Raw genomic sequence first — 461,373 nt, forward strand, 5'->3', positions numbered from 1 at the left:
CATCGTCTTCTCCAAGGCGTACTGAGTCCCAGTCACGTCAGGGCCGGCGGTGGGGCACGACACCGCCCGCCGTCGGCTCGAACTGGAAGGCGCCCCCGCGGCGCGCCTGGTGGCACCGGACACGAGCAGGGCGACACCCACCGGCTCCTCTGCTGACGGGAATCGAAGGACTGTGTCTCGCCCACGATGTCAGGAGCCGTGAGCCATGCGCCTGTTCACCGCCGTCACCCTGGGGCCCGCCATCGAAGCGCGCACCACCGAGGAGTTGCACCGCCTGCGCCCCCTGGCCCCCCAGGCCCGCTGGGTAAAGATGGAGGGCCTCCACCTCACGCTCGTGTTCCTGGGCGACGTGGATGACGCACGCCTGCCCGCCATCCACGACGCCCTGGCGCCGATCGGAGCTCGGCATTCCCCCTTCGTGCTGTCTGTCGTCGGTGGCGGCGCTTTTGGCGCGCCCGCCCACCCACGCGTGCTCTGGGCGGATGTGTGCGGCGCCACGGACGCGCTGAAGGCCTTGCAAGCGGATACCGCCCAGGCGCTCCAGCCGCTTGGCTTCGAGTCCGAGCATCGCGAGTACACCGCGCACCTCACGCTGGCCCGCGCGAAGCACCCGCGCGGAGACGCCGCCCTCCTCGCATGCGTCCAGGCGCTGAAGGACACGTCACTGGGCGAAGGGCGTGTGGACCAACTGGTGCTCTTCGAGAGCAAGGGCGGCCATTACCTGCCCCGAGTGGAGGTGCCCCTCACCCGCACGCTGGGGTAGCGGCACCCTCGTGACGGCTGGCATCCAGGCTGCACTCTCCGCACTCCGGAAGCAGCCAGGCACCTGAAAGGACTCGTCAATGCGGTGGATGGTCATGCTGATGGTGTGGTTCGGCGCCCACGACGCGGTCGCGGCGCCACATGAGGGCCTGGAGGCCAGGTTGCAGACGGGAGACATCGTCCTGCACACCTCGCGCTCCTCGCAGTCACAGGCCATCCAGAAGGCCACGCAGAGCCCCCTGTCCCATGTGGGCCTCGTGGAGGTGACCGAACAGGGCGCGTGGGTCGTGGAGGCCGTGCAGCCGGTGCAGCGAATCCCGTTCTCGAAGTGGAAGGCCCGGGGCGTGAAGGGCGGCATCCTCGTCCTACGCCCTCATGAACTGAGCGAGGCGCAGCGCCAGCAGGCGGTGACGGCGGCCAAGGCGCACCTGGGCAAGCCGTATGACTGGCACTTCGGCTGGGGGGACGACGCGATGTACTGCTCGGAGCTGGTGCGCAAGGCCTACGCCCAGGGGGCGGGCTTGGAATATGGGAAAATGGAGCGGCTGGACTCACTCCGCGTGAAGGGCCTGGAGCAGCAGCTCCGCGAACGTTACGGGAAGCGGGTTCCCCTGGATTTGGAGCTGGTGACGCCCGCTAGCATCGCCGCGGATGTACGCCTGGAAGTGGTCCACTCCGACTTCCCGTCCGTAAGGTAGGTGCGGGCTCGCGAGGATGCAGCGGCGGGGCACGGACGCGATAGAGTGTCCGCATGCGACGCGTTCTGGTGCTCCTCCCTCTCCTCGCGCTGGCCAACTGTAAGAAGGACGAAAGCCCTGGCGCTGCCAAAGTCACGGTGGACTACTCGGGCTTTCTGCCCGGCTGCGTTCAGGTGAACGCACGCGACGAGGGCAGCGGCAAGGAGCTCTCCACCACCGTTGCCGGCAAGGGCGAGCCCACCGGAGGCTCGCTGACGGTCGCGGTGATTGCGCCCAGCGGCTGGGGCTCGACCATCCAGGTGGAGGCGCGCGCCTTCGAGCAGACCTGCGAGGCCGCGAGCCCCGTGGTGACGCGGTCCACGTCCGTGACGCTGACGCCAGGAACCCCCGTCCCGGTGGCCCTGTCCCTCCAGGCGACGGATGGGGACGGCGACGGTTACGTCTCCGTGCTCACGGGCGGCACGGACTGCCATGACAACAACCCGAACATCCACCCGGGCGCGACGGAGCTCTGCAACAACGTCGACGACAACTGCAACGGGCAGTCGGACACGGTGGAGCTGCGCCTGGGCCAGAGCTGCACGGAGGGCGAAGGCTGTGAGGGCGTCCGTGCGTGCGGTGGGAACGGCGAGGTCATCTGCAACATGCCGCTGGCCGCGTATGCCTACCCTGACGTGGACCAGGATGGACACGGCGACCGGAACGCCGCTCCCGTCGCCTTCTGTGCCGGAATCCCGCAGGGCTATGTCACGGGTCCCGCGGACGACTGCAACGACAACAACGCCAGCATCCGGCCAGGAGCGACGGAGCTCTGCAACGGCGTCGACGACAACTGCAACGACCAGATTGACGAGACGTTCACCGACCTCGGCACGGCGTGCACCGCGACCGCCCAGTGCCCCGGCGTCTACGTCTGCGACGCCTCGGGCATCGCCACCACCTGCCAGCCCACGGCGACGCCCAACGACTGGTTCCTGGACGGTGACGGAGACACCTTTGGTGATGGCACGGCCGTGACGTCCTGCGTCTCGCCTGGCGCGGGCTACGTCGAGGCTGGTGGTGACTGCAACGACGGCAACCCGTTCACCTACCCTGGCGCGCCGGAGTTGTGCGACGGCCTGGACAACAACTGCGACGGGAATGTCGAAGGCCCCGAGGTCTGCCCGAGCGGCGGTGCCAACTGGGCGGCCCGGACCGTGGGTGCAACCAATCAGGAGTGGCGCTCCATCTTCACGGAGGTCTCAGGTGATGTGACTGTCGTGGGCAATCAGGGAGGCGTCGCGATTCTCACGCCGGGCTCGACCACATTCCAGACCAACGCGACCAACTGCGGCGACAACAACAGGGGCTGGAACGCCGTCTGGACGGACATGGCCAACCAGGGCCGCCTCTACCTCGGCTCGTCGGGAGGTAGCCTCACCTTCCTGGACAGGAGTCAGAATGCCTGCACCCAGACGCATGACATGACCCGATGGATCCGAGGGCTCGTCGGCTTCCGCCGCGAAGGGACCCTTGAGATTCATGGGGTCACTGAGAACTCCGGCTCAGCGAACCAAGGCCTGACTTTCACGTGGACCGGAGAAGCCGGGGCGAATGAGCTGAAATTCGGAACCACCACTGTCGGGCCGCTGCACGACGTCCACGGACGTTCCCGGTCATTGCTGTTCGCGGTGGGCGGCTTCGATGGAGGGTCCAGCAGACCTCGAATCTACCGTTTCAACACCAACACCAGTCAGTGGCAGTCGGAGAGCGTGGAGACCGCAATCTCAGGCCTGGGCCGACTTCGCGGCGTCTGGGTGGTGAACGACAAGGTCGCCTTCGCCGTCGGTGACCATACGGGCGGGAAGAACACGGTCCTCCAGTGGGACGGCAGCAACTGGAGCAGGCTGTCCTTCCCCGACACTCACAAGGAAGAACTGACTTCCGTCGTCGCCTTCGGTTCGAAGTCCGTCTACGTCACCGCGTTCAACGGCCGCATCTACCGGTACGACGGCACGGGGTGGCAGATTGTCTTCGAGAACACGAGCCTGCGCTTCAACGACATCGCTGGCACCAGTCCCGCGGACCTCTGGGTCGCAGGCAACGCGGGTCAGATTCTCCACTGGCCCCAGTAAACCGGCTCACCTCACCCGCCGCGCCACCACGAAGCGGCGGGTGAACGGGAACGGCGTCCCATACGGCTGCCCGGGATAGGACTCGCGCAGCAACGGGCGCAGCGTCTCCACGAAGGCGCGCGCCTCCTCCTCCCCGAGCGCCGCGAGCACGGGCCGCAGCGTCGTCCCCAGCAGCCACTCCAGCACCGCGTCCTCGCCCGGGAGCACGTGCAGGTACGTTGTCTCCCAGGCCTCCACCGTCAGCCCCAGGCCGAACAGCCAGGACGCATACACAGGCAGGGACTCCACCGGCCTGCGCCGCACGGGCGCCAGGACAGAAGCGAAGCGCGGCAAGGCCCGCACCTCGTCGACACGCCGGTGCGAAGGCGCATCGAAGTTGGCCGGCACCTGGAAGGCCAGCACCCCGCCGGGCGCCAGCTTCGCCACCAACCGCCCGAGCAACAGCTCGTGGTCCGGCAGCCAATGCAGCGCCGCATTGGACACGAGCACGTCCAGCGGCGCGGGAGGCTCCCAGTCCGCGAGGTCCGCTACCTCGAAGCGCACCGAACCCACGGACGCACCGCGACGGGCCGCCTCAATCATCTCCGAGGACGCATCCACGCCGGACACCTGGGCGGACGGCCAGCGCTCGGCCAACACGCGCGTGAGGTCCCCGGTGCCACACCCCAGGTCCGCGACCTGGGAGGGCGACGCCGCGTCCACCCGCGACAGCAAATCGAAGAAGGGACGCTTTCGCTCGTCGCGAAAGCGTGAGTACTGCGCCGGGTCCCACATGGCGGCCTCCTGTCACGGGAGAACCTAACGCCCAGGGTCCTTCAGCGCGGTATCGCGGGACACGCTCCCCAGGAAGGAAGCGTGTCCCAGGGACAACGCTCTACTTGGCGCGGCGGCGACGGGCGCCCGCGTCCGGCGCGCTCCCGGCGTCCTCGCCACCCTCCACGGCGGCCCCGGTGCCGTCGGCCGCACCGGCCGTCCCGGCGTCCGTGCCCGCGTCGGCCTCCGGGAGCTCAATCTTCGGCGGCGGGTTCACCAGCGTGAGCGAGGTGAGAAACTCGTCCGCGCCCGGCGCGCCGATGCCCGCGTTGTAGACGGTGATGAGGTTGTACACGCGCGGCCCCACCAGGAAGCTGCGGCCCTTCACCTCGCCGCTGGGCGACGCCAGCATGTAGGCCTTGCCCGGGTAGCCATCCAGGGTGATGTCCTCGGAGCTCTTCAGCTCGCCACCCACCTGCCCGGCGATGCCCTGGATGCCGCCGTTGATGAGCGCCTCGGCGGGCACCGTGGCGACGAACGCCTCCGGGTAGTCCACCGCGTTGACGATGTAGCTGACACCGCCCTCATTGGCCGCGTACGTGACGAGCGTGGCCTTGTCCGTCCGCTTCGGCAGGGCGGCCTCGCTGCGCTGTGCCTGCGGCGGGGGCCCCGGCAGCTTCACGGTGAAGCCCTCGGGGGCATCCATGACGTTGAACGCGACGGCGGGGGTCTCCTCTCCACCCTCGTTGGCGACCTCCTCGATGGTCGAGGTGGCTTCCCGGTTATCGGGCTTCTGCTGACCGGCGCACGCGGCGGCAATCAGCGACAGGGTGGCGAGGCTGGCGACAAGGCGGGACAACGGGGACATGGGCACACTTCCTGAGTGTGGTTGAACGCAGCGCGTCGAAGGACGCTAGACGAACTTCCTGGTTGCTGACTACCCGACTTTGGGAGGGGAGCCATTTTCATTGCGCGCCGGACTCTACCGGAGCGTCGGCGAGAGGACGTAGCACCCGCCACTACTCGCCGAGATACGCACGCCGGACCTCCGCGCTCTCCAGGAGCGCCTTGCCCGGCCCCGCCATCACGACCTCGCCCGTCTCCAACACATAGCCGTAGTGCGCGGCGTTGAGCGCCAGATGGGCGTTCTGCTCCACCAACAGCACGCTCACGCCCGTGGCATTCACCTCGCGCAGGGTGCGGAAGATGGCCTCCGTCACCTGCGGCGCCAGCCCCAGCGAAGGCTCATCCAACAGCAGAAGCTGCGGCTTGCTCAACAGCGCGCGCGCAATGGCCAGCATCTGCTGCTCGCCGCCCGACAGCGTCCCCGCCATCTGCTTGCGGCGCTCCTTGAGCACCGGGAAGAGCGTGAAGCTCTTCTCCAGGTCCTGCTGGATGCCGGAGGTGTCCGTGCGCAGGTACGCGCCCAGCTCCAGGTTCTCCTGGACGGACATGTTGGGGAACACGCCCCGGCCTTCCGGCGCGTGCGCCATGCCGCGCGGCACCAGCTGGTGCGCCTTCATGTTCGTGGTGTCGTGCCCGTTGAACTGGATGCGTCCGGCGCTGGGCTTGAGCATGCCGCTCACCGCGCGCAGGGTGCTCGTCTTGCCCGCACCGTTGGCGCCGATGAGGGCCACCACCTCGCCCTTGCCCACCGTCAGTGACACACCCTTGAGCGCCTGGATGGCGCCGTAGTGCACCTTGATGCCGTCCACCGACAGCAGCGGCGGGAAGGCCTGGCGCTCCCCCAGCGTCTTCACCTGCGCGTCGCTCACGCCGCCCCTCCATGGCTCTCCAGATAGCTGTCACCCAGGTACGCCTCGATGACCTTCCGGTCGCTGCGCACCTGCGCCGGCGCGCCCCGGGCAATCGTCTCGCCGTGGTCCAGCACCGTGATGGATTCGCAGATGCCCATGACCAGCTTCATGTCGTGCTCGATGACGAGCACCCCCAGCTTGAAGTCGTCCCGAAGCTTGCGGATGAGCACCATCAGGTCCGCCTTCTCACGGGTGTTCATGCCCGCCGCGGGCTCGTCCAGCAGCAGCACCTTGGGCTGCGTGCCCAGCGCGCGCGCGATTTCCAGCCGGCGCTGCTCGCCGTAAGGCAGGTTGCGAGCCTCCTCGTCGCGGCGGTGCGACAGGCCCATGACCTCCAGCAGGTGCTCCGCCTGCTGCGTCAACTCCCGCTCCTCCTGCTGGAAGCGAGGCGTCAGCAGCAGCGCGCGCCACCAGTCGCGGTAGTTGATGAAGGCGCCCTTCACCTTCGCGCCCAGCCCCACGCCTTCGGGGTGCAGCGAGCCCTGCGCCCGGCACGCCACCTTCACATTGTCCAACGCGGTGAGCGCGCGGAACAGGCGGATGTTCTGGAAGGTGCGCGCCAGCCCCAGGTGGTTGATTTGATGCGGCAGCCACCCGTTCACCCGCTGCCCGCCCACGCGGACCTCGCCCTGGGTGGGCTGGTACACGCCGGTCAGCACGTTGAACGCCGTGGATTTACCGGCGCCGTTGGGGCCGATGAGCCCCTGCAGGTCACCCTGCCGCACGGAGAGGTTGAAGTCCGTCAGCGCCTTGAGGCCGCCGAACTGGATGCTCACCCCATCCGCCTGGAGCAACGGCGCTCCGGCCTCCGCCTTCGTCTCCTGCACGGCCGCGCTCACGCCAGCCCCCTGCGCTTGCGCGGAATCCACCGCGGCAGCACATCCCAGATTTCCTTCGTCCCGAACAGGCCCTGGGGCCGCGCCAGCATCAGCACCACCAGCAGCAGGCCGTACACGGGCATGCGAATCTGGTCCACCTTCTGCGCCAGGCTGCCTTCGGCCCCCAGCAGGGTGAACAGCGAGCGCATGCCTTCGGGCAGCAGCGTGAGGAACGTGGCCGCGATGATGGCGCCCGTCGTGGAGCCCAGGCCGCCCAGCACCACCATGACGACGATTTCCATCGACTTCACGAAGGTGAAGGAGCCGGGGTTGATGATGGGCACGAAGTGCGCGAACAGCGCGCCGGCGATGCCGGCGAAGAACGACGAGATGACGAAGGCGCGGACCTTGTAGCCCGTGGTGTCCACGCCCATGGCCTCGGCGGCCACCTCGTCCTCGCGGATGGCCCACAGGCTGCGGCCGTGGCTGGAGCCGGTGATGCGCCGGGCCACCAGCACCGTGAGGAACACGAAGAAGTACACCATGGCCGGCGAGGACGTCTGGGGGATTCCGGAAAGGCCCAGCGCCCGGCCGAACGCGTCCGTGTTCTGCACCACCACGCGGATGATTTCGCCGAAGCCCAGCGTGACGATGGCCAGGTAGTCCCCGCGCAGCCGCAGCGAGGGCAGGCCCACCAGGAAGCCGCACAGCGCCGCCGCCAGGCCGCCCACCAGCAGCGACACGACGAAGAACACCTGGTCGCTGACCGCCACCGGCAGGAAGGAGAGCGCCACGTCCTTGAGGTTCAGCGACAGGACGCCGGAGATGTAGGCCCCCACCGCCATGAAGCCCGCATGGCCGATGGAGAACTGCCCCGTCATCCCGTTCACGATGTTGAGGCTGACCGCGAGGATGATGTTCACCCCCACCACCGACAGCAGGTAGGAGGCGAAGGGCGCATCGCTCATCAGCCACTGGAACAGCGCCAGCACCGGCAGCGCCAGCAGCACGGGCAGCAGGCCGCGCAGCGACGCGGGGACGGAGGAGCGGGCCTGGGGGACGGGAATCGCGGGAGTCTCCATCAGACCTTCTCCGCGGCGACGCGGCCGAAGAGGCCGCCCGGCTTCACCAGCAGCACCAGGATGAGGAAGCCGAAGGCCACCGCGTCACGCCAGGTGCTGGCCGCGTAGCCCACCACGAACTCCTCCACCAGGCCCAACACCAGGCCGCCCACCACGGCGCCCTGCACGTGGCCGATGCCACCAATCACCGCCGCCACGAAGGCCTTGAGGCCCACGTACAGGCCCATCAGCGGGCTCACCGACGTGTCCTTGATGGCGTAGAGCAGGCCGGCGCCCGCCGCCAGCGCGCTGCTCAGCATGAACGTCAGCGCGATGACGCGGTCGGTGGGGATGCCCATCAGCGCCGCCACGCGGTGGTCCCAGGACACCGCGCGCATGGCCTGGCCGAAGCGCGTGCGGAACACCAGGTACTGCAGGCCCACCATCAGCGCCACGGCGATGCCGAAGCTGATGACCTGCCAGTTCCACACCACCACGTCCCGGTCGCCAATGACGAGCCACTCCACCGGCTCGATGACCTCCGGGAAGGCCCGCGGCGCCGCGCCCGGCAGGAAGCCGATGTCCAACTGGAAGCCGTAGGACAGCGCGAAGGAGATGCCGATGGCGGTGATGAGCGCGGTGAGGCGCGGCTTCTCCCGCAGGGGGCGGTACGCGAAGCGCTCGATGAAGAACCCGAGCAGCGCGCAACCCAGCATGGCCACCGCGAACACGACGGCCACGCCCAGCAGGGAGCTGCGCATGTCGCGCCCGAGCGCGAACGCGGTGGCGTAGCCCATGTAGACGCCGACCATCATGACGTCGCCGTGGGCGAAGTTGATGAGCTTCAGGACGCCGTACACCATCGTGTAGCCAAGCGCGACGAGCGCGTAGATGGTGCCGGCGGCCAGGCCGTTGATGAGGTGCTGGAGGAGCTGCGCCATTAGGGATTGATGGTCGTGACGTACTGCGTCTTGCCATCCTCGACCTTGAGGACGACGGCGGACTTCACGGCGTTGCGCTGGGCATCCAGTGTCACCGTGCCCGCCACGCCCGGGAAGTCCTTCGTCTGGGCAATGGCGTCACGCACGGAGGGGCCGCTCAGGTCCTTGGCGCGCTCCAGGGCGCCCACCGCCACGCGGGCGGAATCGTAGCCCAGCGCGGCCAGGGCGTCCGGCACCGCGCCGTACGCGGCCTTGTAGTCCGCGATGAACTTCTGCACGCGCGGATCCGGATTGTCCGGCGAGTAGTGGTTGGAGAAGTAGCTGCCCTCGATGGCGCTGCCGCCCAGCTCGAAGAGCTTCTCGGAGTCCCAGCCGTCGCCGCCCATCAGCGGAACCTTCAGGCCCACCTCGCGCGCCTGGCGGGCGATGATGCCCACCTCGCTGTAGTAGCCCGGCACGTAGATGCCTTCCGGCTGCGACTTGCGGATGGCGGTGAGCTGGGCGCGGTAATCCGTGTCGCCCTGGCTGTAGCTCTCCACGGCCGTTACCTTGCCGCCCATCTCCGTGAACTTGCGCCTGAAGACGTCCGCCAGGCCAATGGAGTATGCGCTCTTGTTGTCCTGGAGCACCGCCACCGTGTTCAGCTTCAGGTTCTCCCGCGCGAACTTCGCCATCACGAAGCCCTGGAACGGGTCGATGAAGCAGACGCGGAAGATGTAGTCACCCTTCTCGGTGACGGTGGGGTTGGTGGAGGACGGCGTAATCATCGGCACGCCTGCCGCCTGCGCCTTCTCCGCCATGGCCAGCGAGTTGGACGACGCCACGTCACCGAGGATGAGCGCGACCTTGTCCTGCGTAATCAGGCGCGTGGCGGCCTGGGCGGCCTCCTCGGGCTTGCTCTGGTTGTCGTAGACGCGGATGGACAGCTTCTTGCCCTTCACCCCGCCCGCGGCGTTGGCCTCCTTGAGGGCCAGCTCGATGCCGTTGCGCGTGGAGATGCCGAAGGTGGCCTGGCCACCGGTGAGCGAGCCCACCTGGCCCAGCAGGATGGTGTTCGCGTCCGCCGGAGCGCCCCCGGGCGCCGCCCCCTGCCCCTGCGCGGCCTGAGTACCTCCTTCACCCGAAGGAGCAGGCTGCGTCTTCTTCTCGCAAGCGGCCACCATGACGGCGAGCGCGGCGAGGAGCATCGGGGCAAGTCGTCGCATGCGGGGCTTCCCTTCTCGGAAACTGACACGGCAAAGCCCTGGTTTTCTAGGGGACACCTCTCCATGGGTCAAGCGTGCAGCCGTCCCGAGCCCCCGTCACACACCCCCTGTGCGGCGCGTCAGTCAGGAGTGCAGCCCGTCCAACGGGCCGTCGTGGAGCACCTCACCCCGCTCCTCCACCTCCGCCGTCTCTTTCCGAACGGTGGCGTGAACCTGCCGGAGCACCTCGTCGGTGTACCGGGAAACCGCAACCTCCTGCCAGACATGCACGGACCTGGTGACCTCCACCCGCTCCTCGCGCAGGGGGATGATGAAGGTGCCCGCCTCGAAGGGTACCAGCCCCTCCAGCACCGGCCGGGCGGACGCCACGGCCTCTGGCGCCGGCGGGCCCTCGGCGTCCACGGCCTGTTCGGACACCCGCTCCACCACCAACTCCTCGCGGCGCACGGGCACGGAGAAGTGCCGCACCTCGGTCCGCACCACCTTGTGGATGCGCACCTGTCCCGCCTCCCGCACCACCACGTGAGGATGGGCCTCCTCGCAGGCCAGGGGCACCACGAGCTCGCCGGGCGTCGCGAACTCGGCGGAGAGCACGGATTCGGGGTGACCTGACCGCGCCTGCGCCGGGCCTTCCTGCGCCAATGACACCTCGTCCCGCGTCAGCCCCAGGTGCACGTCTTCTCCGCGCACGTCCACCACGTCGCCGTAGCGCGCGGTGAAGGACTTCAGCCGCAGCAGCCCTCCTTCGATGGCGAAGGTCTCCCCGCCACAGCCCACCACGGTGCCCAACCGGGTCCCATCCGCCGTGAAGACCCGCATCCCTTCCCGTACGTCCGTGCGCATCGGAGGACTCCTCTCGTGTGGTGTGTGTGGTTCGCGGCTCACGCCTGCGTGGGCAACCCGGGCTCGTTCCAGGGATGCTCCCGGCCATTCGGCCCGCGCCGGAGCACCCGCTCCAGGGGCGTGCTGGGGCGCTCCGGGTCCGGGGCCGTCTCCAGCGCCGCGGGCTTGCAGACAGCGGGCGGCGGGGCGGGCACCAGGGCCAGGACCGGAGGCGGCCGGAGCCGATGGCGCGCGAGCCGGCCCGCCACCAGGGCGCCCAACATCCCGGAGGCGCAGGCCACGCCCACCACGGGGCCTCGCAGGTCCGGGCGGAGCAGCCGGTGGATGCCACGCACCACCAGGTGCGCCCCCACGCCCGCGGCCGCGCCGCCCACCCACGAATCACTCCAGCGCCACGGCTCCCAGGTTCCCTGCCTGCTCCTCATGACGGTCTCCCGTTGGGTGCTCACGGCACGCGGCCCGGACGCACCTCGCTTGAAGATGGGGTGGGCCGCCGCACCCTGAGAAGCCCCGGACCACGGCCGCCGGCGCGGTGTCGCCAGGGCAGGCGAAAGGACAGGCGGGCGTTCGGGCGGGCAGGCACGGTGCCAAGCCAACTGGCACTGTGTCCTCGGCCCCTGTCACCGGGACCGAGCGCTCACACCTTCCATGATGACCGGGGTGGAAACCCCAGGGCCTCGCGCTCGCACGCGGGGCCTCCACCAGCGCCGGGGTCCAAGGTGTGGCCAGCAGGTCCACCCGCCCCGGTCACGAGGAGCCAGCCATGTACCAACGCAGCGACGTCAACGAAGGGATGGTCGTCCGCAGCATCGACGGCGAAAAGCTCGGCAAGGTCTTCGCCGTCGGCGACGGCGAATTCCACATCGAGAAGGGCCTCTTCTTCCCGAAGGACTACCTGGTCCGGTACTCGGAAATCAGTCGCATCGACGGCTCGGAAATCATCCTCAGCCACGGCAAGGAGATGCTGAGCCGGCTGACGGAGGAGGACCGCACGGGCACCATCGCCGGCACGGGTGGCGGCGCGGGCGTGGGTCCGGGCGCGGTGGGACTGGGCGCCGACCGGACCGCGGCCCGCGCCAACACGGGCATGGACGCCACCACGGACACCGCGGGCCTGAGAGCCACGGACACCGCGGTGGGCGCGCGGGGCATCCACGGCCGAGAGGAGGACATCACCATCCCCCTGCACAGGGAGGAGGTGGACGTACTCAAGCGGGACGTCCAGGCCGGTGAGGTCCGTGTCCACAAGGACGTGGTGGAGGAGGACCGGGAGATGGACGTGCCGGTGCGCCGCGAGCGCGTCCGCGTGGAGCGCCGGGACGTGAGCCCGGGACGCCCGGCGATGAATGCCTCGTTCCAGGAGGAGACCGTCGTCGTCCCGCTGCGCGCCGAGGAAGTCGAAGTCCAGAAGCGCACCGTCGTCGACGAGGAGGTCGTCATCCACAAGGACGAGGTGGATGAGGAGCGCCACATCTCCGAGCACGTACGCCGGGAAGAGGTGGACGTCCGCACCGAGGGCAGCGACGAGCGGGCTCGTACGCTGAACGCGCCCTCCGACGACCCGCTCAAGCGTGGGTACTGAGCGCGCCCCCGGCCCCTCTCTCCTCCCGGGAGGGGCCGGGTCTCCCTCCCCGCTTCGTCAGGGTGAGGACTTCCGGAGCCGCGGTCGCATGATGGGCGTTTCGTCCCGGGACAGCCCTCCCGCGGAGGCAGGCCTGGAGGGCGGGCGGTCCAACTGCATGAACTCGCGATGCCGGTCGGGGAAGTGCTTCGCCATGAGCCGCACCAGCTCCGAGTCGTTCGCCGGACGGCAGGCATCCGCCAGCCGGTCCGCCATCTCCCGCGCGCTGCCGAAGCGCGCCTCGGGGCGCTTGGCCAGTGCAGTCTCCAGCACGTCCCAGAGCGCCCGGGGGATGCGCGAAGGCCGCGGCGGAAGGGCCTCGTCGCAGATGGCGTGCATGGTGGCCAGCTCGTCGGGCTTCTCGAAGGCCCGCGCGCCGATGAGCGCCTGGTAGAGAACGAGCCCCATGGCGAACAGGTCGCTTCGCGCATCCAGCTTCATGCCGCGCGCCTGCTCGGGGGACATGTACAGCGGCTTGCCCTTCACGATGCCCGGCAGCGTCACCGTGCGCTGGGCGCGGGCCTTGGCCACGCCGAAGTCCAGCACCTTCACCCGCCCGTCGAACCCCACCATGAGGTTGTGCGGGGACAAATCCCGGTGCACCAGCTCGAGCGGCGCGCCGTCCTCGCCTTGCAGCACGTGCGCCGCATGCAGCCCCGCCAGGCCCTGGCACACCACGGCCACCGCATGCGCCGTCTCCAGCGGGCCCTTGGCCGAGCGGAGGAGCCGCGCCAGGTCCACGCCGCGCACCAGCTCCATGGCGATGTAGTACGCGCCCTCCGCCTCGCCGAAGTCGTAGAAGTGCACCAGGTTGGGGTGGGAGAGCCGCAGGCCGATGCGGGCCTCGTCCAGGAACTGCTGGACGATGGAAGGGTCCGAGGACAGGTGCGGGAGGATGCGCTTGAGGGCCACCAGCCGGCCCAGGCCCTCCGGGCCTCGGGTCCGCGCCACCAGCACCTGCGCCATGCCCCCGGTGCCCAGCGGTGTGACCACCTCATAGCGGCCAATGTGGCCCCGTGAGGCCGGAGGCGGCTCCGCGGTGAGCGCGTCCAGCCGCTCCAGCGCGCCCTTGCCGTCTGTCAGCGCGAGGAAGCCCAGCACGGCGGTGTCGAGCTGTTCGCCAATGGCTTCCACCAGCTTCATCACCAGCCCGCCGCCGCCGTCGAAGGCGCCCTCCACCACCAACCCCAGGCCCCCCAGCTCCAGGCTGCCCAGGGCCAGCCGCGTGCAGAAGAGCGTCCGGCCCCCATCCAGCTTGCGGACACCTCGCCAGTGCGCCGCCTCCAGGACGTCCACCCCGGGCTCGCCCAGCACCCGCGTCAGCACCGGGCCTCGCGTCCCTCGCAGGGACACGAAGCCCGCGCGCGCATGCACCAGCCGGGCACACTGCGTGAGAAACACGTCGAGCCCGGAGTCCAGGTCCAAGCCCCGCTCCAGGCAGTCCTCCAGGATGACGTCGGCCATCCGATGCACGGAGACCAGACCCCGGAGAAAAACGACCTCTTCCTCTAAAGAGGGAAAATCCACGGGCCCATTCAACACCCGGGACGTCCTTTTCAGGAAACCCGAAGCCGCCGGGACGACTACACGCGCTCCCGGTCCTTCAGCGGCGCCACGGCCGGAAGGTGCTCGGGCGCGCCGGAGCGGAGCGACCGGGGCAGGTGGTCATCCATCAGCCCGTGCACCTCCAGAACACGCTCCAGGTGCGCCACGCGCTCACGGAGCAGCCGCACCTCCACGCCGCCGTGCTGGGATTCCTTCAAACGGATGAAGGCCTCCACCAAGGGCTTGAGGGAGAAGCGAAGCGTGAGCCCGAAGAGGGGCACCCCCACCACCATGGCGGTGATGAGGAACATGACGATGCCTTCGGTGACGTCCATTGATGCGCTCCAGGGGGACTGACTGCGCGGCAGGCAGTCTACGCTGGAGCGCGGAGGCGATTGCGAGCCTTCAGCTCGCCTGGCCCGTGTAGATGGCGTCCGCGATGCGGTAGGCGCTGCCTTCCAGGCGCTGGAAGGATTCCTTGAGCACCGCCACGTCGGAGGTGTTGAGCACCTCCTTGAGGCGCGCCAGGTCCGCCTTGATTTCCTCGCGGTCCTTCTCCGACAGGAGGCTGGCGTACTCCTCCAGGCTCTTCTCCGTCGTGTAGATGAGGCCGTCGGCGTTGTTGCGCAGCTCCGCCAGCTCCTTCTTCTTCTTGTCGTCGGAGGCGTGCGACTGGGCGTCGGAAATCATCGCCTGGATTTCCGCCTCGGACAGGCCGGAGTTGCTCACCACGCGCACCTGCTGGACCTTGCCGGTGCCCAGGTCCTTGGCGCTGACGTGGACGATGCCGTTGGCGTCGATGTCGAACGACACCTCGATTTGCGGCACGCCGCGCGGCGCCGGGGGGATGCCCACCAGTTCGAAGCGCGCCAGCGTCTTGTTGTCCGCCGCCATCTCACGCTCGCCCTGGAGCACGTGCACGCTCACCAGCGGCTGGTTGTCCACGGCGGTGGAGAACACCTGGCTCTTCTTGCAGGGGATGGTGGTGTTCTTGTCGATGATCTTCGTGAACACCCCGCCCGCCGTCTCGACACCGAGCGACAGCGGCGTCACGTCCAGCAGGAGGACGTCCTTCACCTCGCCCTTGAGCACGCCGCCCTGGATGGCCGCGCCCACGGCGACGACCTCGTCCGGGTTGATGCCCTTGTGCGGCTCCCTGCCGAAGAACTCCTTCACCTTCGCCTGCACGCGCGGCATGCGCGTCATGCCGCCCACCAGCAGCACCTGATTGATTTGCTGCGCGGGAATGCCCGCGTCCTTCAGGGCAATCCGGCACGGGTCGATGGTGCGGTCGATGAGGTCCGTCACCAGCGCCTCGAAGGTGGCGCGGTCCACCGTCTCGGTCAGGTGCTTGGGACCGGAGGCATCGGCGGTGATGAACGGCAGGTTCACCTCCGTCTCCGGTGCGCTGGACAGCTCGTGCTTGGCGCGCTCGGCGGCTTCCTTCAGGCGCTGCAGCGCCATGCGGTCCTTGCGCAGGTCCAGCCCGTTGTTGGATTCCGCGAAGCGCTTGGCCAGGTAGTCGATGAGGCGCTGGTCGAAGTCCTCGCCGCCCAGGAACGTGTCGCCGTTGGTGCTCTTCACTTCGAACACGCCGGCGTTCAGCTCCAGGATGGAGATATCGAAGGTGCCGCCGCCCAGGTCGTAGACGGCGATGCGCTCGGTGCCACCGTCCTGCACCTTGTCCAGGCCGTAGGCCAGGGCCGCGGCGGTGGGCTCGTTGATGATGCGCAGGACATTGAGCCCGGCGATGCGGCCGGCGTCCTTGGTGGCCTGACGCTGGCTGTCGTTGAAGTAGGCGGGGACGGTGATGACCGCCTCGGAGACCTGCTCACCGAGGTAGTCCTCTGCCGTCTGCTTCATCTTCATCAGGACGATGGCGGAGACCTCCGGCGGGCTGTAGCCCTTGCCGCGAATCTCCACCCACGCGTCGCCGTTGGGGCTGGAAGCCACCTTGAAGGGCGACACGCCAATGGCCTTCTTGCCTTCGGGCGAGTCGAACTTGCGGCCGATGAGCCGCTTCGCCGCGAAGACGGTGTTCTCCGGGTTGGTGATGGCCTGCCGCTTGGCAATCTGCCCTACCAGGCGCTCGCCGGAGTCAGTGAAGCCCACCATGGAAGGCGTGGTCCGGCTGCCTTCGCTGTTGGGGATGACCACCGGCTCGCCGCCCTCCATGACGGCGACGCACGAGTTGGTCGTCCCAAGGTCGATTCCTATCACCTTGCCCATGTTGGTTACTGACTCCCCCCGGAAGAGTTCTCGGACTGCGCGGGCGCGGCGGGCGCCTCGATGTCGGTGGCGGGTTCGGCGACGGCCGGCGGCTCGGCGGCGGCGACCGGTTCAGCCGGCGCACGCGCGACGACGACCATGGCCGGACGCACCAGCCGTTCATTGAGGTAGAAGCCGCGCACGACTTCGTAGGCGACGTGGCCGGCGGGGACGTCCGTCGTCTCCACCTGCTGGATGGCCTCGTGGATGCGCGGGTCGAACAGCTGACCCTTGGCGCTGAAGCCCTTCACGCCGTGGCGGCCCAGCGCGTCCTCGAAGGACTTGCGCGTCATGGCCACGCCCTTCTCGAAGCTGTCCAGGTCCGGCGACTTGGTCGCGGCGTCGAGCGCGCGGTCCAGGTTGTCCATCACGGGGAGCAGGTCCTTGAGCAGCTTCTCCGAGCCGAAGCGCTGGACCTCCTCCTTCTCCTTCTGCGCGCGCTTGCGGTAGTTCTCCAGGTCCGCGGCGTGACGCACGGTGCGCTCCTGCGCCTCCTTCGCACGCTCGTGGGCCTCGCGCAGGCGCTCCATCGTCTCGCGCCCCTTGGCCTGGCTGAACTCGAGCTGGGCCTTGAGGGACTCCACCTCCTGGCGGAGCGCCGCCACGTCCTCGGACGGGGGCGCCTCGGCGTCAGACGGCGGAGAACTGGTGTCGGCGGGGGACGCGGACGCTTCGGCCTCCACCGGGATGGACGGGCCTGAAGCCTCCACCTCGATGACGGTCACCTCGTCCTCTTCGTCCATATGACGCTCGACGCTGCGAACCGCCGCGTCGATGACGTCCTGCCCGATTTCTGTCTGGATTCTGCTCTTGTCGTTCGAGCCGGCCACGGCGCGCACTATCTCACGCGCCGCGGGACCTTCCAAATGGCGAGAAGGACAAAGGAAACCGGCCTGCCCCCGGGCAAGCGGGCTTCACGCCCAGCGGAACTTCACGCTCCGGCGGTGGTCTTGGCGGCGGGCTTCTTGGGCCGGCCAATCGTCTTCTTGGAACCCGAAACAGCCTTCTTCGCCGTCTTGGTGGCGGCTCCCTTGGCTGCAGGCTTCTTGCGGCCAATGGACTTTCCCCCGGCCTTCTTCGCGGCGGGGCGGGAGGCGCTGGCCTTGGGAGCCTTGGCCTCGGCTGCGGGCTCGGCTGGCGCCTTGGCGGGGCGCGAGTGGGGGGCCTGCTCGCCGCCCTCCTCGTTCGTGAAGGCGCGCTCGACGGCGCCCTCGACCTGACGCACAGCGACTTCAATCTTCTCCGCCGCCACCTTGCTGGTGCTGGCGGCCCAGGTGCGCAGCTGCTCCAGGCCTTCCTTCACCTTGGCCTGGTTCTGAGGGTCCTTCACTTCCTTGAGGAGGCGCTCAGCCTCGCCGCGCAGGTCATCGGTGGTGCGCTTGAGCTCGTCACCGGTGCGCTTGAGGAAGTCCATCAGCTGCTTGTCCCACTTGTTGGCCATGTGCTGTCTCCTCCATGGGGCAGTCATCCCCCCCGAAAAACCATTCCACTCCACGGCTGCCCGGAGCGCAAAACCTTCCAGCGCTTGCTTGAAACACGAACGATGTCGGCGGCCATTGCCTTTCGCGCCACGCGCCTCGTGCATGCGAGCGTCCGTCGAGGCTAGAGTGGGCGCGTCGCAGGCCCCACTCCTCGAGGCCCGCGCTGGAGCCCGCCGACATGCCGTTTTTCCGAATGGCGGGGATGCTCGCCGTCCTCACCCTGCTGTGCTCCTGCTCCGAGGGACGTGGAACCTCGGGAGCGCCCCGTCTGCCCGCGGTCGAGCTGTCTCCGACGACGGTGGGCCTTGCCTACGAAGCCATGTTCACCGCGTCCGGGGGCGAGCCGCCCCTGCGATACACGGTGTCACCGCCGCCGCCGGGCTTCTCCTTTTTTACGGGAGAGGGGCGGCTGCTGGGCCCGGGCAGCGAGGCAGGTGACTTCTCCATCACCGTGACGGTGCGGGACGCGGACGGCCTGGAGAACGTGCGGACGTATGCGCTGAAAATCTATCCACGCCCGGAGGTCACCAGCGACGGGCTCCCCGCCGCCACGGAGGGGGGCAGCTACGAGCACGTCCTGGTCGCCACCGGTGGGCGACCTCCCCTTCAGTGGGAGTTGGTGGGGGGCTCGCTGCCCACGGGCATCGCGTTGAGCCCCGAGGGATTGCTGACGGGGCAGGCCCAGGGACAGGGGACCTATCCCATCACCCTGCGGGTCCATGACGCCCACGGCGCCGAAGCCGAGGTCCAGCTGGGGCTGGAAGTGGTGGGTCCCGGGCAGACGCCGGATGGGGGCGCGCCGGATGGGAGCTTCCCGCTGTCGGTGGGGAACTGGAACATCGAGTGGTTCGGGGACCCGGTCTATGGGCCCAACGACGAGCCGTTGCAGTTGGCCAATGCCCAGGCCGTCATCGCCGACGCGGGCGTGGACTTCTGGGGACTGGCGGAGATTGTCAGCACGGCGCAGTTCAACGAGCTGAAGGCGCGCCTGCCGGGCTACGACGGATTCCTGGCGGATGACGGCTCGCGGGTGTCGGCGGGGACGAGCTACTACTCGGCCAACGAGCAGAAGGTGGGCGTGCTGTTCAAGTCGGACGTGGTGCAGGTGCTGCGGGCGGAGGTCGTGCTGTTGAACCACGACTACGACTTCGGCGGGCGCCCTCCGCTGCGCGTGGACCTGCGCATCCAGCGCGGTGGCGCCAGCGTGGACGTGACGGCGTTGGTCATCCACATGAAGGCGCTCGCCGGTCCCGACGACTACGCGCGGCGCCTGTCGGCCTCCGGGTGGCTCAAGGACTACATGGACCTCCGCCTGCCCACGCAACGGGCCATGGTGGTGGGTGACTGGAATGACGACGTGGATGTGTCCATGACGACCAATCCCAGCACCGGGCTGAAATATGAATCGCCGTACCGCAACTTCGTGAACGACTCGGCCGACTACAGGTTCACCACCCAGGCACTGTCCGAGGCAGGCATTGGCAGCACGGTGAGCCGCAGCACGTTCATTGACCATCAGCTCGTCACCAACGAGCTGTGGGCCAGCTACGTCCCCAATTCGACCCAGGTGCTGCGGCCGAGCATCACGGGCTACCGGGACAACACGTCCGACCACTACCCCATCATCAGCCGCTTCAACTTCGGCAATGCGGGAGGCGGTGGAACGGGGACGGGCGGGACGCAGTACAAGGTGTTCATCAACGAGTACCTGCCGCAGTCGCATAACAAACCGGGCACCACGACGCCGGATTATGACCAGCAGTTCGTCGAGCTGGTGAACACGGGAACCACGGCAGTGGACCTGGGCGGCTGGAAGATTCACGACGCCAGCTCCTACGCGGGCGAAGACGACACGCGGCACGTATTCCCGGCGGGGACGATGATTCAGCCGGGCAAGTCGTACGTCGTGTACTCGGGCCCGACGGCGGTGCCCGCAGGCGTGACGAACGCCACGGCGGCCTCGGGAGGCGGGCTGTACTTCAACCGGGGCGTCAACACGGGCAGCAGCGGCGACACCGTGTTCCTGGTGCGGCAGGACAACACCGTGCAGGACAGCGCGGGTTATCAGGACACGACGGTGGGCATCTCCTACAACCGGAGCCCGGACGGGAGTTCCACGGGAACTTGGGTGCCGCATACGCAGCTGTCAGCCGGTGTTGAGGCTTCGCCGGGGCGGCGGGTGAACGGCACGGCGTTTTGACGGGACATTCTCCAGACTGCTCCTGACAATCCTCAACGCCCCACAACGCGCGCCGCTACCACTCTGAGCAGGCTCCCCCCGGGTTAAACCATCCCCCTGTGCAAAGGGGGTGCACCGACCTCGCGAGGGTGAAAGCGACGAACCGGCTGCGCGCAAGCCAAGGGTCGGGCAAGCCCAAACCATGCACGTGTCCAGGCACACTCCGCCACTCGCCAAAGCCAACCCCTGGATTGGTGAGGCAGCGTAAGTTCCAGATAGGAAGACGGTGAGCCCAAGGTGCCAGTGTTCCGGCCTGCCAACTGGGAACTGCTCAGTCTTCAAGGCCCCATTTACCCAGCCCAGCAGAAACAAGCCGGGCACGAACGGCGGCCACTGCATCAGGATCCAGGCCAACGTCGGCACCTGCCGCATAGACATCATTCAGGACGACGCCACGATCGTGCCCCGTGAGTAGACTCACGACTTCCACAAGGTTCTCATCGGCCATATGCGGATACAGCACTGCCAGAAGCGGCAGGTAGTCGGCCTCAGGTATCCCCTCCGGAAATGCGCTGAGGATGAGGCTCGCGGTACTCTCGAGATGGGATGGAATGTCCACGGCGTACGGGGTCCTTGCAGTGAAAGACTCATTGTGGCGTGAATGAGGTTGGGCCTGCCAACCGCCGTCTGGATAAACGACTCCGCGCGGCGCTCCTCCGTACAGAAGGTTGCGCAGTAAACTCACGGCCTTACTCGCGTTGACAGGTTCCTCCCCCGGAATCCGCCAGTACAGTCGGAGCGTCTATTCCTGGCGCGACCGCGCCTTGACTGCTTCTGGACGTGACTGCTTGGATGAATGGATGAACGCTCCACAAGGCGGAAGGGGCAGCCAGAGGTCCGCCGGGCCCGGTCCGGAGCTCATTCTGGGGAACCGCATCGGCTGGACAACCGGCGTGGATGCCGAGGGGCGGCTTCTCGTCGACTTCGAGGGGAGCCCCACCGGCCCGCTCCCCGCGCAGACGACCATTGCCCTGACGCCCGACCTCATCCAGGAGGCCGTGAGCACGCGTCAGCGCGTGGTGCTCATCTTCGAGAACGGCAATCCAGGCCTGCCCGTCATCATGGGATTCATCCAGCCTGCCGTCCCTACCCCGCTCCTGAGTGCCGTCCTCGCGGAGTCCTCGCGGGAGGCCGGTGAGCCGATGGACGTTTCGGTGGATGGCGCGAGTGTCACCATCGAAGGCCAGGACGAAGTCGTCCTGAAGTGTGGCAAGGCCAGCATCACCTTGCGACGCAATGGCAAGATCATCTTGAAGGGCACATATGTGGAAAGCCATGCGACCGGGACCAACCGCATCAAGGGAGGCTCGGTCCAGGTGAACTGAATGCCTCCTCCGCGTCTTATGATGGATGTCTACGAAGAGCACCTCGGCGAGGCGGCTTTTCTTTGGAGCCGGTGGGAGCAGAGCCTGTCCTCGCCCGCCGTTGACCTGACGATCGCAGAGGCGATTGAGGAGCGACTCCTGGCCCACCTGGACGGGCTGACCCTGGGAGGCCCCGAGGTCGCCGAGCGGTTGCTCATCCCCATGCTTGAGCAGGGAGCCCCGACAGAAGTGTCCTCGGCCGCGTTCGCCCTGCTCGCCAACGGTAGGGAGGGGGCGAAGCACGTGCTGGAGCGACTGGAGGCGACTGAAGGCCCAGCCCTCACCGGAATCCAGCGGGCCTTGGAACTCGACGACTCGCTCGACCCCGCGGCGCTCCTCCCGATACTGGGGGCCTCCCGCGTGGATACCCAGGCGGCGGTGCTCGAAGCGCTGGTGTTCCGAAGGGCCGTGCCTCCCTCCGCCCTGGCGAGGTTCCTCTCCCACGACGACCCGAGGCTCCAGAGCGCCGCCCTGCTCGGCCTGGATGGACGTCCCGAGGAGCCCGCCAGGAAGGCACTGCTGGCCGCGCTCGACTCACCCGAGGTGCGCGTGCGGACCGCAGCGCTCGTCTCGGGACTCGTAGCCGGCCTTCGGAGTGCCTGGGAGAAATGCCAGAAGTGGGCCGCGGAGCCCTCGGCGGCCGGCGCCCAGGCGCGGGTGCTCCTCGCGCTCGGGGGCGGCGAGCGGGACCTCACCCGGCTTGTGGAACTGCTGGATGTCCCGGACCTGCGAGCCTCCACCTTGTGGGCGCTCGGCTTCAGCGGCCAAGTCGCGGCGGCGGACGCCTGTCTCGCGTGGATGGGGGATGACCGGCGGACAGCCGCGCTCGCCGGGGAGGCGTTCTGCGCCATCACCGGGCTGCAACTCGAGGGCCCATACGCAGCGCCCCTTGAAGAACTCGCCGAGGAGCCCCTTGCCCTGGAGGAGGAGGATCTCGACGCCGACCTCGTCCCCCGTCCGGAGGATGCACTGCCCCTCCCCGCCCCCGGCGCGGTCGCCGCGTGGTGGAAGCAGGAGCGAGGACGCCTGGCCCCGGGAAGCCGGCTCACGCGAGGCCGCCCCTTCAGTGTCCAGTCACTATTCGAAGCGCTCCGCCAGGAGCCGATGCGCCGGCGGGAAGTCCTGGCGCTGGAGCTCGCCCTTCGCAGCCGGGGGCAGCTTCGACTCGAAGCTCGGGCGCTGACCCGCCGGCAGGCGGCCTCGTTTGACAGGGCGCTCGCGGCGCCTGCGTCTATCTCCTCCCGCCGCTTCGACGCGCTGATGCTGCAGAGCTGAGCGCGCCGCCTACTTCTTTGGCTGGATATCCACCTGGACCTGGGCCTGTGACATCAGGAGGAACTTCAGGTCGCTCAGAGAGGCCTCCACGGTGCTCCTTCCCGGCCGAAGTGCCTGATACGTGAAGGCCGTGGCGGATTGCTTCATCAAGCCCAACTCCTCCGGCTTGGCTTGGAACTCGACGCGCAACTGCTGTGACGGCTGGGACAGCTTGGGGTGGGCCTGGACCACCACCTCCTCATCCACGTGGGGCATGCTCTTCGACACCGTCACCTTGTCGATGCGCGGCAGACTCTGAGACACGCTCTTCTTGACGTGCCGCTCCATGAAGCCTTGGAGAGACCGAGCCATGGGCTCCACCGAGATGCCGCTGGTATCCCGCAGCTCCACGAACACGTTGTGGAAGACCCAGAACACCGTCTGCAGCGGCGTGCCGGGCATCTGGACGGAGAGCTGCCCCAGCCAGGCCGGTCCCCGGACATAGGGAATCTTCGCCATGGAGGTGGTGGACACGCCCGACAGGAAGCGCTCCCGCGCGACTTGAGCGCCGCTGCTGGAGACGTGGACCTTGAGGATGAAGGTAGCCGTGCCCCGGCGGAAGCTCCACTTGCGCATGACCAGGCCGCCGGCCAGGCCATAAACATCCTCCGAGAACGCTTCCCAGCCCGCCTCCTGAGTGGGGAGGAACTCCTTCACGCCGTCCCAGTCAGCCACCACGCCCACGTCCGGGTCCGGGCTGAAGACGACCTGTTCGTAACCGATCCGGTCCTTGAACTCCTTCAACTTCTGCGGATTGACCAGCAACATGGGTTCTCCCCAGGCAGTCGAGCCGAAAGCCCAGCACAGCAGGATGATGATGCTCAGGGCCGGGCGAATCACACGAGACTCGTCACGGGCGGAAACACGGCGATGTCGCTGGCCATCCCGGGCCGCTCTCCAATCATGGGATAGAGGGCCGGGTCTGGGTCGATGCTGCTGTCGATGTACTCCTGGAGCGTCTCCGTCCCGACTTGCGGCCCTGCGCACGCGTCCAGGATCTTGCTGTTCATGCCGACGAACGCGTGGTTCCCGAAGGACGTCCGCTTGGGGTCCCGTGGCAAGACGACCTTGTCGCTGCCGTTGCTCCTGTAGAACGGGTTGTTGCAGGCACCCACGCCCACCAGGTTCGTCGTATGGATGAACCCGAAGGGGTTCAGGAACAGCCACTGCGAGTTCACGCCGAGGGCCGCGGCAAAAACCTGCACGGCGGACGCCTGGTCATAGCAGCAGCACTCGGGGTCCTCGCCCTTCATGTAGTCATTGAGCTGGAACTCCCGTGCGTTCGGGTCTCCATAGTGAGGCGCGCCCTGCAACGTGTCGTACTCGAGCCCGTGGCCCGTGTGGCAGTAGCGGGCGATCTTCTCGCAGACTTCCTTGGGAGTCTTCAGCCCCACCACGCCAATCCTGTTGCACAGAAAGCGCAGGGCCTCGGCCCAGACGTGGGACGTGAATGGGATGATGGGGACCGCGGGGATGAAGAAGACCTCCACGTCGGTCCCGCCTAGGACGATGCAGCCCCCCGGCTCCGCGAAGGAGACCTCCCATGCGATGCTGCTGCGGTACCAGGAAATCTTCTCGGGCAGCTTCTTCAGTTGGGCCGTGACGGTGTGTTCCCCAGCCCCCAAAGGGATCTTCGCGGTGATTTCCAGGTCGCCTAGACGGCCGAGCAGGTCTCCTTCGCCGCTGACGTTCTCCGCCTCGAGGACATGGATCTTGACCTCGACGTCCTTGACGGAGCCAGCGGCTCCTTCAATGAGCATGGCAGCCGCCTTCTTGGAGTACCCCGCCTCCTGCGGGAGGCCCATCTTCCGTGCGTCGGTCCAGACGTCATTGACGTCCTCGCCCTTCTTCCAGTGAGGCGCGGAGATCAGCGCCTTGCCACGGCTGACCTTGATAGGGCCCTTGAAGCCCACCTCCAGGATTTCAGCTCGGAGTTTCCACTCCTTCAGCTCCGCAGAGGCTGCCACCGGGACATTGACGGGCTCGCCGAATTCCATGGCCACTCACCTTGCGCTTCCCAAACACAGCCTACAGGCCACCGCTGTCACCTCGGCGGGTGGGGCTCATCCCATGATGTTCTTCTTGTTGTGGAAGAGCGGGTCGCCCAGCCGGCACACGTTCTTGCCTTCGAACTTCACGTCGAAGGAGTACATCATGAACTCAGCAGGCCCCTTGGTGGAGCCGCTCACAACGCCTCCGCCGGCCGTACCTGCCTCGTCGCCCGCCGTCTGCTTGTACTGGGCGCCCTTGACCATGGGCATCTTGCCGTTGATGGTCACCGACGTGGGGCCCTTCGAGGCGTCCGAGGACATGCCCGTGTTTGGGTAGGGAATCGGGACGGGCCCTCCAGGCGAGGGCGTCTTGCAGACGTCGGGGAACACGATGCTCTGTCCGCCGCTGTCCTCGCTGGCGATGCCACGGCCGTTGGCGAATACCTTCGCGCTCATCGCGCCTCCTGACGGCGGACTGCATCCACCAACACGGCCCCCCGTGCCTCGCGGTCCGACGAACACCATACCAGACCGGGTCCCCTCCGATATCCCCGCAGGAGGCCGATGGCCATGAGCGACACCAGCATCGGTCCGAGCGCGGCGCCCGGGTCTCCCATGCAATCGACGGGGTGCTCGAAGCGGAAGCCCTCCTCGAAGTAGCGCGAGTGCCGAAGGTAGGACACCCCCCACTCCTTGGACCAGAAGCTCTCGCCGTTCAGGCCGGCGTAGACACACCGGACCCGGGGCACCTGTCCGGCCAGCGAGAAGAAGAGCTCGCGAAAGGCGCCCGACAGGCCCTCGCCGAGATAGGGCTCTGCGGCATAGAGGTGTCCCTTCTCGACACCGGTGCCCACCCCCAGGACGCTGGCCATGGGCGTCAGCCCCAGCCGAGCCCCGCGCCCAGGCCGGCCCAACAACATGAAGCTGGCGCCCTCGCCGGGCACGAAGCCATCCGAGAGCCCGTGGACCCGGAGGCGCTTCTCGTCCCACAGGGCATCCAGAAGTGGGAGGTCACAGTAGGTATCCACGCCTCCCACCAGGACCTGCTCCAGGGAGGTGGACCCCAGCCGCTTCAGCGCCTCGGCGAGCGCCAGCAAGCCTCCGGCCCGGCCCTGGGGGAACAGCTTGCTGGCTCGGACATCCAGCTCCACACCGGACTGATGCGCCAACTGCGCAAGGAACTCCGGGCCCACGCCGACGCCGTCCTCCGGGAGGGCCAACAGGAGGGCGGGCTTCGAAGTGCCCTGGGCCGCCTCCCGCAGCGAGGAGGAGGCCAGCCGCAGCATGCGCGCGTAGCGGGCCGAGGGGACCTTCAGCGTGGCCGGGGGAAGGTTCAGCTCGGGCAGGAACTCCTCATCGAGGAAGCCCGCCAGGATGGGCTCGGAGTGCCGGTCGACGAAGGAGGTCTCCCGCACCCGCACGATTCCGGCCCGGAGGGCGGCGGCCGCCGCCGGTGCGCTCAGCCCCACCGGCGTCACCATGCCCAACCCGAGAATCTCCGCAGTCGGTATTCGCATGGGTCCCCGGACTACGCAGCGCCCTTCAAAGACTTCAATTGGATGTGAGCTACGCTCACCTTCAGCGCCTGCTTGTCGCAGGGCACGGCGCCGCGCCAAAGCATGCAGAGCCGCCGGTCTCCCGGCTCAAGTTGCACCGTCTCCAGTTGCATGGGCGACGCATGGCGCTTGTGCGATATGGCCACCGTGACAGCGAACTCACAGATGGGCAGTTCGAAGCGCAGCGCTCCCTCGGGCGAGACGTTCACCAACTCCACCAACTCTCCGCCCTTCAAGTGTCCCGAGGCGCGCAGTCCCTCGGACGCAGTCTGGAAGAACTCACGCTTGAAGTCCGGGGGCAGGTACGGAGCCCGGGTCGTCTGCCAGGCATCGTCGTAGGTCCCCGCGAGCGCCAGCCGTGGAGCCCACGAGGGGGGCACGTGCCCCACGCCCCAGGGTCTGGGCTGGCTGGACGGACCTTGGATGAGGTGGACGGGGTCCTCCAGGTTGGGCAGCTTCGTGCCAAGCATCTCCCATTGGCTTCGCTTGCCTTTAAAGCCGGTGCCCACGGGGTTGCGAGGCTCGGCGAAGACTTGAGGGGGAGAGCCTTCCACCCTGTGGGTCCCCCCAAAGGCCCGTTCGTAGACCAGCGGCAGCGTCACGAAGGGGGCCGGTGCGGAGATCCGCGGGCCCACCACGCCCCGGGCCCACTGGCGGTCTCCGAAGACCTGGAGCACCTTGTGAAGCACGCCCACCCGCACGGAGATGGGACACGAGTCCACCGGACGTCCCCGAGGCGCGTGCGCTTCGCCGATGAGGACAACGTCCGTATGCGGCTTCAGGAGGTGGACCTCGCTCGCATACTTCAGACTCGACTGTCCGGGCTCGCTCCAGTACTCGTCCGCCACCACCAGGGGGCGCTGCTTGGCGGCGACCCGAAGCGCCCCGCCATGGAGGTCGAATGCTGCTTTGACCATGACGTACGCCGTGTCAATTCCCCGCTCGTCGGGAAGAATCGCGAGGTTCGCAATGAATGGCGTGTCGTTCTGAAGCTGGAGCATGGCAGTGCCGACAGGGTACCAAAGCTTAGCGAATTGCCTTACCGCGGCCCAGCCCTACACCTCATGGCGAACCACCGGGTGCCCGACGCAGGTACGCCAGCGGACACCCGGCCCAAGATTCCGCTGGGGCAGGCCATTTCCTACGCGCTCAAGCAGTGGGAGTCCCTCACCCGCTTCGTCTCGGACGAGCGCCTGCCCTTGGACAACAATCGCTCCGAGGCGGAGCCGAGAAAGACAGCCCTGGGAAAGAAGAACTTTCTCTTCGTCGGCCACGAGGCCGCGGGCGAAAATCTCGCCCTCGCTGGCCTCTACGCCCTGGTGGCCACCTGCGATGCCAACCACGTCAACTCAGTGGAGTACCTCGCCGACGTCCTGCTGCGGCGTGCAAACGCACCCCAACCCGCGCATCGGCGATGCTGCTGCCCCACGAGTGGACGCATCGGAATACAACCGACCCGCCCAACTCACGCCTCCATCCCAGCCTCTGAACAGCACTCTCGTCGCGGCACGCGCCGAACACGGTCCTCGGCCGCCTGCAACCCCTCACGCCACGCCATTGGCCGGACAGTTACCCGCCTCCAGCTCCGCTCCGCGCGAGGGAATAGTGGCCCCGCCAATGCTCAGCAAGCAGGCACTCTGCAGGTAAGTCCCCCCTCCTCATAGAAAGCCTGGACAATGGCCTGCCACTCTCCCCAGAAGGGACGTCCACCGATCATTTCCGATACTGAACAGATTCTCCCGCTCTCGTCAACCGAGCCCTGAGGTAGCAAGCAACTGGGATGTTTCCTTCAAAATCCAAACCCAGAAGCAGCATACCAAACAGCATCTACCAATTGATATACTGGGAGGCATGTACAAATCGACCCACCTATTACTACCCGGTCAGATGAATCGGGCGCGGTCGCCCCGTGTTGACGGAGCATGACGCCTGCCCAGTTACGCAAGCTTGACCGGGAGCTGAGCGAGTTCCTGGACTCGATGACGGAGGGAATGGGCCGGACCGAGAGACGTCGCGCGCTCGGCGGCTACCTCACCGGACTGCTGCTCGACGGAGAACGCAAGAGCATCGAGCCCATGGCGGCCCGGCTCGTCGGAGCGCCCGAGCAGACAGAAGCCATGCGTCAGCGGCTTCAGCAGTGCGTGTCCGGCGCGGCTTGGGACGACTCCGAAATGCGACGACGCCTGGCGCGGAAATTCGAGCGCGAGCTGCCGGGCCTGGAGGCCCTCGTCATTGACGACACGGGCTTCCCAAAGAAGGGCGTGCATTCGGTGGGGGTGGCGCGCCAGTACTCGGGCACCCTGGGGCGGACGGAGAACTGCCAGGTGGCTGTCAGCCTGCATGTTGCTGGAGAGAAGGGCAGCGGCTGCATCGCCATGCAGCTGTACCTACCTGAGGAGTGGACGCGCAGCAGGAAGCGCTGCAAGGCCGCGGGTGTCCCGTCTGGAGTGAAGTTTCAGAAGAAGTGGCGGATAGCGCTGAGCCAGCTGGATGACGCCCTGGCGTGGGGCGTGCGCCGGCACCTCGTCCTGGCCGATGCCGGGTACGGCGACGCGCGAGAGTTCCGCGACGGCGTGCGCGAGCGGGGGCTGCATTACCTGATGGGCGTGCAGGGCTCGCACAAGGTGTGGCCGCCCGGCGCCAAGCCGCGCAAGCCCGAGAGGGAGCCGGGCCAGAACGGGCGCCCGCGCACGCGCTACGTGGCCGAGGGCGTGCAGCCCTGGGCCATCGAGGAGTTGGCGCGTCAACTTCCCAAGGAGGAATTCCAGACAGTCTCTTGGCGTGAGGGCAGTCGGGGCGAGCAGTCCTCCCGCTTCGCCGCCGTGCGCGTGCGGACGGCGGAGCGGCACGTCCAGCGAGCTGCGCCGAGTGAAGAGGTGTGGCTGCTCATCGAGTGGCCCCAGGAGGAGAAGGCGCCGTCGAAGTACTCGCTCTGCTCGCTGCCCGCGAACACGCCGCTCAAGGAGTTGGTGCGCTTGTCCAAGCTGCGCTGGAGAGTGGAGCGCGACTACCAGGAACTCAAAGGCGAGGTGGGGCTTGACCACTTCGAGGGGCGAGGGTGGCGAGGCTTCCACCACCACGCCACCCTCTGCATGGTCGCCCACGGATTTCTCGCGCTCCGCCGAGCGCTTTTCCCCCCGGAGGAGAACACGCTGGACGCTGCCCGAGGTGCGCCGCCGCCTTCAGTACCTGCTGCTGCGCCGCATCGGCCACTGCCCCCTCTGCCTGCGCCATATCAGCGCCCGCGCACCTCCTCGGGGGCCGTCACGCATGTGACCGGGTAGTACTATGGCTGCGTACTCTTGGGGACACCCAAGTCTCTGGAACAGAGCGACTAAGGACATCATTCCTTCAGTTCCGAGAACGAGCAGCGCAACTGGCAAATGAAATCCATCGACACCTGCCAACATTTACGGTGCACGACGTTACCCATCTTGACGCACTATGGGAAGTTGCCGACCTAATCACTGGTGAATCATATGCGCTAAATCCCGCCGAAACCTACGTACTGGGCGGAGCCTTTCTTTTACATGACACTGGGATGTCTGTCGCAGCCTATCCCAAGGGACTCGAAAGCATTAAACTCGACCCCAACTGGGGCGACTGTATTTCCGTGCAACTGAAGGAGCGAATTAAGCGCCCCCCAAGCCCCGAGGAAATAGCATGCGCACCCAAAGACATAGAGGATGCCGCAGTAAGAGAGTTACTGCGCCTAAGGCACGCAGCACAGGCTGAACGCCTCGCAACAACACACTGGACTTCAAGCAACGGCCAGTCATTCCACTTAATCAACGATGACGAAATTCGCACTGTCTATGGCCGGCTCATTGGCAGGATTGCACACAGCCACTGGTGGCCTATCGACAGACTGCGCGCTGAGTTTGCTCGCCCGATTGGAGCGCCGACGTGGGCGCCGCGTGACTGGACTGTCGATCCATTGAAAGTTGCCTGCGTTCTTCGGTGCTCCGATGCCGCCCATGTTGACGACCGCAGAAGTCCACGCTTCCTGGCCGCTCTCCGCCAAATAAAAGGGATTGCAGAAAACCACTGGGCATTTCAATCGCGACTTCTTCGTCCCAACATTGACAGCGACAGACTTGTCTTCACATGTTCATCCCCATTCCCTCCCAATGAGGCGGATGCATGGTGGACCTGCCTAGACACGATTCGCATGATTGACGATGAACTTCGCCACACAGATGCACTTCTTGCAGACACCGGCCGCCCGCGGCTCCAAGCAAAGGCCGTTGCAGGTGCGGATGACCCATCTCGGCTTCGCCAGTTAATCCCAACTGAGGATTGGGACCCTGTCGAAACACGAGTCCGCATCACAGATGTTCCATCCATCGTCGAGCGCCTTGGCGGCCGAGAACTCTATGGAAACGCCCCTGCCGTGCCTCTTCGCGAGTTGCTACAAAATGCAATCGATGCAGTCAGGGCACGCCGCATTATTGAGAATCGCGATAAAGCGTGGGGTTCGGTATCAGTCCGCCTGGGACAGGATGAGCATGGGAACTGGATAGAAGTCGAAGACAGTGGAATTGGCATGTCCAAAGCCGTTCTCACAGGGCCGTTACTTGACTTTGGAGTCTCCTACTGGCGCTCGGCACTAGTGCAGGAGGAAAACCCTGGGCTACTTGCTCGGGGATTTGAGCCCGCAGGAAAATTCGGCATCGGCTTCTTCTCCACATTCATGTGGGGTGAACGAGTCCGCGTAACAACTCGTAGAGCCGAGGATGCTCGAAACGACACGCGAGTCCTAGAGTTTCGAACAGGCCTCAGCGCACGTCCGACACTACGGAATGCAGCCAGAGAGGATCAACTGATAGATGGAGGAACACGAATTCGCGTTTGGCTTAAGGATGACCCGCATGAGCCAGGCGGCCTACTCCATTCAATGGATGAGCAAGACGAAAGCATCAGTCTCCGCCAACTCACCACAAGCCTGTGTCCCGCCTCCGAAGTTGACTTATTCATCTACCAGGACGACAGGCGCGAAATGGCAGTAGAAGCCCATGACTGGAAAGAACTCGACGGATTAGCGCTCCTGAGCCGAATGCGGGCAAGAACACACAAGCGCCACTCCAAAGCCTATAGCGACACCTACAGCACATCCTCGCTCCATGTTGCGAATATTACCTCCGGCGACAAAGGACAGTTACTCGGGCGCGCATGCCTTGCCCCTGCATTAAACATACCATTAAAGCGAAGGGATTACAGCGAAAGCATCCAACCCGCCGCTGCAATCGTCGGCCCTGGAGGCATCAGGAGCGGCGGGGTGCACGGGTTGATTGGCATCCTGAGAGGCGAGCCTAGCAGCGCAAGTCGTCATCAGGCCATCCCCATCCTCAAGGGAGAGGCTTTGAGGGCCTGGGTCTCACGACAAGTTGAATTGAATTCTTCCACATGGCCCAAGGATGACATAGCTAGCCTAGTGCAACTGGCAAGAGGACTGGGCGGAGATGTTGGGATGCTCCCTATTGCCCTGCACGCCTCGGGAGAAAAGACCTTGTCAGACATTTCAAATCTCGCAACCCGCCATGACGAACTCTTCCTCATATCGGAAGGAGGTCTATCCAGCGCGGAGCGCAGGGCGGAGTCAAAAATCGCACTCAATGACAACGTATTAGTCGTCTCAATGGGCCATCCCGGCTTCCTTTGGCCCGATAGGCCGTGGCTGAGCCATAGGATCTTTGTGAATTGGCCTCCTGCCGACGATTTTCCAAGCAGGGGTGGCGAGATGAGTCGGGACGTACTGCATAACATGTGGTTCCATAGTCGCACCGTCATGGGACTGGCTATTGAGGCGATTGCCCAGGCATGGGGGGCTGGACTGGAAGAGGTTTACGCCGCAGCCGATTTTGACGACGACAAGACAAGCGTAATCAAAGTCATTGGCACGACAAAAGGCGTTCCTTGGGAAGATGACTGCACGCTCATCTCAAACCCAATCAAAAAGCATCAATCAAACGACCCATGAACTCATTGACCTATACTCAGCGTCGACGTCCGGGCACACTAATCCTAACAATTGTAGGTCGGGAGAAGCCGCAACCCCCTCCCTGTTGAAAAAACAAGAAGGGAGGAACGAGGCTTCCCATGTCGTCAATCAACGACGCAGAGACGGGGGCGCAAGCGGTGGGGTTGGTCAGCCAGTTCGGGACGGAAATGGAAGGAAGTGGAGGCTTGGCTGCAGCCTCACTTCCGCCGGCGCGAGGCGCATGCGGCCACCGTGGAGTACGTGAAGGCCCTGCTGGAGCGTGCACAGCGGAAGAATGCGTGGGGCCTTTCGGAGGACGTGGGGCACGCCGCCCTGTATGCCTTCCAGCCAGGAGATGACACCCGTGCCCCAGCCCTTCGCCGGCGCGGGCTGCTGGTAGATATGCAGGGTGTTCCCGTAGCTGTTCGCGATGGCGCTCCCTAGCCCCCTCGTCGTTCCCGAATCAAGACGCCAGTCGTAGCTCCGTGGGCGGCAGATGGCGACTGCACGCTGATGGAAGTAGTCCTCCAGGGTGTCGACACCGGTGAACGCGTTTCCCCGCACTTCGATGAGGACGATGCCTGGAGCCACTTCGGTGTCGCGGTAGCCGCCACGGAACCCCATACGCTGGTATGGCGTGAAGCACCCGACAACCAGTCCAGCAACCAATACAGCTCCCACAGTCCTCTTCATGTTCAGCATGGGCAACCAGCCTCATGTACGGCTGCGGAGGGCGTCAAACACGACAGCCTACCTCTCCAGGGTGAGGGCAGGGCCCCCGCACGATAGGTGATCGGAATCGTTAGTGATGGCGGGAGCAGGCGTGGGCATAGGGAGTCAGTGGGGTTGGTTGCTCCCTTGCCATGACCAAGACTGTTGAGACGGCCTCGTGCGATGGAATGTCCCTGCTGCTCTTTGCGCGCTTTGCAGCGGTGGAGGATCCGCGGCGGCATGCGCACAAAGTGGTCTTCCCGCTCGAACTGCTGCTGCTCATCGTCTTTGGAGCGGCGTTGAGTGACATGCCCGGCTGGCAGGGGACAGCTGACTTTGCGCGGCTGAAGGAGGGATGGCTGCGCAAGCTGTGTCCCTGGGAAGGCGATGGGACGCCGTCGGCCGACACCCTGGAGCGTGTCATGGGGATGCTGGACGCAGAGCTCTTCGCAGAGGGCTTCTCGGCCTGGATGAGGGATGTGGCGGCACGGCGTGCCCTGCCCGCAGAGGAGGTGCAGCAGGTGGCAGTGGATGGCAAGAGCATGCAAGGGGCACGTACGACGGGATCGCCAAGCGTGCCCATGCACCTGGTGCACACGTTTCTGGCGGAGGGGCGCGACAGCCTCTTGGTGGGACTTGCGCCCGCACCAGGCGGCGCCTCAGGCGAGGCCGCAGTGGCAGTGGACTTGCTGAGGCTGCTGGAGCTGACCGACACCGTGGTAACAGGCGACGCAAACCTCCTGACGGGCGCGCTGGCCGACACCATCGTGGAGGCCGGGGGGCTATGTCCTGGCCCTCAAGAGCAACCGTGGGTCCACGCACGCGGCGGAGTGCGAGACGCTGTGCACCGCGGGCAAAAAGGACGTGGTGGACGAGGCGAAGGCCGAGTCTTTGTGCGACTCACGCACTGACAGTGGAGAGGAGACAGGCCATGGCCGGGAAGAACGGCGGCGCGGCTGGGCGTTTGACATGAAGCACTTCCCTCGCGTGCAGCGCTACCTGCCGCACGCCAGGAGTGTGTTCGCGCTCGTGCGGCAGCGTACTGTCATTGCCTCACGCGGCACGGAGATAAGCTGCGAACTGCATTTCTTCCTCAGCACCCTCAAGCCCACCGCCGCTGAAACCATGGCCACCTTGGTGCGTGCGCACTGGGAGGTGGAAAACGGCCTGCACCAGCGTCTGGACGTCGTGCTGCACGAGGACGCCACGCGCATCCACAATGGCCCGGGCGCCCAGAACCTCGCAATGGTGCGCCGAGCCGCTCTGGCCGCATTGATGGCCGACACCTCCTTAAAGGCCAGTATGCCAAGACGCGTTCGTCAGGTCGGCCACGACGACGCCTACCGCCCCCACCTCCTCACCCTCGTTATTTCATAGGCCTATCGTGCTGGGGCCCTGAGGGCGAGGGACAGCGTGTCGAGTACGTCAGCAGCGGATTCTTGCTCGCGTCGACCGTACGCGCATCTCGTCAGCGACCTGACCAGATGCGATACACACCGCCCGAACGAAGGAGCCCGCCCCATGTCGAAGACGCACACGCTGTACCGCCCAGTCGGCCTCAAGGAGGCGGAGCTCATCCTCGACAGTGGCTGCTCGGCGTTCCCGCCCCGACTCCCAGACCAGCCCATCTTCTACCCAGTGATGAACGCCGAGTACGCACGGCAGATTGCCCGGGACTGGAACACGCCGGACGCGGGCTCCGGGCACGCAGGCTTCGTCACGGCCTTCGACGTGGGGACGGACTACGTCTCACGCTTCCCCGTGCGGACCGCGGGCAACAGCCTCCATCAGGAGCTGTGGGTTCCCGCTGAGGAGCTGGCCACCTTCAATCAGAACATCCACGGTCCCGTGCGCTTCACGGAGGCATGGTACGGCACCGGCTACCTCGGTCCGGACACCACACTCGGTCCTCTTGAGCGCCAGCTCCTGGCCCTGTTCGAGCAGAGCAGCGACGCCCTGCCATTGATTCAAGCCAACACCGCCGTCTGTCTCTTCAGCTCCGCCTGGTGGTCCTCCACCCCGGCGTCAGCCCAGGGACTAAACCCATCCGACCATCTTCGGCTGCTCGACCGCCTCCGCCACGCATGGGTAACCCTGCACCCCACATGGTCCCTCCCGTCCCGGGCGGGATTCGCCAAACGGGCACACAATGAAAATGCGCCCCATGCGTTATTAGGCGCGACCCATTTTGCGACCCCGTTCCGTATCCCATTTTGAAGGGATGACGGACGGCCGGGCATTGGGCTCGAGCCGGCTCGCGACGAGGGACGGAGCTACCGTGCTGCCTGGAAACGACCGGTCCGTCTTGGAGGCTTTCCGCCGGGGGGAGACGTCCGTCCTCACGCAGGTGTACCGGACCTATTCGAGAGAGGTGCTCCGCTACCTCTCTCGAAAGTTCGCGGTGGGCACGGACGGGGGGACGCGGACCGCCGCGTTGTCCGCGCTGGATTTGGACGCCGCCCATCAAGAGACGTTCGTCCGGGCCTTCCGGCCCAACATGCGGCAGGCCTACGACGGGGTTCGCCCCTACCTGGGCTTCCTCCTCACGGTGGCGCGCTCAACAGCCATCGACTTGATGCGCGCGTCGGGACGCGTGTCCCGCGAGGCCGTCCCCATGGACGACGCGCCCGAGCTGACGCACCTGCCCACCGAGGGCCGGACGCCAGAAGAAGAGGCCCTCAGCACCGAAGTGCGCGACCTGGTCCGCGCCTTCCTCGACACACTCACGGACGAAGGCCGCGCCCTGGCGCAGCTGCGTTTCGTGGAAGGACTTTCGCAGGAATCCGCCGCCCAGCAACTCCAGCTCACCCGAGGCGAAGTCCGGGTGCGCGAGCGGCGGATGCGGACGCAGTTCACCGAGCATTTGAAGGACTCGGGCTGGCTGGACGCATCGGCCGAGCCCGGGCGGATGGAGCTGGGAGTCCTCCTGGCCTCGCTCGCCCTGTGCGCAATAGGGAGCATGCCCTCATGAGGTGGTACGAGAGACATATCGACGCCAGCCTGACCCGGTGGTCGCTGGGAGACCTGTCCTCCCACCAGTCCGCTCGCCTGCTGCGCCACGCACACGCCTGCCAGCGCTGCGGCACCCGCTACGAGCGCTGGGCCCAGGCCCACCGCGCCCTGGAGGGCAATGACATCCACGCCCCCTCCTCCGTGGAGCTCCAAGCATTGTCACTCGGAGGACTGGAGGCCGCCCTCGCCGCGGCCGCGCCGGAACAGGCTCCGTCCCGGTGGCCCTCCCTGGCCCTGCTCGGCGGCGCGCTGGCCGCTGTCTTCCTCGCGGTGGTGCTTGTCCCCACCGCCACGACGACGCCCGGCGAGTTCGTCGCCCGCGGCGAAGGCACCGCGCCGCCCGGCGTCGCCCTGCGAATCTTCTGCGCCACCCCGGGCCAGGCCCTGCGCGAGCTGCACGCCGGAGGTGCCTGCCGCGCCGGTGCCATGCTGGCCTTCGCCGCCGGTGGACATGCGCCTTTCACTCACGTCGCGGTCCAGGTCCGCGGCGCCAAGAAAGCGGAGGTGACGGCCGGTCCCTTCGCCCTGTCCGGAGGCTTGGGCAAGGAAGCCCCCCTCGAGCTGACCGTGCCCATGCCGGAGACGGCGGGCACCGTCGAAGTCGTCGCCGTCTTCGCAGGCAGCCCGGCCGAGTCCCTGGCGACCCTGCGCGGTGAACAGACAGAGGGCACGGTGGTGCTCAAGCAGTCAGTGAGGGTAGAGGAAGCTCCATGAAAAAACTGGGAGTGCTCCTCGGCGCCGCGGCACTGCTGCTGGCCCGTGGTGCCTCGGCCGAAGCCGTGGTTCGCCGCGCCCTGGTCATTGCCCATAACGGGAGCGACGACCCGTCGCTCCCGTCGCTGCGTTTCGCGGACGATGACGGCGTGCTGTGGGCGGAGACGCTTCAACGCCTGGGCGTGGAGACAACGCTGCTGGTGGACCCGGACGAGGCGACCCGCGCCACGGCCCGGCCGGTGCTCGCGGGCGCCCGGCCCCCAACGCCAGACGAGGTGAAGCGCGAGGTCGCCCGTCTGCGCGCGGCCAACCTGGTGGACCACGAATTGGGACGCCAGACAGACGTGCTGCTCGTCTACGTCGGCCACGGCAACACGGACGAAGCCGGACGCGCGTACTTCACCCTCGCGAGTGGACGTCTGGATAAAGCAAGCCTTTACGCGGACGTGGTGGACCCGCTCGGCGCCAGCTACGTCCACCTCATCGTGGACGCGTGCCGCGCGTCAGGTGTCGTGGGCAGCCGGGGCGGTCAGACAGACGCGGCGGTGCTCGCGGAGCTGCGCGGCATGCTGGCCCGCGAGCAGCTCGCCACCCGGCCCACCGTGGGCGCCGTGTTCGCGGAGAGCGAGGACGGCGAGACGCACGAGTGGTCCCGCATCCGCGCCGGCGTCTTCAGCCACGTGGCACGCTCTGGCCTCATGGGCGCCGCGGACATCAACGGCGACGGCAAGGTGGAGTACAGCGAGCTGGGCGCCTTCGTCACCGCGTCGCTCCAGGGCGTGAAGGGCCTTCCCTCGCGCCTGTCCCTCCACGCCTTCGCCCCCACCCGCGAGCCCCGGCGTCCGCTGGTGGGCCCCGCGCCGAAGGGCCCCAGCCTTCCGCTGCCCTCCGGGCTCGAGCACTCGCGCATCTCCGTCGAGGACTCGGACGGACGGAGGCTGGCCGACGTGCGCCGCTCCAAGGAACAGTACGTGCTGCTGCGCCTGCCCGAGCGCGACGTGTATTGGATTCGCACGCCCACGCAGGAGGCCCGCATCACCCTGGCCGAGCTGTCCACCAGCGGCATCATCGACCTGGGCGACCGAGAGCTCCAGGAGCGTGGCCCCGCCGAGGAGGCCCTGCGCAAGGGCTTGTTCGCGGTGCCGCTCGACAAGGACTTCTACGAGCGCTACGTCGCGGCCTCTGGGCTCGCGCCCGTGGGCCTGTCCCAGGCGTTTCCTCCGAGCGCGGGCGGCGCCTTTCCGCGATTCATGGCGCGACAGTCCGACGCCACGGTGGGCTGGGACCTGGGCTGGACGGGACAGCAGGCACCGCTCGGCTTGAGCACGCTGGCCACCGGCCCCACCGTGACGTGGCGGCGCGAGGCCCCCCTGCCTTCGCTCTACTACGGCGCGCGCGCCACCTATGGCCTGACGCCCCTGGCCACCGACGACATCCGCACCCACCGGGGTGCGCTGCTGGGGCTCCTGGGCGCACAGGCACCGGGATACCTGCGCGTGCCGCTGTTCCTGGAGGCGGGAGCGGGCTGGGGCTTTCTGGGAATCACTCGCGGACAGGTGCGCATGGGCGACCCCACCGTGCTCTCCACGTACACCGCCGCGGGGGTGACGGGAGCGCTGGCGGGCGTGCGGCTGCGTCTGGCGGCCACGCTCACCTACGACCGCGTCACCCTGGACCAGCGCAATTACTGGGACCGCGCGTTCGGCTTCGAGCTGGCGCTGCGACGCTGAGGGACCTGCTCATGAAACGCACGTGGATAGCGATGCTCGTGCTCGTCACGGGGTGTGACGGCATCGAGTTGGAGCGGCTCGTCCGGCAGCACCCGCCACTCACCCGGCTGGTGCCCGAGCCCGCGGGCGCCAACTGCGTCCACGGTGGCCATTTCGTCCGCACGGGCCTGGACCTGAACGACAACGGCGTGCTCGACGACGGCGAAGTGACCGTCACCCAGTACGCGTGTGTCACCTCCATCCCCGGCGTGCTGATGCGCGTGCAGGACGAACCCCCAGGTGAGAAATGCACCGAGGGCGGCAGGGTGTACCGCGCGGGCCAGGACTCGAATGGCAATGACGAGTTGGAGGACAGCGAGGTCACTCGCGAGGTCTACGGCTGCGCCAGCTCGGAGGCCGTGGTCACCCGCGTGCGGGCCCGGGAGCCGTTCGTCTTCCCCTGCGGCGAGCATGGCGCCGTAGTCGAGGCCGGGCAGGACCAGGACGGCAACGGCGTGTTGGACGACTCGGAGGTCCGGGCGACATCCAACCTCTGCGTGCTTCCCTCCGAGGTCCGGCTGCGCCAGTCTCCGGCTCCGGCTGGCGCCGCGTGCCCCACGCCCAGCACCCAGGTGGACGTGGGCACCGACGCGGACGCGGACGGCCTGTTCGAGGACGAAGAGGTGATGTCGTCCATGTTCGTGTGCCAGCCCCTGCACACGCTGGATGGCACCTACCGCGTGCGCAACGCGGTGGACCTCGTGGCGCTGGAGGGCATCTCCCGCGTCCGCGGCAGCCTCTACTTCGACTCCGGGTCCGTCACGGAGGCCCGCCTCCCCGACTTGATGATGGTCGAAGGCACACTGGAGCTCATCGACACGTCGCTCGAACACGTGGAGATGCCCTCGCTGCGCCTCGTGGGAGGCCCGCTCCTTGTCGCCAGGAACTCCGCGCTGACCACGCTGACCCTGGGCAACGGCAGCCGCTCCCTGCTCTGGGTCTGGGGAGATTTCAGCCTGGTGTCCAATCCCTTGCTTCGCACGCTCGCGGGGGTGACCGGGGCCCAACCCAGCAGCAACATCCTCTTGAGAGACAACGCTGCCCTGGAAGAGGGTTACTTCACGTACGTCTCCGCACACTCCGGCAACATCACCCTGGAAGGCAACGCGAAGCTCTCCACCCTTCCCTTCCGGAACCTCGAATGGGTGGGCGGCTCCCTGAGCATCATCGGGAACGCTTCGCTGAGCAACCTGAGCGGAACGGTGTTGCAAAAGGTCGTGGGAGACCTGGTCATCGAGGACAACCCAATCCTGACCGCGTTGTCTGGCATGCCCGTGCTGACATCCATTGGCGGTGGCCTCCGCGTACGGGACAACGCCAATCTGCGCTCGGTCCAAGGCATGGACGAACTCACCCAGGTGGGCACGCTCGAATTCGAGCGCAACCCGGCGCTGGAAGCCGCGGGGGATTTCCCCAAGCTGGCGCGCGTCACCTCCGGCATGCGGTTCAATGCCAACGCCGTGTTGAAGGACCTGTGGGGGCTCCAGAACGTGCAGCACAGCGGTTTCCTGTTCATCGGCAACAACCCACAACTCTCCCGGCTGATGGGGTTCGACCGGCTGCTCTCGCTGAAGGTGCTGACCTTGGAGAACAACGCGAGCCTCACCGACCTGTCGGACCTCGCCCTCCTCCAATCGGTGGAGGAACTGTATGTGCTCTCCAATGAGAACCTGCTGCGCCTGGACCTGAATGCCCTGGAGAGCGTCACCAGCATCTTCACCGTCACGGAGAACCCCCGGCTCCCCACCTGCCTGGCCGTGTCGCTCGCCACACGGGTCAACATGGGCGGCGCGCCGGAGATTCGCGGCAACGACAGCTCAACCCCCTGCGATTGAAGGCCTCCCGGCGGCAGCCCCCGTCACGAGGAAGAGAGAAGCACCCATGCGATGGACCTGGATGGCGGTGGTGCTGCTGGCGGCGGGCTGTGACGGCATCGACCTGCGCAAGCTCGTCACGCAGCACGAGGCACGCACGCGGGTGGACACGGAGCCGGCTGGCGGCCACTGTCCGCTCGGCGGCCGGGCCTTTCTCGCGGGACTGGACCTGAACGACAACGGGGTGCTCGACGACACCGAAGTGACGAGCACCGAGTACGTCTGCACCACGCCCACGCCCGGGGTGCTGGTCCACATGCAGGACGTGCCCCCTGGCGAGCAGTGCCCTCACGGGGGCCACGTGTCGCAGGCGGGCCAGGATGTGAACAGCAACGACATCCTGGAGGACGGCGAGATCACCCGTGAGGTGTACGGCTGCGCCGAACCGGCCTCCGGCAGCTTGCTTCACCGCGCCCGGCATCAGCCTCCGGTGGACCATGTCCCCCCGTGGCTCTGCGGCTGGGGCCGCACGTGGGTGGAGGCCGGTCCTGACGCGAACGGGAATGGTCTGCTGGACGACGACGAGGTCCGCGCCATGGAGAGCGTCTGTGTGGACCCGACGCTGCTCATGTTCGTTCAGGTGCCCGAGCGCGCCGGTACGACGTGCCCTCACGGTGGCACCGGCATCCAGATAGGTGTGGATTCGAATGACGATGGCGTGCTCACGGGCCCCGAGGTTCACAAGACCGCCTTCGTTTGCGAGGCCTTGCACACCATCCACGGCCACTACACCGTGCGGACGCCCGCGGACCTCGCGGCGCTCCAGCGCATCTCCCGCATCCAGGGCTCGCTCCTGATTGACGACACGTCCCTCACCGAGCTGCGCCTGCCGGGCCTGTCGGTGGTGGACCACACCGTGCGCCTCTGGAACAACCAACTGCTGACCGAGGTGGAGCTGCCAGGTCTGCGCTTCGTGGGCGACGACGTCGATGTGACGGCCAATCCAGTGCTGAACGTGCTGCAGGTGGGCGGCGCCGATGTTCATCGGCTGTTCGTGGGACGGAGGGTCCTCGTGAGCAACAATGACCAACTCCGCAGCATGAAGGGACTCCTGAGCGTGTCGCCCCGGGTGGACCTGATACTGATGGACAACGCGGCCCTGACGTTCAATCCCTCCGAGGAGACGCCGCTCGTCAGCGTCGACAACCTCATGGGCTCGCTCACCGTCTCCGGAAACGACTCACTGCGAGCGCTTCCCTTCTCGAATCTCGTCCACGTCGGCGGAGGCGTCGACATCATGGGAAACAACGCCCTGGTGTCCCTGGAAGGCCTCAACCCCTGGACCATCGGCGGCGCGCTCGACATCAGCGACAACGCATCCCTACGGAGAATCTCCGGCCTCACGAAGGTGCGTCAACTGACCACGCTGACCGTGAAGGGGAACCCCGCGTTGACGAACCTGACGGACCTGAGCGCCCTGGGTACGCTCCAGTCCTTGCGCGTAGTGGGCAACGCGAGCCTCACCCGGCTGGGCCTGACCGGGCTGCACCAGGTCGACCAGGCCTTTGACGTCACGGACAACCTCGAACTCCCGTCATGCCTCGCGACGTCGCTCGCGGCGGCCGTGTACACGGGCGCCGCCGGGGAGCTCCACATCAGCGGCAACGACGACACCGCCACCTGCGGTGAGTGACGCTCCGAAAGGGTCTTCGAGATGCGATGGATGTGGACGTGGGCGATGGTCCTGGTCGCCGGGTGTGACGGCATCGACCTGCGCCGGCTCGTCGAGCAGCACGAGGCGCGCACCCGGGTGGCCAACGAGCCCTCCGGCCCCAACTGCGAGCGCGGAGGGAAGGCCGTCCTCTCGGGACTGGACCTTGACGATGACGGCGTGCTCGACGACGACGAGGTGACGGGCACCGAGTACATCTGCGTCACGCCCTCGCCGGGCATCTTGGTGCGCACACGACAGCTTCCACCCGGCGAGCCCTGTGCGCTGGGTGGACAGCTCACGCGGGCGGGGATGGACCTGGATGCAGACGGCATCCTTTCGGATGACGAGGTGACTCGCGAGGTCCACGGCTGCATGGAGTCGGCGCCGGTCCTCGCCCGCGTCAGGCCGTTGATGACCCACCCCATGGTCTGCCGGTACGACAACGCGCTCTTGGAGGCCGGCGTGGACCTCAATGAGAACGGCGTGCTCGATGAGCATGAGCTCCGGGCGGCCGCCCGCTTCTGCGCGGACCCCGCCGTGACGCTGCTGCGCCAGCGGCCAGAGCCCGAGGGCCCGAACTGCACCACCGGAGGCGCCTTGGTGGAGGCGGGCGTGGACACCAACCAGAACACGGTGCTCGACGACGCCGAAGTCCTCGCGGGCAGCTACGTGTGCCAGCTGTCGGCGACCCATGACGGGACGTACGCGGTGGAGAACGCGGCCGACCTGGAGGCGTTGAAGTCCTTCTCCATCATTCGCGGTGAGCTCGCCATCGAGCACACGGACGTCACGACGGTGGTGCTGCCCGGCCTCGTGTCGGTGGAAGGTCCGCTGTCCATCCACGACAACCCGGCGCTGACGCGGGTGGAGCTGTCTGGGCTTCGCTACGTGGGGGGAACGTTGAGCATCCGCGGCAGCAACCCGCTCAACGAGGTGCGCGTCGGACCGCAGACGCCGGAGGCGCTTCCAGCCGTTCGCGTCGACAGCCTGACGCTCTACACGCTCCCCGCCTTGTCCTCCCTGAGCGGCGTGGCCGCCGTGGCGCCCTACTTCGACCTCACCGTGTGGAACACCGGCGTGCTGTGGAGCCCCGACACGTTCCCCCACGTCCAGGTGCTGGCGGGCACGCTCACCGTCCACAAGAACGCCGCGCTGGAGAAGCTGCCGGTGTCCCGTCTGAAGGAGGTGGGAGGGAGCGTCACGATTTCGGACAACCCGATGCTTCAGTCCCTGGAGGGGCTGGGACCTTTGACGAGAGTCGGCGGTGTGCTCGACCTCTCCAGCAACAACGCCCTCACGCACCTCACCGGGCTGGAACACCTGACGGTGGTGAAGGACCGCATCATCGTGATGAACAACGCCCGGCTCCTGGACCTCCGCTTCGATGCCCTCTCCGAGACAGGCGCGCTCGCCGTGGCGGGCAACGCGCTGCTGGAGCAGGTGGGCCCGATGCCATCACTGCTCCGGGTGCAGGGGGACGTCATCCTGGCGGAGAACCCACGGCTGCTGCGCGCGACGGACCTGCCGGAGCTCCAGAGCATGGGAGGCGCCCTGTTCGTCACCCGCAACCCACTGCTGACCGACCTGTCTGGCTTCCAGCAGGTGACGTGGATGGACGGGCTGTACGTCACGGGCAACGACGCGCTGGAGGACCTGGGGACCCTGGGCTCGCTCCACACCGTGGGCACCTTGGAGCTGCGGAAGAATCCGGCGATGACGGCGCTGAACCTGGACGCACTCGCGCGCGTGCGCGACGCGTTCATCGTCACGGAAAATCCCCGGCTCCCCTCGTGCCGGGCCACGATGCTCGCGGACGACGTGTACACCGGGCCGCCGGAGGAGCGCCTCATCGGGAACAACGACAGCGTCACGCCTTGCCACCTCTAGGCTGGCTGGAAGCGCGCATCCCGGGACGGTGCTTGCCCGTGCGGGAAGCGCGGTCCTACAGTGCCGGCCTCCACCAAGGCCGCCATGACGATCCCGAGTCCACCGGCGTCGAGGGAATCCGCTTCACCGGCGCTCGCCCCGACTCCGCCCGCCCCTTCCGTTGCGCCTTCTCCTTCACCCGCGAGCCGATGGGCGCCCTGGGGCGCCGCGCTGGGGGGATTGGCGTGGTTCCTCTGGCTCGGCGGTGGCCGGGCGATTCCGCCCACGCGCATCGACTGGATGATACGCGAGGACTGGGCGGCCTCCGGCTTCGGCTGGCTGTTCTACCGCAACGCCCCATGGGGCCTGCCGCTCACGAGCTCGCCCAACCAGCTCCATCCGCATGGCACCTCCGTGGCGCTCACGGACGGCAATCCCCTGCTGGCGGTGCTGTTCAAGCCCTTCAACGCGCTGCTGCCCGCTGACTTCCAGTACCACGGCCTCTGGCTGGCGCTGGGTTTCGCGCTCATGGGCTGGTTCGGCGCGAAGCTGGTGTCCGTCGTTTCGTCCCGCCCCACGCACCAGTTGCTGGGCGGTCTGCTCCTAGCCCTGGCTCCACCCATGGCGGCGCGGCTGGGGCATCTGACGCTGTGCTCGCACTGGCTGCTGGTGGCCATGATGTGGCTGCACCTGCGCGACACACCGGACGCCCACGCGGCGAAGCGGAGCCTCCTGTGGGCCGCCGCGTTGAACGCCGTGGGCGCGGGCACACATCCGTACCTGGTGGCCATGCTCGCGCCGCTGGCCATGGCGCTGACCGTTCGACTCGCCCTGGGCCGCGTCATCAGCTGGGGGCGCGCGCTGCTGGCCTCGGTGGGCATCGTCGTGCTGGACGTGCTCATCTTCGCCCTCTTCGGCTACTTCGTCGGCAGCAACCTGGGCGCGGAGGGCTTCGGCCAGTTCTCCGCCGACCTGACCACGCTGTTCAATCCCACGGACTGGTCGCGGCTGCTGCCCTCGCTGCCCGTGGCGCGGCGGCAGGGCGAAGGCTTCGGCTATGTGGGCGCGGGGGCGCTGCTGCTCGTGGTGCTCTCCGTCGTGGGCGCGGCGCTTCGCTTCCGTTCCCTGCGGGACCTGCCCTGGCGGCGGGGACTGCCCTTCGCGGTGGCGGTGCTGCTGCTGGCCGTCTACGCGCTGTCGTCCCGGGTGACGTGGACGGGCCGGCTGGTGGTGGACCTGGGCGGGCTGTACGAGCCCTTCTCGCGGCTGACGTCCGCGTTCCGCGCGTCCGGGCGCTTCATCTGGCCGCTGTGCTACGCGGTGATGGGCGGCGCCCTCCTCCTGTGGCTGCGGCAGTGGCGCGAGCGGGCGTGGGTGGGGACGGCGGTGCTCGCGCTGGTGGTCGCCGTGCAGGCCTACGACGTGCGCCAGGACAAGAGCGAGCTGCGCCGACGACCGGAAGGCTTCCGTCGGCTCCAGGCCCCGGAGTGGGCGGAGCTGAAGGGCCACTACCAACACCTGGCCCTCTTCCCGCCGCAGGTGCAGTGGGTGTGCCCCTACAACGAGCCGCTGGTCAACGCGACGGGGTACATGGCCTACCGGCTGGGCCTCACCTTCAACAGCGGCTACGTCACCCGGACCCCACCGTCGATTGCGGAGGAGTGCAACGCCACCATGCGCCCTGGCGGCGTGGACGGGGACACGGTGTACGTCGTGGTGCGTCAGCAGGTGGGCGCCTTCCTCCGAGCAGGCGCGCGCTGCGGGATGCTGGAGGGGTTGCCGGTGTGCGTGGCCGGGCAGCGGAACGACGCCTTTGCTCAGGCATTGACGCGGCAACCCTTGCGATAGCGCGGGGCCCCGCCGAATCCGATGGACTCTCTGGCGGGGACAGGCAGCATCCCGGCGTATGGGAAGTGACGACATCGTCGCGGCGTTGCGCCAGGTTCCGCTGTTCGCCCAGCTCACCGGAGAACAGCTCCGCTGGATGGCGGACCATGGCCGTCAACTCCACTTCCCCGCTGGCACTCGTATCGCAGAGCAAGGCGCCGCCGCGGATGGCCTGTCCGTCATCATGGAGGGCCACACGCAGTGGAGCCGCCGCACCGGCACGGAGAGCGTGCCCACGTTCACGCTGGAGGCCGGCGACCTCTTCGGCGAGCTCATCCTCTTCCTGAACGCGCCCTACCCCCACAGCGGCGACGCGGTGACGGACGTGCGCCTGTTCCGGATGGAGCCGGCCACCTTCTGGGAGCTGCTGCGGCTGGCGCCCGGACTCAGCCGGGGGCTGATGGAGCTGGCCTCGCAGCGCTCCCAGCAGCAGGCGCAAGACGTCCGTCCCCAGGTGGAGCTGCTCCCCGTGGGACGCATGGCGGCCGAACTGGGCGCCGAACTGGGCAGCCCCGCCGCGGCGGCCCGGCGGAGCGCGGCGCGGCTGGGCGAGCTGATGGCCACGGTGTCCGCGCGCGCCATGGCCCTGGGCGACCACGGCTTGTCCCTGCCCCAGCGCAGCGTCCTGCTGGCGCTGCCTCGGGAAGCGGCGGAACGCGGGCGGTCCTCTCCGCCGCTGGAGCCCCTGGCCCGCGCCGAGCGCGAGGAAGCGCTGGGCTCCTGGTTGGAGGCGCGCGGCGTGGCGGATGCGTGGGAAGCGGCGCCCGCGTTGGTGGCCTCCGGCCTGGACGTCTCGTGGCTGGAGTCAGTGGCGACGCGCGTGGGCGGGGCGCTGCTGGGCGACGTGCTCGCGTGGCTGGTGGTGGCGGTGAGCTGTGACGTGCTCATGGCGGAGGTGGCGCGAGGAACGGCGCGCGTGTCCGCACTGGTCGAAGGCGTGAAGGCCTATGCCTTCATGGACCCGGTGCCGCGTGAGGACGTGGAGGTCCACGAAGGCCTGGAGCGCGCGCTGGCGGTGCTGGGCCACCGGCTGCGCGGAGAACACCTCACGGTGGAGCGCGAGTATGACCCGCGCCTGCCCCGGCTGAAGGCGGAAGGCGTCGCGCTCGACGAGCTGTGGACACAGCTGGTGCTCAACGCGCTGGAAGCCCTGGGCGAGCGCGGAGGCCGCGTGCGGCTGCGCACCTGGAAGGATGCCGCGCACGTGGTGGTGGAAGTCTCCGACGACGGGCCGGGCATTCCCAAGGACTTGCTGCCCCGCATCTTCGAGCCCTTCTTCAGCACGAAGCCCCATGCGGCGGGCATGGGCCTGGACGTCTGCCGGCGCATCGTCGAGCGCCATGGTGGCGACCTGTGCGTGCGCGCCGAACAGGGCGGCACCCGCATCCAGGTGCGATTGCCGGCGTAGCCACCGCGGTCAGGGCGCCCGCGCCCGGGACTTCATCGCCCCCTGACGAAGCTGTCCGCGAAGCCCTCGGAGATGGAGTCCGCAGCGCTCAGTCCTTCGAGCCGAGCGCCGCCACCGCCGCGGCCATCACCTGCTTCACGGGGACGCCCGCGGCCTCCGCCACCTGGCGGCAGTCCTCGAACTCCGGGTGGGCGTTGAGCACCGCGCCCTGGCGCAGCCCGCGCTTCACGCGGACCTTGCCCCACGGCGTCTCCACCTCCACCCAGTCACGCTCCAGCGCCTGACGCTCCACGCGGTGGTAGCGCACGCCCAGCGTGGTGGACTCGCGCAGCACCACGTCCACGATGGCTTCGCGCGCACCGCCCTCCACCAGCGCGCTCAGCAGGTGCCCCGGCCGGCTCTTCTTCATCACCACCGGCGTCACCCACGCGTCCAGCGCGCCCACCGCGAGCAACCGCTCCAGCAGGTGCCCCAGCAGCTGCGGCGTGGCGTCATCCAGGTTGGCCTCCACCACCCAGAGCCCTTCATTGCCGGCCTGCTCCAGCCGGCCCAGCGACGCGCGCAGCACGTTGGGCCGGTCCTTGAAGTCCTTCGTTCCGACGCCGTAGCCCACCTTCTCCACGATGAAGTCCGGCGGATGGCCGATGTGCGCCAGCACCTTGAGCAGCGCCGCGCCCGTGGGCGTCGTCAGCTCACCCACGCCTTCGAAGCGCACGGGCACGTCACGCAGCAACTCCAGCGTCGCGGGGACGGGAATGGGCATGGCGCCATGGGCCACGCGGATGGTGCCGCTGCCCAACGGCGGCGGCGCCGCATGAACCTCCGGGTTGCCCAGCAGCTCCAGCACCACCGCCGCGCCACAGATGTCGACGATGGAGTCCACCGCGCCCACTTCATGGAAGTGGATGTCGTCGATGGACACGCCGTGGACCTTCGCCTCCGCCTCGCCGATGGCGCGGAACACCGCCAGCGCCCGCTCCTTCGCGCGCGGGGGCAGCGTGTCCGCATCCTCGATGAGGCGCCGGATGTCCGCGTAGGCGCGGTGCGGATGGGCCTCGCGCTCATCCAGCACGACGTCCAGGTGCGTGCCGCTGATGGCGTGGCGCACCGCGCGGCTCACCGCCAGCTTCCATCCCGGGACGCGCAGGCCCGACAGCGCGCGCTCCAGCTCGGCCGGAGCAATGCCCAGGTCCAGGCCCGCCGCCAGGAACATGTCCCCGGCGATGCCACCCACCGGCTCCAGGTAGAGGATGCGTCGCATGGTGCTCACCTGCGTCCCTTCGTGCGGGAGATGAGGGCGGCGTAGAAGCCACCGCCGAAGCCGTTGTCGATGTTCACCGTGGCCACGTTGGAGGCACATGAGTTCACCATGGCCAGCAGCGCGGACACGCCCTTGAAGTTGGCGCCGTAGCCCACCGACGTGGGCACCGCGACCACGGGAATGCCCACCAGTCCGCCCAGCGCGCTGGCCAACGCGCCCTCCATGCCCGCCACCACCACGGCGGCGTGGCACTCCTGGATTTCCTCGCGGCGCCGCAGCAGCCGGTGGATGCCCGCCACGCCCACGTCGTAGACGCGCCGCACCTCCGCGCCCATGGCCTCGGCCGTCGTAGCCGCCTCTTCCGCCACGGGGATGTCGCTGGTGCCCGCCGTCACCACGGCCACGCGGCCCGCGCGCACCTTGCCCTGCTTGAGATGGAAGATGCGAGCCACCGGGTGGTACTGGCCCTTGGGGAAGCGCGCCACCAGCGCCTCCGCCTTGTCCGGCTGGAGCCGCGTCACCAGGACCGTCTGCTTGCGCTCCACCAACGCCCCGACGATGCCCAGCAGCTGCTCCACCGTCTTGGGCTCACCCAGCACCACCTCCGGGAAGCCGAAGCGCAGGTTGCGGTGCGTGTCGAGCGTCGCGTACCCCAGCTCCGCGAAGGGCAGGTCCTTCAACTTGCCCACCGCGTCGTCCACGGAGACGCGGCCGGACTTCACGCTGCCCAGGAGCTGTTTCAGCGCCTTCTCATCCATGGGCGCCCGTGTAGCTCGAAACGGGCTACACGCCCAGCCGCGCCAACAGGTCGCGGATGCTGTCCCGCGCCAGCACCAACAGCAGCTGTCCACCCACCGGCGGCGCCGCGGTCGCGAGGAAGCGGGCCTCCAGCACCACCACGCTGCTGGCGTCGCCCTCCACCTGCCCCACCGCGTCGGACACCACGTCCTGCGCGCGGCCTCGCCGCACCGTGGGCACCGTGGGCACCAACTTCCAGCCCGTCAGCCGGCCCATGGCGGACAGGCAGGCGCTGGCGACGATGTTCGCCGTCTCCGCCACCACGCTGTCCCGTTCGGACTGATGAATCGCGGGCTGTCCCTCCAGGAGCAGCGCTTCCAGCGCGGCGCCGTCCTGCTGGGGCAGCACCAGCAACAGGGCACCCCGCAGCCCGCCCTGGATGCCGAGCCACCCCGACACCACCGGCGCGGCTCCGCCCAGAAGCTCGGCGGCGTCGGAGGGGCCTGTCAGCAGCACGCGGGGGATGGAGAGGTCCACCTTGCGTCCCCCCATCAACCGGGAGAGCGCATTGGCCGCGTGGCCACAACCAATGTTGGCCACCTCGCGCAGGGCGTCGAGTTGCGCGTCGCTGTGCAGGGGCTGGCTCACGCGGACAGTAACCTCGGCACGTCCAGGATGAACACTGGACGCCCACTTCCCAGAATGGTGACGCCGGACAGGCCGGGCAGCAAGTCCAGGGGCCGCGACAGCGGCTTGAGCACCACTTCCTCCTGTCCCAACAGGCGGTCCACCGCCAGGGCCACCCGGCCGGAATCCCCGTCCATCACCACGAAAGGCCGGGTTCCCAGCCTTCGCGGGGCAGGAACACCCACCAGCGCGTCCAACGAGTGGACCGGCAGCAGCGAATTACCATGGGGCAGCAGGGCCGTCTCACGGCTGCGGCTCAGAGACTCCCCGTCCGCCTCCGTCGCACCCACCACCTTGGCGATGGGCAGGCCGAAGACCTCCTCGCCCACCTCCACCAGCAGCAGGTGCACCACCGCGACCGTCAGTGGAAGGCGCAGGGTGAAGCGGGTGCCCCGGCCTCGCTCGCTGTCGATTTCGAGCGTGCCGCCGACGTTCTCCACCACGCGCTTCACCGCGTCCATGCCCACGCCGCGGCCGGAGATGTCGGTGATGTCCTTGGCGGTGGAGACGCCCGGAAGGCACGACAGCATGAAGGCCTCGCGGTCCGTCATGCGCGCCGCGGCCTCCGCCGAGAGCAGGCCCCGCGACACGGCCGCGTTCTTCAGCTTCGCGGGGTCCATGCCGCGGCCGTCGTCCTCCAGCTCGATGATGACGCGGTCCCTGGCGCGCTTCACCGCCACCAGCACCCGGCCCCGTGGGCCCTTCTTCGCGGCGGCGCGCTCCTCGGGCGCCTCCAGGCCGTGGTCGATGCAGTTGCGCAGCAGGTGGAGCAGCGGGTCCGACAGCTCCTCGAGGATGGCCCGGTCGAGTTCGATTTCCGCGCCGGTGATGACCAGGTCGACCTCGCGCTCCTTGCGGCGGGCGATGTCTCGCGCCGCCCGGGGCAGCCGGTCGGTGATGAGGGACAGCGGCGTCATGCGCGCCGTCATCACCTTGTCGTGCAGGTCCTTCACCAACGTGTGCAGCCGGTAGACGCCCTCTTCCAGCGCGGGGCGCGTGTTCTCCGGCAGCACCTTGCCCACCTCGCGCAGGCGGGCCGTGGCGAGCATCAGCTCACCCACGGTGTCGAGGAAGTAGTCGAGGAGCTCCGTGCGCACGCGCACCGTGCGCGACGCCGTGTCCGCGGGCGCGCGGGCGCCGTCGGGGACAGGCACCAGGGTGGGCTGCACCACGGGCGCGGCCACCGCGGGCTTCACCGAGATGACCTCCACCTCGGCCACGTTCTTCAGCGCCGCGTGGATGCCCGCTTCGCCCGCCGGGGTCTCCAGCTCCAGTTGGATGTTGCCGTCTGGAATGCGGCCGGCTTTCAGCTCCTCCAGCGCGGGCCGGAGGTCCACCAGCGTGCCCAGGTTGGTGAGGCGCTTGTGGACGAGGAAGGCGCGCACGCCGGGCACCTGACAGGTGGGCGCGATACGCAGCCGCACCGCCCAGCGCTGGGCCAGCGTGTCCGGGAGCGGCGCGCTGGCCGCGGCCTTCAGGGAGTTGGCCAGGTCGGGCGTTGGGGCCGCGGTTCCGGCGTCGGCGACGGGCGCGTCCGAGGCCCGGCGCGCGGACAGCGGGACCACCACGCCTCCGGTGGCTCCGTTCGGGGCCAATGGGGCGCTGGTGCCGTGCGCTCCATTCGGCGCGCTGGAGGTGGCGGAGGTACCGGGCCCGCCGTTCATCAGATTGGGACTGGCCGGGCCGGAGGTCCCCACCGAGCCGGTCCCCGCACCGTCAACACCGGTGCCGCTGGCTACGTCTGGGCTGGCACTGCCACCCGCGCCTCCGTCGACGCTGCTCCGGGTACCGCTGCCAGCAGCTCCGCCACCGTGCGTCGAGCCAGGGCTGGCCCCGACGCCTGTGGGGCCCGAGCCACTTCCTGCTGCGCCGCTCGTGCCGCCACCGGTGCTTGAGCCGCCAGCGCCTCCTGCACTGCCCGAGCCTCCGCCAGCTCCGCCCGCCGGGCCCGAGCCATCCGAGCCAGGCCCCGAGCCTCCGCCGGGGCCATCCGAGCCCGTGCCATCCGAGCCGCCGCCCTCCGGCTTCAGCGCTGTCACCTTCGCGACGCGCGTGGCGGCCGGGGCGTGGCCCGTCATGGTGGTGACACGCTGGCTGAGCTGCGTCAGGAGCGCCGCGGAATCATCCGGCTGCTTGCCCTCCGCCACCGCGCGCACCTGCGCGAGCATGGTGTCGGCGGCGGTAAGCAACAGGTCCACCAGGTCGCGGTCCAGGCGGCCGCGGTCCTGACGGACGGCGTCCACGAGGTCCTCCACGCGGTGCGCCACGATGGCGATGGGCTCGAAGCCCATGGACGACGCCATGCCCTTGACCGAGTGGGCATGGCGGAACATCGAATCCACCGCGCTGGACGAGCCCTCGCGCTCGAGCTCCACGAGGTCACGCCCGAGCGCCTCCAGGTGGTCGGTCGCCTCGGAGATGAAGAGCCCGAGGTAGCGGGACATGTCCATCGTCATGGACCCGGCCTCGTGTCAGGAAAGGTGGACAGCCCGCGCCAGGGCGCAGCCGCTCACGTCTCGCCCAGGACCTTCTTCACCACGGCCAGCACGTCCTCGGCCCGGAACGGCTTGACGATGAAGTCCGAGGCGCCCGCCTCGATGGCCTCCATCACCAGGCTCTCCTGCCCGAGCGCGGAGCACATGATGACCACCGCGCTGCTGTCTGCCTTGATGATCTCTCGCGTGGCCTCGATGCCGCTCTTGAAGGGCATGACGATGTCCATCGTCGTGAGGTCGGGCTTGAGCTCCTTGTACTTCTCCACGGCCTCCAGGCCGTTGGCCGCCTCACCGACGACCTCGAACCCCCCAGACGCAAAGATGTCCTTGATCATGTTGCGCATGAAGATGGCATCGTCGACGACCAGGACCCGCTTAGCCATGTGAAGAACTCCGCCTCCGAATCACCTAGAGGAGCGCGGACACTAGCATCCGCGCTTTCCAGGGGGCTACTCACTTGGAATGGGTGAACAAGGCAACCACCGCGGCGTCCAACCCTTCTGGGTCCAGGACCGTCACTCCCAGGCCACCCAGCCTGGCGACGCCCCGGATGGCAGGCGTCATCTTTCCTGGCGCCGTGCTCACCCGCTCCACCGCTTCGATGCCGTCTACGTCTGTTACCAACAGTCCCAGGTCTCTCCGCCCACGGTCCAGTAGAACCACCCGTCCGGGCGGGGTAGGACCCTCGGGAAGACTCAGAAGCTGCCGCAGCTCTACCACTGTCACGACCCTGCCGCGCAGATTCATTACGCCTGTAATGGCCAATGGCGCACGCGGCACGCGGGTGAAGCGCTCGGGAGGCACGACGACCTCCCGGACCGCCGAGAGCGGCAGTCCGTAACGCTCCTTCTCCACCCGGAAGATGACGTGCCGCACAGGAGTAACGTTCTATCCGCTCTGGAATGACCGGCCCGACTCGCTACCGCTTCGACCGGGACGAACCCGCCGCGCCCCGCTTCGCCGTGGACGTCTGCTTCGCGCCGGCCCGCACGGCGGAACCTTCGCGCGCCGAGGCCCGCTTCGCCACGGATTTCTTCCCACCCGCCGCCGCCTTGCCCGGTGCGGGCTTCTTTCCGGCAACCGCCGGCTTCACCGCCACGGCCCGCTTCGCCGCCGCGGGCTTCTTGGCACGCGCCGAGGACTTCGCCTTCGGAGCCTGCGCCGCGCCCGGAGCCATCAGCGCCTTGAGCACCTTCTGCGGCGCCACGGCGCGGAAGCTCTCGTGAATCCACTGGGCCAGCAGCCCGATGGGGACCTCGCTGCCCGGCTTGAAGCGGGAGGACACCCAGCCGCTCTTGCCCAGGCCGTAGCCGGTGGGCGCGGTGAAGGGCAGCGTGAGCGCGGCCTCGTTGGACTCCGGGAGCTTGGTGGTGACACCCAGCCCGTCGTTGTCCAGCACGAGGATGGCGAACATCTTCCCCTTCACCTTGGCCGTGCGGTGGCCCCAGGGGAACTCCTCGGTGACCTCGGGGAGCGCGAGCATCACCTCGCGCAGATGGTCCTCCGCGGCCTTCAGCTTCGCGTCGACGTTGTCCGAGGGCGTCTGGCTCATGAGCCCAGGCGGAAGCTGCGCACGACGCTCTGCAGCTCGACGGAGAGGTTGGTCAGCTCACTGGCCAGCGACGTCATGCGGGACACGGCGGCGGTCTGCTCCTGGATGACGGCCTGGATGGCCTCGGTGGAAGACGCGTTGTTGCGCGCCACCAGCTTGATCTCCTCGATGGCCTTCACCATCTCCTCGCTGCCCTTGAGCTGCTCGCGGGCGCTATCGGAGATGAGGTGCACCTTCTCGGAGCCCTTGCGGATGGTGTCGGTGATGGCGCCCATGGAGCGCACGATGTTGGTCAGGTCCTCGCGGCCCTCGGCCAGCTCCGCGATGCCTTCCTTCATGGCGCTCACGACGGAGGTGGACTGCCCGGAGATGTCGCGCGCCAGCTTGGAGATCTGCTCGGCGGAGCGGCCCGCGCTCTCGGCCAGCTTGCGCACTTCATCGGCCACCACCGCGAAGCCGCGGCCGTACTCACCCGCGCGCGCCGCCTCGATGGTCGCGTTGAGCGCCAGCAGGTTCGTCTGCTGCGCCACCTGCGTAATCGCGTCGACGATCTTCGAGATTTCCTGCGTCTTCTCGCCGAAGGCGAACACCTGCTGGCTGGCGGACTCGATGCGGTTGAAGACCTTCTTCACCTTGTCGCCGGCCAGCCGCGCCGCCTTGGAGCCGTCCTCGGCCGCGCTGCTCGTCTCCGCCGTCGTCCGCGCCGCGTCCTCGGCGCTGGCCGTGGTGCGCTGGATGCTACCGGCCATCTCGGTGATGACCTTGGACGCCTTGGACACCAGCTGCGACTGGGACTCAGCGCCGCCAGCAATCTTCTCCATCGACGAGCCCACCTCCTCGGTGGAGCCGTTGACGTTCTCCGCCGAGCGCTGGAGGTCGATGGCCGTGTCGGCCACGCTCTTGGCCGTCTCTTGAATCTTGCCCACCAGCTCGCGCAGGTTCTCCTGCATGCGGGTGATGGCGCCCGTCAGCTCGTCAATCTCGTCGCGCTTGCTGCCGCCCTCGGCGGCCACCGGCTTGGACAGGTCGCCCTGCGAGATTTCGTACGCGGAGCGGCTGAGCACCTTCACGCGGGTGACGCGCGCGAGCCACGAAGGCAGCAGCGCGGCGGCGGCCCCGGTGATGATGATGGCGACGCCAATGCGCACGGCGTCCTTCCCCCCGGCGCTGAGTGAAGGGAAGACGAAGCTGATGAGGCCGTCCGACGCGTACATCCATCCCGTCAGCGCCAGCCCCATCAAGACGTAGCCGTTGAGAATCTTCCGGTGAAGGGAGACCTCGCGGGTCGCGCGAGGTCCGTCCACGGCGCGCAGCAGTCGCTGCAGGGGCTCGCGGCGGGGAGTGTGTCCGGGGACTGTGTCGTCGCGGAGGGGACGGCGCACGGGTTGCTTTCGGGGGATGAGAAGCGTCTCGGGTTTAGCCTTGCTGCTCCGCAGGGTCAATCCATCGCCCGAGGTCGGAAGTGATCGAACCCCTCTGGCGGTGGGAGAACGCGGCCTGTCCTGTCCCGGCCCACCCACCCGCGCCCCTCTGTGAAGTGGCCGATGCGGGTGATGGCGTGCCCTCCTGTAGCGCACGCGCGCTCGAATGCCCGGCTGCGTCCCGGGGGAACGGCCAGCAGCAACTCATAGTCCTCGCCCCCCGCCAGCGCGCCTTCGGGCCCCAGGGCCTTGCGCACCGCCGCCGACAGCGGCAGCCGCTCCACCTCCAGCTCCGCGCGCACGCCCGAGGCGGTGCAGAGATGACCCAGGTCCTGTGCAAGTCCGTCGGAAACATCCAGCGCGGCGGATGCATGGCGCGCGGCGAGCAGGCCCAGCGCCACGCGAGGCTCGGGGCGGCGCTGACGGCGCACGGCGGCGCCCCGGCGCAGCCCCGCACGAAGGTGCTCCAGGCCCAGGCGCGCATCGCCCAGCGTGCCGGAGACATAGAGGAGGTCCCCGGGCCGGGCCCCCGCGCGGGTGAGGGGCGCGCGTGACAGCTCGCCCGCGGCGGTGATGGTGACGGACAGCTCACGCGCGGAGGTGAAGTTGCCACCCACCAGCGCAATCCGGTGCGCGGCGGCCAGCGCGGCCATGCCTCGCGCCAGCCCCGTGAGCTCCCGCAAGGGATAGTCCTTCGGCAGCGCGAGCGCGCAGACGAACCAGCGCGGCGTGGCCCCCATGGACGCCAGGTCCGACAGGTTCACCGCCAGCGCCTTGTGGCCGATGTCCGCGGGGGAGAACGCGGCGCGCGTGAAGTGCACGTCCTCCACCACCGCGTCCGTGGTGACGCACTGCGCGCCACGTGAGGGGGGCAGCACCGCGCAGTCGTCCCCGGGCCCCACGGGCACACGCGCGGCCGGGAAGTGCGCGAGGAACCGGCGGATGAAATCGAACTCACCAGACATGGACGCACACGTAAGACCAGACGGCGTGTCAGGGCAATGACACTTTTTGGCACTTTGGGCAGACGCATCATTCCCCACCAATCAAAGACAACATAAAAATCGGGTCTTCCATCTCCTGGGGGGATTTCATGTCGAAGATTGGCGAGCGGCTGCCTTTCGTTTCTACGTCCAAAACCCAGACGAGCCCCACGGGCAAGAAGGACGTCAGCACCCAGCAGTGGGTGGACCTGCTCGGCTCCGTGCTTCCCACGCAGAGCGTGACGAAGGCGGCCCCCGCGAGCACCTTCGCCGCCCAGGCCCCGGGGACTTCGGGTACCCCGCAGCCTCCTTTCGGCAAGGAGATTCTCCCCTCCGCCCTGGGCCCGCTCAGGGATGAGCGCCTGGCGGCCTGCGTTGACATGGCTTTCCGAGAGGTCTTCAAAGGCGACCGCTGGCCGAGCGGTCCCGAGCGCTCCAAGTGGTTGGACTTCGCGCGGGAGCTCCGCAACAAGAACCCCGAAATCACCGCCGAGGAGGTCCGCTACGCCATCCAAGACAAGCTGCGCTTGGAGCGGGACGGGCTGGACGCCCATTCGCCGGCGAACACCGACAGGTTCATCTCCGAGGCCCTCGCGTGGGTCAGCCAGTGCTACGACGACAAGGCGCCCCCTCCCACGGAGGCGGACATGCAACACTGGCGCGCCTTCGCCGCCGACCTGATGAGCAAGAATCCGAAGACGACGCCGGAGGAGCTCAAGTACGCCATCATCGACGCCGTCCGGGCGAAGGTCCTGGGGACAGACGCGGTGACGCCGGAGAACATCGACAAGTTCATCCAGGACGCCGTCAAGTGGGTCACCCAGTGCTACGAGGACAAGGAGCGCGAGGCCACGCCCGCGGAGCTGAAGGAGTGGCGCGCCTTCGCCCAGGAGCAGTTGAAGAAGGACCCGGAAATCTCGCCCGAGCACCTCAAGTACGCCATCACCGACGCCATGCGCGCGAAGATGACGGGGACCGGTGAGGCGACGCCGCTGAACATCGACAAGTTCATCGAGGACGGCGTCAAGTGGGTCACCCAGTGCTACGAGGGCCAGGAGCGCAAACCCACCGCCGAGGAGCTGGCGCACTGGCGCGACTTCGCCCGGAAGCACCAGAAGGAGAACCCGGACATCACGCCCGAGGCGCTCAAGTTCGCCATCCAGGACGCCATCCGCGTGAAGGCGACGGGCATGGACAGCACGGGCAGCACCCACATCGACAAGTTCATCCAGGACGCCGTCAAGTGGGTGGCCTTCTGCTACGAGGGGCAGGAGCGCGACGCCACGCCTGAGGAGATGCGGCGCTGGCGCGCCTTCGCCAACGAGAAGAAGAAGGAGAACAAGGACATCTCCCCGGAGGAGCTCAAGTACGCTATCCAGGACGCGATGCGCAGCGAGAAGATGGGGACGGACGCTCCCGCCAGCAATCGCATCGAAGACCACATCCGGGCGGCCTACGGCTGGCTCATGCACATCAACGGTGCCGGGCCCTCTCAGCCGTCGAGCGAGCCGACTCCCAACGAGCTGCACGAATGGAAGAAGTTCGCCGAGAAGAAGTTGAAGGAGACGCCTGAGATGACGAGCGAGGAGCTCCGGTACTACATCCTGGACAGCCTCCGCACCGCCATTGCCAACAGTTGACGGCGACGCCCCCGCGCTCGCCGTCAGAGCGAGCGCAGGAAGGCCACCAGCGCCTCGCGCTCCGCCTTGTTCAAGGACTTGAAGCGCTCACGGGCACGGGCGCCTTCGCCGCCGTGCCAGAGGATGGCCTCCTCGAAGCTGCGCGCGCGGCCGTCATGGAGCATCCGCACCTGACGGTTCACCGTCTCCAGCAGGCCCAGGCCCCACAACGGCGGCGTCCTCCACTCGGTGCCGCTCGCCTCACCATCAGGGCGGCCGTCCGCCAGCTCCGGTCCCATGTCATGCAGCAGCAGGTCCGTGTACGGACGGATGCGTTGGTGAGACAGCTCCGGGACGTCCTCGACGGTGCCCGTGGTGAACTCCCGCTGGTGGCACGCCGCGCATCCCACCTGCTGGAAGAGGCCCTGTCCCTTCATCACGGCGGGCTCCAACACGTCGCGCCGCGCGGGCACGCCGATGAGCCGCAGGTACAGCGCCGTCCGCTCCAGGATGTGGCGCGACAACGCGGGCCCCTTGGCGGCCACCCGCGACAGGCAGCCTTCCTGCTTCGCCGTGCAGTTGCTCTCCGGGTAGAGCGGTGACGTCAGCCCCAGGTCCTCGGAGAAGGCGCTGGCGACCTGTTGCTCCAGCGTGGGCTGGTTGGCCTTCCATCCGAAGCGGCCCAGCTCCGCCCTGCCGGAGTGGACACTGACCACCCGGTTCGGACGGCCGGAGATGCCATCCCCATCACGGTCTTCCGTATCCGCAAGGGCGAGGATGGCTTCATCCGGAATGGCCGCCAGCAGCCCCAACCCGAAGAGCTGGGAGGGGATGCGCGGCGAGAGCATCACCTCGGGAGCCAGCTTCCCATAGCCCAGTTGGGTGATGCGGTAGCGCGGCTGGCGCAGCGTGTACGGCGTCCCGTCCGCGTACTTCCCCTTCACGTCCGTATAGGTGACCTGAACCGTGCCCTCGGCGGGGACGCCCGCGGTGCCACGGTCATTGAGCTGCACGCCGTAGACGGGCTCGTGGTGCCCCGCGGGCGCATCCTTCGCGGGCACGCTCAGCCGGACGAGCAGCGGCGCCTCCGGGCCCACGTCGGGCAGCGGGCGGCCCCGCCCGTCCTTGAAGTGACACGCACCACACCCGGCGGCGTTCGTCAGCGGGCCCGCCAGCCCTTCTTCATGGGCGGCCCAGTCCCGCATGAACAGCAGCTTGCCTTCGCGCATCTGGAACCAGCGCGTGGGCGCCAGGTTCCCCAGCGCTCGGCCAAAGGCATTGTGCGAGGCGTCGAACACCGTGGTGCCGCCCCCCGCCAGGACCGCGTCGTCCGGGCGCCCGGGCACCTCCAAGGCGGCCACGCCTGGCGCCGTTGCGTCCTCCTGTCTGGGAGCTCCCGCCGTGAGCAGCAGGGCCGTCAACCACCACGATGCCTTCATGGGACGCTCTTCGGAGAGGGGGCTTGGAACTGGAATGACAACAGCCCGGAGCGGGCTTCCCCCTACGCCCGCTCCAGGCCGGAACGACACGGCGACTACTTGCCGGCGGGGATGATGGACTCGCCGGTGATGACCGTCGAACGCGCGGTGGTCTGCACGTCGATGCGGTTGAAGTTGAGGTACGGGTAGTTGGACGGGCCCGTGATCTCCTCCTGCATCACGATCTGGTCGGCCCGAACCGTCTGGCCATTCGGCAGCCGGACCCCCGGCTCCGCGACGGTGTGCTGCCACAAGCAGGCGCTGTGGAGCTGAGCGTTAGCGAAGCCCACGGTCATGCGGCACACCGTGTTGCAGTAGTTGCAGTTGGAGTACCCGTTCGCGTAGCAGGACGCCTCACACTGGGCATACGTCTGGTTGCGCGGGCGGCAGTTCGGCGTCCAGCCCGGGTTGGGGACCATGATGCCCACGGCGCCCGTGTCACCGCTGCGGATGCCACCCACGGCGGCCTGGAGCCGGCCGTTGTAGTACGCGAGCACGGAGTAGGTGGTCGCCTCACCAGAGCCGGTGAACGTCGCGGAGTACGAGGTGGACTCCCGCGACGCGTTGACGGAGGAGGTGCTGACCGGCACCTCCTCGGCGTAGGCGGTGAAGAAGTTGCGCTGCGCGCCGTCCGACACGGTCTCCGCCGTCCAGGCCGCCGCGGGCGGCATGTAGATGGCGACGCCGTTCTTGACGGACGGCTCCTTCTCCTGGCTGTCGATGCGAACGCCCTTCTCCGAGCCGCTCACCTTGGCCGCGCCAAGGCCACAGTGCTGGAGCCCCTGGAACTCCACGCAGTCGTCGGCGGCGTGAGCCTGGCTGAGCGGAAGTGCGAGCGAGAAGACGGCGGCCCAGAGGGCAGTTCCAACGCGACGAGACGAACGCATGAAAAACTCCTGATGACCCAGGGGGTATCCCTGAAATCAGGAAATGCCGATTCAAGCTTCATGCCATGTTTACCGCACTCTCAGAACGCACCGGGCTGTGACAGGAATCACCACAGCCCAGGCGAGTCATGTGACTGCCTTTGCTACAAGAACAGACCCGGGTCGAACTCGTCCACGTTGACAGGGAGCATGCGCGGCAGGGGCCGGTTGAACACCTTGGCGTTCAACTCCAAATCCAGAATCTTGAGCCCGGAGGGGACGAGCTCCCGGAAGCGCTGACTGACGTATTCACGCAGGCCGAGCACGGCCACCTGGCGCTTCTCCTCCAGCATGGGCTTGAGCGCGTCCGCGAAGTCCGCGCCGTCATGGCTGGCGAGCACCACCGCCGCGCCAGGGCGCTGGGTGCGGATGTTCTCCAGCAGCTTCAGGATGCCCAGGTCCACCACCTTCTGGTCGGGGCGGCCGTAGAGCAGGGCCACATCGCAGCCGGCGGACTTGAGCGCGCGCACGAAGCCAATCATGACGTCCGGCAGCTGCTCTCCGCGGGCGTTGAGCACCACCACGCAGCGCACGGGCGCCGGGAAGTTCGTCTCACAGAAGGACACGAGCCGGTCGAACTGGACGCGGTCCTGGGACTCGGGCTTGCGTCCCACCACGTTGGACACAGCCCAGTCGATGTTCTCTGCGTCGATGAGTACGTAGGAGGCTGCGGGGGGGCGTCCGGAGAGCATGCGCGCGAGGATACGCGGGAGCCCTTCCGGCCGGGGAACTCAGTTCAGTCCCCCGGTGCGTCAGGTCGCATCAGAAGCGGTCGTGTCCGCTGGGCGACGGCGTGGGCGCCAGCGCGGAGAAGCCGCCGTGCTCCGACAGCGGCGGCTGGAGCGGCAGCACCACGGTGAAGCGAGAGCCCCGGCCGAACTCGCTCTCCACGGACACGCGGCCGCCGTGGCCTTCCACCAGGCTCTTCACGATGGCCAGTCCCAGCCCCGCGCCGCCGTGCTCGCGCGTGGAGCTGCCGTCCACCTGGTAGAAGCTCTGGAAGATGTTCTCGAACTGGTCCTCGCGGATGCCCATGCCGGTGTCTTCCACGCTCAAGCGGTAGCCCGGCGCGGCCAGCTCATTCTGCGCGGTGGCCTCCGACAACACCACCGACACCCGGCCCCCGGACGAGGTGAACTTCACCGCGTTGGCGAGCAGGTTCACCACCACCTGGCGCAGCTTGTCCGCGTCCGCGGCCAGGCGCGGCTGGGGCAGCGGCGGCAAGCGCACCTCCAGCTCCACGCCCTTGCGCTGCGCCTGGGGCGCCACGCTGGACACCGCCGTCTGGATGACGCTGCCCAGGTCCACCGGGCCCATCACCAGGCGCAGCCGTCCGGCTTCAATCTGGCTCAGGTCCAGGATGGAGGAGATGAGGTTGAGCAGCGACTCGCCCTTCTCCACGATGGTGCGCACGTAGAGCAGCTGCTCCGGGTTGAGCGCGCCGGCCAGGCCCTCAGCCAGCATCTCCGAGTAGCCGATGATGGAAGCCAGCGGCGTGCGCAGCTCGTGGCTCACCGTGCCCAGGAAGGTGGACTTCAGCCGGTCCAGTTCCTTCAGGCGGGTGTTGGCCTGCGCCAGCCGGGCGTTGTTGGCCTCCAAATCCCGGTGCGTCTCCAGCATCGCCTCGATGTGGAGCTGCGTCGCCAGGAAGGCGCGCTGCCCGCTGGCCACCAGCGCGGCCAGCACCTGCCCGAAGTGCACCAGCACCTGCGCCGCGGTGCGCTCGGGCACGCGCCGCACGCGGCCCACCAGTTCGTGCGCGCGTGACAGGTCCACCCCGGAGATGTCCGTCAGCGACGGCGGGAAGTCCGCCAGCTCCTCCGGCGTGAAGGGGCCCAGGATGACGCGGCCCAGCTTGTCGCCATCCCAGCGCACCGGCATCACCAGGTAGCGCAGGCCGGTGAAGCACGGCAGCGCGATGATGTCCGCCGCCTCCGCGCCATCACCACGCGCGGGCCGGGCGCCCTGCACCGGGGCCACCGGTCCGTCCTTCACGCGGGCCACCGTGGCGGTGCAGCGCGAGCGGCCCTCTGGGAAGCCGAACACGTACGAGCAGAAGTCGCCGTGGCCCACCTTCACGTCGGCCAGCTTGCCGCCCGCCGTGTCCATCACCTTGATGCCCACGCGGTACAGCTCGCTGAAGCTCCGCACCACCTCCACGAAGGAGGGCAGGTCCAGCATGTCCGCCAGCGACAGCCTCCGCTGGAGCACTGACTCACGGCGCGAGGCGCCCACGCCGTCCGACGCCCCGTTGCCCGACGCGCCGTTCATCGCCCGTCTCCGCTGCGCGATTCATCCGCCGCGCGCCCGTACATGGAGGCCAACGCCGTGCCCGTGAGGTCCATGCGCCGGAAGATCTGCCCCAGGAACTCCGCCTCCGTCAGGCCCAGGTTGCGCGCCAGATGGGCGCGCATGTCGAGCCGCCGGTAGGCTGCCTGCGCCACCGCGTGGAAGGTCTCCAGCACGCCTTCGCCCCGCAGCGCCACCGCGCCCACCACCGCCTCGCCGCCACGCCGGCGCGACTCCTCGATTTCGGCGTCCGTCCGCGCGTCCGGCAGGTCCTTCTTGTTGAACTGGATGACCACCGGGACCTGGCTGGGGTCCAGGTTGTTCTCCTTCATGTTCTCCTGGAGGTTGCGCCAGTAGGCGTTGTTGTCCGCCGTGGCGCCGCGCCGGCTGTCCGCGATGAAGACCACCGCGTCCGCGCCCTGCAGGACGATGCGCCGGGTGGCGTTGTGGATGACCTGGCCTGGCACGGTGAAGAGCTTCACCTTCACCTTGAAGCCGGAGGACGTGGAGAAGAAGACGGGCAGCAGGTCGAAGAAGAGCGTGCGGTCGTCGTGGGTCTCCACGGTCAGCAACCGCCCTCGTACCTCCGGGGACGCTTTCGCGTGGAGATGACGCAGATTGGTCGTCTTCCCGCTGAGGCCGGGCCCGTAGTAGACGATCTTGAGCGTCAGCTCTCGCTGGGCGTGGTTGAGTTGCAAGGTGGGGCTCTGGCTGACGGTCGAGCGGAGGAGTTTGACGCCTTCGCGCCTGACTGCGGGTTTTTATAGTGGGAAGCGGCTCGGCACGGAAGGCCGGCAGGGTGCCAGGCGTGGAAGCGATGCTCATTCTCGGAATGGGCTGAACGCATGGCCGGTTCGACGAAATCCGGCTCCTCACCAAGGAGAGGAGGGCCTCTCCTCACTTCATGGGACAATGTGCGCGGAATCACTGCGTGCACCGGTGCCGCCGGAGCGGTTAGGATCGCAACTCGACGGAGGAGCAAGGCGATGACGATGAAGCAGGTGGACGCAGGCGTGGAGGTGGCCCCAGCACCGGTCCTGGATGTGGCTGGCCTCCCCAACGACCTGATGGCGGCGGTGAAGTTCGGCCTGCCCACCGACGAAGACATGACGGCGGTGGCGGACCTGCGCGCCAGCTCCGAGCCCTGGAAGACCCGGGGTGAGACGCTGGAGGAGAGCCTCAAGGCCCTGACGCAGCTCAAGCCCTTCATCCATGTGGCGAAGCTGCAAAGCCAGCTTGTCGGCTATGTCACGGTGGAGCGGGACGGCCCGGTTCCGGGCGCGGCGTACCTGCGCAACATCGTGGTGAAGCCCGAGCTGCGCCGCAAGGGCCTGGGCAACATCCTGCTGGAGCAGGCGCTCAAGGCGGCCCGGGACATGTACCGGAAGACCATCGCCCTGCGGGTGGACCCGTCCAACTCGCCCGCGGTGAGCTTCTACCGCAAGGAAGGCTTCACCACGGTGGCCACGGTGGTCTCCAAGAAGTCCGGGAAGCTTCGCCTCCTGATGTCCCGCGAGCTCTAGGCCGCAGGACGTATTGCGTCCGGGCGGGAGGCCCTCCTCCCGTCCGCTGCTCCGAGCGGGCCCCTGGTGGGTCCCGGAGCGCCCTCCCCCGCCTTCCAGGTGACAGTCTCCGTCAGGCACGGACGATTTCCATCTGTCCGGAAGCAGGCGGGCAGTCCTGGGACAAGGGGTGGCCGAATTCCGCGCGATGTCGTCTATCCTGCGGTTCCCCCGCGCCCGCGCGCCGTCGCGGCTGAGCCGACATCCCGCATGAAATCGCTCGCAGAACTGTTGCGGCACCTGTCGCGTCCGGGTGTCACCGAGTTGACCCTGGCCACCGGACGTCCACCGATGATCCGCGGCGCCAATGGCTATGAGCCGGTGGACCCCACCGCCGCCACGGCCGAGGACATCACTCGCGCCCTGCAGGCCATGGTGGGCGTGGCCCGGGCCTCCACCGTCACGGAGACGCCGGTCCAGTGGTCTGTCAATGCCACCGGCCTGGGCTCGCTGTCCATCGCCGCCATGCGGCGAGGGGACCTCATCCACCTGCGCCTCAGCCGGGCCGCCGACGCGGGGGCCGCCGCCCAGGCCGCCGCCGCCACCGCGCGTCCCGCGGCACCTGCTCCAACGCAGCCCGAGCCCGCCGCGCGTCCCGCCGCTCCAGCGCCCGTGCAGGCCGCGGCACCGCCCTACCGGACGCCCGAGTCCGCCCCTGCTCCGGCATACCGCACGCCCGAGCCCGCCGTGGCCCAGGCAGCCCGTGCGCCCGAGCCCGCGGCGGCCCGTCCCATGGCCGCGCCGGCCCGGACCTTCACGGGCGCGGGGCGCGAGTTGGCCGTGCTGCTGGAGGAAGGCCGCCGGGGCCTGGCCAGCGACGTGCACATCATCGCGGAGCGCCCGCCCCTCTTCCGCTTCGCGGGCGAGCTGGCGGCGCAGGGCCCGGTGCTGGACGCGACGACGGTGGAGAAGCTGCTGCTGCCGGTGGTGCCGGAGCGGCTGCGGCCGGTGCTGGAGCGCGAGGGCAGTTGTGACTTCTCCCTGGAGACGCCGGAGATGGGGCGCTTCCGGGTCAACGTCAGCCGGCAGCGCACCGGCCTCAAGGGCACCTTCCGCCTGATTGCGCGGGAAGTGCCCACGCTGGAGTCGCTGGGCCTGCCCGCGGACATCGCCAAGGCCACGCACCACCACCAGGGCCTCATCGTCATCACCGGCCCGTCCGGCCACGGAAAGACGAGCACGCTGGCGGCGCTCGTGGACCTCATCAACCGCGAGACGTCCCACCACGTGCTCACCGTGGAGGACCCGGTGGAGTTCGTCCACCCGCGCAAGCGCGCGCTCATCAGCCAGCGCGAGGTGGGCTCGCACACCAAGACGTTCGCCAGCGCGCTCAAGGGCAGCCTGCGTGAAGACCCGGACGTCATCGTGGTGGGCGAGCTGCGCGACACGGAGACGGTGCGCATGGCGCTGTCCGCCGCCGAAACAGGCCACCTGCTCATCAGCACCATGAACACGCCGAGCGCGGCGAAGACCATCGACCGGCTCATCGACCTCTTCCCGCCGGGTGACCAGCAGCAGGTGCGCCTGTCGCTGTCCAGCGGCCTGCGGCTCATCGTCAGCCAGCGGCTGATGGCGGGCGCGGACGGCAAGGGGCTGGTGGCCGCGGCGGAGGTGCTGCCGGGCTCGGTGTCGTTGGGCAACCTCATCCGCGACAACAAGACGTTCCAGATTCCGTCGCTCCAGCAGCGCGGCAAGAGCCTGGGCATCATCCGCTTCGAGGACTCGCTGGCGGACCTGGTGCGCGCTGGGAAGGTGAAGCTGGACGTCGCCAAAGGCTTCGCGGACAACCCGGACGAGCTGGAGGCGGTGGTGACGGGCAAGCGGTCCGGCGCCACCGTGGCCGCGCCGGAGACGCAGCAGGAGAGCGCGAGGCTGCTCAGCAAGATGGGCTCGCTGATGGGAAGGAAGGGCGCCTGAGATGACAACGCCCCGTCTGGCTGTCCTGTTCGATGCGCTGCTGGAGCAGAAGGGCAGCGACCTGCACCTGGGCATCGGCTACCCGCCCATGGGCCGCATCCGCGGCGAGCTGGTGCCGCTGCGCGAGCAGCCCCTCACCGCGCCGGAGATGCAGGTGCTGCTCTTCGAAATCTGCTCACCGGAGCAGCAGCGGCAGATTGTCGAGGACCTGGACCTGGACTTCGCCTACAGCTACGGGACGAAGGCCCGCTTCCGCGCCAACTACTTCAACAAGATGACGGGCCTGGCGGCCGTCTTCCGCACCATTCCCAGCAAGGTGCTGTCGCTGGAGGACCTGAAGACGCCGGAGGTGGTGCGCAAGCTGTCGGAGCGCCGCAGCGGGCTGGTGCTCGTCACCGGCCCCACGGGCAGCGGCAAGTCCACCACGCTGGCCGCGATGATCAACTACATCAACAAGACGCGGCCCGCGCACGTGCTCACCATCGAGGACCCGGTGGAGTTCGTGCACGAGTCCATGCGGGCGCAGGTGACGCACCGGGAAGTGGGCCCGCATGCGTCCAGCTTCGCCACCGCCATCCGTTCCGCGGGCCGCGAGGACCCCAACGTCATCCTCATTGGCGAGCTTCGCACCAACGAGACGATGAAGCTGGCGCTCCAGCTGGCGAGCTTCGGCGTGTTGGTGTTCGCCACGGTGCACACCAACAGCGCGCCGGCCACCATCGACCGCATCATCAACGCCTTCCCCGCGGACGAGCAGCAGCAGGTGCGCGGCATGCTGGCGGAGAGCCTGGCGGGCATCGTCGCGCAGCAGCTCATCAAGACGGCGGACGGCAAGGGCCGCGTGGCCGCGCTGGAAATCCTGGTGGGCGGGCCCGCCATCGCCTCCATGATTCGCGAGGGCAAGGTGTTCCAGATTGCCTCGAAGATGCAGGCGGGCCAGGGCCAGGGCATGCAGACGCTGGACATGCACCTGGAGCGGCTGGTGAAGGACGACGTGATTACGCCCGAGGCCGCGCTGGAGAAGGCCCAGGACAAGGAGAACCTGGCCAAGGTCATCTCCCGCCTCAAGCCGAACTGGCAGGTGCCGGAGTCCCTGAAGTCACTGGGCTAGCGCGCCACGGGCATTTCGAAGGACAGGAGCACAGACATGAAGAAGCCAGCGGTAGGGAGCGTGGGTTGGATGGACCTCACGGTGAAGGACGCCGTGGCGGTGAGGGACTTCTACAAGGACGTGGCGGGCTGGTCCGCCACCGGCCTGGACATGGGCGGCTACGAGGACTTCGTCATGATGCCCCCGGGCGGCGGCGAGACGCCCGTCGGCGGCATCTGCCACGCGCGCGGGCCGAATGAGGACCAGCCCACCGGCTGGATCCTCTACATCATCGTGGCGAACCTGGAGCACAGCCTGGAGCGCGTCACCGCGATGGGCGGCCGCGTGCGCGGGAAGATTCGTGGCGCCGGCCCCTCGGGCCGCTTCTGCCTCATCGAGGACCCGTCCGGCACGGTGTCCGCGCTCTTCGAGCAGGCAGGCGACTGACGGCTCGCACGCGCCTGGCGTTCCTTCCGGGTGTCGGACCTGGGTGGTAGACCCAGGTCCGACATGGATGAGGCGCGGGGAGGACAGGACAGGAAGAAGGAGCGCGGGCCCAAGCGGCCCCGGAAGGTGTCCCCCACCTATCTGGAGAACGCGGCGCTGCACTACCTGAAGCGTTACGCGGCGACGAAGAGCCAGCTGCAGCGCGTGCTCCTGCGCCGGGTGGACCGCTCCATCAAGTTCCATGGCGGTGAGCGCGGCGAAGCGCTGGCCTGGGTGGAGGCGCTGGTCGCGAAGCTGGTCCGCAATGGCCTGCTCAACGACGAGGCCTATGCCCAGATGAAGGCGCACTCCCTGCGCGCCTCGGGCCGCAGCACGCGGGTGATTGCCCAGAAGCTGCGCCTCAAGGGCGTCCCCGCGGAAGTCGTGGCGAAGAAGGTCGCCGACGCCACCCACGAGGTGTCCGAGGAAGATGCCGCGCGAATCTGGGCGCGGAAGAAGCGGCTGGGGCCCTTCCGCACGCAGCCCGGCACCCGGGAGGAGAATCGGAAGCGGGACCTGGCCGCGCTGGCCCGGGCGGGCTTCTCCTTCGGCATCGCGAAGAAGGTCATCGACTCCAGCCCGGCCTGAGCCGGTCCGGTGAAACAGCGGCGGCCCGCCCACTCGGAGCGGACCACCGCGCAAGCACGCTCAGTTGTCGGTGGCGTCTTCGATCTTGTCCCCGGCGTCCTCGGCCGTGTCCTGAATCTTGTCGCCCGCCTCATCCGCGGCGTCCTCGGTCTTCTCCACGGCGCGCTCGGCGTCGTTCTCCGCGCTCTCCCGCGTGTTGCGGTGACAGCCCGTGCCCACCACCAGAACGCCCAACGCCGCGGCCATCAGCATGTTCTTCAGCATTCGTTCATCCCTCCAGAAAGTGCGGCGGAAGATAGTCACGGCCGCCTGGACGCCAAGGAGGGGCTGAACACAATGTCAGAACACGCACATGAAGTCCGGCCCGCAGGTGCCCTGCAAGCCCTCGCAGAGGCAGTTCCAGTCCCCGCCACAGCGCATGGCCGGGCACACCTCGCCAGGCCCGCCGCCTCCAGGCCCGCCGCCTCCGGAGCCCCCACCGTCATCGTACTGGCAATAGAAGTCCACGCAGACCGCGCTCACAGCCTCGGGGCAGGCGACCTCGCAATGCCAGTCATCACCGCACTTGGCGACGGGACAGAAGAGGAGGCTCTCCGTGCGGGGCTCGCGCGAGACGAGCTCCTCGGAGGGCGGAGCAGCGACGGCGACGGTGGCGGACAGGCCCAGCAGGACGGCGACGGCCCAGGACGACTGCGCTGGCTTCGAAGGCATGGACAGGCTTCCTCTCGGGTGGCTGCGCAGGTCCACCACCGGGCGGAACCCCACACAGAGGGTGCGAGTCTACCACTCCCACAGCCACACCGCGTCAGAGGACGCCGCGCCCGCTACCGGGCGCGATAGGCCTTCATGCGCGCGTCGCTCGACTCGCGGCGCCGCAGGGCATCCATCCCCGTCGGGAGCTGCACCGGGGCGTCCGCCCACTCCGACAGGCGCCCGAGCAGGAAGCTCCGCTGCGGCTCCGGCAGCGCGCTCAGCGTGCCGAAGAAGCCAATGCTGTCATCGGCGATGACGCGGTACGCGTCGTTGCTCGTCGTGGTGCTGAAGGCACTGGCGGACCAGGGGCTCAGGTCTCCATAGACGAGCAGCACCCGCTTGGCCTCGAAGCGGGTCCACGCCTCCAGCAGGCCACCGGACCAGGGCTCGTACTGCTTGCGCACGCCCGTGGGCGGGAAGCGCGTGGGGATGTGCTCACCCGCGTAACGCAGCAGCGGCCGCAGGTGCACCTCCGGGTAACCCGGGCCGCCCAGCTGCGTGGCGCCCTGGTAGTAGAGCGGCGCCGACTCCTCCAGCGCCTGGTCGGAGAAGGTGAACTCCAGCGTGGAGACGTAGCTGAAGAAGGCGAAGAGCTCGTCCGCGCTCGCCTCCGGCGAGGGCAGCGCGTCACACGTCCCCGCCATGCCGTAGTACTGCCAGAAGATGAAGGGCACCTCGATGACGGCGAACTCGAAGGCGCGGTCCTTCCCCAGCGTGTTGAAGGTGAAGCCCTGGGCGTCGTAGCCATCCATGAAGGGCAGCAGCTCGTCGCGGCGGGTCAGCGCGGCGTACTGGAGGGACGCGAGCTGCTGGCGGCAGGCCGCGTCGCCCACCTTGGTGAGGATGAAGCGCCCGTGTCGCGTGTCATGGAGGCCCCGGTTGTGCTGCGCCGAATAGGTCACCGTGGCGTGGACGTCGTTCGGGAAATAGAAGCGGTGGGCCAGCGCGGCGGTGCCCCCCTTGAAGACGCCGGTGGACAGCCAGCGCCCGCCGTACAGCGGCTTGAAGGCCTCGACGAGCCGGTGGGCATCCGCCGCCGCCTGCCACATCGTCAGCTTCCGCCAGTCCATGTCGGCCGGCTTGGACGCGCCGTAGAAGCGGTGCTCCACGGTGAGCTGGTTGCCCTGGAGCAGGTCCGTGGGCTCGGCGGGGATGGGCTCCTCGAAGATGGCGGTGCCTTCCGTGTCCAGCACCATGGGCGCCGTCTCCGAGCGGTGCATCAGCGTCACCCGCTGCGGGAAGCGCGTGCCCCAGGGGCGCAGGTGGTCCACGGGCTGCTCGTAGTCCATCGTGAAGAAGCGGAAGCCGTTGACCTCGACATCGGTCAGCACCGTGAGGCCGGCGATGGACTCCAGCCGGGTGCGGATGTCCGCGCTCGACAGGTCCACGGAGACGGGCGCGGGCGCGGTCCCTTGCTCCAGCGACTCCAAGCCCTCCGTCGTCGAGCCGCCACAACCGAGCAGCCATGCGCCGAGCAGGCCGCCCACCGCGAACCCCGCCCAGTTCCGCTTCAGCCCGCTTCGCATGGTGTCGTCCCTCAGGTGTCCGTTGAAGCCCTCGAAGATAGCAGGCCAGGGCCCACACCACACATGAAGCGATTGGGCACAGCATGCCTACATATCGGTCCCGCACAACGAGCGGTAAGGCAGACTATTTCCAGGAACGGCATACAGCGCCGTGACTCAGGGTCCGGGCTGCCCCTATTCGAGCAGGCCCTCGCGCACCAGCGTGAAGACCGCCTGCCCACACAGGCCCTGCACATCCGCCGTGGCACGCGCCACCCGAACGACATAGCGCACACCGTCCAGGGTCAGCCGGGCCGGCTGTCCTACCTCGGCGGTCACCGTGGTCCCCGGGCCTTGCGAACGACTCGCGTGAGTCACGCGGAGTTGGACGTCCAGCGCATGCGTCCCATCCGCCAGCGTGCAGCCCGCGTCCTCCCAGCGGAAGTTCAGCTCCGGAACGAGCCCAGGAGGAAGCAGCACGTCACCCGCGATGGTGGTGGGAGCATTCGGCACCGTGAGCAGCAGCAGCTGGCCATCCGCGTCCCGCAGGGTGTCCCCCGACAGCAGCACGGGAAGCTCACCATCCTCCTTCGTCGGACAGGACGCGGGCTCGCGATGGCTGGTCCACTGAACGACCTGCCCTGTCAGGTCCGACAGCACGTCCGGCACCTGGAGGCTGTAGCTCACCCCGCCGCGCACCGGCCCCGCCTCGTACTCCAGCACCGAGGCCCACCGGTCCTGGTGCCGGTACGCGCCACGCAACTGCCGGGCGACGGTGAAGCGGCGCTCCAGCCGCGTGTCCGTGCGCTGCTGCACCGCGTCCTCGGGCTCTTCCTTGAACGCCACGTCCACCTGGGCCGCGCGCCAGACTGGGACACACGGGCTCTCGCGTTGGAGCGAGGCCAAGGCGCGCCCGGCGTCGGGGACTGGCTCGGAGCACTTCATCTGGCAGCCCATCAGGCCGGCCAGGAGGAGCCCCGCGGCCCCATGCGCCCATCTCGCCGGGGCGCGACAACGTCCCGGACGAGGTCGCAGACTCAAGGGCACTCAGCGTACAGCGTCGTGCCGTCGGTCGACACGTAGAAGTCCTGTCCCTCCACCTGTCCCCGCGCCCGCAGCCGCTCCCGCGTGCGCTCCACCGTCAGACGCCGCGCCGCGACGGGTGGCTCCGCATGGGGCACGCGCGGCTGGAACCGCACCGGCCCACCCTTGTCGTCCGGGGCGTACCTCGTCAGCAGCGCACGGCGGGTGCCGTCGTCCGCGTCGCCGTCGTCCAGGAAGTCCAGCTCCACGGCGCCCCACTCATTCACATCGCAGTCGCACGAGCCGCACCCAGGGAAGCCGCATCCCAGGAAGCCGCTCCGGCAGGAGACACACTTGCTCTTGGGGGACGCGCTACACGCCGCGCACGCATTGCCTCCAAACGAGTACGTGTGCGAGCCCGGCGAGCCCACGCCGAGCATCTGGTAGCGGTAGTTCATCACGCTGGCGTGCACCACGCTGGTCTGCCCCGGCACGTCGTTGCCGTTGTGGTCCAGCGCCAGGTTGTGGCCCAGCTCGTGGATGAAGGTGCCACGCTGTTCCTGGATGCTCGGGCTACTCCAGCAGCCCAGGCTGATGATGAGGTCATTGCCCAGCACCTCCGCCTTGCCGGATGAACACGACGTGCTGCTGCCCTGCCGGTAGGCCCACACCGCGTAGTGGAAGTAGGGCCGCCGCTCCGGGTTCCCGGTGGAGAACCCGCCCTGCTTCAGCGAATAGAAGTCCACGCCGCCGCTGCACGCGCCGAAGCACACCACTTCATGCCAGGGCAGCGCGCTGTCGATGAAGGCATGCAGCCGCGCGCCCGCGTCCCGCGCGAACACCGCCGCCGCGTCCGCCACCAGCCCGGCATAGGGCTTTCGCGTGAGATAGGGATTGGTGGGGTGCTCCATCCAATCCACCTCCACGTAGAGGTCCTTCACCGTGGGGCTGCCCCACTCGGAGAAGGAGAAGCCGTCATTGCCGAACAGCTCCAGCGTGTCCGGTATCCCATCCCCATCCGAGTCCTTCGAGTCCGGGTTCATACCCACTAGCGGCTCCAGGGCATTGGAGATGCCGTCCTCGTCCTCGTCGTTGTCGCTGAAGATGGTGGACCACAGCGCGTCATCGTGGACGAAGCTGGCCGTGCCCGTGCTTCCGGGAAAGCGGCCCACCACCACGCGCTGGGCGCCCGCGTTCTGTGTGCTCGCCGCGACGACCAGCGGGTAGGAGCGAGGCCCGCTGTCATCGTCGTGTTGCAGGTACTCCGCGTTGGAGCGCAGCAGGAAGACCAAGTGGTCCCCCGCGCCCGGCGTCGTGGACGTGGCCCGGAAGGTGTCCTTCACGTTCCAGGCGAAGCTGAGCGGCACGCCGCCGAAGGGCTGGTTGCTCAGGAGGAGCTCTCCGTTGCGATACAGGCTGGCCGTCCCGCCGCGTCCTTCCGCATAGGCGCGCACCCAGACGCGGTAGAGCCCGGAGTCCGGCGCGGTGAACGTCACGCAGGAACGCGCCGCGCCCGCGCAGTCGTCGCCCATGGCCACCTGGCTCCAGCCGCCCCGGTCCCGGAGCACGTGAAGGACGGTGTCCGGCGCGGTGCCCGTCAAATCCCGCGTCTCGAAGGTGTACGTCTGCCCCGCGTCCAGCCACGTGCTCAACCAGATGAAGCTGCCCCAGTCACGCGAGGCCACGTAGTGCGGCCCGGCCAGCACCAACGCGGGCGCCAGCAACACCAGCATGAGGAGACTCCTCGGAAGCGTCGTCATCGCGTCTCCTCCGCGTGGAAGAACGCTTCCTTGAAGGCGTCGTGCTGACGCGACTTTTCCTCTGGCGGAAGCGACCGCCACTTCACCTGCTCCACGGTCAGCGCCTGTTGGTAGCGCGCATCCACTTCTCGCGCGCGGAGGTCCTCGGCCGAGGGCTCCGGCGGCGTGGCCAGCTTCGCCACCAGGTTCAGCGCCGCCAGATAGCGCCGCTCCTTCACCACGCGCGCTTCGGGCGTGGCGTCCATGAAGGCGCGCTCAGTGCGCGTCACCAGCACCGCGAGGTCGTCCACAGGCTCCTCTTGGAGCAAGGCCAGTTCGTCAGGTGTCAGCGGAACCAGCGCGCGCGCCGCGAACCGCTCCCATTCCGGCGTTTCGTCGCGAAGGCTCGCCACCTGTACCGCGCGGCCGGTGTCATCCTTCGCGGGCTCGACGTGGAAGCGCGGCCCGGCGGCGACCTTGGGTGGCGATGCGGGAGTCCGGGCGACTTCGGGCGGTGTTCCTTCCTTGCCGAGCGCCCACTGGGGAACCAGCCACGAAGCACCTGCTCCGACCAGCATGATGCCCAGCACTACCGCTGCGACTTCCCCTCGTGCGCGCATGCGTCGTCCCCCACTCGCTGGCGCGCAGCTCTAGCGCCATTTGCATGGGACGGCAAACCCACCCCGCAGCAGTCTGTGCAGGGGCATCCACGCCACACGGAAGTGTCATGACATGGACGCCGGACGGGTGGGCGCTACGCCTGAGGAATGGGGCGACCCGGGCCGTGGAACACCACGACGGGCGCGGGCAACGTGAGCGATTCGTCCTCTGGCGTCGTGCCCGTGGCGCCCTTCGCGAGTGGATGCCCACCGGCGAGCACCTCACGCATACGTGTCACCAGCCACTGCGCTCCACGAAGCGCGTCACGCACCAGCAGCAGCGGCGCGTCGCGTGACAGCAGCGCGGGGGAGGTCGCCTTGCTCGTTGAATCGGGCTGTCCCACGCCCAGCTCGTAGACCATCTTTCCTCCGAGCGTCGCCGTGCAGAGCGCCAGCCCACAGGCGCCCAGCGCCAGCGCCACGGTGGCCGCGGTGGGCTCGCGCCGCAGCCGCCACACCGTCACCCCCAAGGCACCGAGCAGCACGGTGGCATTGCCCACGCCATGCAGGAACGTCATGTCCCGGGCACGCGGCGTCTCCAGCCGGACCTCCTGGCTGGCCGCCAGTCCCGACACGCCCGCGAGCAGGCCGCCAATGGAGCCTGCCACCCAGATGCGGCGTGCCACCCGGGCCCAGGCGCCGTCGCCTGTCGTCACCGAGATGAGGTCCGCAACCGCCGCCGTGGGCAGCAGGGCCAGTGGCATGTGCACCAGTGCCGGGTGCAGCTCGTACAACAGCATCTCCTTCTTCATCGCGCGGCCTCCTGCCCTCGTCCTCCAAGGGTAGGCACCCCGAGGACCCATGGCAGGGACGGCCGCCTGCCCGCCCTCCCAGGGCAGGGAAGCGTTCAGCAGGCGATTTCGAGCGAGAGGGCGAGCTCGGGCTGGGTGAGCACCTCGCAGCCGTCGGGGGTCACCAGGATGGTGTGCTCGAACTGCGCGGACAGGCTGCCGTCCTCCGTCACCACCGTCCAACCGTCGGCCAGGATGCGGATGTCCGGCCGGCCCAGGTTCACCATGGGCTCCACGGTGAGGACCATGCCCGAGCGCAGCTTGATGCCCGAGCCTCGCTTGCCGGTATGGGGGACGGTGGGCGGCCCATGCATCTGGTGGCCGATGCCATGCCCGCCGAACTCCTCCACCACGCTGCAGCCCTCCTTCTTCGCCAGCTCCTCGATGGCCGCGCCGATGTCTCCCAGCCGCGCGCCATGGCGGACGACGGCGATGCCCGCGTCACGGCAGCGGCGCGCGACGTCCACGATGCGACGGGCGTCTTCGGACACCTCCCCGATGAGGAAGGTCGCGGAGGTGTCTCCGTGGAAGCCGTCCAGGCACGTCGTCACGTCCACGTTGATGATGTCCCCGCGGACCAACTGCTCGCCTGCGTTCGGGACGCCGTGACAGACGATGTGGTTGCGGCTGGTACAGACGGTGGCCGGGTAGCCCTTGAACCCCAGCTGACTGGGCTTGCCACCCCGGCGCGCCGTGTCCTCGCGAACCCACTGGTCGATGTCCGCCGTGGTGACACCAGGTGTCAGCTTCGAGGCAACGAAAGCCAGCGTACCGGCGGCTGCCTGACTCGCTCGGCGCAGACGTTCGACGTCCGTGCCCTTGAACAAAGGAATGCTCATGGCCGCCAAGGTGAGGGGCCGGGGTGCCTAGCGTCCAATGCTGTTTCGGTATGGCCAATAGCGCTAGAGTGGCGGACGTGAGCCTCACGCACATCCAGTCCTTCGTCGCCGTTGCCGAGGAATGCAACGTGGGCCGGGCCGCGCGCCGCCTGCACCTGACGCAGCCGCCGCTCAGCCGTCACATCCAGGCGCTCGAGGACGAACTCGGAGCACGACTCTTCGAGCGGACCCGGGGTGGCATGCGCCTGCTCCCCGCGGGCGAAGCCTTCCTGCAGCACGCGCGTCGCATCCTGGCGGAGGTGGACGCCGCCATGCTCACCGTGCGGGACGTGGCGGGCAGCCGCGCCGGCGGATGACGCAGCCAGGTCCGATGCGAGCCTCGGCCTCTTGAGTCCAGGGCGTGCGTTCAACATCGGACGGGCAGGTGCCTCCTTCGGCGGCGGCATGCGCCCGACGACCTGGGACCGGGTTGTCGGGCTGCTAGAGCGAGCATCGATGCCCGACCTCCTCGTGACTCATCGGAGTCCTCACGTGCGTCCTATCCGGGTGCTCGCGCCCCTGCTCTGGGTCCTCGCCTCCTCCACCGTGATGGCGGCGCCGACTCCTGAGGACCAGGAGGTTCCCGACACGAACGGGCGGCCGCCGGCAGATGCACCCACGCGGGAGCGGACGGAGGCAGAGGACGCTGACGCTGGGCGGACCGTCGTCACGGGCTCGCGGCGTCCCCGACCTGCGAGGGACGTGCCCGCCACCACCACGGTCCTCCCCCGCCCGGAAATCGACCGGAGCCCCACGCTGACGCAGGACTCACTGGTCCGCACCGTTCCCTCCGCCGCCACCTTCCGCCGCACGCCCAGCCTCGTCTCCGACCCGACGGCGCAGGGACTCAACCTGCGCGGGCTCGCGCCTTCGGGCGTGGCGCGCAGCCTCGTGCTGCTCGACGGCATTCCTGTCAACGACCCGTTCGGTGGCTGGATTTTCTGGCGCTCGCTGCCACGGCTCGGACTCGAGCGCATCGAGGTCGTCCCCAGCGGAGGCTCCGCCCTCTACGGCAGTGGCGCGCTCGGCGGTGTCGTGCAGCTCGTGTCACGCGACATCACCGGAACGCAGTTCGACGCGGATGCCACCTATGGCAACGCGCATACGGGCATGCTCGCGGCACGCGGGGCGGAGGTGTGGGGCCCCGTCCGCGCCTCGCTGGAGGCAGAGCTGCTCGACAGCGACGGCTACTCCATCGTCAGTGCCGCCCAGCGCGGCGCCATTGACGCGGACACGCCCAGCAGCCATGCCGTCCTCAACGGGCGCGTCGAAGCGGATGCCACCGATGCGCTCACCCTCTCCGCTCGCGCCGGTCTCTTCCGCGAGAACCAGAACGGCGGCACCCAGCTCACCACCGCGCGCGTGGAGCTGGCGCACTTCGGCGCGGGCGCACGGCTGCGCACCGCGCACGGCGGCACCTTCACGCTGGACCTCTTCGGCCGCGTGCAGCGCTTCGAACAGGACCGCGCGCGCATCACCCAGGACCGCTCTTCCGAGGCACTGGCCGCCAGTCAGGACGTACCGGCCAACGACCAGGGCGCGTCCCTCGTCTGGACCGGCCCGTCCTGGACAGCCCTGGGCACGCACGTCCTCACCGCCGGCCTGGATGCGCGCCGCATGGCGGGCACGTCCTGGGAGCAGCTCTTCCCTCCCGCGCCCTCGGAGACCTCCCTCCGCCTGCGCGACACCGGAGGCACCCAGCTGTCCGGCGGTGTCTTCATCGAGGACCTCTACACGCCTTCGCCCGCCGTTGAGCTCAGCGCCGCGCTCCGGATGGACGTGTGGCGCAACCAGGACGGTGAGCAGCGCCTGGAGCGCGCCAACGGCGCGGTGGACACGACAAGCTTCGACGACCGCACCGAGCAGCAGCTCAGCCCACGGTTGGGCTTGCGAGTGCGTCCGCTGGAGGGGCTCACCCTGCGCGCCTCCGCCTATCGTGCGTTCCGCGCCCCCACGCTCAACGAGCTGTACCGCCCCTTCCAGGTGGGCACCCTCCTCACCGCCGCCAACGCCAACCTGGGCGCGGAGCGGCTGTGGGGCGCCGAGGCCGGCGTGGAGGCCGAGTCCTCCTCGCTGGGCCTCACCACGCGCGTGACGGGCTTCTGGAACGTGCTCGACGACCCCATCACCAACGTCACGCTGGAGCAGCCGCTTCCGGATGGCTCCACGCGCCAGCGGGAGAATCTGGGACAGGCGCGGGTGCGCGGCGTGGAGGCGAGCGTGGACTGGAAGCTGGCACGTCAGTGGACGGCGCTGCTCGCGTACACCTTCGTGGACCCCGTCGTGACGCGCTCGCCGGGACAACCCGGGCTGGTGGGCAAGCAACTCGCGCAGGACCCCCGACACCGGGGCACCGCCATCGTCACCTTCCACGACCCCGACATCGTGACGGCCACGGTGCAGCTTCGCGTGACGGGCGCTCAGTTCGAGGACGACCTCAACGAGCGCCCCATGGGCGGCTACGCCGTGGTGGACGTGTCCGCCAGCCGCCACCTCTTCTGGAAGTTGCACGTCTTCGGCGCGGTGGAGAACCTCTTCGACCGCGAGTACCTCGCGGGCCGCGCCGGGGTGGACACGTTGGGTCCACCCCTGCTGGCGCGCATCGGCCTGCGGCTGCGCGACGCGCCCTGATGCTCAGCGGAGGGTGCGCACCGGCCGCACCGGGCCGTTGAACCAGCGGCTCAGCGACACCACGTCCTCCATGCGGCGCGCGGGCGGGAGGCTGTCGAGGAAGACGCGGCCATATGCCTTCGTCACGATGCGCCGGTCCAGCATCGCCACGATGCCCCGGTCCGACTGCGTGCGGATGAGCCGGCCGAAGCCCTGCCGTAGCGCCAGCGCCGCGTGCGGGAGCTGATACAACTCGAAGGGCTCCTCGCCCCGCTGCTGGAGCTGTTTGATGCGCGCGGCCACCAGCGGGTCTCCCGGCGACGCGAAGGGCAGCCGGTCGATGATGACCAGGCTCAGCGCGTCACCCGGCACGTCGACGCCCTCCCAGAAGCTGTGCGCCGCGAAGAGGACGCTCGGCGTCTCGCGGAAGGCCTCCAGCAGCTGCTGCTTGGGGCGCTCGCCTTGCAGCAGCGACTGATAGGGCAACCGGGGCGCCACCAGCTCATAGGCCCGCACCATGTTGCGCAGGGACGTGAAGAGCACGAAGGCGCGCCCACCCGTCACCTCGCAGAGCCGTTCAATCTCCTCCGCCGCCTCCTCGATGAACCCCGGGGCGGCCGGGTCCGGCAGGTGCGTAGGCAGGTACAGCGCCGCCTGTGACGGGTAGTCAAAGGGACTGGGCACCGCCAGCGTCCGCACGCGCGTCACCGGCTGGCCGTCCTCGCCGTACAGGCCCATGCGGTTGGCGAAGAAGTCGAAGCGGCTGTCGGCCGCCAGCGTCGCGGACGTGTACACCACCGTGTCCAACGCGCCGTACATCCGCTCGCGCAGCTCCTTCGCCACGTCGATGGGGCTGGCGCGCAGGAAGAGGCCCTTGCCCCGCTGCTCCGCCCAGTAGACGTGGTCCGAGGACTCGGCCTTCTCCAGGAAGGAGAGCTGCTCCTCCATCTCGTCCGAGCGGCGGGTGATGGCCGCCAGCTCCGGCTCGCGCTCGCCCACCGTGAAGGCGGACAACGCGGCCAGCGCGTCCCGCACGCCCTCCAGCGGCGTGGACAGCTTCGCCATGACCTCCGCGCGCAGCGCCACGGAGGCCTCGTGGCCGGACAGCCCCAGCGCCCGGGGCGCCTGCGCGAAGAGCGCATCCGCCCCCGCGCGCAACCGGGCCGCCAGCGCGCGCAGCATGGCGTGGCGGGCGTCGTCCTCCTTCAGCGACGCCACCGCGTCCCGCGCCAGCTCCTCCAGCCGGTAGTTGGACACGCTGCAACCGAAGTGGCCGCTGGCCGCGTCTTCCAGCGCATGGGCCTCGTCGAAGATGACGGCCTCGTACCAGGGCAGCACGCCCTCGGTGCGCTTGCCGGAGCTGCGCAGCGCCAGGTCCGCGAAGAAGAGGTGGTGGTTGACCACCAGCAGGTCCGCCTGCTCCGCGCGCTTGCGCATGCGCGTGACGAAGCACGTCTCGTACTGCGGGCACTTGGTGCCCACGCACGTCTCGGACGTGGTGGACAGGCGCGACCAGGCGCTGAAGGACTCGGGCAGGTCCAGCTCGCTGCGGTCGCCGGTGTCCGTCTCCTCCGCCCACGCCTTCAGCTTGGGCCAGTAGCGCGACTCCTCGCGCGAGCCGAACTGCGGCTCCTTGGAGAAGGCGTCATAGCGGTGCAGGCAGAGGTAGTTGCTGCGGCCCTTGAGGTACGCGGCCTCGAAGCGCAGGCCCATCTTCTCCCGCATCAGCGGCAGGTCCTTGAAGAAGATCTGGTCCTGCAAGGTCTTGGTGGCCGTGGACACGACCACCCGGCGTCCCGACAGCAGCGCGGGCACCAGGTAGGCGAGCGTCTTGCCCGTGCCGGTTCCCGCCTCGGCCAGCAGGTAGCTGTGCTCGGCGAAGGCCCGCTCCACGGCGCGCGCCATCTGAAGCTGCTCCGGGCGGTGCTCGTACGCGGGCAGCGCGACCTCGAGCGCGCCTCCCGGACCGAGCAGGCTATCGACGGACGGAGGGGTGGAGACGGAGAGCGACATCGGCACCGAGGGGGAGACGGGAAGCGGCCGGACAAAATAGCAGCGACCGCCGTTTCAAGCGCGTTTCCGGCCGCGGCCGCGCCGCCTGGCCCGGGTGGCTGCCTGCTCCTCCGTCAGCGAGCCGCACCGCCCTCGGCGGCACGGCGCCCGGACAGCCCGGCGCTCAGTACCCCGCGCTCAGCGTGCGCAGGTGCTGGAAGACGAGCACGGCCAGCACCAGCACCACGATGAAACCCACGCCCACCGCCACCGTCTTCAGGCGCCGGAAGACGCTGGGGGTTCCGGCGGGCTCCACCGATGACGGCACCACCAGGGTGGCCCTGCGCACCACCTCATCACGGCCCCGCCGGGCGACGGCATCGTCGGACGCACGCGCCAGGCGGATCCGGTACAGCCGCCCCGCCATGGCCAGCTCGCCCCGCCCCACCGCCAGCGTCATCAGCCGGTCATGGGCGTCCCAATCCTCCCAGCGCGCCGCCAGCTTGCGCCACGCGTCCGCCAGCACGTCCGAGAGGGGATGCTCCTCGGGCTGGTAGTTGACGTAGACGAGCCCGCACTGCGGGCAGGACAGGGCCTCCTCGCGCCGAGGCGCCACGCACTTGGGACAGACGCCAGGGGGCGGCTCGAAGAGCGCGTCGTCCGTCAGCGGCACCGACTCCGAACGCACCACCCGCAGGGCCGGCGTCACTGGCGCGGAAGCGCTCCAGCTGTCGGAGGGCGGCTCCACCGGCACCGGCGCCGACCCCGCGGCGGGAGCAGCCCGCACCTCCGTTCGCGGCGCGGTGGTGGCCGGCGGACCCACGCGGCTGTCCACGCCGCAGCGGCCACACGTCACCACGAGTCCCCCGGCTTCCGTCCGGTAGGTCTCCAGCGGCACGAGCCGCTCGCACGCGTCACACTGGAACTTCATGTCATCACCTGGCGCAGGGGAATGGGCATGGCGCAGCCGATGAGTGCCAGCAGGCACAGCGCGCAAATCCACTTCCGCAGTGGACTGAGCGGTGCCTGGGGTTCCACCACCTCGGGATGGCCGAAGCCTACCAGCTTGCTCGTCACCAGCAGCCATAAGCCCCAGGACGCGGTGACGAAAAGGGTGAGGACCAACAGCACCAACGCCACCGCGCGGCCCACCCAGTGCGCGCGCCGGCCCCACAGCGCATAGGCCAGGTGCCCGCCATCGAGCTGCCCCACGGGCATCAGGTTCAGCAGCGTGACGAGCAGCCCGAACCAGCCGGCGATGACCACCGGATGGACCAACACGTCCTTGCCCTCCGGGAGCGGTCCCAGGGCCAGGCGCGTCAGGCCTTGCATCAACAGGCTGTCACCGAAGAGCGTCTGCACGCCGTTGAAGGGCGTCTCCGGCGCGGGCGGCGCGTTGGTGACGCGGTCCATCACCCAGGTGAAGACGTCCCGGCCAATGGCCCACAGCGAGCCGTCCCCCGGGAAGGTGGTGGACGGGATGTCCGGCGCATCCACCACGGAGGAGTGAGCCAGCCCCCAGAAGAGGATGGGCAGGGCCACCACCAACCCCGCGAGCGGTCCCGCCGCGCCAATGTCCACCAGGGCGTTGCGGTTCGGGATGCGGTCGCGAATGCGGATGACGGCGCCCAGCGTGCCCACGCCGAGCACCGGCAGCGGGATGAAATAAGGCAGGGATGTTTCAACCCGGTGACAGCGCGCCAACACGTAGTGCCCCATCTCATGGGTCCCCAGGATGGCCAGCAGCGACAGGCTGAAGGCCAGCGCGCGGAAGGCCGCTTCGGGGGACACCTCTCCCAGTGAGTAGGGCCGCTGGAAATGGAAGTAGAGCAGGTACGAGGTGAAGGTGGTTCCTACCGTCAGCACCAGGAGCAACAGGTGCACCCAGTAACGCGGCGCGGGGCGGGCAGCGGAGACGGTATCCATGAAGGGAGCCTCGAGGTTGGCTAGCAAGGGGAGATGTGCATTGCAACGCGCAGCCGCCCAACCGGACCGATACCGAGTGTCCCGGACGGACCTTGACATGGAGTCGACATCTGCTACGACCCCGCCCGCTTGAAGGTTTCAAGACAACGGCCGGTTGCCCTCCAAGGCGTCCGGCCACCACACAAGCATCCAATTCAAGAGGGGAAAGATCATGAAGAAGCTCGTCCTGTCCGCCGTTGTCGCCAGCAGCATGGTTGCCTGCACCAGCGTTGAGAGCGCCGTTGTCTCCGGCACGGAGATCGCCTCCAACGGTGAGGCCGTCGCCGTTGTTCAGGCCAACGCCCTGGGCCTGACCGCCATCTTCCACATCGTCGACATCGTGCAGAGCGACCTCGACACCGTCATCAACAAGCTGCTCATCGCCGAGGCCAAGGCCATGGGCGCCTCCAAGGTGGAGCTGCTGACCGCGGGCACCACGGCCCGTCACGGCATCTACGCCCTGACCGGCACCATCATCGGCGTGACCAGCTCCAGCGCCGTGGGCGTGGCGGTCAAGTAGTCCACACCGCGCAAGCCGCGCGGTTCATGCGGAAGGCCCCCTGGCGACAGGCGGGCCTTCTTGCTTTTGTGCCCTCCCATGCGTGAACGCCTCCTCCTGTTGTGTGCCCTGACGGCCCTCACCGGCTGCCCCAAGAAGGGCGGCGATGACACGGCCACGCTGCTGCCCGAAGTCAAAGCCGGGCTCGCCGCCCGCGAAGCGAAGCTGAAGAGCTACCGCATCGCCGGCACCGTGCAGGACGCGGGGCTGGAGCCGGTGACGTTCACCTTCGAATACCGCGCGCCGCAGCGCCTGCGTGGCACGCTGGGCCCGCCCGCCTCGCGCACCTTCGCGTGGGACGGCGCGCACTTCTTCCAGCAGCTCGACGGGGAGAAGCGCTTCAGCACCTTCACCTCGGAGCTGCCGCCCGCGAAGCTCGCCGGCTTCCTGTCGGAGACGTTCCACCCCTTCATGCCGGAAGGCTTCCGGACGCCGCTCTTGCTGAGCCACGCGACGGTCCGCCGCGCCACGCACCCGCTGGCGCCGCAGGCGGTGGAACTGGTGCAGAAGCTGGAGGGCGACGCCGCGGGACTGGAGATGGTCTACGTGCTGCGCTGGCCCCAGCTGGACTTCCTGGGCCGGCGCACCGTCTCACCGGACGGCGCCGCGGCCGAGGAGCGCGTGGAGGAGGAGCACTGCGACGCGGCCTTGTCGCTGTGCGTGCCCAAGCGCCTTGGCCGGTGGCAGGGAGGCAAGCGCGTGGGCGAGACGGTGCTCACGCGCGTGGAGCTGAACGCGGCCCTGCCCAACGACGGCTTCACCCTCACCGCCCCCGAAGGCTACGACGTACAGACGCGGACACTGGTGGAGTCCACCCCCGCCACCCAGCCCACGGACGGTTGACCGCCAACCCCGGCATCCCCACCTTCGGGGCCGAGGGACAAGGCACATGGTGGAAAACGTCATCTTCGACGTGGATGGAACCCTGGTGGATTCGGTGGACGAGCACGCCGAGGCATGGCGGCGCGCCTTCCTTCACTTCGGCCGGGACATCCCGTTCGCGCACGTGCGCAGCCAGATTGGCAAGGGCGCCGACCAGCTCATCCCCGTCTTCTTCAACGACGAGGAAGTGGAGCGCTTCGGCAAGGAGTTGGACGAATACCGCGGCAAGCTGTTCCTGGACGAGTTCCTTCCGAAGGTGCGTCCCTTCCCCCGGGTACGGGAGCTCTTCCAGCGGCTGCGCGCGGGCGGCATCCGCATCGTGCTGGCCTCCAGCGCGAAAGAGCAGGAGCTGAAGCACTACGTGAAGCTGTGCGGCATCGAAGGCCTGTTCGAGGCGAAGACGAGCACGGACGAGGTGGACAAGAGCAAGCCCCACCCGGACATCTTCGAGGCCGCCCTGGCGCGGCTGGGCAAGCCTTCTCCGGACGTGACGGTCGTCGTGGGCGACACGCCCTATGACGCGCTCGCCGCCAACAAGTTGAGCCTGCCCTCCGTGGGCGTGCTCGCTGGCGGCTTTCCTCCGGATGACCTGCGCGCCGCGGGCTGCCGCACGCTGGTGAAGGACCCGGCGGCGCTGCTCGCGCGCTACGAGGCGTCCCGGCGCGAATGGCCCTGGAACGAGTCCGACACCAGCCAGGTGGCCAAGGACGACGAGCGGCGCTGAAGCCGCGCCCCCGCCCTTCCCCACCCCACGAGAGGGATGGGGAAGCGGCGGCGTGCTAGCTGCGGGTGCGGCTGCGCGAGCCGCGGCTGCTGGTTCCGCGACGCGTCCCGCTCCGGGACTTGGATGCAGGCCGCTTCGCGGTGGTGGTGCGACGGGCGGTGGCGCGCCGGGCCGCGGTGCCCTTGGCGGCGGTGGACTTGGAACCCGAACGCGTCGCTCGAGCAGTGGGCTTGCGCGTGCGGCCCGTGGCGGCGGTGGCGCGGCGACGGGTGCCGGCGCGCTTCGCGGCGGTGGCCTTGCCTCCCTTGCGGCCCGCCTTGCGCGCGTTCTTCCGCGCCAGGGGACGGCTGCGCGCGACCTTGGCCTTGCTGCCCGAGCCGCCCTTCTTCATCCCGCCGCCCGTGAGCTTGTTCACGGTGGCCCAGGCCCGGGACTCGGCCGTCTCGTCGGAGGCGCCGCGCTTCTCGTAGCCCTCTTCGATGTGCTCAGCCATCCGCTTCTGCTTCGCCGTGTACTTCGCCTTGCTTCCTCGTGCCATGCGACTTGCTCTCCAGGCCTGACTGACACCTGCATGGGGCCAGCTCCAGCGCAGAGGTGGGCAGTCACCCACTCATCCGGAAGCGCGCAGCCGGATGGACCTGTTCACCCGGCGACGCACGCATGCATGCCCACGTGGCACCCGACATCGGGAATGCACCGGAGCACGGGGCGACTCGCGGCGAGGGTGCGCGCACGACACCGCCTCGCATCCCGCTGGCCGGACGGACCGTGCGTGCACAGATTGGCGGGCGACACGAAAGAGGAGGCACCCTGGAACCCGCCCTCATCAAGCCCCCATGCAGGCCCGTCCTGGATGACGGCCCCGCGGTGTTGGTGGTGAACACGCGCTCGCGTTCAGGGCGTGAGGCCTTCCAGGCCGCCAGGGAAACGCTCGTGGCGCGGGGCGTCTCCATCGTCGAATGCCACGCGCTGTCCCGAGCGGTTCGGCTGGACGCGGTGGTGGAGCGGATGGTGGCACGGGGCACCCGCCGCCTCATCGTGGGAGGAGGCGACGGCACCCTGAGCCGCGCGGTGGTCCGGCTGCTGGGCCGCGACGTGACGCTGGGCGTCCTCCCGCTGGGCACTGGCAACGACTTCGCGCGCTCGCTGGGAATCCCGCCCGACATCGAGGCCGCCTGTGACGTCATCGCCCAGGGCTACACGGCCCGCGTGGACGTGGGCCTGGCCAATGGGCGCCCCTTCCTCAACGCGGCCAGCCTGGGACTGGCCACCGGCATCGCCAAGCGGCTGACGAAGCGGCTGAAGCAGCGCGCGGGCAAGCTGGCCTACCCCGTGGCGGCCGCGGCGGAGATGAAGGACCTGCGCCCCTTCCACATCCGGCTGAAGGCGGATGACCAGGAGCTGGCGCTGGACGTGCTGCAGTTGGTGGTGGGCAACGGCCTGTACCACGGCGCCGGAAACATGGTGGCGCCCGATGCCCGGCTGGATGACCGGCGGCTGGACATCTACGCCATCGCCGCGCCCTCCGCCGCGTCGGGGAACGAAGGCACCGGCCTGGGGCAGCTCCAGGACATCGCCACGCTGATGCGCGTGGCCCTGTCGCTGCGCTCGGGCGAGCACGTGGAACACCCCGCCGTCACCGCCCTCCGCGCCGCGCGGCTCTACGTGGAGGCCGACCCCGTCCAGGAGGTGAACGCGGACGGCGAGCTCGTGGGCAAGACGCCCATGCGCTTCGAGGTGGCCCCCGCGGCCCTGCGCGTCTACGCGCCCGCGCCCTCCTGAAGTTTCGGTTCACTGCGAGGCTGGCCTACACTGTGCAGGCAGCCGCGACGGCGACGGCCGGACGCGGGGGAGGCCGAGCCCGTGCGCCATCGAATCCCCTTCTTGATTGCCTTGTGCCTGGCCATCGCGGCCGTGCTGCTGCTGTGGTTCCGCATGCCCGTCCCCGCGGCCCCCGCCGACGCGCGCCCGGAGGCCGCGGCGTTGACCGCGCCAGCGCCCGTCACCAGCGGCGCCCAGTCCCGCGCCAGCACGCCGCCCACCCCGCCGCTGGAGACCGCCCCCAACGCCGAGCTGGGCGCCTTCGTGGTGCGCGTGGTGGACGCCCAGGGCCCCGTGACGGGCGCGCGCGTGCGGGCCTACCTGCGGGTGGGCGCGGACGGCACCGGGGCCACGCCGTGGCGCCGCGCGGGTGACGGCACCACGGCGGACGGCGGCGTGCTCCGCCTGCCCGCGGCCCCCGGCGACTACCTGCTGTCCGCGCATGCGCCAGGCCACGGCCCCGTGCGGCTGGAGGCCACGCGGCCGCTCGGCGAGGCGGAGACGGCCGTCGAGCTGCGCCTGCCCGACGGCGTGACGCTGAGTGGGCGCACCGTGGCGGAAGGGCGCGAGGAACCGGTGCCGCTCGCCTCACTGAGGCTGCGGCCCTACCCCGGGACGCCCACGGCCTGGGCGGCCCCCACCGGCTTGCCGGAAGAAGCGGCGGAGACGACGAGTGACGCCCAGGGCCGCTTCGCCTTCACGCAGCTGGCGGCCGGACGCTACGAGCTCACCGCCGAGGCGCCGGGCTTCAGCCGCCGCACCTTGCGCCTGCTCCAGGTGCCGCAGGCCGGTGAAGTCGTCGTGGGGCTCTGGGGCGCGAGCACCCTGGAGGGCTTCGTCGTCGACGCGAAGGGCCAGCCCGTCGCGGACGCGGAGGTGATGGCGACGGGAGGCACCGCGCCGGTGCGCGTCACCACCGGGGAAGGTGGCGGCTTCGCGCTGGAGGTCAACGCGGGGACGTGGGTCGTGTCCGCGCGCCGAGGGGACCAGCTGGGCCGCGTGCCGGGGCCGCTGTCCGTCGCGCCGGGCGAGACGCTGCGCGGGCTCGTGGTGACGCTGGGCGCGGCCAGTGGCCTGACGGGCACGGTGTCCACGGTGGAGGGCGCGCCGGTGCGCGGGGCCATCCTGGTGGCGTCTCCCGCGGGCGGCCAGGGCGAGCTGGGCCGGGCGGCGTCCGAGGACGATGGCGGGTGGCGGATGGACGTCCCTCCCGGCGAATACGACGTGACGGTGCGCGCGGCGGGGATGACGGGCCGCGTGTTCGAAGCCGTGGTGGTGAACCCGGGCGGCCACACGCCCCTGGACGTGCGGCTGGAGCCCGCGACGGCGGCGCTGGAAGGCCTGGTGGTGGACGCGGAGGGACGGCCGCTGGAAGGCGCGCAGGTGCGTGCCGAACCGGAGTCCTTCTCTGGCGTGGCGCACACGGCGCTCACCGACGCCGAGGGCACCTGGAAGCTGGAGGGACTGGAAACGGGGCCCACCTCCGTGCGCGCGCGGCGCGAGGGCTCGCAGCGGTGGACGTCCCGCATGGAGACGCTGAAGGCGGGAGTCGTCACCCGCGTGGACTTCACCCTGGCGGACTCCGGCTCCGTGTGGGGGCAGGTGACGCGCGCGTCGGGCGGGCCGCTGACCGAGCCCGCGCTGGTCCACGCAGTGCCTCGGGGCGGCTCGGGCACGGCCTCCACGGAGACGGATGCACAGGGCCAGTTCCAGCTGGAATTGCCCGCGGGCGTCTACCAACTGGTCGCGCTGCTCCACCAGACGCCCGCCATCTACTTCCACATGGAGAGCGACCCGTTCGTGACGGTGCCTTCAGGCGGCGCCGTGCGGCAGGACCTGCTGTTGAAGGAGGACTCCGTGTTGTCCGGCGTCGTGCTGGAGCCCTCCGGGGTGCCCAGCCCGCTGGCCATCGTGGCCGCCATCCAGGGCGGGGACTTCCCCATGACGCGCAAGGAGCGCGCGGACGAGTCGGGCCAGTTCGCCATGCCGCCGCGCCCCCAGGGCGCCCAGCCCCTGGAGCTGGTGGCCCACAACGCGGGGCGCGTGGGGCGGCTGCCCGCCGCGCATGAGGACCAGGCGCCGCTCACGGTGCGGCTGGAGCCCGCGGCCACCCTGCGCGGGCGCGTGGTGGCGGGCAGCGGCGCGGCTCCGGATGGCTTCGTCCTGGAGCTGCTCGAGGCCAACGGTGAGGCCCTACCCTGGGCCGGCGCCTGGCCCACCACGCGGCGCTTCGCTGGCAGCACCTTCGTGCTTCCAGACGCGCCCGCCCAGCCGCTGAAGGTGACGGTGCGCACCGAGGACGGCCGCACGGGCGAAGCCCAGGTGACGCTGCGGCCCGGGGGCACCTCGGACGTGGAGGTGCCGCTCACCGGCGGCGTGGCGTCCATCTCCGGGCGCGCGGTGTGGAGCAAGGGGGGCGGCCCTGCGTCAGGGGTGGCGGTGTTCCTCGACAAGGCCGTGGGTGGGCGCCCGGATGCCTTCACCGGGCAGGACGGACGCTTCCGCCTGAGCGACGTGCGCCCGGGCATCCACACCGTGCGGCTGCTGCCGCCGGAGGGCCGCGTGGAGACGCGCACCGTGAAGGTGGCGGAGGCGGAGGCCACCGACGTGGGTGACGTCACGGTGTCCCCGCGCCGGGCCACGCCGGGCACGCTGGGCGCGGGCTTCAGCGAGGACCGGGGCCACGTCGCCTTCGCGTGGCTGACGCCGGACGGGCCCGCAGCGCGCGCGGGCGTCAACGTGGGGGACCGGCTGGTGGCGGTGGATGGCCAGGTGGTGCGCGACAGCACGGAGGCGGAGTCCCGCACCCGGGGTGCGCCCGGCACGCCCGTGCGGCTCCACGTCCGGCGCGCGAATGGTGAGCAGGAGGTGCTCGTCACCCGCGCGGAGTGAGGCCCGCTACACCTTCTCCAGCACGCGCGACAGCACCTGCGCGGTGAAGTTCACCAGCGGAATCACGCGCCGGTAGTCCATGCGCGTGGGGCCGATGACGCCCACCGTGCCCAGCACCTGCTCCTGGTTGCCGTAGGGGCTGGCGATGACGGTGACGTCGCCGGCCGCGGAGAAGTCGCTCTCCGCGCCGATGAAAATCTGCATCTCGTTGGCCACCTGCACCCGGTCCAGCAGCGACAGCAGCTTGTGCTTCTCATCCAAGGCCCTGAAGAGCGCGCGCATGCGCTCCACGTCCGCGAACTCCGGCTGCTCGAAGAAGGAACCCGTGCCCTGGATGAGCACCCGCTCCGTGGACGCCAGGTCCGTGGCCGCCGCGCCCAGCTTCAGCGCCTTGGCCGTCAGCGCGTTGTAGAGCGCCTGCTCCTGGTCCATCTCCGCGCGGATGCGCTCGCGCGCCGACTCCAGCGGCACCTCCCGCAGCAGCTCCGACAGGTAGTTGCTCGCCTTGAGCAGTTCGTCAGAGGTGATGGGGAACTCCACGGTAATCGCCTTGTTGTGCACCTGGCCGCTCTGCCCCACCAGGATGGCGAGCACCCGGTCCTCGCGCAGCCGGACGAACTCGATGCGCCGGAACACCGCCGACTCCGGCCGCGGCGCCACCACCACGCCCGCGTGGCGCGTCAGCGAATGGAGGATGCGGCTGGCCTCGCCCAGCATCTCCGCCAGGTCGGCCTCGTGCGCGAGCCCCGCGTGGATGAGCTCCCTGTCACGCGGCGTCGGGTCCTTCAGCTTCACCAGCGTGTCCACGTAGAAGCGGTAGCCCTGGTCGGTGGGAACACGCCCGGCGGAGGTGTGGGGCTTCTCCAAGAAGCCCAGCTCCTCCAGGTCCGCCAGCACGTTGCGCATGGTGGCGGAGGACACCTCGAACCCCGACCTGCGGGTGAGCTGCTGACTGCCAACCGGCCCGCCCGTGGAGATGTACTCCTGGACGACCGCCCGGAGGACTTCCTTCTCACGTTCACCCAGCTCTTCGGACATCCCTGGCGCTCACTCCGGAGCCACCGGTGCGGCGGCATCTCCGCCCTGGCTCCATGGGAAAGTCTAAGGAAGCGGCCCCGGGCATTCAATCCGGGAGCCGCCCTGTCCCTACGGGCAACCCGGCGCGACATTCCCGACGCGAACATTCCAGCCAGCCGGACGGCCGCCCCGACGCACGAGCGCGCTGCCCGTCACTGTACTTCCCCGGAAAGGGCCCGGCTGTGACGTGTGGCAATGCCCACATGGCCGGCGAAATTCGCCGGCGATACAAGCCGCGCCGTGCCCGCCTCGCGTGCCGCGTCCCTCCCCGTCTCACAGCCAGCCCCCGTCAGCCTGCCCTCTGGAGACGTCCTTCCCGGAGGCGCCCAGCGCGGGTGGCTCATCGCCAGCCTCCTGTCTCTATACGTTATTTGGGGCTCCACCTATCTGGCCATCCGGTGGGCGCTGGAAGGCGGCATGCCGCCGTTCCAGATGTCAGGAGTGCGCTTCGTGCTCGCCGGCGCCCCGCTCTTCGCGGTGCTGTGGCTGCGCGGGGCGCCCGTGCCCACGGCCCGTCAGTGGGGCGCCAGCGCGCTGGTGGGCCTGTTGCTGCTGGGCGTGGGCAACGGGGGGCTCGTCTTCGCGCAGCAGTCGGTGCCGTCGGGCGTGGCCGCGCTGGTGGTGGGCAGCCTGCCCTTGTGGACAGCGCTCTTCGGGGGACTCTTCGGCCAGTGGCCGGGGCGCGCGGAGCGCTGGGGACTGGCCGTCGGTTTCGGCGGCATCGTCCTGCTCAACCTGGGTAGCGACATGGGCGGCGGCCTGCTGCCGACGCTGGCGTTGCTGGTGTCGCCCATGAGCTGGGCGCTGGGCTCGGTGTGGAGCCGCCGGCTGCCCATGCCGCAGGGACTGATGTCCACCGCGGCGCAGATGCTGTGCGGTGGCGTCATCATGCTGGGATTCGGCCTGCTGATTGGGGAGCGCCCCACGGCCATGCCCACGCCCAAGGCGGTGCTCGCGTTCTTCTACCTCGTCATCTTCGGCTCGCTGGTGGGCTACAGCGCCTATGGCTACCTGCTGCGCAACGCGCGCCCGTCGCTGGCCACCAGCTACGCCTACGTCAACCCGGTGCTGGCGGTGTTCCTGGGCGGCCTCCTGGCGGGCGAGACGATGACGCCCACGGCCTGGCTGGCCATGGGCGCCATCCTGGGCGCGGTCGTGTTGCTGACGCGCAAGAAGTGACGCTCAGTTGACGAGCAGCACCTTGCCCACGCCGCTCTGCTCCGCCAGCTTCTGCGCTTCCTTCACCTGCTCCAGCGGGAAGCGCTTGCTGACGGGGATGACCAGGTCGCCCTTGGCGACGGCCTGCCCCAGTTGCGTCAGGCGGCGCGAGTCCGGGTGCGTGAAGATGGCGCGCACGGTGATTTGCCGCCCCTTGGCCTCGGGAGGCTCACCCAGGACGCTGCCGAGGGTGCCGCCGGGCTTCACCTTCTCCAGCACGCTGGCCACCACCTTGCCGCCCACGGTGTCCGCCACCGCGTCCAGCATGGGCAGCTTCGCGAACTCGTCCGCGACGTCGAGCGCGAAGACGCCGTCCACGCCCAGCTTCTGCGCCTCCGCCTTCTGGTTGGCGCGCACGCCGGCCAGCACCTTCGCGCCCCGGGCTTTCGCCGCGAAGACGGCGGCGCGGCCCACCGCCCCCAGCGCGCCGATGACGAGCACCGTGTCCCCCTTCTTGGGGTTCACCGCCTCTTCCATCAGTTGCACACCAGTGAGCGTGACCAGAGGGAGCGCGGCGGCGTCCTTCAGGTCCATGGACTCAGGGACCTTCGCCCAGGACTCCACGGGCGCGACGACCTTCTCCGCGTAGCCCGCGTTCACCACACCCATGACGCGGTCGCCTGGCTTGAAGTCGTTGACGCCCGGGCCCACCTCCATGACCTCACCGGCCACGTCCCGCCCGAGGATGGTGGGGAACTGCACGGGCATCATCGCCTTCATGTCCCCGCGGCGAATCTTCCAGTCCACGGGGTTGATGCCCGCGGCGGTGACGCGGACCTTCACCTCGCCCGGCCCCACCTTCGGCTCGGGCATGTCTTGAATGGCGAGCGCATCCACGTCTCCATAGGACTTGAGCACCACGGCTTTCATGCGGGCCTCCCAACGCGAAAGAGCTGACGTCGCGCGAAGGGTAATCACTCATGGAGGCCGCCCACTGCGGCGCCTGCCCGTCCCTACCTCCCCCTTGCTGGAAGGGCGGCCGGCGGGTCCGGGGCAGGCGAGCTTCAGGATGGAAAATCGAGCATTGGTTCGGACGGTAGATGCTCAACGAACCACTGTAAGACACCGCTATCACCGGCTGGCCCGCCACATCCAACGCCAGGGTCGAATACGTCTGGTGGCCTGACCTCGAGGCCAGGTCCGTCGACAGCGCTCCCCGAGCGTACCAGGAGACGTAGGTACCCTGCGTCGAGTCACCACCGATGAACGTCACCAGCGCGCGTCCCTCGGCATCCACCGCGACTGACGGGCAACGGCGTCCTTGCCTCTGGAACGAATGCTCCGCGGACGTCACGACACGGCGGTCCCAGGCCGCACCAGACCATTGAGCGACCACCACCTTCTGATGGTAGGCACGGGCATCCAGCTCCGCCCAGACCGCCACGGGCCGTCCATCGGGCGTCGTGGCCAGCGCGGGTTCGGAGACCTGATGATTCAAGGCATCCAGGCCTTCGTGGATGAGCCGGCCTCCCACCGCCACCCAGCCGGAGCCGTTCCAGTGTCGGACGTACAGTCCCGCTCCGACTTCCGAGGACTCTGCTTCCGCCCAAGCAAGGAAGACGCCCCCCGAACCATCCACACTCAACGCAGGAGCCTCTGTCGACACGGTGGCTTCCGGGCCCATCCCCACCCGCTGCACCGCTCCCAATGGCCGCCACTGGTCGGCTTCCCAACGCTGCACGCGAATGCCGTCAGCGGCGCTCCAAGCCACGACCGGACGACCTTCGCTGTCCACGACGAGGCTGGCGCCAGACAACTCCGCCGCTTCAGGCGCGTTCAGGCGTCCCCCCAGGGGCTGCCAGGTGGGTGGCACCCACTGGAAGACGTGGAGCGCCGGACTGGCATGCGCGGATTCGTGGTGCTGGAACGCAATCACGGGGTGGCCATCCGAGCCCAACGCGAGCAGGGGGTCAGAGACACCTGCCGCCTCGGACGCGCCCGGCACGACGACCGGCTCCCCGACCTGCTGCCAATGGCGTTGCTGCTGGCGTCCCACGACGATGTGCGTCCCAAGCCTGGCCCCATCGTGCTGCCCCTGGCCGGAGACGTCGGCCAGCGCGAGTACCGCATCCCCGTCCGGCCCCACGGCCAACGCCGGCCGGCCTACGACCGAGAGTGGCGTGTATCCCAACCCTGGAGACCAGGTCGACAGGTACATGGGGTCTCTCATGAAAAGGGGGACGCTCCAGGTCCAGGAGTAACGCGGCCCCTTTTCCGGGTTGAATTGCGCGGGGTTCCCAGCCAGGTCCGTGATGTTTCCCAGGGGCAGCGAAGCCGAGCCCTCCGCTGGCAGCAGGTCGGGAACGCCGATTGGCGCGAACACGAGCAAGCCACTGTGGGCCAAGGACATGCGGGGCGTCAGTTCCCGGTCATTGACCCGGACGCTGGCCGTCACATCTTCGTCGCGGGCGAACCGGACGGGCTCCGAGAACTTCACCTGCAGGGTCGATGCATGACTGGGGAACAAATCCGTCGACTGGGGAGATGCCTCCACCACGACGGGCCCCGTGCGGTCCACCGACACGGGGTGCTTCGGGCTCATGAGGGTGTGGCCCTTCCATTGGGTTCGAGCCTGGAGTTGATAGATGCCCTCGGGTTTGTCCGTCGTGTCCCACGTGAATTCGAAAGGCGGCAGCAGGGTGGCCAGCAGTGCGCCATCCAGGAAGAGCTCCACCGTTTCGGGTTGCCCCCCTTGCATCTGCACCGTCACGAGGAGGCTTCCGTTGACGTGCTCCATTCCCCGCGCGTTGTTGATCTCCAGCCGCATGGAATCACCAGGGGAGTGATTCGGTGGAGTCCCGTCGGAAAGGTCACCACAGCCGAGCAGGGACAGCGTGGCGATGAGGAGGGAGGAACGCGCGGAGGGCAAGGAGAGAGAGCGAGGCATCAGGGCTCCAAGGCATGCGGTGTCGTGCGCCCTTTGGACACGCGAGCCTGGACGCATGGGAACCTGGAGCTTCAGAAGTTCCATCCCAGCCCGACACCAGCGCTCGCGAGCGGCGTCAGCTCCGCTCCCTGGGGCAGCGGCATCACGGCCCCACCCACCGAGCCGGTGACGACCAGGGACATTCGTTCGACGCCAATCCACACCGAAGCGCTCACGCCACCGTACGGCGCCGTCCCCGACCTGGATGCACCCGACTCATCCTGCAGGACGAAGAGAGCGCCCAGCTCCGGGCCGAGCACCAAAGCACCCCACCGGCCATGGAACCTGCGCCCCGTGCCCAGCCGCAGTGACCACTCCGTCTGACGGAGACCTCGGCTCATCACGGACGTGCTGGCGCGTCCGGCGGCCGTGCCCCACACCACGTCGAGAAGGCCCGGGCGGAGGGGCGCGTTGAACAAGGCCTGGAGCTGCCCCCCCATGCCCGGACCGAAGTGGCTGGCCGTCCGCGTCGCGAAGGAGCCACCCAGGTGCACCGCGCCTCGCCATCCGCTGGAGCCCTTTTCCTTCATGACGACCAGCGCCCCCTTGCGGAGCAGCGGCTCATCCACCAGCACATGCCCCTTCTCCGGCACCGCGACGCGCAGCTCCAGCCACGAGGCGTCCCGCCGCGAGCGCAGGCGGTAGCTCCCCGGCGGCAGGGCCAGCATCACCGGGCCACTCCCCTTGGAGAAGACGCCCATCACCACGCCGTCCTGCTCCGAGGCCACCACCCACTCGCCCGGCTCGGGCACGGTGATGAGCAAGCGGCTGGGCGCGAGCACGGGTTCGGTGAGCACCAGCTCGCCCTGCCCCTTCAAGTCGAAGTGGAAGTTCGGGTGCTGGGTGCCCGCGCGGGTCAGCAGCGTGGACTCCACCGTCCTCCCGTACGCGTAGGCATAGGACTCCTGGAGCGTGACACGCCCATCCCGGTTGAGGTCACCCGCGCCCCGAAGTCCCGCCAGCAGGTGGTGCGTGAAGAAGGAGCCCTGAAGGTCGTCGGCCTCCTGCGAGGCCTCGTCCGCGCTCGATGACGTGACGATGACGCGCCCCTTGATGGCGGGCGCGGACCACTGCACCAACCGCTCCTCCACCGGCTCCAGTCCCTTGATGCGGGTGGCCGCGCCGGAGCGGCACGAGTCGATGAACATCACCGCCACGCTCACCGGTGATGCTTCCATGAACGCCACCAGGTCCTTCACGGGCAAGCGCGTTCCGGAGAGGTGCAGCGCCTCGCCATCCGCGTGGCTCGACACGTAGACGAGCAACTGGTCGCCCGGCGTGGCATCGCGCGCCATGCGTTCGCGCAGCGTCCCCAGGGCCGCCTTCACACGGTTCGCATCCGCGCCCAGGACGACCTGGGCATCCTCCGGGTGGAGCCCGCCCGCGTCTCGGAACAGGGTGAACATGCGGCGCGCGTCCGCATCGGCGAAGCGCAGGGGCTCGTCCGAGGCCAACCCCCGGTTGGCGCCGATGAGGAGCGCATAGCGCCTGGGGGGCGGTGCTTCTCCGGCGGGAGCCTGGGACAGCAGCGCGGCGGTCAGCAGCGAGAGCAGCATCATGGGCTGGCGTTCACGGGGACGGCGAGACGGTAGTGGTGTGCCGCGCCTTCCAATGGCGCGGGGGGCTGGCAGTCCAAGGACTGCTTCCGCGCCGCGCAGGCGGCGGCGCGAATCGCCAGGGCCGCCCGGCCCGGTTCGGCCGGCAGCGGGGCATCCGAGAAGAAGGCATCCAGCACGAAGTCTCCGGGCGTGACGATGAAGGTCGGCGGCATCACCAGCGCGGCCGGGTCTCCCGACTGCATGCCCCGCGAGGGCCATAGGAGCGACACCTTGCCCGCCGCATCCGTGGCGAACACCAACGCATACCGGTAGGGCGCCGTCTTCAGCGAGAGCGTCACCACGTCTCCGGGCGACAGCGGCGCATCCACGGCGCCGTCCGCCTGCCTCACCACCGAGACGAAAGGACCGCCCTTGACGCGGACGCCTTCCGGCGGCTCCCGCAGCACCACCACCGACGCCAGCCCCAAGGCCAGGGCCAGTGGAACCGCCCACCGCCACGTCCCGAGGAACCCACGCGCAGGTGCGGCACGCTGTGCCAGCACCCGCGTCCGCGTCCACGCGAACTCAGGCGCCTCACGCGCCGCGCCCGCCGCCTCGCGCAGCCGCGCCAGCCGTGCCTGGCACTGCTCGCACGCGGCGAGATGCGGCGGCGGAGCCGCGTCGCCCACGACCAGCTCATCCAGCGCGAGCCTCGACAGGTGCCCGCTCATGGTCGAGGCTCCAGCGCGAGCTCCCGCGCGCGAGCCCGAACCTTCTCCAGTTCGCGCCCCACCGTCTTGCGCGACAGGCCCACCACCTCCACGATTTCCTCCTGGGTGAGCGCGTCCACGAAGTGGAGCGTCGCAATCTGGAGGGCCCGGTCATCCAGCTCGCGAGCCAGCACCCGCAGCAGGTTGCGCGCCTCCACTTCCTGCGGGTCCGCGCCCGCCTCCTCCGCTTCGGAGGGTGCCTGGGCGGGGACGTCCTTCAACGCCCGGCTCCGCAGCATGTTGAGGCAAACATGGGTGGTGACCCGGAAGATGTAGGTCATGGGGCGTGCCTCCGCGCGAAACGCCCCACCCGCCTGGAGGAGCCGGCAGAAGACCTCCTGCACGGCGTCCCAGGCATCCGAATCGCGGCCAAGCAGGGTCCTTGCCCTCCCGTGGACGGTGGGCGCGTACTTTTCATAGAGGTCGGCGAGCTCCGAGGCGCCTAGTCCCCGGGCCATTTTCTCTCCACGCTCCATTGGACACGCGACCGTGCCAGCGTGGGAACATCCCCCTAGAAAAAACGCGGCCGTCCCCTTCGTCTGGAAGCGCGGGTGGCGCCCACCAAGCTCCGCGGCCATTCGCCGGTGCTTCAGCCCTTCTCCACTCACGCTCCGCAGGAAATCGCCGTGTCCCAAGCCTTGTTCGAAGCCATTGCCCGCGGCGATACCGCCGCGGTCCGCACCCTCGCCGCCACCGCGGGCCCCGCCCTCCGCGACGAATTCGGACGTCCACCGCTCAGCGCGGCGGCCTCGCGTGCGGGCACCGCGGATGTGGAAGTCCTCCGGGCCCTGCTGGACGCGGGCGCCGACGTGAACGCGGTGCAAGGCGAGGACAGCGACGAGGAGACAGGTTGGACGGCGCTGCACCAGGTCTGCCTCCAGGGCACGTTTCCGAACGCCATCCATGCGGCGCGACTGCTGCTGGAGCGCGGTGCCACGCCGAATGGCAACACGAAGGATGGCGGGTTCTCCCCGCTCTTCTTCGCACTGAAGACGCACCACCTGGGCATCGCGGAAGCGCTGCTGAAGGCGGGGGCCGACGCCAACGCCCCGTTCAAGACGGGCAGGCCCTTGCACTCGCTCGTCCACTTCTATCGTGAGCGCAAGACGGGGAACCATCAGCCGGGCGAGGCCGAAGCGATGGCGACCGACGCCGTGACGCTGCTGCTCGCGCACGGCGCCGACGCGGCGGCTCGCGACGAGCAAGGTGAGTCCGCGCTGGCGAAGGCACTTCTCCACAAGTTGCCAGCGGAGTTCGTCCTGGCGCTGATCGCCGCGGGGGCGCCGCTGGACGAGCGCGTCGACCTGGGCAAGAAGCCGGCGACGCTCCTCGTCTCGCCCGCGGCCATGGCGATTGGCCTGGGCCAGCCCGTGGAGGTGCTCGTGGCCATGCTGAAGCGAGGCATCGACACGACGCAGCCCACGGAGCCCGACGCGCAGAACCTGCTGCACTACGCCGCGATGAAGCGCAACGACGCGGTGCAGAGCATCCTCCAGCTTCGGCCCGAGCAGGACGTCAACCCACGGGACGACAGCGGCGCCACGGCGCTGTTCCTCGCCGCCTGGAGGGGACTGAGCGCGAGCGTCTCCGCGCTGCTTGAGCGGGGAGCGAACCCAGACCTGGCGGACGAGGGCGGCAACACGCCGCTGCACACCGCGGCACGCAACGGGCATGGCGAGGTCATCGAGCTGCTGCTGGCGGCAGGGGCCGATGCGCGGCTGCGCAACGCGGCCGGAGAGAGCGCGGCGGACCGCGCCCGCCAGCAAGGACACACCCAGTTGGCGGAGCGGCTGAGCTGAAGCTCGCGCCTCCAGCCGAGCCCTGAGCGCGAAAGGCGCCGGCATCCCGCCACCGGCGTCCACCCACTGGACGGACGCCGGGACTTCGCCAGGGACGCGCTCAGTTCGTGGAGCGCGTCGCCGCTTCCGTGGGCACGGCGACGGAAGGCGCCTCCGTCTCGCGCGGCAGCCAGACGTGAAACGTAGAACCTCCGCCCGCCACGCCCGGGGACTCCACCCAGATGCGGCCGCCGTGCTGCTCCACGATGCCCTGGCTGATGGTGAGCCCCAGGCCCAGACCGCCGTACTTGCTGCCGTGCGCGCGGCCGAAGCGCTCGAAGATGAGCGCCTGCTTCTCCTTGGGGATGCCCACGCCGGTGTCCGTCACCGACAGGTGGACGCCCTCGTCGCGCTCACCCTGCACCCGCACCCACACGGGCCCGCCCTCCGGCGAGTAGCGCAGCGCATTGGACAGAAGGTTCGTGAGCACCTGGTCCAGCCGGCCCCGGTCCCACGTCCCCTCGAGCTGTTCCGACGCCTCGACGTGGATTTCATGGCCTTGCGACAGCACCGCCATGCGGTCCCGCGTCTCGTGCACCAGATGGCTCAGGTCGAACCGCTCCAGCTCCAGCGACAGGCGCCCCGCCTGGAGCCGGCTGATGTCCAGCAGGTCCTCCACCAGCTTGGCCATCCGGTCGATTTGCCGGTTGATGATTTTGAGCGACTTGCCCGGCCCGGCCTCCGTCTCACCACCCAGCTTCAGCAGCGCCAGGTGCGCGTGGCCCTTGGCCGCGGCCAGCGGCGTGCGCAGCTCGTGGCTGGCCGCCGCGAGGAAGGAGTCCTTCGCCTCGCTGGCCAGCCGCAGCGCCGTCTCCGCCCGCTGCCGCTCGGTGATGTCGCGCGCCACGGAGATGAAGCGCCCGGGGCCGCCGTCCGCCGCCACGTACTGGAGCACCACCTCCACCGGCACCTCCGAGCCATCCCGCCGGCGGTGGCTGGTGGAGTACGTCTGGCTGGGCAACGTGCCACTCACCAGCGGCGCCAGCAGCTTGCGGAAGCCGGCCTCGTCGAAGGCGCTCTCCACCTCCAGCACCGACAGGCCCACCAGCTCATCGGCGCTGGCGGCCAGTTGCTTGGCCGCGCCCGCGTTGGCGTAGGTGAGCGTCAGCGAGTCCGGGGAGAACATGAGGACGCAGTCCAGCGTCGCGTCCAGCGTCGCCTTGAAGCGCCCCAGCGCCTCCTCCGCCCGGCGCTTGTCGTCAATGTCCGTGGCCACGGCAATCCAGCCGGCCAGCAGGCCATTCTCGTCCCGCTCCGGCACCGCGCGCGCCAGGTGCCAGCGGTACACGCCGTCGAAGCGGCGCAGGCGGAACTCGCGCTCCACGCGCTGTCCCATGCGGATGGCCTGCCCCCACGCGGCGCGCATGGCCTCGCGGTCCGCCGGATGGACGAACTCCAGGAAGGTGTTGAGTGAAAGCGGCTGGTCCGCCTGGATGCCGGTGTAGTCCCGCGCGGCGCGGTTGGCGTAGGTGAAGCTGCCGTCCGAGCGCGCCGCCCACATCACCTCCGGTAAGGACTCCGTGAGCCGCAGGTGACGCAGCTCGCTCTGCCGCTCCAGCGCCTCGCGCTCGCGCTGCCGGAGGAGCACCGCCTGCCGCTGAATCTGCTGCTCCTTGAGGAACAGGTCCACGAAGACGCTGACCTTGGAGCGGAGGATTTCCGGGTCGAAGGGCTTGAGCAGGTAGTCCACCGCGCCGTGCGCGTAGCCCTTGAAGACGTGGGCCGCGTCGCGGCTGAGCGCGGTGAGGAAGATGATGGGGATGGTGCGCGTGCGCTCGCGCTGCTTGATGAGCGTGGCCGTCTGGAAGCCGTCCAGCCCCGGCATCTGCACGTCCATCAGGATGACGGCGAAGTCGCGCTGAAGCAGGAACTTGAGGGCCTCCTCACCGCTGGTGGCCTTCACCAACTCCTGCCCGAGCGGTTCGAGAATGGCCTCGAGCGCGAGCAGGTTGGACGGATGGTCGTCCACCATCAGGATGCTCGCTCGGGGCTGGGAAGGCCCTTCCTGGTTGCGGTCCGCGGAGATGTGTTCGCTAGGCGTCATTGAAGTCGGCGGATGAATCTGCCCCGGTCCCACCTGTTCTCAAGGTGGAAGAGGCTAGGCGTCCCCTCGACCGGACCCAAGCCCGGAAGAGAGGCGCCGTACGGTAACCATCACTCAGCGAATCAAGCCGTCACCCACAGACGGATGAGCTCCAGAAGCTTGTCGGTGTCCACCGGCTTGGGCAGGTAGTCGCTTGCGCCGGCCGCCATGCACTTCTCCCGGTCGTCCTTCAGCGCCTTGGCCGTCACCGCGATGATGGGGAGGCTGGAGTACTTGAGGTCCTTGCGGATGGCCCGCATGGTCTCATAGCCGTCCATCTCCGGCATCATCACGTCCATGAGGACGATGTCGACGTCGCGGTGCTGTTCGAGCATCTCGATGGCCGCGCGCCCGTTCTCCGCGAACACCACCTGCATGCCGTGGTTCTCCAGCACGCTGGTGAGCGCGAAGATGTTGCGCATGTCGTCATCCACCACCAGGACCTTCTTGGCGGACAGCTCCGTGTCCTTCTCGTTGCGCTGAGCCAGGGCGGCGCGGGCGCGAGGCGGCAGGTTCTGGTCCAACCGGTGGAGAAACAGCGCCGTGTCGCTGAGCAGTTGCTCCGGACTCTTCGTCCCGCTCTTGAGGATGACACTGCCGGTGTAGCGGCGCAGCCGGGCTTCGTCCTTGGGCGTCAGCTCCTTGCCGGTGTAGATGACGATGGGCAAGTCACGGAAGCGGTTCTGCGTCTTGACCTCCTCCACCAGCCGGATGCCGTCGGTGTCGGGCAGCATCAGGTCGATGACGACGCAGTCGAACTCGCCCGTCTCCAGGTTCTGGAGCACCTCCTCGCCGGTGGCCACGGCCGTCACCTCGACATCGCCGCCTTCGCTGAGCAGCTTCACCAGGCTGTCGCGCTGGACGTCGTCGTCCTCCACCAGCAGCAGCCGGCGCTCCTTGCGCTCCAGGAAGCTGGCCAGCTGGTTGAACACCCGCTCCAGGCCCTCCTTGCTGACGGGCTTGGTGAGATAACCGAAGGCGCCCTGCGAGTTGCCCTGGTTCTTGTCCATGACGCTGATGACGTGAACGGGGATGTGGCGCGTGCGCGGGTTGCGCTTGAGCCGGTCCAGCACGCTCCAGCCGTCCACCACAGGGAGCTGGATGTCCAGGGTGATGGCGTGCGGCTGGAACTCGTTGGCCATGGACAGGCCGGTGTCGCCGCGCGTGGCGACCAGGGCCTTGAAGCCCTTCTCCCGCGCCATCTGCACCATGATGCGGGCGAACTTCACGTCGTCCTCGATGAGCAGCAGGACGCGGTCCCCTTCGCGGATGTGGTCGCGGTCATCCTCCACGGCGACGGGCGTCAGCAGCGACTCGATGGGCGGCGGCAGCGCCGCGTCCAGCACGTGGCCACTGTCCGCCACCGGCGGCGCGGGAGGCGTCTCCGCGCGCGGCAACTCCGGCGTCGGAGGCGGCGGAAGCCGGGGCGGGGTCTCGAACGAGGACGGCATGGACGGCAGGCCGTCCTCCTCCGGACTGATGTACTCGGGCGGCAGGTAGAGGGTGAAGGTGCTGCCGCGGCCGGGCTCGCTGGTCACCTGGATTTCGCCGCCCAACAGCTTGGCGATTTCGCGGCTGATGGACAGGCCCAGGCCCGTGCCGCCGTACTTGCGCGCGGTGGAGCCGTCCGCCTGCTGGAACGCCTCGAAGATGAGGCGCTGCTTGTCCCGCGCGATGCCGATGCCCGTGTCCGTCACCGCGAAGCCGAGCACGTACCGCGAGCGCCGCAGAATCTCGTGGTCGAAGTGCGTGCCCGGCTCGGCCAGCTTCACCTTCAGCTGGACGCTGCCCTCGTCGGTGAACTTGAAGGCGTTGGACAGCAGGTTCTTCAGCACCTGCTGGAGCCGCTGCGGGTCGGTGCGGATGTGGCGCGGCGCGCCGGGCCCCACCTCCACGGTGAAGGACAGGCCCTTCTGCTCCGCGACAGGGAGGAAGCTGCGCTCGATGAACTGGTTGAGCTCGGTGAGGACGATGTCCCGCGGCTCCACCTGCATCTTCCCGGCCTCCACCTTGGACAGGTCGAGGATTTCGTTGATGAGGCTGAGCAGGTCTCCGCCGGAGGCGTAGATGGTGTTCGCGTACTCCACCTGCTTGGTGCTGAGGTTGCCGTCCTTGTTGTCCGACAGCAGCTTGGCCAGGATGAGCAGCGAGTTGAGCGGCGTGCGCAGTTCGTGGCTCATGTTGGCCAGGAACTCGCTCTTGTACTTGGAGATGACGGTGAGCTGTTCGGCCTTCTCCTCCAGGCTGACGCGGGCGCGCTCCACCTCGTTGTTCTTCTCCTCGACGCGGCGGTTCTGCTCCTCCAGCAGCGTCGCCTTCTCCTCCAGCTCGATGTTGCTGCGCTTGAGGGCATCCTGCTGCTGCGTCAGCTCCTTGGACTGGCTTTGGAGCTCCTGCGTCAGGTCCTGCGACTGGAGCAGCAGCTGCTCCGTGCGCATGTTGGCGATGATCATGTTCAGCACCACGCCAATGGTCTCCGTGAGCTGATCCAGGAAGATTTGGTGGATGGCGCTGAACGCGTGGAAGGAGGCCAGCTCGATGACGGCCTTCACCTCGCCCTCGAAGAGGACGGGCAGGACGATGATGTTGAGCGGCGCGGCCTCGCCCAGCCCGGAGGAGATGGTGATGTAGTCCTCCGGCACATGGGTGAGCAGGATGGTCTTCCGCTCCAGGGCGCACTGGCCGACCAGGCCCTCACCGAAGCGGAACCGGTTGGCGATGTGCTTGCGCTCCCGGTACGCGTAGGTGCTGGTGAGCTTGAGCAGCGGCGTGCCGGCCTCGGCGCCGTCCACCAGGAAGAAGGCGCCGTGGTGCGCGGAGACCAGCGGCGTCAGCTCGCTCATGATGAGGCGGCTGACGGCGTCCAGGCTCTTCTGGCCCTGCATCATGCCGCTGAACTTCGCCAGGTTCGTCTTGAGCCAGTCCTGCTCCTGGTTCTTCTGCGTCGTCTCACGCAGGTTGACGATCATCTGGTTGATGTTGTCCTTCAGCGCGGCGACCTCGCCCTCGGCCACGACGGTGATGCTGCGCGTGAGGTCACCCTTCGTCACCGCGGTGGCCACGTCGGAGATGGCGCGCAGCTGGCTCGTCAACGTGCCAGCCAACTGGTTCACGTTGTCGGTCAGCTGCCGCCACGTGCCGCGCGCCCCCGGCACGCGGGCCTGGCCGCCCAGCTTTCCTTCGATACCCACCTCGCGGGCCACCGTCGTCACCTGGTCGGCGAAGGTGCCCAGCGTGTCCGTCATGTTGTTGATGGTCTCCGCCAGCGCGGCGACCTCGCCCTTCGCCTCCACGGCCAGCTTCTGCGTCAGGTCGCCGTTGGCGACGGCCGTCACGACCTTGACGATGCCGCGCACCTGCGTGGTGAGGTTGGAGGCCATGAAGTTCACGTTGTCCGTGAGGTCCTTCCACGTCCCCGCCACACCGGGCACGCGGGCCTGGCCGCCCAGCTTCCCTTCGACGCCCACCTCGCGGGCCACCGTGGACACCTGCTCGGCGAAGGTGCCCAGCGTGTCCGTCATGTTGTTGATGGTCTCCGCCAGCGCGGCGACCTCGCCCTTCGCCTCCACGACCAGCTTCTGCTTCAAGTCACCGTTGGCGACGGCCGTCACGACCTTGACGATGCCGCGCACCTGCGTGGTGAGGTTGCGGGCCATGAAGTTCACGTTGTCCGTGAGGTCCTTCCACACGCCGGACACGCCGCGCACCTCGGCCTGACCGCCCAGCTTGCCCTCGGTGCCGACCTCGCGAGCGACGCGCGTCACCTCCGCGGAGAAGCTGTTGAGCTGGTCCACCATGATGTTGATGGTGTCCTTCAGCTCCAGGATTTCGCCCTTGGCGTCGACGGTAATCTTCTTGGACAAATCACCATTGGCCACCGCCGTGGTCACCAGCGCGATGTTGCGCACCTGCGCGGTGAGGTTGGAGGCCATGCTGTTCACGTTGTCCGTGAGGTCCTTCCACGTGCCGGCGACGCCGGGCACCGCGGCCTGACCGCCCAGCTTGCCGTCCGTCCCCACTTCCTTCGCGACGCGCGTCACCTCGGCGGCGAAGGCGCGCAGCTGGTCCACCATGGTGTTGATGGTGCTCTTGAGCTCCAGGATTTCGCCCCGGGCCTCCACGGAGATTTTCTGCGACAGGTCGCCGTTGGCCACCGCCGTGGTCACCTTGGCGATGTTTCGCACCTGGTCCGTGAGGTTGCCGGCCAGGACGTTCACGTTGTCCGTGAGGTCCTTCCAGGTGCCGGCGACGCCGGGCACCGCGGCCTGACCACCCAGCTTGCCCTCGGTGCCGACTTCCTTCGCGACGCGTGTCACCTCGGAGGCGAAGGCACGGAGCTGGTCCACCATCGTGTTGATGGTGTTCTTCAGCTCCAGCACCTCGCCCTTCACGGAGACGGTGATTTTCTGTGACAGGTCGCCGTTGGCCACCGCCGTGGTCACCTTGGCGATGTTTCGCACCTGGTCCGTGAGGTTGCCGGCCAGGACGTTCACGTTGTCCGTGAGGTCCTTCCACACGCCGGACAGGTCCTTCACGTCGGCCTGACCGCCCAGCTTGCCCTCGGTGCCGACTTCCTTCGCGACGCGCGTCACCTCCGCGGCGAAGGCGCGCAGCTGGTCCACCATGGTGTTGATGGTGCTCTTGAGCTCCAGCACCTCGCCCTTGGCGTCGACCGTGATTTTCTTGGACAGGTCACCATTGGCGACCGCCGTGGTGACTTCGGCGATGTTGCGCACCTGCGCCGTGAGGTTGTTGGCGAGCAGGTTCACGTTGTTGGTGAGGTCCTTCCACGTGCCCGCCACGCCCGGCACCTCCGCCTGGGCGCCCAGCTTTCCTTCCACGCCCACCGTGCGCGCCACGTCCGTCACCTGCTGCGCGAAGATGGACAGCGTCTGCGTCATCGCGTTGATGGTGTCCGCGAGCGCGGCAATCTCGCCCTTGGCATCCATCGTCAGCTTCTGGTTCAGGTCGCCGTTGGCCACCGCCGTCACCACGCGCACGATGCCGCGCACCTGCGTGGTGAGGTTGACGGCCATGAAGTTCACGTTGTCCGTGAGGTCCTTCCACACGCCGGACACGCCGCGCACTTCGGCTTGACCACCCAGCTTCCCTTCGGTGCCGACTTCCTTCGCGACGCGCGTCACCTCGGCGGCGAAGCTGTTGAGCTGGTCCACCATGGTGTTGATGGTGCTCTTGAGCTCCAGCACCTCGCCCTTGGCGTCGACGGTAATCTTGCGAGACAGGTCACCCTTGGCGACAGCCGTGGTGACTTCGGCGATGTTGCGGACCTGGTCGGTGAGGTTGTTGGCGAGCAGGTTCACGTTGTTGGTGAGGTCCTTCCACGTGCCCGCCACGCCCGGCACCACCGCCTGAGCGCCCAGCTTGCCTTCCACGCCCACCGTGCGCGCCACGTCCGTCACCTGCTGCGCGAAGATGGACAGCGTCTGCGTCATCGCGTTGATGGTGTCGGCCAGCTCGGCCACCTCGCCCTTGGCCTCCATCTTCAGGCGCTGGGTGAGGTCACCGTTGGCCACCGCCGTCACCACCTTGGCGATGCCGCGCACCTGGGTGGTGAGGTTCACGGCCATGACGTTCACGTTGTCCGTGAGGTCCTTCCAGGTGCCGGACACACCGCGCACCTCGGCCTGGCCCCCCAGCTTGCCGTGGGTGCCGACCTCGCGCGCCACGCGCGTCACTTCCGAGGCGAAGCTGTTGAGCTGATCCACCATCGTGTTGATGGTGTTCTTCAACTCCAGGATTTCGCCGCGCGCATCGACGGTAATCTTCTTGGACAGGTCGCCATTGGCCACCGACGTCGTCACCAGCGCGATGTTGCGCACCTGCGTGGTGAGGTTGGAGGCCATGTAGTTCACGTTGTCCGTGAGGTCCTTCCACACGCCGCCCACGCCCTTCACGTCGGCCTGGCCGCCCAGCTTGCCGTCGGTGCCCACCTCGCGGGCCACGCGCGTCACCTCGGAGGCGAAGGCGCGGAGCTGGTCCACCATGGTGTTGATGGTGTCCTTGAGTTCCAGCACCTCGCCGCGCACGTCGACGGTGATTTTCTTGGACAGGTCGCCCTTGGCGACGGCCGTCGTCACCTCGCCGATGTTGCGCACCTGGGCCGTGAGGTTGCTGGCCATCAGGTTCACGTTGTCCGTGAGGTCCTTCCACGTCCCGGCGGCGCCGGGCACCTGGGCCTGGGCGCCCAGCTTGCCTTCCACGCCCACCGTGCGCGCGACGCTGGTCACCTGCTGCGCGAACACGTTGAGGGTGTCCGTCATCGCGTTGAGCGTGGCGCCCAGCGCGGCAATCTCACCCTGCGACGGCACCATCAGCTTCTGGGTGAGGTCGCCGTTGGCGACGGCCGTCACCACCTTCACGATGCCTCGCACCTGCGTGGTGAGGTTGGAGGCCATGAAGTTCACGTTGTCCGTGAGGTCCTTCCAGGTGCCGGACACGCCGGGCACCGCGGCCTGACCGCCCAGCTTCCCTTCGGTGCCGACTTCACGCGCCACGCGCGTCACTTCGGAGGCGAAGCCGTTGAGCTGGTCCACCATGGTGTTGATGGTGCTCTTGAGCTCGAAGACCTCGCCGCGCGCGTCCACGGTGATTTTCTTGGACAGGTCGCCGTTGGCCACCGCAGTGGACACCTCGGCGATGTTTCGCACCTGGGCCGTGAGGTTGTTGGCCATCAGGTTCACGTTGTCCGTGAGGTCCTTCCACACGCCGGACACGCCGCGCACTTCGGCCTGACCGCCCAGCTTGCCGTCGCTGCCCACCTCGCGCGCCACGCGCGTCACCTCGGCGGCGAACGAGTTGAGCTGGTCCAGCATCGCGTTGACGGTGGTGCCGATGCGGAGGAACTCGCCCTTGACGGGCTGGCCATCAATCTCCAGCGCCATTTTCTGGGTGAGGTCGCCCTGCGCCACGGCCACCAGCACGCGCGCCACCTCCGTGGTGGGCTGCACCAGGTCGCCGATGAGCGAGTTGATGGAGTTGATGCTGTGGGCCCAGTCGCCGCGCACGTCGCCCAGCGACACGCGCTCGCCCATGCGGCCCTCGCGGCCGACCACGCGCTCCACGCGGACCACTTCCTGCGTCAGGGTGGCGTTGAGCGACACCACGGCGTTGAAGGCGCTGGCGATCTCCTCCATCACCGGGTCGGCGCCGCCGCCAGGGAGCCGCACGGAGAAGTCCCCCCCGTGCACCGAACGAAGCGCGGCGAGCAGGGGCTGCAGCGGATGGCCGCCGCGCCCCTGGCCACGCGGAGTGGACGCGCGAGCGCCACGGCCCCGGCCGTTGCGGCGGGCGGGCTTCGGTGCCGCCACTTCGAGGTCCGCTGGCGAGGTGGTGCGGGTTCGTCCTCGGTCACCGCGCAAGCGGTTGACCGCGGGGCGCTCGGAGGGGGCCACCTCGCGGGTGGGCGCCTCCGGGCGGGAAGTGCCGTTCCCCGAAGGCTTGCGTGCGGAGGCACGCTTACGGCCGTTGGAAGAAGACTGGGGAACCTTGGTGTCGTCCACGCGAGAAACCTCTGATCGGGATGAACGCTGCTGGCTGCGCTGAGCGGCGCCCGGGCTGGGGCGAATCTCCAGGGAGTTCGCGGGCTTGTCGATTCAATGCAGGCCCCGCGGAACGCTGAACGTTCACCAATGAACGCAGTGGTTCAGAGGCCCGGACCGCCCGTGAAAGACACCCGGCGCCGCACCTCCTACCAACATCTCAGGGGGCAGGGGCCGTGCACGGAAATCCGTCGCAGCCGTGCACATAGAGGGGCCGTCCGAGGAGCCTCCGAGCGGGCTCCCCTGGCGGGCGCTGCACCGGCTCGTACCGGGTGGTCCGGAGATCCATCGCGAAAGCCTGCTCGTCCCCCTGAGCGCAAGCGATCAGGACGCGCTCGGGGCGCTCGAGCCACCACAAACCCGCTACTTCACACGGCAACTCCACGGGGAGTGGCGTGAGGGTTCGTGCTTCGTAGAAGCGGAGCGAGGCCTCGTCGAGCACGGCGGCGAAGGTGCCCTCCGCTCCCACGGACAGCCGTGCTTCCGCCCCGGATACCGGCACCTGTCCCAGCACCGCTCCGTCAGGCGCCACCGAGACGAGCTGCCCCTCCGCATCGAGCGCCAGCACCCCGCCCCCGTGGCTGACGAGCGATACTGGGGAGAAGTCGCCCATGCGCATGGGCTCGGCCCCGTCGTCGCGCCAGAGCTGTCCGGCCTGCGACCACCAGAGGCGATTCTCCCGGTCGAAGGTGACGGCGCGTACGCCCGCCAGGGGGAACCGCTGGGAGCCCTCCGGCAGGGTGCAGACCGCCATGGCCTGGGCGCCGTAGACGGCGGCGCGCGAGGCATCCGGCGAGACGGCCCAGCCCAACAGGGGGCGTTGCAGGAGACGGGCGAGACAGTGGTTCAGCGCGCCGAAGTGCGGATCCGAGGTGGGCGCGGAGATGAGGTAGGGCAGGCTGGTGGTGGCGACGTAGACGAGCAACCCGAGCGCGGCGGCGGTGGCCACGGTGAGCGGCCATGGGCCGGCTCGGCGCAGGCGAGCCTCCTTCGCGGAAGCGCGCGCCGCCTTGCCTCCTGTCACCGGACTCTCGCGTCCACTCACGGCGGCTCCTCGCGGCGGCGTTCCTGACCTTGCCGGGGGTTGTGTCAACAGCGGCCCGGCGCCACGTCCCAGTTCGTTTCCCCACGACAGCACAGAACGGGGCCGAAGGGTGGCCGTGCCATGCTGTTCTGGAGGGGAGACAACGCCCGCATGGTGGGGGAGAAGGCACTGCGAATCGTGGGAGTCGCCCTGGCAGCGTTGCTGACGGCCGGCGCCGCGGAGAATCCACGGAGTGCCATTCTGGGCACGGTCATCGATGCCCAGTCACGGCAGCCCGTCGCGGAGGTCGTCGTGACGGCGAGCCTGTCCGCACAGGGCGGTGAGCGCATCGCTGTGACCCAGTCCGACGGAAGGTATCGGATTCCCGACCTGCCCCCGGGCGACTACACACTCCGCTTCGAGCGCGAGCTGTTCGAGCCCTACTCCCTCCCCCTCTCCGTCAGTGAAAGGCGCGCCTTACGCATCAACGTCGAGCTCCAGCCGACGGAGCCAGGAGAGGCCGTTGGATTGTTCTGCGGAGGCCCGACTGTCGACACGGGCAGCTCGACACTTCGGTTCATCCAGTGGCGAGAAGACGTCTCGCGCGTTCCGGTCAGCCGCCCAACGAAGTGGGCTGGCGCCATGCGCACCTCGGACAGCCTCGCGGAGTGGGTGCCCGGCACGGTGGACAGCGTGGACGGACGGTCCTTCAGCGGTGCCACTCCCTTTGAAAACGAATACCTGCTGGATGGGCTTTCGACTCGCGATCCGACCACGGGCCGCAACCTGCTCCCGCTGAGCCAGGAACTGGTCAGCGACATCAGCGTGCTCACCGGCGGATACATGCCGGAGTACGGACGTACCACGGGCGGTATCATCGACCTGAAGCCAGTGGTCATCTCCAATGAGCTGCATGGTGAGGTCTTCGCGAACTGGGCACCGGGCGCGATGGAAGGAGCATCGAGCCCCGCGACAGGCCCCCGCCCCGCCGTCTCCTCGAACGGCGCGCTCCGTCACCTGGGGGACTTCGGCGGGACACTGGGCGGTCGCTGCGCAAGGACCAGCTCTGGTTCTTCGCGGGCATCGTCCCCGCGCTCAGCCGTGTCGAACAGGATGCCGGTTTCATGGACCAGCGCAACCTCCAAGCACTGGCCAGGCTGACGTATGCCATCAACCACAGACATTGGACGTCGCTGACGGTCGTCACCGCGCCCGCGTTGATGCGGGGGATGGATGGCGCGCAGGCTCCGTGGGAGGTGGACAGCGACACGGTCATGACCGTGCTCGCCTACAACGCCATGGTCCTCGACGGACGCGTCACGCTCGATGCCAAGGCGAGCTGGCTGGGCCACGATGTCACCCGGCTCTCGCCTGTTGGCCCTGCGGGCGTCGACACGGACCGATTCCAGGCGAAGACGCAGGCCTCCTATTCGCTGAAGGGCCTGGGACACCATGTGCTGGCAACAGGCCTGGAGCTCGAACACGTGGTCCAAGGCCCATCGCAGGCCGCCGGCATCACCAGCAGCCTCTTGAGCGGGTTCGTGCAAGACCGATGGACCTTGAACGACCGGCTCACGCTGAATGGAGGCCTTCGCTACGACGCGCAGTTCCTCGATGCGGACGAGCGTGGAAACATGACGCATCACCAGCTCTCACCGCGAGTCGGGCTCGTCTTCGACCCCGGTGGGAACGGCCGGATGAAGCTGTTCGCGCACGCCGCGAAGTATCAGGGGATGGTCCCCCCTGGGGTTGCTCACGCCGAACGTGCGCATCGCTTCGCGGCTCGCGCCGACGTCGTCTTCCGAATTCGTCGCGGGCGCTGAGCATGAGCTCTCCCTGTTCGCGAAGGCAGGTGTGACCTATACGCGCCGCCGCCTAGATGATGCGCTCGCGACCATTGCGGAGGACGGTGCGGGCGGGTTCCTCATCGTCAATCCCGGCGCGGGCCCTGCGGCCAGCTTGCCGAAGGCAACGCGCACCTACGACGCCGTCTCGGTGGAGTTGGGCCGCAGCTTCTGGGACGGCTGGCAGGCCCAGCTCCGTTACACATGGTCTCGGCTTCAATGGAACTACACAGGTCCCTTCGGCGCCGAAGGTGGACGGCCGCTGTCACAATCGCGGTTGCTCGGAGCGGACCGGCCCCATGTCTTCAAGGCCTTTGCATCCAAGGAGTTCACGCTCACGCGGAAGCTCACGCTCAACGCGGGCCTCGCATACCTGGGCGCGGCTGGAACACCGCGCGAAGCGGACAGCACGCGGACGCCCTGGGTCCACACCATCGATGCTCAGCTGAGCGCTCGCTACGGTACTGCCGACCAGCACTTGGTGACGCTGAGCATCGACGCGTTCAATGTGCTCAATGCCCAAGCTGTCCTCCGTGAGGAGACGTTGCTGCCCTTGCAGTACCAGGCGCCACGGCAACTCCGCCTCGGGGTTCGCTACGCCTTCTGAGGCAGACCGCCTCCGGCCGGGGGGGCCGGCTGCTGTTCGGAAATGTCGGGACATTTGGCGCCGGCGAAAACCCCCGACAGTTCCGAACAACAAGCTCTGGAGTCGCTCCCAGCACCCGGGAACGGTCAGCGCTCTACGCGCTGCTGATACAGCAGACCAGGAGGCTGCTCATGCAACAGGGCCATGCCTATGAACGTTTTCGATGTTCCCGGGCCGTCATGCCCCAGGGCGGGAGCGTCCTAGAGGGTGGGCTCTTCAGTGGCTTCCTGACGCCAACGCTCCCTACATGCGGCCATCCTCCTGGCTGTTCGCCTGTTCCCGCGCTTGCCGCCTCGCCCCCGGACCACACCTTTTCAAGGAAAAGGGAAAGGAACCGACCATGCGACGCGCCATCACCCATGCCGCCCTGACCTTCAGCCTCCTCACGTCGTCGGCCGGGCTCGCCCAGTCAACAGGCGGTGGCTCGGCCGGAGGCACGGCGTCTGGCGGAACGCCGGGCGTCGTCCAGCCACAGGGCGCCTATGAACCAGGCAACCTTTCGCCTCCGCCGCAACTGGCTCCCGGCGACTCGGGAAGAAACTCGATGGACACGATTGAGACCAACACCGGCGCGGAGCCCGTTGCCGCGCCACCGGCGGGCGCGACACGCGGGTCCACCCCACAACCGGGTATTGGCGGCAGCGGACAACCTGACACATCCGCGAACGCCGCCGACGGCACCTGGGGAACTGGAATGTACGTTCCTTCCACGAGCACGACCGGCACAGGTGGGTCGGGCATGAGTGGCACCGGTGGAACGGGCACGACCAGCGGAAGCACGAACACGGCAGGCGCGAACTCCGGCGTTAGCGGTACGGCGACCGGCGGCAGCGGCGTGTCGACAGGCTCCAGCTCCGATGTCGGCGGTACGGCGACCGGCGGCAGCGGCGTGTCGACAGGCTCCAGCTCCGATGTCGGCGGTACGGCGACCGGCGGCAGCGGCATGACGACCGGCTCCGCGACGGGTGGCGCTGCCGGCAGCAACACGATGGGACCCCAGCCCTCTGCGACGGGCCCGGGCAGTTCGACAGGTGGCAGTGAAACACCGGCTGGCGCGACCACGGGCGGCGCGGTCAGCGACGGCGCAGCGGAGACTCAGGCAGCCAGCGGCGCGCGGCCCGAGAACCTCGAGCAAGAGGTCGCGCGGCTTCGCGACCAGGTCCAGCGGCTCGAAGCCGAGGTGAACACCTTGCGGCGCGAGGGCACGGGGACGGGCGGCTCGGGGACGCAGGCCACGGCGTCTGACGCGGACACGGGGACCACGGTGCTGGCCAGCGTCGTCATGCAAGGGCGGGTGGCCTCCGTCGGAAAGGACCGCGTCGTGGTCCGCGACGCGGAGTCCGGAGAAGCCTTCAACCTGTTCGTGACCAACACCACCCGCATCAGCGCCAACGGCAAGCGCGTCTCACCGCAGCAACTCTCCGAGGGCACGCCCGTGCAGGCCGCCTTCAACTACATCGCGGATGGTGACACCTACGCCACGCAGATTCGGGCCTATCCCAGCCGCAGGCGCTGAAGCCCCGCCCCTTCACCTGGGGACGAGCTCAACCACCCTGCCCTTCCTGGACGAAGCGCTCGATGCGGGCGATGGCCAGCGTCATCTTCTGTCGCGCGGAGCTGTTCGCCGAATGCACCTGGACCCGTGGCGGCACGAAGCCACGGGTCGCCACGGCCTCTTCCAGCCACAGCAAGACGTCATATCCGGTGCCATGCGCGTCGTCGCCCAAGTCGTGGTCCAGGCTCAGCTCCGTCACCTGCCCGGACTTCAGCAGCGAAATCGCTTCTTCGGGCCACCACACACGCACCCAGCCGTCGGGAGTGGCCCGTTCGTCATCCAGATAGACCTTCATGGCATCCACGCCTCGCGTTCGGTGACACAGCGCCCCAGGGACGCGACTGGAGCGCCGTGACTGAATCCAACGACGACGAAGCAGGCTGCCTCACCACGGCTACGCCTGCCCCTCCAGACTGGCCATTGCCTTGCCGATGTAAGCGAAGAGCGCGGGGTCCAACCCGTGCTTCGCCGCGACCTCGGGCTCCTGCTGATGCGTCGCATTCAGCGCCCCTTCGATGCCAGGGTCGCCTCCCGTGAACGCCTTCAGCAGCTCCCGCCAGCGCATGGCCAGCGAGCGCACCGGCTCGCTCGTGGGGTCCGTGCCCTGGTCCATCTCCGCGCGGACGCGGGCGATGAGCTGGGGCCACTCGGCCTCGACCTGGCGGATGGCCTCCTCGCCCAGGGCCTCGCGGTGGGCCTTCAACTGCTGGAGTTGCTCCGGCGTGTAGTGCTTCTCGAACATGCTTCACACCTCATCCCGCCACGGCAGTGTGGCGTGATGAGATGGGTACGGCCTCACGCGGCGTGAGGCTCAAGCGGATTCAACGCTCGTCATCCGCAGCGCCGCCCGCGAGCTTCCGCAGCTTCGCGGCGAACGGGCTCTCCTCCCCAGCCCGCAGCGTCCCACCCGCCATCCGCTGCCGCCGCGCCAGCGCGAGGCCGCCCTCCGCGGGCCCTTCCAGCGCCTCCTTCTCGAAGCGGTCCTGCCCACCGAGCGTGCGCCCCACGGGGCGCGAAGCAATGACACGGCGGTTCGTATCCACGGACATGAAGGCCCCTTTCGAAGCAGCGGCCCGATGCTACTCCACCTCCGCACCGCTCGCAGCCCCGCACCCGTCTGGCGAAGCCGAGCCCCACGTCCCCTCCGGGTCCTCCAGCGCGGCGCCGATGTCGCGCAAGACACGCGCGGCGTCCTCCATGCCGATGAGCCGGGCGTCCCAGGTGCAAGTGAGCGTCATCACCTGCCCAGGCACCAGCGCGCCCGCATCCACCACGGGCTCCGTCCGCACCGCGCCCGGCGCCAGCAGGAGGGGCACGCGCGTGTACGGCACCAGGGCCACATAGCCCCGCTCCAGCCCCAACGAGCCCAGACTCGTCACCGCCACCGAGCCGAACGGGTCCCACGGCATGCCCACCCAGCGCAGGTCCACGTTCAACGTGAACCAGACGAAGGACAACATCCGCAGCGCCAATCCCATCAGGAAGCCAGGGATGAGCGAGGAGCGCCGCTTGCCACGTTCGATGACGGCATCCCGGCGCGCTCGGACCGCTGCGATGCGCGAGGCCATCGTCTCCGCGAACGCACCCAGTGACAGCGAGTCCGCGCGATGCACCGTGGCCGTCGTCAGGTCCGCGCGCCCCGTCTCCGCGGGCTGCACCACCAACACGCAGACGCCGACCTCCTTGCGCCGCCAGGGGCGATTCCAGCGCATCAGGACATTCGCTTCGGGATGGCGGCGCAGCGCATCCGCGGCGGCCTTGGCCACCAGGTGCGTCACCGTGAGGCGCTGTCCCGTCCGGGCGCGGAAGGCTTCAAGGAAGGCCACCGCTCGCTCCATGCGCACCTCTACCGCCGCATAGGCGCTGGGGTCTCCCGGCGAACGCCATGTCCCCAGGGCGAGCTTGCGGAAGGCACCGGCCGGCGGTGCGGGCTGTAGGTCGAGGTGCACGGGCAGCGTCCGCCTTCGCACGGAGCCCGGTCCCCTGCAACTGTGGGCCCTGTGCGGAGCCCTGCGCCTGGCCCGCCGCCCTGTTAGACAGGGGCTTCCCTCCCCCGAGGCCCCGACATGACGCCCATCGCCCTGGCCCTGTCTCTCGCCCTCCAAGCCTCGCCAGCCCCCCAGAACATGTCCCAGACCCCCGCGCCCACCGCCGATGACTTGCAGACGTCCACCCGCGCCTGGCACGAGCAGCGCATCCAGCGACTCCAGGCGGAGGACGGCTGGCTCACCCTCGTGGGCCTCTTCTGGCTCAAGGAAGGCGAGCAGACAGCGGGCTCCGCTCCCGAGAGCGACCTGGACTTCCCCGCGGGCACGCCCGCGAAGCTGGGCACCTTCACGCGGCAGGGCAACACCGCGCGCTTCCAGCCCGCGCCCGGCGTCACCTTCACCCGCGACGGCCAGCCCTTCACGGGCGGCGCGCTCCAGTCGGACGAGAAGGGCACGCCGGACGTGCTCAAGCTCGGCAACGTCAGCTTCCAGCTCATCCTCCGAGGCGACAAGCTGGGCGTCCGTGTGAGGGACTCCGGCGCGGCGGCGCGCAAGCAGTTCCAGGGCATCCCCACGTACCCGGCGAGCAACGACTGGCGCATCGAGGCGCGCTTCGAGCCCGCGCAGATGCCTCGGATGCTGCAGGTCCCCAACGTGCTGGGAACCATCGACGAGATGAAGGCCCCCGGCACGCTCGTGTTCACCGTGGCGGGCAAGGAGCACCGGCTGACGCCCGTGGAGGACGGCTCGGGCAAGCTCTTCATCATCTTCGCGGATGAGACCAACCGCGACGCGACCTACGGCGCGGGCCGCTTCCTCTCCGCGGACATGCCCACCGACGGGCGCGTCGTGCTCGACTTCAACCGGGCCTACAATCCGCCCTGCGCATTCACCAAGTTCGCCACCTGCCCGCTGCCTCCGCGCGGCAACCGGCTCGCCACGCGCGTGGAGGCCGGCGAGAAACGCTACGCGGACCACTGACGCCGGGCCTGCCTCCAGGTCTCAAGCAAGCAGCCCGGCACGCGCGTCCGTCCCTGGACGCTCCGTGCCCGGGAGGCTGGCGCATCCACGCGCTCGCGGACATTAATCCACTCATGCGCGCCTCTTTGACGCTCCTCCCCGCTCTCGTGGTGCTCGCCCTGTCCGCCTCCGCCTGCCGCAAGAGCCAAGCGCAAGGCACCGCGTCTCCCCAGGACTGCATCCTCGTAAAGAAAGGCTGGGGTGCCGACGGCACCGTGCCCTTCAATGTCGAGGTGGTGGCGCGGGGCCTGGAGACGCCGTGGGGCATCGCGTGGCTCCCCGGAGGCGACGCGCTCGTCACCGAGCGCCCGGGCCGCATCCGCCTGCTCAAGGACGGCGTCCTCCAGCCGCGGCCCGTGGCGACAGTGCCCGTCGCGGACGCCGCGGAGGGCGGCCTGCTCGGCATCGCGACCCACCCGGACTTCGCGAACAACCGCCAGTTCTACATCTACGTCACCACGGACGCGGGCGGCACCGAGGAGAACCGCATCGAGCGGTGGACGCTGTCGGAGGACCACACCACGGCGACACACGAGCGCGTCATCTTCGGCGGCATCGCCTCCGCCAAGTATCACGACGGTGGGCGCCTGCGCTTCGGCTCGGATGGCATGTTGTACGCGGGCACCGGTGACGCGAGAGACCCGGACCGCTCGCAGAACGCGAACGACCCGGCCGGAAAGCTGCTGCGCCTCACGCCGGAGGGAGCGGTGCCCCAGGACAATCCCATCCCTGGCTCGCCCGCGTTCCTCACCGGCATCCGCAACCTCCAGGCCTTCGACTGGCGCGACGCCTCCACGCTGTACATCGCGGACCACGGCCCCAGCGGCGAGACGCTGCGCCGGGGACACGACGAGGTCAGCGTCGCCCGCCGCGGTGACAACCTGGGATGGCCCGGCATCTACTCGTGCGAGACGCGCGAGGGGCAAATCACACCGTCCATCACCTACAAGGACGCCATGCCCCCAGGCGGCGCCGCCATCTACACCGGAACGGCCATCCCCGAATGGAAGGGCTCGCTGCTCATCGGCACGCTGGGCTCACGCCACCTCCAGCGCGTGGAGTTCGCGCCGGATTCGAGCCGCGTGACCAGGCACGAAGTGTACCTGCGCAACACCCACGGCCGGCTGCGCGAGGTCATCATGGGGCCGGATGGCCACCTCTACGTCACCACCAGCAACTGCGACGGACGCGGTGACTGCGGCCCGGACAAGGACGTCATCCTCCGCCTGAAGCGCTGAGCACGGGCCTTCAGCGCTCCAGCCTTGTCCAAGGACGCTGGAGCGCGCGCCGTCAGAGCATCATCCCACCCGAGGCCTCGATGCGCTGGCCCGTCACCCACGCGCTCTCCGGCGACAGCAGCATGGCGACCGCATCCCCGATGTCGTCGGGCTGACCCACACGGCCGAGCGCAACCTGGGCGGCCAGGGTCTTGTTCAGCTCCGGGTTGTCACGGACGACGCCGCCCCCGAAGTCCGTCGCGGTCGCGCCCGGCGCGAGCACGTTGACGGTAATCCTCCGGGGTCCCAGCTCCTTCGCGAGGTACCGGGTGAGCGCCTCCACGCCCGCCTTCATGGTCGCGTAGGCGGCGTGGCCAGGGGAGGTGAAGCGCGCGAGCCCGGTGGAGATGTTCAGGATGCGCCCACCATCCGCCAGCACCGGCAACAGCCGCTGCGTGAGGAAGAACGTCCCCTTGAGGTGGACGTTCATCAGCGCGTCGAACTGGGCCTCGGTCGTCTCCGCGAAGCTGACGTTGATGCCCATGCCCGCGTTGTTCACCAGGAAGTCCAGCCGCTCGCGCCCGAAGTGACGGCCCAGCTCCGTCCGCACCGCTTCCACGAAGGCGCCGAAGCCCCGCGTGTCCCCCACATCGAGCGGGAGCGCCACCGCCTTGCCGCCTGCTGCTTCAATCTGCTTCACGACCGCCGCCGCTTCGTCCGCGCCGGTGCGGTACGTCAGGATGATGCCGGTGCCCCGGGCCGCCAGCTTGAGCGCCATGTTCCGCCCCAGTCCACGGCTGCCCCCCGTGATGAGAGCCACGGGCATGTTCTTCGAGGTGCTCATGTCCAATCCTTTCAGGTGACGCGGCGGTGCGCCGCACCTGTCCATGAATAGTGAGCCATGAGCGGATTGAGAAAGAGGCTGCGCTCCGACACACTGTTTCGATTGGAGAAACAATGAGCCTGGACCTCGATTCGCTGAAGATATTCGTGAAGGTGGCCGAGCTCGGCAACTTCACGCGCGCGGGTGAGCAACTAGGCATGCCCAAGGCGCGGGTGTCCCTGCGGCTGAAGGCGCTCGAAGCGGAGCTCGGCTGCCAGCTCTTCCAGCGCTCGACGCGCGTCGTGCGGCTCACGCCGGATGGAGAGGAATTGCTGCCCCGGGCGCGGCGGCTGGTGCAGGAGGCGGATGAGCTCGGCACGCTGTTCCAGGCGGCCAGGGGCTTGCGCGGGCGCGTGCGCATCGACCTGCCCGTCAACGTCGCGCGCGAACTCATCCTCCCGCGCCTGCCGGAGCTGCTCGCGCGGCATCCCCACCTGGAGGTCCTCATCAACACGACGGACCGGCGCACCGAGCCCTTCCGGGAGGGCTTCGACTGCGTGCTGCGCGTGGGCGCACAGAGGGACTCGGAGCTGGTGGGGCGCAAGCTCGGCGTCCTGCGGATGATGAACTACGCCAGCCCCGCGTACCTGAAGAAGTACGGCACGCCGCGCAAGCTGGAGGACCTGGACCGGCACCTCGTCGTCCACTACTCCCCGGGGCTCGGCGCGGAAACGCCCTCGTTCGAGTACCCGCACGAAGGCGGCTACCGCGAGTGGCCGATGCGCAGCATGGTGACGGTCAGCAGCGTCGACGCCTACGTCGCGGCGTGCCGGGCGGGGCTCGGCATCATCCAGATTCCAAGACGCAGGTCGCGTCTCGATGTGGGCGAAGGCGAGCTCGTCGAGGTGCTGCCGGAGCTCACCTGCATGCCCATGCCCGTTTCGCTCCTGCACACCTACGGCAGGAGCCTGCCGCGCCGGGTGCGCGTGGTGATGAACTGGCTCACCGAGCAGCTCACGAACTACTTCGAGCCGCACGAGGAGGGCTGACGCCCTCCCGCCGGTGCGTCAGGCGCCGAGCTGCTTCAGCAGCTGCTCGGCCTGCGCGCGCACTTCCTCGGCGCCCAGCGCCAGCGCCTGCTTCGCATGGCGCGCCGAGAGTTCCTTGTCAGAGGGGAAGGTGCCCAGGGCCAGGTTGAGGTGCGTGCCCGCGTCGTTCGGGTGCGCGCCCAACACGGGCGCCAGCAGTGCCGCGACCCGCGAGTGCTCGTTATCCTGCATCAGCACCACCGCGAGGTCGTTGGTGGGACCGGGGTCCGTCGGAACCGTGGCCACGGCCGCCTCCAGCAGCTTCACTGCCTCGGCGCGCTCGCCCAGGGCGAGGTGCATCTGCGCCAGCGCGTGCTGGGCCTGCCAGCTTCCGGGCGCCTGCCGCAGCACCTCCGCGAAAACATCCCTGGCCTCGGCGAAGGAGCCAGCGCTCATCGTCGCCAGGCCGTACAGGTAGAGATAGGTGATGCTGGAAGGGTCCAGTTTGCGCAGCTCCTGAGCCACGCGCCTGGCGCCATCCGAGCTGCCTGCGGACAGGTACAGCTTGAAGAGGTCCTCCAGCACCGCACGCTGAAGCCCACCCCGGGCCTTCTCCAGCGCCTGCGTGGCGGCCTGGATGGCCAGACCCAACTGGCCGCAAGCGGCATGAGCCCGCGACAGCATCAGCAGCGGCATGGCCTCCTGAGGCGCGCCCTCGGCGGCCCGCAGGAAGTGAGACACCGCGCCATCCGGCTCGTTCTGCTGAAGGCGGATGCGTCCCAGCTCGAAATGGACGTGGGTGCTGCCAGGTGAAATCTGGAGCACGGACTCGAAAGCGGCGCGCGCTCCCGCCAGATCCCCGCGCTCGAACAGCAGCGAGCCCAGGTTGAAGCGCTCGAAGTAGCCCGCGGTAGGCGCGGCGGCCAGCGCCTTGAGGGACTCCAGCGCTTCCGGATTGCCCGCCTGGGCGCGCAGCATGGCGAGGTGCGCCTGCCCCTCCGTGTGGTCCGGCTTCGCCTTCAGCAGGCGGAGCACGGCGGCTTCCGCATCCGCCGCCGCGCCGGTGCTCAGGTGCACTCGAACCAGGCCCAGGAGGCAATCCACGTCGTTGGGATCAATGGAGAGCCCCTTCTGGAAGCTCTTCACCGCGTCCTGGGTCTGTCCCGTTTGGAGGAAACGACCCCCTTCCTGAGCATGCGTCGAAGCCATGCATCAGGGTCTACCACGGGGTGCCGAGTCCGGGCAGTTCACGGAGCCACTTGCCCGTGCGGTCTCGCCTGCGGAACCGAGCGCCCGCCCATACTCGCAGCGGCATCCGCCTTCGCCTCGAAGTGCGAGGGCTCGGTCTGCCACCCCGGCGGGAGGTATTGAAGACCCACCCTCCTTCGAGAACAACGGGCGCCTCAGGTGGGCATCGGCTGGCCCAGGCCCTTGCGCAGCGCCTCGTCGATGAGGCCCTGCACCTTCGTCTCCGCCTCCTTCACGCGAGACTGGTGCTGCTCGCTCAACTTGGACTGCTCCAGGTGCAGGGCGTGCTGCTTCTCACTGAGCTGGTGCTGCTCCTTGCTCAGGATGGACTGCTTCTCGGCCAGTCCCGCCATCTTCGTCTCCAGGGCCTTCATCTCCTCTTCCAGCTCGCGGTCCTGCTTCTTCAGCTCGGAGCGGCGGCGCTCGCGCTCGGCTTCGGGCAGGGCGTCCAGGCGCGATTCCTCCAGATGAAGCCCGGACTGCTTGTAGGCCAGGTCACCCAGCTTGCGTCCCAGCCCGCCCTGCTCGTGGCCCAGGGTGGCCTGCTTCTGGCCGAGCACCGCCTGCTGCTGGCCCAGGGCGCCCTGCTTCTCTCCCAGCGCGCTCTGCGCCTTGCCCAGCTCGCGGGTAGTGGAGAGCGCCTCGCGAACGGACTTCAGCGTGGCCGCGTCGCGGATGATGAACGCCTCGCCCTTGCGGCGGACGAAGAGAATCTCTTTGTCCTTCTGCTTGAAGGTGCGCGCCAGCTCCAGGTCGACCGAGCTGCCGTTCATCATTGCCATGCCGTCCGCGAGCAGCACGTAGCCGCTGTCCGGGTCGCCAGGGGGTGGCGGCGTGGGTGGAGACGGAGGCGTGGGTGGAGACGGAGGCGTCGGCGGAACGGCGGCGATGTGCGGCGAGCCCCCCACGATGCGCCGCGGTGTGACGACAGCAAGGCGCGGAGCAGAAGGTGCCTGCGGCGTTCTGGGAACGGACGGCGACAGAGCGACAATGGGCGGCGCGGGCGGCAACGAAGCGGAGCCGGGCGACGCGGGCGGAGCGCTCTTGGCAGCGGTGGCTCCGGATTGCGTGCTCGGTGCCGGCGTGCTCTTGGCGGTGGCGGCTCCGGATTGCGTGCTCGGTGCCGGCGTGTCCATAGCGACGGTGGACGCAGGCTTCGGCGACGCGGTGCCGCTCTGTCCTGACGCCGCCGACTCGGGCGCCAGGCGAGGTGCACCACCCGCTTCGCGTGCAACGACCTGGAAGGGCACCAGCGCAGCGACGCCCATGGCGGAGAGCGCCACCCTCAACAGGCGCCGGATTCGAGGGGGAACGGCATCGACATGCTCCAGCATGCTCAACCTCCTGTGCAACGCATCAACGTGAGATGAAGCCCCCAGCGCAGCGGCCGTGCCGGGAGTTCTGGCGATTCCAAAGGCGAGAATCAGTTCGCCATAGTCCGCGAGTTCCGCATCCGTGAGCCGGATGGCCTCGGCGTCACACGCCTCCTCACGGGCCAGCGCGTACTCGCGAGCCGCTCGCCGCGCGAGCGGATGGAAGAAGAAGAGCGACTCCGCCAGCGCGGGCACCCAGCCGAGCCACAGGTCACCGCGCCGCAGGTGCGCCAGCTCATGTGCCAGCGCCATGCGCAGAGCCGCCACGGGCAACCGTCGCACCGCCTTCTCGGGCAGCACCACGACTGGAGACAGCAGCCCCGTGGCCAGCGGGCTGGCCACCGATTCGGAGACCAGGAGTCTCGGTACGCGCCGCAGTCCCGCGGCAGCGGACAGCTCCCGCACCTCCGCCTCCAATCCAGGGTGAACCAACGGGCGTGCGGACTGGCGCAGGCGACGCACCGCAAGCCCGCCCTTCACATGGCCATGCACCTGCCACAGCACGCCGGCCCCCCACACCGCCAGAAGCAGCCCCACGATGGCGCGGCCCCACGGGAAGGGGGCACCAGGCGAGGCCACCGCGCCCGCATCAACAGCACCGGCTGGAAGCTCTGGCATGGCGCCACGCCGCGCAGCCTCCACCTCAAACGCCGCGAAGGCCGTGCGCTCCCACGATGAGCCATCCATCGACGAAGAAAGCACCGAACCGTGCATGGCCGATTCATCCACGGTCACGGACACCGCGGAGTCCACGCCCTCCCCTGGAGTCCGTAGCCGCTGAGCGTCCACCGCCACGGGCTTCGATACACGCGACACCGTCTCCCGCGCGGAAGCCCCGCTCCACCAGGACTCCACCCGTGCCACGCCAGCAGCCACCTGCGCGGGCAGCACCGGCAACGCGAGGGAAGGCAACCACCCCAGCGCCACCACGAACTTCAGCGCAACCAACCACCAGAGCCCCGCTCGCAGCGACGCCGGCAGCTTCGGCCACGCCCTCGCCACCGCCCACACCAGCACGGCGCAAAGCGCCCCCTGCCACGACGCCCGCCACAGACCCGACGACGCCCACGCCCCTACGTGCGACAGCCAGTCCGTGCCCATATCGCTATCCCTTCCGCTTCTTCGAGCGCAGCCGCGCCACGACGTCCTGGAGCTGCGCCAGGTCCTCGTCGGACACGTCCTCGGCCTCGGACAGGTACGCGGCGAACGGCGACAGCGAGCCCGATAGCGAGCGCTGCACGAAGTCCCCCACCACGTCCCGCAGCAGCTCCGACGCCGGCACGGGTGAGGCGTACTGGAACACGCCCTCCACCTTGCGCCGCGTCAGGTAGCCCTTGAGCCGCAGCCGCTCCATGACGGTGAGGATGGTGGAGCGCGCCAGCCCCTGCGCCTCGCCGAAGCGCTCGGCCACTTCGCCCACCGTCGCCGGGCCGTGTTCGGCCACGTACCGCAGCACCAACAGCTCCTGCTCTCCCACCGGCTTCTTCATGGACCATCCCGTGACGACAACTGTAGTCACGAAGAAGGTACGACTGACTACAGCCGTAGTCAAGCCGGGCAAAAAGACAGCGGCGGCAGGGCCCTGAAGGCCCGTCCGCCGCTCGAGTCACTGCCGTTCAGCGCTGGAAGTCCACGCCGACGCCGGCGCCCGCGGTGACACCTCGCACGAGCGTGCCGTCCGGCTGTGGGAAATGAACGGTTCCGCCGGAGCCCCAGGCATAGAAGTGGTTGAGGATGCGCTGGCGCAGCTCCACTCCCGCCGAGTAACGCGGCCGGTCTCCCAGGCCCGTCAGCACCACGCGCGCCAGCGCCCGCGTCCTGCCGCCCGGCAATTCGAAGCCAGCGGACACATCCGTGTCCGTCCTGCCAAAGCCGAAGTACTGCGCCGCCACGCTGCCCAGCAGGAGCAGCTCGTTGGGGTTCCCCTTCGCGACACTCAGCTCCGCGTAGCCAGCGAAGCCCGACGGAAGCACCTCGTCCGCGATGGGCGTCTCCGACAGACCGACGCCGGAGAAGCGACCCAGCTCGTAGTCGGGACCGAACATGCCGAAGCGGAAGCGGCCCCCCTGCTTGCGGCCCTGGACCGTCACGCTCACCTGCGTGCCACTGGCCATCTGACCTTCCAAGGCCACGCCCAACAATCCGCCGAAGGTCGGCGTGTAGGCCTTCGTGAAGCGCGCGCCGCCGCCCAGCAGGGCCCACGCGCGCAGGCGCTCACCCTTGTACAGGGCAATGTCTCCGCCCACCGACGCCAGGGTGAGGTCGGGCGAAGTACCGCCCGCGCGGCCCGCGTCATGTGCCGCGGACAGCCGGATGAGGTAGCGGTCGAAACGATTGGCGTCGTCACTGGCCATGCGGCCGATGTCCAGCAGCGCCTCGCCCGCGAAGATGCGCGCGGCGAGCACGTCACTGGCCAGAATCTCCGCGCGGACCGCGCCCTTCACGAAGGTGAGCGAGCCACCCGCGGGGTGATAGTCCGGCGCCAGCGTGTTGCTGTAGCGGCCCACCAGATAGCCGCGGCCCAGTGTCTCTTCGGAGAAAGGCTCGACGCGGAGGAAGAAGGGGCGACCCTCCTGGCCGATGCGCAGCATGCGCACCACCTGCCCGAGGTCACTCAGCTCATCCCAGTCCTCACGTCGCAGGCCGCCGCTGTAGTCCTCCGTGGTCGTGGGCGCTTCGTCCACCACCCGCAACCGCAGGTTCGCCCCCAGCCGCAGCACGAAGGTCTCCCCGTGCGTCAACCCCAGCGAGGGGTAGATGCGCGCGAAGAAGTCCTGCCCCCCGCCGCGAGGCCCTGAGGGAAGGCTCAGACCACCGACCTCCAACTGGCCGCTGAAGCCGAAACCCACGCCGCCCGTGCGGGTACTGCCCGGAGGCGCGGGCTCATCCAGACGCGCGGCGGAGACAGGGGCACCTTCCCCCCGCGATGTCGAGGGGACCTCCTCCGAAGTCACCTCCTCCACGGTAGAGCTGCCGTCGTACTGCGTGGACACCAGGGCGAGAAGAGCGAAGAGGGGGGCGCCAGTCATCGTCCCTCGACTCTACCTGTCCATGGCTCGAGACGAAGCAGGTGACTGCATCCGCGTGTGGGTGCCACTGCGGACCGTCGGCACACGCGCCCCCGCCTGGCGTCAGCGGGCGACGCGCGACCTTCACGCCGCGTCAACGGCTGCCGTCGACTTCAACCTCGTCGGCTTCCACTTCCCGCGTCTCTACATCGCTGGCGTCGAGCTCCTCGACCTCGGACTTGCCGTCCACCGGCTCGCGCTGGATGTTGCCGGAGCCGCCCACGCCATCCTTGCGGGCCTCTTCACTCTGCTGACCGCCCAGGAGCGGGCCATCCTGTACGTCGTACTTCTCGCCCTCCTGCGTCGTCACCGAGGTGCCCGCGCCCATGCCGGGGCCACTGCCACCGGTGGCCTCACCATCGTAGACGGTGGGCGCGTCCTGCCTGTCCCGGCGCTCGTTTTTCGTCACGTCCGCGGCCTCACCGGCGCTGCGGTCATCCCATTCAGGAGACGTGTCCACGGACTCGGGCGCCGTCGTCTCCGTGCCCGAACCACCGATGGCGCTGTCATCCGCGCGCGTGTTCGCCGAGTTGCTCGAACAACCCCAGAAGGCCAGCGCCGCCGCTGCGGCCATGAGAGGAAGCTTCATGGTGAATCCCCCTTGCGTGAGAGAAGTTGTGCTCTCGACAAGGTGGCGCCCCGCGCGGCAGGGACAACCCGCCGGCCGTGCCCGTGCTCCCGGGCCCGTCCCAAGGCAGGCGGGCGGGCAGGGCCTTGGCGGCCTCCCGCCTCCGCGCGCGGCTACCCCTCGTCCTGCGCACAGGGAAGGATGGCGCGGTGCTGGCGCTCGGTGCCCGTGCCCACCAGCCAGCGCGACAGCAGGCGGACACCGGAGGCGAACAGCCCGTCCTCGGCGCGGTGGAGCGCCTCGAAGAGGGACTCGTCCAGCACCGACTCCTCGGGGTCGATGATGAGCTCCTCCGGCTCCAGCGACTTGAGCAGCGGGCTCTGGTCGAACACCGTCGACATCGGGTGGACGCGCAAGCGCTGCAGCCCCATGACGGCCACGTCGTCCAGCCAATCCACCAGTGCGCTGTCCGCGGCCGCCAGCAGGCGCAGGGCCGCCATGCCCGCAAGCCCCGCGTGCTCGGCCATCAGCGACACCCGGATGCGGCGGATGGCGCGCATCGTCGCGTCATTGGGCGCCTCCGCCTCCCAGCTCAGGTTCAGCTCCGAATCCAACCCGAGGCTGCGGTTGGTGGTGTTCGCCGAGCCCAGCGTGAGGAAGCGGTCATCCACCACCATCACCTTCGAGTGGATGTACGTGTAGATGTCCGTGCCGGTGCGCACGTCGTGCCCCGCGGAGCAGTACACGCCAAAAGCATGTCCCGTCTCGTGCGCCACGCGCTCCAGCGCGCGCAGCAACCGCACCTGGGCAATGCCCATGGCCAGCTGTTCGCGCAGCGCCTCCGGCTGCCGCGGCAGCACCAGGACAACCTGCAGCCGTCCCCGCCAGGGGGACCGCATGCGCTTCACCAGCGCCTGGAAGATGGCCCGCGAGGAGAAGTACTGGTTTTCGATGTAGATGAAGCGCTCGGCCGAAGCGATGGCGTCCAGATACAGCACGGCCACCTCCTGCACCGCGGGCTGCGGCGGGAGGAGCGTCTTGCCGAAGGTGCGGCTGATGGCCACCGGCCCCGGCGGTGCCGGCAGGCTCGGCGTGAAGTCCACGTCATCCCGAGACACCCTGGGCAGCCGCAGCTCACCGCCGCCCGAGTGCGCCCAGCGCGCCTCGAACAACTCCGCCAGGCGGTCCACCACCGGCCCCGTCAGCACGGACTGCACGTCATGGTAGGGGCCGTGCGGATCCCTCCCACTGTCACAGCGCAGCTCCGAGTGCACCGGGTGCTCCCGGTCATCCCACCGGCAATCACAGACATCCATGCCGCCGGTGAAGGCCACCGCGCCGTCGATGACGACCAGCTTCTGGTGATGCGCGCCATACAACGGACTGGAGGCGTCGAAGCGGAAGCACACCTGCCCGTTCGCCGTCCAATTGAAGATGAGCCGCTGCATCCACTCGCGCTCCATGGCGAGCAGCAGGCTGAAGTCCCACGCCAGCACATAGACGCGCAGCTCCGGATTGGCCCGGCACAGCTCGTCCAGCATCGGCAGCAGCCGTGACTCGCCGCGCGCCTCGCGAAGGTCCTCGCCTCGCAGCAGCGCCACATCGCTGTCGAACTGCCAGCCGGTAATCGCGATGTAACGACGGGCCTTCTGCGCGGCCCGGTACAGCTCCCGGTAGTAGTCGCGCGCGTCCACCAGCACGCCCGCGTCGCTCGCCTCCTCCACCGTCCAACAATTCCGTCCGGGACTGATGATGCGTCTCACAGGTGCGTCCCTTCCCGTCCCCGCCTCGGCCTCCCTCACCTGGCGCCACCGCCAGGTCCTCCTGCACCGCACACGCCCCGGATTGGCGTGTGTCAGCCGACGAAGACGATGTGCTTGCCCGTGGCGACCGTCATGTCCTTGGAAGACATCACCTGCGCCACCTTCTTCACCTCGCCGCCCACCGTGTCGAAGGCCGCCGCGATGAGGTCACCCAGCGTCACCTGCACCTGGCGGGCGCTCCGGCCAGCCCCCTTCACCGCGCTCGCCGTCGACACCTTCATCTCCTGGGCCTTACGACGGATGACCTGTCCACGCTTCTGAGTCTTCGCCATGATTTCGTCTCCAAGGGTGAAGGGGTTTGCTTGTGCTGCTCCCTTCAGCAACCAGCGTGCCGACCGCCAACCCCGCGATTTTCCGAAGGCCGGCTGCTTGCCCCCCCGCCCCGGGGACCGGACTTCTGACTTTTTTTCAGCCCTGTCCCGGCAGGCTTCCGACGGAAGTTCTTCCATGGGGCCTGAAGGCGGCGTCCGGCCGCTGGGGCACTCCGCCGGGGCAGGTTGCCCCGCTGGGGCATCCCGCCCCACGCGGCCCCCGGATGCTCGCTCCCGCGCGCCGCGTGGCCTCACGCCCACTCACAGCGAAGCCCAGGTCGCCTCCTGTCATACCGACCGCGCGGGTCGTTATTGCGCCACGGGGAATCCCATATCGAATCTTCCGGAAAATTACAGACATGTAAGTCTATTTGAAAATATAGGAAAAAGCCGCTTCAATACGTGTCACTCCTCACGAGGGCGTTACCCGTATGGAATTGAAGACTCCCATCAGCGCCACCGCACCGACCCTTCAGCCCATGTCGTTCCAGGGCATCGAAGTCATCGGCCAGTCGATTCTCGCCATCGTCAACGGAATGGAGCTCGCCCAGTCACGCGCGTTGCGCATCCTGGGGGAGAACGGCATCGCGCCGCTGAAGGCGGATGCCTGGTACCCCATGCCCGCCCTGCTGAAGTCGTTCCAGCTGGTGTTTGACAAGATTGGCCCCAGCACGGTGAGGACCATTGGCCGGAAGATTCCGGACAGCGCGCACTTCCCGCCGGACATCGACACGCTGGAGAAGGGGCTGCGCGCGGTGGACATGGCGTACCGGATGAACCACCGCGGCAAGGGCACCATCGGCGGCTACCGCTTCGAGCCAGTGGACCGGCGAAACGCTCGCATGGTGTGTGACAACCCCTATCCATGTGACTTGGACCTGGGGCTCATCGAAGCCATTGGCGACCGGTTCCGTCCCAAGGATTCGCTTTGGGTGCGTATTGAACATGAGGCCAAGAGTTGCCGGCGGCGCGGCGACAGCGCCTGCACGTACAGCATCAATTGGTAGCGGAGTCCCGCCAGCGGGCCGGGGGCGGCGCATCACCAGACACCCCAGGGAGGTCCATCATGAAGGAAGTGCTCCAACACATCGCTGTGCGCGAGGCGCGCTTCGCAGCGCACCCCTTCTTCTCCGACATGCGGATGGACCGCCCCATCGAACAGGTGATGGCCTTCGCCCCGCGCCTGACCTTCTGGGTGATGACGTTCCAGGACGTGCTGCGCCTCAATGCGCACTTCATCCAGGACGCGCACCTCAAGGCGCTGGCCACGCGCCACCATGCCGAGGAAGGCGGGCATGACCAGTGGTTCGAGGACGACATCTCCGCGCTCACGGGCGGCTCGCTGAGCATCGGCACCATGTACGGCCGCGCGCACGTGAAGACGCGTGACGCGGCCTACGCCATCATCAGCGAGGTGTACCGCCCCGTGGATGACCGGCTGCGCATCGTCCTGCTGTGGGCACTGGAGTCCACCAGCCATGTCTTCTTCAGCCGCACCGCCATCATCAGCGCGGCGCAGGGCGCGGACGACCGGCTGAAGTACTTCTCCGACCACCACATGCAGGCCGAAGCGCAGCACGCCATGTTCGAACAGGAGCTGGCGGCGGAGCTGGAGGCCATGCGGCTGTCCCCGGAGGTGCGCGCGGACGCCCTGGCCATGGTGGACCGCATCTACGCGGCGTTCGACACCATGTTCGACGGGCTGCGCGTCCACCTGGAGCGGGAGCACGCCGAGGCCCCCGCACCGGGCCTCCAGGCGCACACCGCCACCGAGGAAGTCCTCCCCCTGGAGATGGAAGAGGACCTGGAAATCATCGTCCTGGAGGCGGACGGGGAAGCCCGCGCTGCCTGAGGCGGCGCTGGGGGAGCTACCGCGAGGGAGGGGAGAGCACGAGGATGAGCTCCCCGCCCACGTACTTGCCGGCCTTCTGGTAGACGGCGCCCTGGCGGCCCAGCTCCACGTCCAGCGTGGGCTGACGGGGAATGGCCACGCGCACCGTGGCCGTGCCGTCCTTGATGCCCTGCAACTGCAGCGTCGCGTTGGCGCCGTTGGGCAGCTTCACCTCGGAGGCGCTCTTCGCGCTCACCGTCAGCACCTCATTCGAGAGGCGCTTGAACGAGGTGAAGCTGAAGTTCTGCTTCTGGAACTGCTCCTTCATCTTCTCCAGTTCGGGCGGGTCGACCTCGGTGCCCTTCTTCGAGGCGAGCACCACTTCGACCTGGACCTGGACTTTCGCGTCTTGTGCACTGGCGGCCATGGGCAGCAGCAGGCCCAGCCCCAGCAGCGCCCACAGCATCCGGCCCGACGACTCGTGTCTTCTCACAAGGAACCTCCCGACGGCCTGGGGGCGTCGGGGGCCGGGCGCGCGGGGCCGTTGCGCCCGCTTGCGTCTGGTTGACCGACACCAGTCTGGTCCTTCCGCTCACCCTTCTCCGCGCCGGGAGACAGGACGTCCGAGTCCTCGTCCACCAGCCAGATGATGGTGCCCCCATTGTCCGTCTCCATCACCACCGGCGCCACCTCGGCGTTGCGGTAGGGCTGGATGGACTTCACCGTCATGCGCTCGGAGGCGTACCCCACCGGCGCCCGGTCGCTCGTCAGCAGGGGTACCCCCACCAGTAGCAGCACGGCCGCGGTGGCCAGCGACGAAATCATGGCGGTGCGCTGGTAGAGGAACATTTCGGACACTGCCAGCTTCAGCCGCTCCATGAGGGGCGGCTTGTCCGGCGTCACCCGCGCCATGACGCGCTGGGTGAAGTCCTTGAAGTCCACGTCGTCCAGGGCCATGTCCAGGCCCACCCGCAGCAGACCGGATTCCGCGCGAAGGTCCGCCGCCCGCCCGGTGCAGTCCCGGCAGGCCGCCAGGTGCCGCTCCACGTTGACGCGCTCGCCGGAGCTCAGCTCTCCGTCGACGTACGGGGACAGCATGGGTACGAAACGCTCACACGCGGGATTACCGGCCATTGGTTCCACCTGCTTGCTGGAAGGGGCTGCGAAAATTGGGACGGGCAGGTCCCTCAGATATTCGAGGCCCGCTCACTCACTGCCCACACCGCTCTTCGCTTCGTCCAACTCCAGGTATTCACTGAGGATTTTCTGGACCTTGGCCCGGGCATGGAAAAGCCGGCTCATCACCGTGCCCTTGGGGATGTCCAGGGTGCGGGCGAGGTCGTCGTAGGACATGCCCTCGATTTCCCGCAGCAGGAGGATGGCCCGGTGCTTCTCCGGCACCGTGGACAGGGCCTCCTGGATCTTCTCCGCCAGTTCGCGGCGCAGGGCGCTCTTCTGGGGATTGGTGCCCAGCCGGCTGCCCAGGGCGCCGATGCGGGCCTCGGACAGGTCCACGGCCTGGCTCTCGTCGAACTCCACGACCTCGCCGCCCCCGCCACGCTTGCGGATGACGTCGATGCAGATGTTGACGGTGATGCGGTAGAGCCAGGTGTAGAAGGACGAGTCGCCCTTGAAGTGGTCCAGGTACTTGTAGACCTTGACGAACGCCTCCTGGGAGACGTCCATCGCTTCCTCCTTGTCCTTCAGCATGCCCAACGCAACGGCGTACACCTTGCGCTGGTAACGCTCGACGAGGAGCTTGAAAGCGCGCTGGTCGCCGGTCCGGACGCGCTTGACGAGAGTGAGGTCGTCGGTTGCCAAGTGGGTGCGGCAACCTAGCACAAGCGGACACAATCCAAGGAGATTCGCGCTGGCGAAGGCGCCGCCGCCGGGCCGACGGGCCTAGAGGCTGACGAGCGCCGCCACGACCAGCGCGATGGCCAGCAGCACCAGCAGTGCGCCGAACGTCACCCGGTCCCACTGCCCCTCCGCCACCGCCCCGTCGTCCGGCCCCGCGCGGAAGCGGTGCAGCACGTTCCACAGCATCCGCGCGCCCAGGCGGCGGTTCGTTCCGCGTCGGCGCCGGGCGTCCCCGTCTTGCGGCTCGTCCTCCGATGAAGAGGCCTCGTCGCGCGGACGCAGCGCGGGCATGACCGGGCCGTGAAAGGCCGTGGCCGCGCGGGCACCGGCCGCCTGGACAAGCGGCTGCTCGGCTGGCCGGGCCGCGGCCTCCTCGGAGTGGCGCACTTCGGGAGGCGGCTCCAGCCGCACCTCGGCGGCCCGCATCCGGGCTTCGGCGGGGGTGCGGGCTTCCATCACCCACAGGCCCCGCGTCACGCCGTCCTCGCCGGTGTGAGCGTCCCGCAGCTCGGCGAAGCCCTGTCCCTCCAGCGCCTCGCGGAAGGCCTCGCCCGCCTCCGGCTCCGGCGGGTGCCGCGCCGCCGCCGTGGCGTAGGCCGTGTAGAACGCCCACAGCCGCGTGGCCCGCTCCGAGCCCGACACCTGCGGAGGCGACAGATGCGAGGCCAACAGCGCCGCGTCCGCCCCGAAGCGCTGCCCCAATGCCTCCTGCCCCGGCGTGTCCTCCAGGCCCGGTGGCACCAGCTCCGCCACCGACTTCACCGGCGCGCGCTCCTGGCCGCCCATGGGTGGGTGCAGGGACGGCGGCAATCGCGGGCGGAAGTTGTCCCCCGGCCGGGGCGGCTGCGCCGGCGGACCCCAGTCCTGGGGCTGAGGCCCCTGCGCGCCCGGACCTTCGGGGCGTCTGGCGCCACCACCGCCCCCCAGCGAGCGGAGGGCGCGGTCAATCACGTTGGGGATGCGGAAGGAGGACATGGGCAATGCCTCACGCTGGCTTGGGGGGCCCGGCTTCCTGATTTTCGGCGGACGGAAGCGCCGGGTTGCGCGGCGGACTACTCGCCCTCGCGCTCCACCTCGATGGGCGTCGTCATTCCGTTGGCATCCAGACGAACGCGGTAGAGGGAGTTCAGCCCGTCGCCGTCGAAGTCACCCCGCGCGATGCAGGACACCTCCGGCTCGCCCACGGGGCTCTCCTGCACCACCACCTGGTACTGGAATTGGACCTTTCCGTCGGGCTCGAAACCAATCCGGTGAAAGGCTTCGTCCTTGGGGAAGGGCACGGCCCTGCCGCCGCGCGGGACCTCCTTCGGCGTGGGGCCCGCGGAGACGTAGACGCCGTGCTCGTCACGGTAGGCCTGGACGGCGTCACACAGCGCGAGCACGTTGACGCGGGCCTCGGCGTCGCTGGGGGGCACCGCCTGTGTGGCGGGGCGCCTTTCCGAACACTGCGTCACCAGCAAGTGGCCCGCGGTCACCGCGAGCACGACGACGACGAGGATGGGGTGGGCCCGCCTCCTCCGGACCGGCGCATTCCAGTCCGACTCATTCCAAGCCATCTCAGCCTCCGCTCGCCCAGTCGCGTGGCTGGCGCAGCACCTCCACCAACCGAGCCTCCGGCGTGCCGGGCTCGGGGTGGTGGTCGTAGCGCCAACGGACCTGAGGCGGCAGGGACATGAGGATGGACTCGATGCGCCCGCGCGTCTCCAGTCCGAAGACGGTGCCCCGGTCATAGACGAGGTTGAACTCCACGTAGCGCCCGCGCCGCACCTCCTGCCAGAAGCGCTGCCCCTCCGTCACCGGCGTGTCCTTGCGCCGCTCGGCGATGGGCAGGTACGCGTCCAGGAAGGCCCGGCCGCAGTCCTGGATGAAGGCGAACTCCTTCTCCAGCTCCCCGCCCATGTTCTCGAAGAAGATGCCGCCCACCCCGCGCGTCTCCTCGCGGTGGCGCAGGTAGAAGTACTTGTCGCAGGCGCTCTTGAAGCGCGGGTAGTAGCCCGCGTCGTGCTTGTCACAGGCCGCCTGGTGCACGCGGTGGAAGTGCGCCGCGTCCTCTTCATAGAGGTAGTAGGGCGTCAGGTCCGCGCCGCCGCCGAACCACGCCTTCCCGCCCTGATGGATGAAGCGGTAGTTGGCGTGCACGGTGGGCACATGCGGGTTGCGCGGGTGCAGCACCAGGGAGATGCCACCCGCCCAGAAGTGGCGGCCCTCGCCCTGGAGCTTCTGCGCGAACTGTTCCTCCAGTTCGCCGTACACCACGGACGTGTTGACGCCGGCCTTCTCCAGCACGGCGCCGTCCTCCAGCACCCGGCTGCGTCCACCGCCGCCGCCCGGCCGGGTCCAGGAGTCCTCGCGGAAACGCGCCGAGCCGTCCAGCCGCTCCAGGCCGCCGCAGATGTCGTCCTGCAGCGACCGGATGAAGCCCGTCATCCGCTCCTTGAGGCTCTCCACGTCCACCGTCGTCATTCGCTCTCCCGAAGGCTCGGCGCGCGGGGCGCCCGCGTCAGGCCTACACCAACTTCCCGGCCCCGGGGAGAACTCCCGCGCACTACTGCTGCATCGAGTATTCGTCCGGGGCCTCGAAGTCCACGGGCGGGACGGCCGGCGCCATCTGCCCCGCCGCGTCGAAGGCCTGGATGCGGGCCCGGTAGCTGCGGCCGTCCTCCATGGCGAAGGTGCCGCTGCAGGCCTCATGGCCGATGAAGGCGGTGTTGTTGCTCACCGGCACCACGTACTGCTGCACGCTGGGGCCAGGACGGCGCGGCTCCAGCTTCACCACCAGGTACGCCGGGCTGTCCTCCTTCAGCGACAGGTTGAGCCGCACGAAGCGGGCGGTGCCCTGCGCGGTGCGGCGAAGGAAGCCCTCGGAGACGGCGGGCCGCTTGAGCCAGCGCGGAGCCTGCTTGTCCGGCCCCTTGCCCGTGCGCCACTCGGGCAGCATGGTGCCCCGGCCGTTGAGGAGCGCCACGTTGGGCAGCACCTCATCCACGCGCAGCGTGTAGCGCTTGTCCTCCTCCATGGCCCCGGCCGGCTTGAGGATGACGGTGACGCGGCCCAGGCTGCTCTCCCAGCCGCGCTGCACGGCCACCTCGACGACGTGGCTGTCCGACACCAGCCGCAGCTTCTTCCCCACCAGCGCGGCCACCTGGGGGCGCGCCGTCCCGACGCCCTCCAGCAGGAAGCGGGAGTTGGTGGGGATGATGGAGCCCGGTGTGGGGAAGAGCTGCACGCCATCCCCCAGGCACTGAGCCGCGGCGGAAGAGGCGTAGAGCGATACGAGCAAGGGGACCAGGAATCTCAGCACCATGACCCCGAGTCTGCGCGCCACCGGGCCCGAAGGCCAGCGAAGCGCCCGTGGAAACACGCGACGTGCGGGTTCCTCCGGCGAAAACGGCGCTCAGTGCATGCCGCCGTCTTCCTCTGGAATCGCGATGGGGCCGAACTTCGCCTCGTAGCGCTGGATGTTGTCCTGCATCGCCGCCACCAGGCGCTTCATGTGCTTGGGGTTGGTGATGATGCGCGAACGCACCCGGGCCTTGGGCTGTTGGGGCTGGACGTAGATGAAGTCCAGGGTGAACTCGGTGTCGGAGTGGTTCACCAGGGCCATGTTGACGTACTGACCATTGGCCACGTCATCGTCCATCTGAATCTGCAACTGCATGTCCGGGGGCTTCGGAGTGTCCGCCATGAGGCAGGGGGCATAGCGCCTGCGCTCGCGCGTGGCCAGTGTCACGGCGTGAGCCCGCTCCCAGAAGCCACCCCCATGGACCCACGAAAGACGGCGCCCTTCGAGCTGGGCCGGGGCGACGAGGTGTGCCTGCTCCTGCACGGCTTCACGGGGAGCCCCTGGGACGTACGACCCCTGGGCGAGGCCCTGGCGGCCCGCGGACTGCGCGTGGTGGCGCCGCGCCTGCCCGGCCATGGCACCACCCCACGGGCCCTGCTCGACGTCACCTGGCGTGACTGGCTGGCCGCGGCGGAGCACGCCCTGCACGCGCTCCGGGGCCACCGGAGTGTGTTCGTTGCGGGCCTGTCCATGGGCGCGCTGCTGGCGCTCGAGCTGGCCGCGCGGCATCCGGAGGAGATACGCGCGCTGACGCTGATGGCGCCCGCCGTGCGCTTCCGGGGGCCGCGCATGTTCCTGGTCCGGCAACTGGCGCGCACGCCCGTCCTGGAGTGGACGCGTCCGTGGGTGGCGAAGACGGGCACCGACATCTCGGACCCGGAGGCGCTGGCGGAAGCGCCCGTGCTGCCCGCCTTTCCCGTGGCCCGGCTGCGTGACTTGTGCGCGTTGCAGGCGCTGGCCATCCGGGACGCGGCCCGCGTGCGCTGCCCCACCCTGGTGGCGGTGGCGGAGCAGGACCACGTCGTGGACCCGGAGGGCGGGCGGTGGCTCGCACGGCGCCTCACCGCGGCGCCGTCGGTGCGCGTCCTGTCGCTGCGGCAGGGGTATCACGTCATTCCACGGGACACGGCGGGGCCCTTGCTGGCGGCGGAGGTCGGAGACTTCCTGGCGCAGCAGCGGCGCGCCTCGTGGTGGGAGTCCGCGTCGCCCGCCGCTGGCGCCTGAGTGGGGTGCGGGCATGCGCTGAAGGTCGAGCGACGGACAGGGCATCCGTGTATGGAGAAGCCCCCATGTCCCCGCCCGACTCTCCTCCCCTGGTCGAACTGCGCGACGTCACGAAGGCCTATGCCGAAGGCGACACCACGCGCGAGGTGCTCTCCGGCGTGCGGCTTTCCTTGCGTCGAGGCGAATTCGTGGTGCTGCTGGGACGCAGCGGCTCGGGCAAGTCCACGCTGCTCAACCTCATCAGTGGCATCGACCTGGCCAGTCAGGGCGAGGTCCGCGTGGATGGCCGCGACCTGGGACGGATGAACGAGCGCGAGCGCACGCTGCTGCGGCGCGAGCGCATCGGCTTCATCTTCCAGGCCTTCAACCTGCTCCCCACGCTGACAGTGGAGGAGAACGTGCGGCTGCCGCTGGAGCTCAACGGCCATGGCGGCGCGGAGGCCAGTGCGCGGGCGCGGGCGTTGCTCGAGCAGGTGGGGCTCGGAACCCGCGCCAACAGCTTTCCCGACCGGCTGTCCGGCGGCGAGCAGCAGCGCGTCGCGGTGGCCCGCGCGCTGGCGCATGAGCCACCGCTGCTGCTGGCGGACGAGCCCACCGGCAACCTCGACGAGGCCACGGGACGGCAGGTGTTGGACCTGCTGGAGGCGCTCACCCAGAAGGGCAACACCTGCGCGCTCGTCGTCACCCACGAGCCCGGCCTGGTGGCCCGCGCTCACCGCGTCCTGACGATGGAGGGCGGCCGGCTGGTGGAGGTGGAGCACACGCCCATCCGCGCGATGAAGGAGGCGCTGTGAAGGGGCTGCTGGTCCGCTCCAGCCTGCGCCACCTGGGTCGCCACCCGTGGCTGACGGCCCTGTCGCTCTTGGGCATCGCGCTGGGCGTGGCGGTGGTGGTGTCCATCGACCTGGCCAGCGGCAGCGCCCTGCGCGCCTTCGAGCGCTCCACCGACGCGGTGGCCGGACGCGCCACGCACCAACTCGTGGGCGGCTCCACGGGCGTGCCGGAGGCGGTGTACCAGGCGCTGCGCGTGCGCCCCGGCGCCCCCGTGGCCGCGCCCGTGGTGGAGGGCTACGTCCAGGCGGCGGTGGGCGACAAGCGCACGCTCACCGTGCTGGGCGTGGACCCCTTCGCGGAAGGGCCGTTCCGCGACTACGCCCGGGGCGAGGCGGTGGGGAACGTGAGAGCGCTGCTCACCGAGCCGGGCGCTGTGATGCTGAGCGCCCGCGCCGCGCGGGCCCTGGGCCTGTCCACCGGCGACACGCTGCCGGTGCGCCTGGAGGGGCTGGAGAAGCCGCTGCGCGTGGTGGGCCTGCTGGAGCCCGCGGACGAGGACACCGCGCGGGCCCTGGAGGCGCTGGTGCTCACCGACGTGTCCACCGCGCAGGAGCTGCTGGGGCACACCGGCCGGCTGACGCGCGTGGACCTGCGGCTGACCGGCGGCGACGCGCAGGAACAAGCCGTGGCGGCCACGCTGCCGCAGGGCCTGGAGCTGGTGCGCGCCGCCGCGCGGGCGGGCACGGTGGAGCAGATGACGCGGGCCTTCCGCACCAACCTCACCGCGCTGTCGCTGCTGGCGCTCGTGGTGGGGATGTTCCTCATCTACAACACGATGACGTTCTCCGTGGTGCAGCGGCGCGGGCTGCTGGGCCGCCTGCGCGCGGTGGGCATCACCCGCCGCGAGCTCTTCGCGCTGGTGCTGGGCGAAGCGGCCGTGCTGGGCGCGGTGGGGACGGTGGCGGGGCTGCTCCTGGGCGTGTTGCTGGCGCGAGGGCTGGTGGAGCTCGTCACCCAGACGCTCAATGATTTGTATTTCGTGGTGAGCGTGCGGCGGCTGACGCTGGAGCCCTTCACCCTGTTCAAGGGGCTTGCGCTGGGGCTGGGCGCCACGCTGCTGGCGGCGCTGGTGCCCGCGTGGGAGGCCGCGCGTTCGCCGCCGGTGACGACGATGCGCAGGTCCACGCTGGAGGACGTGTCGCGCGGACGGGCGCCCCGGCTGGCGCTGCTGGGGCTCGGGGTACTGGCCGCGGGCACCGTGCTGCTGCGGTGGCCGACCCAAGCACTGCTGCCCGCTTACGGAGGGCTCTTCTCGGTGCTGCTGGGCGCGGCGCTGCTGGTGCCCTGGGCCACGCAGACGGTGTCCTCGCTGGCGGCACGTCCGCTGGGCATGGCCTTTGGGCTGCTGGGCCGCATGGCCGCGCGTGGCGTGCACACCAGCCTCAGCCGCACGGCCGTGGCCCTGGCGGCGCTGATGGTGGCGGTGGCCACCACGGTGGGCGTGGGCCTCATGGTGTCCAGCTTCCGGGGCACGGTGGTGTCGTGGCTGGACACGTCGCTCCAGGCGGACGTGTTCATCTCGCCGCCCTCGCTCGTGGCGCGGCGCGGAGGCGCGACGCTGCTCCCCAGACTGGCGGAGACGCTGCGGGACACGCAGGGCGTCGCGGGCAGCAGCACCCTGCGCGTGGCGAATGTGCGCGTGGACGGCGTGCCCACGGACCTGATGGCCGTCGACTTCTCACGCACGCCGGTGCGGCCCTACACCTTCAAGCAGGGCGACGCGGAGACAGCGTGGCGAGAGCTGGAGTCCTCGTCCGACACGATTCTCGTCTCGGAGCCCTTCGGCTTCCACCGCGACGTGGGCCTGGGGGACACCGTGCGACTGGCCACGGACAAGGGTCCCCGCGACTTCCGCGTGGTGGGCGTGTACTTCGACTACGGCTCCGACGTGGGCACGCTGCTGCTGCCACGCACCACCTACGAGCACTGGTTCGACGACCGGGGCATCAGCGGCGTGGCGCTGTACGCGGCGCCCGGCCAGGACGTGGACGCGCTGGTGGCCTCGGTGCGCGAACGCGCCGGAGACACCCAGGCGCTGCTGGTGCGCGCCAACCGCTCGCTGCGGCAGGCGTCCCTGGACGTCTTCGACCGCACCTTCACGATTACGCAGGTGCTGCGGCTGCTCGCCATCGGCGTGGCCTTCGTGGGCGTGCTGAGCGCGCTGATGGCGCTGCAACTGGAGCGGGCGCGAGAGTTCGCCGTGCTGCGCGCCACCGGCCTGACGCCGGAGCAACTCTGGGGACTGGTGTCGCTACAGACAGGGTTGCTGGGGCTGCTGGCGGGACTGTTCTCCGTGCCGTTGGGCGTGGGGCTGGCCTACGTGCTGGTGCACGTCATCAATCAGCGTTCCTTCGGCTGGACGCTGCAACTGGCCCTGACGCCCCAGACGCTGGTGCAGGCCGTGGTGCTGGCGCTGGTGGCGTCGGCGCTGGCGGGCCTCTACCCCGCCTGGAAGATGGCGCGCGCCAATCCCGCGCTGGCGCTGCGGGAGGAGTGACACATGAGCAACGGCCGGGGACTCGTCGTGGGAACGGCGGTGGTGCTGGTGGGACTGGCGGCGGCGGTGGTGGCCATCACGCGCGAGCAACCACTGCCCGCGCTGCGCCAGGGCGGCACGCTGACCGTGGCCAGCGCCATGAGCGGCAGCACGGAGGGCTACGCGCGCGCGGTGGAGCCCCGGGACTTCCACTTCCCCGAGGACCACGGCCCGCATCCGGAGTACCGCACGGAGTGGTGGTACTGGACGGGCAACCTGGAGACCGAGGACGGGCGCGCCTTCGGCTACCAGTTCACCCTGTTCCGCAACGCGCTGGCTCCCGAGGCCGCGCCGCGTGACTCCGCCTGGGGCGCGAGCCAGGTCTACATGGGGCATTTCACGGTGACGGACGTGGCCAGTGGCGGCTTCCACGCTGCGGAGCGTTTCAGCCGCGTGGCGCTGGGACTGTCCGGCGCCACCTCGCAACCCTTCAAGGTGTGGCTGGAGGACTGGGAGGCGGCCAGCGCGGGCCCGTCCACCTGGCCCATGCGGCTGCGCGCGCAGACGGACGCGGTGACGCTGGAGCTGCTCCTGGAGCCGGGCAAACCACCGGTGCTCCAGGGCGACCGGGGCCTGAGCCAGAAGAGCGCGGAGCGCGGCAACGCGTCCTACTACTACTCCATGACGCGCATGCCCTCGCGCGGCACGGTGCGGGTGGACGGGCGCACGTACGCGGTGAAGGGCCACAGCTGGCTGGACCGCGAGTGGAGCACCAGCGCGCTCGGCGCGGACCAGGTGGGCTGGGATTGGTTCTCGCTCCAGCTCTCCGACGGCAGCGAGCTGATGTACTACCAGCTCCGTCACCGGGACGGCTCGCCGGACGCGTTCAGCTCCGGCCTGTGGGTGCCCCCCGAAGGCACGGGTGAAGCGGTGCGCGTCAGCCGCGACGACATGAAGCTCACGGTGCTGGACACCTGGAAGAGCCCACGCAGTGGCGGCGAGTACCCGTCACGCTGGCGCATGCAGGCGGATTCGCTGGGCCTGGACCTCACCGTGACACCGCGCCTGGCGGACCAGGAGCTCCCCGTCAGCGTGCTGTACTGGGAAGGCACGGTGGGCCTGGAGGGGACGCGCGCGGGCCAGCCCGTCACGGGGCGCGGGTATGTGGAGCTGACGGGCTACGCGGACACGCAGGGGCCTCGGCGCAGGGAGTCCCAGGCGCGCGGCACGCCGGATGCGGAAACCACGCGGAACATCCGGTAGCCCATCCTCGCCTCCAACCCGGGGGCACCCCGTTCGCCAACTCCAGACAGCCGGAATCGCCGAACGGCCAGGGCAAACGCTTTGCCGCCTGCCTGGATTGCCCGGGCGTCCGCTCCAGTGGCACGAAGCAGGTGTCAGGGGCCTTCACCGGCGCGGGCCCGGTGAGAACGGGAGCGGACCATGCAACGGATGCGAGCAAGCTTTCTGATTCGGGGCGTGGACGGCAGGCTGCGACACGGCAAGGCGCTCTTCTCGGGCCTGGCGTATTCCTTGAGGCACGACGGCACGCTGGATTCGCTGATGACGGCCTCGGAAGGTGTCCTCACCGGCCCTTCCACCGACTGGCTCCCGTTGCCGGAAGGCGGGCTGCGCGTGAACAGCGCGCTGCTGGAGATGCCCGAGGACTACGGCCCTCGCCTCTTCCAGGGCCGGCCCTTCACGGGCGTCGCCTATGCCTTCACGCGCAACGGCTACTGCACCTCCGAGGTGGAATACGCGGGGGGCTTCGCCACCGAGGTGTCCGAGCGGCGCTGGTACGTGTCGGGACAACCCAAGATGCACGTGGACGGCGGCGAGTACACGTCCTGGTTCCCCGACGGACGCATCCAGCGCCGGGGCTTGAAGGGTGAGCTCGTCTACGGCCTCAACACGCGGGACGACGGCCACCTGCGGGAGCTGGTGCTGCGGGACGCGCGCTTCCTGGACATGGAGATACTGAGCGCGCTGACGCCGACGGAGGAGTTCCAGATGCTCGGCGGCGCGGTCGACACGGCGATGCTGCACACGCTGCGGGAACAGACGGACATCGGCGCCGTCCCAAGACTCCGGCTGGTGCAGACCCGCGTGGGCGCGGAGGGCGTCGAAATCCTGGCCGCCTTCAAGAACCTGCGGGAGGTCTGGTTCGACGGCAACCCGGGCCTGGGGCTCCAGGAGGCCCGGAAGCTCGAGCGGCTGCGGCCCGGCTGCGTGGCACACCACGTGGACCCCGACGCGCTCCCGCCCATCCGCAGGCCTCGCGCCCTGTCCTCCTCGGCCAACGGACACACGGCACGTCCCCGAGGGTGAGGCGTCCGGGTTCCCCGTGAGGACAGCGCGGAGCCCTACCGCTTCCTCGGCCTTTCCCTCCCCCCACCCCACGGCCCGCCATTCAACCCCTGGCATCCTGCTTGCCTCTGGAGTCAGGACGCGAAGTGACGCGTCCAAAGACAGACTCCGGAGGCGGACCCAGGTATGAGCGGACTTAGACAGGGCAGTTGGTGGGCGGGCATGCTCGGGCTGGCGTTGCTGCTGAGCTGTCATGGCGGCGAACAGCTCCAGTCGCCGCCGTCCACAGACGATGGGATTGGCGGCGGGAACGGAACACCCCCACCCGAGCAGCCGGGAGATCCACCTCCGGGCGAAGGCGAGGAGCCGCCGCCCGTGGGTGAAGAGGTTCCAGACTCGGGGACGCCCGTGGACCCACCACCGGTGGAGCCCGACGCGGGCACGAACGGTCCCGTGGGCGGCGGCGAACCCATTCCTCCGGACAGCGCGAACTGGCGCTTCTGGAGCACCGCCGAGGGTGGCCCTCGCGAGGTGCTGGGCGTCACCCAGGACGAGGGAGGCAACATCTGGGTCGCGGGCGGCGAGGACGGCCTGTGCCTCCTGCGTCCGGGAGCCACCGCCCTGCGCTGCTACACCCTGGCGGACGGCCTGAAGCCCTGGGCGCCGTGGAAGGGCAAGGACCCGGCGCCCGAAGCGCGCTACCTCAAGGTCCTCTCGGTGACGGGTGGCCCCGCGGGCACTGTCTTCGTCGGCTACGAGGGCCGGCCCAACTGCGAGAGCGAGTTCTACAAGGCACCCGGCGTGTTCGAGGACCCCGCCATCTTCAAGAGCGGTGATGCGGACCGCGTGGAGCTCCAGGCGGACGGAACGCTCCGCGTGGTGCACTACGACCTCCACTCGCCCGCGCACTCGGTGCCCGGCTATGGCCACCGCGAGAAGCTCTGCTCGGTGAACCGCATCGTCTGGGACAAGGCACGCAACAGCCTGTGGTTCGCGTCCAACCATGGCCTGGCGTGGGGCGAGCCCGATTACCAGGGCGGCGAGGCGTGCGCCAACGCCGAGGTCGTCGCCGCCAACGCGTGGGTCTACACGGGGGGCGAGAATCGCCAGCGCTGCAAGTTCGGCGTCATGGAACACGTCCATCCCGCCATCGCGATGGGCGACGGCACCAGCGAGGAAAGCCGGCTCGCCGGAGACGTCTGGGGCGTGGCGGTGCGGCCCGACGGCGACGTCTGGCTGGGCACGCACATCCGGACCACGCGGTTCAAAATCATGACCAACGCCGTGGGCCACGAAGGCACCGGCGCCCCATGGAACTTCGAGGCGGCGCGCAAGCAGAGCGAGGAGAAGAAGCACCGCGCCAACCGCATCGACCTGTGGCCGGACGCCGTGGCCGAGCCCCAGTTCCCCACCCACGCCCAGCGCAAGGACGACCTGGTGAGCGACCTGGCGCTGATGCCGGACGGCACCGTCTGGGTGTCCAGCTTCGCGTGGGGCCTGGCGAAGCTGAGCGACGCCGGGCTGGTGACGGGCTATCTGCTGGAGGGCGACGGCGACCGCAACGTCTCCTCGCTGGAGCTGGACCCGCGCGACGGCAGCCTCTGGATTGGCCACCGCTGGGGCAAGGGCCTGAGGCGCATGCACCGCGAGGGGGAGTTCGTCAGCCACAACCCGGCGCTCGGAGGGCTGTCCGCCCTGCCCGTCTGGGACATCCAGATGGTGGGCAGCGGTGACGCGCGCAAGGTGCTGGTGGCCTTCAGCGCGCAGCGGGATGCAACGGGCACCATCGTCCGCCCCGGTGCCATTGGCATCTACAGCGGGAAGTAGGCAAACCGCCTGGCTGCCTCCCGTGCCTGCCAGGGGCGCGGGAGGCACTTCCTTCGGCCAGGGCTGCCCCGGGCGAAGGGAAGCGTCAACTTGAGAGCACTCCGCGCCCGCGGGGCGTCTCCGCCCTGGCGGGGGCTTTCAACGCATTGACGGACAGAGGAGCCACCATGTCGCTACTGGACAACATCTTGGGGAATCGTCGCAGCTCGGGCTTCGGTGGATGGAACCGTGGCCGGAGCAGGTACGGACGCCGCGGCTACGGCGGTTACGGCCGCGGCCGGGCGGCCTCAAGCGGCGCGTTCGGAAGCTCACTGGGCCGCATCGCCCTCGGCGGGCTGGCCGCGTTCGGCCTCCGGAAGGTGCTCGGAAACCGGCGCCCCTACGGCTACTAGCCGCGCCGCCGGGCAGGAAGCTCGCCTGCCCGGCCCCTCGACTGGAGTAGGGTCCCTCCCCGCTGGCATCCACCATAGGGAGGGCACACCCCATGCCGAAGGCGAAGTACGTCCTGGCCCTGGACCAGGGCACCACTGGAACGCACGTCTCCATCCTCGACACGAAGCTGCAGGTGGTCGGCCGCTCCTACAAGGAGTTCACCCAGCACTTTCCCAAGCCGTCCTGGGTGGAGCACGACCTGGACGAAATCTGGGCCAGCAGTGAATGGTGTATCGCCCGGGCGCTGAAGGACGCGGGCCTTCGCGGCAAGGACATCGCCGCCATCGGCATCACCAACCAGCGCGAGACGACGGGCCTTTGGATGCGCGGCAGCGGACAGCCGCTGTCCCACGCCATTGTCTGGCAGGACCGCCGCACCGCCGAGCAGTGCCGCCGGCTCAAGGAGCAGGGCGTGGAGCCGCGCGTGCGCGAGGTGACGGGGCTGGTGGTGGACCCGTACTTCTCCGGCACCAAGCTCACGTGGATGTTCGACCACCTGAAGGGCGCGCGCGCGAAGGCGGAGAAGGGCGACGTGTGCTTCGGCACCATCGACACCTGGCTCGTCTACAAGCTCACCGGCGGCGCGGCGCACGTCACCGACGTGTCCAACGCCAGCCGCACGCTACTGATGGATTTGACGACGCTCCAGTGGAGCGACGAGATGCGCGCGATGCTGTCCGTCCCGGCCGCGTGCCTGCCGCAGATTCGCGGCTCCGCGGAGGTGTACGGCACCACGCGCGGCATGCGCAGCCTGCCGGACGGTATCCCCGTGGCGGGCATGGCGGGTGACCAGCAGTCCGCGCTCTTCGGCCAAGCGTGCTTCGAGCCCGGCGAATCCAAGTGCACCTATGGCACCGGCGCCTTCCTGCTGATGAACACCGGCTCGGAGCCGGTGCGCTCGTCGGCGGGCCTGCTCACCACCGTGGCGTGGCGGCTGGGCGGAACGGGCACCACCACGTACGCGCTGGAGGGCAGCAGCTTCATCGCCGGCGCGGCGGTGCAGTGGATGCGCGACGGGCTCAAGGTCATCAAGCGCGCGCCGGACATCGAGGCGCTGGCCGCCAGCGTGAAGGACTCCGGAGACGTCGTCTTCGTCCCGGCGCTGGCGGGCCTCGGCGCGCCGCACTGGCGTCCTGAAGCACGCGGCCTCTTCGCCGGCATCGACCGCTCCACCACCGTGGCCCACATGGCGCGCGCGGTGCTGGAGGGCATCGCGCTGCAGATTCATGACCTGGCGGAGGCCATGCGCCGCGACAGCGGGCGCGACATCCCCGTGTTCAAGGCGGACGGCGGCGCGGCGGCCAACAACCTCCTCATGCAGTTCCAGGCGGACGTGCTGGGCGTGCCGCTGGTGCGCCCGCGCAACCTGGAGACGACGAGCCTGGGCGCGGCCTTCCTGGGCGGCCTGGGCGCCGGCATCTGGGACAGCCCAGAGGCCATCCGCCGCGCGTGGAAGGCGGAGAAGACGTTCAAGCCGAAGATGAAGGCGGATGCCCGCGAGCGGCACCTGGCCAAGTGGAAGCGGGCCGTGGAGCGCGCGTGAGGCGGGCACCCAACGCCCTTCGGTTGCTGACGGCGCTGCTCGCGTTGGGCACGGGGGTGGGGTGCCCCATGGGCCCCTGTGAGCCGCACCCGCCATCTCCCCTCTTCGACGGCGCCATGGTCGGCGTGGGCCAGCCGCAGGAGCTCGTCGTCGACGCCGTCATCAACAGATGCGCCGAGGGAGACGAGCGGCCCCAGTCCGTCACCGTGGAGGTGAGGGACCCGCAGAACCGCCTGGTCCCCGCCACCGCGGAGCTGCGGCCCATGGGTGGGTCCGCCCTCGTGCGGTTCACGCCGGAGCAGACGGGGCGCCACCACCTCGTCGTCTCCTTCGCTCCGGTGGGCAGCGTCCGTCAGTCCTCCCTCTACGTGGTGGAGGACCACGGCGATGCGGCGCTCCAGGCGGACTTCTCCACCGTGGTGGAGTGCCTCGGCGTGGACCGGACGTCGGCGGGAACGTGGCTGTGCGGCAGCCGGGCGCTGCGCACACCGGACCAGGAACCCCAGCCCTTGGGCGACTACTTCGCCCCCGCCGTCGTGGCCGACGACGTGGTGTGGCTGACGGAAGCCGCGCAGGTGCGCCGCTATGTCGACACCGGAAGCGGGCCCCTGGAAGCCTCCGCCACGGCACCCTTCCCCGCCCTGGGCGCCCCCGCCGATGCGCCGCCCCATGCGCGGCTCGCCACCCCAAGCGAATTGCTGCTGCTAGATGAGACGCATCTGCACCGCTACGTCTTCTCGGAGGGAGAGGGGCTGCGCGCCATGGGCTCCGCCCCCGTTCCCCCGTCGCGGCTGGCCACGTTCAGCGATGGGATACCCTCGCTGCTGATGCGCGCGGGCGAGCGGCTGCTGGTGGTGCGCATCGCCGAGGCACCGCCTCCCGCCGGAATGGCCATCGAGGCCTGCCCCTACCAGCTCGACGCCGCGGGCGCGCCGGAAGCCGTCCCCGACGAGCCCTGCCACAGCGTCCCGGGACTGCCCACGGGCCACGAGGAGGGCGTGCTATGGGCGCGCGCCGCCTCCGGCACGGAGAACCTGACGCTGCTCCGGTACTCGGCGGCGAGCGGCCGCCTGGTCCTGGAAGGCGTCCTGGAGATGAGCACATCCTTCCAGGCGCAGGGCGCCAGTCGGCTGCGGACGACGGGCTTCGGAGTCCCCGTGATTTCCGCGGCCATGAGCTCCTCGGGTTCCTACGCCGTGCCCCGTTGGCGCGCGGAGACGGGCACCATCGTCCTGGAGCTGCTGCCATCCCTTGACGCGCGCCAGCCTCCCTTCGTCAGTGGGCGCTACTTCTACCTGGAGCACTGGAACATTCTGTACGGCGTGAAAGTGTACGCGCGGCCGTCCACCCCGTGACGATGGACGGCGGGTGTCTTCCCTCAAGCCCGGGAGCGGGTAGAAAGGCGGCCATGGCTTCCAAACCCACGCTGCTCGCTCCCGAGGCGCTCCAGTCCTTCCTCTCGCAGCACACCGAGTGGAAGCACGAGGGCGGGATGATTCGCCGCACCTTCGAGGCCCCCACCTTCCTCGCCGGCATCGCCTTCGTGGAGCAGGTGGCGCAGGCGGCGGAGAAGGCGGACCACCACCCGGACATCGACATCCGCTGGCGCAAGGTGACGCTGGCGCTCGTCACCCACGACGCCGGAGGCCTCACCGCCCGCGACACCGCGCTGGCCACCGAGGCGGACCGTCTCTTCACGGAGGCCACGCGCGCGCAGTGAGTCCTTCCAGGTTGGCGGCGCGTCCGACGGGACGCGGTGGCGGGGGGTGGAAAGCGTTCGGGTGCGCGCTGGTGCTGGGCGCCACGTCGGCGGCATGGGCGCAGGAGACGCCCCCGCCGCTGGAGCCTCGCCCGGAGCGGCTGTACCTCAACCCCGGCGCGCTGCTGGGCTCCGCCCGCATGGTGGCGATGGGCGGCGCGTACGTGGGCATCGCCGAGGGCGCCGCGGGGCTGCCCAGCAACCTGGCCTCGCTGGCGCACCGGGGTCCGGCCTTGGAGAAGGACTGGGATTTGGGCGTCACCCTGTCCTGGTTGGATTTGCCCTTCACCGGCTCGCGCAAGCGGGACGTGGACAACGACGGACAGCCCGACGAGTCCCACGACAGCCGGCAGCTGCTGGGCGGCCTGCTGCTCCAGTACAAGCGCTTCGGCATCGGCTTCGCGATGCGCAACAGCGTGGTGTCCTACTGCGCCACGGCCGCATGCGCGGGGCCGGGTGAGCGCATCCGCGTGTCGCTCACGCAGTCGGTGCTGGCGGGGGCCATGTCCTTTGGCCAGGACGACTTCATCCTCGCGCTGGGCATCTACGCGGCGCAGGCCTCCTTCCGGCTGGACTCCGGAGGAACGGACCTGCGCTACGGGGACACCGGCGTGGCGGTGGACATCCTGTACCGGCCGCATGGGCGCTCCTGGCGCATGGGCGTGACGGTGCGGCCAGAAGTGGTGGGAGACTGGCGGCGCGAGGCGAACCAGGCCCCGGAGTTGGCGGGGCGCACCCTCTTCGGCGCGGTGGTGTCCCCCGCCGTGCTGTCGGTGGGCGCCAGCTGGCGGCTGGGCGAAGGCGCGGAGCGCTACAACCGGCTGTCCCCCGCGGCGCGGCGACAGCTCCTCGTGGAGGGAGACGCGTTGCCGGTGCCGGAAGCCGAGCCCCTGGACGCGCCCGCCGGGCGCTGGCTCATCAGCGCCCAGGTGGACCTCATCTCCAGCGTGGACAACGCGGTGCCCGCGCGCACCTTCGCGTCCACGGCGGACGAGGCCACGGTGGGCAAGGGCACCTCCTTCGCGCCGCGCATCGGCGTGGAGCATGACACGGTGCCGGGCATGATTCGGCTGCGGGCCGGCGCGTACGCGGAGCCGTCTCCGTTCGACAAGCGGCCCGCGCGCCCCCACGTCACCGGCGGCTTCGAGGTGTTCGTCTTCCGCTACTGGGAGGACTGGTCCGTGACGGCCTCCTTCGACCTGGCGCGCCGCTACACCAACGTGGGTCTGTCCGTGGGCTTCTGGCGCTGAGGCACCCCAGGCGCCACGGCCGTGGCACCCCAGACCCCTGATGGGGAAACAGGGGTGCCACCTTCGGGGTGACATTTCCCACTGTCAGCGAGGCCGCCGCGCGCATCCGGGCGGCCGGGCAGGCAGACGCCCCAGTGGGTGTTGCTGACACAGACACGCATGCCGACCCTCCCCTGGGCGGAGCGGGGGGACTGCATGCATCCAGGGTGGCGATGGGTCCGGACCGTCGTGAGTGCGGCGGTTCTGGGTGGGGCGGGGATGTTGTTGGGCTGTGGTGGAAGCACGAGCGAGCCTCCCGGCGAGGAGGACTGTACGGAGGGCCCCGTGGGAGACTGCGTCGCGCCTCCCGAGGAGGCCCCTAATCCGGAGATTCCTCCGGAAGAGAGGCCGCCCGGCGTGCCACCGCCACCACCTCGTCCACCCCCGCCACCGGCGGGGCCGGGCAGCACGCTGTGGCTGCAGCGCGAAGGCACGCCCCAGGACGACCTGGCGCTGGGCGCGGCGGTGGACGCCAGCGGCGACGTCCTCACGCTGTCGCTTCACGACATCGATGACCTGGACAGCCTTCAGCCCACGGATAACCGGGCGAAGCTGGTGCTGACGCGGCGCGCGCCCACGGGCGAGACGCGCTGGCAGAAGGCCTTCGACATAAGAGCCCCGGAGGCGCCACTGGCGGTGCGCGCGTTCGTCCGGGGCCGCATCGCCGCGGACCCGGCGGGCGGCATCGTCATCGCCGGCACCACGGAAGGCGTCCTGGACCTCCTCAGCCACAAACTGGGGGACGGCACCTTCGTGGTCCGGATGGACGCGGACGGCAACGTCCTGTGGACGAACACGCCCCCGGGTACCGGGCTCGCGGTGGCGGACCTGGCGGTGGACGCCCAGGGACGGACGCTGGTGGCCTTCAACGCGCCGGGCGGTTCGGACTTCGGCAACGGCGTCACCGGCGCTGGCGCGGTGGTGGTGACGTACTCGCGCGAAGGTCTGGCCGAATCCGCCCTGTCCGTGGGCCAGCCCCAGGGGGGCGGGCGCGTGGCGCTCACGACGCTGGCGGTGGATGGCGCCGGGCGCATGGCGGTGGGCGGCCAATATGACGGCACGGTGCGCTTCGGCAGCCAGCAGGTGAGCGCCGCCGAGGGCGGCAGTCCCTTCGTCGCGTTCTACCGGCAGGGTGGGTTGACCTGGACCAAGGCCTTGAGTCACGCGAGCGGCACCATGCGCGACGTGGCGCTGGACGGCGAGGGCACCGTGGTGGCCGCGGGCCCCTTCCTGGGCACCGTGCGCTGGGGCGACATGCAGGTGCCGGGGCATGCGTTCCGGGAAACCTCCTTCGTCGTCTCCGCCAAGGCGGACGGACAGGAGACATGGGCCAAGGGTCTGGGAGACGGGCTCCAGGTGGACGCGCTCGCGCTGGCGCCCTCCGGAGAACTGATGGTGGCGGGCTTCACCTTCAACCGCATCGAGGACGGCGTGGCGGGCAAGGACGGCATGGGCTCGGCGCAGCCCGTGGCCCTGCGCTACGACGCGGCGGGCACGTCGCTCCTCACGACGATGTTCCTGTCGGATCCGCCCCAGCCGAGAGGCGAGCTGTATGGCCTGGAAGCCATTCCCTCCATGGGCGTGCTGCCCGACGGGGATGTCTTCCTCTTCGGCCACACGGACCGCGAGACTGACTTCGGCACCGGACGCCAGAGCTTCGCGCGCGGCGATGTCTTCCTGCTGCGGCTGAAGCGCTGAGCGGCGCCTGAAAACACCAAGGGCCATGGGAGTCCAGCCCCCATGGCCCTGAAGTGCGTGTCCGCGTCATTGCCTCAGCGGCGCGTGGTGCGCCGGGCCGGCGACTTCCGGGCGCCACCGCGCGTGGTGGTCCGCTTCGTCGCGGTGCCGCGCGTTCCCGTCTTGCGCGCGGTGCGCCCCGCCGTCCCCGTCTTCCGCGTGGTGGCCTTGCGCGCGCCGCGGCCGGTGGCACGGGTGGCGGACTTGCGCGTGGCGGACTTGCGGGTGGCCGTCTTCCCGCGTGCCGCCGTCTTCTTCGCGCGCGGAGCACGCTTGGTGGTGGCCTTGCGCGCGGACTTCCGCGTGCTGCCCGTACGTGAAGCGCTCTTGCGCTTCGTGGTGGTGCGGCGCCGCGGCGTGGGCGAAAGGCCCGCCTCCGCCGGGGAGGGAGAGACATCGTCGGTCAGTTGCGGATTGACGGACTCGTTCGTCATTCAGTCGGCTCCGGTTGGGGAAGACTGCAGGCGATGCATGAACAGGGTACGCCCATGCACGCCAGGACGTGTGCGGTGAAGGCACGCAGATGAACGACAGCGGACGAATGACGTGCACCGCGCGGGGTCCTCATGCCCTGGAGGGCATGTCCCGCGACGAATCCCCGTCAGCTCGCGCCCGTGAGGAAGGCCGCGAGCTTCTCGTACGCGTCCGCGAGCGGCGGGATGGGCGCGCTCTCGTTGGCTTGATGCGCCTGGGCCGTCTCACCGGGCCCGAAGTTGATGGCGTCCACGCCCCACTCGCCAAAGCGCGCCACGTCCGTCCAGGCCTGCTTGGAGGCCGCGGGCAGGCCGGTGAGGGCCATCAACTTCTGGAACAGCGGGTTGCCCGCCACCACCGGGCCGCTGGGCGACGCATCGGTGAACTCCACCTCGGCCCGCCCGGCGACGAGCGCGTGCACGTCCGCCTTCGCCTGTTCGATGCTCTTGCCCGGCGCGAAGCGGTAGTTGAGGTTCAGCTCGAAGGCTTCAGGGATGACGTTGCGCGCGCGGCCGCCCTTGGCGAGCGTGGCGTTGATGACCTCGTAGAACGGGAAGCCGGCGACGTTGACCTCCACGCGCTGACGCCCGAGCAACTCCGCGAGGAACGGCCCCGCCTTGTGGATGGCGTTCTCCCCCTGCCACGGCCGAGCGGAGTGCGCGCTGCGCCCGGTGAAGCGCACGGTGACCTGCATGGAGCCGACGCAGCCCACCTGCACCACGCTGTCGGTGGGCTCCATGGCGATGCCGAACCGCACCTTCGCCAGGTCCGGCCGCTTCTCGTACAGCGGGATGAGGCCGCTTTCGGCGTAGGCCCCCTCCTCGCGCTCGTAGAAGAGGAAGGCCAGATTCACGGGCAGCGTGTCGCGGCGCAAATCCTCCGCGAGCGCCATCATCACCGCCAGCCCGCCCTTCATGTCCGAGGCGCCCAGCCCGAAGACGCGCTCGCCCTCGATGCGCGCCTCCCGGCCCGCGTCGCTGGGGTGCGCGGGCACCGTGTCCAGGTGACCGATGAGGGCCACCGTGGGGCGCGCATCCTCCAGCTTGCCGAGCAGCAGCGTGTGGCCGACCCGGAACACCTCCTCCCGAGGGAAGTGCCGGAGCGCCCAACGCTCCACATGGTCGGCGATGGGCCCTTCCTGGGTGATGGGACTGGGGATGCGGCACAGCTCGAGCGTGGTACGAGCCAGCCGCGTGGCGAGGTCGATGGAAGCCATACGCCTTCCACCATAGCGCCGGGCGTCAGCCGTCCGCGAACGCTTCCTCGAAGCTCGTCACGCCCTCCAGGACGGCGGCACACAGACACGCCGGCCCCTCCGTCAGCGCCGTGAAGCCATGCGCGCTGCCGTCCGTCTTCTCCAGCTCCTCGCCGGGCCAGACCTCGTGCCCTTCGTCCTCGCGGAAGCCGCCCTCCAGCACCAGGTTCCACTCGCGGCCGTGGTGTGTGTGCCGGGGGTAGCGCACCCCCGGGTGGAGCCGGAGGATGGCGGCCATCGTCCCTTCGCGCGCGGGGCCCGTCTCCACCGGCATCAGCTCCGAGCCCTCCACCGGTCCGGGCATCCACGCCGCCGGGTCGCTCACGGCGTCCAGCAACGCCAGCGCTCGCTCGCGCGACAGGTCGAAGAAGCCCGCCACCCGGTCCGCGAAGCGGGCAAGCCGCCCCGGACCCCCCATCTGGTCCATCAACCGCGCCAGCACCTCGGGCGGCGGCACCACCAGCGACGCCAGCGCCGCGTGCGTGGACACCAGCCGGTCCGCCACCTCGCGGCACCTCGCGCACTCCGCGAGGTGCTGCTCGACGGACGCCCGGGCTGGGGCCTCCAGCATCCCCAGTGCCCATTCGGGCAGGATGTCGTCCAGATGGTGCGCCATCGTCACGTTCCGTGCCGTCACACGCCTTCTACGGCGCGCGCGGGCTGCTGGATTTCAGCCATTACACCGCCACCGCGAAGTCGCGCAGCGCCGCATTGAGGCTGGTCTTCTGGTCGGTGGACTTCGTCCGCTGACCGATGATGAGCGCGCACGGCACCATGTACTTGCCGGCCGGGAACTGCTTCTCCCGCATGCCGGGAATCACCACGCTGCGCGCGGGGATGCGGCCCTTGAAGACACGCTCCTCGGGGCCGGTGACGTCGATGATTTGAGTGGACGCGGTGAGCACCACGTTGGCGCCCAGCACCGCCTCCTCCTCCACCACCACGCCCTCCACGACGATGGAGCGGCTGCCCAGGAAGGCACCGTCCTCGATGATGACCGGCGACGCGGAAGGCGGCTCCAGCACCCCGCCCAGCCCCACGCCGCCGGACAGGTGGACGTGCTTGCCCACCTGGGCGCAGCTGCCCACCGTGGCCCACGTGTCCACCATGGTGCCCGCGCCCACGCGCGCGCCGATGTTCACATAGCCCGGCATCACCACCGCGCCCTTCTCCACGAAGGCGCCGTAGCGCACCGTGCCCGGAGGCACCACGCGCACGCCCGCCGCCTCCAGGCCCTTCTTCAGCGGCACCTTGTCGTAGAACTCGAAGGGGCCCACCTCCATCACCTTCATCTCCGACACCGCGAAGAACAGGAGGATGGCCTCCTTCACCCAGGCGTTCACCTTCCAGCCGTCCACGCCCTTCTCCGCCACGCGGAGCTCACCCGAGTCCAGCCGCGCCAGCGTCTCGCGCACGGCGGCCACGTGGGCCGCGTCCTTCAACAACGTCCGATCCGCGAACGCGGCGGACACCCTCTGGGACAGCTCTTCGATGGGGGCCATGGCGCCTCCTTGAAGCACAAAACCCCGCGCCGCGCCGCACCTGGTTGAAGGGCTCAGACGGGAGTGGACGCCTCGTCCAGTTCCGCCAGCGGCAGGGTCTGCGTGGGAATCTCCGCGTGTGCGCCCTTGTCGGCCGCCACCACCCGGCCCGGCATCTGCCCCTCCAGGAACACCGAGTCCCGGGAGACATGCCTCACGCGGGCCAGCGAGAACTCCGTCCACCGTCGGCTGAAGGGCCAGCGCCGCGCATAGAGGTGTTCCCGGCCGATGAGGGCCACGTAGCCCAGCATCGCCCCGCTTTCGTCCCGAACCCGCAGTCCACTGGTGAGGGAGCGCCGCTCGTAGGGCGACGCGACTATCGGCCACGCCATGGGTGTCACCTCCTGTGCCCCAAAGCTGGGTGCCCCACGCCATGTCCGGGAGCGGTCCACCGGGGTCTGATTCCCGCCCGGCTGCCCGGCCGCCTGCCGCGCGGAGCACTCGAATTTTCCTAGGTTTCTTGGATTTTCAGCAACCTGCTGGGAGAACTCCTTCTGCGTCAGCCCGCTCGCCATGAGATGCCCCTGGTAAGCCCCCAGGGATACCTTGTTCCCGAGCTTCTCGACCTCGGCGCGAGTCATTGCAGGATGCAGTCGCACAAAGACAGACTTCTCATCCGCCGCTAGGCGGCGTGACCCAAAGAAGAGCAGCAACGCCCAGGACTCTCGTGGCACAGCGCCGTGCAGACATTGAAGCCCCCTGCTCGACCATGGCGAACCTCGTCCGCGCGACGTGGGCGCGTCGTAAGGCCGGCCCGCACCTCACTCGCACCCAGCATCGCACGAAGCGACAGTGGCAGCCTGCACGCTACCGCCCCAGCACCTTCGCCACCGCGTCCACCACCTCGTGGTCCGTGGGGAATGCGAGCGACGCCTTCCGGATGACGACCTTGCCATCCACGGCGACCTCGTAGCTGCCCGAAGGGCCCGGCAACAACTCCGCCTCTACATCCAACTCATCCTTCAATGCGACCGCCGCACGGGCGGCCCGAGGCCTGTAGCCTCAAGCGGTACAGTAGGTAATCGTCACCTTCGGGTCGGCCATGGCCATCCTCCTCACATGAGCGGGGCACACGGGATGCGCGCCCCATGAGCCAGACTTAGTGCGCGCCGCCACCACACGTCACCCTGCCTGCTCACTTGGCCCCTCTTACCAAGGGTTCTCCGCACACCCGGTAACGGACGAAGGGACCATTCCGCCCTCGCACCTGCACGGCTAGGGTCGCCGCGCCATGACGGACTTTCGAGCGCGAATCGCCGCCGCCTACGACGCTGACGCATTCCGCCGGGAATCCCACCGGTTGATGGACACGCTCTCCGACTACCTCGCGCGCACCACCCGCGCCGAAGGGCCCGTGCTCCCCTGGGCCGCCCCCGCGGTGAACGTGGACCGCTTCGCCGCGGCCTTCCCCGAGGCCCCCACGGGCGACTTCGCCGACCTCATCACCCGCGTGCTCTCCGGCTCCAACCACCTGCACCACCCGCGCTACGTGGGCCACCAGGTCACGGCCCCCGTGCCACTGGCCGCCCTGTGCGACGCGGTGTCCTCCCTGCTCAACAACGGCATGGCCGTGTACGAGATGGGCCCCGTCTCCACCGCCATGGAGCGCAACGTCCTGCGCTGGATGGCCGCGCGGCTCGGCCTGCCGGAGACAACGGACGGCGTGCTCACCTCCGGCGGTTCCCTGGGCAACCTCACCGCGCTGCTCGCCGCCCGGCAAGCCAAGGCCGGCTACGACGCGTGGAACGGCGGCGCCCACGCCGGCCCACCCCTCACCGTGCTGGCCGCCCAGACGACGCACTACAGCCTCGCCCGCGCCACCCGCATCATGGGCTTTGGCGAAGGCGGCGTGACGCCCGTCCCCGTGGACGAACACTTCCGCCTGCGCCCCGAGGCACTCGACGCCGCGCTCGAGTCCGCCACGCGCGCTGGACGCAAGCCCATCGCCGTGGTGGCCAGCGCGGGCTCCACCGCCACCGGCGCCTTCGACCCGCTGGAGCCCGTGGCCGACTTCTGCGAGCGCCACGGCCTGTGGTTCCACGTCGACGGCGCACATGGCGCCTCCGCCGTGCTCAGCCCCGCCCACCGACACCTCGTGCGCGGCATTGACCGCGCGGACTCCGTCATCTGGGACGCCCACAAGGGCCTGCTCATGCCCGCGCTGGTGACAGCCGTCCTCTTCCGCGACGGCGCCCGCTCCTTCGAGTCCTTCTCCCAGGAGGCCAGCTACATCTTCCACGGCGACGCGGAGCTCCCCTGGAGCGACGTGGCCCTGCGCACCCTGGAGTGCACCAAGGAGATGATGGCTCTCAAGGTGTACGCCTGCCTCGCGGTGCTGGGCACCCGGCTCTTCTCCGACGCGGTGACGGAGTCCTACGAGCAGGCCCGCCGCTTCGCCCAGCGCCTCTCCGCCGCCAGCGACTTCGAGGTCGCCGTGCCGCCCGAGTGCAACATCCTCTGCTTCCGCCACACCCCCGCGCACGTCCCCGCCGAGCAGTGGGACACCCTCCAGACGAAGCTGCGCGAGCGACTGGTGACTCGCGGGGATTTCTACCTGGTGCAGACGAAGCTGCCCCAGGGTGTCCATCTCCGCGTCACCCTCATCAACCCGCTCACCACCGATGCGGACCTGGACGCCCTCATGGACGCGCTCCGGGCCGCGGCGCTCCGCTGATCGCCGCGCCCGACCCGGCCCACACCTTCCGTGCCAGAAGATCGCTCCATGACGCAAAATGCGGTACAGCCGCAAAACGCCATGCTCGTCTCACTCGTCATCCCCGTCTACAACGAGATTCCCACCCTCGCCGAACTGCTGCGCCGCTGCGTCGCCGTCGACTTCCCGAAGGAGCTCGTCCTCATCGACGACTGCTCCAAGGACGGCAGCCGCGAACTCCTGCGCCAGCTTCAGGAGCAGGGTGTGGGCTTGTTGGGCGGTACGCCGCGCAACCGCAACGAGGTGCGCGTGCTCTTCCAGGAGAAGAACCAGGGAAAGGGCGCGGCGCTGCGGCGTGGCTTCACCGAAGCCACGGGCGACATCATCATCGTCCAAGACGCGGACCTGGAATACGACCCGCGCGACATCCCCAACGTCATCCAGCCCATCATCGACGGGGATGCGGACGTCGTCTTCGGCAGCCGCTTCACCGGCACGCCCCGGCGCGTCCTCTATTACTGGCACACCGTGCTGAACAACGTGCTCACCACGCTGTCCAACATGACCAGCGGCCTGAACCTCACCGACATGGAGACCTGCTACAAGGCCTTCCGCGCCGAGGTGCTGCGCTCCGTGCAGGTGGAGGAGGACCGCTTCGGCTTCGAGCCGGAAATCACCGCCAAGGTGGCCCGCGGCCGCTGGCGCGTCTTCGAGGTGCCCATCAGCTACCACGGGCGCACCTACGAAGAGGGCAAGAAGATTGGCTGGAAGGACGGCGTGCGCGCCCTCTACGCCATCGCCAAGTACAGCGTGAAGCGGTAGGCGCCGGGGGCGGAACGAATCCCGCCCCCAACCCCGTGTCCCTTACACCTGGGCGCCCGTCGGCTCAGGAGCCGAGGCGGGCGCCGGTGAACCGGTGAGCAGGCTCTTGGCCGCCTCCACCGCGTCGTGCGTGCCCGTCAGCGCCAGCACGTCACCGGGCTGCAGCACCTCCTGCGCGGACGGCACGGACACACTCGAGTCCCCGCGCCGGATGGCCAGCACCGTGGCCCCCGTGAGGCCGCGGAGGTTCACCTCGGCCAGCGTCTTCCCCGCCGCGGGACTGGAGACCTCCAGCCGCACGGGCACGGGCTCACCCAGACCCGGGAGCACCTTGGAGACGTGGTCCAGCGCGTGCTCATCCGCGCCCGGCTCCCGCGAGTGGGACTGCGCCGCCAGCGCCTCCACGATGACCTGCGCGCCCGCGCGGACGTGGCCGTGCAGGTTGGTGGCGCCCCGCCAGAACGTCACGCCCAGCGCGCCAATCAGGGCCAGCACGACGAGGGGGCCCATGGCGCCCCGGAGGAAGGGCTGCGTAATCGCCACCACCGGCACGCTCACCAGCAGGATGATGCCCAGTTGCAGCGTCACCAGCAGCACGCGCCGGGGCGCCGCCGCCAGGTCCACCCGCCCGTCCTTCCGCCCGGGCAGCGCCGCCTCTGCCAGCTCCTCGCCCAACCGGCGCGCCACCTGCACCACGCCCACCAGGAACGGGATGGAGAGCAGCACCGCGCCACCCAGGATGATGTAGCGGGACAGGTTCTCATCGATGCCCAACCGCTGCTCGATGAAGGAGCCCAGCTTGCCCGCCGTCAACGACGTGCCAATCACCAGGACAATCAGCAACACGGCGTCCAGCACCATCAACCGCGCCAGCCGCCGCACCGAGGCCCCAAACGTCTGGCGCCGGGGCGCGTCGCGCAGCCGCTCAACCCAGGTGCCGTACAACGTCACGAACGTCTGCAGCGGCTTGGGCAGCTTGCGGTCCACATAGCTGGCCACCGGCCCCGACACGCGAATCAGCAGGGGCGTCGTGAGCGTCGTAATCGCGGAGACGGCCACCGCCACCGGGTAGATGAAGTTGCCCGTGGCCTTCAGCGTCAGGCCCAGGCCCGCGATGATGAAGGAGAACTCACCAATCTGCGCCAGGCTCATGCCCGCCTGCACGGAGGTCCGGGTGCTGTGCCCCGTGAGGAACGCGCCCAGCGTCACGCTGAAGAGCTTGCCCACGATGACCACGACCGTGAGCACCAGGATGGCGGCCCAGTGCTCCGCGATGAGCGCCGGGTTGATGAGCATGCCCACGGACACGAAGAAGATGGCCGCGAAGATGTCCTTCACCGGCTGCACCAGGTGCTCCACCACCTTCTCCTCGCCGGACTCCGCCACCAGCGAGCCCGCCAGAAAGGCCCCCAGCGCCACCGAATACCCGAAGGCCTGCGCCAGCAGCGCCACCGCGAAGCAGATGCCCACGCTGGCCACCAGGGTCGTCTCCGGCTTGTTGAGCTTCACCACGTAGCGCACCGCGCGGGGGATGGTGAACAGCCCCACCACCACCAGCCCGACGAGGAACGCCACCAGGCGGCCCGTGGTCAACGACAGCTCACCCAGCGACAGGCCGGTGCCAGAGGACACGGCCGTCAGCGTCGCCATCAGGAGGACGGCGATGAGGTCCTCGACGATGAGGACGCCCACCACCAGCTCCCTCAGCCGGCCCCGGATGTTCTGCTCGTCGAAGGCCTTGGCGATGATGGTGGTGCTGGACACGGCGATGAGCGCGCCAGTGAAGAGGCTCTCCAGGGTGGTCCACCCGAAGGCGCGCCCCACCACGAAGCCCAGCCAAATCATGATGCTGCACTGGATGACGGCGGTGACTCCCGCCGTGGGCCCCACCGCGAACAGCTTGCGGAGGCTGAACTCCAACCCCAGTGAGAACATCAGGAGGATGACGCCCAGCTCCGAGAGCGTCGTCACCACCTCCGGGTTGGCGACGAGCGGAATCGGCAGGTACGGGCCGACGACGAGGCCGGCCAGGATGTAGCCCAGCACCACGGGCTGGCGAAGCTTCTGGAAGAGGACCGTCGTCACTGCCGCGACGCACAGGACGACGGCAATGGCTTGGAGGACCTCGTGGGCTCCATGCATCGGTACACCTCGAAAAAATAACCCAGCGGAAGATTGAGATTCGGACTGGTCCGGCGGCGTGCGGCGGACCGCGCATCATGCGGGAGGAAACGAAAGGCAGGCGCGTTGCCCGCCAGCCCGATTCCGAGCGCCGTCTTCAGCCGCGCGCGGGAGGCCCGCGCAACGACTGGGTGACGAGCGTCGGCCGGTCACCGGCGTTGCCTCCTCGCACCATCAGGGCCGCGGAGCGCAGCAGCCGGACGGTGTCGGTGGCAACGGCCCGCCGCCGTTCTCGAGCCTGACGGTGGGCTTCATGGAAGCCCGGCTGGAAGGACTCTCGTTCCCGGCCCAGGGTCGGTTTCGTCTTCGCCCCGGCCGGAGCGCTCATCACCGCGGCCCAGGTGTCGCTCCCCACCCCGGCCAGGCGCCCACAGCGCAACTGGCGGGTGCGCTTGCCCACGAAGGCCGCGCCGCCCCGGTCCACCCGCGCGCCGTTTCCCTCGGAGGGCCCGTACACGGCGTGGACCTCGGCGGCCACCACCCGTTCCAACGCGTTGATCCACGGCACGGACGCAAGCGCCGTGCCCAGGGCAATGGCCAGCAACATCCCGTGCGCGCGTCGCCCGGGTGGGGATAGCGGAGCTGTCGGGCCGGCGGAGCACATCCGCTTCTCCTGTATTACGCGGGTGCCACCCAGTAAAGCGCTCCCCCGCGGCGGGAAAACGCCAATTCAGCGCTCGGCGGCCAGGTTTCTGCCGCGCCGACGAAACTCTTCCGCCTCATTTCCTGAGAATCCCCGCAGCCCTCACACAGTACCCGCTCTTTCTAAAGGGCAGGAGCCGTCCATGCCTGCTTTCAAGACTCGACACTGCTGAGGGCCTCGGCTGGCCCGCCACAAGGCCACAGCCGGCACCACACCCCTGAAGCGCGCACGTGCCGCGTCCCGCCCCCGCGAGACGACCCACGCCGTGACAGCCTGGAGAAGGAAGCCCCCATGGGAATCGGAAAACTGATTGGCGGAGCGGCGGACGCGGCGAAGCGGGCCGCCGAGGCCGCGGCGAAGCGGGCGGCGGAAGCGGCCCGGCGCGCGGCGGAGGCGGCGGCGCGCAAGGCCGCGGAAGCCGCGGAGCAGGCGGCGGCCAAGGCGCAGGAGGCCAAGGAGAAGATCTCCAACGTGGCCCAAGAGCGGACCCGGGACATCTTCGAGGGCGCCAAGGACAAGGCCGGTGACGCCGTGGGCGGCGTGGCCAACGCCACCAAGAACGCCGTGGGCGGCGTGGCCAACGTCACGCAGAACGTCGTCGAGGGTGCCAAGGACAAGGCCGGTGACGCCGTGGGCGGGGTGGCCAACGCCACCAAGAACGTCGTCGAAGGAACCAAGGACCGGGTGCAGGACGCGGCGGGCAACGTGCGCAACGCCGCCGGTGACGTGTTCGAGGCGGGCCGCACCGCGACCCAGCGCACGCTGAGCGCCACCGGCGTCGCGGCCACCGTCACCGCGAATGGCCTGGGCAATGTCCTCCAGGGGGCGGCGGAGCGGGCGGGCCCGGTGCTCGACAAGGCGACCGACATCGCCGCGGACGGCCTGGACCTGGCGGGCCGGGCCATCCAGGACGCGCCCACGCTCAACCCCCTGCAGGGTATCGGCAACGACATCATCGGCGGGGCGCTCCAGGGCGCGGCCGACGTGGTGCGCGACCCGGTGGACACGGCCCGGGCCATTGGCGACGCCGTCAACCTCAACCGGCAGGTGGACCAGCTCAAGCCGGGTGAGAGCACCTCCATCAGCCTCTACGCCGAGGCCAACGGCGCCACGCTGGCCGGCAAGGTGAAGGGCACCCTGGGCGTCAGCCGCAGTGAGGAGGAAGGCGGCGGCTACACCGTGTCCGTCACCGGCGAGGTGGGCGCGGGCGTCGCGGCCAAGCTGGGCGCCAAGGGCGCGGCGGACGTGGGCGCCGAGGCCTTCGGCACCGCCGGGGCCACGGTGGAGTTCCAGTTCGACACGGCCGAGGAGGCCAAGAACGCCACCCGCATCATCGCGGCCTCCACCGCCACCGCGGGCGCCGCCGCGAGCAACCCCGTGCTGGGCGCCGGCGTGAATCAGGTCCTTGGGGATCCCCTGTCGGACCTGGCGGGCCTGACGAAGAACATGAGCGCCGTGGAATTCAAGCTGGGCGCCGAGGCCAGCGTCAACGCCGAGCTGGGCATGAAGGGCCTGCCGGAGGCCATCAGCGCGGGCGCCGGCGCGGGTGCCGGAATCAACCAGAGCACCACGGCCCGCATCGAGATGGAGGGCGGCAAGCCCCAGAAGCTGACCCTCAAGCAGAGCCTCGAAATCAACGGCAACGCCAGCGCGTCCGCGGGCGTGGGCATCCCCACGGGCGGCGGGGACTCCGTGTCCCTGCCCACCAACGCGTCCGCGGGTGTGTCCGGTTCGCTTGGGGTGGAGCTGGAGCAGAGCGTGGAGCTGCCCGAGGGCTTCAACCCGACCGACTTCATCAAGGACCCGAAGGGCACCGCTCGCGAGATTGGCGCCAGCGTGCGTGACACCCATGAGGCCAAGCTGACGCTGACCGACTCGCGGCAGGCCAACGCGTCCGCGCTGGGCCTGGGCGGCGCGACGGGCCGCGAGGTGAAGGCGGAGCTCAGCGGCAACATCAACGACATCGCCACCAGCGGCGCCTTCGGCAGCATCGCCCGGGGCGACGTGGGCCAGGCGCTGGACCAGCTCAAGGACAAGGTCGAAATCAAGGCCACCATCCAGGACAAGCACAAGGTCACCGGCGACTTTGGCGTGGGCATCCACGCGGGCGTGGGCGGCGGCGAGGTGGGCATTTCCACCGAGCGCACCTACGTGGGCGAGGAGCAGGACCTCAACGCGGCCCAGCTCGCCGAGCTGTACCTCACGCAGCGCTGGTCGGCCGGCATCCCCGGCTGAGCCAGCGCCGCCGGGGGCCCGCCCGCCCTGGGCGGGCTCCTGGGCGTGTGGGCCCGTGTCGTCGGGCCCGACTCCCGCACAACGGGGACAGGCACACCGTCCGCCATGGCACAGCCGAGGCAGGCGGCCAGCACCGACCCCAGGGGGCGGGAGTGCCCCTTCTGCGGGGCGGACTTAGCTTTCCGAGGTGCTTTCAAGATTCCTCGTCTACGGGTGTGTGGGTTGGGTGCTCGAGGTGATGTTCACCGGCACGGGGGCCGCGCTGAAGAAGGACCGGAACGCCACGGCGCGCACGTACCTCTGGATGCATCCCATCTACGGAGGCACGGCCCTGGCGCTGGAGGAGGTCTCCGCCCGGCTCAAGCCCCTGCCCCGGCCGCTGCGGGCGCTGGCCTACACGGGGCTCATCTTCGGCGCGGAGTACGGCACGGGCTGGCTGCTCAAGCGCCTGCTCGGACGCTGCCCGTGGGACTACGCGCCGCACAAGTGGAGCGTGCACGGCCTCATCCGGCTGGATTACGCCCCAGCCTGGTACCTTACCGCCCTGTTGTTCGAGCCCGTGCGTGACACGCTGCTCCACGTCACCAGCGCGGCCCTGCGCCAGACGCCCGAGTACCGCGACGCCGAGGCCCAGGGGACGCTGCCGCCCACGGCGCTCCCCGAAGAGAAGCCGCTGGAGGCGGGGGTGGTGGCGGCGCGCCTCGAGTCGGTGCAGGCCGAGCCCACGCCTATTCCCTGAAAGCCGGGAGCGCGCCTGCGTCCGCTGGCCGACTGCCCCCCAGGCGGATGTGAAGGCCGCTACCGGCTTTTCTTCCTCCGTGCTGCGTCGCGTAGTACCTTGGCCCGCGTCTGCCCCCGCTATGACGGGGAAATTCCGACGACCCCCCGAAAGTTCCCGCCCCCGTATGTTTGACTGGCTTCACACCCTCTTCTCGCGTGACCTCGCCATCGACCTCGGCACGGCGAACACGCTCATCTACATCCGAGGCCAGGGCATCGTCTCCAACGAGCCCTCGGTGGTGGCCGTCCAGCATGACTCGCGCGGGGGCAAGAAGGTCCTCGCGGTGGGCAAGGAAGCCAAGGAAATGCTCGGGCGCACCCCGGGCAACATCGTTGCCATCCGTCCGATGAAGGATGGCGTCATCGCGGACTTCGAAATCACGGCCGCGATGCTGCGCTACTTCATCCAGAGCGCGCACAACCGCAAGACGCTCGTCAACCCGCGCATCATCATCGGCATCCCCTCCGGCATCACCGAGGTGGAGCGCCGCGCGGTGCGCGAGGCGGCGGCCAACGCGGGCGCCCGCGAGGTCTACCTCATCGAGCAGCCCATGGCGGCGGCCATTGGCGCGGGCCTTCCGGTGACCGAGCCCAGCGGCAACATGATTGTGGACATCGGCGGTGGCACGTCCGACGTCGCGGTCATCAGCCTCGCCGGCATCGTGTTCGCCAAGAGCGTGCGCATCGGCGGCGACAAGCTGGACGAGGCCATCATCCAGTACGTCAAGCGCAAGTACAACCTGCTCATCGGTGAGCGCACGGCGGAGCTCATCAAGATGGGCATCGGCACCGCGTACCCGACGGACGAGGTCATGACCATGGAGATCAAGGGTCGCGACTTGGTGGCCGGCGTGCCGCGCACGCTGACGGTGTCCAGCGACGAAGTGCGTGACGCGCTGGCGGAGCCCGTCAACGGCATCGTCGAGGCGGTGAAGCTGACGCTGGAGCGCACTCCGCCCGAGCTCGCTGGCGACATCGCCGACCGCGGCATCGTCCTGGCCGGTGGCGGCGCGCTGCTGAAGAACCTGGACACGCTGCTGCGCGAGGAGACGGGCCTGCCCGTGTTCCTCGCCGAGGACCCGCTCTCCGCCGTCGTGATTGGCGCGGGCAAGGCGTTGGAGTCGCTCGACATCCTCCGGCAGGTCTGCCAGCCGGGCTGAGCCTCCGGGCTTCGGCTCCACGGCGCCACCTCTCACGAGGTTGGCGCCGTTTCGCTTTCAGGGGCCGTGTTTGACAGGCACGCGCGCGGTGGACTGTGGTGCCGCCATGAGAACGTCCACCGTGCGTCCCAGGCTGTCCGCGTTCACCGCCGCCGCCCTGCTGGTGGCCTCTCCCGCCCTCGCGGACTGGTCGGCGGACGTCTCCACGAAGATGACGCTGGAGGCCGGCAAGAAGCCGCCTCCGGACATCCAGGGCAAGGTGTACGGGCGCAAGGGACTGCTGCGCATGGACGCGGAGCTGCCCGACGCGTCCGGCGGCAGCATGTCCATCCTGTTCGACTTCGAGAAGCGCACGGGCACCACGCTGATGCATCCGCACAAGGTGGCCACCGAGCGGAGCCTGGATGACCTTCCGGTGAAGCTGCCCGCGTCGTGCACCAGCAAGACGCAGAGCTACGACGCCTGCTTCAAGGAGCAGGGCTACAAGCAGGTGGGCTCGGAGAAGGTGAACGGCCACCCCTCCGCCGTGTACGAGGGCACCATTCCGGGCGCGACGGGCGTGCCGACGCACCAGAAAATCTGGCGGCCCACGGACCTGCCCGAAGTCCCGTACATGCGTGCACGCACCACGAGCCCCTCGGGACAGGTGCTGGTCCGCCAGCGCATGGGCCAGCAAGGCTTCCATGTTCCGCAGGGCACCACCCCGCCAGCGCCGTGACGTGCGCGTGGCTCAGGGACGGCGGTGCTTCGCATAGAGGCCGTCCCGCCACTCGAGCAGGTCCGGGAAGCGGGAGGCGAGCGCCGCGTCGCTCCACACCGCTCGCGTGCCGGGGCCCAGGGGAAGGTAGCCGTCGTCCGCCGCCCTCACGAACTGGAGCATCAGCGCGGCCGTGATGTCCGCGTAGCTGAAACGCGACAGCAGGTAGTCCCGGCCGCTCAGGGCTTCACGCAGGCGCTCCAGCGTGGGGATGACCTTCTCATGAACGGCGGCGGCGATGTCCGCGGGCGCCTGGTGCTTGCGGGCCACGAAGCGCGCGCCCAGCCTCGCGGACGGCGCCAGGACAGTCCGGAGCCCCATGGGCAGGAAGGCGGGGAGGCTCTCCACCTGGGCCTGACGATTCTCTAGCAACGCCGCCACCACCTTGGCGCGCGCCGCGGAGAGCACCTGCTCGCTGTCGTCCTCCCAGCGCTGAATCACCGGGAGGTCCGCGGCGGGGAAGAGTGGCTCCCCCTGCCCCAGCTCCTCCGCGCGCCGCGCGATGACGAACGAGCCGGGAAAGGCCTCGCCCTCGTCGATGAGCAATGGCACGGCGGGCCTCACACCACGCGGCGTGCGCCAGCGCAGCAGCGGCTCACCGATGAGCGGCAGGTGTTCGCGGTAGCGATAGGCGACGCGGTGGTGGTCCAACGCCCAACGGGTCTTCTCCGTCCAGGGCGAGTAACTGAGTCCGTAGAGTGTGCGCATGCCGCCTGGGACAGTACGCCCGGGCGCCTGCGCCACTCCAGACCCGCTGACGATTCAAACCCTTACAGCGCCACCCGCGCCCATCGTTATGTCTTCCGCCAACGCATGCCGTGGTCCTTCACCCTCGCACGCGTCTGTCTTTCCTCCTGGAGCACCACCACCGGGGCCCCTGAGCGCGTCGTGGCGCACGCCTCGGCGCGGGTCCAGGTCAAGCCGTGATGACCAGTTTGCCAAACGGCCCGCGGTCCAGATGTTCGAGCGCCGTGGGCAGCGCATCGAGCGAATAGACAGTGTCGACCACGGGCTTCAATGCCAGCCGGTCCACCGCGCGCACCAGGTTCTCCAGCCCGCGCCGGTGTCCGACGAAGATGCCCTGGATGACGCCGGAGCTCAGGAACAAGGGCTGCACCGGGAAGCGGCTCTCGAAGCCCTCGAACACGCCGATGAGCGAGACGCGCCCATCCGACGCGAGCGCCTTCACCGACCGGCCCAGGTTGTCCCCACCCACCAACTCCAGGATGTGGTCGGCCCCCGCGCCTCGCGTCAATTCAAGCACCGCCGTGTGCCACTCCGGGGTGTGACGACGATGGATGCCGTGCGCGGCGCCCAGGGCCTTCACGCGGGCCAGCTTGTCCTCGTCCCCCGAAAGCACGATGACCTCCGCGCCCATGGCGGCGGCAAGCTGCACCGCGAACAGGGACACACCTCCCGTGCCCTGCGTCACCACCGTGTGCCCCGGACGCAGCCCGCCCAGCTCCACCAGGGACGTCCACGCGGTGAGGCCGGCGCACGGCAACGTGCTCGCCTGCACGTCATCCAGTGTCGCGGGAGACGCCACCAGCCACTGCTCCGGCATGACGACGTACTCCGCCAGAACGCCCGGCGCGTTTCCGCCCAGGCTGCGCACCGTCCCACGCGGCACGGCCCCCTCCACCCAGTCCGTCTGGAAGTTGGCGATGACGCGCGCCCCTTCCTTGAAGCGCTGCACGCCCGCGCCCGCCGCGACCACCACGCCCGCCATGTCCGACGCCGGCGTGAAGGGCTGGTGCGCCGTCAGGTAGCCGCCCCCGTCGAGCATCAGCTTCTCGCGGTAGTTGAGGGAGACCGCCGACACGCGAATCAACACCTCACCGGCACCCGGAGAGGGAATCGCCACCTCCGCCAGTTCCAGGTGCGCCCGTCCCGCCTGCGTCGCCTGCCAACGCTTCATCGTTGCGCCCATCGTCCGCTCCGCGTCCTGCATGAAAGTGATGCGGGAGCTATACGGACGAAGCAGCGTCGCCAGTGGCGACACTTTGTCGAGTCACTGGAGACGCGCGGGCACCAATGGGAGCAGCGTCATGATGGACCGCCTTGGAGGCGTCTTCGCCTTCGTCCAGGCCGTGGAAGCAGGGAGCTTCGCGCTCGCCGCGGAGCGCATGGGGCTCTCACGCTCGGCCGTGGGGAAGAGCATCGCGCGGCTGGAGGAGCGTCTGGAGACCCGGCTGTTCCAGCGCACCACGCGCCGGCAGAGCCTCACCGAGGACGGCCAGGCCTTCTACGAGCGCTGCGTGCGCGCATTGGCGGAGCTCGAGGCGGCGGAGACGGCGCTGGACTCAGGACGGCGCGCGCCCACGGGCCGCCTGCGCGTCAGCGCGCCTGTGATGTTTGGCCGGCACTGCGCCGCGCCGCTGCTGCGCGAGCTGGTCCTCCAGCATCCGGGACTGGAGCTGGAAATCGCCTTCAGCGACCGGATGGTCGACCTCGTCGAGGAAGGCTACGACGTGGCCCTCCGCGTCGCGCCGCTGGCGGACCACGCGGGACTGACGGCGCGCCGGCTGGGCGTCCAGACGATGTCCGTCTGCGGCGCGCCCGGCTACCTGAAGCGCCACGGCCGCCCGAAGACGCTTGAAGACCTGGGCCAGCACGACGCGGTCGTCTATGGCCGCAACGGCGTCAACAAGCCCTGGCGATTCCCGGACGAACAAGGCGGCGAGCAGCGCATCACCGTCCAGGCGCGCCTGCGCTTCGACGACGTGGAGACCATCATGGACGCCGCGGTGCAGGGGGCCGGGCTGGCGTGGCTCCCTCGCTGGCTCATCGCGGAGCACCTGCGCGGCGGCAGGCTCGTCGAGGTGCTGGAGACGCAGCGCCCCTATGGCAACGAAATCTACGCGGTGTGGCCTCAGAGCAAGCACGTGACATCGAAGGTACGCGCGGCCATCGACCTCCTCGTCGCGCGCATTCCCGAGCGACTGAAGGACACCCACTCCCGCTGAGCCGCACGGCAGTCGAAGCACCGAGCCGGACAATCGGTGCCGGTGGAGTAGCCAGGACGCGTCCGGGCAACACCTTATCCGAGAGGCATCACCCACCTGCACGGGTGGAACACACCTAGCCAAGGATACGAGCCATGGAACGAGCGGACGCGGACCGAACCAGAGGAGGGCTCGCCAAGGCGATGGCCGTCCTGGCCATCATCGGCGCCATCAACTGGGGCCTGATTGGCTTCTTCAATTGGAACCTCGTGAACGCGCTGTTCGGCGGCGATACACGGACAGCGATGAGCGCGCTCAGCCGTCTCATCTACTCCGTCGTGGGTCTGTCGGGCATCGCGCTGGCACTCACCTTCCCGTGGAAGAAGAGCCTGGGAGCCACCACAACGCCGAGAACAGACGTGGGGTTTCACCGCAGAACCGAAGTGCGTCCATGACTCCGGCGGGCCCGCTGTTCTCACGGGCCCCTGAGTCCACCTCGGGTGATACGTTCGGCATTCCGCAACACTGCGGTTCCGCCTCGGCCCGCCCATTCCGGGCCGGGGCCGCCGCGCGAGGAAGCTGTCGCCATGGCGTCTGGTCCTTCGCGGACCACACCATCGGACGGATTCACGACGGACAGTGGTACACGCTTACCAGCGGGCCCCCGCTCTCCCTAATCGCCTGGACACATCCATCAGAGGAGCGCTTGCGACCCGGAGGCATTTGGCGCAGGAAGGCCCCTGCCCGTGATTGTCCGTCCTCGCCTCAGCTCGCTTCGGCTCCTCTTCGTCGTGCGCGGGACCATCCTCCCGCGCGTCCTGCCCCACGTTCTGGGCATCGCGGCGCTCTCCGCGCTCGTCGTCTGGGCGTACCGGCAAGGCTATCTGAATCTGCAGATTTCCTCACCGGCGCCGCTGTCCCTGCTGGGCATCGCCCTCTCCATCTTCCTCGGGTTCCGGAACAACGCCTGCTACGACCGATGGTGGGAGGCCCGGAAGCACTGGGGCGCGCTCATCATCGAGCTGCGCTCGTTCTCCCATGAGGCCATCGCGCTCCTGGGGGACGACGGCAGCGGAGCGCAGCAGGCGGTGCGCAGGCTGGTGAGGCGGAACATCGCCTTCGCCCACGCGCTGGCCGCGCACCTGCGCGGTCACGACGCCCAGGAGGACATCAGCCGCCTGCTGCCGGACCCTGAGGCCTCGCGCGTCCTGGACAGCCCGAACCGCCCCAACGCCCTGCTTCGGGAGCACGACCGGGAACTGGCCACGCTCCTCCGGGAGAAGCAGCTGACCGACATCACCTGGAGCGAGCTGCGGACGCGCGTGCATGGCTTGATGAACGTGCTCGCCGCCTGCGAGCGCATCCGCTTCACGCCCCTGCCCTTCACGTACACGGTGCTGCTGCACCGCACGGCCTACCTGTTCTGTCTGCTGCTGCCCTTTGGCCTGGCGGAGGCGCTGGGCTGGTTCACGCCCGTGCTCGCCGCCATGATTGCCTACACCTTCTTCGGGCTCGACCGGCTGAGCGACGAATTGGAGGAGCCCTTTGGCAAGGAGCCCAATGACCTCTCCTTGCTGGCGATGGCGCGCACCGTGGAGATGAACCTGATGGAGGCGTTGGGCGAGCCGCAGCCCGAGCCGCTGAAGCCGCGCGACTTCATCCTCCCCTGACCGGCCCGCGTCACGCTTCCATCACGTCGGCTCCGTAGGGTGGCTTCCGCAGTCCCCGCCCCACCCTCGGAGAAGACCCCGTGCGTGTCATCGCTTCGCTAGCAGCCCTTCCTCGATTGCTCGCTCTGACATTGTGCCTGTTCGGCGCCCAGGCCCTGGCGAGCTACGCATCGGTGCCGGACGGCACTGTCCTCCTCAGCTCCGACAACACCAACCGCTACCTGGTGGCGGGCGGCGCGAGGTTCTTCATCCCCTCCACGCAGTGGAGCCTGTATTCCGGCGCCAACCTGGTGGTGATGTCCCAGTCCGCCATTGATGCCATCACCCAGATTCCCCAGGACGGCACGCTGCTTCGCGAGCATGGCTACGCGGCCATCTACGTCGTCGTAGGAGGTACGATCTGGTGGATTCCCTCCCCCACGGAGCTGGACCACTGGGATGACTGGAAGACCATCAACAACGTCCCGCGCCAGTGGGAGACGGCCTTCCAGGACTACAGCGTCCAGGTGCTGGTGCGCGAGCGCACGGGGACCCAGGTCTATGTCTGGATTGCGGGAGCGAAGTTCGCCATCACCAATGCATCGGACCTCGCCTACTACGGCGGCGAGCCCAACGTGAAGACGGTTCCCCTGGGCACACTGGCCAGCTACACCAGCGAGCCCTTCTGCGGAGTGTCTCTGCGCGAGCGGTCGAGCAGCACCGTGTATTACCTCGGGTACCACGCGTATGCCCCCACCACCCTGAGGAAGTACGCCGCGCTGTGGGCCGCCGATGGCGTGGTCCCAGACGGCGCACTCGCCTCATTCCCGGTGACCACGGGCGAGCCGGCCTGCATCTGGTAGCGCGGTGAGCCCGGGAGGAGGGCGAGCCCTCCGTCCTCCTCCCCTGTCAGGCAGGGACTTGCAAGACGGCCAACACGTTGCCTGAAGGGTCCTTGAACCAGGCAATGGGCGGCCCCCTGTCACCACGGACGATGCCCTTCGCATCCGCGTCGAAGCCGTCGTACCGCTCGAAACGCACGCCGCGTTGGGACAGCGCGTCCACCGCCTTGTCGATGTCATCCACGGGGAAGTTGAGAATCGTGAACGACGCAGGGGTGTGGTTGTCCTTGGGATAGACGAGGATGTCCCTGCCGCCCGCGATGTGCAGCGTCAACATGCCGTCCGACTCGGACGTCTTCAGGCCCAGCGTCTCGCCGTAGAACTTCCGGGCCGCCGCCACGTCGCGCACCGAGAAGCCGCTGAACGCCTTCGTGTCTCCAAACATGCCTGACTCCATGGCTGGATGGCCGCCGTACCCGGCTCTCCTTCAGGTGGACATGGACCGCGCCCGACGCAATGACGGGCCCGCGGGGAATAATCCATCACATCGGATGGAACTGCTCGATGGTGATTTCCTCCACCAGGGCATCCTGGGGGGCGCCGAAGCTGGTGAGCGTGGTGTACCAGTGTGTCGTCGTGCCATCCCGGGTGAACGTCAACGGAACCAGCACCGAGCCGGCGTTGGCGGGCCGCAGCGCGGTCAACGCCTCGACACCTGGCTGCGCCAGGACACGGTCCAGGACCGATGCCACGGGTGAGCGGGGGCCCCGCATGCGAGCGCCCTCCCGCAGCCGGTGGAGCAGATACCCGGCAATCTCCTCCCAGTTGCCAATGGCCGAGCGCACGGGTCCGGGCACGAAGACGAGGTCCATCAGGTTGACCTGTCCCAGCGCCTCGCGCGTCTGCCCCATCATCGCGAGCGCGCCCGAATTCGCGTCGAGCACCGTCGAGCTCGAATCCACCACGATGGCGGGATACGGCTCATGCGACGCGAGGATGAGTCCCGCGGCCCGCCGGACCTCCGCCAGCTCCGGGCTGTGCCAGCCGCGCTCGCCGAACTGAGGCGCGAACCCCGCCGCCACCAGCAGGGCGTTGCGGTCCCTCAGCCCCAGCCCCAGGGCCTCCGCCAGCCGCAGCACCAGGTCCTGACTGGCCCCGGAGCGGCCCGACTCCAGGAACGAAAGGTGGCGCGCCGATACCTGCGCATCCAGCGACAGCGCCAGCTGGCTCTTGCCGCGCAGCGTTCTCCATTCCTTGAGCAGGGGTCCAATCATCGCCGTGTCCCTTTCCGAGCCCAGACTGCCCCAGGCCGTGACGCGGGACGATGACCTTCGAGGTAATTGAGAACATTCCCTGCCAGGAACACTGTGCTCCCGTTCCCAGCCACACGGAGAGCCCAGATGATGACCCACTTGCTGCGCAACCCCCGCTTCGTCTACCGCTTCGACGCCGCCGCCTCGCTCCTCATGGGCGTGGCCTTGTTGCTCCTTGCCCCCAACCTCACCCAGCTCGCGGGCTGGACCCTGCCGTCCAGCTTCCTGTTCGGCGTGGGCCTCTTCCTGCTGCCGTGGTCGGCCTTCAACCTCTGGGTCGGGCTCAAGCAGCCCGTCCTGGGAGCAGCCCTGGTGCATGTCCTGGTGGACGCCGCCTGGGTGGTGGGCAGTGTGCTGCTCGTCGTCATGCATGCCCAGGAGCTCACGCCCCTGGGGACCGCGCTGCTCGCCGGGCAGGCCTTCGCCGTGGTGGGCGTGCTGACCCTCAAGGCCATGGGACTCACGTCGCTTCGCGCGGCGGCGTGAGCACCGCGGCGGAGCGTCAGCCCGTGATGACCTTGAGGGCGGGCTTCCCGTCCTCCTGTGTGGCGGCGTCTGGAGACGGTGGCTCGTCACGCACCGTCTTGGACAACTCCAGGCTCCGGGTCATCAGCGCCTTCAACGCCCAGACCTGGGGCACCGATTCGATGAAGACACGGCTGGTGCCCAATCCCGCGGGCGCCGCCTCCACCTCGAAGCCCGCGGCAATGGCGCGGGCCTCGTCCACCGGCACCCAGGTGACGATGCTCTTGCGCTTGCCATTGCCGAAGAACCGGGCGAACCACTTCGTGGGCCGCTTGAAGGACACGTTGAAGTAGGACGCCGTGTCCCGGTAGAGGATGTCCTCGGCGACGTGGCCGTTCTTGACGCAGATGTCCCGCACCACGCCGAAGAACTCCAGCTCCGTCTCGGTGGTCTCCACGGCGGCGCGGCTCTTCTCGTCAGGCGCGGCTCGGCCATCCGCCTCGAAGGGCTTGGCCGAATCCGGCTTCACCACGTTGGCGCCCTCCTGCGCCGCCGCGGGCTCCGCGCCCTCGTTGAGCCGCTGGATTCGCTCCTTGAGCTTGTTCAGGAAGTCGTCGCCCATGACCCGCAGCAGCGTCGGCTCGATGGCTTCCTTCGCGACGTCCGCGAGCCGCTCCATCACCGCGGTGGTCCGCTTGCCCTTGTAGATGTCCTCCGTGAGCCACTTGAGGAAGGCCTCGTGCTCACCGGGCGCTTTCAGGGCGGACGCGAGCTTGTCGATCATCCCCTGCCGGTAGCGGCTGTTCTCCGCGTCCGTAATCAGCGTCGTCGCGTTGAAGGCTTCACGGCTGAACTTGGACAGGAACTTGGCCACCTTCACCCAGTCCGACTTCGTGTCCTCCAGGGAGAACGTGAAGAAGGGCTCCGGGTCCATGACGTTGGGGTTCTCCAGGTCCCCGAAGAAGAGGTAGTGGCACCCGTCGGTGATGATGCCGAAGTGGAGCTCCGGCAACTGCGCCAGGTAGCGCGCCAGTTGCTGCGCGCGGGACTTGAGGTCGGTGCCCAAGGGCTTGGTTTCGATGACGATGAGCGGCTTGGTGCCCGTCTGGTCGAAGATGGCGAAGTCCATGCGGTCCGGCAGTTTCTTGCCGTCTCCCTGGACGAAGTCCGCTGTGTATTCCAGGCGGACCTCCCGAGGAACGCTCGGGTCGTAGCCGAGGCTCCGGATGAACGGGACGACCAGCGCGATCTTCGCGGTCTCCTCGTTGGAGATGAACGCCTTGTTGTCCTGATAGCGTTTGACCAACTCCAGCAGATGGTTCGCGTCCATGGCACGTCCCCCTGCCCGGGCATGCGAGGCGTCCGGGCGCGAAGGTGATTTCAAGGCGCGGGGGCCTTGGCGGCCATCCCCCCCAGGGGTGAGACCCGCCCTCTTGACGCCGCGACCACATCGAGGAACGCGCGCACGGCTGGCCGCCTTGGCATACCCGCAGAGACGCGCCGTGCGCATCCTCCATCCATGGACGTCGGGGTGACCGCCGCGCTGAACGTGCGGCACGGAGTCGAGTTCGCGGTCCAGCACCTCGTCGTGCTCATGGGGTTCGTCCTCGGGCTCGCCGTCGACGAGAGCGCCGTGAAGCACGCCATGCGGCTGCCTGCCTACGCGCGAGGCCTTCCCCTCATCCTGTTGGGAGTCCCGCTGCTCGCCCTGCTCGTGGTGAACCTCCTGCCCCTGCCTCCCATCGCCGCCGGCATCCTCCTGTTGATGGCCGTCAGCCCTGGTGTGCCCAACGTTGCCGTCGCGGCCTACCGGCAGCGTGGCGACTTGAGCCTCACGGTGGCGCTGTCCCTCACCCTGTCCCTTGCGGCCATCGTGTGCCTGCCGCTCTCCCTGCGGCTGCTCAGCGAGTTCTTCCCCGCCGTGTTCAAAGCCCCAACCACCGTCCAGCTCCTCAAGCGGGTCATGCTGCCCTTCCTCGTGCCGCTCGCGGTGGGCTGGGCACTGCGCGCCTGGCGGCCAATGCTGGCCAGGCGACTGCTGCGTCCCATGCTGTGGCTCTTCAAGGCCGTGTTCGTCGTCGCCATCCTTCTCCTGTTGTTCATCAGCGGCCCGAGGCTGCGCGACGTGGGCGGATGGATGGTGCTGGGCATGCTGGTGATGACCCTGGGCTCCGCGCTACTGGGCCACGTGGCGGGAGGGCCCCGGCCTGAAGACAGGACCGCGCTCGCGCTCGCGGCTGTCTTCGGCAATCCCTCCATCGCGCTCGCCGTCGCGACGGCCAGCTACCAGGACTTGAGGCTGGCGCCCTTCCTGGCCGTCTATCTGCTGCTGCGCACGCTGGCGCTGCTCCCCTACCTGCTCCGGAACAAGCACCACCTCCGGCACGGAGTGCCCCACCCCGGCCGGACCTAACAGCCCTGGAGCGTCGCCCGCTTCGAGGCGGCCAGCAGCAGCCGCTGCTCCGCGGCCGCAATCACCCGCTGCGTCGCGAGCACCGCCGCCGGGTCCACGGAGATGGACGTAATCCCCGCGCGTACCAGGTGCTCCGCGAAGTCCGGCCGGTTCGACGGCGCCTGTCCACACAGGGAGGACGTCAGGCCCGCTTCCTCGCACCCGCGAATGATGTCGCCAATGGCGGCGAGCACCGCGGCGTCCGCTTCGTCGAACAGCTCGGCGCACGACTCGGAATCCCGGTCCACGCCCAGCATGAGCTGCGTCAAATCATTCGAGCCGATGGACACGCCATCAATCCCACACTTCGCATAATCGTGGAGGCGGTAGACGATGGAAGGCACCTCCGCCATCACCCACTTCCTCAAGCCCCGCTGCCGCCCCAGCGGGCTGCGGGCGATGAGCTCCAGACACGCCTCCAGCTCCCAGAGCGTGCGCACGAAGGGCAGCATCACCTGGAGATTGGGCGTCTGCTCGCGGACCCGCGCGAGCACTTCCAGCTCCAGGTTGAACACGTCGGGCTCGCGCAGGTACCGGTAGGCGCCCCGGAAGCCAATCATCGGGTTGGACTCCTCGGGCTCGAACTCAACGCCGCCTTCCAGTCCGCGGAACTCGTTCGTCCGGAAGTCCGTCGTCCGGTACACCACGGGGCGCGGATGGAAGGCCCGCGTCGTCTGGAGCAGGGCCGCCGACATGCGCTCCACGAACTCGCCGCTCCGGCCCTCCGCGATCAGCTTGCGTGGATGCACACCGCCCAGGGCCTCCGTGAGCATGAACTCGGCGCGCAGCAGGCCCACACCATCCACCGGAAGCGCCGCGGCCTCGCGAGCCTGCGCGGGCAGGGCCAGGTTGACGTAGAGGCGCGTGGCCAGCACCGGGGCCGTTCCGACCGTGGATGCGGTGGCAGTCGCCTCCACCGCCCGTGGACGTGGCGCCTCCTGTCCCTCGCGGACTTCTCCTGTCGAGCCATCCACCGTCACCGCCTCGCCGTCTCGCAGCGTGCGCGTGGCGGTGCGTGTGCCCACCACGCAGGGTTTGCGCAGCTCCCGGCTGACGATGGCGGCGTGGCACGTCATGCCGCCCCGGTCCGTGACAATGGCGGCGGCCCGCCGCATGGTGGGGACCCAGTCCGGCGACGTCATCTCCGCCACCAGCACCTCGCCCGGCTGGAGCTGCCGTCCCTCCGCCGGTGACGCCAGCACCCGCACGCGGCCGGCCGCCACACCGGGCGACGCACCCAGTCCCCGCACCAGCGCCTTGCCCGCGTGGCCTTCCTCCGACGGTGGCGCGGCGGGCTTTCCCAACGTGGTAATTGGACGCGTCTGCACCAGGAACAACCGGCCGCGCTCCTCCGCCCACTCGATGTCCTGCGGCGCACCGTAGTGCTGCTCCACCCGCATTCCCAACCGCGCCAGCTCCAGCACCGCCACGTCGCTCAGCACGCGCTCGTGGGCCTGTTCCGGACTCAGTGTCTCGCGCAGCGTGTGTCCTTCGGCATCGCGCACCAGGCGGACATTCTTGTCGCCCACCCGGACCTCGCGCACGCGAGGCTCCTTCTTGGTGACGCAATACGTATCCGGCTCCACCTGCCCGCCCACCACGACCTCACCCAGCCCCCAGGCGGCCTCGATGACGATGCGGCCGGTGTCTCCCGTAGAGGGGTCCGCGGTGAACATGACGCCCGCGCGAGCCGCATCCACCATGGCCTGCACCACCACGGCGATGGCGGGTTCCTCGGTGAGCCCTTCCGCCTTGCGGTAGGCCACCACGCGCTCGCCGTAGGCCGAAGCCCAGCATGCCCGCAGCGCGTCCATCAGGGCGTCCTCGCCAATCACATGGGTGAAGGATTCGTGCATGCCCGCGAAGGACGTCGCCACCGAATCCTCGGAGGTCGCCGAGGAGCGCACCGCCACGGCCCGGTCCGCGCCCAGTTGCTGATACGCCTCCAGGATGGCGGCGCGCAGCCGCGCTGGGACGGGCACGCTCCGCACGTGCTCACGGAGCTGCTGCGTGACCTGGGTCAGTGACGAAGGGTCATCCGGGTCCACCTGCGCCCAGAGGCGGCTCAGCCGGGCACGTACCGGCTCCATGGCCTCCTGGAAGGCGGCGGCGGTGATGACGAAGCCCGGCGGAACAGGCAGCCCCGCCCGCGTCATCTCGCCCAGGTTCGCGCCCTTGCCCCCCGCCAGCGCGACGTCCTCGCGGGACAGCTCGCTGAACCAGAGCAGACGAGGCGCGGCGGCCACCTCCGGATGCTCGGCTTGCCGTGGCTTCTCCGTGTCCGGTGAGACGTTCATGGTACCGCCCCCTGAAGCAAACGCCTGACTGCGCGGACGCTGCGCACCGGCGCTCGCGCACGAGGTCCTCATCCCCGCGTGAAGCGGGCGCGACTCACGAGGACGATGCGGCCGGTACGAGGTGATGACATCCATCCGGGCCCGGAGCGCGCGGGCCCGAGCCGCCGTTACAGTCACATGCGCCCGAGCATGCGCTCGGCATGAACCCCACCGCCGCATCTCCACGCCCGCGCGGATGACGCCTTCCGGCACCGTGCCGAGACTTCACGAGTGGACACCCACGAACCACCGGGGGAGAGCATGCGAGCCAATGTCTTTCAGGCTGTGAACCGCTTCGGCATCGAAGAGGTGGAGCGTCCCCGCGCGGGAGCCGGCGAGGCGGTCATCCGGATGACGATGACCACTGTCTGCGGCACGGACCTGCACATCGTCCGTGGCGAGTACCCGGTGCGCCTGGGGCTCGTCATCGGTCACGAGCCCGTGGGTGTCATCGAGGAGCTTGGTCCCGGCGTGACGGACTACCACCCGGGGCAGCGCGTCCTCGTGGGCGCCATCACCCCGTGTGGCCAATGCAGGGCCTGCCTGTCCGGTCACCTCTCGCAGTGCGGCCACGGCGCGGGCTGGGAGGCCCTGGGAGGCTGGCGCATGGGCAACACCCAGGATGGCGCCCAGGCCGAGTACATCCGCATTCCCTCCGCGCAGGCCAACCTCGCGCCCATCCCAGATGGGCTCACGGACGAACAGGTCATCCTCCTGTCGGACATCGCCTCCACGGGCTTCAGCGGCGCGGAGGCAGGCGGCGTGCGCATCGGCGATGCCGTGGTCGTCTTCGCGCAGGGGCCCATCGGCCTGTGCGCCTCCATTGGTGCGCGGTTGATGGGCGCCTCGCTCGTGGTCGGCGTGGACGGCGATGAGGCGCGGCTGAAGATGGCGCGGAGGATGGGCGTGGACGTGGTGCTCGACCACCGTCAGCAGGACGTCGTGGCCGAAGTGAAACGGCTCACGGGCGGCGGCGCCGACGTGGCCATCGAGGCGTTGGGCACCCAGCAGACTTTCGAGAGCGCGCTGCGCTGCCTGCGGCCCGCGGGCACGCTGTCCAGCCTGGGTGTGTACTCGGGCAAGCTCCAGTTGCCCTACGACGCGTTCTCCGCCGGCCTGGGGGACTACCGCATCGTCACCACCCTGTGCCCGGGAGGCAAGGAGCGCATGCGCCGCCTCATGGACCTGGTGCACCACAAGCGCGTCGACCTGTCGCCGCTCATCACTCATCGCTTCAAGCTCGCGGACATCCAGGAGGCCTACGCCCTCTTCGGCGAGCGCCGCGACGGCGTCTTCAAGGTGGCCATCCAACCGTGAGCCCCGCCCCACCCCGTGGGGCAGCCGCTCGAAGGCGAATCCTACAGACGTGGTGAGTCTCACGCGGGCTGCGCTGGAAGCCGGCGAGGAGGAAGTGCTCGCCGATGACGTGAGCCGTATGGCCAAACAAGGCTTGTCCTCCGGTGGCTATCCTGGTGCGCTGAGCGCGTGAGGTGACGTCCCATGGGTGACGCAGCCAGCAGCGACGCAACCCCAGTGCAGGATGCAGCGCCCGGGTCCACACCTTCCACGCTCCCCGGGCGCGCATCCCTTCAAGACGCGATGCTGCGGGGCCCGCTCCTGAAGCCCCTGCTCCAGCTCGCCGTGCCCACCACGCTGGTCCTGATTGCCCAGTCGTTGGTGGGCGTGGCGGAGAACTGGTACGCGAGCTTCCTGGGCACGGAGGCGCTGGCGGGCGTCTCCCTCGTCTTTCCCGTCGTGATGTTGATGACGATGATGTCCAACGGAGGCATTGGCAGCGGCGTGGCCTCCGCGGTGGCGCGAGCCCTGGGCGCGAACCGGCGGGACGATGCGAATGCCCTGGTCTGGCATGCCGTGGTGCTGGCGTTGGCGATTGGCCTTGTCTTCAGCGTCCTCGCCTGGATGACCGGCCCCGCGCTGTACACGGCGCTGGGTGGACGGGCGGGCGCGTTGGACGCCGCGCTCCAGTATTCGAACTACGTGTTCGCCGGCTCGATTCCCTTCTGGCTGGTGAACCTGCTCGCGGCGGCGCTGCGCGGCGCGGGCGAAGTGCGCGTCCCGGCGCTGGTGACGCTGGTGGGCGCCGCCGTCTTCCTCGTCGTGACGCCAGGGGTCATCTTCGGCTTCGGCCCGGTGCCCGCCCTGGGGCTGGCGGGCGCTGGGCTCGCGATGACGTTGTTCTACGTGGGCGCGGCGCTCTGGCTGCTGCGATACATGGCGTCCGGACGCGCGGCGGTCCGCCTCACGAAGGGGCCGCTGGAGCCACGACTCCTCCGCGACATCCTGCGCGTGGGCCTGCTGACGGCGTTGAGTTCGCTTCAGCCCAACCTGATGGTGATGGTCATCACCGGCGCCGTGGGCCTGTTCGGCGTGGAGGCGCTGGCCGGCTACGGTATGGCGTCACGCCTGGACTACCTCATCATCCCGATTCTCTTCGGCTTGGGCACTGCCGTGCTGACGCTGGTGGGCACCAACGTGGGTGCGGGACAGCACGAGCGCGCCCAGCGCATCGCCTGGTTGGGCGGCGGGCTGGGCTTCGTGGCCGCGGGAGTCATTGGACTGGCCGCGGCGCTGGCGCCCGAAGTCTGGCTCCATGCCTTCAGCCGCGAGCCAGCTGTCGTGGCGCCGGGCCTGGACTACCTGCGCATCGTGGCGCCGTTCTACGGACTGCTGGGCCTGGGCTTCGTGCTCGCGTTCGCCGCACAGGGCGCGGGCCGCGTGCTGTGGCCCTTCCTGGCGGGCACCTCGCGCCTGGTCATCAGCGCGGGCGTCGGGTGGTTCGTCGCCGCGCGGCTCGATGCGGGGCTCCCCGCGTTGTTCGCCATGGTGGCCGCCGGACTGGTGGCCTACGCCGGCGTCACCGTCGTCGCGGTGCTCGCAGGCGCCATCTTCCGACGAGAGACGGCGCCGCGCGGCACCTGAGCGGAGCCGTCCAGCCCGCGCCCGCCTCCCCACCTCGAATTCCGGACTTGACCGCCGGCCCGAACTGAAGGTATTGAAATTGATACTGATTATCAACTTCATCTCCATTTCAGGCACCGGGAGATGGTCGGAGGAACACGTGGCACGCGACTTGGGACCGCGGGGAAAGATGTGTCGTCGGCTGGGGATTCCACTTTCGCGCATCACCGCGAAGGACCCGGACAAGGACCCGGTGCTGCGCCGGCCCTATCCCCCTGGCCAGCACGGTGCCACCGCGCGAACCAGCGTGAGCGACTTCGCGCGCCGTCTGCGGGAGAAGCAGAAGCTGAAGCTGTACTACGGCCTGATGGAGAAGCAGTGCCGCGCGGCCTTCCAGGAAGCGCGCCAGGCGCCGGGCAACACCGGCACGGTGCTGCTGCAGCTGCTGGAGAGCCGGTTGGACGCACTGGTGCTTCGCGCCGGTCTGGCCACCAGCATCCGCCAGGCCCGGCAGTTCGTGCGCCACGGCTACCTTCATGTGGACGGCAAGCGGGCGGACATCCCGAGCTTCCGCGTCAAGCCTGGCAGCGAAGTCCGCTTCCACGCGGCGAACCTGAAGCTCGCCGTGGTGCAGGAGTCCTTCAGCCGGATGAAGTCGCGGTCCGTGCCCGCCTACGTCCAGGTGCTGGGTGAGGGCGAAGGGCTGCGCTACGTGCGCCTGCCGGAGCGGGAGGAAATCCCCGTGGACGTGAACGAGCCCTTCATCGTGGAGTACTACGCGCAGCGGAGCTGAGCCGTTCTCCGCGACTTTCTGTCCGGGCATGTGGCTCGGACAGACAGGTTGGCGGGGGGCGTGCTACGGCGCGGCGGTGACGGCGAAGAAGTCGCGCATCCGCGTCACGACCTCCGCCCGGTTCGTCAGCCAGATGTAGTGCCCCGCGCCTTCCAGTTGCAGGTGTCTCCAGCCAGGATGACGCCGCAGCGCGGCCTCCAGGTCCGTCTCATGCTGCTGGATGTCGGGCAGGAAGCCGCGGGCCTTCTCCCGGAACTCCAGCGGCAGCGACTCGGCGGCCACCAGGGCTTCTACCCAACCCGTGAAGCCCTGCCCATCCGACAGGGACAACACGGGCCCCTGCACGCGCCCGAGGTCCATGATGGCCGCGCCCCGGACGGATTGCTCCGTGGCACCAGGATGGCGGCGCTCGCGCAGGTAGGCCCCTGTCGCGGCGTCGAACGCATACGCCTGTTCGACTTCGTGCGCGGGAAGCCCTCCGCCCAAATCTTGCGCCAGCCGCTCCGCCACCGCCTGCCGTGAAGGAAGGCCGTCGAGCACGGAGAACGGCAGCGGCGGCAACGGCTCGCCCTCCAGGAACGCGGCAATCTCGCCCCGGCTGTCGGTGGCGTCCAGGTAGACGAGTGCCTCCACGCGCTCGGGGTGGTGGAGCGCCAGCCACGTCAGCTCGTCCCCCGCCAGGGAGTGGCCCGCGAACGACGCCTTCGACAGCCCCAGCTTGTCCAGCGCCCCCAGGACGTCCGTGGCCAGCGTGGCGGTGTCATAGCCGGTGTCGGGCCAATCCGAGGCGCCGTAGCCACGGCGGGTGAGCGCATAGACGTGGTGCGTGTCCCGGAACTCGAGCGCCAGCTCGTCGAAGATGTGGGCCGTGCTGCCCATGCCCGCGAGGAACATGAGCGCCGGGCCCTGGCCGCCATAGTCGAGCACCTCCAGCTCGACGCCCCGGACGGCCTCCACACGCGTCACCTGGTGCGGGGACGGCGTGTCGTCGGGCCCAGGGGCCAACGGAGAGGCATCACAACCAGCCCACAAGAAAAGCGCGGCACCCACGAGGTTCGTTCGCATGCGATTGGGAATACTGGCGAGCGCCTTCGCCAGGCACCAGCGCACGCCGGGGCTGCCTCCCCCCCTTGCCCGCATGGGGCGGGTGATGGTGCCGCCATGCCTCCCGGCCCTGCGGGGATGAGTCCCCCTCAATGTGCGGAGCCAGGTCCACGCACTTAAAACATAGATATACGAGTATTCCAAGATTTCAGCACTTGCACTACCATTGCTCCAGCCAACGGATCTCACTCACAGCCACCATTGGATTTTTCATGCATATTCATGACCGCATCAAAAAGGCACTCTTCGCGCTCGCAATGATTGCCGGGTGTGGCAGTCCCGAAGCCGTGGACCCTTCCGGCGACGCCACCGCGACGGCGCCGCTCCTCACGAGCAGCAAGCTGACCCTCACCGCGTCCATGGTGCAGCCCGACGGCGTTCGTCCCGTCGCGGGTCCGTACCAGAACCTCTTCGATGAGCAGGCACTCATTGGAGACCCTCGCGCGGGAACGGGCGCCGCGCCCGTCACGACCTGGGGTGACGTCATCTTCGACCATTCCGCGTACCCCATGGGTCTCATCATCGACCTGGGCGCGCTGTATGACATCACGGAGATTGGCGTCTTCGACACCTTCGACAGCGGCAGCGTCTCCTTCGCGGCCGGCGAGCCGGGTGCCTGGACGCCAGTGACGAACATCACCCTGACCCGGTGGCAAGAGTGGTGGGTCGTGCCCGTCACCCAGCGCACGCGGTACATCCACCTTTCGAGGACCCGCTATGCGGGCATGAACGAAGTCGTCATCTACGGCGCCCCCGTGACGGGCGAGCCGCCCGCCAACCTTCCGCCCACGGTCTCCGCCGGAGCGGACCAGACGGTGATGCTGCCCACGAATGCCACGACCCTCACGGGCACCGCGACGGACAGCGACGGAACAGTCGTGGCGCGGCAGTGGACCCAGGTGTCCGGTCCCAATACCGCGACCCTGACGGGCGCCACGACGCTCTCCGCGACGGCGTCCGGGCTGGTGCAGGGGCTCTACGAGTTCGAGCTGACGGTGACGGACGACGACGGCGCTACCGCCAGCGACAGAATGAAGGTCCAGGTGACACCCGCGCCCACGGGCCGTGGCACCACGCAGGAGGTCTACAAGTCACCCTCGACGCCGGGCGGTTACGGCTATGTCGTGTACCTGCCTCCCGGTTACGAAGAAGGCTCGAACTGGCCCGTCGTCTTCTTCCTCCACGGGATGGGCGAGCAGGGAGATGGAGGCGTCAACCAGCTCAAGAAGGTTCGTGCGCACGGGCCTCAGGCGTACATCGATCAGGAGGGGAAGGACTATCCCTTCATCCTGGTCTCTCCGCAGACGAGCACGTCGGGATTCTGGAGCGCCTACGAAGCCCAATACAACCTGGACCCCTTCTTCGAGCACATCCTGGCGACGTTCAAGACAGACAGGAAGCGCGTCTACCTGACGGGCCTCAGCATGGGCGGCGCGGGGACGTTCAACTACGCATCGCTCTTCCCCTCGAAGCTCGCCGCCGCCATCCCCATCTGCAACGGAGGCTACGGTTCGAGCGCCGCGGATGCCCTGAAGATGGTCCAAGCGAACCTCCCCATCTGGGGCTCACACGGCCTGCTCGACAACGACATCTTCTACACCGCGACCGCCGCCTGGTTCACGCTCCTGGGACACGCCATGGGCGGCACGGGTGGCGTCATGGATACCTATCCATCCCCGGCTCGTACAGCGACGGCGTTCTTCCGGCCCGGGAGCGGGCAGTGGGAATGGATTGATGGGCAGACGAACACCGACACCACGGGCGCCGGGCCGGTGAAGCCCGTGCTCTTCACCCTCTTCCACGATGGCAATCACTACATCTGGGACCGGGTCTACAAAGAGCCCAAGGTGTTCGCCTGGATGCTGGCCCAGCAGCGCCCCTGACGGGCGCACCGCCACGGGCTTCAGCGCGGCCCGCGCTGCGTAGGAGGCTCCTCGCGAGCGTCGTACGCGGCGCGGGCCTGCTGCACCGCAGCCCGGCGGTGCAGGGCCCAGGTCGCCAGCATGTCGATGGGCTCCATCAGTTCCTGGCCCAGCGCCGTCAACGCGTAGTCCACGCGCGGCGGCACGGTCGGCGTGACGGTGCGCGACACGAAGCCGTCACGCTCGAGTCCTCGCAGACTTGTCCCGCACGCGGAACAGCACCTCTCAGACTTCCTTGCAGACACCTGGCGGGAGCCGGGCCAGGAGCACGTCACGCGCATCCCTGGGCGACTGAGACCGGCGCGCGTAGGCAATGCCGCCCACGAGCGCCACCAGAGCCAATCCGAACCAAGGCAACCGGACGAAGAACGAAAACGAAGGACGCCCGCCCGCCACCTCACAGTGGGGGACGAGCGAGTCGGTCGCCACCAGCCAGGACATGACGAACGCCATGGGGCCCATGAAGGCAGCCGCCATCACGGCCCACGCAACGGCATCCAACACCCGCCGGAGACGGCCAACGCCGGGTGCAGGCGCCACCCGCAAGACATCTCCAGGCTGACGTGGGCCCCACAGCAACCAGCACCACACGCCCAGCCCAGCGGACATCGCCAGCGCGAGCACCCACCACAGGTTGGACTCCCACCAGAGGAATGGGGACGGCTCGTCATAGAAGTTCATCCACACCCCTCCACTAGGCGCCTGGCGCTTCCGCCCCGAAGCCTACATCAAAGCCGTGGGTCCACCGGCTCGCTCTCCAGGGCGAGGACACCAAAGACACACTCGTGCACGCGGCGCAGGGGTTCGCCTCGCGCGAACCGTTCCAGTCCTTCGACTCCGAGCGCGAACTCACGCAGCGCCAGGGAGCGCTTCGTGGACAGGCCACGCTGACGCAGCCGCTCCAGGTTCGCGGGCGCGGTGTACTCCGGACCGTAGATGATGCGCAGGTACTCCGGCCCTCGTGACTTGATGGCCGGCTGGAGCAGCCCCTTGCGCCCACGCACCGCGAAGTCGAGCGGCTTGACCACCATGCCCTCCCCTCCTCGCGCCGTGAGTTCCTCCCACCAGCGCACGCCCTCCGCCACCGCGGCTTCATCCTCCAGTTCCACCACGCGGAACGGTGTCGCCACCAGCAACGTCGCATCCGCCTGGCACACCCGGGCGAGCGTCTCCATGTGCCACACATGGTCCTTGTCCATGTGCGCCACCCCTTCCGTCGCCAGCAGATGGAAGGGCGCGAACCGCACGTCCTCCAGCGAATGCACGGGCCAGCAGTAGCGCCGGTATGCCGCCACGTACCGCTCCACGCTGCGTGCCTTCTCGCCGAAGCGTGTGGCCAACTCCCCTGCTTCCAGCCCGCGCCCCACCGCCTGCTCCAGCACCGACACCACGTCTGTGAGCGCCGCGCATGAAGCCGCTCCTACCGACGCGTATTGGTCTCGCAGCAACTCCTGGGCCTTGAAGGACCAGGGCATCAGCTCCCCATCGAGGCACGCCCAGTCCGTCTGGTGCGCCTCCCAGAAACCCGACGCGGTGAGCGCCGCTCGCACCCGCGCGAGGAACGCCGCTTCGAGCCCTGTGTCCAAGAAGAAGCGGCGACCCGTGCACGTGTAGCAGACGCCCAGCTCGCCCGTCGTGACGCCGAAGCGCCGGAGGGCGGCCGCCTCGTCGCGGGCGACCACGACCACCGCGCGCGAGCCCATGTGCTTCTCCTCGCACACGACCTTCGCCACCCCTTCCTTGCCGTAGTAGGCGAACGCCTCCGCCGGGTGCTCGAGATAGCCCTGGGCCTTGCTCGTCTCCGAGGGCGACATCGTCGGAGGCAGGTAGATGAGCCACTTCGGGTCGATGGCGAACCGGCTCATCGCTTCCAGCGCCGCCGTGGCGTTCTCCTCGCGCACCGTCACGTTCTGGCTCAGCCGCGTCGTCACCACGCGCTTGCCCCGCACGTCGTCGATATCCAGCAGGTCGTCATGAACCTGCTGCGCGCTCAGCCCGCCCCCTGGCGTGACAGCACCGCCCAGCGGCCGGATGGACTCCGCGTAGGCCCGCGCCGCGGGCACCGAGACGAGCTCCCGCTCCGGATAACGCAGCGCCGTCAGCTTGCCGCCATACACGCAGCCCGTGTCCACGCAGAGCGTGTTGTTGAGCCAGTCCGCCTCCAGTTCCTCCCGGCACCCGTGGATGTCGCCGATGATGTCGAAGGGGCCGTGCTCGTGCTTGCGGTTGTTCCACAGCGGCTGCCGCACGAACTCGATTGCCTCCAGCACCTCCGGCTTCAGCACGTGGAATTCGCGCGCGAGCTCCACCAGGGGCCTGCGCGCCTCCGGCTGCACGCTGGTCGCGTCGATGACGGTGAGAAGAGTTTCCGCAGGAAGGGCTCGCCACCGCGACAGGGAGTGGGCTTGCACTTCCGGGCCATGCCGGCGTCGGACACCGGCACGGCCCCGGCCGTTCAGTCCATCAACTGCCGCGACAAGTAGACGTGGTGCAGTGCCCACCGGCGCGCGTTGAGCAGCGGGTCCGCGTCGTTGGAGTGCCCGCCGTCGGTGTTCTCGTAATACAGGTACGGCAGCCCCATGGCCTCCAGGCGCGCCGCGAACTTCCGCGCGTGGCCCGGGTGGACGCGGTCATCCTTCGTGTTCGTGGTGATGTACGGCGCGGGGTAGCGCACGCCCTCGCGGAGGTTCTGGTAGGCGGAGTACTTCGAGATGAACGCCGCGTCCCCGGGCACCTCCGGGTTGCCGTACTCCCCCACCCACGACGCGCCCGCTGGCAGCATGTGGTAGCGCATCATGTCGATGAGCGGGCTTTCGATGACGGCCGCGTTGAACAGGTCCGGGCGTTGCGTCATCGCCACGCTGGTGAGGACACCGCCGTTGGAGCGGCCGTAGATGCCCAGGTGGCGCGGGGAGCTGACCTTCCTCCGCACCAGGTCTTCCATCACCGCCGCGAAGTCGTCGAACGCGCGCTGGCGGTGCTCCCGCAGGGCCGCCTGGTGCCAGCGCGGACCGAACTCGCCTCCGCCCCGGATGTTGGCGACGACGTAGGCCCCGCCGCGCTCCATCCACAACTTGCCCTCCTCCGGCAGGTAGACGGGCGGCTTGGACACCTGGAAGCCGCCATAGCCATACACCAGCGTCGGCAGAGTGCCGTCGAGCTTCCGCGCCTTCGGCCGCACCAGGAAGTACGGAATCCGGGTGCCGTCCTTCGACTTCGTCCAGTACTGGTCCACCTGGAGCTTCGAGGCATCGAAGCGCGCGGGCAGCGACTTCACCTTCTTCACCGTGCCCGCCTTCGCGTCCGCCAGCCACAGCGACGTCGGCGCGAGGAAGCCCTGGGACTTCACGAAGAAGCGGTCATGCGATGACGACGTCGCGGTGATGGCGACCGAGGCGTTCTTCGGCAGGGCCAGCCGTTTGCGGCTCCAACGGTTCTTCACCGGCGTGTAGACATCCAGCGCGCCCTTCACGTCCTCATAGAGGTTCACCAGCACCTGGCCCCGCGTCGCCGCCACCGATTCGATGGCTTGACGCGCTCCCGGCTGGAAGAGCAGCGCGGGCTTCGCCTTCGCCGGGTCCGTCTTCAGCGCGGCCAGCGGGTACGCCAGCAGCGCGCCCTGCTTGAAGCGGCCCCAGTCCTCTTCAATCGTGAAGACGACCTGCCCGTCCACGAAGGCCTGGAGGGAGGATTTCCGGGGGAACGGGAGCCGCACGGGCGCCGCGCCTCCCAGCAGGTAGTACTCCGACTCGAAGAAGGTCACCGCGCGGTTGACCAGCACCGCCTGCAGCGCGCCGTCCGCGTCCCGCAACAGGAAGGGAGACGCGGAGACGTCGGTGCGCTCACCCCGGAAGGCCTCCTGCGCCTCCGTCAGCGGCGTGCCGCGCTTCCAGCGTTTGAGCACGAAGGGATAGCCCGACTCCGTGAGCGTGTCCCCGCCCCAGTCGCGCCCCACCAGCAGCGTGTCCGAGTCCAGCCAGGACGCGGACAGCTTGCCCTCCGGGACCTGGAATCCTCCTTCCACGAAGTGCTTCGCGGCGGCGTCGAACTCGCGCAGCTCGACGGCGTCCTTGCCTCCGTTGGACAGGGAGACGAGGCAGCGCTGGTCCGCGGGAGGCAGGCAGTTGCTGCCCTTCCAAATCCAGTTGGCCTTCTCGGCCTTCGCCAGCGCGTCCACGTCCAGCACCGTCTCCCACGGTGTCTGGGCGCTCGCGTAGCCGTCCAGCGAGGTGTGCCGCCAGATGCCTCGGGGGTTGACGCGGTCCTGCCAGAAGTTGTCCACACCGCCGGCCCGGAAGCCGGGCGAGGGAATGCGGTCGGTGGAGGTGAGCAGTTCGAGCGCCTGGGCGTGGAAGGTCTCGAAGCGCGAGTCCTTCTCCAACACCGCGAGCGTCCGCGCGTTCTGCGCGCGAACCCATTCGAGTGCCTTCTCGCCCTGGACCTCCTCGAGCCACAGGAAGGGGTCCTGGGGTGGGGCCTCGGCCGTCGCCACGGAGGAGGTCAACAGCCCGGTCAGCAACGACGCCACGTACGCCCTTCTCATGTCCTCATCTCCCGATGCCCGAGGTGGCCCCCCAACAGACCGCGCCGCCTCCCATTCCCCCGACCATGACGCCTGTGCCACGGCGGCCGTGCTGGCGGGGCCGCGAGCGTCCGTCGTGCGTGCATCGCATCGGGGCTGGCGGTGATGGCCTGCAAGGGAGTATGGGTCCCGCCACGTACGTCCCCGGAGCGGCCGGCTCCGCGCGTGGTGACCTCAGGAGTGGAAGCAGGTGGTGACGACAGGACCCAGCGACAAGGGGGAGCGGCTCTGGCCCTGGGTGGGCGCGGCGCTCGGAGTGCGGTGGTTCCTCGCGGCGGGAGGAGGCCCCACGCTGCCGCTCTTCCAGCGCCTGGGCGACCGCGTCACCTGCGGCGTGGTGGATGGCTTCACCGTGTGCGTGCCCGCCCGGGACAGCGACTTCCGCGAGGCGTTGAAGCGTGCGCCTCCAGCTCCCATCCCCCAGGAACCACCCGCCTCCGCGGGCCCGCCTCACTGAGTCCAACGCCCATGAGCTTCCAGCCCCCCGTCACCCCCGCGTCCGAAGTTCCCATGGCCCTCAACGGGCGTGGCTACGCCGTGCTCACCCGCGACGGACTCTGCGAGCTCGCGGGCATCGACTCCCCCGCGCTGGACGCGCTGCGGCCGTCCTGGAACGAGCTGCCGCAGGACGGCTTCCTCCGGGATGGTGGCCGCTACCGCTCACGGCGGCACTCCTGCTTCATCGTGGACGGCGACTCGGTGACACAGGTGCCTCACCGCGCGCACTGGCAGCCGGTGGAATACAACGCGCTTCACGGCGGGCTGGAGCGCTGGTTCGAGCCCGTGCAGCCCGACATCGTTTCCCAGCCGGTGTGGGCCGGGCTGATTCGAGGCCTCGCCGCGTGCTGCTCCCAGCTCAAGGGCGAGCGCCCCTGGCACGTCGAGGCCCACCAGTTCCGCATCGACACCACCGACGGTATCGGCCGGCCCACACCCGAGGGCGCGCACCGGGACGGCGTGGACTTCGTGGCTGTACTGCTCGTGGGCCGCGAGGGCATCAAGGGCGGTGAGACGCGCGTCTTCGAGGCCCACGGTCCCAATGGCCTGCGCTTCACGCTGACGGAGCCCTGGTCCGCGCTGCTGCTGGACGATGCGCGCGTGATTCACGAGAGCACGCCCATCCAGCCGGTGGAAGGCACCGGCCACCGGGACACGCTGGTGCTCACGTTCCGGGCCGAGGGGTTCCAGGGCCCCGGGTAGTGCCGGGGGCGCCTCTGCCCGATCCAGGACACTTGCAGCTCCGGTCCGCGTGCGTGCCTGACACACGCGCGCGGACGAGCGGGCTGGGGCGGCGTGGTGAACTGGTCGCGCACCTTCTCCCGACAGGTGTTGACGCTGCTGCCACGCCCGGAGCGCGGGGCCGGTGAGACGTTGACGGAGCTGGAGCTGGTGCCGCCGGCATCGCCCCTGCCGCGCACGGCGCCTGCTGCTGGCCATGACACGGGCCTACCTGGTGCTCCTGCCCCTGGGCGTGGTGGAGGACCTGGGCTGGCTCACCCCCCTGGTCACCGCCGTCATCGCGTTCCTCTTCATCGGGCTGGACGCCGCGGGCCGGGACATCGAAACGTCCTTCGAGGATGACGTCAGCGACACGCCCATGACGGCGCTCTGCCGGACCATTGAAATCAACCTGCGGCAGATGCTGGGAGAAACGGAGCTCCCCCCTCCCGTTCAGCCTCGAGATGGGCTTCTCTACTGAGGTTGTGACGACCACTGGCCGCATCCCGCTGTTCGAGAACGTGCGAGGCCTCCTCATCACCCTGGTGGTGATGGGGCATGCGCTCGAGCCTTTGCTCGGCCGAGAGCCGCTCGCGAAGGCGCTCTACTCCGGCCTGTACCTGTTCCACATCCCCGCCTTCGCGTTCCTCTCCGGGCACCTGTCCCGCGCGGACAGCGGGCCCCGCGCGCTGGGCGCCATCGCCTGGGGGCAGCTCGCGCCGCTGGCCGTGTTCCAGGTGCTGTACGTCGCCTTCGACGCGTGGGTGCTCGGCCGGGGCTGGAGTTCGCACTGGCTGGTGCAGCCGTACTGGCTGCTGTGGTTCCTGCTGAGCCTCGGGTGCTGGCGGCTGATGCTGCCCCTGCTCCTCCGCCTGCCCAGGCCGCTGATGTGGGCCGTGGCGCTGGCGCTCGTCGCGGGCCTGCTCCCCTGGGTGGGCTACCTGTTCGGCCTGTCGCGGACGTTCGTGTTCCTGCCCTGCTTCGTCGCCGGTTACCTGACGCGAAGGGAGTGGCTGCTGGCCCCTCGATACACCCGGGGCTGGCGCTTCGTGCTCGCGGCGTCCCTGGCCGTGGGCCTGGGCGCCTGCGTCGGAGCGGTGGCCATGGGCTTGCTGCCTGCGCCCGCGCCGCAGTGGCTCTACGGGAGCAGCGGCTACGGGGTGCTCGGTGCCACGGCGCTCACGGGCATGGCAGCACGCGCCGCGCTCTTCTGCGGTGCACTGGCGCTGACATGGGCACTCTTCACGCTCAGCCCGCGACAGGAGAGCGCGCTCACGAGGCTGGGTGGACGGAGTCTGGCGCCCTTCCTCCTGCACGGCTTCGTCGTGCGAGCCGCCGAGCACGTGGGCGCGTACGCGTTCCTCCAGGGGCCCGTGGGCGTCGCCCTCGCGCTGGGAGCGGGGGCGCTGCTCACGGTGCTGCTGAGCCACCCTCACGTGGTCCAGGCCACGCGCCCGCTGTGGGAGCCTCGGTGGCTCTTCCAGCGGACACGTGACGCCGTGCCGGGCCTGGGGCGCTGAGCGGGCCTACTTCTTCCGTACTCCAGCTTCACGCCCTTCCGCTTGGCGTAGATGTACGCCTCCATGGCGCGCATCCGTGGGTCACCGTCCGCCAGCGGCCTGCCGCGCGCCGGGTTCTCGATGCACCAGTTGATCATGTCGCGCAGCAGCGCCACGCGGCCCAGCTGCACCTGGTACTTCGGATACGTCTCCGGGTGCGTGTTGGACGCGTCCGGGTGGCACATGTCACAGGAGATGCCCAGTCACCAGGAAGCGGCCCAGCTCGGAGAAGCGCGTCTCCAGCGCCAGCTCGTCAATCTGAACAGCGGCGACACCACGTTGCCCGCGTGGCAACTGTTGCAGCGGGCCTTGCCGTTGAAGAGCGCCCAGCCCCGGCGCTCCGCGGCGGTGAGCGCCTTCGCGTCGCCGGTGATGAAGCGGTCGAACCGGGCGTTGCCGGAGTACAGCGTGCGCTCGAAAGCGGCGATGGCCGTCGCCAGGTCGTCGAAGTTCACCTCGTGGCCGAAGACCTTCTGGAAATCCCTCACGTACTCCGGAATGGCCTTCACCTTGGCCACCACCGCCGCCTCGTCGGGCATGCCCATCTCCCGCGGGTTGAGGATGGGCAGCTTCGTCTGGTCCTCCAGCGTGGACGCGCGGCCGTCCCAGAACTGGGAGGCGCTGAAGAGCGCGTTGAGGATGGTGGGGCTGTTGCGCGTTACCTTCTGACCCTTCACGCCCTCCGACACCGGCTTCGCGTCCGTGAAGCCGAAGCGGGCATCGTGGCAGGTGGCGCAGGACACGGTGTCGTCCACCGACAGGCGCTGGTCGTTGAAGAGCTTCTCACCCAGCAGCACCCGCTCCGGCGTGGGCGCGAGGCTGGCTGGGATGGACAGCTTCCACAGCGCCGCGGACACGCCCGGTGGCAGGTCGGCGGGCGGAGGCGCCGCTTCCTTCGCGGCGGTCTGGGCTTGCCCGGCTTGGGCGAACAGCAGGACGGCGAGCGACAGTGCAACGCCAGACGGCGGGCGCATGATCTCCCCTCCCCACCAACCACGTTGCACGCCGCGAGGCATCGAGACGCCGGGCCGGGGTCAGTTCTTTCCCGAAACCACCACTATTCCCGCGCCGCGGTCCAGGTTGTGTTCGCCCTTGCGTGGGCTGCCGAACATCCCGGGCGCGTGCATCTTTCGCGAAAGGAGGGCGTCATGTGGGACCCAGGAGAGCTGCGCGAGGGCATGGCCGTGAGGGACGAGCACGGGCGGAGGCTCGGCACGGTGGTGCATATCGGAGACACGCACTTCGAGCTGGAGCAGGGCTGGCCGCCCAGCCGCGACTTCATGGTGAGCTTCCACCTGGTGGCGCGGGTGGACCATGGTGAGGTGTTCCTCCACCCCGGCCATGGCGCCACCGTCCCCACGGAGGACGAGATGCCCGACAGCGGCGCGTACATCTGACGGCTAGCGTCCGGGCAGGCGCAGGTCGCGGGAGCTGAAGAGCAACCCGGACGCCGTCGCTGGCGCGAGCACGGCCAGGGCGATGATGGCCCCGTCCAGCGGGCTCCGGGCGAGCGGCACGTTGTAGGTGACGGCCTGGACGAACGTCAGACACGCGTCCGCCGCCGTCAGCCCGCCCAGCACCGTGGCCAGGGAGTCCCGCCAACGCCGCACCAACGAGAAGAGCCCCACCGTCAGGCCCACGTCAAACACCACCCACGCCCACTGCACCTGGACGGACGGGAACCAGCGCGCCGTGGAGGGCAGCGCCAGCAGCGCGGTCCACGGAACGAGCAGCACGGCGAGCGCGTGCACCAGCAGGCGCGGACGCCGCAGCAGCGTGGCGATGCCGAAGCGCAACAGGCCGCCCTGAGCGAAGGCCCGCAGCGCGTCGTACACCGCCGCCAGCCCGCCCCGGGGCTCGGGATAGGACAGATGGATGGGCACCCAGGCGTCGGGGCGGAACTTCCCCTTGAAGGCGCGCAGGCCCTCGAAATCGAAGAGCGGCCGGCCGCACGCCCGCGCCAGTCGCAGCCATGGCCGCACGGGCCCCGCGAGCGGCGCCAGTCCCAGCGTCACGTAGCGCCGCCCGGTGGCGGCCGCCGCGCGCATGGCCGCGTCCACCAGCGCCTCCGCGGTGCCATTGGGCGCCTCCGGGTCCCGGAGCAGGTCCTGGAGGAACCAGCCTTCGCGGGCATACACGGGCGACACCGACAGGAAGCCCACCACCTCGCCCTCCACCTCCGCGACGAAGGCATGCCGCTCGCTCGCGAAGGCGTGGGGACGAAGCTGGACCAGGAAGCCCATGGGGGCCATGCGACGGGACGCCAGCCAGCGCGCCTTCAACAGCTCCACCGCTCGCCGCGTGGGGTGCAGCGGGTCCCCCAGCTCCGTGACGGGCACCTCGCGGACCTTCACGCCTCGCGCGCGAGCGCGGCGAAGCTGCTCACGCAGGCTGCGGCTGCCCCGCACCACGTCGTCCCAGTGGGCCGGGTCCCAGACGGGCTGCTCGCCGATGGGCAGCGACGCCATGGGGGCCAGCTCCATGAAGCGCGGCTCGGTGGCGAAGAAGCACACGCGCCGGTCCACTGCTCGCGCGGCCACGCGGAAGCCCTCCGCCACCGAAGCCAGCCGCTCCGGCGCGGCGATGGGCGCCCCGGCCGCCACCCAGGCACCGCCCGTGTCCACGTACGCCACGCACGCGTCGCCCGCCGGGTCGAACCAGTACCGGAAGCCGGGCTGCAGCACCTGGAACGAGGTGGCGTTCCAACCGTACCGGCGCAGCAGCGCCAGCACCTGCTCGCGTGGCTCCGGGCAAGCCGGGGCCTTCTCTTGAGAACGTCCTTCCACGCGCGGCAGAAGGTATGTGCCCCGCCCCGTGGACGGCAAACGAGAACACCGCCGCGCGACTGGGTCATCGTCAGCAACACGGTGGCCCGCTCCGGCCTCGCCCTGCCCCAGCTCACCCAGCCCTTCCCCAGGCTGGGCGGCGCGCTGGAGGCCGGCGGCCTGTAGCCAGCAGCGGGCGCGGGTGGGAAGCTTGTGCCGGACCGGCGCACCGTGACCTTCGCCTACTACGACACCCTCACCCCCGCCCAGCAGCGCGTCTACCGGATGAGTGACTCGGTGAGCGCGCTCCGGCTCCGCGAGCCGCGGACGCTGGAGCCCCTGGTGGCCGCGCTGCGCGAAGCCCTGGCCACGGGCCGGCAACCGGAGACCGAGCACGCCACCGCCCGGCTGAGCGACGCCCTCTGCGAGCGGCTGGACCTGTTCGCGCCGCGGGTGGAGGTGCTGGAGGTCCGCCCCTCCTCCACCACCGGCGAGCTGCACGGCATGTACACCCTGGAGCGGGGCCGTCGCCCTCGCATCCAGCTGTGGATGCGGACCGCGAAGCACGCGCGGGTGGTGGCCTTCCGCACCTACCTGCGCACCCTGCTGCACGAGCTGTGTCACCACCTGGACTTTCTTCTGCTGGAGCTGCCCGCTTCCTTCCACACGGAAGGCTTCTTCCAGCGGGAATCCAGCCTCTTCCACCAGCTGGTGCCCCGCCCGGCCCGGCCACGGCGTTCCGGGGCCAGGAAGGGTGTGACGGCGGACACCCCTGACATAAGTCCAGGCAGGCGGCGGCGCGGAGGCTAGATTCCGCGTCCCTATGGCGCATCCGACCGAAGACAAGAACTTCCGCCTGCCGACCTCCATCCGTCCCCGCCGCTACGCGGCCACGCTGACCCTGGACCTGGACGCGAAGTCCTTCTCCGGCCAGCAGACCATCGACCTGGACGTGGCGGCGCCGTCGAACGAAATCATCCTGCACGGCATCGCCCTGGAGCTGAGCGACGTGACGTTCCGCGCCGGTGGCCAGCAGCGCAAGCCGGCCTCCATCCAGCCCGCGCAGGCGAGCGAGACGGTGGTGCTCCGCTTCGATGAAGCGCTGCCCACGGGCGCCGCGTCGCTGGACGTCGCGTGGACGGGGCGCTTCACGGAAGGGCTGCGCGGCCTGTACCAGGCGGGCAAGGTGGCGGCCACCCAGTTCGAGGCCGCCGACGCGCGCCGACTCTTCCCCTGCTTCGACGAGCCCGCCTTCAAGGCGCGCTGGGCCCTCACCGTCCGCGTGCCGCAGGGGCTCACCGTGCTGGGCAACGGCCCGGTGGTGAAGGACACGCAGGAGGGCAACCTGCGCGCGGTGACGTTCCAGGAGACGGAGGTGCTCAGCAGCTACCTCATCGCCCTGGTGGTGGGCCCGCTGGTGGGCACGGACGCGCAGGACGTGCAGGGCGTGCCGGTGCGGACCTGGGCGCTGCCGGAGAAGGCGCACCTGACGCGCTTCGGCCAGGACGTGGCGCTGGCGGTGCTGCCCAGGCTCCAGGACTACTTCGGGCTGCCGTATGCCTTCACCAAGGTGGACCAGGTGGGCATCCCCGACTTCGAGGCCGGCGCCATGGAGAACGCCGGCCTGATTACCTACCGCGAGGTGGCGCTGCTGCTGGACCCGGCCACCGCGCCGCTGTCGGTGAAGAAGCGCGTGGCGGAGGTGGTGACGCACGAGCTGGCACACCAGTGGTTCGGCAACTGGGTCACCATGGTGTGGTGGGACGACCTGTGGCTCAACGAGGCGTTCGCCACGTGGATGGCCTTCAAGATTGTCGACCAGTGGCGCCCCGAGTGGCGCATGTGGCTGGACTTCGACGCGCACCGCGCCAGCGCGCTGCACCTGGACGCGCTCAAGTCCACGCACCCCATCCACGGCGAGGTGCGCAACGCGGGCGAGGCCGGTGAGAGCTTCGACGCGATTACGTACGAGAAGGGCGGCGCGGTGCTGCGGATGATTGAGGGCTTCCTCGGGGAAGACGCCTTCCGCGAGGGCATCCGCCAGTACATGCGCAAGCACGCGCGCGCCAACGCGGTGAAGGAAGACTTGTGGAACGCGCTGGGCGACGCCGCGGAGCAGCCGGTGGAGGAGCTGGCCACCGCGTGGGTGGGCCAGAGCGGCTTCCCGTTGGTGACGGCGACGCTGGACGGGCGCGGACTGTCGCTGTCGCAGCGGCGCTTCTACAGCGAGCCCGGTGTGCAGAGCAGTGAGGTGTGGCCGGTGCCGGTGGTGCTGCGCTACGAGGACAGCACCGGCGTGCGCGAGCAGCGCGTGCTGCTGCGGGACGCCCAGGCCACGGTGAAGCTGGAGGGCGAAGGCGCAGTGAAGTGGCTGACGGCCAACGCGGGCTCCACCGGCTTCTACCGGGTGGCCTACGACAAGCCGGGCCTGGAGAAGCTGGCGACGAACCTGAAGTCGCTGGCCCCCTCCGAGCGCACCGCCCTGCTGGCGGACCAGTGGGCGCTGGTGCGCGCGGGCCAAGCGTCGGTGGCGGACCTGCTGGACCTGGTGGGCCGCTTCGGTGACGAGGAGGACGACTCCGTCCTGGACGAGCTGGTGGGCCGGCTGGCCTACATTGAAGGCCGGCTGACGGACGGCGAGGACCAGGTCCGCTTCCGAGCGTGGGTGGAGAAGCTGCTGGGGCCCGGGCTGAAGAAGCTGGGTTGGCAGTCCGCGCCGAACGAGGCGGACCCGGTGAAGCTGCGGCGCGCGTCGCTGGTGCGCGCGGTGGGTGGCCTGGCGCGCAGCCAGGACGCGCTCACCGAGGCCCGACCCCGCGTGGAGCGCATGCTCCTGGGACAGCGGGACGCGCTGGAGCCCAACCTGCTGGACGCCGCAGTGGGCATGGTGGCGCGCGCGGGCGACGCGGCGCTCTTCGACACCTTCCTCCAGAAGATTCCGTCCGAGCCCGACCCGGCCACGCAGCGCCGCTACCTCATGGCGCTCACCGCCTTCGAGGCCCCGGAGCTCACCGAGCGCGCGCGCGGGCTGCTCTACACGGACACGGTGAAGACGCAGGACGTGGCCAGCTTCGTGGCGGGGCTGCTGGGCAACCGCGTCGGTCGCGACGCGTGGTGGGCGCAGATGCGCACGCAATGGAAGGACGTGGTGGCCCGCACCGGCGGCGCCCCCATGCTGCTGCGCCGCATCGTCGAGGCCATGGGCATGCTGCGCACGCGCGAGCACCTGGAGCAGATGCAGGCCCTGCTCAAGGCCCAGCCCATCCCCGAGGCGCAGCAGGCCACGGCGCAGACGCTGGAGCGGCTGTCCCAGGATGTGGCGCTGCGTGAGCGCTGCATGCCCGAGGTCTCCGCGTGGCTGAAGCGCCAGCCGTGAAGACGACGCTGACAGAAGCGAGCCTCTCGGGTGTGCGGGAGGCCCTGCGGCAGGCCAACGCGGGATTCGAGCGCGCCTACCCGGGGGACTCGACCCAACGGCAGCCGGTGCACGTGGTGTACGGCGGCGCGCACCTCTTCCGGGCGGAGACGGCCCGGAAGCTGGGCGGCATCGCGCTGAACACGCTCAAGTCGTACGCACCGGATGCGCCCGTGCTGGCCCACGGGCTGGGACTGCCCCAGCGCGGCCGTTTCGCCCAGCGCGTCTACGCGCGCGTGGTGGCCAAGCTGGAGCGCGAGCCGGTGGAGGACCTGCGCATCGACTTCGAGGACGGCTACGGGCACCGCTCCGACGCGGAGGAGGACGGGCACGCCGTGTCCGCCGCGGAGGAGATGGCGCGCGGGCTGGCCCAGGAGCTGCTGCCGCCCTTCATCGGCATCCGGGTGAAGTCCTTCACCGAGGAGCTGTTCGACCGCGCCACGCGCACGTTGGATTTGTTCCTCACCACGCTGCTGGAGCGCTCGGGTGGGAAGCTGCCGCCCGGCTTCGTCGTCACGCTGCCCAAGGTGTCGCTGCCGGAGCAGGTGGCGGCGCTCGCTCGCGTCCTGGAGGTGCTGGAGACGCGGCACGGGCTGCAGGTGGGCACGGTGGGCATCGAGCTGATGGTGGAGACACCCCAGGCGCTCTTCGACCCGCAGGGCCGGCTGCACCTGCCCACGCTGGTGGCCGCGAGCGCGGGCCGCTGCACCAGCGTCCACCTGGGCGTGTACGACTACACCGCCGCGCTGGGCGTCAGCGCGCATGCACAGACGATGCTGCACCCCGCCTGCGACTTCCTGCGGGATTTGGTGCAGGTGTCGCTGGCGGGCACGGGCATCCGGCTGGCGGATGGCGCCACCAACGTCATGCCGGTGCCACCGCACCGGGCGAAGGAGGACGAGCCGCTGCTGCCCACCGAGCGCCGGGAGAACATGGAGGCGGTTCACCGGGTCTGGCAGTTGTCGTACCGGCACATCCGGCACTCGCTGGAGCGGGGCTGGTACCAGGGGTGGGACTTGCACCCGGGCCAGCTCCCCGTGCGCTACGCGGCGGTGTATGCATTTTTCCTGGAGGGGCTGGACGCGGCCTCGCGCAGGCTCAGGGCCTTCATGGAGAAGGCCGCGCAGGCCACGCTGGTGGGAGACGTCTTCGACGACGCGGCCACCGGGCAGGGCCTGCTCAACTTCTTCCTGCGGGGCCTGAGCTGCGGCGCGCTCACCCAGGACGAGGTGCTGGCCGCGGGCCTCACGCTGGAGGAGCTGCGCAGCCGCTCCTTCCGCGACATCGTCGCGTCACGCCGCGCCCGGGCCACTTCCGGCTAGGCCGCGGCTCCAGGCTTCGTCATGCGACGTCTCGCGCTCCTGCTGTGTTTCTCCTCCGCCTGTGCCGGGCCGTCCGTGACGACGGTCCGGCCGGAACCCTCCGTGCCGCAAACGCCCGCCGCGCCAGCAAGGCCCCCACCCCCGCCGACCGGCCCTTTCGCGCGCGAGTTGGCTCCGCTGCCCAAGCAGCGCGTGACGTCCACGGAGGGCATCTTCACGGCCGAGGTCGAAGCCGTGGCGGCGCCCAAGCTGACGCGGCACGAAGGCTCCACGCGCCTGGAGATTCCCCTGGGCACGGAGGCGCCGCTGAGCTGCTTCGTGTACGAGCGCCCCATCGACGCGGCGGGCGCGGTGCTCGCGGTGGCGAAGGCGGTGCAGGGCCACAAGGGCGTCACCGTGCGGAGCCTGACTCCCACGGACGTCTCCGTCGTCGCGGGTGCGCCGGTCATGTTCGTGGACGTGGACTATGAAGTGGCCACGTCCGGCGACAGTGTGGGCGCGGGCAGGCTGAAGCTGATGGTGAGCGCGAGCCCCGAGCTGCCCCTGCTCTGCGCGCATGACGAGCCCGGCTACGCGCGCACCTTCCAGCGCATCACGACGGGCATGGCCTCCACGCTCCAGGTGCCGGGCCATCCTCGGGCGCCCGCGCCCATGGCGGAACTTCGGGTGCTGAAGCTGGATGGCCGGCTCGCGGGCTTCAACTGGCGCACCGGGCGGAGCTTGGACGGTGGCGCGCAGCGCACGGAAGCCTCCTCGAGCTTGCTGCTACCAGGGGCCTCGAATGGCCCACGCGCGGAGGACCGCACCGTCACCACCATCACGGATGACGCGGGCGAACTATTGGAGCAGCGCCACGCCCATGCCGAGAACGGAAGCCTCACGCTCCAGGTGACGCTCCGGCGGGAGCGGCAGCCCAAGCCCCCTCCAAGCGCGACGCCCACCAGGGTGTATCGCTATGAGGGACGGCAGGGCACCCGGCCGCTGAAGGGAACGTTCACGTCGAAGCGAGGACTCGCCACCCAGGCGATGGTCCGCATGGGCGTGCGCGAAGGGCTGCTCACGGGCGAAGCGTCCGAAGTGTCCTTCGACGTCTACCGTCCGGCGGAGCTGCTCTCCGGGCCCACGGAGGTCGTGCTGCGCCGGGCGCCCTCCGCCGGGCCACGAGCCCTGACCGTCACCATGGGTGCAACCAGCGAGGAGGCACGGGCCAACGCGAGCGGCGCATTCGAGTGGACCGAGCGCATCCTCCCGGAGGGCCGCCTCACGTCCGAACTCGTCCACACCGTCCCACCGCCCTGAAGCAAACGCCTGGACGCTTCAGGCGCGGCGCGCAGCACAACCGAGCGAAGAAGGACTCCCGCGTCACTTCATCCACGCCAAGCCACCGCGAGCAGCAGCGCGTTGGAGGAAACGGCGCGTGTCCTCCAAGCGCACCGCAGGCGGGGCGGACACCTCACCAGAGCATGTCCTGGTCCTCGGTGACGCCGGGGACGTTGGACAACTCCAGCGTGCGGCTCCCCACGCGCACCGTGCCGTTGAAGAAGCCCACCGGCTGCGCGAAGTGGCTCACGACGAGGCGCACGTTCCGGTCCTCGCGGTGCACATGAAGGGGCTGGAAGCGCAGGTCCACCGCGCCATCCACCGTCGCCAGCCGCCACGGCGCCATCAGGTCCTTCGCGTCGTATTCGAAGCGGGCGCGCGCCAGCGGGTACAGCTTGTCCCCCAGCCACAGCGCGTTCTCGTTGGCGTCCGCGTTGCCCTCGTTGAAGCCCTCCACGAGGTTGATGCCCACCGGCGTGCCGTCCGCCAGCCGCCCCGCCGCGAAGGCCCAGCGCCACGCAGTGTGCCGCGCCAGGTAGCCCTGCGTGTAGTCCATGCCGCCCACGCCTCCGTCCAACCGGAAGCGCTTCCCGCCCGCCTCCAGGCTGCCGAAGGTGAGCAGGCCGTTGCTCTTCATGGTGACGTTCACCAGCCCGTCACCCTCCACCGGCGCCACCACCGTGAGCGCGGGAGGGCCGCCGGCCACCATCAAGTCGCCCTCCCACTGGAAGGACTGGAGGCTTCCGGTGCGCAGCCGGCTGACGTCCACCGCCACCCGGTAGCGCTCGTCGTCCTCGCCGCGCTGCACCGACAGCCGTCCGCCCAGCGTGCGGAAGGAGGCCTTGAGGCCCTGACCGGGCTTGTCGCCCAGCTCCACCATGGGGCCGGGCGTGCCCAGGAAGCTCACGTCACACAGCGGCTTGCGCTCGCGCAAGTCCAGGGCCACCGCGAAGGCGCTCGACGTGTAGCCCAGGTCCACCACCGCGCAGAGCGCGGCGACCTCGGGCGTGGCCGCGAAGGTGTAGTGCCAACGCTTGCGCTTCAGCAGACGCGTGGTGCGGCCCGGGGCCCACTGCCCTTGCAGGCGCGGCAGGTCCACTTCGGGCAGCTCACCCTGGTAGGTACCGAATCGGGGCTCCCCCCCGGAGGTGGCCACGGACACTGGCGCGGGAGGGAACAAGGCATCTTGCTCTGGCTTCATCTGGCCCCATTGGAAGGCAAAGGCGCGTGGCTGTCATGTCAGGCCGCCGCCCAAGCGCCACCCGCCGACAGTGACACCTGAGAGGTTGTGCGGAGCGTAACGCAACAGCGGCGCGCTGGGGACCCTCTCGTCAGCCCCGGCCGAAGACGATGCGCTCCTGGGTCAACAAACGAGCGGTGACCGCCAGCGACAACACCGTGAGCAGGATGCTGGACGCGCCAGCGATGAGGAACGGCAGCGCGCCCATCGGCTCACCGCGCATCACCTCGCCCGCGAGCACCTCCTGGCCCAGCACCGGCACCGCGAACATCCACATCTTCGGCTGGAGCGGCGACAGGGCCAGCACCATGCCCGGCAGCATGGGCACCACCATCAGGAGGGACAGGTACGTCTGCGCTTCCTTGAAGGAGCGTGCATAGGTGGACACCCACACCTGCACGGCGGAGGCGGCCAGGGCCAGCGGCAGCACGGCGGCGGCCATGCCCAGGGCGGCGGGCGCGTCGAAGCGGGCCTTCACCCCCAGGTCCTCCAAGGGCACGCGCCGCACCACCAGCATGTAGGCCACCAGCGTAATCAGCACCGCCGCGACGGCCATGACCACGGTGGCCAGCCACTTGCCCGTCACCACCGCGCTCCGGGGTGCCGGGTTGAGCAGCAGGGGCTCCAGCGAGCCGCGCTCGCGCTCACCCGCCATGGCGTCGCTGGCCACCTGCATGCCGCCCGCGAAGGCGGCGATGACCAGGAAGAGCGGCACCATGTTGAGCAGCCCCGCCGCGGTACGCTCCGGCGTGGACAGGTCCGCCTCCTGCACCCGCACGGGAATGGCCAGGTCCGGCGAGACGCCACGCGCATAGAGGCGCTGGTTGCCCAGCATCTGGGCATACGCCTCCAGCAGCCCCCGCGCGCGCAGCACCGACTGGCGCGCGGACTGGCGCGAGCTGTCCACCACGAGCTGCACCTCGGCGGTGCGCCCGGCGGAGTACGATTCGGCGTAGTCGTCCGGCACCACCAGCACCGCGTCCAGCGAGCCCGCCCGGATGCGCGACTCGTAGTCCTCCGGCGCCTCTTCCAGCTGCGCGCCGTAGCGCTCCAGAAAGGCCATCAGGCTGGGGGCGTGCTCCCGCCCCACCACCGGCAACGCCAGCGGCCGGTCCTGCCGGTACCAGGAGGCCAGCAGGTTGAACATCACCATGAACACGACGGGGCCAATCAGCGGCCACATCAACGCGGTGAGCACCGAGCGCCTGTCGCGCAGGTGGTCCTTCAGCTCCTTGCGGAAGACGGCGAAGGACAGCCCGCTCATTGCATCAACCCCTGGTCCGTGCCGATGGTGGCCACGAAGGCCTCCTCCAGGCTGTCCTTGCCGGTGCTCGCGCGCAGCGCATCCGGCGTCCCGTCCGCCACCACCCGCCCGTGCGCCACCACCACGATGCGGTCACACAGCGCGGCCACTTCCTGCATCACGTGGCTGGAGAACACCACGCACCGGCCTTCATCCTTCAGCCGCCGCAGCAGCGTGCGCACCGAGCGCGTGCTCATGACGTCCAGCCCGTTGGTGGGCTCGTCCAAGAGCACGTTGCGAGGCCCGTGCACCAGCGCCCGCGCCATGGCCACCTTCACGCGCTGGCCCTGGCTGAAGCCCTCCGTGCGACGGTCCGCGATGTCCCGCATGTCCAACAGGTCCAGCAGTTCGTCCACGCGCTTGTCCAGCGTGGCGCCAGACAGGCCGTGCAGCTCGCCGTAGTAGCGCGCGTGCTCGCGGGCGGTGAGGCGCGGATAGAGGCCACGCGCGTCCGGCAGCACGCCCAGCGCCCGCCGGGCATCCTGCGGCCGCTGCACCACGTCCACGCCGTCCACCAGCGCGGTGCCGCGATCCGGCCGCACCAGCGTGTAGAGCATGCGCATGGTCGTCGTCTTGCCAGCGCCGTTGGGGCCCAGCAGGCCGGTGATGACGCCGTCCTCCGCCGTGAAGGACACGTCCTCCACCGCCGTCACCTTCTTGCCAAAGCGCTTGTGCAGGTTCCTGGCTTCAATCATGGCGCGCGCGTCCTCACGGCACCGGGCCGGCGAAGGAGGTGAAGAAGGGGGGACGGGTGAGCTTGGCGCCGCACGCGGACGACAGCCCCTCCACGCTCCCTTGGGTCAGCAGGTCCACCATCAGCGTGCGCGCGCAGTCCGCGCCCATCGTGTTGTGGCCCACGCCGGGCACCACCACGTGCAAGCTGTTGGAGAGCGTGCGCTTCGCCTCCTCGGCCCACCCGGGCGGCGTCACCGGGTCCAGTTCGCCCGACAAGAGCAGCGTGGGCACCGACGACACCACCGGCTCGCGGTAGCCTTGGGGCAGGCTCCCACGCGGCCAGTCCGCGCAGACGGAGAGCACTTCCCGGCCCATGGTCGGACCGAACCAGGTGCCCTGCGACTCGCGCACCAACGCCGCCTCGTCGTAGAAGGGCGCGTCCTCCGCGCACACGACGGCGAAGTAGAGGCCATGGCTCACCGTGCGTCCCAGGTTCTCCGTCAGGCCCACGCTGAGCGCGACGAAAGGGGACCAGTCTCCCTGCGTGGCCCGGTCCAGCATCAACGGCACCAGGGAGGACATCTCCGGGCTGTAGAGCTGCGCGAAAAGCTGCGCCAGGAAGGCGCGACGCGACAGGACGACCTCCTCCAACACACCGGTGCGCGGGTGCGCCACCTGGGTGCGCGCGGGCGTGGTCTCCAGCGTCGTCAGCAACGCCTCCGTCCTGGACCGCAGGTTCGGATACGCCTGGGTACACGCCGCGTCCGCCTCGCAGTTCGCCAGCAGCCGGTTCAGCGCCTGCTGCGCGTCGCGGGGCGCGAACAGCGGCAGGTACAACCCCATGGGCGCCACGCCGTCCAGGATGGCGGTCCGCACGCGCTCCGGGTGCTGCCGCATGTACACGAGCGCCGCGCGCGTGCCGTAGGACACGCCCCAGAGGTTGAGCTTCTCGTAGCCCAGCGCCTCGCGGACCTCGTCCAGGTCATCCATGGCGACGGGCGTGGTGTAGTGGCGCACGTCCGCGTCCCAGCCCTCGCGGCACTTGCGCACCTCCTCCGCCGCCTTGCCTTCCTCGAGCCTCGAGGACAGACCGTCCTCCGGCGAGTCCGTCTTGCAGTTCAGCGGATTCGAGTCCCCCGTGCCCCGCTGGTCCACCAGCACGATGTCGCGCTTGCGGCGGATGCGCTCCACCGCCATCAACACCTGCGTCGAGCGCGACGCTGACTGGCCCGGTCCACCCGCCAGCAGCACCAGCGGGTCCGGCTGCGGCTGCGCCGCCAGCGCCGGCACCACCACCACGCGAAGGGGAATCTTGCGGCCCGTGCGAGCGGCCCGGTCCTCGAAGACCTCGTAGGTCCCACACTGGGCCTGCGTGGCCAGCCCCTCCAGGCGGCAGGGCTTCAACGACAGCGTTCGCCGCTCCGCGGGGTCCTGGTTGCTCTTGGAACAGGACACCGATGCCGCAGCCAGTAGCCCCAGGGCCAGCAAGGCGCGCCAGGGCGGAAGATGGGAGGAGATGTGTGCACGGACCCCGGGCAAGGGTGCCTCCATCTGGGTACGGGAGGCACCTCACATACCACCTCTACGGCATTGCATTGAATCCCGCGCGGAGCAGGTGCGTCCGGTGATACGCCCATGCCCACCATGAAACGTGCCCTTCTCCTCCTGGCCGTCCTTGGACTCACCACGCTCAGTGGCTGCGCCGCCTTGCAGAAGATGCTGAAGGGGGCTTTCAAGAAGCCCACCCTCTCCTTCAAGACGGCCCGGCTCGCGGATGCGTCCTTGTCCGACGCCACCATCAACCTGGTCTACGAGCTGAACAACCCCAACGGCTTCGGGTTGAACCTGGCCGAGGTGGACTACGCCTTCTTCGTGGAGGGCAAGCAGGTGGTGGCCGGCAAGCCACGCTCGGGGCTGGCGCTCAAGGCCAACGGCAAGAGCGAGCTCGTCTTCCCCGCCAACGTGAAGTTCGCGGACATCGTCCCCGTGCTGGAGACCTTCCTCAAGCAGGACAAGGCCGCCTTCAAGGCCCAGGGCACGCTGGGCGTGAAGACGCCCATCGGCGTGCTGAGCTTCCCGCTGGCGAAGGAGGGCACCTTCGAGGTCCCCAAGATTCCGCAGGTGTCCTTCCAGGCGCCGCGCATCAAGGACATCACCCTGTCCGGCGCCACCGTGGAATTCCCGTTGTCCATCACCAACCGCAACAGCTTCCCGCTACCGGTGGCCGGCATCACCGGCGCGCTGAAGGTGGCGGGCGCGGATGTGGGCACGCTGTCCACCGGAAACCTGGGCAAGCTGGACGGCAGCGGGACGAAGCAGGTCACCCTGCCCCTCACCATCAACTTCGCTCGCGCGGCGAACGCGGCCTTGGCCCTGCGCTCGGGCGGAAATGCGCAGGTTCGCCTGGACGGCAAGCTCACCTCGGAATCCCAGAGCGTTCCCCTGAGTCTCAATCAGCTCGTCAATTTCGTTAAGTGACGCCTGCCTGCACTGCGGGCAGGGGAACTGAACACAGGGTTGTCCCAGGGCGCCTCAGACGTTACGGTGGGGCGTCCTTGCCGCTTTTCCAAGGTCGAGACACACATGCGCCGCATCCTCTTCAAGTCGAAAATCCACCGCGCGACCGTCACCCAGGCTGACCTGGATTACGAAGGGTCCGTCACCATCGACCGCGACCTGCTTCGCGCCGCCGACATCGTGGAGAACGAAAAGGTCGCGGTCTGGAACATCACCCAGGGCACGCGCCTGGAGACCTACGCGCTGGAAGGCGAGGCCGGCAGCGGCGTCATCTGCATCAACGGCGCGGCGGCGCACCTGAACAAGCCGGGCGACCTGGTCATCCTGGCCACCTTCGCGGAAGTGGAGGAGGCCGAGGTGGCGAACTGGAAGCCCACCGTGGTGTTCGTGGACAAGGACAACCGCGTGGTGCCCGGGCAGACGAAGGAGATTCCGGGCCCGCAGCGCCGGTCGGCCTGACGTCTCGCGCCGCGGTGTCCCGCTGGCTGCTTTGCCCCATCGAACGCCTTTTGCCATGCTCCACCCATTCTTAAAGGGTGGGGTCATGGGCCCCGGAGGAGTCGATACGATGAGGCGGTCGTGGGTGAGCGCTGGCGCGCTCTCGCTGGTGCTGACAGGTTGTACGGGCACGGGGGCCTTCCGTCCGGATCCGAACAACGACGACCCGCTCTACGGGGTCATCCCTGTCGTGAAGGCGCCGCCGCAGAGCCGGTGCGAAGCGCTGGGCGCGTCCTCCGCGCGGGGCTCGTGTGATGACGCCCTCTACCTGGCCACCGAGTACACCCGCCGGCTTTCGGTGGGTGATGAGATCTGCCTCGAAGGTGGCTACGGCGAAGACCCGGGCTCGGCGTGCAGGGCGCGCGCGGCCATCATCGACACCTCTCCCAACCAGGTGAAGCTGGAGGTGCGCGGTCCGAAGCCGGACTCGCGCTGGTTCAACGTGGAGATGCGGCACGCCTGGTACGAAGAAGGCGCGCTGGTGGACCTCTACCTGTCCGAGCGGGGTTATTGAGGGATGGGTATCTACGACAGCGTGGCCGAGCGGCTGGCCTTCATGAAGAAGATGACTCCGGCGGAGCTGAAGAAGCTCGGCTCGGCGCGGCTGTCGGACATCGTCCTGCAGGAGGTGGCGCGCTCGCGTGTGCGCATCACCACCCTGGAGAAGCGCTACCCGCAGGCGTCGCCGCGGGAGCTGGCCCAGCGCATCGTGGACGAGAAGAAGAACCTCGCCAGCATGGTGGGTGGGGTGAGCGGGGTGTTCGGGCTGGTGGCGTTGCCGGCGGACCTGCTCTTCATGGCGTACCTGCAAATCATCCTGCTCACGGACGTGGCCACCCTCTACAAGGTGAACCTCAAGACGGAGCGGGCGCGCGGGGAGATGCTGGATTTGTTCGGCTACGCCAACGGCCTGGGCCCGCTGCCCCGCGCCGGTCCCAAGGTGCTGGGGAAGCTGGCCGCCATGCTGCTGGAGAAGGGCGGCATGCAGACGCTGGGGCGGGCCATGCCGCTGGTGGCCGCGCCCGTCACCGCCTACTTCAACAACCAGCACATCCAGATGGTGGGAGAGCAGGCCGTGCGCTTCTACGAGGGCTTCGACAAGGCTCACGCCAAGGCGAAGGCCCAGCGCAAGAAGGCCAGCGGCGCCTGACGGACCGCGCCCCGCACATTTCTTTCGGTGGGTCCGATATGCCTTCCGCGCCGGACCGTTGATCGCCCAGGCGGGGCCTTTGCCCCCTTGGAAGACGGGCGTTCATCGGGACTCCTCGGCCGGAGGGACGATGACGCCCGAGAGACGGAGGCGACCAGGATGTCCGAGCTCTCGGCGGAAGTGCGGGTGCAGGTGGCGCGGTTGAGGAATCTGCTCATCGACGTAGCGCGCTGCGGTGCGTTGGGCAGTCCCCTGGGTGCCCTACCCCATACCGAGCTGGACCCGATGGAGGTCCAGGCCATCTGGTGGCTGAAGGCGGAGAGCCTCCTTCCCGTCAACATCCTCGCGGAGCGGCTGGGCGGCATTGCTCCGCCCCGGCTGAGCCGGCTGCTGGACCGGTTGGAGGCCGCGCAGCTCGTCCAACGCGAGCGCTCCGTGCGGTATGACCGGCGGCGCGTGCGGGTGAGGCTCACGGAGCAGGGCCGCGCCCTGGCGGAGCAGGCGGACTCGGTGGTTCAGGAGCGCATGGCCCGGCTGCTGATGCCGCTGGAGGGGGAACAGCGCAGCGCGCTGATGGACCTGCTGGAGGGGTGGGTGGAAGCCCTGGGCGGCAAGAACCGCGCGCCGGAGTTGGCCGCCGCCGAGGAGGGCGAGACGGATGCCCCCACGGCCGATGAGCTGGAGCCCGCCGCGGCGCCCAGGCGTACTCGCGAGGAGATGATGGCCATCATCGCCAACGCGGCCTGACGTGTGCGGCCCAGGCCCTGCTCGTGGCTATCGCCGCGAGCGGGGTCTCCCCTAAAGATGGACGCGAACCTCGCCCCTTCGCCGACAGGCCTCGGCGACTTCCCCTGTCCAGGGCGCGTATCCCTCCGCCTCCACCTCCAGGTGAAGGCCGAACGGCCTCACGCGCCCCAACCGCCAACGTCCCTGCGCATCCGTGAGTCCCCACGTGGGAGGGAGTGAGCCCACGTCACTGGAGGCGGTGACTCGCGCGCCGAACACCGGCTTGCGCCCATCCGTGACGAGCACCTCGCAATCGTTCCCCTCCATGTCCACCCTGAAGGTGACGGTGCCGTCCACCCTGTCCTCGCCCACGTCCGCGGCGGTGCTGCTGTAGACCTCCAGAACAGAGAAGGACACCAGCACTCGATAGCGCCCCGGCTCCAGAATGGACACGGCCATCCCATCCTCTTCCTGGATGTATGCGCCGGCGGAGGCCAGCTCCCACTGCTTCTCGTGGCGCCACCGCTGGAGGATGAACACGGGATAGGGCTTCTGGGTCCGCGCTTCTATCTGTGCCCGCATGGCGGCATCCATGCGCAGCACGAGCCAGCGGTAGGCCTTCACGCGCCACGTCACCTCGGCATCACTCACACCCGGCTCGGGCCTGAAATCGAAAGACTGCTCCGTCGCGGCCACCGGACGCCTGGAAACCGGCGACGCCACCTCGACGCGGAAGCGGGACGGCTCCCAGGACGGCAGCCCCGACACGACAAAACGCCCATCCGGCGCGAGCGGAATCTCCACGTCCTCTGGACCCAACAACCTCGCGCCTTCCGGTGGACGGAACGTTCCTTCCAGCTCCACCTTCCCCCGCAGCGTCACCGTGTCACCCACGCCCTCGGGAAAGAGCGAGCCCACGTCCAACACCACCGACTCCAAACGTCCCTCGCGCAGAGGCACCTCCACCCACCGGCTTTCCCGCCCCGCCGCGCTCCGGAGCACCAGCCTCACCGAGGGGTCCGTGGGCAATGGCAGCAACTCCAGCGACTTCCCCACGAGAAGCGGAAGCGCCACTCCGTCCGAGAGCGCGGAAGCGATGTCCGGCGCGACATGCCGAATCACGGGCAACAGTTCGCTCGCGCGCTCAGCGTCGCGAGCGTCCCGGGATACGCCACGCACCACACGAAGTGAGAACGGGCCATGCTCGGGTCGCACTCCCGCGAGCCGCACCCGCACACCGGTAGGCGCCCGGGCAGACAGCACGGCCTCCACGACACCGGTGGAGGCCCCCTCCTCGGGCACCACGTCGCTCAGCCAGAACGTTCCATCCGCTGTCCAGGCCACCACCCGGTAGAGCGGTGCCAATGGCACGAGCACCGGTCCCAACGTCCCCCCCGTCGCGGACGGCGTCACCTCCACGGGCCGCCACTCCGACACATTGGCCAGGTCCTCCAGCCGCCCAGGCCCGGCGCCCGCGCGCCCCTCGCGCTTCGACACTTCCCACATGTGCCGGTCCGCGTCGGAGATGGAGGCCACGCCCACGCGGGCCTCTCCCTGGAAGGGCACATCCCCTTGCAGCACCACGCGCAGACGCAGTCCCTCTGGGGGCGAGGGCTCCGGCGCCACGGGTGGCGGCGGATTCACGGGCGTCGCGGCTGCCACGCGCTCAGCGGGTGCGCGGGGAGGCGCCACCGGCGCGGCGACGTCCGCGGGCCACAGCCACCACATCGCGAGCGCGGCCAACACCAGCGCGGCGCCCCCCACACCCCATGCGCGATGCTTCAAGGGTCTCAGTCCGTATCGCTGGTGGAATACAGCGTCAGGTAGATGGGCGCGTGGTCCGACAGGCGGGTGACGAAGTCCCGCGTGTCCCCGATGTAGTCGCGCCCCGCCGCGGAGAACTCCGTCACGTATTCGGGCTGCATCCAGAAGTGGTCATAGGCATTCACGTAGCCACCACTGAGGTTGATGGTGGTAGCCACGTTCAGCTGGCAGGTCACCGTGGGAGACAGCGCCACCAGGTTCGCCCAGGACGCCGTCGTGCATGCCATGTTGTGGTCCCCCACCAGGATGACGTCCTGGTCGGTGCGGCTGGCGTCCTGCACCGACTTGAACACCGCGCCGATCTGCTTCACCTCGGCGTCGCGGTCGGCGGGGTTGCCCCAGACGGTGTGCCAGTTGATGAACGTGTAGTCCGCGCCCGTGGGCGTGTGCCGCACGCGGACGATTTGCGGCTCGCGCTCGAACGTGTCGCCGGTGTCGTCGTACACACTGGATGACAGCAGTGACACCGTGTCCTCCCGGTACAGCACCGCGTAGATTTCCTTGTACGATGAGCGCCCGATGAGCGGCGTCTGCGCATAGCGCCACTTCACGCCGGAGACCGCGTTGAGCTCCGCCACGATGGCCGGAACCACGCTGGTATTCATCACCTCTTGCAGGAACACCAGGTCACAGCCGTTGTTGGAATTGCTGTTCGCGCCGTACTGCCGCCAGATCTGCTCCGCGTCCTCGCGGTACGTCTGCTCCGCGGTCCACCCCTCGTGACGCAGGTTCCAGCTGACGGCGCGCAGATATGAGCCCGCCTGGGCCCACGTGGGAACAGCCAAGACGACCAGCACCACCACGCGCAGCAAGAAGGACGGAAATCCCATGGAGTGACCTCGGCGTGAGAGGGGCGGCCATGCGGGGCGGCCGCACGCGCGGACCGAGCGCGTGCAACGGTCCTAGTGGATGAGGTTCGTGACCGGCAACCAACTTTCCTGAAACACAAGAAATACAGGGTCTTCTGAGACCCACCCGCGGCGCGCTTCGTCCTCCGCGCACGTCCCCACGCCACCGCTCCGCCCGTTAAATGCAACTTGATTGCATGTGACTCAAGATGGCAGATTGTCGCGAGCGTTCCTGGAATGGGGATCTGGCGGGGACGGCAGAGCTCTGTCCTTCCGCGAAGGAGGGCGCGTCATCGTGAGCCGACTCATCTGGAGTATGGGATTCGCGGGACTGGCGCTGGCCTGCGCCGTCGCGGCCTGGCTTCACCGGCCGGTGGAGCTTCCGTCCCAGGCCGCGGAGCCCGAGGCTTCCACCCCGCTCGCCCAGGCCCCCACAGCGCGGCCGCGCTCCGTCGCGCGCGTCACCTTTCCGGACAGCGACTCATTCCAGGAGTCCTTCCGCCGCACCGCCGACCTGCGGCTCGGCAAGGGCACCACGCACATGCAGCTGCCCCCCGAGCGCCGGGCCTCGGGCGAGGTCGTGGCCGCGTGGCTCGTCCTGCGTCCCGCCACGCCCTGACCACACACCTCTGTCACCCCGCAGTACCCCTCCAAGGAGCAACCACCATGAAGCTGGAGTTCCCCTTCAAGCAGTCCCTGCTCGCCACCAGCGTGGCCGTCCTGCTCGCCGGCTGCGGCACCCCCGTCGAGGAGGAGTCCCCCATGGCTCCCGAGGCCGCCGCGCTGGAGAGCAGCGAGGACGCCCTGCTCAGCATGCTCCCCGCCTGCGAGGAGCCCGAGGAGTTGGAGCACGTCGTGGAGCACGCGTGCTACCACGCCGAATACGGCCCCTTCGAGCCCGTCACCGCCGCCGCCCTGGGCGCGCCCGTCCTGGTGGATGTCAGCCAGGCCCACACCGCCTACCAGGTCACCCTGCCGAAGCGCTCGCCGTTCAACTACGCCGGACGCGTCTCGTTCCTCCCGGACGAGTCGGGTGAGTTCGCCTTCATCCTGTCGCGCAACCGGGGGCTGCGCATCTTCGAGGCCGCCACCGGCACCGAGGTGGCGCGCGAGTGCCGCTACACCGTCCCCACCGACGTCTGCTCCAGCCTGAAGGCGGCCACCGTCGCGGACCTCGAAGCCAACACCGAGTACCACCTGGAGTTCCGCTCCATCCTCCCCTCCAACGCCGCCTTCACCCTCATCATCGAGGAGGCGGGTCACCACCACTGATCTGACAGGCGAAGCGTCCTCGGGGCCCACGGCGGGAGCTTCCTCCTCCTCCCCCGCCGTGGGCCTTCGCATTTTCGCACCTGGAAACCAATTGCACCTTGATTACATTTGAACCCAAGAAGCATATAGGAAGCACCTCATGCGCCCGACCCTCCGAGTCCTCTTCCTGGCCGCGTGTGCCGCGGCGGCCGTCGCCTGTGGTGGTGGTGACGAAGACCCCACCCCCGTCGAGCCCGGCGGCCCCTGCGAGCCCAACGGCCACATCCACCGGGAGCCCACGGGCGACTGGTGCCACTGCAACAAGGGTTACGTGGCCGCCGATGATGGCCTGGCCTGCGTGCCGGACCCGAACCACGTCCCAGGCGACGGCTTCGACTTCGGTGACGAAGGCGAGCACGCCTGCTGGCACGTGACGAACGGTCCCTTCGTCACCGTCAACGCCACCACCGCCCGTCATCCCCGCGTGGACGACTTCCACACCTACTACACGGTGAAGCTCCTCCCGGAGAACGGCCAGTACGTGGGGACGTTCAGCTACAAGGCCTTCGCCACCGGCAACTTCGTCGTCTACCTGAGCAGCCCGGACGTGCCCGTTACCCTCACCGAGACGGCCATCAGCACCACCGTGCCCCAGGCCGGCGCCCAGGCCACCGGAGACTTCTGCGACGGGTTGAAGCACATGGTCGGCTACGAACTGACGGACCGTGTCCAGTACACGCTCCAGCTCGGCCCCACGTCGCTGCCCGAGCTCCACATGGTCATCGAGCACGTGCAGTAGCGCATCCGAGACGAACCGACCTTTCGCATTACTGCAACACAGATACTATTAAGTCATGAGTGGCAACTACCGGCGCTCGCGGCTTGCGGAGCCCGGCTCACGAAAGGAAGCCTCATCATGAAGTTGACCCAGCGGACCCTTTTCAGTGCATTCCTCGGCCTGTCGCTGGCCGCCTGCGGCCCCATGGACGATGCGGGGCAGGACTTCACGTCGGAGCAGGAGCAACCCCTGGAGGCCACCTGCACCAGCGTGGACAACACGGCCATGACGACGCACGCGTGCGCCCACGCGTCCAACCCTGGCGACAACGTGAACGTGAATGGCGTCACCGGGGCGCCCGACATCAGCACTCAGCACAAGCACTACACCGTGACGCTGTCCGGCAGCGGCACGGGCAAGGTGACGTACATCCCCGTGGCCAGGGCCTCGGCGGGCTCCACCGTGGAGTCCGTCGCGTTCTACGCCACGCAGAACGTCACCATCACCGCCGTGGACAAGAGCGTCACGCCCAACGTCACGCTGACCGCGCTGGTCAGCACCAACGGCATCACCGAGGGCACCTGCACGCTGCACCACGCCCGGGTATTCGACCTCACGGTCGGCCACACCTACGAGCTGAACATCACCGCGCCCACCACCTCGGTCGGCATGGTGCCCGAGTACCTGTATGACAACCGCGGCCGCTACTACCGGGACGCGGACGGAGATGGCTACGGCGCCAACAGCCCGCTCTACCGCTTCGCCTGTGAGGCGCCCACGGGCTACGTCACCCAGCGCTTCGACTGCGACGACACCAACCCCACCATCTTCAACTGTTAGCCCGTCACCCACGGGGTGACCTGGGCATCACCGCAGCCCCTCCACCGGGGCGCCCCGCTCACCTCGGGGGGCGCTCCGGCCCTTCTCCCCGCCTCCCACCAAGGCCCCCCGATGCGAACCGCCGCCACCACCACTCTGCTCGCCACGTGCGCCCTGCTGGCCCTGGCCGGCTGTGACAATGACGCCCCCGTCCCCCCGTCGCCGTCGCCCGACGCGGGCACCCGGCCGGATGCGGGAACCGAACCGGATGCGGGCACGCAGCCCGACGCGGGTTCGGTCCAGGGCCCCGCGGTCATCGGTTCCACTCCCTCGGAGGGCGCAACGAACGTCCTGCCCGTGGAGCTGTTCAAGGTGGACGCGACGACCACCGGGGTGCGCAAGCTCGTCACGCTCACCTTCGACACGCCCATGGGCACCACGGCGGCGGAGGTCACGCTCGTCGACCGGACGACTCCGGCCAATCCCGCTCGCACGCTGACGGGCACCTGGTCCGAGGACGGCCTGACGCTGTCGGTCGCCATCCCCCGGCCCGAATCCGACCTGCCGCCGCTCGAGGAGGAGACGGCGTACACCCTGGAGCTCGGCGCGCTGCGCGGCGCGGAGGGCCACGCGGTGGACACGTCGCATGCGGGACTCGGTGATGGACGGCTGGACTTCACCACCGGCCGGCGCGACGGCACCACCGAACACGCCTGCGCCCACGCACTGCTGGAGCGCCCGGCGTCCGTCACCGCGAGCGCCTCCCCCACCATCTACCCCGCGACGGATACCTCCCACGAGTTCTACGCCCTGACGCTCCCCACCAGCGGCACGTCCTTCCTGGGCTACACGGAAGTCGTTTCGGGAGAGAGCCGGGACGAGCCCGTCATCCTGTACCTCAACCACCCCATCCCGGTGGCGGTGCACGACACGACGGAAGGCGAGGACGCCGTCGCCTCCGCGCTGGAGCCCGCCCGGCCCGTCTGTCTGCCCGCCATCACCCACACGCTGAAGTTCACCGCCCCCGGCGGCGACCGCTTCCTCCGGCTCACCTTCGGTCCGACGGAGCAGGAGACGTTCACCTTCGTCTTCGAACGCTACTGAGTCAGGCCTCGGTGGCGGGGTGCAGTTCCGCGCCCCGTCCCGCGCGCAGCAGGTGCAGCGCGAGCCCCACGCCCATGACACTCACCGCTGCCACGTAGTGCGCGGGGGCCAGGGGCGACACCTTCATCATCAAGGTGACGACCAGGGGGGTGAGTCCACCGAAGACGGCGTAGGCCATGTTGTACGAGAAGGAGAGCCCCGAGAAGCGCACCGGAGCGGGGAAGGCGCGCACGATGGCGGTGGGGACCACCCCCACCACGCCGACACAGAAGCCCGCCAGCGCCGACAGCGGCACCAGCGCAGCCGGTGACGCCGCCGCGCCCAGGTACAGCGCATACGCCGCCGCGAGCATCAGCACGCAGCCCAGCCCCAGTGACGGGCCCACGCCCATCCGGTCCGCGAGCAGGCCATACGCCACGCAGCCGAACGTGAGGCTCAGCGTCGCCACACTGCTGGCCACCAACGCGTGCGTGGCGGTGATTGAGTGCAGGGTCTGCATCAACGTGGGCGTCATCAGGATGACCACCACGATGCCGGCGGTGAGCACCCAGGTGAGCAGCATGGACATCACCACGGTGCCGCCGTGGCCTCGCAGCACGGCCTTGAGCGGCAGCTCCCGCACCAGCGCCTTGCGCCGCCGCAGCTCCTCGAAGACGGGCGTCTCCGCCAGCCAGCGGCGCAGGAACACTGCAAGGAAGCCGAACACGCCGCCGATGACGAAGGGCGCTCGCCAGCCGTAGGCATTCACCTGCTCGGGGCCCAGCAGCGAATTCACCGCCGTGGCCACCAGCGAGCCCAGCAGGATTCCGAACGTGAGGCCCGCGGTGAGCGTGCCACACGCCAGCCCCACCCTGCGCGAGGGCACGTGTTCCGACACGAAGACCCAGGCCCCCGGGACTTCGCCGCCCACCGCCGCGCCCTGCACCCCGCGCAGCAGGAGCAGCGCCAGGGGCGCCACGTAGCCCGCGGTCTCATAGGTGGGCAGCAGACCAATCAACAGCGTGGGCACCGACATCATGAACACGCTCAACGTGAACATGCGCTTGCGGCCCGCCCGGTCCCCGAAGTGGGCCATGACGATGCCGCCCAGCGGGCGCGCCAGGTAGCCCGCGGCGAACAGTCCGAAGGCCTGCAGCTGTCGCAGCCACTCCGGCGTATCAGGCGGGAAGAAGAGCTCGCCGATGACCTTGGTGAAGAAGACGAAGATGATGAAGTCGTAGAACTCCAGCGCGCCCCCCAGCGCCGCCAGCGTGAGCGTCCGGGCGTCTTCACGGGTCAACGGCCGCTGCGGAAGGTCCTGCGAGGCTGGGAGTGAGGACATGGCGGGTCGGCGTTCGATGAAACCATGGACCGCGCCGCCGCGCTCACTCCGCCCGCTTGCGGCGGCGTGACACGATGCGGCTCAAAGCCACCTCGGTGATGCCCAGGTAGGCCGCGACGTCCCGCTGAGGGACACGCCCGTGCAGGTGGGAATGTTCCTGCCAGAAGCGCTCCAGGCGCTCCTCCGCGGACAGGTCGAGGAACTCCTGCTCGCGGCGCTCCTTCAGGATGTAGTGCCGCTCTGCCACCCGCCGGGCAAGCTGGGCCCAGCAGGGATGGCCGGCCTCCAGCGCTTGGAGGTCCTGCGCCTGGAATGCCAGCACGCGGCCCGGCTCCAGCGCCTCGATGGCCGTCATGGAGGGTTGGCCCTGCAACATCTCCGCGTAGGCGCCAATGAACTCACCCTCGGCTCGGAAGGCCTTGATGGACTCCTCGCCCCGAGCGGAGACGCGCACCGCGCGGAAGACGCCCTGGAGCACCAGCCCGAAGCGGTCCGCGGAATCGCCCGGCCGCAGGAAGAGCGCCCGCTTGTCCAGCGATTGCTCCCGCGCCAGCGCTTCCGCCTTCAGCCATTCGCTGGCGGGAAGCGGCGCGAGCGCGGCGATGTGCTCGAAGAACTTCGGGTATCTCAAGCGGAAGGCACCTGGGCTTAACCCAGGTTAAGGCGGCCTTCCTCCGGGCGCCATACACCGGCGGCATGAGCATCAACGTCTACGCCGTGGCCACGCCCTTCGTCATCGTCCTGGCGCTGGGGGAATTCGCCTACTGCGTCATCCGGCGCAACGGGTACTACGCCTTCCAGGACTCCATCGCGAGCATGGGCACCGCGGTGCTCAACCAGTGCGTCAACGTAGCGGTGGCGCTGCTGGTGCTCCCGCTCTTCATCCAGCTGGGACAGTTCGCGCCCTGGCAGCTGGGTGCGTCATCGCCGCTGGAGCTGGTGGCCCTCTTCCTGGGCGTGGACTTCCTCTTCTACTGGTTCCATCGCTTTGGCCACCGCACCAACATCGGCTGGGCCGCCCATTCGCCGCACCACTCCACCGAGGAACTCAACTACGCGGTGGCCCTGCGCGCGAGCGTGACGCAGCGCCTCTTCTCGTTCCTCTTCTACTGGCCGTTGGTGCTGGTGGGCTTCCCGCCCGAGGCCGTGCTGGCCATGGTGGCCTTCCACCTGGTGCTCCAGTTCATCCCCCACACGCGCGTCATCCCGAAGATGCCCCGGTGGATTGAGTCCTGGCTCAACACGCCGTCACACCACCGCGTCCACCACGCGCGCAACGACCTCTACATCGACAAGAACTACGCGGGCTTCCTCATCATCTGGGACAAGCTGTTCGGCACCTTCGAGGAGGAGAAGGAGGCGTGCTCCTACGGCCTCACCTCCCCGCCCAACACCTGGGACCCCACCGTCATCAACTTCCAGGCGTGGGGGAAGCTGGTCAGCGACGCGGTGGCCACCAAGAGCCACTGGGACCGGCTGCGCATCTGGGTGATGCCCACCGGCTGGCGGCCCGCGGACCTGCCGCCGCGCCCGTCCTTGGGCTGGCAGAAGGACGGCGTGGAGCTGAAGTTCCAATCCACCGAGCTGCCCGGCGTCCGGGGCTACCTCGTGTTCCAGTTGCTGGCGGCGATGCCCTTCATGCTGCTGGTGAGCCACCACGCCTCGCCGCTGTCCGGCTGGCAGAAGCTGGTGCTCAGCCTGCTCTTCTGGGCCATGGCCACCGCGTGGAGCGGGATGCTGGAGTCACGGCGCTGGAGCCTGCCGCTGGAGCTGGGGCGGGTGCTCGCCATGGGGGCGGCGGTGACGTGGTGGCTGGTGCAAGCCTCCGCGCCGCAGAGCTGGACCGCGCTGTGCGCGGCGTGGATGGGCGTGTCGCTCGTCTGGCTGGTGGTGGTGCGCGGCGCAGGTCAGGGCGCCACGCCCGTGCCGCAGGGCTCGCGCTGAACGCGCGTCAGGCGGGCTCCCACGTCCCGGCGAAGGCCGTGTAGCGGCGCACGTTGAGCGTCAGCGCCCGGTACACCTGCGTGTCGGGCGTCAGGTCCACCACCTCGCCGCCCGCGGGCACCGTCACGCGTTCGAAGTGCGCGCCCTGGAACCAGCGGTGGGGCTGCACCTCCACGACGAAGCGGCCGCCGTCGTCGAGCTCCACCGCGATGGGCACGAAGTCCACGCGCTGCAGCTCGACGGGCGGCGGGAAGTCCAGGGCCACCCGGAACGGGACGTGCGTCTCCTGCCGGGACGCGGTTCCTTCCAGAATCATCGACCGGCCTCCCAGCGCCGCCCCCTCCGCGCCCAGGGCTCGGGACGGCGGCTGGAGCAGCAGCGAGAAGGAGCGCGCCAGCCCGGCGATGCCCGGCGAGCGCCCCAACTCCCGCACTTCGCCCGCCTCCTCCAGCAGGTCGAACACCACCTCGCGGTCCCACTCGCCCAGCACCGTGCCGCCGGAGAAGAAGTGCCCGTCGTGGGCGTGCGCGGTGGGCAGCAACCACTGTCCCAGCCGTTGCAGGACGCGCGGCGCCGAGGCCGTGGGCTCCATCGGCGAGGCATTCTCGAAGATGTAGATGGGGCCCAGCACCATCACCCCGGACGACAGGCGGATGCGCCAACCCGTGTCGGTGGAGAACTCGCCGAGCGACTCCTCCCCGGGCGCCTTCGCGGTGCGCAGGCCCATGCGGAACGTGACGCCGCGGCCTCCCGTGCCGGAGAGGCCACACGCGGACGCGCTTCCCACGAGCGCGGTGCCCAACATCCACGTGAAGGCGCGGCGGGTGGTGTGCAGCGGGGACGTCATGGCGAGACCTCCTGAAGGTCCAGGTGCAGGGTGAGCGTGCCCATGAAAGTGCGGGACGCGCCCGCGGTGAAGTGACGGGTGGCCATCAGCGATGGGGGCGCATCCGGACCGCGGAAGTTGGACACGTAGTTGAACTCCGACTCGCGCCAGCGCGTGTCGAGCAGGTTCTCCACCGACAGGCCCACCTCCACCGCCTTCCACCGGGCCCGCGTGCCCACGTCGAACAGGAAGATGGGCGCGCTGTAGCGATCCAACGGCAGTGGCCGGGGGCCGATGGCGCTGTGTCCCAGGGCCACGTTCCAGTCCACCTGCTGACCCGCGACTCGGGTGGTGCCTCGCAGCGACGCATCCACGCGGCCCAGCAGCTCCGGGATGTAGGGCATCACCGTCCCGTCCCACAGCTTCCATGCCGAGGCCCCGGGCACCGGCAGCGTGGCGCGCGCCCAGGCCAGCGAGGCCTGGATGTCCACCCTGTCCTGCAACGTCCCGCGCGCGCTGACGAAGGCGCCCAACCGCTGCGAGGCGCCCACGGGCTGGTTGCGGCCCACCGTCTCGTCGAACACGAAGTCCTGCGACACGCGCGTGGCGAAGAAGGCGCCGCGTGCCTCCAGCGCCAGCGGCCCGTCCAGCCGCCAGCCCAGTCCGGTCTCGCCCGAGGCCACGCGGGCGTAGGGCGCCAGCTCCGCGTCGGACAGCGCGGCGGCGTCGCTGGAGCGCGCGCCCAGGCCCGCGCTGGTGAGCCAGGTGAGCCGGGGCGTCAGACGAATCTCGGCGGAGGCGCGCGGGCTGGCGAAGAAGCCGTAGGCCTCCAGGGACTCGTCGGGGAGGCGGGGACCATCGCGGTCCTCGGTGGGCCGGTTGTGGTCGTCCACGCCGAAGAGGAAGGTGTCCAGGCGCATGCCGCCGCGCAGGGTGAGCCACGACAAGGGGGCGACTCGCAACGAGGCGTAGGCTCCCAGGTTCGTGGTGCGGACCTGGTTGTCGAAGACGGTGGCGTAGGGCACGCCGCCGCTGGCCCTCAGCCGGCGCGAGCGCGTGCGCACGTCGTCGTAGCGGGCCACGTAGCCGAGCTCCAGCGGCTGCGGCTGTCCCAGCAGCGTGAGCCCCGGCGTGTAGCGGCCTCGCAGGCCCATGGTGGAGCCGCGGTAGTACCCTTCCGTGTTGTCACCGCGCTGGCGCTCTCCGTCCGGCGGGGTGGTGTCCAGCAGGAAGCCCGTGAAGTTGTCGCGGATGCGCGTCTGCCTCAGGATGACGTAGCCCTGCTGGACGAAGCGCCCGCCGCGCTTCAGCCGCGACTGGAGTTCAGCGGAGAGGATGTGGCGCTGTCCCGCGCCGCCCTGGTTGGGGTCGTAGGAGCAGAAGAACTGCGAGTCCGAATCTGGAGCGCATGGCATCCGGGAGTCCACCACGTCCGTCTCCCGCACCACGCCCGGCGATGCGAAGCGCGAGCCATAGCTGGTGCCGAACAGGCGCAGCCGTGACTCGTCGCCGACGCGTAGCTCCACCTGCGCCATGATGCCCGCGTTGGCGTAGGAGCGGTTGGGGCCGAAGCCGTGTCCCTGACGCAGCAGCAGTCCCACGAAGGTGGCTTCACTGGCCTCCGGCGGCCCCCAGAGCAGGGACAGCCGCCGCGCGGCGTAACTGCCCGTGGAGAGGGACGCGGTCAGGCCACGCCGCGCCAGCCCGAGCTGGTACTCCACCGTGCCCGCCACGCCGAAGTCGCCTTGGACTGGGTCATAGGGCCCTTCGGTGACGCGCAGGGACTCCACCAACTCCGGGATGATGAAGTACGTGTCCGCGTAGCCGTGGCCGTGCGCGTGGGACACCTCGTTGAGGGGAACGCCGTTGAGCCGCAACTCCACGTCCTTGCCCTCTCCCGCGTCGAAGCCTCGGATGTAGATGCTCTCCGCGTGGCCCTCGCCGCCGTGGTTGGCCAGCATGACGCCGGGCGCCAGCAACATCAGGTCAGACGCGGAGCGGCGCGGCACGTCCGCGAGCTGTCCCACCGGAATGTGGAAGTCGCCCACGGCGACCGGCGGCGGTGCCTGGGAGGCGCCACGGACCGTGGTGGAGAAGGATGGTGGCTGCGGCGCCACGGGCTCGATGTGGTGGCCATGTACCGGCGGCTCGAAGGTGACGGGCACATCCACCCGCACGTCGATGGCCTCCTCGCCACGCCGTGCCGGCTGGAACCGCCAGCGCAGCGCGGCACCCATCGCGGCGCGATCAAACGCCACGCCCGCGGACTGCCGCACCTCCACCTGGGACACCTCGCCCGCGCGGTCGATGGTGAGCCGCAACAGGACGGTGGCGGGCACCTCGGGCGGAGGCACCTCCGTGGGCAGCACGGGCCCAGGCGCATCCAGCGGAACGGGTGGAGTCACAGGCAACTCGCCCGTGGCGCTCAGCACGCAGAGCACCAGAGTCGGAATCCACACGGGTGATGACCTCACTAGGTTCCGGAGCGACCCGCCCTGGAGCGGAATTCATGCATCCGGGTTGCATCCACACCCCAGATACACCACACCCAGATTGACTCGCAACCATGTTGCAATTAACTATTTATTGCATGAACGCGAAGCGGCGGCAGTCCCGGAAGTGGTGGTGCGCGGCCCTGGGGGTGTGGGGCCTGGCGGGCACGGCCTGTGACAACGTGGCCACGGGCGACGTCCAGGTCACGATGAGTGGGGGTGACGGCACGCAGCGTGGACTCCCGGACACGCTCTTCCAGGATGGCTGGTCCATCCAGTTCACCCGCTACCTGGTGTCGCTAGGCGACGTCACCCTCACCTCCGCTTCTGGCGAAACCCACAGCAGCAGCCGCCACGTGCTGGTGGACGTGCAGAAGGGCGACCTCCCCCTGGTGGATTTGACGGGGGTTCCGGCGGGCCGCTGGGACGTGGGCTTCCGGGTGAGCCCGCCCGAAGCGCGCACCGAGCTGGCGGACGGGCAGGTCTCCGCGGAGGACCTCGCGATGATGCGCGAGCGCGGCTTCAGCTACTTCGTGGAAGGCCACGCGACGAAGCAGAACGAGCCCGTGCTGCGCTTCCGAATGGGCTTCCCTGTCAACGCGCTGATGAACAACTGCATCAACGGCGCGGACGGAACGCAGGGCATCATCGTCCCCGAGGGCTCCGTGGCCCGGCCCGAGGTCACCATCCACGCCGAGCACATGTTCTACGACCGGCTGGGCACGCACCGGGGCGTGCAGCTGCGCTTCGAGGCCATCGCCGCCACCGCGGGCGAGGACAACGTCATCACCCCCGGGGGGCTCGCCACGCAGGAGCTCACCGACCTCCGGGGCCGCGACGGCAACGAGCTGCGCGACGCCCAGGGCCAGCCCGTCATCTACCAGCCTGGCGCGTTCGACGTGCGCACGCTCCAGGAGTTCATCACCCAGAGCGTGGTGGACCAGGCCCACCTCAACGGCGGCGGCGTCTGCACCGTGGTGAAGTGACGGCGCGTCACGCCGTCATGGGCGAGGGGGAAGCCCCCGCGTCGCTCGCACCGCCGGCGGGCAACCGCGCGTCCGCCCGCCGGGGCAGGCAGAGCCGGAAGGTGGTGCCCTCGTCTTCCGAGGAACGGACCGTCAGCCGCCCCCGGTGCGCCTCCACGACGGCCCGGGCGATGTAGAGCCCCAGGCCCAGGCTGGTGCGGGCCGGCTCCCGCGAGTCCGCGCCCCGTTGGAAGGGCTCGAACAGGTGCGGCAGCAGCGAGCGAGGAATGGGCGCGCCCTCGTTGTGGACCTCCAGGAAGACGGCGTCCGGCTTCTCCCAGGTGGAGAGGCGGACGGCGGACGGCTCCGGGCTGTACTTCAAGGCGTTGTCCAGCAGGTTGGCCACCACCTGCCCCATGCGCTCCAGGTCCCAGACGCCGTGCAGGCTGTCGCGTGAGAAGTCGCACCGGATGATGCGGCCCGGCCGGGACACCTGCAGCTCGTCCGCCACCTCGCGGCACAGCTCGTTGAGGTCGCCCGCCCGAGGTATGACGGGGATGCCGCCCCCCAGCCGCGAGCGGGTGAAGTCCGTGAGCAGGTCCACGATGTGCTGGATGCGCTCGCCGCTGCGCGCCACCCGCTCGAACGCCTTCTGCTGCGCCGGCTCCAACGCGCCACTGGCGAGCTGACTCTTCGCCGTCGTCAGCACGACGGAGAGGGGCGTGCGGATGTCGTGACCGACGATGCCCATGAGCTGCTGCTCCAGCTCGGAGGCCCGCTGCGCCGCTTCCTCGGACCGGCGCCGCTCGGCGAGTTCCACCGCCTGCCGCTTCACCTGCTCGCCGCGAAGGTGCAGCGCCACGAAGACCCGCACCTTGGCGCGCAGGATGTCCGGGTCCACGGGCTTGAGCAGGTAGTCCACCGCGCCCTGGGCATAGCCCCGGGTGACGAAGGCCGCGTCGCGGCTCTGCGCGGTGATGAAGAGGATGGGCAGGTAGCGCGTCCGCTCGCGCGCCCGGATGAGGTGCGCCGTCTCAAACCCATTCAGCCCCGTCATCTGCACGTCCATGAGGATGCAGGCGAACTCTCCGCGCAGCAGCTCGCGAAGCGCCTCCTCGCCGGACCGGGCCAGCACCAGCTCCTGACCGAGCGGCTCCAGGATGGCTTCCAGGGCCAGCAGGTTGGCGGGCGTGTCGTCTACCAGGAGGACGCGCGCGCGCGGCGTGTCCTCACCCGGTGGGTCTCGAATAACGGAATGCGGCATCGAATCCAGGTGTGCGGTGGGAATACGCGGACTCGCTGGCCGACCCATCCGGGCCTGACCGATGCGAGCCACGCTCCGACAACACACCCCGGGGCCCTCACGTTCCAGCACCCCAGGTACACGGGCCCTGAAACGCAGCGGGTGGCCGGCGGCGGACATGCCACCGGCCCCCCACCCGGTACCTGGCGGCAGCCGTCAGGCCTGCGGCGGCTCACCGCGCTTGGCGATGACTTCCTTGCGGACCTGCTCCATGTCCAGGGCCTTCACCTGCTTGAGCAGGTCCTCCAGCGCGGCGGCCGGCAGCGCCCCCGGCTGCTCGAACAGGAGAATCCCGTCACGAAACACCATGAGCGTGGGGATGGAGCGAATCTCGAACGCCCCGGACAGCTCCTGCTGGGCATCCGTATCAATCTTCCCGAAGACAATGTCCGGATGTTTGTTCGAGGTCTGCTCGAAGATGGGTGCGAAGGCACGGCAGGGGCCGCACCACGACGCCCACCAGTCCAGGATGACGATGCCCTCTTTGGACACCGTCTCCTTGAAGTTGTCCTTGGTGATTTCGACCGCCGCCATCAGGTCCTCGCTTTCAACGGACGTCCAGGAGCTCCACCTCGAAAAGCAGGGTGGAGTTGGGGGGAATAACGGGCGGGAACCCTCGCGCGCCATATCCCATCTCCGGCGGGATGGTGAGCTTGCGCACGCCGCCCACCTTCATGCCGGCCACGCCCTTGTCCCAACCCTCGATGACCTGCCCGGCGCCCAGGCGGAACGTGAAGCCCTGGCCCCGGTCCCGGCTGCTATCGAACTTGGAGCCGCTGGTCAGCGTCCCCACGTAGTGCACGGTGACGGACTTGCCGGCCGTCGCCTCCGTGCCGGTGCCCACCTTCACGTCTTCCACATTCAAACCCATCCAACGCTCCTCTGACCGCGTGAAAGGACGGCACCTTAGCGCGACCTCGGCGCCCGTGCCCCCCTGGAAAACACAGCGGCGCGGGCCCGTTGGCTACCGGGCACCGCGCCACCGATTCCTGCTCAAACCACCTGGGGCTTCGTCCTCGCGTCAGAAGGTACCGCCGACGCTGACCGTGCCCTGGTAGCTGCCGCCTCCCTCGAAGTCACCGCCGCCGCGATCGATGCCCGGGGCGAAGTCCTTGTCGAAGAGGAAGTTGTAGTTGGCGCGCGCGTCCACGACGAAGTGGCCGACGTGGCCTCGCAGACCCAAGCCCGCGGGCACGTTGCCCACGGTGTCATCGCGGTACCCCAGGGACTCACCGCCCCGGAAGTTGTAGTCGTTGATACCGATGCCGCCCAGCAGGTACGGCTGCCACGCCGTGGGCGCGATGCCCAGCGTCAGGACGGCCTGACCACCGTTACGCACGAGGTCCGGTCCGCTCGCGCCCGTCTCCGCGTGGCGGATGTTGTTCAGCGCGCCCGTGTAGCCCAGCTCGAGGCCCAGCACCTTGGACGGCTTGATGGCGGCACGCACGCCCGCGGTGGCACCGGGGCTGAGCTGCGGAGCCAGCGCGCCGGTGTAGCCCTCCACACCACCGCCCAGCATCACCGAGAGGCCTTTCATCTTGTTCTTTTCCTCGCGCTTCTCCGCCTTCATCGGCTCGGCGCGCTCGGCCGACGGCTGGAAGTTGGAGGGAGGCGGCGTCGTGGCGATGCCGCTACCGCCCGTGGCGGACTCCGGAGGCGGGTACGCGGACTCCGGCTCCGGGTAGACAGGCTCCGAGGAAGGCTGCCCGCTGCCGCCCGTGCCCAACGGCGGCGCCGGCGGCACCACGAGCTGCTCGCTGTCATGCGTGCCCTGGGGCGCGGCGGGAGGCGGCGTCATGGCCCCCTGGCCGCTGCCGCCCGTGCCCTGCTGGCCCACCGGCTCGCAGCGGACGGGCACGTTCATGTAGACCTCGCCCTGCGCGTTCGAGGGCTGCTGGCCGCTGCCGCCGATGCCCATGCTGTCCTGCGACTGCTGACCGGAGACGTCGGGAACAGGCTCCGTCTCCAGGATGATGGTGTCGTCCTCCTGCAGCAGGTCATCACCGCCCAGGTCTTCCTGCTGTGCCTGGGCAACCATCGCGCCCTGCTGGCTCTGGCTGGTGCTGGCCTGCGGTGGCGGGCAGTCGCCGTCATCGGCAACAGCAACGCCTCCGTACATGAGCGCCGCAACGGCGCCCGCCAGAATCTTCGCTTTCATCCATGCCTCCGTCGTCGAGTGGCAGACATGAAGGTTGTTTCCCGCGCGACGTCCGGCAAGGCGCGGCGACGGCACTCACACCTGGGGGTAATTGCCCGGGGAGCAGGCCACCGGGCGTGGAGGACTGCCCACACCTGCGCGATGCGGGCAGCGGATGGCAGCGTGCTACCCCTGCCGCATCCACTCCGTGCCGGTGACGACGGGCAGTTGCAACGCGCGCTCCCGGTCCAGGTCCAGGTTGCCGATGTGGAGCGACAGCGGTGACTGCACCCACTTGTAGATGGACTGCTGGAAGAGGCGGACGAACTTCTCCACGTAGCCGCTCAGCCGGGATGACGGCACCTCCGGGAACATGGCGGTGAGCGCCTGGAGGATTTCGGCGGGCGTCAGCTTCTCACTGCCGTACAGGTAGAAGCAGGCGTCGAGGATGGGGAAGGGCATCAACTCCTCTTCGCCCACCTGGTCATGCGCCAGCTCCGGCCCCGCGGGCTTGGCGAGCACCTTGCGAATGCCCTCGTAGCCCGTGGTGTCCTGGAGGTAGTCGAGCAGGTACATCACCACCGTCTTCGGGACGTTGGCGATGACGGCCAGCGCGCCCATGAGGTCACCCCCGATGGTGGTGTAGCCCACGGACTTCTCGCTCATGTTGCCCGTCTGCAGGAAGAGTCCGCCGCAGGAGTTGCTCCAGTTCCACATGCGCTGGGCGCGCAGGCGGGCCTGGATGTTCTGCTCGGTAATCGGCGTGACGTCCTTGCCGCCCAGCATCGTCTTCGCGACGGCGCGCTCGCGCTCGAAGGCCTCGTCGATGGACACCACCTGGAAGGCCACGCCCAGCTCGCGCGCAATCGTCTCCGCCGCGTCGCGCGTGGCGTCGCTGGAGTAACGGCTGGGCATGTAGAACGCCTGGATGAGCGAGCCGGGGTTCTCCGGCCGCGCGCGCTTCGCGTACCGGTGCGCGATGAGCAGCGTCAGCAGCGAGTCCCGTCCGCCCGACAGCGCGATGCCCAGCACCTTGAAGGCGCGCGTCTTCTCGAAGTAGTCGCCCACGCCCAGGGAGAGCGCGTCCAGGATGTCCTCGCACAGCGCATCCCGCGCGGTGCGGCGCGTGTCCGGGGACGGCAGGAAGAAGCTGCGGTGGGGAGGCACCGGGTACGTCAGCGCGTCGCGCTTCGTGTGCACCACCTGGGTGCAGTCCAGCACCGGCACCGCCTGGCCGCCTTGCGCCAGCCATGACTCGCGGTCCACGCGCCAGGTGGTGGCCTCGGCGCGCAGGCGCAGGGTGCGGTCCAGGTCCACCACCGCCGCCGCGTAGCCTTCCTGGAAGCGCGGCGTCTCCATGACGTGGCGGCCGTTCTGGTTGAGGAAGCCGCCGCCGTCGAAGATGAGGCCGTCGTTGCTGCCCACCGCGTTGCTGTAGGCAATGGTGCACTGATGGTCCGCCGCGCGCGTGGCGATGAGCTCGCGCCGCGTCTCCACGAAGCCCAGCCGGAAGGGCGACGCGGACAGGTTCACCACCAGCTCCGCGCCGGAGTACGTGCGCCGCCGCATGGGGCCGTCCGCGCTCCAGATGTCCTCACACACCTCCGGGGACACCACGCCGAAGTCGAAGCGGAACAGGTAGTCCCCCAACGGCACGCCCCGGTGGACCTCCGCCATGCCCGGCTGACCGCGGCCGAAGGTGCGCGCCTCGTAGAAGACGCTGTAGGTGGGCAGCTTCTCCTTGGGGACCAGGCCCAGGATGCGGCCACCGGCCACCACCGCCGCGCAGTTGAGGCGCAGGCCCTGGTGGGCCACGCCCACGCCCACCACGAAGACGGTGGGCAAGGGCGCCGTCTCACGCGCGAAGCGCTCCAGCTCCGGCCACTGGCGGTCCATGAAGCCCTGCCACTGCACCATGTCCTCGGCCGGGTAGCCGGCGATGAGCTGCTCCTGGAAGACGCCCAGCGTGACGCCCTCCGCCGCCATCTTCCCCGCCAACGCCAGCGCCTTGTCCGTGTTCCGGGTGAAGGACCCCACGGTGGTGTTCACACTGGCAAGCCCGAGCTTCACGAGCCGCATGGTTGCTCCCGTCCCTTTCGATGACGCGTCTGGCGCGCAGCAATGCGCGGCCCGCCGGACAAGGCAAGCGCAACCCGCTCAGTTCAAGGGGCCGGTGGGCCGCAGGGGCTGGAGCCTGCCGATGAGCGCCCCCACGTCCTCCAGCACGCCTTCCAGGCGCTTGCGCACGTCCAGCTCCGCCAGCAGCTCCTGCCGCCGCTCCGGCTCCGGGATGACGGCGGAGGCCACCACGTCCGCGAGCATGCCCCCCTGGGCCCGCGCGGCCACCGGCAGCAGGTTCTCCGCGAAGGACGGCGGGACGCGGCCGGCCAGCTCGAAGACGGCCTGCCGCAGCTGCTCCTCCTCAGGGCCCTCGTAGGGCACGTCCGGCAGCACCTCCGCGAGCACCTCCCGGTAGGCCTTCTCCGTCGTCAGCTCGGACGTCATGCGGATGCGGCTCACGCCCTGGAGGAGGATGTTGTAGCGCCCCTCCTCCACCTGTTCGTCCCAGACGATGACGCCCGCGCACATCATGGGCAGCATGGGCGGACGGCCCCCATAGTTGCCTTCCCAACCGGGCTCGAGCTGGGACAGCGCCAGGACGCGGTCGCCCGCGAGCGCGTCCCGGACAAGGGCCCGGTAGCGCGGCTCGAAGATGTGCAGCGGAATGACGGTGTGCGGGAACAGCACCGCCGACGGGAGGGGGAAGACCTTCAGCGCGCTGGCGGCACGCTCGATGCGTTCTTGAGCGGTCATGGGGGGCACCTTGCAGTGATAAGCCCGGCTCCCCCCAGCCGCATTCCTAACGAGCCCGGGAATGATACGCCCGGTCCCACCGCAAATGGGGCACGTGCGCTTCCAACCACTGGAGGGCCACATGCGAGGCCTCGTTCTCCACGGCCCCCTGCCGGATGGACGCGGCGGACAAAGCGAGGACATGCCCCGCCCCCGCGATGTCCTCCGCGTGACAGCCCTGCGCGCGCAGCCGCCAGGCCAGACTCCCAAGCGGCGGCGTGGTGCCGTGGCGCCAGAAGTGCAACTCCAGGTCACACAGCAGCGCTTCCGTCTCACTCCGGGCACGCGCGGCGGAAGAAGCGAGGGACCCCTCCAAACCGTCCTCTTCGAACTGGAGCGCGTGCTGGACCGCGTGCGTGCACGCGACCACCTGACGCCACAAGTCCCACCCGGCCCGGGGCACGCCCACCTCGAAAGGCAGGTGGAGACAATGCCCCGGGGCCACGCCAGCGCGAGGAAAGAGCCGCGCGGGGCTCGCGTGACTGCACACCGCGTCCGTGGGGAAGCACCGCTGCATGTGCCGCCAGAACACCTGGACTTCCTCGGGCTGGATGTCCCCCTGGCGGAACCAGGCTCCCACCCGGGGCAGCGACTGGAACAACCCCTTGAATGAATCCATTGATTTAATCATTTGATTAAAATGGTCGCGGCGTCAAGGGCGGGGGCATAGGATGGCGCGGGTGCTGCGAACCCATCCGGTGGACGTCCTCTTCGCGGGCCTGTCCCGCCGCGCCCGGCTCTTCTCCCAGGGCTGGGGTGATGAGCAGTTCCTCGAAGAGGTCGCGGCGGCCGCGCCGTTCCAGCAGCGGCCTCCGCCCATCGCGCCCGAGTGGAGCGCGCCCCGGCTCCAGCGCGGTCTCCAGGTCCGGGATGGCACCTTCCCGTCTCCGCTGGCCCGGCTCGACGCAGCAGCGCGCACGGCCCATGTCCGGTGGCTGAGCGCGGGGCAAGGGCCCTCACGCGGCGCCTGCGTCGTGCTCGCTGCGTCCCGTGAGGAGGGCTTCTCCCTGCGAGAGCGCATGTACGCGCCGCTCGCGCGGGAAGGCATCGACCTATTCCTGCTGGAGAACCCCTATTACGGCCTGCGCCGCCCCGTGGGGCAGAAGGGCGGCGCGCTGCGCACCGTCAGCGACCACGTCTTGATGAACCTGGGCATGGTCGACGAGGCCCGCGCGCTGCTCGCGTGGCTGCGGAGCGAGGGCCATGCGCGTCTGGGCGTGGCGGGCTACAGCATGGGCGGCTACATGGCGGCACTGACGGCGGCTGTCGTCCCGGAGCCGCTCGCCGTGGCGGCGCTCGCGGCTGGAGCGTCTCCTGTTCCCGTCTTCACGCAGGGGCTGCTGTCCTGGTCCATTGCCTTTGCATTGCTGGATGGCCCCCGGCGCGACGCGGAGCAGGCCCGGAGTCGGCTGGGACGGATTTTCGACCTGGCGAACCTCACGCGCTTCCCGCCTCCGCGGCAGCCCGAAGCGGCCGTGCTGGTGGCCTGCCGACGTGACGGGTTCGTGCCCGGTGATGAAACGCTCGCGCTGCACGCGCACTGGCCCCGAAGCGAGCTGCGCTGGGTGGACGCCGGGCACGTCACCGCGCTCTTCACGGAGCGGGCCGCGCTGTGCGCCGCCATCCGGGACGCGCTATCGCGGGTGGGTGCCACGACGTGAGCACGCGGCCCGGAGCGCGCGCATGCCTCAGTGCCGCACGCCGCCAACGGCCGCCACGGGCGACGCCTCATCCACGCGCGGCTCCGGCCCCATTGCGTCCACTGCCGCCAGGGCCGTGGCCACCGTGCCCATGAGCAGGTCCGGCCGCACGGGCTTCTCCAAGACGCGGGTGGGCACGGTGTCGATGAACGCGCGGGACTCCGGCGTATAGGCACCGCCGGAGATGAACACCACCCGCGCGGCCTGGTCCGGCGCGTGGGCGCACAGGTGCTGGTAGACGGCGGCGCCGTCCGTCTCCGGCATCTGCAAGTCACACAGGATGACGTCGAAGCGGTGGCCCGCGTCCACCAGCGCCAGCGCCTCGCTGCCCCGCGTGGTGGTGACGACGTCGTGGAAGGGCTCCAGCAGCAGCCGCATGGACTGCGCGAGGCGCGGCTCATCATCCACCACCAGCACCCGGCCCCGCCGGGCCGCGGACGGCGGAGGCAGACTGACGCGTGGCAACGGCCGCGGCGGCGTGGACGCCTGCAGGCGCGCGGGCGGCAACAGCACGCTGAAGACGGAGCCCCGGCCCGGCTCGCTGCGGACCTCCAGCTCGCCCCCGTGCGCGCGGACAATCTGCTGGCAGATGGCGAGCCCCAGCCCCGTGCCCTCGCCGCTGGACTTGGTCGTGTAGAAGGCCTCGAAGATGCGCGGCAGCACGTGCGCGGGAATCCCCGCGCCGCTGTCCACCACGTCCACGCGGGCCCGGCCGGAGGCATCCGTGCTGGTGCGCACGCGCACCTCGTTCATGGACGGGTTGCCCTCCGGGATGGCCTGCATCGCGTTCACCAGCAGGTTGAGCAGCACCTGCCCCAAACGGGCCTCGCTGCCCGACACGCGCGGCACCGGACCGAACTCCTCCACCAACCGGGCGCGGTGGCGGAGCGCGTGGCTGATGATGCGCACCGCGGGCGGCACCAGCGCGTTGAGGTCCACCAGCCCCGGGTCCTGGTTCCCCTGGCGGCTGAACACCTGGAGGTCCCGGACGATGAGGCGGATGCGCTCGGCGCCTTCCAACGCGCCCCGCACGTTGGCCATCGCGTCGCGCATGCCCGACATGCCGCCCTGGCTCAATCCGCGCTCGGCGGCCTCCAGGTTCAGCACCAGGTAGGCCAGCGGGTTGTTGATTTCGTGCCCCACCCCGGCCGCGAGCGTCCCCACCGCGGCCACACGTTCGGCCGCCACCAGGCGGGCCTGGAGCTCCTTGGTCGCGGAGATGTCGCGGTGGGTGGCCACGAAGTGGGTGATGTCCTCGCCCGTGGCGCGCACCGGGGACAGCAGCACCTCGCTCCACACGAGGTCGCCCTGCTTGTGCGCCAGCTTCACCTCCGCGAACACCGGCTCGCCCGCGAGCAGTGACTGCCGCGTGCGCTGACGGAACTCCGGCTCCTGCGCGCCGTAGAGCGAGCACGGGTCCTGGCCCACCAGTTCCTCCAGCCGGTATCCCAGGAGCGAGCACAGGGCCTGGTTGGCGAACACGGTGCGCAGCGCGCCTCCCGCGAGGACCTCCGCGATGAGGACGCCTTCGTGCACGCTCCGCACGGTGGTGCCCAGCAGTTGGAGCTGGCCGATGGCGCGCTGACGCTCGGTGCTCGCCGCCGCCAGCAGCAACCCGGTGACGGCATTGGCGGCGATGAAGAGCTGCAGCACCAGCAGGTCCTGCGGTAGGTCATCGGTGGCGAAGGGCCCGTGCCCGCGCGCGGTGCCCACGATGGAAGCGGCGGCGATGCACAGCGTGGCTGCCGCCACGCCCCGGGGACCGAAGCGAAGCGCGGCCCAGGCGGACATGGGGAAGAGGAGGAAGGCGGCCGCGTGCGCCGCGCTGTGCGGCAGCTCCGGCACGAAGAAGATAACGCCTCCCAGCACCGTGGTGAGCCCCGCGAGCACCAGCGCCTCGCCGCCTCGTCGCGGCCAGGACCACCGCTTGAACAGCATCAGCGCTGGAGCCACTACCAGCACGCCCATCAAGTCCCCCACCCACCACACGCGCAGGCCCGCGGCCAGGGACGTCCACGGAAGCCGCCCGCCCAGCACGAGGCTCGCCGCGCCCACCAGGGCACTCACACCCAGGCACAGCGCGCCCGCTCCCGCGCACAGCGCGACGACGTCGCGGATCCGCTCCAGCCCCCTGTCGAACCCCACCCGCCGCAGCAGGCCCACGCCGAACACCGCCGCCAGCGTGTTGCCCACGCCCACGCCGAGCGAGGCCACGGCAGGCACATCCGCCAGGACCGACATGACCGACGCGCCCACGAAGACACCGGGCCAGCGTGACACCCCCAGCACCACCAGCGCCGCCAGTGACACTCCCGCCGGAGGCCAGGCCGGACTGATGTTGCTCACGGTGGCCACCTGCTGCCCCAGGCCTCCCGCGAGGAGATACACGACGACCAGGCCCAGCATCTCCATCAGATGCCGGCCGTTGACTCCACCTGCACTGGCTCGGAGCAGCCCGAAGATGACCCATCCCCCCGACACCCGCCCGCCGACCCGGCAGGTATCCATGAAGGCCATGCTAGCCGGGGCACCGCCGGTATTGCACCTGCCCCCAGGTTGACTGGAAGGCAACCGTCCAGGAGCCGATAGGCGAAGTGCAATGGCTTCGGAACTCGCCCGTAGGGGAAGACAAGGAGGTCACCCGAACCATGTCGCGTCCCGCAATCGCAGCCCTGCTGTCGTTTCTCATCCCTGGCGTGGGGCAGATCTACAACGGGGACCTGCTCCGGGGCCTGTTCTGGCTCATCATCACCCCAGGCTTCTGGATTGGCACGGGTGGGTGCCTGGGCTGGGTGTGCCACATCGTCGCCGCTGTCACCGCCCACAACCGGGCGGAGGACAAGGACAAGTACAGAGTCACGGTCGTGTGATGCGGCCATGTGGCCCCACCGCTGACACGCGGGCGGAGCACACGGCTCTCCCGCGTGTCAGGTAACCGACACGCCCAGGCCCAGGGCGCGCTCCGCCAACCAGAGGCACGCCAGCAGCGCGATGGCCACCGAGCCGCCCACGACGACCGCGCGGCGGTAGAGCGGCGCCTGTCGCAAGACGAAGGCCAGGGGCAGCAACGCGGCCACGAAGGCCACCTGTCCCAGCTCCACGCCCAGGTTGAAGCCCAGCAGCGCCAGCGCGAGGCTTCCCGCGGACAGCCCCATTCCCGCCAGGACCGACGCGAAGCCGAAGCCGTGCAGCAGCCCCAGCACGAAGGCCACCGTCCAGCGAGTCCCCCACCCCAACGGGCGGACATTGTCGAGCGCCGCCACCAGGATGCCCAGCGCGATGGCGACCGACACGAAGCGCGGCGGCAGGGATGCCCAGCCCAGCGTGGCGGCCACCAACGTCAACGCGTGCGCCACGGTGAAGGCGGACACCACCTTCACCACATCCCATAACGCCGTGCCGAAATCCGAGACGGCCACCCACCGCCCGTCCGCGTCACGGCGCAGGACGGAGGGCAGCAGCAGCGCGAAGAGAAAGAGCAGGTGGTCGGCCCGAGTCACGACGTGCAGCACCCCCTCCACCGTCATGCGCTCCGCGGTGCGCCAGGGAGACTCGTCCCGCACGCGCACCCGCGCGAAGTGCTGGGACGCGGAGAAGATAAGCGGCTCGCGCGCGCCCACGCGCACGATGCCCCGGTGAAGCGGGTCGCTGTCGAACAGCAGCGTGTAGTCCACGTCCAGCCGCGCGGCGGAGCCGGTGCAGCGCGCGTCGAAGTCCAGCACCGCATAGGCCCCGTCCGAGTGCCGCCTGATGTGCAGCCCGCCCTGGGAAACGAGCGCACAGGGCGCACCTTCCGCCCCGAGCACCAGCCGGCCGAGCACATAGCGCCGGATGTCGGCCTCGCGCGCCAGCACCTCGCCCCAGGTGATGGCGCCGTCTCCGCTCGCGTCCAACCCGAGGACGTCGTCCAGGTCCTGGAGCGACACGTCCCACCGGCCGGAGATGCCTTGGCCGTCCGCCTCGGTCAGTCGCAGGTAGCTGTCGCTCGGCTTTTGCGCCTGGGCGGACAGGGAGGCCAGCAGGAGCGACAGCAGGGCAACGCGGCTCATGGCAGCAGACTCCGCACGCGCTCGGCCAGGAAGACGAGCCCCGGGTCCTCGCAGCCCGACGCTTGAAGGAAGTCCAGCGCGGGCCGGGCCGCCTCCGGTCTGCCCGCCGCCAGCGCGGCTTCGATCAACAGCCGCACGTCCCATGGCTCACGCTGTGACGCCCACACGGCCTGCGCCAGCCGGAGCGCCTTCTCCGGCGCCTTCTCCACCTGGAGCGCGAAGCGGGCCTCCTCGCGCGCGAGGAGGCTGTCCCCCCGCAGGCGGCTCTCCTCGAAGCGGCGGGACAAGGCGTGGGTGACGTCGGGCGCGCGAGACGACCCGAGCGCGTTCTCCGCCAACACGTGGCGCAGGAGCAACCGGTCGTCCTGCGTGTGGTCCATCACCACGACGGCCGCCTCACGCGCTCGGCCCGCGTCCAGCAGCAGGTCCGCGTAGGCCGCGCGTGCGGCGTAGTCCTTCGAATCCAGCGAGAGCGCCCGGAGGAAGTAACGCTCCGCCAGACCGGCATCCCCCGCCAGCGCGGCGGCCTCCGCCAGCGTGGCCAGTGCGCGCGTGCGCGTCTCCTGACCGTGCCCGCTGTGCCGCAGCGCCTCCGACAGGAGCGCGTGCGCCTTGCGCGAATGCCCCGCGAGGCTTCGCACCCGGGCCTCGCACACCGCGACCGTCAACGAAGCGGTCAACGCGGTGAGCCTCGCGCAGCTGCGGGCCGCCTCGGCATGCTCGCCTCGAATCCCCAACACCTCCGCGCGCAGCAACCAGGCGTCGACGTTGCCGGGGTCCTCCTTCACCACCGCGTCCAGGTCCTCCAAGGCCGCCGGAAAGTCGCGCCGCGCGTGGTGGAAGGTGGCGCGTACCAGCCGCACGCCAGGCGGCGGCGTGGCCAGGTCCCACCACGGACGCAGCGCCGCCTGTGCGCGGCCCAGGTAGCGAGGCTCTCCCAACACGCGGCTCGCCTCGATTTCCAACCGCGCCAGGCGCAGCGCCATGTCCAACTGTCCGGCGTGCCCGGCCAGGGCCTTGCGAAGCGCGGCACGCTCGCGGGCGCGCGCATCCACACCGACGGCCGGCACGCGCGCCAACACCTCCTCGGTGTCCGGGGGAATGAAGGGCTCTCGCTCCCCGAAGGAAGGCGAGCGCCCACAACCGAGTACCCACGCCGTGGTCAGGACCACGGCGCGTCTCACTGCGGAGGAGCGGCGGCACATCGGAGCTCGCATGGGCTCCGCACTGTACGCAGCCGTTTTTCGAATGGCGGCCGCATGGGGACATGGGTCGCCGGAGCAACACACCGCTCAGGGTCGCCGCCCTCTACTCAACAGCGAAGCGGGACTGGAGTGCGCCCGCCGGCGTCAGTCCCCGGTGACGGCGATGCGCTCCCAGCCAGGGAGATAGTTCGTCACCAGCCCGTGCGCGTCGACGTCCACCTCGGCGACGAAGCGGCCATCGTTGCTCTCGTACCGGTAACGCGTCGGGGTGAGCCGCGTGTAGCGCTGGGGCAGCACCTCCAGCGCAAGGTTGGGGATGCGAATCCACGCGGTACGCACGTCCGCCGCCTGTCCCACGCCCAACCCAAGTCGGCGGATGGGCAGGGTGTTGGTCGACGGCGTGCACGCCACGTCGATGTCCGAGCAGCCTCGGAGGTGGACCAGCTCCTCTTCGCCCTTCCACCAGCGTCGCTCCGCGTCCGCGCGGAGCTGGAGCCGTGCCTCGCCCTCCCCGCTCCGGCGCAGGACGTGGACCTCCTGGGTCTCCCACGCCGCGTTGGTGGTGATGGTGTACTCCACGAAGTGCGGCAGCCCGTTGTCCACGAGCACCACCGAGCCCGCGAGCACCCACCCATCCGGGCGCTCTCGCAGCTCGAAGTACTCACTGCCGGGAGACAGCAACCGCCGCCAGACGAGCGCACGGGGCCTGCGATGCGAGGCATCAACGTTCATGGGTCTTCCTCCTGTTCAAGGCCTCGCATCCCGCAGCGCCGCCAGCAACTCCGCCGCGGTGGCGGCCACCACGCGCGCGCCGTGGGCCTTCAGCTCGTGCACCTCGCGGAAGCCCCAGGCCACGCCCACGCCGTACATCCCCGCCGCGCGCGCCGTGTCCATGTCGATGGACGTGTCCCCCACGAAGCCGCAGGCCGCGGGCGGTACGCCCAGCTCCGAGGCCAACGCCAGCGCCGCCGTCGGGTCCGGCTTGCGCGGCAGCTCTGGCCGCTCACCGTACACGGCGGCGAAGGAGACCCGTGGCAGCAGGCGTGCGACCAGGCGCTTCACGAAGTCGTCTGACTTGTTGCTGAGCACCGCCAGCTTCGTGCCCTGCGCGGCCAGCGCGGTCAGCATCTCCGGGATGCCCGGGTAGTGCGCGGTCCGGTCGAAGAGGTGGTCGTCGTAGTAGGCCTTGTAGGTGGCCAACACCGGCTCGATGAGCGCGTCCTGCCCCGAAGGCACCGCCCGGCGAATCAACTCCCGGACACCGCTGCCCACGAAGCGCAGGTAGGCGGACTCCGGATGGGTGGGCAGGCCGTGGTGGGCCAGCGCGTGGTTCGTCGCATCGGCGATGTCCCCCAGCGAGTCCACCAGGGTCCCATCCAGGTCGAAGATGACGGCACGAAGCAGCATGAAGACGAGTCCTTCTTCAAAAACGAAAACGCCCTGGCCACGAGGACCAGGGCGTCGCGGGGCCCAAAGGCCCAATCACCTGGAAGCTACGGGGTGGCCTTGGCGCTGGCGTCCTTCTCCGCGTCGCCACCGCCCGCCGTAATCACCGCGAAGTTGATGTTGTTGTAGCCCGCCGTGGCGCAGCTGAACATCACCCGCTTGATGATGGAGTACTCCACGTCCTTGTGGGCCTGGATGTTGATGTCGCCCTTGAAGGTGTTGGCCGTGTCCTGCGCCATGGAGTGGAGGTCCTCGTACTGCTTCTTCATGTCGCGGAGCTTCTCTTCCAAGGACGGGATGTTGAGGTACTCGTCCTTGGTGAAGTCCTCCACGCGGCCAATGATGGTGCCGGAGACGCTGATCTGTTCACCGGAGACCATCACCACCGGGTGCATCTCCACTTCCTGGACGTTGACCGCCTCGGGAAGCTCGATGTCCTTGGTCATGTTCAGCACCTCGCCCGTCGCGGAGAAGTTCGCGATGAGGAAGAGCACGATGATGATGAACATGTCGACCAGCGGGGTGATGAGAAGGTCGGAGTAACCGCTCTTCTTCGCGGCCGCGCCGTGCCCGAACACCTTGGAGTGCTGGAGCCGCTTGCCGTATCGCTTGCCTGGAACCTGAATGGCCATGACGTGTCGTGAGCTCCGTGAGCGGCTAGCCCATCGCCGCGGACACCGACACCTGGGGCAGCCCAGAGCCGATGCACTCGTCGATGATACGGACCAGGTCCTCGTAGCGGACCTTGTCTTCAGGTTGCAGGGTGATGGCGGACTGGTCCGGCAGCTGCGCCTTCAGTTCCTTGAAGCGCGCCACCAGCTTGGACAGGTCCGTCTTGCCCTTCGCATCCTTGGTGAGGGGAATCGGCTCGAAGGCGCTCTGGTCCGCGGTCAGCCGCAGCTCCGTGGGCGTGATGAGCAGGTTGAGCTGGACCGTCTTGGTCTGCTCTTCCTGCTGCTGCTCCTCCTCCGTGGAGGGGCCACCCGCCTGCGAAACCTGGAGCCGGCCAATCTGGGTCCAGACCGCCGTCATGATGAGGAAGCTGATGGTCACCGCCATCAGGTCGATGAAAGCCGTGAGGTTGATAGAGGTGTCGAGCGACTTTTTGCCGCCTTTGCCTCCACCTGTGTCCATTCCGCCGGCCATGGCGTTCTTCTCCTTCGGCCGCGCTCAGTGAGCGCCGGTGAGACTGATGGGAGCGCGCCGCGCGTCCCCACACCCGTGGGGACAGGCCAGCGCGCCCGGACTCCGGGTTCCCGAAGGACTTCCTACTCCTCGTCGCGAGCCGACGTGGGGACGTTCAGGTTCTTGAACTTGTCCTTGTTGGCCACGATGAGGTTGAGGACGGAGACGCTGGTCTCGTTGATGTCGTTGATGAGGCTCTGCGTGCGGCCCGTCAGCACGGAGAAGGAGATCAGCGCCGGGATGGCCGTGAGCAGACCGAAGCCGGTGCAGTTCATGGCTTCAGAAATACCGTTGGCGAGAATCGTCGCCTTGTCGGCCGGGTTCACGTTGGCCACGGCCTCGAAGCAGGCGATGAGACCGGACACCGTTCCGAGCAGACCGGCGAGCATCGCCGCGTTGCCGAGCATGGCGAGGTAACCGGTGCGGGCCTCGATCTTCGGCGTCTCGCGGAGGCTGGCCTCGTCGAGCGCGGCCTGGACCTCGTCGTTGCCCTTCGGAACGTTCATCAGGCCGGCCTTGATGACGTTCGTCAGCGGCGTGGACTTCTGGCCAGCCACGTAGTTGATGGCCTTGTCCAGGTCACCGGCGTAGATGTGCTTCTTCAGGCCACGAAGGAAGGCCTCCTTGTTGATGGAGGCCTTGCCGAAAAGGATGATGCTTCGCTCGACCATGATGGCGAGTGCCACGATGAGGCAGGCGGCAATGGGGTACATACCCCACTGGCCGGCCTCCCAGCGCATGGCGACTTCTTCGAAGAAGCCCCGCTGAGGGCCGCCGACATTCGCCAGCACGGTCAGGTTCGTCACAGACGCCAGGTTCATCGAGTGTTGCCTCCACAGGCAGCTTGGCCCGCTCTAGCGGACCTTCCAGACCTGACGTCCCCCCGAGCGGACGGTCCACCCGGTTGGGCGGCAGGAATGGATGTTGAAAACGGTGTGCCGACTTTAGGAATGGGCGTCTGGGGTGTCAAGGCAGGGGCAGTGGCGTTAAGTGCTGAAATCTCACAGGAATTTTGCGCTGAGCCCCCTCTTGCCAGGCCGTCCTCCAAGCAGCATTGCGGGCATTTTCGGGGGTATTCCCAAGTGCCTCCGGATGTGACACCGCGCTCGCTTCCTGGGTTTCGTCGCGCGTGTTAAGGCCGGATTCATGGCGAGGAAGCGCATTGGCGAGCTCCTGTTGGAGCAGCGGGCGATCAGCGTCGCCCAGCTCGAGGCGGGGCTCGCGGCTCACCGGAAATCAGGACAACGACTGGGGGCCACCCTCATCGCGCAGGGTGCGATCACGGAGGCCACGCTCGCGGACGCGCTGAGCCAGGCCCTGGGGCTGCCGCGAGTGGACCTCGCGGCCACCACGCCAGAGTGGGCGGCGGTGCACATGCTGCGCGCGCGCTTCTGCGAACAGCACGACTTGTTCCCCATCGCACTGGAGAGCACGGGCGGGCGCAAGCAGCTCGTGGTGGCGATGAGTGATCCGCTCAACGTGACGGCGGTGGAGGAGATTGAGTTCACCACCGGCCTCAAGGTCAGCCCGCGCGTGGCGCCGCTGTCCACCGTGCGCAGCGCCATCCTCCGCTACTACCACAAGGTGCCGGTGGCCTCGCCCTCCGCCAGCCGCCCCGCGCCCGCGAGGCCCGCCGCGAAGCCGGTGAAGGCCGCGCCGCCAGTGACACGCCCCACGGCGCCGCCGCCCGAAGAGGATGACGAGGAGGTCATCATCGGCGAGGAGCTGCCGCCCGGCGAGGCGACGCAGCGCACGTCCCTGGCGGAGCTGATTCGCGCCCGCGAGGAGCAGAGCAAGCAGAAGCGCGGACAGGGCGGCGCCGCGAAGCCCAAGGCCGCCGTGGCGAACGCGGGCGGCGTGCTGGACGATCTGGACTACCTCTTCGGACAGGCGCGGGAAGACACTGATCGCGTCGAGGAGCTGGAGCGGAAGTTCTGGGCGCTGATGCGCATCATGGCGCGCAAGGGCCTGCTCACGAACGAGGAGTTCACCCGCGAGCTGGACGACGAGGACAAGGCCAGCGGCGAGTCGTGACGATGCGCCGGGGCCAGAAGGAATCGGCTCGTGGCGGTGACGTGGTGGAGCGCCGGGAGCCGGCCGCCGCTACATAGGAACGGAGGCGCTCACGTGCGCGTGTGGCACAGGACGTCTCCGCGGGGCGCCCGCCAGCATGCCCGGCGAGCCCAGGCCCGGTGACACCGCCACGGAAACCACCTCGGGGCCTCGCGCGTACACACAGAAGCACCCGCACTCGCGGGAACTTCCGGAGCTCGCGTCCATGCCCACCGCCTCCACATCCTCGTCCCTGGCCCGCCGGCTCATTCCGCTGGCCCTTGCGGCGCTCGCCGTGCTGTCCGCGTGCACCGAGGCCCGCGGGGCCGCGCCCACCGCGCCAGGCCCCACCATCCAGGACACCCGCCGCTACGAGAAGCCCTCGGACGCCGAGCTGCGGCGCACTTTGTCCCCGCTGGCCTACGCGGTGACGCAGCAGGGAGCCACGGAGCCCGCCTTCCGTAATCCCCTGTGGAACCACCACGAAGAGGGCCTCTACGTCGACGTGGTGAGCGGCGAGCCCCTCTTCTCCTCGCGCGACAAGTTCGACTCCGGCACCGGCTGGCCCAGCTTCACTCGCCCGGTGGACAGCGCTCGCGTCGTCGAGAAGCGGGACAGCACGCAGGGCATGGAGCGCGTGGAGGTGCGCTCGAAGGCCGCGGGCTCACACCTGGGCCACGTCTTCGGGGACGGGCCCCCGCCCGCGAAAACACGCTACTGCATCAACTCCGCGGCCCTGCGCTTCGTCGCGGTGAATGACCTGGCGAAGGAGGGTTATGGAGCCTGGCTGCCACTCTTCGGCCGCCCCGTTCCGGCCGCCGGCACGAAGCGCCAGGACGCCTCGCCCTTCACGGAGACGGCGCTGCTGGCGGGCGGGTGCTTCTGGGGCATGGAGGACCTGCTGCGCAAGATTCCCGGCGTCGTCCAGACGGAGGTGGGCTACACGGGCGGCTCCAGCGCCTTCCGCAATCCCACGTATCGCGACGTGAGCTCGGGCAAGACGGGCCACGCTGAATCCGTGCGCGTCGTGTTCGACCCCACCCGGCTGACGTACGAGACGCTGCTGGAGCAGTGGTTCTTCCGCATGCACGACCCGACGACGCTCAACCGTCAGGGCAATGACGTGGGCACGCAGTATCGCTCCGCCATCTTCTACCTGTCCGACGCCCAGAAGCGCGTCGCCGAGGAAGTGAAGGCGCGGGTGGATGCCTCCAAGAAGTGGCCCCGACCCGTCATCACGCAGATTGTGCCCGCGGGCGCCTTCACCCCCGCCGAGGACTACCACCAGGACTACCTGGTGAAGAACCCGGGCGGCTACACCTGCCACTACATGCGGGACTGAGCGCGGGCTCAGCCCTGCTGGAGCGGCAGGCGCACGATGAAGGTGGTGCCCTCGCCCATGGTGCTCTCCACCGTCAGCCGGCCACCGTGGTTCTCCACGATGCCCTGGCAGATGGAGAGCCCCAGGCCGGTGCCCCTCCCTTCCGGCTTGGTGGTGAAGAAGGGCTCGAAGATGCGCTGCAGGTGCTTGGACTCAATCCCCGTGCCCGTGTCGCGCACCTTCACCACCGCGTCCTGCCCGTCACGGCCCGTGGCCAGGATGACGGAGCCTCCCGGCGGCATCGCGTGGCACGCGTTGGTGATGAGGTTGACGAACACCTGCACCAGGTTGGCGCGCACGGCGGACAGGGGTGGCAGTTCGCTGTACTCGCGATGGATGCTGACGCGCGCCTGGGCCACCACGTGCTCACAGAAGCCCACCGCCATGTCCACGACGGCGTTGAGCTGCACCCGCTCCGGCCGGTCCTGCGCCGGGCGCGCGTAGCTGACCAAGTCTCGCGTGAAGCGGAGGATGCGGTGGCTGCTCTCCAGGATTTTGCGCAGCTTCTCCTGGTCCGCCGGGTTGGCCCCCGGCGTCATCCGCGAGCGCTGGAGCAGCGCGTCCGCGTACGTGGCCACCGCCGTCATCGGGTTGTTGATTTCGTGCACCACGCTGGCGGCGAGCTGACCGATGGAGGCCAGCTTCTCCGCGTGGATGATGCGCTTCTCCAGCTCCTTCACCACCGTGATGTCCTGACCGATGGCGATGACGCCTTCCACTTCCCCGTGCTGGGAAAGCTTGGAGGAGGTCGCGAAGGAGACGCGCACCTCCGCTCCGCTGCTCGTCATCAGCCGTGTCTCGAAGCTGTTCACCGGCTCGCCGCGAATCGCCGCGGCGATGAGCTGGTTGAGCCGCAGGTGCTCGCTCTCCGGGATGAGCGAGAAGAAGTCGCGGCCCAGCACCTCTTCCTTGCCGAAGCCGGTGAGCGCGCTCAGCGCCTGGTTGAAGACGACGACCTGCTTGTCCCGGTTCGCCACCAGGATGAGGGCGTTGGCCTTCTCCAGCAGGTCCTCCAGGTACTTGCGGACGAACGTCAGCTCATCGATGAGCTTCGCGTTCTTCACCGCCACCGCCACCTGGTTGGCGAGCTGGAGCAACACGCGCTCGTCATGCGGAACGTCGGAGACGAAGTCCGCCGGGTACTCCATGTTGATGGCGCCGAAGAGCTGCCCGCTGGCCACCAGCGGCGCGCTCACGCCATGGGTGCTGTCCTGGAACAGCAGCGGGACTTCGCCCAGCACCACCACGCGGTCCACGGGCAGGGACGCGCGGTCCAGGCTCGTCTTCTCCACCGCGCGCTCCATCAGCACCAACGGCTCGTGCGCGCCTTCCTTCAGCCGCCCCTCCGCGTAGAGCGACGTGAGGCCGCCCGTCCGCGAGTCGGTGATGCGGATGCAGAACGAACGCCCGGGGAACAGCTCCTTCACGCCGCGCGCCACCGCGGCGACCAGCTCCTCCTCGCCGCCGGCCTCGGCCACGCTGCGGCCCAGGTCCAGCAGCACGCCTTCGGTGCGCGCCTGCTCCAGAAGGGCCCGCTCCGCCACCACCAGCCGGTTGCGAGACAGCTCCGGCTCGTTGCGCGCGCGGACGGCCACCACGTCGCCCCGGCGGGACAGCGTCAGCACCACGCCGGGCAGGTCGGGCAAGAGCTCCACGTCGCAGCTGGCGCCATCCGCCGGCACGCTGGCGCCGGACAGGGTGCGCGCCACTTCCTCCACGGACGCGTGCTGGTCGGCGCAGAAGCGGCGGAAGGCGTCGTTGACGGCGACCAGGCGCAGGGCCGGGTCGCACATGGCCGCGGGGGCGTCGAGCGCCTCGAACAGGGCCTGGAAGGACTCGGGGGCAGGGCCGCCGGCGATGCGCACGGCTCGGGTCTCAGTCTTCATGGGAGGTGGCCTTGTCCAGGTCGAGAATCTGTTGCGCCCCCATGTAGGACTTCGTCTCGTAGCGGGTGATCTTCCCAATCTTCCGGACGATTTCCGCCATGCGCTCCGCCTCGCGGTAGATGATGTCCACCGGCTTCCAGGCGAAGTCGTCTTCCTTCAGCTTCCGCTTCAGCAGCTCGGCGTAGCCCATCACCGAGGTGAGCGGCTGGTTCAGCTCGTGCGCGGCGGTGCCAGCGAGCGCGACGATGACCGCGCTCTTCTCGCTCTCCTCCAGCCGCGTCTCCACGTCGGACAGCTTGCGCTCCAGCTGCATGCGCGCGCGCATGTCCGTGAAGATGCCCACGCTGAACACCTCACGCCCCCCTTCGTAGACGATGGAGGCCGTCAGGTTCACCGGCACCCGCTCACCGGAGCGGTGCACCAGCTCCTCCCGGATGAGGGACAGCCGGCCCTTGCCGCCGTGCTCGGGCGCCCGAATCATGGCCATCACCCGCTTCGCCACGCCCGGCGGATAGAGCTGGTGCACGGAGAGGCCGCCGCCCAGGGCCTCCTGCGCGGTGTAGCCGCACAGCGCCTCCGCGCCCTTGTTGAAGAGGATGATGCGCCCCTTCAGGTCGGCCGCGATGATGGCGTCCACCGACGAGTCGATGAGCCGCTCCAGGAAGTCCTTCGTCTGGAGCAGCTCGTCCTCCAGCCTTCGCGCGTCCGTGACGTCGCGGAAGGAGAGGATGGTGGCCGCCTCCTCGTCACGCAGCGGCGCCGCGGACATGGACAGCGTCAGGCGGCGCCCCGTGCGGGTGCACACCTGCACGTCCGCGCCGGAGCGGGCCTCGCCGCGCGCGGCGGTGGTCACCAGCTCCATCAGCACGTTCTCATCCACCGGCTGAGTCACCTGGTGCAGGTGGCGGCCCCGCGCGTCGGGGGCGTCCACGTCCAGCATGGCCGCGCCGGACGGATTCAGCGACAGCACGCAGGCCTTGTCGTCGAGGATGGCCACGCCTTCACTGACGTGCGCGAAAAAGAGCTGGTACGGCTTGAACGAGGCCGCCTGCTCCTCCGCGGCCAGGCGGGCCGTCTTCTCCGCCTCCGTCTGCCCGCGCACGGACTGGAGCACGGACGCGTTGCGCAGGGCCACCGCGGTGGCGTGCGCCACGGTGGTGAGGAAGTCGATTTCCCGAGGCGTGAAGGTGCGCCGCCGTCCCGCCGCGCGCAGCAGCAGCACGCCGCGCACCTGCCCGCGGATGGGCAGCGGCAGCGCGGCGATGGCGTGGATGCCCCGGGCGGCCACCGCGCGCCGCTCCACGTCCCCCAGCAACGGGTGGGTGGAGGCCTCCTGCATCACCACCGGCTTGCCCGTTCGCATCACCTCGCGAATCTCGGGGTAGCGCGACAGGTCGATGCGCAGGTCCTTGAGCGTGGGGTCATCGCTGGCGGCGACGATGATGCCCTCATCCGCGCTGCGCCCCAGCATCACCAGCGTGGCGCGCGCGATGTCCAGCTTCTCCGCCAGCCGCCGGGTGACGCCGTGCAGCAGCACCTCCACGTCGGACGTCTCCGCGTAGTCCGCCGTGAGCTCCAGGAGGAGTGCCAGGTCCTCCTGGCTGCGCGCCTGTTCCTCGCGCTCCAAGTGGCGCTCGGCGGCGCACTGGAGCCGCCAGGCCAGCTCGTGCATGGCCACCGGCGCGGTGAGGACGTCCGCCGGCTTGAGGGACTGCGCCGCGGCGAAGTGGCTTTCGCCCGGTGCCACCAGCACCACCAACGTGAGGTGGGCGGCGAGGGCGGCGTCCAGCAGGGCCTGCCCCGCGGAGAGCCCTCCCGGCGCGGTGAGGTCCACCAGCGCCAGGGAGGCCTCTTCGAGACCGCCCACCACGCGTAAACCCGCACGCGCGGCGGCCGCGGCCAGCAGCTCCCGCGCGGGTGAGTCCGAGGGCACCAGGGAGATGCCTGATACGAATTCCAGCGAGGACGGCACGTGGAGAGTGGGGTCCAGGGCAGAAGGGGCCCCCACTCTACACGCCCTGACGGCTCAGGGGCAGTCCGACTCGAAAGCGCCCTGGTCCGGGCCTGGCCCGCACCAGGTCAACCCCAGCGACAGCCCCGCGTTGAGGGCGGGCGAACCCGACCCCAGGCGGAAGTCCCCGGTGTCGATGTTGACGAAGCCAGGGGCCTTCTCCTGGGAGCGGCCGTCCAGCCCGCTCTGCGAGCGCCACTGCGAGAAGCCCATGTCCACGCCGTTCAGCCGGAAGAGGGCCGAGCCCGAATTGCGGAAGTAGAGGTTGGCGTCCACCACCGCCCCCGAGCGCCCGGGGCCGCCGCGCACCGCCACCCCACAGCCGGAGAAGACGTTGTTGCGCACATCCAGGCTGGCGCTGGCCCCGGTGTCGCCATGACCGAAGGTGAGGCACGGCCCGGGCATGTTCCAGACGGTGTTGTGGTGAACCTTCACGTTCGACGTCGTGTCCACGCGGATGCCGCTGCCCTCCTCACCGCCGCCCAGGCCGTCCCGCACCAGGTTGCGGCGGATGACGATGTTGGTGGGCGGCGAGCCCTGGCGCACCCCGCCGATGCTGATGGCGCGGCCGTTGTTGTAGAAGACGTTGTCCTCCAGGGTGACGTCCTTCGCGGACAGGTGCACCACCACGCCCTCGCCGCGCGAGGTGGATGACGTCTTGTGGCCCCAGATGATGTTGCCGCGCAGCGTGACGCGGGTGCACGTCTTCACGTCGACGCCATTCTCCCGGTTCTCGTGCAGCTCGTTGTCCTCCACCAGGAGGTTGTCGAAGGGCGTGCCGGAGATGGTGGCGCCGCCCTCGGGGCCGATGCACTGCACCGCGTCCCCGGAGTTGTGGTGGATGTCGTTGCCACGCACCACCACGTTGCGCGCCGTCGTCTGGACGATGACGCCGTGGCTGTCATCTCCGTTGCGGTTGAAGTGGGAGATGGTGTTGCCCTCGATGAGGACATCACTGGCCTTCTCACACACGTTGACGCCCGCGCCCGCGGTGCCGTTCTTCAGCGTGGAGCCGCGCAGCACGCCGTGGTGGGAACCCACGCCGCGGAACAGCACCGCGAAGGAGGCATTGCCCGCCGCGTCGATGGTGAGCCCCTCGATGCTCCAGTACGCACCGCGCACGTCCACCATGGCGGAGCCACTGCCGGACGGCTTCAGCACCGGCTTCGCGCCCGGCGCGGCCCGCAGCGTGAGCAGGTTGGACGCCGAGCCGCCCTTCTCCTCCAGCTTGAGGCGCTCGGCGTAGGTGCCCGTCTTCAGGTAGATGGCCTCGCCCGGCCGCACCAACTCCAGCGCGCGCGTCACCGTTCGCAGCGGCGCCGTCTCCGTGGCGGAAGCACTGTCACTGCCGTTGGGCGCCACCCAGAGGATGCGCGAGTACTGGGGCACGGGCTCGGGTTCAGGCGGAGGCTCCGGTTCTGGCTGTGGTTGGGGCTGGGGCTCTGGCTGAGGGGTCGGATCCGGGATGTCGACGATGACGGGTGGAGGCTCCGACGTTCCAGGGTTCGTCGTGTCGTCGTCATCGTTGGTGGGAGGTGTGCCGGGAACGGACGGGTTGCCCGTCGACGGCGTCTCGCTGGAGCCCGGAGGTGAGCCACTTTCCTGGGTGAGCTCCCCCTTCCCATTGCAGGCCAACAAGGACAGCAGGGCAGCGGAGCAGAGGGCCGTGGACCACGGCGAGCGGTTGCGCATCCTGGCGGACTCCTGGTGTGGGTCGCGGCGCGGGAGGCGCTCGCGAGGACGGCCGCCAATTCCGAGCCCCGCGCTGTTCATTCCCTCCGAGCGCGGCAACCCCTGCCTGCCGGGACGTAGAGGGAGGAGACAGGAAACGTGGTTTCGCGGGGTTGGGACGGATGCTCCGCTTCACCGACAGGTGGGCCTTCACGGGGAGCTGAAGTGTGATGTGTGCAACGCGCGCGGGAATATTCCCGGGGATTTTTCACACAGAGCGAAGGGCCGAGCCGGGCGTCCCCGGGCGCGTGGGCGCGCGGCGGGGCGAGACATGCCGGTGTTTCAGGGAGGCAGGGCGTACCTTGACGTCGGGAGGAACGCGCGGGATATGAGCCGCCTTCCACCCGCTGTCAGGAGACACCTTGGACATCTTCAAGGAATTCACCTTCGAGGCCGCGCACCGGCTTCCCAACGTGCCGCCTGGGCACAAGTGCAGCCGGCTTCACGGCCACAGCTACCGGGTGGAAGTCCACGTGCGTGGCCCGGCGGGCGAGCAGTCCGGGTGGGTGATAGACTTCACCGACATCAAGGATGCCTTCGAGCCCCTGCGGCTGAAGCTGGACCACTACTACCTCAATGAGGTGGAAGGTCTGGAGAACCCCACCAGCGAGAACCTGTCGCGGTGGATCTGGAAGCGCCTGCGTCCGGGCCTGCCCCTGCTCAGCCGGGTGGTGGTGCGTGAGACGTGCACCAGTGGCTGCATCTATCAAGGCGAAGACGACTGAGCCGGACCCTCGCGGGGCTGGCTCCACGAGGGGACTGCCATGAACGTTCTGATTACCGGGGCCACCGCAGGATTCGGTTTGGCCATTGCTCGCCGCTTCATCCAGGACGGCGCGCGCGTCATCGCCTCCGGGCGGCGCACCGAGCGGCTGGAGGCCCTGCGCGCGGAGCTGGGCGAGCGGGTGCTCCCCCTGACGCTCGACATCACGGACCGTGAGGCCGTGGAGCGGGCCATCCGCTCGCTGCCGGCGGAGTTCGCCGAGGTGGACGTGCTGGTCAACAACGCGGGCCTGGCGCTGGGGTTGGACCTGGCGCAGTCGGCGCGCGTGGAGGACTGGGACACGATGGTGGACACCAACGTGAAGGGCCTCCTGTACTGCACGCACGCGGTGCTGCCCGGCATGGTGGCGCGCAACCGGGGCCACGTCGTCAACATGGGCTCTGTGGCGGCGGAGTGGCCCTACCCGGGCGGCAACGTGTACGGCGCCACCAAGGCCTTCGTGCACCAGTTCAGCCTCAACCTCCGCGCGGACCTGCACGGCACCGCCGTTCGCGTGACGGACATCGAGCCCGGCCTGGTGGGCGGCACGGAGTTCTCCAACGTCCGCTTCAAGGGCGACGACACACGCGCCGCGTCCATCTACGCCAACACCCAGGCGCTGACGCCCGAGGACATCGCGGACGCGGTGCACTGGGTGGCCACGCGGCCCGCGCACGTGAACATCAACGTCATGTCGCTGATGCCGGTGTCACAGTCCTTCGGACCCCTGCCGGTGAAGCGGCAGGGCTGAATCGAATCCAGGGTGCGCCTTGGGATAACCTGTCCCCATGAGTCATCCGGAACGACCGCCGCCGTCCCAGGGGCTCCTCGCCCGCGGACTGAAGCTGCTGGGCCATCTCACGCACCCTGACACGCGCACCGGCAAGGTCTTCACCCGCGCCGAGCAGGGCCTCACCCGCGCGGCCGCCAAGGTCACCGAGAGCCCCGCGTACCTGCGCGTGAGTGGCTCCCTCATGCGCCAGGGCTTCAACGCCCGCATCCGCCGCAATGGCCTGGTGGAAGGCGCGCTGCGCACCCTGCGCCTGCCCACCACCTCGGAGGTGGAGAACCTGCGCGACCAGCTCCGCCGGATGAATGACCAGGTGGAGGCGCTCGGCACCCAGTTGGAATTGGTGGTGGACCTGCTCCACCGGCAGGAAGGCGCGGAGCCCGAGCCTGAGTCCCCCGAGCCCACGCCCAAGGAGCGCGCGCCCTCCAAGCGCCGCCGCTGACATGACCGCGTCCACGCCCCAGCGTCTTCGCTCCTTCGTCACCGGCCAGGTCGAGCTGACCCGCGCCGTCGCGCACGCGCTCAAGTCGCAGCCCTTCAATCCGTACCCGTACCTCAAGCCCTTCATCGAAAGGGCCTCGGGCGTGCGCGAGCCGCCCATCAGCGCCACGCCGCACACGGTCGTGTACACGCGCGGCAGCATGCGGCTGCTGCGCTACGCGGCCCCGCGCCGGCGCCACCGCACACCCATCCTCTTCGTCTATTCGCTCATCAACCGCTGGTACATCCTCGACTTCCTGCCAGGGCGCAGCCTCATCGAGCACCTCACTCGCGAGGGCTATGACGTCTACGCCATCGACTGGGGTGTGCCAGGACAGGACGAGGAGCGGCTCACGTGGGATGACCTGCTCGGCGGACTCATCCAGACGGCGGTGCGGTGGACGCTGCGCGTGAGCAAGAGCCGGGACCTGACGCTCTACGGCTACTGCATGGGCGGCACCATGGCCCTGGCGTACACGTCCCTGTATCCCGAGGGCGTCCGCAACCTGGTGGCCCAGGCCACGCCGGTGGACTTCAGCAAGGGCGGCCTCTACACGCTGTGGACGTCCGCCAACCACTTCGACGTGGACTCACTGGTGGATGCCTACGGCAACGTGCCCACGCCGGTGCTGGAGAGCGGCTTCCTCATGGCCGCGCCGGTGCAGCGCCTCACCCGCTGGCTGGAGGTGTGCCGCCGCATCGACGACCCGGAGTTCGTCACCACGTTCCTCGCCATGGAGCGCTGGGGCGCGGACCCCGTGCCCTTCCCGGGCGAGGTGTACCGGCAGTACATCAAGGACTGCTACCAGCAGAACCTCTTCCCCCAGGGCCTCATGGAAGTGGGCGGCGAGCGCGTGGACCTGCGCCGCATCGAGTGCGCCATCCTCAACGTCATCGCCGAGCACGACACCATCGCGCTGCCGGCGATGAGCGAGCCGCTGCCCTCCCTGGTCAGCTCGAAGGACTGTGAGACGCGGCGCTACCCCGTGGGCCACATCGGCCTGTCCGCCTCCAGCAAGGGCGCGACGAAGGTGTGGCCCTCTATTTCCGCGTGGATTGGCGCGCGCTCGAAGCCGATGGAGCCATGAACGTCTCGTCCGACACTGAAGCCATGGGCGTGCAGGTCCGCGAAGGCACCGTCCACCTGCGGGATGGCCGGCGGCTCGCGTACGTCGAGTCTGGAGACTTGAGCGGCCTGCCCGTCTTCTTCATCCACGGCAATCCGGGCTCGCGCCACATGCGCCATCCGGATGACCGGCTCACCCACGCGTTGGGCGTGCGACTCATCACTCCGGACCGGCCGGGCTATGGCCTGTCGGACTACCAGCCCGGGCGCACGCTGCTCGACTTCCCCGATGACCTGGAGCAGTTGGCCAACACGCTGAGGATTGGCCGCTTCGCCCTCTTCGGCGTGTCAGCCGGTGGCCCCTATGTCGCCGCGTCCGCGTGGAAGCTGGGTGAGCGCATCACCCGCGCGGCGCTCGTCTCCGGCGCGGCGCCCCTGGCCCGGCCGGGCGCCATGGCGGGGGTGAACCGGGACTACCGCAACGCGTACACCATGGCCGCGTGGCCGGAGTGGCTGCTGCATCCATTGATGGCCATGCATGACCGGCAGGTGCGCGCCAATCCCGCGCGAGCGCTGGCGGGGCTGCGCTCCCAGGCGTCGGCGGATGACCGCGCGGTGCTCGCGGACCCGCGCATCGCCGCGCAGGTGCAGGGCTGGCGGTACGAGGCCACGCGCAAGGGCGTGGCGGGCATGCGGCGCGAGGCCCACATCCTCGCGCAGCCGTGGAACGTCCCCCTGGAGGAGATTCGGACGGAGGTGGACCTCTGGTACTGGGAGGGAGACAGCATCGTCCCGACGCAGATGGGACGGTACCTGGCGAACCGGATTCCGCGCGCGGTGCCCCGCTTCTTTCCTGGCGGCGGGCACTTCTCCATCTTCTCCCACTGGACGGACATCCTCACGCCGCTGGTGCAGCGGGGAAGCTGAGCCGCTGAGCCTCGCGCGCTCAGGCGGCGCGGGGCTGCTCTTCCGGGGTGACGGGCGGCGCGGGCGGGGCGATGGGTTCGCCATTCTCCCCTAGCACCACGGGGGCGATGCCCAGCTTGCGCTCGACGAAGGCGTGGCCCAGGTAGATGAAGGGCGTCAGGCCCACCGTGACCAGCAACTTCACCACGTAGGACGTGTAGATGATGTCGAGGATGGCGGAGTTGGGCAGCACCCCCGTCCACGCCACGTACTGCACCACCACCGTGTCGATGAGCTGCGACACCAGCGTGGAGCCCGTCGCCCGCACCCACAAGAGCCGGTTGCGCGTCAGTCGCTTGAGCCCGTTGAAGATGGCGATGTCGCAGAACTGGCCCGCCAGGTACGCAATCATCGACGCGACGAGGAAGCGCTGTGAGCCGGCGAAGACGTTGTTGAACGAGCCCTCCACCGCGCCCGTGAAGTCCGGCGCACGCGTCAGCGGCGCCCACGGCACCTGCACGGCAATGGCAATCACCACGAACGCGAAGATGGCCATGAAGAAGCCCACCCACGTCACGAAGCGGGCCGCCTTCTTCCCGTAGAACTCGTTGAGGATGTCCGTGAGGAGGAACGTCACCGGGAAGGGCAGCATGCCGATGGACATCACCGCCACCACCGGCCCCACCTTCGCCTCGAACAGCTTCACGCTGATGATGTCGCCCACCACCAGCGAGGTGACGAACACCCCCACCAACACCACGAAGAGCTGAAACCGTCTGTCGAGGAGCATCCCGTCGTTCTTCTGAGCCGAGGCCACGTCATACCGCGCTCACTCCCGCAGCAGTAGCCCTCCATCCAGCACCAGCTCGGAACCGGAAATCCACGACGCGCCCAGCAGGTAGCGCACCGCCTCGGCTACGTCCTCGGGGCGCCCCAGCCGTCCGAGCGGATGCAGCGCCCGCAAGCCCGCAAGCTGGGCATCCTGCCGCCGCGTGTACTCGGGCTCGGACAGCGGCCCCTCGCCGGGAGCCAGGCGCACCTCGCGCACCATGTCCGTCTCCACCACGCCCGGCAGCACCGCGCTGGCACGCACGCCTCGCGCCGCACCCGCCAACGCCAGCACCTTCATCACCTGAAGGAGTCCCGCCTTCGCCGCGCTGTACACCGCGCTGGTGACGACGGGCCTCGTGGCCAGCGTGGACGCGATGAACACCTGCGCCCCACCCGGCTCCAGCACCTCCAGTGCCTGCTCGCCCAGCCGCAGCGGCGCGATGAGGTTGACCTCGAGCTGCGCGCGCAGCGCGTCCTCGCCGATGTGGCCCGGCGGCTGGTGCACCACCTGCCCCGCGCTGTGGACGAAGCCGTCCAGCCCTCCCAGCAACCCGGCGGCACGGCGAAGCAGACCCTCGCGGGCTTCCAGCGAGGCCAGGTCACACGGCAGCGCGAAGGCCTGTCCCGGCCATGCTGTCGTCAGCGACTCCAGCACCTCCGCGCGCCGGCCCACCACCACCACCTGCCCCCCCGCGCGCAGCAGGGCCTCCGCCACCGCGCGGCCAATACCCGTCCCACCGCCAGTGACGAGCACCTTGCGCGTGCCCACCTCACGCATGGAAGGCGCTCCTTGAAGACACGGCCCCGCTCACGGTTGGTGCTCCGCGGGAGAGCCCGGCGCCGCGGGCTCATCCAGCGGGTAATAGGAGTGGCCGGTGACGGGCAGCAGACCCTCCGGCGGCGGCTCGGTCTCCACCTCGTCCGACGAGATGAAGCCCGGCCTGTCCACACAGAGCACCGTCTGCTCCGTGGATGAAGGGTTGTCGTAGCGGTGCAGGAAGCCGCGCGGCCAGTGGAAGGCCATGCCCCGGGCCACCGGCTTGAACTGCAGCAGCAGCCCCGAGCCCAGCACCAGCTCGCTCTCCTCCATCTGCTGGTGCACGTGCGTGGGGATGCAGCCTCCCGGCTTCACCCGCAGCCGGTAGACGCCATAGCCCGCGCCCTCGTGGATGATGTCCACGCGGCCAAAGCCCTTCTCCTCCCGGCCGTACACCATCTCCGCGGCCGTCCGGTGAATCTGGAGCGACGGCACCGCCAACCCGCCCAGCGCCAGCGGCTTCGTCACCCGCACCGTGGCAGAATGGACCTGCGCGCGCGGGACGTCGTCGGTGGGCGGCGCCAGCACGTAGCGGCACACCGTCTCGACGGCGGACTCCAGCAGTTCGAAGCGGCAGGCCTCCAGCAGGAAGCGCAGCTCCCCCGCGAGCCGGCCGTAGTTCACCGTGTGCGCCAGCCTGCCTCCCACCGCGGCGGCGCGAGTGTCCAGGAACAGGGCCACGTCCAGTCGCAGCGGCTGGGCCGCGATGCGCTCCCTGTTGAAGATGCCCACGATGCAGTCCACCGTGAGGCCCCGCAGCTCGATGACGTCCAGCGGGCGGCCGTCCGGCGTCGTGACGACGGGGGGATGGAATGCGTGTTCGGCGCTCATAGCTGTGCGCTCCTGCCGCCATCGACGGCGATGACCTGCCCGGTGATGTACGGCGCCTCGCGGGCGAGGAAGACGACGGTGCGGGCGATGTCCTCGACGTTGCCCTCGCGCCCCATGGGGATGCGGCGCAGCACCGCGTCGCGGGCCTCGGCGTCGAAGTCCTCGGGGAAGGCCACCGTGCCGGGCGACACGGCGTTGACCCGGATGTGCGGGGCCAGCTCCACCGCCAGCGCGCGGGTGAGCATGATGAGGCCCGCCTTGCTCACCGAATAGTGCGCGTAGTGGCTCACCGGCCGCTCCCCACCGACGTCGGTGAGGTGCACCACCAACGGGTCCTTGCCGGCGCGCAACGCGGGGAGCAGGGCCTGGGTGAGGAAGAAGGGCGCGTCCAGGTTCACCGCCATCATGGTGCGGTACTGGTCGCGGGAGATGGCGGCGAAGTCGGTGCGCTCGAAGAGGCCCGCGTTGTGGACCACCACGTCCAGCGCGGGCCACGCCTCACGCACTTGCGCGGCCAGGGAGTCCACTGCCTCCGGGCGGCTCAGGTCGGCGGCGTGCAGGGTGACGCGACGGCCGAGGCCTCGGAGTTCGTCCGCCAGTGCTTCCAGCGGCTCAAGGGAGCGGTTCGCATGGAGCGCCAGGTCATAACCCGCGCGCCCAAGCGCCCGAGCCACCGCGCTGCCAATGCGGATGCCAGCCCCGGTGATGAATGCGGTCGCCATGCGGCGCATTCAGTAACAGGCCCGGCGGGGAAAGGCACTGCGGACCTGCTGCCACGAGGCGCGCCGGGCTACCCCCGTATCCCGGCGCGCCCGCGGCGCGGTCCCCCGTGATTCGAATCGTCTAGCGGCGGCCGGCGCTGGCCATGTGCACCCGGCCCGGAGCGTAGGTCACCCACACCCACTCCTGGACCGGCTCGTAGCGGGCCGGCACCCAGCGCTGCTCGTAGAAGCCCCCGGTGCACCGGGTCACCCGCGAGCGGCGGTTGTTCCGCTCGCGGCACACCTCGGGGACCCACACTTGCTCGTAGCGGCCCTGCACCCAGCGGTTCACCGTCTGCAGTTCGTAGCGGCCGCGAGCGTGCGGCGGCGGCAGCGGCGCGGGTCCCGGGTGGCGGCGAGCGTCCACGTGGACACCGAAGTTGCCGCCGCGGCCGTCATGCCGGTGCTGCTGGGAGAACCGCGACTTCTCGTTGTCGTCCTTCGCATGCGCGGCCGTGGAGCCGAGGAACATCATTCCGAAAGCCAGCACCGCGAAACCCGTCTTGAGCGCCATTGTCGTCCTCCTCCATCGTCCTGCTTGAACCTTCTGACGGGGCACCCCACGGAACATTCAATGCCCAATACCGGCCGCATTTTCAGAGGGAGGGGCCGGTGTGGGTGCGATACACCCCGAGACACCATGTTCCACCGCAAGGGCCCCACCCTCCGGGAGCTGGCCGCGCAGGCCCTCACGTCCGTCGAGCACGGCTACGACCTGCTCGCGCCCAAGTTCGAGTACACGCCCTTTCGCACGCCAGACGCGGTGCTCGAGGCCGCCATTGCCCAGTTGGGCGCGCCCGGAAGCGTGAGCAGCGCGCTGGACGTGTGCTGCGGCACTGGCGCGGCCATGCGCTTCCTACGCCCGCTCGCGCGGGAGCGCGTGGTGGGCTTCGACCTCAGCCAGGGCATGCTCGACGAGGCCCGCCAGCAGCTCGCGCAGGCGCCGGGCGCCGCGGCGTTGGAGTTCAGCCAGGGCGATGCGCTGGCGCTTCCCTTCGACGGCGCGTTCGACGTCGTCACCAGCTTCGGCGCCTTCGGTCACATCCTCGAAGAGGACGAGCCGAAGCTCGTGCGTGGCGTCGCCCGCGCGCTGCGTCCCGGAGGCCGCTTCCTCTTCGTCACCGCGCACCCGCCGTCGAAGCTCCGTCCGGGCTACTGGATGGCCAAGGGCTTCAACGCCGCCATGCGCGCGCGCAACGCGTTGTGGAAGCCGCCCTTCGTCATGTACTACCTGACGTTCCTGGTGCCCCGCGCCCGCGCGCTGCTCGAAGCGGAGGGCTTCACCGTCGAGGTGCGCGACGGCCTGATGCCGGAGCCCTTCTCGGTGCTGAGCACCGTCATCGCCACCAGGCGCTGAGCCCGGCTCAGGACGCGGCGTAGTCCACGGCCGTCACCGTGAATTCCACGGGGCCGCGGGGGCGCTCCACCACCACGGACTCGCCCACCTCCTTGCCCAGCAGGGCCCGGGCCAGGGGCGACTCCACGCTCAGCCGCCCCGCCTTCACGTCGGACTCGTCCGGCCCGACGATGCGGTAGCGCACCGGGCCGCCGTCCTCGTCCTCCAGTTCCACCCAGGCGCCGAAGAAGACGCGGCCGGCCTGCGAGGCGTCGGGCTCCACCACCCGCACCTCCTCGAGTACCGCCGCCAGCTCCTGCGCGCGCCGCTCGCGCTCCTTGCGGCGCACGCCCGCCTCCAGCTCCGTGAACTCACCCGCCTTGGGGTCCGGCCCCTGCGCCGCCGCCAGTTCCTCCTGGAGCGCCCGGTAGCCCTCCGGGGTGATGTAGCGCTTCTCCCCGGAGGACGCGCGTGGACGGACGGGCATCACGCTGTCGTCGCCCGAGTCCTCCTTCGTGAATGCCTTCGACATGCCGGTCCTCTGTCGCCAAGCGGGCACGGCGGCGGGTTCGCTCGCGCGTTCGCGGAATCGGCCGTTAAGCTGCGCCCCCTTCCACGACCTAGCAAGGGTGAAGCCATGACAGGACAGACGCAGCTCATCGGCAAGCAGGGCCAGGCACTGGCGGGCTATCTGAGTGAATCCCCGAAGGGCGACGCGCCCGGAGCGGTGGTGCTCATCCACGAGTACTGGGGCCTCAACGGCCACACGCGCGACGTGGCGGACCGGCTGGCGCGTGAAGGCTTCACCGTCTTCGCGGTGGACCTCTACGAAGGTCGCGTGACGAAGGACGCCAACGAGGCGAACGCGATGCTGAAGTCCCTGGACTGGGGCAAGGCCACGGCGGACCTGCGCGCCGCGGTGGAGGCGCTGCGCGCGCGAAAGCCCGGCACCAAGGTGGCCATCATGGGCTTCTGCATGGGCGGCGCGTTGACGTTGCTGGCCGCCGCGAATGAGCCGGGGCTCGACGCCGCCGTGCCCTTCTACGGCATTCCGCCGGAGGAGGCCGCCGACGTGTCGCGCATCCGCGCGCCCGTGCTTGGGCACTACGCGACGAATGACGAATGGTGCTCGCCCGCGCGGGTGGACGTGCTGGAGCAGAAGCTGAAGAGCGGCGGCGTCTCCACGGAGATTCACCGCTACGACGCACAGCACGCCTTCTTCAATGACACGCGTCCGGAGGTCTACTCACCGGACAACGCCGCGAAGGCGTGGCAGCGCACCGTGGACTTCCTCCACGCGAAGCTCGGCTGAGCCTCGCGCGGAAGAGAGAACGGACTCAGTTGCTGGTTTCAGGCGCCGCGGCGGGAGCCTCCGTCGCCGGCGTCTCCGGCACGGCGGGAGCCTCGGGGGTCGCGGGGGCAGCAGGGGCCTCCGCAGCCTCGGGCGCGGCGGCATCCGTCGCGGGCACCACCTGCAGGCGGTAGCTCCGAACGCCCTTGGGCAGCACGACCTCCACCAGCGGGTTCTCCTTCAGCAGCGCCGGCGTCACGTCGAAGGACACCCGGCCATCCTCGTCCGTGATGTAGGACTCGCGCGAACGGGAGTCCTCGCCCCAGAGCACCTTGGCGCCCTTCACGGGCTGGTTGGTGTCCGAGTCCAGGACGATGAGGTCCACCAGGGTGCCGGCCGTCACCGAGGAGCCCGCGGGCTGGACGACGTCGCGATAGAACGGACGCTGCGCGACGCAGGCGGCCAGCAGGGAGGAAGAGGCAAGGGCAAGGGTCAGCAGTTTGCGGCGAAAGCTCATGGAAAATTCCGTACGGGCAGGGATGGGGGTGCTGCCGGGCGCGGCAGCATAGCCGGAGGCCACCGTCCGCCAAGTCCGGCGCGCATCTTCGGGCGCCCCGACTCCGGTATCCAGGGACTCCGCGAGTATTCCGGAGGGGGAATTCCAGCGCCCGGCAGGTGGCCCGCCCCTCGATGCGGCCAGCGGCCCTTCCGCACACCCGCTGGCGTCACAAACTCATGACCATCAAGCACACGTTGATTTGCCCCCGAGGGAGGTAGCCAGACATGCCCGAGCGCATCCTGACGCAGGACCCGGAGAAGGCCCTCGCCGGTCCCAAGCCGCGCTACGAGTACGTCCGCCGGGAGATTCCCGCGGACCTGACCTTCAAGCCAGACACCATCAATCCGGTCCACAACCGGTTCATCGTGAGCACGCTGGTGATGGCGTTCACCAGCCTGGCCCTGTTCTTCCTGCCCATGTTCAACGGGCTCCTGGCCGGCACCTTCGGCGGATTCCACGCGCGAAGGATGCCGCGCGCGCTCGGCGCGGCCGCCCTCTCCTCCGTCGCGGTGCCCGCCGCCCTCGCCTTCTTCCTCTTCATCGGTTCGGCGACCCAGGGTCACATCTTCTACGGCCTGGGCTTCTGGGGGTACACGGCGCTCTACGTCATCGGACTCTTCATCGGCGCGGTGACGGGGGCCATCAGCCACCCGTTCTGGACGAGCTACAGAATCGGCGAGCCCGCCTCCGTCAGCGCACCTCGAACCCGAGTGCCAGACGCCGCTCCGCCGAGCCGGCCAACCACGTAGAAGGCGACAGGGCTTCCCAGTGGGGCGTGGGCGAAATCGCCCCCTCCCACCGGACCTGCGCGCGGGGCGTGAGGAGCACGCCGAAGGGCCCCACGCGCCCCAGCCACATCTCCACTTGAAGCGCCGCGCCCGCCTCGTGGGTGAAGTGAGTGTCCCCCACCCGCCAGGTGGGCGCGTAGGCCGCCTCCAGCCGCACCGCGTTGGCGCCCGAGCCGAACAGCCCCATCCGGTGAGTCAGTGACAGGCGAGGTCCCGCGGCCGGCGTCAGCACATCCCGGTTCCAGTGCACCGCGGCCAGGCCGCCCACGCCCACCGTGGTGAAGCGCGAGAAGCGCGCGTCCTCGTCCAGCACCACCAACGCCTCCGCCTGCACCGACGCGCGATAGCGCAGCAGGCGCGCGTCGCTCGACGCCACGCGGGCCTCGGCACCCCAGCCGAGCGAATCCCAGAAGGAGTCACGGAATTGGGGAAGCTCGCGCAGCAGCGTGCGGTAGCCCAACAGCGTCAGGTCCGAGGCCACCACCTTGGGCAGCCCCCAGCGCGGTAGGAGAAACAGCTCGCCATCGAGCACCCGCAGCTCACTGCTCGGCTGGAAGCCGTGGAGTCGCGCATCGCCCAGCGCCTCGGCCATGCCCGCGGTGCGTAGCCCCACCAGGGGCCGGGCCGCTGCCCCTTCGGGAAAGTCCACGCCCAGGGCCACCATCACGCGCCCCGCTCCGGACTCCCGCAGCGCGCCTTCCGCCCAGGCCGTCTCCGCCGCCACCTTGTGGCGCCGGTCTGCGTGCAGGAAGGCCACCGGGTCCACGGTCGCCAGCAAGCTGTCATTGAGCGTGCCCTGCACGTCGGTGGCACGGTGGAAGGTGGCCTCGGTTCGCTCGGCCCACACCAGCGTCCGCAGCTCCTCGGGTGTGGGTGGACGGCGCTCCGCGGAGGCCAGCGCGTCCTTCAGCAGGGTGGCGCGGTCCAACACCGCGAGCCTCCGCTGAAGCGCGTCCTCGGTCTCGAAGACGCGCTGGCGCTCGGCCGTGCCGGCCCGGGCCGAGCCCGCCACCGACACATTTACCGCGAGCATCCGCTCGCGCTCGATTCGCAGGCGCTCGCCGTCGGCACGGTCCACCGCGGCGCGCTCCACCCGCACCGCGTGCGCCACGTAGGCATGCAAGTGCGCGCGGACCGTGTCGCGGGACGCCGTCTTCGCCGAGTGCATCAGCGCGGCCACCACCCCGGGCAGGTCATCATAGGCCTGGGCGCGGACCTGCGGCTCCGGCGACTCCAACCGGGCATGCACACCCCGGAGACGCGCGAGTTCATCTGCGCCGACATGTCCGGCCAGCGCGTCCAGTGCCTCCTTCTTTGCCGAGTGCGCACGCACCGCGCGATCCCCAGTGGACTCGAACGCATCCGGGATGTGCTCCAGGAGGGAGGACATCTCGCCCCCTGGCTCCTCCACCTGCACCCGGGCCAGGGTGTCCAGCGTGGCGGTGGGCAGGACCCAGAGCGTGCCGGGAGGACGCAGCTCCCGCCCACCCTCCAGCGCGCCGTTGAGCAGGAAGACGAGCGCGCTCGCGCAGTTGTCCGTGAAGAAGTAGTAGCCCATGTACCCACGGCGCTCGAGCTCCCACACCCGCTCCAGCATCCGCGCATCCTCGCCGGGCCTCAGGCGCAGGCGGAAGCGGCGGATGGAGCGCTGCTCCAGCTCCAGCGCCTCGTGGGACAAGTCGCCCATTGTCCCCGTGAGGAAGACGGTGTCGTAGGCCCCCGTCATTCCCTTCACCACGTAGCCCAGGCCCTTGGACTCCATGCCTGTCAGCGCCACCAGTTGCACCACCCGCTCGAAGGCGGGCCCTCGTGGCACCTCGCCCTCGTGCCACACCGGGCGCAGAAGCAGGTGTCCGAAGAGGGACTCCGGCTGACGGCCAGTGGAGGCCACCAGCAGCACCTCGAAGTGCGACAGGGACTCCAACTCCGCCCAGGCTTCGAAGGCGGGGCAGTCACCGCGCGGCGGCAGCGTGCCCAAGCCCGACGCTTCCAACTGCTCCGTCAGCGCACGGGCCTTGGAGAACTCCTGACAGCGGACGTGGTCATCCACCGGCAGCGCGTCCGCGCGCAGGGACTCCACGGGCACGAGCAGTTCCTCGGCGAACGTCACCCAATCCAACGAGGCGCTGCGCTGGCCCATGGCGCGGCTGAAGGCTCCGGCGTAGCGAAGGCGGACCTCCTCCTTCCACACCAGGGGCCGCTCGAAGGGCTTCATCCAGCCCGACAGCCGGCGCCAGGCCGGGGTGCCGCTCCAGCCTTTCGCGTCATCCCAGCGCTGCATCACCGCGTGCACCACCGCGCGCCGGCGCCACAGCCGCTCTGACTCCGCGTCCGTCAGCCGAGACAGGCGCAACGTGGCACGGCGCTCGTCCGATGGGGCGTACTGGTAGAGGTGGAACCGCGCGCGGCCCTCCGTCCAGTCGGGACGCGCAGGGGAGCCATCGCCCACGCCCAGCGGCGCGGCCTCCGCGTGCAGCACCAACTCCAGAGGACCTCCGGGTGGACGCCGCATCGCCGGAGGCAGGGCCTCCAGTCCCGCCTCCACCTCTGTCACCAGGTCCGCGTTGGCTGCTGCGGCGCCCCGTAGCACCACGCCCGCCTGCTCAAGCGCGTGGACGCGCAAGGCCAGGGCATCTTCGGCGTGCACCGGCAGCGCGAAGACGAGCGCGAGCAGCCGCAGCCAGCGCATCAGTGCGCCACCGTCGCGGTGCCCTCCTGGGCCGGTGCCGCGAGGAACGCGCGGCGATCTTCCTCCAGCTGCGGCTCGGCCCGCGCCAGCTCTCCCACCCGCTCCAGCCACGCGAGCGCGCGGTCCGGCGTGAGGGTGCTCGCCTCGGCCATCTCGAGCAGCTCCTTCCGGTTCGCGCGCAGCACGCGCCCGAAGAGGCCCAGGTGCTCACGCCGGATGCGCGCCGCCGCCGCCAGGTCCTCCACCGTCGGCCCCGCTCCCAGGGCGAGGTCCTCACGAAGCTGGTGCGTGCGCGCCCGCAGGTACACCTGGGCCGCGCGGCCCGCCTCTTTCGGAGACACCCCTCGGCGCCGCTCCGCCGCGGCATACGCCTGCCAGATGATGATGCCGAGCCCCACCACCAGCGCGGCCACCGTCACCGAGGACGCCACGTCGTTGTTGTTCGACTGGCTGCTGTTGTTGCTGCGGGAGCGCGACGCCTCACCGTCCGCCTTCTCCGTTCCCGCGGAGCCCTCACTCGCGCCGCCTTCCTCACTGGAGCCACTCGACTCCGACCGGCTGGAGCCCTCTTCACCAGAGCCGCTCGACTCCGACTGACTGGAGCCCCCCTTACTGGAACCGCTCGACTCGGAGTGGCTCGTGCCCTCTTCACCAGAGCCGCTCGACTCCGACCGGCTGGAGCCCTCTCCACTGGAACCGCTCGACTCCGACTGGCTGGAGTCGCCCGAGCCCTCCGACGATGCACCTGAGTCCGACTGGCTCGACTCACCCGAGCCTTCGGACGAAGCAGCGGAATCGGACCCTTCGGATGAAGCAGCGGAGTCGGAGCCCTCGGACGACGCGGCCGAGTCGGAGCCCTCTGAAGCGCTCATGCCGCCTCCGGGCCCCAACGCCGCGGGCGCCCTGCAACCGGAGACCGTCATCACCACTGCCATGCACAACGCGCGCTTCACGGACTTCTTCGTCTTCATCGAACGCATTTCCAGGTGTCCATCCGTTCTTCACGTGGGCCGGCCGTCGCACGGTGGAACAATCCATTGGCAGCCTAGCCAGCAGCGTGCCGAGCGGAAGGATGTTGCGATTTCACGCCTTTACGCACGACACCACGCGGCATGCCGCGAAGCCCACGAACCGAAGGTGCGTTACGCGCTACGCGCTCGGTGAGCACCTTTCCCAGGAACAGCCACGGAGTAAGCCATGACCCTGGGACTCGCGATTCTCGGACTCTTCACGGCGCTGCTATCCATGGCGGCCATCTTCCCCGTCCAGGAGCCAAAGTGGTTCGGCTTTGGCGTCATGGCGGCCGCCTTCTGCGCCCTGGGCGGTGCTTTCAGTCCGCCCCACCTGCGCACGGCCATGCCCTGGGGCGTGGGCACGGCGCTCGCCATCTGGGCCCTGGTGGGCCTGGGCACGGGCGCCATCAGCGCCTGGCTGGGCTGGGCTGCACTGGCCCTGGGCATGGCCTACCTGGGCCTGGGCATGCTTCATTTCCTGCGCAGGGTGGTGCCCCCCGGGCGCCTGCCTCGCTTCCTGCATGTCCCATGAGGTCTGGTGGGCCCACAAAGGCAGCCATCCTCGCGGGTTGGAGTGCGGACGCCAGGCGTGCGGGAAAGGAGCGGCGCACCGGGCACCCGAAACCGAGCGCCCGGCGCGCGCTCACAGTTCACCGCGGCGGCCCTCCCCCCCGGGGGCCAACATGAGAGTGTTCCGCCACTGCCCCGTGTCCGGCTATCGGGGAAATCCCTGGGTCATTAAAAACCCAGAACGTTTGAAAGCCAAGAAGCCCCTGTGGGGACAATTCTAAACGTTCAAGACGCGAGTGAAGGAGGGTCAGGGACTGGGCGCAAACCCTGACGGGCGTATACTTCCAAAACCGTGATTCGTTTGAATTCCGAGGAGCAAGGCCTGCTGACGGACCTTGAGGCAATGCTCGTGGAGGCCGAGCCCGGGACAGAATCCCTGCCCCCGGTGCTAGGCGCTTTACGAGAGGCTTTGCGGGCCGAACGTGCCGTCGCCTATGGCGTGGACGTAGGTCCCGAGCGCTACCACGCGAGCTACTCCTATTGCGCGGGCTTCCCACTCCCCGCCGCGACAGTGCATGCGGCCATTGAGAGCCAGGTGTCTGCCTGGGGAGACCCATGGGGTTGGTTCAATCCCGCCCGGCCCGAGCCCGCGCAGCGCAACCGCGCGCTGCATTTCCGCTCGCTGACGGAAACCGAGTCAGCCCGCCAACTGCCGCTGCATGACTTGTCGGCCAGCGAGGTGGGGCGCCGGCTGGGCATGAGCGAGGAATCGCTGGAGAGCACCCGGGAGCGCATCAGCGCCCGCTCCGCGGCGATGTTCCGGCAGCTCGGCGTGGAGAACATGCAATGGCTGCGCACGCTCGTCTGTGATGGGCCGGTGCTCCTGGGCTGGGTGGGCCTGGCCCGCGCCGAGCCCTTCACCGAGCGCGAGCAGCGCCTGCTCCAGGCCCTGACGCCCGCGCTCCAGCGGCGGCTGACCATGGAGACGCGGCTGCGCGAGTCGGGCCTGATGTCCACGGCGCTGCAGGTCGCCATGGAAGCGCTGGGGCGCGCCGCCTGGATTGTCAGCTCCAGTGGCCGCGTGGTGCACGCCAACAACGCCGGGCGCGCGCGGCTGGAACGGCATGACCCGGAGCTGATGGAGTCCCTGCGCCGGGGCGCCCAGGGCATTCCCTGCTCCGGCCCGCTGACCATGACGCCGCTGCTCACCACCGGCCTGCCACCGCACTACCTGGCCATCGACACCGGCACCGCGTCCAGCGCCGCCGCGCGCGTGCAGGCGCTGTCGGCACGCTGGTCGCTCACCGCTCGCGAGTCCGAGGTGCTGACACACATCATCCAGGGCGAGACGAACAAGTCCATCGCCGGCCGGCTGGGCTGCGCCGAGCGCACGGTGGAAGTCCACGTCACGCATCTGCTAAGCAAGGCACGGGTGGAAAGCCGCTCGGCGCTCATCGCCCGGTTCTTCCAGAGCTCGTGAGCAAGACGTCATCCATCCAGGCCACGCTCGCGCGGGCCGCCGAGGCCGCGGCGGAGGCACCGCGCTCCGTCCCAGCGGAGGACCATGTCTGGCGGCGGCGGCTCGTCATGGGGGACCCTCAGGCCGACCTGGACCAGGTCCTGGCCATCCTGGCGAACCACGGACTGCTGACCGGCGAGGGCTGGCTTCGCTCCGACGTGCAGCTCATCTCGGTGGGAGACCACTTCGACTGGGGCAAGCCCCCCGAACGTGAGTCCGCCGCCGCCAGTGGGCTGGCGCTGGTGGCGTGGCTGGCCGCCCACCCGGCGAACCAGACGGTGATGCTGCTGGGCAACCACGACCTGGGGCGAGTGGGTGAGCTGGCCGGCTTCACGGATGCGCGCTTCGCCGAGGCCCAGGCCGAAGCGGACCGCCTCTACCAGGGAGGCGCTACGGACGAAGCGGCGGAGCAGGCGTTCCTCGCGCGCTGGCCCGAAGTTCCTTCCGCGGAGCTGGTGGCCCGCGACTTCGGCAACTTCCGCGAGCTGCAGCGCGCCTGGGTGGAGCACCTGCTGCGGGTGAAGCGCTTCCGCGTGGCCCACGCCGCGGCCCCTGACCTGCTGGTGCTGCACGCGGGCGTCACGCAGGAGGACCTGGACGTGACGCGCCTGCCTCCCGCCCAGCGCGAGGACGCGAACCAGGTGGCGGCGGCGCTGAACGCGGCCCTGGATGCGGCGGTAGCGGGCTGGACTCGAGGCCCGCTCGTCATTCCGGGACTGCACCACCCAGGCAACGCGGCCCAGGGCGAGGGCACGGGCATCTTCTACCAGCGCCCCAGCCTGCTGCCCGAGGACGCCGAGCGGGTGCGCGGCACGCCCCGGCGCCGCTTCGACCCGAGACGCCTGCCCACGGGCCTGACGCAGGTGGTGGGCCATACCCGCGACAAGCGAAGCCGCGCGATGCTGGGGCTGCCCCCCATCGGCGCCCGCGACGGCGTGCTTCGGCATCTCGTCACGGATGGAACGCGCGTGGACTACGCCCACGGCGCGCCGCCTCCGCCAGCACCCGGCACCGCGATGCTGGTGCTCACCGACGGAGCCATGTGCGAGTGCCAGGCCCCGGACTACGAGCTGTTCGACCTGGACACCCGCGCGGCGGCTATTGCGCCGAGGCCTGAAGACCGCTGAGCTTCTTCTCCAGCCCGGCCACCTGGCGTGGCGACACCTGAGAGGCGGGCAGCGACTTCGCGAAGGTGATGGCCTCCTCCAGCGTCTTCACGGCGGACGCTGTGTCCTTGCGCGCCACGAGGATGTCCGCGCGGCCCGACAGCACCGACAGCCGCCGCGCCCCCTGGACCCGCGCCAGGGCACGGTCGCTGGCGGCGAGCGCGTCATCCAGCCGGCCGACGAGCCGGTACAGCGTCGAAAGGCGCGCGGGCGGGTTGTAGTCCTGGGGCAGGTCCTTCTCGCTCTGCTCGAGCGCGGGAATCGCCCGGGCGGGCGTCTCCAGCTTCATGGCCGCGAGCATGCGATGCGAGTCGAACACCGTCCGCGCCTGGGGATTGGGCGCCTTCGCGGCCTCGGCCTCCAGGAACGCCAGCCACTCCTCCGACAGGGCCTTCACGGCCGCCGTGTCCTTCGCCGCCTCGCGCGCCTGCACGCGCACCTCGTACAGGCCAGAGCGGTCGTCCGCGGACATCTCGATGGCCGGGGGCGCCAGCGCCTCGGCCACCTTGGCCTCCAGGCCGCCGCGCAGCTCCGCCCCCGCCGCGTGGTCCTCCGGCAGCGACAGCACGCAGTACATGCCCAAGAGGGCGCCATTGGCCCAGGACAGCGAGCGGGGCGTCTTCGGGAGTTCCTCCAACGCCTTGCGCGCGCATGCCTCGTGCTGCTTCGCGCCGTACATCGCCGTCAGCAGCGACTCCACCGCGCGGCCCCGGCGGGACCAGTCCGCGGGCGCTTCGACCAGGGCCTCCGCGAGCGTCTCCGCGGCTTCGGCCGAGCGCCCCTCCGCATAGAGCGCGTCCCCGCGAGCCAGCAGGGCCTCGGCGCCAGTGACGCCGCCCTTGTACGCGCGCTCACCGTCCTCGAAGAGCTTCTCCAACTGCGCCACGGTGGCGCTGCCGGCGAAGCGCAGCAGGGCCTTCTCCTGGCGCGGGTCGATGACATACAGCGTGGGCCAGAACTCCACCGGGTACTGCTCCTGGAACGCCGCGTTCGACGTCAGGTCGGTGTTCACCTCCAGCCACACGAAGCGGTCCGAGTGCCGGGCCAGCGACGCGTCGGACAGGACGTAGGCCTTCATCGACCGGCACGTGTGACACCAGGGCGCCCAGACGTCGACGAAGAGGGGGAGCCCCTTCGCCTGGGCCTCGGCGAGCGCGCGGGCGTAGTCATCCTCGATGAAGGGCAACGGGCCCTTGGCGTGAGACGCGTCGGACGCGGGGGCATTCGTGTTCGCGGCGGTGCAGGCGACGAGCCCCGACAGGAGCAGGCAGGCGGCGAGAAGGCGCATGGGCTCACCCTACCGCGCTCCACCCGCTCTGTCCCCGGCCGACACCTGGTGGGACAAGTACCTGGGCATGGGGCGCCCCGCGTGCTGTGGTGCGAGGACTTCTGGTGATGAGAGACCCGTACACCCTGCGCACCTGCCTCGCGTCCGCCGTGGACGCCCTGCCCGCTCCCGAGCGCTTCCCGGACGCCTCGGACGCCGAGCTCGCGCGCCGTCTGGCCGAACGCCTGCGCCGCGACCTGCTCCCCCGCCTGGGCTCCGCCGACGCGCCCCTGCTCCTGGTGGCCATCGCCGGCCCCAACAACGTGGGCAAGTCCACGCTCTTCAACTCGCTGGTGGGCGCGGCGCTGTCCCCCGCGAGGCCCGAGGGCGGGCTCACCAAGCAGTGCCTGGCGGCGGCCCACCCGGAGACGTGGACCGGGCCGCTGAAGGACTTCCTGACGCGGCGCTATGACATCGTGCCCGTGGCCTCCGGCGGCTCGGCGCCCGTGGACCAGGCGGGGCCTCCTGGCCGGCTGTACCTGACGCTGTCGGACGCGGTGCCTCGCGGACTGCTCGTCATGGACACGCCGGACTTCGACAGCGTGTACCGCGACAACCGCGAGCGCGCGGAGGCGCTGCTCGTCACCGTGGATGTGCTGGCGTTCGTGGTGAGCCGGCAGACGTACCAGAACGCCGCGCTGGTGGACTTCCTGCGCGCGGCCGTGGGGCATGGGCGGCCGTACCTGCTCGTCTATAACGAGGCCACGCGCGAGGAGGTGGCCCGCGGGCACCTGGACAAGCTCGCCGAGGACGTGGGCCACCCGGCGCTGGCGCGCTACCTGGCGCCGCACCAGCCCGACGTGGAGGCGGGACTGAAGCCCCTGGCCACGGAGCCGCTGGACGGGAAGCCTGCGCTGGGCGCGCTGCTGGGACAGGCCGAACACGCGCGCGAGTTGAAGGCCCGGGCGCTGGAAGCCTCGCTCGCGGATGCGCGCGCGGAGATGGAGGCCGTGTCGCGCGCGGCCTCGGAGGCGGCGCGGGAGCCCGACCGGCTCCGCAAGCGACTGCGCCACGAACTGGACGTGGTGGGGGCGCATGCGGCGCTGAAGGCCGTGCCCGCGGACGTGCTCATCGACGCCTTCCGCGACGAACTGGATGCGCGCAGTCAGTTCCACAAGTGGGTGCGCCTGCCCTTCCGGGGGCTGGCCACGGCGCTCACCTTCGTCACCCGCAAGGTGCGCGAGTCCTTCACCGCGCCCGAAGCCCCGGGCGCGGACACGCCGACCCACGCGGTGGACGAGTCACTGAAGGACGGAGTGCGACGGCTGGTGGATGCCTTCGCACCCGAAGTGGCCGCGTGGCGAGCCGACGCGCAGACGCGGACGAAGCTGGAGGAAGCCTTCGGTCCGGTGACGCTGACGAAGCTGGAGGAGCCGCTGGGCTTCGAGCCCCTGCACGCGCACGCCGCGGACCGGGCCACGCTGTATGCGTACTGCCGGGAGCTGGTCTCCGCGGAGCTTCAGGGTGGCATGCGGGAGGAGCTTCTCCAGACACTGACGACGCTGGTGTACTCCGTGCCGTCGGGCGCGGCGGCGGTGGTGACGGTGGCCACGGGCGGCATGGGCCATGACGCGGTCGTCTGGGCGGGCACCTTGCTGTCCACGCCGCTGATGGAGCGCTTCGTGGACCTGCTGGGCGCCCAGGTGCGGGCTCGCGTCACGAAGAAGTGGGCGGATGCCCACGGCGCGACCCTGTCGAAGGCTCTGGAGGCGCGGTACTTCTCCGACATCCTGGAGCAGCTCGACGGGCTGGCCAGCGACTGGAACCAGACGGCGACCCGGCTGGACGAGGCTCGGGCAGGCTTGTCCTGACGGACCGTGCGTCCCGAGGGTACTCAGTGACGCTGACACCCGGCATCAGCCCGAGCTGAATCGGCGGACACTGGCGCACGATGGCGCCTCGGTGAGGGAACAAGCCTCCTGGCCCGCTGTCACTCCGTCCGTGCGTGTCCGGCGGCAATGCGCCATGCTGGGTGTCTCATGAACGGCTCGGACCCAGCCGGACTGGGCTCGCCACCTCTCGTCCTTTCCTTCCGACACTTGCTGACCGACGCCGTCAGCACGTTCCTGGACGAAGCACGCATGTCCTGCGAGCAGACGGCGGACGCCATCGGCGAGCTCATCGTCACCCTGTCGCGCTATCGCGAGGAGGGCGCCCCGCTGTTTCCCATGGCCTTCGTGGGAGACGACCTGGGACAGATGCTCGAACACCTGGGCGGGCATGACCCGATTGCCATCGGTATCGGTCCGCGTTCGCGCGCCACCATCCAGCGCGCGCTCAAGCAGTGCGCGCCGCTAGGCCAGGGGCGCTGGTGGGCGCTGTACCTGCTGCGCGTCCCGGAGGGCTTCGCCTACGGCGTCTTCCGGACGGACCCCTTTCCTCTGGCGGAGACGCCGCTGGAGCGGCTGCGCCGTGTCGAGGACAGGGGCGCGGGCGTCGTGGGTGTGCTTCAGCTCGCCGACAACATCCTGGAGTTGCGCTCGGGCGGAGGGCTGTGCCGGCACGTGTACCTGTCCGGCGCGAGGGTGGAGTCAGCCTCTCCGCCGGAGGTGATGGATGAGTTGGCGGACGTCGTCACGGCCGGCGTCACCACGCACAGTCGCGAGCGTGCGCGTGGGTTCTTCCGCCGGGTGCTCTTCGAGGTGATGCAGGGCTCCCACGGCGCGCTCGTGGCGGTGCTGCCCCGGGAGCGCGCGGGCTCCACGTTGTTCGTGGACGGCATCATCCTGCCCCGTCCGCTGGACATCGTGGCGTTGCTGGAGCGCTACCACGTGGACCCCACTGACAGCGCGGGCACCGCCGTGCGCGCCGCCGCCCAGTTGCTGCGGGGAATGATGGCCACCGATGGCATCACCGTGCTCCGCGCGGATGGATGCATCGTGGGCTACAACATCTTCGTGCGACATCCGGAGACGCTGGCCAGCCAGCCGTCTGTGGTTGGCGGCGCCCGGCGGCGGACCTTCGAGGTGCTGTGCGCGGCACTGGGCACGGAACTCACCGCCGCGTTCATCCGCTCCCAGGATGGGGACGTGAGCTGCAAGCGGGTCTGAGCCGGAGCGACCTGCATTCCGAACTATTCCGGGTAGTAGCGGCGCATTGAATCTCCGCCGTTGAGCGACCGCTGGAGGACCTGCGACGTCGTAGCGGAAAGCCGCACGTTGCCGGAATTGCGGTTGTGGGAGATATCCCGCATTGTTGCGGGGCTTTGAAATCGCCCGTGTCCCGCATCGCGCGTACCGCGCTCACTGTCCTGGCGGTGTGCCTCGCGGCCTCGACCGCCTGGGGCCAGAAGCTGCCCGATGTCGTCATCCAAGGGCCCCCCATTGCTCCCGCACTCGCTGGTGATGGGCAAGGCCTGTGCGTGGCGTCCAATGTGTGGACGCGCCCCTTGAATGAGTTTCCGCAGTCACGCGGAACGTACATCGACGGTATCAACGGCTTCCTCGAGGAACCCGCCAGCAGGCAGAGCCGTGTCACAACGGTGCTGCGTACGCCCTTCGACCTGTCCAACAACCTCAATGACGGACGCACGCTGAGCTATGGCGATTTCGTCAGCCAGGTCACGGCCCCCGGGTGCTCGATTGGCGGATGCACCTTCAACGTCATCGAGGACAACGACGCCTTCACTCCGTTCGCGTCGCGATTTCGCGGCTACCTGAACGTCACCGCGGATCTGGCGGGTCAGCCGCTTCACTTCGGCTTTTACGCAGATGATGGCATCAGCCTCGTCATCTACGACCGCAACCAGGGCTATCAGGTCATCAATCGGCCACCGATGCTCGGGTTCCCTACGTGGCGAACCACCAACAGCGTCACCTTCAGCTCGCCCGGGCTCTACGCGGTCGAAGCCCTTTATACGCAGGTCGGCGAGCACGCAGCCTTGGAGCTGTCGATGCACACGGGCGCCTTCACTGACTTCGAGCGCGCCGCGAACCAACCGCCCATCGTCAACCTCTTCAGCTCCGGATTCCAGCTCCTCCGTCCCGCGCAGTTCTTCCAGACGGAGAACGGCATCCTCTCCTTCGAAGGCCAGCCCGACCGCTGCGAGCAGTGCAACCGCGGCAACGCGAACTTGCCCGGCAACGGAGGATGCGGCTCCTTCTTCCACTGCAACGCGGCGGCGCTCTGCGCGCCTTGCGACTCCTCGCTCTTCTGCGGCGAGTACTGCTCCCCCTGCAACGAATCCTCTCCCCACTGCGCCAACATCAACGGCCGCACCCAGTGCGTGCAGTGCACCGAGGACGGCCAGTGCCCGAACGGCCGCTGCGACCTCGAAACCAACCAGTGCACCGGCTGCAACGAAGACAGCGACTGCGCCACGGGCGCCTGTGACACCGAAACATTCACATGTGTCGAGTGCAACGACGACAGCCAGTGCACCAACGGCGAGGTCTGCGCCACCGACCTCCACGAGTGCCGCGAGTGCACGCAAGACGCCCACTGCCCTCAAGGCGAGTCCTGCACCAACAACGTGTGCTCGCCCTGCGCCACCAATGATTCGTGCGCAGGCAACTCCTGCAACTGCTGTCCCAGCGGCACCCAGTGCGCGGCGCTGACTCCCGGTGCCAAGCCGACCTGCGTGGAGTGCACCACCAGTAGCCAGTGCGCCGCGGGACAGCAGTGCGACACCGCCAACGGCCGCTGCGTGGACAGCGTGCCTTCGTGCAACACGGCCGACAGCTGCGGCCCTGGCTGCGTGAAGTGCCCCGGCGAGCGCCCCTACTGCCTCGACGGCGAAGTCTGCGTCCAGTGCCGCAACGACTTGGAGTGCGGCGACGGCCAGTTCTGCCTCAGTGGCGAATGCGCGTCCTGCACCACGGACAAGCACTGCGGCCCCCGCTGTGGCGCCTGCGGTGGTGACACCCCCTTCTGCCTCTCCAATGGCACCGTGCAGGGCAGCACCTGCGTGGGCTGCACGGATGACGGGGACTGCGGGAGCGGCGTGTGCAACCCCACCACGCGCACGTGTGAGAACTCGGGCGCATGCGCGGTGACGTGCGAGCCGGGAACGGTCTGCGACGGAACCTCCTGCGTGGAGTGCTTCGCGGATGCCCACTGCCCCTGCGGCGGCACCTGCGACACTGCGACCAACACCTGCTCCACCGCCTGCTCCGACAGCGGAGACTGCCTGGGCGTGGAGCACTGCTCCGCGAAGACGATGGAGTGCGAGCGCGGCCGCCGCAAGCCGGGCACCGAGCCCCAAGGCGGCGCCTTCTGCTGCGGCACCACCGCCGACGCCACGCCCGCTGGAAGCACCACCTTCCTGCTACTGCTCGCCGCGGGCCTCACGTTCCTCCGCCCCCGGCGCCCTGCTCGATGAAGCCCTCGCACCTGTTCCTCATCGTGGCGCTGGGGTTGTCCACCGCCGCCACTGCTCAGCCAGACGCGCGCTTCAACGTGCAGCTCTTCCGTCCGTCCGGCGCGCCCCAGGACCTGGTCGTGGTGCAGCAGTCGCGTCCGCTGTCACACCTGTCCGTCTCGGCCGGGCCGTACCTCAGCTACTCGCTCAACCCCCTGTCGCTGATTCCCGAGGGCGGAGACCTGAGCAAGATCAACCTGGTCGGCAACCGCCTTCAACTGGACGTCATGGCCACCGTTGGCCTCTTCGACTGGGCCGAGGTCGGCGTGGACATGCCGCTCATCCTCGCCCAGGGCGGCGCCAACCTGGAGGTCATCGGCACCGAGGGGAGCGTGGAGAGCTTCGTGCTCGGTGACCTCCGGCTCACCGGCAAGGTGGCCATCCCGGGCCTGCGCCGGCCCGCCGAGGGCAAGGGCTGGGGCGGCGCGGTGACGCTCAACGTGAGCTTCCCCACCGGCGCCCAGGACGCCTTCGCCGGAGACGGCGAGCTGACCTGGGCCCCGGGCCTGGTGCTGGACTATCGCTTCGAGAACGGCATCCTCCTGGCGCTCAACGGCGGCTTCTGGAAGCGCCCGGACCGCGTCTTCAGCGGCGTGTCCGTGGGCGACATGATGCCCTTCGGCGTCGGCGCGGAGGTCCCCATCCTTCGCGGCAGCGGTGTCACCGCGGTGGGCATGGTGCACGGCGCGGTGGGGTTGCAGAAGCAGCCCGATGAGCCCCGGCAGGTCCCCGCGGAGGCGCTCTTCGGCCTGCGCTGGTACAGCTCCACCGGGCTCACCTTCACGTTCGGCGGCGGCATGGGCTGCGGCTGCTCCATCGCCTCGCCCTCGCTGAGCTTCTTCACGTCCATCCTGTGGATTCCGGCGAAGACGCGCGAGTGGGAGGCCCTGGAGCGCTTCAAGGAGCCGCCCGAGCCCCCGCCGCCGCCCATCGACCCGGATGGTGACGGCGTGATTGGCGAGTCGGATGCGTGCCCCGACGTGGCTGGCCCCGTGGCCAACATGGGCTGCCCGGACACGGACAAGGACGGTGACGGCGTGGTCGACCGGCTCGACCGGTGCCCGGACCAGCCCGCCGGCAGCCGCGGCAAGGACGGGTGCCCGCTGGCCCGCCGCGATGGCAACCGGATTGTCATCCTGGAGCAGCTCAACTTCGCCACCGACCAGGACATCATCCTCTCCGAGTCCTTCCCCATCCTGGAGGAGGTCGCTCGGGTGATGAACGAGAACACCGAGGCCGACCGGGTGCACGTCGAGGGTCACACCGACTCTCGCGCCAGCGATGCGTACAACCTGGACCTGTCGCGCCGCCGCGCGGCCAGCGTCATGCGCTTCCTGGTGGAGAGCGGCGTGGCGGCGGAGCGGCTGTGCTCGCAGGGATTTGGCCGCTCGCGGCCGCTGGCGGACAACGCGACGGAAGAAGGCATGGCGCTCAACCGCCGCGTCGACTTCACCATCCAGCCGCCGAGCGACGGCCCGCGTCCGCCCTGCCCGGAGGACGCGGAGGACAAGAAGCGCAAGCGCCCCACCAAGAAGGCGCCGGCCACGCCCAAGGCGAAGTCGAAGGCTCCCGCGGCTGCGCCCAAGCCGTAGACGCGGGAAAGACTCGCTACGGAACGACGAACTCCGCCGCCGACCGCCGCCGACCGGCGACCACGGACACCACCGCGCGCCCGGAACCCACCGCCGTCACGCGGCCTTCGGGTGACACCGACACCACGGCGGCGTCCGAGGTGAAGAACTCCAGCGGCACCGTGTCCAACACGACGCCGCTGCGATTGAAAGCTCGCGCCTGGAGCTGCACGGACTGCCCCCTCCGCTGGAAGGCGTGGTGCGTGAGGTTGAGGCCCAGCCGCGCGAAGTCCGCCGGCACCACCTGCACCGCGATGTGCCGGCTGAGGTGCCCCAGTGTCGCGCTCAGGGTTGCCTTGCCCGGGCGCACGGCCACCAACTGCCCATCCTCCACTCGCGCCACCATCTCATCCGAGGAGCGGAACGTGGGCATCGCGTCCTGCAACGAGGAGCCCTGCTCGTTCCTCGCCACCACGCGCAGCTTGATGACACGCCCCACCTCGAGGAAGTCCGCGCCCGGGGCACGCACGTCCAACGAGTTGAGGATGGTCAGCTCCAGCGGCAACGCCGCGCGGACCTTGCCCCCCGTCGCGCCGATGGTCGTCTTCCCCGACTTGCGCACCGTCAGCAAGCCTTCCTGGACCTGTGCCACGTCCGGCGCGGAGCTGGTCCACCGCAGCTTCGCGTCGGACATGGGCTGGCCTTCAGCGTCGAAGACCTCGTACGCCAGCTTCACGGTCTGCCCAGGCGTGCGGAGGTACTTCGTCTCCAGCGGCTCCAGCTTCATGGTGGTGGGCGTGGGCCCGCAGGCGCTCAGCAGCCCGATGACGGCGACAAGGGGGAGGCAAATAGGAATGCGCGGCGTCTTCACGGCGTCACGACGGCGGAGATGGGTGGGAAGCCCCCATTGTAGCCCCACCCCATCGGCGGCGTACGAAAAGGGGCCCTCGAGGTTCAGGGCCGCACGCCTGCTCCCACCCGCCTCACGCCCCGGCATGCCATTGCAGCGCGGGAATGCGTCCACGAGGCCGGGGCCCTGGCGCCAGCGATAGGGGCGGCACGTAGAGGCCCAGCCGCTCCCGCCGCCACCAGATGCCCGTGCGCCGCCGCTCGGCCACGTCCGTCATCCGGTAGTCGTACAGCACCGCTCGCACCATCCGAGGCGGCCGGCCCGGGAAGGGGTTGCCCGCCAGCAGGCCCAGGACCTCCGGCGAGCCCTCCAGCAGCCGGGCCAGGAACGCGACGAACCAGCCAGGGGGCGAGCCAAGCGCGGCGAACCACATCTGCCAGTCCAGCCTCGGCTGGTGGGGAGCCACCTGCCGGGGAGGCCGGGCCGGGTCCCCCACCTTGTAGTGGAAGGAGTATTCCTTCCACTGCTCGCCGTCGTCGGAGCCCTCCACGACGATTTCCGGCCGCTGCACCGTCATCATGCTGAAGAGGCCGTAGGGATTCACCGAACGCAGGGGCCGCGCCTGGGACTCCAGCCACGTCAGCATCGCGCCGACGCGCTCGGGCCGGTACCGCTGCCACCCTTCGAACCTGCGAAGCACCTCCGACGCCCCCAGCACCAGCAGCGGCGACACCACCAGCGCGGACACGCCGGTACGCCACCAGGGCCGTGGCTGAGCGGGAGGCCCGTCCTTCAAAGGCAGCACCCGCCGCAGCGCCGCGTCATCCAGGAGCCACACGCCCAGCACCCAGGCTTGGACGTTGAAGAAGCCGTAGTTCCCCGTGGCGACGATGGCGGTCTGCAAGCCGCTCAGGCTCCAGAAGGCGAATTGCCGCAAGCGCCGGGGCCCGAAGGCCAGAAAGGGCACCACCGTCTCGAGCCAGAGCACCGCCCCGGTCGAGGCCCGCTGGAGCCGTCGGGGCAGATGATGCGCGTACCAACCACCCCGCGTGGGCAGCGGCGCCGTCTCGTAATAGTGCTCGCACGCGGTCAGCTCGCGCCAGGTCCGGTCCCCCGACTGGACCTTGCTGACCCCCGAGCCGAAGTAGAGCCGGAACACGAGCAGCCGGAAGAGGAACACATCCAGCGCGGAGGGCTCGTCGCGGCCCAGGCCCGGCCGCGGTCCTCCGGGCGCGGTGAGCGCCGCCAGCAGCCCCATCTCCAGCAGCAGCACGTCCCACTGGAAGGAGAGGAACTCACGCCCCACGGCCACGTAGGAGAGGTACAGCGCCCACAGCGACGACACGCTGAGCCGGGGCGCCACGTTGAAGAGCAACGCCAGGGACAGCACCTGCCCCGTCCAGCACCCACGCACCAGCGCGGCGTCCGACGCGTCCCACCAGAACAGCGACGGAATGCGCCGCCACCGCGCGAGCGCCGAGGGTTCCTCGCGGCGCTCCGCGGCCAGACGCTCCGCCACGGGCCGGAGGCCTTGCGTCCCATACAATCCCCGCACCTGCCGCCCCAGCGAAGTGAAGGCGATGAGGAACGTTCCTCCCAGCAGCCGCAGGAAGACCCAGCGCACCCACCGGTATTCGTGTGGCACCACCGCGCGCCCGAAGAGCCAGCGGTCCACGCCCGCCGCCTGACGACGATTCCGGGCCACCACCGCGTAGACGCCCTGGGCCAACTGCAACACCCCCGGCATCAAGCCCAGCCTCGCGGCCGCTCGAGTCCCCCGGCGAGGTGACGCGGCGAGCGCTCGGAAGAGGGCCTCCGCGCCTTGGGACACCCGGCCGGAGGGTTCCACCAACTGCATGGCCCTGCGCATGTCCGCCTTCGGGATGCCCAGCAGCCAGCGGCGCCACCCGCTGCCCGGCCGGTAGCGGACACGGTCCTCGGTGCGCCATCGCCAGCGTGCGGCCCAGCGCCGGCAGAACGCGCAGTCGCCGTCGAAGAGCACCAGGGGCCGGGCCAGCATACCGCGAGAGATTCGCGCCATCATGCGGGAACGTTGTGCCGTCCCACGGACGACGTCCCCGTATCCTCGGGCGCCCGCCGTGGAAACAGCAGAGCATCCAGGCCGTGGCCTCCCTCCCCGCCCCGGTCACAGTGCATGGGGGTGCCTAGCTTTGTCCGCATGAGCGAGCCCAAGGGGAAGGCGAAGCGGACAAGCGAGTTGGTGCCCGGCGTCCACCACTGGACCCTCTCCGATGACCGCATCGGCGGCGCGCGCAGTGACGCGTACGCCGTGGTGGACACGGATGGCGCCGTCGTCCTCATCGACCCGTTGCCCATCGACGAGGCAGCACTGCGCAAGCTGGGGAACATCTCCGCCATTGTCCTGACGGCGGGGAACCACCAGCGCTCCGCGTGGCGGCTGCGCAAGGCTTTCAAGGTGCCCGTCTGGGCTCCCGAGGGAGCACAGACGCTGGAGGAGCAGCCCGACTTCTTCTACGTCGCGGGAGACACGCTGCCCGCGGGGCTCATCTCGTTCCACACGCCCGGGCCCACCGAGGCGATGTACACGCTGTGGATGCAGCAACACCCGCGCGGCGTCGCGTTCCTCTCCGACCTGCTCACGCATGAGGAGGGGGAGACGCCGGAGTTCATCCCCAGCGAGTACCAGGACGAACCGCTGCGCACCCGGCACAGCGTCCAGCGCATCCTGGACCACCTTCCCGTGGAGACGCTGTGCTTCTCCCACGGAGCGCCCATCCTCCGCGACGGCTCCCGCGCGTTGCGGCTCGCTCTGGAAGAGGACATGGAGTCGCCCGCCGCGCCAGCGCCCTGAGCGGGCCCGCGCGCGTTCAGCCGAGAGGCCCTTCGCGCACCAGCACCTGTCCCGCATCCAGCCCCGGAGGCACCAGGTGCAGCACCTCGCCCGCCTCCGCGCGGTCGAGCAGCGCGCTCAGCGCCGGGAGGTCGTTGGCGGGCACACGAAGCGACGGCGTCAGCGAAAGGCGCCGCGCCATCGCGTCGCCCAGCCGCGTCCGGTCCGTCAGCTCCGACTCATAGACGAAGGAGCGCTCTCCGTACTCATGCCCACCGGGCACGCGCCCCACGAGGCGCAGCGGGCCCAGCCTGGAATGGACGCGAACGCTGGGGTTGTCCCACTGGGCCACGCCTCGCAGCCGCCGCGCGCGCAGCATCTGCAACGTGAGCAGCTTCACCCACGGCGACGCCCCCGTCCCCGGCAGCACGCTCAGCAGCGACACGCCGATGAACAGCCCCCGCGTCACCGAAGGCGCCGCGTAGTAGGCCGCGCCAATGGCCGGGTCCTCGTCGGCCAGCCCCAGACGCTCGCGCACGGGAGCCGCGAGCATCCGGGCCGGACAGCGCAGCAGGCCAATGGCGCCCGGTAGCAGATACAGGTCCGACAGCACCCAACGCGGCACGCCGATGCCACCGAAGGCGAACTGGTTCAGCGCCAGGTACTGCATCGCCAGGTCCGCGTTCCGCTCTGCGGGCAGGAACGTCACCGGCACGCCCAGCGGCGCCAAGTCCAACGAGCCCGCGTGCTCGCCCGAGCCCAGCGCCACCAGCGACGTGCCAGGGTGCGCGGCGAGGAAGTCCTCCGCCTGCCGTGGCAGCGCGCCCGCGTCACCCATCGGCATCGATGTCCCTCGCGATGGCCGGCAACCGGAACGCGTCTGGGATGTTCAGCGTCGCCGCGTCCACCTCGGCGCGAGACACGAGGCAGCGCGACGAGCCGCCTCCCTTCTCACACAGCTCGCGCATGGTGAGCGACACCACACGCAGGCCCAGCGCCTCCAATCGCTCACGCACCGAGTCCGGCACCACCGAAGGCGCCAGCACGTCACGCCCCACCGGCAGCCCGTTGGTCGCGTAGCGGCGAATCTCCGCCTCCGTCACGAGGAGCAGCCGGTGCTCGCCGAAGCGCTCGCGCAGCAGCGCATACGACTCCGGCGTCATCACCTCCGGACACACCATCAGCCGGTCCACCGCGGGCAGTGGCAGCACCGCCATGTTGCCGTGGAAGGCGGGCTCGCGGACCTGGATGCGCAGCACCTCTCCGGGGAAGTAGCGCGCCGCGGCCTCCAGGCCATCCAGCGTCGTGCGGCCGCCCCAGAACAGCAGCGTGACACCGTCGAAGGTGGCCACGTCGCCGTGGGCCTCCCAGATGCCCACGCCCGGGTCCACCACCTCCATGCCCAGCGACCGGGCCAGGGGCGCCCAGTGCTCGCGCTCCGTCTGCCGGTGCGCGCTCATCATCCGCGGCAGCACGAACAACGGAGCGGCGCCCTGACGCGCCACCACCTGTCCACATTCGGCGGCGTACGGCATGCCCGTCAGGAGCTCGGAGGGAGACGGCAACGCGACCACCGTGCCGCCGCGCGCTTCGATGTCCCGGGCCAGCGCCAGCCATTCCCGCCGGGCCTGACGCGCGTCCACGGGCGGCGCCTCGCGGCTGCGGAAGTTGCTCCGGCCGCGCAGGGCCCACGTGCGTCCCGGCGGCGACATGAGGAAGAGGTCCATGGTGATACTGCTTCTACTCCTCCCGGCATCCCCGCTGCCATCCGGTCCCCACCCCACCCGGGCACCCGACGTTCCCGGTAGGGCACCCCGCGAGGGGTCGCCGCCGGAAACTGCACGCTGGCGCACCCTCCACGCATCTTCTTCGTAGTCACCCGGGCGAAGCCGGGACAGGCTCTCTCCACGTGGACGAGACGAGCCTGCCTGAACCCGATGCCCTGCGTTCCCTGCTGAAGACAGCCCTGGAGCTGCCCGCGCTCCGGCCGCATGCCGCGCGCCTGGAGCGGCTCGTGGACGACTATGCGCGCGGCGTGGCACGCAAGGATGCCCCCCTGAGCGTGGCGTTGGTGGGGGCCACCGGCGCGGGCAAATCCACCCTCCTCAACGCGCTGGCGGGGCAGGCCCTGTCGCGTGAAGGCGTCAACCGGCCCACCAGCACGGCCGCCACCGTGTTCGCGCCAGAAGGCACGCCCACGGACGCGCTGGCGGGCTCCGGCGCGCGGGTCATGACGTATGCCCCCGGCCCCCAGGGCCTGTGGGGCGGACAGGTCTTCATCGACACGCCGGACCTCAACAGCGTGGCCACCACGCACCGCGAAGTGGCCCGCGCGGCGCTGGAGCGCGCGGATGTGGCGCTCGTCGTCATGCACCGCGGCAGCGTGGCGGAGGCTTCCCAGGTGGAGTTCCTCACGGAGTTCGCCCGCCGCCGCGCGCTCGTCTTCATCCTCAACTTCGCGGACGAGCTGTCTCCTGAGTCGCGCGACACGCTCAAGGCCCAGGTTCGCCGCGTGGCCTCCGAGCAGTACGGCCTTGCACAAGAAGACGTGCCCGTCTTCGCCATCAGCGCCTTGTCGGCGAAGGACGGCCGGGACGTGTCCGGCGAGTTCGGCGCCCTGCTCTTCCACCTGCGCGGACTGGCCACGCAGGCGGTGGCCGCGCGCGTGCGCAAGACGAACGCGATGGGCGCGCTGGAAGAGGTGCACACCCGCGTGGAGGCCGCGCTGAAGGAGACGGACGCGACGCTGTCACGCACGCGCGCCGCGCTGGACTCGGGGCTGGAGAAGGCGGCGGAGGGCCTGCGCGCGGACTTCGACGCGCGGCTGCGGCTGGCGCACGGCCACCTGGCGGCGGAGGTGCGGCGTCAGGCGGGAGGCCGCTTCTGGGGGCCCGCGGCCTGGGGCCTGCGGCTGTCCCTCTGGGGCGCCAGCGGCCTGGGCGCGGCGGCGCTGGTGGGGCGGAGCAGCCTGCCCGCGGGGCTGGCGGTGGCGGCGGCCTCCACCGTGGTGGACGTGGTGCGCGGACACACCCGCGCCAGGGCCGCGGAGTCCGCGGTGGTGGAACCCTTCGAGGACGACTTCAGCGCCCAGGCCGCGGCGCGCACCGCGCTGGCGGAGGCGCGCAGCGTGGCGCGCGCGAGCGGACTGGAGCCCGCGCTGCTGGGCGTCCCCGACGTGGACACGCTGTTGGAGGAGGTGCGGGTGGCCAGAGCGGGCGCCTGGCGCTACACCGCCACCACCGGCGTGGCGGAGGCGGTGGCCGGTTGGTGGCGCACCGCGCGCTGGCTGGTGCTGCCGCTCATCAACCTGCCGCTGCTGGCCCTGCTGGGCCATGTGGGCTACCGCGTGGTGCGGGCCTACGTGGAAGGCCCCCTGCTGCCGTTGGACTACTTCGTCAACGCGGGGGCCCTCTTCATGCTGCTCGCCGGCGCGGGCGTGCTGCTGGCTTCAGCGAGTCTCGCTGGGGCCGCTCGCCGTGCGGGTACCGCCGGACGTGCGCGCTTCGTTGAGGCCCTGGCCGCCCTGGGCGGGAGGCTGGGAGAGACCGTCGAGGATGCTCTGCGCCCCGGGCGGGAGGCCGCGAAGGGCCTGCTGGCGCTCCGGTGACATGGACACCACCGGCTGACCCGGGGTGTGCGTGCCGCCGTTGCTCGCCATGAGCGCCTGCGTGCCGTTGTCCTTGCAGATGGGCGCGGCCACGCGGGTGTCGCGCACCGGGTCCCCGTAGCCAGCGATGCGCGCTGGAACGGACGGGTTGTTCCACCCCTTGCCGCTCTCACGCGCCACCTTGAAGTGCAGGTGCGCGCCGCAGGCCCAGCCCGTGGAGCCGGAGAAGCCGATGAGCTGGCCTTCCTTCACCACGTCACCCGGCTTCACCACCACCGCGCTGAAGTGGAGGTACTGCGTCTCCAGTCCATCACCGTGGGAGATGACGACGTAGTTGGCGTAGGGCGCGAACTTCTCGTCACAGCCACCCTTGGTGCTGTCACCGCGAGACAGACGCACCGTGCCGTCACGCGCGGCGACGATGGGCGTGCCATCCGGCATGCGGAAATCCCACGCGTGCGTGTCGTTGTGTTGGTGACTTCCCGTGTCATGTCCCTGGCTCACCGTGTGGATGCGACCACAGGCGAAGGGAACGCCAACCTCGGGCATTTCGCCCACATCGGTGGCGGAAGAGGAAGGAACCGCAGGGGCCGAAGCCAGGAGAGAACCAAGAAGGAGGGCTGAAAGGTTCATATCGGGGCGGGGCGGAAACGGGGGCAAGTGGCGCGGGTATTTCCCTGCGGATTTTCGCCGCGCCTGTCTGCTGTACGACGCGGAGGGCCTCGGCACGCCCACCCTCCCGGGGGGAGTCATACCCGAGTCCCGAGCGAACGCCGCGCACATGACAGCCAGGCCCCTGTCCGCTCGGCCGCTCGGGAAGCGGGCCAAGCGCGCATCGCGAGCGGCCACTTCCCTTTCGACATGCCCATGTACGGGGACAGGTGGCGGCACACGCCACTGTGAGGATCACTCACCCCTGGTCGAAGAAAGTGACTGGTCACTCACTAAGTTCGACATTATCCTGGGAGTCGAATGGCCGCGAAGAACACTCCATCGGACGCGCCGGCCCGGCCTGTCCGCCGCACGCAGCAGGAGCGCCGTGAGACGACGCGGCGCAAGCTGCTGGATGCCACCATCGAGACGCTGGTGGAGCAGGGCTACGCCCGCCTGACGACGGTGGAGGTGTCCAAACGGGCAGGCCTGTCACAGGGCGCGCTCTTCACCCACTTCGATACGAAGGAGGAGCTGCTGGCCGCGGCGGTGGAGCACCTCTTCCCGCGGCTCATCCAGGACTACCTGGCGGGCGTGGGTGCCCGGCCGTCAGGCAGGGACCGCATCGCGGCGGCGGTGGACATGTTGTGGGCCGCCTTCCAGCGCCCGGAGCTGCAGGCCGCCATCGAGCTGTACGTCGCGGCGCGCACGGACGCGGAGCTGCGCGTGGCGCTGGCGGCGGTGGACGGGCCACACCGGGAGAACCTGCACCGCGTGGCACGCGAGCTGTTTCCCGAGGCCTCCGAGCACCCGGACTTCGACTCCATCGTGGAGCTGGCGCTGGACGCGGTGCAGGGCGCCGCGGTGGGAGGCAGCGCCCGGCCGAACGACCCGGCGCACCGGCGCATGTTGGATGCGCTCACCCACTTCATGCGCAACGCCTTCCTCCCCTCATTGGCGCGGCCTCGCCGCCGCGCCCGCTCCTGAGTTCGCCGACACGGAGGGTCCCACCATGGACGCAGCACACATCCCCGACCTCATCACCCCGGCCATCCCGGTGTTCACCCTCACGGTGATTGCCGAGGCCCTCTGGGTGAAGAAGCAGCGGGACGAAGGCCGTCCCATGGTGGGCCACACCTGGAAGGATACGATTGCCAGCATCTCCATGGGGCTGGGCAACGTGGCCATCAACGTCCTGTGGAAGGGCGTGGCCTTCGCCGGCTACCTGGCGATCTACCACCTGACGCCGCTGCGCATGGGCACCGGCGTGCTGGCATGGGTGCTCATCTTCTTCGCGGACGACCTCTGCTACTACGCCTTCCACCGCGTCCACCATGAGAGCCGCTTCTTCTGGGCGTCCCACGTGGTGCACCACTCCAGCCAGCACTACAACCTCTCCACGGCGTTGCGGCAGACGTGGACGCCGCCCACCAGCTTCGTCTTCTGGGCACCGCTGGCGCTGCTCGGGTTCCACCCGGTGATGATTGTGGTGCAGCAGTCCGTCAGCCTGCTCTACCAGTACTGGATTCACACCGAGGCCATTGGCCGGCTGCCGCGCCCGCTGGAGTGGGTGCTCAACACGCCGTCACACCACCGCGTGCACCATGCGTCCAACCCGCGCTACCTGGACAAGAACTACGCGGGCATCCTCATCATCTGGGACCGGCTCTTCGGGACGTTCGAGCCGGAGGGTGAGAAGCCCGTGTACGGCCTGACGAAGAACCTGGAGACGTTCAATCCCGTGCGCATCGCCTTCCACGAGTTCGCGGCCATCACGCGCGACGCGGCGAAGCCCGGCTCCCTGAAGCAGCGCCTGAGCTACGTCTTCCGCAACCCGGCCTGGAAGCCCGACGCCCCAGAGGCGCCCCGGCCGTCCGGAGTACAGCCCCCGCCCGAAGGGGCCCGCCCCTCCGTGTGAGGTGTTGAGCACCCGGCCGCCCGCGGCCCCGTCGACGCGCACCGACACCGCCGTCCAGCTTCCCACCCGCGCACGGAGGCGCTAAGCCATCCGGCACTTTTCGCGACGCGAGAACTGCCAGGAGGAGCCATGACCGAGCGAGAACTGTGGGAGCGGTACCAGCGTTATCTGTGCGTCGTCCCGGCCTTGGACTTCACGCTCGACGTCTCGCGGATGCGCTTCCCGGCGGACTACCTGGAGCGGATGCGCCCCCGCGTGGAGGAAGCCTTCGACGCGATGGCGGCCCTGGAGAAGGGCGCCGTCTCCAACCCGGACGAGAAGCGCAAGGTGGGCCACTACTGGCTGCGCGCGCCGGAGCTTGCGCCCGAGCCCGCGCTCCGGAAGGAAATCACCGACACGGTGGCCGACATCCACGCCTTCGGGAAGGACGTGCATGAGGGCCGGGTGAAGCCGCAGAAGGCGCAGCGCTTCACGCACGTGTTGATTGTGGGCATTGGCGGTTCGGCGCTGGGGCCGCAGCTGGTGGCGGACGCGCTGGGCACGGCGAAGGACCCGATGCAGGTGTCCTTCTTCGACAACACGGACCCGGACGGCTTCGACCGCGTGCTGGCGCAGTTGGGCGAGCGGCTGGCGGAGACGCTCACCCTGGTCATCAGCAAGTCAGGTGGCACCAAGGAGACGCGCAACGGCATGCTGGAGGCCGAGCGCGGCTACACGGCGCGAGGCCTGGACTTCAGCAAGCACGCGGTGGCCGTCACCGGCGCGGGCAGCGAGCTGGACAACCACGCAAAGAAGCAGGGCTGGCTGCGCACCTTCCCCATGTGGGACTGGGTTGGCGGCCGCACATCGGTGACGTCCGCGGTGGGCCTGCTGCCCGCGCGCCTGCAGGGGCTGGACATCGACGCGCTGCTGAAGGGCGCGCGCGACATGGACGCGGCGACGCGCGAGCGTGACGCGTTGAAGAACCCGGCCGCGCTGCTGGCGCTCATGTGGCACTACGCCGGTGATGGCCGGGGCCACAAGGACATGGTCATCCTGCCGTACAAGGACAGGCTGCTGCTGATGTCGCGCTACCTCCAGCAGCTCGTCATGGAGTCGCTGGGCAAGGAGACGGACCTGGATGGCCAGGTGGTGAACCAGGGCATCGCCGTCTACGGCAACAAGGGCTCCACGGACCAGCACGCCTACGTGCAGCAGCTGCGCGAGGGGGTGCTCAACTTCTTCGCCACCTTCATCGAAGTGCTCAAGGACCGCGACGGCGGCTCGCAGGAAGTGGAGCCCGGCGTCACCAGCGGTGACTACCTGCTGGGCTTCCTGCTGGGCACGCGGCGCGCGCTCTACGAGAAGGACCGCGAGTCGCTCACCCTCACCGTGCCGGATGTGAGCGCGCGCACGCTGGGCGCGCTGATTGCGCTGTATGAGCGCGCCGTGGGTTTCTACGCCACGCTGGTGCACATCAACGCGTACCACCAGCCGGGCGTGGAAGCGGGCAAGAAGGCCGCGGGCGTGGTGCTGGAGCTCCAGCGCAAGCTGACCACGCGCCTGCGCGAGGCCCGCGCGGAGGCCCGCACCGCCGAGCAGCTCGCGGCGGACATCGGCATGCCGGACGAGGTGGAGACGGTCTTCAAGGTGCTCCAGCACCTGGCCGCCAACCCGGACCGCGGCATCACGCGCACCCCAGGGGCCACCCCGACGCAGGCGCGCTTCCAGGCGAAGTAGGACGCGGTCACCGATGCCCGCGGCCGAAGCACCCGGCCGCGGCACCGGCCATCGGAAGCAGAACCCCTCCCAGGCGCTGCTTCCCTGCCTTGCGCACAGGACTCAACGCCCCGACACGAGGACGTCCCCATGAGCGGACAGGCGCAGTAGAACGCCCGCCCATGGACCTGGAGCTCAGAGGAAAGACGGCCCTCATCACCGGCAGCAGCCGAGGCATTGGCCGGGCCATCGCGTCGGTGCTGGCCCGCGAGGGCGTGCGGGTGTGCCTCAGCGCACGCGGCGCGGAGGCCCTGGAGGCCACCGCGGCGCAGCTCCGCGCCGAGGGCGTGGACGTGGCCACCGTGGTGACGGACGTGGCCACCCAGTCCGGCGCCGTGGAAGCAGTGGACGCGGCGGTGCGCGCCTTCGGCCGGCTGGACATCCTGGTCAACAACGTGGGCGGCAGCGGCGGCGCGGGCGCCTTCCATTCAGCCACCGCCGAGCAGTGGACGGCCGTCCTGGACCGCAACCTCCTGTCCGCCGTGTGGTGCAGCCAGCGCGCCGTGGAGGCCATGCGCCAGCAGGGCGGCGGCTGCATCGTCCACATCAACTCCATCTTCGGCCGCGAGTACGCCACCAGCGCCCCCTACACCACCGCCAAGGCCGGCATCACCGCGCTTACCAAGGAGATGGCGGTGGACCTGGCGCAGTACCGCATCCGCGTCAACGGCGTGGCCCCCGGCTCCATCCTGTTCCCCGGCGGCAGCTGGGACAAACGCCAGAAGGCGGATCCAGAGAAGGTGGCCAGGCTGGTGCGCGACGAGCTGCCCTGGGGCCGCTTCGGCACCCCCGAGGAAGTGGCCGACGTCGTGGCCTTCCTCTGCTCGGAACGCGCACGCTGGGTCACAGGGGCCACCCTGCCCGTGGATGGGGGCCAAGGCCGTGCCTTCTGAGCGAAAAGCCCCCCGGGCTCCGTGCTATGCAGGGGCCCTCGAATGAGACTCGAAGCGTGCTGAAGCTCTACAAGAAGGAAGGCAACCGGCTCCGCTACTGGGAGGCCTGGGTGCATGACGGCGCACTCACCGTGCACCAGGGCCTCGTGGGCGAGACGGGCGAAGACCATCAACTGCCCCTCCCCCCGGATGAAGACCCGGACATGGTCATCGCCGAGGCCGCCGGTCCCCTGGTGGACCAGGGCTATGACGAGCCTGAGCCCACGGCGATGATGACCCTCATCGTCCAGTACACCGTCGAGGGCAAGGGCACCGGCCACGACGTGGAGAAGCGCGTCGCCGTGGAGGAGTTGCTCACGGACGCGCTCGGCTGGACGGGCAATGGCGAGGTCGAAGGCGGCGAGCTCCAGGAACAGCAGCTCCGCGTCTACTGCCGGGTGATGGACGCCGACGCGGGCGTGCGCACGGCCGTGGAGGCCCTGGAATCCGAGGACCTGCTCGAAGGCGCCACCCTGCTCATCGCCAGGGACGACGAAGAACCGCGGGCCGTCTGGCCCACGCAAGCCTGACGCACACCTCACGGGCACCTCCGCGGTGAAGGCGGACTTCTACGGCTGGTGTAGAAGATTCCGCCTTCCGCGCGTTGACAGGACACCCGCCAAGACGCAAAGTGCCACCTAGTTGAAATTGATTTGCAAAGTCATACGCAACGTACGACGCCTTCCGCGCACGCTCCGCTGAGCACCGGAAGACCTCAGGACGCGGCCCTTTGCATCGCAGGTGTCCCCCACGTCGCGGCTTCCGCGGCGGCGGGAGGGCCTTGCTCGAATCAGTGCCCGCGGACGCCTCGGGCGGAAGCGGAAAGGGGGGAGTCCGGCAGTTCAGACACCCACATGAGGAGAAGGACCTTGCGCGCCGTTCACCGTGATGACGTTTCCCCCCGCCCTTTCCGTGGTCCCCGCCTGTCCGTGACGTGGAAGTGGGTGGGCTCTGCCCTGCTGCTCACCATGACGCCCGCCTGGGCGCAGGACGCGGCCACGCCGCCGTCGGACTCCGCGGCCGCCGAGCGGCAGGCCGAGCAGGCGGAGGCGGCGCTGGAGGACAACGTCTTCCAGATGGCCCCCGTGGTGGTGACGGCGACGCGCACCGAGCAGGACGTCACCACCGCCCCCGCCTCTGTCACCGTGGTGACGCAGGAGGACCTGAAGCGGGCGCCCGTGGGCGATTTGACGGACGCCATCCGCCTGGCGCCCGGCATCAGCCTGACGGCCGGCAGCCAGGGCCGCCGAGGCATCAGCATCCGCGGCATGGATTCGAGCTACACGCTCATCCTGGTCGACGGAAAGCGCGTGAACTCGCTGGAGGCGGTGTTCCGCCACAACGACTTCGACATCGGCCTCATCCCCACGGAGGGCATCGAGCGCATCGAGGTCGTCCGCGGCGCCATGTCCTCGCTCTACGGCTCCGAGGCCCTGGGCGGCGTCATCAACATCATCACCAAGCCGATTGCCCCCAAGTGGACGGGCGGCATCGACCTGAAGGCGCAGACGCCCACCGTGGGCGCCAACGGCGAGGAGCTCCGCTCCAGCGTCTTCCTCAGCGGTCCGCTCATCGAGGACACGCTCTCCATGAAGATTACGGGCGGCTTCAACCACCGCCAGGCGTGGAATGGCGCGCGCAACCCGGGCTCGCCCGTGCTCAACGCGGACGGTGCGCCGGTGACGCGTGAAGACGGCAGCATCGTCAACCACGGCGACCTGGCCACGCTCGAGGGCCGCAATGACCACAACGGCCGGCTGTCGCTGAACTGGACGCCCACCGCGCAGCAGACGATTACCGCCGAGTACGGCCGCGCGTACCAGAACCGCATCGGCGAGTACTACATCGGCGGCTCCTACGGCGACGCGGACGCGGTGGTCCACCGCAACGACGCGGTGCTGGGCCACAAGGGCAAGTGGGACTGGGGCAACTCCGAGGTCCGCGGCTACTGGGAAGGACTGGAGAGCGGCGTCGACGGCCTCACCCAGGACAACATCGTCGCGGAGGCGAACGCCACCGCGTACCTGGGCATCAACACGCTGACGGTGGGCGGCGAGGCGCGCTGGATTGACCTCAAGTCGGACGAGTTCACCAGCGGCGCCGCCAGCGTGCACCAACAGGCCATCTACGCGCAGGATGAGCTGGCGCTGATGGACAAGCTGACCCTGCTGCTGGGCGCGCGTCTGGACAACCACGAGAACTTCGGCCTCCACTTCACGCCGCGCGCCTACGCCGTCTACTCGCCCATCAACCACCTCACCGTGAAGGCGGGTGTCGGCACGGGCTTCAAGGCGCCCACGCTGCGGCAGATGAGCACCGAGTCCCTGGTGACGAGCTGCCGTGGCCGCTGCGGCATCATCGGCAACCCGGACCTGGACCCGGAGAAGAGCACCAACTTCGAGGTGTCCGCCAACTGGACCATGACGTCGTGGGCCCTGTCGGCCACCGTCTTCCAGAACAACATCCGCAACCTCATCGACACGCCGCGCGGCACGGGCGTGGAGCCGGTGGGTACCGACCCGGCGACGGGCCTGCCCCTGTACGTGCCCCGCAACGTCAACCGCGCGCGCCTGCGCGGCGTCGAGGCGACGGCGAGCAAGGCCTTCGGCAACGTGGTGCGCCTGAGCGCGAACTACACCTTCCTGGAGAGCCGCGACCTGGAGAACGACGTGCAGCTCGCCTACCGGCCCAAGCACACCCTCAACGGCCAGATTGACCTGACGCCGGTGGACAAGCTGAAGGCCTTCGTGCGCGGCCAGTACATTGGCCCGCAGCTCAGCGGCACCGAGGAAGTGGAGGCCTATGCCCTCTTCGACGCGGGCGCGAGCTACGACATCAGCAAGAACTTCGGCGTCAACGCGGGCGTCCTCAACATCGCCAACACCCGCACCGAGGACGAGGAAGGCTACGTGTTCCAGGAGCGCGGCCGCACCATCTACGCGGGCGTGAACGCGCGATTCTAAGGCGTCGCTTCGTCCCTTGTATCGATTGAGGCCGTGCCGTCCCCTATTGGTGGACTGCACGGCCTCTTCGCGTTCCGGGCACGTGAGCCCCCGCGGCTCACGCCTCCGAGCCTGCGCTGGGCGTGGGCACGGGCCGGAAGACGCGGAACAGCAACACCAGCGAAGGAACCACCACGGCCGTGCCCACGCCCAGCGCCACCAACAGCAGGCGTTGCGCGCCAGGGCTCGCCGCCGCGCCGTGCAGCGTGACGTCCGGCACCACCAGGAACGGGTGCTGCGAGGCCGCCCACCCCAACACGATGAGCCCCGCCTGCACGGCCGCCGCGACGCGGGCCCATTGGAAGCGGCGCGTCCACAGGAGCGCGAAGGACGCCACCGCGGCCACCGCCGTGCCCGCATGCAGCGCCAGGGCGAAGGGCGAGCGCAACAGGCCCTCCCAGACGCGTGGCGCCCCCTCGCGTGCCAGCAGCAGCACCACCAGCGCCGCGACGAAGACGGCCACACCCGCGCCCATCGCCCGGCGGCGGAAGTCCTCGCGCAGCGCGGACTCGGGCGCCTCGTGGGTGAGGTACACCGCCGCCAGGAAGGCGAAGAGGCACAGCGCCAGCACGCCCACCGCCCATGAGAAGGGCGTGAGCCACGACGCGAAGAAGCCGCTCACCACCACCCGCCCCTCGACGCGGATGGTGCCGCTCACCACGGCCCCCACGCACATGCCCAGCAGCACCGGCGCGATGACGCTGGCTCCACTGAAGACGAGCCCCCACTGCCGCTGCACCGTGTCCCCGCGCGTGTCGTAGGTCCGGAAGGTGAAGGCGGCGCCCCGGAACACGATGCCCAGCAGCAGCAACGTCAGCGGCACGTGCAGCGCCACGCTCAGCACCGCGAAGGCGCGCGGGAAGCCGGCGAACAGCAGCACCATGCCCACGATGAGCCAGATGTGATTCACCTCCCACACCGGGCCAATGGCGCGGGCGATGAGCGCGCGCTGCTCCGCCTTGCGCGGTCCGGAGGCGAGCAAATCCCAGACGCCGCCCCCGAAGTCCGCGCCGCCGAAGAGGGCGTAGAGGACGAAGGTCCCCGCCACCGCGAAGCCCAGAATCGTGTCAGTGGACATGGGCCTCACCTCCCGGCAGACCGCTGTCGCGCGTAGGCAGCGTGCCCGCCACCTGCCGCACCAGCAGGAGCACCACCGTCACGCCCAGGAACAAGTACACGGCGGTGAAGGTCCAGAAGGGCGCGGCCAGGTGTGGCACCGGCGTCACCGCGTCCGCCGTGCGCATGACGCCGCGAAGAATCCACGGCTGTCGTCCCCACTCCGTGACGAGCCAGCCCGCCTCCATGGCCACCACCCCCAGCGGCCCCGACAGCAGCCACGCCCACATCAGCTTCCGCCCGTGGGGCCAGGCCTTCTTCCGCCACCGCCAGCCCAGCGTCACCAACGCCAGCAGCGCCATGGCGCTCCCGGTGCCCACCATGATTTGGAAGGCCACGTGGACCTTCGCCACCGGCGGCCACTCGTCGCGCGGGAAGGCATTCAGGCCCTTCACCTCCGCGTCCGGATCCGCGAAGGCGAGAATCGACAGGCCCTTGGGGATGTCCACCGCGTAGGGCACCTCGCCCGTCTCCACGTTGGGGAGTCCACCCAGGCGCAGCGGCGCGCCGCGCTCCGTTTCGAACTGGCCCTCCATGGCGGCCAGCTTCACCGGCTGCGCCTTCGCCACGTGCTTGGCGGACAAGTCCCCCACCACGGGCTGGAGCAGCGCGGTGACACACGCCAGCGGCAGCGCCACCGACAGGGCCTTCCGGTGGAAGGCCGCGCCCGGGTAGCGCAGCAACACGAAGGCGTGGATGCCCGCCATGGCGAAGGCGCTCGCCTGGTAACAGGAGAGCAGCACGTGCGCCGTCTGGTACTGCCAGCCGGGGCTGAACATGGCCACCAGCGGCTGCACGTCCATGGGCCCCGACGCCGACGGCGTGAAGCCCGACGGGTGGTTCATGAATGTGTTGACCAGCGTGACGAAGAAGGCGCTGGCCGCGCCACTCACCGCCACCATGACGCCGGAGAACAGGTGCATCCCTGGCGACACCCGCTCCCGCCCGTACAGATAGATGCCCAGGAAGATGGCCTCGGTGAAGAAGGCGACGCCTTCCAGGCTGAAGGGCAGCCCAATCACCTCGCCGTATTGCCCCATGAACTCTGGCCACAGCAGGCCCAGTTCGAACGACAACACCGTGCCACTCACCGCGCCCACCGCGAAGAGGATGGCCGTCCCCTTCGCCAGCTTCTGACTCAGCTTCTGATAGTCCGCATCACCGGTGCGCCGGCCCTTCCAGTCACTGAGCACCATGAGGACGGGAAGCGCCACTCCCGCCGCGGCGAAGATGATGTGGAACGCGAGCGACAAGCCCATTTGGGCCCGCGCATAGAGCAGGTCCGTCATGGGCATCAGAATGGTTTATGTCTTATTTTGTCGCAATTATGTATTCTTATAACCCCCCTGAGCAGAAGCGGGGACGCGGCGCGCGGGAACCAGTGTCATCACCGCGTTTCGTGCAACAGCGGTGGCGAGCGTACTGGCGAAGATGAGGACGAGCTTTCTCCCCAGCTCCGCGCCCAGCGGGCGCTGCTCCGCGTTGGAGGCCACGCGGTCCGGGTGCTCCCAGGCACGCGTCAGGGCCTTTCGGCGCTTGCGGCGCAGAATCTCGTCGCGGTTGCGCGCGCGGTACACCGCGTATCCCACGCCCAGGCCCACCACCGTCAGCAGCGCGGCGCCCGCGGCCATCAGCTCGGTGCGGTGCTGCCGCGCGTGGTAGCGCACGTCGAGCGCGCGCTCGCGTCGCCGATCCAACTCCGCCAGCGTGAGCATCAGCTCGTCGCGGATGCGGTCGGCGGTCTCCTCCACCTGCTTGCGGTCCCCCATGCCCCGGCTGATGCGGTGGTCCTCATGCTTCCGCTCGATTGCCGAGGGCTCGCCTGGGTCGCGGCCGTTGCCATTCATTGCAGCGTCTCCCGCGTGAGCTGGTAGTCCGTCTTCAAGCGTTCCTGTGTGTGCGGCAGCGGCTTCTTGGGCACGCGCTTGCTGCCCATGAAGAGCAGGCCCCCGGCAATCGCCAGCAGCACCACGCCCACCACCAGCACGCCCAGCGCCTGGGCCATGGGCAAGACCAGCCCCAGCGCGACGAAGAGGACGGCCAGCGCGGTGAGCGCCAGCACCGCGCCCGCCCCCAGGAGGATGCCCGCGGTACGCGCGGCCTTCAGCTCCTCACGCAGCTCCTTCTTGGCATGCATCACCTCGGCGCGCACCAGCAGGCGCGTCTCCGCCAAGGCGTGCCGGATGAGCTCCGCCGTGGAGAGCGTCTCCAATTGACTTCGCTCCAGGCGTTCCGATTCGAGGTCCACGACGTGCGCCTCCTGCGATGACTTCGCGGACCACACGTGCGCTCCCATGCCCGCATGGCATCCTTGCGGCCCGCTCCTTCGCACAAGGTGGGCAGGACGCTCCCTCCAGTGAAGCCCCGGGGGAATGCACGCCGGCGGCTGCCCGCCTGCCCTGCCCTCGCGCTCAGCGGCGACGGCGGTGCGACAGGGCGGTGGCCAGCGTCTCGCGGACCTGATGGGCGCGGAAGAGGCGGTCCGCCGTATCCACCAGGTTTTCGGAGTACAACACCTGCTTGCGCAGCCGCGCGGGGATGGCGCGCGTCCCCAGGTGGGCGCCCAGCAGGGCGCCCGTCAGCGCTGCGGCCACGTCCGCCTCGCCGCCGCAGCGCAGCGTGAGGGCCACCGCCTCCCGGAAGTCGTGCGGCACCTTGAGGATGGCGAACAGCGACGTCAGCAGCACCGGCACCACGTGCGGCGGCAGCCCGTCCACGCCCTTCAGCTCGCTGGGGGGCACGCCCACCTTGCGCAACTGCGTCAGCGCGCGCGCGGTGTCCCAGGTGAGCAGGCGCGGCAGGTGGCGCACCTCCTCGGCCAGACCCTTGTCGTGCACGGCCGCCGCCAGCGCCAGCTCCTCGCAGAAGGCCGCGGGTGTCAGCGGCTCCTCTTCCATGCCCAGCGCCGCGGCCTGCGCGAAAGCGGCGGCCGCCGCCGCGCACACCGGATCCTTGTGCGTGATGATGGTGAGCACGCCCGCGTCATGCGGCAGGCGCGCGCGGTGGCCGCTCTCCAACAGGCCCACCACCAGCGCGCGGCTGAGCACCGAATGGCAGCGCGTGCCCAGAGACGCGCCCGCGCTCATCCACGGCACGCCGCTGGCCAGCCGCTGCAGCGCGTCCGCCAGGCTCTTGGGCGGCTGGAGGATGATGCCCTCCTGCCACAGCCACGCCAGGTGCGCCGCCGCGCTGCGGCCGTCTACCTTGCCCTCGCGGATGACGCTCTCCGCCGCCGCGAGCAGCAGCTGCGTGTCGTCGCTGAACTGGCCCTTGGCGAACTTGCCGCGCGGGCGGGGCGCGAAGTCTTCGGCAAGGCCGGGCAGCCGCGTGAGGCTCGCCGGTGGAATGCCGCGCAGCGGAAAGCCGAGCGCATCACCGATGGCGAGCCCCACGAACGCCGCATGGAACCTGTCCTGGCGCTCGGCGGGAGTCAGCGGCATGGGGTCGTGGAGATTAACCGACGCTCAGGCCAGAACGGCCGAGAGAAACCCGTGAAACATACGCGAGCCGGAGCGGGAAGAATCATGCCGGGGCTTGACGAGCGCGATACAGCCGTCCTCGAAATTCCACTCGGATTCTTCACCGTCCACTCTCCATCCTTGGCGCCTCGTGGATCGCAGCGCGGGGTGGGGTGACTACCGCAACCAACACACGCGCGGCAAGCCTCGGAGGGTGCACGCATTCGCGCACCTGCACACGTGTCCAACTTGCGAAGCTTCGCGCCGGCGGGAATGGCGCACGAGGGACGCGCAGGTGGCACCAGCGCGCGGGTGTCAGCACACGCGCGCCCGCTACTTCATGCGTCGTCGCGGCCCAGGTTGACGACGGCCTGCAAGCGCGCCATCACCGCCTGCGCGCCCTGGTGCAGGTGCGTGCCGTCCCAGAGCGCGGGCGTGGTATGTCCGCCATGCTTGCGCCAGTCCGCTTCCGCCTCGTCGAAGGCCACGTTGCGAAAGCGCACGCGGTCCTCCAGCGCGTAGTCCACGATGTAGCGCCGGGCCTGCGCGGAAGGTGCATCCACGATGCGATGAAACAGCTCCAGCGTGCCGGACATCATGGCGCGGAGGTGGGAAGGAAGTAGTCCTGCAGGTTCGGGCGCGAGCGGCGGAGCAGGTCCGCCAGCGTGTACCGGTCCAGCACCGCGAGGAACGCCTCGCGCGCCTCGTCCAGCACACCCTTGAGCCCACAAGCGGGAGCGATGGGACAAGCGTTTCGCTCCCGGTCGAAGCACTCCACCAGGTGGAAGTCCGGCTCCGCGGCGCGCAGCACGCTCCCCACCTGGATGTCCGCTGGCGCTCGCGCCAGCACCACGCCGCCGGAGCGGCCCGCTCGCGCATCCACCACCCCCTGCCCCGCCAGCGTCTGCACCACTCGCACCAGGTGGTGCTTGGAGATGCCGTACGCATCCGCCATCTCCTGCGTGGAGACGGGCCGCCCGGTGCGCGTGGCCAGGTAGAGCAGCACCCGCAGCGAGTAGTCGGCATGGAGGGTGAGGTGCACGTCAGCGGGCTCCGGCGTCGGAAGTACGCTGGCCCTGAGGAACGCTCGGCAGGAAGGCATCCGTGTGGAGGTCTTTCAACGAGAGCCCGGCCAGGAACAGCTTCTTGCGAAGGGATAGCACCAATGGCCCGTCTCCGCAGAGCCATGCGCGCCAGCCCAGGGGCTTGGGACATTCAGCGCGGATGAGCGCATCGAGCGCTCCCTCGGCCACGTCCCGGGTGCCGCCTTCCAGCACACCCGGACGATAGCGGAACTGAGGATGCTGCTCGGCCAGCGCCCGCAGCTCGGAGGTGAGGTAGAGCCCCTCGGGCGTCCGAGCACCGTGGAAGAGCCAGATGGGCCCCGCATGGCCCGCCGCCAGCGCGTCGCGAACGATGCCGTACAGCGGCGCCAGTCCCGTGCCCGTGCCCGCCAGCAACAAGGGCTGCTCAGGCCGACCGGGCACATAGAAGCAACTGCCCGCCGGGCCCTGCACCTGGAGCCTGTCTCCCGGCCGTGCGTCATGCGCCAGCCAGCCACTCATCGCCCCGCCCGGCAGGAGCCGCACATGCAACTCCAAGGCATCTTCATGAGGCAGGCTGGCCAGCGAATAACTGCGGGTCAGCCCGTCCTCGCGCACCAGGGAGAGATACTGCCCCGCGTGGTACGCCAGCGGGCTGTCCGTCACCAGCCGCACGCGAAGGACGCTGGTGGACAGCCACGACAGCGCCTGGATGCGCGCGGGGATGCGCAGCGCCTCCGCGCCGGTGACTTCCAGCAGCGTGCCCTCCGGAGGCCGACAGGCACAGGCGAGGAAGTAGCCCTGTGCCCGGAGCGTGTCCTTCAGCCCCACCTGCGCGGCCTCAGGAACCGTCCCCGCCACGGCCCGCATCAGGCAGGACTGGCAGGCCCCCGCGCGGCACGCATTCGGAATGGACACGCCCTGGCGCAGCAGCGCGTCCAGCACACTCTCTCCGGACTCCAGCGGATACCAGTCGGACTCGTGCTTGACCTTGGCCATGGCGTGCTCCTCGGGTCAGCGTCCCAGGACGTCCGCGCGGGCGCTCTCCGCGATGGTCAGCACCTTCGCCACCAGCGGCGCGGCCACGCCCAACTCCTCCAGCGTCGCCTTCAGGTGGCCCGCCACCGCGTCGAAGTGCGAGTCGTTCAGCCCACGCTTCACCAGAGGCGCGTGGCCCGCGCGCATGTCCTTGCCCGAGTAGTGGACCGGCCCACCCGTCACCATCGTCAGGAACGCCTTCTGCTTCGCGGCCTGGCGCTCCATGTCCACGTCCTCGAAGAAGTGGCTGATGTGGTCGTCCGCCAGCACCTTCCGGTAGAAGACCTCCACCGCCGCCGCCATCGCCGGCTCTCCCCCCAACTGCTCGTAGACACTCTTCTCCGCCGTAACGCTCATGGTGCCGCTCCTCTCGCCCGGCATGGGCATTAAGATGCATTATAAATGCATCTTAAAACCCGGACCGTCAAATGGAAGCATCACTGTCAGTGGAGCTACTGCGACCGAGGACAGCCGCTGACAGGAGGCCGCCGCGCCCGCGCGAAGGCTCGGAGGCGAACGCAGCCAGGCCCCTGGGGGCACTGTGAAGCGAGGTGCGGACCGGGAAGCCTGTTCCGGAGGCGCCACCCCAGAGGGGCACCGTCACGCAAACAGAAGCGGACACCGGCTCCGCTCGAGGAGAGCCCGGGTGTCACGCCAGGACCGCCAGGAGCGCGGGACGCTCCTGGGCGGTGAAACGGGGGAGAAGCCTACGCGCGCGCGGTGTTGGCGGCGCCGATACGGGCGGCCTCACGGCGCACCGTGGCCTGCTCCAGCTCGAAGCGCGCGTCCTCGGAGGACATGCCCTTCATGCGCTCCTGCGCCTCGGCCATGCGGCGGCGGGCGCCTTCCACGTCGATGCCCGTGACGGGCTCGGCCGCGTCGGCGAGCACCAGCACCTTGTCATTGCCCACTTCCACGAAGCCGCCCGCGACGAAGTAGGACTCGCGCCGGCCACTCTCGATCAGCGTCAGCGCGCCCGGCTCCATCAGCGACAGGAACGGGGTGTGCCCCGGCCGCACGCCGAACAGACCCCGGCCGCCAGGAACAATCGCCTCGTCGGCCTGCACCGACAGGATGCGCTTCTCGGGGGTGACAATCTCCACAGTCAGCTTGGCCATGAGGCTCCTCGCACAACCGAATCAGAACGTGAGCTGACGGGTGGTTACACCCACCGGCTCCAACTCCACCACCCCGGCGTCCGTCAGCCGGGGCCCCTTGCCGGGGATGCCGAGCGTGCCCTCCAGCCACTTGAAGTGGTGGGTGAGCTGGCGCACCTCGGAGAGCTGCCGCGTGTTGAGCCACTCGGTCAGCCGCTTCTCCTGGAGCCGCTGACCATCCCGCCCGTACTGCGCCGCCACCACCACGCGCGCCCAGGCGGGAGGCCCCTTGGGCTTCTTCACCTTCGACTTCTTCTTCGAGCGCGGCTCCGGCACGGGCTTGCCCTTCTCCACCAGCGGCCACACCACCCAGACCCGCTCGCCGTCGTTGGAGACGAAGTAGAGGTCGTCCACCGTGCCCAGACACTGCGCCAGCGTCCAGACGGGGCCGCTCTCCTGCGTCACCTCCAACCGGCACTGGCCCTGCGCCGCTTCCACCATGCGGACGCTGTAGAGCCCGTTGGCGCTCACCCGGGCCCGTCCTTTGCGCTCCTCCGCCAGGGCGGAGGAGGACAGGCACATCAGGACCAGGGCGAGCGCTGCACGGCGCATGGTGACCTCTGTGAGGAGAAGGAGCGCCCAGCTTAACTCACACCATCTTCCGCGCGTTCTCGACCACCTCGTCGATGCTGCCCGCCATGTAGAAGGCGCCCTCGGGGATGTCGTCGTGCTTGCCCTCGGAGATCTCCTTGAAGCCCTGGATGGTGTCCTGGAGCTTCACGTAGCGGCCGTCCTTGCCGGTGAAGACCTTGGCCACGAAGAAGGGCTGCGACAGGAACTTCTGGATCTTCCGGGCGCGAGCCACCACCAGCTTGTCGTCCTCGGAGAGCTCGTCCATGCCGAGGATGGCGATGATGTCCTGCAGCTCCTTGTACCGCTGGAGGATGCCCTGGACCTTTCGGGCCACGCCGTAGTGCTCCGCGCCGATGACGGCCGGGTCCAGAATGCGGCTGGTGGAGTCCAGCGGGTCCACGGCGGGGAAGATGGCGAGCTCGGCGATGGAGCGGTTGAGCACCGTGGTCGCGTCGAGGTGGGCGAAGGCCGTCGCGGGCGCCGGGTCCGTGAGGTCGTCGGCGGGGACGTAGATGGCCTGCACGGAGGTGATGGAACCCTTCGTGGTGGAGGTGATGCGCTCCTGCAGACTGCCCATCTCCGTGGCCAGCGTGGGCTGGTAACCCACGGCGCTGGGGATGCGGCCCAGGAGGGCGGACACCTCGGAACCGGCCTGGGTGAAGCGGAAGATGTTGTCCACGAAGAGGAGCACGTCGCGGCCTTCCACGTCGCGGAAGTACTCGGCCATCGTCAGCGCGGACAGGGCCACGCGGGCGCGGGCGCCGGGCGGCTCGTTCATCTGGCCGTACACCAGAACGGCCTGGCTGGCCTCCAGGTTGTCCGTCTGGATGACCTTCGTGTCCTGCATTTCGTGGTAGAGGTCGTTGCCCTCGCGGGTGCGCTCACCGACGCCGGCGAACACCGAGAAGCCACCGCGCTCCACGGCCACGTTGCGGATGAGCTCCTGCAGGAGCACCGTCTTGCCCACGCCGGCGCCGCCGAAGAGGCCAATCTTGCCACCGCGGGTGTACGGGGCGAGCAGGTCGATGACCTTGATGCCCGTCTCGAACATCTGCACGCGCACGTCCTGCTCCGTGAAGGGCGGCGGCGCGCGGTGGATGGACCAGTACTCCTGCGCCTTCACGGGGCCCATCTCGTCCACCGGCTCACCGGTGACGTTCAGGATGCGGCCCAGGGTGGCCTTGCCCACCGGCACCTGGATGGGGGCGCCCGTGTTCCTGACGGGCATGCCGCGGCCGAGGCCCTCGGTGGAGTCCATGGCGATGGTGCGGACGGTGTTCTCGCCCAGGTGCTGCGCCACCTCGAGGGTGAGGTTGTCCGCGTCAGCGCTCAAGTTCGCGTTGGTGACCTTGAGGGCCGTGTAGACCTCGGGGAGACCACCGGGCGGGAACTCGACGTCGACCACGGGGCCGAGGACCTGGATGATTCTGCCTGCCGTCGGAACTTGAGCGCTCATGGAATCGTCTGCCTCGCACGGGGAGCGGACGGGCGCCGCCACCCTTGAAATTTCGGCCCGGCTGTGAGGGCGGGCCCCCTTTACCGGGGCCCCCCCCGGGGGTCAAGCATCCCGGGCAACTGACTGGTAAGTCTGGCTTAGCGGAACCACATGCCGGGCGCCAGCCCCTTACCTCCCATCCGGCTGGTACACCAGGGGCAGCCCGCTGTTCGGGCTACCAACCAGGACGACCTTGGCGTTCTGGCTCTGGGCGAGCCGCTCCGTGGCCTCGATGCCCGTGAAGCGCAGGTACTCCTCGGTGAGCCCCTTGCCAACGATGTCCTGGTACCGGGCGATACCCTCCGCTTCGATCTGCTTGCGCTCCGCCTCCTGGCGCTCCTTGTCCAGGGTGAAGCGCTTCTTCTGGCTGCGCTGCTCCTCCGCCAGCTTGTCGGCGATGGCGTCGCGGATGGCCGAAGGCAGCGTCACGTCCCGCACCAGGATGGCCTCCACCACCACGTGCTTGCCTTCGAGCGAGCGCGTCACCTCCTCGAAAAGCTCCTGCTCTATCTGCTCGCGCTTCGAGGAGTAGAGCTCCTCCGGCGCGTAGCGGCCGAACACCTGACGGGCCTCCGAGCGGACCGCGGGGGCGATCAGGATGTCGGCGTACCTGGACCCCGTCTGAGTGTGCAGCTCGAAGAGCTTCGCGGGGTCCACCCGGTAGCGCACGCTGGCGTCCACCGTGAGGTCCAGGCCGTTGCTGGACAGGACGCTCAGCCCGTCCTTCATCTCCTGCACGCGCAAGTCGTAGACGATGAGCGACTTGCCCGGCCGCAGGAGGTGGAAGCCTTCTCCATGGCTCGGCCGGGGCCTTGAACGCGAAGGGCCCACCCCGATAGGCGGGGCGGGCCCAGGAGATGGGGGCGAGGCTGCGCGAATGCCCTACTTCAGGGCCTCGGCGCCGGAGACGATCTCCATCAGCTCCTTGGTGATGACCGCCTGACGCGTGCGGTTGTAGGTGAGCGTCAGGCTGCCAATCATGTCGGTCGCGTTGGAGGTGGCGTTCTCCATGGCGCTCATGCGGGCGCCGTGCTCGCTGGCCACGCTCTCCAGCAGGGCGCGGTAGAGCTTGATGTTGACGGCCTGGGGCACCAGGCGGTCCAGCACGGCCTGACGGTCCGGCTCGTACTTGAAGTCCACCAGCGCGGTGGAGCCTTCCGTCGGAGCCTGGCCCGGCGTCCCCAGCGTCTGCAACGGCAGCAGCTGGGCGACCTTCACCGTCTGGGCGATGGCGGAGACGAACTCGTTGTAGACGATGTGGACCGCGTCCACCTCGCCGTTGAGGTAGCTGGCCACCAGCTCCTCGGCCACGTCCGCGGCGGCGCGGTAGTTCAGGCGCTGGTACAGGCCGCCGAAGTCCTTGCGGATGTTCTGGCCGCGGTTGCGGAAGAAGTCGTTGCCCTTCCGGCCCACGGTGGAGAGGCGGATGCTCTCCAGGTTCGTGTTCTCGTAGAGGAACCGGTTGGCGCGACGGATGACGTTGGAGTTGAAGCCGCCGGCGAGGCCTCGGTCCGACGTGAGGAGCACCAGCTCCACGCGCTTCACCGGGCGGGCCGCGAGCAGCGGGTGGCTGAGGCTCTCATCCCCGGCGCGGGCGGCCAGGTCCGCGATGATTTGATCCAGCATCGTCGCGTAGGGACGCGCCGCCAGGATGCCGTCCTGCGCCTTGCGGAGCTTCGCGGCGGAAACCATCTTCATCGCCTTGGTGATCTGACGCGTGTTCTTCACCGAGCGGATGCGCTTGCGAATGTCGCGAAGGGACGCCATGGACCGGGGAGCTCCTGTGGGGCGTTCGACCCGCTTTGTCCAGAAGGAAGGCGGGGCAGGGTAAGACGGGGCCCCCTATATAGGCGGGGCGGGAGCCGGTCAACGGATGCCTGCCGCCGCCGGGCAGACGATCGCCCGCCCCACCGGATATGGCAGGCGGCCAAGCCCCCCTGACAGCCCCTCCCCGCGGTAGGACACGGACTTACCTTGCGGGCATGGTGGTTCAAACGTCATCCGGTCCGCTGCTCATCGTCGAAGACGACGTGGACATCTGTGAGGCCCTTCAGGACTATCTGGAGATGCACGGCCACGCGGTGCGAGTGGCGCGCAACGGCCGGGAGGCCCTGGAGCAGTTGGCCCAGCATCCCCGCCCTGCCCTCATGGTGCTGGACATGGCCCTGCCCGTCATGGACGGCCACCGGGTGCTGACCACCCGCAAGGCGAGTGAGGCCCTGGCCCAGGTGCCGGTCATCATCCTGTCCGCGGGAATGGCGGCGATGAACCCCAGGGACTGGGCCGTCTATGCGTCCTCGTACAACGTGGCGGCATTCCTGAAGAAACCCGTGGAGCCCCGACAATTGCTGGAGGCCGTCGAGCGGTTCGCGCCCAAGCCGGCAGGTTCCCAGGCGGGCACGTCCCCCTGAGACAGGGATGTCGCTCTGGGCTTTCCGGTGGAGGGCGCCCGGAACACAATGGCCCCTCTACCGGTGTTCTCGGGGTCCATGAAGCCAGGCGGTGCGAGATGGGTGTGGTTGCGTAGAGGCCTCGCGGTCCTGGCCGCGGGTGGGCTGGGGCTGTTTGCCCTCTCCCACCTCGTCCGCCTCAGCTACGAGGACCGCATCGTCCCGCTGGAGCAGGCGCCCCAGGCCCCCGTGGCGCTGGTGTTCGGCGCGGGCCTGGCGCGGGGCGCGGTGCCCTCCCCCGTGCTCGCCCAGCGGCTGGATGCGGCCATCGCCCTGTGGCAGCAGGGCAAGGTGCAGACGGTGCTCGTCAGCGGGGACCAGACGAAGCCCTTCCATCACGAGACGCGCGCCATGCGGCGCTACCTGGTGGAGCACGGCGTGCCCGAAAGCGCGGTCCAGGGCGACGAAGCGGGGCTGTCCACCTATGACAGCTGCCTGCGGGCCTCCACGGTGTTCGGCGCGAAGCGGGCAGTGCTCGTCACTCAGCGCTTCCACCTGACGCGGGCGCTGTTCATCGCGAACTCGGTGGGCATCGACGCGTGGGGCGTGGCCGCGGACGAGGGACGGCCGACGCCGTGGCGCTACCAGGTGCGTGAGACGCTGTCGCGCGTGCTGGCCCTGGCCATGGTGATGCTGGAGGTGGAGCCCGCCTACCCCTCCGGCCGCACCGTGCTCCCGGAGCGTTGAGGCACGGGCAGGCATGGCAGGCAGGCGGGCGGCGAGAATTGCCGGGGCCCCCGCGGGTTCTCATTCTTGAGACGAAGGCAGCCGACCCACCGCGCTTTCCGAGGAGAGGCCATGCGATTCAAGAAGCTGGGGTCAGATGACGTGGGCGAGTCCACCTCTCGGCGTCACATGAATCCGGACACCGGTGAGGATGAAATCAACATCTCAGACCAGGACCTGGCGGCGACCCCGCCGCTGGAGGAGGAGCCGGACTTCCGCGACATCCTCCCGGACGAGATTCATGAGTTCCGCCGGGGTGATGAGGAGGAAGAGCCGCTGGAGTTGACGGCACAGCCGGGCTACCGCATCCGCCCCATCGACTTCGACAAGCTACCGCAGGGATAGACGTACGGTGAGGCGACGTCGAGGCAAGGCGCGGGAGCGCGCCTTGCCTCCGAGCCCGTGACTACCGGCCGCGTGCGCCCTTCTTCGCCGCTGGCTTCTGGGCTGAGCCCTTCTTCGCGGCGCTCTTCTTCGCTCCGGACTTCTGAGCAGCGGCCTTCTTGGCCGCGCTCTTCTGAGCGGCCGCCTTCTTCGCTGCGCCCTTCGGGGCACCGGCCCGCTTTGCACCACCCTTCTGAGCAGGGGCCTTCTTCGCCGCGCCCTTCCGAGCCGGAGCCTTCGCGGTGACGGACTTCTTCGCGGGAGCCTTCTTCGCCGCGCCCTTCTGGGCAGGGCCCTTCGTCGCCCCCTTCGCGGTGGCGGACTTCTTCGCCGCAGCCTTCTGAGCAGAGGCCTTCATCGCCTCCTTCGCGGTGGCAGGCTTCTTCTCAGTGCCCTTCTGGGCAGGGGCCTTCGTCGCCCTCTTCGCGGTGGCGGACTTCTTCGCCACACCCGTCTGGGCGGGGACCTTCGCTGTGGCCTTCTGGGCAGCAGCAGACTTCGCCGTCCCCTTCTCAGCAGACGTCACCGCAGCGACATCCCGGGCACCTGCCGCCTTCACAGCGGGGGGCTTCTTCGCCGCGCGCTTCGGAGACGCCGCCGTCGTCGAGACCTCCGCCACGGCAGGGAACTCCTGCGCAGGCGGTTCCTCCGCAGCCGACGCCTGGGTTGCCGCCTTCTTCGCACCGGTCTTGCGCGCGGGGGCCGCCTTCGTTGCCTTCACCTCGCTGACGACGGGCACCTCAGCGGCCACGTTCGGAGCCGCGGCCTCCGACACAACAGCCTTCTTGGCGGGAGACTTCTTCGAGGCGGCCTTCTGGGGCGCAGTTTCCGGCGATGAAACAGACTCCCCTGTCCCAGCAAGGAGCTCCGCCGAAGCCGCTTCAATCGCGGCCTTCTTCGCGGGGCGCGCCTTCGCGGGAGCAGGCTCCGCGGCGGCCTTCTTCACACCCTGCACCTTGCTCGACGCACTTTTCGGGAACAGCACGCCAGCGCCACCGATGGCGAGCGGTATCTGCTGGGCCTGCGCGCGCGCCTTTCTCGGGCCGGCCCCATCCTCGTAACGGGAAGACGGGCGGACGTCGTCGTACTCGTACGCGAGCTCGCGTACCTCCGTCTCCTCGACTTCCACTTCGGCGGCCTCCTCATCGGCCAGCTCCGCCTCCTCGAGCTGCTCGGCCTCTTCGGCTGCTTCAGCCTCGGCCGCCGCACCGAGTGGAGCCTCGCCGGACTCCGCCTCCTCCTCGTCAACCTGGACGCCGGATAGCGCCCCCTGAAGGACGGCGTTCATCGCCCGGGCAAAGGTGCGCTCACCGAAGCTCTCCACCTCCGCGGGGGGCACGAGCACGTCGAGCATGTCCTTCAACGAGCGGTACAGCCGCATCTGCCGCTTCTCGCCCTCCCAGGTGCCATAGACCCAGTCGTCGCTATCCAGCGCCTCGACCCAGGCCGGCAACGGACCGCCACCGTCGCCCTGCTCCACCATGGCCGACTTGCGCGAGGCGAAGAGGTGCCGGTGCGGCCCCTTCAAACCGATGCGCCACAGCCCCGCCGCGGGAAGCCCTTCCAGCTTGAGGCGGGTCTTCTCCAGGACGCTCGGGTCTCCCTCCGCGCCGTGCAGACGGAAGAGGAGAACCTCACCGTTGAGCTCGCCCCCGTTGAACGCCTGATACAGGTCGGTGAGCTCGTCGGGGAATGGAACGCCGCACTCCGTTTCGGCCCGGCGAATCTCCTCGGGAGAGACGCCAGCTGACGATGCCTTTACCGACTTGCGAAGTGCCTCCAACCACTCGTGCATGACCCCTCCACGACATCCAGTCGCACAACCTTACGGCGGCTGAGCGCTCCTGAGCAGTGCGGGCTTTGGCTTTTGATGACACCGCGCCAGAGCTGATCCAACTCGCTCCGGCTGACATGGCGGCCACCCCCGCGCGCAGGCATACCTTGAAAACCCGTACCCACTGTCCAACCCATCCCCTCCTCCGGAAAAACAGGACTCACGCACGAAGGTGATGCCCCTGGCGCCCGCTCCAGCCGCCCGCGTTCCGGAGCGGCTCAGGTGTTCCGCTGATCCATCCTCCGCCGGGTGAAGCGTCCCAACGCGGCAACAGCCCACTCGCCTGACCGCCCAGAGCCCGGCCAGAGCGCCCAATAGTGAGCCGCCCGGCCGCACGAGCGGGCCCCTTCTCCGAGGAGCAGGCCCTGGCGCACATCGAGGTGCTGTGGAAGGTCGTGGAGCCCGAGCTGCGCGAAGACCCATCCGTCTCCGAAGCACACGCGCGTCGAGCACGGGATGTCCTGCAGGCGCACGGAACAGGCCCACTGGTCATCCGCGCGGTCGCCTCGGGGAGTACGGGCTCCCTGGAGCTACACAACCGCGGCCCCGACCCACTGCGCTTGGAGGACTACGAAGTCACCTCGGACTTGCGCGCAACAGTGCGCTACCGACTCCCAGCCGGCGTCCTGGAGCCCAGCGCGGCCCTCCGGTCGGAAGCGAGCGGCGACGTGGCCCGAGGACCGTGGCACCTCCCGTTCACCCTGCCTCCGGAGGGGGGCGAGGTGGGGGTGTTCAACGCAACGCGAGGCCCGCATCCGCTGCTCTACGGCCCCGAGGATGCCATCTGGTACGGCCCACTGCCCGCCGGCACGGTGTACGAGCGCCGGGGCGGAGGCACCGGCGAGGGCTTCGAGCCGCGCCCCCGTGAGCAGGTTGAACACGACACCCGAGCCCGTTAGGCAGGAGGCCATGGCACATCCCGTGAGCTACGAGGGGACGGCGGAGAACTTCGACCAACTGGTCCTGGAACCCAAGGGCGAGCTGGTGGTCGTGGACTTCTGGGGTGACGGCTGCCCGAACTGCGAAATCTACGCGGCGGCCGAGCCCGCGCTGCTGGCGGAGCTGGATGACGCTCCGATGCGCGTCGTCAAGGTGAACGCGTACCAGTACGAGGACCTGGCCAAGCGCTTCGGACTCTTCGGCATCCCCACGTTCCTGCTGTTCCGCGAGGGCAAGCTCATCGGGAAGATGAGCCAGTACTACGGGAAGGAGTACTGGCTCGGCGTGGTGCGGGACCACCTGCCCCAGGCCTGACGCCGCTCATGGATTCGAGACGGGCGACGACAGGAACCGGAACAAAGCCCGTGCCGAATCCTCACTGGGCATGTGCGCTGGCGGCTCGCCGTGACAGCGTTAAAGGGCACGTGTTCGCCCTCCCGCGCATGCACCAGAGCTCCACCTGTTGGCGGACGTCCTCCAAACGGAAGCCCCAGGCCCGGCCCCCAGGGGCGCGCCTACACCTGTACGCCCCCACCCTTACGGAGCACGTTGAACAGCTTGTCCCGGTCCAGTTCTGACCTGGCGAAGGCCTTCGCGACGAAGACCTTCTTGAGCGCCGCGTCCGAAGCGTCGAACTCGCCGTTCTCGTAGTGGTGCTTCGCCTTCACCTTGGCCTGGATGTCGTGGTCGTCCGCGATGACCACGTCCGCCTTCAGCACGCCGCCGACCCGGAGCGAAGCGTCGTTGCCGTGGCCCCACACCACCTGCGCGTCCAGGTCCTTGCCCACGACGACCTCGCCGTCCGTGTCCACACCGGTGGCGCGCAGCGTGCCGCCCACCACCAGCATCCCTTCCATCCCCGCGTTGCGCAGCACGCCTTCCACCGTGAGGTCTCCCGTCACGAGCAGCGGCCCGTCGACGTGCACGTCGCCCTTCACCACGAGGTCCCCGCGCACGAAGCGCGGCAGCTTGGACAGACGAGGCGTCTTCTCCTCGGCCGGCAGCACGTCCCGCGCGAGCTGCACCACCGCCATGGCCGTCCAGGGGAACTCGCCCTGGAGCGCGGCCGCGAGCTGGTCCCATGACGTGGCACCTTGCAGCGCGAGCCCCTTCAGGACCTGTTCGACGCCGTCCACGTTCTTGTCCTCGAAGTACCAGGCCTTGAGCAGCGTCTTGCGCTGACGCTCCAGCGCCTCCAGCAGCCGCTGCACGTCCAACGCGCCGGCCTTGCCCGAGGAAGCCTTGGCCCCCATGAGCTGGGCGAGGGACGCGTTCTTGTGCTCAATCGCCTCCTGCACGGGTGTCTGGCCGCTGCCGTTCTTCAGCGAGACATCCGCCCCCGCCTTGAGCAGTACCTCGATGACAGGGCCTCGCTCCTTGAAGCGTGCGTGCTGGTGCAGCGGCGTCCAGCCCTTGCCCACATTGGGATTCGCTCCCGCGTCGATGAGCGCCTGGGCCACGTCGGCCTGACGCGCTTCGAAGAGCGCCGTCCGCCCTGACGCATCGAGCGCATCCACGGGCACACCGCCTTTCGCCAGCGGAGCGATGCAGGACACGCTGCCGTGCTCGGCCGCGACATGCAGCGGCGTGGACTTCTTCGAATCAACCCCGTCGGCGGCGACTCCCAGGCGGAGCAACTCCTTCACCAGCGCCGCGTCATCCACCATCGCGGCCAGGTGGAGCACGCTGTGCTTGCTGGAATCCTTCGCCTCCAGGGCCGCCCCCAGCGCGACCAAGGCCAGCACCCGGCCCGTGCGGCTGTTCCCTTCGAAGCCAGGGCCGAAGAACGGCTTCGCATCCAACCCCGCCGCGAGCAGGAGCCCGGCATCCAGGTCCTTGCCCTTCTTCCCCGCGGGACGTGCCGCGGGCTTCTGCTTCCGCAGCCAGGCCAGGAAACCCTCATCGGAGAAGGCGCCCTCCAGCCCCTGGAAGTTGAGCGAGTCGTCATCGCCCATCGCGCCCTGGGCGCACATGCCGGGGGACTCCGCCACTTTGGAGAGCAACTCGCGGTAGCCCTTCTCCGGCTTGTCTTGCGTCAATGCGCGCCAGGCCTCGAGCCCGCGGCGTCCACGCTGGTGGTCGGCGAGCTCCCGCAGGCTGTTGGCCTCGTCCAGCGCGGCCTCCGCCTCGTCGAGCTGCGCCACGGTCGGCTTGCGCCGCACCAGGTCCTCCGCCCACTGGCTCAGGGCCAGCGAACGTGCACGATGGGCGAGCGTCAGCGCGCCGCCGGGCTTCGTTCCTCGCGTCAGCTCGAGGATGCGGTCGCGCAGCCGCCAGTGCTCGGCCTTCAACTCCTGCTCCCAACGGTGCGGCTCCATGCGCCGCGCCGGGTCCAAGGACCAGCTCAGGGAGTGGAGTCCCAGCAGATGCTCGGGCTCCGCCGCCACGACTTCACGCAGCAACGGAATCGCCTGGTCCAGCTGCGGCGGCATCTCGTCCAGCAGACTGTCCGCCTTCTTCATCAACGCAGCGACATCGAGCTTCTTCGGAGCTTGAGCACGCGACATGGCGAGAGAACCTGCCATGAGTCAGTGACATGCGCGCACGAAACTCGAGCGCCACGGAGACCATCACCCTCCGAGAATTCTCACGCGCCCAGCAATGGCATGACCGCTGCCTTGCCTGCCACTTGGCCCTTGTGGCGGCGCGGCCTACTCTCATCCACGACCTCATGCCCTTCGAGCCCTACCACGTCGACCCGGATGACCCGCGCGCGCCGCCCCAGGAGATATGGGACGCACTCTCCCCTGAGGAGCGTCAGCGCATCGTCGACAGCCTTCCGTCTGAATTCCCCGTTTCAGAGGCGAACCCGCCGGAAGGCGATTTCCATTTCGAGGCCAGCCGCGCGGAGCTCGTGCAGCAACTCGCGGAGGAGTCCCGTCTGCGAGCCGAGGAAACCCAGCGCCGTGAGGACGCCGAGCGCCAGCTCGCCGAGGCTCGGGCGGAAATCGCACGCCTGCGTGGCGAGCGCGCCTGACGCTCAGTCCCGATAGCCGCGCGCCTGCAACCGGAACAGGTGCGCGTAGCGGCCGTCCTTCGCCATCAGCTCGTCGTGGCTGCCCAGCTCGTCCACCTGCCCGTTGTGGAGCACGGCAATCTGGTCCGCCATGCGCACCGTGGAGAAGCGGTGCGAAATCACAATCGCAATCCGGTCCGCCGCCAGCGCCTGGAAGCGCTCGAACAGCGCGTGCTCCGCCTCCGCGTCGATGCTGGCCGTGGGCTCGTCCAGAATCAGCACCTCCGCGTCGTCGCGCATGAAGGCCCGCGCCACCGCCAGCTTCTGCCACTGCCCCGCCGACAGCTCCTGTCCCTTCTCGAACCAGCCGCCCAGCATCGTGTCGTACTGCTGTGGCAGCGCCGTGATCACACCGCTGGCCCCGCCCTCCTCGGCCGCCTTCTCGATGCGGTTCCGGTCCTCCAGCGCCGGCACGTGCCCCAGGCCAATGTTCTCCGCCACGTTGAACTGGTAGCGCACGAAGTCCTGGAACACCGCTCCGAAGCGGCTGCGCAGGTCCTCCACGTCCATGTCCTTCAGGTTGACGCCACCGTAGAAGATGTCGCCGTCCACCGGCTCGTACAGGCGCAGGAGCAGCTTCACCAACGTGCTCTTCCCCGCCCCGTTCTCTCCCACCAGCGCCAGCTTCTGTCCCGGCTTCAGCGTCAGCGACACGTTCTTCAGCGCCCACGCATCCTTCCCCGGATAACGGAAGGACACGTCGCGCAGCTCGATGGCGCTGTCGTGCCCACGCGGCGGAGAGAGCGGTGGCAGCACCCGCGTCGCCTCGCCGCCGGTGGGGATGTCCAGGTACGCGAACAGGTTGCTCATGAAGAGCGCGTCCTCGTACATGGAGCCCACGCTGGTCAGGATGCCCTGGAACGCCGCCTGCCCCTGCCGGAACACGCTCAGGTACAGCACCATGTCGCCCACGGTAATCGTCCCGCTCGCCGCGCGGCCCGCCACCAGCAGGTAGCAGCCGTAGAAGGCGCCCAATGAGAGGATGCCCAGTCCCAGCCCCCAGGCCATCCGCCGGAAGGCCAGCGCCCGGTCCTCCGCGAAGAACTTCTGGAAGAGCGTGCGGTAGCGCCCCAGCACGAGCGACCCCAACCCGAAGAGCTTCACCTCCTTCACGTGGCTGTCACGCGTGAGAATCCACTCCAGGTAGTTCAGCTTGCGTCCCTCGGGCGCGCGCCACGAGTAGAGCCGAAAGCCCGCCATGGCCAGCCGCGCCTCGGCGATGAAGGCCGGCACCGACGCGGCCACCAGCACCACCACGCTCCACGGCGACAGCGCCACCAACAACGCGGCGAAGGTGCCCAGGGTGATGGTGTTGCGGACGATGGAGAACGCCTGCGTCACCAGCGACAGCGGCCGGCTGTTCGCCTCGCGCCGCGCGTTCTGCATCTTGTCGTAGGTGGCCGAGTCCTCGAAGTGATGCAGCTCCAGCGCCAGCGCCTTCTGGAGGATGCGCTCATTGAGCAGGTTTCCCAGGTTGGCGCGAAGCAGCTCGCGCGTCAGCGTCAGCCCGCGGTCCACCACCGCCGAGCCCAGCATCAACCCGAACTCCAACCCCACCAGCCCGTACACCCGCGAGCGGGCCTCCACCGAGCCCTGCGCCGCCGCCACCACCGAGTCCACGATGAGCTTGCCCACCCAGGCGATGGCCGCCGGCAACAGCGCCGCCACCAGCGTCAGCGCGCCCAGCACCACCGCGCCGCGCGGGCTGGCCTGCCAGAAGAGCCGGAAGGTCCCCGGCAGCTGCTTGAAGAGGCTGCCCGCGTTCTGGAAGCGGGCCTTGAGCGACACCGGGGCGGCAGGGGCTGTTGTAGGACGAGGAGACACGGTCCGCGTTCATAACGCGGAGCGCGCCCTCCTGCTTCAGGATGCGGGCGAAAGGTGACGCGACACCAACACGTCGCAGCCCGCGCGCGCCAGCACCTGCTCCGTCAGCGGCGTGCGCGCCTCCACGGCGGACATGGCCAGCGCCAGCAGGTCCGAGCCCCGCTCCAACGCCTCCGCCAGGATGCCCTCTTCGGCCGGCTCGCCGCAGCGCACCCTCACCTCCAGCTCGCGGCCCGCCTCCCGGTAGGGCGCGAGGAAGCGGCCAAGCGCCACCCGCGCCTGATACTCCCGCTCCTGCCGCAGCAGCAGCCACCGCTCGGCCGGCGCCTGGTCGCGGCGCAGCTCCGCCTCCTGCGCTGCCGTGTCCACCACGTGCAGCACGTCCACCCGCGCGGGCGCCGGGCACAGGCGCAAGGTCAGCTCCAGCGCCCTGCGCGACTCGCGTGAGAAGTCCACCGCCACCAGGGGCCTGCCGTAGGGCCGGACCGGGTGCGGCACCACCACCAGCACGGAGACGCCCAGCTGGCGCACCATGCGCCGCACCGTCGAATCCTCGGCCAGCGCACGCACCGGGTACGTCACATGGGGACGCCCCAGCACCACCAGCTCCGCGCCCGACATCCGCGCCACGGCCGACGCCACCTCCACTGGGTCCCCTCGCCCGAGCTCCTCGCGCACGTCGATGTCCACGCGGTTGCGCAGCCGCCTGCACACGGAGCTCACCGCCTTTCGCAGGCAGCGTGCACCCGACAGCGTCCCACCCGGCCCCTCCTGCCCGTCCAGGACGGAGGCCACGTGCAGCACGCAGAAGACACTCCCGTGCGCCAGCGGAAGGCGCAGCGCGCGCGCCAGCGCGAACTCGGAGCGCAGCGAGAAATCCGTTCCCACCACCAGGCGCGACACGCCCCGCTGCCCCCGGGCGAGCCCTGGAGGGAGCAGCGGCAATGCCGGCCTCGAAAGCTGTGACGACCTCATCTCCATCCCTCCTTCCCTTCCACCCGACTCACCTTGTGAGTGTGCGTGTAGCGGTGAAGGTGACGCCTTGCAGCATCCCGGAGGCATCCGGTTGCTCCACCGCTCCGTGGACGGCCACGCGGAGCCTCGCGTCATCCACACCTCGAAGATTCAGGCGCCGCGCGCCAGGCGCCACCGGGCTCGACGTGTCGCAAAGTCCGCGACCGGGCAGGCCTCCGGAACAGGCCCACCTCCGCCCAGGGAACACCCCGCGGTGTGCAGAGGTGCCGAGGAGCGGCTCCCTGAAAAATCTCCAGCAACCCGGCGGCCGTACCCACCGAGAAGAAGGGAGAGCAGGCGTCCTTCACGAGGCTTGGCCTGCTTGGCATGTTCGAAGTCCGACAGAAGGTCCGAGCGAGGCACGGCCGATGCTTTGCAGAGGGGTCCGGGCGGGCAGCGACAGGCGGGGTGGGTGGCGGGGTCGGGCGGAACGCTGAAGAAGGGGGAAGTGCCAATGCGCGGGGTCATCACCGGACGAGAGGTGGTCGCCAACCTGGGGCTCATCTACCGGGAGTTCGGGACGGGCTGCGTGCTGCGCTGCCTGTGGGTCATGCTGAGCGGGAAGACGACGACGTTCCTCGAGGTCGCGTGCCCGCCGGTGGCGAAGCGGTAGCAACGGCACGGGCCGCGGAGGAAGGTCCCCCGTGGCCCGCGCCACCTCAGGTCATGTCACCGCGTGAGCGTCACTGCGGGACGCTGAGCCGCAGCCGCAGCAGCGTCGGCTCCACCCAGGCGCTCGCCTCGGGGCCTCCGGCCTCGGCCTGGGCATCCAGGGACGCGTCGATGGCGGCCTTCAGCCGGTCGGCACGCGTCGTCACCGCCGGGTGCAGGTCCGCCAGGATGTTGTGGGCCGGCTGCGCGTTCGGGGCGCTGAACAACATGTACATGTCCATCACGTCGTTCATCACCGGGGTGACTTCCACGTCCTGCGGCGTGTCGTAGCCCGACAGCACCGCGTCCTCACCGTACAGCAGACCGCGCAGGTACTCGTCGTGGTCCAGCGACAGTGGCAGCGCCAGCGCCGCGTAGGACTGCCACAAGAGCCGCGTGCCCGTCATCCGCTTCGCCTGGACCTGCAGCGCGTCTCCCGCCTGGCCCATGCGCGTGGCGACGTGGCCGTAGAACTGGCGCTGCTGGTTCTTCAGCACGTCCACCATCCGGGTGCGGACGGCGGCGCGGAAGTCATTGGCCCAGGCGTAGTCGAACGACGCGATGTTCTGCGAGACGTAGCCCCACCGCTTCGCCATCCACTCCTGGGGATTCTGCTCGGTGTTCGGGTTGTAGGTGGGCCGGTCCACCCCGCGCACCAGGGTGACGAAATCATGGCCGCCGGTGAAGCGGTGCGTGAACACGCGCTCGGACTTCGACGTGTTCGTCGCGGTGTCCCAGTAGGTGTAGCGGACATACACCGTGGACTCCAGCCGGTACTTGCGCTCGTACAGGCCCCCGAAGCCCGTGAAGACCTCCGAGTAGAGCTGCCAGCTTCCTTCGCCGCACAGGTCGATGGTGGCCTGGTCCACGTTCAGGTTGTCCGCGATGAGCAGCGGGCGCAGCACGTCGTGGTTCCAGCGGGCCGGGTTCACGCCGAGGTAGTCCGGCGCGCCGTCCTCGTTGTAGTCCCCCCAGTCGCCGCCGCCGCAGGGGACGATGGGCTTCTCACCTGGCTTCAGGTAGTGCGCCGCCGGCTCCTGGTCCGGACCGCCCCACAGGTCGATGCCGTGCAGGCCGCGGGCGGGGCTGTGCCGCCAGTCGGACTCCGCCTGCTCGATGAGGGCCTTCATCCACGCCCAGTCCCCCAGGTAGCGCGCGTGGATGCCGGCGAACAACGGCTTGCCGAGGTTGCGCAGCGCGGTGTCCAGCTGCGTGCCCGCGGTGATGAGGCTGCTGTGGCGCGAGGAGACCATCTGCCCGCCGAGCACCGGCTGCTCCTCGAAGAGCTGCGCGTAGGCCTCCGCGCCGGACATCCAGTCCTTCGGGCTGGAGATGCGCTCGCCGTGCAGCATGGGCAGCCCCAACTGGACAGGGAACTCACGCAGGTAGTTGATGTTGTAGGAGAGCTTGTGACTGGACAGCTCGTCCGCGGGGCTGACGTCCGGGTTGGAGCCGCGCCCGTCGATGCCCGCGAGGATCGTGGAGTTATGCGCGTCCACCGCGCCCCACTTGGAGAACTGGTTCTCCGCCAGCGTGAAGTCAGCGTAGAGCATGGGCGTGGAGTGACGCTCGTTCCAGTCCAGGTAGGACCAGGCCGCCAGCTCGAAGGCGTCATTCTTCGTGTCGGTGAAGTACTCGTACATGTTCTGGTCCACGCGGTTCAGCCCGACATGCAGCGAGTGCAAGGACGCCTGCACCTCCTCCACGTTCTGGTTCACCCGGCCCAGCTCCCAGTCCACCAGGTCGAAGCGGGCCTGCATGTCGCGGTGGATGTCATTGAGCTTGCGGTCCACCCGATCGAACCGGGTGAACATCCGCGACTGCATCTGCTCGACGAACTGATGGAGCTTGCGGAGCTCCTCGAGGATGGTCTGCTCGATGGGCGGCTGGGCCGCCCCGCGCAGCAGGGAGAAGAGCTGGAAGGCGGCGCCAATGAGCTGCCCGGTGAAGATGGCGCCGCTGACAATCTCGAAGCCCTTCATGCCCAGGTCGAGGAAGCTGGAGACCTTCTCCGCGATCTTGACGGAGCTCTCCGCGTACTTCGCCACCGCCTCCAGCGTCGTGTTCAGCGCGCTGGCGAACCTCACGATGTCCGCAGCGAACTGCGTCTCGCCGTCCTTCTTGAACAGCTCGGCCACCAGCCCCAGGCCGCCCGTCACACCTTCGCGCACGCCGTTGAGCTGGTCCTTGAGCTGGGTGCCCCGCGCCCTCGCCGCGTCGATGGCCGCCTGGAGCGCCGCCTCCTCGGCCGTCGGCGTGCCGGACAGGGACGCCTCGGCCGCGCCGCCCTCCGCCAGCGCCAGCGTCTGCCCGGGCTTCTTCAGCGCGATGGAGGCGCGGTACGCCTGCTCGGCGACGTTCAGGTTGTTGAGCATGTCGGAGTACTGCTGCGCCGCGGACAGGCCCGCGGTGGACGCCGTCAGGATGAAGCCTCGCGCGTCCGCCTTCGTGGCCGACAGGCTCCCGTCGTTCGCCAGCCGGGGCAGCACGAAGCCCGCCAGGGGGCCCATGGGCTGGATGGCCAGCATCTGCGCCGCGGTCTGCGTGGTGTGGGCGCCCACGCCCGCGCCAATGCCACCGCCATTCACCACCGCCGCCAGCGCGACGTTGCCCTGGGCCAGGTCATGCAGCCGCCCCCAGGTCTCCTCGGAGAAGACCTCCACGTCCCCGTAGCGCTCCACCAGCGAGTGGGCGGTAACGAGGTCACGCTCCAGGCTCGGGCCATTGTGCATGCTGCCCAGCAGCGCCTGCGAATAGGCCCGCAGCGCCCTGCCCGCCACCGTCGTCGTGGCCACGTGCGGCTGGGCCCGCGCGAGGATGCGAATCATCGTCCGCACCCGCGGGCCGGAGCCGTCCTTCGCCGGGTTGAAGGGATAGACGTTCAACGCGGTGGAGACGGCGTTGAGCGCCGCCGTCAGCTCGGCCTGCGAGAGCGCCGGGTTGTCACGGGCCAGGAAGTACGCCACGCCCGCCTGCAGGTGCAGCCGGGGGTCCGGCCGGGACATGGCCACCGTCGCGTACACGCGCCGGTTCACCTCCTGCGCGGTCAGCGAGAAGGTGCTGCGGCACTCCGAGCACAGGATGGGCGCGTCATAGACGGGCGCGCCGCGGCTCCCAGAGGCCTCCCATTGCGCCTGCGCCTGCGCCTGTACCTGCGCCTGGGTAGCGGTAGCGGGCGCCTGGCCCTCCACGAAGCCCGCGCCGCACTCCGCGTCCGGCGCCACGCCGTGGCTGACATCGCGGCAGGTGCCGTTGAGCGGCGCGCCACTGCCAGGGCCGCAGGGGCCCGTCATCGTTCCGCATTGCGCCGCGTCGGTGACCCAGGCGCCATTCACCCGGCACGTCTGGGGGTTGAGGCAGGCCACCGTGCAGGACGACTCCACCGTGCCGCACTGCGGTCCCGTGCCCATGTGCTGCACCGGGTAGTTGGCGTAGGTGATGTAGCAGTACTCCTCGCCCACGCCCGGCGCCGCGCGCTCGAGGGCTCCGCCTCCCGTGAGCATGGATTCCGAGGTACCGCCCCCCGGGGGCCTGCCACCGATGTACCAGGTCCAGGTGATGCCCCCCCACGTGGACGCGGGCGCATTCGCTGCCATGTAGCCCTGGGCGGCAGCTTCGCACGAGGCGCCGGGCCGTGTGCCCAACCCCAGCACGGCCTGGTGCACGCCCAACGTGAAGCCGAAGTCCGCGTGCCGGCACGTGTCGTAGGACGTACACGTCTTCTGGCTCGTGTCCACGCCACAGGCCGCGCTCGTCTGCCGCCCGTAACATTCCAGGCTGTAGGTGAAGCCGCCGGTACACGTCCAGTCACCGGTCGCGATGTCGTCCGGTGTGCAGGCAAGGCCGTCCTCGGCGGTCCGGGTGACGACGGGCTCAGCGAGCGGCGGAGTACCCTCGGGCGCGGGCTCACCGCAGCCCCAGAGCGCCAACGCGGCCACCACGCCCTGGAGCCAGCGCGGACGCCGGCTTCTGGCGGGCGCGTGTGCCCCGGGCGGACACACGTCTCCTCTCAACGACGAATCTCGCGACACATACATGGAGCAGTTCCCCCTCGTTCGGGCCTGCGACGGCATGGAATGCCGTCCAGCACTCAATACGGAAGGAACGTGGAATCCTGGTCCTCACCTCGAAATGAAACGAGCCGCGAGGAAGGCTTCCTCGCGGCCCGAATCATTCACATGCATGCGCCCGGCAGGAGCCGGGAAGGACGACTAGGGCTCTCCCCGGCGCGGCTTGTCGGAGTCGACCGCGTCCTTGATGGCGCGCTTGGCGTCCTCAATCTTGCCCTTGATGGCGCCCTTGGCGGAGTCACGCTTGCCCTCGGCCTCCAGCTCACGGTCGCCGCTCGCGACGCCGACCACTTCCTTGACCTTGCCCTTGGCCTTGTCGGTCCACTCGCCCATGACGGGTCTCCTTTCACAACAGACAGCGCGTTCGAGTCAGAGTGTGGGCATTCCAGAAAGGCCGCGCAGGCGCCCCAGGGCCGCTCGCCTGAGCGGCAACCAGGCGCGAAGAGCAGAGACGAGCAATTCTTGAATTCAATGCCAGCCACTCTCTGACAAGCGCCGCATTTCCATACACGCTGGATGAGGCGGAACGGGACTGGACATTGACGGCGAGCAATTCGGGACGCACGCTGGGGTCACTGCTACCCAGGAGCACCGCTTCCCCGATGGCCACCTCCTCGCTACCGACCCCTGGCGCCCTGCTACGCCGGCTCTACCTGCTGCGGTCTGTCGTCACCACGGTGGCCTTCACGCCCGCGGTCTACGTCGACATGCAGTTGCTCGACCTGTCGGGTGCGCGGGAGTTCAAGATTTTCCTGGGCATCATCACCCCGGTGGTGCTCGGCCTGTGCGCGGTGGTGCAGCCGCTGGTGGTGATGCCGTGGCTGATGAAGCGCGCCCTGAGCGCCCAGGGGACGACGCGGGTGGAGCGGCTCATTCGCATCCCCTCCAGCATCGCCTTCGTGGAGATGATGGTGTCGTGGACGTTGGGCGGCATCCTCTTCAACGGCGGCGCGGTGCTGCTCCTGGACCGGCCGGCGTCGGTGGTGATGGTGGGCGTGGCGGTGGCGGTGAGCGCGGGCCTCTTCAGCAGCCCGCTGGCGTACATGCTGTTCGAACGGGTGATGATGCCCACGGTGCTGGACGCCTATCAGCGCGCGCCCAGCACGAAGCCCGCGGGTGAGGGCTTCGCCACGCGCCAGCTCTGGCTGCTGCCCGCGATGGTGGTCTCCGCGCTGCTCATCACCTGTCTGGCCAGCATCGTCACGCTGCACCTGCGCCTGGAGCGCGGCATGGGCGCGCTGGCGGCGGACCTGGCGGCGCAGGGCGACACCGCGGCGGCCGAGCGCGTGCAGGCCACGGTGCGGCCGCTGGAGGCGGAGCTGGTGCAACCGGTGGTGGTGCTCGGCGGGTATGCCGCGCTGGGCTCCATCCTCACCGCGGCCTGGGCGGCCCGCCGGCTGGCCCGGGGGGCTCGCGCGGTGGGTGCGTCCCTGGAGGCCCTGGTGGAGGGCCGCGCCACGCCGCCACAGTGGGTCTCCTCGGATGAAGTGGGCGACTTGGCGGCGTCCACGTGGCAGCTGTACCAGCGGCTCCAGGAGATGCCGCGCTCGCTGCGCGCCTCCGCGGGAGACCTGGCCGACGCGGGCCAGCGACTGTCACAGGCCAGCTCCCAGCAGAACCAGACGCTGTCGCGGCAGGCCGTGGCGCTGCACCAGGCGCGCGCCACGGCGCAGGAAATCCAGCAGGCGTCCCACGTCACGCACTCGCGTGCCACCAGCATCCTCCAGGTGGCCGAGCGCGCCGCCGCCGTGGGCAAGCTGGGTGAGGAGTCCCTGGCCGGCACGGAGAAGGGGCTCACCGTCATCCGCGACATCGCGGCCGGGCTGCACGAGCAGATGCTCGACCTGGAGCAGCGTGCCCGCGAGGTGGGCCGCGTGTCGGAGGTGGTGAAGTCGCTGGCGGACCAGTCCCACATGCTGGCCATCAACGCGGCGATTGAAGCCACGCGCGCGGGCGAGCACGGCAAGGGCTTTGGCGTGGTGGCGCGGCAGATGCGCGACCTGGCGGACCAGTCCGTCCGGGCCACCAACCAGGTGCGCGGGCTGCTGGAGAGCATGGCCACGGCCACCCAGCAGGCCACGGCGATGTCGGACCAGGGCGCGGAGGGCGTGGCCGAGGCACTGGAGCCGCTGCGGCACAGCGGCGAACGGCTGCGCGAGCTGGCGGGCCTGTCCAAGGAATCCGCGGCGGCGGTGCGGCAAATTACGGAGGCCGTGTCGCAGCAGCACGCGGGCGTGGACCAACTCTTCGCGGCGGTGCGCGAGTTGGATGAGCTGACGACGGACACGCTGCGGCACCTGGACACCACGCAGCAGGCGGCCTCGGCCGTGAGCCACGCGACGGGACAGGTGTCGCAGTTGGCTGAACGCTACGTCTGATGTGGCGGCTCGCCCGTGCTCGAGCGCGGGCGCGCCACCGCATCAGCTGTTGGAAGGTACGTCGTCCTCCGCACGCGCAGCGAGCATGGGCGTGAGACGCCCCTCCGAGCTCAGCACTGGCGTGCGCAGCAGCACGGCGAGCTGGCCCACGAGCACCGCCAGCCGCGTCAGCCGCTCCCGGGGCTCCTCGCCGCCCGCCTCGAAGCTGGCCGCGTCCAGGTAGGCGAGCTGCGCCGAGGCCCGCCCATGCAGTCCCGCCACCCGCTGCTCCAGCGCCGTCAGCCGCGTGCGCAGCGCCCCCAGGAACGCCGTCGTCCGGACCAGCAGCGCGGAGGCCTCATCGAGCGCCCGCGCACCCTCCTCTGGAGCGCTCCCTGACAGGATGGCGCGGGCCGAGATGGCCGCGTACAGCGGCGTCCCATCCAGCACCACCGGCGGCGAATCCTCGTCCAGCCAGCCCCGGTCCAGCCACGCCAGCACGGACTCCAGCTCGGTGGGCACCTCGACACCCGCGCCCAACAGGGGCCCGTTTCGCCGCGCCGCGCGGGACGGGGATTCGCGCAGGAGCGCGCGCAGCGCTTCCAGCGCCTCGGGCTCGAGCAGCTCGGCTTCCTGGACGTGCCCCCAGCGCTCCAGCCGCGCCAACAGCGCGCCGAAGGGCACCAGCACCTCCGCGTGCACCCGCGCCTGGAGCGCGCCGTGGGAGGCCACGCCATCGCGGACCTGGAGGCGGTCCGCCCGGAGCGCGGCCACCGCCCCGCGGTGCCGCTCACGCGCCTGGGCCAGCCGGGCATCTTCTGGCGTGGTGACGCCAGTCTCCGTCAGCACCTTCCGCACACCCAGGCCCAGTGCCGTCAGCACCAGGCCACCCACCGCGAATGGGATGAAGAAGGGCATGCCTCGCAACTATGCCAGCTTCGTCCCCGTCCCTCCCGGCGGATGCGGGCGGCCCTTCCCCTCCTGCCGGGTGGGCGCGCCACCCGCTGGCGCGGCGCTCACCCCGCGCGAGCTTGAACGGGCGCCTCCGGCTCCAGCGGCGGCACATACGGCCAGCCCGGCAGCGGGCCCCTGCCCGCCTCGCGCGTCAGGTAGTCCGCCGCGATGTTCGCGCTCTCCATGATGGTCAGCAGGCCGCTCCCCGGATGCGTGCCGCCGCCCACGAAGTACAGCCCTTCGATGTCTCGGTTCTTCACCTTGGGCCGCAGCGGCCCCAGCTGCAGCCACGTATGCGACAGGTTGAACACCGCGCCCCGGAACACATTGAAGTCGTCCCGCCACGTCTCCGCCGTGAAGTAGCGCTCCTCGCGGATGTGCTCGCGCACGCCCTTCAGCCCCACCTTCTCCAGCATGGCGGGAATGCGCTCGCGCAGCGCCTGCTCCGTCTTCGCCCAGTCCACCGGACGTCCCGTGTTCGGCGTGGGCACCAGCACGTACAACGTCGAATGGCCCGCCGGCGCGCCGGACGGGTCCGTCACGCCCGGATTGCACACGTAGAAGGGCGGGTCCTCCAGGTCGACGTGCCGGTCCTCCAGCGCGTCACGGTCCGTGCGCCGCGCGGACTCCGACAGGTAGATGAGATGGTGCGGAAGGTCGGCGTACACCGTGTCCAGGCCGTAGTACGCCATGAACGTGCTGCACGAATACTTCGCCCGCTCCAGCGCCGCGTCCGTCAGCCGCGAGCCTTCCCGCGCCTCCGCCGGAATCAACGACCGCGCCGCATAGGCCAGGTCCGCGTTCACCACCACCGCGTCCGCCTCCAGCACCTCGCCGCCCACGAGCTTCACGCCCACCGCGCGGCCCGCGTCCACGCGCACCTTCTCCACCGGCGTGCCCATGCGGAAGGTGGCGCCCAAATCCTCCGCGCAGCGCATCATGCCGCGCGACAGCTCGCGGAAGCCGCCCTCCACGTGCCAGACGCCGAAGGCCAGCTCCAGGAAGGGAATCACGCTGAACACCGACGAGCACGTCGTGGGGTGCAGGCCCAGGTACTTGGACGGGTACGCCAGGGCGTACGTCACCCGGTCATCGTGGAAGAAGCCGTCCAGCTGCCGGTACAGCGTCTGCCAGGGCTTGAAGCGCAGCGTGGGCGCCAGCCGCCACGGCGCGTAGTAGCCCAGGTTGTCCGCGGAGGTGCAGATGAACTTCTCGTAGGCGATGCCGTACTTCTCCCGCCCGTCCTCCATCCATTGGCGCAGCGCGGACGCCTGCCGCGGGCCGAACTTCGCCAGCTCCGCCTCCATGCGGTCCAGGTGCCGGGTGGTGTCCAGGTGCGTGCCGTCCCAGAAGTGCACCCGCGTGTTGACGTCCAGCGGGAGCAGCTTGACGTAGTCCTCCAGCCGCCGGCCCGCGCGCCGGAATATCTGCTCCAGCACGCCCGGCAGCTGGAGGATGGAGGGCCCGGTGTCCACCGCGTACTCGCCCGACGCGCCCAGCGTCAGCCCCTTCATCCGCCCCCCGGGCACCGCGTCCTTCTCCACCACGGTGACCCGGAAGCCCTGCCCCGCCAGGTTGATGGCGGCCGACAAGCCCCCCGGTCCCGCACCCACGACGATGACGTGCCGCACGCTGCCTCCCTCGCTCGCTTGCCATGCCCTACCGGATGCCAAGGCCCTCCGGTACCCGGGTGAACGGAATCCCACCCACTCATTCACCTGGCGAACGCGCGAACCGGCCAGGACGTTACAAGAGCACCGTCCGGCACTGGCCCCCGGGTGGACACCATTCCAGCCTTCTTCCGCCACCGTGCCACCGCATTCCTCCTCCCACCTGCGCCGCAACGCCGCCGCCTACTGCGTGGTCCTGGTGGGGCTGCTCCTCACCGCCGCGTCGGCGGCCTATGTGCAGCAGAGCATCCACGAGCGCCGCCTGCGCCGCTTCGACGGCGCGGTCCATGACGGGGTGCTGGGCCTCCAGCAGCGCCTGGAGCTGAACCAGACCCTGCTCCAGGGCGTGCATGGACTGTTCACCGGCAGCCGCTTCGTGAGCCGGGAGGAGTTCGACGCCTACCTGGAGAGCCTGGAGCTGAACCGCGGCTTCCCAGGGCTGGAGGGCATCGGCTTCGCGCGGTGGCTTCGGCCAGAGGACGTGGCCCGGTACGACGCGAAGGTCCGCGGCAGGCAGGAGCCAAGCCATCCCGTGTGGCCCCCGGGCCCACGCGAGGCCTACACCGCCATCGTCATGATGAACCCCCTGGACGCGCGCACGCAGCAGGGCCTGGGATTCGACATGCTCACCGAGCCCAGCCGCCGGGCAGCGATGCTGCGCGCACTGGGCACGAGGCGCCAGGCCGCCACCCACAAGGTGCGGCTCATCCAAGGCTGGGAGGACGCCGCGGGCCGCGTGGGCATCGTCATCTTCATCCCCGTGTACATCCGCCCGAAGGACGCCCAGCCCCCCGGCCCCCCCACCAAAAATCTGCGCGGCTTCGTCTACCTCCCCCTCGCCATGGAGGACCTGATGAGCGAGCTGCACTTCATCGGCTTCCAGGAGACCATCGACCTGGAGGTGTACGACGGGACGGAGGTCCGCGACGACGCGCTCCTCTATGCGTCCAGCTCCCCGGCATCGCGGGGTGCCCCCGCCCTCCAGCAGGACGTGAGGATACCCGTGGCCGGCCAGACCTGGACGCTGCGGTTCAACGCGCGCCAGGCCTTCACCGATGCCAGCACCACCGGGCAGCCCGGCACCGTCGTGGGCGCCGGGCTGCTGGTGACGCTGCTGCTGTTCTTCATCACCCGCTCGCAGGTCCGCGCCCGGACCGTGGCCGAGGCCGCCAACACGGAGCAACAGCGGCTGACCGGCGAGGCCCGCGACGCCGTCCAGGTGCGCGACGACTTCCTCAGCATCGCCGCGCACGAGCTGCGCACGCCCCTCACCAACCTCAAGCTCCAGCTCCAGTTGCTGTACCGCCAGCTTCGCGGCGAGGGGCCCCTGGACGTGGAGAAGCTCGCGCAGCGGGTGCAGTCCAGCGAGCGCCAGACGTCGCGCCTGGCGACCCTGGTAGACAGCCTGCTCGACGTATCCCGGCTGGCGCGCGGCCGGATGGAGCTGAACCTGGAGCCCGTGGACCTGGACGAAATGGTGCACGAGGCCGTCCGCCGCTTCGAGACGGAAGCCAGGACAGCGGGGGTCCAGGTGACGGTGGATTCGCCCGTCCCCGTGACGGGCCAGTGGGACCGGATGCGGCTGGAGCAGGTGCTCACCAACCTGCTGTCCAACGCGCTCAAGTACGGCCACGGCGCCCCCGTGGACGTGCGCGTGCGCTCGGACGAAACACAGGCGACGCTGGAGGTGGAGGACCACGGCATCGGCCTTCCGCCGGAAGACGCGCAGCGCATCTTCGGCCGCTTCGAACGCGCCGTATCCAGCCGCCACTATGGCGGGCTGGGCCTGGGCCTCTTCATCACCCGCCAGCTCGTGGAGGCCCTGGGAGGCCGCATCAGCGTGACCAGCACCCCGGGCCAGGGCGCCACGTTCACCGTCGTGCTGCCCTTGAGCGGCCCACGAGCCGTGGCTTGACGCTCCCTGCCTTGCGGGGAAGCCCGGCAAGGCCCTTCAATGACAGGCAGGAGGATTCACGTGTTCCTGTCTGCAATGACATCCGCGCTCGCGAGCGCCCTGCTGCTCACCGCCGCGCCCCTCACCGTCACCATCGAGCCCCTGGGCTTCTCCGTCCAGAACGTCAACAAGGAGGTCCGGGTGACGAAGGTCCTGCCGGGCAGCATCGCCGCCCAGGAGGGGCTCGAGCCCGGCATGCGGATTCTGAGCATCGAACGGCCGATGCGGTCCTTCGCGCGCGACCCCATCCACCTCCTCAGCCAGGAGGACCTGCGCGACGCCCTGATACCGACGTGGGACGAGCCGCTCTCGATTCGCATCAAGACCGCCAGCGAGGAGCGATATTTGCGCCTCCGCCGGACCGACCCACGCCCGGCGCAGGAGTTCCCCGACACGCCCCTCACCCGCGAGCAGGTCAACCGTCTGACGCGGTTGGAGCGCAGCCGCTACTCCTTGTGGCAGGCCCAGCATGCCGGCATGCACGCGCCCCCCATGCCCATGCCCGAGTTCGAGCTCGGGCAGAAGCAGGCCACGGCCTACGTCAAAGCGGATGTCCTGCTGACCGTCATGGGCGGAGGAAGCACCCCCACCCACGTCTATGCCAGCGCCACCGTGCTGACGCCCTGCGAGGGCGCGCTGGAGAAGCTCGTGCTGCGCGGCGCGCCCGCGGGCGGGGCCCCGCTCCAGCTCCGGCCCGATGTCCGGGGCATGAATGCCAGCGTCCATGTGGACCTTCCACTCTGGAAGCCCGCGGCGGCCATCCAGGCCTGCCGCGCCGCCGCGCCGTCCTCCGTGCCGTCCTTGGAGTCCCGCGTGAAGGCGGAGCTGCATTGCCAGGGCGCCCCCGTCCAGAAGCGGGAGTTCACCGCGACGCTGAGGGTCTTCTGTGACGAACCGCTGCCGGCGGGAATCCGGGACGCGCGCAACGTGCTGTCACTGGCGGGGACGCGCAGGGCGGATGACGCCCCCGCCCTCGTCCATCAGTTGGAGGTGGGCGCCAATGGGACGCTCGGACTGGACGCGCGGCTGGATGGCATCGTCCCCCCGCCAGTCGAGGTCAGCCTGGTGGAGCTGGATGGCAAGGGGAACACGGCCCGGCGCCATGCCACGAAGAAGGTCGAGCCCGAGATGGCCGAGCTGCCGTTCCAAGTCACGCTCGACACGCGCACGGCGCGAACCGCGCGGCTGGCCGCGGCGCTGCGCTTCGCCGACGGCAGCACGCGGCTGAGCTTCCCGGCGGACGTGGCCATCGTCACGCGGGAGGAGGTGGCCGCGCAGCAGCAGCAGGCCGAGGAGGCATTCCAGCGATTGATTGACTTCAATCGCAAGCTCTCCCAGCAGTGGCCCTCCGCCTGTGATTCGCTGGCCGAAGTGACGGCCTGGACCCAGGCCCAGCCGGAAATCGAATGGGCCGCATCCAGCCCGGGCTCCAGCATGACCTATCAGATGAAAGGTTCCAGCGGGCTCAACGTGCTCAACTGCCACAGACACCACCGCTGAGCCTCGCGGGCCTCCCGCCCGCTTCTTGACTTTTCATGAATTCCGCCTAAACAGCTCATGAAATTGAGAATGCGTATCGTTTTCACCTGAAACCCACAGCTCCGTTCCGGGTGAAACGGCGCCCCACTCCACTTCCAGGAAGGCCGTATTCATGAAGCATCTGTTTGCCCGCTCGGGTTTCCGACTCTCCGCCGCTGCGCTCGCGCTGTCCCTGATGGGCGGCTGTGACGACTCCGGCGACGCCTACACCGGCCCGCTGTACGCCATCACCACGCAGGACCTCAACGCCGACCCGGCGGCGAGCTACGTGGTGGTGACGCGTGAGGCGGAGCAGACCGCGCGGCTGTCGCTGGACGGCGCCATCAAGGTGTCCGGCCGTGCGCTGGGCGTGGGCATCCGCAAGTCGGGCCAGGTCTACGTGGTGTCGGACGACAGCCCCGTCGTGACGCGCTACTCGCTCACCGAGGACGGCGGCCTGGAGCAGTCGGGCACGGTGAGCTTCGCCAGCCTGGGCGTGATGTCGCTGGGCGAGTACCAGGCGAACTTCCAGTTCGTGTCGGCGACGAAGGCGTACTTCTTCGACGGCATCACCGCGCAGGCGGTCATCTGGAACCCCACGGAGATGACCGTCACCGGCAACATCGCGCTGGGCGACCTGGAACTCGAAGGCACGGAGATGGCCTTCTCGGGCTCGGTCGTCTCGGACAACGGGCAGCTCATCGTTCCCGTGGGCTGGCGTCCCGTGGCCGGCGTGGGTATCACCCCGAGGACGGGCGTGGTGGCCGTCGACACGGCGACGGACACGGCGACCCTCGTCACGGATGAGCGGTGCGGCTACGCGCACGACGCCGTGCTCGGCCCCGACCGCAAGGTCTACGTCGCGACGGAGGCCTACGGCGCGGCGGTGCACCGGGTGTCGGCCGACGCGGCGCCGGAGCCGTGCCTGCTGCGGTTCGACCTGCAGACGCGCACCTTCGACGCCGGCTTCCACCGCTCGCTGTCGGAGCTCGTGGGCGGCGGCACCGCGGGCTCGCTCGTCCCCGGCCCGTCGGGCACGGCGTACCTGCGCGTGCTCGATGAGAGCGTCGCCCCGGTGCAGGAGGGCGCGCACCCCCGCGGCATCGCGAGCGGCGCCGGCTGGCAGTGGTGGGCGCTGAATCTCAGCACGCTGACGGCGACGCGGAACACCCAGTTCCCGGCCACCTCGGGCAGCAGCTTCCTCTTCCACACCGAGAACCAGACGCTCTACACCGAGTTCGGAGAGGGCTCCGCGTCCACGACGCTGCACGTGCTGGGCGACAACGGGCGGCCCACGCTGACGACGCAGGGCCTGTCCTTCTCCCTGCTCCAGCTGCGCTAGGCACCGACGCCAGCGGAAGTCCCCGGGGCTCCGCTCACGCGGGGCCCCGGCTGTAGCACCACCTGCTTTCACCCATCTCCTGGAGTGTCCATGCGTCTTCCGTTCCGCATCGCGGGCGTCGTCGTCGTGTCATCGCTGTGGTCCATCCCCGCCTTCGCCACCAGCACGGGCGTCACCGGCCAGACGGGCAAGACAGGCCCCACGTGCAGCACCTGCCACCAGGGCGGGGAGCTCCCCACCGTCGCGTTCGAAGGGCCCGCCACGCTCGCGCCGGGCGCCACCGGCCAGTACACCTTCATCATCCGGGGCGGTCCCGCCAGGACGGGCGGCGTGGGCATCGCCGTGGACAGCACGGCGGCCACGCTCCAACCCGGCGAGGGCATGAAGAAGCTCGGCGCCGAGCTGACCCATTCGCAGCCCCAGCCCTTCGCGAACAACGAGCTGCGCTTCAACTTCAGCCTCGTCGCCCCCGCGACGGACGTCACCCTCACCCTCTTCGGCGCTGGCAACTCCTCCAACGCGGACTTCCATACCGACGGAGACCGGGCCGCCGCCACGAAGCTGAGCGTGAAGGTGGGCCAGGGCACGCCAGGCATGGAGCCGGATGACAAGGACGAGGAGAGCGGAGGCTGCGCCGCCGCGGGGAGCGCGCCGCTGTGGGCCCTGCTGATGGCCGCCTCGCCCCTGGCCCTGCCGCGCCGCCGCCGGAGCTGAGACACCGTCCGCGCTCGGGATGAGGTCCACGCCTCATCCTCCGTGGAGGTGAAGATGCGCCATGACCCATGCGCCTCTTCACCCGGCCTCAATCACCATATAAACTGGAGAGGTTTATAACCCGCATCCGGGAGTCTCCGTGCCCACCCACCCCACACAGCCCAGCCTCCGCCCGATTACCGAGGAGGAGCGGGCCCGGGCGCATCCAGCGCGACGGCCGACCCTCTTCCAGCTCGCGGGAACGCGGTACATCTATGTCAGCACCCTGGACGCACGTCCCAACGGCGAGGTCCTCATGCTGGCCGAGCGACAGGAGCGCCACGGCCTGAGCGGCCCGGTCCTCATCCGGCGCGTGCGCTCACCCGCCACGTTCGCGCGCAGGCAACGGTTGGTGGAAGAGGTCCAGTTGGCCTACCGGCTGAACCACCCGGCCATCGCCAAGGTCCACCTGTTCACCGTCCAGTCAGGCAAACCCTACGTCATCATGGAGTACGTGGACGGCCCCACCCTGGACGGAGTGTTGAGCCTGATGGCCCTGCGGCGCCAGCCGGTCTCCACCGCCTTCGCACTGTACGTGGGCGCGGAGGTCGCCGACGCGCTGGCCTACGCGCACCGGCTGGCGGATGACCACGGGGCGCGGCTCGGGCTGATTCACCGGGACGTGAGCCCGCGCAACGTGAGCGTGGGAATGGGCGGGGAGGTGAAGCTGACGCACTTCGGCGCGGCCTACACGCATCTTGGCGGGCGCGAGGAGACCCAGGGCGGCCTGCGCAAGGGAGATGCCGCCTATACCTCGCCGGAGTACCTGAAGTGCCTGCCATTGACCCCTGCGGCGGACCTCTTCTCGCTGGGACTCGTCCTGCTGGAGCTGGCCACGGGACGCCACCTCTTCCATGCCGCCCTGGAAAGGCTGGCGGAGCCTCCTCCATGGCGGAAGCGGGCTCCCGTGGAGGAGGAACCCTCGCTGCCGCTCACGCACCTGATGATGTTGATGGACGCCTACACGCCGCACGACGTGGAGAAAGCAACCGCGGGTCTGCCCGAGGGCTTCGGGGCCGTGCTGAGGAAGGCCCTCCGCAAACCCGCCGCTGAGCGCTACACCACGGCGGAAGACATGCGAGACGTGCTACGGGAGTGCCTCGTCCAGGTTCGGGAGGCCAGCGACGGCCGCCCCTATGGCCGCAAGGAAGCCGCCGAGGAGCTCGCCCGCCTCATCACCGAGGCCAGCCAGAACCGCGATGAGGCGGAGCCTGGAGACGAGCGTCTCTTCTCCTCGGGACTGGAGGCACATGAGCTCGGAGCGGCCACTTCCGCCGTGACGACCGAGCCCTGACGCCTCCTACCGGGTTAGCGCGCGGGCCATCGTGACAAGCGCCTCCAGCTTCGCCTCGTCCAGCTCACGCGCCAGCGTCACCAGCCGACGCAGCAGCGGCGGCTCCTTCTCCAGTTCACGCCGCTCGTCCTTGCCGGGCCGGGACAGTCCCAGCAGTTCGTCCGTGGAAATGCGAAGGACCATGCTCAGACGGCGCAGCATGCCCGCGCTGGGAACCATCTTTCCCCGCTCCACCCGGCTGTAGACCATGGGGTGCATATCCACCAAGGCCGCCACCTCCACCTGGGTCAACCCCAGGCGCGCACGCGCCTCACGCGCCGCCTTTCCCACCATCATGCCCAGTTGTTCGTCCATACGCGGGAGAACGTAGCGCATCCCGAGGGGATGGCTGGGGTGGAAGCCACGGCCCTGCGCCTGGAGAAGCGAAGAGCGAGACTCTACTTTCGGAGTTCTAGAGAAGATAAACTCCCCTATCTGGCCCGCGTCCCGCCTTCGTCCATTTCGCCACGCCCAGTCCATCCAGAGACAAGCCCCATGAGACAGGGAAGCGATGACCTTGACAGGAGGGGCTCGCGGCAGAGCGAGCCCCTTGGGGTGGGCGGATGAAGGCCCAGCGCCTTCGAGGGGACGTGGCCGTCGGCACCCAGGTGGGGGGCTTCGTCGTGGAGGGCTTGCTCGGGATGGGTGGCTGCGGCGCCGTCTTCCGCGCCCGGCGGGGCACCGCTCGCTTCGCGCTGAAGCTCCAGTCGCTCGCCGCGTTGGGCGGTTGGGCCCAGCGGGAGGTGGACATCCTCCGGAGGCTGGACCACCCCAATGTCGTGCGCTTCCATGCGTGCGGACTGTGGCGGGACACCGCCCCCGAGTGGTTCTACCTGGCCATGGAGCTGGTGGAAGGCCGGCCGCTGAACCAGTGGGTGAACGAGGAGAACCCCAGCCCGCGGCAGGCGGCGGCGCTGGCGCTGGGACTGGCCCGAGGGCTCGCGGCGGCACACGCGGAAGGCGTCCTCCACCGGGACCTCAAGGAGTCCAACATCATGGTGCGGGATGCCACAGGGACGCCCGTGCTGGTGGACTTCGGCGTGGGCTCCTATCCCGGCGCGCCCCGCCTCACCCGGGAGGTGCTTCCCCCGGGAACACCGCAGTACCGCAGCCCGGAGGCGCTGGCCTTCCGCAAGTCGCACGCGGGCGTGGAGGGGGCGCACTACGCGCCCACCGCCGCGGACGACCTGTATGCGCTGGGCGTCGTCCTCTACTGGGTGCTGACGGGCCGCTCTCCCTTCCCCGCCCCGGGAACGCCGTCGGAGGTAGAGCACGTCATCTCCCAGCCACCCGAGCCGCCTCGCGCCGTGAACCCAAGGGTGCCCGGTCCGCTGGACGCGGTGTGCTCGCGGCTGTTGGAGAAGCAGCCCACGGCGCGCTTTCCCAGCGCCGCCGCCACGGCCGAAGCTCTGGAGGCAGCGCTGTCCGCCGCGGACAGCGAGTGGGACCGGCCAATGTGCGCGTCGTGGGAGGAGTCACCCGAACTCCCGGCGCCACCTCCACCACAGGATGGGCTGGAGGCATGGCTGCACCAGGGTGAGCCCGCCTTGTCGCCGCCCAGGCGAGGCAGACGACCGGGGCGCGCCCGGCCTTCCGCCAACGGTGGCCGCGCGAGTCCAGGGGACGCACGGGAGGAGGCGTTACCACGGTCAGGGTTCGCCGTGCCTTCCAAGCGGATTTCGCCGGGGGCCCCACGCTCCAGGAGGCCCGCCACACTTGCGCTCATGGCGAGCCTCCTGGCCGCGCTGACGCTCGCATGGGCACTCACGCGGCACGAAGGCTCGCCGCCAGCGAGCAGGGAGCGTCCAGAAATGGCGTCACCGCACGCCTCGCCGGAAGCTGTCCGGGCCGCGGCCCCGCCCTTACCGGCGGCTCTCCTCCCCGCGACCGCTGCCCCTCCCATGGCGCGCGCCCCGAAAGAAGCATCACCCGTGAAGAAGCCAGACATCGCTCCCTCATCTCCCCCGTCACGGACATCACGCTCGGTGGGCACGCTGGCCCGGCGCGCCGCCGCCACGGCCGCCGCATGCACCGCGCTGGCCTGCCCGAGCGGGCCCGAGGTGCGTCCTGCGCCACCCTCCGAGCCGTGCCCAGAGGGCGCGCTGCAAGCCATGGAGGCGCGAGGTCTCCGCGTGGGTGAGCTGGGCACTGTGCTCTTCGACCGCGACGCGCCGAAAAGAATCACCGTGAGCGAGGGCTGGGTGCGCGTCCAAGTCGGGGCCACGCCCTATGACCTGGCGAACGCGACCCTGAGCGGACGGCTCAGCGTGAGCGAGCGGATCTACGGCCGCTTCACGGAAGCAGAGAAGAACGGCGAGCGCTTCCCTGTGTGCATTGAGCTCTACTACCCGGGCGACGGCCAGCGCGGCACGCCGCGCGTGTCAGGAAACCATCCGCCCGCCGAGCCCATCATCGACTCCGTCACGGGTCTGAAGGTGGTGAGGCGCTTCGAATGACAGCGCGTTCCCACTCATAGGGTTTCCCGTGATGAATGCCTCCGCGGCGATCCTGCTCGTTCACTCACTCCTCATGACACAGACGGCCGCCCCTTCGCTGCCCCCGGCCACCCCATGGGCACCGGCAGCGCGGCGCCTCACGGTGGGCCTCCATGCCTCCCGGTCCGCCACGCCGCCACCGGAAGTGCGCATCAGTCCTGGAATGGGCACGCTGCTGCTCTTCGACACGCCAGTGGCCCGCGCGGAGTTGGAGGGCGAGAAACAATTCACCCGAGTGCGGCTGGCGGGTGACACCCTGACGCTGATGCCCTCCGCGAGCGTGGAGGACAGCGAGGAGTTGCGGCTGACCGTCCACTTCTCGGATGGCGCCGCGCCCGCGAGCGCGACCTTCCGGCTGGTGCCCCACCCCACCCTGGCCGACCGTCAGGTGGAAGTCCACCGACAGGCCCGAAGCGCGGACTCGCTCCATGCCGAGTTGCTGGAGAAGGAGGAAGAGCTGCGGCGCCTGCGAAGCGAACTGGCGCGAATGGAGGCTGCCCAGAACCTGCCAGATGGCCTCACCGGCATGCTGGCCACCAGGCAACTGGACGTAAATGGTGTGCGGGCGCGCTGGCGACGAGAGCAACTCATGCTCCATCCGCGCAACGCGCTCAACGTAACGAACGCGACGACCTATCGCGCTGCCGCCCAAGTGGCGGTGGCTGTCGACGCAAGGCTGCGTGGGGGCGAGCCGTGGGAGGCCCGGAGCGCAACGCTGGTCCCGCGCGAGGGCGCCGCGCTCCGCGTGCTACGCGTCTGGCAGGCCGCGCCCACCGCCGCGGGCATGGTAGGCCAGTTCATCGTGGAAGCGGAGGCCACGGACACCATGAGCCCGGGCCCCTATACGCTGACGGTCTGGGCGGAGGGCGACAAGCGCTCCGTCATCCTGAGCAACCTGATGTTCCCGTGAATACGTCCGTCAGGCGCAAGTTGCCCCATGCAAAACCCTCATCCTCGCCAGAGGCGAGGCGCGTCTATCGCACAAGGGACTTCGAGCCCTGGAGCGCGAATCCACCGCGCTTCGCCAAGCAGTTGATTGAGCAGGCCTGCTGGTGCCGGTAGCGCACGGACTGTTTGCCTACCCCAAACGAAGCAGGTTTGGGTTGGTGCCACCTGGGGACGATGCGCTCATGCGTGCGCTCCTGGGAGAGGGGCTCTTCGTCTTTACCAGCCCCGAACGCAGGAACGCGCTGGGACGCGGCACGACAGCCGTGTTCGCGGCGACTCTCATCTACAACTCGAAGCGTTCCGGGCATGTTGAACTGGGTGACCGCCGCTTCGAACTACGCCGCGTGGCATTCCCGCTGGCGCCATCGCAGGAATGGTTCGTGGTTGAGCTCTTCAAGAACGAGGAGCGCGCTGGCACGTCGCGCACGGAACTGGCCAAGGCGCTGACGCGCGAAACGCATTTGACCGCGAACGCCTGACGGAAATGGCGCAGCGGTATGGGACCAAAGCGACGCGGGTACCGATCTCTTCGGCGCTCCCGGCCTCTTCCACTCGAGCTTCATCCACGAAGACCCGGCGTTCGACGACCTGATGCGAATCGTCGCCAAAATCGAGCCCGGAAGCGTCCCCGCAACCACTCCCCCCGCGCTATCGACACCCGCTTCAAGGGCCCCCTGCGCGGTGACTCGCCTCGCACCTCGCAATGCGGGCGAGGGCCTCCACGCGCAGCCCAACCTTGCGCGCTCCGCCTCATCCCCGCCAGACGGAGCTCGTGCAGCGGATACAAGACTTCCTGACTGTGCCTACCGCGTGACGACGCTCTTCAGCCCTGTTCGTGTCTCAAACTCCTGGGCCAGTTGCTCCAGCTCCGCCGAGTCCTCGCAGCCCAGGATGAATGAGAAGGTGGGCTGCGTCGGGTGTCGGTAGAGCAGCAGCGCGGCATCTCCTCGCTCGTACAGCGCGCAGTGCTCGGCAGGCGGGATGCGCTTGAATCCCTTCTCCTCGGCCAGCGCAGTCACCACGTCGGAACGGTAGCGAGCTGTTACAGCGGCATCATCCGGTGAGGAGAATTTCCGCCGGAAGGGCAACTGTGGCAGGCGCAGCTCCTTGAAGGCCTCGCAGTAGAGGAATTCCTCCAGCCCTACGTACTGGGGAGAACTGGCATCGGCGGGGTAGTTCTTCGACAGTGGCATGCGGACGACCAGGCAGTCATCGGATCCGTAAGGAGTCGAACGATCCAGGAACCAGTCGAAGCCGGAGGGCCCATTATCTCCAGCCACCGGGATATATCGCCCATGTTGAAGCCATGTCTTGGCGTTGTAGACATCGAGAGTCCCCTCGATGGAGAGGGAGGCTTCTGCGAGTTCGAGGCCGCCCATGCTCGCGCCCATCGTCTCCAGGAAATGACGATAGGCCCCCGGAAGAGAGCCCGCTTTCCTCTCCAGAAGTGCGATGTCGATCTCGTCCGCCGGAACAATCTCCTTGGAGAAGTCGGGGCGGTAGTTCTCGATGAATTCGACGAGTGATTTCATTTTGGATTCTCGATCAGGCGCAGTCTGTCGTGCAGTACATTGCCGGGAGCTTCTCCTGACAGTCCGAGCACGATGGGACGTTCTCGCCGTTCTGGAATGTCTGTTCGCGCTCCTCTGGCTCGGAGAGGCTCTTGGCTTCCATGTCCTCCATCCGAACCTTGAATTGTATCCTGGGACCTCTGTCGGGCTTGAGTCCCGCGACTGCTGGATAGAATAGGCGCTCGATGAGTTGTTTGGGCTTGTGCCCTCCGTGCTTCTCCATAATCTGCTTGGCGGCACAGTCCCAAACCTCTCGCGCAATCTCCGAATCGACGGGCGCGCTTGCACACTGGAATCCCAGTGACTTCACGGCCTTCGCAAATCCAGGAGGAGCTTGGCCGGAGCAGGCCGCGAGCTTCTTTCCTGTACATACGCACGCCATGGCGCCAATCATGTAGCCCTTGACGTAGGACTTGCGCTCTCGGTTGTATCGGAGCACGGCGTGGTTGCCGAAGAAGTCCTCGAGCGCGGCGATTTGTCCCCTGAGAGTGGAGAGTTCGCTCGGCAGGATTGCCAGTTCTACTCGTTCTGGGGGGTTTGGTCCTTTCCCGCTCTTTCGGTTGTCGTCCGTGTTCTTTCTGTCTAACTCCTCAAGCCTTCGCTCCTTGAGCCTCTCCTCTTTCTTGAGTTTGGCGTACTCAAGAATTTGCTGCTTCTGGGCGTCGAGTGCTCGCTGGAGCTGTTCAAACAACGTCGCAATCGCCGCCTGCGTCTCTTCTCCCGCCTCCAGTGGGTGCGTCTTCCCGCAGAGCGAGCACGGAATGTCATCGCCGTAGATGACGGTCATGACGCCGGAGGCCTGGATGATGCCCGTCATGGTGGCGGCATTCGCGGGGCTGCCGGACGGGCCGCAGTTGTTGAGCATGGGGTCGCCCAGCAACTGCACATTCCTCCCCTCGATTTTGACGTTCATCGAGCCGGGGCCGATGAACTTCGTCGCGCCGTGGGTGTTGCTGGAGGTGAGCCCGCCTCCCGTCCCCTTGCTGGCCATGTCCCCCTTGCTGCCGAAGCTGGCGCCGGCAATGGCGACGGGGTGCCCGTTGATGGTAACTGTCTTCGAGTACCCCTCGGGGGCGTCGCCGCTGTTGCCGATGTTGGGCAATGGCGTGGGCACGAAGGGCGCCGGCGGGCCGGGCATCTTGCAGACGTTGGGCAGCGTGGCTGAGGCGACGCCCGAACTGCCCTGGGTGACGGGCGTCCTCGGGGCGTTGACGGTTACCTTGGCCATGGCTTCGCTCCTCCTTCACTTCCGGACAGTGGCTCTTCCAGTAGTGCGGCGGCGCGCAACCCGGCTTCCGAACTGCCCCAGAGTAGCGCACGGGGGCCGCTCGCGTACCGGCGCCGCCAGGCCTGCGCGCAGAGGACGAGGTTCAGCGCGCCCGTGGCGGCACCCACCTCGCCACAGCTGCTCACAGGCGTGTGAATGACGGAAGCATCGCGGAACGCAGCCCCCAGCCGCAGGGCGACGAAGCCCCACTCCTCTGAGCGGTAGCGCTCGCCATTGAGGTCGCTGTGGACGGACGCCGCCACCTCGCGCGTGCCTCCCAGCGGCGCGAGTGCCTCACTCACGGCGGCCGTCAGCCCCTCGCCCAGGTTGAGGTCATCGGTGTGGATGAGCTTCGTCTCACGGGCTGTGGCGGCGGCGCGCACCGTGGCGTGGGGCACCAGTCCCCACCGGCGCGCGTCCGGCGCGGCCATCACCGCGACGAAGGCAGAGCCCTCGCTTGGTGCGAAGCCCGTGCGCGTCCCTTCTTCCAGCCACTGGTTCCGCTCGCGAAGCCAAGCCAACGTTTGGACGTCATGGTAGCTGTCGACGCCCCCCACAATCACCAGCGGGGAGCGGGCGGCGCGGCCGACACGCGTCACGGCCTCTCGTAACCCCTCCAGCGCCGAGGCGTGGCCCGTCAGCCGGGGCTCCACCCGCAGGCGCAGGCGCTCACTCCCGAGGGCTGAGAGGGCGGCGACGACTCGCGAGGCATCCGCGGCCTTCCAGCCTGGGCGCTCCTCGGGGAGGCCCACCAGCACCGGCACTTCGACATTCTCGAAGGGGAGGGCGGGTGCCAGCCTGGCGAGGACTTCCTCCAACGCCGCGGCCCCCAGGGCGGCCATGCGCGCCGCACCGCTCCACTCCTGCGCGTCCAGCAGCCCGTCCCTGGCGATGAAGGACTCGGCTTGGTGCCCCAGCTCCGGCACCTGAAGGAGCCGCACGCGGCTGATGCCCGCGCGCACCGCCGCCGCGACGCTCTCCGCTGTCGTCCCCACGGGGGCACGTGCTCCCGATGCCACGAGTACTGCCTCGACACTCATGTCAGTCCGTCCTCTCGGTAATGGCCGTGAAGTCGAGGCAGTCGATGTCCTGCGGGCCGACTCTCAAGCCCGTCTGGAAAACCATGCGCACCTTCTTCACCTCGGGCTCGATGACGACGGTGCCCAGGGTGGCCTCGTGGAAGCGCCGGACGGCTCCGAACCAGGTGGTGAAGCCGAAGCGCAAGCGCGGCAGCGTGAAGTGGAGCGCGCCCTTCGGCGTGAGGTGCACCAGGGCTACCTTCTCTCCCCCCACGAGACGGCGTGAGGGCCGCTGGTCAGCGGGGGCGCAGAGGGCGAAGCGCTCGTCGAAGTCTCGCGGCAGCAGCGGGTGTCGCGTCTTCCGCCAGGTCTCATCGAAGGTGCCCGCCAACTCCAGACGCGGCGACCAGTAGCTGGCGATGGGGCCAAAGCCGGCTGGCCCCGACTTCGCTGGGGTGCCCCGCAGGTACTCGACGCGGTGGGCGGGCTGGTCCACCAGGTGCGCCTCACGGCTGGCCACCCCGCGCCCCACGGGGTTGCGCGAGTCACTGACGTGCTTGCGCGTGTCCGTGTCGCGAGTGTCGGTGCCTCCCCACGCCCACTCGTAGAGAATGGGCTGGGTGACGAAGGGCTTGGGGGACGAGGGCTTCACGCCCGTCAGGCCGCGCGTGTAGAAGCGCTCCCCGTGCACCACGAGCATCTTGTCCACGTCGTGGATGCGGACAGCCACCTCGACGCTGGGCGCGGGCCGCCCACCGGGCGCATAGGCACATGCGTTGATGAGGACGTCGGTGTGGAGCTTGGGAACGACGAGCTCGGCCTCGTAGCGCAAGCTGGAGTGGCCCGGTTCTCCCCAGGAGACGGGCTCGGGCAGCGGAGGCTCCTGCGCGTCCGCGAGGCGGAGATGGCCCGCGTCGTCGACGTCAAAGGTCGCCTTGAGCGCGATGACCCAGAGGTGGTGGCCGTCCTTGTCGCGGACCCACGTCCGCTCGGCCGCGTAAGGTGTCTTGTTCTGAAGTGCCCACATGGTTGATGGCGAGGCGTGCCCAGGGACGGAGCGCGGCGTGGGGCCAGCCCTCAGCGCAGGCCACTGTCGAAGGACTGCGTGCGGATTCGGGCGGTGGCTGCCCGGGCCGTGGCCAGCTCCGCGCGCTGGACGTGCGTGAAGGCCCGAGTGCGCACCATCAACGCGCCCTGGCTCCGCAGGGCCAGCTCGCGGGCCAGCACATGGCGGCGCCGCATGGGACTGGTTTCCAGCGCCTCCACCAGCACGCTGCCATTGAAGGGGCGGCCGAGGAGGTACCGCGTGCCCTTCACGAAGCGCTTCTTCTCCTTGTCCCACCAGCTCCGAACGGTGGCCACATTCGGCCAGGGCAAGTCGTCCTCGGGCTTGGGCACCAGGGCCGCGTCCAAGTCTTCGTGCAGTTCTGGCGGCGGGAAATCGCTCTCGGGCCTCTCGCCTGGAGGCAGGGTATAGGGCTCCTCCAGCCGAAGGCCCGTCATGGCCGAGAAGGACTCCCCGGCCAGTTGGGCTACGCAGGGCACCTCCAGGTACCCGAGGCACGCCTCCATGGCCGACACCCGGCCGCTGAAGCCCAAGGCCCAGAGGGCATGGGGCCGCAGCGCCTCGACGTCCAGAAGCGCCAGCAGCAAGGAAATGTCCGCCTCGCTGCTTCCCATGGCGAGTAGCACCATGGCTTCGGGGCTGTCTGTGTCCCGTGCGCGCACGGCGGTGCGGCACGTCTCCCAGGCTTGCCTCACACCGGAAGCCACTCCTGTCTCCATCGCCGCCGCCCGAATACCGGGGAGCGGGGAGTCCAGCAGCATGGGAAGCAGCCCTCGCGCAGCGTCTTCCGGCAAGGGCTTGGCGGAACGCAGGGCCGCAATCCGCGCCCGCTGCTCGTCATGGGTGAAGAAGCGCGCCAGCACCTCCGGAGGTGCCTCCTGGCGAAACGCCAGGGCCTCCAGCATCTCGGCCTGCAGCGCGGAGTCCTCCCGCTTCAACAAGTCGAGCAGGCGTGTGCCCAGCCCTGGGGCCTCGCTGAGCTCCAAGGCCCGTCGAATGGCGGCGCGCGCTCCGGGCTCGGCCTCACGCAGTCGCAGCAGGACTTCGTCCACCTCTCCGAGGGCCAGCAGCGAGAAGGCCGCCGCGGAAATGCGGAATGCGTCCTCTGACTCGAAGGCGGGGCGCAGCACGGATTCAGCCGCGGTGGATGCGCCCACCACCAGCCCGTCCAGGTGCGCGAGGAGAAGCTCCTCCAACCTCGCAATCTCTATCAGTGAAAAGTCTGGCGCCCCCAGCGCCTTCTCCCATTGCAGCCACCGGAACTCGGCCTCGTCGAGGTGATCCTCCAGCACGTCTACCAACAACATGGTGCCCTCTCCCCTCGACTCCGCGCAGCGTGGCTGCAAGGGCTGACATGAACGCGCGAAGGACTTCTTGCTTCGCTTGCGACCGACGCGTGAGAGCCATTGCTTTGAACGCGGTGGCGATGGCGAGCATTAAGTGGAGAACGCGCGGCCGAGACAACGCGTGCCAAACCCTGTACGGCAAGTCGCCGTCATCCTGTGAACGGAGCAGACGGTGGCGTGGCTTGATTGGAGCAGAGCCCTTCAATGACATCGCACTTCGGGGCAGCGCAATTCACTGGCCAATACCACCAAGGCACCAGCCCGTGGCCGGCGTCTTCCGGCCCGGACTGGGGAGTGCAAGTCGACGGACGTGGGCGCGCGATACCGTGCGGTCCTTCCTGCCGCGGCCGGACGCGCTGACGCCGGAGGGCGCCAAGGCCCGACATCTCGTGGACTTCCTGAAGGCGCGCCGCGACGACGATGCCGAGCGCGGCGACGAGCGCATCACCCAGGGCATCGCGGAGTCCTGTGGCCAGCGCCTCGCACCCAGGCGGCGCGGCGGACCTGAGCGCGACATGGCTCCCTCCAGGCCCCGAGGGCATCCGACGCTCGTCTCCTGGGCGGGTGATCGATCGTTCCCCCGGCCTCCGCGCGCGGGAGACTCCGTCCAGGCCCGGGGCACCCGTGGCACGTGTCGTGTTCCACTCGAAGCATGGGCCCGTCCCCCTGCCCCCACTGAAGACTGGTGGACACCGCGACCGGGGGCCGACATCAGTGTTCGACAGTGGCCACGTCCACGTCTATGTCCCAAGACATGACCCCCGCACCCACGGAGGTGCTGCTGTTCACCCTGAACGGCCAGCGCTACGGACTGCCCGCACCCGACGTGCGCGAGCTGGTACGCGCGGCGCGCCTGACGCCGCTCCCTCGCGCGCCTGCCGTGGTGGAGGGCCTGCTGGACCTTCGGGGAGAGCTGTTGCCGGTGCTGGACCTGCGCCTGCGCTTCCGCCACCCGCCCCGCGCGCTGTCTCCCATGGACCACTTCATCGTGGCCTCCGCGGGCTCGCGCAGCGTCGTGCTACGCGTGGATCGCGCCGAGGGCCTGCGCGTCCTCACGCCGGATGAGTGGGACGCCACGCCGCGCCAGCTGCCGGGCGTGGGCTATGTGGCGGGCGCCGTGAAGCTGAAGGATGGGCTCGTCCTGGTCCATGACCTGCGCACCTTCCTGTCCGAGGCCGAGGCCCTGGAGCTGGATGCCGCCCTGGCCGCGCCGCAGGAGCCGGAGCCCGCGTGAATTGGGGTCCCTGGAGCCACCCGGGTTATGCGGCGGTGCTCGCGCTCGTGGAAGAGCGCGCCGGGCTGGTGCCGCCCAGTTGCCCCGCATCCGCCGAGGAAGGCATCGCCCGCGCCATGGAGCGGGCCGGGCTGAAGGACTTCGACGCCTACCGCGTGCGGCTCGCGGAAGACCCCTCCGCGCTGGATGACCTGCTCATCGAGCTCACCGTCGGGGAGACGTATTTCTTCCGCACGCCCGAGCACTTCGAGCACCTGCGGAGCGTCGTGCTCCCGGAGCTGCGCGAGCGCCATGGCCCGGACCACACCGCGCGGATGTGGAGCTCCGCGTGTTCGTCCGGCGAGGAGCCCTACTCCATCGCCGCGCTACTGATGGGCGAAGGCTGGGACGAGCACGTGGCCGTGTACGCCACGGACGTGTCGCGCGGCGCGCTCGCCCGGGCCCGGAAGGCCCACTACGGCGACTGGTCCCTGCGCGGCGGCTGGGCGGACCGGATGCGCCCCCACCTGCGCGCCGAGGGACGCCGGTACGTGCTGTCACCAGAGGTGCGGAAGCGCGTGCGCTTCAGCTACCTCAACCTCGCGCTCGACACCTGGCCGTCGGCGGACAGCGGCCTCTGGAAGCTGGACGTCATCTTCTGCCGTAACGTCCTCATCTACTTCAACCGGCCCACCATCGAGGCCGTCGCGCGCCGGCTCCACGACGCGCTGGATGAGGGCGGCTACCTCTTCACCGGCCCGTCGGACCCGCCGCTCGGTGGGCTCGCGCCGCTGGAGTCCATCCTCACCGAATGGGGCGTGCTGTACCGCCGGCCCCTGCCCGGAGCCACCCTCTCCCTGCCCGTCCCGGCCGCGTGGACCGAGCCCCCGGCGGTCACCGCCCCCACCTCGACGACCGCGCCAGCCTGGAGCCCGTCTTCCACCGGCGTACCCGGTACCGCGATGGGCACCACATCCCTGGGCACCACCGCGCCGGGCCGCGCCGGAACGGGGACGGCGACGGGCATCACTTCACCGGGCCTTCCTGGCGGCTCCGGAACATCGGCCATGCCCTCCGGCACCATCACCGGGAGGCTGTCGCCCGCGTGGAACGCCCCCGGAGCGGATGGCGGCCGTGCAGGCGGGACACCAACACACGCGGCTGGCCCGCCCCGGTCCGCTCAAGGGACCATGGCGGGCACCAGTGCCCCCGAGAAACCGACGCACGCCCCCAGCGCGGCGGCCATGCACGCGGCCCGGCAGGCCCTGGCGCGGGGCCACTGGCGCGAGGCGGCCCAGCACTTAGGGGCATTGGACTCAGACGCGGACACCGCCGCCCTGGCGGTGCGCGCGCTGGCGAACCTGGACGCCGCCGCCGCCGTCTACGCCTGCACCGAAGCGGCCGCCCGGCACCCCTTGGTGGCGGGGCTGCGCTACCTGGAATCCCTGCTGCTGCTGGGACAGGGACGCGCGGCGGACGCGGAGCGCGCCGTGCGGCAGGCGCTGTACCTGGAGCCCACGCTCATCGTGGCGTGGCTCATCCTCGGGCGCGTGCTACGCAGGCACGGCGACACGTCCGGCGCCATGAAGGCCTGGCGCGAGGCGGAGCAACTGTGCAACGCCCTGCCTCCGGACGCGCCCGTGCCCCACGCAGACGGCGAGAGCGCCAGCAGGCTGGCGGAGGTGGCGCGTGGAGAGCGGTCACGCATGGAGGCAGCCCTGGCTGCCGGTGAGGAGCTGAGCTGATGCCGGGTTCCGGCAAAATCGACTGGGAAGCCACGCGCGCGCGGCTGGAGCGGCTGGCCACCCTGGAGAAGGAACAGGGCACCTTGTCGCCCGAGGAGGCCACGGCGCTGCTGGAGACCCGCGCCCGGGCACTCTCGCGCGAGCCCCGTCCCCAGGTCGACCCCGGCACCCTGCGCGAGGTGGTCCGCTTCAAGGCTGCCGGCCAGCGCTACGCCCTGGAGTCCCGCTTCGTGCTGGAGGTGGTGCGCGCGCCGGAGCTGGTGACGCTGCCGGGCGCGCCCCCCGCGCTGCGCGGCCTCACCCTGATGCATGGCGAGGTGCTCCCCGTGGTGGAGCTGGCGCCGCTCTTCGGACGCGCGCCTTCGGATTCCGCGGGCCCGCTGCTCGTGGTGGGCGTGGGGCGGGCGGAGCTGGGCGTGCGCACCGAGGAAGTGGAGGAAGTCACCGTGATGGCGAGCAGTGAGCTGCTGGCGCCGCCCACCTCCCTGAACGACGCCGCCGGACACCTCGTGTCCGCGGCCGACAGGGAGGGCACCCTGGTACTGGAGGGAGAGGCACTCCTGGGTGACAGTCGCCTCATGTTCGATTTGTCCGGCGAAGGAGCAGTATGAGCATCGGGAACCGCATCGCACTCGGATTCGGACTGTCGCTACTGATGTTGCTCATCGTGGCGGGTGTATCCTTCCAGGGCGCCAATCAGCTCACGACGAGCACGGCGGGCCTGCTGACGGCCCATGAGAACTTCCGCATCATCCGCGAGGTCCGCGCGCTGCTGATGGACGCCGAGTCCGGCCAGCGCGGCTTCATCCTCACGGGGGATGAGTCCTACCTGGTGCCCTACCGGGAAGCGGCGGTGGCGCTCCAGAATGACCTGTCCCGCCTGCGCGACGCCATGGCGGACCACCCCAACCAGCGGGCGCGCCTGAACCGGCTGGAGCCCATCGTCACCCAGCGGGTGAACCGGCTGGAGGAAGGCATCCGCCTGCGCCGCCAGGAGGGCCTGGAAGCCGGAGCGAAGTTCATCCAGACCGGCCAGGGCCGGGAGGCCATGCACCAGGTCAAGCAGGTCATCGACGAGATGCTGGTGGCGGAGCAGGAGCGCTGGGACGAGCACGCCACCGCCGCCCGGGACATGGCCCAGCGCGTCCTCTGGGTACTGGGCATCGGCACACTGCTGGGCGTGCTCATCGTCGGCGGAGGCAGCTACATCATCACCCGCGGCATCACCACGCCGCTGCGCGCGCTCATGGTCGGCGCCGAGCAACTGGGGCGCGGGAAGCTGGAGCACCGCATCGACGTGAAGGGCCAGGACGAGACGGCCCAACTGGCGCGCGCGTTCAACGACATGGCGGAGAAGCGCCAGCAGAACGAGGACCAGCTGGAGAAGGAGTCCGAGCAGCGCGAGCACACGCTCCGCACGGTGGCCGAGTTCGTCAACCAACTCGCCGGCGCCAGCGCGGAAATCCTCTCCAGCACCACCGAGCAGGTGGCCGGTGCCCAGGAGCAGGGCAGCGCGGTGACGGAGACGGTGAGCACCATCGAGGAAATCACCAAGACGTCCGAGGAGGCCGCGGGCCGCGCCCGCGCGGTGAGTGACTCCGCCCGCCACGCCGAGGACGTGGGCCGCAGCGGCCGCCGCGCCGTGGAGGAGGCCGTGGGCGCCATGGGCGCGGTGCGTGAGCAGGTGGAGTCCATCGCCTCGCGCATCCTCGCCCTGGCCGAGCAGGCCCAGGCCATTGGCGACATCATCACCACCGTCAACGACATCTCCGAGCAGACGCACATGCTGGCCCTCAACGCCTCCATCGAAGCCAGCCGCGCCGGCGAGCACGGCCGCGGCTTCGCGGTGGTGGCCTCCGAGGTGAAGGCCCTGGCGGACCAGTCCAAGAAGGCCACCGGCCAGGTGCGCCAGATTCTGGGCCAGATTCAGAAGGCCACCCACGGCGCGGTGATGACCACCGAGGAAGGCACCAAGAGCGTGGCCACCGCCACCCGCGTGGTGTCCGAGGCGGGCTCCAACATCCAGACGCTGTCGGACCTGCTGGCCCAGGCCTCGCTGACGGCGGCGCAGATTGCCGCCTCCGCCAACCAGCAGGCCACCGGCATCGGCCAGATTCGTCAGGCCATGCATGACGTGAATCAGGCCACGCAGCAGGCCCTCATCTCGTCGCGGCAGACCGAGCGCGCCATGCAGGACCTCAACGGCATGGGCCAGAAGCTCAAGGGGCTGTTGGGAGAGTACGGGCGCTGATGGACCGCGACCGGTTGGCCCAAGCGCTGCTGGCCACGTTCCTCGAGGAGCTCGAGGGCCACGTCGTCTCGCTCAACCGCGAGCTGCTGGCCCTGGAGCGCGAGAGCGTGCCCGCGCGCATGGCGGAGCGCGTGGCGTCCCTGCTGCGCACGCTGCACAGCGTGAAGGGCGCGGCGCGCGCGGCCAGCGCCACGCTGGTGGAGACGGCCTGCCACCGCATGGAGGAGCTGCTGGAGCAGGTGCGTGACGCGGGCGCCGGCACGCCCGACGTGTACGAGCTGTGCTTCACCACCGTGGACGCGCTCGACGACGCGGGCCGGCGTCTGGCCGCGCGGGAGGACCTTGCGGGCTCGCCCCTGGAGACGCTGCTGCCCCAGTTGGAGCGCGCCGCCGGACACCGGGCTCACGCGCCCGCCCCCGCGCGCGTCGCGCCGCCACCGTCGCCTCCGCCCATGCTGACGGACGCGGTGCCGTCACCACCCGCCGCCCCGGCCAGCGTGGAGCTGCATCCAGGCGGCGGCGGCGCGTCCCCCGGAGCCGAAGCGCTGCCCGTGCGCGTCTCCGCGCAGAAGCTGGACGCGCTGCTGGCACGAAGCGGAGAGCTGCGCGTCGCGACGCTCCGGCTGGAGGGCCGCGCGGACGCGCTGGAGTCGGTGCGCGAGGCGCTGGCGCAGGCCCGCGAGGCGGTGCTCGGCACGCCCGGCGAACAGGCGCTGCTGCGCGCGGAGACGGAGCTGGCGCGGGTGACGCTGGAGCTGGCCGCGGACCGCCGGACGCTGGGCGGCGTGGCCACGGGCCTGGACGACGAGGTCCGCCGCGCGCGCACCCTGTCCTTCGAGGAAGGCTGCGAGGGCCTGGAGCGCGCCGCGCGCGACGTGGCGCGCAGCCTGGGCCGGCAGGTGCGGCTGGAGATTCATGGCGGCGCGTTGGAGCTGGACCGCTCGCTGCTGCAGGGCCTGCGCGAGCCGCTGCTGCACCTGGTGCGCAACGCGGTGGCCCACGGGTTGGAGAGCCCCGAGGAACGCCAGCGACTGGGCAAGCCCGACGAGGGACGCCTCACTCTCTCCGCGCGCCTCAAGGGCAGCCGCGTCGAGGTGACGGTGGATGACGACGGGCGCGGCCTGGACCTGGGCGCGCTGCGAGAGCAGGCGCGCGCCCGGGGCCTGCGAGTGCCTGAAAGCGACGAGGAGACCGCGCGGCTGGTGTTCCTGGCCGGCCTGTCCACCGCGACGCAGGTGACCCAGGTGGCTGGCCGTGGCGTGGGCCTGGACGTGGTGCGCATGCACGTGGAGGGGCTGCGCGGCAGCGTGGAGGTGGCGACCCGGCCAGGCCAGGGCACCTGCTTCGTCCTGGACGTCCCCCTCACGCTGAGCACGCTGCGGGTGCTGCTGGTGTCGGCGGGCGGGCAGACGCTGGCGCTGGCCAGCGAGAGCGTGGCGCGGCTGGTGCGACTGACGCCCGGCGAGGTGCGCGACGTGGAGGGCCGCCCCGCGTGGGCCTCCGGTGACGCGCTGGTGCCGTTGGCCTCGCTGGCGGAGGTGCTGGGGCTGCCGCCCGGCCCGCCTCGCGCGCGCCGGGGCGCGGTGGTGCTGGCCGCGGGCAGCGCGCGCGCCGTGGTGGTGGTGGATGAAGTGCTCGCTGAACAGGAGGCGCTGGTGCGCTCCCTGGGCCACCGCGTGCGCCGTGCCCGGCACGTGTCCGCGGCGGCGGTGCTGCCAGACGGACGGCTGTCGCTTTTGCTCAACCCCGTGTCCCTGGTCCGCGCGGCGGGTGGCCGCCCGGCGGCCTCGCTCTTCCCCGCCCCCGCCACCCAGCGGACGCGGCGGAGGGTGGTGCTGGCGGACGACTCGCCCACCACGCGCGCGCTGGAGCAGAGCATCCTGGAGAGCGCGGGCTATGAAGTGGTGGCCTGCGTGGACGGCGCGGACGCCTGGGAGCGGCTCCAGTCGGGCGGCGCGGACGCGCTGGTGCTGGACGTGGAGATGCCGCGCATGGACGGCTTCGCCCTCACCGAGGCGGTGCGGGCCTCGCCGCGCTTCTCCCGGTTACCGGTGGTGCTCGTCACCGCCCGTGGCAAGCCAGAGGACAAGGCGCGCGGCCTGCAAGCCGGCGCCAGTGCCTATCTGGTGAAGAGCGCGTTCGACCCGACGAGCCTGTTGGAGACGCTGAGACGACTGCTATGAAGAACGACCCGTTGCGCATCCTGGTGGCCGAGGACTCGCCCACCGCCCGACGCCTGCTGGTGGAAATCCTCCGCGCCGACCCCGCCCTGACGGTGGTGGGCGAGGCCAAGGACGGCATGGAGGCGGTGGAGCTGGCCCAGCGCCTGCGGCCCAGCCTGGTGACCATGGACATCCAGATGCCGCGGATGGACGGCCTGGAGGCCACCCGCCGCATCATGACGGAGGTGCCCACGCCGGTGGTGGTGGTGTCCACCCTGGTGGAGCGCGACATCCAGACGTCCATGGCCGCGCTGCGCGCCGGCGCGCTCGCGGTGCTCCAGAAGCCCCTGGGGCCGGAGTCCCCGGACTTCGACGCGGACAGCCGCCGCCTGCGCGACACCCTCAAGGCCATGGCCGAGGTGAAGGTGGTGCGCCGCTGGCCGGACCGCGCCGCGCCCCCCACGCCCGTGCCCACCCCGCCCGCGCCGCCCGTGTCGCCCACGCACCCCGGCGTGGTGGCCCTGGCCGCCTCCACGGGCGGCCCGGCGGCGCTCTTCCGCATGCTGTCCGAGCTGCCCGCCAGCTTCCCCGTCCCCCTGCTGGTGGTGCAGCACATCGCCATTGGCTTCAGCGAGGGCCTGGCGCAGTGGCTGCGCACCGCGGGCCCCTTGTCCGTGAAGGTGGCGGAGGATGGCGAGCCCCTGCTCCCCGGGCATGTGTATCTGGCGCCGGATGATCGCCACCTGGGCGTGCGAGGCGAGGGCCGGGCGGAGGTCTCCCGGGCCGCGCCGGTGAATGGCTTCCGGCCGTCCGCGACGTGGATGTTCCGCTCGGTGGCCCGCGCCTACGGGCCCGCGTCGCTCGCCGTCATCCTCACCGGCATGGGCCAGGACGGACTGGAAGGCGTGCGCGAACTCCACGGCGCCGGAGGCCGCATCCTGGCCCAGGACGAGCAGTCCTCCGTCGTCTACGGCATGCCCGGCGTGGTGGTGGGCGCCAACCTGGCCCACGAAGTCGTCGCCCTACCCGACCTGGCGAGCCGGCTCACCTCGGCTTTCCGGGGTAACGGGGGAGTCTGAGTTACACGCTCTAGAATATTGGATTTTAAAACATCCACGGGATTCGCCCGGTGCCGGGATGGTCCGGTGCCCGGGCGGTGTCATGATGGGGACTTCTTCCAGCCAGTCCCCTTTCATGGCAGCTCGACTCCCCGCATCCCTCGCCACTGTCTTCGCCGCGCTCCCCGACCCGTCCTACGTCCTGGACGATACGGGGCGGGTCCTGGTGTGTAGCCAGGCGGGCGCGAGGACGGTGGGCCGGCTCTCCGAGGAGCTGGTGGGCAGGCACTGGGGGGAGCTGGGCTTCCCGCCCGAGGAGCTGGCGCGGCTGGAGACGGCGCGCGCGCGGGTGATGCGCATCCAAGACACCTGCGAACTGGAAGCGCCCTGGGCCACGCAGACAGGCCCCCGGCGTCACGCGCTGATGCTCAGTCCGCTGCCCTCGGAGGATGGGGGGCCTGGCTGCGTGCTGGTGACGGCGCGCCCCCTCACCGACGCGGAGGCCGTGTTCTCCCGCGCCATGGAGCTGGAGCTGGCCGCGCGGGCGGAGGTGGAGCAGGCCGAGCGCCGCCGCTCCTTCCTCTACCAGGCGATGACGACGCTCTTCACCCACCCGCCGGACCCGCAGGGCATGTACACGCTGCTGGCGCACCTGGCGGTGCCCGACGTGGCGGACTGGTGCCTGGTGGACGCGCTGGAGCAGGGCCCCTGGGTGACGCGCGCGGCGGCGGCCTGCCTGGACCCGACGCAGCAGGAGCGCGCGGGCGCGCTGCCCACCCGCACCGAGCTGCGGGACGACGCCGCCGTGGGCCTCTTGCGCGTGCTGCGCACCGGAGAGCCGGAGCTGGTGCCGGCGGTGACGGATTCCCTGCTGCGCGCCGCCGCGGCGGAGCCCGCGCACCCCGCGCTGCTGCGGCTGCTCCAGGCGCGCTCCTACATGATTGTGCCCCTGCGCGCGCGCGGCCACACGCTGGGCGCCGTCACCTTCGTGTCCTCGGGCTCCGGGCGGCGCTACGGCCCGGACGACCTGGCGCTGGCGGAGGACTTGTGCCTGCGCGCCAGCCTCGCCATCGACAATGCGCGGCTGGTGGGTGAGTCCCGGCGCGCGGCGCGGGCCCGTGAGGATTTGCTGGCCGTGGTGTCGCACGACTTGAAGAACCCGCTGGGCGTGGTGCAGTTGGGCGCGGCGCTGCTGCTGCGCGGCGCGGGGGCGAAGCCGGGCGGCGAAAGCGTGGCCAAGCAGGCCACCCGCATCCAGGACGCCACCGAGCGCATGTCGCGCCTCATCTCCGACCTGCTCGACTGGGGCCGGCTGGAGGCGGGCGGGCTGCCGCTGGAGTGGGGCGAGCACGGCGTGGCGGGGCTGCTCACCGAGGCGATGGACTCCATCCGTCCGCTGGCGGAGGCCAAGGGCCTGCACGTGTCCGTGGAGTTCCCCGCCGCGGACGTGCGCGTGCGCTGCGACAAGGTGCGGGTGCTCCAGGTGCTGGGCAACCTGCTGGGCAACGCGGTGAAGTTCACCACCGCGGGGGGCGACCTGATGCTCGGCGCCCGGGCGCGCGGCGGCGAGGTGTCCGTCCACGTGCGCGACACCGGCTCCGGCATCGCTCCGGACGCGCTGCCCCACATCTTCGACCGCTACTGGCAGGCCCGCGACGCGGCCAGCCGCGGCACCGGGCTGGGCCTGGCCATCGCCAAGGGGCTCGTCGAGGCCCACGGCGGTGGCATCCAGGCGGAGAGCACCCTGGGCGAAGGCAGTGTGTTCACCTTCACCCTGCCCTCCGCGGGTGCCTCGGCGTCCCACGCCGCACACCCGCCGCTCGCACGCAGGGCCACGGACGCATGAGCCCGCGGGACCCCGTGCCCGCGCCGAATTGCCGCCGCCCGGACGTCCGTGCAAGGAAGCCGCATGTCCTTCCTGCAGCAGGCGCTCGTGTTCCTCGCGGCGGCGGTGCTGGCGGTTCCTCTCTCGCGGCGGCTCGGACTGGGCTCCGTGCTGGGCTACCTGGCGGCGGGCGCGGTCATTGGCCCCTGGGGACTGAAGCTCATCAGCGACGTGGAGCACATCTTCCACGTGGCGGAGCTGGGCGTGGTGCTGCTGCTGTTCGTCATCGGCCTGGAGCTGCAGCCCAGCCGGCTGTGGGCGCTGCGCCGCTCCGTCTTCGGCCTGGGCGGCGCGCAGGTGCTGCTCACCGGCGCGCTGCTGGCCGGCGTGGGCCTGCTGTGTGGCCTGACGCGGGGCGCGGCCATCGTCACGGGCTTCGGCCTGTCGCTGTCCTCCACCGCCTTCGCGCTGCAACTGCTGGCCGAGCGCAACCGGCTCACCACGCCGTATGGCCAGCTGGCCTTCGGCATCCTCCTCTTCCAGGACCTGGCCGTGGTGCCGCTGCTGGCCCTGCTGCCGCTGCTGGGTGACGGCGGCGCTCCCTCCCCGGGGCCGGTGTGGCTCCTGCTCTTGAAAGACGTGGGCGTGCTGCTGGCGGTGGTGCTGGGCGGCCGCCACCTGGTGCGGCCGGTGTTCCGCGCCGTGGCCGCCACCCACAGCCAGGAGCTGTTCACCGCCACCGCGCTGCTGCTGGTGGTGGGCACCGCGTCGCTGGTCAACGCGGTGGGCCTGTCCATGGCGCTGGGGGCCTTCCTCGCGGGCGTGCTGCTGGCGGACTCCGAGTACCGCCACGAGCTGGAAGCGGACCTGGCGCCCTTCAAGGGCCTGCTGATGGGCCTGTTCTTCATCAGCGTGGGCATGTCCGTGAACCTGAGCCTCATCCTCCAGAAGCCGCTGCTCGTCTTCGGACTGGTGCTGGGGCTGGTGACCCTCAAGGGCGCGGTGCTCTACGGGCTGGGGCGGATGGCCCTGAAGCAGCGGGAGCCGGCGCTCGACCTGGCCGTCGTCATCTCCCAGGGCGGTGAGTTCGCCTTCGTGCTCTTCTCGCTCGCCACCGCCCAGCACGTCATGGAGCGCTCGCTGTCGGAGCTGCTCGTGGTGGTGGTGGGCCTCTCCATGGCCACCACGCCGGTGCTGTATGCCGCGCACGAGCGCTGGGTGCGCCCGCGCCTCAAGCCGAAGGCCTCGGGGCGCGAGTTTGACGTGGCGCCCACGGAGGACAACCCCGTCATCATCGCCGGCTTCGGCCGCGTGGGGCAGGTGGTGGGCCGCCTGCTGCGCGCCAAGCGCATCGGCTTCACCGCGATTGACGCCAGCCCGGAGCAGATTGACTTCATGAAGCGCTTTGGCAGCCAGGTCTTCTACGGAGACGCCTCACGCCTGGACCTGCTGCGCGCGGCCCGCGCGGACAAGGCGAAGGTGTTCGTGCTCGCCATCGACGACATCCAGGCGTCGCTGCGCACCGCGCGGGCCGTGCAGCAACACTTCCCCCACCTCACGCTGTTCGCCCGCGCGCGCAACCGCGTGCATGCCTACGAACTGCTGGACATGGGAATCGAACGGGTGATGCGTGAGACGTTCCTCGACAGCCTGGAGATGGGCACCGAGGTGCTCCAGGAGCTGGGCCTCACGTATTCGGAGAGCCGGCGCGCCCAGGAACGGATGATGGAACACGACGAGCGCCTCCTGCGCGAAACGGCCCGGTTCCACCGCGACGAGCAAAAGCTCGTGGAGTTGGCCGACAAAGCCCGCAAGGAGCTGGAGAGCCTCTTCGAGAAGGACGAAGCGGAACACCCCGACAGGACCGCGTGAGCCACCACGCGCCTGACTTTCTCCACCCTCCCTCGAAAGTGACTTCCTGAAATTCTTGTTTCACCCAGGCTGCATCCACCCGGGTCGCATTCCTCTGTCACGGATGCACCCTGGAGGCGGTGGTCGCCTCCCTTCCAGGCAACAGGCGCGACACACCGTGCGCTGATGCCTGCCTGGCATCGCGCGGGGCGGAGAGCGGGGTATGGTTCCATCCCCACCGCCGAAACCGAAGAGGCATGCCCCCCACCCCCGCCAAGAAGCGCCAGCGTCCCCTGGCCGAGCCTTCCGCCGAGGCCCCCTCCCCCGAGCTGCTGCAAACGCTCCTGGAGGCGCTCCCGGACGCCTTCTTCCTGCTCGATGCGCGGTGGTGTCTGGCGTACGTGAATCCAGACATGGCCCGGCTGCTTGGCGGCGCGGCGCGGTTGCAGGACGACGTGCGCCGGGTGTGCCCGGAGCTGCTGGAGCTGAGCCGTCACCTGCACTTCGAACAGCCCGTCTCCGAGCAGCCCTCCGTCCGCTACGAGCACGCCTGGCCGGAAGCGGAGACCTGCCTCGACGTGCGCGTGCGCCCGGTGGAGGGCGGCCTGCTGGTGCACTGCCGTGACATCACCGAGGAGCGCAAGGCGCGCGAGGCGCTGCGCCGCAACGGCGAGGTGTTCCGCGCCATCCTCGAGGGCACCACGGACGCCGTCTACACAAAGGACGTGGACGGCCGCTTCACGATGATGAACGCGGCGGGCGCGAAGGCCGTGGGCTACCGCTCCGAGGACGTGGTGGGGCGCACGGACCACGAGCTGTTCGACCCGGCGGTGGCGCGCACCAACGCCGCGAACGACCGCGAGGTGTTCGCCTTCGGCCGCACTGTCACCTACGAAGACGCGCAGCCGGGCGTGGACGGGCCGCGCGTGTGGCTGTCCACCAAGGGCGTGCTGCGTGACGCCGAGGGCAAGGTGTTCGGCCTGTTCGGCATCAGCCGCGACATCACCCAGCGCAAGTGGGCGGAAGAGGAGGCCCGGCGGCACTCCGAGTTCCAGGAGCAGCTCATGGGCATCGTCACCCATGACATCCGCAGCCCGCTGGGCGCCATCATGAACTGGTCGCGCGTGCTCGCCGCGGGCGGCACCGATGAGGATGCGCAGCGCACCAGCCAGCGCATCGCCACCGCGGCGGTCCGCATCGAACGGCTCACCCGGCTGCTGCTGGACTTCACGCGCACGCGGCTGATGGGCGGCGTGGCCATTGAGCCCCGGCCGGTGGACCTGAAGGATTTGGTGGCCAAGGTGGCCCACGAGTTCGGCGTGGCCTTCCCCCAGCGCACCGTCGAGGTGGACCCCAAGGGCAACACCCAGGGCGTGTGGGACCCGGACCGGCTGGCGCAGGTGACGTCCAACCTGGTGGAGAACGCGCTCAAGTACAGCCCGCCGGAGACGCCGGTGCGGCTGACGGCGCGCGGGCTGCGCACCCGGGTGGTGCTGGAGGTCCACAACGCCGGCCGCCCCATTCCGGACAACCTGCTGCCCCACCTCTTCGAGCCCTTCCGCGGCGGGCCCCAGAGCTCGCGCACGCTGAAGATGAGCTACGGGCTGGGGCTCTTCATCGTCCGGGAAATCGTCCAGGCGCACGGCGGCACCATCGAGGTCCGCTCCGATGAGGCGGAAGGCACCACCTTCACCGTGACGCTGCCGCGCCGCTCCATGCCGGCCCGGCCGCCCCTGCCTCCCACCGGAAGCCCGCGCGACTAATCCAGGTAGCGCCGCAGCAGGGCCACCAGCGCGGCGCCGTCGAAGGGCTTGGCCACGAAGTCGTTGCAGCCGCTGTTGAAGCACGCGCGCACGCTGCGCGCCTCGGCGCGGGCACTGCAGAGGATGATGGGCGTGCGCCGCGTCGGCTCCCGGCCGCGCAGCATCCGGCACGTCTCCAGTCCGTCCAGGTGCGGCATCAGCACGTCGAGGAAGACGAGGTCCGGCCGCTCCTGCTCCGCGCGCGCCAGCGCCTCCAGCCCGTCCCGCGCGACGATGGCGTCGTGGCCCAGTTCCGCCAGCAGCATCCGCTGGAGCAGCAGGACGGTGTCCGAGTCATCCACCAGCAGGACCTTCTTGCGCCTCGGTGCGCCTTGCGCTGTCACGGGCGCACCTCCGCCTGGCACAGCTGGCGCAGTTGCATGAGGCGCGGTGGGCCCATGCCCAGGAAGCGCACGCCCATGCCGTAGGGGTGGGACACGCCGTTGCGAGGCGCGTAGGCGTGGGCCCAGGCCACCACGCCGTGTGTCTCCAGGCGCTCGCCCAGGGTGGGCAGCAGGATGTGCAGCTCCACCGCCGTCCCCGCCTTCGCCGGCACCAGCGTGCGCACCAGGAGGCCGCCAGGGCTCAGCGCGCTGGACACGCCGGAGCGCCACTCCGCGCCGCGCGGCCCCGCCTCGCCGAAGGACACCGGACAGCAGAAACGCACCCGCGCCTCGACACGCAGCGAGCCGTCCTCCCGTCCCAGCAGCGCGTGGATGCGGGGCAGCAACGAGGCCGGACGCACCGGCGCGTCCGCGTCCAGCGTGAGCGACGGCACCCCCGCCAGCAGCGGCTGCAACCGTGGAGAGGGCAGGCCCCTGGGCACACCTGGCGCGCCTTCCCGCGACAACACCAGGTCGGGCCGCTCACCATGTTCGGCCACGCGCGCGGCGCCACCGCCCACGGTGGCGCTGTAGAGGATGCGATGACCACACGCCTCCAGCAGGGCGCCCAGCCCGCTCCACGCCAGGGGGCCACTGGCGCCGGCCAGCAGCAGCAGGCGCGAACGCACACGGGAGGCACGCCCCGGCGCGGCCGGGACGCCGTCACCCGCCAGCATCGCCAACCGCGCGCGCAGCTCGTGCGTGCGCAGGGGCGACAGCAGGCAGTCCTCGACACCCTCCGCGTCGCCCACCTCGAGCACCTCGGCGGGCGTCTCCGGCTCCGCCACCAGCACCACCGGCGGACCATCCCCCCCCAGGCGCAGCCTCAGCGCGCGCAGGCCCATGCCCGCGCCGGCCACCAACTGCCGCCAGTGCACCAGCACCAGGGAAGGCCGCGTGTGCTGCACCTCCAGGAAGGCGGACTCCAGGGAAGGCACCTGCAAGGCCACGCAGCGCAATGGGCGCAGGGCTCGTGACAGCGCCAACCAGGATTCGCTCGTGGCCCCCACACACAGCACCCGCGGCGCTGCTTCCACCGGCCCTGGTGAAGGACGCACGCGTCCTGGAGCCGTCATCATGCGGAGCCTCCCTTGTCTTCGTCCCCCCCGGCCCGCCCACCGCGCTCATCCTGCGACTTCGAAGTATGAGAAACGGCCACTCAGAGAAAATCCCCCTGGGTCAGATTCCAATGACAGATGGGAAATAAAGGACACCAGCCTCCGACCGGGGCCGCAGCCGGTGTCCACGGCGCCACGAAGGAGCGTCAGACGCGGGCGACGTTGACGCCCGAGTCGACGGCCTGCAGGTCGTCCCCGAAGCGCACGTCCAGCGCGACACCCGCGGGCGGCTCATAGGGCGCGCGTCCCACCTGCGCGGTGCCGAAGCGGGGCAGGAAGGGTGCCACCACGTACGAGCGGAAGCACCAGGCGAAGAAGCTCACCGGCTTGAGGGCCGGGTCCATGGCGGCCTCGATTTTCGCGTGCTCCTGGGGCAGCAGACTCCAGTGCAGGCCCGGCGTCTCATGGTGCACGGCGTGGAGGCCGTTGTTGAAGAGGAAGAAGTTGATGAGGCGGCCGGTGAAGCTGCGGCTGTGGTCGTGCTCGCTCCAGGGGTCCGTGTGGACGTGCTGGATGTAGTTGAAGAACATGATGGTCCACAGCGAGAAGAGCGCGGGCACCAGGAAGGCGAACGCCCAGATGCGCGCGCCGCCGGCCACGCCGTGCATCGCCATGGCCAGCCCCAGCAGCGCCGCGTGCGTGCCGCCCCAGACGGCGTACTGGGTGAGAATCTGGCGGTACAGCGGGCGGTTGCGCTCGCGCGCCTTGTCGATGAACGCCTTCGTCGGCTCCTGCTGCCAGTACGTGGAGACGAAGGGGAAGAGGAAGGCCACCAGGAAGTTGTGCTTCTTCGAGTAGCGCCAGGTGATGGTGGCGTCGCCCGCTTTGTTCACGAACTTGTGGTGGTTGAGGTTGTGCGTCGGAATCCAGACGAAAGTGGGGTACCCGTAGAAGAGCGACAGCCACATGCCCATGGCCTCGTTCAGCTTCCGGTTGCGGAAGGTGGGGCAGTGGTTGTGGTTGTGCGCGATGACGCCTGCCGACAGCGCCAGGTAGCACGCCAGGGGGCAGAGATAGGGAATCCACCCGGGGGCCACGTACATCGACAGGGCCACCACGGGCATGGCCAGACACCACAGCATCGTCCGGCGGTCAGCGGTGTATCGGAGCATGCCGGCCATCCTGACCCAGCCGGCGCTCCGGGACCATCACCCAGCCGTCTTTAGGAAAGGTCGGCCTTCAGCGTACATGACGCCGCAGCAGCGCCAGCATGCCCTCCAGCGGAGCGCTGGCGGTGGCCAGCCCGGCTTCCTTCACGGCGCGCGGCATGCCGTACACCACGCAGGAGGACTCGCTCTCCGTGAGGACGGTGCCTCCGGCCTCGCGGATGGCCCGGGCGCCCTCGACGCCGTCGTCACCCATGCCCGTGAGCACCAGGCCCACCACGTCCGAGCCCCAGCTTCGCGCGGCGCTTTCGAAGAGGACGTCCACGCTGGGGTGGTGCGCCGTGTGCAGCGGCTGCCGGTCCAGCCGCGCGAGCGTCACCGGCCCGTGGCGCTCCAGCTTGAGGTGCTGCCCGGAGCGCGCCAACACCACGCGGCCAGGCCGCAGCTCCAGCCCGTCCACCGCTTCGAGCACCTCCAGCGCGCAGTGCGCGTTCAGGCGCCGGGCCACCGCCTCCGTGTAGCCCGTGGGGATGTGGAGCGCGAGCGCCAGCGGCGCGGGGAAGTCCACGGGCAGCTCGGACAGCAGCCGGGTGAGCGCCTGCGGCCCGCCGGTGGAGGTGCCCACCACCACCAGGCTCTTCGCGGCCGCGCGCGCCACCGGCGCGGAGGCGTCCTTCGGCGATGGTGCCGGCTCCGGCGGCGCGCGAGCCACCGCGCCCGCGGCCGTGCGGACCTTCGCCACCAGTTCGCCGCCCAGCTCATACAGCCGCTCGGTGGCGAGCGCGGTGGGCTTGTTCACCAGCTCCACCGCGCCGGCCTGGAGCGCGGCCACCGCCAGCTCGCTCTCCTCGCCCGCGCTGCTCACCACCACCACGCGGGGCGCGGCGGCGCTGGGGGCGAGCGCGCGCAGCACGCCCAGCCCGTCCAGGCCCGGCATCACCAGGTCCAGCGTGAGCACGTCCGGAGACAGCTCGGCCACCTTCTCCAGCGCGTCCAGGCCGTCGCGCGCGACGCCCACCACTTCCAAACCCTCCGCGCTGGAGAGCACCTGCCGCAGCACCTTGCGGGCGAAGGCGGAGTCATCCACCACCAGCACGCGAATGGGAGACACCGCCGTCATGGCCTCGCCTTGGTATAGAAGAAGGCGCCGCGCCGCTCCTCGCAGGCGAGCGCGGTGCCGAAGCGCATCAGGGACTCAGAGGTCCCCACTAGCAGGTGTCCCTCCGGAGCGAGCGCGCGCGTCAGGGACGACACCACGCTGCGCGCGGTGTCGTCCTGGAAGTAGATGAGGACGTTGCGGCAGAGGATGGCGTCGAAGGTGCCCAGCTGCGCCACCGCGCTGGCATCCACCAGGTTGACGCGCCGCCAGTCCACCGCGTCCACCAATTCCGGCCGGACGCGTGGGCGCCCCTCGCGCGTCTCCAGCCACCGGCCCTCCACGCCCGGAGGCAGCGCGCGCAGGGAGCGCAGGTTGTGCTCCCCGGCGCGGGCCCGCTCCAGCGCGCGGGCGCTCAGGTCGCTGGCCAGCAGCTCCACCTCGTCGAGCACGCCCAGCTCCGCGAGAATCATCGCCAGCGTGAGGGGCTCCTCTCCGGTGGAGCAGGCCGCGCTCCACACCCGGGGCCGCCGTCCGGCGCGCACGGCGGGCACCAGCAGGTCTTCTGCCAGCACCCGCAGCGGCAGGGCCTCCCGGAAGAAGTACGTCTCGTGGACCAGCAGCGAGTCCACCAGCGCGTCCAGTGCCTCGGAGCCCACCGGGTCGTAGCGGAGGAAGTAGTAGTAGTCGAGCAGCGAGTCGAAGCCCGCGTCCAGCGCGCGGGGCGCCACCTTGTCGGCGAGCAACTCCCGGTCCTCGGGGGCGTAGTGCACCCCGGAGCGCTGCTCGATGAGCGCGGCCAGGATGGCGAACACCTGGGGAGACATGGGCAGTGAGAACATGGCGGGGCGTCAGCGGCTCAGCACCAGCCGGCAGGCCCGCCGGACCTCGGGGTCCTCGTCCTGATTGGAGGCGCGCTCCAGCGCCTCGCGTGCCTCCAACGTCCCCAATGCCGCCACCGCGGGCACCGCGGCGCGGCGGCCCGCCGGACTGGCGGACACCAGGAGCTGCATCAGCGCGGCGCGCGCGTCCGCCCGCCGCATCCGGGCCAATGCCGCCACCAGCAGCGGCGCGGTGACTTCGTCCGCCGCCTCCAGCGCGGCCAGCAGTCCCGGCAGCCGTCCCTCCAGGGGCAGCGCCAAGGCGCTCACCACCCGTTCACGCAGCGTCATGTCCCCCAGCAGGGACACCAGGGCCTGCGTGGCCGGGACACCGGGGCGCGTGGCGATGAAGCCCACCGCGGCGCTGCGCACGCTGTCGTCGCCGTCACCCGCGGCATGCAGCAGCGCGGGCAGCGTCTCCGGCGCCTCGTATTCGGCCACCGCGGACAGCGCGACGAGCCGCGTGGCCGCGTCCTCCGACTTCGCCGCCTCCAGCAGCACGGGCAGCGCGTCCGGCCGCCGGCCCACGCCCAGCCCCAACAGGGCGGCGCGCCGCACATCCGCGTCCGCGCTGGCCGCCGCGCGCTGGAGCGCCGACATCGCGCTCTCCGTGTGCATGTGCGCCAGCGCGTCCACCACCGCCACGCGCACCTGGCCCGCGGCGTCGTCCGCCAGCGCGACGATGGCGTCCGCGGCGGCCTCCTCGTTCAGCTTCCCCAGCGCCTGGCACGCGTAGTAGCGCACCCAGGGGTCGCGGTCGTTGAGGCCCCGCAGCAGCGTGGAGGTGATGCGCGCCTCCTTCTCCGTCTGCCCCAGCGCGCGCATGGCCGCCGCGCGCGTGCGCTCCGACTCGTGATTGGCGGCCGTCAGCAGCGCGTCCACCGCGCGCGGGTCCTCGATGAAGGGCAGGCCGTAGATGGCCGCGTCGCGCAGGCGCTCATCCGGGTCCCGCATGGCCTGGAGCAGCACTTCCAGTCCCTTGGAATAGCCGAAGTAGGAGATGATGCGCAGCGCCGCGCGGCGCAGGCGCACGTCGGAGGAGCGGGCCGCATGCAACGCCAGCTTCTCCGTGGTGTCGCTGCCCAGGGACTGGATGGCCCCCACCGCGGCCTGCACCACGCGCAGGTCCTCGTCCACCAACCGCTCGAACAGGGCCGGCACCGCGGCCGGGCTGCCAATGCGAGACAACGTGTCCGCCGCCAGGGCGCGCACCGACGCGTCCCGGTCCTCCAGGCACGACATGACGTCCGGCACCGCCGCGGCCCTGCGGCCCACCAGCGGTAACAGCACGCGGCGCCGGGCGCTGTCGCCCTCGCGCAGCGCCTGGAGAATCTGGGTGTCCGCGTCCGCGCCCAGCTCCGACAGCGCGCCGGCCGCCGCGCGCGCCACCGACGGGTCCGGCCCGTCCAGGAGCTTCAGCAGCCCGAATGCGGCGTCCTGCCCCCCCACCCAGCCCAGCAGGCGTGAGAGGGCCGTCTTCTCCGTCGTGTCCGCGCCCGAGACACACTGCGACAGCCGCCGTCCCAGCACCGCCGACTCCGGCCCGCGCATCGCGGTGTACACGGTGCGCGAGCCGCCGAAGCGCTGCACCTGGGCCTCGTGGATGTCCACCAGCGCCACCGCCGCCGCGCGCACCGACGCGTCATTGCCCTTGCGCAGCAGCCCCACCAGTGAGGGCACCGCGGCCTCCTGACCGGTGCGCCCCAGCGCGCGCGCCGCCTCCAGGGTGTAGAAGGGGTCGGGCAGCAGGCCCAGCAGCGCGGGCACCACGACGGGGTCTCCACACCGGCCCAGCACGTCGATGGCGGGGAAGATGCGAAAGAAGTTCCCGCTGCCCAGCGCCGCCAGCAGCGCGTCCACCGCCGCGCCGCCGCCCACGCGGCCCAGCGCCTCGATGGCCGCCACCGCCACGTTGTCGTCCGGGTGAACGGTGAGCCGGGACAAGAGCGGCACCGAGCGCCGGCTGCGGCGCCGGCCCAGCACCTGGGCGATGTCACAGACGATGGCGGGGTTGGCGTCTTCCCCCAGCGCCTCCAGCGCGCCCTCGACATCACCGGTGGAGGCCACCAACGCCTCCACGGCGGCCGCCAGTCGCGCCTCACTGTCGCGGCGGTGGACCAGCACGTCGCGCAGCGGCGCCACCGCGGGCGTCCCCAGCTTCGCCAGCGCGCCCACCACGGCGCGCCGCACCGCCCAGCTCTGGGCATCCAGCCCGCCCACCAGCAGCGCCAGGCTGGCGGTGCCGCGCCGGGCGAGCTGCTCCACCTCGTCCACCTGGGAGCGGTCCTCCGCCGACAGCGTCAGCGGGTGCACCGACGTCGAGGATGCGGCCGTCATGCCCGCTGCTCCCGCGGCGAGGCCGCCGCGGCCTCCGGGCTGTCCTTCACGCCCCCCAGCGCGCCTCGCAGCCGCGAAAGGCTCTCCGACTGCGCGCCTTGCAGCCGCGTGAGGTGGGCCAGCCGGCCCGCCACCTCCTGCACCTCCTTGGCGGTGGTGGCCGTCGCGCGCGCCTGCTGCGCGGTGGCGGTGGTGATGTCCCGCGCCCGGAGGCGAATCTCCTCCACGCTCTTGGCCAGGCCCTCCATCACCGCCGTCGCCTCCGCGCTGGCGCGTGCCACCACGGCCACGCCCGTGGCCTGGCGGCTGGCGGAGGCCGTGAGCGCACCGAGCGCCTCGGTCTGCTCGTCCAGCGCGCGCGACGTCTGCCGCGCCACGCGCCGCACCTCGTCCGCCTCCCGCACCAGCCCGCTGAGCGCCTTCGACTGCTCCTCGGCGGCCCGCGTCACCGACGCGGCCAGCTTCGCCACCTGGCGGCTGGCCGTCTCACTCTGCTTGAGGGCGCGGGCCTGCTCCGTCATGCCGCGCGCGGACTGGGCCACCTGCTTGCGCGTCTCCTCCATGGCCCGCGTCACCTCCTGGGCGGCCGTGGCCTGCTCGGCCAGCCCCACCAGGGTGCGCTGGGTGGCCGCCGCCGCCTCCTGCGCCAACGTGCCCACGCCCGCCACGTCCCGGCTCTGGGTGGTCACCGCCACGCTCACGCCCTGGACGAGCTGGCGCATCTGGGATGTGCCCTTGGCCAGGTCGGCCGCCGCCAGCGCCTGCTCCTGCACGGCGCGCGACACCTTCTGTGCCGCCTCCGCGAGCTGACCGTTGGAGCGCACCACGTCGCGCAGCGCGCGCGCCTGCTCGGAGGTGGCCTGCATCGTCTGCCGCGCCATGCGCCGCATCTCCGCGCCGCCCTGCGCCAGCGACTGGGACGCCTGCGCCTGCTCCGCCGCGGACGTGGCGATGGCCCGCCCCTGCTCGCTCACCTTCGCGGTGCCCTGGACCAGCGCCTGCGTGGCCTGCACCTGCTCGCTGGAGGCGCGCGACACCTCGCGCACGTTGTTCCCCAGGTCCTCCACCCCCTTGAGGATGGTGGACAGCGCGCGCTCTGCGTCCCCAGCCAGCGCCGCGCCCTCGTCCGCCGCCCGCACGCCTTCGCCCGAAGCGGTGGCCGCCTCGCGCGCCGTCGTCTGCAGGCCCCGGACGATTTTCGCCACGTCCGCGCTGGCCGCCGCCGCGCGGTCCGCCAGCGCGCGAATCTCCTCCGCCACCACCGCGAAGCCCCGGCCGTGCTCACCGGCGCGCGCCGCCTCGATGCTGGCGTTGAGGGACAAGAGATTCGTGCGGTCCGCGATGAGGTTGATGGTCTGCACGATGTCGCCAATCTCCTCGGCGCGCCGCCCCATCTCCTTCATCACCCCGGCCGACCCGACAATGGAGTCGCGGATGCGGCCGAAGCCGGCGATGGAGCGCGTCACCGTGGCGCCACCCTCCCGCGCGGTGGTCCCCACGCGCTCGGCGGTGGTGCGCGCCTCCTCCATCATCTGCGCCACCCGCCGCGTGGACGACTCCAGCTGCGCGGAGGCGGTGGCGCTGCCAGCCGCCAGGGTGTTGATTTGCTCGGAGGCCCTCGCCACCGTCTGCGCGGAGCGGGCGAGCTGCTCGATGGTGGCCGCGTTGGCCTCCACCGTCGCCGCGTTCTTCTCCGCCGTGGCGGCCACCTCCTCCACGCTGGCGGCCACCTCCTCCACGGTGGACGCGGTGGTGGCGGAGTGGGCCTCCAGCGCCCGGGCGTTCTCCGCCACGCCCTTCACGCTGCGCGCCAGCTCCTCCACCGTGGCCGCCGTATCCTCCACGCTGGAGGCCATGGACGTGGCGTCCCGAGACGCCTCGCCCAGGGAGCGGACCATTCCCGTCACCGCCTGCGTCACCTGCGCCACGCGCTCGCCCACGCCCTGCGAATCCGTGGACAGCCGGGCAATGCCCTTGGCCATCTCCTCGGCGGTGGCGGCCACCTGTTCGGTCGCGGCGGCGCTGGACTGGTTGCGCGCCACCAGGTCCGCCACGGTGGCGTTCATCTCCGTCATGGAGGCCAGCAACTCCTCGCTGGAGGCGGCCAGCTCCTCCGCGTTGGCGCTCACGCCCTTCACCGAGCGCGACACCTCCTCCAGCGCCCCCGCCGTGGTGTCCGCCGAGGCCGCCAGGTGCGCGGCGTCCTTGCGCACGCCCGCCACGGAGGCGTTCACCTCCTGGAGGGTGCCCGCGGTGGCCTCGGCCTCCTGCACCTGGGCCCGCGCGGATTCGCTCACCGTGCGCTGCGAGCGCACCAGCTCATGAACGGACTGCCCCGTCTCCTCCACGTGCGCGGCCACCGATTCGATGGCGGCGCGCACCTGCTCGGAGGCCGCGGCCTGCTCGTTGCCGCCGGCCGCCAGCCGCGTCGCCAGTCCCTCCACCGCCTGCACCAGCCCCGCGCTCTCCTGGACACTGCGCACCGCGTCCTCGGCCAGGGCACGGGCCTCATCCAGCGCCACCCCTGCGTTACCGCTGTCCGTCGCCATCCAACGTCTCCTCCCCGATGACCCGAGGGAAATCGATGAGCATCACCAGGCGCGGGCCCACCTGGGCCACGGCCTTCACGAAACCGCGCGCTCCCTCCACGACCAGCGGAGGGGGCGGCTTGAGCTGCTGGGGGTCCAGCTTCAGCACCTCGCGGGCGCTGTCCACCACGAGCCCCACGACCCGGCTGCCGAGCTGCGCCACCACCACCCGGGAGTCGAGCGTGCGCTCCACGGGCGGCAGGCCGAAGCGCAGGCGGGCGTCCACCACCGGGATGACGCGCCCGCGCACCTGCACCAACCCGGCGACGTGCGGCGCGGCGCCCGGTACGGGCGTGGCCCCCGTGAAGGACTCCATCTGGAGCACGTCCGCCGCGGGCAGCACGTACTCGGCTCCGTCTACCTTGAACACGACATGCAGCACGCTCATACGAGGCGCCCCTCTTCCCGGACGGAAGCCCTGCGCCGGTGCGGCGCGCCGCCACCTCGCGCCAGCCCGAGCGCGGCCAGGTCCAACACCAGCGTGGGCCGCCCATCCCCCAGGTCCGTGGCGCCCGCCACGCCGGGCACGCGCACCAAGGGGTCCTCCAGCGGACGCAGGACGATTTCCTGCTGCCCCACCAACCGGTCCACGCCGAACGCGACGAGCTCACCGCGCTGACGCACGAGGAGCGCCTTGGCCACCGAGCCTCCGCGGCCGTCCGCTTCCCCGCGCCCCAGCAGCCGGGCCAGCCCCATCAGCGGCACCGAATTCCCCCGGCGCTCCAGCAGGGCCACGCCCCCCGCGCCCGCGGGCCACACCAGCCGCGCGGCGTCCACCTCGATGAGCTCCTCCACGGAGCCCACCGCCACGGCGTAGCGAAGCCCGGCGCACTCGAAGACGAGCGCGTCCAGCAGCGTAATCGTAAGCGGCACGCGGAGCCGGAAGGTGGTGCCGGCGCCGGGCCGCGTCTCCATCCCCAGCTCGCCGCCCAGTTGGTCCACGATGATGCGGTGGACGATGTCCATGCCCATGCCCCGCCCGCTGGTCGCGTTGGCGGCATCCCGGGTGGAGAAGCCGGGCCGGCAGAGCACCTCCAGCAGCGCTTCCGGCGTCGGAGGCACGGGCACGCCCGCGCGCGCGGCCACCGCCCGCGCATCCACGCCGCGCCCGTCATCCGCCACGGTGAGGTCCAGCAGCCCACCCGCCCGGCCATGGCTGGCCACGCGCACCACGCCTTCCTCCGGCTTGCCCGCGGCGCGGCGCGCTTCCGGCGACTCCAGCGCATGGTCCACCGCGTTGCGCACCAGGTGCACCAGCGCGGGCAGCAGCCGGTCCGCCACGGCCTTGTCCAGCTCCGCGTCCCCCACGTCCAGCTCCAGCCGCACCGACTTGCCCGTGCTGCGGCGCAGGCCGCGCACCAGCAGCGGCAGCCGCTCCAGCACGTCCCCCACCCGCACCATGCGCAGGCGGAGGATGGCCGTGCGCATGTCGCGAAGCTGACGTGCGTTCTCCTGGAGGATGGCCTGCAGCTCGCGCGTGGGCGCGCCGGCCGCCGTCAGCGCCGCCACCGCGCGGGTCAGCCGCGAACGGTTGACCACGAGCGCCGCCAGCCGCTCCAGCGCCTCGTCCAGGCGCGACACGTCCACCCGCAGGGAGCCGCCGCCACGCCGCGCTTCCTCGGGCTCCTCGTCCGCCTGCGCCGACTCGGGCAAGGGCGCCAGGGCGGGTGCCCGCGGGGCCACGGCGGCCAGCGGGCGCACCGACGCGGGAGGTCCCCCCGCGGCCTCCAGCAGCGCGGCGTCGGAGGCCTCGGTGAGCAGCAGCAGCACGAAGGTGAGCGCCCCACCGCCCACGGCGGGCCCCGACAGGGGCAGCACCTTCACCGTCTCGCCCAGCGGGGCCACGCGCTCGCGCACGCTGTTGATGGTGATGCCGTTGGCGGCGCGGTCCGCGCCGGGGATGAAGTCCAGCCGCACCGCGCGGCGGCCATCGGTGGCGCCCGTGGTGAGCTGCTCCCGCTCCGCCGCGGAGAGCCGGGAGGCCACGGCCTCCTCCAGCGCCAGCGCGGCGGGCGCGGCCTTCGCGGCGCTCCCACCCGGAGCGTCTTCGGCATCCAGCGCCTCCAGCCGAGACAGCAGGCCCGGTGGCACCGGCGCGGCCTGCTTGCCCGCGGCGAGCTGGCGGACGCGCTGCTCGATTTCGCGCAGCCCCTCCATCAACGGCTCCACGCTGGCCTCGGGCAGGCGGCCCCCCGCCCGGTCGGCGTGGCGCAGGCACGTCTCCATCCAATGGGCGATGTCGACGATGGGCTCCACATCCACCATCGCCGACAGGCCCTTGATGGTGTGCACGGCGCGGAAGAGTTCGCGCACGGCGCGCGGGTGCGGCAGCCCTCGCCGGATGCTGGCCTCCATGGCCAGCAACTGGCGGTGCCCCGTCCCCAGCAACTCCTCCGCCTCCGCCAGATAGGCGGGAAGGAAGTCCGCGAGGTCCACGGACGCGCTCAAGCGCGCCTCCCCTCCAGCAGCCCGCGCACCTCCGACAGGATGGCGTCCGGCGTGAAGGGCTTCGTCATGAAGCGGCTGGCCCCCGCCGCCAACGCCCGCGTCCGCGAGGCCTCGTCCCCACGCGTGGTGACGATGATGATGGGCAGCTCGCGCAGCCGGTCCTGCCCACGCACGAACTCCACCACCTCGATGCCGCCGATGTCCGGCATGTTCAGGTCCAGCACCAGCAAGTCATACGGCTGGAGCGACAGCCGCTCGATGGCCTCCAAGCCACTGGAAGCATGCGTGAAGCTGAGGCCCGGATAGGGCCGCAGGCACGCGACCACCATGTCGCGCATCACCTTGCTGTCATCAACGACGAGCACATCTGCCATGGCGTCCCCTGGAAACGGCCACCGAACCTAGAGCGATTCCGCGAAGTTGAAAGACATGGCCGGACATGGGGCTGTTACAGCGCACACTGGCAGACAGTCCACACCAGCGACGGGCCTCGCCTGGGACCCCTGGTGTCAGCCCCAACGCGCCCGCGGTGCGGACGCCGCCGGCCTGGGCGCCCTCACCCGAGCGATGCGGATGCCTGGGAGCCCGGGACACGGGCGAGCGCCCCCTTGCGCACCGTGCCTTCCGGGGGTATCAGGTCGCCCGGTTTTGATTTTGATAAACAATTTCATTTTCCGACACCTGGGGTGGGTGCTGTGCACGCTGAGCACGCTCGCGTGTGGAGGGGGCTCCGGGAACGCCCTCCCGCCGCCACCACCTCCACCTCCCGAGGAGCCGCCACCTCCGCCACCGCCGCCCCCGTATGAGTCGGTGGAGGACGGCGAGGACCGGCCCGGGGGAGACACCAGCGTGGCCACGTCGGGCACCCTGTCCTTCACGCGGCCCGCGGCCAACCTGCCCCTGGCGCGGCGCGCGGAGTTCTTCGTGGGCGAGGCCGTCTTCCAGGCCGACTGGTTCCGCGCGCCCCACGCGCAGGCGGAGCGCGACGGACTGGGGCCCCTCTTCCACTCCGTCTCCTGCCTGGCCTGCCACCTGGGCAACGGCCGCGGCCGGCCGCCCGCGGAGGGCGAGGTGGCGGACACGTTGCTGGTGCGGCTGTCCGTGCCCGGCGTGGATACCCACGGTGGTCCGCTGCCCGAGCCGACGTATGGCGACCAGCTCCAGCCCAAGGGCATCTCCGGCGTGCCCGCGGAAGGACAGGTGCGCATCCGGTGGACGGAAGTCCCCGGCGCCTACGAGGACGGAACGCCGTACACGCTGCTCGCGCCGGAGCTGCTGCTGGTGGACCTGGCCCATGGCCCGCTGGCCCCGGACACGCGCACGTCCGCGCGGGTGGCGCAGCCCATGATGGGGCTGGGCCTGCTGGCCGCCGTCTCTGAAGACACCTGGCTGGCGTGGGCGGACCCGGAGGACGCGGACGGCGACGGCATCTCCGGCCGGCCCAACCGCGTGTGGAGCCCGCGCGAGGGACGCGCGGTGCTGGGCCGCTTCGGCTGGAAGGCCAATCAACCGAACCTGGAGCACCAGAACGCGGCGGCCTTCCTGGGGGACCTGGGCCTGACGACGTCGCTCTTCCCCGTGGAGAACTGCGGCCCCGCCCAGCTCGAGTGCCAGGCGGCGCCCACCGGCGGACAGCCCGAGGTGAGCGAGCGGCAGCGACGGGCCTTGGACTTCTACTCACACACGCTGGCGGTGCCCGTGCGCGAGCGCGTGGACGCGCCCGAGGTCCTCCAGGGCAAGGCGCTCTTCCACCGCGTGGGCTGCGCGCGCTGCCACCGGCCGTCCGTCACCACCGGCACGTTGGAGGGCTACCCGGAGCTGTCGGCCCAGCGCATCTGGCCCTATACGGACGGGCTCCTGCACGACCTGGGGGAGGGGCTGTCGGACGGGCGCGAGGACTTCCTCGCCACCGGCCGTGAGTGGCGGACGCCGCCCTTGTGGGGCCTGGGCCGCACGCGCGAGGCCAGCGGCCACACCCGCCTGCTGCATGACGGACGGGCGCGCTCGCCCGCGGAGGCCATCCTCTGGCATGGCGGAGAGGCGGCCTCCTCACGCGAGGCGTTCCGCCGGTTGTCGCCAGAGGAGCGGGACGCGCTCATCACCTTCCTGGACTCACTCTAGTCAGCCGAGGGACGCCGTCAGCCCCTCACCGCGGGCGGGCCCTCGCGCGGCAGGCGGACGCGGAACGTGGCGCCCTCTCCGGGGGTGCTGTCCACGGACACGCCGCCCCCGTGCGCCTCCACGATGCGGCGCAGCCGGTACAGGCCCAGGCCCAGCCCGCCGTAGTGACGCACCGGCACGGCGCGCTCGAAGCGGCGGAAGAGACTCTCCAGCCGCGCGGGCGCGATGCCGATGCCATGGTCCTTCACCATCAGCGTCGCCACGTCCCGCCCGGACTCCAGCGCCACCTCCACCGGCTTGCCCGGCCCGAACTTCATCGCGTTGGACAACAGGTGCGTCATCACCTGGGACAGGCGCGCCGCGTCCCACCGTCCCGGCGTGGGCTCCAGCGGGCTGAGCACCAGCAGACAGCCCGCGCGCGCCGCCGCATCCTCCGAACGTGACACCGCCTCGCGCACCACCAGCGCCAGGTCCACGTCCTCCAGGTGCAGCCGGGGCGCGGCGCCCTGGAGCTGCGACACGTCCAGCAGCGACTCCACCAGGTCCGACAGGCGCTGCACCTGCCGGTCCGCCGAATCCAGCGCGCGCTCCAGCCGCTCCGTCCCGCTGCTCAGGCCCGCGCGCAGCACGCCCTGGGCGCCCTGCACGCGCAGCCGCAACGCCGCCAGCGGGGTGCGCAGCTCGTGGGCCGCCACGCTGAGGAAGTCGTCGCGCGCGCGCACCGCCTCCTGCGTCTCGCGGTAGAGGCGCAGCTGCTCCGTCACGTCGCCAATGATGCCGGCCATCCGCACCGGGCGGCCCTGCGCGTCGCGCAGCGCCCGGCCGCGGCTCACGCACGAGCGCCAGGTGCCGGTGACGTGCCGCAGCCGCAGGGACACGTCATAGGGCGTGCCCCGCTCCAGGTGCGCGGACAGCGCGGCCATGACGTCCGGCCGGTCCTCCGGGTGAATCAGCTCCAGGAAGGCGGAGAACGTCCCGCCGAAGTCCCCCGGCCCCAGGCCCAGCATGTCCAGCAGCGGCGGGCTCCAGTAGAAGGCCTGGCCGCGCAAATCCCAGTCCCAGATGCCGTCGTAGGAGCCGCTCACCACCAGGCGGTAGCGCGCCTCGCTCTCCCGGGCGGTGCGCTCCGCCTGCTCCAGCAGCCCCACCCGCCGCTCCAGCTGGCGCACCATCCGGTACAGGTGGTCCTCGGTGCTCAGGTCCGCGGGCGGCGACGTGTGGGAAGGTCCGCCGGCGCGCAGCTCACGCAGCAGCGCGCCCACCAGTTCGTCGCCCTCCTGCGTCCTGCGCACGAAGCCGTTGGCCCCCACGTTGTGGGCCATGCGCAAGTCCAGCTCGTCGGGCGCGATGGTGTGCGTGAGGATGACGGGCACCCGGGCCAGCCGCGGGTCCTGCCGGAAGCCCAGGCACAGCTTGAAGCCGTCCATGCCCGGCATCAGCGCGTCCGCCAGCACCACGTCCGGACCGCGGCGCCGCGCCAGGTCCAACGCCGTGGCGCCATCCGCCGCCAGCACCACGTCGAAACGGAAGGGCGCCAGGTGCAGCTGCGCCAGCTTGCGGGAGACCGGGTCGTCGTCCGCCACCAGCACGCGGGGCCGCCGTGCCTCCGGCCCTCCGCCCGCCTCCACCGGGAAGGCCTGCCGCGCCCCTTCCACCAGCGCCCCCAGCGACAGGGGCCGGCTCAGGTAGCGCTCCACCGGCAGGTCGAGCGGGCGCAGGGCCTCCCGCTCTGCGGGGAAGGCGCTGATTTGCAACAGGGCGCCCGCCAGCGACAGTGCGTGCCGCAGTGACTCCAGGTGCGTCCCATCCGATACCAGCAGGCCGGCCGCCGCCACCACCACCTGCACCGACTGCGTCTGCAGCAGCGTCAGCGCGCCCGGAACGTCCGCGGAAACCCAGACTCGCCAGCCCTGACTTTCCAGGGCAAGCACCTGGAGTTCCCTGGAGGCACCGGGGTCTTCGATGAGCAGGAGGGAGGGCGTCATCACGACGAATCGAAGGCGGGCGGGCGGCCAGGGTGTTCAGACACCCCAGATGAAGGAAAGAGTCGCAGTCTGGGCACCGGACGCAGCGAGTCAAGCAGTCCGGCGGCAAGTGTTCTCCGGTGCAAATGACCGCCAGTCGGTCGCCGGCCCTCGACCTCCCCTCCGGAAACGCACTTGCGTGGCGGATGCATCCACGGCGGCAGCGGTATCTCGTCAACAATCGCATCCGGGCAGGCAGGGGCCACCTGTGGCCAGCCCGCCCCCCCCGAGGTCTTCCTCAGTGACATGCCGCGCGGCTTCCGGAAATCCAGCGTCCCGCACCACCCCCGCCGTCGGGTGACGCCGGACACGCCAGCCACCAGGCACCGGTGGGGGACCTTGGACTCACGGTTCACCCGATCACGGCGGCAACGACGATTCTTCTGCATCCAGATTGCATTGGAAGCAGATACAACCGTGCACCGGGAGCACGCGCGGGAGTCGGGGGAGACCCGCTGGGATGCATGACGCGGAGCGTGAGGACTCAACGCTCCAGGTCTCAGCCGGGTGAAAGTGGCCGTCAAATCGGTTATCGAAAGGGCATCATGGGAGCAAAGAGAAGTGCCGTGCAGCCGAAGCTCACTGAGTTCCAGGACCGGATTCGTTCCGCGGGCCTGCGCAGCACCGCGCCCCGCGTGGCGGTGTTGCGGGAGCTGGAGGACGCCACGTCCCCGATGAGCCACGCCGACCTGGTGGACGCGCTGGGTGACGAGGGCTACGACCGGGTGACCATCTACCGCAACCTGACGGACCTCACCGAGGCCGGGCTCGTGGTGCGGGCGGACCTGGGCGACCACGTCTGGCGCTTCGAACTGAAGCGCGCGGGCGAGGAGCACGGCGGCAGCCACCCGCACTTCACCTGCACCGACTGCGGCACCGTGGCCTGCCTCCCGGAGGAGTCGGTCCGCATCGCGTCCTCGAAGGGCGTGCCCCGCGCGGTGTCCCAGCGCTCGGTGGAAGTGCAGCTTCGCGGTCTCTGCGACGGCTGCAACTGAGTGACGGGGCCACCGCGGCCCCAGGAGCGCGCACCGCGCCCCGCCCCGGGAAGATGATCGGAGAGCGGCCTGGCATGCGTCGGGGGTTGAGCATTTGCCCGCCCCCAGGCCTGCCACGCGCTTCCGCCTTCAGGGAGGCGGACACATCGTGGGGACGGCGTCGCGGGGGAGACTGCCCCGCCTTCGCCGGAGGCTTTGGTGCAACCGCTTCAGACACTGCTGGTCGTCGATGACGACCTCGACATCCGTGACGCGCTCCAGGATGTATTCGAGCTGGAAGGCTACGCCGTCCTGCTCGCGGCGGATGGCCTGGAGGCGCTTACACAGCTCCGCCAGGTCGAATCCATGCCGGACCTCATCCTGCTCGACCTGATGATGCCGCGCATGGACGGCTTCGCCTTCCGTGAGGCGCTGCGTCACGACACGAGCTTCAACCGCATCCCCGTGCTGGTGGCCAGCGCGGACCTGGACGTGAAGGGCGCGGCGGAAGGACTGGGCGTCGCCGGCTGGCTGCGCAAGCCGCTGGACCTGCGCGAGCTGCTCAACGCGGTGAAGCGGCTCAGTCAGCTGCCCAACTGAGCGTGGGCGCCTGCCCGGCTGCCCTGCGGCCAGGGGCGCCCCTGGAGCACTCGGCCTGGATTGGCGAGAGCAGGAAGCGGCCCCACCCTTGCTCCCAGCAGTCGGTCCAACCGAACTGAACCCAGGGAGAGGGATGATGAAGAAGCTCATCGCCGCAGTCGCATTGTGCGTGGGAAGCGCCGCGTTCGCGCAGCAGCAGCCGTCGCAGACGCAGGTACCCCGCCCCGGTACGGAGAAGAGCACCGGCGTGGACGCCACCGAAGTGGGGCCCGCCATCGGCAAGGCCGCCAAGGACGTGACGGGCGTCCAGACGGAGGATGAAGGCACCTTCAAGATGGACAAGGCCATGAGCCTGCAAGGCACCCTCAAGGATGCCACCGCGGACGGCGTGAGCCTGTCCCGCCCGGGCCTGCCCGACGCGGACCTGGACGTGCGCGACAAGACGGTGCTGATGCTGGACGGCAAGAAGGTCGCCAAGACGGATGAGATTCCGGAAGGCGCCTCGGTGCGCGCGAAGTTCCAACTGGAGGGCGATGAGGTCGTCGCGCTGGAGCTGCGCGCCACCAGCCCCAAGGGCGCCAAGAAGAAGCAGCCGGGCACCGGCGGCGCGGGCACGCAGCCACATGAGTCCGTCGACAAGGAGCTCGACGGCACGCCGACGCGGTAGTCCTGGCGACACGCGCATCGTGCCTCGGAACGGGCCTGCTTCCACACCGGAGGCGGGCCCGTTCGTTTTTCGTCACCGCGAGGCCCTCTTCTTCTCCAGACAGGGAAACGTTTTGCCCACGCTGACCCTGTTTCCCGGGCGGCCAGGCGTCCAAGGCCCGGTATGCGAATTGCTGTGCGTCCCGCAGGAGGAGGAAGCGGTGAATCGACGACTGTGGGGCGGGTGTCTCGGAGCAGTGGTGATGACGGCATGGGCATGCGGTGGCTCGAACGAGCCCACGTCCCCCACGACGGACAGCGATATCGACAACATTCCACCGGTGGCGCGGCCAGAGCCCGACGCCGGCACGCAGCCGGATGCGGGGACGGAGCCGGACGCGGGCACGGAGCCCGACGGGGGCTCGGAGCCGGACGCGGGCAGCGGTCCTGTTGAAGGGCCGTGGCCGACGGACGCGGTGACGAACTACTCGTCCCGCTACAACATCTCCCGGGCGCAGGCGGTGGGCGTGGACGCCGCGCACAACATCTGGCTGCTGGATGGCGACCGGATTGGCGTGCTGCGCGCGGACACGCGGCAGGTCGTCTGGACGCGCTCGCCCATTGGCCAGGCCCAGGGCGGCTTCGGTCCGGACCGGGCGGCCACCGGCTCCACCGTCATCTGTGGTGGCAGCGCGGGCCGCGCCTACGTGGGCTACGCGACGACGGACCTGCGCACGGACCCGGACTTCCCGGGCCTGCAGCCCAACTACATCGTCAGCCCCAACGAGTGCTACCAGCCCGACCCGACGCAGCCGTGCTTCCCGTACAGCCACCGCCGGCTCCAGTACTACAAGCAGGGTGACGTGGACGTGGTGCGCCTGGACGGCAGCGGGCAGATTGTCTTCGAGGAGCACCTGCACCAGTCGGTGCGCAACACGACGGACGCGAACGGCAATCCCCGCGTGCAGACCGGCCCGCGCCGGCTGGATGACGTGCACAACCTGGGCATCCGCAACAGCAACGACCACCACTTCGACGAGGACCGCAGCATCCTGAGCTGCGTGACGGTGATGCACGGCCGTGACGAGGGCGACGTCTACGTGGGCTCCAACCACGGCGTCACCCGCATCCGCGGCCTGGAGTACAACTCCCACCGGCACCCGGTGTGGCTCAACGAGAAGGGCAGCCAGATGGCGGGCTACACCTACGGGCTCGGCATCGCGCAGGACGGGGACGTCCTCATCGCCAACGAGTGGATGTTCGGCACCGTCACGCCGACGCCCCACCACGGCGACTGGGACAACATGGACAAGCGCGTCAACCTGATGAAGGTGGAGTCCTCCTACCTGCCCCAGCTCAACGGCATCAGTGAGTTCGACAGCTGGCGCGGCTTCCAGCAGACGACCGACGGCCGCTACTACCTGGGCAGCAAGGACCACGGCCTGTGGGAGATGACGATTACGTGGGCCTCCAATCAGGCCCAGACGGGCACCCGGCTGACCGGCGCCAACGCGGAGCAGAACGCCGCGCTCCAGAACATCAACGCGCTGGCGGCCACGGGTGACGGCTCGCTCTACGTCGGCACGGACCGCTCGGGCCTGTGGCGCCTCACGCCGCAGAAGACGCTGGAGAAGGTGGCGGACGTGAGCGGCTCCCGGGTGCGGCAGCTCATCTACGACCCGCGGGTGACGCCGGCGGCGCTGTACGTCCTCACCGACAGAGGCCTGACGGTCCTCCGCGGCAAATGAAGCACGGGGAAGCCCCCGGGGTGCCCCGCACGGGCGCCCCGGGGGGCGCGTCTTGAATCTACCGCGCGCCCGCGGCGGCCTTGGTGGGCACCGGGGGCCGCGTGGGCAGGCGGAGGATGAACGTGGAGCCTTTTCCCTGCGCGGAGCGCACGGTGATGCTGCCGCCCATGGCCTCCACGATTTGACGGGTGATGTAGAGGCCCAGGCCCAGGCCGCCGTAGTGCCGCTCCGACACCGCGCGCTCGAACTTGCCGAACAGGCGCGCCATGCCGTCCTCGGAGATGCCGATGCCCTGGTCCTTCACGGCGAGCACCGCCGTGGGGCCCTCGCTGGCCAGCGACACCTCCACCGGCTGGCCTCCGCCGTACTTCACGGCGTTGGAGAGCAGGTTCACCAGCACCTGCTCCAGGCGCAGCGAATCCCATTCGCCCAGCAGCGGTCCGTCCACGTGCAGCGACAACGTGCTGCCGGCGCGGTTGAACTCCTCGGAGAAGGCCTCCGCCATCTGCCGCACCATCTGCGCCAGATCCAGCTCCCGGGGCTCCAGCGACAGCCGGCCCGCGGCCAGCCGCGACACGTCCAGCAGCGTGTTCACCAGCCCCACCAGCCGCGACAACTGGCGGTCCAGCACGCGGGCCCTGGGCGCCAGCTCCGCGGGCGGCTCGTGGTTCGAGCCGCCCACCTGGCGCAGCAGCAGCTGCAGGTGCAGGCGCAGGCTGGTGAGGGGCGTGCGCAGCTCGTGGGCCGCCACGCTGAGGAACTCATCCCGGGCGCGCACGGCCTCCTGCGTCTCGCGCAGGGCCTGCTCACGCACCGAGCGCTCCCGGGCCGCGCCCGCGTCGCGCTGGGCCTCCACGCGGCGGCGCTCCGTCATGTCCTCCACGTAGATGCACGCGGCGACGATGGCGCCATCGCGGCGCACGGGGTGGTAGCTGGCGCGGTAGACGCGGGTGCGCTCGCCGTGGGCGCCCGACTCGCGGTGGATGATTTCCACGCCCTCCAGCGCCACGCCCGTCTCCAGCACGCGGCGGACGCGGCGCACCACGTCGGCCGCGGAGGGTTCGGCGCGCAGCACCTCCACCATGGACTGGCCCAGGTGGGCCTCGCGCGACACGCCATGCATGGCGGCCATGGCGTCGCTCACCTCGACGAAGCGCAGCTCGCGGTCGATGATGGCCATGCCCAGCGGCACCGTGGACATGAGCTCGGCCAGCTCCACCGGCCGCGAACCGCCGCCGGAAGGGGGCGCGGCGATTCCTCCACCTTCTGGCGTTGTCACGTCCGGCCCCGTGTCCTGGGCAGACCCGAGCCTGGGGGTCATCGTCCCCCCGGGTGTAGCAATCCCAACGGTCACCGTCGTCACTGCACGCCCCCCGGACGTCTGTCCAATGAGGGAAGGATGCCTGAGGACGCTTCGGAATCTTCCTGAAATCGCGCGGGTTTTCCCTGCACCCCGAGCGCCGGCCGCTGGCTGGGCAGGCGTGCGAGGGACACCTGCTTCAACCCACCTCGCCTGGCTCGCTACAATCGAGCCCCTACGCCGTCCCCGGCACCGAAAGGAACCGAACCGCATGCGCCTGAGACGTCTCGCCCGTCGTGACGCCCCCCTGGCAGCTCCGGCCAACAGCTTCAGGCGGAACGTGCAGGAGGACGGGCGCAATGCGCTGGTCGCGCGCAGCGGTGCCGACCCCTTCCGCACGGAGCGGCGCCTGCGTTGGCGGGACCACTTCTCCCTTTCGGAGAACGTGCTGATGGTCCAGCACATGCATGCCGAGCATGACGGCCTGCGCATCGCGCAGCTGTCGGACGTGCACGTGGGGCAGGCCACCTCGGCGCTGCGCATCCGCCGCGCGGTGGAGGCGGTCAACGAGGAGAAGCCGGACCTGGTGTTCCTCACCGGCGACTACGTCACGCACAGCCCCAAGCCGTTGCCGCGCGTGCGCGAGCTGCTGGCCGGCATCCAGGGCCCCGTCTACGTGGTGATGGGCAACCATGACCACTGGGTGAACGCGCCATACCTGCGCGAGTCCTTCGAACGGATGGGCTACACGGTGCTGCAGAATGAGCACCGGCAGGTGAACGTGAAGGGCGCGCCGGTGACGGTGCTGGGCATCGACGACGGGCTCACCGGCCGGGACGACGTGGAGGCCACCTTCCGGGGTGCGCCGGTGTCGGGCACGCGGCTGGTGCTGGCCCACACGCCACCCACGGCGGAGAAGCTGCCGGCGCACGCGGGACTGGTGCAGTTCTCCGGGCACACGCACGGCGGCCAGTTCGTGGTGCGCGGCCTGACGGAGGCCCTCTTCCGCCGCGCGGGCCAGCCGTACATCCGCGGCCACTACCACGTGAATGGCAACCAGCTGTACGTGAACCGGGGCCTGGGCTTCGGCTTCGGCGGCCCCTACCTGCGCCGGGGCAGCGAGCCGGAGGTGGCCTTCTTCACGCTTCGACAGGCCGCCGTCAGCGCGGGGTAGCGCACGCCAGGCTGGCTTGCGAGCCCGCCGCGCATCTCCTAAGCAGGGAGCATGCGCCCGAGGCTCTGGTGGCCTGCATCCCTGCTCCTCGTGTGCCTTGCTTGTGAAAGCGCTCCTCGCAAGGCACACGAGACGGAGAACTACGGCTTCATCAGCGACGACTCGGACTATGTCTGTGCGCGGGGGCCATGGTCTGGCGTCGAGCCATCCCGGGACGTGGATGAGGTCATCGACCGCCTGTGCCCCGCCATCATGAAGCTCCCGGGCGCGACCGACAGGGATTACGGACAGGAGTACTGCGGCCTCATCTACTCCCGAGGCGACGGCATCTACCGCGTCAGCCATCCCTCTCCCCTCGGCCGATGGCAACTGCGCAGGGAAGCGACGAAGAAGTCCTGCTTTCCCGTTCGCAAGGTCATCGACCCCGAGGCCCGGTCCCTCTCCATCCTCGCCGACTACCACAGTCATCCCTGGCACCCTTCGCCGCTATCCGAGCCGGACCGGCGCGCAGCCAATCAACTCTGGCTCATCAAGATTCAGTTCGATTCGGCGTGCCACATCCAGAAGCTGATCCCCCACCTGGATGATGTAGACAGGCCCGGCGAGGTCTACTCGCGTCGAGGGAAGCAGTGGGTCCGCATCGGGCTCATCAAGCCCGCAGACAAACCGTTCGGCTTCATCACCCCCGTCGGACGCGAGGACTGACAGGAGACATCATGATGCCAAAGTGGTTGCCCCTGATGTGCCTGTGCACGCTCCCGGCATGCGCCCTCTTCAAGAAGCCGCCTCGTCCTGTCCATGTGCCCGCGGAGGAAGCCTCAAGGTTCGAGTTCCCCGTTGGAATGCCGGAAGAGGGACGCGTCATCATCCGGCGCCCCCTGGCCCAGGCTGTCCAGCTCGCCATGGAGGACTACCTGCCATGGGACCTGAAGCTCCCGCCGGGCGACCGGCCCGGAGGGGAGTGCCTCTATCGGCGAGAGTCCTACGACGTGACAGCGGCTCCGTACGAAGGCGGAATCATCCTCGTGAGCATCTCGCTGGACCCCGACGCATGCGAGAGAAAGGGTGCCCCCTACGACATGGGAGCGCGGTATGCGATTGACTCGAAGACTTGGCGAATCCTTGCGGTCCAGCGCTGAGGATTCCCAACTCAGATGGTGCCGCACGGCCGGAGCAGGTAACATTCGCCGCATGCGCAAATCACTGCTCCGGTGTGCCGTGCTGCTCCTGCCGCTCGTGGGCTGCGTTCCGTCTCACTTCGACTACGTCAAGCTGCCGGAGGCGGGGAAATTCGCCCTCATCAACATCGACGGCCGGAACGCCTATCTCATCGACCCGCGCACGGAGAGCTGTTTCCTCATGACGGCGGGCTCGGACAACCACACGACCGTGCACGTCCCCTGCGACAAGCTGAAGCGGAACCTGCCCGAGGCCTCCGCCTTCATCACCTGGATTCCCGACAGCGCGGAGGCCCCGGCCGTCAGCGCCCCCACGCCCTGAGCCTCAAGACCGCAGCGGAACGCCCAGCCTCCCGCTCCCCAGCCCTTCCGCCTTCTTGCGCCGCAGGCTGAAGGGCCCGGACCCGAAGTAGACGATGAGCAGCGCGCCACCCGCCATGGAAAGGTTCTTCATGAAGTGGGTGAGCTGGTCCTGCGCCTGCACCGGGTCCGTCACCAGCCAGAACCTGTGGACCATGAAGGCGGCGGACAGCAGGAAGATGGCGATGGCCGCCGCGCCCAGGCGGGCGAACACGCCCAGCAGCACGGACAAGCCGCCCACCACCAGCGCCACGCCGGACCCCAGCACCGCCATGCGCGGCTCCGGCACCCCGGACGCCTGGGCCACGCCCGTCAGCGCCTCCAACTGGAAGAAGTGGTTCAGGCCGCTGGTGATGAAGATGGCCGAAAAGAGCAGCCGGCCAATCGGCGCTAGCACGCCCATGAATCCTCCCTGTCGTCCCTCCTCCCAGCCCCACAACGCTGGCAGGACGTCGCCATTCTCAACGTGGGCATCGATTCCTGCGTGACACCGGCCGCTCGCCTGCCTGCTCGCCCTTCGCCGCCAGCCCTCCCTGGCCATGGCACGCTGCGACAACACGCCACACGCGGGCCTCCAGGCCAGCACGTATGGTGCGCGGGCCGTGAAGAACGCCCTGACCGTCAGCCTCCTGTTGTCCAGCGCCCTGCTGCTCGTCCCCACTTCGAGCGCCTGGGCCTGCGCCACCTGCGCTTGTGGCGACCCCACGCTCATGTCCATGGGCACCGAGCAGCCGTTCTCCGGCCGCCTGCGCCTGTCTTCCACCGTCCGGGGATGGGGCCACACGGTCGGTGAGGAGGGAGTGGACGCCCTGCGCCTGCGCGAGGCGCGCATGGACCTGGCGGTGGCCTACGCGCCGCTCCCCTGGCTGTTCCTCTCCGCCACCCTGCCCCTGCAGGCCCGCGAGGTGCGGCACGTCAGCCTCGCCCGGGACCGCGGCTGGGGCATTGGCGACGTGGAGGTCGCCGCGAAGGTGTTCCTCTTCCAGGACAAGGCCTTCTCCGCGGACCACCTGTTCAGCGTGCTGGGCGGCGTGAAGCTCCCCACCGCGCCCGTGCTGCGCGGTCCGGATGGCGCCCAGTTGGCCCTGGACAGTCAGCTGGGCAGCGGCTCGGTGGATCCACTGGCCGGCCTCGCCTATCAGCACTTCCGCGGCAGCTGGTCCTTCCTGGCCAGCGCCACCGGCTTCCTCCCCACGCGCGGCATCCAGGGCTTCCGCGCGGGTGCCTCCCTCCGCACCACGCTCGCCGCGCAGTACCAGCCGTCTGCCCGCTGGGCCCTGCGCCTGGGCTTCGACAGCCGCCTGGAAGCGCCGGCCGACACGGAAGGCGAGCACCAGGGCCACACGGACAGCGAGCGCCATGAGCACACGGGCGGATTCATCGGCTACGCGTCTCCCGACGTGATCTTCAGCCCGGGCATGGACGTCGTCGTCGCGGCGGGCGTGCGCGTGCCCTTCATCAACCAACTGCGTGGCCGCGTCGTCCCCACGCCCATCGCGATGTTGTCCGTCGCCTACGACCTCTGAACCATGCGCTCCTTCCTCAAGCCCGTCACCGTGGGCGCCGCCGCGCTCCTGTCTCTCGCCGGCTGCGGCGGCACCAACGTCCAGGACGGCATGACGCTCGACCTCGCGCTCATCACCGCCCGGGCGCGGCCCATCTCGGGTGCGGCCGGCGCGCGCGAGCTCATGAACGACCAGGGCACCCGCGCCGTCCTCACCAGCGGCTTCGTCACGCTGGGCAGCATGGAGCTGCTCCCCTGCGCGGAGGTCGGCTGGAAACGCTTCCTGCGTCAGCTGTCCCCCGTGGGCACGGCGTGGGCCCACCACACGGTGACCCACCCCACACGGCTGGACACCGCCCACGTCGTGAACCTGGGTGGCGAGGATGGAACGGTCATTCCGCTGGGCGCGCTGCACCCGCCGCCGGGCCGCTACTGCCACGCGCGCCTCAACTTCGAGCCCGCGGGCAACGACGCGCAAGGCCTGGCCGCCGCCGCCCAGGGCGACGCGCCGGTGGACATGGTGGGCCGCAGCCTGCACCTGCGTGGCACCCTGAGTACCAGACAGGACAGCGAGCCCCAGCCCTTCGAGGTGAGCTTCCAGACGCGTGCCTCGGTGGACGTGCTACTGGAGTGGGTGACGCTGTCAGAAGCCAATCCTCACACGCAGCTCGTCTTTGCGCTCTCGTGGGATACGTGGCTGGATGGCGTCAGCGCCGAGCAGCCGCCCGCCAACGTGGACCTGGTGGGCAACGTGGCCCGCTCGGTGGTGCCTCCCTCCTCCGTCGCACCATGACGCCTCCGCCCCAAGCCGCCCCGCCGCTCCCAGAGCCCGACTCCCGGGCCCGCATCAACCTGGAGTGGCTGCTGCGCTTGCGATGGGGCCTGCTGCTGGGCCAGACGCTCGTCATCGGCGTGGCCGCCTTCGGGTTGGAGCTGGCGCTGCCGGTGTCGGTGTTGTTCGCGCTGCTGGGCCTGGAGGCGCTGACCAACGTGTCGGCGCGGGCGTGGCTGGCGCGCGGCCTCCGGGTGACGGAGGGCACCCTTGGCAAGCTGATGCTGTGGGACACGCTGGTGCTCACCGGCTTGCTGGCCCTCAGCGGCGGCACGCACAACCCCTTCACCACGCTCTACCTGGTGAACGTGGCGCTGGGCACCGTGCTGCTGCCCTCGCGGTGGATGTGGGGTCTGCTCGGCTTCACGCTGACGGCCTTCGGCTCGCTGTTCGTGTTGCAGGACGTGGAGCTGCCAGCGGGCCTGTCGCGGCCGGACCACGCGGAGCTGATGCGGCTGCACATCAACGGCATGTGGGTGGCTTTCGCCGTGGCCGCGGGCTTCATCGTCTACTTCGTCCAGCGCGTCACGCGGGCGCTCGGGGCGCGGGAGCAGGAGCTGGCGCAGGCGCGCGCGCTGCACGCGCGGCGGGAGAAGGTGGCCTCGCTGGCGACGCTGGCCGCGGGCGCCGCGCACGAGTTGTCCACGCCGCTGTCCACCATCGCCGTGGTGACCAAGGAGGTGGAGCGCGCGCTGGCCACCGCGGGCACCTCCGAGTCCGTTCGCGAGGACCTCCGCCTCATCCGCCAGCAGGTGGACCGCTGCCGCGACGTCCTGGTGCAGATGTCCGCGGACGCCGGGCAGACGACGGGTGAGCCCTTCCACCCCGTGCCCCTGAGCCGGCTGGTGGAGGACATGCTGGCGGAGCTTCCCGGCGCGGAGCGGGTGAATGTCGAACTGCCCACCGAGGCCCGCGACTGGCGCGTCCACGGCCCGCCCCGGGCACTGGCCCGGGTGCTGCGCGGGCTGGTGAAGAACGCGCTCCAGGCGTCCCAGGTGTCACGTCCCGTGGAGCTGCGCGTGCGAGCGCGCGGCGAAGGTGCCCTGCTGGAGGTGCGCGACGCGGGCACGGGGATGGCGGCGGACGTGTTGTCCCGGGCGGGCGAGCCCTTCTTCACCACCAAGCCACCGGGCGAAGGAATGGGCCTGGGGCTCTTCCTGGCGCGCACGCTGGTGGAGCAGCTGGGCGGCTCGCTGGAGCTGCGCTCGACGCCGGGCCGGGGCACCACGGCGAGCCTCTCGCTGCCGGTGACGGAGGGCGCGCCATGAGCTTCGCGAGCGCGGGCACGGAGCAGCGTCCCAGCCTGTTGCTGGTGGATGACGATTCCACCCTGCGCGAGCGGCTGGCCCGCGCCTTCCGCGAGCGCGGCTGGGACGTCACCACCGCGGGGGACTACGACGAGGCCCTGGCCGCCGCGCGCCGCGAGTCACCCGAGTACGCGGTGGTGGACCTGCGCATGCCGGGCCGCAGCGGCCTGGAGGTGGTGAGGGATTTGCTCGCGGTGGATGCCTCCACGCGCGTCATCGTCCTCACCGGTTACGGAAGCATCGCCACCACGGTGGATGCCATCCGGCTGGGCGCGGTGAACTACCTTCCGAAGCCCGCGGACGCGGATGACCTGCTCGCGGCCTTCGCGCGTGCGTCCGGCGAGCCCTCCGTCGCGACATCGGAGAGCTTCGAGGCCCCGTCCCTGGCGCGCGCCGAGTGGGAGCACATCAACCGCGTGCTGGCGGACTGCGGCGGCAACATCTCCGAGGCGGCGCGCAAGCTGGGCATCCACCGGCGCTCGCTCCAGCGCAAGCTACAGAAGTACCCGCCTTCCCGTTGAAGCGCTCACGCCTCGCGGGAATTACCGGGCTCGCAATGAGCGAGTGCCCCGTGCCAGTCACTGGCGACCTTTGCTATGGGTGGCGGAATGTCGACCGCACTCCAGACCCGTCCTCCCAGCCACCTCGCCCCCGGCCGCTTCGGCCAGACGCGCTACATGATTCGCCGCAAGTTCTTCAAGCTGTTCGGCGACGCGTTCCACATCTACGACGAGGCGGGCAACCTCGCCTTCTACTCGAAGCTGAAGGCCTTCAAGTTGAAGGAGGACATCCGTATCTACAGCGACGAGGAGATGCGTGAGGAGCTGCTCACCATCAAGGCGCGCGGCATCCTCGACTTCGGCATGACGTACGACGTGACGGATGCCACCACGGGCGCGCGCGTGGGCGCGCTGCGCCGCAAGGGCCTGCGCTCCCTCCTCCGCGACCAGTGGCTGGTGCTGGACGCGAATGACCAGGAGGTGGGGAAGATTGAAGAGGACAGCATGATGATGGCGCTGGTGCGCCGCTTCCTGACCGCGCTGATTCCCCAGTCCTTCACCGGGACGATGGGCCTCAATCAGGTGCTCGCCTTCCACCAGCGCTTCAACCCGTTCATCCAGAAGATTGATTTGGACTTCTCCATGGACACCGACCGCCAGCTGGACCGGCGGCTCGGCATCGCGGCGGCGGTGCTCATGTGCGCCATCGAGGGCCGGCAGCAGTAGTCCCTGAACCTTCTCCCAGACTGGCGGCGGCGGCCTTCCTTCAGGGAGCCGCCCGTCACGTCACGCCGAGAGGGCCTCAGCGGGAGCGCGAGCTTCGACCCGCCAGCAAGCGGCGGTGAACCGCACCTCGTCGCCGTGCACATAGGGGTTGAAGGCGGCGCGGACGGTTTCGATGACGTGAGTCCGGGTCCTCTCGTCGGCTTCGTGAAGAACGCGACCGAGGGGCCCAAGCCGGGTCACGTACTGGACCAACCCCCGCTCGGGCAGGGTGCAGGTGGCATCAATGGGGTGGATGTCGATGTCCCTCCAGCCGCTCTGCTCCAGGATGCGATGGACCCGGTCCCCATCCGCGAAGGCGAACTGGCCCGGCGCGTTCGGCTGGCGGGCGGGCATGTTTGGAAGGAGGGGCGCCGCGGCCCGCTCGGCGGTCGTCATGAACGGGTTCTCCGAGGGGCTTCGCCAGGCGATGAAGGTCAGCCTGGCATTCTCTCTTGCGGAACGTCTCAGGTTCACGAAGGCCTGGACGGCATCGTCGAAGAACATCACGCCGAAGCGTGAAATCACCATGTCGAAGCGCCCTCGCTCGAAGGCGTGATGCTCCGCGTTGGCCTCGATGAAGCTGGCGGCCACATGCTCCGCTTCGGCCCGGGCCCGCGCCGCCGCGAGCATGGGTGCGGAGATGTCGATGCCGACGCAGTGTCCCTGGGCACCGAGCCGCCGCGCGACGGCGAGCGTCGTGCTGCCCGTCCCACAGCCCACGTCGAGCACCTGACGCGCGCCGCGGGCTTGGACGGCCTCGACGAGCAAGTCCTCGAACGGCTTGAACATCCCTTCGAGCAGGTCCCGGCTATCGACCCAGGCCTGTCCCGCGGGGCCATTCCAAAGCGCTGCCTGCCCCTCCGGGGGCTGGTGACCAGATGCCATCGCGCGTCTCCCTTCACATGCCTTCAAGAAGTGAAGGCCGTACAGTGCCAGTTCAAGTCGACTTGAGGTCAACAGGTGAGAGACCTGGACATCACCGAGGTTGCCCGGCGCACGGGCGTTCCTGCCTCGACGCTGCGTTTCTATGAGGCAAAGGGCCTGCTCTCCTCGACGGGCAGGCGAGGCCTGCGCCGCCTGTTCAACCCCGACGTGCTGGAGCGGCTCGCACTCATCGCATTGGGACGCGAAGCCGGCTTCTCACTGGATGAGCTGGCTCGGATGTTCGCGCCGGACGGACAACCGCGCATTGACCGGGAGCTGCTGACCGCGAAGGCGGAGGAACTCGACAGCACCATCCGGCGGCTGAGCGCCATGCGCGATGGCTTGCGGCACGCGGCGAACTGTCCCGCGCCGAGCCACATGGCGTGTCCCAGGTTTCGCCAGCTCCTGGCAGCTGCCACTGCCTCCAGACAAAGGCGGGCGCCCGAGTCGCACGGGAGCGAAGGCGGTCGCACGCGCCGCCGGAAGCAAGTCCCATAATCGCCACTACATTGCAAATACAATTTAAACCCATATACTCCTCACCCACGAGGAAGAACGGGGATTCTTCCCGCTGCGTTCCTCCTGCATGTGAGACATCCCCCCTGCCATCCAACGCAGCCCCGAGGGCGTTACCAGGGCAGCAGGCCAGGGCAAGGAGCGCATGCATGTTCCACGAGCCACCGCGCGGATGGCCTTCTCCCCTCGCTCGCGATGACACAACTCGCTCAGACACCACTCCCCGCCTTCGCCGCCCCTTCCGCTGCCTCGTCGCGTGAGACGGTGGGCTCCAAGGGCCGCCGCATCGTCGGCATCGACGCCCTCCGAGGGCTGGTCATGGCGCTGATGATTGTCGACCACGTGCGGGAGTACTTCTACCTGCACGCCCAGGTGAGCGACCCGGTGGTGATATCCACCACGCCGCCCAGCCTCTTCTTCACGCGGTTCGCCGCGCACCTCTGCGCGCCCGTGTTCGTCATCCTGACGGGCGTGGCGGCCTGGCTCTACGGCCAGCGGCACGGAGGGCGTAAAGCGGCCTCCAGCTTCCTGTTCAAGCGCGGCCTCTTCCTGCTCGTGCTGGAGCTGACCGTCATCAACTTCGCCTGGACCTTCACGCTCCTGCCCCAGACCTATTACTTCCAGGTCATCGGCGCGATTGGCCTGTCGATGATGGTGCTGTCCGCCCTGCTCTACCTGCCACGACCCGCGCTGCTCACCTTCGCGCTGCTCGTGATTTTCGGCCACAACCTGCTCGACCCGATTCACTTCGAAGCAGGCCAGCCGGGACAGGCCCTGTGGGCGCTGCTACATGACCGGGGCTTCATCGCCCTTCCCTGGGGCGCGCAGCTCAAGACGTCCTACCCCGTCCTGCCGTGGATGGGCGTCATCGCCCTGGGCTTCGCGGTAGGGCCGTGGTTCTCGTCCCAGGTCGCCCCAGCGGCGAGGCGCCGCCGCCTGCTGCTGGCGTCAGCATCCTCGGTGGGCCTCTTCGTGCTGCTGCGGCTCATCAACATCTACGGCGAGCCCCTGCCGTGGTCGCCCGGCGCTACGCCGATGGAAACGGCCATGTCCTTCGTCAATCTGACGAAGTACCCGCCGTCGCTCGACTTCCTGCTGCTGACACTCGGCGTGGGCGCGGGCCTGCTGGCGCTGCTGGACAAGGCGCCTGCGTCACTGACATCCACCCTGGCGGTGTTCGGCGCCGCGCCGCTGTTCTTCTACGTCGTCCACCTGTACCTGCTGCACGCGATGAACAAGCTCGCGCTGCTCACCTTCGGCCCCAACCAGGGCGCGCTGTTCAGCCTGCCGAACGTCGGCGAACTCTGGCTCATGGCGCTGCTGACCACGGTGCCCATGTGGTTCGCCTGCCGCGCCTTCGCCGCGCTGAAGGCCCGCTCCTCCAGTCCCTGGATGAGCTACCTCTGACAATCGGCCCTGGGCTCAGGTCCGCGCCATGACGGGAAGGAGGTTCGCCTCACGTGGGGACGTCAGTCCCCGCACGAACAGGTCCGCCTCCGTGTCCTCGCCCGCCTCCACCGCGCCGGGCCACCAGCGCTCCGGCGTGAAGCCGAACTGGATGGACGAAATCGGCCGGTCGATGAGCCGCGGCAGCGCCGCCCGTAAATCAAAGGGCGCACGCGCGAAGATGTCGTCGACGAACAGCGTCTCGCCCTCCACCTCCGCGAACACCCAGGCCTCGTCGCTCAGGGCGCGCAGTGGCCGCGCGAACCCATTCGCCGCATACCAACTGGCGATAGAGGCCGTGCCCCGCGCGCCGAAGCGCTCCGTCACCGGCAACCCCTCGTCAGAGAGCATTCGGAGCCGCGCCCGCACGTCCGCCTCCGCCAGGTCGAGCCGCGGCGCCGCTGTCCCTCCCGGCCGCGCCATGTGCGAGGCGGAGAACAGCGTCTGGCGCCGGGGCTCGAAGCCGAAGCGCGGGTAGAACTCCAGCACGCTCTTGTTGGCGAACAGCAGCACGGGCGCGTCACCACAGTGCGCCAGCGCCGCGTTCATCACCTCGCGCGCCAACCCCCGCCCGCGCTCGGAAGGCAGGCTCCCCACGGCGCCCAGCTGGTAACCCGTCACCTCCCGGCCTTCGAGCAACAACCGCATCCGCGTCACCGAGGCATTGGCCAAAACCCGGCCGTCCTCCACCACCGCGAACGCGCGGTAGTCGTCATTCCATTCACCCCACTGCGTCCAACGCCGGAAGTCAGCGCGGGTGAAGACTTGCGGCACGTAGTCGCAGAACGCAGCCTGGAGCCCCGAGTTGCCGGGCCCGATTTCAGTGACGGAGGGAACGCGCTTCGAAGCCATCCATCCACCCTACGCGATTCCCACCAGCCGCCAACGGACGCGAGCCCGCACCGGGAATCCCTAACGCGCTGCGTATTGCGAGCCTTCACCCGGAAGCCTACTAGTTTCTTGTTGTCACAATGCCAATAAGCAATTGGAGGGTTGCGCGCATGCGACTGCATTGGAGTCGTCCGTTGGCCGTTTCGAGTACCTTGCTCTGGGCCATCAGCGCGGGGCAGGCAGCAGCGGAGCCGTTGCCGCTGTTGGACATGACGCCCCTTCGCGCGCCCTTCGCGGCGGCGTGCCAGGGGAAACCGGATTCCACACCGCTGCCGCTGGACCCGCGCACCCTGGTGGTTCCCGGCGTCAACAAGCCCGGCGCCGCGGTGCAGTTCAACGCCTACTGGGTGGACCTGCACTCACCGCCGCCGCCGTTCGTCTCCAACCTGCCACCCAACCCGAAGAACTGCGGCGAGTTCCGCGCGAGCGCCCACCGTGGCCGGGTGAACATCGAGACGCGCGCCTACTTCCAGCCCTTCACGACGTCGCTGGCCTACTACAACATGTATCTCCAATGGGGCTACCTCTTCCGCCCCTCGGACTTCGACGAGCAGATCATCAACCGCTTCGGGCTCTCGAAGGCGCCCTTCCGCAATCCCTACCCGATGCCGTGGGAGAACCCCAACCTCACCAACGGAGGCAGCGGCCAGCTCCCGCTGGGCCTGGTGCAGGAACGGGATTCCAATGGCCGCTTCACGGGGATGATTGCCTCCAGTTGCTCGGGCTGCCACGACTCGAAGCTGGGCAACGACCAGGAATCCTCCTTCGTCTGGGGACGCTCCACGGACGCCAGCGATCCGGGCCTCATCCAGTCCGACATGTTCCGCTCCACCGTCGTGGGCAACGTGTTCCAGATTGTGCCCGTGCCCTGGAGCGTGGGCCGCGGCATGAGTGACGCCATCGGCATCGTCGACCTGCTGCCCGCCCTCTTCGACATGGACTCCCTGGCGCTGGCCCCCAGCCTGCTGGAGTACTTCCCCACGCACGCGGGTGGCATGTCCCGCGCGCCCAACTGGTGGTACCGCGCCTTCAAGACGCGCCAGTTCTGGGACGGCGCGCTCACGTCGGACAACGTCCGCTCGGAGATGGCGTTCGGCGTCGCGAACATCGGCCGCTCGGCCTCGGAGCGCCGCGCGCTCACCGCGGAGTTCGAGGACAACGACAACTTCTTCCTCTCGCTCTCGCCCCCCACCTACCCCAAGCCCATCAACACCGCGCTCGCCGAACGCGGCGCCATCCTCTTCCACGAGCGCGACCTCTGGGCCAATGGCGCCAACGCCAACATCCCGAAGACGCCCGGCAACGGCTCGTGCGCGAGCTGCCACGGCGTCTACGCGCCGCGCTACGCGGCCAACCCCGCCTACCTGCCGGACCCGCGCCTCAAGGGCATCTCCGGCGTCATCACGCCCATTGAGACCATCCGGACGGACCCGGCCCGCAAGGACCTGATGGCGGACGAGCGCAAGCGCCGGGCCTGGAACACGTCCTTCCTGGCCTACAACGACATGCACCCCGACCACGGGCCCTTCTACGACGACCCCATCATGAGCGCCCTGCGCCGCGTGCCGCGTGCCGCGTATGACCGGGGGGTGGGGCCCATCTACTCGCCCGAAGGGCCGAACATCTGGATTGAGCCGTTCGGCTACATCGCGCCACCGCTCTACGGCGCGTGGGCCTCCGCGCCCTACCTCCACAACAGCAGCGTGCCCACCCTGTGGGACGTGCTGAAGCCGTCGGACCGCCCGAAGGTGTGGCAGCGCCAGCAGACGGAGCCCAACAACCGGGGAACCAACGCCGGCTACGCCATGGACTTCGCGGCGTACGACTTCAACAAGCTCGGCTGGAAGGTGACGCGCCTGGCCTGCGGCGACGTGCCCAGCAGGGACCCGTTCATCCCCTGCAGCCAGCACATGGCGACCATCGACATCGCCTTCGCCAACATCGCCAACGTGGTGGCCAACTACAACTCGCTGGCCTACCAGTCACCGCCGCCCATCACCCAGAAGCAGATTCGCTCGCGGATGATTTTCAACTCGCACCTCTACGGGCTCGGCAACGAAGGCCATGACTTCAACCAGTCGCTCACGGACGACGAGCGCTGGGCCATCATCGAATACATGAAGACGCTCTGACCCGCTGAAGCGATGCGGCTCGTGAGGAAGAAAGGGAGCGGGCTCCCTTCCTTCCCAGGACTTCAGCGGCTACGGGCTGAACATGCCGGTGAGCACGCTGGCGCGGCCTCGAGGCAGCGAGCGCTTGAACGGGCTCGTCGCGAGGTTCGAGCCGGGCTGGTACCAGCTCTGGATCTCCGCGAAGTACGTCTGGCCCGCCCGCAGCACGTCCGGGGGCAGGTACACGCTCTGGAGATCCGTGTGCAGCACCGCCACGCGCGTCGCGGTGGTGGAACCGTTGCTCGCGCCTAGCCGGTAGATGTTCACCACGTAGTTCGTGGCCGTTCCGACCAGCGGCTTCGACCAGCGCAGCGAGGCGTCGGTCCCCACGCCCGTGAGGTTCTGGAATGCGCCGCGCGTGTTCACCTGGGGCGCCTGCACCGGCCCGACGAGGGGCTGCACGGGCGCGGCGGTGAACGCGCTCGCCTCTTGCTCCACGCGGATGTCCACGCTCATGGTGTAGGGCGTCGCGGTTCCCAGCGCGTAGCTCTTCGTGAAGCCCGCGACTGCGAACGCCACCTTCTGCCACGTCGCCGGGAGCGGGTTGTTGTAGGTCATGCTCCCCGTGACGATGTCGGTCCGCTGCGTGTCAGGATTGAGCTTCACGAGCAGTGGCGGCCCGCTGATGGACGCGAGCGCCGAGCTCAGCGCGGCCGGCCGGGCGGACATCCAGATCTCGTTGTACGTGCTGACCGCGTCCGGGTTCACCTGGGTGCGAATGGCTTCGAAGGCCGAGCGTCTCCAGTCCACCGCGAAGGTGCCTGTCGCGACGGGCTGGGTGAAGGTTCCGCTGACGGTGACGGGCTGGCCCTCCACCTGCGTCATGCTCGTATCGAGCACCTTGTGCATCGCGCGGTAGGGCACTCCATTCGCGCTCGTCTGCAACCGCATCTGCGCCAGCGAGAACACATCCCCGCGGCTGCTGTCGAGCAGCACCGGGTTGAGCATGTTGGCGTAATCGAAGCTCAGCCCGGAGAGCGACGTGGCGCCCGCCAGGGGGCGCCCCGTGGCGCTGCCGTCGATGTAGCCGAACGCGCCCGGGTTCAACGAATACATGTCCAGGAAGTCCCCCGGCTGCCAGGGAGACAGGCCGGTGGCGGACACCATCACGGGAGTGGGCAGCGAGGCGAAGGTGCCATCGCGGCCCCACTCCGTGGAGCCCAGATCGAACGCGCGGCCGGTGCTCACCAGGTAGCGCGAGCCCAGCTTCAGGTAGATGCGGCCGGAAGGGACGTTCGGCACGGAGATGGTGCCGTCCGCGGAGCCCGTGCCCGGATAGGCCGTGAACGCCCCGGTCGTTGAGTCCCGCATGTATGCCACCACCGACGTGGCGGACTGGTCGTATGGCTTCGTCTCGTTGCCCGACGTGGCGACGAAGGTGACCGGGCTGGTACCGGTGACATGAGTGACCAGGCCTTGGGCGGCCTGGGAGGTCGCGTCCGTCGACACGGAGGAGTCCACCGCCTCTGCCTCGTCGAGCCCTGCGCAGCCGACCCCTGTCATGCCGACCAAAAGCCCGAGGGAAATCAATGACATATTCATTGTGAAGACAACCCTTTCGGCGACGCCCTGAATGGCGCTGCGCAGGGAGATTCATACCGGGCCGATCTGACATTTCCGGGAGCGCTTCGATTCCAAATTTCCTTAGGGGCTGTGAAAGCAAACGCGCTTGTCGGCAGGTGAGCCCGGCAACGGACTCCGTGATGACTGGCGCCATCCGCCTGGTGACTGCGGTCACCGCCGGGGGCCTGGAGCGCGTTGCGTGGTGCCATCCCCTCGCTGAGAAATCCACGACTTGCCAAGGCCCGCCTGGGCGGCATGCATCCGCTTCCGGTTTACTCCTACAGCTGGAGTTTGAGTCGCGCTCCTCGGGCCCGATAGTGACATTGCATGGCGACGGCTTGGTGGTGGCGTCGCCAGCGACTCCAGGCCAAAACGTGCGCGAGTGGAGCCACGGTCCGTGCCGTGCTCCCCAGCAGAATGGCGAAAGTCGAGTCTGAGCGCGGGCGCCGGCCTCCTGGAGAATCCGCCAGGAGGCCGCGACCTTCGCGTCACAGGAAGCGTTTGAAGAGGTCCAGCTTCCCTGTGTAGGGCGGGTAGCGCAGCTTCATGTCGAGCAGGAAGGGCCGCTTCACCACGCCCTTGCGGTGGCTGAAGGCGTCGAAGCTGGCCTGGCCGTGGTAGCCGCCGGTGCCGGACTCCCCCACGCCTCCGAAAGACAGGCCCTTCGCCGCGAAGTGGACGCACACGTCGTTGGCCACCGCGCCGCCGCTCGACGTCTCCGTGAGGACGCGCTCGTTCACCGCCGCGTCCTTGGAGAAGGTGTAGAGCGCCAGCGGCTTCGGCCTCGCGCGGACGAAGCGGATGGCCTCGTCGATGCTCGGACAGTCCACCAGCGGCAGCAGGGGCCCGAAAATCTCCTCCTGCATCAGCGGGCTGGACAGCGGCGCGTCGGTGATGACGGTGGGCGCGAAGAAGCGGCTGTCCGCGTCCCGCTCACCGCCAAATGCCACGGTCCCGTCCTGCGCCAGCTTCGAGACGCGCTCGAAGTGCCGCGAACTGATGAGGCGGCCATAGTCGCGGCTCTCACGCGTGTTCGCGCCGTAGAAGCCGGTGACGGCCTTCTGGACCAGCTCCGTGAAGCGGCCCTTGAGCTCGGGCGGAATGAGCACATAGTCCGGGGCGATGCAGGTCTGCCCGGCGTTGAGGTACTTGCCCCAGGCGATGCGGCGCGCGGTGACTTCCAGGTCCGCGCTCTTGTCGATGATGCAGGGGCTCTTGCCGCCCAGCTCCAGCACGGTGGGCGTCAGGTGCTTCGCCGCGGCTTCCGCCACCACCCGGCCCACCTGGGGGCCGCCGGTGAAGAAGATGAGGTCCCAGCGCTCGTCGAGCAGGGCCCGGCTCACCTCCGCGCCGCCCTCCACGACGGCGACGACGTCCTCGGGGAAGGCTTCTTTCAGCATCCGCGCGAGCACGGCGGACGTCGCCGGGGACAGCTCGCTGGGCTTCAGCACGGCGGTACAGCCCGCGGCGAGCGCCCCGATGAGCGGAGCAATCGCCAACTGATAGGGGTAGTTCCACGGGGAGATGATGAGCGTCACGCCCAGCGGGTCCGAGTACTGCCAGACGCGCGCGGGTTGGATTGCGAGCGGCGCCGCCCCCTTGCGCGGCGCCATCCACGCCTTCACGTTCTTCAGCGCGTCCTTCAGCTCCCCGTAGATGCTGCCCACCTCCGTGAGGTAGGCCTCCTCGGGGCTCTTGGAGAGGTCCGACTGCAGGGCGGCGAGAATCTCCGCCTCGTACTTGCGTGCAACCCGTTCGAGCACCTGCAACTGCTCCCGTCGCCACGCCAACGGCAGCGTGGCACGGGTCTCGAAACGGGCTCGCTGCTTCTCGACGAGCGCCTTCGCATCGAACGAAGGTGGAACGGCGGCGAGACGGCTGGAGCCCTGACTCATCGGACCTCTCCTTGTGTGAACTGCTACTTCAAGAGTTCGCCTCGTTCGGCCTTCTCGACGAGCGACGCCGGCGGCTCGAAGTGCGCGCCGTAGCGCTGCGCGAGCTCACGCGCGCGGGCGATGAAGCCCCGCGGCCCGTTGCCCGTCCGTCCCTCGTAGCCGTTGATGAACTGCGCCACGCCGCCCGTCCACGCAGGGAAGCCGATGCCGAGGATGGAGCCGATGTTCGCGTCCGCGGCGGAGCGCAGCACGCCCTCGTCGAAGCAGCGCACCGTGTCGATGGCCTCGGCGAACAACATCCGCTCCTTCATGTCCTCGAAGGGGATGGTGTGGCCGGGCCTGGTGAAGTGCTGCGCCAGTCCCGCCCACAGGCCCGTGCGCTTGCCGTCCACGTAGTCGTAGAACCCGCCGCCCGTGGAGCGGCCCTTGCGCTGGTGCTGGTCAATCAGCGCGTCCATCACGGCGTAGCTGCTGTGCTCCGCCCAGGGCTTGCCCTCCGCCAGGGTGGCCGCCTTCGTCTCCTGACGAATCTTGCGCGGCAGCGTCAGCGTGAGTTCGTCCACCAGTTGGAGCGGGGCGGCGGGGTAGCCCGCCTGGAGGCCCGCCTGCTCGATGGAGGCGGGCGAGATGCCCTCACCCACCATGGCGATGGCCTCGTTGAGGAAGGTGCCGATGACGCGGCTGGTGAAGAAGCCCCGGCTGTCGTTGACGACGATGGGCGTCTTCCCAATCTGCACCGCGATGTCGATGGCCTTCGCGAGCGTGGCGTCGCTCGTCTTCTTGCCCGCGATGAGCTCCAGCAGCGGCATCTTGTCCACGGGGGAGAAGAAGTGCATGCCCACGAAGTCCTCCGTCCGCTTCACGCCCTCGGCGAGCACGGAGATGGGCAGCGTGGACGTATTGGACCCGAGCACCGCGTCCGGGGCGACCACGTCCTGGACCTCCTGGAAGACCTGGTGCTTGAGCTTCACATCCTCGAACACGGCCTCGATGACGAGGTCACACCCCTTGAGGGCGGCGGCGTCCGCGGTGGGCGTGATTCGCGCCAGCAGCGCGTCACCCTTCTCCTTCGTGGACTTGCCCTTCTGGATGGCCTTCTCCACCAGCTTGACGGAGTACTCCTTGCCCTTCTCCGCCGACGCGAGGCTCACGTCCTTGAGCACCACGTCGATGCCAGCCTTGGCGCAGACGTAGGCGATGCCCGCGCCCATCATCCCCGCGCCCAGCACGCCCACCTTCTTCGCGGTGTGCTGCGGGTAGTCCTTGGGACGGCCGCCACCGGAGTTGATGTGCTGCATGTCGAAGAAGAACGCCTGAATCATGTTCTTCGCGACCTGCCCCGTGACGAGCTCGGTGAAGTAGCGCGACTCCACGGTGAACGCGGTGTCCACGTCCACCTGCGTGCTCTCCACCGCCGTGGCCATGATGGCGCGGGGCGCCGGCATGTTCGCGCCCTTGAGCTGCTTGCGCAGGTTCGCGGGGAACGCGGGCAGGTTCGCCGCCAGCCCCGGAGACGACGGCGTGCCACCCGGAATCTTGTAGCCCTTCTGGTCCCACGGCTGCTGCGCGGTGGGATTGGCCTTCACCCACGCCTTGGCCGCGGGCAGGAGCGCCTCCACGGAGTCCACCACCTCGTGGACCAGGCCGGCCTCCTTCGCCTCCTGCGGACGGTAGCGCTGGCCCTGGAGCAGCACCTTCATCAGCGCGTCCACGATGCCCAGCATCCGCACCGTGCGCACCACGCCGCCGCCACCGGGCAAGAGGCCCAGCGTGACTTCCGGCAGGCCCACCTGGGCGCCCTTCACGTCCGCGATGATGCGGCGGTGGCACGCGAGCGCGATCTCCAGCCCGCCGCCCAGCGCCGCGCCGTTGATGGCCGCGACCACGGGCTTGCCCAGCGTCTCCAGCGTGCGCAGCTGCGCCTTGATTTCCTGCCCCAGCTCGAAGGACTGCTTCGCGTCCTCCTTACGCACCTTCAGCAGGTCCTTCAAATCACCACCGGCGAAGAACGTCTTCTTCGCGGAGGTGAGGATGACACCGGTGAGGGTGTCCTTCTCCTTGACCAACCGGTCCACCGTCGCGCGCATGGACTTCAGATACGCGGCGTTCATGGTGTTTGCGGACTGGTTCGGGTCATCCAACGTCAAGACGACGATGCCGTCGGCGTCCTTGTCCCAGCGGATGGTGTTCTGCTCGCTCATGGGGTTCGCTCGAATCCTATCGAAGTGTTGGAAGAGAAGCTCAGACGCGTTCGATGAGGGTGGCCACGCCCATGCCACCACCCACGCACAAGGTGATGACCGCGCGGCGCGCCTTGCGTCGCTCCAGCTCGTCCACCATCGTCCCCAGAATCATCGCGCCCGTGGCGCCCAGCGGGTGCCCCATGGCGATGGCGCCGCCGTTCACGTTCAGCTTCTCGTCCGGAATGCCGAGGTCCTTCTGGTACTTGAGCACCACCGAGGCGAAGGCCTCGTTGAGTTCGAACAGGTCGATGTCCTTCACCGACAGGCCGGCAATCTCCAGCAGCTTCCGGGTGGCCGGAATCGGACCGGTGAGCATGATGGTGGGGTCCGAGCCGGACGTGGCCACCGCGGCGATGCGCGCGCGCGGCGTGAGCCCCAGCGACTTGCCCACCTGCTCCGAGCCGATGAGCACCAGCGCCGCGCCGTCCACGATGCCCGACGAGTTGCCCGGCGTGTGGACGTGCTCGATGCGCTCCACGAAGTGATACTTCTGCAGGGCCACCGCGTCGAAGCCGCCCGCCTCGCCCATGACGGTGAAGGACGGGTTGAGCTTGCCGAGCGACGCCACAGTGGAGTCCGGGCGCATGAGCTCATCGTGGTCCAGCACGGTGAGGCCGTTCTGGTCCACCACCGGGACGACGGAGTTCTTGAAGTACCCGCCGGCCCACGCCTGGGCCGCCAGTTGCTGCGAACGGGCCGCGTAGCGGTCCACGTCCTCGCGCGTGAAGCCCTCGATGGTGGCGATGAGGTCCGCGGAGATGCCCTGCGGGACGAAGTAGGTGTCGAAGTTGGTGGCCGGGTCCATGGCCCAGGCGCCGCCGTCCGAGCCCATGGGCACGCGCGACATGCTCTCCACGCCGCCCGCGATGACCAGGTGCTCCCAGCCCGAGCGCACCTGCTGGGCGGCCATGTTCACCGCCGTGAGGCCGGACGCGCAGAAGCGGTTGAGCTGCACGCCGCCCACCGTCTCCGGCAGCCCCGCGGCCAGCACCAGGGTACGAGCGATGTCCGCGCCCTGCTCCCCCACGGGCGACACGACGCCGAGCACCACGTCGTCGATGCGCTTGGGGTCCAGGTTCGGGTGGCGCTTCTTGAGCGCGTCCACCAGCCCGGTGAGCAGCGTGATGGGCTTGGTGCCGTGCAGCGCGCCTTTCCTACCCTTGCCGCGAGGGGTCCGGACGGCGTCGAAGATGAATGCTTCCTGGCTCACGAAGAGCCTCCTTGGGACGGGGATGTGGGTCTACAGGGAACGGGCGACGAGCTCTTTCATGACCTCGTTCGCGCCGGCAAGGATTCGCAGCACACGCGTGTCCGCGAACAGGTGGGCGATGGGGTACTCCTTCATGTACCCGTACCCTCCGAACAACTGCAAGCAACGGTCGGCGACGATGCACGCCTGGTCCGTCACCCAATACTTCGCCATGGCCGCCGTCGTCACATCCAACCCACCCTCCAGGTGCGACACGATGCAGTCGTCGATGAAGGTGCGACACACCCGCCGCAGCGTGGCGACCTCCGCCAGCTCGAAGCGAGTGTTCTGGAGGGCGAAGAGCGGCTTTCCGAACACCTGGCGTTGTTTCGTGTATTCGACCGTCACGTCCATGGCCCGCTCCAGGCTGGCCATCGCGATGAGCGCCGTGCTCAGCCGCTCCTGGGGGAGCTGCTGCATCAACTGGACGAAGCCCCGGCCCTCCTCGCCGCCCAGCAGGTCGCTGGCGGGGACCTTCAGGTCGTCGAAGAACAGCTCCGTCGTGTCCTGTCCCTTGCCGCCCAGCTTCTCCAGGATGCGCCCGCGCTCGAAGCCCGGCGTCGTGTCGGAGACCTCGGCACACAGCAGGGAGATGCCCGCATGGCCCTTCGCGTCCCCTGTGCGCACGGCGATGATGAGGAAGTCACATACGCGGCCGTTGGAGATGAACGTCTTCGAGCCACTCACCCGGTAGAAGTCACCGTCACGTACCGCGCGGGTGGAGATGGCCTGGAGGTCGGAGCCCGTCCCCGGCTCCGTCATGGCGATGGCGCCCACCCACTCGCCGCTGGCGAGCTTGGGCAGCCACTTCTTCTTCTGGGCCTCGGACGCGTAGGCCAGCACGTAGTGCGCGACGATGGTGCAATGCACCGCGAAGCCCATGGACGGGTCGCCCGCGCGGACCTGCTCCTCGATGAGGACGGCCTCGTGGGCGAAGGTGCCGCCGCCTCCGCCGTAGGCCTCCGGGATGGACATGCACAAGAGCCCCAGCTCGCCCGCCCGGCGGTACAGCGCCTTGTCCGGGTACCCCTGCTCCACGTGCTTGGGGACGTTGGGGAGGACTTCCTTCGTGAAGTAGCTGGCCGCGAGCGCGCGGACCTGCTCGAGCTCGGGTGAGCCCCATCGGGATGTCGCCGTCATGTCCGCCTCCTAGAGCCCGAACGTCTTGCCGATGATGTCGCGCTGGATTTCGCTGGTGCCGCCGTACACAGTGGAAATCACCGTGGCGCGCAGGTGCGACTCCATGTCGTATTCGGTCGCGTAGCCGTAGCCGCCCATCATCTGCACGCCCTCGAGCGCCACGCGCTTGGCCGTCTCCGTCGTCTTCAGCTTCGCCATCGACGCCTCGCGCGGAAGCATCCGCTCCGGGGCCTCGTCCGCCATCGCCGCCACGCGGTAGATGAGCAACTCACAGCAATCCAGCTCCGTGGCCAGGTCCGCGATGCGGTGCTTGAGCGCCTGGAAGGAGCCAATGGCCTTGCCGAACTGCTTGCGCTCCTTCACGTAGGCCACCGCGTCGTCGAACGCGCGCCGGCCCCGGCCCAGCATGGTGGCCGCCAGGATGAGGCGCTCGCTGTTGAGCCCCGACATCACCTGGGGCCACGCCTGGTCCACGCGGCCCACCACGGCGCCCTCCGGCAGGAAGCAGTCGGTGAAGTAGACGTCGTTGACGTCCTTGCCGTTGAGCGTGGGGATGCCGCGAATCTCCACGCCCGCCATGCCCGTGGGGACGCAGAACATGGTGAGGCCCTCGTGCCGGGAGCCCGCCTGCGTGCGCGCCACCAGCAGCACGTGGTCCGCGAGGTGCGCGTTGGAGCACCACGTCTTCTGCCCGTTGATGATGAAGCCCCCGTCGACCCGCTTCGCGCGGCAGGCGATGGCGGCGACGTCGGAGCCCGCGCCCGGTTCCGAGATGGCAATGGCCTCCACGCGGCCCCGGACGATGCCGCCCAGCACCTTCTCGCGCTGAGCCTGCGTCCCGAACTTCGCGTAGGGCCCGGCGGCGACGGCCGTGGTGACGTAGCCGCCCACCGGCGCGAGCCCATACGCGGTGCGCTCCGCGAAGAGGCAGACCTCCGACAGTCCTCCGCCCGAGCCGCCATATTCCGGCGAGATTCCCACGCCGAGCCAGCCCAGCTCGGCCAACTGCGCGTAGAGCGCGCGGTGGTGGAATTCAGCGCCGTGCTGGGTCAGCGCATCACGCTGCGCGCGGGTGCCCGTCCTGTCACGACAGAAGGCGTCGATGGCGTCGGCGAACGACGCTTGCTCCGAAGTTCTCGCATGCATGGGGGCTCTGAGGGAGACGCTGCGGGTGAGACGTCAGGCGCCTTCGTAGAAGGCGGAGATGCGCGCGGCGTACTGCTGGAGAATCACGCGGCGCTTGAGCTTCAGACTGGGCGTCAGCTCGCCCGTCACCGGCGACCAGTTCTCCGCGACCACATCGAAGCGCTTCACCTGCTCCGCGCGGGAGAGCCGGACGTTGATGGAGGCCACCAGTGCCTCCAATTCGGCGCGGATGGCGGGCGCGTGGGTGAGCGCCTCCAGCGAGCTCGCGTCCAGCTTGTGGGCCTTGGCCCAGACAGGCGCGGCGTCCGCGTCCAGGCTGATGAGCGCCGTCACGTAGGGCAGGTTGTCACCAATGGCGATGGCCTGGCCCACCAGCGGGTGCGCGCGCAACATGCCCTCGATTTTGGACGGCGCGATGTTCTTCCCGCTGGAGGTGATGAGCAGCTCTTTCTTGCGGTCGGTGATGGTGAGGTATCCCTCCGCGTCCACCGAGCCGATGTCGCCAGTGGCCAGCCAGCCGTCCGCGTCCACCGCGCTCACAATCTGCCCATCCGCGGACAGGTAGCCCATGAACAACACCGGCCCCCGGACGAAAATCTCTCCGTCCGCGGCCAGCCGCAGCTGCAAGCCGGGAATGGGCCGCCCCACGGAGCCGACGCGGAAGTCCTCGGGCGTGTTGATGGTCGCGCAGCCGGTGGTCTCACTCATGCCCCAGACCTCCAGCACCTTGAAGCCGAAGCCGCCGAGGAACTCCAGCACCTCCACGGGAATGGGCGCGGAGCCGCTGCTCGCCCAGGTGAGCGCATCCAGGCCCAGCGCCGCCCGCAGGGGCTTGAGCACCTGCGCCTCCGCCTCGGCCGCCTTGCGCGTGAGCTCGGGTGGCACTTCCCGTCCCGAGCCCTCCATCCGGAAGACCTCCTGCAGCGCCGCGTGTGCGGCCAGGACGGGCGTCCGCCGCTCAGGCTCCATCGCGTCCAGCTTCGCCTTCAGTCCCGCAGCGAGCTTCTCCCAGACGCGCGGCACGCCGAAGAAGGCGGGAGGCCGGGCCTTCGCCAACAGCGGCATCACCCCCGCGGGGTCAGAACAGACGTAGACGTGCAGCGCCTTGTAGAGAGAGCGGTACAGCCCCAGCTCGCGCTCGGCGATGTGCGCCAGCGGGAGATAGGCGATGGAGGTGGAGCGCATCGGCGTGGGGACCACCGCGTCCACGGCGATGGCCTCATAGAAGGCATTGCGGTGGCTCAGCACCACGCCCTTTGGGTCACCCGTGGTGCCGGACGTGTACATCATCGCGATGGGGTCCTCAGGCCGGATGCGCTTCCAGCCGTCCTCGAAGACAGAGGCATCTTCCTGGTGCAGCGCGCGTCCCCTGGCCTCCACCTCCGCGAAGGAGATGAAGCGCGCATCCCCGGAGGGAATCGCCGAGGCGTCGACGACGATGACGTGCCTGAGCGCGTCGAGCGACTCGAGCACCGGCTGCCATCGCGCGACCTCGATGGCGCCCTCCAACACGACGATACGGGCCTGGCTCTGCTTCGCCACGTAACCTATCTGCTCGACGCTGAGCGTCTGGTACGCGGTACAGGAGATGGCGCCCAGGTGCACGGCCGCATAGTCGATGAGCCAGTGCTCCGGCCGGCTGGACATCATGATCATCATCCGCTCGCCGCGCCGCAGCCCGAGCGACCCCAGTCCACGGGAGAGCGCGGCGGTCCGCTCGCGGAGCCGGGTCCAGGTGAGCGTCGTGTCGCCCGCGGTGAGCGCGGGCGCGTCCGCGTACTCGTCGGCGTTGCGCTTCAAGAGCAACGGCAGCGTGAGCTTGTTCGCCAGGGAATGGCACTGCGCTTCCAGGTCTGCGAACGACGGACGCATAGGCATCTCCTCGGTTCACTGTTTCACTGGACTGCAATGACAAACCGCGCCGGAGCGCCCTGGGTCAGGGGTCGACGTAGAGGTCGAGCAGGACGTCGGAGCCGCCACCGTAACCACTGAAGTCGGTGACGCCCTCGGCGCGCAGGACGTCCTCGTCGATGAAGGCCTGTCCGGTGCAGTCGCGAGGCGAGCGCCGCAGGACGGCCATGGCCGCGTCCGCCATGATTTCAGGCGAGCGGGCTCGCTGCATCGGCTCATCCCCCCCGAGCAGGTTCTGCACCGCCGCGGTGGCGATGAGCGTCCGGGGCCAGAGCGCGTTCGCCGCGATGCCTGCCTCGGCCAGCTCCGCGGCCCAGCCGAGCGTGAGCAACGTCATCCCATACTTCGCCATCGTGTACGCCGGGTGCAGCCCCAGCCAGCGCGGCGAAAGGTTGACCGGCGGGGACAGCGACAGGATGTGCGGGTGCGGCGAGCGGCGCAGGTAGGGAATCGCCGCGCGCGTGAGGAGGAACGTCCCCCGGAGCTGAATCTGCTGCATCAGGTCGAAGCGTTTGACCGGCAGCTCCTCCGTCTTCAGCGGCGCCAGGGCGCTGGCGTTGTTCACGCAGAAGTCGATGCCGCCAAAGCGCTCCACGGCCTCGTCCACGGCGCGCTGCACGTCCGCTTCCTCCCGCACGTCCCCCACCACCGCGAGCGCCTGGCCCCCCGCGTCCTGGATGGCCTGCGCCGCCGTGTGCACTGTCCCGGGCAGCCGGGGGTTGGGCGTGTCTGTCTTTGCCAACAGCACGACGTTGGCACCCAGCCGTCCGGCGGCGATACCAATGGACAGCCCGATGCCACGGCTACCTCCCGACATCAGCAGCGTGCGCCCCGCCAGTGTCGAGTTGGCGATCATTGCGCGTCCTTGCCTCGCCTGGCGCCAGCCTTCGCCGCGCCGCGGTCGGGCCCTGGCTGCTGGTGGAGATGGGGGAAGACGTCGCGAACGATGGTAATCAACGCCTCGCTCAGCAGCAGGTGCGCGTCCTCGCGGGACAGCGTTCCCCCGCGAATCCACTCGCGGATGGTGGACTTCACCAGACCGCCGTAGGAACGCATCATCGCGCGGTGCCGCGCGTCGCTGCCGACCTCCACCTTGAGGCCGAGGAACTCGAGCGTCTTCGCGGCGGCCACGTCGTCGGCCTCGGCGATGATGCGCTCGACCTCCGGGTCCGCGATGCTGCCCGCCCCCGTGACGGCCACGTACGTCTTGCCGTGGGCGGCCACGGTGTCCAGGTACCACTCGACACTGCGCTCCACCCGCTGCCGCAGGGTTCCGGTCGCACTCACCTTCTCTTCCAACCCGGGCATGAGCAGCATCCTCTTCACGACCTTCAGGTAGAGGTCGCGCTTCTGGCCGAAGTAGTGGTTGAGCAGGCCCCGGGCCACGCCGGCTTCCCGGGCGATGTCCGTGGTGGAGACCTCCGCGTAGGGGCGCTCGCCGAACAGCCGCGTGGCACACTCCAGAATCTGCTCGCGGCGTTCGTCCGGCTCCAACCGCTTCCAGCGGGGTGCGTCGGCCGAGCTCATGGCGTCACCTCCCGCCACGGCAGGAACGAGGGCAAATCATGCGCCACGGTCCGGGTGAAGCGAGGCGGCCGTTTCTGCAGGAAGGCCGACACCCCTTCCAGCGCGTCCGCGCTCCGGCTCAGGCTGGCGATGAGCTGACTGTCCAACTGGAACGCGGGCTCCGGTGAGGGCAGCGCGCTCATTTGGTAGAGCGCCTGACGGATGACCGCCACGGACACGGGGGCCGTCGTCTCCACCAGCTCCCGAGCCAGCGCCTCCGCGGCGTCCAGCACCGCGTCCGGCTCATGGAGGGAGCGGACCAGGCCCGCGCCCAGCGCCTCATCGGCGGGAATCAGGCGGCCGCTCACCATCCAGTCGAGCGCGCGCCCCAGACCGACGATGCGGGGCAGGAACCACGATGAGCCCGCCTCCGGGTAGATGCCGCGCCGGCTGAAGACGAAGCCGAAGCGGCTGTCCTTCGCGGCCAGGCGGAAGTCAGCGGGCAGCAGCATCGTCGAGCCCACGCCCACGGCGGCGCCTCGGATGGCGGCGATGACAGGCTTGCGCATCGCGAACATCCGCCGCGTGACGCGCGTGGCGGGCTCCACCCACGCGCCCCCGGGCGGCTCCGTGTTCGTCACCTCGAGCGAGCTGCCGCTCAGGTCCGCGCCCACGCAGAAGTCCTTGCCCGCGCCGGTGAGGATGACGACGCGGACGTCCTCGTCCGCATCGGCCGCGGCGAGCCCTGCTTCGAGCTCATCCGCCATGGTCACCGTGAATCCATTCCGCGCTTCGGGCCGGTGCAGCTCGAATGTGGCGACCCGGTCCGTCACCGAGGACCGGATGTGTTGGTAGGTCATGGAAGGTGCCCCGATGCTGCTGTGAGGGTGATGATGGGCGCCTGTTGGCAGACTGTCAATAGTGGGCTTCGTCTGGATTTCCAAACACTTCCAACGTGTTGCGTCATCCCTCCCAGGTGCGGCCACCCTGGCGTTCGCGTCTGTGCAAGTCATTCCGGAGCGGGGCACTGCTGGTCTGTAAAAAGACGCCAGTGCTGCTTTTGAAGTTTTCCCTGCTCGACTCGATACTGCGGGGTGCCGGGACACACTTCGTGGTCCGGCCACCCGTCGTCGTGGAGTCACCATGAACCTGCTTTCGAAGACGCTGTTCGTGAGCGCCGCGGCCCTTGTCACGCTCTCCCCGCTGTCTGCGTCGGCGCTGCCCCCGGACTGCGACGTGCAGTGTGCCGACGAAGCGCCCTGCTCGCTCGTTTGTGCGGTGCCCTGGGGGAGTCGCATCATCACCTGTGAGCGGTGGTTCAGCGACTACGAGCTGGGCGGCACGTGCACGCCGGACGCCCAGATTCCTTCCGAGGAGGAGGATGAGCTGTCGTCGGTGGAGCCGCGCCAGAGCAGCATGCCCGGCATGGCGGCGGCCTGCCTGTCCGCGCCGGTGAGCGCCCGGTAACACGCGTCACCCCGGGCCGGCCCGCTCCGCGCATCCTGGCGTGGGGCGGGCGCCGCCCGGTGAACTCGGCAATTCGCGGCTGGAGTTGATTCGCCCTCTCGCACGCCATCAGCGCCGCGGGAAACACGCCTTCCGGAGCCCTGCGTGCGGAACCCTGTCCTGTCGTGGTGCGTACTGCTCGTGGTCTGGCTGGGCGTGGCGTGCGCCGCTCGGCCGCCGCTGATGCAGGCTTGGGAAGCGATGGACGCGGCCCGCTGTGCCGCGCCCGGTGAAGACCACTGCGTGGTGCTCGGCTGCGAGGAAGGCGTTTGCGGCTTGTTCGCCTGCGAGGATGTGCGCCAGTCCGACACGCCCGCGACCTCGTCCGTGAGCGCACCCGCCGCCGGGCACGTGCTGGCCCTGCGGCCGGGCTTTCCCATGGGTTCGGCCAGGCCCGGACGGTGGTGGCGCAGGGCGCATTGGCTTCGTCAGGGTGCGGAACCGGTGATGACGTTCCGCTGGTACCCGGAACGCCCGCCGCTAAGGCCGCCGCCCGTCCTGCCCGCGCCCCAGTTGCAGAAGCACCATCTGTTCCCCCAGGCCCCAACACTCTCGGCGTGGTTCAAGGAACGTGGCATCAATATCCACGACTACACGATACTCATCCCCACGCATGTCCACCGGCGCATCCATGGCGGCGGCGCATCCGGAGGCCTGTGGAATGAAGCGTGGCGCCAATTCATCGAGACGCGAGGCAACAAGGTGCGGCGAGAAGACATCTTCCGGCATGCCGGTGAACTCATCTACCGCTTCGAGCTCACCGGTCCCGTGCTCCCCTACTTCCGGCGGGCGCCGTGACACCCGAGGAAGAGGCCGGATTGCGCATCTATCAAGTCGAGGCGCCGCGACCGTCGCGCTACACGGGGAACCTACATGCCGCGCATCGATGGAGCCTGCCTGGACTCGCGGGCTGTCCCGGATGTGGTGCTGCCTGGAGCACCGCCGGGCTTCACTATCCATGTGTGGACCTGACATCGCTCCCGACACGGCACGAGTACGAAGAACCCCGCCCTGAGCCATACGAGGAGTGGGCTCGATTGCGCGAACAGGTACGGCCCAAGGTGCCCCCCGGGTTCGCGTTGATGCCCGGGACCAAGTTGGGCCCGATGACCGGACGCGCCTCCGGAACCTTTGGACAGCTACATCTTCAAGCGTGGACCCTGAGCCTCCGCCGTGAAGCACTGGAACAACTGCGGCAAGCAGGATTGCAAGGGCTGAACGGCTGCCCGATGCAACTCAAGGGAAGTGGAAGGAACCCGCCCGAACTGCTCGAACTCCAGCTGACGCCCTGTGGACACTTCCACCCGGACTGCCTTCCATCCGACCGAGAGCCTCCGTGCCCCACATGTGGCGTTGAGAGCTACGGTCTCCCCGACCCCTACCTCCTCGACGCGGCCTCCATCCCCACCACAGTGGACGTCTTCCGCCTCGCGGACTGGCCCACGCTCATCCTGGCCACGCAGCGCTTCGCGGACGCGGTCCAGCGCCTGGAACTCGACGGTGTCACGTTCCGTCAGGTCGCGGTCCGCTGACCCACGGCCACGAACAACGATGCATCAGGCAAACCGCTCCCTGCCCCCAGCGAAGCGCGGGAGGTGTGGATGCATATCGCGGACAGCCATTTGAATGAGCCGGGCGTGCGGGGAAGGCCCGGGGACAACCCACAGCTTCAGCCTGGATGCAGCCGACCGCCGCGCTCGGACAGGCTGGGACTTCCACGGCATCCTCCCGAGGGGTAGGAGGAAAGGCCGCCACTGCGCGCGGCACGGGGGGGCCGCGAAGACGTCAACGCCTAGCAGGCGCCGCAGTCCGCGGCGCAGCTGTCCGGCGTGTTGCTGGTGCCGCAGCTCTCGGAGAGCTGGCACGTCCCGTCACCACACTTGTAGATGTCCTGGGGACGGATGCGGGTGGTGAGCGGGCGGTACGTCACGCCGTTGTACGTGCAGCGCGCGTAGTACGTCCGCATGGAGTCCTGCTGGCAGTACGTCTGGGCAGCCCCCACGTGGGTGATGACGGCCGCGCAGTCCGGGTCCCCGCTCCACGACGACAGGCCGCACGCGCGCACCGTGCTCTCGTCGTAGGCCAGATAGGGCGCGTCATTGGCCGCGAAGAGCCCCTGGCCATTGAAGAGGTTGCCGAAGAAGACGGCCTCATTCTGGTTGTAGGTCTGCAGTTCCTCGGCCGTCGTCGGAATGGCGGTGCCCTGCGAGTCCTTGCCCTGCACGGAGATGTTCAGGTGCACACCGTACTTGTTCACGTGTGCAGCCAGGCAGCTCGACACCAGTTGCTGCTCGGACTCCGGGGCAACCGGGGCGCCCGGGCTCGACGGAGGAGGCGGCGTGGGGTTCGACCACGTCGGCGCCAGCCCCAGGGAACCCTGCCAGGTGTGCGTGGTGCCCGCATGCGTGTACGTCAGGGACTGGCCGGAGGCGAGCGCGCACCGGACGATGTATCGCATCACCTCCTCGGCCTTGACGGGGTCCGCGCTGAACCACGTATTGAAACCATTCGTCGACAAGCCGTTCGTCGACAGGCCATTCGTCGACAAGCCATTGGTGGACAGGCCGTTTGTCGACAAGCCGTTCGTCGACAGCCCGTTCGTCGACAGCCCGTTCGTCGACAAGCCATTGGACGACACCAACTCGTCCGACTGGGTGCCCAGCGTCTCGCTCGCCGTCTCCATCGGCTCCGCCGGGCCACACCCCACGGCGGCGACAAGAAGCAACGCTGGCAGCAGCTCCCACCGGTGCGCACAACGGCGTCCGGCGTAGGTGACCTTGGGGCTGGAACAGGTCTTCGAGGTGGGGTGGTGATACATGGCTGCCTCCGGTTTTTGGGGGTAGCCGCGTTTCTCGCGGCCAAGATAACCGGTAGTCCTTCTTTTCCCCTCTGACAGGTGCCCTCTCGGGCAGTTCGCGCACGTCGGTCATGCGGCAAACACGTAGTCCGTGCGCCGGCTGACGCTCAGCGTCCGTTCCGCCCAGCCGCCAACGTTGCAGTCACACGCGATGTCTCACGCCCGAGGGTGCGGGCGCCTGCGACTGTCGCGCGTCTCGTGGCATTTTCACCGTAAAGGTCGTTCCCTCTGCCTCGGAGGAGGACACGCACACAGCTCCTCCGTGCGCCTGGACGATTTGTTTCACGATGAAGAGTCCCAGCCCCAGGCCACCGGCGCCGCGACGGTGGCCCTTCTCAGGGCCGGTGCCCACCTGGCGGAACGGGTCGAACAATGTCTCCAGCTGTTGAGACGGAATGGGCGTCCCGGTGTTGTGGACCTCCAGGACCTGCTCACCGTCCACGGCGATACATTTGAGCCGGACGGGCGTGTCCTCGGCGCCGTGCTCCAGCGCGTTGCTCACCAGGTTGCTGAGCACCTGCGCCAGCCGGTCCGCGTCCCAGAAGCCCTCCGACGCGCCCTCCACGTCCAGGGTGATGTGCCGGTCCGGATGCGCGGCGGACAGCTCCTCCACCACCATCCGGCAGACGATGGCCAGGCTGACCGTCCCCAGGTGCAGGGGGATGCCGCCCGCCAGGCGCGCGCGGGTGAGGTCGAGGATGTCGGAAATCATGGCGCCCATCCGCGCGGCGCTCGCCTCGATTCGCTGGGCGCACTGCTGCTGCTGGGCCGCCGGCAGCGTGCGTTGCGCCATGGCTCGCGCGGACAGGGCAATGGCATTCAGGGGGTTGCGCAGGTCGTGCCCGAGGATGCCGATGAACCGTTCACGAAACTCGGCCTCCTCGGTCAGCCGCTCCAGCGCGAGGTGGCGCGCGTTGCCATCCAGGGCCTCGCGGGTCAGCCGGGCCGTCGCGTGCTCCAGCGCGCCCTCCGCCCGGAGGCGGGCCTCGCGCTCACGCGCCAGCGCCTCGCGAAGCGCCTGCGCATCGTCCGCGTCATCGGGCAGCAGCCACAGCACGAAGGCATCCAACGCCTTCATGCCCACGGCCCGGAAGCGCGCCTCCATGCCCTCGCGGGTGATGCGCAGCACGACGGACACCGGCTCGCCCGTGTCCACCACGCGCACGCAGTCCTCCAGGCGCAGCCCTCGCACGCCCTCCTGCTCCCAGCACGACACACATGAAGGCAGGACCCAATCGTGCGCCTCCGGCTCGGCGGACGCCTCGAGCGCGGTCTGGCGCAAGTCGAGCACCTCCCCCGCCGTCCCTCGCACCGTCTCGAAGCGCAGGCAGGGCGCGGCGCCTCCCGCATGCGTCGTCCAGGTCCAGGCGGAGCCCCACTTCGACGACAGACACACCCCCATCGACGTCCCCCTGGCACGCGCTCCAGCCCCGATGCTCGACGCTCGGTCGCGGAACGCACACGAGACAAGAGTGACAAATCTCCGGGAGCGCGAACTTGTACGTGGGTACCGGCGCGGCCTTCAGTGCTCACTCCGCGCCAGTGCCAACGCGCCACGCGGCCCGGCACCCGCCGCGGTGTCCTCATTCCGCAATGGCCCTGCGCGAACGGCCAGGGCCTCGGCGTGTTCGCCCAGGACTCCGGCTCAATGCATGCTGGCGATGTCGCGCAGCTCGGGTCCGAAGGCACCGCGCGGGGAGAACGACGTGGCACCTGTCATCAGGTTGACCTGGTACAGGACGTACGGGCCGCTGCCGGACGTGCTCGCCCGAGCGTTCCGTGAAGGGTTCCGAGGTGTCACTGGCATCGGCCGTCTGAACCCGGTGAGCCATCCCGCCTGTTTCAATGTCTGACGCGAGACATGAACACGCGGGATTGCACTCCGAGCCGCACGGCCCTGCGTCTCACCGTGCGGCTGACAAAAAAACTGGGGAGGCCAGGCGTTCCAGGAACGGGCGACTCAGCCCGCCGCACGCGGCAGGCGCACGGTGAAGGTGGTGCCGTGCTGCTCGGAGGACACCACCTCCACGCCGCCGCCGTGGCCGCGCACGATGTCCTGCACGATGTAGAGCCCCAGGCCAATGCTGCGGGTGGACTGGCCCTCCTTCAACGCGCCCCGCGTCAGCGGCTCGAACAGGCGAGGCAGCAACTCACGGGGGATGGGGGCGCCCCCGTTGAAGACAGACAGCAACGCGGCCTCGCCCTCCAGCCGCGTGTCCACCCGCACCGGGGCGTCCGCGGGGCTGTAGGCCAGGGCATTGCCCAGCAGGTTCGTGAGCACCTGGGCGATGCGGTCCGAATCCCATTCGCCGCGCACCTCGCCCTGGACCTCCACCTCCACGCGACGCCCGGGGTTGGCCACCAGGAGCTCATCCACCACCTGGTGCACCACCTCCCGCAAATCGGTGGCCTGACGGTGCAGGGCAATGCCGCCGCCCAGCCGGGCCTTGGTGAAGTCCAGCAGGTCGCGAATCATCCGGGCCGCGCGCTCGGTGGCCTGGCCAATGCGCCACACCATGCGCTTCTGCGGCTCCGTCAACTCACCCTTCTTCTCCAACAGCCCCGCCGACATGGAGATGGCCGCCAGGGGATTGCGCAAGTCGTGGGAGACGATGCCCACCAGCTGCTGTTCGAACTCGGCGCGCCGGCGCAGCTCCTCCTGCGACCGCTGCTGCTCCGCGAACAGGCGCGCGTTCTCGATGGAGAGGGCCGCCTTCGCCGCCAGCTCCTCCACCAGCTCCTGGTCCTCCTGGGTGAAGCTCCGGCCCGAGCCCATGCGCCCCACCGACAGCGTTCCCACCACCTTGCCCTGCGTCCGCAGCGGCACGCACAGCAGGCTGCGCAGCGCCTCGCCCTGTCCCAGCTCCCGCTGTTGCTCCTGCGACAGCTCGGGCACGAGGAGCGGCCGTCCGCCACGGAGCACGAAGTGGCGCAGCCCCTCGCCGGGGAGCAGCGGCGCCCCATCCTCCCCCTGATTGGAATGGCTGGCCGCCACCTCCAGCCGCGTCCCGTCGTCGGACAGCAGGCACAGCGTGCACGTGTCCCCCAGGAAGTAGGCGACCTGGCGGGTGATGGTGTCCAGCAGCACGGACAGGTCGCGGTTCGTCGCATCGAAGGCGTCGGACGCTTCCGTGAGCATCTGCAGCCGGGCGGCGGCGGCCCGGGCCACGGCATGGGCCCGGCGCTCCTCCGCCGTCAGGTGCACCCGGTCCAACGCCTGGGCACACGCATGCGCCAGCGCGGTGAAGAAGGCCCGGTCCATCTCCGTGAAGGTCCGGGGCCGCGCGAAGGACAGGCCAATGGCGCCCAGCGCCCGTCCCTTCACCAGCAAGGGCAGCGCGAGCGCCGCCTCGTGAAGGCCTCGCGTATCCATGAGCGGATAACGCGCGCTCCACTCCTCCGGCGACCCCACCCAGATGGCCTGCTGCTCCCGCAGCGACTCCACCAGCGGCATGGCCGCCGTCATCGGGATGCGCCGCCACCGGCTCAGCACGCTCTCCGGGTAGCCAATGGCATCCACCACCTCCAGCGCCTCGCCCTCCACGTCCAGGAGGTTGACGGTGCCCGCCTTCGCGCCTGCGGCCACCAGCCCTTGTTCGAAGAGCGCGCGGCACACCTGTGGCACGGTGGCCGCCTCCGACAGCCGGGCGGTGAAGTCCCGCAACCGGTCGATGTAGCCCGCGGCCCTCAGCGCGGCATCCCGCGCCTCGGCTTCCTTCTGCCGCAGCAGCTCCGACTGGCGCCGCACCTGCTGCTGCGCGCGGAACAGCTCCACGAAGACGGACACCTTCGAGCGCAGCACCTCCGGCGGAAAGGGCTTCTGGAGGAAGTCCACCGCGCCGGTGGCGTAGCCGGTGACGAGCTCCGCGTCATCGCGGCCGTAGGCGGTGAGGAAGATGATGGGGACGTTGCGCGTGCGCTCACGCTGCTTGATGAGCGCCGCCGTCTCGAAGCCGCTCAGCCCCGCCATCCGCACGTCCAGCAGGATGACGGCGTAGTCCTCGCGCAGCAGGAAGCGCAGGGCCTGCTCCCCCGAACAGGCCTTGTCCATGCGCACGCCCAGCGGCTCGAGGATGGCCTCCAGCGACACCAGGTTCGACACATGGTCATCCACCAGCAGCACGGCGGGGGCCTCCGAAACGGCCTTCGCCTGGCGATGGGGGGCTTCATCCGAAATCCGCAGGTGCGTCAGCGCCAGCCGGCTGGCCGCGGTAGCCCCCCGACTGAAAGGGATGCCCCCGCGCTGCAACGGCACCATCGTCGGAATCCCGTCCTGCGACATGAAGAAGTCACCTGGTGTGCGGTGGTCAGGAACTCGGCCCGACGTCTCCGGGCCCCCAGGAGCGGACCGGCCCCCGGAACAACTGGCGGCGCGGGATTACACCGTGTGGCGCGCCATCGTGCCCAGATGAAGGCGGAGGCGCGGCGCCAAGCGTGCGCTATCCATCAGTCCGCGTGCTCAGTAACGACCCTTCACGCCCAGGATGGGTAGGGCGATGGGAAGCCCCACCGCTTCCTTACGCAGCGGGAAGCCGTTGCCACCCTCGTACTCGAAGCCCAACGTCTCCCGGCGGAGCGTGACGTTGAGCATGTCCAGGTACGCCTCCAGGCTGAAGGTGTCATGGACCCACGACTTGGACAGCCGCACGTCGAACCGGAGGAAGGCCGGCAGCCGGTCCACGCGATCTCGGTCTGCCTTGACCCAGGCTGGCCTGCCGGAGGCGTCTTCGCCAGGGCGGTGCGTCTGCGTGCCCAGGGTGCCGTATTCAGGGCGCCCGGTATTGAAGTGCAGCACCCCGCCCAGCGTGATGTTGTTGGCGAACTTGTAGCTGAGCACCAGGTTGAGGATGTGCGTCTGGTCGAAGGCGAAGGGCAGGTCCGCCTCCGCCTCGCCCACCCGGTGGCCCTCCGCGTCGTAGCGGTGGAAGCGCGTGCGGCGCGTGCTGCGCTGGAGCGAATACGACAGCCAGCCGAACCAGTTGTCGCCCAGCGGGTGGCGCAGCAGGAACTCCATGCCGTAGGCCATGCCGCTGCTGCGGAAGTCCGGGAAGTCGAAGTCCGAGCGGTCGGGGATGCCGCCGCCGTCCCCCAACTGCATGCCGCGGCGCAGGCCCGCTGGAGGAGTGCCGGTGTCCGGCGGGTCGTCGTCCACCATGCCTTCGTCGGCGAAGGGCGTCAGCTCGAGGGTCCGCAGCATGGGGTTGAGATAGACGTCCAGCCCCACCTCCAGACCGCGCCACGCCTTCCATTCCGCGCCGACGGAGAGCTGCACGCCTTGCTGGAGCCCCAGCAGCAGGCTTCCCACGTCCACCACGGGCAGGCTGATAAGGGTGGTGGGTGGCTGATGGAAGAGGCCCGCCCCGCCCTTGAGCGTGAGCGTTTCCGACACCTTGTGACGCACGGTGAGGCGCGGCTCCAGCGCGCGCCGGTCAATCCCCGGCGACAGGTGGTAGCTGTCCACGCGCAGGCCGGGCACCACGGCCCACTTCTCATGGGGCTGCCACACCAGCTCCGTCCACGCGCCCATGAAGGTCCCCAGCGCCACGGGCGCCACCTCCACGTCCGCGTCGGAGCCGCCGTCCTGCTGGAGCAGCTCGACGATGGCGCGCTTGTGCTCCACGTCCGCCCCGGCACGCAGCGTGGCGCTGGGTGACAGCGTCGCGGTGTAGCCCAGGCGCGCGGACCAGTGCCCCTGGTCGATATGGATTTCGGTGGCCTCGCCAGGGGGACTGCGGCTGACGATGGCGAAGCGGTCCAACCCCCACGTCCCGCCCACCTCCAGCTCACCGGGCCCCACGGGGTGCCGGTGCCGCAGGTCCACCCGGTGGAAGATGATGGATTGCATCGCGGTGTCGCCCCATTCGTCCTGGGCCTCCGAACCGAAGGTGTCCGAGGAGCCAAAGGCAAACAGGCGCAGCGTGCCCTCGCCCAGCCGCTGTTCCACCCGGCCCTGATAATCCCAGAAGTCGAGCACCACCTTGGGGTTCTCCCGCCCGGGAGGGGGCGGTGCCTGGAGCTGGTTCGCCGCCAGGGCGATGAGCAGGGCGTATAGGAATAGCGGCCGGCCAGGCTGACGTTGGTGCCGGTGTCCTTGAACGGCGTCTCGATGAAGAAGCCCGCGTTGATGAGGTCCGCGTAGGCGCTGCCGTGGACGCCGTCATCCCGCGGGCGGCTGAGACGCCCGTCGATGGCGCCCCCCATCAACCGCCCATACCGGGGCGGCGGCGAGCCCGGATAGAAGTCGATGGCGTCGATGAAGTCCGGGTGGATGACGGCCGGGCCCAGGAACAGGTGGAAGAGGATGGGGACGCGGATGCCATCCAGGAAGTAGCCGGTGGCCGCGGGCTGGCTGCCGCGCACCACCGGGTAGGCCACGCCGGACACCATGCTGCCCACGCCGGGCAGCAGCATGACGACGCGGAAGGGGTCCCCCATGGTGCCAGGCACCTCGCGCAGCTCCGCGTCATGCAGGGTGACGCGGCTCACCTCCGTGCGCTCGCGGTCTCCCCGCACCACCGTCTCGTACGGGTTGATGATGAGCGGCTCCAGCCCGTACACCACCTCCAGCGCCTCGTTCGCCTTCAGGCCCTCGCGGAAGACGCCGGACTTGTGGCCGGGGGCGGTGATACGCACCGCATGCACGCCCGCGGGCCAGCGCGCCTCGAAGCGCCCGTCCACGTCCGTCTGCACCGGCGCGTCCGGATGCGCGTCCGACACCAGCGTGGCCCCCACCAGCGGCCGGCGGTTGCCCTTGGTGCGCACCAGGCCCTTCAGGGTGATGGGCGCCGCGGGCGCGGCACCCTCGGACATGCCCGGCGCGGGCGCCTCGAAGCGGTACTCGAAGAAGATGCGCACGGCCACCGGCAGGCCGTCCAGGGTGGCGGGGGCGAAGCGCAGCGACGGCGCCGCGTGCAGCGCCGCCCGGTCCAACAAGGGATGCAGCCCTTCCATCAACGTGGCGGACTCCACCTCGCCCGCGTCGTCGATGAGCAACTCCAGCTTCACCACCCCCGCGACGCCGTCTGACGCCAGCCCGGGCGGATAGGGAGCGGGCGAGTCCCGCACCATCGCGGGCGGAATGAACGCGGGCTCGGGCACGCCCGCGTCCTCCGACAAGGGCGCATCCGTCTCCACGGCCCAGCCCGCGTCGGTGCGTTGCAGCTCCCGCTCGGCCCGGGCGGCGCCCCCGTCCTCCGGCGTCCCCGCGTCCTGTGCGTGCGCCCGAGTCCCGGGCATGAACAGGGCCACAACGGCGACCGCCGCGCGCGCTGCTGGCCTGACTGTCCACCACCCAAGTCCGCGGGTCATTCCCTCACCAAGCGGGGCACTGCGCACCCTGTCCCCCATGAGGCCAGGGAGACGGCGGAGTGACAAGCGCCTCGGGGTGGACCCACGCGGGCCGCGTCAGCCCTGGGCGCGGCCCGTTGCCAGCCGCTCTCCCGACGCAATGGCAATCACAGCCAGTGGTTCCTCAACATGCCCGGAGTCCCGGATGCTGCTCGCCAGCTATCAGCGCACGCTGAATGAAGGCGCTCCCGTCGGTTGCTCGCCGCCCTACACGGTGTCCAACCTGTCTGCGGGGACGCACCGGATGCAGGTGCGCTCACACCCTTCGTCAGCCTGACGCGGCTGGACGGCACGCACACCGTCACCGCCCTCCACACCTGGCGCGCGGACTCCCTGCTTCCCTCAGCCCGGACCCTGGCAGTGGGATGGGAGTGCTGGACTGCGAGGCGGTGGAGCGGGCGGCTCGAGCACAGCGCGGCCAGGAGCCACCGACGGGCGACTACACCTTGCGCGGCCCAGCGCCTGAAGCGCTGAACCCTCAGCAGCGCCCCCAGCGTCAGGCAGTACGTCACAACCCCGAGCGGCGGCAGCCTCACCGTCCGGGGCCCGGCCCTCACCGCTCAGGCAGGATGGCGGCCGCGACCTGGTTCATCAGGTTGAGCTGGCTGCGCGACATCCGCCGCAGCGTTCGGAGCACCTTCCGCATCTCCGGCAACTGGTCCCTGTGCCCGGAGTCCCCTTCCCAGAGCGCGGCGCCGACACTGGCCGCCGTGGCGAGTCCCAGCCCGACGTCCGCCGACAACCGAAGTGCCAGACACAGCCGGAACAGGGTCGGCACGCTGGGCATCATCTTCCCCCGCTCCATGCGCCCATAGACTTCCGCGGCGATACCCACACGCTCCGCGACATCCGCCTGGGTGAGCCCCGCGAGCAGCCGCGCGCCTCGCGCCGCCTCGCCAACGCTCTCCGCCAGACGGCTCTCCAGCTGCTCGCGCGACTTCCGGGCGCGATCCGCTGGGCTTCGAGGCTGGGGCCGGGGCCGCTTGCGGGGAGGAGCAGGACCTTCAAGGTGGGTCTTCACTGCGTCAACCTTGTGAGTACGGGCCAAGCTCACGCCCTGCCCGGGAACAGGTCGCGCTCGGTCACGAGTTTTCCTGTGACTTATAACCCAGCACGTCCTCAGGCGAAATACCGATATGGAGGGTAGTCCCCCGCCCCGCACCCCCAGCGAAAAGTATCGCACCCGACACCACACGGGCGCGCTCCGGATGCGCCGCCACGCACCAGACAGACGTCCAGGCGTCAGCCCGCGTGGCCCGTACGGCACCGGGTCCGTCCGGCCCTACTCGCCATGTCTGTCATTGAGGGGGCGGCCAATCCCTTCACCAAAATTCGCGGACCAGGGTTGCCTCGCGAAACCACTCCATGCAATGTGCATCATTACGGCAACACTTCCGCGACCTGTCTATGCAGCCTCCTGAACCGGAGGCCCGCGGCCGGACGCGTGAGTTTGGGCATGGGCGGCCAAGGCTTTCGCCGCCCATGTGGGGGCCAGCATCCACCTTGGAGCACAGCACGTCTGGCTTCGGCCTGACGGCGCCCCCTTTTCTTCTGGAGTCCCCCCGCAATGGAATTGAGATTGACCCCGCGCCTGGTGCGAGAACCCGCGCCGCCTCAGCCCCTGGGACCGGATGCCATGCGCGAGCTGCGTCAGCGCTGCGCGCTCGCCACCCCCGAGGACACCGCGCGCGGCATGTTCTTCCGGGGGGTCCTGGAGACGGTGCGGCGCGTGGGAGGCTCCGCCATGGAGCAGCTCTGCCGCCAGTCCCTGCCAGAGAAGCGCTACATCGACTTCTTCAGCTACCCCATCACCCAATTCCTGCCGCTGGCCTTCCAGGCCGCCAGCCTGCTCTCCGAACACTGCGGGGGCCTGGCCGCCGCTCATCGCGTCATGGGCCAGAAGGCCGCGCAGGACTTCCTGGAGTCCGTCGCGGGCCGCACCCTGCTGATGCTCGCCTATGACGAGCCCCGGCTGCTGCTCGGACAGCTTCCCACCGGGTTCCTCGCGGCGGTGAGCTACGGCGAGCGGAGCATGGTGTGGACGGGGCCTCGCAGCGGCCGCTTCGTCATGAAGCGGGACTTCATGCCCACCGCGTACCACGAAGGGGTCCTGCACGCCGCCCTGGAAGCCGTGGGCGCGCGCGACATCGGGGTGCAGGGGCGCGAGCTGGGCCTGCTCGACACGGAGTACGCGCTGTCCTGGCGCTGAGACACAACAACGCCGGCGGCCTATTGCTCCGGGCCCCCGGCGGAAGAAGGGCCCCGCCCCACTTCCAGTGGGACGGGGCGGCGCTTCGACTACAGCAGCGAGCAGAGCAGCCCGGGGAAGCGTGAACCGGAGGGGCAGTTGTCGCCCTGGCAGTACACGACGCCCGAATCGATGGCGGGGTTGGCCAGCAGCGCGGGAACCTTCACGTTGCAGGTGCCAATGGCGCTGTTGCCGGACGCGTCCTGCACGGCGTACGTGAAGTTGTAGACACGGCCGTTGCCCAGCAGGGCCGCCTCGGCGCGAACCATCGCGGACTTGCGGTCCGGGGTCAGCTTGATGTCGTCACACGCCAGCAGCCGCAGCAGGGACAGCGCGTCGTTGGACTCGTCGGAGGTCACGCGGATGATGCTGGCTGACGCATCCAGGTCGAGCTCGCCGCCGCAGTTGTCGACGGCCGGCATCGCGCAGTCAGACAGGGGCACCAGCACGTAGTCGGAGCCCAGGACCGGCTGGATCACCAGGCCGCGGTTGGCGCCCGGCGTGGGGGCGCTGACGTCGACGACCGTCACGTTCGCCGAGCACGTGCTGGAAGCCGCGCCGTCGGAGACCAGGAGCTGCGCGCTCGTGGTGCCCAGCCCATAGGGGCCCGCGGGCGACTGCTCCACGGAGAACGGCCCCGGGAAGCCGTCCGGGTCGAACGAGCCGTTGTCGATGCTGGCGCTGCCCTGACAGGCCGCGTTCGCGGGGACGGTGACGCTCTGACAGCTGGCCACCGGCTGCTGGTTGGTGGCACAGGGAATCTCGAAATCGATGGAGGCGAAGTTGTTGTCCTCGTCATCCTCCGGATAGGTGCCGTCCTCGTCCGCGACGACCACCACCTTCGTGGTGCCCTCCGGCACCGTGTACGACAGCGAGAAGGGGAAGGTCTCACCGCCCACCAGCCAGGGGACGCTGATGGTGCCCAGCCGCACGCCGCCAGCGCCCGGCGTCCCCGCGTACACCGCCGCGGTGGAGTTCCCAATGCCCGTGGGCCGCTCGTTCTTGATGGCCGCGGAGAGCGTCAGCGCCGTCGCCGCGCACGATGCGGACAGGTCCACCACGCTCAGGTCCAGCCCCGTCTCCTTCGCCTCCTGACGCTGGACCTCCATGTCGATGGTTGCAGGGCTCTCCTCGGGAAGGGTGCCCTCACAGCCCGTCAGAAGAAACAACGCCGTCAACGTCGAGACGCCATGATTCCGTGTCATGTCTGGTTCCTGGCATGCCGGGAGCACGCCTGCTCAGCAGGGGGGGAATGCCTCTCAACGAGGCCACTCTTTTATGTCGAGTCGATTCCCCGGATACCACGGACTCCCAGTGCATGTGGAGACAATTATTTTCACCAGCCTGTATGAAGTCTGCGCTCCCACCAGGGTGGCTGACGACACCTCGCCTTGATTCTTGATAATCCAGACAGGGAGCGATGCATGCCTGACACCCCTGGGTGTCATTATCGACGATGAATACACACGTCCCCAAGACAGGCGCCGTGTAGCCACGGCCCCATGAGTCAAACAAGACATATCCAAGCAAAAGCCGACATCATGGCCAAACCCCGCATCGTGTCGCGGTGGACACCCGGGGCGTCCACGGGCGGACGCATCGCCCTGGGGCCCTGGCGGACATTGGACTTCAGTACAAGGCTACGGCCTCATGTCCACGCCCAACCTCGTCCTCCTCGTGGAAGACCATGCCGACAGCCGGGAGCTGTTGGAGGAGTTCCTCACCCTGGAGGGCTTCACCGTGGAGACAGCGGGCAACGGACTGTCCGCCTGGGAGCGCCTGAGCCGCCCGCCCCTGCCGGATGCCGTCCTCCTGGACCTGATGATGCCGGTGATGAGCGGCTGGGAGCTGATGCGCCACGTGCGCGAGGACGCGCGGCTGAGCACCCTGCCGGTGGTGGTGGTCTCCGGGGCTGGGAGCTCCCAGCCCCTGCCGGAGGGCATCCGGGCCACGGTGCCCAAGCCCGTGGATTTATTCGAGCTGCGCGCCACCTTGGAGCGGGTGGTGAGCCCCAGCTGAGCGCGTCAGCCCGTCGGCAGGCGGGGCAGCGTCACCCGGACGGTGGTGCCCGCCTGGGCGGTGGAGGTCACCTCGATACGTCCGCCGTGGCCCTTCACCACCTGCTCGACGATGTAGAGCCCCAGCCCACTGCTGCTCCCTCCGCCGACACCCTCCATGGCGCCGCGCCGGAAGGGGTCGAAGAGCCGGGGGAGCATCTCCGGGGAGATGGGCTCGCCGGGGTTGTGGACTTCCAGCACCACGAAGTCGCCACCGTCATACAACTTGAAGGACACGGGCGCGTCCGCGGGGCTGTATTGGAGCGCGTTGCCCCCCAGGTTGCTGACCACCTGGAGCAGCCGGTCCTCGTCCCACTCCCCTTCGTAGCGGCCCGGCTCCACCCGGAACGCCAGCTTGCGCTCGGGCCAGGCCGCCTCCAATTCATCCACCCCCAGCCGGACCACGGACCGCAAATCACCGGCCGTGCGTTGGATGGGAATGCCGCCGCCCAGCCGCCCGCGCGTGAAGTCGAGCAGCTCTGAAATCATGCGTTTCATCCGGTCACCGGAGCGGGCGATGCGCGTCACCAGCCGGCGCTCGCGCTCCGGAAGCGCCTCGCTGTGCAACAACTGCGTCGCGGACAGCTGGATGGCATTGAGCGGGTTGCGCAGGTCATGACTGACAATGGCGATGAGCCGCTCGCCGAAGCGGACCGCCTGTAGCGCGGCCTCCTGGGCTCGGCGCCGTTCGGAGACATCCACCATGGTGGCCACCGCCGCGATGATGGTGCCCTCCCGGTCCACGATGGGCGAGCTGGACAGGAGGACCGTGACGTACTGGCCATCCTCGCGGGGGATGAGCATCTCCTCGCCCTGCACCACCTCGCCGTGGCGCAGGCTGCGCGCCAACGGCAGCGCCTCCATGGCGTAGGGCCGCCCGTCCGGGCGCAGCGAGACGCCATAGTCCTCCACGTAGTCCTGCATCGACGCGGAGGGATGAAACGGCTTGCCGGTGATGACCTCCACCTGGCGGCTGGCCATCACCAACCGGCCGGACGGCGCGTCCGCGATGAAGACGCCCGCGGGCATCTGGTCCAGCACCGACGCCAGCCGCGCGCGCTCGGCCTCGATGGCGCCCAACAGCCGCTGCCGGTCCATCTCCATGGCGCGGCGCTGGGTGATGTCCACCACGGTGGCCACCCGCTGCACCACGCGGCCGACCTCATCCTTGAAGGCCGTGACGTGCGTGAAGGCGGGGAAGCGGGTGCCATCCTTCCGGATGTGCAGGGATTCGTATTCGTGTGACGGCTTGGAGTTCGCCACCGCCACGTGCCGGGGCAACACGCCGCGCGCTTCCGGCGCATAGGTGTCCTCCAGCCGCCGTCCGGTCAGCTCCTCCGGCGAGTAGCCATGCATGCGAGCGAAGGCGGGGTTCACCTCGCGCAGCCGCTCCTCGGCCGCGTCCACCACCGCCACGCCCACGCCCAGCCGCTTGAAGACCTGCGCCCACCGCCGCAGGCCCGCTTCACTCTCCCGGAGGCGCTCCAGGGACGCCTCCGCCACGGCGCGCGCCTCGCGCTCGCGGGCATGCGCCTGGGCCTGCAGCAGCAGCGCGGTGGTGCGAGCCGCCATGGCCCGGAAGAGGAACTGGTCCTCTTCCGACAGTTCATGGGTGGCGCGGCTGCCCATCAGCACCACGCCCATCAACTGCTCGCCCAAGAGCAACGGCACACCGAACAACGCGGACAGGTCCGCATCGCGCAAGGACGGCTCGCTCACCCGGCTGTCCGTGCGCGCCGCGCGCACCAGCAGCGGCTGTCGCGTGGCCGCGATGGTGCCCGTGAAGCCCTCCCCCATGCGCACCACGTCCCCCACGGCCATCCCCGTGCCCACCACGCTCTCCACCCGCAGGACGTCCTCTTCCAGCAGCAGGACGGCCGCCACGTCCACCACGGCCACGGTCTCCCGCAGGACCTGGAGGAGGGCCGGCAACAGCTCCGCGGCGTCGGCGCTGCCCAGGGCCGCGGTGCTGATGCGGTCCAGCGCCTGCAACGTGCGCTCGCGCGCCAGCGAGTAGCGGCTGACGGAGGCCGCCACCGCCTCATCCATGGCCTCGTGGAAGACGAGCTCCGCCTCCGGGCGGTGGGTGGCGTTCTCCCGGGACGTCCACAAGCGCAGCACGCACGCGCGCAGCAACCGGTACTCCGTCACCACCTGCCGCAGGTCGAAGCCTTCCCCCAGCCGCTCAATGGCGTGCCGGTCCGGAATGTCCCCCAGGCCGTCCTCCACGCCGCCGGGCGAGTCGCGGCGCATCAGCGAGGCGACGACCTCCAGCAGCCGGGGCAACCCGTCTCGCAGCGCGAGCCTTGGCAGCGCCTGGGCCGCGGGGATGCGGCGCACCTCCACCTCCCACGCGGACATGATGGATTCCCGCTGCTGTAGAAGGAACTCGGCCAGGAGGATGGGCACAATCTCGTGGATGTAGGCGTCAGAGCCATCGACGACAACAGCAAAGCGCTCCGAGTGCCCGGCAGCGGAAATGTCCGAAAGCGTGCAGCCACCTCGCACGTCCGGAGTGCGTGTCACGGACACTCCTTGAAATGAGCGCTGGAGGCCGCCAGGGGTGGCGCTGTTAGGGTCCCTTCGACATGAGCGGGCGCGCACGGTTTGCCTGGGCGCTGGTGGTGGGGCTGTTGGGCCATGCGCTCAACCGATTTCCCGTGGAGCTCATCCCAGGCATCGACATCCTGCTGGGCTTCTTCCTCATCATCCCCGCGGCCCCGCTGCTGGGGCCCTGGTGCGCGGGGCTCGCGGCCGGCATCGCCATGTCCGTCACCGTCCAGATGTGGGGCCACCCCTGGAGCATGCTGGGTTCGATGATGGAAGGGGTCGTCCTGGGCGCGCTGACCCGGCGCTACTGGCCCCTTCAGGCGGACGGGATTTTCTGGCTGGGAGGCATCCCCTACCTCATCGTCAGCTATCACCTGGGCGAGGACGTCACGGCGACGAGCACGTTCGCCATTGCCTTCAAGCAGGCGCTCAACAGCCTGGTGCCGGCGCTGCTGACGCAGGTGGTGCTGATGACGCCCATGGCGCGCGCGCGGCTGTGGCCCCTGCTGACGCCCGCGCTGCGCACCTTCACCTTGTCGTCGGCGGTGGGCTCGGCGCTGCTGCTGGCGCTGGTGCTGCCGTTGCTGATGGTGGGGACGCTGGAGGGCCGCGCCCGCTATGCCGCCGAGCGGCGGCGGATGGATGACCAGGGCCTCTCCACCGCCCACCTGCTGGCGGAGACGGTGGACGCGGAGCTGTCCACCGCCCAATCCCAGACCGCCTTGCTGGCGAGCGTCGTCATGGATTGGTGGGAGCGCGAAGGGGAGCGTCCGCCCCAGCCGCAGTTGGAGGAGCTGCTGCGGGACTGGGTGTATCACTCCGCGTTCGCGCTCAACTGCAGCATCGGGGACAGCGACGGCAGCCTGGTGGCCATCTGGCCGCCGCTGGGCGTGGCCGCCCAACCGGTGGCGGGCTCCAACTTCGCCGACCGCGCCTACTTCCGGGACGTCCGCAGCAAGCGCGCGCCCGTGGTGAGTGGCGTGTTCGCGGGCCGGGCCACGGTGACGGGCCCCGTCATGGTCGCCGTCGCGCCGTTGCTGCGGCAGCAGCGCTTCGAAGGCTTCACGTCGGTGGCCATCAACCTGCCTCGGATGCGGGCGGTGGCGCAGGAGCGTCTGGCTCCGGGTCAGCGCGCGCTGCTTGTGGACCCGGACGGCAACGTGGCCTTCGACACCGGCGCCACACCCGGGCCGGAGCCCCAGTCCCTGAAGGGCACCGCGTTGGGGGAGATGCTGTCGACGCTGCCCGCCACGGGCACCCGCACCTACGACACGGAGCCCCAGGCCCCCCCGTTGCGGCGGACATTGGGGGCGCGGCACCTGGCCACCGCGACGCTGCTCCAACCGGGTTGGCGCGTCCTGGTGGAGCATCCGATGCACGACTTGGACTTCAGCGTCATCGGCACCTACAGCGCGCTGCTGGCCACGCTGGCACTGGCGCTGGTGCTGGCCATTCCCGTCACCCGCCTGCTGACGCGCATGCTCTCCAGGCCGGTGGAAGCCGTGTCCCATGCGGCCGGCCGCATGGCCGCGGGCGAACGCGACGTGCGCGCCTTCGGAGCGCTCCACCACTCAGGCGCCATCGAGGTGGAGAAGCTGGGCCTGGCCTTCGACGAGATGGCGGCCCGGCTCCAGCGGCACCTGGAGGAAGTGGAGCGCGTCAGCCAGGCCAAGGCGGCCTTCTTCTCCATCGCCAGCCATGAGCTGAAGACGCCCCTGGCCACCCTCAAGCTGCGCTTGCAGCGGCTGCGTCCGGACACCGTGCGCCAGCAGGACCTGGTCCTCATGGACCGGCAGGTGGACCGGCTGGCGCGGCTGGTCAACCAACTGCTGGATGTGTCCGAGCTGGCCAGCGGCCGGCTGTCACTGGCGCAGGTGCCCCTGGAGCTGTCAGCGCTGGTGAGGCGGGTGTCGGAGCGGCGCGCGGCGTCCGCGCCCCAGCACCCACTGAAGCTGAGCCTGGAGCGCGTGGACGGTTGGTGGGACGAGCCCCGGCTGGAGCAGGTCGTCTACAACCTGGTGGACAACGCCATCCGCTACAGCCCGGAGGGCGGACCGGTGGAGGTGGTGCTCCGGCGGGAGGACGGTGACGCGCTGCTGGAGGTGAAGGACCGGGGCGTGGGACTGGGGCCGCGCGGGGGCGAGGAGCTCTTCAGCCGGGCGCTTCGCGGCGGCACGCTGTCCACCATCAGCCGCGTGGAGGGATTGGGCGTGGGATTGTATTTGAGCCGTGAAATCATCACCCGCCATGGCGGCAGCATCCACCTGGCCGCCCGCGAAGGCGGCGGCACCTGCGCCACGGTCCGCCTGCCCCGGAACGACCCGCGCGAGGCGTGACGCGCTCGCCCGCTATGGGTCGACGGGTGGCACGTCGGGCCAGGGCTGCGGCAAGGAAGGCGCGGCCACGTGTGTCAGCCGTAACAAGCTGCGTCCCAGGTCGAGCTGGTAGCGGACGCGAAAACCCGAGTCGAGCACCACCAACCCACCCTGGTCCGACATCAAAGGCCCGTCGAGCGGAAGGCCCGCGGCGAGAGCCCCCAGCTCACACTGGAGCTTCTCTCGCACCGGAGTCGAACATCCTGCCAGGGTCCGGAGTGCCCGGGGAGCGAGCTGAAGTCGAAGGGCCATGGTCGTTTCACACTGACGAGCCGTGGCGATGACGACAAGCTGTACCCGAAGTGCCTATTTGACGTCGGCTTCCAGCCCCATGAGGGGACCACCCCTCACTTCGCTGTGGAGTGCCAGACACCGAAGGGCGGTGAAGACGCCGTCCAGCCGATATTACCGCTGCCGCGCGAGGATACGCCGCCCTTCGACATCGATGGCGCAGGTCGCTTCCATGTCCATGATGATGTTCTGCTTTTCACAGACATCCGGACGCAATGTCACACGGACGAATGTCACGCCTTCGGGGCCCGGGGATGCAATCACTTCGTACGAGAAACCTGTTTCATCCGCCGGTACCGGTTATCGAATCTGGACGGGAAACGCTGGCGGGGTTGCCGTAGCGCCACCGAGGCTCGACTCCACCCAACCTGTTCAGCCCGTATCCGGGAAGAAACCTTTCAGGTGGGTATCGGCACAGCCCACAGGTCCTCGGGAAGCACCGGAGGCCCAGGTGTCGGGCATCGGACGCGGAGCGCGCTGGCCCCTGGCGCATCCCTCGGGTCCGGGGTATCCGAGCCCCCTCGCCTCTTCTTCCACCATGTCCCGGCCGCTCCAGCACCTGCTTCTCGTCGAGGATGACCTCGCCTGGCGCGAGCGGCTGACCGTGGTTGCTCACGCGGAAGGGGTGAAGGTCTCCCACGCGGCGGATGGCCAGGAAGCCCTGGACTGGCTGTGCACGCGGCCCCGGGCGAGCCACCCTGATCTCATCCTCCTGGACCTGCTGCTGCCGCGGATGGACGGGTGGGAGCTCTACGGACAGCTCCGGACCAACGCGCGTCTGCGCCATCTGGGCGTGCTGATGTTCTCTGGCGCGCTGAGCGGCCAGGAGCCCCCGCTGGACGGCGTGGTGGGCTACCTGCGCAAGCCGCACGCGCCCGAGGCCGCAGATGGAGCGCTGCGCGCCCAGCTTCGCGGGCTCCCTGAGCTTCCCTCGCGGGACTCCGCCGAGCCCTACGCACTACACCTGCCCGAGGACGTGTCCCTGCCGCTGCGCACCCTGCCGGGCTCCCTGAGCCACGCGGTGCGCCTGCACCTGCTGCGCGCCGCGGAGCTGGCGGGTACGGAGCTGCCCCTGGCCTCCACCTGGCTGATGGCGCTCCCCGGGACGCCCCCCTCGCTCCTGGTGACTGTGGACGGCGTGCAGGTGGAGCTGGAGGTGGATGACGCGCGGCGACGGCTCACCGTCTGCGACGTCACCCTGTCACCGAACCTGCGCCACGGCGCCTGACGGCTCAAGGCACCGGCAAGTGCCGGACCTCACCGCTCTCCAAATCCAGCCTCACCCCCCGGCCCCCCTCGTCGAATGCCAGCAACATGCTGTCCGTGAGCCGCACCTTCGGGCGGACATTCCCTTCGAACGTCAACACGGCGCGGGAAAACCCGCGCCTGTCTGTCAACTGAAGCTGCCAGTCCGCGCCCAAATCCAGCAATTCCAAACACCATTCCCGCGAAAGGAAGATGCCCTTGAGCGTCTCGTGGTCGCGCTCCGTCCGAACCCGATTGCGAAGTGACACGGGCTGCATCCACGCCAGGGAGCCCCTCAGTGTGTTCCTCCCGCGTGCCACATCCTCGGGGGACATGGGATATTCCATGCTCAGGACAGCAGCCTCACCGTCCGGGACCACGGACTGATTCCAGAGCACCAATTTCGGGTCCGACACCTCCGGAGGCAGCTCCGACCGGTCGCGCAGCGTGGGCCCGTCCGCGAGCGTATACGTCCACCGCTCCTCTTTGCCAACAACGAAACTCATGTGCGTGGCATCCACCGCAATAACAAACACACCGCCGGCAAGGTCCGAAACCCGCCAGAGCGCGCGGCACTCAGTGGCGAGCGCATCCACCATCATCACCGTGTTTTCAGAGGACACGAACCAGACATTGCCGTCGTAGCTGGGGGCCCAGGCCGTCAATGACATATCGCCCCAGGGGCTGCACCTGCGCGTCACCAGGTCCAGCCGGGACAGGCGCCACACATCGTCCCGCCGCGCGAGTGCCAGGACGCGGTCTCCATGAATGGAAGGCACCAGGTGGAAGGCCGGCACGTCAAAGTGCGCCACCGTCCGGCCGTCCGCGCGAACCAGCCTCGCCCCCGCCTCCCCTAGGGCGTACAGCAGCCGGCCATCTGGCAGCACCACCACGTCATGAAGCGTGAAGGTCCCCGCCTCGGAGGCCCGCACGGTGACATCGATGCGCGGCCGTTCACGGATATCGCGCCACGCGGGGGAGATACAGTCGGCCAGCGACGGCAGGTCCGTGCGCAAGGTGCCGTCGGGCGCGGAGCCCAACAAGCGCTTGATGAGGCTCAGGTCCGAGGTGAAGCGGGCATTGCCCGCCGCCCGGTCCCGAAGCAACGCGCGCAGCGTGGGCACCACCAGCGCGGTGCGGCTGGCGGAAGGAGGCTCTTCCACGAGCGCCAATCCAAAGACGAAGCGCTCGGACGCGCGTTCCGGCGCGTCGTCGTCGAGCAACTCGCGCACCCGCGCACCCGCCACCGTCAGCCCATCCGCGAACGCAGTGGCCCACATCGCCAGCAGCCGCGCGCCCGTCGCGCCACCACTCGCCACGCCCCGCTCCAGCCATTCGCGCGCCGGGGCACGATTCTCCGCCACCGGCCACACCACCTGAACAGCGCGCGCGTAGTCGCCGGCCTCGGCGAGGGTCTCCGCCCACAGCAGGCGTAACGCACGGGCCTCCGGTGGATTCGGACGCTCCAGCCGCGCCACCGCGTCCCCGAAGGCCCCACTGCGTCGGGCGATGGCGACGGCGCGCGTGACGTCTTGAGCCAGGAACCACTGACGCACCACGAGCCCCGGTGCCAGCTTGCGCCCCTCGGCCAGCTCCGCCGCCAGCTTGAAGCGGCCACGCAGCTCCAGGAAGGACACGGCTTCCTCGACGGCGCCCAGCAGCTCCGCGAGGACGAACGCAGCTTCGTCGATGCGTCCCTCGCGCCGGAAGTAACAGAAGGCCTCGCGGTAGCGCTGCTGGAGCGAGGAGTAGAGGTCAGGTCCTCCCGCGAACACGGACCCCGCCGCTCCCCGCGCCTCCGTCTGGAGCGTGAGTTGCTCACGAGGGCCTGGCAACCCCAAGGCCTCGCGTGCGTCCTCGCCCAGCTCCTTGCCCAGTGGAATGGCGTGCCGCAGCGCCTCGTAGAGGTTGCCCTCCTCGAACATGACGAAGAGGCGGCGCACGTACTCCGCCTTCCGCTGCCGCGCCCACCCGCCGAGCAGGGTGTTGCGCATCATCCAGTCGGACAGCCTGCTCCAGGGACTCGGGCCCTGTCGCGCTCCGCGAGCCCCTGTTCCCAAGAACGCGGCCCCAAGCCACACCATCCACCCCGGCCGACCACGCCCGGACTCGCCGCATCCACGCACCGACGAGCCCTGACGGGAGAACTTCTCGCGCAGCCACGCCCACCATCCCAGGCGGCGCACCCCAGCGGCGCTGGGAGCGCGGCGGCCCTCCATGCGCGCGAGCATTTCCTGTGCTTCAGCTGACGGCTCGGGCACGCCGGGACCGAAGCGTTCGCGCGACGGCGGAGGCACAGGCTCCAGCACGGGCACGGGGGGCGGCGGCGCGCCCAGCGTCTCCGGGGCTCGGAGCCCCCACGCGGACACGTCGAGCCATGTGGACACATCCACCCGCGGCATCGCACCGGCGGAGAACACCTGGGACCGTCCACTGAGCACCAGCAACACCGCGCCTTCATGGAGACTCGGGTGCCGACGCTCCGCTGGAGACAAGGGCGCCGAGGAGAGTACGCCGTACTCCCGAGTGAGCGGCAGCCCTGGCGCGGCTTCGCACACCACCGCGCGTGGCGCGGACATCTCCACAAGATATCCACCCGCCACGGCGCGAACGGACATGCCGGGCGTCCACTCCGCCAGAATCCGGCGGCGAGCCTCCGCCTCACCGAGCAGGGCCGGGTCGAGCCAGAAAGCCGAGGCCCGAACCGTGCCCCGGTGCACCTGCTGCCGGGGCCGTAGCCCCGCACGTGCTGTGCTCATCCCCCGCCTCCCGTATGGATACGGCACAGCACGGCTTCATGCTCCAGGTGGTACAGCACCAGTTCGCCTTCCGTCGTCAGCCACCCGAGCACAGGCACCGCATGGCTGGCCTCCGCGTGGACCACGTCAGCGGCGGCCACCGCCAGCCTGAACAGGTGCCGGAGCCCCACGTTCCAGAAGGTTCGCTGGTCCGGGTCGAGCGCCAACAGTCCGGCCTCCCCTTTCCCCTGCGGACAGACCCCGACGCCCACGGCTCTCCATCCCGAGCGTAGCGTCACGAATTGCACCGAGTCCCGATGGTGCAAACACCACATGACGCCTGGGAATTTGTTCACCGCGAGCAACCCAGCATCCGGGTGCCCCGCGTCGTGCGATGCGCCGAACCAGAGGGTGTCGCCACTCGAGTCCTGCAGGCGAACCTGGCGCACCTCCGTCGCACTTACGAGGCCCAGCCGCATGCAACTCGCAACCACCTCATTTTCGTCGCGCGCCACGACGATGCTGGAACCCTTCACGTGAGCGGCGGCGATGACCCGCCGAGCCACCTGGGCGGAGACCACGCGACGGGAGGAGGAGTCCTCCTCGAAGAAATAGAGCGTGTCGTCCAGGCCGGACAGGAGCACGCACTCCCGATTGAATGCATCGAGATAGGTCGTCAGCCGGCCGAGTGGTTGTCCTCGAGCAGGAATGGGTGGATGCGCCTGCGTATCGCGCAGCGTCCAGGGGAACGCACTGGGCCCACGGGTCCTGAACTGATGTTGCAGTTGCCCCCGGAAGGCATAGGCGCCCTGCTTTCGCATCAGTACGAGCAGGCCCCCCTGACGCCGCCAACCCGCCCCCAGGAAGGTCTCATCACTCCGAGGCATCATCCGTTGGGGCCGCGCGAGGGTAGCGCGAGGGGAGTTGGGCAGCGCCATGGCGCCGACGCCTCCCCCTTCATAGAAGAGCATCAATCGGCGGCCATCCGCGGAGAAGGAAAACCCCGACACCCGCGAGTGCTGGACTGTCTTCACGGGCGCGGCGACGCGCGCGCGGAACGGGTCTCTCAACAGACGCACGCTGTCATCCGGAGACGGCAGGTCGAGCAACACGGAGCGCGGCGCACGCGCGGCGGGATGCACCTCCACCGCGAGCTGGCGCACCTCGGGCGCCAGGACTTCGGAGACCTCGATGCGCGAGAGCGTCTCCGCCCCCACGAGCCGGGACAGGCGGGAGGACCCCACGAGCCAGGCGTCCGCCGTCCGCGCGTCGAGCGCGAGTGCCTCGCGCCAGGCCGAGAGCCGCTCAGCCGAGGGCGACGCGATGTCACGCGCGTTCAACCAGGCGCCCAGCGTGGCGGGCGTCACTTCCGTGAACCAGCCACGCCGCGGGTCTGCCTGAAGCACGCCCCATGCGAACGTGGCGCCCGCGGCCTCCGCCCTGCGCGCCATGACGATGAGCAACGCGAGGTGCGCGATGCGCGGAGCGCCAAGCTGGTCTGGTCCCGCATCGAGCAACATCACCGTGCGATGCGCGCGCTGAGGCTGGCGGAACGAGGGCTTGAGATAGGACAGCTCTCCGAAGGCGGCACGGCGCACCAGTTCGTCGGGTGCCTCCATGGCCCACAGCCATTCACTCACCAGCAGCCGGTCGAAGGAGCCTCTTCGCGACAGGCCGTCATACCCTTGAGGCTCGCCGCCCTCCCTCTCCGAGGGCGCCCGCAGCGGCCCCAGCGCCGCGGACAACCGGGCAACCAGCGGGCCCAGGTTCAGCGCCACCTCCAGCGGGAACTTCGCGAGAATCGACGCCCAGGGGCGTAACGCATGGGGCAACGTGCTCACGGCGCGTCCCCCGACGACCCCGTGTCCAGCCAGGCCTGAAGCGTGACACGGGACACGGGCCGCGCGGCGCCCAGGCTGACGAGACACCTGGACTCGGGCAGCACCGCCAACTTCGCTCCACCCCCGTGCGCATGCGCCACGAACGCACGCTCCAGCAGCGAAGCCGCCACGTCTGGCGCCAACGCACAAGGAAGCAACAGCAAGGGCGCCGCGGCATCCCGCCCCAGGTACACGGCGCCGTCGACCCATGGCAGCGACGTCGAGGCCCCGAGGAGCACCAGGAGGCCTCGCCCCGCGACGCCTTCCCAGTTGGCAAGGCGTGCGTCGTCCTCCGCGAGCACCCGGCGCGCGAGCGCCACCGCCACGGGGCCTTCTCCTGCCACGGCGAGCGGCTCCAGCGGCTCGGCGCGCGAACGCCACCGCACCGGCAGGCGAGCGGCGTCTTCGCCGCGCGTCTCCAGCGCGTCCCCCGTCCGCGAGTCTCTTCCCGTTGCGCTCACGGCGCGTCAGCCACCGCACCCCGGCCACGAGGCGGCGCCTCCGGAAACCGACGCGCGGAGCCTCCAGGCTCGCGGGCCTGCGTCCAGGCAGTGGTGGAGACAGCGCGGGACCCCTGCGCGCTCACACCGCCACCTCCGTTTCGGATGACTCGAGCCCTGAAGCGCCGTAGGCGAGCACACCCGCCACCTCCGCGCGAAGCACCTTCAAGTCATCGGGAAGCGACTCGGGAGCGAAGCCCGCGTCCATCTCTCGCGCCACGCCCTCCAGCTTGAGCCGCCACGCGGCGAGCGCCTCGCCATTGCCATCCACGGGCCGCTCCGCCAGCAACGCCTGTCCCGCGGAAGCGATGCGCCGCGCCCGCGCCAGGGGGCCCGCGCTGGCCTCCAGCGCCGCCGCCGGCAGGGCCGGGTTCTCTGTCCCGGCGAGCACGTCCCGCAGCACGTCCCGAGCGAGCGCCTGGGCCTCCTTCGTCGGCACGGCATACACGAGCGGCCACAGGTCCGCGGTCCCTGGCGTGCGCCGGCCCGCGAGCGCGGCGGCGGCGGCGATGAGCTTCTGGACCTTCACCGCGCGGCGGTCGGACAAGGCCACACCCGCGGCGCGCAACGTGCGCAGCGCATGCGCCAGATGCGGGCGCACCCCGGAGAGGTCCGCCTCACGCGCGGCCTGGGCGACCACGTCCAGGGACTCCAGCGAGGTGACATGCGCGTCCGCGTCCCCCCACAGTGAAGCGCCGCCCGCGAGCAACTCCTCCAGCCGCGGGTCTGGCACGGGCTCGACGAAGATGCGCGCGAGGAACCGGTCCGCGAAGGCGGCCAGCGACTCGTCTTCCGGCAAGGCATTGGCGGCGCCCACGCAGACGCGCAGGGGGCAGCGCATACGGGTGTGGCCGCGCCGGAAGGTGCGCTCATTGAGAAGGCCCAGCAGCGTATTCAGAATGGCGGTGGAGCCGAGGAACACCTCATCAAGGAAGGCGACCTCGGCCTCGGGCAGCATGCCCTGGGTCTCCGTTTCGACGATACCCTCTCGCAGCTTGCGCAGGTCCACGGGGCCGAAGAGCTCGGAGGGCTCGGTGAAGCGGCCCAGGAGGTACTCGAAGTACGAGCCGCCCAGAACACGTGCGGTGCGCCGGACGGCCTCGCTCTTCGCGGTGCCCGGCGGACCGATGACGAGCAGGTGCTCCCCCGCCACGGCGGAGAGCGCGACGAGCTCCACCATCGCCTCGCGTTCGACCAGGCCCCGGCCCGCACTAGAGAGTGCGTCACGAACGGCGGAGGCGGCGGATTCGAAGGAGATGGACATGGCACACCACCCTAACTTCCGGACTTGCCCTCCGAAAGCGCATGCAGGTTCCCTCCCCGCCCTCCATCCGCCAGGGCGGCAGTAGTTGGACTGTCCGCAGGGATGCGCATGGCATCACCGAGGCATGCGCGTCTGCCTGATTTCATGACACGCAGCGGCACTCGGAGTCCCCCACGGCGACCTCCAGGCATAGACTGCAACGCATGAGAAAGCAGTCGATGTGGGTGGCGGTGGTGGGCGTGCTGTGTGTGGGAACGGACGCGGTGGCGGCAGGCTGGAATGGCTATGCATCGCTGGGCGCCGGCATCACCCTGGACCATTTGAGCAACTTCCGCACGAAGGGCCCGGCGCTGCACGGATACCTGGGCCTGGAGACCCCACCCGGATTGTCGGTGGGCCTGCTGGCGGAAATCTCCGAGACGTGGGGCCAGCAGTTCCCGGACGCGATGCGACCGGGGCAGTTGGAGCGCTCGCAGCTCGACTACCGGGCGGTGGGCATCGAGGCGCGGCTGCGCTTCTTCCAGGACAAGCCCATCACGCCGTGGGTGGGCGCGCGGCTGTCGAAGAGCTGGGGCAGCACCTTCACGCCGGACGACGTGGGCACCTGGCTGCGGCAGAACATCGACACCACGAGCATGGCCTTCCGGGTGGGCGTGGACGGCTGGTTCAGCGACCGTTGGGGCGTGTCCGTCTCCACGGGCTTCCAGTTCTGTGACGTGAAGCTGACGTCCAACGCGCTCAACCAGTGCGCCAAGCTCATGCAGTCGGTGATTGCCGGGCCGGTGTTGCGCATCTGAAGCCACGGCCCCGCGCGCCCGTTAGAGTGGGCCTGTCATGAGCACTTCGACGACATCGCTTTCCGCCGTGGGTCCTCGCTGGCTGTACCTGCACGGCTTCGCCTCGGGTCCGGATTCGAAGAAGGGCGTGGCCGTGGCCCGGCACTACGCGGGCCAGGGCATTCCGGTGGAGCGGTTGAACCTCCGCGTCCCCTCCCTGGAGCAACTGCGCCTGAGCGTCATGCTGGACACGGTGCTGGCCGCGATGGGCGGGCCCGAGGAGCGGGTGGTGCTCATCGGCTCCAGCCTGGGAGGCCTCACGGCGGCCCGGGTGGCGGAGCAGGACGCCCGCGTATGTGCGCTGGTGCTGCTGGCGCCCGCCTTCCGCGTCGTCCCGCAGCTGCGCCGGAGAATGGGGGACGCGGCGTGGCGGCATTGGCAGACGTCGGGCTGGATTGAGACGGACGACTTCGTGACGCAGCAGAAGGCGCGCATCCATTCGGGCTTCATCGCCGACGCGGAGGCAGTGGACGCCCGCACCGGTGGCTGGCCCGACGTGCGCGTCCCGACGCTCATCATCCACGGCCGTCAGGATGACACCTGTGATGTCCAGAACTCGCGCCAGTGGGCGGAGGGCAAGCGCCACGTCCGGCTGGTGGAGGTGGACGATGGCCACGAGCTCACCGCGTCACTGCCGCGGATCCTGGAGGAGACGGAGGTGTTCCTCCAGCCCTGGGGCGCCCGGGGTCCTCGCGCTCACAGTTCGATGCCGTAAGTGGCAGCCACCTGCTGCATGACGCGGAGGGTGTCGGGCGGCGTGTCGATGTCCAACGTCAGACGCGTGCGCTGGCCGTCCACGGTGGATTCGGACGTCGTCACCTGCCGGGCATGTACAAAGGGAGGAGGGGCGCTGCGATCTTCCTTGTATTCGTCCAGCCGGCGCGCGGCGATGAGCAACGTCGTGAGCCGATGCGCGTCGGCCGCGTTCACGTCGGATAGGAGCGAGCCGTTGCGCTTGAAACGGCCATCCCGAAGACCTCGATCCAGAAGTGCTGTGTATTGGGCATACCCGGCGACTTCTGGCCCCTGAGCACGAGCGGGTCCTCGTGATCTGCTCCCCAATTTTCGGACCAGTTGAAGCGCGAGAAAGTCCTCGCGTTCATGAGGAGTGACCAGGACGCGGCACCGGGACTCCAGTGCTCTGGGTGATTTCGACTCACGCTCCTCGCGTTCACGAGGAGCGACCGTACAGGCTGGACTCGTGGAAGGTGCCGTAAACGTTTCAACCTACGCTCCCCTCGTTCATGAGGAGCGACCCGAGAGGTTGTCCACAGCTCGGCCAACTACGGAGATGTTTCAACCCACGCTCCCCTCGTTCACGAGGAGCGACCATAGCCCCGGCCACGAGTCTTGCCCGACCCTGGCGTTTCAACCCACGCTCCCCTCGTTCACGAGGAGCGACCGACCAGGCCGAGTGGAACACGCGTGAGGCTGCGCAGTTTCAACCCACGCTCCCCGCGTTCACGAGGAGCGACTTGCGGAGGTTCGCCACCACCTCGCGGTGCACGTGGTTTCAACCCACGCTCCACGCGTTCACGAGGAGCGACCGCGCGCCGGGCGCACCTTCTGTTCTGTGCGTGGTTTCAACCCACTCTCCTCGCGTTCACGAGGAGCGACGCGACACCGGAGGACACAGGACGTGGCTCTGTTCGAGTTTCAACCCACGCTCCTCGCGTTCACGAGGAGCGGCCTGGACCATGGCTGCTCGCAGATGGTGCTCGGGTTTCAACCCACGCTCCTCGCGTTCACGAGGAGCGACTGATGTTCTCTGCCATGAGTGATTCTCGAAACGGGTTTCAACCCACGCTCCTCGCGTTCACGAGGAGCGACGGCGCGGCCTTCCCGGCGCTGCCTGCGCTTGGGGTTTCAACCCACGTTCCTCGCGTTCACGAGGAGCGACGACGACAAATCTCCATGCTCAACAAGGCCCAGTTTCAACCCACGCTCCTCGCGTTCACGAGGAGCGACACTACGCGGTGGTGCGCGGACGCGACGCGCACGGGTTTCAACCCACGCTCCTCGCGTTCACGAGGAGCGACGGCGCGGCTGCTCCACCATCACCCCCTCTACGTTGATGTTTCAACCCACGCTCCTCGCGTTCACGAGGAGCGACACCACCGGCCCGAGGAGCGGCTCGCACGAGAGGTTTCAACCCACGCTCCTCGCGTTCACGAGGAGCGACCGAGGCGCCCACGCTCCCCACTGTTTGAAGAAGTTTCAACCCACGCTCCTCGCGTTCACGAGGAGCAACTTCAACGCCGGCAAAGGTCTACGCGGACTTTCTCCGGTTTCAACCCACGCTCCTCGCGTTCACGAGGAGCGACGCCTCCGGGTCCGCGCGCTTCGCGTTGTGCGAGAGGTTTCAACCCACGCTCCTCGCGTTCACGAGGAGCGACTGGCGACGACTCTACTGCGCGCTACCACGAGGAGTTTCAACCCACGCTCCCCGCGTTCACGAGGAGCGACTGGGCCGGCGTCCTGGAGGGTGCCGCCTGGAGGGTTTCAACCCACGCTCCCCGCGTTCACGAGGAGCGACTGGCCGATGCCATGCTTGCGGCTCGGAGCGCCAAGTTTCAACCCACGCTCCCCGCGTTCACGAGGAGCGACATCTCCAGGATGCAGCAGGCCTACCTCAACGCGTTTCAACCCACGCTTCCCGCGTTCACGAGGAGCGACCGGGCGCCTCTTTCGGTGGTAGGAGATAGACATGCGTTTCAACCCACGCTCCCCGCGTTCACGAGGAGCGACCTGGGCGGCCGTCGCGCAGGGGACTGGCGTCGGTGTTTCAACCCACGCTCCCCGCGTTCACGAGGAGCGACTTCGGCTTGCGCTTCTTGGGCCGCATGCGTTGGAGGTTTCAACCCACGCTCCCCGCGTTCACGAAGAGCGACTGTCGTGGCACCACAGCAGCACCGGGTTCTTGATGTTTCAACCCACGCTCCCCGCGTTCACGAGGAGCGACACGTCCTCCCGTGAGTTGCACCCGGAAGGGTAGCGGTTTCAACCCACGCTCCCCGCGTTCACGAGGAGCGACATTGCGAGGGTCAGGGCTGGCGGCGGCGGCCCACGGTTTCAACCCACGCTCCCCGCGTTCACGAGGAGCGACTCGCCAGCCGTGGAGTCGTCACCACCGCATACGGTTTCAACCCACGCTCCCCGCGTTCACGAGGAGCGACATGGCAAGCCAGGAGTACAGACAACCCGGGAATGCGTTTCAACCCACGCTCCCCGCGTTCACGAGGAGCGACGACTTGAAGCTCACCTCAAGTCGCGACGAGCGAGTTTCAACCCACGCTCCCCGCGTTCACGAGGAGCGACACCCGCATCCGGTCAGCGCGCTTCGTGAGCACCTGCGTTTCAACCCACGCTCCCCGCGTTCACGAGGAGCGACCGTCGCGAGCGAGTTCCAGACAGCGGTCCCGCATGTTTCAACCCACGCTCCCCGCGTTCACGAGGAGCGACCGCCATGTTGGCGGCCATGGCCGGCCGAGTGTGGTTTCAACCCACGCTCCCCGCGTTCACGAGGAGCGACTCGCATGCGCTGACGCCATCGACGCCCTTAAGGGGTTTCAACCCACGCTCCCCGCGTTCACGAGGAGCGACCCCTCCAGCTCCAGGCGGTCGAACCCATTCGCGACGTTTCAACCCACGCTCCCCGCGTTCACGAGGAGCGACCGCGGCACCCGTGAGGTCCTCGTCGCCTACCGGGAGTTTCAACCCACGCTCCCCGCGTTCACGAGGAGCGACTTGATGCGCAGGTGGGCGCTCACCGCGTCGTGGTTTCAACCCACTCTCCTCGCGCTCACGAGGAGCGACGTCGGTGGGCACAAAGCACAAGAGCTTCAACGTGTTTCAACCCACGCTCCCCGCGTTCACGAGGAGCGACGCGGTAACGAGCGTGCTGCCTGAGTGGAACTGGTTTCAACCCACGCTCCCCGCGTTCACGAGGAGCGACCGGGGCCCCGAGGACCACCAGCTCTCCCGGCTTGTTTCAACCCACGCTCCCCGCGTTCACGAGGAGCGACTATGTAAACTAAGTAAGTACGCGGAACTATTCTGGTTTCAACCCACGCTCCCCGCGTTCACGAGGAGCGACGCCACTCAGCACCACCACAGACGGCGGGGGAAGGTTTCAACCCACGCTCCCCGCGTTCACGAGGAGCGACCCCCCGGACGTTGGCGCGGTAGTTGAGCGCCTTGAAGTTTCAACCCACGCTCCCCGCGTTCACGAGGAGCGACGCTTCTACATGGACAGAGGACCATACAAATGTGTGTTTCAACCCACGCTCCCCGCGTTCACGAGGAGCGACCGTAGGGGCCGTTCCCGGTCGTCTGCATCTGGTGGTTTCAACCCACGCTCCCCGCGTTCACGAGGAGCGACCGTACCCCGCGGGCTCAGCCGAGCCGAACTCGAGATGTTTCAACCCACGCTCCCCGCGTTCACGAGGAGCGACTGCTGGGCGACACCCACGCGCGCTTCGCCTGTCCGTTTCAACCCACGCTCCCCGCGTTCACGAGGAGCGACACCGCGAGACGGCGGGAACACCATCCTGCACAAGTTTCAACCCACGCTCCCCGCGTTCACGAGGAGCGACCGCGCTCCCCACCGACTGCCCTGGTCTGATGACTGTTTCAACCCACGCTCCCCGCGTTCACGAGGAGCGACCATCGCCGCCCTTGTCCGGGTCGACGTCGAGCACGAAGTTTCAACCCACGCTCCCCGCGTTCACGAGGAGCGACGTGTGTCCTGGCTCGCCGCGAGCATCGTCCCGCTGTTTCAACCCACGCTCCCCGCGTTCACGAGGAGCGACGGTTTGGTTCAGGGCGCGCGGGCGGTGTGACGACGTTTCAACCCACGCTCCCCTCGTTCACGAGGAGCGACCGTAGGGGCCGTTTCCGACCGTCTGCATCTGGTGGTTTCAACCCACGCTCCCCTCGTTCACGAGGAGCGACCGTCAGTGCCATGGCTCAGTCCCAGATGTACGGGCCGTTTCAACCCACGCTCCCCTCGTTCACGAGGAGCGACACCTACTCCGCGCCGTCGCCTGTGGATGTTCGGCGGTTTCAACCCACGCTCCCCTCGTTCACGAGGAGCGACGTCGCCGGAGGGAGGAGGGGCTTCAGGGGGAGGGTTTCAACCCACGCTCCCCTCGTTCACGAGGAGCGACTTCGAGCGCGGCCTCCTGGCTGGGGTAGGGCTGTTTCAACCCACGCTCCCCTCGTTCACGAGGAGCGACTTCGAGCGCGGCCTCCTGGCTGGGGTAGGGCTGTTTCAACCCACGCTCCCCTCGTTCACGAGGAGCGACACGATGGCCAGGCCGGCCCGGACGGGCCCGACTGGGCGTTTCAACCCACGCTCCCCTCGTTCACGAGGAGCGACAAACGGCGACGACGCCAACGGGGGGCGCCGATGAGTTTCAACCCACGCTCCCCTCGTTCACGAGGAGCGACGGCGCTCCACCTCCGGGCGGAGGTCATGCAGTTCGGTTTCAACCCACGCTCCCCTCGTTCACGAGGAGCGACCAGGGCTTCGGTGGGGTTGAACGGCGCCGTCACCAGGTTTCAACCCACGCTCCCCTCGTTCACGAGGAGCGACCGTTTGGACCGCTCCAGGCGGCTCAGGGACGCGCGTTTCAACCCACGCTCCCCTCGTTCACGAGGAGCGACGTCAACGGTGTACTCCGCGCTGGGCAGCTCGTGGTTTCAACCCACGCTCCCCTCGTTCACGAGGAGCGACGGCCTCTGTGGTGGCCTGCTCGGTCTTCGGGGGTTTCAACCCACGCTCCCCTCGTTCACGAGGAGCGACAATGCGTGGGCTCATGGGCCCTCCAGAAAAGAGGTTTCAACCCACGCTCCCCTCGTTCACGAGGAGCGACGCTGGCGTCGGCGTCGCGGACCAGGACGTTCCCGTTTCAACCCACGCTCCCCTCGTTCACGAGGAGCGACGAAGACATCCAGTTGGGTCACGAGGGCCATCAGGTTTCAACCCACGCTCCCCTCGTTCACGAGGAGCGACCGCGGCCGACCGCGCGGCCCTCCAGAAGCTCCTGTTTCAACCCACGCTCCCCTCGTTCACGAGGAGCGACCTCCCCACCTCTCTCGGACCATCCTGCTCCAAGGTGTTTCAACCCACGCTCCCCTCGTTCACGAGGAGCGACCACGTCTGGCCGTCCAGCTCACCAAAACCGTAGCTGTTTCAACCCACGCTCCCCTCGTTCACGAGGAGCGACGACCTGCTCTTCGCCGTCAAGGAGGACTTCTAGATGTTTCAACCCACGCTCCCCTCGTTCACGAGGAGCGACCTCACGCTCAGTTACAACGACTGGCTTGAGCTCATGTTTCAACCCACGCTCCCCTCGTTCACGAGGAGCGACTCTGCCTCTCCAACATAGCGTTCTGACTATGGAATCCGGCCGAATTTCGCGAACCGGCCCGCGCGGCCACGAAAGCGCCCCGCCGTTCCTGCCCCCCCACTCACCCAACTCGCTGATTCTATTCGGGATTTCAAAGAGCGCGAACCCTCGACGGAGCGCACACCGGGGCCGGTTCGCGGAGGCCTACAGGACCAGCGGCCCCTCGACGTCCAAGGGGGCCCTGGCGCCATGATGCTCCGTCTTTCGGGCATCGTCTTCCGACAGGAAGTAGAAGCGCAGGCTGTCGCATTCCGAATCGAATGCGCCGAGCAGGCGGGCGCGCAGGACGACCCAGTCCTTGGGCTCCAGGACACACTCGAAGACGGAGTATTGCACTCGCACGCCATGGTCTCTGCAAGCCCGCGCGATCTTGCGCAGGCGCCGAGGCCCCTGGGGGTCCGACACCCGCACGTCGTAACAAATCAACACGGTCAATCTACGCATCAGCGCATCGCGAAGGGAGGGTAGCCGTCCAGCTCCCCTCGGAGATGGCGTGCCAACAGCAGCGATTGCAGGTGAGGCGCCATGCCCCAGGTCGTCTCCTGCCCCAGGAACGCGTGCCGTACCCCCACCTGCTTCGCCTCCTGGTACGCCACGAGGAACGTCTTGCGCGCATCGTCCTTCAGCAACACAGCCCCCGCCGACTCCGTGCGGAAGTCCCCGGGCTTGAGTTGCCCCCGATTCACCAGCGAGAAGACGAGCCGGTCCACCACCGGCGCACGGAACTCCTCCATCAAATCCAGCGCCAGGGACAAGCGCCCAGGGCGGTCCTCGTGCAGGAACCCCACGGCGGGGTCGAGCCCAACACCCGCGAGCGCTCCCGCGCAGTCCTGCGCCAGCAGCGCATAGCCAAACGAGAGCATCGCGTTCAGCGGATTCCTCGGTGGCCGGCGGTTGCGACCATCGAACTCGAAGCCCTGGGCACTCTTCTTCAGCAGCGCGGGAAAGGACTCGAAGTAGTCGCGCGCCGCGATGCCTTCCAGCCCTCGCACCTGCTCCAAGTCCTCCACGCGGGTCAGCGCGCGCAGGTGCTCCGACAGCCGCCGCGCAGTCTCCGACAAGGCCTCCTGCCGCTCGGGCGCCGCGTCACGCCGCGCATGCAACACGAACTGCCGCGCGTTCCCGAGCTTCCCCACCACCAGTGCCCGGGAGATGGCCACCGAGCGAGCGATGTCATCCGCCGCCCGGTACTGCTGCCGCCGCAGCAAGACGTTGCCGCCCGGCACACCCTCCACCCTCGCCAGAAAGCGCCCCGTCATCCCGAAGAAGGAGACATGGATGCCCGCCTCCAGGCAGCTCTCCATCAACTCCGGCGTCAGCCACGCACGCGTCAGACACACCACCGAGCGCAGGTGCCGCAAGGGAACCTCCGCCTTCTTCTGGTCCTGAACCGTCACCACCACGCACTCACCTTCCTTGTTCAGGCGAGTCCCCTCGGCAGTGATGAACAGCGTGTTCAGCGCGGTCGTCATGCGTTCCTCCGTTCAGCCGTCCTCGTCCATCCACCGCGCCAGGAAGTCCTGGGCGCTCCGCTGCCCCGCCGTCACCCCAGGGAGGCACAACGGCTCCAGCGAGCACGCGTCACATCGGGGCGCGCGCACCACGACAGGGACCTCCTGCCGGCGCAGCACCTCGTGCATGCGCGCGATGGCGTCCTCGGTCCGCTGGCGCAGCTCCGCGTCGAAGCGCACCGCAGCACGCTTGTGCTCCACACCGTAGAAGAGTGCCCCTTCCGGGACGTCCACGCCGTGCATCTCCTCCAGGCACAGCGCCTGCGCGCAGAGCTGCACGCGGTCCGCCTCACCCGCCTTGCGCCGGCCGCGCTTCACCTCCACCGGATAGGGCCGCCAACCTGCCCCCTTCGCGTCCCGCTGGTACTCGACCATGTCCGCGCGCCCGGACACGCGCAGCCGCTGCGAGCCCAGCAACACGGCCCGCTCCACCCGCCGTCCCACCCGCGCGTCATGTCCCGGCAGGTCCACGCGCTCGTGCAGCAGTCTGCCGGAGGCGGTGTTGACGTCCTCGCGCCATTGCCGCTCGACGTGGATGAGCGCCGCCTGCCGCTCGCAGTACAGCAGGTGCTGGAGCGCCGACAGCGCCACCCACGTCTCGCGGTCCGCGCTCATCCCACCAGCTCCAGCACCTCGATGCCCTGGGGCAGCCCGGCCTTGTCCACACGCACCTCGTAGTCGGAGAAGCTTCGAGCTGGCTTCTCCGGCTGAGCGCGCACCGCATGGACGCGGTCGAACAGCGCGTGGGCCGGCGCGTTTCCGAGCTCCGAGCCATGCTTGAACACCACCACCTTGCGCATGGACATCAGCCCGCGCGCGGCGCTGCGGTCCAGCTCGAACATGTGCGTGAAGGACTGGAAGAGCAGCTCCAGGTCCGCCGGGCCAAACCCCGTCTGCTTCGCCAGGTGCGGCGAGACGAAGCCGTGCGCCCGATAGAGCCCGTAGGGCACGGTGTTCTTCCGGCCCATGGTGCGGTTGTCACCGCCCTGCTTTTCCGCTTCGTCCTCAGTCGCCACCGCCATGCGGGTGATGGAATGCTCTTGCGACACGATAGGGTCCACCGAGCGGGCGAAAGTGAGCTGCACCGGCCCACGCACCTGCCCCGCATTGGGCCCCGTGGACATCACCGCGCCAAATGTGCGGACATCGAAGAACGTCTTGCACATCCACGCGCGGCCCTTCTCCACCTCGGAGCCCTGGGCCTTGCCCTTGTCGTTGCGCTTCTTGCCATCCTCCGCGCGAGCGGGTTTCTCGTTCAGGTCGATGCCCAGGCTCTTGTATCCATCCGCGATGCGGTTGTTCAGGATGGCCTTCTCCTTGACGAAGATGTCCAGCCCGGGCTTTCCCTCCTGCGTGAGCAGGACGAAGTTTCGCACCTTGCGCTTGAGGCTCACGTCCGTCACCAGCCCATGGCCCGTCTCCGCATCAATGCGGGGCAGGTTGCCGGCGTCGGGATCCCCGTTGGGGTTTCCATCCAACACGTCGAAGAACAGGACGAAGTCATGGCGTTGCTTGAGGTCGGTCATGGCGCTTTCTCTGGAATGGGTTTGGAGGCGGTGAAGGCTCAGGTGGAGGACGCTGCCGAATCAGCCGGAGCCGCGGCGGCCTCGCGCTTCGTGAAGAACGCTTCGCGCTGGTGGTAGTAACCCACGGCGAAGAGGCCCTGCTGCTCGGGATGGAACACAGGCGGAAATGGGGCCTTGGAAGGCAGCAGGGCCATCACCTCCCCCTTCGTCCGCTCCAGCCACCTGCCGTTCTCCCCCGCCTTGGAGGCGTGATGAACGGAGAGCTGAATCAGCCGGGGGAAGACGGTGACGGGGTTTCGAGACGCGGCGCCGAAGTAGCGGTCGCGGATGGTGGCGTTGAGGTCCTTCAGCGCCACGCCCTGCAGCCGCTCCAGCACAGCGAAGAGGCGGCCGAGCACATAGGGCTGCGAAGGATTGTCCTTGTCCAATGACACAGTGACCTCCAGGGGAGTGGATCCACGATTTCGATCTCGCAACAGGTACGCCTTGATGAGCGCGACGCGGAGCCGGAGCTGCTCGCGCTCGACCCCGCCGTCAGCGGGCGGCAACCGCAGCCGGTCCAGCGCGGCCACCAGGAGCTGGCGCGGGAAGGGCTGACCTCGCAACGCCGCCCCCAGCATCCGTGCGGCGATGTCCGGCGTCAGGCCCCGTCCCGAGGGCGCCTCCACGGCCTTGAGCAGGCGATAGACGGGGATCGGCCCCGCTGGCGCGTCGCCAATACGCAGGTCGTCGAAATAGCGCCGGATGTTCTGCTTCACCTCGCCCACGCGAGACTCGAACCAATCACGCACCGCGACGCGGCCCGCGTTCCCCGCCAGCGTCACGGCGTAGAAGGCGCGGTCATCCAGTTCTCCTGGCTCGACGCCCTTGAGCGGAGACTCAACGAAGCGCTTGAGGTCATCCTCCGTCGGGTCCAGGAGAGACAGCAGGAAGCTCTCTTCCGAAGGAGAGGCGCGCGTCCAGAACACCATCACCGAGCCATCCGCCAACTGAATGCCTTGACGGAAACGGCGCTGCTCCGTCCTCCGAAGCATGTCGTTGAGGGCCAGCACGTAGCCCAGCGACGCCTCCTGGGAGATGGGCGCGTTCTCCCCCTGCTCCAAACCATGCGACGAAAACGCGGGCGCGTTGAAGGACACCAGCGACGCCCCGGACGGCTGGGCCTCTGGGACGTTCTTCAACTTGGGGTGCGTGACGGCCACCACGCCCTCGCGGCCCGTCACCAGACACAACACCCTCCGCCCCAGCGCTTGCTGCGCACCCGCGCGACGCTCCCAGCAGGCACGGATGGCGGGGCTCTGGTGCACGGGCGTCGTGGCCTCACCAACGACGAATGCGAGCATCTCGGAGCCCGTCCACTCCTCAGCCCCCCTGTCCGCCAGCGCCTTGCTCCGCTCGGCCTCGCTGTCCAGGAAGGCCTCCACGGCCCGGGCCTCCGCGTCCTTCGTCTCCGCGACGACCTCGCGCACCGGTTTCAAGAAGGCTTCCAACCGGGCCAGGCGCTTCTCCACGCCGCCTGCCTTCGCCTTGGGCGCGTCCTTCTCGTAGGCGAGGACGTACTTCGAGTTGTCCGCGAAGAAGCCCGCCGCGATGTTCACCGAGCGCTGCGGCAACCTGGGGATTGGCATCGCATTGCCTCTCCCGTCTTCCCTCGCCAGGGACTCCAGCTTGATGAACTTCCCCTTCGCGCTGATGCGAATGAAGAAGTCCACGGGCTTGACCTCGTACAGAGGGTCATCCGTGAGCCCTCGCTCGCGCGCGAAGTCATTCAGCGCCGTCAGCATCATGGAGCGCCTCCCCCCAGCACCTGCGCCCGAGGCGGCACACGCAGCACGCCGTCCTCCAGGAACGCCTGGAAGAACTCAGGACGCACCGGCTCTCCAGGAATGTCGAAGACGAAGTCGTAGAACATGAGGCCCAGCGGCCTCCGCCCCTGGCCTGACTCATGCGGCAACAGGACGTCCTCCGCGGGCTCGACGCGCGCCGCGAACTCACGGCATCCCAGGTAGGGCGCATGGAAGAACTGGCCTCGCTCCAGACGCCGCTCGAACATGTCCTCGAACTTGCGCACGTTGTCGTCGGGCCCCGTCTTGCCCGGCACCAGGGCGAAGGACGCGGTGATGACGTAGTCCACGTCTCGCAGCGCCACCGTGTTGCGCTGGGCCCGGTCCTCGTCCGCCGCGTAGTCGAACTTCCCCACAGTGGCCCGGCTGTTGACCTCGTTGCGACGGAAGCTGGTCCACCGCACCGGCGCGAGCACGGCGATTTCGTGGACGTGCCAACGAATGGCCGGCTTCCATAGGATGGCCTCCAGCACCCCACGTGCCGCTGAGGGCGTCATCACCTCGTAGCTGACGCGCTCGGCCTTCATCTCGGGCCGCGTGAAACAGGCCACGGGCCCCCGCGCCCTCACGCGAAAACTTCTGCCTGGCGTTGATGTCATCCACACCTCCTGAAGCGGGTCTCAAGCGGGAATGAGGAAGGACGGGTCGAAGATGCCGACGTGGTCCGGAAGCAGGCCGAAGCGCTTGTGGTACGCGGACGTGTGCTCCGGCCCCAGGTACGCCACCGTCTCGGCAGCGAGCCGCGCCAACTCGCGCGCCAGCCAGGCGTCCCGGAGCTTGCGGGGCACCGTCACCGTGAAGCGTTGCAGCGCGCGCAGCCGCTCTCGCGAAGGACCTCGCTCACGCAGCTCGTTCACCAGCGGCGCATGGCCCGCGAAGGGCACCACCACCGAAGCGCTCCAGTCGTCCTCGACGAGCTTGAACGCCTTGGACACCTCTTCGAACTGGAACTTCGCGCGCAGCGCCTGAATACCCTTCTCATCCCGGTGGCGCGTGGCGTAGAGCCTGGCGAAGTAGCGCTGGAAGCTCTCGGGCGCGAACAAGTCCAGGTCCGGTGATTGCTCCAGCAGGCCGCGTGTGACGTCCTGGGCGGCGCGAGGAACGCCCCTGGGTGGCTGCGTCTCAGGCTCATAGACGCGCAGCTCGCCCAGGCCCTCCATCAGCCCCTCCCGGTTGCACCGGCCAGCGGCCTGGGCTAGCGCGTCCAGGCCTCCCAGGCCTCGGTAGACGACGCCGAAGTCCAGGTCCACGCCCGCCTCGACGAGTTGGGTGGCCACCAACCGCACAGGCTCCCCTCTTCGCTTTCGGGCCTTGATGTCCGCGAGCACCTGGGAGCGATGCTCCGGGCACATCAACGCGGACAGGTGCAGCGTCTCTTCATGCCCCAGCCGTTCATCCACGAGTTCGCAGAGCCGCCGCGCGTCGGCCCGCAGGTGGACCACCGCGAGCACGTCCCGCTCGGCCGCCACGGCGTCGGCCAGCTCGGCATAGGGGAGCTTCCGCCCTGACGAGGGCCAGCGCACGCGCACACGGCGCAGCCGCTCGAAGGCGCGCACCGAGGCCGGGACGATTTCACGCACCTCCGGCAGCCCTTCCGGGAAGTCCGGGCGACGGCCCAGCGCCGGCTGCGTGGCGGTGCAGATGACCACGGAGCAGCCGTAGTCCCTCACCAACGCGCCCAAGCCATCCAGGATGGGCTCCAGGAGCGAGGCGGGCAGCGTCTGGGCCTCGTCAAGCACGATGACGCTCCGGGCCACCCGATGCAGCTTGCGGCACGCCGACGGGCGGTGAGCGAAGAGGCTCTCCAGGAGCTGCACCGTGGTGGTGACGATGACGGGCGCGTCCCAGTTCTCACTGGCCACGCGGTTGAGCGGCGTCTCCCGGTCCGGGTCGACAGCGGAGTGGTGCTCGATGACGGCGTGCTCCAGCCCCTGGAAGGCCTGGCGGTACGCCTCCGCGCTCTGCTCGATGATGGAGGTGTAGGGGATGGCGACGATGACGCGCTGAAGCCCCTGCGTCCGCGCATGTTCGAGCGCGAAGGCCATGGACGTCAGCGTCTTCCCTCCCCCCGTGGGTACCGTGAGGCTGAAGACACCGGGGCGCTGCACCGCGGCCTCCACGGCGGTGGTGAGCACCTCGCGGCGCACCCGGTTCACCTCCGTGTCCGGAGCCCCACGCTGCTTCTCCCGCAGGAAGCCGCGGAGACGCTCGGCGAGCTGCGACAGCGACACCGGCACCTCGCGGGCCGCGCTCCTGTTCGCATCGAAGAAGGCTTCGGTGTCCAGGAAGTCCGCGTCACAGAGGACGGAGAAGAGCATCCGCGTCCAGAGCTCCACTTGCCGTGGTTCGAGCTTGTCGAGCGCCTCCGGAGAGAAGCCCAACGGCCCGTCCAGCAAAGCGGGTGCGTCACAGCGAGCCCGCGCATCGGAGAGCAACGCCTGCTTCTCCGTGCGCCCCACGCGGTTCCGGAGGTTCGACGCGTCGGGCAAGCCTGAGTGGTGCCCGGCTATCGCGAATGCCAGCGGCATCAGACGCCGGTCCCGGCTCAGCGCCCAGAGCGCCCCGGCCGTCGAGTGGTCTCGCTCCAGCGCCCCCTCTTTCTCCAAGTGCGCCTCGAAGCCGTTCTCCTTGCGGATGCGTATCTGGAAGTCCTGTGTGTACTTGCCCAGGTCATGCCAGCGCCCGGTGGCCAGGGCCGGCGCACGCAAATCCTCTCGCGGCGCCAGCCTCGCGGCCCACTGCCCCACGGCCTCCAAGTGCTCGCGCAGCAGATGAGGCCGGCCGTCTTCTGTCACGTGAGCCAATGGCTCCGCCGTGACCACGCGTGGCACGGCGGACTGCTCCGAAAGCCCGAGTTCCTTCTTCATGGCACTCCCCCCACCGCCCACGTGTCTGGCCGCACAAGCGAGCATGTGCGTCTGCATTCTCGTTTCCGTCTGGTGAGCGGCACAAGATGACTTGTCCTACGAAAGCCCGGGACGCGCGCTACCCCTGGGGTGGTATGCCCAAGAGCGAGCAATGCGGGCAGACTTCTGGCCACACAGGCGGCAACCCATGCGTGCCAGACGGCTGAATCCGCCGCGACGTGCCAACCGATGAAGCGCTCAGCGCCGCTGCGCCATCACCTTGGCCAGGCTGCCTCTCCGCCCCTGGCAAGGCACGCGCACGAATGGCCTGGAAGCCTCGCGTTCAAAGCTCGACACCGTCAGTGGGAGCCGCAACGAACGCCCGGGCGGGTAGCCGCCGACTCGGCAAAGTCAGACATCCGCCCAGGTGTTCACTCCCGGCAGTCCGGCGGGCGGCCATTGCACTCCAGTCGCGGCCTTTGACGCATTGCGATTAAATTGCGCGCCATGAACCGCGAATATCACCGCTGGTACAGCGAGCGACTGCACCGCGACATGGAGCTGCTCATCTTCGGCCACTCGGGCGAGCCCGTGCTCCTGCTGCCGACCAGCAAGGGCCGCTTCTTCCAGGCCGAGGACTTCGGCCTCATCGGTGCCATCGCCGACCGCGTCCAGTCCGGCCGGTACATCGTGGTGTGCCCGGACTCGGTGGACGAGGAGTCCTGGTTCAACACCGCCATCCACCCGGCGGACCGCGTCCGGCGCCACCAGCAGTGGGAGGACTACCTCCTCCACGAGGTGGTGCCCCTGCTCAAAAGCCGCAGCACCGGCGGGCGCCTCACCCTGGCCGGGTGCAGCTTCGGCGGCTTCCACTCGTACAACATCGGCCTGCGGCACCCGCACGTCTTCCGGCGCCTGCTGTCCATGGGCGGCAAGTTCGAGACGGACGAGTTCCTCGACGGCCATCACGACTCGGACGTCTACTTCCATTCGTGCACGGAGTGGCTGCCAAACCTCACGGACCCCGCGCAGCTCTCCGCCCTCCAGCGCGTGGAGATGGTGCTGGCGGTGGGCGAGCACGACTTCTGCCGCCCCTCCAACGAGCACCTCTCCAACCTGCTGTGGAAGAAGGACATCGGCAACCACCTGTCCGTGTGGCAGGGCGGCACGCACGACTGGCCCGTGTGGCGGCAGATGATTCAGCAGTACCTGCCCTGGTAGCCGCCGCGCGCCGCTACGCTTCGACCGGACGCAGCGTGCCCGCGCTCATCCGGTTGAAGCGCCACACCAGAGCCACCGCGACGCTGATGAGGCCCGCGCACAGGCCCCACCAGATGCCCACCACGCCCAGGCCCAGCTTGAAGGCCAGCAGCAGCGTCACCGGCAGGCCAATGGCGTAGTGCCCCACCATGTTCGCCAGGAAGGTGAAGCGCGTGTCGCCCGCGCCGCGCAGCACGCCCGCGCCCACGCCCTGCGCCCCGTCGAACACCTGGAAGATGGCGCTCACCATCAGCAGCGGAATCAGGAGCGGCAGCACGTCCGCGGGCGCCCCCGCCAGCTTCGCCAGCGTGTGAGGGAACAGCGCGAACACCAGGCCGCTCAGCGCCATGAAGCCCGCGCCGCCCGCCAGCGCCATGAAGCCGCTGAGCCGCGCCTGCGGCGTGTTGTGCGCGCCCACCGCCCAGCCCACCCGCACGCTGCCCGCGTTGCCAATGCCCATGGCCACGGTGAAGGAGACGCTCGCGAAGGAGATGGCAATCTGGTGCGCGCCCACGCTCGCCGGCCCCAGCCCCGCCGCCAGCACGCCCGCCAGCGCGAACACGCCGACCTCCGCGCAGATGTGCAGACCAATGGGGAGGCCCAGCCGGATGGCTCGCGAGAGGTCCGCCCACACCGGCAGGCGCCGCGCGGGCGCCCCTTCCACCTTGCGGCTGCGAATGAACAGCACCGCGATGAGCAGCTCGATGCCAATGCTCGCCGACGTCGCCATCGCGGAGCCCGCCACGCCCAGGGCTGGCACCTCCCGCAGCGGGCCGAACCAGGCCGGCAGATTGGCGCCACCGAAGACGAGCAGCAGGTTGCCCAGCAGGTTGAAGATGTTGGCCACCACCGTCGCGATCACCAGCGGCCGCGTGAAGGCGGTGGCCTGGAGATAGGAGCGCATGGTGAGGAACATCAGCATCATCGGCATGCCGGGTGCGCGCCACGCCAGGTACTGGCTGGCGCCCGCGGCCTCCGTCTCACTGATGCCCGCCAGCGGCAGCAGCCGCGGCGCCAGCGTCATCAGCGTGGCCAGCATCGCCCCCACGCAGAACGCCATCCACGCGCCCTGCCACAACAGCGCCCGCGCCCGGGTGAACTGCCGTGCGCCAATGGCCTGGGAAATCATGGGGTCGAACCCCATCATCAAGCCTATGCCGAAGGAGCTGACCGCGAAGTAGAGGCCGTTGCCCAGGCCCACCGCCGCCAGCGCGGACGTCCCCGCGCGGCCCACCACCAGCGTATCCACCAACCCCATGAGCGCCTGCCCGCCCTGGGCGATGGCGATGGGAACCGCCAGCCGGGCCAGCTCCCGGAGCTCGGTGCGGGGAGAATTCACGGAGGACATTGGCAACACGGCGGTGGACATGGGGAGTGCGCCTATAGCGCCTTCCGGCAGGGAATGCGCTGCCCACGTCCGACGCGCCACGCCCCCTCGCCTGACGAGGAGGCCCGGCCACACACCTGTGATACGTCCCCCTGGGACACCCGGCGTCCCAGGGGGCAAGCCCGCGTCAGCCCCGCGTCACGGCAGCATGGGCGGATGGAAGGGCGCGGTGACCAGCGGCGTCTGGAGGCTGTCCACGTGGGACACGCGCAGCCCCGCGTCGGAGATGGTGTAGACGTAGTCGTCCGCCATGATGCTGCGGCGAACCGTGGGCTGCCAGTACCAGCTCCAGTTCCGGAAGTTGAACGACTGATACATGTCCCGCATGGAGACGGTGCCCACCGGCGAGAAGCCCGTGGCCGTGTCCACGCGGAAGACGCGCAGCTCGCTGCGGAAGCCGGACCAGTAGTCGTAGGCGTTGTAGTCCCAGTCCGTGAAGGGCAGGGCCAGCAATCCCTTGGCGGGGAAGTAGGTGAAGGCCTTGTGCTCGTAGAGCGCCTCGCTGTGGCTGCCCATCGAGCCCAACTGGTGCGTGAAGGTCTCCTTGGGCTGCGCCAGGTCACTCACGTCGAAGAGCGACAGCTTGAGGGCGCGGTCCTGCCAGGTGCCGTCCTCGTTGCGGTGCTCGCCGAAGGTGAGCAGGTGCGTGTCACCCAGCGGGTGGATGTACGTGGAGAAGCCCGGAATCTTCAGCTCGCCCACCTTGCGCGGGTTCGCCGGGTCGCTCAGGTCGAAGGTGAAGAGCGGGTCCACCTGCCGGAAGGTGACGACGTAGCCGCGCGTGCCCATGAAGCGCGCGCTGAAGATGCGCTCACCCCGGGCCAGGTCCTCGCTGCGGCCCAGCTCCTTCAGGCGCCCGTCCTGCTCACGCAGCGTCACCACGCGGTTGACCGTCTCCGGAGGCGTCCACGCGGTGTCCCCGCCGTTCCCGGTCCCCGGGTTCTCCGGTGGGAGCTCCACGGTGCTGGCCACGCGCAGCACGCCCTCGCGCTCGTCCATGGCGAACTGGTTGACGATGTATCCATCCACCGTGCCGCTGCCCACGTAGGTGGCCTGGTCCGGGTCGCGGATGTCGAACTTGTGGAGGTACGTGTGCGTCGTCTGGCCGGGCTCCGGCCACCACCACCAGTGGCGAGACGCCACGTAGAGCGCCTCATGGGACGCATACACCTCGCCAGGCAGTCCCACCACGCTGGTCCGGCTGGGCGACGACGCCTCCGCGTCCAGGTTCAGCGACAGCACCGACACCAGGCCCAGCCCGGTGGGCCCGTTGGCGCGGTAGAACGACGTGCAGTCATACGCGAGCGGCTTCACCTCGCCGTCCGCCGTCACGCGCCGGCCCTTCGGCAGCCAGTGCTCCAGCGACTGCGCGCGGATGCGCTGCTCGTTCTGCTTGATGAGCGCGTCGATGGACGCGACCAGTCGGCCCCGGTCATCGAAGAGCCCCGGCGAGTACTCGGGATAGAGGCGCACGTCCGCCGGCCAGCGGAACCCGTCCGAGAACACCAGGCGCACCGCGCTGTCCACGCGCCGGGCGTTGATGTAGCTCCCGGGCAGGTAGATTTGCTCCAGCACCCGAGGCGCCTCCAGGTCCGCCACGTCCACCACCGTCACCTTCACGGTGTTGCTGTACGCATAGCCGCAACCGAAGCCGGCGCAGTCGATGACCGGCATGTCGTCCGTGCCGCGCCCCCCCGTCACCGTCCCGGGCCGGTCCTCGGCCACCCCCGAGGTGATGACCAGCCGGTTGCGCTCGGAGTCGAGCAGCATCTCGAGCGGCCAGCCCTCCACCTCCAGCGCGGCCGTCCGCGTGAGCTGCTCCGCGGGCCACGAACGGTGGATGTAGAGCCGAGGGCCCGACAGCACGAAGATGCGCGTGCCATCGTTCTGCACGAAGTCGGCCTCGTGCACGCCGACCACCTGGTTGTTCGTGCCCGTGTAGTCGTTGGGCCTGCCGCCGCCTCCGGAGGAGTCCTCCTGCGGCGCGCCCGTCATGGGCGGCGCCTCGCCCCCACGGCCGCCTCCGTAGGCGTACTGCTTGTAGCTCTCCAGCGCCGCGCGCATCTGCTTCGTCGCGGTGTCCTCGATGTGCTGCTCCAGGGCCTCACAGCCAGGGAAGCTCTCCAGCCGGGCCTCCTGCTGCACGGGCTCGTTGTCGACCGGGGACAACGGCTTGTTGCCCTCGTCACACCCCGCCGCGACGACAGCCACCACTCCGGCCCAGCTCCAGCGTTTCCACTGCCGCATTCGACCCTCCCTTTGCACTTCGGCCCCACTGACAGCCCCCGGACCTCCCCGGTGCCACGCCAGCGGCGGCCGGGCTCTGATGCCACCGGCGTGCCAAGGCTTCGTCCACCCGGGACCCCTGGCTTCGGCGAGCCGTTGCGGGCGCCCGTGCCTCTCAGAAACCTGAGGCGCGCGGCGAACCTGGAGCCGGAAAACCGAGACCCCGGGGCACGAAGCGGACGAACTGCTGGGTGAGCACCGGGTCCATCTGCTCCAGCCGCAGCCCCATGCCCACCGCGGACCGGAAGACGCCCTGCGGCAGGGGCGGGTTGGACCACGCCACCGTCGCCTCGGCGGTGCAGGGCGCGCGCTGGCCCGCGAGCAACACCTTCAGCGTCAGCCGGGTGCCCTCGCGCGCCGGCGTCAGGGTGCGCACGAAGAGCGCGCCCGGCCCCGCATCATGGCTGAAGCCCGACAGCGTCGTCCCGTTGGGCGTGGTGAACTCCACCACCGTGAAGAAGGGCACGCGCTCCGCGGCGCGCAGCGGGGTGTGGCCCGGAACCAGCCGCCCCAGCACGCGGCCGAGCAGCTCGTCCGCGCCCATGTGACGCTTCTCCAGGAGCGGCGCGCCACCCAGCGCCTGCGCCCGGGTGAGCACTTCCTGCGACTCCTCCGCGCGCGACAGCAGCACCAGCGGCTTGCGCGGATGCGCGTCATGGAGCTTCGTGGCCAGGGCCAGCGCCTCGCGCGGCGTGCGCGACACGTCCACCACGAAGCCATCCAGCTGCGCGCCGTGCTCCGCCGCCAGGTTCGCCGCGTCCCCCATGTCCCGCGCGTAGAGGACGTGGAGGCCCTCCTGCTCCAGCGAGCCTCCCAGGAAGGTGTGCAGGAAGCGCCCGCCCTCCACCAGCAGCACCCGGCGCCCACGCGGCAGTCCCTCACGGACACGCTCCCGGGCCTGGCGCACCGCGGCCAGCTTCGCCTCCAGGGCGCCCAGCGCCACCGGCTTGGGCAGGAAGTCGTCGGCGCCCGCGCGCCAGCAGTGCATCACCTCGTGGGGCTCGCCGCCGGAGGTGAACATGATGACGGGCACGTTGCGCCCCGCGGGGTGTGCCTTCACCAGCCGGCACACCTCGTCACCCTGCATGCGCTCCATGCGCAGGTCCAACAGGATGAGCGCCGGCGTGCGCCGGGCCAGCTCGGCCATGCACGCCTCGCCGCCCTCCAGCGCCACCGCCTCGCAGCCCAAACGTATCAGGTGCAGGCGCACCACCTCCCGGGCGGTACGGGAGTCATCCACCACGAACACGGTGTCACGCGCGTTGGGAGGAGGGCTCATACGTTCACGGATAGGTGGAAAGGGGTGCCAAGGCCACGGGCGCCCGGGGCCACCGTTCGGGGATGGACGCTCAGGCGCGAGGCTCCTGGCGACCGGACAACAACCGCGTGAGCTGCTTGGCAATGGTGGCGCACTGCGCCGCGTTGCCGCTGTCCAGGGCAGAGCGGCCGCCATCCAACAGGCGCTGCACCGTGCCCAGGGTGGCCTGCGCCTCCGGGCTGGGGTTCTCCTGCGCGCTGCGCTGGAGCAGCCGCGCCAGCTTCTCCCCGCGCTCCAGCAGCTTGCGGAACAGCTCCTCCGCGCGCTTCGCGTCCACCACGCCCTGCGAGCGCGCGTAGTGGGCCTGCTCGGCGCCCAGCTTCTCCGCCTCGCCCTGCGGCAGCCCCGCACGGGCCTCCAGCCGCACGGCCTCCATGTTGCCGGTGGTCAGGTCCGTGGCCTTGACGGACAGGATGGCCTCGCTGGACAGCTCGAAGACGACCTCCAGCGGCACGTCTCCGCGCGCGGCGACGTGGAGGCGCTTCAGCACCACCTCGCCCAGCTTGTAGTTCTCGTCCTGGAACTCGCTCTCGCCCTGGTACACGGGGATGCGCGCTTCCTGCTGGCCGGAGCTGCCCGGATAGAAGATGTCCCGCGCCACCACCGGCACGCCCGTGTTCTTCGGGATGAGCCGCTTCACGCGCCCGCCCATGACGCCCACGCCCAGGCTCTGGGTGGCGACGTCCAGCAGCAACGCCTGACCGGACTGGCGGATGAGCTCGTCGGCCTGCACCGCGGCGCCCAGCGCGACGGCCTCCTCCGGGTGCACGTCCGTGGAGGGCGCGCGGCCGAAGAAGTCCGCCACCAGCCGCCGCATCAGCGGCACGCGCGTCATGCCGCCCACCAGCAGCACCACGTCCACCGCGTGGGGGTCCATCTTCGCCTCGCGCATCACCGACTCGCAGACATCGAGGCAGCGGCGCGACAGCGGCTCGGACAGCGTTTCGAAGAAGGAGCGCGTCAGCACCGTCTCCAGCTCCGCCATCCGCCTGCCGGGCGCCAAGTGGTCGCCCAGTCCGGCGACGTAGATGGACGCCTCTTCCTTCTCGGTGAGCTCGCGCTTGGCCTGCTCCGCGGCCACCTTCAGCCGGCGCAGGCTCTGCGCGTCCTGCGACACGACATGGCGCAGCTCATCGTCCACCTGCGCCAACAGCCATTGGACGATGCGCTGGTCGAAGTCCTCGCCGCCCAGCTTCGGGTCACCGCCCGTGGCGCGCACCTCGAAGACGCCGGCCTTCACCTCGAGGATGGACACATCGAAGGTGCCACCGCCCAGGTCGAACACCAGCGCGTTGCCCTCGAAGCCGCGTGACAGGCCATATGCCAGCGCCGCGGCGGTGGGCTCGTTCACCAGCCGCACCACGTCCAGCCCGGCGATGTTGGCCGCCTCGCGCGTGGCCTGCCGCTGGTTGTCGTCGAAGTTGGCCGGAACGGTGATGACACACTTGGTGACGGGGCGGCCGAAGTGCGCCTGCGCGTCCAGGGCCAGCTCGCCCAGAATCATCGCGGACACCTGCGTGACGGGCATCACCCGCCCGGCGAGCCGCACGCGCACGTCGCCAGAGGGCCCGGCCACCAGCGGATACGGCACCAGCGCCTTGGCTTCCTGGACCAGCTCTGGCGTGTAGCGGCGCCCCAGGAAACGCTTGGTGGCCCACACCACGGAGTCCGGATGCTCCTCGGCCAGGGATTGTGCCGCGACGCCCACCACGCGCTCGCCAGCTTTGTTCACGCCCAGCGTGGACGGCGTCAACCGGCCACCCGCGCGCGCGGGAATCATGCGCGGGCGTCCGTCTTCAACGGTCGCCACGGCGCTGTTGGTAGTACCCAGGTCGATGCCGATGACGAGGTCATGCATGGGGGGCCGAGAGGACACCACCCTACGGGTGTTCGCGCCAGCTCGCCAAGCCCCCTTCCCTCGCCTGCCCGTCGATAAGCGCCGCTTTCCCACGCCACGGCCCGGGCCAGCAAGCGTGCCCCCGGCGACAGGGCTTCACGATGCCAGGGACGTTGCCCGGGAGAAATCCCCGTGCTAAGGGCGCGACCGCCATGGTGAACGTGTCGATCGCCCGCCGCTACGCCCGCGCCCTCCTCGATGTCGCTTCGGAGGCGGGCCGCACTGACGCCGTCGCCGAGCAGCTCACCGCCTTCGCCGACGTCATCGCGAAGAACGCCGAGCTGACGGATGTGCTCGTCAACCCCGCCTACACCCGCGAGCAGCGCCTGCGGGTGGTGGAGTCGGTGATGAAGGCCATCCCCGGCGGCGTGGAGCCCACGCTGGCCAATACCCTCCGCCTGCTGGTGGACCGCAACCGCCTGGGCTACCTGGCGGACATCGCCCGCCTCTTCCGCGACATGGCGGACGCCCGTGCCGGCCGCGTCCGGGGCCACGTCACCAGCGCCGCGCCGCTTCCGGCCGACGCCCTTGCCCAGCTCCAGCAGACCCTGCAGCAGCTGACCCAGCGCAACGTCCTTCTGGAGACGCGCGTGGACCCCAGCCTGTTGGGTGGTGTCGCCGCCCAGGTGGGCAGCATCCTCTACGACGGCAGCATCCGGACCCAGCTCGAAGAGATGCGCCGCGAACTGAAGCAGCGCTGAAGCCCGCCCGCTCGCCGGGCAACCAACGTTCCAGGTCGTCTTTATCACCCCGCAGTCCAGGGCTAACCGGTATTCCCAGCGGACCCTGACAGCGGTATACTCCCAGGTGGTGCGGGACAGCCCCGCGCCGCCTGGACGACCTGACCATGCCGCAGTCCCTACTCCACCGGTATTCCGAAGGTCCGTCCACGTTGGCGGCGCCGGAGGAGGCTCGGCCCTTTCTGGGGGCCCTCCTGAGCGCGGCGGGTTGTGGGGTGGCCCTGCTGGACCGGGACCTGCGTCCGGTGTGGGTGAACGCCACGCTGGCGGCGCTGTCTGGCCTGGAGCCGCGCGCGCACGTGGGCCGTCCTCTGACGGAGCTGTGGCCGCAGGTGGCGCAGGCACTGTCACCGCTGCTGGCCCGGGCACTCTCCGGAGAGGACGTCACGGATGCCCCTGTGCGGGGCGTGCTGGCCCCCGCCGCGGGTGAGCGGCACCTGCGGGTGGGCCTGTCCCCGGCGCTGCAGGGCGGCGCGCTGGCGGGGGTGGCGTTGTGGGTGCGCGACGAGACGGAGCGCTTCCTGGAGGAGCAGCGGCTGCGCGCGCGGGAGTCCCACATGCGCAGCCTGGCGGACGTGGCCTGTGACGGGCACTTCCTGCATGACAACGGCATCGTGATGGACGCCAACCGCGCGATGTCGCAGCTGCTGGGCTACGCGTCACCCTCAGAGATGATCGGCCGGCACCTGGCGGACTACGTCGCCCCGGAGTTCCGCTCGCAGGTGGGGCTGGTGCTCAGCCGCGGGCTGGAGACCCCCTATGAGGTGGTCGTCCTCCGCCGGGATGGCCAGCGGCTGCCCCTGGAGGTGCTGGGGCGCTACGTGACGTGGGAAGGCCGGCAGGTGCGGTTGGCCGCCGTCTGGGACATCAGCAGCCGCAAGGCCGCGGAGGAGCTCTCCGCGAACACCGAGCAGTTCAGACACCAGATGCTGGGCGCGGTGGACGCGGAGCTGCGAGCGCCCCTGCAATCGCTGCAGGAAGGCACGCGCTCCCTGCAGCGGCTGGACGGGCTGGAGGAACCGCAGCGCACCCTGGTGAGCCAGGTGGCCCGGTCCGCCCGGCGCATGGAGCGGATGCTCCAGGAGTTGATGGACTTCACCCGCACGCGGCTGGCGGGCGGACTGGCGCTGCGGCCAGAGCCCGCGGTGCTGGACGCAGTGGCGGCGCGCGTCGTGGAGGAGCGCCGCCGTGAGCATCCCCGGCGAACCCTCCACCTGGAGACGGAAGGCGACCTGCGCGGCCACTGGGACACCCACCGGCTGGCGCAGCTGGCCGACAACCTGCTGGGCAGCGTGCTCCATCAAGGGGGCGAGGATTCGCCGGTCACCTTGCGCGTGGTGGGCGCCGTGGGCGGCGTCACGCTGTGTGTGAAGAGCCCTGGACTCACGGTGGCGGCGGAGGAGCACTCCTCCCTCTTCGAGCCCTTCCGCAAGGAGCGCGGCGCCACGCCAGAGGGCCTGGGCCTGGGGCTCTATCTCGCGCGGCAGATCGCCGTGGCCCACGGCGGGAAGCTGGCGGTGGAGTCCTGCTCCGGGGGCGGCGTGAGCTTCACCGCCTGGCTGCCCCGCGAGGGGCCGGGGCACTGAAGGACTCCGCGACTGGCGCCACCTCAACGGCGGCTGATGCACCAGAGTAGCCGGGCGCGATTTTGACCCACTTCTGGAGCGCCTTCGCGCGGCCGCCTGTCCCACTCCTGAACGGGCGTCCTCTGCCACCCCGTGGCGGGTGGCGCGGACCGCATTGCAGCGGGTGGGTGTGCGTGGTAAGGGGCCCCGACTTCAAGGTTTCGGCGGCCTGCTCCACGTCGGCCGCCCCTGCGCAAGGACGCATACGCTCATGGAAATCCGCGCCGACGAGATCAGCAGAATCATCCGGGAGCAGATCAAGGACTACGGGAAGAAGGTCACCGTCGCGGAGACGGGTACCGTGCTGTCCGTCGGTGACGGTATCGCGCGCATCTACGGCCTCGAGGGCGCGCTCGCCGGTGAGCTCGTGGAGTTCGCCAACGGCGTGCAGGGCCTCGTCCTCAACCTGGAAGAAGACAACGTCGGCGTCGCCATCATGGGTGACTTCCAGGCCATCCGTGAGGGTGACACGGTCAAGCGCACCCAGCAGATCGCCTCCGTTCCGGTGGGCAAGGAGCTGCTCGGCCGCGTGGTGGACCCGCTCGGCAAGCCGCTGGACGGCAAGGGCCCCATCGCCGCCACGGAGACGCGCCGCCTGGAAGTGAAGGCGCCCGGCATCGTGTCCCGCAAGAGCGTGCACGAGCCCCTGCAGACGGGCATCAAGGCGCTGGACGCGCTGGTGCCGGTGGGTCGTGGTCAGCGCGAGCTCATCATCGGTGACCGCCAGACGGGCAAGACGGCCGTCGCCATCGACACCATCATCAACCAGAAGGGCCTGAACGTTTACTGCATCTACGTGGCCATCGGCCAGAAGCAGTCGACGGTGGCGCAGGTGGTGGAGAAGCTGACCCGCTTCGGCGCCATGGAGTACACCACGGTGGTGGCGTCCAACGCCTCCGACCCGGCTCCCATGCAGTTCTTCGCGCCGTACGCCGGCGTGGCCATGGGCGAGTACTTCCGCGACAACAAGATGCACGCGCTCATCGTGTACGACGACCTGTCCAAGCAGGCCGTGGCGTACCGCCAGCTGTCGCTGCTGCTCCGCCGTCCGCCGGGACGCGAGGCCTACCCCGGCGACGTGTTCTACGTGCACAGCCGCCTGCTGGAGCGCGCCGCCAAGCTGTCCGACGAGGAGGGCGCCGGTTCGCTCACCGCGCTCCCCATCATCGAGACGCAGGCCGGTGACGTGTCGGCGTACATCCCGACGAACGTCATCTCCATCACCGACGGGCAGATCTTCCTCGAGACGGACCTCTTCTTCGCCGGCGTCCGCCCGGCCATCAACGTGGGCCTCTCCGTGTCCCGCGTCGGTTCGGCCGCGCAGATCAAGGCCATGAAGCAGGTCGCCGGCACCATGAAGCTGGAGCTCGCGCAGTACCGCGAGCTGGCCGCCTTCGCCCAGTTCGGCTCCGACCTGGACAAGGCCACCCAGGAGACGCTGGCGCGCGGCGCCCGCATGGTGGAGCTGCTCAAGCAGGGCCAGTACGAGCCCATGCCCGTCGAGAAGCAGGTCATGCAGATCTACGCCGCCACCAACCGCGACGACCCCAAGAAGCGCGGCTGGATTCGCGACATCCCGGTGGCCGACGTGGTGCGCTGGATGAGTGAGTTCCTGGAGTTCGCCGACGGCAAGCACCCGAACGTCGCCAAGGACCTGGCGTCGAAGCGCGAGCTGACCGCCGACATCAAGACGGCGCTGAGCAAGGCCATCACCGAGTTCAACGAGGTCTTCCAGCCGACGCCGGGCGCCAAGGTCTAACGCCCTCGCCGGTTGTGACCCACGAGCCCCGCGCTCCCTTCACCGGGAGGCGGGGCTTCGTGCTTGCGGGCCCGGCCTTCAGCGAAGGCGGGGCAGCACGCCGTGCAGGCTGCGGTCCACGCCGCCGCGCGCGCCCAGCAGCTCCATGGCCTTCAGCTCGTAGGGCAGCACGTTGTCGCGGGCCACCAACTGCACGTGCGCGCCCAGCGCGGCGGGCAGCGCCAGGTCCAGCTCGTAGATGTCACCAGCCACCAGCGTCTCTTCCGGCGTGGTGCCCGTGGTCTCCCAGACGCGCTTGAGGGCCTCGAAGTACCGGCCCCGGCGCAGGTAGACGGGGCGGCGCAGCACGCCGTCCAGCGTCTGCGTCTCCGGCACCGCGGCGAAGCGGGCGTCCGTCGCGTCCGGCGGGTCCAGGAGGAACTTGCGCGCGTCCCCGGACACCGTCAGCTTCTCGCGCCCCTTGGGCGCCAGCTGGTCCAGCTTCTTCTCCACCAGGTCGGTGTGCGCGTTGGTCACCACCGTCACCGGCAGGCCCGTGGCCACCAGCGCCTCCAGCACCTCCTTCGCCTCCGGCTTGAAGGCGGTGGCCGAGTGCGCGTAGGCCTCGCGGTAGAGCTTCTGCACCACGTCGGAGCGGCGGGCCTCGTCCTGGCCCTGCCCGAAGCGCTGCATGAGGCGGTGGGCCGCGCAGGTGGCCGTCAGGTACGGATCCGCCGTGGCGGGCGCCACCACCCGGCCGCCCAAATCCCACCCCAGCGCGTCCGCGCCCGCGCGCAACGCGGCGACCTCCTCCTCCCACGCGGCCTCCAAATCCTCGCCCAGCGCCGCCGCCAATCCCTGCCGGAAATGCCGGAGGAAGGGCGCGCTCTCCGCCGCCACGTCCGTGAAGGTTCCGTCGAAGTCCAGCACCACGCACGCAATCGCCATCAGACCACCGGCTCCCGAAGTTGAAGAAAGGGGCCGGATGACGCCTCACCCACGGGCCTCGAATCAAGCCCGCCCGCATCAACATGCGGCCGGGCGGCCACCGCCCCCCGGAGCATCACCCCGCGGACGTTCCCCCTACACCCCGGGTTGTCATCCGGCCCCGGAACGGCCCAACGTACAGCCCAGGCCACACCCGTGGCCTGTCGCCCATGTCCGAGCCCCTTTTGCCCTGTCCCCGTGAGACCGCCGCGGCCTCGGCGCGGGCGCGGGAATTCCTCTCCGAGGCCAGCCGCCTTCTCGCGGAATCCCTGGACTGGGAGCGCACCCTCACGTCGGTCGTCCAGCTCGCCGTGCGCGAGTGGGCGGACGTGGCCCTGCTGGACGTGCTGGCCGCCGACGGCGGCATGCTCCCTGGCGCGCACGCCGCCCGGGAGCCGTCATGGCAGCAGCGGCTGGAGCAGGAACGGCCCTGTCCACCGGCCTGGGATTCGCGAACGGACGGCGGCTCACTGCGCGTGGCCGGCCCGGCGCCGGAATGGCTCGCGGCGTATGCGGGCCTGCTGGACGCGGGAGCATCGCCAGGTCTCGCGTCCCGTTCCCTGCTGGTGCTGCCGCTGAGGAAGGAGGCGCGGCCGCTTGGCCTGCTCACCCTCGCCTTCACGGGCGACACGGTGCCGGCCGTGGAGGTGGCGGAGGACTTCGCCCACCGCGCGGCGCTCGCGCTGGCGAACGCGCTTCAGTACCAGGAGGCGCAGGCGCGGCTCGCGGACCTCCAGGCCTTCATGAATGCCTCGCCCGTGGGCATGTCCCTCTTCGATGGGGATTTGCGCTGCCTGCGCACCAACCCCGCGCAGGCCGCCTTCAACCGCCTGCCGCAGGCCGCACACGTGGGCCGCACTCCGTCGGAGCTGATGGGACCCCGCGCCGCACCGGTGGAGGCGGTGATGCGGGAGGTGATGCACACCGGCGCGCCCGTGGTGGACCAGTTGCTGACGGACGTACACGCCGGGGAGCGGCGCCACTTCCGCATCACCTACTTCCCAGTGTGTGACGGGGAGGCGCCGGTGGGTGTGGGCACCACGGTGTCGGAGGTGACGGCGCAGAAGGTGGAGGAGGAGCGGCTGCGTTTCCTCGCCGAGGCCACCTCGCGGCTGTCCCACTCCCTGGACTGGCGCACCACGCTGCGCACCGCGGCGCAGCTGCTCGTGGGCGGGAAGCTGGCGGACTACTGCACCGTGGACGTGCTCGCCGATGACGGCCAGGGCCTGGAGCGCGTGGAGGCCCTGGCGAGTGACGCGGCCACCCAGCGACTCATGAAGGAGGCGCTGCGCTACCCACCGCCGCCCGGCTCGCGCTCGCCCATCCGCCGCGTGCTGGAGACGGGCCGCCCGGTGCTCGCCGCGCAGGTGGACCCGGCCTGGCTGGACGCCCTCGCCCTGTCGCCCGAGCACCGGCGGCTGATGGAGGCGCTGGGCGGCCAGTCGGTGATGTTCGTCCCGCTGGTGGCGCGCGGCCGTACGCTGGGGGTGCTCAGCGTCGTCTCGCAGGACCCGCACCGGCGCTACCAGGACCGGGACCTGGACTTCCTGGAGGACCTGGCGTCCCGCACGGCGCTCGCGGTGGACAATGCCTGGCTGTACCGCGAGGCCTCGCGGGCGGTGGCCGCGCGCGACGAATTCGTCGCCATTGCCACCCACGAGCTGCGCACGCCGCTGTCCGCGCTCCAGCTCCAGCTCGCCTCGCTGTGGCGTGCGCTGGACAAGGACGTACCGGGCCCTCCGGAGCGGCAGAAGCTGGGTCTGGCCAGCGCGCAGCGGCAAGCGGAGCGGCTGTCCCTCCTGGTGACGCACCTGTTCGAGGTGGCGCGCATCAGCACCGGCCGCCTGACGCTGGAGCGCGAGGACGTGGACCTGTCCGCGCTGGTGCACCGGTTGGTGACGCGCATGGAGGACGCGCTGGTGGCGGCCGGCTGCGCGCCGGTGCTGCACGCCAGCGCGCCCGTGTTCGCCCATGTGGACCGCCTCCGGTTGGAGCAGGTGCTGATGAACCTGCTGTCCAACGCGATGAAGTACGCCCCGGGCCAGCCGGTGGAGCTGTCCGTGGACGTGGACGGCGCCGCCGCCGTCATCGCCGTGCGCGACTGGGGGCCGGGCATCCCCACAGGCGCGGACGCCCGCATCTTCGAGCGCTTCGAGCGCGCCACCGGCGAGCATGCCCGCGCCAGCCTGGGCCTGGGCCTCTACATCTCCCGCCAGATTGCCCGCGCCCACGGCGGCGAGCTGACGGTGGAAGCGCCTCCCCTGGGCCCCGGCGCGCGCTTCGTGTTGCGCCTGCCCATGGCCCAGGTGCCGCGGGCTCCCACGTCCTCCCCTTGAAGCCTACCCCGCCCAAGCCGCTAACCTCGCGGGCATGGAAGCGATGCAGCGAAACGAGTCGGCGCCCCCGCGCCGGGCGTGGCTGCCCTGGGGCCTGCTGGTGAGCGCGGTGCTGCTCGCCACGACAGGGGCCTGGGCGGGTTCGCGCTCCATCTCCGCCCTGGTGGAACGCAACGACGCGCTGACACGCGAGGCGGCCGAGTCCGAGGCCCGCGTGGCCGAGCTCCAGGCCCTGCGCGAGGCCATGTCGCGCCGGCTGCGCACGCTGGAGCAGCAGCACCACGCCGCCTATGCCGCCGCGGTGACGGCCACCGCCGCGTGCACCACGGCGCTCCAGCCGCCGCCCGCGCCGGGAAAGCCCGAACCCCGGCGCCTGGCCAAGGCCAAGAAGCAGGGCCGGCGCTGACGGCGCGTGGCCTCCAGGTCCACACCCCCTGAGAGGGTGTGGCTCCCCAGGCAACAGGGCCCACCGCCAACCCCGCGAAACCGCGGGCCTGAGTGCCCGGCCCGCTACGTGCTACCGCCGGAGCCACCGAGTCCCTTTTCGCTCCGAGGTCCACGCTCCATGTCGCCCTTCGCGCTTCGCCCCTCCTCGCGCTCCCTGCGGGCCGCGCTCCTGTTCCTGACCGCGCTGCTGCTTCCCCAGGCCCCGGCCCAGGCGGAGCCCGGCATCCGCATCCTGAACTCGCTCCGCGCCGAGGAGCTGGCCTTCAACGCGCTCACCAGCAACCGGGCCGCGCTGGACGCCCTCACCGAGATGCCGCTGCACTCGAAGACGTTCGTCTTCGACGGCCGGCTCAAGCACGCGCTGGAGCACCCACCTGCCCGGAACGTGATGGCGTACCTCACCGAGTGCGCGCTGCCGCCCGGCGCCGCCGTGGAGTGGACCAGCCGCGCCGGCGATACGTACACCTTCAAGGGCGAGGTGGGGCTGTGCCCCGAGTGGGCAAAGGACAAGCCGAGCCAGGCCTGCCTGGGCTACGTGACGGCCTGTCTCCTGGCGCGCAACAACGCCTTCGGCCGCCGCGTGATGGTGTCCATGCGCGGCGAGGACCCGAGCGAGCCCCGGCGCTTCAATCCCTCGGGAGACCGTCAGGAGTGGAGCCCCATGTTCCTGCCCTGCGCGTCGGGTGAGGCGGGCCTCCATGCCGAGTGCGGCTGGCTGGGGGAGAACGTGGGCACCTGCACCCCGGGCGACAAGGTGACGGTGGCCGCGGGCGCGCCCCACCCGGCCACGTGCACGGGCCAGCTGGGCCGCATCTTCGGAGACCGGGTGCTGCGCGTGTGCGAGGACCCGCGGGGCTGCGCCTGGGAGGACCGTCTGGCGGACACGCTCGGCAACCCCTGCGGCGGAATCGAGCCCAGCGTCGAGTTCAAGTGCCCCGCGAGCGGCCGCTACAGCGTCATGTCCGCGCCCTACAGCCGCGCCGCGATTCCGGGCTCGTGGGTGGCCCCGGTGGCCACCTCCGGCACCTACCCGGCCGAGCCCTTCGGCGCGTACACGTTCCGGGAGGGCTCCTTCTACGGGAACATGTTCGACTCGCGCGGCCTGACGGTGGAGGTCGTCCTCAATCAGGACAACTTCCAGCCCAGGCTCGTCAACCTGCGCTTCAAGGGCGTGGTCCACGATAACGTCCACGCCTGCCACGGCCGGGACTGGGTGGACGGCGACAGCCACCTGCGCTCGCGCATCTGCGCCAACGCCGACATCGGCGGCGAGCGCATCGCCGGATGCATGGCCTACGCGGCGGGCCCCTGCGAACCGGGCAGCTACAACCCCCGCCCCGCCCGCTGCAAGGTGAACGACGGCACCGCGGTGTGGGGGGACGGCGACTTCGAGGGTTGCATGGACGAAGCCGGCTTCCAGCACCCCGAGCCCATCACCGTGTACCTGCGCTCGCCCTGCGAGGTGATTTCCCCCAAGACGCAGACCACCTGTGGGGTGACGTGTGACTACTCCGAGTTCCCTCCCAAGTGCTCGGACACGTGCAAGCTCAAGAAGTCCCCGGGCCAGTGCCTCCAGACGGACGCGTGCCTGAACAACCCCAAAAACTGCCCGGCGCCACCGCAACAGTGAGGCGGATTGAATAAAGCAGGCCGCCAGGCGTCCAGGTCTCCGGCGGCCGCATCCCCGGCCCATCTTCAGGAGCTGCCCCGTGTTCCCAATCCGGACCCTGCTGTGTGCCCTTCTCGCGCTCGCGCTGGGCCTGGGTCCCACGGCGGCGGAGGCCCGCTTCGGCAAGCGCTCGCGGCCGTCCCAGAGCGACTCGAACCGGGACAGGGATGACAAGGAGCACGGGGCCTCCGCCATCGGCTCGGACGATGACGACGACGACGACGACGACGCGCCCCGCCGCTCCTCCCGGCGGCGCTCCTCGAGCAACCGGCGGCACGTGAGTGGCGGCTCGAGCACGGTGACGGTGAGCTGGCTCTCCTACCTCTTCATCACCGGCAACCATCGGATGAGCGTGTCGCCAGAGCTGCGCGGGGAGCGCCACGCGGCGGCGCTGTCCTTCCGCGTGGGCATCCAGGGAGGGCCGCTCAACGAAGGGGGCGGCGGCGCCGACCTGTTCCTCGGGCTGGAGGGCCGGCGCTTCGGCGTGGACCTGCGGCTGACGGGCGTGGGCCTGCCCACGGATGACGGGACGAGCGGTTCGGATTCCATCACCCTGACGCAGTCGCACCTCACCTGGGCGCTCATCTCCCACGAGCGTGCCCGCTTGCGCGCGGAGGCCGGTGTCAGCACCGCGCACGCGCCGGACATCACCTTCGTCGGCCCCAGCTTCGGCGCCTCCCTGGAGGCCTGCATCGCCGGCCCCCTGGACCTGGAGGCGCGCCTGCAGGTGACGCCCTTCCCCTACCGGCAGGTGGACGCGAGCGCCGCGCTGGCGTTGAAGCTGGGCGCGGTGGTGCTGCGCGGCGGATACCGGGGCATGGTGCTGGATGACGCCGGCTACGTGGATGGCGTCTCCCACGTCGACACCTTCCACGGCCCCTTCCTGGGCCTGGGCCTCACCTACTGACGTCCGCTGAAGTCCTCACGCCCGCGTCAGCGCGCAGCCCGTGCTCACGCGGGCGTCTTCACCACGCCGTCGGCCACCGGGCAGTGCCGCCGCGTCGCCTCCAGCAGCATCTCCAGTCTCACCGGCTTGCGCAGCACCCCCGCCGCGCCTGGCGGCAGCGGCCCGGCCTCCGCCGTCATCACCACCACCCGCGTCCCGACGAAGCGCTCATCGGACCGCAGCCGCTCGAGCAGACCTCGCCCGTCCACGCGCGGAATCTCCCAGTCGAGCAGCACCAGGCAGGCGGACTCCAACGCCGCGAGCACGCGAAGCGCTTCCACGGCGTTGATGGCCATGGACACCTCGAAGCCCTCGTCGTGCA

The 461,373-nt window shown here is 69.5% G+C and carries 397 protein-coding genes, 4 pseudogenes and 1 CRISPR repeat array (2 of these 402 cut by a window edge); of the genes and pseudogenes, 182 read left to right on the forward strand and 219 right to left on the reverse strand.

The features are described from left to right. The 4 genes from proS to OZ403_RS35130 form a co-directional block, all read left to right on the forward strand. Positions 1–25 carry the end of a proline--tRNA ligase gene (gene proS, locus OZ403_RS35115; RefSeq protein ID WP_201800630.1) on the forward strand. Its footprint begins 1,427 nt before the window's first position, so only the last 25 of its 1,452 coding nucleotides appear in the window; the start codon falls outside the window, past its left edge; its stop codon occupies positions 23–25. A gap of 180 nt (positions 26–205) precedes the next feature. Then, entirely contained in the window at positions 206–763 is a 558-nt protein-coding gene (gene thpR, locus OZ403_RS35120; RefSeq protein ID WP_268782801.1) for an RNA 2',3'-cyclic phosphodiesterase, read from the forward strand. 79 nt (positions 764–842) lie between these two features. Beyond that, on the forward strand, positions 843–1,460 hold the full coding sequence (locus tag OZ403_RS35125; RefSeq protein ID WP_140795566.1) for a YiiX family permuted papain-like enzyme: 618 nt from the start codon (positions 843–845) through the stop codon (positions 1,458–1,460). Between the two features lie 53 nt (positions 1,461–1,513). Next, a complete protein-coding gene (locus OZ403_RS35130) occupies positions 1,514–3,574 on the forward strand; it encodes a putative metal-binding motif-containing protein (RefSeq protein WP_268782802.1) in 2,061 nt (686 codons plus the stop codon). Positions 3,575–3,580: 6 nt separating this feature from the next. Here OZ403_RS35130 and OZ403_RS35135 read toward each other — a convergent pair whose 3' ends face one another. The 9 genes from OZ403_RS35135 to OZ403_RS35175 all read right to left on the reverse strand — a co-directional run bounded on the left by OZ403_RS35135 (position 3,581) and on the right by OZ403_RS35175 (position 11,437). Then, positions 3,581–4,348 (reverse strand): methyltransferase domain-containing protein, encoded by a 768-nt coding sequence (locus OZ403_RS35135; RefSeq protein ID WP_268782803.1) that lies wholly within the window; start codon positions 4,346–4,348, stop codon positions 3,581–3,583. A 100-nt stretch (positions 4,349–4,448) separates the two neighbouring features. Further along, entirely contained in the window at positions 4,449–5,195 is a 747-nt protein-coding gene (locus tag OZ403_RS35140; protein WP_237077734.1) for a hypothetical protein, read from the reverse strand. Between the two features lie 151 nt (positions 5,196–5,346). Next, positions 5,347–6,102, reverse strand: a complete 756-nt coding sequence (locus OZ403_RS35145) for an ABC transporter ATP-binding protein (RefSeq protein WP_140795570.1) — start codon at positions 6,100–6,102, stop codon at positions 5,347–5,349. Further along, a complete protein-coding gene (locus OZ403_RS35150; protein ID WP_140795571.1) occupies positions 6,099–6,983 on the reverse strand; it encodes an ABC transporter ATP-binding protein in 885 nt (294 codons plus the stop codon). Before OZ403_RS35150 ends, OZ403_RS35145 begins: the two co-directional genes overlap by 4 nt. Further along, the gene (locus OZ403_RS35155) at positions 6,980–8,044 is read right to left on the reverse strand and encodes a branched-chain amino acid ABC transporter permease (RefSeq protein WP_268782804.1); all 1,065 of its coding nucleotides are present in this window, start codon (positions 8,042–8,044) and stop codon (positions 6,980–6,982) included. The genes OZ403_RS35150 and OZ403_RS35155 overlap by 4 nt, the downstream gene beginning before the upstream one ends. Beyond that, entirely contained in the window at positions 8,044–8,964 is a 921-nt protein-coding gene (locus tag OZ403_RS35160) for a branched-chain amino acid ABC transporter permease (protein ID WP_140795573.1), read from the reverse strand. Before OZ403_RS35160 ends, OZ403_RS35155 begins: the two co-directional genes overlap by 1 nt. Further along, the gene (locus tag OZ403_RS35165; RefSeq protein ID WP_140795574.1) at positions 8,964–10,169 is read right to left on the reverse strand and encodes an ABC transporter substrate-binding protein; all 1,206 of its coding nucleotides are present in this window, start codon (positions 10,167–10,169) and stop codon (positions 8,964–8,966) included. Before OZ403_RS35165 ends, OZ403_RS35160 begins: the two co-directional genes overlap by 1 nt. 123 nt (positions 10,170–10,292) lie before the next feature. Then, positions 10,293–11,012, reverse strand: coding sequence for a YsnF/AvaK domain-containing protein (locus OZ403_RS35170; RefSeq protein WP_268782805.1), 720 nt, complete (start codon positions 11,010–11,012; stop codon positions 10,293–10,295). Positions 11,013–11,050: 38 nt separating this feature from the next. After that, a complete protein-coding gene (locus tag OZ403_RS35175; protein ID WP_237077736.1) occupies positions 11,051–11,437 on the reverse strand; it encodes a hypothetical protein in 387 nt (128 codons plus the stop codon). Between the two features lie 338 nt (positions 11,438–11,775). Here OZ403_RS35175 and OZ403_RS35180 point away from each other — a divergent pair, with 338 nt between their 5' ends. After that, complete coding sequence (locus tag OZ403_RS35180; protein WP_268782806.1) at positions 11,776–12,594, forward strand: YsnF/AvaK domain-containing protein; 819 nt, start codon at positions 11,776–11,778, stop codon at positions 12,592–12,594. Between the two features lie 57 nt (positions 12,595–12,651). On the opposite strand, the gene OZ403_RS35185 is transcribed toward OZ403_RS35180, so the two are convergent. The 5 genes from OZ403_RS35185 to OZ403_RS35205 form a co-directional block, all read right to left on the reverse strand. Then, complete coding sequence (locus OZ403_RS35185) at positions 12,652–14,097, reverse strand: serine/threonine-protein kinase (RefSeq protein ID WP_237080003.1); 1,446 nt, start codon at positions 14,095–14,097, stop codon at positions 12,652–12,654. 119 nt (positions 14,098–14,216) lie between these two features. After that, entirely contained in the window at positions 14,217–14,513 is a 297-nt protein-coding gene (locus OZ403_RS35190; RefSeq protein WP_140795577.1) for a hypothetical protein, read from the reverse strand. A gap of 70 nt (positions 14,514–14,583) precedes the next feature. Continuing rightward, positions 14,584–16,407, reverse strand: a complete 1,824-nt coding sequence (dnaK, locus tag OZ403_RS35195) for a molecular chaperone DnaK (RefSeq protein ID WP_140795578.1) — start codon at positions 16,405–16,407, stop codon at positions 14,584–14,586. A gap of 5 nt (positions 16,408–16,412) precedes the next feature. Then, positions 16,413–17,285, reverse strand: a complete 873-nt coding sequence (grpE, locus tag OZ403_RS35200; protein WP_268782807.1) for a nucleotide exchange factor GrpE — start codon at positions 17,283–17,285, stop codon at positions 16,413–16,415. Positions 17,286–17,377: 92 nt separating this feature from the next. Further along, positions 17,378–17,887 (reverse strand): transcriptional regulator, encoded by a 510-nt coding sequence (locus OZ403_RS35205; RefSeq protein ID WP_268782808.1) that lies wholly within the window; start codon positions 17,885–17,887, stop codon positions 17,378–17,380. A 218-nt stretch (positions 17,888–18,105) separates the two neighbouring features. On the opposite strand from OZ403_RS35205, the gene OZ403_RS35210 reads away from it, so the two are divergent. Beyond that, positions 18,106–20,127, forward strand: a complete 2,022-nt coding sequence (locus OZ403_RS35210) for a lamin tail domain-containing protein (protein ID WP_268782809.1) — start codon at positions 18,106–18,108, stop codon at positions 20,125–20,127. A gap of 310 nt (positions 20,128–20,437) precedes the next feature. Here OZ403_RS35210 and OZ403_RS35215 read toward each other — a convergent pair whose 3' ends face one another. After that, a complete protein-coding gene (locus tag OZ403_RS35215) occupies positions 20,438–20,725 on the reverse strand; it encodes a DUF3349 domain-containing protein (RefSeq protein ID WP_140877590.1) in 288 nt (95 codons plus the stop codon). 241 nt (positions 20,726–20,966) lie between these two features. Between OZ403_RS35215 and OZ403_RS35220 the strand changes: the two genes are divergently transcribed. Then, positions 20,967–21,491: a DUF6484 domain-containing protein gene (locus OZ403_RS35220; RefSeq protein WP_268782810.1), complete on the forward strand. Its 525-nt coding sequence runs from the start codon at positions 20,967–20,969 to the stop codon at positions 21,489–21,491. Continuing rightward, positions 21,492–22,805, forward strand: a complete 1,314-nt coding sequence (locus OZ403_RS35225; protein ID WP_268782811.1) for a TIGR02270 family protein — start codon at positions 21,492–21,494, stop codon at positions 22,803–22,805. A 9-nt stretch (positions 22,806–22,814) separates the two neighbouring features. Here the strand turns inward: OZ403_RS35225 and OZ403_RS35230 are convergent, their stop codons facing one another. From OZ403_RS35230 to OZ403_RS35250, 5 genes are all read right to left on the reverse strand, one after another. After that, entirely contained in the window at positions 22,815–23,684 is an 870-nt protein-coding gene (locus OZ403_RS35230) for a hypothetical protein (RefSeq protein ID WP_140877596.1), read from the reverse strand. Then, positions 23,681–24,841, reverse strand: coding sequence for a hypothetical protein (locus OZ403_RS35235; protein ID WP_268782812.1), 1,161 nt, complete (start codon positions 24,839–24,841; stop codon positions 23,681–23,683). Before OZ403_RS35235 ends, OZ403_RS35230 begins: the two co-directional genes overlap by 4 nt. 66 nt (positions 24,842–24,907) lie before the next feature. After that, a complete protein-coding gene (locus OZ403_RS35240) occupies positions 24,908–25,291 on the reverse strand; it encodes a DUF4150 domain-containing protein (RefSeq protein ID WP_140877600.1) in 384 nt (127 codons plus the stop codon). Then, positions 25,288–26,352 (reverse strand): hypothetical protein, encoded by a 1,065-nt coding sequence (locus tag OZ403_RS35245; RefSeq protein ID WP_268782813.1) that lies wholly within the window; start codon positions 26,350–26,352, stop codon positions 25,288–25,290. The genes OZ403_RS35240 and OZ403_RS35245 overlap by 4 nt, the downstream gene beginning before the upstream one ends. Before the next feature lie 11 nt (positions 26,353–26,363). Beyond that, a complete protein-coding gene (locus tag OZ403_RS35250) occupies positions 26,364–27,308 on the reverse strand; it encodes a DUF2169 family type VI secretion system accessory protein (protein ID WP_268782814.1) in 945 nt (314 codons plus the stop codon). 195 nt (positions 27,309–27,503) lie between these two features. On the opposite strand from OZ403_RS35250, the pseudogene OZ403_RS35255 reads away from it, so the two are divergent. The 3 genes and pseudogenes from OZ403_RS35255 to OZ403_RS35265 form a co-directional block, all read left to right on the forward strand. Next, positions 27,504–27,880 (forward strand): annotated as a pseudogene (locus OZ403_RS35255) (IS66 family transposase); the annotation flags it as partial. A gap of 433 nt (positions 27,881–28,313) precedes the next feature. Then, positions 28,314–29,675 (forward strand): IS701 family transposase, encoded by a 1,362-nt coding sequence (locus OZ403_RS35260; protein ID WP_268782815.1) that lies wholly within the window; start codon positions 28,314–28,316, stop codon positions 29,673–29,675. Between the two features lie 131 nt (positions 29,676–29,806). Next, a complete protein-coding gene (locus OZ403_RS35265; protein ID WP_442929667.1) occupies positions 29,807–32,371 on the forward strand; it encodes an HD domain-containing protein in 2,565 nt (854 codons plus the stop codon). A gap of 168 nt (positions 32,372–32,539) precedes the next feature. Here the strand turns inward: OZ403_RS35265 and OZ403_RS35270 are convergent, their stop codons facing one another. Further along, positions 32,540–33,073 carry a hypothetical protein gene (locus OZ403_RS35270; RefSeq protein ID WP_268782817.1) on the reverse strand — a complete coding sequence of 178 codons (534 nt, stop codon included), beginning with the start codon at positions 33,071–33,073 and terminating at the stop codon, positions 32,540–32,542. Positions 33,074–33,270: 197 nt separating this feature from the next. Here OZ403_RS35270 and OZ403_RS35275 point away from each other — a divergent pair. From OZ403_RS35275 to OZ403_RS35320, 10 genes and pseudogenes are all read left to right on the forward strand, one after another. Beyond that, positions 33,271–34,459, forward strand: a pseudogene (locus OZ403_RS35275) (ISAs1 family transposase). 144 nt (positions 34,460–34,603) lie between these two features. Further along, the gene (locus OZ403_RS35280) at positions 34,604–35,299 is read left to right on the forward strand and encodes a hypothetical protein (RefSeq protein WP_268782818.1); all 696 of its coding nucleotides are present in this window, start codon (positions 34,604–34,606) and stop codon (positions 35,297–35,299) included. Between the two features lie 61 nt (positions 35,300–35,360). After that, positions 35,361–36,053, forward strand: a complete 693-nt coding sequence (locus tag OZ403_RS35285) for an RNA polymerase sigma factor (protein WP_268782819.1) — start codon at positions 35,361–35,363, stop codon at positions 36,051–36,053. After that, positions 36,050–36,808 carry a hypothetical protein gene (locus OZ403_RS35290; protein WP_174258975.1) on the forward strand — a complete coding sequence of 253 codons (759 nt, stop codon included), beginning with the start codon at positions 36,050–36,052 and terminating at the stop codon, positions 36,806–36,808. Before OZ403_RS35285 ends, OZ403_RS35290 begins: the two co-directional genes overlap by 4 nt. Beyond that, positions 36,805–38,538: a caspase family protein gene (locus OZ403_RS35295; protein ID WP_140795591.1), complete on the forward strand. Its 1,734-nt coding sequence runs from the start codon at positions 36,805–36,807 to the stop codon at positions 38,536–38,538. The genes OZ403_RS35290 and OZ403_RS35295 overlap by 4 nt, the downstream gene beginning before the upstream one ends. Positions 38,539–38,549: 11 nt before the next feature. Next, positions 38,550–40,412, forward strand: a complete 1,863-nt coding sequence (locus tag OZ403_RS35300; RefSeq protein WP_268782820.1) for a DUF7151 family protein — start codon at positions 38,550–38,552, stop codon at positions 40,410–40,412. 46 nt (positions 40,413–40,458) lie between these two features. Further along, positions 40,459–42,084 carry a DUF7151 family protein gene (locus tag OZ403_RS35305; RefSeq protein ID WP_268782821.1) on the forward strand — a complete coding sequence of 542 codons (1,626 nt, stop codon included), beginning with the start codon at positions 40,459–40,461 and terminating at the stop codon, positions 42,082–42,084. A 45-nt stretch (positions 42,085–42,129) separates the two neighbouring features. After that, on the forward strand, positions 42,130–43,992 hold the full coding sequence (locus tag OZ403_RS35310) for a DUF7151 family protein (RefSeq protein ID WP_237080778.1): 1,863 nt from the start codon (positions 42,130–42,132) through the stop codon (positions 43,990–43,992). A 219-nt stretch (positions 43,993–44,211) separates the two neighbouring features. After that, positions 44,212–45,819 carry a DUF6311 domain-containing protein gene (locus tag OZ403_RS35315; protein WP_237080779.1) on the forward strand — a complete coding sequence of 536 codons (1,608 nt, stop codon included), beginning with the start codon at positions 44,212–44,214 and terminating at the stop codon, positions 45,817–45,819. A 58-nt stretch (positions 45,820–45,877) separates the two neighbouring features. Continuing rightward, positions 45,878–47,266 carry an ATP-binding protein gene (locus OZ403_RS35320; RefSeq protein ID WP_268782822.1) on the forward strand — a complete coding sequence of 463 codons (1,389 nt, stop codon included), beginning with the start codon at positions 45,878–45,880 and terminating at the stop codon, positions 47,264–47,266. An 88-nt stretch (positions 47,267–47,354) separates the two neighbouring features. Here the strand turns inward: OZ403_RS35320 and larC are convergent, their stop codons facing one another. From larC to thiL, 9 genes are all read right to left on the reverse strand, one after another. Continuing rightward, a complete protein-coding gene (larC, locus tag OZ403_RS35325; RefSeq protein WP_268782823.1) occupies positions 47,355–48,527 on the reverse strand; it encodes a nickel pincer cofactor biosynthesis protein LarC in 1,173 nt (390 codons plus the stop codon). A gap of 5 nt (positions 48,528–48,532) precedes the next feature. Next, positions 48,533–49,285, reverse strand: coding sequence for a nickel pincer cofactor biosynthesis protein LarB (gene larB, locus OZ403_RS35330; RefSeq protein WP_176415654.1), 753 nt, complete (start codon positions 49,283–49,285; stop codon positions 48,533–48,535). Positions 49,286–49,310: 25 nt separating this feature from the next. Further along, a complete protein-coding gene (locus OZ403_RS35335; protein ID WP_140857461.1) occupies positions 49,311–49,913 on the reverse strand; it encodes a chemotaxis protein CheC in 603 nt (200 codons plus the stop codon). Continuing rightward, positions 49,910–52,408 (reverse strand): chemotaxis protein CheW, encoded by a 2,499-nt coding sequence (locus tag OZ403_RS35340; RefSeq protein ID WP_268782824.1) that lies wholly within the window; start codon positions 52,406–52,408, stop codon positions 49,910–49,912. The genes OZ403_RS35335 and OZ403_RS35340 overlap by 4 nt, the downstream gene beginning before the upstream one ends. Positions 52,409–52,461: 53 nt before the next feature. Further along, positions 52,462–52,830 carry a response regulator gene (locus OZ403_RS35345; protein WP_011556618.1) on the reverse strand — a complete coding sequence of 123 codons (369 nt, stop codon included), beginning with the start codon at positions 52,828–52,830 and terminating at the stop codon, positions 52,462–52,464. Between the two features lie 70 nt (positions 52,831–52,900). Beyond that, the gene (locus OZ403_RS35350) at positions 52,901–53,323 is read right to left on the reverse strand and encodes a chemotaxis protein CheW (RefSeq protein WP_011556619.1); all 423 of its coding nucleotides are present in this window, start codon (positions 53,321–53,323) and stop codon (positions 52,901–52,903) included. 43 nt (positions 53,324–53,366) lie between these two features. Next, positions 53,367–53,999 (reverse strand): MmcQ/YjbR family DNA-binding protein, encoded by a 633-nt coding sequence (locus OZ403_RS35355; RefSeq protein ID WP_140795600.1) that lies wholly within the window; start codon positions 53,997–53,999, stop codon positions 53,367–53,369. Continuing rightward, a complete protein-coding gene (locus OZ403_RS35360) occupies positions 53,996–55,381 on the reverse strand; it encodes a methyl-accepting chemotaxis protein (RefSeq protein WP_140795601.1) in 1,386 nt (461 codons plus the stop codon). The genes OZ403_RS35355 and OZ403_RS35360 overlap by 4 nt, the downstream gene beginning before the upstream one ends. Before the next feature lie 56 nt (positions 55,382–55,437). Beyond that, on the reverse strand, positions 55,438–56,385 hold the full coding sequence (gene thiL / locus OZ403_RS35365) for a thiamine-phosphate kinase (RefSeq protein WP_140795602.1): 948 nt from the start codon (positions 56,383–56,385) through the stop codon (positions 55,438–55,440). A 128-nt stretch (positions 56,386–56,513) separates the two neighbouring features. Between thiL and OZ403_RS35370 the strand changes: the two genes are divergently transcribed. After that, entirely contained in the window at positions 56,514–58,043 is a 1,530-nt protein-coding gene (locus OZ403_RS35370; RefSeq protein WP_268782825.1) for a hypothetical protein, read from the forward strand. A 23-nt stretch (positions 58,044–58,066) separates the two neighbouring features. Here OZ403_RS35370 and OZ403_RS35375 read toward each other — a convergent pair whose 3' ends face one another. The 5 genes from OZ403_RS35375 to OZ403_RS35395 all read right to left on the reverse strand — a co-directional run bounded on the left by OZ403_RS35375 (position 58,067) and on the right by OZ403_RS35395 (position 63,413). Further along, positions 58,067–59,461: a di-heme oxidoreductase family protein gene (locus OZ403_RS35375; RefSeq protein WP_268782826.1), complete on the reverse strand. Its 1,395-nt coding sequence runs from the start codon at positions 59,459–59,461 to the stop codon at positions 58,067–58,069. Positions 59,462–59,556: 95 nt separating this feature from the next. Beyond that, positions 59,557–60,387, reverse strand: a complete 831-nt coding sequence (locus OZ403_RS35380; protein ID WP_140795605.1) for a hypothetical protein — start codon at positions 60,385–60,387, stop codon at positions 59,557–59,559. Between the two features lie 143 nt (positions 60,388–60,530). Further along, positions 60,531–61,118 carry an NYN domain-containing protein gene (locus OZ403_RS35385; RefSeq protein WP_140795606.1) on the reverse strand — a complete coding sequence of 196 codons (588 nt, stop codon included), beginning with the start codon at positions 61,116–61,118 and terminating at the stop codon, positions 60,531–60,533. A 70-nt stretch (positions 61,119–61,188) separates the two neighbouring features. Continuing rightward, positions 61,189–62,697 (reverse strand): sensor histidine kinase, encoded by a 1,509-nt coding sequence (locus tag OZ403_RS35390; protein ID WP_140877638.1) that lies wholly within the window; start codon positions 62,695–62,697, stop codon positions 61,189–61,191. Next, positions 62,694–63,413, reverse strand: a complete 720-nt coding sequence (locus OZ403_RS35395) for a GTP-binding protein (protein ID WP_140795608.1) — start codon at positions 63,411–63,413, stop codon at positions 62,694–62,696. Before OZ403_RS35395 ends, OZ403_RS35390 begins: the two co-directional genes overlap by 4 nt. Positions 63,414–63,701: 288 nt before the next feature. On the opposite strand from OZ403_RS35395, the gene OZ403_RS35400 reads away from it, so the two are divergent. The 5 genes from OZ403_RS35400 to OZ403_RS35420 all read left to right on the forward strand — a co-directional run bounded on the left by OZ403_RS35400 (position 63,702) and on the right by OZ403_RS35420 (position 68,358). Continuing rightward, a complete protein-coding gene (locus OZ403_RS35400) occupies positions 63,702–64,238 on the forward strand; it encodes a GNAT family N-acetyltransferase (RefSeq protein WP_140795609.1) in 537 nt (178 codons plus the stop codon). Positions 64,239–64,487: 249 nt separating this feature from the next. Continuing rightward, positions 64,488–66,194, forward strand: coding sequence for a type IV pilus twitching motility protein PilT (locus OZ403_RS35405; RefSeq protein WP_268782827.1), 1,707 nt, complete (start codon positions 64,488–64,490; stop codon positions 66,192–66,194). Position 66,195: 1 nt separating this feature from the next. After that, positions 66,196–67,305 (forward strand): type IV pilus twitching motility protein PilT, encoded by a 1,110-nt coding sequence (locus OZ403_RS35410; RefSeq protein WP_268782828.1) that lies wholly within the window; start codon positions 66,196–66,198, stop codon positions 67,303–67,305. 36 nt (positions 67,306–67,341) lie between these two features. After that, positions 67,342–67,731 (forward strand): VOC family protein, encoded by a 390-nt coding sequence (locus OZ403_RS35415; protein ID WP_140795612.1) that lies wholly within the window; start codon positions 67,342–67,344, stop codon positions 67,729–67,731. 63 nt (positions 67,732–67,794) lie between these two features. Then, positions 67,795–68,358, forward strand: coding sequence for a regulatory protein RecX (locus tag OZ403_RS35420; protein WP_140857474.1), 564 nt, complete (start codon positions 67,795–67,797; stop codon positions 68,356–68,358). Positions 68,359–68,418: 60 nt separating this feature from the next. Here OZ403_RS35420 and OZ403_RS35425 read toward each other — a convergent pair whose 3' ends face one another. From OZ403_RS35425 to map, 8 genes are all read right to left on the reverse strand, one after another. Further along, complete coding sequence (locus OZ403_RS35425) at positions 68,419–68,622, reverse strand: YtxH domain-containing protein (protein ID WP_140795614.1); 204 nt, start codon at positions 68,620–68,622, stop codon at positions 68,419–68,421. Between the two features lie 75 nt (positions 68,623–68,697). Next, positions 68,698–69,069, reverse strand: a complete 372-nt coding sequence (locus OZ403_RS35430; RefSeq protein ID WP_140795615.1) for a hypothetical protein — start codon at positions 69,067–69,069, stop codon at positions 68,698–68,700. Between the two features lie 113 nt (positions 69,070–69,182). Beyond that, positions 69,183–70,637, reverse strand: coding sequence for a S28 family serine protease (locus OZ403_RS35435; RefSeq protein WP_140795616.1), 1,455 nt, complete (start codon positions 70,635–70,637; stop codon positions 69,183–69,185). 174 nt (positions 70,638–70,811) lie between these two features. Then, positions 70,812–71,462, reverse strand: a complete 651-nt coding sequence (locus OZ403_RS35440) for a hypothetical protein (RefSeq protein ID WP_268782829.1) — start codon at positions 71,460–71,462, stop codon at positions 70,812–70,814. A gap of 191 nt (positions 71,463–71,653) precedes the next feature. Then, positions 71,654–73,399 carry a hypothetical protein gene (locus OZ403_RS35445; RefSeq protein ID WP_140877648.1) on the reverse strand — a complete coding sequence of 582 codons (1,746 nt, stop codon included), beginning with the start codon at positions 73,397–73,399 and terminating at the stop codon, positions 71,654–71,656. Then, entirely contained in the window at positions 73,396–73,998 is a 603-nt protein-coding gene (locus tag OZ403_RS35450) for a hypothetical protein (protein ID WP_268782830.1), read from the reverse strand. The genes OZ403_RS35445 and OZ403_RS35450 overlap by 4 nt, the downstream gene beginning before the upstream one ends. Before the next feature lie 134 nt (positions 73,999–74,132). Next, positions 74,133–74,789 (reverse strand): DUF2231 domain-containing protein, encoded by a 657-nt coding sequence (locus OZ403_RS35455; protein WP_174258977.1) that lies wholly within the window; start codon positions 74,787–74,789, stop codon positions 74,133–74,135. Between the two features lie 95 nt (positions 74,790–74,884). Continuing rightward, entirely contained in the window at positions 74,885–75,667 is a 783-nt protein-coding gene (gene map, locus OZ403_RS35460) for a type I methionyl aminopeptidase (RefSeq protein ID WP_140800176.1), read from the reverse strand. 77 nt (positions 75,668–75,744) lie between these two features. Between map and OZ403_RS35465 the strand changes: the two genes are divergently transcribed. Both OZ403_RS35465 and OZ403_RS35470 read left to right on the forward strand, forming a co-directional pair. Further along, entirely contained in the window at positions 75,745–76,023 is a 279-nt protein-coding gene (locus tag OZ403_RS35465; protein ID WP_140795622.1) for a LysR family transcriptional regulator, read from the forward strand. Between the two features lie 88 nt (positions 76,024–76,111). Then, positions 76,112–78,337, forward strand: a complete 2,226-nt coding sequence (locus tag OZ403_RS35470) for a TonB-dependent receptor (RefSeq protein ID WP_268782831.1) — start codon at positions 76,112–76,114, stop codon at positions 78,335–78,337. A gap of 3 nt (positions 78,338–78,340) precedes the next feature. Here the strand turns inward: OZ403_RS35470 and OZ403_RS35475 are convergent, their stop codons facing one another. The 3 genes from OZ403_RS35475 to OZ403_RS35485 form a co-directional block, all read right to left on the reverse strand. Then, the gene (locus OZ403_RS35475; RefSeq protein WP_268782832.1) at positions 78,341–80,329 is read right to left on the reverse strand and encodes an ATP-dependent DNA helicase; all 1,989 of its coding nucleotides are present in this window, start codon (positions 80,327–80,329) and stop codon (positions 78,341–78,343) included. Positions 80,330–80,492: 163 nt separating this feature from the next. After that, positions 80,493–81,239 (reverse strand): hypothetical protein, encoded by a 747-nt coding sequence (locus tag OZ403_RS35480; RefSeq protein WP_268782833.1) that lies wholly within the window; start codon positions 81,237–81,239, stop codon positions 80,493–80,495. Next, complete coding sequence (locus OZ403_RS35485; RefSeq protein ID WP_174258978.1) at positions 81,236–82,234, reverse strand: site-2 protease family protein; 999 nt, start codon at positions 82,232–82,234, stop codon at positions 81,236–81,238. The genes OZ403_RS35480 and OZ403_RS35485 overlap by 4 nt, the downstream gene beginning before the upstream one ends. A 211-nt stretch (positions 82,235–82,445) precedes the next feature. Between OZ403_RS35485 and OZ403_RS35490 the strand changes: the two genes are divergently transcribed. From OZ403_RS35490 to OZ403_RS35500, 3 genes are all read left to right on the forward strand, one after another. Continuing rightward, the gene (locus OZ403_RS35490) at positions 82,446–82,793 is read left to right on the forward strand and encodes a hypothetical protein (RefSeq protein ID WP_140795627.1); all 348 of its coding nucleotides are present in this window, start codon (positions 82,446–82,448) and stop codon (positions 82,791–82,793) included. A gap of 78 nt (positions 82,794–82,871) precedes the next feature. Continuing rightward, entirely contained in the window at positions 82,872–83,675 is an 804-nt protein-coding gene (locus OZ403_RS35495; protein ID WP_140795628.1) for a hypothetical protein, read from the forward strand. Between the two features lie 46 nt (positions 83,676–83,721). After that, positions 83,722–84,438 carry an HAD family hydrolase gene (locus OZ403_RS35500; protein ID WP_268782834.1) on the forward strand — a complete coding sequence of 239 codons (717 nt, stop codon included), beginning with the start codon at positions 83,722–83,724 and terminating at the stop codon, positions 84,436–84,438. Positions 84,439–84,493: 55 nt separating this feature from the next. Here OZ403_RS35500 and OZ403_RS35505 read toward each other — a convergent pair whose 3' ends face one another. Continuing rightward, positions 84,494–84,976 carry a transcriptional regulator gene (locus OZ403_RS35505; protein WP_140795630.1) on the reverse strand — a complete coding sequence of 161 codons (483 nt, stop codon included), beginning with the start codon at positions 84,974–84,976 and terminating at the stop codon, positions 84,494–84,496. A gap of 134 nt (positions 84,977–85,110) precedes the next feature. Between OZ403_RS35505 and OZ403_RS35510 the strand changes: the two genes are divergently transcribed. Then, positions 85,111–86,220 carry a lipid kinase gene (locus tag OZ403_RS35510; protein WP_268782835.1) on the forward strand — a complete coding sequence of 370 codons (1,110 nt, stop codon included), beginning with the start codon at positions 85,111–85,113 and terminating at the stop codon, positions 86,218–86,220. A gap of 81 nt (positions 86,221–86,301) precedes the next feature. Beyond that, on the forward strand, positions 86,302–89,151 hold the full coding sequence (locus OZ403_RS35515; protein ID WP_268782836.1) for a carboxypeptidase regulatory-like domain-containing protein: 2,850 nt from the start codon (positions 86,302–86,304) through the stop codon (positions 89,149–89,151). Positions 89,152–89,157: 6 nt separating this feature from the next. Here the strand turns inward: OZ403_RS35515 and hrcA are convergent, their stop codons facing one another. Beyond that, a complete protein-coding gene (gene hrcA, locus OZ403_RS35520; RefSeq protein ID WP_140795632.1) occupies positions 89,158–90,189 on the reverse strand; it encodes a heat-inducible transcriptional repressor HrcA in 1,032 nt (343 codons plus the stop codon). 234 nt (positions 90,190–90,423) lie between these two features. On the opposite strand from hrcA, the gene yedA reads away from it, so the two are divergent. Then, on the forward strand, positions 90,424–91,407 hold the full coding sequence (gene yedA, locus OZ403_RS35525) for a drug/metabolite exporter YedA (protein ID WP_140800179.1): 984 nt from the start codon (positions 90,424–90,426) through the stop codon (positions 91,405–91,407). A 3-nt stretch (positions 91,408–91,410) separates the two neighbouring features. Here the strand turns inward: yedA and OZ403_RS35530 are convergent, their stop codons facing one another. The 4 genes from OZ403_RS35530 to OZ403_RS35545 form a co-directional block, all read right to left on the reverse strand. After that, positions 91,411–92,316, reverse strand: a complete 906-nt coding sequence (locus tag OZ403_RS35530; RefSeq protein WP_140795634.1) for an NADP-dependent oxidoreductase — start codon at positions 92,314–92,316, stop codon at positions 91,411–91,413. A gap of 2,088 nt (positions 92,317–94,404) precedes the next feature. Further along, on the reverse strand, positions 94,405–95,931 hold the full coding sequence (locus OZ403_RS35535; RefSeq protein WP_140795636.1) for a caspase family protein: 1,527 nt from the start codon (positions 95,929–95,931) through the stop codon (positions 94,405–94,407). Continuing rightward, entirely contained in the window at positions 95,928–96,641 is a 714-nt protein-coding gene (locus OZ403_RS35540; RefSeq protein WP_140877658.1) for a hypothetical protein, read from the reverse strand. Before OZ403_RS35540 ends, OZ403_RS35535 begins: the two co-directional genes overlap by 4 nt. Continuing rightward, a complete protein-coding gene (locus OZ403_RS35545; RefSeq protein WP_174258979.1) occupies positions 96,638–97,138 on the reverse strand; it encodes a sigma-70 family RNA polymerase sigma factor in 501 nt (166 codons plus the stop codon). The genes OZ403_RS35540 and OZ403_RS35545 overlap by 4 nt, the downstream gene beginning before the upstream one ends. Before the next feature lie 168 nt (positions 97,139–97,306). Between OZ403_RS35545 and OZ403_RS35550 the strand changes: the two genes are divergently transcribed. Continuing rightward, positions 97,307–98,479 carry an ankyrin repeat domain-containing protein gene (locus OZ403_RS35550; protein ID WP_268782837.1) on the forward strand — a complete coding sequence of 391 codons (1,173 nt, stop codon included), beginning with the start codon at positions 97,307–97,309 and terminating at the stop codon, positions 98,477–98,479. Positions 98,480–98,579: 100 nt separating this feature from the next. Here the strand turns inward: OZ403_RS35550 and OZ403_RS35555 are convergent, their stop codons facing one another. The 3 genes from OZ403_RS35555 to OZ403_RS35565 form a co-directional block, all read right to left on the reverse strand. Further along, positions 98,580–100,562 (reverse strand): hybrid sensor histidine kinase/response regulator, encoded by a 1,983-nt coding sequence (locus OZ403_RS35555; protein WP_174258980.1) that lies wholly within the window; start codon positions 100,560–100,562, stop codon positions 98,580–98,582. Positions 100,563–100,684: 122 nt separating this feature from the next. Further along, on the reverse strand, positions 100,685–108,121 hold the full coding sequence (locus OZ403_RS35560; protein ID WP_140800184.1) for a HAMP domain-containing protein: 7,437 nt from the start codon (positions 108,119–108,121) through the stop codon (positions 100,685–100,687). A gap of 199 nt (positions 108,122–108,320) precedes the next feature. Beyond that, on the reverse strand, positions 108,321–109,205 hold the full coding sequence (locus OZ403_RS35565; RefSeq protein ID WP_140857499.1) for a hypothetical protein: 885 nt from the start codon (positions 109,203–109,205) through the stop codon (positions 108,321–108,323). 120 nt (positions 109,206–109,325) lie between these two features. On the opposite strand from OZ403_RS35565, the gene OZ403_RS35570 reads away from it, so the two are divergent. From OZ403_RS35570 to OZ403_RS35585, 4 genes are all read left to right on the forward strand, one after another. Beyond that, entirely contained in the window at positions 109,326–110,345 is a 1,020-nt protein-coding gene (locus OZ403_RS35570) for a carboxypeptidase-like regulatory domain-containing protein (protein WP_268782838.1), read from the forward strand. Beyond that, entirely contained in the window at positions 110,309–111,007 is a 699-nt protein-coding gene (locus OZ403_RS35575) for a TonB-dependent receptor domain-containing protein (protein ID WP_268782839.1), read from the forward strand. Before OZ403_RS35570 ends, OZ403_RS35575 begins: the two co-directional genes overlap by 37 nt. Before the next feature lie 31 nt (positions 111,008–111,038). Then, on the forward strand, positions 111,039–111,635 hold the full coding sequence (locus OZ403_RS35580) for a hypothetical protein (RefSeq protein ID WP_268782840.1): 597 nt from the start codon (positions 111,039–111,041) through the stop codon (positions 111,633–111,635). 778 nt (positions 111,636–112,413) lie between these two features. Continuing rightward, on the forward strand, positions 112,414–113,190 hold the full coding sequence (locus OZ403_RS35585) for a bZIP transcription factor (protein WP_268782842.1): 777 nt from the start codon (positions 112,414–112,416) through the stop codon (positions 113,188–113,190). 28 nt (positions 113,191–113,218) lie between these two features. On the opposite strand, the gene OZ403_RS35590 is transcribed toward OZ403_RS35585, so the two are convergent. The 4 genes from OZ403_RS35590 to OZ403_RS35605 form a co-directional block, all read right to left on the reverse strand. After that, positions 113,219–113,524 carry a cyclic-phosphate processing receiver domain-containing protein gene (locus tag OZ403_RS35590; RefSeq protein ID WP_268782843.1) on the reverse strand — a complete coding sequence of 102 codons (306 nt, stop codon included), beginning with the start codon at positions 113,522–113,524 and terminating at the stop codon, positions 113,219–113,221. 99 nt (positions 113,525–113,623) lie between these two features. Further along, positions 113,624–113,971 carry a TipAS antibiotic-recognition domain-containing protein gene (locus OZ403_RS35595; RefSeq protein ID WP_140795645.1) on the reverse strand — a complete coding sequence of 116 codons (348 nt, stop codon included), beginning with the start codon at positions 113,969–113,971 and terminating at the stop codon, positions 113,624–113,626. A gap of 79 nt (positions 113,972–114,050) precedes the next feature. Beyond that, on the reverse strand, positions 114,051–114,278 hold the full coding sequence (locus OZ403_RS35600) for a hypothetical protein (protein WP_140795646.1): 228 nt from the start codon (positions 114,276–114,278) through the stop codon (positions 114,051–114,053). Positions 114,279–114,308: 30 nt separating this feature from the next. Further along, on the reverse strand, positions 114,309–115,178 hold the full coding sequence (locus tag OZ403_RS35605) for a 2-oxo acid dehydrogenase subunit E2 (RefSeq protein ID WP_268782844.1): 870 nt from the start codon (positions 115,176–115,178) through the stop codon (positions 114,309–114,311). A gap of 117 nt (positions 115,179–115,295) precedes the next feature. Here OZ403_RS35605 and OZ403_RS35610 point away from each other — a divergent pair, with 117 nt between their 5' ends. Both OZ403_RS35610 and OZ403_RS35615 read left to right on the forward strand, forming a co-directional pair. Then, on the forward strand, positions 115,296–116,198 hold the full coding sequence (locus OZ403_RS35610; protein ID WP_268782845.1) for a DUF1684 domain-containing protein: 903 nt from the start codon (positions 115,296–115,298) through the stop codon (positions 116,196–116,198). A 113-nt stretch (positions 116,199–116,311) separates the two neighbouring features. Continuing rightward, positions 116,312–117,475 carry a PQQ-dependent sugar dehydrogenase gene (locus tag OZ403_RS35615; RefSeq protein WP_140795649.1) on the forward strand — a complete coding sequence of 388 codons (1,164 nt, stop codon included), beginning with the start codon at positions 116,312–116,314 and terminating at the stop codon, positions 117,473–117,475. A 52-nt stretch (positions 117,476–117,527) separates the two neighbouring features. On the opposite strand, the gene OZ403_RS35620 is transcribed toward OZ403_RS35615, so the two are convergent. Then, positions 117,528–118,298 (reverse strand): SDR family NAD(P)-dependent oxidoreductase, encoded by a 771-nt coding sequence (locus OZ403_RS35620; RefSeq protein ID WP_268782846.1) that lies wholly within the window; start codon positions 118,296–118,298, stop codon positions 117,528–117,530. 113 nt (positions 118,299–118,411) lie between these two features. Between OZ403_RS35620 and OZ403_RS35625 the strand changes: the two genes are divergently transcribed. Further along, positions 118,412–119,326, forward strand: a complete 915-nt coding sequence (locus tag OZ403_RS35625; RefSeq protein WP_140795651.1) for a LysR family transcriptional regulator — start codon at positions 118,412–118,414, stop codon at positions 119,324–119,326. Between the two features lie 18 nt (positions 119,327–119,344). On the opposite strand, the gene OZ403_RS35630 is transcribed toward OZ403_RS35625, so the two are convergent. From OZ403_RS35630 to OZ403_RS35660, 7 genes are all read right to left on the reverse strand, one after another. Next, positions 119,345–120,514: a tetratricopeptide repeat protein gene (locus tag OZ403_RS35630; RefSeq protein ID WP_140795652.1), complete on the reverse strand. Its 1,170-nt coding sequence runs from the start codon at positions 120,512–120,514 to the stop codon at positions 119,345–119,347. Positions 120,515–120,708: 194 nt separating this feature from the next. Continuing rightward, entirely contained in the window at positions 120,709–123,027 is a 2,319-nt protein-coding gene (locus OZ403_RS35635) for a M56 family metallopeptidase (RefSeq protein WP_140800191.1), read from the reverse strand. 4 nt (positions 123,028–123,031) lie between these two features. Next, positions 123,032–123,415 carry a BlaI/MecI/CopY family transcriptional regulator gene (locus OZ403_RS35640; protein ID WP_090487935.1) on the reverse strand — a complete coding sequence of 128 codons (384 nt, stop codon included), beginning with the start codon at positions 123,413–123,415 and terminating at the stop codon, positions 123,032–123,034. Between the two features lie 127 nt (positions 123,416–123,542). Continuing rightward, positions 123,543–124,955: a hypothetical protein gene (locus tag OZ403_RS35645; RefSeq protein WP_268782847.1), complete on the reverse strand. Its 1,413-nt coding sequence runs from the start codon at positions 124,953–124,955 to the stop codon at positions 123,543–123,545. Between the two features lie 133 nt (positions 124,956–125,088). Next, positions 125,089–125,583 (reverse strand): hypothetical protein, encoded by a 495-nt coding sequence (locus OZ403_RS35650; protein WP_140857517.1) that lies wholly within the window; start codon positions 125,581–125,583, stop codon positions 125,089–125,091. Positions 125,584–125,735: 152 nt separating this feature from the next. Next, entirely contained in the window at positions 125,736–127,286 is a 1,551-nt protein-coding gene (locus OZ403_RS35655; RefSeq protein ID WP_268782848.1) for a phospholipase D-like domain-containing protein, read from the reverse strand. A gap of 131 nt (positions 127,287–127,417) precedes the next feature. Beyond that, the gene (locus OZ403_RS35660) at positions 127,418–127,657 is read right to left on the reverse strand and encodes a chaperonin (protein WP_140795657.1); all 240 of its coding nucleotides are present in this window, start codon (positions 127,655–127,657) and stop codon (positions 127,418–127,420) included. A gap of 470 nt (positions 127,658–128,127) precedes the next feature. Here OZ403_RS35660 and OZ403_RS35665 point away from each other — a divergent pair, with 470 nt between their 5' ends. Together OZ403_RS35665 and OZ403_RS35670 are read left to right on the forward strand one after the other, a co-directional pair. Beyond that, positions 128,128–128,703, forward strand: coding sequence for a hypothetical protein (locus OZ403_RS35665; RefSeq protein WP_140795658.1), 576 nt, complete (start codon positions 128,128–128,130; stop codon positions 128,701–128,703). A 59-nt stretch (positions 128,704–128,762) separates the two neighbouring features. Then, positions 128,763–129,548, forward strand: a complete 786-nt coding sequence (locus OZ403_RS35670; RefSeq protein WP_237077747.1) for a hypothetical protein — start codon at positions 128,763–128,765, stop codon at positions 129,546–129,548. A gap of 16 nt (positions 129,549–129,564) precedes the next feature. On the opposite strand, the gene OZ403_RS35675 is transcribed toward OZ403_RS35670, so the two are convergent. From OZ403_RS35675 to OZ403_RS35710, 8 genes are all read right to left on the reverse strand, one after another. Continuing rightward, complete coding sequence (locus OZ403_RS35675) at positions 129,565–129,993, reverse strand: hypothetical protein (protein ID WP_140796718.1); 429 nt, start codon at positions 129,991–129,993, stop codon at positions 129,565–129,567. A gap of 23 nt (positions 129,994–130,016) precedes the next feature. Beyond that, positions 130,017–130,661, reverse strand: a complete 645-nt coding sequence (locus OZ403_RS35680; protein ID WP_140795660.1) for an anti-sigma factor family protein — start codon at positions 130,659–130,661, stop codon at positions 130,017–130,019. A gap of 72 nt (positions 130,662–130,733) precedes the next feature. Further along, positions 130,734–131,348: an RNA polymerase sigma factor gene (locus OZ403_RS35685; protein ID WP_174258981.1), complete on the reverse strand. Its 615-nt coding sequence runs from the start codon at positions 131,346–131,348 to the stop codon at positions 130,734–130,736. An 81-nt stretch (positions 131,349–131,429) separates the two neighbouring features. After that, on the reverse strand, positions 131,430–132,362 hold the full coding sequence (locus tag OZ403_RS35690) for an Immediate early protein ICP0 (protein WP_237077748.1): 933 nt from the start codon (positions 132,360–132,362) through the stop codon (positions 131,430–131,432). Between the two features lie 77 nt (positions 132,363–132,439). Continuing rightward, positions 132,440–132,943, reverse strand: coding sequence for a hypothetical protein (locus OZ403_RS35695; protein ID WP_140795663.1), 504 nt, complete (start codon positions 132,941–132,943; stop codon positions 132,440–132,442). Position 132,944: 1 nt separating this feature from the next. Further along, the gene (hemF, locus tag OZ403_RS35700; protein WP_140800194.1) at positions 132,945–133,850 is read right to left on the reverse strand and encodes an oxygen-dependent coproporphyrinogen oxidase; all 906 of its coding nucleotides are present in this window, start codon (positions 133,848–133,850) and stop codon (positions 132,945–132,947) included. An 82-nt stretch (positions 133,851–133,932) separates the two neighbouring features. Continuing rightward, a complete protein-coding gene (locus OZ403_RS35705) occupies positions 133,933–134,691 on the reverse strand; it encodes a hypothetical protein (RefSeq protein WP_140795665.1) in 759 nt (252 codons plus the stop codon). Between the two features lie 90 nt (positions 134,692–134,781). Further along, entirely contained in the window at positions 134,782–135,072 is a 291-nt protein-coding gene (locus tag OZ403_RS35710) for a DUF3467 domain-containing protein (RefSeq protein ID WP_140796719.1), read from the reverse strand. A 75-nt stretch (positions 135,073–135,147) separates the two neighbouring features. Between OZ403_RS35710 and OZ403_RS35715 the strand changes: the two genes are divergently transcribed. The 12 genes from OZ403_RS35715 to OZ403_RS35770 all read left to right on the forward strand — a co-directional run bounded on the left by OZ403_RS35715 (position 135,148) and on the right by OZ403_RS35770 (position 150,119). Continuing rightward, complete coding sequence (locus OZ403_RS35715; protein ID WP_140795666.1) at positions 135,148–135,954, forward strand: alpha/beta hydrolase; 807 nt, start codon at positions 135,148–135,150, stop codon at positions 135,952–135,954. Positions 135,955–136,019: 65 nt separating this feature from the next. After that, positions 136,020–136,748 carry an ABC transporter ATP-binding protein gene (locus OZ403_RS35720; RefSeq protein WP_140795667.1) on the forward strand — a complete coding sequence of 243 codons (729 nt, stop codon included), beginning with the start codon at positions 136,020–136,022 and terminating at the stop codon, positions 136,746–136,748. Continuing rightward, entirely contained in the window at positions 136,745–139,285 is a 2,541-nt protein-coding gene (locus OZ403_RS35725; RefSeq protein WP_268782849.1) for an ABC transporter permease, read from the forward strand. The genes OZ403_RS35720 and OZ403_RS35725 overlap by 4 nt, the downstream gene beginning before the upstream one ends. 3 nt (positions 139,286–139,288) lie before the next feature. Further along, positions 139,289–140,527: a lipocalin-like domain-containing protein gene (locus tag OZ403_RS35730; protein WP_268782850.1), complete on the forward strand. Its 1,239-nt coding sequence runs from the start codon at positions 139,289–139,291 to the stop codon at positions 140,525–140,527. Positions 140,528–140,716: 189 nt separating this feature from the next. Next, positions 140,717–141,592 (forward strand): hypothetical protein, encoded by an 876-nt coding sequence (locus tag OZ403_RS35735; RefSeq protein ID WP_237077749.1) that lies wholly within the window; start codon positions 140,717–140,719, stop codon positions 141,590–141,592. A gap of 165 nt (positions 141,593–141,757) precedes the next feature. Continuing rightward, on the forward strand, positions 141,758–143,398 hold the full coding sequence (locus tag OZ403_RS35740; RefSeq protein WP_140795671.1) for a hypothetical protein: 1,641 nt from the start codon (positions 141,758–141,760) through the stop codon (positions 143,396–143,398). Between the two features lie 167 nt (positions 143,399–143,565). Continuing rightward, complete coding sequence (locus OZ403_RS35745) at positions 143,566–143,790, forward strand: hypothetical protein (RefSeq protein WP_140795672.1); 225 nt, start codon at positions 143,566–143,568, stop codon at positions 143,788–143,790. A 92-nt stretch (positions 143,791–143,882) separates the two neighbouring features. After that, a complete protein-coding gene (gene glpK / locus OZ403_RS35750; protein ID WP_140795673.1) occupies positions 143,883–145,373 on the forward strand; it encodes a glycerol kinase GlpK in 1,491 nt (496 codons plus the stop codon). After that, positions 145,370–146,728 (forward strand): hypothetical protein, encoded by a 1,359-nt coding sequence (locus OZ403_RS35755; protein WP_268782851.1) that lies wholly within the window; start codon positions 145,370–145,372, stop codon positions 146,726–146,728. Before glpK ends, OZ403_RS35755 begins: the two co-directional genes overlap by 4 nt. A 53-nt stretch (positions 146,729–146,781) precedes the next feature. Continuing rightward, positions 146,782–147,093 (forward strand): 4a-hydroxytetrahydrobiopterin dehydratase, encoded by a 312-nt coding sequence (locus OZ403_RS35760; RefSeq protein WP_140795675.1) that lies wholly within the window; start codon positions 146,782–146,784, stop codon positions 147,091–147,093. Next, positions 147,090–148,382 (forward strand): hypothetical protein, encoded by a 1,293-nt coding sequence (locus OZ403_RS35765; RefSeq protein ID WP_140795676.1) that lies wholly within the window; start codon positions 147,090–147,092, stop codon positions 148,380–148,382. The genes OZ403_RS35760 and OZ403_RS35765 overlap by 4 nt, the downstream gene beginning before the upstream one ends. 228 nt (positions 148,383–148,610) lie before the next feature. Next, positions 148,611–150,119, forward strand: coding sequence for a hypothetical protein (locus tag OZ403_RS35770; protein ID WP_237077751.1), 1,509 nt, complete (start codon positions 148,611–148,613; stop codon positions 150,117–150,119). Positions 150,120–150,193: 74 nt separating this feature from the next. Here the strand turns inward: OZ403_RS35770 and OZ403_RS35775 are convergent, their stop codons facing one another. From OZ403_RS35775 to OZ403_RS35800, 6 genes are all read right to left on the reverse strand, one after another. Continuing rightward, positions 150,194–150,592, reverse strand: coding sequence for a cell envelope biogenesis protein TolA (locus OZ403_RS35775; protein WP_268782852.1), 399 nt, complete (start codon positions 150,590–150,592; stop codon positions 150,194–150,196). Positions 150,593–150,759: 167 nt separating this feature from the next. After that, positions 150,760–151,848 carry a succinyl-diaminopimelate desuccinylase gene (gene dapE / locus OZ403_RS35780; RefSeq protein WP_140795678.1) on the reverse strand — a complete coding sequence of 363 codons (1,089 nt, stop codon included), beginning with the start codon at positions 151,846–151,848 and terminating at the stop codon, positions 150,760–150,762. A gap of 25 nt (positions 151,849–151,873) precedes the next feature. Next, positions 151,874–152,524, reverse strand: coding sequence for a cupin domain-containing protein (locus OZ403_RS35785; protein WP_268782853.1), 651 nt, complete (start codon positions 152,522–152,524; stop codon positions 151,874–151,876). Between the two features lie 40 nt (positions 152,525–152,564). Next, positions 152,565–153,389 (reverse strand): 2,3,4,5-tetrahydropyridine-2,6-dicarboxylate N-succinyltransferase, encoded by an 825-nt coding sequence (locus OZ403_RS35790; protein ID WP_268782854.1) that lies wholly within the window; start codon positions 153,387–153,389, stop codon positions 152,565–152,567. Positions 153,390–153,442: 53 nt separating this feature from the next. Then, complete coding sequence (locus OZ403_RS35795) at positions 153,443–153,760, reverse strand: hypothetical protein (protein WP_268782855.1); 318 nt, start codon at positions 153,758–153,760, stop codon at positions 153,443–153,445. 475 nt (positions 153,761–154,235) lie between these two features. After that, on the reverse strand, positions 154,236–154,472 hold the full coding sequence (locus tag OZ403_RS35800) for a SelT/SelW/SelH family protein (protein WP_237080013.1): 237 nt from the start codon (positions 154,470–154,472) through the stop codon (positions 154,236–154,238). 187 nt (positions 154,473–154,659) lie between these two features. On the opposite strand from OZ403_RS35800, the gene OZ403_RS35805 reads away from it, so the two are divergent. Together OZ403_RS35805 and OZ403_RS35810 are read left to right on the forward strand one after the other, a co-directional pair. Next, positions 154,660–156,102 carry a pyridoxal phosphate-dependent decarboxylase family protein gene (locus tag OZ403_RS35805; RefSeq protein ID WP_268782856.1) on the forward strand — a complete coding sequence of 481 codons (1,443 nt, stop codon included), beginning with the start codon at positions 154,660–154,662 and terminating at the stop codon, positions 156,100–156,102. 81 nt (positions 156,103–156,183) lie between these two features. Continuing rightward, positions 156,184–156,903: a glycosyltransferase family 2 protein gene (locus tag OZ403_RS35810; protein ID WP_140796721.1), complete on the forward strand. Its 720-nt coding sequence runs from the start codon at positions 156,184–156,186 to the stop codon at positions 156,901–156,903. 42 nt (positions 156,904–156,945) lie between these two features. Here the strand turns inward: OZ403_RS35810 and OZ403_RS35815 are convergent, their stop codons facing one another. Both OZ403_RS35815 and OZ403_RS35820 read right to left on the reverse strand, forming a co-directional pair. Next, positions 156,946–159,045, reverse strand: a complete 2,100-nt coding sequence (locus OZ403_RS35815; protein ID WP_140795682.1) for a cation:proton antiporter — start codon at positions 159,043–159,045, stop codon at positions 156,946–156,948. Between the two features lie 136 nt (positions 159,046–159,181). Then, positions 159,182–159,631 carry a hypothetical protein gene (locus tag OZ403_RS35820; RefSeq protein ID WP_237080782.1) on the reverse strand — a complete coding sequence of 150 codons (450 nt, stop codon included), beginning with the start codon at positions 159,629–159,631 and terminating at the stop codon, positions 159,182–159,184. A gap of 387 nt (positions 159,632–160,018) precedes the next feature. On the opposite strand from OZ403_RS35820, the gene OZ403_RS35825 reads away from it, so the two are divergent. The 4 genes from OZ403_RS35825 (at position 160,019) to OZ403_RS35840 (ending at position 164,620) form a co-directional block, all read left to right on the forward strand. Further along, positions 160,019–161,962 (forward strand): hypothetical protein, encoded by a 1,944-nt coding sequence (locus OZ403_RS35825; RefSeq protein ID WP_268782857.1) that lies wholly within the window; start codon positions 160,019–160,021, stop codon positions 161,960–161,962. 187 nt (positions 161,963–162,149) lie between these two features. Next, entirely contained in the window at positions 162,150–162,701 is a 552-nt protein-coding gene (locus OZ403_RS35830) for a putative ABC transporter permease (protein WP_140795685.1), read from the forward strand. Between the two features lie 166 nt (positions 162,702–162,867). After that, the gene (locus OZ403_RS35835; protein WP_120598366.1) at positions 162,868–163,902 is read left to right on the forward strand and encodes a rod shape-determining protein; all 1,035 of its coding nucleotides are present in this window, start codon (positions 162,868–162,870) and stop codon (positions 163,900–163,902) included. Positions 163,903–164,008: 106 nt separating this feature from the next. Next, positions 164,009–164,620 (forward strand): hypothetical protein, encoded by a 612-nt coding sequence (locus tag OZ403_RS35840; protein ID WP_268782858.1) that lies wholly within the window; start codon positions 164,009–164,011, stop codon positions 164,618–164,620. Between the two features lie 12 nt (positions 164,621–164,632). Here the strand turns inward: OZ403_RS35840 and OZ403_RS35845 are convergent, their stop codons facing one another. Both OZ403_RS35845 and OZ403_RS35850 read right to left on the reverse strand, forming a co-directional pair. After that, a complete protein-coding gene (locus OZ403_RS35845) occupies positions 164,633–165,367 on the reverse strand; it encodes a glutathione S-transferase family protein (protein WP_140795687.1) in 735 nt (244 codons plus the stop codon). 208 nt (positions 165,368–165,575) lie between these two features. Next, entirely contained in the window at positions 165,576–166,577 is a 1,002-nt protein-coding gene (locus tag OZ403_RS35850) for a zinc-dependent alcohol dehydrogenase family protein (RefSeq protein ID WP_268782859.1), read from the reverse strand. A 130-nt stretch (positions 166,578–166,707) separates the two neighbouring features. On the opposite strand from OZ403_RS35850, the gene OZ403_RS35855 reads away from it, so the two are divergent. The 4 genes from OZ403_RS35855 to OZ403_RS35870 all read left to right on the forward strand — a co-directional run bounded on the left by OZ403_RS35855 (position 166,708) and on the right by OZ403_RS35870 (position 170,116). After that, on the forward strand, positions 166,708–167,625 hold the full coding sequence (locus OZ403_RS35855) for a LysR family transcriptional regulator (RefSeq protein ID WP_268782860.1): 918 nt from the start codon (positions 166,708–166,710) through the stop codon (positions 167,623–167,625). Positions 167,626–167,759: 134 nt separating this feature from the next. Further along, positions 167,760–168,059: a DUF378 domain-containing protein gene (locus OZ403_RS35860; RefSeq protein WP_140795690.1), complete on the forward strand. Its 300-nt coding sequence runs from the start codon at positions 167,760–167,762 to the stop codon at positions 168,057–168,059. 291 nt (positions 168,060–168,350) lie between these two features. Further along, entirely contained in the window at positions 168,351–169,274 is a 924-nt protein-coding gene (locus tag OZ403_RS35865; RefSeq protein WP_268782861.1) for a bestrophin family protein, read from the forward strand. A gap of 116 nt (positions 169,275–169,390) precedes the next feature. Further along, a complete protein-coding gene (locus OZ403_RS35870) occupies positions 169,391–170,116 on the forward strand; it encodes a hypothetical protein (RefSeq protein ID WP_237077756.1) in 726 nt (241 codons plus the stop codon). Positions 170,117–170,162: 46 nt separating this feature from the next. On the opposite strand, the gene OZ403_RS35875 is transcribed toward OZ403_RS35870, so the two are convergent. Then, positions 170,163–170,540, reverse strand: coding sequence for a VOC family protein (locus OZ403_RS35875; protein WP_140800209.1), 378 nt, complete (start codon positions 170,538–170,540; stop codon positions 170,163–170,165). A gap of 97 nt (positions 170,541–170,637) precedes the next feature. Continuing rightward, positions 170,638–171,369 (reverse strand): helix-turn-helix domain-containing protein, encoded by a 732-nt coding sequence (locus tag OZ403_RS35880; RefSeq protein WP_268782862.1) that lies wholly within the window; start codon positions 171,367–171,369, stop codon positions 170,638–170,640. Positions 171,370–171,495: 126 nt separating this feature from the next. Here OZ403_RS35880 and OZ403_RS35885 point away from each other — a divergent pair, with 126 nt between their 5' ends. Beyond that, on the forward strand, positions 171,496–171,894 hold the full coding sequence (locus OZ403_RS35885) for a hypothetical protein (protein ID WP_140795696.1): 399 nt from the start codon (positions 171,496–171,498) through the stop codon (positions 171,892–171,894). 16 nt (positions 171,895–171,910) lie between these two features. Here OZ403_RS35885 and OZ403_RS35890 read toward each other — a convergent pair whose 3' ends face one another. Beyond that, entirely contained in the window at positions 171,911–173,203 is a 1,293-nt protein-coding gene (locus tag OZ403_RS35890; RefSeq protein ID WP_268782863.1) for a type I restriction enzyme HsdR N-terminal domain-containing protein, read from the reverse strand. A 201-nt stretch (positions 173,204–173,404) separates the two neighbouring features. Between OZ403_RS35890 and OZ403_RS35895 the strand changes: the two genes are divergently transcribed. Continuing rightward, the gene (locus OZ403_RS35895; RefSeq protein ID WP_268782864.1) at positions 173,405–174,286 is read left to right on the forward strand and encodes a symporter; all 882 of its coding nucleotides are present in this window, start codon (positions 173,405–173,407) and stop codon (positions 174,284–174,286) included. Here the strand turns inward: OZ403_RS35895 and ppsA are convergent. Beyond that, positions 174,283–176,622 (reverse strand): phosphoenolpyruvate synthase, encoded by a 2,340-nt coding sequence (gene ppsA, locus OZ403_RS35900; protein WP_268782865.1) that lies wholly within the window; start codon positions 176,620–176,622, stop codon positions 174,283–174,285. The genes OZ403_RS35895 and ppsA overlap by 4 nt on opposite strands. A 300-nt stretch (positions 176,623–176,922) precedes the next feature. Here ppsA and OZ403_RS35905 point away from each other — a divergent pair, with 300 nt between their 5' ends. From OZ403_RS35905 to rpsD, 3 genes are all read left to right on the forward strand, one after another. Next, the gene (locus OZ403_RS35905; protein WP_268782866.1) at positions 176,923–177,978 is read left to right on the forward strand and encodes an NAD(P)-dependent alcohol dehydrogenase; all 1,056 of its coding nucleotides are present in this window, start codon (positions 176,923–176,925) and stop codon (positions 177,976–177,978) included. 183 nt (positions 177,979–178,161) lie between these two features. After that, complete coding sequence (locus OZ403_RS35910; protein WP_268782867.1) at positions 178,162–179,601, forward strand: MATE family efflux transporter; 1,440 nt, start codon at positions 178,162–178,164, stop codon at positions 179,599–179,601. 139 nt (positions 179,602–179,740) lie between these two features. Further along, positions 179,741–180,373 carry a 30S ribosomal protein S4 gene (rpsD, locus tag OZ403_RS35915; RefSeq protein ID WP_268782868.1) on the forward strand — a complete coding sequence of 211 codons (633 nt, stop codon included), beginning with the start codon at positions 179,741–179,743 and terminating at the stop codon, positions 180,371–180,373. Positions 180,374–180,436: 63 nt separating this feature from the next. Here rpsD and OZ403_RS35920 read toward each other — a convergent pair whose 3' ends face one another. Further along, entirely contained in the window at positions 180,437–181,438 is a 1,002-nt protein-coding gene (locus tag OZ403_RS35920) for an alpha/beta fold hydrolase (protein WP_268782869.1), read from the reverse strand. A gap of 251 nt (positions 181,439–181,689) precedes the next feature. Here OZ403_RS35920 and OZ403_RS35925 point away from each other — a divergent pair, with 251 nt between their 5' ends. Continuing rightward, the gene (locus tag OZ403_RS35925) at positions 181,690–183,360 is read left to right on the forward strand and encodes a PKD domain-containing protein (protein ID WP_140795703.1); all 1,671 of its coding nucleotides are present in this window, start codon (positions 181,690–181,692) and stop codon (positions 183,358–183,360) included. Positions 183,361–183,380: 20 nt separating this feature from the next. Here OZ403_RS35925 and OZ403_RS35930 read toward each other — a convergent pair whose 3' ends face one another. The 4 genes from OZ403_RS35930 to OZ403_RS35945 are packed head-to-tail and all read right to left on the reverse strand — an operon-like array spanning position 183,381 to position 187,942. After that, positions 183,381–183,569, reverse strand: a complete 189-nt coding sequence (locus tag OZ403_RS35930; RefSeq protein WP_268782870.1) for a winged helix-turn-helix transcriptional regulator — start codon at positions 183,567–183,569, stop codon at positions 183,381–183,383. A 55-nt stretch (positions 183,570–183,624) separates the two neighbouring features. Next, positions 183,625–184,080, reverse strand: coding sequence for a hypothetical protein (locus tag OZ403_RS35935; protein ID WP_268782871.1), 456 nt, complete (start codon positions 184,078–184,080; stop codon positions 183,625–183,627). A 47-nt stretch (positions 184,081–184,127) separates the two neighbouring features. Further along, complete coding sequence (locus OZ403_RS35940; protein ID WP_268782872.1) at positions 184,128–185,810, reverse strand: polynucleotide kinase-phosphatase; 1,683 nt, start codon at positions 185,808–185,810, stop codon at positions 184,128–184,130. 44 nt (positions 185,811–185,854) lie between these two features. Next, entirely contained in the window at positions 185,855–187,942 is a 2,088-nt protein-coding gene (locus OZ403_RS35945; RefSeq protein WP_268782873.1) for a prolyl oligopeptidase family serine peptidase, read from the reverse strand. Positions 187,943–188,174: 232 nt separating this feature from the next. Between OZ403_RS35945 and OZ403_RS35950 the strand changes: the two genes are divergently transcribed. The 4 genes from OZ403_RS35950 (at position 188,175) to OZ403_RS35965 (ending at position 190,719) form a co-directional block, all read left to right on the forward strand. Then, positions 188,175–188,438 (forward strand): hypothetical protein, encoded by a 264-nt coding sequence (locus OZ403_RS35950; protein ID WP_268782874.1) that lies wholly within the window; start codon positions 188,175–188,177, stop codon positions 188,436–188,438. 11 nt (positions 188,439–188,449) lie between these two features. Continuing rightward, positions 188,450–189,181, forward strand: a complete 732-nt coding sequence (locus OZ403_RS35955) for a 2OG-Fe dioxygenase family protein (RefSeq protein ID WP_140795709.1) — start codon at positions 188,450–188,452, stop codon at positions 189,179–189,181. Positions 189,182–189,416: 235 nt separating this feature from the next. Next, positions 189,417–189,680 carry a bestrophin family ion channel gene (locus OZ403_RS35960; RefSeq protein WP_268782875.1) on the forward strand — a complete coding sequence of 88 codons (264 nt, stop codon included), beginning with the start codon at positions 189,417–189,419 and terminating at the stop codon, positions 189,678–189,680. Positions 189,681–189,684: 4 nt separating this feature from the next. Then, on the forward strand, positions 189,685–190,719 hold the full coding sequence (locus tag OZ403_RS35965; RefSeq protein WP_140795710.1) for an acyltransferase family protein: 1,035 nt from the start codon (positions 189,685–189,687) through the stop codon (positions 190,717–190,719). Here OZ403_RS35965 and OZ403_RS35970 read toward each other — a convergent pair. Both OZ403_RS35970 and OZ403_RS35975 read right to left on the reverse strand, forming a co-directional pair. Next, on the reverse strand, positions 190,632–190,943 hold the full coding sequence (locus tag OZ403_RS35970) for a c-type cytochrome (RefSeq protein ID WP_328285483.1): 312 nt from the start codon (positions 190,941–190,943) through the stop codon (positions 190,632–190,634). The genes OZ403_RS35965 and OZ403_RS35970 overlap by 88 nt on opposite strands. An 18-nt stretch (positions 190,944–190,961) precedes the next feature. Continuing rightward, positions 190,962–191,732 carry a cytochrome-c peroxidase gene (locus tag OZ403_RS35975; RefSeq protein WP_268782876.1) on the reverse strand — a complete coding sequence of 257 codons (771 nt, stop codon included), beginning with the start codon at positions 191,730–191,732 and terminating at the stop codon, positions 190,962–190,964. Positions 191,733–191,906: 174 nt separating this feature from the next. Here OZ403_RS35975 and OZ403_RS35980 point away from each other — a divergent pair, with 174 nt between their 5' ends. Next, positions 191,907–192,155, forward strand: coding sequence for a hypothetical protein (locus OZ403_RS35980; RefSeq protein WP_020477966.1), 249 nt, complete (start codon positions 191,907–191,909; stop codon positions 192,153–192,155). A 3-nt stretch (positions 192,156–192,158) separates the two neighbouring features. Here OZ403_RS35980 and OZ403_RS35985 read toward each other — a convergent pair whose 3' ends face one another. Next, complete coding sequence (locus OZ403_RS35985; protein WP_268782877.1) at positions 192,159–193,490, reverse strand: DUF2156 domain-containing protein; 1,332 nt, start codon at positions 193,488–193,490, stop codon at positions 192,159–192,161. A gap of 36 nt (positions 193,491–193,526) precedes the next feature. Between OZ403_RS35985 and OZ403_RS35990 the strand changes: the two genes are divergently transcribed. The 5 genes from OZ403_RS35990 to OZ403_RS36010 all read left to right on the forward strand — a co-directional run bounded on the left by OZ403_RS35990 (position 193,527) and on the right by OZ403_RS36010 (position 199,559). Next, a complete protein-coding gene (locus tag OZ403_RS35990; RefSeq protein ID WP_140795713.1) occupies positions 193,527–193,709 on the forward strand; it encodes a hypothetical protein in 183 nt (60 codons plus the stop codon). A gap of 45 nt (positions 193,710–193,754) precedes the next feature. After that, positions 193,755–194,333: a Wss1p-related putative metallopeptidase gene (locus OZ403_RS35995; protein WP_140795714.1), complete on the forward strand. Its 579-nt coding sequence runs from the start codon at positions 193,755–193,757 to the stop codon at positions 194,331–194,333. 13 nt (positions 194,334–194,346) lie between these two features. After that, positions 194,347–196,899, forward strand: a complete 2,553-nt coding sequence (locus OZ403_RS36000; RefSeq protein WP_268782878.1) for a M1 family metallopeptidase — start codon at positions 194,347–194,349, stop codon at positions 196,897–196,899. Continuing rightward, positions 196,896–198,260, forward strand: coding sequence for a DUF6986 family protein (locus OZ403_RS36005; RefSeq protein WP_268782879.1), 1,365 nt, complete (start codon positions 196,896–196,898; stop codon positions 198,258–198,260). Before OZ403_RS36000 ends, OZ403_RS36005 begins: the two co-directional genes overlap by 4 nt. 168 nt (positions 198,261–198,428) lie before the next feature. Continuing rightward, a complete protein-coding gene (locus OZ403_RS36010; protein WP_268782880.1) occupies positions 198,429–199,559 on the forward strand; it encodes a hypothetical protein in 1,131 nt (376 codons plus the stop codon). A 154-nt stretch (positions 199,560–199,713) separates the two neighbouring features. Here the strand turns inward: OZ403_RS36010 and OZ403_RS36015 are convergent, their stop codons facing one another. The 4 genes from OZ403_RS36015 to OZ403_RS36030 all read right to left on the reverse strand — a co-directional run bounded on the left by OZ403_RS36015 (position 199,714) and on the right by OZ403_RS36030 (position 204,349). After that, complete coding sequence (locus OZ403_RS36015) at positions 199,714–200,781, reverse strand: DUF2804 domain-containing protein (RefSeq protein ID WP_268782881.1); 1,068 nt, start codon at positions 200,779–200,781, stop codon at positions 199,714–199,716. Between the two features lie 130 nt (positions 200,782–200,911). Then, a complete protein-coding gene (locus OZ403_RS36020) occupies positions 200,912–202,084 on the reverse strand; it encodes an ABC transporter permease (RefSeq protein ID WP_140800233.1) in 1,173 nt (390 codons plus the stop codon). Then, on the reverse strand, positions 202,081–202,818 hold the full coding sequence (locus OZ403_RS36025; protein WP_140795720.1) for an ABC transporter ATP-binding protein: 738 nt from the start codon (positions 202,816–202,818) through the stop codon (positions 202,081–202,083). Before OZ403_RS36025 ends, OZ403_RS36020 begins: the two co-directional genes overlap by 4 nt. A 13-nt stretch (positions 202,819–202,831) precedes the next feature. Next, positions 202,832–204,349, reverse strand: a complete 1,518-nt coding sequence (locus tag OZ403_RS36030; protein WP_140800234.1) for an alpha/beta hydrolase — start codon at positions 204,347–204,349, stop codon at positions 202,832–202,834. A gap of 84 nt (positions 204,350–204,433) precedes the next feature. On the opposite strand from OZ403_RS36030, the gene OZ403_RS36035 reads away from it, so the two are divergent. From OZ403_RS36035 to OZ403_RS36055, 5 genes are all read left to right on the forward strand, one after another. Further along, entirely contained in the window at positions 204,434–205,276 is an 843-nt protein-coding gene (locus OZ403_RS36035) for an LEA type 2 family protein (RefSeq protein WP_140800235.1), read from the forward strand. A 105-nt stretch (positions 205,277–205,381) separates the two neighbouring features. After that, the gene (gene panD / locus OZ403_RS36040) at positions 205,382–205,774 is read left to right on the forward strand and encodes an aspartate 1-decarboxylase (RefSeq protein ID WP_011556755.1); all 393 of its coding nucleotides are present in this window, start codon (positions 205,382–205,384) and stop codon (positions 205,772–205,774) included. Positions 205,775–205,883: 109 nt separating this feature from the next. Continuing rightward, on the forward strand, positions 205,884–206,327 hold the full coding sequence (locus OZ403_RS36045) for a hypothetical protein (protein ID WP_140795723.1): 444 nt from the start codon (positions 205,884–205,886) through the stop codon (positions 206,325–206,327). Between the two features lie 3 nt (positions 206,328–206,330). Next, positions 206,331–206,963 (forward strand): EcsC family protein, encoded by a 633-nt coding sequence (locus tag OZ403_RS36050; RefSeq protein ID WP_140795724.1) that lies wholly within the window; start codon positions 206,331–206,333, stop codon positions 206,961–206,963. A 159-nt stretch (positions 206,964–207,122) separates the two neighbouring features. Then, entirely contained in the window at positions 207,123–207,710 is a 588-nt protein-coding gene (locus OZ403_RS36055) for a MarR family winged helix-turn-helix transcriptional regulator (RefSeq protein WP_174260614.1), read from the forward strand. 51 nt (positions 207,711–207,761) lie between these two features. Here OZ403_RS36055 and OZ403_RS36060 read toward each other — a convergent pair whose 3' ends face one another. Beyond that, entirely contained in the window at positions 207,762–209,474 is a 1,713-nt protein-coding gene (locus OZ403_RS36060; RefSeq protein WP_268782882.1) for a carboxypeptidase-like regulatory domain-containing protein, read from the reverse strand. 5 nt (positions 209,475–209,479) lie between these two features. Further along, a complete protein-coding gene (locus OZ403_RS36065) occupies positions 209,480–210,343 on the reverse strand; it encodes a deoxyribonuclease I (protein WP_268782883.1) in 864 nt (287 codons plus the stop codon). Positions 210,344–210,656: 313 nt separating this feature from the next. Between OZ403_RS36065 and OZ403_RS36070 the strand changes: the two genes are divergently transcribed. From OZ403_RS36070 to OZ403_RS36090, 5 genes are all read left to right on the forward strand, one after another. Beyond that, positions 210,657–210,980: a hypothetical protein gene (locus OZ403_RS36070; RefSeq protein WP_268782884.1), complete on the forward strand. Its 324-nt coding sequence runs from the start codon at positions 210,657–210,659 to the stop codon at positions 210,978–210,980. Between the two features lie 47 nt (positions 210,981–211,027). Next, positions 211,028–211,633: a hypothetical protein gene (locus OZ403_RS36075; RefSeq protein ID WP_237080021.1), complete on the forward strand. Its 606-nt coding sequence runs from the start codon at positions 211,028–211,030 to the stop codon at positions 211,631–211,633. A gap of 139 nt (positions 211,634–211,772) precedes the next feature. Continuing rightward, positions 211,773–212,411: a hypothetical protein gene (locus OZ403_RS36080; protein WP_268782885.1), complete on the forward strand. Its 639-nt coding sequence runs from the start codon at positions 211,773–211,775 to the stop codon at positions 212,409–212,411. 117 nt (positions 212,412–212,528) lie between these two features. Continuing rightward, a complete protein-coding gene (locus tag OZ403_RS36085; RefSeq protein WP_268782886.1) occupies positions 212,529–213,230 on the forward strand; it encodes a hypothetical protein in 702 nt (233 codons plus the stop codon). 111 nt (positions 213,231–213,341) lie between these two features. After that, positions 213,342–214,313 (forward strand): Ig-like domain-containing protein, encoded by a 972-nt coding sequence (locus tag OZ403_RS36090; protein ID WP_268782887.1) that lies wholly within the window; start codon positions 213,342–213,344, stop codon positions 214,311–214,313. A 1-nt stretch (position 214,314) separates the two neighbouring features. Here the strand turns inward: OZ403_RS36090 and OZ403_RS36095 are convergent, their stop codons facing one another. Next, complete coding sequence (locus OZ403_RS36095) at positions 214,315–215,634, reverse strand: MFS transporter (protein WP_268782888.1); 1,320 nt, start codon at positions 215,632–215,634, stop codon at positions 214,315–214,317. A gap of 43 nt (positions 215,635–215,677) precedes the next feature. After that, a complete protein-coding gene (locus tag OZ403_RS36100; RefSeq protein ID WP_140795734.1) occupies positions 215,678–216,265 on the reverse strand; it encodes a Crp/Fnr family transcriptional regulator in 588 nt (195 codons plus the stop codon). A gap of 65 nt (positions 216,266–216,330) precedes the next feature. Between OZ403_RS36100 and OZ403_RS36105 the strand changes: the two genes are divergently transcribed. Then, positions 216,331–217,578 (forward strand): sterol desaturase family protein, encoded by a 1,248-nt coding sequence (locus OZ403_RS36105; RefSeq protein ID WP_268782889.1) that lies wholly within the window; start codon positions 216,331–216,333, stop codon positions 217,576–217,578. Between the two features lie 7 nt (positions 217,579–217,585). Here OZ403_RS36105 and OZ403_RS36110 read toward each other — a convergent pair whose 3' ends face one another. After that, a complete protein-coding gene (locus OZ403_RS36110) occupies positions 217,586–218,425 on the reverse strand; it encodes a hypothetical protein (RefSeq protein WP_268782890.1) in 840 nt (279 codons plus the stop codon). Next, positions 218,422–220,878, reverse strand: coding sequence for a TonB family protein (locus tag OZ403_RS36115; protein ID WP_268782891.1), 2,457 nt, complete (start codon positions 220,876–220,878; stop codon positions 218,422–218,424). The genes OZ403_RS36110 and OZ403_RS36115 overlap by 4 nt, the downstream gene beginning before the upstream one ends. Before the next feature lie 116 nt (positions 220,879–220,994). Here OZ403_RS36115 and OZ403_RS36120 point away from each other — a divergent pair, with 116 nt between their 5' ends. Further along, complete coding sequence (locus tag OZ403_RS36120; protein ID WP_418766438.1) at positions 220,995–221,882, forward strand: hypothetical protein; 888 nt, start codon at positions 220,995–220,997, stop codon at positions 221,880–221,882. A gap of 7 nt (positions 221,883–221,889) precedes the next feature. On the opposite strand, the gene OZ403_RS36125 is transcribed toward OZ403_RS36120, so the two are convergent. From OZ403_RS36125 to OZ403_RS36155, 7 genes are all read right to left on the reverse strand, one after another. Continuing rightward, a complete protein-coding gene (locus tag OZ403_RS36125) occupies positions 221,890–223,125 on the reverse strand; it encodes a hybrid sensor histidine kinase/response regulator (RefSeq protein ID WP_140800251.1) in 1,236 nt (411 codons plus the stop codon). Positions 223,126–223,320: 195 nt separating this feature from the next. Then, entirely contained in the window at positions 223,321–223,698 is a 378-nt protein-coding gene (gene trxA / locus OZ403_RS36130; protein ID WP_140795740.1) for a thioredoxin, read from the reverse strand. A gap of 13 nt (positions 223,699–223,711) precedes the next feature. After that, positions 223,712–224,035 carry an FKBP-type peptidyl-prolyl cis-trans isomerase gene (locus tag OZ403_RS36135; RefSeq protein ID WP_011556774.1) on the reverse strand — a complete coding sequence of 108 codons (324 nt, stop codon included), beginning with the start codon at positions 224,033–224,035 and terminating at the stop codon, positions 223,712–223,714. Between the two features lie 150 nt (positions 224,036–224,185). Then, complete coding sequence (locus OZ403_RS36140) at positions 224,186–225,397, reverse strand: hypothetical protein (RefSeq protein WP_328285484.1); 1,212 nt, start codon at positions 225,395–225,397, stop codon at positions 224,186–224,188. A 90-nt stretch (positions 225,398–225,487) separates the two neighbouring features. Next, a complete protein-coding gene (nadE, locus tag OZ403_RS36145) occupies positions 225,488–227,380 on the reverse strand; it encodes an NAD(+) synthase (protein WP_140795742.1) in 1,893 nt (630 codons plus the stop codon). A gap of 78 nt (positions 227,381–227,458) precedes the next feature. After that, complete coding sequence (locus OZ403_RS36150) at positions 227,459–228,115, reverse strand: LON peptidase substrate-binding domain-containing protein (RefSeq protein WP_026114049.1); 657 nt, start codon at positions 228,113–228,115, stop codon at positions 227,459–227,461. A 46-nt stretch (positions 228,116–228,161) separates the two neighbouring features. Beyond that, entirely contained in the window at positions 228,162–228,773 is a 612-nt protein-coding gene (locus tag OZ403_RS36155) for a hypothetical protein (protein ID WP_268782893.1), read from the reverse strand. 52 nt (positions 228,774–228,825) lie between these two features. Between OZ403_RS36155 and OZ403_RS36160 the strand changes: the two genes are divergently transcribed. Continuing rightward, positions 228,826–229,815, forward strand: a complete 990-nt coding sequence (locus OZ403_RS36160) for an alpha/beta hydrolase family protein (RefSeq protein WP_268782894.1) — start codon at positions 228,826–228,828, stop codon at positions 229,813–229,815. A 27-nt stretch (positions 229,816–229,842) separates the two neighbouring features. Here the strand turns inward: OZ403_RS36160 and OZ403_RS36165 are convergent, their stop codons facing one another. Beyond that, positions 229,843–232,371 (reverse strand): MASE1 domain-containing protein, encoded by a 2,529-nt coding sequence (locus tag OZ403_RS36165; protein WP_268782895.1) that lies wholly within the window; start codon positions 232,369–232,371, stop codon positions 229,843–229,845. 131 nt (positions 232,372–232,502) lie between these two features. On the opposite strand from OZ403_RS36165, the gene OZ403_RS36170 reads away from it, so the two are divergent. Continuing rightward, a complete protein-coding gene (locus tag OZ403_RS36170; RefSeq protein ID WP_026114050.1) occupies positions 232,503–232,724 on the forward strand; it encodes a hypothetical protein in 222 nt (73 codons plus the stop codon). Between the two features lie 57 nt (positions 232,725–232,781). Here OZ403_RS36170 and OZ403_RS36175 read toward each other — a convergent pair whose 3' ends face one another. The 7 genes from OZ403_RS36175 to OZ403_RS36205 form a co-directional block, all read right to left on the reverse strand. Beyond that, the gene (locus tag OZ403_RS36175) at positions 232,782–233,903 is read right to left on the reverse strand and encodes a HupE/UreJ family protein (RefSeq protein WP_140795747.1); all 1,122 of its coding nucleotides are present in this window, start codon (positions 233,901–233,903) and stop codon (positions 232,782–232,784) included. Next, on the reverse strand, positions 233,900–235,075 hold the full coding sequence (locus tag OZ403_RS36180; RefSeq protein WP_237077769.1) for a hypothetical protein: 1,176 nt from the start codon (positions 235,073–235,075) through the stop codon (positions 233,900–233,902). Before OZ403_RS36180 ends, OZ403_RS36175 begins: the two co-directional genes overlap by 4 nt. Positions 235,076–235,252: 177 nt before the next feature. Next, positions 235,253–235,840 carry a putative glycolipid-binding domain-containing protein gene (locus OZ403_RS36185; RefSeq protein ID WP_140800255.1) on the reverse strand — a complete coding sequence of 196 codons (588 nt, stop codon included), beginning with the start codon at positions 235,838–235,840 and terminating at the stop codon, positions 235,253–235,255. Positions 235,841–235,855: 15 nt separating this feature from the next. Further along, entirely contained in the window at positions 235,856–236,515 is a 660-nt protein-coding gene (locus OZ403_RS36190; protein ID WP_268782896.1) for an HAD family hydrolase, read from the reverse strand. Positions 236,516–236,601: 86 nt separating this feature from the next. Continuing rightward, on the reverse strand, positions 236,602–237,186 hold the full coding sequence (locus tag OZ403_RS36195; RefSeq protein ID WP_140795751.1) for an ExbD/TolR family protein: 585 nt from the start codon (positions 237,184–237,186) through the stop codon (positions 236,602–236,604). A 25-nt stretch (positions 237,187–237,211) separates the two neighbouring features. Further along, positions 237,212–237,700 carry an ExbD/TolR family protein gene (locus tag OZ403_RS36200; protein ID WP_140795752.1) on the reverse strand — a complete coding sequence of 163 codons (489 nt, stop codon included), beginning with the start codon at positions 237,698–237,700 and terminating at the stop codon, positions 237,212–237,214. 122 nt (positions 237,701–237,822) lie between these two features. Beyond that, positions 237,823–238,560 (reverse strand): MotA/TolQ/ExbB proton channel family protein, encoded by a 738-nt coding sequence (locus tag OZ403_RS36205; protein WP_140795753.1) that lies wholly within the window; start codon positions 238,558–238,560, stop codon positions 237,823–237,825. 325 nt (positions 238,561–238,885) lie between these two features. Here OZ403_RS36205 and OZ403_RS36210 point away from each other — a divergent pair, with 325 nt between their 5' ends. Both OZ403_RS36210 and OZ403_RS36215 read left to right on the forward strand, forming a co-directional pair. Continuing rightward, positions 238,886–239,773 carry a general secretion pathway protein GspE gene (locus tag OZ403_RS36210; protein WP_140795754.1) on the forward strand — a complete coding sequence of 296 codons (888 nt, stop codon included), beginning with the start codon at positions 238,886–238,888 and terminating at the stop codon, positions 239,771–239,773. A 244-nt stretch (positions 239,774–240,017) separates the two neighbouring features. After that, complete coding sequence (locus OZ403_RS36215; protein ID WP_174258987.1) at positions 240,018–241,133, forward strand: bifunctional methionine sulfoxide reductase B/A protein; 1,116 nt, start codon at positions 240,018–240,020, stop codon at positions 241,131–241,133. An 8-nt stretch (positions 241,134–241,141) separates the two neighbouring features. Here OZ403_RS36215 and OZ403_RS36220 read toward each other — a convergent pair whose 3' ends face one another. Genes OZ403_RS36220 through OZ403_RS36230 form a run of 3 tightly spaced genes read right to left on the reverse strand, consistent with a single transcriptional unit; the run spans position 241,142 to position 246,761 of the window. Beyond that, positions 241,142–243,058, reverse strand: a complete 1,917-nt coding sequence (locus OZ403_RS36220) for an ATP-binding protein (protein ID WP_237080023.1) — start codon at positions 243,056–243,058, stop codon at positions 241,142–241,144. Next, positions 243,048–245,030, reverse strand: a complete 1,983-nt coding sequence (locus tag OZ403_RS36225; RefSeq protein ID WP_268782897.1) for a PAS domain S-box protein — start codon at positions 245,028–245,030, stop codon at positions 243,048–243,050. The genes OZ403_RS36220 and OZ403_RS36225 overlap by 11 nt, the downstream gene beginning before the upstream one ends. A 54-nt stretch (positions 245,031–245,084) precedes the next feature. Then, positions 245,085–246,761 carry a right-handed parallel beta-helix repeat-containing protein gene (locus tag OZ403_RS36230; RefSeq protein WP_268782898.1) on the reverse strand — a complete coding sequence of 559 codons (1,677 nt, stop codon included), beginning with the start codon at positions 246,759–246,761 and terminating at the stop codon, positions 245,085–245,087. Positions 246,762–247,162: 401 nt separating this feature from the next. Between OZ403_RS36230 and queD the strand changes: the two genes are divergently transcribed. From queD to OZ403_RS36255, 5 genes are read left to right on the forward strand one after another with little or no spacing between them, the layout of a single operon-like run. Further along, entirely contained in the window at positions 247,163–247,525 is a 363-nt protein-coding gene (gene queD / locus OZ403_RS36235; protein ID WP_140795758.1) for a 6-carboxytetrahydropterin synthase QueD, read from the forward strand. Between the two features lie 39 nt (positions 247,526–247,564). Beyond that, positions 247,565–248,314, forward strand: a complete 750-nt coding sequence (gene ydfG / locus OZ403_RS36240) for a bifunctional NADP-dependent 3-hydroxy acid dehydrogenase/3-hydroxypropionate dehydrogenase YdfG (protein WP_140795759.1) — start codon at positions 247,565–247,567, stop codon at positions 248,312–248,314. Between the two features lie 37 nt (positions 248,315–248,351). Next, complete coding sequence (locus OZ403_RS36245) at positions 248,352–248,795, forward strand: hypothetical protein (RefSeq protein ID WP_140795760.1); 444 nt, start codon at positions 248,352–248,354, stop codon at positions 248,793–248,795. Between the two features lies 1 nt (position 248,796). After that, entirely contained in the window at positions 248,797–249,921 is a 1,125-nt protein-coding gene (locus OZ403_RS36250; RefSeq protein ID WP_268782899.1) for an alpha/beta fold hydrolase, read from the forward strand. Then, the gene (locus tag OZ403_RS36255) at positions 249,918–250,826 is read left to right on the forward strand and encodes an alpha/beta fold hydrolase (protein WP_268782900.1); all 909 of its coding nucleotides are present in this window, start codon (positions 249,918–249,920) and stop codon (positions 250,824–250,826) included. Before OZ403_RS36250 ends, OZ403_RS36255 begins: the two co-directional genes overlap by 4 nt. A 19-nt stretch (positions 250,827–250,845) precedes the next feature. On the opposite strand, the gene OZ403_RS36260 is transcribed toward OZ403_RS36255, so the two are convergent. The 5 genes from OZ403_RS36260 to OZ403_RS36280 all read right to left on the reverse strand — a co-directional run bounded on the left by OZ403_RS36260 (position 250,846) and on the right by OZ403_RS36280 (position 254,559). Beyond that, positions 250,846–251,595 carry a queuosine precursor transporter gene (locus OZ403_RS36260; RefSeq protein WP_268782901.1) on the reverse strand — a complete coding sequence of 250 codons (750 nt, stop codon included), beginning with the start codon at positions 251,593–251,595 and terminating at the stop codon, positions 250,846–250,848. Positions 251,596–251,634: 39 nt separating this feature from the next. Continuing rightward, positions 251,635–252,414 (reverse strand): SDR family NAD(P)-dependent oxidoreductase, encoded by a 780-nt coding sequence (locus OZ403_RS36265; RefSeq protein WP_140800259.1) that lies wholly within the window; start codon positions 252,412–252,414, stop codon positions 251,635–251,637. A 30-nt stretch (positions 252,415–252,444) separates the two neighbouring features. Then, complete coding sequence (locus OZ403_RS36270) at positions 252,445–253,284, reverse strand: dihydroneopterin aldolase (RefSeq protein WP_140795765.1); 840 nt, start codon at positions 253,282–253,284, stop codon at positions 252,445–252,447. Then, entirely contained in the window at positions 253,281–254,006 is a 726-nt protein-coding gene (locus OZ403_RS36275; protein WP_140795766.1) for an SDR family oxidoreductase, read from the reverse strand. The genes OZ403_RS36270 and OZ403_RS36275 overlap by 4 nt, the downstream gene beginning before the upstream one ends. A gap of 121 nt (positions 254,007–254,127) precedes the next feature. After that, on the reverse strand, positions 254,128–254,559 hold the full coding sequence (locus tag OZ403_RS36280; protein WP_268782902.1) for a hypothetical protein: 432 nt from the start codon (positions 254,557–254,559) through the stop codon (positions 254,128–254,130). Between the two features lie 126 nt (positions 254,560–254,685). Between OZ403_RS36280 and OZ403_RS36285 the strand changes: the two genes are divergently transcribed. Further along, a complete protein-coding gene (locus tag OZ403_RS36285) occupies positions 254,686–255,402 on the forward strand; it encodes a class I SAM-dependent methyltransferase (RefSeq protein ID WP_140795768.1) in 717 nt (238 codons plus the stop codon). A 7-nt stretch (positions 255,403–255,409) separates the two neighbouring features. Here OZ403_RS36285 and OZ403_RS36290 read toward each other — a convergent pair whose 3' ends face one another. Next, positions 255,410–255,913: a GreA/GreB family elongation factor gene (locus OZ403_RS36290; RefSeq protein WP_268782903.1), complete on the reverse strand. Its 504-nt coding sequence runs from the start codon at positions 255,911–255,913 to the stop codon at positions 255,410–255,412. A 105-nt stretch (positions 255,914–256,018) separates the two neighbouring features. Between OZ403_RS36290 and OZ403_RS36295 the strand changes: the two genes are divergently transcribed. Further along, on the forward strand, positions 256,019–256,693 hold the full coding sequence (locus OZ403_RS36295; protein ID WP_268782904.1) for a dienelactone hydrolase family protein: 675 nt from the start codon (positions 256,019–256,021) through the stop codon (positions 256,691–256,693). Between the two features lie 25 nt (positions 256,694–256,718). Here the strand turns inward: OZ403_RS36295 and OZ403_RS36300 are convergent, their stop codons facing one another. Then, positions 256,719–257,189, reverse strand: coding sequence for a hypothetical protein (locus tag OZ403_RS36300; RefSeq protein WP_268782905.1), 471 nt, complete (start codon positions 257,187–257,189; stop codon positions 256,719–256,721). Positions 257,190–257,455: 266 nt separating this feature from the next. Between OZ403_RS36300 and OZ403_RS36305 the strand changes: the two genes are divergently transcribed. After that, positions 257,456–257,980 carry a hypothetical protein gene (locus OZ403_RS36305; RefSeq protein WP_140795772.1) on the forward strand — a complete coding sequence of 175 codons (525 nt, stop codon included), beginning with the start codon at positions 257,456–257,458 and terminating at the stop codon, positions 257,978–257,980. Here OZ403_RS36305 and OZ403_RS36310 read toward each other — a convergent pair. Together OZ403_RS36310 and OZ403_RS36315 are read right to left on the reverse strand one after the other, a co-directional pair. Further along, on the reverse strand, positions 257,922–260,708 hold the full coding sequence (locus tag OZ403_RS36310) for an Lnb N-terminal periplasmic domain-containing protein (protein WP_268782906.1): 2,787 nt from the start codon (positions 260,706–260,708) through the stop codon (positions 257,922–257,924). The two genes, OZ403_RS36305 and OZ403_RS36310, sit on opposite strands and share 59 nt — an antisense overlap. Continuing rightward, the gene (locus OZ403_RS36315; RefSeq protein ID WP_268782907.1) at positions 260,708–261,679 is read right to left on the reverse strand and encodes a hypothetical protein; all 972 of its coding nucleotides are present in this window, start codon (positions 261,677–261,679) and stop codon (positions 260,708–260,710) included. The genes OZ403_RS36310 and OZ403_RS36315 overlap by 1 nt, the downstream gene beginning before the upstream one ends. 226 nt (positions 261,680–261,905) lie before the next feature. On the opposite strand from OZ403_RS36315, the gene OZ403_RS36320 reads away from it, so the two are divergent. The 3 genes from OZ403_RS36320 to OZ403_RS36330 all read left to right on the forward strand — a co-directional run bounded on the left by OZ403_RS36320 (position 261,906) and on the right by OZ403_RS36330 (position 264,877). Further along, positions 261,906–262,253 (forward strand): hypothetical protein, encoded by a 348-nt coding sequence (locus tag OZ403_RS36320; RefSeq protein WP_090487659.1) that lies wholly within the window; start codon positions 261,906–261,908, stop codon positions 262,251–262,253. Positions 262,254–262,700: 447 nt separating this feature from the next. After that, positions 262,701–263,711, forward strand: coding sequence for a helix-turn-helix transcriptional regulator (locus tag OZ403_RS36325; RefSeq protein WP_237080027.1), 1,011 nt, complete (start codon positions 262,701–262,703; stop codon positions 263,709–263,711). Further along, positions 263,708–264,877 (forward strand): metallophosphoesterase, encoded by a 1,170-nt coding sequence (locus tag OZ403_RS36330; protein WP_140857622.1) that lies wholly within the window; start codon positions 263,708–263,710, stop codon positions 264,875–264,877. The genes OZ403_RS36325 and OZ403_RS36330 overlap by 4 nt, the downstream gene beginning before the upstream one ends. Here OZ403_RS36330 and OZ403_RS36335 read toward each other — a convergent pair. After that, the gene (locus tag OZ403_RS36335; protein ID WP_268782908.1) at positions 264,849–266,204 is read right to left on the reverse strand and encodes a thioredoxin family protein; all 1,356 of its coding nucleotides are present in this window, start codon (positions 266,202–266,204) and stop codon (positions 264,849–264,851) included. The genes OZ403_RS36330 and OZ403_RS36335 overlap by 29 nt on opposite strands. Positions 266,205–266,311: 107 nt before the next feature. On the opposite strand from OZ403_RS36335, the gene OZ403_RS36340 reads away from it, so the two are divergent. From OZ403_RS36340 to traB, 4 genes are all read left to right on the forward strand, one after another. Further along, positions 266,312–268,054 (forward strand): GTPase, encoded by a 1,743-nt coding sequence (locus tag OZ403_RS36340; RefSeq protein WP_268782909.1) that lies wholly within the window; start codon positions 266,312–266,314, stop codon positions 268,052–268,054. A 147-nt stretch (positions 268,055–268,201) separates the two neighbouring features. After that, on the forward strand, positions 268,202–269,293 hold the full coding sequence (locus OZ403_RS36345) for a hypothetical protein (protein WP_140795779.1): 1,092 nt from the start codon (positions 268,202–268,204) through the stop codon (positions 269,291–269,293). Positions 269,294–269,460: 167 nt separating this feature from the next. Further along, positions 269,461–271,563, forward strand: coding sequence for an outer membrane exchange protein TraA (gene traA, locus OZ403_RS36350; RefSeq protein ID WP_268782910.1), 2,103 nt, complete (start codon positions 269,461–269,463; stop codon positions 271,561–271,563). Further along, positions 271,560–273,194 carry an outer membrane exchange protein TraB gene (gene traB / locus OZ403_RS36355; protein WP_140795781.1) on the forward strand — a complete coding sequence of 545 codons (1,635 nt, stop codon included), beginning with the start codon at positions 271,560–271,562 and terminating at the stop codon, positions 273,192–273,194. Before traA ends, traB begins: the two co-directional genes overlap by 4 nt. Before the next feature lie 16 nt (positions 273,195–273,210). Here traB and OZ403_RS36360 read toward each other — a convergent pair whose 3' ends face one another. Both OZ403_RS36360 and OZ403_RS36365 read right to left on the reverse strand, forming a co-directional pair. Further along, positions 273,211–274,044: an Ig-like domain-containing protein gene (locus OZ403_RS36360; RefSeq protein ID WP_268782911.1), complete on the reverse strand. Its 834-nt coding sequence runs from the start codon at positions 274,042–274,044 to the stop codon at positions 273,211–273,213. A gap of 112 nt (positions 274,045–274,156) precedes the next feature. Further along, positions 274,157–276,064 (reverse strand): lipase maturation factor family protein, encoded by a 1,908-nt coding sequence (locus OZ403_RS36365; protein WP_140800843.1) that lies wholly within the window; start codon positions 276,062–276,064, stop codon positions 274,157–274,159. Positions 276,065–276,202: 138 nt separating this feature from the next. Between OZ403_RS36365 and OZ403_RS36370 the strand changes: the two genes are divergently transcribed. After that, a complete protein-coding gene (locus tag OZ403_RS36370) occupies positions 276,203–276,856 on the forward strand; it encodes an MBL fold metallo-hydrolase (protein ID WP_174258989.1) in 654 nt (217 codons plus the stop codon). Positions 276,857–276,872: 16 nt separating this feature from the next. Here the strand turns inward: OZ403_RS36370 and OZ403_RS36375 are convergent, their stop codons facing one another. Continuing rightward, entirely contained in the window at positions 276,873–277,679 is an 807-nt protein-coding gene (locus OZ403_RS36375) for a hypothetical protein (protein ID WP_268782912.1), read from the reverse strand. After that, positions 277,666–278,562 carry a dimethylarginine dimethylaminohydrolase family protein gene (locus OZ403_RS36380; RefSeq protein WP_268782913.1) on the reverse strand — a complete coding sequence of 299 codons (897 nt, stop codon included), beginning with the start codon at positions 278,560–278,562 and terminating at the stop codon, positions 277,666–277,668. Before OZ403_RS36380 ends, OZ403_RS36375 begins: the two co-directional genes overlap by 14 nt. A gap of 182 nt (positions 278,563–278,744) precedes the next feature. Here OZ403_RS36380 and OZ403_RS36385 point away from each other — a divergent pair, with 182 nt between their 5' ends. Further along, positions 278,745–280,442 (forward strand): GTPase, encoded by a 1,698-nt coding sequence (locus OZ403_RS36385; RefSeq protein ID WP_140795786.1) that lies wholly within the window; start codon positions 278,745–278,747, stop codon positions 280,440–280,442. 228 nt (positions 280,443–280,670) lie between these two features. Here the strand turns inward: OZ403_RS36385 and OZ403_RS39555 are convergent. Continuing rightward, a pseudogene (locus OZ403_RS39555) lies at positions 280,671–281,225 on the reverse strand (M23 family metallopeptidase); the annotation flags it as partial. Between the two features lie 189 nt (positions 281,226–281,414). Here OZ403_RS39555 and OZ403_RS36395 point away from each other — a divergent pair. The 6 genes from OZ403_RS36395 (at position 281,415) to OZ403_RS36420 (ending at position 288,664) form a co-directional block, all read left to right on the forward strand. Beyond that, positions 281,415–282,080 carry a TetR/AcrR family transcriptional regulator gene (locus tag OZ403_RS36395; RefSeq protein WP_140795787.1) on the forward strand — a complete coding sequence of 222 codons (666 nt, stop codon included), beginning with the start codon at positions 281,415–281,417 and terminating at the stop codon, positions 282,078–282,080. Positions 282,081–282,105: 25 nt separating this feature from the next. Further along, positions 282,106–283,011 carry a sterol desaturase family protein gene (locus OZ403_RS36400; RefSeq protein WP_268782914.1) on the forward strand — a complete coding sequence of 302 codons (906 nt, stop codon included), beginning with the start codon at positions 282,106–282,108 and terminating at the stop codon, positions 283,009–283,011. 129 nt (positions 283,012–283,140) lie between these two features. Further along, entirely contained in the window at positions 283,141–284,730 is a 1,590-nt protein-coding gene (locus OZ403_RS36405) for a glucose-6-phosphate isomerase (protein WP_268782915.1), read from the forward strand. Positions 284,731–284,891: 161 nt separating this feature from the next. Then, complete coding sequence (locus tag OZ403_RS36410) at positions 284,892–285,662, forward strand: SDR family NAD(P)-dependent oxidoreductase (RefSeq protein WP_140857642.1); 771 nt, start codon at positions 284,892–284,894, stop codon at positions 285,660–285,662. A gap of 26 nt (positions 285,663–285,688) precedes the next feature. Continuing rightward, complete coding sequence (locus OZ403_RS36415; RefSeq protein ID WP_140795791.1) at positions 285,689–286,231, forward strand: hypothetical protein; 543 nt, start codon at positions 285,689–285,691, stop codon at positions 286,229–286,231. A 399-nt stretch (positions 286,232–286,630) separates the two neighbouring features. Next, positions 286,631–288,664, forward strand: coding sequence for a TonB-dependent receptor domain-containing protein (locus tag OZ403_RS36420; protein WP_328285485.1), 2,034 nt, complete (start codon positions 286,631–286,633; stop codon positions 288,662–288,664). A gap of 97 nt (positions 288,665–288,761) precedes the next feature. Here the strand turns inward: OZ403_RS36420 and OZ403_RS36425 are convergent, their stop codons facing one another. The 14 genes from OZ403_RS36425 to atpG form a co-directional block, all read right to left on the reverse strand. Then, positions 288,762–289,781 (reverse strand): cytochrome d ubiquinol oxidase subunit II, encoded by a 1,020-nt coding sequence (locus tag OZ403_RS36425; protein WP_174259383.1) that lies wholly within the window; start codon positions 289,779–289,781, stop codon positions 288,762–288,764. Further along, positions 289,771–291,114, reverse strand: coding sequence for a cytochrome ubiquinol oxidase subunit I (locus tag OZ403_RS36430; protein ID WP_140795794.1), 1,344 nt, complete (start codon positions 291,112–291,114; stop codon positions 289,771–289,773). The genes OZ403_RS36425 and OZ403_RS36430 overlap by 11 nt, the downstream gene beginning before the upstream one ends. Positions 291,115–291,144: 30 nt before the next feature. Next, positions 291,145–291,666, reverse strand: coding sequence for a hypothetical protein (locus tag OZ403_RS36435; RefSeq protein WP_140800277.1), 522 nt, complete (start codon positions 291,664–291,666; stop codon positions 291,145–291,147). Next, on the reverse strand, positions 291,663–292,067 hold the full coding sequence (locus OZ403_RS36440) for a phage holin family protein (protein ID WP_140796725.1): 405 nt from the start codon (positions 292,065–292,067) through the stop codon (positions 291,663–291,665). Before OZ403_RS36440 ends, OZ403_RS36435 begins: the two co-directional genes overlap by 4 nt. Before the next feature lie 163 nt (positions 292,068–292,230). Then, entirely contained in the window at positions 292,231–293,259 is a 1,029-nt protein-coding gene (locus tag OZ403_RS36445) for an ADP-ribosylglycohydrolase family protein (protein WP_090487588.1), read from the reverse strand. A 356-nt stretch (positions 293,260–293,615) separates the two neighbouring features. After that, positions 293,616–293,876 (reverse strand): hypothetical protein, encoded by a 261-nt coding sequence (locus OZ403_RS36450; protein ID WP_140795796.1) that lies wholly within the window; start codon positions 293,874–293,876, stop codon positions 293,616–293,618. Continuing rightward, positions 293,873–294,319, reverse strand: a complete 447-nt coding sequence (locus tag OZ403_RS36455) for an RrF2 family transcriptional regulator (RefSeq protein WP_140795797.1) — start codon at positions 294,317–294,319, stop codon at positions 293,873–293,875. Before OZ403_RS36455 ends, OZ403_RS36450 begins: the two co-directional genes overlap by 4 nt. 1 nt (position 294,320) lies before the next feature. Beyond that, positions 294,321–295,319 (reverse strand): 2Fe-2S iron-sulfur cluster-binding protein, encoded by a 999-nt coding sequence (locus OZ403_RS36460; RefSeq protein WP_140795798.1) that lies wholly within the window; start codon positions 295,317–295,319, stop codon positions 294,321–294,323. A 15-nt stretch (positions 295,320–295,334) separates the two neighbouring features. Next, positions 295,335–295,715, reverse strand: coding sequence for a group I truncated hemoglobin (locus OZ403_RS36465; RefSeq protein WP_140800278.1), 381 nt, complete (start codon positions 295,713–295,715; stop codon positions 295,335–295,337). A gap of 350 nt (positions 295,716–296,065) precedes the next feature. Further along, the gene (locus OZ403_RS36470; protein WP_011556841.1) at positions 296,066–296,476 is read right to left on the reverse strand and encodes a F0F1 ATP synthase subunit epsilon; all 411 of its coding nucleotides are present in this window, start codon (positions 296,474–296,476) and stop codon (positions 296,066–296,068) included. A gap of 21 nt (positions 296,477–296,497) precedes the next feature. After that, a complete protein-coding gene (locus tag OZ403_RS36475) occupies positions 296,498–297,067 on the reverse strand; it encodes a hypothetical protein (protein ID WP_268782916.1) in 570 nt (189 codons plus the stop codon). A gap of 37 nt (positions 297,068–297,104) precedes the next feature. Then, on the reverse strand, positions 297,105–298,544 hold the full coding sequence (gene atpD / locus OZ403_RS36480; protein ID WP_140795801.1) for a F0F1 ATP synthase subunit beta: 1,440 nt from the start codon (positions 298,542–298,544) through the stop codon (positions 297,105–297,107). A 168-nt stretch (positions 298,545–298,712) separates the two neighbouring features. After that, positions 298,713–299,414 (reverse strand): prohibitin family protein, encoded by a 702-nt coding sequence (locus tag OZ403_RS36485; protein ID WP_268782917.1) that lies wholly within the window; start codon positions 299,412–299,414, stop codon positions 298,713–298,715. Between the two features lie 51 nt (positions 299,415–299,465). After that, positions 299,466–300,350, reverse strand: coding sequence for an ATP synthase F1 subunit gamma (gene atpG / locus OZ403_RS36490; protein WP_140795802.1), 885 nt, complete (start codon positions 300,348–300,350; stop codon positions 299,466–299,468). 215 nt (positions 300,351–300,565) lie between these two features. Here atpG and OZ403_RS36495 point away from each other — a divergent pair, with 215 nt between their 5' ends. The 3 genes from OZ403_RS36495 to OZ403_RS36505 all read left to right on the forward strand — a co-directional run bounded on the left by OZ403_RS36495 (position 300,566) and on the right by OZ403_RS36505 (position 302,104). Beyond that, a complete protein-coding gene (locus OZ403_RS36495) occupies positions 300,566–300,994 on the forward strand; it encodes a response regulator (protein WP_237077781.1) in 429 nt (142 codons plus the stop codon). A gap of 48 nt (positions 300,995–301,042) precedes the next feature. Continuing rightward, positions 301,043–301,720 carry a SanA/YdcF family protein gene (locus tag OZ403_RS36500; RefSeq protein ID WP_140800279.1) on the forward strand — a complete coding sequence of 226 codons (678 nt, stop codon included), beginning with the start codon at positions 301,043–301,045 and terminating at the stop codon, positions 301,718–301,720. Positions 301,721–301,831: 111 nt separating this feature from the next. Further along, positions 301,832–302,104, forward strand: coding sequence for a hypothetical protein (locus OZ403_RS36505; protein WP_013937437.1), 273 nt, complete (start codon positions 301,832–301,834; stop codon positions 302,102–302,104). 61 nt (positions 302,105–302,165) lie between these two features. Here the strand turns inward: OZ403_RS36505 and OZ403_RS36510 are convergent, their stop codons facing one another. Continuing rightward, positions 302,166–303,938 (reverse strand): SMI1/KNR4 family protein, encoded by a 1,773-nt coding sequence (locus tag OZ403_RS36510; protein WP_268782918.1) that lies wholly within the window; start codon positions 303,936–303,938, stop codon positions 302,166–302,168. A gap of 356 nt (positions 303,939–304,294) precedes the next feature. Between OZ403_RS36510 and OZ403_RS36515 the strand changes: the two genes are divergently transcribed. After that, on the forward strand, positions 304,295–304,876 hold the full coding sequence (locus tag OZ403_RS36515) for a hypothetical protein (RefSeq protein ID WP_268782919.1): 582 nt from the start codon (positions 304,295–304,297) through the stop codon (positions 304,874–304,876). A 10-nt stretch (positions 304,877–304,886) separates the two neighbouring features. After that, complete coding sequence (locus OZ403_RS36520; protein WP_140795806.1) at positions 304,887–305,231, forward strand: thioredoxin family protein; 345 nt, start codon at positions 304,887–304,889, stop codon at positions 305,229–305,231. Positions 305,232–305,431: 200 nt separating this feature from the next. Here the strand turns inward: OZ403_RS36520 and OZ403_RS36525 are convergent, their stop codons facing one another. Beyond that, the gene (locus tag OZ403_RS36525) at positions 305,432–307,441 is read right to left on the reverse strand and encodes an ankyrin repeat domain-containing protein (RefSeq protein ID WP_328285486.1); all 2,010 of its coding nucleotides are present in this window, start codon (positions 307,439–307,441) and stop codon (positions 305,432–305,434) included. Positions 307,442–307,587: 146 nt separating this feature from the next. Between OZ403_RS36525 and OZ403_RS36530 the strand changes: the two genes are divergently transcribed. Beyond that, on the forward strand, positions 307,588–307,893 hold the full coding sequence (locus tag OZ403_RS36530) for a hypothetical protein (protein ID WP_237081615.1): 306 nt from the start codon (positions 307,588–307,590) through the stop codon (positions 307,891–307,893). Positions 307,894–307,896: 3 nt separating this feature from the next. Here OZ403_RS36530 and OZ403_RS36535 read toward each other — a convergent pair whose 3' ends face one another. Both OZ403_RS36535 and OZ403_RS36540 read right to left on the reverse strand, forming a co-directional pair. After that, complete coding sequence (locus OZ403_RS36535) at positions 307,897–309,720, reverse strand: ABC transporter ATP-binding protein (protein WP_140796727.1); 1,824 nt, start codon at positions 309,718–309,720, stop codon at positions 307,897–307,899. Between the two features lie 72 nt (positions 309,721–309,792). Beyond that, complete coding sequence (locus tag OZ403_RS36540; RefSeq protein ID WP_140795808.1) at positions 309,793–310,872, reverse strand: universal stress protein; 1,080 nt, start codon at positions 310,870–310,872, stop codon at positions 309,793–309,795. A gap of 352 nt (positions 310,873–311,224) precedes the next feature. On the opposite strand from OZ403_RS36540, the gene OZ403_RS36545 reads away from it, so the two are divergent. Then, complete coding sequence (locus tag OZ403_RS36545) at positions 311,225–311,383, forward strand: hypothetical protein (protein ID WP_167371045.1); 159 nt, start codon at positions 311,225–311,227, stop codon at positions 311,381–311,383. Between the two features lie 70 nt (positions 311,384–311,453). Here the strand turns inward: OZ403_RS36545 and OZ403_RS36550 are convergent, their stop codons facing one another. Further along, positions 311,454–315,458, reverse strand: a complete 4,005-nt coding sequence (locus OZ403_RS36550; protein ID WP_268782921.1) for a hypothetical protein — start codon at positions 315,456–315,458, stop codon at positions 311,454–311,456. Positions 315,459–315,632: 174 nt separating this feature from the next. After that, complete coding sequence (locus OZ403_RS36555) at positions 315,633–315,824, reverse strand: CsbD family protein (RefSeq protein WP_140795810.1); 192 nt, start codon at positions 315,822–315,824, stop codon at positions 315,633–315,635. A gap of 269 nt (positions 315,825–316,093) precedes the next feature. Here OZ403_RS36555 and OZ403_RS36560 point away from each other — a divergent pair, with 269 nt between their 5' ends. Then, positions 316,094–317,869, forward strand: coding sequence for a methyl-accepting chemotaxis protein (locus tag OZ403_RS36560; protein WP_140795811.1), 1,776 nt, complete (start codon positions 316,094–316,096; stop codon positions 317,867–317,869). A gap of 42 nt (positions 317,870–317,911) precedes the next feature. On the opposite strand, the gene OZ403_RS36565 is transcribed toward OZ403_RS36560, so the two are convergent. Both OZ403_RS36565 and OZ403_RS36570 read right to left on the reverse strand, forming a co-directional pair. Continuing rightward, complete coding sequence (locus OZ403_RS36565) at positions 317,912–318,766, reverse strand: hypothetical protein (RefSeq protein WP_268782922.1); 855 nt, start codon at positions 318,764–318,766, stop codon at positions 317,912–317,914. A 98-nt stretch (positions 318,767–318,864) separates the two neighbouring features. After that, the gene (locus OZ403_RS36570; RefSeq protein ID WP_140877775.1) at positions 318,865–320,433 is read right to left on the reverse strand and encodes a phytoene desaturase family protein; all 1,569 of its coding nucleotides are present in this window, start codon (positions 320,431–320,433) and stop codon (positions 318,865–318,867) included. Between the two features lie 178 nt (positions 320,434–320,611). Here OZ403_RS36570 and OZ403_RS36575 point away from each other — a divergent pair, with 178 nt between their 5' ends. From OZ403_RS36575 to OZ403_RS36595, 5 genes are all read left to right on the forward strand, one after another. Beyond that, on the forward strand, positions 320,612–322,387 hold the full coding sequence (locus OZ403_RS36575) for a CHASE domain-containing protein (protein WP_140800283.1): 1,776 nt from the start codon (positions 320,612–320,614) through the stop codon (positions 322,385–322,387). A gap of 60 nt (positions 322,388–322,447) precedes the next feature. Next, on the forward strand, positions 322,448–323,926 hold the full coding sequence (locus tag OZ403_RS36580) for a PDZ domain-containing protein (protein WP_268782923.1): 1,479 nt from the start codon (positions 322,448–322,450) through the stop codon (positions 323,924–323,926). A 151-nt stretch (positions 323,927–324,077) separates the two neighbouring features. Further along, on the forward strand, positions 324,078–325,286 hold the full coding sequence (locus OZ403_RS36585) for an MxcI protein (protein ID WP_268782924.1): 1,209 nt from the start codon (positions 324,078–324,080) through the stop codon (positions 325,284–325,286). Between the two features lie 90 nt (positions 325,287–325,376). Then, a complete protein-coding gene (locus tag OZ403_RS36590; protein ID WP_140795817.1) occupies positions 325,377–326,000 on the forward strand; it encodes an MXAN_6652 family MXYO-CTERM-anchored protein in 624 nt (207 codons plus the stop codon). 139 nt (positions 326,001–326,139) lie between these two features. Next, entirely contained in the window at positions 326,140–327,333 is a 1,194-nt protein-coding gene (locus OZ403_RS36595) for a serine/threonine-protein kinase (RefSeq protein ID WP_268782925.1), read from the forward strand. A gap of 6 nt (positions 327,334–327,339) precedes the next feature. Here the strand turns inward: OZ403_RS36595 and OZ403_RS36600 are convergent, their stop codons facing one another. Beyond that, positions 327,340–327,708, reverse strand: coding sequence for a helix-turn-helix domain-containing protein (locus OZ403_RS36600; protein WP_140795819.1), 369 nt, complete (start codon positions 327,706–327,708; stop codon positions 327,340–327,342). Positions 327,709–327,935: 227 nt separating this feature from the next. Between OZ403_RS36600 and OZ403_RS36605 the strand changes: the two genes are divergently transcribed. The 3 genes from OZ403_RS36605 (at position 327,936) to OZ403_RS36615 (ending at position 331,294) form a co-directional block, all read left to right on the forward strand. Next, positions 327,936–329,828 (forward strand): serine/threonine-protein kinase, encoded by a 1,893-nt coding sequence (locus OZ403_RS36605; RefSeq protein ID WP_268782926.1) that lies wholly within the window; start codon positions 327,936–327,938, stop codon positions 329,826–329,828. A gap of 73 nt (positions 329,829–329,901) precedes the next feature. Then, complete coding sequence (locus tag OZ403_RS36610; protein WP_161607146.1) at positions 329,902–330,777, forward strand: DUF2381 family protein; 876 nt, start codon at positions 329,902–329,904, stop codon at positions 330,775–330,777. Positions 330,778–330,997: 220 nt separating this feature from the next. Further along, entirely contained in the window at positions 330,998–331,294 is a 297-nt protein-coding gene (locus OZ403_RS36615; RefSeq protein ID WP_268782927.1) for a hypothetical protein, read from the forward strand. 324 nt (positions 331,295–331,618) lie between these two features. On the opposite strand, the gene OZ403_RS36620 is transcribed toward OZ403_RS36615, so the two are convergent. Genes OZ403_RS36620 through OZ403_RS36640 form a run of 5 tightly spaced genes read right to left on the reverse strand, consistent with a single transcriptional unit; the run spans position 331,619 to position 337,045 of the window. Then, the gene (locus OZ403_RS36620) at positions 331,619–332,347 is read right to left on the reverse strand and encodes an SMI1/KNR4 family protein (RefSeq protein WP_268782928.1); all 729 of its coding nucleotides are present in this window, start codon (positions 332,345–332,347) and stop codon (positions 331,619–331,621) included. A 13-nt stretch (positions 332,348–332,360) separates the two neighbouring features. Continuing rightward, positions 332,361–333,614, reverse strand: coding sequence for a PAAR-like domain-containing protein (locus OZ403_RS36625; RefSeq protein WP_268782929.1), 1,254 nt, complete (start codon positions 333,612–333,614; stop codon positions 332,361–332,363). Beyond that, positions 333,602–334,693, reverse strand: coding sequence for a hypothetical protein (locus OZ403_RS36630; RefSeq protein WP_268782930.1), 1,092 nt, complete (start codon positions 334,691–334,693; stop codon positions 333,602–333,604). The genes OZ403_RS36625 and OZ403_RS36630 overlap by 13 nt, the downstream gene beginning before the upstream one ends. Before the next feature lies 1 nt (position 334,694). Beyond that, positions 334,695–335,699, reverse strand: a complete 1,005-nt coding sequence (locus OZ403_RS36635) for a DUF2169 family type VI secretion system accessory protein (protein ID WP_268782931.1) — start codon at positions 335,697–335,699, stop codon at positions 334,695–334,697. A gap of 50 nt (positions 335,700–335,749) precedes the next feature. Beyond that, positions 335,750–337,045, reverse strand: a complete 1,296-nt coding sequence (locus OZ403_RS36640) for a TIGR02270 family protein (RefSeq protein WP_268782932.1) — start codon at positions 337,043–337,045, stop codon at positions 335,750–335,752. Between the two features lie 793 nt (positions 337,046–337,838). Here OZ403_RS36640 and OZ403_RS36645 point away from each other — a divergent pair. The 9 genes from OZ403_RS36645 (at position 337,839) to OZ403_RS36685 (ending at position 350,952) form a co-directional block, all read left to right on the forward strand. Continuing rightward, positions 337,839–338,318 carry a chemotaxis protein CheW gene (locus OZ403_RS36645; protein WP_140795826.1) on the forward strand — a complete coding sequence of 160 codons (480 nt, stop codon included), beginning with the start codon at positions 337,839–337,841 and terminating at the stop codon, positions 338,316–338,318. Then, positions 338,315–340,042, forward strand: a complete 1,728-nt coding sequence (locus tag OZ403_RS36650; protein ID WP_268782934.1) for a CheR family methyltransferase — start codon at positions 338,315–338,317, stop codon at positions 340,040–340,042. Before OZ403_RS36645 ends, OZ403_RS36650 begins: the two co-directional genes overlap by 4 nt. Further along, positions 340,042–340,653 carry a chemotaxis protein CheW gene (locus OZ403_RS36655; RefSeq protein WP_140795828.1) on the forward strand — a complete coding sequence of 204 codons (612 nt, stop codon included), beginning with the start codon at positions 340,042–340,044 and terminating at the stop codon, positions 340,651–340,653. The genes OZ403_RS36650 and OZ403_RS36655 overlap by 1 nt, the downstream gene beginning before the upstream one ends. Then, positions 340,650–342,293: a methyl-accepting chemotaxis protein gene (locus OZ403_RS36660; RefSeq protein ID WP_268782935.1), complete on the forward strand. Its 1,644-nt coding sequence runs from the start codon at positions 340,650–340,652 to the stop codon at positions 342,291–342,293. The genes OZ403_RS36655 and OZ403_RS36660 overlap by 4 nt, the downstream gene beginning before the upstream one ends. Further along, on the forward strand, positions 342,293–344,476 hold the full coding sequence (locus tag OZ403_RS36665; protein WP_268782936.1) for a hybrid sensor histidine kinase/response regulator: 2,184 nt from the start codon (positions 342,293–342,295) through the stop codon (positions 344,474–344,476). The genes OZ403_RS36660 and OZ403_RS36665 overlap by 1 nt, the downstream gene beginning before the upstream one ends. After that, complete coding sequence (cheB, locus tag OZ403_RS36670) at positions 344,473–345,534, forward strand: chemotaxis-specific protein-glutamate methyltransferase CheB (protein ID WP_140795831.1); 1,062 nt, start codon at positions 344,473–344,475, stop codon at positions 345,532–345,534. The genes OZ403_RS36665 and cheB (OZ403_RS36670) overlap by 4 nt, the downstream gene beginning before the upstream one ends. Before the next feature lie 58 nt (positions 345,535–345,592). Further along, the gene (locus OZ403_RS36675) at positions 345,593–347,359 is read left to right on the forward strand and encodes an ATP-binding protein (RefSeq protein ID WP_442929673.1); all 1,767 of its coding nucleotides are present in this window, start codon (positions 345,593–345,595) and stop codon (positions 347,357–347,359) included. 63 nt (positions 347,360–347,422) lie between these two features. After that, a complete protein-coding gene (locus OZ403_RS36680; RefSeq protein ID WP_268782938.1) occupies positions 347,423–349,210 on the forward strand; it encodes a monovalent cation:proton antiporter-2 (CPA2) family protein in 1,788 nt (595 codons plus the stop codon). 236 nt (positions 349,211–349,446) lie between these two features. After that, positions 349,447–350,952 (forward strand): PAS domain-containing sensor histidine kinase, encoded by a 1,506-nt coding sequence (locus tag OZ403_RS36685; RefSeq protein ID WP_140795834.1) that lies wholly within the window; start codon positions 349,447–349,449, stop codon positions 350,950–350,952. Here OZ403_RS36685 and OZ403_RS36690 read toward each other — a convergent pair. The 10 genes from OZ403_RS36690 to OZ403_RS36735 form a co-directional block, all read right to left on the reverse strand. After that, on the reverse strand, positions 350,949–351,335 hold the full coding sequence (locus tag OZ403_RS36690; protein ID WP_140800298.1) for a response regulator: 387 nt from the start codon (positions 351,333–351,335) through the stop codon (positions 350,949–350,951). The genes OZ403_RS36685 and OZ403_RS36690 overlap by 4 nt on opposite strands. After that, positions 351,332–352,453 (reverse strand): PilZ domain-containing protein, encoded by a 1,122-nt coding sequence (locus OZ403_RS36695; protein WP_140857686.1) that lies wholly within the window; start codon positions 352,451–352,453, stop codon positions 351,332–351,334. Before OZ403_RS36695 ends, OZ403_RS36690 begins: the two co-directional genes overlap by 4 nt. Positions 352,454–352,638: 185 nt before the next feature. Continuing rightward, positions 352,639–353,613 carry a fatty acid desaturase family protein gene (locus OZ403_RS36700; protein ID WP_268782939.1) on the reverse strand — a complete coding sequence of 325 codons (975 nt, stop codon included), beginning with the start codon at positions 353,611–353,613 and terminating at the stop codon, positions 352,639–352,641. 58 nt (positions 353,614–353,671) lie between these two features. After that, on the reverse strand, positions 353,672–354,718 hold the full coding sequence (gene cheB, locus OZ403_RS36705; RefSeq protein ID WP_268782940.1) for a chemotaxis-specific protein-glutamate methyltransferase CheB: 1,047 nt from the start codon (positions 354,716–354,718) through the stop codon (positions 353,672–353,674). Continuing rightward, positions 354,715–355,536 (reverse strand): CheR family methyltransferase, encoded by an 822-nt coding sequence (locus OZ403_RS36710; protein ID WP_268782941.1) that lies wholly within the window; start codon positions 355,534–355,536, stop codon positions 354,715–354,717. The genes cheB (OZ403_RS36705) and OZ403_RS36710 overlap by 4 nt, the downstream gene beginning before the upstream one ends. A 9-nt stretch (positions 355,537–355,545) precedes the next feature. Further along, positions 355,546–357,912: a HEAT repeat domain-containing protein gene (locus tag OZ403_RS36715; protein WP_268782942.1), complete on the reverse strand. Its 2,367-nt coding sequence runs from the start codon at positions 357,910–357,912 to the stop codon at positions 355,546–355,548. Continuing rightward, positions 357,909–360,461 (reverse strand): methyl-accepting chemotaxis protein, encoded by a 2,553-nt coding sequence (locus OZ403_RS36720; protein WP_140857692.1) that lies wholly within the window; start codon positions 360,459–360,461, stop codon positions 357,909–357,911. The genes OZ403_RS36715 and OZ403_RS36720 overlap by 4 nt, the downstream gene beginning before the upstream one ends. Continuing rightward, on the reverse strand, positions 360,442–360,888 hold the full coding sequence (locus OZ403_RS36725) for a chemotaxis protein CheW (protein WP_011556884.1): 447 nt from the start codon (positions 360,886–360,888) through the stop codon (positions 360,442–360,444). The genes OZ403_RS36720 and OZ403_RS36725 overlap by 20 nt, the downstream gene beginning before the upstream one ends. Continuing rightward, positions 360,885–362,948 carry a chemotaxis protein CheA gene (locus tag OZ403_RS36730; protein ID WP_268782943.1) on the reverse strand — a complete coding sequence of 688 codons (2,064 nt, stop codon included), beginning with the start codon at positions 362,946–362,948 and terminating at the stop codon, positions 360,885–360,887. Before OZ403_RS36730 ends, OZ403_RS36725 begins: the two co-directional genes overlap by 4 nt. Next, positions 362,945–363,322 carry a response regulator gene (locus OZ403_RS36735; protein WP_140795843.1) on the reverse strand — a complete coding sequence of 126 codons (378 nt, stop codon included), beginning with the start codon at positions 363,320–363,322 and terminating at the stop codon, positions 362,945–362,947. Before OZ403_RS36735 ends, OZ403_RS36730 begins: the two co-directional genes overlap by 4 nt. Before the next feature lie 316 nt (positions 363,323–363,638). On the opposite strand from OZ403_RS36735, the gene OZ403_RS36740 reads away from it, so the two are divergent. Beyond that, the gene (locus OZ403_RS36740; protein WP_268782944.1) at positions 363,639–365,069 is read left to right on the forward strand and encodes a di-heme oxidoreductase family protein; all 1,431 of its coding nucleotides are present in this window, start codon (positions 363,639–363,641) and stop codon (positions 365,067–365,069) included. A gap of 17 nt (positions 365,070–365,086) precedes the next feature. Here the strand turns inward: OZ403_RS36740 and OZ403_RS36745 are convergent, their stop codons facing one another. Next, a complete protein-coding gene (locus OZ403_RS36745; RefSeq protein ID WP_237080037.1) occupies positions 365,087–367,054 on the reverse strand; it encodes an ATP-binding protein in 1,968 nt (655 codons plus the stop codon). Between the two features lie 584 nt (positions 367,055–367,638). On the opposite strand from OZ403_RS36745, the gene OZ403_RS36750 reads away from it, so the two are divergent. The 4 genes from OZ403_RS36750 (at position 367,639) to OZ403_RS36765 (ending at position 371,060) form a co-directional block, all read left to right on the forward strand. Further along, positions 367,639–368,088: a Fur family transcriptional regulator gene (locus tag OZ403_RS36750; protein WP_140795846.1), complete on the forward strand. Its 450-nt coding sequence runs from the start codon at positions 367,639–367,641 to the stop codon at positions 368,086–368,088. A gap of 198 nt (positions 368,089–368,286) precedes the next feature. Further along, on the forward strand, positions 368,287–368,667 hold the full coding sequence (locus OZ403_RS36755) for a response regulator (protein WP_174258992.1): 381 nt from the start codon (positions 368,287–368,289) through the stop codon (positions 368,665–368,667). A gap of 133 nt (positions 368,668–368,800) precedes the next feature. Continuing rightward, positions 368,801–369,334 (forward strand): hypothetical protein, encoded by a 534-nt coding sequence (locus OZ403_RS36760; protein WP_140795848.1) that lies wholly within the window; start codon positions 368,801–368,803, stop codon positions 369,332–369,334. Beyond that, positions 369,291–371,060, forward strand: coding sequence for a hypothetical protein (locus OZ403_RS36765; RefSeq protein WP_140857696.1), 1,770 nt, complete (start codon positions 369,291–369,293; stop codon positions 371,058–371,060). The genes OZ403_RS36760 and OZ403_RS36765 overlap by 44 nt, the downstream gene beginning before the upstream one ends. A gap of 58 nt (positions 371,061–371,118) precedes the next feature. Here OZ403_RS36765 and OZ403_RS36770 read toward each other — a convergent pair whose 3' ends face one another. Next, positions 371,119–372,279 (reverse strand): sensor histidine kinase, encoded by a 1,161-nt coding sequence (locus OZ403_RS36770; RefSeq protein WP_140796729.1) that lies wholly within the window; start codon positions 372,277–372,279, stop codon positions 371,119–371,121. 352 nt (positions 372,280–372,631) lie between these two features. On the opposite strand from OZ403_RS36770, the gene OZ403_RS36775 reads away from it, so the two are divergent. Genes OZ403_RS36775 through OZ403_RS36790 form a run of 4 tightly spaced genes read left to right on the forward strand, consistent with a single transcriptional unit; the run spans position 372,632 to position 375,034 of the window. Then, positions 372,632–373,534, forward strand: coding sequence for a metallophosphoesterase (locus OZ403_RS36775; RefSeq protein ID WP_140795850.1), 903 nt, complete (start codon positions 372,632–372,634; stop codon positions 373,532–373,534). A 51-nt stretch (positions 373,535–373,585) separates the two neighbouring features. Continuing rightward, complete coding sequence (locus tag OZ403_RS36780) at positions 373,586–374,239, forward strand: Mov34/MPN/PAD-1 family protein (protein WP_268782945.1); 654 nt, start codon at positions 373,586–373,588, stop codon at positions 374,237–374,239. A gap of 14 nt (positions 374,240–374,253) precedes the next feature. Then, on the forward strand, positions 374,254–374,673 hold the full coding sequence (locus OZ403_RS36785) for a hypothetical protein (RefSeq protein ID WP_140796730.1): 420 nt from the start codon (positions 374,254–374,256) through the stop codon (positions 374,671–374,673). Between the two features lie 52 nt (positions 374,674–374,725). Next, positions 374,726–375,034: a hypothetical protein gene (locus OZ403_RS36790; protein ID WP_237077792.1), complete on the forward strand. Its 309-nt coding sequence runs from the start codon at positions 374,726–374,728 to the stop codon at positions 375,032–375,034. 3 nt (positions 375,035–375,037) lie between these two features. On the opposite strand, the gene OZ403_RS36795 is transcribed toward OZ403_RS36790, so the two are convergent. Beyond that, positions 375,038–375,475 (reverse strand): DoxX family protein, encoded by a 438-nt coding sequence (locus OZ403_RS36795; RefSeq protein ID WP_140800307.1) that lies wholly within the window; start codon positions 375,473–375,475, stop codon positions 375,038–375,040. A gap of 199 nt (positions 375,476–375,674) precedes the next feature. On the opposite strand from OZ403_RS36795, the gene OZ403_RS36800 reads away from it, so the two are divergent. From OZ403_RS36800 to OZ403_RS36820, 5 genes are all read left to right on the forward strand, one after another. Then, complete coding sequence (locus tag OZ403_RS36800; protein WP_174258993.1) at positions 375,675–376,598, forward strand: transporter; 924 nt, start codon at positions 375,675–375,677, stop codon at positions 376,596–376,598. Positions 376,599–376,601: 3 nt separating this feature from the next. Next, positions 376,602–377,369, forward strand: a complete 768-nt coding sequence (locus tag OZ403_RS36805; RefSeq protein ID WP_268782946.1) for a hypothetical protein — start codon at positions 376,602–376,604, stop codon at positions 377,367–377,369. After that, a complete protein-coding gene (locus OZ403_RS36810) occupies positions 377,366–378,676 on the forward strand; it encodes an ATP-binding protein (protein WP_140800310.1) in 1,311 nt (436 codons plus the stop codon). The genes OZ403_RS36805 and OZ403_RS36810 overlap by 4 nt, the downstream gene beginning before the upstream one ends. Next, positions 378,673–379,236 (forward strand): response regulator transcription factor, encoded by a 564-nt coding sequence (locus OZ403_RS36815; protein WP_268782947.1) that lies wholly within the window; start codon positions 378,673–378,675, stop codon positions 379,234–379,236. Before OZ403_RS36810 ends, OZ403_RS36815 begins: the two co-directional genes overlap by 4 nt. A gap of 87 nt (positions 379,237–379,323) precedes the next feature. Further along, positions 379,324–379,941, forward strand: coding sequence for a hypothetical protein (locus tag OZ403_RS36820; RefSeq protein WP_174258994.1), 618 nt, complete (start codon positions 379,324–379,326; stop codon positions 379,939–379,941). 60 nt (positions 379,942–380,001) lie between these two features. Here the strand turns inward: OZ403_RS36820 and OZ403_RS36825 are convergent, their stop codons facing one another. After that, positions 380,002–380,865: a class I SAM-dependent methyltransferase gene (locus OZ403_RS36825; RefSeq protein WP_140795858.1), complete on the reverse strand. Its 864-nt coding sequence runs from the start codon at positions 380,863–380,865 to the stop codon at positions 380,002–380,004. A gap of 75 nt (positions 380,866–380,940) precedes the next feature. Between OZ403_RS36825 and OZ403_RS36830 the strand changes: the two genes are divergently transcribed. Beyond that, positions 380,941–381,402 carry a helix-turn-helix domain-containing protein gene (locus tag OZ403_RS36830; protein ID WP_140795859.1) on the forward strand — a complete coding sequence of 154 codons (462 nt, stop codon included), beginning with the start codon at positions 380,941–380,943 and terminating at the stop codon, positions 381,400–381,402. A gap of 213 nt (positions 381,403–381,615) precedes the next feature. Further along, complete coding sequence (locus tag OZ403_RS36835; RefSeq protein ID WP_268782948.1) at positions 381,616–382,827, forward strand: DUF1624 domain-containing protein; 1,212 nt, start codon at positions 381,616–381,618, stop codon at positions 382,825–382,827. Between the two features lie 15 nt (positions 382,828–382,842). Here the strand turns inward: OZ403_RS36835 and OZ403_RS36840 are convergent, their stop codons facing one another. Beyond that, on the reverse strand, positions 382,843–383,718 hold the full coding sequence (locus OZ403_RS36840; protein ID WP_140795861.1) for a GNAT family N-acetyltransferase: 876 nt from the start codon (positions 383,716–383,718) through the stop codon (positions 382,843–382,845). Positions 383,719–383,891: 173 nt separating this feature from the next. Here OZ403_RS36840 and roxA point away from each other — a divergent pair, with 173 nt between their 5' ends. Next, the gene (gene roxA, locus OZ403_RS36845; protein WP_328285487.1) at positions 383,892–385,889 is read left to right on the forward strand and encodes a rubber dioxygenase RoxA; all 1,998 of its coding nucleotides are present in this window, start codon (positions 383,892–383,894) and stop codon (positions 385,887–385,889) included. 69 nt (positions 385,890–385,958) lie between these two features. Here roxA and OZ403_RS36850 read toward each other — a convergent pair whose 3' ends face one another. The 10 genes from OZ403_RS36850 to OZ403_RS36895 all read right to left on the reverse strand — a co-directional run bounded on the left by OZ403_RS36850 (position 385,959) and on the right by OZ403_RS36895 (position 399,441). Continuing rightward, on the reverse strand, positions 385,959–387,470 hold the full coding sequence (locus tag OZ403_RS36850; RefSeq protein WP_268782950.1) for an ABC transporter substrate-binding protein: 1,512 nt from the start codon (positions 387,468–387,470) through the stop codon (positions 385,959–385,961). A 509-nt stretch (positions 387,471–387,979) separates the two neighbouring features. Next, a complete protein-coding gene (locus tag OZ403_RS36855; RefSeq protein ID WP_140800316.1) occupies positions 387,980–389,386 on the reverse strand; it encodes an aldehyde dehydrogenase family protein in 1,407 nt (468 codons plus the stop codon). 23 nt (positions 389,387–389,409) lie between these two features. Beyond that, a complete protein-coding gene (locus OZ403_RS36860) occupies positions 389,410–391,587 on the reverse strand; it encodes a 3-hydroxyacyl-CoA dehydrogenase NAD-binding domain-containing protein (RefSeq protein WP_140800317.1) in 2,178 nt (725 codons plus the stop codon). 40 nt (positions 391,588–391,627) lie between these two features. Then, positions 391,628–392,839, reverse strand: a complete 1,212-nt coding sequence (locus OZ403_RS36865) for an acetyl-CoA C-acetyltransferase (protein ID WP_140795865.1) — start codon at positions 392,837–392,839, stop codon at positions 391,628–391,630. 30 nt (positions 392,840–392,869) lie between these two features. Continuing rightward, positions 392,870–394,018, reverse strand: a complete 1,149-nt coding sequence (locus OZ403_RS36870; RefSeq protein WP_140795866.1) for an acyl-CoA dehydrogenase family protein — start codon at positions 394,016–394,018, stop codon at positions 392,870–392,872. 9 nt (positions 394,019–394,027) lie between these two features. Next, the gene (locus OZ403_RS36875; RefSeq protein ID WP_268782951.1) at positions 394,028–395,164 is read right to left on the reverse strand and encodes an acyl-CoA dehydrogenase family protein; all 1,137 of its coding nucleotides are present in this window, start codon (positions 395,162–395,164) and stop codon (positions 394,028–394,030) included. A 33-nt stretch (positions 395,165–395,197) separates the two neighbouring features. Beyond that, complete coding sequence (locus OZ403_RS36880; RefSeq protein WP_268782952.1) at positions 395,198–397,036, reverse strand: AMP-dependent synthetase/ligase; 1,839 nt, start codon at positions 397,034–397,036, stop codon at positions 395,198–395,200. A gap of 64 nt (positions 397,037–397,100) precedes the next feature. Then, the gene (locus OZ403_RS36885) at positions 397,101–397,931 is read right to left on the reverse strand and encodes an SDR family oxidoreductase (RefSeq protein ID WP_268782953.1); all 831 of its coding nucleotides are present in this window, start codon (positions 397,929–397,931) and stop codon (positions 397,101–397,103) included. Next, complete coding sequence (locus OZ403_RS36890) at positions 397,928–398,602, reverse strand: TetR/AcrR family transcriptional regulator (RefSeq protein WP_140795869.1); 675 nt, start codon at positions 398,600–398,602, stop codon at positions 397,928–397,930. Before OZ403_RS36890 ends, OZ403_RS36885 begins: the two co-directional genes overlap by 4 nt. After that, positions 398,599–399,441 carry an enoyl-CoA hydratase-related protein gene (locus tag OZ403_RS36895; RefSeq protein WP_140800322.1) on the reverse strand — a complete coding sequence of 281 codons (843 nt, stop codon included), beginning with the start codon at positions 399,439–399,441 and terminating at the stop codon, positions 398,599–398,601. The genes OZ403_RS36890 and OZ403_RS36895 overlap by 4 nt, the downstream gene beginning before the upstream one ends. Before the next feature lie 283 nt (positions 399,442–399,724). Here OZ403_RS36895 and OZ403_RS36900 point away from each other — a divergent pair, with 283 nt between their 5' ends. The 3 genes from OZ403_RS36900 to sitI6 all read left to right on the forward strand — a co-directional run bounded on the left by OZ403_RS36900 (position 399,725) and on the right by sitI6 (position 401,619). After that, positions 399,725–400,048, forward strand: coding sequence for a hypothetical protein (locus OZ403_RS36900; RefSeq protein ID WP_140857712.1), 324 nt, complete (start codon positions 399,725–399,727; stop codon positions 400,046–400,048). 144 nt (positions 400,049–400,192) lie between these two features. Then, entirely contained in the window at positions 400,193–400,885 is a 693-nt protein-coding gene (sitA6, locus tag OZ403_RS36905) for a SitA6 family polymorphic toxin lipoprotein (RefSeq protein ID WP_268782954.1), read from the forward strand. Positions 400,886–400,905: 20 nt separating this feature from the next. Further along, the gene (sitI6, locus tag OZ403_RS36910; RefSeq protein WP_442929826.1) at positions 400,906–401,619 is read left to right on the forward strand and encodes a SitI6 family double-CXXCG motif immunity protein; all 714 of its coding nucleotides are present in this window, start codon (positions 400,906–400,908) and stop codon (positions 401,617–401,619) included. A gap of 260 nt (positions 401,620–401,879) precedes the next feature. On the opposite strand, the gene OZ403_RS36915 is transcribed toward sitI6, so the two are convergent. The 4 genes and pseudogenes from OZ403_RS36915 to OZ403_RS36930 all read right to left on the reverse strand — a co-directional run bounded on the left by OZ403_RS36915 (position 401,880) and on the right by OZ403_RS36930 (position 410,180). Continuing rightward, on the reverse strand, positions 401,880–402,905 hold the full coding sequence (locus OZ403_RS36915) for a hypothetical protein (protein ID WP_140795874.1): 1,026 nt from the start codon (positions 402,903–402,905) through the stop codon (positions 401,880–401,882). A gap of 181 nt (positions 402,906–403,086) precedes the next feature. Next, a complete protein-coding gene (locus tag OZ403_RS36920; protein WP_140800326.1) occupies positions 403,087–404,346 on the reverse strand; it encodes a sensor histidine kinase in 1,260 nt (419 codons plus the stop codon). 558 nt (positions 404,347–404,904) lie between these two features. Further along, on the reverse strand, positions 404,905–407,226 hold the full coding sequence (locus OZ403_RS36925; protein WP_268782955.1) for a hybrid sensor histidine kinase/response regulator: 2,322 nt from the start codon (positions 407,224–407,226) through the stop codon (positions 404,905–404,907). Positions 407,227–407,403: 177 nt separating this feature from the next. Further along, positions 407,404–410,180: pseudogene (locus OZ403_RS36930) on the reverse strand (TonB family protein). Between the two features lie 256 nt (positions 410,181–410,436). On the opposite strand from OZ403_RS36930, the gene OZ403_RS36935 reads away from it, so the two are divergent. Next, complete coding sequence (locus OZ403_RS36935) at positions 410,437–410,568, forward strand: hypothetical protein (RefSeq protein ID WP_257792514.1); 132 nt, start codon at positions 410,437–410,439, stop codon at positions 410,566–410,568. 276 nt (positions 410,569–410,844) lie between these two features. Here OZ403_RS36935 and OZ403_RS36940 read toward each other — a convergent pair whose 3' ends face one another. Continuing rightward, entirely contained in the window at positions 410,845–411,312 is a 468-nt protein-coding gene (locus OZ403_RS36940; RefSeq protein ID WP_328285488.1) for a helix-turn-helix domain-containing protein, read from the reverse strand. A 546-nt stretch (positions 411,313–411,858) separates the two neighbouring features. Between OZ403_RS36940 and OZ403_RS36945 the strand changes: the two genes are divergently transcribed. After that, positions 411,859–412,500: a DUF2378 family protein gene (locus OZ403_RS36945; protein WP_268782956.1), complete on the forward strand. Its 642-nt coding sequence runs from the start codon at positions 411,859–411,861 to the stop codon at positions 412,498–412,500. 89 nt (positions 412,501–412,589) lie between these two features. On the opposite strand, the gene OZ403_RS36950 is transcribed toward OZ403_RS36945, so the two are convergent. After that, on the reverse strand, positions 412,590–413,744 hold the full coding sequence (locus tag OZ403_RS36950) for a CARDB domain-containing protein (RefSeq protein WP_140795880.1): 1,155 nt from the start codon (positions 413,742–413,744) through the stop codon (positions 412,590–412,592). A 445-nt stretch (positions 413,745–414,189) separates the two neighbouring features. On the opposite strand from OZ403_RS36950, the gene OZ403_RS36955 reads away from it, so the two are divergent. Next, the gene (locus tag OZ403_RS36955) at positions 414,190–414,558 is read left to right on the forward strand and encodes a response regulator (protein ID WP_140795881.1); all 369 of its coding nucleotides are present in this window, start codon (positions 414,190–414,192) and stop codon (positions 414,556–414,558) included. A 5-nt stretch (positions 414,559–414,563) separates the two neighbouring features. Here the strand turns inward: OZ403_RS36955 and OZ403_RS36960 are convergent, their stop codons facing one another. Then, complete coding sequence (locus OZ403_RS36960; protein ID WP_268784927.1) at positions 414,564–416,957, reverse strand: PAS domain S-box protein; 2,394 nt, start codon at positions 416,955–416,957, stop codon at positions 414,564–414,566. Between the two features lie 227 nt (positions 416,958–417,184). Here OZ403_RS36960 and OZ403_RS36965 point away from each other — a divergent pair, with 227 nt between their 5' ends. Beyond that, positions 417,185–419,482 (forward strand): sensor histidine kinase, encoded by a 2,298-nt coding sequence (locus tag OZ403_RS36965; protein ID WP_268782957.1) that lies wholly within the window; start codon positions 417,185–417,187, stop codon positions 419,480–419,482. Between the two features lie 12 nt (positions 419,483–419,494). On the opposite strand, the gene OZ403_RS36970 is transcribed toward OZ403_RS36965, so the two are convergent. Continuing rightward, on the reverse strand, positions 419,495–419,710 hold the full coding sequence (locus OZ403_RS36970) for a hypothetical protein (protein ID WP_237077794.1): 216 nt from the start codon (positions 419,708–419,710) through the stop codon (positions 419,495–419,497). Between the two features lie 640 nt (positions 419,711–420,350). Between OZ403_RS36970 and OZ403_RS36975 the strand changes: the two genes are divergently transcribed. Then, positions 420,351–421,040 carry a response regulator gene (locus OZ403_RS36975; protein WP_140857720.1) on the forward strand — a complete coding sequence of 230 codons (690 nt, stop codon included), beginning with the start codon at positions 420,351–420,353 and terminating at the stop codon, positions 421,038–421,040. Positions 421,041–421,044: 4 nt separating this feature from the next. Here OZ403_RS36975 and OZ403_RS36980 read toward each other — a convergent pair whose 3' ends face one another. The 4 genes from OZ403_RS36980 to OZ403_RS36995 form a co-directional block, all read right to left on the reverse strand. Further along, positions 421,045–423,816, reverse strand: coding sequence for a bpX6 domain-containing protein (locus OZ403_RS36980; RefSeq protein WP_268782958.1), 2,772 nt, complete (start codon positions 423,814–423,816; stop codon positions 421,045–421,047). Next, positions 423,813–425,636 (reverse strand): hypothetical protein, encoded by a 1,824-nt coding sequence (locus OZ403_RS36985; RefSeq protein WP_268782959.1) that lies wholly within the window; start codon positions 425,634–425,636, stop codon positions 423,813–423,815. Before OZ403_RS36985 ends, OZ403_RS36980 begins: the two co-directional genes overlap by 4 nt. After that, positions 425,633–426,136 (reverse strand): bpX5 domain-containing protein, encoded by a 504-nt coding sequence (locus OZ403_RS36990; RefSeq protein ID WP_268782960.1) that lies wholly within the window; start codon positions 426,134–426,136, stop codon positions 425,633–425,635. Before OZ403_RS36990 ends, OZ403_RS36985 begins: the two co-directional genes overlap by 4 nt. A gap of 121 nt (positions 426,137–426,257) precedes the next feature. Further along, positions 426,258–427,439, reverse strand: coding sequence for an AAA family ATPase (locus OZ403_RS36995; protein ID WP_268782961.1), 1,182 nt, complete (start codon positions 427,437–427,439; stop codon positions 426,258–426,260). Positions 427,440–427,642: 203 nt separating this feature from the next. Here OZ403_RS36995 and OZ403_RS37000 point away from each other — a divergent pair, with 203 nt between their 5' ends. Together OZ403_RS37000 and OZ403_RS37005 are read left to right on the forward strand one after the other, a co-directional pair. Further along, positions 427,643–428,236 carry a hypothetical protein gene (locus OZ403_RS37000; RefSeq protein ID WP_140857722.1) on the forward strand — a complete coding sequence of 198 codons (594 nt, stop codon included), beginning with the start codon at positions 427,643–427,645 and terminating at the stop codon, positions 428,234–428,236. A gap of 37 nt (positions 428,237–428,273) precedes the next feature. Continuing rightward, positions 428,274–428,990: a YqiA/YcfP family alpha/beta fold hydrolase gene (locus OZ403_RS37005; RefSeq protein WP_268782962.1), complete on the forward strand. Its 717-nt coding sequence runs from the start codon at positions 428,274–428,276 to the stop codon at positions 428,988–428,990. On the opposite strand, the gene OZ403_RS37010 is transcribed toward OZ403_RS37005, so the two are convergent. From OZ403_RS37010 to OZ403_RS37045, 8 genes are all read right to left on the reverse strand, one after another. Next, positions 428,972–429,205 carry a hypothetical protein gene (locus tag OZ403_RS37010; protein WP_268782963.1) on the reverse strand — a complete coding sequence of 78 codons (234 nt, stop codon included), beginning with the start codon at positions 429,203–429,205 and terminating at the stop codon, positions 428,972–428,974. The two genes, OZ403_RS37005 and OZ403_RS37010, sit on opposite strands and share 19 nt — an antisense overlap. Positions 429,206–429,423: 218 nt before the next feature. Continuing rightward, positions 429,424–434,649: a CRISPR direct-repeat array (repeat unit 37 nt; unit sequence GTTTCAACCCACGCTCCCCGCGTTCACGAGGAGCGAC). 183 nt (positions 434,650–434,832) lie between these two features. Next, positions 434,833–435,132 carry a CRISPR-associated endonuclease Cas2 gene (gene cas2 / locus OZ403_RS37015; protein WP_225888307.1) on the reverse strand — a complete coding sequence of 100 codons (300 nt, stop codon included), beginning with the start codon at positions 435,130–435,132 and terminating at the stop codon, positions 434,833–434,835. Then, positions 435,132–436,160, reverse strand: coding sequence for a type I-C CRISPR-associated endonuclease Cas1c (gene cas1c / locus OZ403_RS37020; protein WP_140795887.1), 1,029 nt, complete (start codon positions 436,158–436,160; stop codon positions 435,132–435,134). Before cas1c ends, cas2 begins: the two co-directional genes overlap by 1 nt. Positions 436,161–436,172: 12 nt before the next feature. Then, positions 436,173–436,814: a CRISPR-associated protein Cas4 gene (gene cas4, locus OZ403_RS37025; protein ID WP_268782964.1), complete on the reverse strand. Its 642-nt coding sequence runs from the start codon at positions 436,812–436,814 to the stop codon at positions 436,173–436,175. Beyond that, positions 436,811–437,725 (reverse strand): type I-C CRISPR-associated protein Cas7/Csd2, encoded by a 915-nt coding sequence (gene cas7c / locus OZ403_RS37030; RefSeq protein ID WP_268782965.1) that lies wholly within the window; start codon positions 437,723–437,725, stop codon positions 436,811–436,813. The genes cas4 and cas7c overlap by 4 nt, the downstream gene beginning before the upstream one ends. Positions 437,726–437,763: 38 nt before the next feature. Continuing rightward, complete coding sequence (gene cas8c / locus OZ403_RS37035; RefSeq protein ID WP_268782966.1) at positions 437,764–439,512, reverse strand: type I-C CRISPR-associated protein Cas8c/Csd1; 1,749 nt, start codon at positions 439,510–439,512, stop codon at positions 437,764–437,766. Next, positions 439,509–440,120, reverse strand: coding sequence for a type I-C CRISPR-associated protein Cas5c (gene cas5c, locus OZ403_RS37040; RefSeq protein ID WP_268782967.1), 612 nt, complete (start codon positions 440,118–440,120; stop codon positions 439,509–439,511). The genes cas8c and cas5c overlap by 4 nt, the downstream gene beginning before the upstream one ends. 69 nt (positions 440,121–440,189) lie before the next feature. After that, positions 440,190–442,436 carry a CRISPR-associated endonuclease Cas3'' gene (locus OZ403_RS37045; protein ID WP_268782968.1) on the reverse strand — a complete coding sequence of 749 codons (2,247 nt, stop codon included), beginning with the start codon at positions 442,434–442,436 and terminating at the stop codon, positions 440,190–440,192. A gap of 486 nt (positions 442,437–442,922) precedes the next feature. Here OZ403_RS37045 and OZ403_RS37050 point away from each other — a divergent pair, with 486 nt between their 5' ends. Continuing rightward, positions 442,923–443,636, forward strand: coding sequence for an esterase family protein (locus OZ403_RS37050; protein WP_140795893.1), 714 nt, complete (start codon positions 442,923–442,925; stop codon positions 443,634–443,636). A 13-nt stretch (positions 443,637–443,649) separates the two neighbouring features. On the opposite strand, the gene OZ403_RS37055 is transcribed toward OZ403_RS37050, so the two are convergent. From OZ403_RS37055 to OZ403_RS37070, 4 genes are all read right to left on the reverse strand, one after another. Next, on the reverse strand, positions 443,650–445,044 hold the full coding sequence (locus tag OZ403_RS37055) for an MATE family efflux transporter (RefSeq protein WP_140795894.1): 1,395 nt from the start codon (positions 445,042–445,044) through the stop codon (positions 443,650–443,652). Positions 445,045–445,200: 156 nt separating this feature from the next. Next, positions 445,201–447,309 (reverse strand): beta-propeller domain-containing protein, encoded by a 2,109-nt coding sequence (locus OZ403_RS37060; protein ID WP_268782969.1) that lies wholly within the window; start codon positions 447,307–447,309, stop codon positions 445,201–445,203. 154 nt (positions 447,310–447,463) lie between these two features. Further along, positions 447,464–448,627, reverse strand: coding sequence for a TIGR02266 family protein (locus OZ403_RS37065; RefSeq protein WP_140800341.1), 1,164 nt, complete (start codon positions 448,625–448,627; stop codon positions 447,464–447,466). Positions 448,628–448,697: 70 nt separating this feature from the next. Further along, on the reverse strand, positions 448,698–450,524 hold the full coding sequence (locus tag OZ403_RS37070) for an Hsp70 family protein (RefSeq protein ID WP_140800342.1): 1,827 nt from the start codon (positions 450,522–450,524) through the stop codon (positions 448,698–448,700). Between the two features lie 191 nt (positions 450,525–450,715). On the opposite strand from OZ403_RS37070, the gene atpH reads away from it, so the two are divergent. The 3 genes from atpH (at position 450,716) to atpA (ending at position 454,687) form a co-directional block, all read left to right on the forward strand. Then, positions 450,716–451,264: an ATP synthase F1 subunit delta gene (gene atpH, locus OZ403_RS37075; RefSeq protein WP_140795898.1), complete on the forward strand. Its 549-nt coding sequence runs from the start codon at positions 450,716–450,718 to the stop codon at positions 451,262–451,264. A 146-nt stretch (positions 451,265–451,410) separates the two neighbouring features. Beyond that, positions 451,411–452,889, forward strand: coding sequence for a PAS domain-containing sensor histidine kinase (locus OZ403_RS37080; RefSeq protein ID WP_140795899.1), 1,479 nt, complete (start codon positions 451,411–451,413; stop codon positions 452,887–452,889). 250 nt (positions 452,890–453,139) lie between these two features. Beyond that, positions 453,140–454,687, forward strand: a complete 1,548-nt coding sequence (gene atpA / locus OZ403_RS37085; protein WP_140795900.1) for a F0F1 ATP synthase subunit alpha — start codon at positions 453,140–453,142, stop codon at positions 454,685–454,687. A 78-nt stretch (positions 454,688–454,765) separates the two neighbouring features. Here atpA and OZ403_RS37090 read toward each other — a convergent pair whose 3' ends face one another. Beyond that, entirely contained in the window at positions 454,766–455,614 is an 849-nt protein-coding gene (locus tag OZ403_RS37090) for an HAD family hydrolase (RefSeq protein ID WP_140795901.1), read from the reverse strand. 209 nt (positions 455,615–455,823) lie between these two features. On the opposite strand from OZ403_RS37090, the gene OZ403_RS37095 reads away from it, so the two are divergent. The 4 genes from OZ403_RS37095 (at position 455,824) to OZ403_RS37110 (ending at position 461,012) form a co-directional block, all read left to right on the forward strand. Next, on the forward strand, positions 455,824–457,989 hold the full coding sequence (locus OZ403_RS37095) for a sensor histidine kinase (RefSeq protein ID WP_268782970.1): 2,166 nt from the start codon (positions 455,824–455,826) through the stop codon (positions 457,987–457,989). Between the two features lie 43 nt (positions 457,990–458,032). Then, positions 458,033–458,395, forward strand: coding sequence for a hypothetical protein (locus OZ403_RS37100; RefSeq protein WP_225909612.1), 363 nt, complete (start codon positions 458,033–458,035; stop codon positions 458,393–458,395). Positions 458,396–458,554: 159 nt separating this feature from the next. After that, complete coding sequence (locus OZ403_RS37105; protein WP_237080042.1) at positions 458,555–460,066, forward strand: hypothetical protein; 1,512 nt, start codon at positions 458,555–458,557, stop codon at positions 460,064–460,066. Positions 460,067–460,145: 79 nt separating this feature from the next. Further along, positions 460,146–461,012, forward strand: a complete 867-nt coding sequence (locus OZ403_RS37110; protein ID WP_140800346.1) for a hypothetical protein — start codon at positions 460,146–460,148, stop codon at positions 461,010–461,012. A gap of 44 nt (positions 461,013–461,056) precedes the next feature. On the opposite strand, the gene OZ403_RS37115 is transcribed toward OZ403_RS37110, so the two are convergent. After that, a protein-coding gene (locus OZ403_RS37115) for a response regulator (RefSeq protein ID WP_268782971.1) crosses the window boundary here: on the reverse strand, positions 461,057–461,373 show its 3' portion. It continues 79 nt past the right edge of the window; 317 of the gene's 396 nt are visible here — the last part of the coding sequence; its start codon lies beyond the right edge, outside the window; it ends in the stop codon at positions 461,057–461,059.

This window comes from Myxococcus sp. NMCA1, assembly GCF_026810205.1.
Classification (GTDB): Bacteria; Myxococcota; Myxococcia; order Myxococcales; family Myxococcaceae; genus Myxococcus; species Myxococcus xanthus_A.

Bases quoted from the DNA above. Each gene is read 5' to 3' on its own strand.
- thpR (WP_268782801.1), top strand. From the start codon at position 206: ATGCGCCTGTTCACCGCCGTCACCCTGGGGCCCGCCATCGAAGCGCGC.
- OZ403_RS35125 (WP_140795566.1), top strand. From the start codon at position 843: ATGCGGTGGATGGTCATGCTGATGGTGTGGTTCGGCGCCCACGACGCG.
- OZ403_RS35130 (WP_268782802.1), top strand. From the start codon at position 1,514: ATGCGACGCGTTCTGGTGCTCCTCCCTCTCCTCGCGCTGGCCAACTGT.
- OZ403_RS35135 (WP_268782803.1), bottom strand. From the start codon at position 4,348: ATGTGGGACCCGGCGCAGTACTCACGCTTTCGCGACGAGCGAAAGCGT.
- OZ403_RS35140 (WP_237077734.1), bottom strand. From the start codon at position 5,195: ATGTCCCCGTTGTCCCGCCTTGTCGCCAGCCTCGCCACCCTGTCGCTG.
- OZ403_RS35155 (WP_268782804.1), bottom strand. From the start codon at position 8,044: ATGGAGACTCCCGCGATTCCCGTCCCCCAGGCCCGCTCCTCCGTCCCC.
- OZ403_RS35160 (WP_140795573.1), bottom strand. From the start codon at position 8,964: ATGGCGCAGCTCCTCCAGCACCTCATCAACGGCCTGGCCGCCGGCACC.
- OZ403_RS35165 (WP_140795574.1), bottom strand. From the start codon at position 10,169: ATGCGACGACTTGCCCCGATGCTCCTCGCCGCGCTCGCCGTCATGGTG.
- OZ403_RS35170 (WP_268782805.1), bottom strand. From the start codon at position 11,012: ATGCGCACGGACGTACGGGAAGGGATGCGGGTCTTCACGGCGGATGGG.
- OZ403_RS35175 (WP_237077736.1), bottom strand. From the start codon at position 11,437: ATGAGGAGCAGGCAGGGAACCTGGGAGCCGTGGCGCTGGAGTGATTCG.
- OZ403_RS35180 (WP_268782806.1), top strand. From the start codon at position 11,776: ATGTACCAACGCAGCGACGTCAACGAAGGGATGGTCGTCCGCAGCATC.
- OZ403_RS35185 (WP_237080003.1), bottom strand. From the start codon at position 14,097: ATGGCCGACGTCATCCTGGAGGACTGCCTGGAGCGGGGCTTGGACCTG.
- OZ403_RS35190 (WP_140795577.1), bottom strand. From the start codon at position 14,513: ATGGACGTCACCGAAGGCATCGTCATGTTCCTCATCACCGCCATGGTG.
- dnaK (WP_140795578.1), bottom strand. From the start codon at position 16,407: ATGGGCAAGGTGATAGGAATCGACCTTGGGACGACCAACTCGTGCGTC.
- OZ403_RS35205 (WP_268782808.1), bottom strand. From the start codon at position 17,887: ATGGCCAACAAGTGGGACAAGCAGCTGATGGACTTCCTCAAGCGCACC.
- OZ403_RS35210 (WP_268782809.1), top strand. From the start codon at position 18,106: ATGCCGTTTTTCCGAATGGCGGGGATGCTCGCCGTCCTCACCCTGCTG.
- OZ403_RS35220 (WP_268782810.1), top strand. From the start codon at position 20,967: ATGAACGCTCCACAAGGCGGAAGGGGCAGCCAGAGGTCCGCCGGGCCC.
- OZ403_RS35225 (WP_268782811.1), top strand. From the start codon at position 21,492: ATGCCTCCTCCGCGTCTTATGATGGATGTCTACGAAGAGCACCTCGGC.
- OZ403_RS35235 (WP_268782812.1), bottom strand. From the start codon at position 24,841: ATGGAATTCGGCGAGCCCGTCAATGTCCCGGTGGCAGCCTCTGCGGAG.
- OZ403_RS35240 (WP_140877600.1), bottom strand. From the start codon at position 25,291: ATGAGCGCGAAGGTATTCGCCAACGGCCGTGGCATCGCCAGCGAGGAC.
- OZ403_RS35245 (WP_268782813.1), bottom strand. From the start codon at position 26,352: ATGCGAATACCGACTGCGGAGATTCTCGGGTTGGGCATGGTGACGCCG.
- OZ403_RS35250 (WP_268782814.1), bottom strand. From the start codon at position 27,308: ATGGTCAAAGCAGCATTCGACCTCCATGGCGGGGCGCTTCGGGTCGCC.
- OZ403_RS35260 (WP_268782815.1), top strand. From the start codon at position 28,314: ATGACGCCTGCCCAGTTACGCAAGCTTGACCGGGAGCTGAGCGAGTTC.
- OZ403_RS35270 (WP_268782817.1), bottom strand. From the start codon at position 33,073: ATGCTGAACATGAAGAGGACTGTGGGAGCTGTATTGGTTGCTGGACTG.
- OZ403_RS35280 (WP_268782818.1), top strand. From the start codon at position 34,604: ATGTCGAAGACGCACACGCTGTACCGCCCAGTCGGCCTCAAGGAGGCG.
- OZ403_RS35290 (WP_174258975.1), top strand. From the start codon at position 36,050: ATGAGGTGGTACGAGAGACATATCGACGCCAGCCTGACCCGGTGGTCG.
- OZ403_RS35295 (WP_140795591.1), top strand. From the start codon at position 36,805: ATGAAAAAACTGGGAGTGCTCCTCGGCGCCGCGGCACTGCTGCTGGCC.
- OZ403_RS35300 (WP_268782820.1), top strand. From the start codon at position 38,550: ATGAAACGCACGTGGATAGCGATGCTCGTGCTCGTCACGGGGTGTGAC.
- OZ403_RS35305 (WP_268782821.1), top strand. From the start codon at position 40,459: ATGCGATGGACCTGGATGGCGGTGGTGCTGCTGGCGGCGGGCTGTGAC.
- OZ403_RS35310 (WP_237080778.1), top strand. From the start codon at position 42,130: ATGGTCCTGGTCGCCGGGTGTGACGGCATCGACCTGCGCCGGCTCGTC.
- OZ403_RS35320 (WP_268782822.1), top strand. From the start codon at position 45,878: ATGGGAAGTGACGACATCGTCGCGGCGTTGCGCCAGGTTCCGCTGTTC.
- larC (WP_268782823.1), bottom strand. From the start codon at position 48,527: ATGCGACGCATCCTCTACCTGGAGCCGGTGGGTGGCATCGCCGGGGAC.
- larB (WP_176415654.1), bottom strand. From the start codon at position 49,285: ATGGATGAGAAGGCGCTGAAACAGCTCCTGGGCAGCGTGAAGTCCGGC.
- OZ403_RS35340 (WP_268782824.1), bottom strand. From the start codon at position 52,408: ATGACGATGGACATGTCCCGCTACCTCGGGCTCTTCATCTCCGAGGCG.
- OZ403_RS35345 (WP_011556618.1), bottom strand. From the start codon at position 52,830: ATGGCTAAGCGGGTCCTGGTCGTCGACGATGCCATCTTCATGCGCAAC.
- OZ403_RS35355 (WP_140795600.1), bottom strand. From the start codon at position 53,999: ATGAGCCAGACGCCCTCGGACAACGTCGACGCGAAGCTGAAGGCCGCG.
- thiL (WP_140795602.1), bottom strand. From the start codon at position 56,385: ATGTCTGGTGAGTTCGATTTCATCCGCCGGTTCCTCGCGCACTTCCCG.
- OZ403_RS35370 (WP_268782825.1), top strand. From the start codon at position 56,514: ATGTCGAAGATTGGCGAGCGGCTGCCTTTCGTTTCTACGTCCAAAACC.
- OZ403_RS35375 (WP_268782826.1), bottom strand. From the start codon at position 59,461: ATGAAGGCATCGTGGTGGTTGACGGCCCTGCTGCTCACGGCGGGAGCT.
- OZ403_RS35380 (WP_140795605.1), bottom strand. From the start codon at position 60,387: ATGCGTTCGTCTCGTCGCGTTGGAACTGCCCTCTGGGCCGCCGTCTTC.
- OZ403_RS35385 (WP_140795606.1), bottom strand. From the start codon at position 61,118: ATGCTCTCCGGACGCCCCCCCGCAGCCTCCTACGTACTCATCGACGCA.
- OZ403_RS35390 (WP_140877638.1), bottom strand. From the start codon at position 62,697: ATGAACGGCGCGTCGGGCAACGGGGCGTCGGACGGCGTGGGCGCCTCG.
- OZ403_RS35400 (WP_140795609.1), top strand. From the start codon at position 63,702: ATGACGATGAAGCAGGTGGACGCAGGCGTGGAGGTGGCCCCAGCACCG.
- OZ403_RS35405 (WP_268782827.1), top strand. From the start codon at position 64,488: ATGAAATCGCTCGCAGAACTGTTGCGGCACCTGTCGCGTCCGGGTGTC.
- OZ403_RS35410 (WP_268782828.1), top strand. From the start codon at position 66,196: ATGACAACGCCCCGTCTGGCTGTCCTGTTCGATGCGCTGCTGGAGCAG.
- OZ403_RS35415 (WP_140795612.1), top strand. From the start codon at position 67,342: ATGAAGAAGCCAGCGGTAGGGAGCGTGGGTTGGATGGACCTCACGGTG.
- OZ403_RS35420 (WP_140857474.1), top strand. From the start codon at position 67,795: ATGGATGAGGCGCGGGGAGGACAGGACAGGAAGAAGGAGCGCGGGCCC.
- OZ403_RS35425 (WP_140795614.1), bottom strand. From the start codon at position 68,622: ATGCTGAAGAACATGCTGATGGCCGCGGCGTTGGGCGTTCTGGTGGTG.
- OZ403_RS35430 (WP_140795615.1), bottom strand. From the start codon at position 69,069: ATGCCTTCGAAGCCAGCGCAGTCGTCCTGGGCCGTCGCCGTCCTGCTG.
- OZ403_RS35435 (WP_140795616.1), bottom strand. From the start codon at position 70,637: ATGCGAAGCGGGCTGAAGCGGAACTGGGCGGGGTTCGCGGTGGGCGGC.
- OZ403_RS35445 (WP_140877648.1), bottom strand. From the start codon at position 73,399: ATGACGACGCTTCCGAGGAGTCTCCTCATGCTGGTGTTGCTGGCGCCC.
- OZ403_RS35450 (WP_268782830.1), bottom strand. From the start codon at position 73,998: ATGCGCGCACGAGGGGAAGTCGCAGCGGTAGTGCTGGGCATCATGCTG.
- OZ403_RS35455 (WP_174258977.1), bottom strand. From the start codon at position 74,789: ATGAAGAAGGAGATGCTGTTGTACGAGCTGCACCCGGCACTGGTGCAC.
- map (WP_140800176.1), bottom strand. From the start codon at position 75,667: ATGAGCATTCCTTTGTTCAAGGGCACGGACGTCGAACGTCTGCGCCGA.
- OZ403_RS35470 (WP_268782831.1), top strand. From the start codon at position 76,112: ATGCGCCCGACGACCTGGGACCGGGTTGTCGGGCTGCTAGAGCGAGCA.
- OZ403_RS35475 (WP_268782832.1), bottom strand. From the start codon at position 80,329: ATGTCGCTCTCCGTCTCCACCCCTCCGTCCGTCGATAGCCTGCTCGGT.
- OZ403_RS35480 (WP_268782833.1), bottom strand. From the start codon at position 81,239: ATGAAGTTCCAGTGTGACGCGTGCGAGCGGCTCGTGCCGCTGGAGACC.
- OZ403_RS35485 (WP_174258978.1), bottom strand. From the start codon at position 82,234: ATGGATACCGTCTCCGCTGCCCGCCCCGCGCCGCGTTACTGGGTGCAC.
- OZ403_RS35490 (WP_140795627.1), top strand. From the start codon at position 82,446: ATGAAGAAGCTCGTCCTGTCCGCCGTTGTCGCCAGCAGCATGGTTGCC.
- OZ403_RS35495 (WP_140795628.1), top strand. From the start codon at position 82,872: ATGCGTGAACGCCTCCTCCTGTTGTGTGCCCTGACGGCCCTCACCGGC.
- OZ403_RS35500 (WP_268782834.1), top strand. From the start codon at position 83,722: ATGGTGGAAAACGTCATCTTCGACGTGGATGGAACCCTGGTGGATTCG.
- OZ403_RS35505 (WP_140795630.1), bottom strand. From the start codon at position 84,976: ATGGCACGAGGAAGCAAGGCGAAGTACACGGCGAAGCAGAAGCGGATG.
- hrcA (WP_140795632.1), bottom strand. From the start codon at position 90,189: ATGTCCGAAGAGCTGGGTGAACGTGAGAAGGAAGTCCTCCGGGCGGTC.
- yedA (WP_140800179.1), top strand. From the start codon at position 90,424: ATGCCCACATGGCCGGCGAAATTCGCCGGCGATACAAGCCGCGCCGTG.
- OZ403_RS35530 (WP_140795634.1), bottom strand. From the start codon at position 92,316: ATGAAAGCCGTGGTGCTCAAGTCCTATGGAGACGTGGATGCGCTCGCC.
- OZ403_RS35535 (WP_140795636.1), bottom strand. From the start codon at position 95,931: ATGATGCTGCTCTCGCTGCTGACCGCCGCGCTGCTGTCCCAGGCTCCC.
- OZ403_RS35540 (WP_140877658.1), bottom strand. From the start codon at position 96,641: ATGAGCGGGCACCTGTCGAGGCTCGCGCTGGATGAGCTGGTCGTGGGC.
- OZ403_RS35545 (WP_174258979.1), bottom strand. From the start codon at position 97,138: ATGGCCCGGGGACTAGGCGCCTCGGAGCTCGCCGACCTCTATGAAAAG.
- OZ403_RS35555 (WP_174258980.1), bottom strand. From the start codon at position 100,562: ATGACGCCTAGCGAACACATCTCCGCGGACCGCAACCAGGAAGGGCCT.
- OZ403_RS35570 (WP_268782838.1), top strand. From the start codon at position 109,326: ATGCTGTTCTGGAGGGGAGACAACGCCCGCATGGTGGGGGAGAAGGCA.
- OZ403_RS35575 (WP_268782839.1), top strand. From the start codon at position 110,309: ATGGACCAGCGCAACCTCCAAGCACTGGCCAGGCTGACGTATGCCATC.
- OZ403_RS35585 (WP_268782842.1), top strand. From the start codon at position 112,414: ATGAGTGGCACCGGTGGAACGGGCACGACCAGCGGAAGCACGAACACG.
- OZ403_RS35590 (WP_268782843.1), bottom strand. From the start codon at position 113,524: ATGAAGGTCTATCTGGATGACGAACGGGCCACTCCCGACGGCTGGGTG.
- OZ403_RS35595 (WP_140795645.1), bottom strand. From the start codon at position 113,971: ATGTTCGAGAAGCACTACACGCCGGAGCAACTCCAGCAGTTGAAGGCC.
- OZ403_RS35600 (WP_140795646.1), bottom strand. From the start codon at position 114,278: ATGTCCGTGGATACGAACCGCCGTGTCATTGCTTCGCGCCCCGTGGGG.
- OZ403_RS35610 (WP_268782845.1), top strand. From the start codon at position 115,296: ATGACGCCCATCGCCCTGGCCCTGTCTCTCGCCCTCCAAGCCTCGCCA.
- OZ403_RS35615 (WP_140795649.1), top strand. From the start codon at position 116,312: ATGCGCGCCTCTTTGACGCTCCTCCCCGCTCTCGTGGTGCTCGCCCTG.
- OZ403_RS35620 (WP_268782846.1), bottom strand. From the start codon at position 118,298: ATGAGCACCTCGAAGAACATGCCCGTGGCTCTCATCACGGGGGGCAGC.
- OZ403_RS35625 (WP_140795651.1), top strand. From the start codon at position 118,412: ATGAGCCTGGACCTCGATTCGCTGAAGATATTCGTGAAGGTGGCCGAG.
- OZ403_RS35630 (WP_140795652.1), bottom strand. From the start codon at position 120,514: ATGGCTTCGACGCATGCTCAGGAAGGGGGTCGTTTCCTCCAAACGGGA.
- OZ403_RS35635 (WP_140800191.1), bottom strand. From the start codon at position 123,027: ATGGGCACGGACTGGCTGTCGCACGTAGGGGCGTGGGCGTCGTCGGGT.
- OZ403_RS35640 (WP_090487935.1), bottom strand. From the start codon at position 123,415: ATGAAGAAGCCGGTGGGAGAGCAGGAGCTGTTGGTGCTGCGGTACGTG.
- OZ403_RS35645 (WP_268782847.1), bottom strand. From the start codon at position 124,955: ATGACTGGCGCCCCCCTCTTCGCTCTTCTCGCCCTGGTGTCCACGCAG.
- OZ403_RS35650 (WP_140857517.1), bottom strand. From the start codon at position 125,583: ATGAAGCTTCCTCTCATGGCCGCAGCGGCGGCGCTGGCCTTCTGGGGT.
- OZ403_RS35660 (WP_140795657.1), bottom strand. From the start codon at position 127,657: ATGGCGAAGACTCAGAAGCGTGGACAGGTCATCCGTCGTAAGGCCCAG.
- OZ403_RS35665 (WP_140795658.1), top strand. From the start codon at position 128,128: ATGGAATTGAAGACTCCCATCAGCGCCACCGCACCGACCCTTCAGCCC.
- OZ403_RS35670 (WP_237077747.1), top strand. From the start codon at position 128,763: ATGAAGGAAGTGCTCCAACACATCGCTGTGCGCGAGGCGCGCTTCGCA.
- OZ403_RS35675 (WP_140796718.1), bottom strand. From the start codon at position 129,993: ATGCTGTGGGCGCTGCTGGGGCTGGGCCTGCTGCTGCCCATGGCCGCC.
- OZ403_RS35680 (WP_140795660.1), bottom strand. From the start codon at position 130,661: ATGGCCGGTAATCCCGCGTGTGAGCGTTTCGTACCCATGCTGTCCCCG.
- OZ403_RS35690 (WP_237077748.1), bottom strand. From the start codon at position 132,362: ATGTCCTCCTTCCGCATCCCCAACGTGATTGACCGCGCCCTCCGCTCG.
- OZ403_RS35695 (WP_140795663.1), bottom strand. From the start codon at position 132,943: ATGGCTTGGAATGAGTCGGACTGGAATGCGCCGGTCCGGAGGAGGCGG.
- hemF (WP_140800194.1), bottom strand. From the start codon at position 133,850: ATGACGACGGTGGACGTGGAGAGCCTCAAGGAGCGGATGACGGGCTTC.
- OZ403_RS35705 (WP_140795665.1), bottom strand. From the start codon at position 134,691: ATGGTGCTGAGATTCCTGGTCCCCTTGCTCGTATCGCTCTACGCCTCT.
- OZ403_RS35710 (WP_140796719.1), bottom strand. From the start codon at position 135,072: ATGGCGGACACTCCGAAGCCCCCGGACATGCAGTTGCAGATTCAGATG.
- OZ403_RS35715 (WP_140795666.1), top strand. From the start codon at position 135,148: ATGGACCCACGAAAGACGGCGCCCTTCGAGCTGGGCCGGGGCGACGAG.
- OZ403_RS35720 (WP_140795667.1), top strand. From the start codon at position 136,020: ATGTCCCCGCCCGACTCTCCTCCCCTGGTCGAACTGCGCGACGTCACG.
- OZ403_RS35730 (WP_268782850.1), top strand. From the start codon at position 139,289: ATGAGCAACGGCCGGGGACTCGTCGTGGGAACGGCGGTGGTGCTGGTG.
- OZ403_RS35735 (WP_237077749.1), top strand. From the start codon at position 140,717: ATGCGAGCAAGCTTTCTGATTCGGGGCGTGGACGGCAGGCTGCGACAC.
- OZ403_RS35740 (WP_140795671.1), top strand. From the start codon at position 141,758: ATGAGCGGACTTAGACAGGGCAGTTGGTGGGCGGGCATGCTCGGGCTG.
- OZ403_RS35745 (WP_140795672.1), top strand. From the start codon at position 143,566: ATGTCGCTACTGGACAACATCTTGGGGAATCGTCGCAGCTCGGGCTTC.
- glpK (WP_140795673.1), top strand. From the start codon at position 143,883: ATGCCGAAGGCGAAGTACGTCCTGGCCCTGGACCAGGGCACCACTGGA.
- OZ403_RS35760 (WP_140795675.1), top strand. From the start codon at position 146,782: ATGGCTTCCAAACCCACGCTGCTCGCTCCCGAGGCGCTCCAGTCCTTC.
- OZ403_RS35775 (WP_268782852.1), bottom strand. From the start codon at position 150,592: ATGACGAACGAGTCCGTCAATCCGCAACTGACCGACGATGTCTCTCCC.
- dapE (WP_140795678.1), bottom strand. From the start codon at position 151,848: ATGGCTTCCATCGACCTCGCCACGCGGCTGGCTCGTACCACGCTCGAG.
- OZ403_RS35790 (WP_268782854.1), bottom strand. From the start codon at position 153,389: ATGGCCCCCATCGAAGAGCTGTCCCAGAGGGTGTCCGCCGCGTTCGCG.
- OZ403_RS35795 (WP_268782855.1), bottom strand. From the start codon at position 153,760: ATGGCGTGGCCGATAGTCGCGTCGCCCTACGAGCGGCGCTCCCTCACC.
- OZ403_RS35805 (WP_268782856.1), top strand. From the start codon at position 154,660: ATGACGGACTTTCGAGCGCGAATCGCCGCCGCCTACGACGCTGACGCA.
- OZ403_RS35810 (WP_140796721.1), top strand. From the start codon at position 156,184: ATGCTCGTCTCACTCGTCATCCCCGTCTACAACGAGATTCCCACCCTC.
- OZ403_RS35815 (WP_140795682.1), bottom strand. From the start codon at position 159,045: ATGCATGGAGCCCACGAGGTCCTCCAAGCCATTGCCGTCGTCCTGTGC.
- OZ403_RS35820 (WP_237080782.1), bottom strand. From the start codon at position 159,631: ATGTTGCTGGCCATTGCCCTGGGCACGGCGCTTGCGTCCGTGCCGTGG.
- OZ403_RS35825 (WP_268782857.1), top strand. From the start codon at position 160,019: ATGGGAATCGGAAAACTGATTGGCGGAGCGGCGGACGCGGCGAAGCGG.
- OZ403_RS35835 (WP_120598366.1), top strand. From the start codon at position 162,868: ATGTTTGACTGGCTTCACACCCTCTTCTCGCGTGACCTCGCCATCGAC.
- OZ403_RS35840 (WP_268782858.1), top strand. From the start codon at position 164,009: ATGAGAACGTCCACCGTGCGTCCCAGGCTGTCCGCGTTCACCGCCGCC.
- OZ403_RS35845 (WP_140795687.1), bottom strand. From the start codon at position 165,367: ATGCGCACACTCTACGGACTCAGTTACTCGCCCTGGACGGAGAAGACC.
- OZ403_RS35850 (WP_268782859.1), bottom strand. From the start codon at position 166,577: ATGAAGCGTTGGCAGGCGACGCAGGCGGGACGGGCGCACCTGGAACTG.
- OZ403_RS35855 (WP_268782860.1), top strand. From the start codon at position 166,708: ATGATGGACCGCCTTGGAGGCGTCTTCGCCTTCGTCCAGGCCGTGGAA.
- OZ403_RS35860 (WP_140795690.1), top strand. From the start codon at position 167,760: ATGGAACGAGCGGACGCGGACCGAACCAGAGGAGGGCTCGCCAAGGCG.
- OZ403_RS35875 (WP_140800209.1), bottom strand. From the start codon at position 170,540: ATGTTTGGAGACACGAAGGCGTTCAGCGGCTTCTCGGTGCGCGACGTG.
- OZ403_RS35880 (WP_268782862.1), bottom strand. From the start codon at position 171,369: ATGATTGGACCCCTGCTCAAGGAATGGAGAACGCTGCGCGGCAAGAGC.
- OZ403_RS35885 (WP_140795696.1), top strand. From the start codon at position 171,496: ATGATGACCCACTTGCTGCGCAACCCCCGCTTCGTCTACCGCTTCGAC.
- OZ403_RS35890 (WP_268782863.1), bottom strand. From the start codon at position 173,203: ATGGACGCGAACCATCTGCTGGAGTTGGTCAAACGCTATCAGGACAAC.
- ppsA (WP_268782865.1), bottom strand. From the start codon at position 176,622: ATGAACGTCTCACCGGACACGGAGAAGCCACGGCAAGCCGAGCATCCG.
- OZ403_RS35905 (WP_268782866.1), top strand. From the start codon at position 176,923: ATGCGAGCCAATGTCTTTCAGGCTGTGAACCGCTTCGGCATCGAAGAG.
- OZ403_RS35910 (WP_268782867.1), top strand. From the start codon at position 178,162: ATGGGTGACGCAGCCAGCAGCGACGCAACCCCAGTGCAGGATGCAGCG.
- OZ403_RS35920 (WP_268782869.1), bottom strand. From the start codon at position 181,438: ATGCGAACGAACCTCGTGGGTGCCGCGCTTTTCTTGTGGGCTGGTTGT.
- OZ403_RS35925 (WP_140795703.1), top strand. From the start codon at position 181,690: ATGCATATTCATGACCGCATCAAAAAGGCACTCTTCGCGCTCGCAATG.
- OZ403_RS35935 (WP_268782871.1), bottom strand. From the start codon at position 184,080: ATGAACTTCTATGACGAGCCGTCCCCATTCCTCTGGTGGGAGTCCAAC.
- OZ403_RS35945 (WP_268782873.1), bottom strand. From the start codon at position 187,942: ATGAGAAGGGCGTACGTGGCGTCGTTGCTGACCGGGCTGTTGACCTCC.
- OZ403_RS35955 (WP_140795709.1), top strand. From the start codon at position 188,450: ATGAGCTTCCAGCCCCCCGTCACCCCCGCGTCCGAAGTTCCCATGGCC.
- OZ403_RS35960 (WP_268782875.1), top strand. From the start codon at position 189,417: ATGACACGGGCCTACCTGGTGCTCCTGCCCCTGGGCGTGGTGGAGGAC.
- OZ403_RS35970 (WP_328285483.1), bottom strand. From the start codon at position 190,943: ATGTGCCACCCGGACGCGTCCAACACGCACCCGGAGACGTATCCGAAG.
- OZ403_RS35975 (WP_268782876.1), bottom strand. From the start codon at position 191,732: ATGCGCCCGCCGTCTGGCGTTGCACTGTCGCTCGCCGTCCTGCTGTTC.
- OZ403_RS35980 (WP_020477966.1), top strand. From the start codon at position 191,907: ATGTGGGACCCAGGAGAGCTGCGCGAGGGCATGGCCGTGAGGGACGAG.
- OZ403_RS36000 (WP_268782878.1), top strand. From the start codon at position 194,347: ATGGCGCATCCGACCGAAGACAAGAACTTCCGCCTGCCGACCTCCATC.
- OZ403_RS36015 (WP_268782881.1), bottom strand. From the start codon at position 200,781: ATGAAGCCAGAGCAAGATGCCTTGTTCCCTCCCGCGCCAGTGTCCGTG.
- OZ403_RS36020 (WP_140800233.1), bottom strand. From the start codon at position 202,084: ATGAGCGGGCTGTCCTTCGCCGTCTTCCGCAAGGAGCTGAAGGACCAC.
- OZ403_RS36025 (WP_140795720.1), bottom strand. From the start codon at position 202,818: ATGATTGAAGCCAGGAACCTGCACAAGCGCTTTGGCAAGAAGGTGACG.
- OZ403_RS36030 (WP_140800234.1), bottom strand. From the start codon at position 204,349: ATGGAGGCACCCTTGCCCGGGGTCCGTGCACACATCTCCTCCCATCTT.
- OZ403_RS36035 (WP_140800235.1), top strand. From the start codon at position 204,434: ATGCCCACCATGAAACGTGCCCTTCTCCTCCTGGCCGTCCTTGGACTC.
- panD (WP_011556755.1), top strand. From the start codon at position 205,382: ATGCGCCGCATCCTCTTCAAGTCGAAAATCCACCGCGCGACCGTCACC.
- OZ403_RS36045 (WP_140795723.1), top strand. From the start codon at position 205,884: ATGAGGCGGTCGTGGGTGAGCGCTGGCGCGCTCTCGCTGGTGCTGACA.
- OZ403_RS36050 (WP_140795724.1), top strand. From the start codon at position 206,331: ATGGGTATCTACGACAGCGTGGCCGAGCGGCTGGCCTTCATGAAGAAG.
- OZ403_RS36055 (WP_174260614.1), top strand. From the start codon at position 207,123: ATGTCCGAGCTCTCGGCGGAAGTGCGGGTGCAGGTGGCGCGGTTGAGG.
- OZ403_RS36065 (WP_268782883.1), bottom strand. From the start codon at position 210,343: ATGGGATTTCCGTCCTTCTTGCTGCGCGTGGTGGTGCTGGTCGTCTTG.
- OZ403_RS36075 (WP_237080021.1), top strand. From the start codon at position 211,028: ATGAAGCTGGAGTTCCCCTTCAAGCAGTCCCTGCTCGCCACCAGCGTG.
- OZ403_RS36080 (WP_268782885.1), top strand. From the start codon at position 211,773: ATGCGCCCGACCCTCCGAGTCCTCTTCCTGGCCGCGTGTGCCGCGGCG.
- OZ403_RS36085 (WP_268782886.1), top strand. From the start codon at position 212,529: ATGAAGTTGACCCAGCGGACCCTTTTCAGTGCATTCCTCGGCCTGTCG.
- OZ403_RS36090 (WP_268782887.1), top strand. From the start codon at position 213,342: ATGCGAACCGCCGCCACCACCACTCTGCTCGCCACGTGCGCCCTGCTG.
- OZ403_RS36095 (WP_268782888.1), bottom strand. From the start codon at position 215,634: ATGTCCTCACTCCCAGCCTCGCAGGACCTTCCGCAGCGGCCGTTGACC.
- OZ403_RS36105 (WP_268782889.1), top strand. From the start codon at position 216,331: ATGAGCATCAACGTCTACGCCGTGGCCACGCCCTTCGTCATCGTCCTG.
- OZ403_RS36110 (WP_268782890.1), bottom strand. From the start codon at position 218,425: ATGACGTCCCCGCTGCACACCACCCGCCGCGCCTTCACGTGGATGTTG.
- OZ403_RS36120 (WP_418766438.1), top strand. From the start codon at position 220,995: ATGAACGCGAAGCGGCGGCAGTCCCGGAAGTGGTGGTGCGCGGCCCTG.
- OZ403_RS36125 (WP_140800251.1), bottom strand. From the start codon at position 223,125: ATGCCGCATTCCGTTATTCGAGACCCACCGGGTGAGGACACGCCGCGC.
- trxA (WP_140795740.1), bottom strand. From the start codon at position 223,698: ATGGCGGCGGTCGAAATCACCAAGGACAACTTCAAGGAGACGGTGTCC.
- OZ403_RS36135 (WP_011556774.1), bottom strand. From the start codon at position 224,035: ATGGGTTTGAATGTGGAAGACGTGAAGGTGGGCACCGGCACGGAGGCG.
- nadE (WP_140795742.1), bottom strand. From the start codon at position 227,380: ATGCGGCTCGTGAAGCTCGGGCTTGCCAGTGTGAACACCACCGTGGGG.
- OZ403_RS36150 (WP_026114049.1), bottom strand. From the start codon at position 228,115: ATGACCGCTCAAGAACGCATCGAGCGTGCCGCCAGCGCGCTGAAGGTC.
- OZ403_RS36155 (WP_268782893.1), bottom strand. From the start codon at position 228,773: ATGGATTCATTCAAGGGGTTGTTCCAGTCGCTGCCCCGGGTGGGAGCC.
- OZ403_RS36160 (WP_268782894.1), top strand. From the start codon at position 228,826: ATGGCGCGGGTGCTGCGAACCCATCCGGTGGACGTCCTCTTCGCGGGC.
- OZ403_RS36165 (WP_268782895.1), bottom strand. From the start codon at position 232,371: ATGGCCTTCATGGATACCTGCCGGGTCGGCGGGCGGGTGTCGGGGGGA.
- OZ403_RS36170 (WP_026114050.1), top strand. From the start codon at position 232,503: ATGTCGCGTCCCGCAATCGCAGCCCTGCTGTCGTTTCTCATCCCTGGC.
- OZ403_RS36175 (WP_140795747.1), bottom strand. From the start codon at position 233,903: ATGAGCCGCGTTGCCCTGCTGTCGCTCCTGCTGGCCTCCCTGTCCGCC.
- OZ403_RS36185 (WP_140800255.1), bottom strand. From the start codon at position 235,840: ATGAACGTTGATGCCTCGCATCGCAGGCCCCGTGCGCTCGTCTGGCGG.
- OZ403_RS36190 (WP_268782896.1), bottom strand. From the start codon at position 236,515: ATGCTGCTTCGTGCCGTCATCTTCGACCTGGATGGGACCCTGGTGGAC.
- OZ403_RS36195 (WP_140795751.1), bottom strand. From the start codon at position 237,186: ATGGCCATTCAGGTTCCAGGCAAGCGATACGGCAAGCGGCTCCAGCAC.
- OZ403_RS36200 (WP_140795752.1), bottom strand. From the start codon at position 237,700: ATGGCCGGCGGAATGGACACAGGTGGAGGCAAAGGCGGCAAAAAGTCG.
- OZ403_RS36205 (WP_140795753.1), bottom strand. From the start codon at position 238,560: ATGAACCTGGCGTCTGTGACGAACCTGACCGTGCTGGCGAATGTCGGC.
- OZ403_RS36210 (WP_140795754.1), top strand. From the start codon at position 238,886: ATGGCGAGGAAGCGCATTGGCGAGCTCCTGTTGGAGCAGCGGGCGATC.
- OZ403_RS36215 (WP_174258987.1), top strand. From the start codon at position 240,018: ATGCCCACCGCCTCCACATCCTCGTCCCTGGCCCGCCGGCTCATTCCG.
- OZ403_RS36220 (WP_237080023.1), bottom strand. From the start codon at position 243,058: ATGAAGACTGAGACCCGAGCCGTGCGCATCGCCGGCGGCCCTGCCCCC.
- OZ403_RS36230 (WP_268782898.1), bottom strand. From the start codon at position 246,761: ATGCGCAACCGCTCGCCGTGGTCCACGGCCCTCTGCTCCGCTGCCCTG.
- ydfG (WP_140795759.1), top strand. From the start codon at position 247,565: ATGAACGTTCTGATTACCGGGGCCACCGCAGGATTCGGTTTGGCCATT.
- OZ403_RS36245 (WP_140795760.1), top strand. From the start codon at position 248,352: ATGAGTCATCCGGAACGACCGCCGCCGTCCCAGGGGCTCCTCGCCCGC.
- OZ403_RS36250 (WP_268782899.1), top strand. From the start codon at position 248,797: ATGACCGCGTCCACGCCCCAGCGTCTTCGCTCCTTCGTCACCGGCCAG.
- OZ403_RS36255 (WP_268782900.1), top strand. From the start codon at position 249,918: ATGAACGTCTCGTCCGACACTGAAGCCATGGGCGTGCAGGTCCGCGAA.
- OZ403_RS36260 (WP_268782901.1), bottom strand. From the start codon at position 251,595: ATGCTCCTCGACAGACGGTTTCAGCTCTTCGTGGTGTTGGTGGGGGTG.
- OZ403_RS36265 (WP_140800259.1), bottom strand. From the start codon at position 252,414: ATGCGTGAGGTGGGCACGCGCAAGGTGCTCGTCACTGGCGGTGGGACG.
- OZ403_RS36270 (WP_140795765.1), bottom strand. From the start codon at position 253,284: ATGAGCGCCGAACACGCATTCCATCCCCCCGTCGTCACGACGCCGGAC.
- OZ403_RS36275 (WP_140795766.1), bottom strand. From the start codon at position 254,006: ATGGCGACCGCATTCATCACCGGGGCTGGCATCCGCATTGGCAGCGCG.
- OZ403_RS36280 (WP_268782902.1), bottom strand. From the start codon at position 254,559: ATGGCGCTCAAGACGGGTTTCGCGGTGCTGGCTTTCGGAATGATGTTC.
- OZ403_RS36285 (WP_140795768.1), top strand. From the start codon at position 254,686: ATGTTCCACCGCAAGGGCCCCACCCTCCGGGAGCTGGCCGCGCAGGCC.
- OZ403_RS36290 (WP_268782903.1), bottom strand. From the start codon at position 255,913: ATGTCGAAGGCATTCACGAAGGAGGACTCGGGCGACGACAGCGTGATG.
- OZ403_RS36295 (WP_268782904.1), top strand. From the start codon at position 256,019: ATGACAGGACAGACGCAGCTCATCGGCAAGCAGGGCCAGGCACTGGCG.
- OZ403_RS36300 (WP_268782905.1), bottom strand. From the start codon at position 257,189: ATGAGCTTTCGCCGCAAACTGCTGACCCTTGCCCTTGCCTCTTCCTCC.
- OZ403_RS36305 (WP_140795772.1), top strand. From the start codon at position 257,456: ATGCCCGAGCGCATCCTGACGCAGGACCCGGAGAAGGCCCTCGCCGGT.
- OZ403_RS36310 (WP_268782906.1), bottom strand. From the start codon at position 260,708: ATGCGCTGGCTGCGGCTGCTCGCGCTCGTCTTCGCGCTGCCGGTGCAC.
- OZ403_RS36315 (WP_268782907.1), bottom strand. From the start codon at position 261,679: ATGAAGACGAAGAAGTCCGTGAAGCGCGCGTTGTGCATGGCAGTGGTG.
- OZ403_RS36320 (WP_090487659.1), top strand. From the start codon at position 261,906: ATGACCCTGGGACTCGCGATTCTCGGACTCTTCACGGCGCTGCTATCC.
- OZ403_RS36335 (WP_268782908.1), bottom strand. From the start codon at position 266,204: ATGCGCCTTCTCGCCGCCTGCCTGCTCCTGTCGGGGCTCGTCGCCTGC.
- OZ403_RS36340 (WP_268782909.1), top strand. From the start codon at position 266,312: ATGAGAGACCCGTACACCCTGCGCACCTGCCTCGCGTCCGCCGTGGAC.
- OZ403_RS36345 (WP_140795779.1), top strand. From the start codon at position 268,202: ATGCGCCATGCTGGGTGTCTCATGAACGGCTCGGACCCAGCCGGACTG.
- traB (WP_140795781.1), top strand. From the start codon at position 271,560: ATGAAGCCCTCGCACCTGTTCCTCATCGTGGCGCTGGGGTTGTCCACC.
- OZ403_RS36365 (WP_140800843.1), bottom strand. From the start codon at position 276,064: ATGGCGCGAATCTCTCGCGGTATGCTGGCCCGGCCCCTGGTGCTCTTC.
- OZ403_RS36370 (WP_174258989.1), top strand. From the start codon at position 276,203: ATGAGCGAGCCCAAGGGGAAGGCGAAGCGGACAAGCGAGTTGGTGCCC.
- OZ403_RS36375 (WP_268782912.1), bottom strand. From the start codon at position 277,679: ATGCCGATGGGTGACGCGGGCGCGCTGCCACGGCAGGCGGAGGACTTC.
- OZ403_RS36380 (WP_268782913.1), bottom strand. From the start codon at position 278,562: ATGGACCTCTTCCTCATGTCGCCGCCGGGACGCACGTGGGCCCTGCGC.
- OZ403_RS36395 (WP_140795787.1), top strand. From the start codon at position 281,415: ATGGCCGCGAAGAACACTCCATCGGACGCGCCGGCCCGGCCTGTCCGC.
- OZ403_RS36400 (WP_268782914.1), top strand. From the start codon at position 282,106: ATGGACGCAGCACACATCCCCGACCTCATCACCCCGGCCATCCCGGTG.
- OZ403_RS36405 (WP_268782915.1), top strand. From the start codon at position 283,141: ATGACCGAGCGAGAACTGTGGGAGCGGTACCAGCGTTATCTGTGCGTC.
- OZ403_RS36410 (WP_140857642.1), top strand. From the start codon at position 284,892: ATGGACCTGGAGCTCAGAGGAAAGACGGCCCTCATCACCGGCAGCAGC.
- OZ403_RS36415 (WP_140795791.1), top strand. From the start codon at position 285,689: ATGCAGGGGCCCTCGAATGAGACTCGAAGCGTGCTGAAGCTCTACAAG.
- OZ403_RS36425 (WP_174259383.1), bottom strand. From the start codon at position 289,781: ATGTCCACTGACACGATTCTGGGCTTCGCGGTGGCGGGGACCTTCGTC.
- OZ403_RS36430 (WP_140795794.1), bottom strand. From the start codon at position 291,114: ATGCCCATGACGGACCTGCTCTATGCGCGGGCCCAAATGGGCTTGTCG.
- OZ403_RS36435 (WP_140800277.1), bottom strand. From the start codon at position 291,666: ATGAATGGCAACGGCCGCGACCCAGGCGAGCCCTCGGCAATCGAGCGG.
- OZ403_RS36445 (WP_090487588.1), bottom strand. From the start codon at position 293,259: ATGCCGCTGACTCCCGCCGAGCGCCAGGACAGGTTCCATGCGGCGTTC.
- OZ403_RS36450 (WP_140795796.1), bottom strand. From the start codon at position 293,876: ATGATGTCCGGCACGCTGGAGCTGTTTCATCGCATCGTGGATGCACCT.
- OZ403_RS36460 (WP_140795798.1), bottom strand. From the start codon at position 295,319: ATGGCCAAGGTCAAGCACGAGTCCGACTGGTATCCGCTGGAGTCCGGA.
- OZ403_RS36465 (WP_140800278.1), bottom strand. From the start codon at position 295,715: ATGAGCGTTACGGCGGAGAAGAGTGTCTACGAGCAGTTGGGGGGAGAG.
- OZ403_RS36470 (WP_011556841.1), bottom strand. From the start codon at position 296,476: ATGGCCAAGCTGACTGTGGAGATTGTCACCCCCGAGAAGCGCATCCTG.
- OZ403_RS36475 (WP_268782916.1), bottom strand. From the start codon at position 297,067: ATGCGCCGTGCAGCGCTCGCCCTGGTCCTGATGTGCCTGTCCTCCTCC.
- atpD (WP_140795801.1), bottom strand. From the start codon at position 298,544: ATGAGCGCTCAAGTTCCGACGGCAGGCAGAATCATCCAGGTCCTCGGC.
- atpG (WP_140795802.1), bottom strand. From the start codon at position 300,350: ATGGCGTCCCTTCGCGACATTCGCAAGCGCATCCGCTCGGTGAAGAAC.
- OZ403_RS36495 (WP_237077781.1), top strand. From the start codon at position 300,566: ATGGTGGTTCAAACGTCATCCGGTCCGCTGCTCATCGTCGAAGACGAC.
- OZ403_RS36500 (WP_140800279.1), top strand. From the start codon at position 301,043: ATGGCCCCTCTACCGGTGTTCTCGGGGTCCATGAAGCCAGGCGGTGCG.
- OZ403_RS36505 (WP_013937437.1), top strand. From the start codon at position 301,832: ATGCGATTCAAGAAGCTGGGGTCAGATGACGTGGGCGAGTCCACCTCT.
- OZ403_RS36510 (WP_268782918.1), bottom strand. From the start codon at position 303,938: ATGCACGAGTGGTTGGAGGCACTTCGCAAGTCGGTAAAGGCATCGTCA.
- OZ403_RS36520 (WP_140795806.1), top strand. From the start codon at position 304,887: ATGGCACATCCCGTGAGCTACGAGGGGACGGCGGAGAACTTCGACCAA.
- OZ403_RS36525 (WP_328285486.1), bottom strand. From the start codon at position 307,441: ATGGCAGGTTCTCTCGCCATGTCGCGTGCTCAAGCTCCGAAGAAGCTC.
- OZ403_RS36530 (WP_237081615.1), top strand. From the start codon at position 307,588: ATGCCCTTCGAGCCCTACCACGTCGACCCGGATGACCCGCGCGCGCCG.
- OZ403_RS36545 (WP_167371045.1), top strand. From the start codon at position 311,225: ATGCGCGGGGTCATCACCGGACGAGAGGTGGTCGCCAACCTGGGGCTC.
- OZ403_RS36550 (WP_268782921.1), bottom strand. From the start codon at position 315,458: ATGTATGTGTCGCGAGATTCGTCGTTGAGAGGAGACGTGTGTCCGCCC.
- OZ403_RS36555 (WP_140795810.1), bottom strand. From the start codon at position 315,824: ATGGGCGAGTGGACCGACAAGGCCAAGGGCAAGGTCAAGGAAGTGGTC.
- OZ403_RS36560 (WP_140795811.1), top strand. From the start codon at position 316,094: ATGGCCACCTCCTCGCTACCGACCCCTGGCGCCCTGCTACGCCGGCTC.
- OZ403_RS36565 (WP_268782922.1), bottom strand. From the start codon at position 318,766: ATGCCCTTCTTCATCCCATTCGCGGTGGGTGGCCTGGTGCTGACGGCA.
- OZ403_RS36585 (WP_268782924.1), top strand. From the start codon at position 324,078: ATGAAGCATCTGTTTGCCCGCTCGGGTTTCCGACTCTCCGCCGCTGCG.
- OZ403_RS36590 (WP_140795817.1), top strand. From the start codon at position 325,377: ATGCGTCTTCCGTTCCGCATCGCGGGCGTCGTCGTCGTGTCATCGCTG.
- OZ403_RS36600 (WP_140795819.1), bottom strand. From the start codon at position 327,708: ATGCGCTACGTTCTCCCGCGTATGGACGAACAACTGGGCATGATGGTG.
- OZ403_RS36605 (WP_268782926.1), top strand. From the start codon at position 327,936: ATGAAGGCCCAGCGCCTTCGAGGGGACGTGGCCGTCGGCACCCAGGTG.
- OZ403_RS36610 (WP_161607146.1), top strand. From the start codon at position 329,902: ATGACACAGACGGCCGCCCCTTCGCTGCCCCCGGCCACCCCATGGGCA.
- OZ403_RS36615 (WP_268782927.1), top strand. From the start codon at position 330,998: ATGCGTGCGCTCCTGGGAGAGGGGCTCTTCGTCTTTACCAGCCCCGAA.
- OZ403_RS36620 (WP_268782928.1), bottom strand. From the start codon at position 332,347: ATGAAATCACTCGTCGAATTCATCGAGAACTACCGCCCCGACTTCTCC.
- OZ403_RS36625 (WP_268782929.1), bottom strand. From the start codon at position 333,614: ATGGCCAAGGTAACCGTCAACGCCCCGAGGACGCCCGTCACCCAGGGC.
- OZ403_RS36630 (WP_268782930.1), bottom strand. From the start codon at position 334,693: ATGAGTGTCGAGGCAGTACTCGTGGCATCGGGAGCACGTGCCCCCGTG.
- OZ403_RS36635 (WP_268782931.1), bottom strand. From the start codon at position 335,699: ATGTGGGCACTTCAGAACAAGACACCTTACGCGGCCGAGCGGACGTGG.
- OZ403_RS36640 (WP_268782932.1), bottom strand. From the start codon at position 337,045: ATGTTGTTGGTAGACGTGCTGGAGGATCACCTCGACGAGGCCGAGTTC.
- OZ403_RS36645 (WP_140795826.1), top strand. From the start codon at position 337,839: ATGACCCCCGCACCCACGGAGGTGCTGCTGTTCACCCTGAACGGCCAG.
- OZ403_RS36655 (WP_140795828.1), top strand. From the start codon at position 340,042: ATGCCGGGTTCCGGCAAAATCGACTGGGAAGCCACGCGCGCGCGGCTG.
- OZ403_RS36660 (WP_268782935.1), top strand. From the start codon at position 340,650: ATGAGCATCGGGAACCGCATCGCACTCGGATTCGGACTGTCGCTACTG.
- OZ403_RS36665 (WP_268782936.1), top strand. From the start codon at position 342,293: ATGGACCGCGACCGGTTGGCCCAAGCGCTGCTGGCCACGTTCCTCGAG.
- cheB (WP_140795831.1), top strand. From the start codon at position 344,473: ATGAAGAACGACCCGTTGCGCATCCTGGTGGCCGAGGACTCGCCCACC.
- OZ403_RS36675 (WP_442929673.1), top strand. From the start codon at position 345,593: ATGGTCCGGTGCCCGGGCGGTGTCATGATGGGGACTTCTTCCAGCCAG.
- OZ403_RS36680 (WP_268782938.1), top strand. From the start codon at position 347,423: ATGTCCTTCCTGCAGCAGGCGCTCGTGTTCCTCGCGGCGGCGGTGCTG.
- OZ403_RS36685 (WP_140795834.1), top strand. From the start codon at position 349,447: ATGCCCCCCACCCCCGCCAAGAAGCGCCAGCGTCCCCTGGCCGAGCCT.
- OZ403_RS36695 (WP_140857686.1), bottom strand. From the start codon at position 352,453: ATGATGACGGCTCCAGGACGCGTGCGTCCTTCACCAGGGCCGGTGGAA.
- OZ403_RS36700 (WP_268782939.1), bottom strand. From the start codon at position 353,613: ATGGCCGGCATGCTCCGATACACCGCTGACCGCCGGACGATGCTGTGG.
- cheB (WP_268782940.1), bottom strand. From the start codon at position 354,718: ATGACGGCGGTGTCTCCCATTCGCGTGCTGGTGGTGGATGACTCCGCC.
- OZ403_RS36710 (WP_268782941.1), bottom strand. From the start codon at position 355,536: ATGTTCTCACTGCCCATGTCTCCCCAGGTGTTCGCCATCCTGGCCGCG.
- OZ403_RS36715 (WP_268782942.1), bottom strand. From the start codon at position 357,912: ATGACGGCCGCATCCTCGACGTCGGTGCACCCGCTGACGCTGTCGGCG.
- OZ403_RS36720 (WP_140857692.1), bottom strand. From the start codon at position 360,461: ATGGCGACGGACAGCGGTAACGCAGGGGTGGCGCTGGATGAGGCCCGT.
- OZ403_RS36725 (WP_011556884.1), bottom strand. From the start codon at position 360,888: ATGAGCGTGCTGCATGTCGTGTTCAAGGTAGACGGAGCCGAGTACGTG.
- OZ403_RS36735 (WP_140795843.1), bottom strand. From the start codon at position 363,322: ATGGCAGATGTGCTCGTCGTTGATGACAGCAAGGTGATGCGCGACATG.
- OZ403_RS36745 (WP_237080037.1), bottom strand. From the start codon at position 367,054: ATGACGCCCTCCCTCCTGCTCATCGAAGACCCCGGTGCCTCCAGGGAA.
- OZ403_RS36750 (WP_140795846.1), top strand. From the start codon at position 367,639: ATGGGAGCAAAGAGAAGTGCCGTGCAGCCGAAGCTCACTGAGTTCCAG.
- OZ403_RS36760 (WP_140795848.1), top strand. From the start codon at position 368,801: ATGATGAAGAAGCTCATCGCCGCAGTCGCATTGTGCGTGGGAAGCGCC.
- OZ403_RS36765 (WP_140857696.1), top strand. From the start codon at position 369,291: ATGAGTCCGTCGACAAGGAGCTCGACGGCACGCCGACGCGGTAGTCCT.
- OZ403_RS36775 (WP_140795850.1), top strand. From the start codon at position 372,632: ATGCGCCTGAGACGTCTCGCCCGTCGTGACGCCCCCCTGGCAGCTCCG.
- OZ403_RS36780 (WP_268782945.1), top strand. From the start codon at position 373,586: ATGCGCCCGAGGCTCTGGTGGCCTGCATCCCTGCTCCTCGTGTGCCTT.
- OZ403_RS36785 (WP_140796730.1), top strand. From the start codon at position 374,254: ATGCCAAAGTGGTTGCCCCTGATGTGCCTGTGCACGCTCCCGGCATGC.
- OZ403_RS36790 (WP_237077792.1), top strand. From the start codon at position 374,726: ATGCGCAAATCACTGCTCCGGTGTGCCGTGCTGCTCCTGCCGCTCGTG.
- OZ403_RS36795 (WP_140800307.1), bottom strand. From the start codon at position 375,475: ATGGGCGTGCTAGCGCCGATTGGCCGGCTGCTCTTTTCGGCCATCTTC.
- OZ403_RS36805 (WP_268782946.1), top strand. From the start codon at position 376,602: ATGCGCTCCTTCCTCAAGCCCGTCACCGTGGGCGCCGCCGCGCTCCTG.
- OZ403_RS36810 (WP_140800310.1), top strand. From the start codon at position 377,366: ATGACGCCTCCGCCCCAAGCCGCCCCGCCGCTCCCAGAGCCCGACTCC.
- OZ403_RS36815 (WP_268782947.1), top strand. From the start codon at position 378,673: ATGAGCTTCGCGAGCGCGGGCACGGAGCAGCGTCCCAGCCTGTTGCTG.
- OZ403_RS36820 (WP_174258994.1), top strand. From the start codon at position 379,324: ATGTCGACCGCACTCCAGACCCGTCCTCCCAGCCACCTCGCCCCCGGC.
- OZ403_RS36825 (WP_140795858.1), bottom strand. From the start codon at position 380,865: ATGGCATCTGGTCACCAGCCCCCGGAGGGGCAGGCAGCGCTTTGGAAT.
- OZ403_RS36835 (WP_268782948.1), top strand. From the start codon at position 381,616: ATGACACAACTCGCTCAGACACCACTCCCCGCCTTCGCCGCCCCTTCC.
- OZ403_RS36840 (WP_140795861.1), bottom strand. From the start codon at position 383,718: ATGGCTTCGAAGCGCGTTCCCTCCGTCACTGAAATCGGGCCCGGCAAC.
- OZ403_RS36850 (WP_268782950.1), bottom strand. From the start codon at position 387,470: ATGAATATGTCATTGATTTCCCTCGGGCTTTTGGTCGGCATGACAGGG.
- OZ403_RS36855 (WP_140800316.1), bottom strand. From the start codon at position 389,386: ATGAGTCAGGGCTCCAGCCGTCTCGCCGCCGTTCCACCTTCGTTCGAT.
- OZ403_RS36860 (WP_140800317.1), bottom strand. From the start codon at position 391,587: ATGAGCGAGCAGAACACCATCCGCTGGGACAAGGACGCCGACGGCATC.
- OZ403_RS36870 (WP_140795866.1), bottom strand. From the start codon at position 394,018: ATGACGGCGACATCCCGATGGGGCTCACCCGAGCTCGAGCAGGTCCGC.
- OZ403_RS36875 (WP_268782951.1), bottom strand. From the start codon at position 395,164: ATGCATGCGAGAACTTCGGAGCAAGCGTCGTTCGCCGACGCCATCGAC.
- OZ403_RS36880 (WP_268782952.1), bottom strand. From the start codon at position 397,036: ATGCGTCCGTCGTTCGCAGACCTGGAAGCGCAGTGCCATTCCCTGGCG.
- OZ403_RS36885 (WP_268782953.1), bottom strand. From the start codon at position 397,931: ATGATCGCCAACTCGACACTGGCGGGGCGCACGCTGCTGATGTCGGGA.
- OZ403_RS36890 (WP_140795869.1), bottom strand. From the start codon at position 398,602: ATGAGCTCGGCCGACGCACCCCGCTGGAAGCGGTTGGAGCCGGACGAA.
- OZ403_RS36895 (WP_140800322.1), bottom strand. From the start codon at position 399,441: ATGACCTACCAACACATCCGGTCCTCGGTGACGGACCGGGTCGCCACA.
- OZ403_RS36900 (WP_140857712.1), top strand. From the start codon at position 399,725: ATGAACCTGCTTTCGAAGACGCTGTTCGTGAGCGCCGCGGCCCTTGTC.
- OZ403_RS36915 (WP_140795874.1), bottom strand. From the start codon at position 402,905: ATGTATCACCACCCCACCTCGAAGACCTGTTCCAGCCCCAAGGTCACC.
- OZ403_RS36920 (WP_140800326.1), bottom strand. From the start codon at position 404,346: ATGGGGGTGTGTCTGTCGTCGAAGTGGGGCTCCGCCTGGACCTGGACG.
- OZ403_RS36925 (WP_268782955.1), bottom strand. From the start codon at position 407,226: ATGTCGCAGGACGGGATTCCGACGATGGTGCCGTTGCAGCGCGGGGGC.
- OZ403_RS36935 (WP_257792514.1), top strand. From the start codon at position 410,437: ATGCTGCTCGCCAGCTATCAGCGCACGCTGAATGAAGGCGCTCCCGTC.
- OZ403_RS36945 (WP_268782956.1), top strand. From the start codon at position 411,859: ATGGAATTGAGATTGACCCCGCGCCTGGTGCGAGAACCCGCGCCGCCT.
- OZ403_RS36950 (WP_140795880.1), bottom strand. From the start codon at position 413,744: ATGACACGGAATCATGGCGTCTCGACGTTGACGGCGTTGTTTCTTCTG.
- OZ403_RS36955 (WP_140795881.1), top strand. From the start codon at position 414,190: ATGTCCACGCCCAACCTCGTCCTCCTCGTGGAAGACCATGCCGACAGC.
- OZ403_RS36960 (WP_268784927.1), bottom strand. From the start codon at position 416,957: ATGTCCGCGTGGGAGGTGGAGGTGCGCCGCATCCCCGCGGCCCAGGCG.
- OZ403_RS36965 (WP_268782957.1), top strand. From the start codon at position 417,185: ATGAGCGGGCGCGCACGGTTTGCCTGGGCGCTGGTGGTGGGGCTGTTG.
- OZ403_RS36975 (WP_140857720.1), top strand. From the start codon at position 420,351: ATGTCCCGGCCGCTCCAGCACCTGCTTCTCGTCGAGGATGACCTCGCC.
- OZ403_RS36980 (WP_268782958.1), bottom strand. From the start codon at position 423,816: ATGAGCACAGCACGTGCGGGGCTACGGCCCCGGCAGCAGGTGCACCGG.
- OZ403_RS36995 (WP_268782961.1), bottom strand. From the start codon at position 427,439: ATGTCCATCTCCTTCGAATCCGCCGCCTCCGCCGTTCGTGACGCACTC.
- OZ403_RS37000 (WP_140857722.1), top strand. From the start codon at position 427,643: ATGAGAAAGCAGTCGATGTGGGTGGCGGTGGTGGGCGTGCTGTGTGTG.
- OZ403_RS37005 (WP_268782962.1), top strand. From the start codon at position 428,274: ATGAGCACTTCGACGACATCGCTTTCCGCCGTGGGTCCTCGCTGGCTG.
- cas2 (WP_225888307.1), bottom strand. From the start codon at position 435,132: ATGCGTAGATTGACCGTGTTGATTTGTTACGACGTGCGGGTGTCGGAC.
- cas1c (WP_140795887.1), bottom strand. From the start codon at position 436,160: ATGACGACCGCGCTGAACACGCTGTTCATCACTGCCGAGGGGACTCGC.
- cas4 (WP_268782964.1), bottom strand. From the start codon at position 436,814: ATGAGCGCGGACCGCGAGACGTGGGTGGCGCTGTCGGCGCTCCAGCAC.
- cas7c (WP_268782965.1), bottom strand. From the start codon at position 437,725: ATGACCGACCTCAAGCAACGCCATGACTTCGTCCTGTTCTTCGACGTG.
- cas8c (WP_268782966.1), bottom strand. From the start codon at position 439,512: ATGATGCTGACGGCGCTGAATGACTTCGCGCGCGAGCGAGGGCTCACG.
- OZ403_RS37045 (WP_268782968.1), bottom strand. From the start codon at position 442,436: ATGAAGAAGGAACTCGGGCTTTCGGAGCAGTCCGCCGTGCCACGCGTG.
- OZ403_RS37050 (WP_140795893.1), top strand. From the start codon at position 442,923: ATGAACCGCGAATATCACCGCTGGTACAGCGAGCGACTGCACCGCGAC.
- OZ403_RS37055 (WP_140795894.1), bottom strand. From the start codon at position 445,044: ATGTCCACCGCCGTGTTGCCAATGTCCTCCGTGAATTCTCCCCGCACC.
- OZ403_RS37060 (WP_268782969.1), bottom strand. From the start codon at position 447,309: ATGCGGCAGTGGAAACGCTGGAGCTGGGCCGGAGTGGTGGCTGTCGTC.
- OZ403_RS37065 (WP_140800341.1), bottom strand. From the start codon at position 448,627: ATGAGCCCTCCTCCCAACGCGCGTGACACCGTGTTCGTGGTGGATGAC.
- OZ403_RS37070 (WP_140800342.1), bottom strand. From the start codon at position 450,524: ATGCATGACCTCGTCATCGGCATCGACCTGGGTACTACCAACAGCGCC.
- atpH (WP_140795898.1), top strand. From the start codon at position 450,716: ATGGTGAACGTGTCGATCGCCCGCCGCTACGCCCGCGCCCTCCTCGAT.
- OZ403_RS37080 (WP_140795899.1), top strand. From the start codon at position 451,411: ATGCCGCAGTCCCTACTCCACCGGTATTCCGAAGGTCCGTCCACGTTG.
- atpA (WP_140795900.1), top strand. From the start codon at position 453,140: ATGGAAATCCGCGCCGACGAGATCAGCAGAATCATCCGGGAGCAGATC.
- OZ403_RS37090 (WP_140795901.1), bottom strand. From the start codon at position 455,614: ATGGCGATTGCGTGCGTGGTGCTGGACTTCGACGGAACCTTCACGGAC.
- OZ403_RS37095 (WP_268782970.1), top strand. From the start codon at position 455,824: ATGTCCGAGCCCCTTTTGCCCTGTCCCCGTGAGACCGCCGCGGCCTCG.
- OZ403_RS37100 (WP_225909612.1), top strand. From the start codon at position 458,033: ATGCAGCGAAACGAGTCGGCGCCCCCGCGCCGGGCGTGGCTGCCCTGG.
- OZ403_RS37105 (WP_237080042.1), top strand. From the start codon at position 458,555: ATGTCGCCCTTCGCGCTTCGCCCCTCCTCGCGCTCCCTGCGGGCCGCG.